Origin of the sequence: Dyadobacter sp. 3J3 (genome assembly GCF_009801115.1) — a bacterium.
Lineage (GTDB): Bacteria > Bacteroidota > Bacteroidia > Cytophagales > Spirosomataceae > Dyadobacter.
Genome location: NZ_VTOL01000006.1, coordinates 57,672 through 459,016, shown reverse-complemented (window position 1 = coordinate 459,016; position 401,345 = coordinate 57,672). Strand labels below are relative to the sequence as shown.

At 40.2% G+C, this 401,345-nt stretch carries 324 protein-coding genes, 1 tRNA gene and 7 pseudogenes (1 of these 332 only partly in view); 148 read left to right on the top strand and 184 right to left on the bottom strand.

The features are described 5' to 3' along the window. Window positions 1-91: 91 nt before the first annotated feature. From FZF08_RS15880 to FZF08_RS15870, 3 genes are all read right to left on the bottom strand, one after another. The gene (locus FZF08_RS15880; RefSeq protein ID WP_159470414.1) at window positions 92-385 is read right to left on the bottom strand and encodes a YtxH domain-containing protein; all 294 of its coding nucleotides are present in this window, start codon (window positions 383-385) and stop codon (window positions 92-94) included. A gap of 245 nt (window positions 386-630) precedes the next feature. After that, window positions 631-1,086: a cupin domain-containing protein gene (locus tag FZF08_RS15875; protein ID WP_159470413.1), complete on the bottom strand. Its 456-nt coding sequence runs from the start codon at window positions 1,084-1,086 to the stop codon at window positions 631-633. Between the two features lie 44 nt (window positions 1,087-1,130). Further along, entirely contained in the window at window positions 1,131-1,922 is a 792-nt protein-coding gene (locus FZF08_RS15870; protein ID WP_200837104.1) for an MBL fold metallo-hydrolase, read from the bottom strand. Window positions 1,923-2,171: 249 nt separating this feature from the next. Between FZF08_RS15870 and FZF08_RS15865 the strand changes: the two genes are divergently transcribed. Continuing rightward, entirely contained in the window at window positions 2,172-2,348 is a 177-nt protein-coding gene (locus FZF08_RS15865) for a hypothetical protein (RefSeq protein WP_159470412.1), read from the top strand. Between the two features lie 29 nt (window positions 2,349-2,377). On the opposite strand, the gene FZF08_RS15860 is transcribed toward FZF08_RS15865, so the two are convergent. Further along, entirely contained in the window at window positions 2,378-3,334 is a 957-nt protein-coding gene (locus FZF08_RS15860) for an MBL fold metallo-hydrolase (protein ID WP_159470411.1), read from the bottom strand. A gap of 430 nt (window positions 3,335-3,764) precedes the next feature. On the opposite strand from FZF08_RS15860, the gene FZF08_RS15855 reads away from it, so the two are divergent. Further along, window positions 3,765-4,757: a class I fructose-bisphosphate aldolase gene (locus tag FZF08_RS15855; protein ID WP_229216557.1), complete on the top strand. Its 993-nt coding sequence runs from the start codon at window positions 3,765-3,767 to the stop codon at window positions 4,755-4,757. 187 nt (window positions 4,758-4,944) lie between these two features. Here FZF08_RS15855 and FZF08_RS15850 read toward each other — a convergent pair whose 3' ends face one another. The 5 genes from FZF08_RS15850 to FZF08_RS15830 all read right to left on the bottom strand — a co-directional run bounded on the left by FZF08_RS15850 (window position 4,945) and on the right by FZF08_RS15830 (window position 9,223). After that, complete coding sequence (locus tag FZF08_RS15850) at window positions 4,945-5,739, bottom strand: alpha/beta hydrolase (RefSeq protein WP_159470409.1); 795 nt, start codon at window positions 5,737-5,739, stop codon at window positions 4,945-4,947. A 253-nt stretch (window positions 5,740-5,992) separates the two neighbouring features. After that, a complete protein-coding gene (locus tag FZF08_RS15845; RefSeq protein ID WP_159470408.1) occupies window positions 5,993-6,451 on the bottom strand; it encodes a hypothetical protein in 459 nt (152 codons plus the stop codon). Between the two features lie 8 nt (window positions 6,452-6,459). After that, on the bottom strand, window positions 6,460-7,440 hold the full coding sequence (locus FZF08_RS15840; protein ID WP_159470406.1) for a heme-binding domain-containing protein: 981 nt from the start codon (window positions 7,438-7,440) through the stop codon (window positions 6,460-6,462). 323 nt (window positions 7,441-7,763) lie between these two features. Continuing rightward, a complete protein-coding gene (locus FZF08_RS15835) occupies window positions 7,764-8,744 on the bottom strand; it encodes an SLAC1 anion channel family protein (protein WP_159470404.1) in 981 nt (326 codons plus the stop codon). Between the two features lie 65 nt (window positions 8,745-8,809). Further along, window positions 8,810-9,223, bottom strand: coding sequence for a nuclear transport factor 2 family protein (locus FZF08_RS15830; protein WP_159470402.1), 414 nt, complete (start codon window positions 9,221-9,223; stop codon window positions 8,810-8,812). Window positions 9,224-9,636: 413 nt separating this feature from the next. Here FZF08_RS15830 and FZF08_RS15825 point away from each other — a divergent pair, with 413 nt between their 5' ends. Next, window positions 9,637-11,169 (top strand): SulP family inorganic anion transporter, encoded by a 1,533-nt coding sequence (locus FZF08_RS15825; protein WP_159470400.1) that lies wholly within the window; start codon window positions 9,637-9,639, stop codon window positions 11,167-11,169. Here the strand turns inward: FZF08_RS15825 and FZF08_RS31810 are convergent. The 4 genes from FZF08_RS31810 to FZF08_RS15805 all read right to left on the bottom strand — a co-directional run bounded on the left by FZF08_RS31810 (window position 11,166) and on the right by FZF08_RS15805 (window position 18,308). Further along, entirely contained in the window at window positions 11,166-13,898 is a 2,733-nt protein-coding gene (locus FZF08_RS31810) for a sigma 54-interacting transcriptional regulator (protein ID WP_229216556.1), read from the bottom strand. The two genes, FZF08_RS15825 and FZF08_RS31810, sit on opposite strands and share 4 nt — an antisense overlap. Before the next feature lie 261 nt (window positions 13,899-14,159). Continuing rightward, on the bottom strand, window positions 14,160-15,530 hold the full coding sequence (locus FZF08_RS15815; RefSeq protein WP_159470398.1) for a sigma-54 dependent transcriptional regulator: 1,371 nt from the start codon (window positions 15,528-15,530) through the stop codon (window positions 14,160-14,162). 118 nt (window positions 15,531-15,648) lie between these two features. After that, on the bottom strand, window positions 15,649-17,229 hold the full coding sequence (locus FZF08_RS15810) for a GMC family oxidoreductase (RefSeq protein ID WP_200837103.1): 1,581 nt from the start codon (window positions 17,227-17,229) through the stop codon (window positions 15,649-15,651). 203 nt (window positions 17,230-17,432) lie between these two features. Beyond that, window positions 17,433-18,308: an alpha/beta fold hydrolase gene (locus FZF08_RS15805; protein ID WP_159470396.1), complete on the bottom strand. Its 876-nt coding sequence runs from the start codon at window positions 18,306-18,308 to the stop codon at window positions 17,433-17,435. Window positions 18,309-18,993: 685 nt separating this feature from the next. On the opposite strand from FZF08_RS15805, the gene FZF08_RS15800 reads away from it, so the two are divergent. Beyond that, the gene (locus FZF08_RS15800; RefSeq protein ID WP_159470394.1) at window positions 18,994-19,770 is read left to right on the top strand and encodes a helix-turn-helix domain-containing protein; all 777 of its coding nucleotides are present in this window, start codon (window positions 18,994-18,996) and stop codon (window positions 19,768-19,770) included. 155 nt (window positions 19,771-19,925) lie between these two features. On the opposite strand, the gene FZF08_RS15795 is transcribed toward FZF08_RS15800, so the two are convergent. The 3 genes from FZF08_RS15795 to FZF08_RS15785 all read right to left on the bottom strand — a co-directional run bounded on the left by FZF08_RS15795 (window position 19,926) and on the right by FZF08_RS15785 (window position 22,165). Continuing rightward, entirely contained in the window at window positions 19,926-20,312 is a 387-nt protein-coding gene (locus tag FZF08_RS15795) for a DUF302 domain-containing protein (RefSeq protein ID WP_229216555.1), read from the bottom strand. Window positions 20,313-20,437: 125 nt separating this feature from the next. Further along, window positions 20,438-21,394, bottom strand: a complete 957-nt coding sequence (locus FZF08_RS15790; RefSeq protein WP_159470391.1) for an MBL fold metallo-hydrolase — start codon at window positions 21,392-21,394, stop codon at window positions 20,438-20,440. Between the two features lie 231 nt (window positions 21,395-21,625). Beyond that, on the bottom strand, window positions 21,626-22,165 hold the full coding sequence (locus FZF08_RS15785) for a carboxymuconolactone decarboxylase family protein (RefSeq protein ID WP_159470389.1): 540 nt from the start codon (window positions 22,163-22,165) through the stop codon (window positions 21,626-21,628). A 458-nt stretch (window positions 22,166-22,623) separates the two neighbouring features. Here FZF08_RS15785 and FZF08_RS15780 point away from each other — a divergent pair, with 458 nt between their 5' ends. After that, window positions 22,624-23,247, top strand: coding sequence for a pyridoxamine 5'-phosphate oxidase family protein (locus FZF08_RS15780; protein WP_159470387.1), 624 nt, complete (start codon window positions 22,624-22,626; stop codon window positions 23,245-23,247). Between the two features lie 111 nt (window positions 23,248-23,358). Here the strand turns inward: FZF08_RS15780 and FZF08_RS15775 are convergent, their stop codons facing one another. The 4 genes from FZF08_RS15775 to FZF08_RS15760 form a co-directional block, all read right to left on the bottom strand. Further along, window positions 23,359-23,676 carry a putative quinol monooxygenase gene (locus FZF08_RS15775; RefSeq protein ID WP_159470385.1) on the bottom strand — a complete coding sequence of 106 codons (318 nt, stop codon included), beginning with the start codon at window positions 23,674-23,676 and terminating at the stop codon, window positions 23,359-23,361. Window positions 23,677-23,776: 100 nt separating this feature from the next. Beyond that, window positions 23,777-24,106 carry a putative quinol monooxygenase gene (locus tag FZF08_RS15770; RefSeq protein WP_159470383.1) on the bottom strand — a complete coding sequence of 110 codons (330 nt, stop codon included), beginning with the start codon at window positions 24,104-24,106 and terminating at the stop codon, window positions 23,777-23,779. 74 nt (window positions 24,107-24,180) lie between these two features. Beyond that, on the bottom strand, window positions 24,181-25,035 hold the full coding sequence (locus FZF08_RS15765) for an SDR family NAD(P)-dependent oxidoreductase (RefSeq protein ID WP_159470381.1): 855 nt from the start codon (window positions 25,033-25,035) through the stop codon (window positions 24,181-24,183). A 481-nt stretch (window positions 25,036-25,516) separates the two neighbouring features. Continuing rightward, a complete protein-coding gene (locus FZF08_RS15760; RefSeq protein WP_159470379.1) occupies window positions 25,517-25,885 on the bottom strand; it encodes a nuclear transport factor 2 family protein in 369 nt (122 codons plus the stop codon). A 415-nt stretch (window positions 25,886-26,300) separates the two neighbouring features. Between FZF08_RS15760 and FZF08_RS15755 the strand changes: the two genes are divergently transcribed. Then, the gene (locus tag FZF08_RS15755) at window positions 26,301-28,556 is read left to right on the top strand and encodes a sensor histidine kinase (RefSeq protein ID WP_159470377.1); all 2,256 of its coding nucleotides are present in this window, start codon (window positions 26,301-26,303) and stop codon (window positions 28,554-28,556) included. A gap of 152 nt (window positions 28,557-28,708) precedes the next feature. On the opposite strand, the gene FZF08_RS15750 is transcribed toward FZF08_RS15755, so the two are convergent. Continuing rightward, entirely contained in the window at window positions 28,709-29,275 is a 567-nt protein-coding gene (locus FZF08_RS15750) for a DUF417 family protein (protein WP_159470375.1), read from the bottom strand. Window positions 29,276-29,355: 80 nt separating this feature from the next. Continuing rightward, the gene (locus FZF08_RS15745) at window positions 29,356-30,354 is read right to left on the bottom strand and encodes an alpha/beta hydrolase (RefSeq protein WP_159470477.1); all 999 of its coding nucleotides are present in this window, start codon (window positions 30,352-30,354) and stop codon (window positions 29,356-29,358) included. A 682-nt stretch (window positions 30,355-31,036) separates the two neighbouring features. Here FZF08_RS15745 and FZF08_RS15740 point away from each other — a divergent pair. Genes FZF08_RS15740 through FZF08_RS15730 form a run of 3 tightly spaced genes read left to right on the top strand, consistent with a single transcriptional unit; the run spans window position 31,037 to window position 35,525 of the window. Then, on the top strand, window positions 31,037-32,776 hold the full coding sequence (locus tag FZF08_RS15740; RefSeq protein WP_159470373.1) for a thiamine pyrophosphate-dependent enzyme: 1,740 nt from the start codon (window positions 31,037-31,039) through the stop codon (window positions 32,774-32,776). 22 nt (window positions 32,777-32,798) lie between these two features. Beyond that, a complete protein-coding gene (locus tag FZF08_RS15735) occupies window positions 32,799-34,040 on the top strand; it encodes an MFS transporter (protein WP_200837102.1) in 1,242 nt (413 codons plus the stop codon). Window positions 34,041-34,088: 48 nt separating this feature from the next. Then, entirely contained in the window at window positions 34,089-35,525 is a 1,437-nt protein-coding gene (locus FZF08_RS15730; RefSeq protein ID WP_159470370.1) for a porin, read from the top strand. 701 nt (window positions 35,526-36,226) lie between these two features. Here FZF08_RS15730 and FZF08_RS15725 read toward each other — a convergent pair. Together FZF08_RS15725 and FZF08_RS15720 are read right to left on the bottom strand one after the other, a co-directional pair. After that, entirely contained in the window at window positions 36,227-37,258 is a 1,032-nt protein-coding gene (locus tag FZF08_RS15725) for a lipid A deacylase LpxR family protein (protein ID WP_159470367.1), read from the bottom strand. A gap of 127 nt (window positions 37,259-37,385) precedes the next feature. After that, a complete protein-coding gene (locus FZF08_RS15720; RefSeq protein WP_200837101.1) occupies window positions 37,386-37,991 on the bottom strand; it encodes an NADPH-dependent F420 reductase in 606 nt (201 codons plus the stop codon). A 917-nt stretch (window positions 37,992-38,908) separates the two neighbouring features. Here FZF08_RS15720 and FZF08_RS15715 point away from each other — a divergent pair. From FZF08_RS15715 to FZF08_RS15705, 3 genes are read left to right on the top strand one after another with little or no spacing between them, the layout of a single operon-like run. Then, on the top strand, window positions 38,909-39,784 hold the full coding sequence (locus FZF08_RS15715) for a PAS domain S-box protein (protein ID WP_159470364.1): 876 nt from the start codon (window positions 38,909-38,911) through the stop codon (window positions 39,782-39,784). After that, window positions 39,781-40,041 (top strand): ATP-binding protein, encoded by a 261-nt coding sequence (locus FZF08_RS15710; RefSeq protein WP_310590598.1) that lies wholly within the window; start codon window positions 39,781-39,783, stop codon window positions 40,039-40,041. Before FZF08_RS15715 ends, FZF08_RS15710 begins: the two co-directional genes overlap by 4 nt. 37 nt (window positions 40,042-40,078) lie before the next feature. Further along, window positions 40,079-40,516, top strand: a complete 438-nt coding sequence (locus FZF08_RS15705) for a response regulator (RefSeq protein WP_159470358.1) — start codon at window positions 40,079-40,081, stop codon at window positions 40,514-40,516. 102 nt (window positions 40,517-40,618) lie between these two features. Here the strand turns inward: FZF08_RS15705 and FZF08_RS15700 are convergent, their stop codons facing one another. Beyond that, entirely contained in the window at window positions 40,619-42,256 is a 1,638-nt protein-coding gene (locus FZF08_RS15700) for an ABC-F family ATP-binding cassette domain-containing protein (protein WP_159470356.1), read from the bottom strand. A 550-nt stretch (window positions 42,257-42,806) separates the two neighbouring features. On the opposite strand from FZF08_RS15700, the gene FZF08_RS15695 reads away from it, so the two are divergent. Genes FZF08_RS15695 through FZF08_RS15685 form a run of 3 tightly spaced genes read left to right on the top strand, consistent with a single transcriptional unit; the run spans window position 42,807 to window position 46,705 of the window. Continuing rightward, complete coding sequence (locus tag FZF08_RS15695; RefSeq protein WP_159470353.1) at window positions 42,807-43,445, top strand: (2Fe-2S)-binding protein; 639 nt, start codon at window positions 42,807-42,809, stop codon at window positions 43,443-43,445. Continuing rightward, window positions 43,442-44,425, top strand: a complete 984-nt coding sequence (locus FZF08_RS15690; protein WP_159470350.1) for a xanthine dehydrogenase family protein subunit M — start codon at window positions 43,442-43,444, stop codon at window positions 44,423-44,425. Before FZF08_RS15695 ends, FZF08_RS15690 begins: the two co-directional genes overlap by 4 nt. Window positions 44,426-44,455: 30 nt before the next feature. Continuing rightward, a complete protein-coding gene (locus FZF08_RS15685; RefSeq protein WP_159470346.1) occupies window positions 44,456-46,705 on the top strand; it encodes a xanthine dehydrogenase family protein molybdopterin-binding subunit in 2,250 nt (749 codons plus the stop codon). A 745-nt stretch (window positions 46,706-47,450) separates the two neighbouring features. Here FZF08_RS15685 and FZF08_RS15680 read toward each other — a convergent pair. The 11 genes and pseudogenes from FZF08_RS15680 to FZF08_RS15630 form a co-directional block, all read right to left on the bottom strand. Continuing rightward, on the bottom strand, window positions 47,451-47,987 hold the full coding sequence (locus tag FZF08_RS15680) for a hypothetical protein (protein ID WP_159470344.1): 537 nt from the start codon (window positions 47,985-47,987) through the stop codon (window positions 47,451-47,453). Window positions 47,988-47,989: 2 nt separating this feature from the next. Then, window positions 47,990-48,610, bottom strand: a complete 621-nt coding sequence (locus FZF08_RS15675; RefSeq protein ID WP_159470342.1) for an NAD(P)-dependent oxidoreductase — start codon at window positions 48,608-48,610, stop codon at window positions 47,990-47,992. A 2-nt stretch (window positions 48,611-48,612) separates the two neighbouring features. Next, window positions 48,613-49,035, bottom strand: coding sequence for a luciferase family protein (locus FZF08_RS15670; protein WP_159470340.1), 423 nt, complete (start codon window positions 49,033-49,035; stop codon window positions 48,613-48,615). A gap of 79 nt (window positions 49,036-49,114) precedes the next feature. Then, window positions 49,115-49,972, bottom strand: coding sequence for an AraC family transcriptional regulator (locus FZF08_RS15665; RefSeq protein WP_159470338.1), 858 nt, complete (start codon window positions 49,970-49,972; stop codon window positions 49,115-49,117). Between the two features lie 209 nt (window positions 49,973-50,181). Next, window positions 50,182-51,990: a hypothetical protein gene (locus FZF08_RS15660; protein ID WP_159470336.1), complete on the bottom strand. Its 1,809-nt coding sequence runs from the start codon at window positions 51,988-51,990 to the stop codon at window positions 50,182-50,184. A 503-nt stretch (window positions 51,991-52,493) separates the two neighbouring features. Then, on the bottom strand, window positions 52,494-52,802 hold the full coding sequence (locus tag FZF08_RS15655) for a helix-turn-helix domain-containing protein (RefSeq protein WP_159470334.1): 309 nt from the start codon (window positions 52,800-52,802) through the stop codon (window positions 52,494-52,496). Then, window positions 52,789-52,977 (bottom strand): annotated as a pseudogene (locus FZF08_RS31800) (type II toxin-antitoxin system RelE/ParE family toxin); the annotation flags it as partial. The pseudogene FZF08_RS31800 and the gene FZF08_RS15655, both read right to left, overlap by 14 nt. Window positions 52,978-53,457: 480 nt before the next feature. Next, complete coding sequence (locus tag FZF08_RS15645) at window positions 53,458-53,904, bottom strand: hypothetical protein (protein WP_159470332.1); 447 nt, start codon at window positions 53,902-53,904, stop codon at window positions 53,458-53,460. A 158-nt stretch (window positions 53,905-54,062) separates the two neighbouring features. Continuing rightward, a complete protein-coding gene (locus tag FZF08_RS15640) occupies window positions 54,063-56,087 on the bottom strand; it encodes a glycoside hydrolase family 3 N-terminal domain-containing protein (protein ID WP_159470330.1) in 2,025 nt (674 codons plus the stop codon). Between the two features lie 443 nt (window positions 56,088-56,530). Continuing rightward, a complete protein-coding gene (locus FZF08_RS15635; protein ID WP_159470328.1) occupies window positions 56,531-57,325 on the bottom strand; it encodes an AraC family transcriptional regulator in 795 nt (264 codons plus the stop codon). A gap of 4 nt (window positions 57,326-57,329) precedes the next feature. Beyond that, complete coding sequence (locus tag FZF08_RS15630; RefSeq protein ID WP_159470326.1) at window positions 57,330-58,316, bottom strand: aldehyde reductase; 987 nt, start codon at window positions 58,314-58,316, stop codon at window positions 57,330-57,332. A gap of 411 nt (window positions 58,317-58,727) precedes the next feature. Here FZF08_RS15630 and FZF08_RS15625 point away from each other — a divergent pair, with 411 nt between their 5' ends. After that, a complete protein-coding gene (locus FZF08_RS15625; protein WP_159470324.1) occupies window positions 58,728-59,942 on the top strand; it encodes an exo-beta-N-acetylmuramidase NamZ domain-containing protein in 1,215 nt (404 codons plus the stop codon). Window positions 59,943-59,997: 55 nt separating this feature from the next. On the opposite strand, the gene FZF08_RS15620 is transcribed toward FZF08_RS15625, so the two are convergent. Further along, window positions 59,998-61,545, bottom strand: a complete 1,548-nt coding sequence (locus FZF08_RS15620) for a carbon-nitrogen hydrolase family protein (protein ID WP_159470322.1) — start codon at window positions 61,543-61,545, stop codon at window positions 59,998-60,000. A gap of 503 nt (window positions 61,546-62,048) precedes the next feature. Here FZF08_RS15620 and FZF08_RS32055 point away from each other — a divergent pair. From FZF08_RS32055 to FZF08_RS15610, 3 genes are all read left to right on the top strand, one after another. Continuing rightward, window positions 62,049-62,180 carry a hypothetical protein gene (locus tag FZF08_RS32055; protein ID WP_255463642.1) on the top strand — a complete coding sequence of 44 codons (132 nt, stop codon included), beginning with the start codon at window positions 62,049-62,051 and terminating at the stop codon, window positions 62,178-62,180. 145 nt (window positions 62,181-62,325) lie between these two features. Further along, entirely contained in the window at window positions 62,326-63,243 is a 918-nt protein-coding gene (locus FZF08_RS15615; protein ID WP_159470320.1) for a GlxA family transcriptional regulator, read from the top strand. Between the two features lie 87 nt (window positions 63,244-63,330). Beyond that, window positions 63,331-64,104 carry a DJ-1/PfpI family protein gene (locus FZF08_RS15610; protein WP_200837100.1) on the top strand — a complete coding sequence of 258 codons (774 nt, stop codon included), beginning with the start codon at window positions 63,331-63,333 and terminating at the stop codon, window positions 64,102-64,104. A gap of 74 nt (window positions 64,105-64,178) precedes the next feature. Here the strand turns inward: FZF08_RS15610 and FZF08_RS15605 are convergent, their stop codons facing one another. The 8 genes from FZF08_RS15605 to FZF08_RS15570 form a co-directional block, all read right to left on the bottom strand. Beyond that, window positions 64,179-67,742 carry a carboxypeptidase-like regulatory domain-containing protein gene (locus FZF08_RS15605; RefSeq protein WP_159470468.1) on the bottom strand — a complete coding sequence of 1,188 codons (3,564 nt, stop codon included), beginning with the start codon at window positions 67,740-67,742 and terminating at the stop codon, window positions 64,179-64,181. Window positions 67,743-68,189: 447 nt separating this feature from the next. After that, window positions 68,190-69,698, bottom strand: coding sequence for a PQQ-dependent sugar dehydrogenase (locus tag FZF08_RS15600; RefSeq protein ID WP_159470318.1), 1,509 nt, complete (start codon window positions 69,696-69,698; stop codon window positions 68,190-68,192). A 107-nt stretch (window positions 69,699-69,805) separates the two neighbouring features. Next, window positions 69,806-70,867 carry an AraC family transcriptional regulator gene (locus FZF08_RS15595; protein WP_159470316.1) on the bottom strand — a complete coding sequence of 354 codons (1,062 nt, stop codon included), beginning with the start codon at window positions 70,865-70,867 and terminating at the stop codon, window positions 69,806-69,808. Window positions 70,868-71,701: 834 nt separating this feature from the next. Next, entirely contained in the window at window positions 71,702-72,604 is a 903-nt protein-coding gene (locus tag FZF08_RS15590; protein WP_159470314.1) for a metallophosphoesterase, read from the bottom strand. A 60-nt stretch (window positions 72,605-72,664) separates the two neighbouring features. Further along, complete coding sequence (locus FZF08_RS15585; protein ID WP_159470311.1) at window positions 72,665-74,425, bottom strand: RagB/SusD family nutrient uptake outer membrane protein; 1,761 nt, start codon at window positions 74,423-74,425, stop codon at window positions 72,665-72,667. Window positions 74,426-74,436: 11 nt separating this feature from the next. Next, the gene (locus FZF08_RS15580; protein WP_159470309.1) at window positions 74,437-77,976 is read right to left on the bottom strand and encodes a TonB-dependent receptor; all 3,540 of its coding nucleotides are present in this window, start codon (window positions 77,974-77,976) and stop codon (window positions 74,437-74,439) included. Window positions 77,977-78,069: 93 nt separating this feature from the next. Continuing rightward, entirely contained in the window at window positions 78,070-79,044 is a 975-nt protein-coding gene (locus tag FZF08_RS15575) for a FecR family protein (protein ID WP_159470307.1), read from the bottom strand. A 74-nt stretch (window positions 79,045-79,118) separates the two neighbouring features. Continuing rightward, window positions 79,119-79,712, bottom strand: coding sequence for a sigma-70 family RNA polymerase sigma factor (locus FZF08_RS15570; RefSeq protein ID WP_159470305.1), 594 nt, complete (start codon window positions 79,710-79,712; stop codon window positions 79,119-79,121). A 949-nt stretch (window positions 79,713-80,661) separates the two neighbouring features. Here FZF08_RS15570 and FZF08_RS15565 point away from each other — a divergent pair. The 6 genes and pseudogenes from FZF08_RS15565 to FZF08_RS32315 all read left to right on the top strand — a co-directional run. After that, window positions 80,662-81,252 (top strand): RNA polymerase sigma factor, encoded by a 591-nt coding sequence (locus tag FZF08_RS15565; RefSeq protein WP_229216554.1) that lies wholly within the window; start codon window positions 80,662-80,664, stop codon window positions 81,250-81,252. A 94-nt stretch (window positions 81,253-81,346) separates the two neighbouring features. After that, window positions 81,347-82,435, top strand: coding sequence for a FecR family protein (locus FZF08_RS15560; RefSeq protein ID WP_159470301.1), 1,089 nt, complete (start codon window positions 81,347-81,349; stop codon window positions 82,433-82,435). Between the two features lie 214 nt (window positions 82,436-82,649). Next, entirely contained in the window at window positions 82,650-86,219 is a 3,570-nt protein-coding gene (locus tag FZF08_RS15555) for a TonB-dependent receptor (RefSeq protein ID WP_159470299.1), read from the top strand. A 26-nt stretch (window positions 86,220-86,245) separates the two neighbouring features. After that, complete coding sequence (locus FZF08_RS15550; RefSeq protein ID WP_159470297.1) at window positions 86,246-88,024, top strand: RagB/SusD family nutrient uptake outer membrane protein; 1,779 nt, start codon at window positions 86,246-86,248, stop codon at window positions 88,022-88,024. Window positions 88,025-88,094: 70 nt separating this feature from the next. Further along, window positions 88,095-89,648 (top strand): VCBS repeat-containing protein, encoded by a 1,554-nt coding sequence (locus FZF08_RS15545; RefSeq protein ID WP_159470295.1) that lies wholly within the window; start codon window positions 88,095-88,097, stop codon window positions 89,646-89,648. Between the two features lie 42 nt (window positions 89,649-89,690). Next, window positions 89,691-89,837: pseudogene (locus FZF08_RS32315) on the top strand (hypothetical protein); the annotation flags it as partial. Window positions 89,838-90,050: 213 nt separating this feature from the next. On the opposite strand, the gene FZF08_RS15535 reads toward FZF08_RS32315, so the two are convergent. The 5 genes from FZF08_RS15535 to FZF08_RS31790 form a co-directional block, all read right to left on the bottom strand. Continuing rightward, window positions 90,051-91,451, bottom strand: coding sequence for a S41 family peptidase (locus FZF08_RS15535; protein ID WP_159470293.1), 1,401 nt, complete (start codon window positions 91,449-91,451; stop codon window positions 90,051-90,053). A 46-nt stretch (window positions 91,452-91,497) separates the two neighbouring features. Continuing rightward, entirely contained in the window at window positions 91,498-92,121 is a 624-nt protein-coding gene (locus tag FZF08_RS15530; protein ID WP_159470291.1) for a hypothetical protein, read from the bottom strand. 461 nt (window positions 92,122-92,582) lie between these two features. After that, window positions 92,583-93,278, bottom strand: a complete 696-nt coding sequence (locus tag FZF08_RS15525; protein WP_159470289.1) for a hypothetical protein — start codon at window positions 93,276-93,278, stop codon at window positions 92,583-92,585. A 165-nt stretch (window positions 93,279-93,443) separates the two neighbouring features. Continuing rightward, entirely contained in the window at window positions 93,444-94,298 is an 855-nt protein-coding gene (locus tag FZF08_RS15520; RefSeq protein WP_159470287.1) for a hypothetical protein, read from the bottom strand. A gap of 191 nt (window positions 94,299-94,489) precedes the next feature. After that, window positions 94,490-94,663 (bottom strand): hypothetical protein, encoded by a 174-nt coding sequence (locus tag FZF08_RS31790; RefSeq protein ID WP_229216553.1) that lies wholly within the window; start codon window positions 94,661-94,663, stop codon window positions 94,490-94,492. 1,104 nt (window positions 94,664-95,767) lie between these two features. On the opposite strand from FZF08_RS31790, the gene FZF08_RS15515 reads away from it, so the two are divergent. Continuing rightward, window positions 95,768-96,424, top strand: coding sequence for an aspartate/glutamate racemase family protein (locus FZF08_RS15515; protein WP_159470285.1), 657 nt, complete (start codon window positions 95,768-95,770; stop codon window positions 96,422-96,424). Between the two features lie 126 nt (window positions 96,425-96,550). Here FZF08_RS15515 and FZF08_RS15510 read toward each other — a convergent pair whose 3' ends face one another. The 18 genes and pseudogenes from FZF08_RS15510 to glgP all read right to left on the bottom strand — a co-directional run bounded on the left by FZF08_RS15510 (window position 96,551) and on the right by glgP (window position 113,655). Then, window positions 96,551-97,489 carry an AraC family transcriptional regulator gene (locus FZF08_RS15510; RefSeq protein WP_159470283.1) on the bottom strand — a complete coding sequence of 313 codons (939 nt, stop codon included), beginning with the start codon at window positions 97,487-97,489 and terminating at the stop codon, window positions 96,551-96,553. A 14-nt stretch (window positions 97,490-97,503) separates the two neighbouring features. Beyond that, complete coding sequence (locus FZF08_RS15505) at window positions 97,504-98,367, bottom strand: SDR family oxidoreductase (RefSeq protein WP_159470281.1); 864 nt, start codon at window positions 98,365-98,367, stop codon at window positions 97,504-97,506. A gap of 989 nt (window positions 98,368-99,356) precedes the next feature. Next, the gene (locus FZF08_RS31785; protein ID WP_229216552.1) at window positions 99,357-99,521 is read right to left on the bottom strand and encodes a tyrosine-type recombinase/integrase; all 165 of its coding nucleotides are present in this window, start codon (window positions 99,519-99,521) and stop codon (window positions 99,357-99,359) included. 76 nt (window positions 99,522-99,597) lie between these two features. Further along, window positions 99,598-100,503, bottom strand: a complete 906-nt coding sequence (locus FZF08_RS15500; protein WP_229216551.1) for a site-specific integrase — start codon at window positions 100,501-100,503, stop codon at window positions 99,598-99,600. Window positions 100,504-100,731: 228 nt separating this feature from the next. Beyond that, window positions 100,732-100,989, bottom strand: a pseudogene (locus FZF08_RS31780) (IS1595 family transposase); the annotation flags it as partial. Beyond that, a complete protein-coding gene (locus FZF08_RS15495; RefSeq protein WP_159470279.1) occupies window positions 100,971-101,864 on the bottom strand; it encodes a F0F1 ATP synthase subunit gamma in 894 nt (297 codons plus the stop codon). The gene FZF08_RS15495 and the pseudogene FZF08_RS31780, both read right to left, overlap by 19 nt. After that, window positions 101,864-103,411 carry an alternate F1F0 ATPase, F1 subunit alpha gene (locus FZF08_RS15490; protein ID WP_159470277.1) on the bottom strand — a complete coding sequence of 516 codons (1,548 nt, stop codon included), beginning with the start codon at window positions 103,409-103,411 and terminating at the stop codon, window positions 101,864-101,866. The genes FZF08_RS15495 and FZF08_RS15490 overlap by 1 nt, the downstream gene beginning before the upstream one ends. Window positions 103,412-103,415: 4 nt before the next feature. Then, entirely contained in the window at window positions 103,416-104,192 is a 777-nt protein-coding gene (locus FZF08_RS15485) for a F0F1 ATP synthase subunit delta (RefSeq protein WP_159470275.1), read from the bottom strand. A 6-nt stretch (window positions 104,193-104,198) separates the two neighbouring features. Then, window positions 104,199-104,468, bottom strand: a complete 270-nt coding sequence (locus FZF08_RS15480) for a F0F1 ATP synthase subunit C (RefSeq protein WP_159470273.1) — start codon at window positions 104,466-104,468, stop codon at window positions 104,199-104,201. A 2-nt stretch (window positions 104,469-104,470) separates the two neighbouring features. Then, complete coding sequence (locus FZF08_RS15475) at window positions 104,471-105,175, bottom strand: F0F1 ATP synthase subunit A (protein WP_159470271.1); 705 nt, start codon at window positions 105,173-105,175, stop codon at window positions 104,471-104,473. Then, complete coding sequence (locus FZF08_RS15470; protein WP_159470269.1) at window positions 105,172-105,468, bottom strand: ATP synthase subunit I; 297 nt, start codon at window positions 105,466-105,468, stop codon at window positions 105,172-105,174. The genes FZF08_RS15475 and FZF08_RS15470 overlap by 4 nt, the downstream gene beginning before the upstream one ends. A gap of 13 nt (window positions 105,469-105,481) precedes the next feature. Next, window positions 105,482-105,772: an AtpZ/AtpI family protein gene (locus FZF08_RS15465; RefSeq protein ID WP_159470267.1), complete on the bottom strand. Its 291-nt coding sequence runs from the start codon at window positions 105,770-105,772 to the stop codon at window positions 105,482-105,484. 2 nt (window positions 105,773-105,774) lie between these two features. After that, the gene (locus tag FZF08_RS15460) at window positions 105,775-106,158 is read right to left on the bottom strand and encodes a F0F1 ATP synthase subunit epsilon (RefSeq protein WP_159470265.1); all 384 of its coding nucleotides are present in this window, start codon (window positions 106,156-106,158) and stop codon (window positions 105,775-105,777) included. 12 nt (window positions 106,159-106,170) lie between these two features. Next, on the bottom strand, window positions 106,171-107,613 hold the full coding sequence (gene atpD / locus FZF08_RS15455) for a F0F1 ATP synthase subunit beta (RefSeq protein WP_159470263.1): 1,443 nt from the start codon (window positions 107,611-107,613) through the stop codon (window positions 106,171-106,173). Between the two features lie 35 nt (window positions 107,614-107,648). Next, window positions 107,649-108,686: a zinc-dependent alcohol dehydrogenase family protein gene (locus FZF08_RS15450; RefSeq protein ID WP_159470261.1), complete on the bottom strand. Its 1,038-nt coding sequence runs from the start codon at window positions 108,684-108,686 to the stop codon at window positions 107,649-107,651. A 144-nt stretch (window positions 108,687-108,830) separates the two neighbouring features. Then, a complete protein-coding gene (locus FZF08_RS15445; RefSeq protein WP_159470259.1) occupies window positions 108,831-110,828 on the bottom strand; it encodes a copper-translocating P-type ATPase in 1,998 nt (665 codons plus the stop codon). 13 nt (window positions 110,829-110,841) lie between these two features. After that, complete coding sequence (locus FZF08_RS15440; protein WP_229216550.1) at window positions 110,842-111,024, bottom strand: hypothetical protein; 183 nt, start codon at window positions 111,022-111,024, stop codon at window positions 110,842-110,844. 87 nt (window positions 111,025-111,111) lie between these two features. Beyond that, a complete protein-coding gene (gene glgP / locus FZF08_RS15435) occupies window positions 111,112-113,655 on the bottom strand; it encodes an alpha-glucan family phosphorylase (protein WP_159470257.1) in 2,544 nt (847 codons plus the stop codon). A 490-nt stretch (window positions 113,656-114,145) separates the two neighbouring features. On the opposite strand from glgP, the gene FZF08_RS15430 reads away from it, so the two are divergent. The 5 genes from FZF08_RS15430 to FZF08_RS15410 all read left to right on the top strand — a co-directional run bounded on the left by FZF08_RS15430 (window position 114,146) and on the right by FZF08_RS15410 (window position 120,458). Continuing rightward, on the top strand, window positions 114,146-115,180 hold the full coding sequence (locus FZF08_RS15430) for a class I fructose-bisphosphate aldolase (protein ID WP_229216549.1): 1,035 nt from the start codon (window positions 114,146-114,148) through the stop codon (window positions 115,178-115,180). 380 nt (window positions 115,181-115,560) lie between these two features. Then, entirely contained in the window at window positions 115,561-116,202 is a 642-nt protein-coding gene (locus FZF08_RS15425) for an HAD family hydrolase (RefSeq protein ID WP_159470255.1), read from the top strand. Between the two features lie 102 nt (window positions 116,203-116,304). Beyond that, on the top strand, window positions 116,305-116,877 hold the full coding sequence (locus FZF08_RS15420) for a DUF6134 family protein (RefSeq protein ID WP_159470253.1): 573 nt from the start codon (window positions 116,305-116,307) through the stop codon (window positions 116,875-116,877). Window positions 116,878-117,674: 797 nt separating this feature from the next. After that, window positions 117,675-119,189, top strand: coding sequence for a reverse transcriptase domain-containing protein (locus FZF08_RS15415; RefSeq protein ID WP_159470251.1), 1,515 nt, complete (start codon window positions 117,675-117,677; stop codon window positions 119,187-119,189). Between the two features lie 561 nt (window positions 119,190-119,750). Next, window positions 119,751-120,458 (top strand): Abi family protein, encoded by a 708-nt coding sequence (locus tag FZF08_RS15410; RefSeq protein WP_159470249.1) that lies wholly within the window; start codon window positions 119,751-119,753, stop codon window positions 120,456-120,458. Window positions 120,459-120,504: 46 nt separating this feature from the next. Here FZF08_RS15410 and pgm read toward each other — a convergent pair whose 3' ends face one another. From pgm to FZF08_RS15350, 12 genes and pseudogenes are all read right to left on the bottom strand, one after another. After that, window positions 120,505-122,151 (bottom strand): phosphoglucomutase (alpha-D-glucose-1,6-bisphosphate-dependent), encoded by a 1,647-nt coding sequence (gene pgm, locus FZF08_RS15405; protein ID WP_159470247.1) that lies wholly within the window; start codon window positions 122,149-122,151, stop codon window positions 120,505-120,507. A gap of 34 nt (window positions 122,152-122,185) precedes the next feature. Then, a complete protein-coding gene (locus tag FZF08_RS15400) occupies window positions 122,186-122,410 on the bottom strand; it encodes an SHOCT domain-containing protein (protein WP_159470245.1) in 225 nt (74 codons plus the stop codon). 68 nt (window positions 122,411-122,478) lie between these two features. Continuing rightward, a complete protein-coding gene (locus FZF08_RS15395) occupies window positions 122,479-123,153 on the bottom strand; it encodes a BON domain-containing protein (protein ID WP_159470243.1) in 675 nt (224 codons plus the stop codon). 106 nt (window positions 123,154-123,259) lie between these two features. Continuing rightward, window positions 123,260-123,667 carry a hypothetical protein gene (locus FZF08_RS15390; RefSeq protein ID WP_159470242.1) on the bottom strand — a complete coding sequence of 136 codons (408 nt, stop codon included), beginning with the start codon at window positions 123,665-123,667 and terminating at the stop codon, window positions 123,260-123,262. 56 nt (window positions 123,668-123,723) lie between these two features. Next, entirely contained in the window at window positions 123,724-124,797 is a 1,074-nt protein-coding gene (locus FZF08_RS15385; RefSeq protein WP_200837098.1) for a zinc-dependent alcohol dehydrogenase family protein, read from the bottom strand. Window positions 124,798-124,807: 10 nt separating this feature from the next. Then, window positions 124,808-125,350, bottom strand: coding sequence for an HdeD family acid-resistance protein (locus FZF08_RS15380; protein ID WP_159470240.1), 543 nt, complete (start codon window positions 125,348-125,350; stop codon window positions 124,808-124,810). 29 nt (window positions 125,351-125,379) lie between these two features. Continuing rightward, window positions 125,380-125,880, bottom strand: a complete 501-nt coding sequence (locus tag FZF08_RS15375) for a hypothetical protein (RefSeq protein WP_159470238.1) — start codon at window positions 125,878-125,880, stop codon at window positions 125,380-125,382. A gap of 56 nt (window positions 125,881-125,936) precedes the next feature. Continuing rightward, on the bottom strand, window positions 125,937-126,749 hold the full coding sequence (locus tag FZF08_RS15370; protein WP_159470236.1) for a DUF1269 domain-containing protein: 813 nt from the start codon (window positions 126,747-126,749) through the stop codon (window positions 125,937-125,939). 40 nt (window positions 126,750-126,789) lie between these two features. Continuing rightward, window positions 126,790-127,536: an SDR family NAD(P)-dependent oxidoreductase gene (locus FZF08_RS15365; RefSeq protein ID WP_159470234.1), complete on the bottom strand. Its 747-nt coding sequence runs from the start codon at window positions 127,534-127,536 to the stop codon at window positions 126,790-126,792. Between the two features lie 31 nt (window positions 127,537-127,567). After that, window positions 127,568-128,041: a Dps family protein gene (locus tag FZF08_RS15360; protein ID WP_159470232.1), complete on the bottom strand. Its 474-nt coding sequence runs from the start codon at window positions 128,039-128,041 to the stop codon at window positions 127,568-127,570. A gap of 251 nt (window positions 128,042-128,292) precedes the next feature. Further along, window positions 128,293-128,691 (bottom strand): heme-binding protein, encoded by a 399-nt coding sequence (locus FZF08_RS15355; RefSeq protein WP_159470231.1) that lies wholly within the window; start codon window positions 128,689-128,691, stop codon window positions 128,293-128,295. A 69-nt stretch (window positions 128,692-128,760) separates the two neighbouring features. Then, a pseudogene (locus FZF08_RS15350) lies at window positions 128,761-128,949 on the bottom strand (BON domain-containing protein); the annotation flags it as partial. A gap of 50 nt (window positions 128,950-128,999) precedes the next feature. Between FZF08_RS15350 and FZF08_RS15345 the strand changes: the two are divergent. The 24 genes and pseudogenes from FZF08_RS15345 to FZF08_RS15230 all read left to right on the top strand — a co-directional run bounded on the left by FZF08_RS15345 (window position 129,000) and on the right by FZF08_RS15230 (window position 152,330). Then, window positions 129,000-130,232 (top strand): annotated as a pseudogene (locus tag FZF08_RS15345) (IS3 family transposase). 265 nt (window positions 130,233-130,497) lie between these two features. Beyond that, window positions 130,498-131,166, top strand: a complete 669-nt coding sequence (locus tag FZF08_RS15340; protein WP_159470229.1) for an AraC family ligand binding domain-containing protein — start codon at window positions 130,498-130,500, stop codon at window positions 131,164-131,166. A 9-nt stretch (window positions 131,167-131,175) separates the two neighbouring features. Next, window positions 131,176-131,403, top strand: a complete 228-nt coding sequence (locus FZF08_RS32310) for a helix-turn-helix domain-containing protein (RefSeq protein ID WP_409012660.1) — start codon at window positions 131,176-131,178, stop codon at window positions 131,401-131,403. Between the two features lie 764 nt (window positions 131,404-132,167). After that, on the top strand, window positions 132,168-132,818 hold the full coding sequence (locus tag FZF08_RS15330; RefSeq protein ID WP_159470225.1) for a response regulator transcription factor: 651 nt from the start codon (window positions 132,168-132,170) through the stop codon (window positions 132,816-132,818). Between the two features lie 103 nt (window positions 132,819-132,921). After that, window positions 132,922-133,143, top strand: a complete 222-nt coding sequence (locus FZF08_RS15325; protein WP_159470223.1) for a response regulator transcription factor — start codon at window positions 132,922-132,924, stop codon at window positions 133,141-133,143. Between the two features lie 66 nt (window positions 133,144-133,209). After that, the gene (locus FZF08_RS15320) at window positions 133,210-134,331 is read left to right on the top strand and encodes a hypothetical protein (RefSeq protein ID WP_229216547.1); all 1,122 of its coding nucleotides are present in this window, start codon (window positions 133,210-133,212) and stop codon (window positions 134,329-134,331) included. 88 nt (window positions 134,332-134,419) lie between these two features. Next, complete coding sequence (locus FZF08_RS15315) at window positions 134,420-135,355, top strand: hypothetical protein (RefSeq protein WP_159470219.1); 936 nt, start codon at window positions 134,420-134,422, stop codon at window positions 135,353-135,355. 94 nt (window positions 135,356-135,449) lie between these two features. Further along, the gene (locus FZF08_RS15310) at window positions 135,450-137,936 is read left to right on the top strand and encodes an ATP-dependent Clp protease ATP-binding subunit (protein WP_159470217.1); all 2,487 of its coding nucleotides are present in this window, start codon (window positions 135,450-135,452) and stop codon (window positions 137,934-137,936) included. A gap of 10 nt (window positions 137,937-137,946) precedes the next feature. After that, on the top strand, window positions 137,947-138,927 hold the full coding sequence (locus FZF08_RS15305) for a hypothetical protein (protein WP_159470215.1): 981 nt from the start codon (window positions 137,947-137,949) through the stop codon (window positions 138,925-138,927). Between the two features lie 41 nt (window positions 138,928-138,968). After that, complete coding sequence (locus tag FZF08_RS15300; RefSeq protein WP_159470213.1) at window positions 138,969-139,814, top strand: hypothetical protein; 846 nt, start codon at window positions 138,969-138,971, stop codon at window positions 139,812-139,814. A gap of 45 nt (window positions 139,815-139,859) precedes the next feature. After that, a complete protein-coding gene (locus FZF08_RS15295) occupies window positions 139,860-140,774 on the top strand; it encodes a hypothetical protein (RefSeq protein WP_159470211.1) in 915 nt (304 codons plus the stop codon). Continuing rightward, window positions 140,771-141,379, top strand: coding sequence for a hypothetical protein (locus FZF08_RS15290; protein ID WP_159470209.1), 609 nt, complete (start codon window positions 140,771-140,773; stop codon window positions 141,377-141,379). Before FZF08_RS15295 ends, FZF08_RS15290 begins: the two co-directional genes overlap by 4 nt. 69 nt (window positions 141,380-141,448) lie before the next feature. Continuing rightward, entirely contained in the window at window positions 141,449-142,591 is a 1,143-nt protein-coding gene (locus FZF08_RS15285) for a hypothetical protein (RefSeq protein ID WP_159470207.1), read from the top strand. An 81-nt stretch (window positions 142,592-142,672) separates the two neighbouring features. Then, window positions 142,673-143,791, top strand: coding sequence for a hypothetical protein (locus FZF08_RS15280; RefSeq protein ID WP_159470205.1), 1,119 nt, complete (start codon window positions 142,673-142,675; stop codon window positions 143,789-143,791). 18 nt (window positions 143,792-143,809) lie between these two features. Then, the gene (locus tag FZF08_RS31775) at window positions 143,810-145,096 is read left to right on the top strand and encodes an OmpA family protein (protein ID WP_229216546.1); all 1,287 of its coding nucleotides are present in this window, start codon (window positions 143,810-143,812) and stop codon (window positions 145,094-145,096) included. Between the two features lie 4 nt (window positions 145,097-145,100). Continuing rightward, the gene (locus tag FZF08_RS15270) at window positions 145,101-146,135 is read left to right on the top strand and encodes a hypothetical protein (protein ID WP_159470203.1); all 1,035 of its coding nucleotides are present in this window, start codon (window positions 145,101-145,103) and stop codon (window positions 146,133-146,135) included. A gap of 57 nt (window positions 146,136-146,192) precedes the next feature. Continuing rightward, window positions 146,193-146,495, top strand: a complete 303-nt coding sequence (locus FZF08_RS15265; protein ID WP_159470201.1) for a PAAR domain-containing protein — start codon at window positions 146,193-146,195, stop codon at window positions 146,493-146,495. A 36-nt stretch (window positions 146,496-146,531) separates the two neighbouring features. Beyond that, window positions 146,532-146,981 (top strand): hypothetical protein, encoded by a 450-nt coding sequence (locus FZF08_RS15260; protein WP_159470199.1) that lies wholly within the window; start codon window positions 146,532-146,534, stop codon window positions 146,979-146,981. A gap of 64 nt (window positions 146,982-147,045) precedes the next feature. Further along, window positions 147,046-148,416 (top strand): DUF5458 family protein, encoded by a 1,371-nt coding sequence (locus FZF08_RS15255; protein WP_200837097.1) that lies wholly within the window; start codon window positions 147,046-147,048, stop codon window positions 148,414-148,416. A gap of 32 nt (window positions 148,417-148,448) precedes the next feature. Continuing rightward, window positions 148,449-148,856 carry a type VI secretion system tube protein TssD gene (tssD, locus tag FZF08_RS15250; RefSeq protein ID WP_159470197.1) on the top strand — a complete coding sequence of 136 codons (408 nt, stop codon included), beginning with the start codon at window positions 148,449-148,451 and terminating at the stop codon, window positions 148,854-148,856. Between the two features lie 3 nt (window positions 148,857-148,859). Beyond that, the gene (gene tssD / locus FZF08_RS15245) at window positions 148,860-149,360 is read left to right on the top strand and encodes a type VI secretion system tube protein TssD (RefSeq protein WP_159470194.1); all 501 of its coding nucleotides are present in this window, start codon (window positions 148,860-148,862) and stop codon (window positions 149,358-149,360) included. Next, window positions 149,361-151,202: a type VI secretion system Vgr family protein gene (locus FZF08_RS15240; RefSeq protein WP_159470192.1), complete on the top strand. Its 1,842-nt coding sequence runs from the start codon at window positions 149,361-149,363 to the stop codon at window positions 151,200-151,202. It begins immediately after the preceding gene. A 48-nt stretch (window positions 151,203-151,250) separates the two neighbouring features. Further along, entirely contained in the window at window positions 151,251-151,667 is a 417-nt protein-coding gene (gene tssD, locus FZF08_RS15235) for a type VI secretion system tube protein TssD (RefSeq protein ID WP_159470190.1), read from the top strand. A gap of 138 nt (window positions 151,668-151,805) precedes the next feature. Beyond that, entirely contained in the window at window positions 151,806-152,330 is a 525-nt protein-coding gene (locus FZF08_RS15230) for a T6SS effector amidase Tae4 family protein (protein WP_159470188.1), read from the top strand. Between the two features lie 5 nt (window positions 152,331-152,335). Here the strand turns inward: FZF08_RS15230 and FZF08_RS15225 are convergent, their stop codons facing one another. After that, window positions 152,336-153,103: a TssN family type VI secretion system protein gene (locus FZF08_RS15225; RefSeq protein WP_159470186.1), complete on the bottom strand. Its 768-nt coding sequence runs from the start codon at window positions 153,101-153,103 to the stop codon at window positions 152,336-152,338. 79 nt (window positions 153,104-153,182) lie between these two features. Here FZF08_RS15225 and FZF08_RS15220 point away from each other — a divergent pair, with 79 nt between their 5' ends. The 8 genes from FZF08_RS15220 (at window position 153,183) to FZF08_RS15190 (ending at window position 163,637) form a co-directional block, all read left to right on the top strand. After that, window positions 153,183-153,611: a GPW/gp25 family protein gene (locus FZF08_RS15220; RefSeq protein ID WP_159470183.1), complete on the top strand. Its 429-nt coding sequence runs from the start codon at window positions 153,183-153,185 to the stop codon at window positions 153,609-153,611. Window positions 153,612-153,613: 2 nt separating this feature from the next. Continuing rightward, a complete protein-coding gene (locus tag FZF08_RS15215; RefSeq protein WP_159470181.1) occupies window positions 153,614-155,401 on the top strand; it encodes a type VI secretion system baseplate subunit TssF in 1,788 nt (595 codons plus the stop codon). 2 nt (window positions 155,402-155,403) lie between these two features. Then, window positions 155,404-156,330, top strand: coding sequence for a hypothetical protein (locus tag FZF08_RS15210; protein ID WP_159470179.1), 927 nt, complete (start codon window positions 155,404-155,406; stop codon window positions 156,328-156,330). A gap of 2,779 nt (window positions 156,331-159,109) precedes the next feature. Beyond that, a complete protein-coding gene (locus tag FZF08_RS15205; RefSeq protein WP_159470177.1) occupies window positions 159,110-159,475 on the top strand; it encodes a BlaI/MecI/CopY family transcriptional regulator in 366 nt (121 codons plus the stop codon). 11 nt (window positions 159,476-159,486) lie between these two features. Beyond that, window positions 159,487-161,742 (top strand): M56 family metallopeptidase, encoded by a 2,256-nt coding sequence (locus FZF08_RS15200; RefSeq protein WP_159470175.1) that lies wholly within the window; start codon window positions 159,487-159,489, stop codon window positions 161,740-161,742. Window positions 161,743-162,050: 308 nt separating this feature from the next. Further along, window positions 162,051-162,329 (top strand): DUF4372 domain-containing protein, encoded by a 279-nt coding sequence (locus FZF08_RS32305; protein ID WP_200837096.1) that lies wholly within the window; start codon window positions 162,051-162,053, stop codon window positions 162,327-162,329. Between the two features lie 72 nt (window positions 162,330-162,401). Then, complete coding sequence (locus tag FZF08_RS31575) at window positions 162,402-162,893, top strand: IS4 family transposase (RefSeq protein WP_200837095.1); 492 nt, start codon at window positions 162,402-162,404, stop codon at window positions 162,891-162,893. 408 nt (window positions 162,894-163,301) lie between these two features. Next, window positions 163,302-163,637 (top strand): hypothetical protein, encoded by a 336-nt coding sequence (locus tag FZF08_RS15190; protein ID WP_159470173.1) that lies wholly within the window; start codon window positions 163,302-163,304, stop codon window positions 163,635-163,637. Window positions 163,638-164,330: 693 nt separating this feature from the next. Here the strand turns inward: FZF08_RS15190 and FZF08_RS15185 are convergent. From FZF08_RS15185 to FZF08_RS15160, 6 genes are all read right to left on the bottom strand, one after another. Then, window positions 164,331-168,659: a GEVED domain-containing protein gene (locus FZF08_RS15185; protein ID WP_159470171.1), complete on the bottom strand. Its 4,329-nt coding sequence runs from the start codon at window positions 168,657-168,659 to the stop codon at window positions 164,331-164,333. A 98-nt stretch (window positions 168,660-168,757) separates the two neighbouring features. Beyond that, window positions 168,758-170,953 (bottom strand): T9SS type A sorting domain-containing protein, encoded by a 2,196-nt coding sequence (locus FZF08_RS15180; protein ID WP_159470169.1) that lies wholly within the window; start codon window positions 170,951-170,953, stop codon window positions 168,758-168,760. 111 nt (window positions 170,954-171,064) lie between these two features. Continuing rightward, the gene (locus FZF08_RS15175; RefSeq protein WP_159470167.1) at window positions 171,065-172,975 is read right to left on the bottom strand and encodes a T9SS type A sorting domain-containing protein; all 1,911 of its coding nucleotides are present in this window, start codon (window positions 172,973-172,975) and stop codon (window positions 171,065-171,067) included. Window positions 172,976-173,086: 111 nt separating this feature from the next. Next, on the bottom strand, window positions 173,087-175,339 hold the full coding sequence (locus FZF08_RS15170) for a GEVED domain-containing protein (RefSeq protein ID WP_159470165.1): 2,253 nt from the start codon (window positions 175,337-175,339) through the stop codon (window positions 173,087-173,089). 86 nt (window positions 175,340-175,425) lie between these two features. Continuing rightward, window positions 175,426-176,394 carry a c-type cytochrome gene (locus tag FZF08_RS15165; RefSeq protein ID WP_159470163.1) on the bottom strand — a complete coding sequence of 323 codons (969 nt, stop codon included), beginning with the start codon at window positions 176,392-176,394 and terminating at the stop codon, window positions 175,426-175,428. A 41-nt stretch (window positions 176,395-176,435) separates the two neighbouring features. After that, entirely contained in the window at window positions 176,436-177,431 is a 996-nt protein-coding gene (locus FZF08_RS15160) for a ScyD/ScyE family protein (protein ID WP_159470161.1), read from the bottom strand. Window positions 177,432-177,767: 336 nt separating this feature from the next. Between FZF08_RS15160 and FZF08_RS15155 the strand changes: the two genes are divergently transcribed. The 7 genes and pseudogenes from FZF08_RS15155 to FZF08_RS31770 all read left to right on the top strand — a co-directional run bounded on the left by FZF08_RS15155 (window position 177,768) and on the right by FZF08_RS31770 (window position 184,184). Beyond that, a complete protein-coding gene (locus FZF08_RS15155) occupies window positions 177,768-180,860 on the top strand; it encodes a two-component regulator propeller domain-containing protein (RefSeq protein WP_159470160.1) in 3,093 nt (1,030 codons plus the stop codon). Between the two features lie 63 nt (window positions 180,861-180,923). Beyond that, on the top strand, window positions 180,924-181,556 hold the full coding sequence (locus tag FZF08_RS15150) for a response regulator transcription factor (protein WP_159470158.1): 633 nt from the start codon (window positions 180,924-180,926) through the stop codon (window positions 181,554-181,556). Between the two features lie 452 nt (window positions 181,557-182,008). After that, complete coding sequence (locus FZF08_RS15145; RefSeq protein WP_159470156.1) at window positions 182,009-182,413, top strand: antitoxin Xre-like helix-turn-helix domain-containing protein; 405 nt, start codon at window positions 182,009-182,011, stop codon at window positions 182,411-182,413. Next, complete coding sequence (locus FZF08_RS15140) at window positions 182,406-182,915, top strand: RES family NAD+ phosphorylase (protein ID WP_159470154.1); 510 nt, start codon at window positions 182,406-182,408, stop codon at window positions 182,913-182,915. The genes FZF08_RS15145 and FZF08_RS15140 overlap by 8 nt, the downstream gene beginning before the upstream one ends. Before the next feature lie 142 nt (window positions 182,916-183,057). Next, complete coding sequence (locus FZF08_RS15135; RefSeq protein WP_159470152.1) at window positions 183,058-183,219, top strand: hypothetical protein; 162 nt, start codon at window positions 183,058-183,060, stop codon at window positions 183,217-183,219. Window positions 183,220-183,368: 149 nt separating this feature from the next. Then, window positions 183,369-183,521: pseudogene (locus tag FZF08_RS32300) on the top strand (terminase gpP N-terminus-related DNA-binding protein); the annotation flags it as partial. Between the two features lie 57 nt (window positions 183,522-183,578). After that, window positions 183,579-184,184 (top strand): transposase, encoded by a 606-nt coding sequence (locus tag FZF08_RS31770; protein ID WP_159470150.1) that lies wholly within the window; start codon window positions 183,579-183,581, stop codon window positions 184,182-184,184. 95 nt (window positions 184,185-184,279) lie between these two features. Here the strand turns inward: FZF08_RS31770 and FZF08_RS15125 are convergent, their stop codons facing one another. The 6 genes from FZF08_RS15125 to FZF08_RS15100 all read right to left on the bottom strand — a co-directional run bounded on the left by FZF08_RS15125 (window position 184,280) and on the right by FZF08_RS15100 (window position 192,892). After that, window positions 184,280-184,774, bottom strand: coding sequence for an Arm DNA-binding domain-containing protein (locus tag FZF08_RS15125; protein ID WP_159470148.1), 495 nt, complete (start codon window positions 184,772-184,774; stop codon window positions 184,280-184,282). Between the two features lie 812 nt (window positions 184,775-185,586). Continuing rightward, window positions 185,587-186,732, bottom strand: a complete 1,146-nt coding sequence (locus FZF08_RS15120; protein WP_159470146.1) for a Wadjet anti-phage system protein JetD domain-containing protein — start codon at window positions 186,730-186,732, stop codon at window positions 185,587-185,589. Next, window positions 186,729-190,124: an ATP-binding protein gene (locus tag FZF08_RS15115; RefSeq protein WP_159470145.1), complete on the bottom strand. Its 3,396-nt coding sequence runs from the start codon at window positions 190,122-190,124 to the stop codon at window positions 186,729-186,731. The genes FZF08_RS15120 and FZF08_RS15115 overlap by 4 nt, the downstream gene beginning before the upstream one ends. Continuing rightward, a complete protein-coding gene (locus tag FZF08_RS15110) occupies window positions 190,108-190,689 on the bottom strand; it encodes a DUF4194 domain-containing protein (RefSeq protein ID WP_159470144.1) in 582 nt (193 codons plus the stop codon). Before FZF08_RS15110 ends, FZF08_RS15115 begins: the two co-directional genes overlap by 17 nt. Next, window positions 190,686-192,146 (bottom strand): DUF3375 domain-containing protein, encoded by a 1,461-nt coding sequence (locus FZF08_RS15105; RefSeq protein ID WP_200837094.1) that lies wholly within the window; start codon window positions 192,144-192,146, stop codon window positions 190,686-190,688. Before FZF08_RS15105 ends, FZF08_RS15110 begins: the two co-directional genes overlap by 4 nt. 98 nt (window positions 192,147-192,244) lie before the next feature. Then, window positions 192,245-192,892, bottom strand: a complete 648-nt coding sequence (locus tag FZF08_RS15100) for an HNH endonuclease (RefSeq protein WP_200837093.1) — start codon at window positions 192,890-192,892, stop codon at window positions 192,245-192,247. Window positions 192,893-192,965: 73 nt separating this feature from the next. On the opposite strand from FZF08_RS15100, the pseudogene FZF08_RS32295 reads away from it, so the two are divergent. Further along, window positions 192,966-193,757: pseudogene (locus tag FZF08_RS32295) on the top strand (recombinase family protein); the annotation flags it as partial. Window positions 193,758-194,482: 725 nt separating this feature from the next. Here the strand turns inward: FZF08_RS32295 and FZF08_RS15090 are convergent. From FZF08_RS15090 to FZF08_RS15060, 7 genes are all read right to left on the bottom strand, one after another. Further along, a tRNA-Arg gene (locus tag FZF08_RS15090) sits at window positions 194,483-194,554 on the bottom strand. A gap of 107 nt (window positions 194,555-194,661) precedes the next feature. Continuing rightward, a complete protein-coding gene (locus tag FZF08_RS15085; protein ID WP_159470143.1) occupies window positions 194,662-195,333 on the bottom strand; it encodes an NUDIX hydrolase in 672 nt (223 codons plus the stop codon). A gap of 29 nt (window positions 195,334-195,362) precedes the next feature. After that, complete coding sequence (locus FZF08_RS15080; RefSeq protein ID WP_159470142.1) at window positions 195,363-196,046, bottom strand: hypothetical protein; 684 nt, start codon at window positions 196,044-196,046, stop codon at window positions 195,363-195,365. An 84-nt stretch (window positions 196,047-196,130) separates the two neighbouring features. Beyond that, window positions 196,131-196,364 (bottom strand): hypothetical protein, encoded by a 234-nt coding sequence (locus tag FZF08_RS15075; RefSeq protein WP_159470141.1) that lies wholly within the window; start codon window positions 196,362-196,364, stop codon window positions 196,131-196,133. A 213-nt stretch (window positions 196,365-196,577) separates the two neighbouring features. Continuing rightward, a complete protein-coding gene (gene glgB, locus FZF08_RS15070) occupies window positions 196,578-198,584 on the bottom strand; it encodes a 1,4-alpha-glucan branching protein GlgB (RefSeq protein WP_159470140.1) in 2,007 nt (668 codons plus the stop codon). A gap of 162 nt (window positions 198,585-198,746) precedes the next feature. Beyond that, window positions 198,747-199,952 (bottom strand): dipeptidase, encoded by a 1,206-nt coding sequence (locus FZF08_RS15065; RefSeq protein ID WP_159470139.1) that lies wholly within the window; start codon window positions 199,950-199,952, stop codon window positions 198,747-198,749. Window positions 199,953-200,071: 119 nt separating this feature from the next. Further along, complete coding sequence (locus FZF08_RS15060; RefSeq protein ID WP_159470138.1) at window positions 200,072-202,042, bottom strand: maltotransferase domain-containing protein; 1,971 nt, start codon at window positions 202,040-202,042, stop codon at window positions 200,072-200,074. A gap of 263 nt (window positions 202,043-202,305) precedes the next feature. On the opposite strand from FZF08_RS15060, the gene FZF08_RS15055 reads away from it, so the two are divergent. The 7 genes from FZF08_RS15055 (at window position 202,306) to FZF08_RS15025 (ending at window position 214,052) form a co-directional block, all read left to right on the top strand. Beyond that, window positions 202,306-202,887 (top strand): RNA polymerase sigma factor, encoded by a 582-nt coding sequence (locus FZF08_RS15055; RefSeq protein ID WP_159470137.1) that lies wholly within the window; start codon window positions 202,306-202,308, stop codon window positions 202,885-202,887. Between the two features lie 108 nt (window positions 202,888-202,995). Next, window positions 202,996-204,012, top strand: coding sequence for a FecR family protein (locus FZF08_RS15050; protein WP_159470135.1), 1,017 nt, complete (start codon window positions 202,996-202,998; stop codon window positions 204,010-204,012). 224 nt (window positions 204,013-204,236) lie between these two features. Next, window positions 204,237-207,716: a TonB-dependent receptor gene (locus tag FZF08_RS15045; RefSeq protein WP_229216545.1), complete on the top strand. Its 3,480-nt coding sequence runs from the start codon at window positions 204,237-204,239 to the stop codon at window positions 207,714-207,716. A 27-nt stretch (window positions 207,717-207,743) separates the two neighbouring features. Continuing rightward, complete coding sequence (locus FZF08_RS15040) at window positions 207,744-209,558, top strand: RagB/SusD family nutrient uptake outer membrane protein (RefSeq protein WP_159470133.1); 1,815 nt, start codon at window positions 207,744-207,746, stop codon at window positions 209,556-209,558. Between the two features lie 315 nt (window positions 209,559-209,873). After that, window positions 209,874-212,471, top strand: coding sequence for a TonB-dependent receptor (locus FZF08_RS15035; protein ID WP_159470131.1), 2,598 nt, complete (start codon window positions 209,874-209,876; stop codon window positions 212,469-212,471). 211 nt (window positions 212,472-212,682) lie between these two features. Then, window positions 212,683-213,231: a DoxX family protein gene (locus FZF08_RS15030; protein ID WP_159470129.1), complete on the top strand. Its 549-nt coding sequence runs from the start codon at window positions 212,683-212,685 to the stop codon at window positions 213,229-213,231. Window positions 213,232-213,638: 407 nt separating this feature from the next. Next, window positions 213,639-214,052: a VOC family protein gene (locus FZF08_RS15025; protein ID WP_159470127.1), complete on the top strand. Its 414-nt coding sequence runs from the start codon at window positions 213,639-213,641 to the stop codon at window positions 214,050-214,052. Between the two features lie 24 nt (window positions 214,053-214,076). Here FZF08_RS15025 and FZF08_RS15020 read toward each other — a convergent pair whose 3' ends face one another. The 4 genes from FZF08_RS15020 to FZF08_RS15005 all read right to left on the bottom strand — a co-directional run bounded on the left by FZF08_RS15020 (window position 214,077) and on the right by FZF08_RS15005 (window position 221,132). Then, complete coding sequence (locus FZF08_RS15020; protein ID WP_159470125.1) at window positions 214,077-215,273, bottom strand: efflux RND transporter periplasmic adaptor subunit; 1,197 nt, start codon at window positions 215,271-215,273, stop codon at window positions 214,077-214,079. A gap of 60 nt (window positions 215,274-215,333) precedes the next feature. Continuing rightward, window positions 215,334-219,668 (bottom strand): CusA/CzcA family heavy metal efflux RND transporter, encoded by a 4,335-nt coding sequence (locus tag FZF08_RS15015; protein WP_159470123.1) that lies wholly within the window; start codon window positions 219,666-219,668, stop codon window positions 215,334-215,336. 229 nt (window positions 219,669-219,897) lie between these two features. Further along, window positions 219,898-220,308, bottom strand: coding sequence for a hypothetical protein (locus FZF08_RS15010; RefSeq protein ID WP_159470121.1), 411 nt, complete (start codon window positions 220,306-220,308; stop codon window positions 219,898-219,900). Between the two features lie 158 nt (window positions 220,309-220,466). After that, window positions 220,467-221,132 carry an NAD(P)-dependent oxidoreductase gene (locus FZF08_RS15005; RefSeq protein ID WP_159470119.1) on the bottom strand — a complete coding sequence of 222 codons (666 nt, stop codon included), beginning with the start codon at window positions 221,130-221,132 and terminating at the stop codon, window positions 220,467-220,469. A gap of 695 nt (window positions 221,133-221,827) precedes the next feature. Here FZF08_RS15005 and FZF08_RS15000 point away from each other — a divergent pair. The 7 genes from FZF08_RS15000 (at window position 221,828) to FZF08_RS14970 (ending at window position 226,973) form a co-directional block, all read left to right on the top strand. Next, window positions 221,828-222,343 (top strand): hypothetical protein, encoded by a 516-nt coding sequence (locus FZF08_RS15000; protein ID WP_159470117.1) that lies wholly within the window; start codon window positions 221,828-221,830, stop codon window positions 222,341-222,343. A gap of 107 nt (window positions 222,344-222,450) precedes the next feature. Further along, a complete protein-coding gene (locus tag FZF08_RS14995; protein WP_159470115.1) occupies window positions 222,451-223,029 on the top strand; it encodes a Crp/Fnr family transcriptional regulator in 579 nt (192 codons plus the stop codon). Between the two features lie 229 nt (window positions 223,030-223,258). After that, complete coding sequence (locus FZF08_RS14990) at window positions 223,259-224,134, top strand: pirin family protein (RefSeq protein WP_159470114.1); 876 nt, start codon at window positions 223,259-223,261, stop codon at window positions 224,132-224,134. A gap of 185 nt (window positions 224,135-224,319) precedes the next feature. Further along, window positions 224,320-224,898, top strand: a complete 579-nt coding sequence (locus FZF08_RS14985; RefSeq protein ID WP_159470112.1) for a nitroreductase family protein — start codon at window positions 224,320-224,322, stop codon at window positions 224,896-224,898. A gap of 7 nt (window positions 224,899-224,905) precedes the next feature. Next, complete coding sequence (locus FZF08_RS14980) at window positions 224,906-225,241, top strand: response regulator receiver protein (protein WP_200837092.1); 336 nt, start codon at window positions 224,906-224,908, stop codon at window positions 225,239-225,241. Window positions 225,242-225,314: 73 nt separating this feature from the next. Continuing rightward, on the top strand, window positions 225,315-226,250 hold the full coding sequence (locus tag FZF08_RS14975) for a ring-cleaving dioxygenase (RefSeq protein ID WP_159470109.1): 936 nt from the start codon (window positions 225,315-225,317) through the stop codon (window positions 226,248-226,250). A 102-nt stretch (window positions 226,251-226,352) separates the two neighbouring features. Next, window positions 226,353-226,973 (top strand): alpha/beta hydrolase, encoded by a 621-nt coding sequence (locus FZF08_RS14970; RefSeq protein WP_159470107.1) that lies wholly within the window; start codon window positions 226,353-226,355, stop codon window positions 226,971-226,973. Window positions 226,974-227,044: 71 nt separating this feature from the next. Here FZF08_RS14970 and FZF08_RS14965 read toward each other — a convergent pair whose 3' ends face one another. The 8 genes from FZF08_RS14965 to FZF08_RS14930 form a co-directional block, all read right to left on the bottom strand. Beyond that, window positions 227,045-227,938, bottom strand: a complete 894-nt coding sequence (locus tag FZF08_RS14965) for a hypothetical protein (protein ID WP_159470105.1) — start codon at window positions 227,936-227,938, stop codon at window positions 227,045-227,047. Window positions 227,939-228,018: 80 nt separating this feature from the next. Further along, window positions 228,019-230,094 carry a beta-L-arabinofuranosidase domain-containing protein gene (locus tag FZF08_RS14960; RefSeq protein WP_229216544.1) on the bottom strand — a complete coding sequence of 692 codons (2,076 nt, stop codon included), beginning with the start codon at window positions 230,092-230,094 and terminating at the stop codon, window positions 228,019-228,021. 98 nt (window positions 230,095-230,192) lie between these two features. Then, a complete protein-coding gene (locus FZF08_RS14955; RefSeq protein ID WP_159470103.1) occupies window positions 230,193-231,110 on the bottom strand; it encodes a cation diffusion facilitator family transporter in 918 nt (305 codons plus the stop codon). Window positions 231,111-231,159: 49 nt separating this feature from the next. Continuing rightward, the gene (locus tag FZF08_RS14950) at window positions 231,160-231,981 is read right to left on the bottom strand and encodes an SDR family oxidoreductase (protein ID WP_159470101.1); all 822 of its coding nucleotides are present in this window, start codon (window positions 231,979-231,981) and stop codon (window positions 231,160-231,162) included. A 146-nt stretch (window positions 231,982-232,127) separates the two neighbouring features. After that, window positions 232,128-232,811 carry a hypothetical protein gene (locus FZF08_RS14945; RefSeq protein WP_159470099.1) on the bottom strand — a complete coding sequence of 228 codons (684 nt, stop codon included), beginning with the start codon at window positions 232,809-232,811 and terminating at the stop codon, window positions 232,128-232,130. A gap of 194 nt (window positions 232,812-233,005) precedes the next feature. Beyond that, window positions 233,006-233,866 (bottom strand): AraC family transcriptional regulator, encoded by an 861-nt coding sequence (locus tag FZF08_RS14940; RefSeq protein WP_159470097.1) that lies wholly within the window; start codon window positions 233,864-233,866, stop codon window positions 233,006-233,008. Between the two features lie 29 nt (window positions 233,867-233,895). Continuing rightward, the gene (locus FZF08_RS14935) at window positions 233,896-236,463 is read right to left on the bottom strand and encodes a M1 family aminopeptidase (RefSeq protein ID WP_159470095.1); all 2,568 of its coding nucleotides are present in this window, start codon (window positions 236,461-236,463) and stop codon (window positions 233,896-233,898) included. 41 nt (window positions 236,464-236,504) lie between these two features. Beyond that, entirely contained in the window at window positions 236,505-237,458 is a 954-nt protein-coding gene (locus FZF08_RS14930) for an esterase-like activity of phytase family protein (protein ID WP_159470093.1), read from the bottom strand. Between the two features lie 241 nt (window positions 237,459-237,699). Between FZF08_RS14930 and FZF08_RS14925 the strand changes: the two genes are divergently transcribed. The 6 genes from FZF08_RS14925 to FZF08_RS14900 all read left to right on the top strand — a co-directional run bounded on the left by FZF08_RS14925 (window position 237,700) and on the right by FZF08_RS14900 (window position 244,284). Then, on the top strand, window positions 237,700-238,461 hold the full coding sequence (locus tag FZF08_RS14925; protein ID WP_159470090.1) for an NYN domain-containing protein: 762 nt from the start codon (window positions 237,700-237,702) through the stop codon (window positions 238,459-238,461). Between the two features lie 298 nt (window positions 238,462-238,759). Then, window positions 238,760-239,536 (top strand): DUF1080 domain-containing protein, encoded by a 777-nt coding sequence (locus FZF08_RS14920; RefSeq protein WP_229216543.1) that lies wholly within the window; start codon window positions 238,760-238,762, stop codon window positions 239,534-239,536. A gap of 349 nt (window positions 239,537-239,885) precedes the next feature. Then, window positions 239,886-241,148: an amidohydrolase family protein gene (locus FZF08_RS14915; protein WP_159470085.1), complete on the top strand. Its 1,263-nt coding sequence runs from the start codon at window positions 239,886-239,888 to the stop codon at window positions 241,146-241,148. Window positions 241,149-241,210: 62 nt separating this feature from the next. Further along, window positions 241,211-242,089, top strand: coding sequence for a cyclase family protein (locus FZF08_RS14910; RefSeq protein WP_159470083.1), 879 nt, complete (start codon window positions 241,211-241,213; stop codon window positions 242,087-242,089). A 339-nt stretch (window positions 242,090-242,428) separates the two neighbouring features. After that, window positions 242,429-242,947, top strand: coding sequence for an AraC family transcriptional regulator (locus FZF08_RS14905; RefSeq protein ID WP_229216542.1), 519 nt, complete (start codon window positions 242,429-242,431; stop codon window positions 242,945-242,947). Window positions 242,948-243,045: 98 nt separating this feature from the next. Next, the gene (locus tag FZF08_RS14900; protein WP_159470080.1) at window positions 243,046-244,284 is read left to right on the top strand and encodes an ice-binding family protein; all 1,239 of its coding nucleotides are present in this window, start codon (window positions 243,046-243,048) and stop codon (window positions 244,282-244,284) included. 123 nt (window positions 244,285-244,407) lie between these two features. On the opposite strand, the gene FZF08_RS14895 is transcribed toward FZF08_RS14900, so the two are convergent. Continuing rightward, window positions 244,408-245,691 carry a sorbosone dehydrogenase family protein gene (locus tag FZF08_RS14895; RefSeq protein ID WP_159470078.1) on the bottom strand — a complete coding sequence of 428 codons (1,284 nt, stop codon included), beginning with the start codon at window positions 245,689-245,691 and terminating at the stop codon, window positions 244,408-244,410. Between the two features lie 245 nt (window positions 245,692-245,936). On the opposite strand from FZF08_RS14895, the gene FZF08_RS14890 reads away from it, so the two are divergent. From FZF08_RS14890 to FZF08_RS14875, 4 genes are all read left to right on the top strand, one after another. Continuing rightward, window positions 245,937-246,272 carry a hypothetical protein gene (locus tag FZF08_RS14890; protein WP_159470076.1) on the top strand — a complete coding sequence of 112 codons (336 nt, stop codon included), beginning with the start codon at window positions 245,937-245,939 and terminating at the stop codon, window positions 246,270-246,272. A gap of 250 nt (window positions 246,273-246,522) precedes the next feature. After that, window positions 246,523-249,156: a glycosyl hydrolase 2 galactose-binding domain-containing protein gene (locus FZF08_RS14885; RefSeq protein ID WP_159470074.1), complete on the top strand. Its 2,634-nt coding sequence runs from the start codon at window positions 246,523-246,525 to the stop codon at window positions 249,154-249,156. Between the two features lie 108 nt (window positions 249,157-249,264). Then, window positions 249,265-250,449, top strand: coding sequence for an AGE family epimerase/isomerase (locus tag FZF08_RS14880; protein ID WP_159470072.1), 1,185 nt, complete (start codon window positions 249,265-249,267; stop codon window positions 250,447-250,449). A 263-nt stretch (window positions 250,450-250,712) separates the two neighbouring features. Beyond that, window positions 250,713-250,919, top strand: a complete 207-nt coding sequence (locus FZF08_RS14875) for a hypothetical protein (RefSeq protein ID WP_159470070.1) — start codon at window positions 250,713-250,715, stop codon at window positions 250,917-250,919. 233 nt (window positions 250,920-251,152) lie between these two features. On the opposite strand, the gene FZF08_RS14870 is transcribed toward FZF08_RS14875, so the two are convergent. From FZF08_RS14870 to FZF08_RS14850, 5 genes are all read right to left on the bottom strand, one after another. Then, the gene (locus FZF08_RS14870; protein WP_159470068.1) at window positions 251,153-252,931 is read right to left on the bottom strand and encodes a DUF885 family protein; all 1,779 of its coding nucleotides are present in this window, start codon (window positions 252,929-252,931) and stop codon (window positions 251,153-251,155) included. 243 nt (window positions 252,932-253,174) lie between these two features. Continuing rightward, entirely contained in the window at window positions 253,175-253,945 is a 771-nt protein-coding gene (locus FZF08_RS14865) for a dienelactone hydrolase family protein (RefSeq protein WP_159470066.1), read from the bottom strand. A 32-nt stretch (window positions 253,946-253,977) separates the two neighbouring features. Next, window positions 253,978-255,210 (bottom strand): multidrug effflux MFS transporter, encoded by a 1,233-nt coding sequence (locus tag FZF08_RS14860; RefSeq protein ID WP_159470064.1) that lies wholly within the window; start codon window positions 255,208-255,210, stop codon window positions 253,978-253,980. 137 nt (window positions 255,211-255,347) lie between these two features. Continuing rightward, window positions 255,348-256,505, bottom strand: a complete 1,158-nt coding sequence (locus tag FZF08_RS14855) for a lycopene cyclase family protein (protein ID WP_159470062.1) — start codon at window positions 256,503-256,505, stop codon at window positions 255,348-255,350. A gap of 246 nt (window positions 256,506-256,751) precedes the next feature. Continuing rightward, window positions 256,752-258,119 carry a Gfo/Idh/MocA family protein gene (locus FZF08_RS14850; RefSeq protein ID WP_159470060.1) on the bottom strand — a complete coding sequence of 456 codons (1,368 nt, stop codon included), beginning with the start codon at window positions 258,117-258,119 and terminating at the stop codon, window positions 256,752-256,754. A gap of 204 nt (window positions 258,120-258,323) precedes the next feature. Between FZF08_RS14850 and FZF08_RS14845 the strand changes: the two genes are divergently transcribed. From FZF08_RS14845 to FZF08_RS14835, 3 genes are all read left to right on the top strand, one after another. Beyond that, on the top strand, window positions 258,324-258,968 hold the full coding sequence (locus FZF08_RS14845) for a hypothetical protein (RefSeq protein WP_159470058.1): 645 nt from the start codon (window positions 258,324-258,326) through the stop codon (window positions 258,966-258,968). Window positions 258,969-259,096: 128 nt separating this feature from the next. Next, on the top strand, window positions 259,097-259,723 hold the full coding sequence (locus FZF08_RS14840) for a class I SAM-dependent methyltransferase (RefSeq protein ID WP_159470056.1): 627 nt from the start codon (window positions 259,097-259,099) through the stop codon (window positions 259,721-259,723). 284 nt (window positions 259,724-260,007) lie between these two features. Then, window positions 260,008-260,286 (top strand): hypothetical protein, encoded by a 279-nt coding sequence (locus FZF08_RS14835; RefSeq protein WP_159470054.1) that lies wholly within the window; start codon window positions 260,008-260,010, stop codon window positions 260,284-260,286. A 297-nt stretch (window positions 260,287-260,583) separates the two neighbouring features. Here the strand turns inward: FZF08_RS14835 and FZF08_RS14830 are convergent, their stop codons facing one another. From FZF08_RS14830 to FZF08_RS14820, 3 genes are all read right to left on the bottom strand, one after another. Beyond that, window positions 260,584-261,270, bottom strand: a complete 687-nt coding sequence (locus FZF08_RS14830; protein WP_159470052.1) for a hypothetical protein — start codon at window positions 261,268-261,270, stop codon at window positions 260,584-260,586. 72 nt (window positions 261,271-261,342) lie between these two features. Beyond that, complete coding sequence (locus FZF08_RS14825) at window positions 261,343-262,089, bottom strand: oxygenase MpaB family protein (RefSeq protein ID WP_310590597.1); 747 nt, start codon at window positions 262,087-262,089, stop codon at window positions 261,343-261,345. Window positions 262,090-262,318: 229 nt separating this feature from the next. Then, a complete protein-coding gene (locus FZF08_RS14820) occupies window positions 262,319-263,074 on the bottom strand; it encodes an MBL fold metallo-hydrolase (protein WP_159470048.1) in 756 nt (251 codons plus the stop codon). 183 nt (window positions 263,075-263,257) lie between these two features. On the opposite strand from FZF08_RS14820, the gene FZF08_RS14815 reads away from it, so the two are divergent. Together FZF08_RS14815 and FZF08_RS14810 are read left to right on the top strand one after the other, a co-directional pair. Next, window positions 263,258-264,166, top strand: coding sequence for a ThuA domain-containing protein (locus FZF08_RS14815; RefSeq protein WP_159470046.1), 909 nt, complete (start codon window positions 263,258-263,260; stop codon window positions 264,164-264,166). 126 nt (window positions 264,167-264,292) lie between these two features. Next, a complete protein-coding gene (locus FZF08_RS14810; RefSeq protein ID WP_159470044.1) occupies window positions 264,293-265,021 on the top strand; it encodes an ankyrin repeat domain-containing protein in 729 nt (242 codons plus the stop codon). Between the two features lie 41 nt (window positions 265,022-265,062). Here the strand turns inward: FZF08_RS14810 and FZF08_RS14805 are convergent, their stop codons facing one another. From FZF08_RS14805 to FZF08_RS14790, 4 genes are all read right to left on the bottom strand, one after another. Next, on the bottom strand, window positions 265,063-266,913 hold the full coding sequence (locus FZF08_RS14805) for a sensor histidine kinase (protein WP_159470042.1): 1,851 nt from the start codon (window positions 266,911-266,913) through the stop codon (window positions 265,063-265,065). 86 nt (window positions 266,914-266,999) lie between these two features. Then, a complete protein-coding gene (locus FZF08_RS14800) occupies window positions 267,000-267,776 on the bottom strand; it encodes a response regulator (RefSeq protein WP_159470040.1) in 777 nt (258 codons plus the stop codon). 201 nt (window positions 267,777-267,977) lie between these two features. After that, window positions 267,978-268,184, bottom strand: coding sequence for a hypothetical protein (locus tag FZF08_RS14795; protein ID WP_159470038.1), 207 nt, complete (start codon window positions 268,182-268,184; stop codon window positions 267,978-267,980). A gap of 162 nt (window positions 268,185-268,346) precedes the next feature. Further along, window positions 268,347-270,071 carry an FAD/NAD(P)-binding protein gene (locus FZF08_RS14790; RefSeq protein WP_229216541.1) on the bottom strand — a complete coding sequence of 575 codons (1,725 nt, stop codon included), beginning with the start codon at window positions 270,069-270,071 and terminating at the stop codon, window positions 268,347-268,349. A 116-nt stretch (window positions 270,072-270,187) separates the two neighbouring features. Between FZF08_RS14790 and FZF08_RS14785 the strand changes: the two genes are divergently transcribed. Next, entirely contained in the window at window positions 270,188-271,006 is an 819-nt protein-coding gene (locus FZF08_RS14785) for an MOSC domain-containing protein (RefSeq protein WP_159470036.1), read from the top strand. Window positions 271,007-271,149: 143 nt separating this feature from the next. Next, window positions 271,150-271,593, top strand: a complete 444-nt coding sequence (locus tag FZF08_RS14780; protein WP_159470034.1) for a response regulator — start codon at window positions 271,150-271,152, stop codon at window positions 271,591-271,593. Between the two features lie 365 nt (window positions 271,594-271,958). Here the strand turns inward: FZF08_RS14780 and FZF08_RS14775 are convergent, their stop codons facing one another. The 6 genes from FZF08_RS14775 to FZF08_RS14750 form a co-directional block, all read right to left on the bottom strand. Then, window positions 271,959-273,170: an inositol-3-phosphate synthase gene (locus FZF08_RS14775; protein WP_159470032.1), complete on the bottom strand. Its 1,212-nt coding sequence runs from the start codon at window positions 273,168-273,170 to the stop codon at window positions 271,959-271,961. 475 nt (window positions 273,171-273,645) lie between these two features. Further along, window positions 273,646-274,119: an Hsp20/alpha crystallin family protein gene (locus FZF08_RS14770; RefSeq protein ID WP_159470030.1), complete on the bottom strand. Its 474-nt coding sequence runs from the start codon at window positions 274,117-274,119 to the stop codon at window positions 273,646-273,648. 122 nt (window positions 274,120-274,241) lie between these two features. Then, complete coding sequence (locus FZF08_RS14765) at window positions 274,242-274,532, bottom strand: hypothetical protein (RefSeq protein WP_159470028.1); 291 nt, start codon at window positions 274,530-274,532, stop codon at window positions 274,242-274,244. A 608-nt stretch (window positions 274,533-275,140) separates the two neighbouring features. Beyond that, window positions 275,141-275,410 (bottom strand): hypothetical protein, encoded by a 270-nt coding sequence (locus FZF08_RS14760; protein ID WP_159470026.1) that lies wholly within the window; start codon window positions 275,408-275,410, stop codon window positions 275,141-275,143. Window positions 275,411-275,460: 50 nt separating this feature from the next. Continuing rightward, a complete protein-coding gene (xth, locus tag FZF08_RS14755) occupies window positions 275,461-276,231 on the bottom strand; it encodes an exodeoxyribonuclease III (RefSeq protein WP_159470024.1) in 771 nt (256 codons plus the stop codon). A gap of 62 nt (window positions 276,232-276,293) precedes the next feature. After that, a complete protein-coding gene (locus FZF08_RS14750) occupies window positions 276,294-277,442 on the bottom strand; it encodes an MFS transporter (RefSeq protein WP_200837091.1) in 1,149 nt (382 codons plus the stop codon). 69 nt (window positions 277,443-277,511) lie between these two features. On the opposite strand from FZF08_RS14750, the gene FZF08_RS14745 reads away from it, so the two are divergent. Beyond that, entirely contained in the window at window positions 277,512-278,261 is a 750-nt protein-coding gene (locus FZF08_RS14745; protein ID WP_159470020.1) for a DeoR/GlpR family DNA-binding transcription regulator, read from the top strand. 9 nt (window positions 278,262-278,270) lie between these two features. Here the strand turns inward: FZF08_RS14745 and FZF08_RS14740 are convergent, their stop codons facing one another. Further along, window positions 278,271-282,554, bottom strand: a complete 4,284-nt coding sequence (locus FZF08_RS14740) for a two-component regulator propeller domain-containing protein (RefSeq protein ID WP_159470018.1) — start codon at window positions 282,552-282,554, stop codon at window positions 278,271-278,273. Between the two features lie 599 nt (window positions 282,555-283,153). Between FZF08_RS14740 and FZF08_RS14735 the strand changes: the two genes are divergently transcribed. The 3 genes from FZF08_RS14735 (at window position 283,154) to FZF08_RS14725 (ending at window position 285,865) form a co-directional block, all read left to right on the top strand. Beyond that, window positions 283,154-283,720 carry a Crp/Fnr family transcriptional regulator gene (locus FZF08_RS14735; protein ID WP_159470015.1) on the top strand — a complete coding sequence of 189 codons (567 nt, stop codon included), beginning with the start codon at window positions 283,154-283,156 and terminating at the stop codon, window positions 283,718-283,720. A 79-nt stretch (window positions 283,721-283,799) separates the two neighbouring features. Further along, a complete protein-coding gene (locus FZF08_RS14730) occupies window positions 283,800-284,765 on the top strand; it encodes an SDR family NAD(P)-dependent oxidoreductase (protein WP_159470013.1) in 966 nt (321 codons plus the stop codon). A gap of 74 nt (window positions 284,766-284,839) precedes the next feature. After that, complete coding sequence (locus FZF08_RS14725) at window positions 284,840-285,865, top strand: MBL fold metallo-hydrolase (RefSeq protein WP_159470011.1); 1,026 nt, start codon at window positions 284,840-284,842, stop codon at window positions 285,863-285,865. Between the two features lie 39 nt (window positions 285,866-285,904). Here the strand turns inward: FZF08_RS14725 and FZF08_RS14720 are convergent, their stop codons facing one another. The 5 genes from FZF08_RS14720 to FZF08_RS14700 all read right to left on the bottom strand — a co-directional run bounded on the left by FZF08_RS14720 (window position 285,905) and on the right by FZF08_RS14700 (window position 291,329). After that, window positions 285,905-286,717 (bottom strand): sugar phosphate isomerase/epimerase, encoded by an 813-nt coding sequence (locus FZF08_RS14720; RefSeq protein WP_159470009.1) that lies wholly within the window; start codon window positions 286,715-286,717, stop codon window positions 285,905-285,907. Between the two features lie 140 nt (window positions 286,718-286,857). Further along, window positions 286,858-287,718: a sugar phosphate isomerase/epimerase gene (locus tag FZF08_RS14715; protein WP_159470007.1), complete on the bottom strand. Its 861-nt coding sequence runs from the start codon at window positions 287,716-287,718 to the stop codon at window positions 286,858-286,860. A 202-nt stretch (window positions 287,719-287,920) separates the two neighbouring features. Beyond that, the gene (locus tag FZF08_RS14710) at window positions 287,921-288,319 is read right to left on the bottom strand and encodes a LytTR family DNA-binding domain-containing protein (RefSeq protein ID WP_229216540.1); all 399 of its coding nucleotides are present in this window, start codon (window positions 288,317-288,319) and stop codon (window positions 287,921-287,923) included. 328 nt (window positions 288,320-288,647) lie between these two features. After that, window positions 288,648-289,178 (bottom strand): hypothetical protein, encoded by a 531-nt coding sequence (locus tag FZF08_RS14705; RefSeq protein WP_159470005.1) that lies wholly within the window; start codon window positions 289,176-289,178, stop codon window positions 288,648-288,650. A 177-nt stretch (window positions 289,179-289,355) separates the two neighbouring features. Further along, complete coding sequence (locus FZF08_RS14700; protein ID WP_159470003.1) at window positions 289,356-291,329, bottom strand: DNA/RNA non-specific endonuclease; 1,974 nt, start codon at window positions 291,327-291,329, stop codon at window positions 289,356-289,358. A 117-nt stretch (window positions 291,330-291,446) separates the two neighbouring features. Between FZF08_RS14700 and FZF08_RS14695 the strand changes: the two genes are divergently transcribed. Beyond that, complete coding sequence (locus FZF08_RS14695) at window positions 291,447-292,397, top strand: DUF2306 domain-containing protein (protein WP_229216539.1); 951 nt, start codon at window positions 291,447-291,449, stop codon at window positions 292,395-292,397. An 18-nt stretch (window positions 292,398-292,415) separates the two neighbouring features. Here FZF08_RS14695 and FZF08_RS14690 read toward each other — a convergent pair whose 3' ends face one another. After that, complete coding sequence (locus FZF08_RS14690) at window positions 292,416-292,994, bottom strand: phosphatase PAP2 family protein (RefSeq protein ID WP_159470001.1); 579 nt, start codon at window positions 292,992-292,994, stop codon at window positions 292,416-292,418. 121 nt (window positions 292,995-293,115) lie between these two features. On the opposite strand from FZF08_RS14690, the gene FZF08_RS14685 reads away from it, so the two are divergent. The 4 genes from FZF08_RS14685 to FZF08_RS14670 all read left to right on the top strand — a co-directional run bounded on the left by FZF08_RS14685 (window position 293,116) and on the right by FZF08_RS14670 (window position 296,985). Continuing rightward, window positions 293,116-293,922 (top strand): transglutaminase family protein, encoded by an 807-nt coding sequence (locus tag FZF08_RS14685; RefSeq protein WP_159469999.1) that lies wholly within the window; start codon window positions 293,116-293,118, stop codon window positions 293,920-293,922. A 34-nt stretch (window positions 293,923-293,956) separates the two neighbouring features. Beyond that, window positions 293,957-295,075 (top strand): AI-2E family transporter, encoded by a 1,119-nt coding sequence (locus tag FZF08_RS14680; RefSeq protein WP_159469997.1) that lies wholly within the window; start codon window positions 293,957-293,959, stop codon window positions 295,073-295,075. A 133-nt stretch (window positions 295,076-295,208) separates the two neighbouring features. Continuing rightward, entirely contained in the window at window positions 295,209-295,763 is a 555-nt protein-coding gene (locus FZF08_RS14675) for a hypothetical protein (protein ID WP_159469995.1), read from the top strand. A 103-nt stretch (window positions 295,764-295,866) separates the two neighbouring features. Continuing rightward, entirely contained in the window at window positions 295,867-296,985 is a 1,119-nt protein-coding gene (locus FZF08_RS14670) for a hypothetical protein (protein WP_229216538.1), read from the top strand. Between the two features lie 149 nt (window positions 296,986-297,134). Here the strand turns inward: FZF08_RS14670 and FZF08_RS14665 are convergent, their stop codons facing one another. After that, window positions 297,135-297,353, bottom strand: coding sequence for a hypothetical protein (locus FZF08_RS14665; RefSeq protein ID WP_159469993.1), 219 nt, complete (start codon window positions 297,351-297,353; stop codon window positions 297,135-297,137). 257 nt (window positions 297,354-297,610) lie between these two features. Between FZF08_RS14665 and porV the strand changes: the two genes are divergently transcribed. Beyond that, window positions 297,611-298,699 (top strand): type IX secretion system outer membrane channel protein PorV, encoded by a 1,089-nt coding sequence (porV, locus tag FZF08_RS14660; protein ID WP_159469990.1) that lies wholly within the window; start codon window positions 297,611-297,613, stop codon window positions 298,697-298,699. 58 nt (window positions 298,700-298,757) lie between these two features. Here porV and FZF08_RS14655 read toward each other — a convergent pair whose 3' ends face one another. The 3 genes from FZF08_RS14655 to FZF08_RS14645 form a co-directional block, all read right to left on the bottom strand. Then, window positions 298,758-299,378 (bottom strand): hypothetical protein, encoded by a 621-nt coding sequence (locus tag FZF08_RS14655; protein WP_200837089.1) that lies wholly within the window; start codon window positions 299,376-299,378, stop codon window positions 298,758-298,760. 598 nt (window positions 299,379-299,976) lie between these two features. After that, window positions 299,977-301,095 carry an ATP-binding protein gene (locus FZF08_RS14650; protein ID WP_159469988.1) on the bottom strand — a complete coding sequence of 373 codons (1,119 nt, stop codon included), beginning with the start codon at window positions 301,093-301,095 and terminating at the stop codon, window positions 299,977-299,979. A 160-nt stretch (window positions 301,096-301,255) separates the two neighbouring features. Continuing rightward, window positions 301,256-302,728: an OmpA family protein gene (locus tag FZF08_RS14645; RefSeq protein ID WP_159469986.1), complete on the bottom strand. Its 1,473-nt coding sequence runs from the start codon at window positions 302,726-302,728 to the stop codon at window positions 301,256-301,258. A gap of 258 nt (window positions 302,729-302,986) precedes the next feature. Here FZF08_RS14645 and FZF08_RS14640 point away from each other — a divergent pair, with 258 nt between their 5' ends. Continuing rightward, entirely contained in the window at window positions 302,987-304,042 is a 1,056-nt protein-coding gene (locus tag FZF08_RS14640; RefSeq protein WP_159469984.1) for a hypothetical protein, read from the top strand. A 69-nt stretch (window positions 304,043-304,111) separates the two neighbouring features. On the opposite strand, the gene FZF08_RS14635 is transcribed toward FZF08_RS14640, so the two are convergent. The 8 genes from FZF08_RS14635 to FZF08_RS14600 all read right to left on the bottom strand — a co-directional run bounded on the left by FZF08_RS14635 (window position 304,112) and on the right by FZF08_RS14600 (window position 318,390). Next, on the bottom strand, window positions 304,112-305,206 hold the full coding sequence (locus FZF08_RS14635; RefSeq protein WP_159469982.1) for a hypothetical protein: 1,095 nt from the start codon (window positions 305,204-305,206) through the stop codon (window positions 304,112-304,114). Between the two features lie 123 nt (window positions 305,207-305,329). Beyond that, the gene (locus FZF08_RS14630; protein WP_159469980.1) at window positions 305,330-306,517 is read right to left on the bottom strand and encodes a histidinol-phosphate transaminase; all 1,188 of its coding nucleotides are present in this window, start codon (window positions 306,515-306,517) and stop codon (window positions 305,330-305,332) included. A gap of 55 nt (window positions 306,518-306,572) precedes the next feature. Further along, window positions 306,573-308,126: a M20/M25/M40 family metallo-hydrolase gene (locus tag FZF08_RS14625; RefSeq protein WP_159469978.1), complete on the bottom strand. Its 1,554-nt coding sequence runs from the start codon at window positions 308,124-308,126 to the stop codon at window positions 306,573-306,575. A 17-nt stretch (window positions 308,127-308,143) separates the two neighbouring features. Further along, entirely contained in the window at window positions 308,144-311,179 is a 3,036-nt protein-coding gene (locus tag FZF08_RS14620) for a DPP IV N-terminal domain-containing protein (RefSeq protein ID WP_229216537.1), read from the bottom strand. A gap of 270 nt (window positions 311,180-311,449) precedes the next feature. Next, complete coding sequence (locus tag FZF08_RS14615; protein ID WP_159469976.1) at window positions 311,450-312,907, bottom strand: SusD/RagB family nutrient-binding outer membrane lipoprotein; 1,458 nt, start codon at window positions 312,905-312,907, stop codon at window positions 311,450-311,452. 51 nt (window positions 312,908-312,958) lie between these two features. Then, window positions 312,959-316,570, bottom strand: a complete 3,612-nt coding sequence (locus tag FZF08_RS14610) for a SusC/RagA family TonB-linked outer membrane protein (RefSeq protein WP_229216536.1) — start codon at window positions 316,568-316,570, stop codon at window positions 312,959-312,961. Window positions 316,571-316,606: 36 nt separating this feature from the next. After that, complete coding sequence (locus tag FZF08_RS14605; RefSeq protein WP_159469974.1) at window positions 316,607-317,626, bottom strand: FecR family protein; 1,020 nt, start codon at window positions 317,624-317,626, stop codon at window positions 316,607-316,609. 158 nt (window positions 317,627-317,784) lie between these two features. Continuing rightward, entirely contained in the window at window positions 317,785-318,390 is a 606-nt protein-coding gene (locus FZF08_RS14600; RefSeq protein WP_159469972.1) for an RNA polymerase sigma factor, read from the bottom strand. Between the two features lie 301 nt (window positions 318,391-318,691). On the opposite strand from FZF08_RS14600, the gene FZF08_RS14595 reads away from it, so the two are divergent. Further along, a complete protein-coding gene (locus FZF08_RS14595; protein ID WP_200837088.1) occupies window positions 318,692-319,750 on the top strand; it encodes a tyrosine-protein phosphatase in 1,059 nt (352 codons plus the stop codon). An 18-nt stretch (window positions 319,751-319,768) separates the two neighbouring features. Here the strand turns inward: FZF08_RS14595 and FZF08_RS14590 are convergent, their stop codons facing one another. Together FZF08_RS14590 and FZF08_RS14585 are read right to left on the bottom strand one after the other, a co-directional pair. Next, complete coding sequence (locus FZF08_RS14590; RefSeq protein ID WP_229216535.1) at window positions 319,769-320,905, bottom strand: BamA/TamA family outer membrane protein; 1,137 nt, start codon at window positions 320,903-320,905, stop codon at window positions 319,769-319,771. 153 nt (window positions 320,906-321,058) lie between these two features. Further along, window positions 321,059-321,715: an RNA polymerase sigma factor gene (locus FZF08_RS14585; RefSeq protein WP_159469970.1), complete on the bottom strand. Its 657-nt coding sequence runs from the start codon at window positions 321,713-321,715 to the stop codon at window positions 321,059-321,061. A gap of 341 nt (window positions 321,716-322,056) precedes the next feature. Here FZF08_RS14585 and FZF08_RS14580 point away from each other — a divergent pair, with 341 nt between their 5' ends. Beyond that, window positions 322,057-322,830 (top strand): tryptophan-rich sensory protein, encoded by a 774-nt coding sequence (locus FZF08_RS14580; protein ID WP_159469968.1) that lies wholly within the window; start codon window positions 322,057-322,059, stop codon window positions 322,828-322,830. A gap of 83 nt (window positions 322,831-322,913) precedes the next feature. Here the strand turns inward: FZF08_RS14580 and FZF08_RS14575 are convergent, their stop codons facing one another. Further along, window positions 322,914-324,416: a porin family protein gene (locus tag FZF08_RS14575; protein WP_159469966.1), complete on the bottom strand. Its 1,503-nt coding sequence runs from the start codon at window positions 324,414-324,416 to the stop codon at window positions 322,914-322,916. Between the two features lie 560 nt (window positions 324,417-324,976). On the opposite strand from FZF08_RS14575, the gene FZF08_RS14570 reads away from it, so the two are divergent. From FZF08_RS14570 to FZF08_RS14545, 6 genes are all read left to right on the top strand, one after another. Then, entirely contained in the window at window positions 324,977-326,689 is a 1,713-nt protein-coding gene (locus FZF08_RS14570; protein WP_159469964.1) for a sodium:solute symporter, read from the top strand. Window positions 326,690-326,858: 169 nt separating this feature from the next. Continuing rightward, on the top strand, window positions 326,859-327,512 hold the full coding sequence (locus FZF08_RS14565) for a TetR/AcrR family transcriptional regulator (RefSeq protein WP_159469962.1): 654 nt from the start codon (window positions 326,859-326,861) through the stop codon (window positions 327,510-327,512). Between the two features lie 72 nt (window positions 327,513-327,584). Next, window positions 327,585-328,952, top strand: coding sequence for a TolC family protein (locus FZF08_RS14560; RefSeq protein ID WP_159469960.1), 1,368 nt, complete (start codon window positions 327,585-327,587; stop codon window positions 328,950-328,952). Window positions 328,953-328,974: 22 nt separating this feature from the next. After that, the gene (locus FZF08_RS14555; protein ID WP_159469958.1) at window positions 328,975-330,117 is read left to right on the top strand and encodes an efflux RND transporter periplasmic adaptor subunit; all 1,143 of its coding nucleotides are present in this window, start codon (window positions 328,975-328,977) and stop codon (window positions 330,115-330,117) included. A 66-nt stretch (window positions 330,118-330,183) separates the two neighbouring features. Further along, a complete protein-coding gene (locus FZF08_RS14550; RefSeq protein WP_159469956.1) occupies window positions 330,184-333,339 on the top strand; it encodes an efflux RND transporter permease subunit in 3,156 nt (1,051 codons plus the stop codon). A 247-nt stretch (window positions 333,340-333,586) separates the two neighbouring features. Continuing rightward, window positions 333,587-335,758 carry a PAS domain-containing protein gene (locus tag FZF08_RS14545; protein WP_159469954.1) on the top strand — a complete coding sequence of 724 codons (2,172 nt, stop codon included), beginning with the start codon at window positions 333,587-333,589 and terminating at the stop codon, window positions 335,756-335,758. Between the two features lie 334 nt (window positions 335,759-336,092). On the opposite strand, the gene FZF08_RS14540 is transcribed toward FZF08_RS14545, so the two are convergent. The 7 genes from FZF08_RS14540 to FZF08_RS14510 form a co-directional block, all read right to left on the bottom strand. After that, on the bottom strand, window positions 336,093-336,794 hold the full coding sequence (locus tag FZF08_RS14540; RefSeq protein WP_159469952.1) for a TlpA disulfide reductase family protein: 702 nt from the start codon (window positions 336,792-336,794) through the stop codon (window positions 336,093-336,095). A gap of 297 nt (window positions 336,795-337,091) precedes the next feature. Then, window positions 337,092-337,898, bottom strand: coding sequence for a LytTR family DNA-binding domain-containing protein (locus tag FZF08_RS14535; protein WP_159469951.1), 807 nt, complete (start codon window positions 337,896-337,898; stop codon window positions 337,092-337,094). A 3-nt stretch (window positions 337,899-337,901) separates the two neighbouring features. After that, complete coding sequence (locus FZF08_RS14530; RefSeq protein ID WP_159469949.1) at window positions 337,902-340,868, bottom strand: sensor histidine kinase; 2,967 nt, start codon at window positions 340,866-340,868, stop codon at window positions 337,902-337,904. Window positions 340,869-340,995: 127 nt separating this feature from the next. Continuing rightward, entirely contained in the window at window positions 340,996-341,391 is a 396-nt protein-coding gene (locus FZF08_RS14525; RefSeq protein WP_159469946.1) for a hypothetical protein, read from the bottom strand. A 26-nt stretch (window positions 341,392-341,417) separates the two neighbouring features. Further along, complete coding sequence (locus FZF08_RS14520) at window positions 341,418-341,555, bottom strand: hypothetical protein (RefSeq protein WP_159469944.1); 138 nt, start codon at window positions 341,553-341,555, stop codon at window positions 341,418-341,420. 170 nt (window positions 341,556-341,725) lie between these two features. Beyond that, window positions 341,726-342,499: a LytTR family DNA-binding domain-containing protein gene (locus FZF08_RS14515; RefSeq protein WP_159469943.1), complete on the bottom strand. Its 774-nt coding sequence runs from the start codon at window positions 342,497-342,499 to the stop codon at window positions 341,726-341,728. Next, complete coding sequence (locus FZF08_RS14510) at window positions 342,453-343,280, bottom strand: sensor histidine kinase (protein WP_159469940.1); 828 nt, start codon at window positions 343,278-343,280, stop codon at window positions 342,453-342,455. Before FZF08_RS14510 ends, FZF08_RS14515 begins: the two co-directional genes overlap by 47 nt. A gap of 1 nt (window position 343,281) precedes the next feature. On the opposite strand from FZF08_RS14510, the gene FZF08_RS32050 reads away from it, so the two are divergent. Further along, window positions 343,282-343,410: a hypothetical protein gene (locus FZF08_RS32050; protein WP_255463612.1), complete on the top strand. Its 129-nt coding sequence runs from the start codon at window positions 343,282-343,284 to the stop codon at window positions 343,408-343,410. Between the two features lie 63 nt (window positions 343,411-343,473). Here the strand turns inward: FZF08_RS32050 and FZF08_RS14505 are convergent, their stop codons facing one another. Then, window positions 343,474-344,160 carry a hypothetical protein gene (locus tag FZF08_RS14505; protein WP_159469938.1) on the bottom strand — a complete coding sequence of 229 codons (687 nt, stop codon included), beginning with the start codon at window positions 344,158-344,160 and terminating at the stop codon, window positions 343,474-343,476. A gap of 205 nt (window positions 344,161-344,365) precedes the next feature. Here FZF08_RS14505 and FZF08_RS14500 point away from each other — a divergent pair, with 205 nt between their 5' ends. Further along, complete coding sequence (locus FZF08_RS14500; RefSeq protein WP_159469936.1) at window positions 344,366-344,776, top strand: response regulator; 411 nt, start codon at window positions 344,366-344,368, stop codon at window positions 344,774-344,776. A gap of 148 nt (window positions 344,777-344,924) precedes the next feature. Here the strand turns inward: FZF08_RS14500 and FZF08_RS14495 are convergent, their stop codons facing one another. The 8 genes from FZF08_RS14495 to FZF08_RS14460 all read right to left on the bottom strand — a co-directional run bounded on the left by FZF08_RS14495 (window position 344,925) and on the right by FZF08_RS14460 (window position 352,166). Further along, window positions 344,925-345,842 (bottom strand): substrate-binding domain-containing protein, encoded by a 918-nt coding sequence (locus FZF08_RS14495; RefSeq protein WP_159469934.1) that lies wholly within the window; start codon window positions 345,840-345,842, stop codon window positions 344,925-344,927. Window positions 345,843-345,867: 25 nt separating this feature from the next. After that, window positions 345,868-346,329, bottom strand: coding sequence for a DsrE family protein (locus tag FZF08_RS14490; protein ID WP_159469932.1), 462 nt, complete (start codon window positions 346,327-346,329; stop codon window positions 345,868-345,870). Between the two features lie 23 nt (window positions 346,330-346,352). Beyond that, complete coding sequence (locus FZF08_RS14485) at window positions 346,353-347,408, bottom strand: c-type cytochrome (protein ID WP_310590596.1); 1,056 nt, start codon at window positions 347,406-347,408, stop codon at window positions 346,353-346,355. A gap of 98 nt (window positions 347,409-347,506) precedes the next feature. Beyond that, window positions 347,507-348,400 (bottom strand): LysR substrate-binding domain-containing protein, encoded by an 894-nt coding sequence (locus FZF08_RS14480; RefSeq protein ID WP_159469930.1) that lies wholly within the window; start codon window positions 348,398-348,400, stop codon window positions 347,507-347,509. 38 nt (window positions 348,401-348,438) lie between these two features. Continuing rightward, window positions 348,439-349,416, bottom strand: a complete 978-nt coding sequence (locus FZF08_RS14475) for a YeiH family protein (RefSeq protein WP_159469928.1) — start codon at window positions 349,414-349,416, stop codon at window positions 348,439-348,441. A 110-nt stretch (window positions 349,417-349,526) separates the two neighbouring features. Beyond that, window positions 349,527-350,219: a DUF2461 domain-containing protein gene (locus FZF08_RS14470; protein WP_159469926.1), complete on the bottom strand. Its 693-nt coding sequence runs from the start codon at window positions 350,217-350,219 to the stop codon at window positions 349,527-349,529. Between the two features lie 74 nt (window positions 350,220-350,293). Then, window positions 350,294-351,100: a hypothetical protein gene (locus tag FZF08_RS14465; RefSeq protein ID WP_159469924.1), complete on the bottom strand. Its 807-nt coding sequence runs from the start codon at window positions 351,098-351,100 to the stop codon at window positions 350,294-350,296. Between the two features lie 22 nt (window positions 351,101-351,122). Then, window positions 351,123-352,166 carry a YhcG family protein gene (locus FZF08_RS14460; protein ID WP_159469922.1) on the bottom strand — a complete coding sequence of 348 codons (1,044 nt, stop codon included), beginning with the start codon at window positions 352,164-352,166 and terminating at the stop codon, window positions 351,123-351,125. Between the two features lie 555 nt (window positions 352,167-352,721). On the opposite strand from FZF08_RS14460, the gene FZF08_RS14455 reads away from it, so the two are divergent. Then, complete coding sequence (locus tag FZF08_RS14455) at window positions 352,722-353,465, top strand: SDR family NAD(P)-dependent oxidoreductase (RefSeq protein WP_159469920.1); 744 nt, start codon at window positions 352,722-352,724, stop codon at window positions 353,463-353,465. Between the two features lie 402 nt (window positions 353,466-353,867). Beyond that, complete coding sequence (locus FZF08_RS14450) at window positions 353,868-354,356, top strand: hypothetical protein (RefSeq protein ID WP_229216534.1); 489 nt, start codon at window positions 353,868-353,870, stop codon at window positions 354,354-354,356. 17 nt (window positions 354,357-354,373) lie between these two features. On the opposite strand, the gene FZF08_RS14445 is transcribed toward FZF08_RS14450, so the two are convergent. From FZF08_RS14445 to FZF08_RS14425, 5 genes are all read right to left on the bottom strand, one after another. Next, window positions 354,374-355,486, bottom strand: a complete 1,113-nt coding sequence (locus FZF08_RS14445) for an efflux RND transporter periplasmic adaptor subunit (RefSeq protein ID WP_159469918.1) — start codon at window positions 355,484-355,486, stop codon at window positions 354,374-354,376. A 12-nt stretch (window positions 355,487-355,498) separates the two neighbouring features. Next, window positions 355,499-358,747 (bottom strand): efflux RND transporter permease subunit, encoded by a 3,249-nt coding sequence (locus FZF08_RS14440; protein ID WP_159469916.1) that lies wholly within the window; start codon window positions 358,745-358,747, stop codon window positions 355,499-355,501. A 16-nt stretch (window positions 358,748-358,763) separates the two neighbouring features. Next, on the bottom strand, window positions 358,764-360,173 hold the full coding sequence (locus FZF08_RS14435; RefSeq protein ID WP_159469914.1) for a TolC family protein: 1,410 nt from the start codon (window positions 360,171-360,173) through the stop codon (window positions 358,764-358,766). Window positions 360,174-360,248: 75 nt separating this feature from the next. Then, the gene (locus FZF08_RS14430) at window positions 360,249-361,622 is read right to left on the bottom strand and encodes a sensor histidine kinase KdpD (protein ID WP_159469912.1); all 1,374 of its coding nucleotides are present in this window, start codon (window positions 361,620-361,622) and stop codon (window positions 360,249-360,251) included. Continuing rightward, window positions 361,619-362,296 (bottom strand): response regulator transcription factor, encoded by a 678-nt coding sequence (locus FZF08_RS14425; RefSeq protein ID WP_159469910.1) that lies wholly within the window; start codon window positions 362,294-362,296, stop codon window positions 361,619-361,621. The genes FZF08_RS14430 and FZF08_RS14425 overlap by 4 nt, the downstream gene beginning before the upstream one ends. Before the next feature lie 447 nt (window positions 362,297-362,743). On the opposite strand from FZF08_RS14425, the gene FZF08_RS14420 reads away from it, so the two are divergent. Together FZF08_RS14420 and FZF08_RS14415 are read left to right on the top strand one after the other, a co-directional pair. Next, window positions 362,744-363,457: an MBL fold metallo-hydrolase gene (locus FZF08_RS14420; protein ID WP_159469908.1), complete on the top strand. Its 714-nt coding sequence runs from the start codon at window positions 362,744-362,746 to the stop codon at window positions 363,455-363,457. Window positions 363,458-363,735: 278 nt separating this feature from the next. Continuing rightward, complete coding sequence (locus FZF08_RS14415) at window positions 363,736-364,641, top strand: prohibitin family protein (RefSeq protein WP_159469906.1); 906 nt, start codon at window positions 363,736-363,738, stop codon at window positions 364,639-364,641. A gap of 88 nt (window positions 364,642-364,729) precedes the next feature. Here FZF08_RS14415 and FZF08_RS14410 read toward each other — a convergent pair whose 3' ends face one another. The 3 genes from FZF08_RS14410 to FZF08_RS14400 are packed head-to-tail and all read right to left on the bottom strand — an operon-like array spanning window position 364,730 to window position 368,153. Next, entirely contained in the window at window positions 364,730-366,064 is a 1,335-nt protein-coding gene (locus FZF08_RS14410; RefSeq protein WP_159469904.1) for an APC family permease, read from the bottom strand. Further along, a complete protein-coding gene (locus tag FZF08_RS14405) occupies window positions 366,064-367,116 on the bottom strand; it encodes a mandelate racemase/muconate lactonizing enzyme family protein (protein ID WP_159469902.1) in 1,053 nt (350 codons plus the stop codon). The genes FZF08_RS14410 and FZF08_RS14405 overlap by 1 nt, the downstream gene beginning before the upstream one ends. Continuing rightward, a complete protein-coding gene (locus tag FZF08_RS14400) occupies window positions 367,113-368,153 on the bottom strand; it encodes a DUF1611 domain-containing protein (protein ID WP_159469900.1) in 1,041 nt (346 codons plus the stop codon). The genes FZF08_RS14405 and FZF08_RS14400 overlap by 4 nt, the downstream gene beginning before the upstream one ends. A 123-nt stretch (window positions 368,154-368,276) precedes the next feature. Between FZF08_RS14400 and FZF08_RS14395 the strand changes: the two genes are divergently transcribed. Both FZF08_RS14395 and FZF08_RS14390 read left to right on the top strand, forming a co-directional pair. Continuing rightward, window positions 368,277-368,729, top strand: coding sequence for an Lrp/AsnC family transcriptional regulator (locus FZF08_RS14395; protein ID WP_159469898.1), 453 nt, complete (start codon window positions 368,277-368,279; stop codon window positions 368,727-368,729). 2 nt (window positions 368,730-368,731) lie between these two features. Continuing rightward, window positions 368,732-369,856, top strand: coding sequence for a serine hydrolase (locus tag FZF08_RS14390; protein WP_229216533.1), 1,125 nt, complete (start codon window positions 368,732-368,734; stop codon window positions 369,854-369,856). Between the two features lie 50 nt (window positions 369,857-369,906). Here FZF08_RS14390 and FZF08_RS14385 read toward each other — a convergent pair whose 3' ends face one another. Continuing rightward, window positions 369,907-370,290: a DUF3244 domain-containing protein gene (locus FZF08_RS14385; protein WP_159469896.1), complete on the bottom strand. Its 384-nt coding sequence runs from the start codon at window positions 370,288-370,290 to the stop codon at window positions 369,907-369,909. A gap of 393 nt (window positions 370,291-370,683) precedes the next feature. On the opposite strand from FZF08_RS14385, the gene FZF08_RS14380 reads away from it, so the two are divergent. The 4 genes from FZF08_RS14380 (at window position 370,684) to FZF08_RS14365 (ending at window position 373,141) form a co-directional block, all read left to right on the top strand. Further along, window positions 370,684-371,211 (top strand): GNAT family N-acetyltransferase, encoded by a 528-nt coding sequence (locus FZF08_RS14380; protein WP_200837087.1) that lies wholly within the window; start codon window positions 370,684-370,686, stop codon window positions 371,209-371,211. Window positions 371,212-371,247: 36 nt separating this feature from the next. Then, window positions 371,248-372,150: a bestrophin family protein gene (locus tag FZF08_RS14375; protein WP_159469893.1), complete on the top strand. Its 903-nt coding sequence runs from the start codon at window positions 371,248-371,250 to the stop codon at window positions 372,148-372,150. A gap of 73 nt (window positions 372,151-372,223) precedes the next feature. Beyond that, the gene (locus FZF08_RS14370; protein ID WP_159469891.1) at window positions 372,224-372,658 is read left to right on the top strand and encodes an antitoxin Xre-like helix-turn-helix domain-containing protein; all 435 of its coding nucleotides are present in this window, start codon (window positions 372,224-372,226) and stop codon (window positions 372,656-372,658) included. 9 nt (window positions 372,659-372,667) lie between these two features. Continuing rightward, window positions 372,668-373,141 (top strand): RES family NAD+ phosphorylase, encoded by a 474-nt coding sequence (locus FZF08_RS14365; RefSeq protein WP_159469889.1) that lies wholly within the window; start codon window positions 372,668-372,670, stop codon window positions 373,139-373,141. A 15-nt stretch (window positions 373,142-373,156) separates the two neighbouring features. Here the strand turns inward: FZF08_RS14365 and FZF08_RS14360 are convergent, their stop codons facing one another. Then, complete coding sequence (locus FZF08_RS14360; RefSeq protein ID WP_159469887.1) at window positions 373,157-375,652, bottom strand: ABC transporter permease; 2,496 nt, start codon at window positions 375,650-375,652, stop codon at window positions 373,157-373,159. Between the two features lie 461 nt (window positions 375,653-376,113). Here FZF08_RS14360 and FZF08_RS14355 point away from each other — a divergent pair, with 461 nt between their 5' ends. The 4 genes from FZF08_RS14355 to FZF08_RS14340 all read left to right on the top strand — a co-directional run bounded on the left by FZF08_RS14355 (window position 376,114) and on the right by FZF08_RS14340 (window position 382,149). Further along, window positions 376,114-377,262, top strand: coding sequence for a DKNYY domain-containing protein (locus FZF08_RS14355; protein WP_159469885.1), 1,149 nt, complete (start codon window positions 376,114-376,116; stop codon window positions 377,260-377,262). A gap of 407 nt (window positions 377,263-377,669) precedes the next feature. Continuing rightward, a complete protein-coding gene (locus FZF08_RS14350) occupies window positions 377,670-379,823 on the top strand; it encodes a sialate O-acetylesterase (protein ID WP_159469883.1) in 2,154 nt (717 codons plus the stop codon). Window positions 379,824-379,928: 105 nt separating this feature from the next. After that, the gene (locus tag FZF08_RS14345; protein WP_159469881.1) at window positions 379,929-380,309 is read left to right on the top strand and encodes a YchJ family protein; all 381 of its coding nucleotides are present in this window, start codon (window positions 379,929-379,931) and stop codon (window positions 380,307-380,309) included. Between the two features lie 40 nt (window positions 380,310-380,349). Continuing rightward, on the top strand, window positions 380,350-382,149 hold the full coding sequence (locus FZF08_RS14340) for a T9SS type A sorting domain-containing protein (RefSeq protein WP_159469879.1): 1,800 nt from the start codon (window positions 380,350-380,352) through the stop codon (window positions 382,147-382,149). Window positions 382,150-382,269: 120 nt separating this feature from the next. Here FZF08_RS14340 and FZF08_RS14335 read toward each other — a convergent pair whose 3' ends face one another. Beyond that, window positions 382,270-383,661: a DUF4270 family protein gene (locus FZF08_RS14335; protein ID WP_159469877.1), complete on the bottom strand. Its 1,392-nt coding sequence runs from the start codon at window positions 383,659-383,661 to the stop codon at window positions 382,270-382,272. Window positions 383,662-383,825: 164 nt separating this feature from the next. Between FZF08_RS14335 and FZF08_RS14330 the strand changes: the two genes are divergently transcribed. From FZF08_RS14330 to FZF08_RS14320, 3 genes are all read left to right on the top strand, one after another. Then, window positions 383,826-384,551 carry a LytTR family DNA-binding domain-containing protein gene (locus FZF08_RS14330; RefSeq protein ID WP_159469875.1) on the top strand — a complete coding sequence of 242 codons (726 nt, stop codon included), beginning with the start codon at window positions 383,826-383,828 and terminating at the stop codon, window positions 384,549-384,551. A 161-nt stretch (window positions 384,552-384,712) separates the two neighbouring features. Next, window positions 384,713-385,753: a kelch repeat-containing protein gene (locus tag FZF08_RS14325; RefSeq protein ID WP_159469873.1), complete on the top strand. Its 1,041-nt coding sequence runs from the start codon at window positions 384,713-384,715 to the stop codon at window positions 385,751-385,753. A 3-nt stretch (window positions 385,754-385,756) separates the two neighbouring features. Then, window positions 385,757-386,122 (top strand): DUF4907 domain-containing protein, encoded by a 366-nt coding sequence (locus FZF08_RS14320; protein WP_159469871.1) that lies wholly within the window; start codon window positions 385,757-385,759, stop codon window positions 386,120-386,122. Between the two features lie 90 nt (window positions 386,123-386,212). Here FZF08_RS14320 and FZF08_RS14315 read toward each other — a convergent pair whose 3' ends face one another. Further along, window positions 386,213-387,187 carry an endonuclease/exonuclease/phosphatase family protein gene (locus FZF08_RS14315; RefSeq protein ID WP_229216532.1) on the bottom strand — a complete coding sequence of 325 codons (975 nt, stop codon included), beginning with the start codon at window positions 387,185-387,187 and terminating at the stop codon, window positions 386,213-386,215. Window positions 387,188-387,478: 291 nt separating this feature from the next. On the opposite strand from FZF08_RS14315, the gene rimP reads away from it, so the two are divergent. From rimP to FZF08_RS14285, 6 genes are all read left to right on the top strand, one after another. After that, on the top strand, window positions 387,479-387,967 hold the full coding sequence (gene rimP, locus FZF08_RS14310; protein ID WP_159469868.1) for a ribosome maturation factor RimP: 489 nt from the start codon (window positions 387,479-387,481) through the stop codon (window positions 387,965-387,967). An 82-nt stretch (window positions 387,968-388,049) separates the two neighbouring features. Further along, window positions 388,050-389,291, top strand: a complete 1,242-nt coding sequence (gene nusA, locus FZF08_RS14305) for a transcription termination factor NusA (protein WP_159469866.1) — start codon at window positions 388,050-388,052, stop codon at window positions 389,289-389,291. A 78-nt stretch (window positions 389,292-389,369) separates the two neighbouring features. Further along, window positions 389,370-392,588, top strand: coding sequence for a translation initiation factor IF-2 (infB, locus tag FZF08_RS14300; RefSeq protein ID WP_159469864.1), 3,219 nt, complete (start codon window positions 389,370-389,372; stop codon window positions 392,586-392,588). Between the two features lie 247 nt (window positions 392,589-392,835). Further along, entirely contained in the window at window positions 392,836-394,134 is a 1,299-nt protein-coding gene (locus FZF08_RS14295; protein WP_159469862.1) for an NCS2 family permease, read from the top strand. Window positions 394,135-394,142: 8 nt separating this feature from the next. After that, window positions 394,143-394,949: a 5'-methylthioadenosine/adenosylhomocysteine nucleosidase gene (locus FZF08_RS14290; RefSeq protein ID WP_159469860.1), complete on the top strand. Its 807-nt coding sequence runs from the start codon at window positions 394,143-394,145 to the stop codon at window positions 394,947-394,949. Window positions 394,950-395,097: 148 nt separating this feature from the next. Continuing rightward, a complete protein-coding gene (locus FZF08_RS14285; protein WP_159469858.1) occupies window positions 395,098-395,694 on the top strand; it encodes an OmpH family outer membrane protein in 597 nt (198 codons plus the stop codon). Between the two features lie 78 nt (window positions 395,695-395,772). On the opposite strand, the gene FZF08_RS14280 is transcribed toward FZF08_RS14285, so the two are convergent. Continuing rightward, entirely contained in the window at window positions 395,773-396,393 is a 621-nt protein-coding gene (locus FZF08_RS14280) for a response regulator transcription factor (RefSeq protein WP_229216558.1), read from the bottom strand. Window positions 396,394-396,764: 371 nt separating this feature from the next. Between FZF08_RS14280 and FZF08_RS14275 the strand changes: the two genes are divergently transcribed. Then, window positions 396,765-397,196 carry a response regulator gene (locus tag FZF08_RS14275; protein ID WP_159469853.1) on the top strand — a complete coding sequence of 144 codons (432 nt, stop codon included), beginning with the start codon at window positions 396,765-396,767 and terminating at the stop codon, window positions 397,194-397,196. Between the two features lie 202 nt (window positions 397,197-397,398). On the opposite strand, the gene FZF08_RS14270 is transcribed toward FZF08_RS14275, so the two are convergent. Continuing rightward, complete coding sequence (locus FZF08_RS14270) at window positions 397,399-400,389, bottom strand: two-component regulator propeller domain-containing protein (protein ID WP_159469851.1); 2,991 nt, start codon at window positions 400,387-400,389, stop codon at window positions 397,399-397,401. Window positions 400,390-400,737: 348 nt separating this feature from the next. Between FZF08_RS14270 and FZF08_RS14265 the strand changes: the two genes are divergently transcribed. After that, a complete protein-coding gene (locus FZF08_RS14265; protein WP_159469849.1) occupies window positions 400,738-401,097 on the top strand; it encodes a hypothetical protein in 360 nt (119 codons plus the stop codon). 58 nt (window positions 401,098-401,155) lie between these two features. On the opposite strand, the gene FZF08_RS14260 is transcribed toward FZF08_RS14265, so the two are convergent. After that, window positions 401,156-401,345, bottom strand: the 3' portion of a protein-coding gene (locus FZF08_RS14260) for a hypothetical protein (RefSeq protein WP_229216531.1). Its footprint extends 668 nt past the window's final position; only the last 190 of its 858 coding nucleotides appear in the window; its start codon lies off the right edge, out of view; it ends in the stop codon at window positions 401,156-401,158.

Here is a 401,345-nt window from a genome sequence, read left to right as displayed (position 1 = left end):
CCTTGGTAAGATTCATGATTATTTCTGTTATATATTTGAATGTGAGATACTTAAATATACAAAGAATGTAGAATCTTACCAATTTTAAACTCTATTTTTCCTGCCAATTATTAATCGAACTCAGGTTAATAACCTCCGCTTTATGATCATTTTGGGTGCTGTCTGAGCTATGTGATGACATACTTTCAAGAATATGTTCTATTTTTCTTTTTAAATCTTTGGTGTAATGATAGAGCTCATCCTTCTTGTCATCCATATAATCTGTTCCATCCTCACGAATCTTTCTGCGTGTGCGGGACCCTTTTTCTGGGGCAAATAATATACCAACGGCAAGGCCAAGAGAGGCAGCCGCAATTATACCGAACAAAGCTTTTTCAATTTTCATAATAAGTAAATAGTATTTAAACCGTCTTTTTCTAATTGAAGACCTGACTTATAAAGGTAGGTTTTGCCATAGTGGCCATTCTTACATATGAGATATTAAAACTTACATAAATCACAGGTTTTTGTAAAAAATTTATTTCAGATCAATCTGAAAATTCAACATTTAGCGCGTTTACAAGCTTAGCCTTTTTTCAATCCAACCTTTCGTTATGCCTTTCGGCCTTCAAAATTTTCCAGGATCTGCCCTTATAAAACCATTGGCCTGCTACCAGGCGACCCAATAATTACATCACCTATTTTTTCCGACACTTTTAAAAAAAGTAGCATATCGTTTATTTTTGGATCGTCAATGTCAGGTTCGTTAAGTGTTCCCACCTGGCGTATCAGCTCTGCAAATCCACTTGGAGATGCGACTGTTAAAGCTCTGGCGTTTGTCGCGCCCGAAGCAGCCACCACATGTTGAGCACCTCTTGGTATGAAAACGCTGTCACCAGGTTTTAGAACTAATGTCCGATTTTCAAGGTAAACCGTTAATTCTCCTTCCAAAACATAAATGGCTTCGGAATACTTAGTATGTAAGTGCAGCGGCGTTTCTACGCAGGCTGGTACTATTCCATCGATCAGGTCATATTTACCATCTGTTTCAATTTCGTCGACAACGATGGTTAAATTTGTTCCGAACAACCAAAATTTCTTCTTCATCTTTTTTATCTGTTTAATTCAATTCGAATTTTACCGACACAACTTTATATTGGCATTATGGTTTTCTCGCCTTTTTTCAGAAGGATCAACCGTTCACTAATTCCCAAAACAGAAAAAGCCTCAGAAAGGACATCACCGTTTTCTGTGTAATGGGACCAGCCTTCATGATGCAATGGAATTATTCGCGCCAAAGGAAATGCAAAGGCGGTGTCGATTGCATCATTACTGCTCATTGTAACATTAAATGGCCCTCTTGGCCTGGCTGCACCGGCAAAAATGAATACATATCCAGGCTTGAATCGCTCAGCAACCAGTTTTATACCCTCATAAAACACGGTATCTCCTGTGATATAAATTTCATAAGAAATTTCTCCGATAACCTGGATTAAAAAACCGATAACCTCACCCGTTATATGTTCGCTACCGGCTGGCCCGTGCCGCGCCGGCGTAGCAATAATGGTAATTAGACTTCCGTCAGGAGCGGGAATATCAATATGTTCCCAGGGAGCTAAACCAAGGGTGTTGTTCATTAACCTTTGTGCTCCACTTTTAGTAGTTATTGTATTACCAACCTTCAAAAGTAATTCCCTTCCTAACTTATCCAGGTTATCCGGATGTTGATCATGACTTAATAGAACCAGATCAATTTTGCCTATGTCATCTATCGCAGGCCCATCCAGTTTCGTTTCGGTAGTGTCATCACTAATTTTAAATGCTGCCCCTTTCGGATCCAGTGTGGGGTCAGTAATTATCCTAAGCCCTCCCAGTTCCAGGATTACCGTTGGGCCACCCAGGTAAGTAGCGGTTGGATTTTGTCCTGTTGTATTCATATTCATTTCCAAAATTTAAATGGTTGTTATCTTTTTATTCAAAATCAATCCCTTCCTATCCCTCACAGGCAATATTAGTGCACTTAAATCATTACAATCATTTGATATTAAAAAAGAATAATTTCATAAAGGAACATTTTTGTATAGCGGTTTTAGTTTTGGACAAATAGAACTGAATACATTCCTACTTTGTTTATTAGACAGTCATCTGAACAAAAAATCAATGTTAATTAAACAACTGAAAACATTACTGTCATGGAAAAGCCAAGCGATAAACCGGACTTAATTTTAAACGAAAACTTTCCTTTTAGAGGCGATGAGTGTGGTGATTGGCTATGGGACCGTGTTTTGGAAGAAGCCGAGGAAAGGGAAAAACAAAAGGCCGCTGCACTACAAGCTAAAAACCTTGCTACAAAAACAGAAAGTAAATAACAGGCATAGTAAACCCAAAATCTTCCTTATTAAAGTCCTTTATAAACAAGGTACGTAAAGGTATTGCCATCAACGAGACTCGCACCCCATTTTTGATCGTGAGAAGCGGTAGGTTTGGCATCCATGACTTCTTTTAATGTTTTACCTTGCTTTTTTAACTTTCCAATTCTTTCGCATAATACAACAAGCATCTCATGAAATTGAACGAGTTCCACTTTCGATCCGATTGAACCATGGCCGGGGATTACTATTGTTTCGCTGGTCGTTCTATCAATATTACGTTTTGCGGCGTCAATCATTCCATAAATACTACCACCGGTTGTATAATCAACAAAGGGATAATAATTATTACAGAAGGTATCCGCAACATGAAGAATATCAGATTCCGGAAAATATATTGAAACGTCGCTATCCGTATGTGCTGGCACATATTTTTCAATTTCTATCTGCTCGCCATAAAAATCATGTTTATGTTTTTCTTTAAAAACAATGGAAGGCAATGCTTCTGCCGGGGCAGGAGAAAACGTGTAATCCAGATCGTCAACCCTGATTGTTTCCATTAAATGCTTTTTCGTATTTTCATGCGCGATAATTATTGCGCCTTCTTTCTGAACCCACTCATTTCCCCCTGAGTGATCGAAATGCCAGTGGCTATTGATGAGGTATTCGATTGGCGCTGTGCTGATAGAATCCAGTGCAACGAGCATATTTTTTCTTGATACACCAATGCCCGCATCAACCATCAACTTCCCTCCTTCCTTGTTCAATACTGCGACATTGCCCCCAGATCCCTCGAGTACGCTTATGTTACCACGAAGATTTGTTACATTAATTTTTGCTGTCGAGGCGGCGCGGGTTAGTGTTACAACCAAACTTTCATTTTGTGAAATTGCTAATTCCGGTTTCATCAAAAAACCAGATGCTGCCAAAGCCCCTAAGTATAAAAATTCTCGTCGGTTAATACTAACATTTCTATAATTGCTCATAACACAGTATTATTATAAGGTATAAAAGATTAATGATTCCTTTGCCAGAATGACAACCCTAATCAGTATTAATACTTAAAGTATTGAGCCACTATTTAACATACTGAAAGTGAGATTATTATATATTGAGCGTTCTTTTCTCCATAGTGTTATTTCACGATTTTACTCTTGGAAGTCGAAATAACAATAATAACAGAGTACGCCTCATAAATCTGCAGTACGATAGCCACTGTCACTTGTCATGGGCATACGGGTGACCTAAGTTGTGGTGCCATTTCGTACCCGGAATATTAAATAGTCAAATATCGATAATAAAGGCCTTCAATTTATTTTATATTAAACTAATATTCAGCAACTTACCATATGGTTAGATTTTTGAATTACAAGAGAAAGAAACATTCAAACATATCAAAGTATAAATATGAAAGATATGACATTAAAAGAAACGGTTAGTCTTTTGCTAACACCTGGCAAAGGCCTGCTAGCCATGGACGAAAGTATAGCAACCTGCAATAGACGGTTTGCGGTGCTAAACATACCGCAGACGGTAGAGTACCGCCGAAAATACAGGGAGCTGATCGTCACAACACCCTGCCTGGAAAACAGTATCAGCGGCGCCATACTTGCGGATGAAACCATTACCCAAAGCACACCGGATGGTGAATTTTTTACTGAAATTTTATACCAAAAAGGTATTATTCCTGGAATTAAAGTTGATCAGGGTGCTATTGATATGATCGGGTTTCCAGATGAAAAAATAACCGAAGGCCTCGATGGGATAAATGAAAGACTGGAAGACTATTACGAAAAGGGTGCCCGCTTTGCCAAATGGCGTGCTGTTATTACAATTGGACAAAACCTTCCGACAAAAACCTGCATAGCCTCAAACGCTTTTATATTATCAAGATATGCAGCAGCATGTCAAAAGGCCGGCATAGTTCCCATTGTTGAACCAGAGGTTCTTATGGACGGAAATCATTCCATGCAAAAATGTGAGCAGATTACTATCGAAACTTTGCACACCCTTTTCGATAAATTGTATGAGCATAATGTTGATTTTTCAAATTTGATCCTTAAACCTAATATGGTTCTTCCAGGCCTGAATGCCCCCATACAGGATTCTTTGGAAGCAGTGGCAGAAGCAACAATAAACTGTTTATTGCAAACCGTCCCGGCAACTGTACCGGGAATATCTTTTTTATCGGGCGGACAATCGCCTGACCTCGCTTCACAAAGATTAAATCTTATGCATATCAAATCCGGGAATAAAATACCCTGGAAGCTCACGTTCTCATTTTCCAGAGCAATACAACAACCTGCGCTTGAAGCTTGGAATGGGATGGATGAAAACCTTAAAACTGCGCAGGATCTTTTGGTATATTATGCAGCACAAAATAGTAGAGCTGTTTGCGGTAAGTATTGACGGTATAAATATTCCAATAACTATCTATTGGGTTCACCACCTTTAATCATCAACAAGCTGACAGCAAAACACATCCGGAATATATTCACTCCGGATGTGTTTAAATAATAACAAAGGCTTTTATAATCCCGAGCTATGTGTATATTAAATTAACGTATCTAAACATACGTAATAATTTAATCTGTCATTATTTTACTACAGGCTTCATGGATGCCGTCATAATCACTCCGGCTACAACGTCAGGATGTGACATAAATGAAACGTGACTGCTGCCTTTCACTTCTGTAACGACGCTACCTGCACGTTTGGCCATGTTTCTCAGAATGTCCGGATTTATACTTTTATCCTCCGTTGGGATAACGGCATAACTCGGCTTGTCCCGCCATGCTGCTTCCGTGACAGGAGTGCCAAATGATGCGCCAATAAATGATCCCTGCGATGCGTACATAAAATCAGCTTCTGCTTTGCTCAAATCAGCGGCAAAGCCAGCATGAAATTTATCTTTGTCATAGTAGCTATAACCTTTTGCATCAGGTGCCATTAGCCCACTCTCTGGCGAGGCCGGCAAACTTGTTGCCAGGGTTATCGTATTTTCTCCCTTATCAGGCATAAAACCAGAAACGTAAACTAACCCAACAACCTTCGGATGGACCCCTGCCTGGGTAATAACTGTACCCGCCCATGAATGACCAACCAAAATTGTCGATCCATCTTGTTTGTCCAAAGCAAGATTGGTTGCGTCCACATCGGCTTGGAGTGTACTGCATGGATTTTGAACAACCGTGACGTTATACCCTTTTTTATAAAGAATATCAAAAACTTTCCTCCACCCCGACCCATCTGCGAATGCCCCATGTACGATCACAACATTTTTTACAGGCTGATTCTGAGCCTGAATTTTGCCAAAAAATAATGTGCAAAAAAGAATTGCATTAGCAATTAACCTATAATTTACTTTACATTTTAAAAATTCAGTTTTCATATGATGTTCAATTTAAAAGTATATATTCAAAATATTAAGAAAACAATTCAATACAATACACATCTGTAATTCAGATAAACATGTCATTACATTTAAAAAATGGCATAAAAAACCGGTGGTCCTTACTTGAAGTTGGATCTTTATTTTTTGCTGCTTCCAAACTTATCCAGGTTCAAAATGGCCGTTGAATTTCTCATGTATTTCAAAAATAGTTTAGCATAAACCCTTACACACCCCCAACTTAAATCAAGAATCAGGGAAACGCAGACGGCTTGCGATCGGAGATCAGTTTAATCGTTGCCAAACGCTCGGCGTTATTTTTATGGATAATGTCACCTTTATTGTTTTTTGCAAGGTATTCAGTGAAAACATAGCCATTTTCTTCACCTGATATTTTTACTGTCTCAATGGTCAGAATGCCATCATTTATATTTCCTCCGAACCAATACGGATTAGGCTTTTGACCCCAGGTCACAAGTTTGAAAATCTGGCCAGGCACGAGCGATTTTATCTTATTTGCTCCGAAATTTCCCCCGATTGAATTACCATAAAGTATCGTACTCGTATTTTTTCTTTTGTTAAAACCAGACATAATCACCTGCAAATTCTCTTTTTCAAAAATAGTTTGAGGCGCTAGTTTTAACTTGGAAGATTCTGTACATCCCCAAATTGTAAAACACGACAAAAAAGACATATAAATTCTCGTTCTCATAATAGCGATCATTTGATTACTAAATCGGTTTTTTGCGTGGGTACATCAAAAACAAAACCATTGTTGGTGACCAGCCTGTGGCAATCTATACAAGCAGTCGCAAACGAAACATGATCACCATAGGGTTTGAGATCCAAGCCACTAAACCTTGCAAAACCCCAGCCTTCTGTCTGGCTAAACTTTTTATGGTCTTTTACCATGACCTGAATATTATTAAAATTTCCAGGACTGACATTTCCATCTTTGTCCTCAGGTTGCACATTCCATACAACTTTAACAATAATAGCTCCGTCCGGCCAGGGATTAATTCTATTTGCCCGTATTGCATCCACTGTTATATCATTCCCGTAAACCAGCCTCATGGTGCCATTGTCAATGCGATTAGTACTGGCAATAACCTTCCAGTTTTTGTAATCTTCAAAATAGCTGATACCATTTATTGATGTCGGAACCATGTTGTGATTTATTTTTTTTCTTTCCTGAAACGACACCTTCGCAACTTTGATTTTCATGGTGTCTCCCGGCGAATGGTTACGGGTGGAAAGCCCGGTCACATAACTTTTCAGTATCAGCAGTTCCTTCTCGGTAACTTTGGCTTTTGGATGAAGCAATGCATATTTTGGCAGCGGCATCTTTCCTGCCTCAATCATATTGACCATATACCACAACTTCACTTCCTGATCCGCAGGAGCAATAGTATCCCAGGTGGAAAAATTATACCGTTTTCTTGCTTCATGAATGTCTGCTGAAACCATATAAGAAAACGGCGCAATCTTATCGAACCATTGAAGCTTGGTTTCATTCGAATGACAATCGTAACAGGCTCGTTCAAAAATACGCTTTACTTCCATTGGACCTTTGAACTCACCGGTAGCAATCGGGTCAGATATCGTGGGAGCACTAAACTGCATCAGACTGTAAACAACAAACCAGCTGCTAATTAAAATCACTGCAATTTTTTTTATCTGATTTTGGCTAAAAAATTTCATATCACTCAGTATTTTCGTGAATACAATGACTTGGAAAAAAACTCTTATCAAAGTGTAATTACTAAACGAATGTAAGATCATTAAAATAGAATGCCAACTAGCAACTAACTCATTATTAGATCACTACACAAATTTCAAAGAATTAAAAATAGCGGGATTTCATTTTTTATTATATCAAAGTTTATATTCCGCTAGCTGCCGGCAAATTATAAACTGATCTCTTCCATAATAAAACCGAAGATACCCTTGCGCTCTGTTACACTAAAAATTGTTTTACTTTTCGAAAATCAGACTTTGGATTCAGGATTTGCAGCGGTAACAATCTATTCTACTGGTACAAACTTACCAATGACAATAAGGTATAAGGTTTGAGCAAAAAGGTAAGTAATGATTAACGTAGATAATACCAATAATATACCTGCAATTCCCTGATGAATTAAATCCGGCTGATGCTCAGCGTAATGAAATGCTGCAATAGTGATTGCAACAAGTGGAAAGCTGACAGACCACCAGGAAACCTGAAAGGGACATGTTTTAGGGATCAAAAATATTTTACTTCCCAATAATAAAAGTAAAAAAATATTAAAATAAAAGAATACACTTGCAGCAATATCCTGTGTACCAGTAAGTCTTTCGTAACATGAAAATGCCAGAGACAGCGGCCCGGTCAAAATAAGCAATGTTGGTTGAATGGATATCGGTATAGGTTTTTGAAACAAGATTCTGGAAAAAACAACTGGAAGTAAGATAAATGTGAAAACCAATCCAATTCCAAAAAACAACAAACATATTTCACGTATTCCATCGTTCTGTAAGTTCAAACCGACAATAGGAACATCAAGTGTCCCGACAACAGGAAGTACCCATATAGGTAAAGCATCTTCGGGTTTCTGCTGGTTGTCAATCCATTTCCGAAGGACATACCACGCAAATAAAAACATCAGAATTGTTCCCAAAGTCCATACTCCCGTAGCTAACTGACGGAAATAAGGGAGTAAAATTCCCGGCATCAGAAGCAGTGACACAATAAAAGTTGCAAAAAAACATACGGATACGCTATTTGAAAACTCCTTTTTTACTGCCGACGGATAAGTTACAATTTTAGCAACATAGGCGCATGTGAGCGCAATGAAACATCCTATGGCCAGAAAGCCAATTAATTCAGCAGTCAAATAACCAAGACCCCACATTTTTTGCGCAAGTCTCCATGAAAAGCACAAGCCACATAATCCCATTACAGCGCCAAAAATACTGATTGGCAAAAACTCAATAAAAGTTTGTGGTTTGTCAACATTCAGATTCATGAAACATGCGTTTTAGGATTATTAAATTTACTCTAACGATTCAAATAAAGTATAACCTTTGAGGCCTAGTGCAACCTCCTATCTTCTTCCTTGATTTCCAAATCGTTAATACTGGCAAATCTTCTTTGCATTAATCCATTTTCATTAAACTCCCAATTTTCATTGCCATATGCCCGAAACCATCGCATATCCGAATCGTGGTATTCATATTCGAACCGAACGGCAATTCTATTCCCGGTAAAGGCCCAAAGTTCCTTTTTTAATTTGTAACGAAGTTCTCTCTGCCATTTATCAGCTAAGAACTTAATCACATTTTCCCGCCCATTAATAAATACAGAACGATTTCTCCATTCTGTATCAAGGGTATAAGCAGAAGCGACTCTTTCCGGATCCCGGCTATTCCATGCATCTTCTGCCAGCTGAACTTTTTCAATTGCAGAATCGAGATCAAATGGAGGTAATGGCTTTAAAATTTCCATATCTGTCTAATTTTTAATGGAATCATGATACAAATGCAGTGCCAACCATTATCTATTTGACTATCAATTTATTACAAATACAACTTTGCACAAATTTTAGCGATATATCGATTTTTAGCGATACAGCATTTAGATATCAATAGCTGCGAGCTACCACACGGAATTTACTTTTCAGTTAAATCTTCAAAATCCTGCTAAGGCGTAAAATGTGCCACATCAAGTTTAATGAAACTATGGTGTTATTTCGTTCGAATTTAGATAATCAGCGACATTTCGCTGTCGTTCCCGATACAATAAACACACAACTGCTTGACTAAAAACAACTTAGATACAGGCACAAATATTTACTTTTTTTACTCCCGGGATCAATTATCCAAATCAGAATCCTGAGTAATAGCGACTAAAAAGAATGTATGAAACCTTTCTCCCATCTAATCAACTCTGATGAGCCATTGAAATTAAAAACAGAGATTCTCTCCGGTTTGACCGTTGCATTTGCGCTGGTACCTGAAGCGATGGCGTTTGCAATGATTGCAGGCCTTTCCCCACTCAACGGTTTATACGCTTCAATTTCGATCGGTTTTGTAACATCATTACTTGGTGGCAGGCCTGGCATGATCTCCGGATCCACGGGGGCAGTCGCGGTAGTTATTATCTCACTTTCTAAATCTTATGGTATAGAATACGTATTTGCTGCGGGTATTTTAGCAGGAATAATTCAGTTGGTAGCGGCAATTTTTCATTTTGAAAAACTTCTGAGACTTATTCCATTACCAGTGGTATCTGGCTTTGTGAATGGTTTGGCAATCATTATTTTCTTTTCTCAGCTCGATCAATTTAAAATTGAAAAGGCCAATGGGCTTTCAGAGTGGCTTTCCGGCCCGCCACTGTTGATCATGATCTCTTTGGTTTTACTTACTATATTCATTATTTGGATGCTTCCGAAGCTAACAAATATTATTCCGTCATCACTAATTGCAATATTATTTATATTTAGCGTCGTGACAGTATTAAAAATTCCAACAAAAACCATAGGTGACATTTCTCTGATAAACGGTAAATTTCCACCTTTTCATATCCCACAATTACCTATTTCAAAGGAAGTTATCTATGTAGTTTTCCCATACGCTATGATCATCGCCAGCGTAGGTTTAATAGAAACTTTACTAACATTTAATATTTTAAACGAAACTATAAAAGGGCCGTCCAATAGTAATAAAGAAATTAGAGCTCAGGGTATTGCCAATATTGTATCCGGCTTATTCTCAGGCATGAGCGGCTGTGCTATGCTCGGGCAAAGCATGGTCAACGTTTCGTCGGGAGCCAGGACGCGATTGTCAGGAATTTTCGCTTCGCTATCCTTATTATTATTGGTTATGTTTGGGTCAGGTATCATCATAAAGATTCCAATGGCTGCACTGACCGGCATCATGATTGTTGTTGCTGTTAAAACTTTCTCCTGGTCCAGCCTAAAAACGGCGGCATCCATACCATTCACCGATTTGTTCACCATGGTTTCGGTAACGGCAATTACAGTATTTTTTAATAATCTCGCACTTGCTGTATTGATTGGGGTAATCATATCTTCCCTGATATTCGCCTGGCAAGGCGCAACAATGCTTCGAATAACAAATACTAAAAAGGATCTGCTATCAATACAATACAAAGTATCCGGACCATTATTTTTCGGATCTGTTTCCCATTTTACAAAACATTTTCAAATAACTGACGATCAGGAATTTGTTACAATTGATTTATCAGATTGCAAAATTTTTGATATAACCGGATTGATCTCCCTTCACAATCTTACTGACCAATACAGATTAAAGAAGAAAAAACTTTACCTCCTAAACCTGAATGATCATAACATAAAACTTCTAAAAAGGTCAAATTCATTTATTAAGGTAAATCTTATCGAACATAAAAATCTGACCTGCCCGGATTAGGCAAAATGCTCCTTTCTAATTCCCAAACGCTTAATTTTAGAATTTAAGGTACTAACCGGTACGCCAAGTAAAATGGCCGCCCCGCCGTCACCTGACACTCTGCCGCTACACGTTTTAAGAATTTTAAGAATATGCTCACGCTCATTCTCATCGATCGTTTTTATCTGCACATCTTCATACTGTGCCTGCATCTTGTTTTGCTTTTTGAGCGTAGGTAATACAATGTTGTTTAAGGCATTTCCGGTTGATAGCAACACACTTCTTTCTATGAGGTGTTCCAGCTCACGGATATTCCCTGGCCAACAATATTGTACTAAATCCTGAAGTACCTTATTACTAATCGTAGAAATTCGTCGGCCCGTTTTTTTAGAATAACGTGAAATAAAATGCGTAGCAAGAAGTGGAATATCCTCTCTACGATCTCTCAAAGCAGGAAGATTTATTGGAAAAATATTTAAACGGTAATAAAGATCACTTCTAAACCTCCCTTCCTCCATTTCCTTTTCCAGGTCTCTGTTCGTTGCAGCAATAATTCTAACATCCACCTTAATCGTATTTTTCCCACCCACCCTTTCAATTTCCTTCTCTTGCAAGGCCCGTAATAGTTTGACCTGAAGATCAAGAGGCATCTCACCAATTTCATCCAAAAATAAAGTGCCGTTATTGGCGAGTTCAAATTTGCCTAACCGGCGTTCCGTAGCACCTGTAAAACTTCCGCGTTCATGACCAAAAAGCTCGCTCTCAATTAAATTTGGCGGTAAAGCAGCGCAATTGACTTTTACCATCAATTTATTTTTCCGAGGCGAATTGTTATGGATCGCGCGTGCAATCAGTTCCTTTCCCGTCCCGGTTTCCCCAAGTAACAAGACGGTGCTGTCGGAAGATGCAACCTGAGCTACAAGTCGAAATGTTCTTTGAATGGCCGGACTTTCACCAATAATTTCTCCATAATTCTGCGTAATCTCAATTTCCTCCTTAAGGTAAATTTTTTCCTCTTCAAGCTGTTGCTTATAGTTGTTGATCTCACATATTTGTTTGCTTATTTTTTCACTGGATATAATGTTAGCGACAGCAATAGCGATCTGTGAACAGATGCCAGTAAAAAGATTCTCCTGAAACCTCTCATTTTTACCACTATGTCTAAAATCCATAACGGCAATACTTTCTTCTCCAATTCTTAGCCAGGTGCTCAGTAGCCTTTCGTCTTTGGCTGCTAATATTGTGTCATCGTAAGATGAAAGGTTGTGATTTTTTATCTTTTCAAAATCAGAATGAGCCAAAAATTCATTTTCAGGATCAAATAACATCGGCCAGTACGTTTCCCTATCTTCACACCACGTATGAATTACATAGTAATCGATTTTAAAAAGCTTTTTTAGTTGCTGCTTAAGAATCTGTGCCAAAGTGCATTTATCTCTTACAGAAGCTATCGCATTACTAAATGCCAATAAACTGGATTTTTCTTCCTCCCGCCTCCAAATTTCTTCATTGGCAGTGATATTCGAAACAGCAATAGAAATCTGATTTGCGAGGCTATTGATAAGGCTTAATTTATTAGCATTTTGTTTTTCATCGAAATGAATCATCCAAAATCCGAAAGTTTCACCAAGTTTTGAAAATTTGGCAATAACAATCTGACTAATCCCACTTTCGTAATTGACAGCAAAATAAGGTAGGAGTTCCTGTTTTTCAACTAGTTCCTGCATATCAAAAATTACAGGAAGAGGTTCAGATATAACCCTGCCAAAGACATCATCGTTTATAAAAGTTTTTTCACCAACTGCTTTTTGATATAAGGGATGGTTTTTTGCTCTGGAGTCAGGGTCTAATAAAAATGTACTGGCCGTTACTTTGTCATCATTAATCATAATAATGGTCGTATGAGTACATCCAAGCAATCCCTTAATTTTTCGTTTAATTGTACTTAGAAGATCCTCACTATTTCTTATCGTAGCTATATCTGAATTCAGCGAAAACAATAATTCTCGCTCGCTCTCCCTCCGGACAATTTCTTCATTGGCCAATACATTGGAAATCGCAACAGAAATCTGCGCACATACCCCCCGAAGAAGCATATCACTGACTTTATTCAACGAATCAATGTCCATGTAAAAAAAGAGACATCCCAGATTCTTTTCACCAACCCGAAGCGGCACCCCGGCGAAATGAGTTAATCCATTCTGAATCCAAAAACTTACATCACACAATTCCCCCAGTTCAGCTATGTTGAAAATTACCGTTCCGTTAGAATGAATTGTCCTGTCAAAAACAATATCCTCTACACTATTTTTTCGGTATAACACCTGTTTAAAGTCCTCGTGACTTATTACAGCATCATTCAAATATAAAATGTGTGGTGTATGGGTTTTCCCGTCCTGACCGTATAACATGATCACAAATCCGCTGATTGAAAATAATTCTTTCAATTTAGTGGTCACAATATCGAGAAGCTCAGTTTTATTAGTGGTTGCAGCAATTTCATTACTTAACGAAATTAGTTTTGTTTGTTCTGCTTCTGCGGGAAAATGATTTTCAGTTATCTGCTGAAGCTGATCATGCAAATGAATCAGGGATTTTAAATGATTACCGATCGCATTTTGCAACGAGGATCCTGACTGTTCTTTACCTGATATTCCAATAATGGACCGTATATTGTCTCCATCAATCAGTTTTACAAGTTTTGTTTTCTTTTCGATTTGAATATTGTGTGGTAGCGTTGCAGTTTCCATACTATTTGCTGGTTATGTCCGAAAAAATTAAAAACATGCATGGATATATCAATTTGATGATATCCAGTACATTATTATTCAATTATCATACCAACAATTAAATTACTCACTATCAGGATCTTAAAAATAGAAACGGCAAAATTTTAGTTATATTTAACCAATTTAAAAACGCCTGTATTGATATTTCACCAATGTTGAAAATTGCATTCCTATCTTTTGAGACCGCTCATCCTAAAACCAAGCGATGGTTTATTTTAAGGTCTATTTTTTAATTCCAAGCTTTTTTATTTTCGAATTTAGCGTGGATATATTAATATCCAGCAGTTTGGCTGCCCCATCATCGCCATAAACTTTCCAGTTACATTTTTCCAATACAGAAATAATATAATCTCTTTCGTTTTCATTGACCGTTTTTATCTTCACCTGCCCCGGTGAGTCCACCTGTTTTGCTTTCACTGCTGGTAAAGCGAACGAATTAATAACCGGCCCCAGGGCTAATAAGACGCTTCTGGCTACCAAATTTTCTAACTCACGCACATTACCCGGCCAATGATATTCCAAAATGGATTTTTGAACGTGATCAGCAAATCGTGTAATTGTTTTATTCTCCTTGGCGGAATATTTCTTTAAAAAGAAATCTGCAAGAATTAAGATATCATCCTGCCGCTCTCGAAGCGGGGGAAGCAGAAGAGGAAATACATTTAAGCGATAAAATAAATCAAGCCTGAACCGACCCGCAGCAAGTTCCTCATCCAAGTTCCTGTTAGTCGCAGCAATAACCCGTACGTTAATTTTAACAATAGTCCCACCGACTCGCTCGATTTCCATTTCCTGCAATACTCTGAGAAATTTAACCTGTAAATCGAGTGGTAACTCGCCTATTTCATCCAAAAACAAAGTTCCTCCATCCGCCATCTCGAATTTACCAATCCTACGATTTAACGCTCCCGTAAATGAACCTTTTTCATGACCAAAAAGCTCCGATTCTATCAAATTTGGAGGAAGCGCAGCACAGTTTACAACAACAAGTGGCTTATTACTTCGCCTGGAAACGCGATGTATTGCTTTGGCTACTAACTCTTTACCAGTTCCACTCTCTCCAAGAATCAAAACAGAAGTATCAGAAGGAGCAACAATTTTGATATTGTTCAACATATTCTGCATTTCAAGGCTTTGACCAATTATATCTTTCAACGCATTACCATATGAGGACTCGTTTAAATGTCCTTCAAAACCTGCTTTATTTTCTCTAACTTCTTTTTTATTTTGATGTAAATACCACGCAATATCCAAAGTAACCAAAACATCCCGCTCACGAAATGGTTTTACCAAAAATCCATATGGTTTTGTCAGTTTGGCTACATCAAGAACTTTTTTTTCAGAATTAGCAGACAAATAAACAAATGCAATTTCTTTTTCATTTAGAGATTTGGCAAGATCAATGCCGGTAAGCTTCCCTTGCAAAAATATATCCAGAAGTACCAGATCCGGGCTTTCATCTTCAATAATTTTCAAGGCGATCGGGACAGATCTTGCGATTGAACATACCTGATAACCAGCACGTTCAAGGATCATTTGCAAATTATTTGCTTCAAGAAAATGGTCTTCAACTATGAGTATTTTTGCTTTCACGATCGAGTGTGTCTATTTACCACAAGCTACTAAATTTAACCTAAATATTTCAAAAAATATGCTGCATAGGTTTAAAAAGAGAACCCCATTAGAAATGACTGTTATTTAAAGTAACAATCTATCTCTGTCCTAAAATTATCTCGGAAGCAAATTCTGCAATCATTAAGGTTGGTGCATTGGTATTGGCTGTTGTAATTTGAGGCATTATTGATGCGTCAGCGATCCGCAAGCCTTGAATGCCATGTACCATTAACCGGCTATCAACAACGGCATACCTTCCTTTCCCCATGGCGCAGGTTCCAACGGGATGAAAATATGTTGAACAGGAATCCTTGACAAACTCACGGATTTTTTGTCTGTCCAGCTTTTCAGGAGGCGATATCCAGGTATTGATTATTTTTGCAAGTTCTGGTTCCGCAACTAAATTCATGCAAAGCTCAACTGCGTTTACCATTGCTTCAAAATCAATTTCTTCTAAAAGAAAGTTAGGTTGAATTTCAAGCAAATCATCCTCAGAGCTGGATTTCATTTTAATATATCCTTTACTTTTCACATCAATCAGGGTAACAAAAATGCTAAAACAATTCTCCTTAACCGGATATAACTTTGCTATTTCTTCGGTCTGAATAGGATATTGAATCGGAATCAGCATTAAATCTGATTTTGTCAATTCCGCAGCACTTTTCCAGTACATATTAATTCCACCTAAATTGTAGGTCATTTGCCCTATGGGTTCCTTAACCTGAAATGTCATGGATATAAGCGGGTGGTCTTGAAGATTTTTCCCAACACCCGGAAGGTCAACTTTGACTTCAATACCCATAGAAACTAATTCTTTTTCGTCACCAATTCCTGAAAGCATTAAAATTCTTGGTGTCTCAATTGCACCAGCACAAAGAATGACTTCAATATCGGCGAAGACAGTTTTAATTTCAGTATCATGCAGAAACATCAGTCCAGTACATCGATTACCTTCAAAAATTAATTTCAATACTTTTGCCGCAGTTATTACAGTAAGGTTTTCATTTCCCAAAATTGGTTTTAAATACCCTTCGAAAGGACTCGATCTTACTCCGTTTTCTATATTCATGCTCATAGGCCCAACGCCTTCCGGATTGATGCCGTTGGTATCTTCAAGATATGGCATTCCATATGATACCGCCGCCTCTATCGCTGCTTTGTCAATAAAATGCAAATGGGTTCCTTTGAGCACATGAATCGGCCCACCCGATCCGTGAAAATCAGAGGCCCCGTCTTCCCAATCTTCAATTTTTTTAAATAAAGGTAACACAGACTCAAAATCCCAACCCTCATTTCCTGCATTTGCCCAACCATCATAATCACTCTTATTGCCTCTTGCCCAAACCATTGCATTGATACTTCCGGATCCGCCAAGAACCTTACCTCTTGGCGCAAAAATTTTACGATTATTGAGGATCGGCGATGGTTCATAACGGTATAAATAATCCTGTGGGCTTCCAATATTTTCTAACCATCGCAGTGGATTTGTGATGGTTTCAAGCCCTTCCCCGCTTTCTCCTGCTTCTAAAATGAGCACTTTAAAGTTTTTGTTTTCAATTAATCTCCTCGCTACTACGCAACCTGCCGAACCAGCTCCAACAATGATAAAATCGTAGTTTGCTTGCTTTACTTTCTGCCCCCTGCTCGCACTTGGAGACTCAATAATCTCATTCATCATGATTTATAATCTTTTAAGGTATGACTCCGGACATCTTAAACCATTATTTTAAAGCATTTGAGCAGTTGAAATTAGAAAGGCAATTTTGCTGCATTTTAAATCTAACAATTGGAATCATGTTAGCACCAGACCTCATGATTCCAATTATCATTAATTTTTACAGTAAATCAATCGCTCACTATTAATCATTCAGTTACCTTCATTTAATTTTTGAGAACCTTTTGATCCAGAAAGGTTCTGATCGTGTCAGCAATCTCATCACCTGAACTTTCCAGGGCAAAATGGCCAGCATCAAACAAATGGTATTCCAGGTTTTTAATATCTTTTTTGTATGCTTCTGCACCGGCAACAGGAAATATAAAATCATTTTTACCGTAAACAATGAGCATTTCAGGATTGTAATCCCGAAAATATTGCTGCCATTCGGGATATAGTTTGACGTTGCTTTGATAATCATAAAACATATCAAGTTGAATTCTTCCATTTTCCGGGCGCTCTAAATGTCTTAGATCGATTTCCCAATTATCCGGACTTATAACACTAGCATCGGGCACTCCATGGGTATATTGCCATTTCAATCCATCCGGACTATGAAATCCTTTTAGAGTCTCTTCCGCTTTTTTATCATTTATATTTTTCCAATAAGCTTTAATTGGATCCCAAAATGCTTCCAGGCCTTCATCGTAAGCACAACCATTTTGCACGATCAAGGTATCTATTCGCTCCGGATGTTTAGAAGCGATCCGCCAGCCAACCGGTGCGCCATAGTCCATCAGATAAAGACTATACTTGCTGATATTCAGTTGATTTAGCAACTCCTCGATGATAAGCGAATAATTTTCAAAGGTGTAAGAAAAATCAGCAATCGGAGGCTGCTCACTACGTCCATACCCAGGATAATCCGCTGCAATCAGATGGTATTTATCAGACAAAGCGGTAATCAAATTTCTAAACATGTGTGAAGAACTGGGATAACCATGCAGAAGTACTAATGTCGGCGCATCTTTAGGACCCGCTTCCCGGTAAAAAATGTCAACTCCATTAATTTTAATGAAGCGGTGCTGTGTTTTGTTTTTCATTTCGAATCCATTTTTTAATTGTTAAAAATTTAACCTGGCGCAGTTTGACATGAGCTTATCAGTTTGCGAATTATTTAATTGACTCTGCATAAATCAATATCATACCAACATATATATTGCTTAATATCAAATAGTTATATTTATTTTAAATTTTTAACATTATTGATATTTCGTTTTAAGTCCATTTAAAATTGAAATAACAATAGTCTTTTCTGAGGCCTTTGAAGTGATCCCCGATCTCAGCAGATTTTGAAATTTAATAAAGCCTGTCCGGATTTGATTTTACAAATTATTCTGAAAGTGATTTGCTTAACGAATGCTGTTCCAGACGTTACGAATTCCTTTATTACATATCAAATCATTGTCGCTAAAAATTGATATGTCGTAATGGATTATATAACACAACCCAACATATAAGTTTGATTATCAATACATTAACAAATGGCACGATTAATGCCATATTAAAATTGAATTATCGGATTATTTTCGAACCAACTTAAAATAAGCTCAGTAACTCAAATTAATCTTCCAATCCTATAAAAAATAGAATATGAATCGTGCCAACATATACCCAGAACTCATGCCATACGTAAACTTGCATGGCAAATCTTTCACGATCAATAAAAACTCAAATTTCTGTTTTGACATTCAGCATTTGGATCCCAGCTTTTCTAACAAAATTCGAATGCACGAAAAGCATATCCGGAAGGATATTTATCAAATAATATGGGTAAAAAAAGGAAGAGGTCATTTCAATTGCAGAAAATTAACCCAGGAGATCAATGAAAACTTTGTTTACCTGATTTCTCCCGGACAATGTTATACGTTGGAACCGAATACTCGGTTTGAGGGCTATTTGATTTCCTTTTCCGAAGATTTCTTATCGCTTTCCGGTATTGAAATTTTAAATATTTTTCATTTAGAAACTAAAAAGTTCCATACTATTTTTCCGCAAATTCAAGCCGATAGTGAAATGGAATCCGAATTAGAAGCCATTATGTTTAATATGATCAAAGAATATGCCAACTATTATCATTTAAGATCAGAAGCGTTAAAAGGTTTCCTAAAAATACTAATGATTTATTTGTCCCGAAAGATTGACCATATAGCTGACTTCGAAGAAAAAAATCAAAATAATTATTTACTGAAAAAATTCATGTCACTCGTTGAAAATAATTTCGCAGTAAAAAAAATGGTTTCCTCCTACGCATCTGAACTGTCAATAACGCCAAACCATCTGAATGCAAAAATTAAGCGTAATACCGGGTTCACCGCAAGCTATCACATTCACCAGAGAATTATGCTGGAAGCTAAAAGGTACGCCGTCCACTCTTCCCTGACCATGAAAGAGGTTTCGTTCCTATTAGGATTTGACGATACTTCCCATTTCAGTAAGTTTTTTAAAAATCAAAGCGGTATATGTTTTTCGAATTTTAAAAAACATTCGGAATCAGTTTTTTAAAAACAAGATCTTTTGCATTATAAAAACTAAGCTTTGCCAGGGCGATTTCTCCCAGGCAAAGCTTAGTTTTTAACATAGAAACCTAACTAATTCAACTGGTTAGGATTACATTGTTTTCTTTAATGACCCCAATTGTTTTGCAAGTAGTTGATCGTTTATTTTTTTAGCGCGTTCGTGATAAGTAAACTTAGGCTGAGTGGTGAGTCAATTTCATGTGAAAGGCCATATCGATCTTCGATATAAAATGCATCATTATGAGCTATCCAGACACCATCTTGGTCTTGCCAAACGATAATCTTCAATGGTAAATCCAGTGCAGCAATTGGATTTTCATTCATTATTTTCGCTCCGGATTTTGGATTTCCAAACAGGACAAATTCAAGTGGTAATATTTCAAAACCGACACTGTGAGCTTCTGTTTGCTGATTAATCCTGGCATAAATTGTTGCCCCATGGTTTTGTAAAAATATCACCAGCCGATTCATAGTATCTACAACAGAATATTCACTGGAACGAACAATCACGCCTTTAAAATTCATCATAATTAAATTTTTTAATGATAAAAAAGGGTACAGTTTTATGTGATTCCCTTTAAAAGAAATCACATAAAACATTTAATATCAGCACATATGACTCTAAATATCCTTCGTAATAAAACCACACCTTGTCAAAGCCCTTTGAAAACTAAACTTGTAAAGGTCTTTCCATCGATGACAAAACCACCCCATTTTGCATCAAATGCAGCAGTTGGTTTAGCTGCAATGATTTCAGTTAATGATTTGCCTTGTTTTTTGAGTTTGCTAACTTTTTCACGGACAGTCACCAGCATTTCATGGAATGCGATCAGTTGCGCTTTGTTTCCAATGGCCCCATGGCCAGGAACAACAATGGTTTTGTTTGTCGTTCTCTCAACGTTAAACTTGGCGGCCTTAATCATTCCGTCAATACTGCCACCTGTTGAGTAATCAATAAATGGATAATAGCTGTTCCAAAAAGTATCTGCGACATGCAAAATATCTGCGTTCGGGAAATAAATTGAAACATCGCAATCGGTATGCGCCGGGCTATATTTCTTTACCTGTATTGACTCTCCATTAAATTTCATGGCATATTCATCCTTAAATAAAACAGTCGGCAAAGCACTTTTGGGCGCCGGTGGAAAGGTATAATCCCAGTCCACCACCCGAACAGTTGTTGCAAGGTGTTGTTTTGTTTTTTCCTGAGCAATAATCTTAGCGCCTGCTGCATGTACCCATTCATTCCCATCGGCGTGATCAAAATGCCAGTGGCTATTAATTAAAAATTTCAATGGGTCAGAGCTGATTGCATTTAGAGCCGCAGAAACATTGGGCTTAGAAACCCCAATACCCGCATCAACCATTAATTTCCCATCCTTACCATGAAGAACGGATATGTTGCCGCCCGACCCTTCCAGAACCGTGATATTTCCTCTTAGTTTGGTTGCTGTAATCTTCGCGGTCGCGGCTGCCTTTTTGATAGTAATAACCGGACTTTCCTTCTGGACTAAATTCATATTGGGTCCAAAAAACGTTCCGGCCAATACCAAACCTGACATGCCGATAAATTCTCTGCGGCCAAGATTATCGGAATTTTTTGCTTCCATAATATTAACATTTTTATTGTGAACGGAATTGACAATTTGTATAAAATAAAAACAATAAAGAGACTGATAATAAGCAAAATACAGATTAACTATTATTTTTATCCGGTAAGCCTGTTTTCACTTTCAAGTATCAGATAATTAAATAACGCAATGAAAACCGGACTTGGCATTTCCTACGCCGTACCCTCAAAATCAATAAGTTTTATGATATCCGGTCCTGAAATTATAAACCTATTGCATTACCTCGGCAACTGGAAAATCAACAGGTACTGAGGTAACTGCGAATAAATAGTTCGTAAAAATTTTGGCGGTAATCAAACCAACTAAATCAACTAACGCACCTTCATTATATCCTGCTTCAAAAAAATTATCAACCAGCATTGGGTCAGCTCCACCTTTATTCTCTGTAATGGATTTTGCTAATTGCAGCACTGCGTTTAATTTATTCTCCGGACTATGCCCCACACGAAAAGATAATGTATCTGCCTTAGAGTAACCCTTCATGGTGGCTACCATGGTGTGTGCGGCCAGGCAATAATTACACTCGTTTACCTCAGAAACAACAAGAAAAATCGCTTCTCTTTCCTTTCCTGAAAATACAGTTTTATTTAGTGCGCCCTCAAAATCAAGAAATGCCCTGAGTGTTACGGGCGAATATCCCATTGTCGCATATAAATTTGGGACCTTACCAAGACTTTTTTTCACTTCGTCAAATAAAATCTGTGCCTCCGGTGTTACCTCAGAATAGCTTGGAACATGGATTGTTTTCATGTTAAAATTGAATTTAGTTTTAAATTGCTTATACGATTTACGTATAAGACTTCTTGTAAAACCAATATCATACCATGATTTAAGTGACTGAAAATCAAATAATTAATTTAAAAGTATTGATAAGTACCTAGCGATATCTCAATTTTTACCGATCTATCAGTGAAATAGCATTATTTGGATACTAATAAGTACATAACAGCTTAATTGAGCAAAAGCTTCATTTTAAATTAGTAACTTGATGGTATCAGATTTAATTAGCGTATTAATGTTATTTCATGACATCATCATAAATTATTGAAATAAAGCTAATTTATATCAACAAAATTTATACTAATACACTTACAATTAACTATTTAAGAAATGGAATACTTTTATTAATACATTATTCTTATAATTATATAACTATCTGAATCCGGTATTTAAATTTAACAATCCTGTCAAATTAACTTGCTAACAAAATGAATTATGCACAACTAGCTTTTTCAGACGCTACAAAAGCGCTGCAAGAGGAATTTGGAAGTCGGAAAACGTATGAAAAAGTTGAAAAATTTAATGTTGTTTATGGCCTCACAGGAAATGAAACCAGCTTTATTGAAGATCAGGATCATTTCTATATGGCGAGTATCGGTGAAAACGGATACCCATACATTCAGCATCGCGGCGGTCCAAAAAACTTTATTAAAATTCTTGATAATAAAACCCTGGCGTTTGTTGATTTTATTGGCAACAAGCAATACATATCGGTTGGCAATATAGAGACAAATCCCAATGTTGCGCTTATCATGATATCGTACCCTCACAAAGCCCGGTTGAAAATTTTTGCAAAAGCACAAATTGTGTCAATATCAGAAAATCCGGAATTGTTTGAAAAAATAGATCCGGCAGATTACAAACACCGTCCTGAGCGCATGTTGGTTCTGAATATACAGGCGTATGACTGGAATTGCCCCCAGCACATTATTCCACGTTATACAACCGAAGAAATAGATTTGGCATATGAGCCTAACCGACAATATGTGCATGAGCTGGAAGAAGAAAATAAGAAATTGAAAAAAGAAATTGAGGCGCTTAAAAAGTTATAGACAGGCTAAATCAGTATCCCCATCCAGTCAAATTAAATAACTTGCCTGGATCGGGATACTGATTTGATTTGTGCCCGAAGTGATATATCAATCGTAAAAGCAGGACCTTTGTTACAGGTTATGTGTGCCAAAACTAGCAAGTGGTTTATATGCCGATGGCTCACGTTTAACATCAAGTTCCTGAAGCAATGACTCAAATTCGACCATATAAGTTTTTCCCATCTGCCGCTTTAAAAAACTATCCATCGTGTCATTCCAAGTCTCATAAACTAAAAACTCTTCAGGTTTTCCTATGCCTTCGTGTATTGTAGCGTTTATAAAATTGGGTTCCGATTTTAAGATATTAAAAAGTGTTATAAGCCCTTCTCTAAATCTGTCTTTGCTCTCGGGTCCCGCTGTAAATTTTATTGATAAGGTAAGTTGCTCCATTTGACTTTCGCGATTAGATCCGGTGTTTAACCCTGAATATCAATAGTTAAAAATTATATAGTCAGGAATATTTTCTTTTTTTAATCCAAACTTTTTTAATCTATTCCTGCACTTCCGGTATAATAGAAGTTTCAGCAGAAACGGTATAAAGTGTTCCATGCCTTTCGAGAATTCGAACATGATCTATCACGTTTTTCAACGCAGTTTGAAAGTTTTCACTTTGCAAATGCGTATCAAGCGTTTCCCGATCTGCCCATCCTTCTGCAAGGATACAAATAGTGGGGTCAATCAAATCGAATGAAAAGTGATAATACACGCAGCCCGGAAGCTTTCTGGTTTCTATAATATGCGATTTAACAGCATCTATAAATACTTGTTTGTCGTCCGGATGTATTCGATAAGACGTATGGACGACTAAGGTTGCTTTCATATTCATGATTTAATTATTTATAATTTGCTGATATTTTCTATTGCCTCTTGATCCATTTTTTGCTGAAGGCAAAGTCATATATCAAAGCCATATTTAGCTGCCCACTTTACTTTTATTGAAGCCTTGGCATCTATAAATTCCTGATCAGTTCCCTGGGCTATGGCGTCAAGGGGGTAACGTAAAGGCCTCGTCCCCTTTTCCATATCTACCAGATGTTTTATCCCGTCTGCAATTGTTTGCGGATCCATATTAAAGTCCTTCATTTTTCCATATAAAGACGCGCCCAATCCTTCCATACGCGGGCCATAATCGGTGTATGCTCCAACAATTGCGTCATTATCGGCATTAAAACCACCTTTTTCTGCCATTCCTGTCGGATACACACCACAAGGTATCGACACATTTTCGATGCCAAATGTCCGTAGCTCTGAGTTTATACCTTCTACCAGGGTCTCCATCGCAAACTTTGAAGCGAAATAAGGAACCATATAGGGTAAAGCAAATCCTCCTGCTCCTGTTGATAAATTGATGATCAGGCCGTCTTTCGCCGCTCTCATTTTTGGTAGTACTGCATCATAAGTTCTCAACACACCGAAAAAATTAGTTTCAAACATTTTCTTTATTAAATGTATGCTATATCCTTCTGCTGGTCCAAAACCAGTTACCGCTGCGTTGTTAATCAGCACATCCAGTTTCGGGTGTTTTGAAAAGACCGATTCAAATGCTGCTTCAACGGAAGCATCTGTATTAATATCCATTTCAACAATCTCAACTCCGTTGATAGCACCGAGTTCTTCGGCGGACGCCTGATTCTTTCCTTTTGTTTCGCGCATGGTCGCAATAATCGTATGACCATCTTTTGCCAGAGTAGCGGCAGTAAGTTTACCGAAACCGGAACTTGTTCCTGTGATTAAAATAACTTTGGACATTTGAGAAGTATTAAAGATTAAATTATTCAAGGCATTCTCTTGCGCTTGATTGACTATTGAGCCATCTAAAACGCTGTAACATCTTGTTAGCTCTGTGAAAAAAAATTGGAGGGATTGTCATTATTGAGTAATACGGCTGATAAAACGTGTTTGTTTACACCAGGTGTTCTGGCCAAAATCATTTACTATTTTTTTATCAATAATGGATGACTTCAATCCGGGTTACTGGGTATAGTTTTTATTCCAGCATTCAAAATACTTACTTACAAATAATTACAAAAAAATATCATCTTTTCAAATTTTGACATGTCGACATTTAACCAATTCAAATTCAAGTATCATTAATTTGAAAAACCAACAAATCATCAGCCTTTTTTACTTCGGAAATGATGGATTTTCATCTTATCACTGATTATGAAAATCACGACTTAATAAGTCCCATGAATGCTAATACAGCTTCCAGATCGCGTTGAAACTGCCATTAACCTTGCGAATTCATTTTATCAATGAAAGTATAAACCTTTGAGATAAGGCCTTTAGATATCACAAAAACATCTTCTCCTTTTATCAAATCTTTATTATCATCGGGACCAAAGTTCCAGACAAGCCTGGCGACCTCGTGATGCTGATCCGGATTATTGGAGGTTGTAAACTGAAAACCCGGGTTTTCTTTGTGAAGATGGTCTATAAAATCATTAATCTTGTCCTTACCCGTTATCGCGACAAAGGGGTCAATAAACTCTACATCATCTGCATACAGCGCCTCGATAAGCAAAGTACGTTTACTACGATCCTGTTCATTCCACAGTATAAAATGTTCGTTGACAAGTTTTTTAATAGCGATTTCCATGTTCCCAAGTCAATTTTTTTTTAATAGATTAGGTTACTTATCAAAATACCTTTCTAATTCACTGTGTTCATTACACAAAACCTATTCATGTAAATCTCTTAACTATTATGATTCAATCAACATTTATGCCAAAGCATAATTAATTGACTGAAAGATTATTAACCAAAATAAAAATAATTCCAGTATCTTTATTTCGCTATTTCGGATACGATTTTCGACATTTCGATATTAAAAATTTCGTTCTCACAAAATAATTTCCATCCTTTAAAGAAATAAAGTGTGATATCAGAAATCACAAAGGCATTCTGGCTTACCGATTACTAGAAAATTATTCACCAACTAGGTGGTAATTAAAAGATTAACTATATTAGAAAAGGTGAAAAATACAGAATAGAACGATTTAATGTACCATCCAATGTACAAATACATAACTATCTGTTTTCTTTTTTTAGCATTTCTTAAAAGTAATGCACAGGATCAGACTGCGGCTACTTACGAAGAATTGTTGCGAAAAGTTAAAACAACCAAACCAGACACGGCAAGGATCATATCGCTACTGGATCTGGGAAACTATTTTTTGTTAAAACCGAACGAATATCAGAACGATCTGGATAGCGCGTTTAAATACTTTGAAATGGCAAATCTGCTCGGTCAAAGGCTCGGTTTGCCTGATTGGGAAAACAGATCAAAGGCTTCGATGATGGGTTATTATTTAGAGAAAAAGGAATACCAGAAAAGCACGGAAATCTTTAAAGCTGTAACTGAATATTTTCGAAAAAACGGTGAAAAGTATCGTGAAGCTGTTACGTTAGAAACTTATGCAAGACAGATGGGTTTTGACAGAACTCGCCCCGACATTTTAATTGAAATTATTGGGTACCATGAGCGCGCCAGAAAATTATTTTTTGAAACGAACCAACTCGAAAGTGCAATCGATATCCTTCGGGGAATTGCTGACATTCATATGCAGCAAGGTAAGCTGGATCAAGCAGAACAAGAATTATTTAAAGTAGTCGCAGAATTTAAAAAATTCAAAATTGATAAGTTACAGTATCCATATGATATGCTGGCAGAAGTCAATTACAGAAGAGGCGACCAACCTAAGGAGCTCATGTACAGACTTCTGTCTCTTAAATATACAGCAGTTACCAATTCACAGGCAACAGACAAATATTGGCGATATGTTTCATTGGCTCATCTATATCTTCAATTAAATCAAAGTGAGCGCGCTTTATATTTTGCAAACAAGACCCTGACCGAAGGAAAGGTAAAAACGGGAGATATGGTTTACTATTGTAGTTTACTGTATGCGGTAGATGCCTTATTGGCACAAAGAAAGTTTAAATACGCCTATACCTTTTTGAAAGATCATCAGCTGAAAGCAAAAAACAGTCTGGAGGCCGGAATATATTTAAATCAGGCCATGGGCAATTATTATACTGCAGTTAAAAAGTATGGAACAGCGGAGGATTATTTTTTAAAGTCGCTTTATTATTATGAACTTGACGACAAAGCTCACGTAAATAGACACCTTTATGCACAGGAAGCGTATACAATTGGTCACTTTTATATTTTGGCAAAACGATTTAAAAACGCTGGTTACTACTTAAAACAGATCGAGTTTTATCCGTCGCAAATTCTTCCGCCGATCCAGCAGGCAAAAATTAATTTTGAACTTTTCCAGGTAGATTCTGCATTAGGAAATTACGTTTCAGCAATAAAACATTTCCAGTTACATAAAAAAATAAATGACTCTCTTTTTACGGCTACCAAGGTTCGTCAGCTTGATGAATTGCAGGTAAAATATGAATCCAGCCGCAAGGCACATGAAATTAAATCACTTTACAGCCAAAGTCAGGTCCAACAATTAAAACTCCAAAAAGTCAATAAGGAAAGAGATTTAATCCTACTCGGATTGTTAATGTTTGCCATAACATCAGCACTTGCGTATAAAGGGTATCGTGACAAGCAAAACAGCAACCAGATCATATTAAAAAGCAACGAGCTAATTTTGAATAAAAATGCGCAGCTGCAACATTTACTTACTGAAAAAGAATGGCTTCTGAAAGAGGTACATCATCGGGTGAAAAATAATCTGCACATGGTGATTTGTTTATTAGAGTCGCAGGCAGCTTATTTGGAAAACGATGCTTTAAAGGCATTGGAATTAAGTCAGCATCGTATTTATACTATATCACTGATTCACCAAAAGCTATATCAATCGGAGGATATAAAATCTGTCGATATGTCCTCCTATCTGGCCGAATTCATTCCATATCTTATTGATTGTTTCCAAACCAAGGGAAAGATCCATTTTGATTTAGATATTGAACCAATACAGCTAAGCCCAACGCAGGCTTTACCTGTTGCCCTGATCATAAACGAAGCTGTAACAAATTCAATTAAATATGCATTTCAAGGTAAATCCAAAGGCAATATAAGTATTGCGCTTAGTCAATTCGATAATGATATTATTCTCGAACTTGCCGACAATGGCGTTGGAATTAACCTGGAAAGTGCTCATCCCTCCGCAAATTCACTTGGTTTAAAATTAATCAAAGGACTTAGTGAGGACATCAATGCGCAGATATCCTTTAACAACAGCAATGGAACTTTAATTACCGTTGTTTTCCAAAGAGATACTTTGCTGGAAAACGCTATGGCAATTTAGATTGTCACCAAAAAATTCCCGGCAATTGTTTATCTCACAATTGCCGGGAAGTCAAATCAGAGGACGTCAGATTTCTTTAAAGCTCTTTTGATCTATGCGCCTCTGAAAATACTGTAAACCGCACTTTCAAAGCATTTAAATCAGGCAGGACCTCATGTCCTGTTGAGATGTATGTAATGCCTGGCTGATTCCGACATTGTCACAACAGAGCCTGCAAGGATTACAATGTCCTTCAAAACCAGCCTTCCCCTACCTGATAAGTAAGGAAAACCCCATTGATGGTCGCCCAGATCAGGAACCCATGATTCAGGTGTTGTAATCAAAAAAGATAGTGTTCCAATAGTCATTATAAAAACAAGAATACTGCCAATCATACTTGCAAAAGGGAATATTTTATGCAAAGATACCAAAACTGCTACCATGATGAGAAATACACCCAGCCCCCGTGAAAAACCATAGGTGTTGTTTTTAATATGCCATTGATGATTCTTAATTGATAATTCTCCTTCTTTATTTTGATAGTTTTTGTATTCGTCCGGATGGCTATAGAAAAATGACATGAAGGGACTGTTGGCTACAAATGGAACTATTCCATCCGCCTCGTAACTAAAAAATTTCAGGAAACCAATCCATAGAAAAACCAATACGATACTAAACCTTAACAAACTCCTGCCCAATTGGTCAAGGTCCTTGATGAAATTTACTAATGCATGTTTCATGATATTACTTTGGCACGTTTAAATTTTATTCAAGATGTCAGCGAAATATTCCCTTTAAGACATACGTGAGCAATAAGAAGTCATTTTAAATACTTACGAAGCTCTGCGGCGGCCTGAACAAATAACGACCTGGTTTGTGGAATTTCAGCCAGACCATTTAACAGTCCAAAATCATGAATAACACCATTGTACCTGACAGTCGTTGTGGTAACACCGGCCTGTTCCAGTTTTCTGCCATACGCCTCTCCTCCGTCGCGTAGAACATCATTTTCTGCTACCTGAATTAATGCAGGTGGTAATCCCTGTAATTGCTCAATTGTTGCCTGTAACGGTGATGCATATATGTCTTTTCTTTTTTCGGGATCAGCAATGTACATATCATACATCCATTTCATTAATGGTGTGGTTAAAAACCGTTGGTCTCCGAATAACTTGTACGATTCTGTGTCAAAACTTGAATCTACAATGGGCCACATCATAATTTGCAATTTAATTTCCGGGCCGTTATGAGCCTTTGCCATTAATGCGGTTACGGTGGTCATATTACCTCCAACGCTATTTCCTACTACTGCGAGCCTTTTGCCATCTACGTTGATTTCCTTTCCATTTTCAGCCACCCATTTTGTAGCAGCGTAAATTTGGTTAATCTGAGTAGGGAAAATAGCCTCTGGTGTCCTGGTATAATTGACAAACACGGCTGCACAACCCGAAAGCACAACAAGATCCCTTACCATGCGCTCATGAGTTGGAAAATCTCCAAGAACCCATCCCCCGCCGTGAATAAATATAAACACCGGAAGAACAGTTTTAACTCCTGCTGGCCTTACGATATTGAGCTTGATAGAAAATCCATCAGCAGAAATTGTCTTTTCAGAAACATCAATACCTGACACATCAACTTTTACAGATTTCTGCGCATCAACTAAAACCATCTGTGCATCCGTGGGTGACAAGGTCTCAACGCCCGGACCTCCGGTATTCAGGCCTTTCAAAAATATTTTTACTTTGGGGCTTAAATGTGGGTCGGTAGCATAATCCTGAACCTGACTGTAAGATGTGATACCAACGCCAAAAAGCATTAGGGCGCAAAAAAATAAGCCCTGTGTTCCAACTGAAATAAAATTTTGAAAATTCTCCATAGTAAATACTTGTTTAGTTTTATATGTCAACAAGATTACAAATCCAATACCAGTAAATAAAGTACTGATTTATAGGAACTTAATATTTTTATTAATCCTTTTGAATAACGAAATCCCGTTTTTTCATGTCGATCTGTCTTTATATGGATATGGTCTTAATACACATTTATAACTACTTGCATACCTGCGTATAGCAATATACGTAAGCAGTTGATTTCTCCTGTTAATTTTTTAATTTGAATAATATCAGTAATCAAAAATACCTTTTGCTTACAATTGTCCACGCTACTGACGGGTCTATTGAAATATAAAGATAGCCTCGCTTAAAATTGAAATATCGCCATTAATTATTTCAAAATATAAAAATAAAATACTGATAATCAGGACATTAAATGTATGGCATTATTCTTATTTACACCATTATACAGGCTTAAATTCTAAAATTAAGGCTTATAAAGAAACTCATCAGGCAATGAAAATTCGGGTAGAGCGCTTTAATATATTGAGAGTTTTAAGAAACATGCATCATTGAAATTGATCAGAATTCAGATCAGTCACATTTCAGAAAGTCATTTTGCAGTCGAAATGAATATCATTAAACCATAACTAAAACAGTAAGAAAATGGGAAATAGAGTTGCTGATCAACTGGTTGATTTGATCATAAAAGCAAATATCAAGAGGATCTATGCTGTAACCGGCGATAGCCTGAATGAACTTAATGATGCAGTGCGTCAACGTCCTGAATTACAGTGGGTACACGTTAGAAATGAGGAAGCAGGAGCGTTTGCAGCCTCCGCAGATGCTCAATTAAGCGGTATTGCCTGCTGTGCAGGAAGCAGTGGCCCAGGTCATGTCCATCTGGTAAACGGACTGTATGATGCACACAGGTCAGCTGCACCTGTTTTTGCGATTGCCTCTACCTGTGCTACAAAGGAATTTGGCAGCGGCTATTTTCAGGAAACGAATGTTACTAAACTTTTTGATGATTGTAGTTTCTATACCCAGGTCGCAAACACTGCGGCTCAAGTGCCAAGAATGGCACAAGCGGCGATCCAGACGGCAATAATGAAGAAAGGTGTGGCCGTATTAGGACTTCCCGGAGACGTAACAGGACAACCTTCGGTGTCAATCGACTCGGCGGAACAGTGCTATTTTGCCAAAGCAAATATTTGCCCCGCTGAAAACGAAATTAATGAGTTGGCAGGTCTCATCAATCGCCACAATAAAATTTGTGTATTTTGTGGTATTGGTGCGGCTGATGCCCATGATGAAGTTTTAGCACTGGCAAAATTATTAAAGTCTCCCGTTGGCTATTCCTTTCGGGGAAAAATGGGAATTCAGTACGACAATCCTTACGAGGTGGGTATGACGGGATTATTGGGACTGCCTTCGGCCTATCATAGCATGCATGAAAGCGATTTACTGATCCTTTTAGGTACCGATTTTCCATACACATCTTTTTATCCAAAAGGCAAAACGATCGTGCAAATAGATATAAAGCCTGAGAATCTTGGCAGACGGGCTAAGCTGAAAATGGGTTTATTTGGCGATATTAAAACTTCTCTAAAGGCACTTATACCTCTTTTAAACAATAAAACGGACACAAGCTTTTTGGATGCTCAGCTGCATATATATAATAAAGTTAAAGAGCACCATTCTATATATGTGAATGACCGGGGCAAATTCAATGCAATACATCCGGAAGCATTAACATTTTTAATTGACACGATTGCTTCCGACGATGCTATTTTCACATGTGACACGGGTATGTGTAATGTTTGGAGCGCCCGTTACATCACTGCAAATGGGAAACGGAGTATGATTGCTTCATTTGTGCATGGCTCCATGGCAAATGCAATGCCCCACGCAATAGGAGCCTCTTTTGCATATCCAAACAGGCAGGTTGTAGCCCTATGCGGTGATGGTGGAATTTCCATGTTACTGGGCGATCTGGCAACGATTAAGCAATACATGCTGCCGATCAAGATTATAGTATACAATAATCGTTCATTAGGGATGGTAAAACTGGAAATGGAATTGGACGGACTACCTGACTTTCAGGTTGATATGGTTAATCCTGAATTTTCCAAAGTGGCAGAAGCGATGGGTATTATGGGAATTACGATTAGTGATCCCAAAGATCTTGATTCCGGCTTAAAGCAGGCATTCTCTCATTCCGGACCGGTTTTGGTCAATGTTATGACCGATCCAACGGCACTGGCCATGCCTCCGAAAGTCACGATGAAGATGGCCGGAGGAATGGCAACTTCAATGGCTAAAATGATACTGGGAGGAAATTTCGAGGAAGTTTTGGATACTGTTAAGGATAATTACAAGCACTTACCTGAAATTTTGGATTAGGATTAGTTAAAAAAATGAAGCGATGATTTCAGATAACATATCTAGAAAAGACAATGATAAAAATACATTCATCATTGCATGGGTAATTGGTTGCATATTCTATTTTATGGAATATGCAATACGCTCATCCCCGGCTGTTATGATACATGAGCTTTCCAACTTCTACCATATTACCGAATTAAAAGTAAGCTCAATTTTAGGTACATACTATTATACCTATGCCATTACCAGCCTTATTTCAGGAATAGCACTAGATAGAATTGGGGGGAAATATGCTATATCGTTTGGCATAGCCATGCTGGCAACCGGATGTTTTTTATTTTCTTTTCCATACGTTTTTATTGGGGATTTGGGAAGACTTTTGCAAGGTGCTGGTTCGGCCTTCGCGTTCACAGGGTGTGTTTATCTGGCCTCACATGGATTTCAGGCAAAAAAAATCGCCACGGCAATAGGTTTTACACAAAGCATGGGCATGTTAGGAGGGTTTGCCGGCCAATTTGTATCCGGGCCTTTAATCCAGAATGGTCTGTCATTAAAATCTTTTTGGACAACAATTGCTGTTATTTGTTTTTTTATTGGGTTACTGCTATTCTCAATCACACCTTCTGAGAACAAACGAGATAGTGAGCATTCCAAAGGCGGTTTATTAGCTCCATACAAAATCGTTTTCAGCAATGCTCAATCCTATTTAAGCGGCATTATATCCGGACTATTATTCGCCCCTACTACTATCTTTGCGATGACCTGGGGGGTAGCTTTCTTTCAGCAGGACCGGAATGTAAGTTACCATGACGCCGTACTAATCTGTTCTATGGTTCCGTTGGGATGGTGCTTCGGCAGTCCATTACTGGGTTGGTTGACAGATAAAATTGGTAAACGCAAACCGGTTTTGATAGGTGGTATCATCATTATGATTGTTAGTTTTGGACAGTTATTTTTGTTGCCTCAAATCCTCCCCTCAGTAGTTTCAATGTTTATTTTTGGCACTGCTTCCGGAGCAGCTATGATACCCTACACAATTATAAAAGAAGCTAACCCTGAGAATGTTAAGGGAAGTGCCACAGGGGGTATTAATTTTATAACGTTTGGGGTAACTTCATTATTAGGCCCATTATTTTCTTCGTGGATTGGAAAAACATTGACTACTACTACCAATCATAGCGCACATTTCAAAAGTGCAGGTTTCTTTTTTCTTACTATCCTTTTGATTGCGGCCGGTACCAGCTTTTTAATAAAAGAAACCGGGCATGAAAAAAAAGCATGATGGATTTTGAAGTTACCGCACAAGATCACATCCAAAAACTAAAATTTTATGGAAAAGGCCTTTTTTACAGTTACAATTATGATCTGCTTATCATCCAGCGCGACGTATAGCCAGAATGGTTCAAACGAATTCAAGGATGGAATGAAGATAAAATTAGACAGTTCAGGTAAAAAGTATATCAACTTCATTACTTACGCTACATTTTGGGCGAGAATATCGAATGCTAATCCCGGAACAGCAATAAATGGTGTAAAAAAGACGAGATGGACCGATTTCAGCATCCGGCAATTCCGGCTTATTACATATAGTCAGTTAAATAAACACTATTTAATTTTGGCCGACATTGGAATTGATAATCAGTCCTTTTCAACAGGCGGATCAGCGGGTGGTGGCAACACAGGCAATGGAAGTAGTACTTTTGCAGGCACGCTTGGAAAAAAACCGGCCCTTTATATTCACGATCTTTGGAACGAATACATGGTGTTACCAGATGTTGATGAAACAACGGGCAAACCCCGGAAACTTTCTTTATACGTAGGTACTGGTTTACATTACTGGATAGGTATCAGCCGTATGACTACCTCCAGCTCATCTACTTATCTTGCCCTGGATGTTCCGCTTTTCAACTGGCCGCTCACGGACTATTCGGATCAGTTCGCCAGGCAGCTTGGCATATATTTTAAAGGAAATGCAGGGCCTGTTGCCTACCGGTGGGCCATTAATAAACCCTTTACAGTGCTGTCACCTAATACTGTTTTTAACAAAAGCACGGCTGATAGTTCTTATGCAGTAGATAACAATACTAAAGGAAATCTTTCTACCACCGGATACGTGGCATGGCAGCTTTTTGAAAAAGAATCACATTTGTTACCATATACGACAGGAACTTATGTGGGTACAAAAAAAGTATTCAACATTGGAATGGGATACTATTTTACTAAAAATGGAACGGCCACATCATCTTCTACTGCCCCTAATGCATCATTAATCCGACACAATATTTTGCTATGGTCCACTGATTGTTTTGTTGACATTCCTTTTGGTGGTGTTAAAAACTGGGCATTTACAGGATATAGTGTCTTTTACAAATACGATTTTGGTCCGAAGTATCTTCGATATGAATCAAATATAAATGCCAACGTAGGGCCGGCACCTGGTTATACGGGACCAATATCACAAGCAGGATTTGGGAACCTGGCGCCGGTAACAGGAAGTGGAAATACTTTATTTACCCAAATCGGAATGCTTTTACCAAAGCAGCATTTTACTCAAATCCGATTTCAACCTTTTGGAGAACTTGCCTTGCAAAAGTTTGAACGTTACGAAAATTCCAGATTTCATTACTGGAGTATAGGGGGCAATATATATTTAGACGGTCATCACTCAAGATTAACTTTTAAATATCAAACCCGGCCAATCGTTGAAAATAACAGCCAGCAGTCATCCAAAGGGACTTTTATACTTGCTACGCAAGTTAATTTGTAAATATTAGCTGTTGTAATTTAACTGGATAAGTTTGATTATACAGGGTTGTTCAGGCGTATGTTTTTTTAAATTTTTGCAGGAATTATTGCCAAATAATATATCCTTATTTATTTGGATACATCAAGGTGTTAAAACAACTATTATTCCTGCTAAGAGTTTTGGAATACTGTTATTTTTAATACTATATTTTTGTCCATCTTTTAAGATGGATTTAGGAAAAATTCGTCCATCTTCGAGCATAAATTCATCCTGAACTTTGATTGCCTCCGGTTCTATTGATGGGGCAAATTCCCAAAAAGATTGGCTGCATTATTATGACTTTCGATTGGGAGTAAAATATCAAAAGTGTATTCCGGAAATTTTGTTACAACTCCTCAACGAGGGATTTTAATTTTTCTCTCCTGAAAAAGAAAAAACATTTCCACAATATTCAACCTGGCAGGGTAAGTTTTACTATTTCAGCATTCCATTTCTTAACATTGTCATCACTCCATATTTTAGACTGCAACTTTAAAGTTTTTCAATCTCGATTTCATCCTTGACTTTCGGTCTTTTGAAGTGATTAAATTTCCCTGGGTATCTGTTACTTGACTTAACCTCTGATTAACAATAGGGCTATTTCACTTAATACTTCCTATGCCTTTCAAAGCCACTTTATAGAAACTGAACTGCATGTTTATAAACTGAACCGTAATTTTCCTCTACCACTTAAAGTAAAGAGAAATATTTCCAACGTTGTGGCTGTATAGTCCTTTATTGTATGCCGTTGTTGGCTTTTGTGTGTATGAAATGCCGAAATTATTGGTTGCAATCACAGTTCCAAAATCCACCTCAGCCAAAAAATGGTTAATGCCAGCACTGGAGGCGGGCTCAGGTACCCCTCCCGTTTGCCTGGATCTCTGAATGCCTCCATGCATGATGGCATTCGTGGCCAGGAAAGTAAACTTGGGTTTAGCAATAAAATAAAACTGTAATTTTTTATGTTTTTGATCCCTTGAAGAAGTGCTGAACTGGCTCAGGAAACCATTAAAATAAGGACTCATCTTTCCGATCCGGATTAAGGGATATATAGTCATTGAATTGGTCATGGTACCAGCAGTAATTTGTGCACCGCCAATTACTTCTATAACCTGTTTAAAAGCTACCAGGCTCTTTTCAGTTACAAAGTTGGCATTTAACAAGAATTTTGTGGTACACTGGTTTTGCCAGCCCATCGGTCGTTCATCGTGTATGAGATGGTGGATCCAAACCTGGGTTTGTCGGGCAAAAGATGCAGGACCACGAATGCCCGCTACAAGTTCTGTCTGGAAATTATATTTTTTCGTTTTGTTATAGGATGACAAAGAATGGGTAACAAAAAGTGCGCCTGAATAAGGATAATCATTTGATTGATAATCCGGAATCGTCAGATTGCTCGGTGTCACCATCATTTGCATAACAGACCAGCCATACGTATCAATGCTGTTGTTTCCGGCTTTGGGCATCATATGATCAATAAAGAGCCGGGAAGGTCGTTTTCTTTGGTAAAACAGATCAAGCCTTACCCCATTAGTATAAGCCTTGTCTGTACCGTGTCCACGAATGTTTAAGAAGTCATTGTCTTCATAAAACCTGAAAAGTTTAGCAGGCTCTGCTTGCTGCGCACGAGCTGTAAGAAGCAGTTGAAGAATAAAGAATAGAAAGAATAAAACTTTTTCCATAACCGTAAAGTCAAAGTTTTCGATAATTGCCATTCAGATAAATGGTAATAGAAGAGAAAGCCAACGTATAAGCTGGTCTGACAACACACTTCGGCGTGTGTTATTCCAGGGGGATTATTTAATATGCAACTGGCTAAGCCATAAAAACTTAAAGACATGTTTATTTGTGTAAATGCAACAGATTTAAGTTGGCAAGCGGCCCTCCCAGTTGCTGCATCCTTCCGCCATTGACCAGGTTCCCCAGATCAACTGGCATGAAACCAATTCTTTTAACCACTTCCGAACATTCCCTTTTTGCATAACGATCATCACCCGAGATGAATATGACACGTCTGCCGTGATTTTCCTGCTGGTAGCTTTCCAGGAATTTATAGTAAACTGTATTAAAAGCTTTTACCAGCCGCGCACCAGGAACGAGTTCAGCCACAAATTCGCTTGAAGTCCTTCCATCCAGATCTACCGCGTTAACATACGGTTCACAGGTCAGGGAAGGGTTAGTGGCATCGATTACAATCCGACCCTCCCATGGAGGCAAATTGGACAAAGCCAGCGGCAGATGATTCCACTGGACAGCAAGCAATACCATTTTAGCCTGCGCAGCCTCCTGTGTTGTTACTGCTTTTACCCCTGAGCCAAGATCCTTAACCAGTGAGTGCATTGACTGCGGCCCTCTGCTATTACTGATCATAACTTTGTAGCCTGTGTTGAGCAGCTGCCTTGCGAAAGCTTTCGCCACCCTGCCGGCCCCTATGATTCCAATTTCCATAATCTTTTAATTTTGGGGTAATTAATGAAAGGAAATGTTAATTGACCATTGCTGCCAGTTCAAATTTGAAAGGTAACACCTGCTCCATCCCTGAAAATTTTACTAACGAAAGTGGTGTATTGGTTTACGCACTTCGGTAATCCGCCGCATGACTTTACCTTTTGTCAGACTTACAAACTGTTATTTCCTTCCATTTTTTCTATGGGAAAGTTCCTGTTATTCGCCTTACTTGAATATAGTGCCCTGGAACCCAAATGCCCTGATATGCTGAAAATTTATAAATCAAAATTACTTTTACCACTGCTTTTCATCAATTGCCAAATAAAGGTTTCTGATTGATATTTCATGGAAACGTTTCCTAATGACTTCGGGTCCTTGATGCAAACCAGTATGAAAATTTTAACAGGCAATTAAGAAACTTGTAAAAGGCTATTGCGCAAGGTGCAAGAATTTATATTGGACATGTATGCTTCAATTCCGGCCTTATGCAACTTTCAATTTATCAGGTCGGATAAAAACAGGCTGAAATGAGCATAACACTGAAAATAAAGATCAGGTCAATAGCGTGTTTCGTTTTATAGGTAGAGGCGAGTGATAAATATTTGCAACAAATCGCGAAATTCTGTCTATCTAATCTTAACTTGTTATTGAATATATTTTATAGAAAACAATTAATCCTAAAAAACACCGCATGTTTAAGCAGCAAATATTTTTTTCCTGGTTATTGTTTGTGGAAGAGTAAGATAAGTCTGATAATTTTTGACTGAGAATCTGTAACCTCAAAATCTTGGAAACAAGTGGTCTGATTTTGGAATAAGCCCTTATTACCGCACTATACTACACAGTTTTTTATTTGATATTTCAGATTTTGCTCGTATTTCAGTAAAGTTCAGCGTTAAATTATTTATAAAAGAAAGATGATTGAAAAGGACATTTTGGATTTAGAGAATTCTGGCAATAACAAACACTCTCAAAATGACGATGCTTATTTCAGGTCGATAATTGAAAATAACTCGTTTTACATTATCAAAACAGATTTGGAAGGTAATTATTCCTATTTAAATCCTTTTTTCTGCAAAATGCTTAGTGTTACTCCCGAGGAATATCTTGGGAAAAATTCTCTGTCCCTGATAATGCCGGAAGATCACACCATTTGTATTGAAACAGTGGCACTTTGTTTTGCTGAACCTGATCAATCACACTGGGTAATACTTAGAAAACCAGTTCCCAATGGGGTTCTTTTTACGCAGTGGGAGTTTAAGATTCTGAAAGACGAGTCTGGCAACCCGGTAGAATTTCTTTGTTTAGGTCATGACATCACGCCGCTGATCCTGAAACAGGAGGAATTGCGTAACATGGTTGATGTGGCCGCTGAACAGAACAAACGCCTGGTGAACTTTACTTATATTATCTCGCATAATATCCGCTCCCATGTAGCGAATATCCTTGGGATTTTAAACATCAGTCAGGAGCTGGCAAATCATGAGATGGCCTTGGGTTTGATTCAGGAAAGTACAACAAGTCTGAATGAAATTTTAAGTAACCTTAACGAAATCATATCCATACAGGCGCATACAAGCCTTCCGATTGTTGAGATTAATGTTTTTGAACAGATTAACCGGATCGTACAAAGTATACAAATACTACTTAACAAAGCAGGTACCGAGATTGAATACAGATTCGAAAAGGACGAGGTGATGCAAACCAACCCTGCGTATTTTGAAAGTATTATGCTGAACCTGATCACAAACGCAGTTAAATACAAATCAGCTGATCGGGCCCTGCAAATATAATCAGTCTTGAAAAACACGAGCAATATATTATTTTGACTTTTCAGGACAACGGATTGGGTATTGATACTGAAAAATACAAAGACCAGCTCTTTGGTATGTCTAAAACATTCCATAAAAATAATGATTCCCGCGGACTTGGTTTGTATATAACCAAAACACAGATCGAGGCCATGAACGGTATAATAGAATTAGAAAGTACGGTAGGTACCGGAACGACTTTCAAACTTTATTTTGATCAGAAAGTTATTAAAAATTAAACGCTTAAAATAATTCTTGTTTTATATTCTCGACGTTATGATGTTAGAAGCCAGCACCGCTGTGTGCGCATATCAAAGATTCATCGTTATCGATGATGACAAAATAAATAACCTTGTTTCAAAGTTTGTCATTAACAGGTTTACCAAAGATGCACAGCTGAATGTTTATACGGATCCCGAAGTGGCATTGGACTTCATTGCCCGGTTGAATCAAGATTCAGAAGACCGGCTGAACACATTGGTATTACTGGACATCAACATGCCCAGAATGAATGGATGGGAGTTTTTAGAAGCGCTCAAAGCAACAAATTTTACTTATCCTGCACATTTCAAAATTTTCATTATCTCTTCCTCCATTGATCCAGCAGATATCAAAAGAGCCGAAGAACATGATATGGTGAGCGGTTTTTTTTCCAAACCACTCACAACTGACTATCTAAGCAAAACCTGCCAGGTAGTTTCCGGTAAAATGTGAATTACAGCACAGTTGGCCCAGGTTCGTATACCTATCCTGCGAACAACAAACTGATATTGCCTGACTATCTGTAAAATTCAGATTGTCAGGCAATATCAGGATCTACTTGGCAAGCTGAAGATCTGCTATACTTTTTATCCGGTTACGTTCCAGAAAAGCATCAATCGTTTCGAAATGTTCGATTACACGTTTGTCTTTGAATTCAAATACTTTTTGGGACAGACCTTGTAAAAAATCACGATCATGAGAGACTAACACCAACGTACCATCAAAGTTTCTAAGGGCTTCTTTCAAAACATCCTTTGACTTTAAATCCAGATGGTTTGTCGGCTCATCAAGGATCAACAAGTTTACAGGTTCCAGGAGCAACTTCACCATAGCAAGCCGCGTTTTTTCTCCACCCGACAAAACACTTACTTTTTTGTCGATATCTTCTCCTTGAAACATAAAGGCTCCCAAAATATTTTTGATCTGGGTTCTTACCTCTCCTTCTGCTACCTCGTCCACCGTCTGAAAAATTGTCAGATTCGGATCTAGTAAAGATGCCTGGTTTTGTGCAAAATAGCCAACCTTAATATTATGCCCTAGCTGGCAAGTTCCTTCCACCGCTATCTGGCCCATGATAGCCTTAATCATCGTTGATTTACCTTCACCATTCCGGCCCACAAAAGATACCTTCTCCCCTCTTGAAATAGTCATGCTTGCATTTTTAAACACAACCTGATCTCCATAGGATTTCGAAACATCCTTTACAGTAACGGGATAATCCCCCGACCGTGGCGAGGGTGGAAAACGAAGTTTAAGGGAAGAATTATCAATTTCATCAATTTCAATAATTTCAAGTTTTTCCAGCATGCGTTCGCGGGAGGAAACCTGATTGGTTTTGGAATAAGTACCCCGGAAGCGCTCAATAAACTGCATATTATCAGCAATCATTTTCTGCTGTTCCTGGTATGCCTTCACCTGATGTGACCTGCGCTCCTCACGCAATTGCAAATAATGCGAATAGTTGGCTTTATAATCAAAAATCCGCCCCATGGTTACTTCAACGGTACGGTTGGTAATGTTGTCAATGAAGGCACGGTCGTGGGAAATAACCATTACTGCATTGGCCTTATTGACTAAAAAATCTTCCAACCACATCACGGACTCAATGTCAATATGGTTTGTAGGCTCATCGAGCAAAATAAGGTCTGGCTTTTGCAATAATATTTTGGCTAGCTCAATACGCATACGCCACCCTCCACTGAATTCCTTGGTTTGTCTGTGAAAATCTTCCGGCCTGAATCCTAATCCTTTCAGGGCTTTCTCAACCTCCGCGTCATAATTAACTTCTTCCAGTTGGTAATATTTTTCGCCCAGTTCGGTAACCTGTTCGATGATGGCCATATATTCATCGCTGTCGTAATCTGTACGCGTTTCGAGCGCAAGATTAAGTTTTTCCATTTCGGTACGCATTTCCAAAACCTGCCTGAATGCTTTAGCTGCTTCTTCGAAAACGGTACAGTTATCTTCGGTAAGTAAATGTTGTGGCAAATAAGCGATAACGGCGTCCTTCGGTGCACGTACATGGCCACGATTGGCCTTTTGTTCACCAGCAATAATTTTCATCATTGTGGATTTCCCCGCTCCATTTTTACCCATCAGGGCAATTTTATCAGTAGGATTAATAACGAAGGAAACTTCGCTAAAAAGGACAGAACCGCTAAATTCAACGGCCAAATTTTCAATTGTGATCATCTTCGGATTTTTTGAAGCCGCAAAGCTACGATTATATGATTGAAAGAAACAAAAAATTTAGCTTTTGATCTTTCTATGCTTTTCAACCTTTTAAATACAAATTTACAGGATGTTTTGAGCTCATCTACAATGAAAGATCGCACTATCGCACCCATTTCCTAGCTTATTCATGGGAGATCGTCTCGGAGGAATATACCGGATACACCTGTTTGTTTTCAGAGGACTTTTTAAAAGCCAGTGACCGTTCGGAAAGTCTGCAGGAATCTCCGTTAAAAATTGGCGGCACACCTATTTTTACCTGACAGGTTTCTGGGGAATGTACACAGCTACTGCCATTTTGGAATTGATTATAAATAATAACATGAGTAATATAACTTGATTTTTATTATTTTTATATCAATTTTCAAACAGGCAGCCGAATCAAACCCGTTTATTATTGGCGCGGTATTTTTATTATTTTAAAATAATAGGTTGGTGTATCAGGACAGTATAAACACCGGGCTTTTCCTCAGCTGCATTATTTATTCCGGAAATTATTAAAGCTTTCACCATGGCGAATAAGGTATCAAAAGATCAGTCTAAAAAGGAAGACAATCATGAATCCCGCCGGGATTTCCTGAAAACGTCTTCCATCATCACGGCCATAGCCGTCGCGCCACTGGGCGTTGCAAAAGCAGCCGAGTATAATCTCGGGGAGAAAATCAGCGCTGCCTTTGAAACCACACCTGTGAACCTGACCATCAACGGTGTTAAAAAACAGATGGCCATAGAGCCCCGGTCTACACTTTTGGATGTACTGCGTGAACAGCTCGATTTGACCGGCACCAAAAAAGGGTGTGATTATGGTCAGTGTGGGGCGTGTACTGTGCATGTGAACGGACAGCGGGTTTTATCTTGTCTGAGCCTGGCAATTATGCATGAGGGAAAGCAGGTTACCACCATCGAAGGCCTCGCAAAAGGAGATGAATTACATCCGATGCAGAAGGCTTTTATCAAACACGATGGTTTTCAATGCGGCTACTGCACACCCGGTCAGATTATGTCGGCCATTGCTTGTATCAACGAGGGACATGCCGACAATGACGAGGATATCCGCGAATTTATGAGCGGAAACATCTGCCGGTGCGGCGCCTATCCCAATATTGTAAATGCCATTAAGGAAGTTAAAACCGGGGGCTTGAAATCATGATACAATTCTCATACGAACGTGCGACAACGACCAAGGCAGCCGTAAGCGCATTGGCAAATAATACAAGTGCAAAGTTCATCGCAGGCGGCACCAATCTGGTCGATCTGATGAAACGCAACGTGATGGCACCTACAAAGCTGGTCGACATCAACGCCGTCCCGCTCAAAGATATTCAGCAGAAAAACGGAAAAACGATCATTGGTGCGCTGGCCCTGAACAGTCAGGTAGCTGATGATAAAATGATCCTGGAAAAACATCCGCTGCTTTCAAAAGCATTAAATGCAGGAGCCTCAGCGCAGATCCGGAACATGGCAACCGTTGGCGGCAATATCATGCAGCGAACGCGTTGCGCTTATTTTTATGATACGGCTCTGCCTTGCAACAAACGTCAGCCCGGCAGCGGATGCGGCGCTTTGGAAGGTGCTAACCGGATGCATGCGATTTTCGGTTCAAGTGCGCAGTGTATTGCTGTGCATCCAAGTGATATGTGTGTGGCGCTCGTAGCCCTGGACGCAACCGTCGTGGTGGCCGGGCCAAAGGGCGAAAGGCGTATTCCGTTTGGAGAATTTCATCGCCTGCCGGGAGATCACCCTGAAAAAGACAACACACTCCAAAGCAACGAGCTGATCACGGCCGTTGAAATTCCCGACAATGCTTTTAGTAAAAACACGCATTATTTCAAGGTAAGAGACCGCGCTTCTTATGCCTTCGCGCTGATTTCTGTTGCGGCTGCTTTGCAGATGGACGGCAAAGTTATCAAGGAGGCCAGACTGGCAATGGGTGGCGTGGCGCATAAGCCATGGCGACTTTTGGAAGCTGAAAAATCACTGGTCGGCAAAGAGGCCAATGAGGCGACATTTAAGCAGGCTGCCGAAATAGCGATGCAGGGTGCCAAGGCATATAAAAACAATGCGTTTAAATTAAAGCTTGGGCCGAATGTTATTGTGGAAGCCCTGAAAAACGCCGCAGGCCTGGTGTAAGCATATCATAAATCCTTGAAAGAAACGATCATGAACGAAGCATTTTTTGATAAAAAAGATTATAAACCCCTGGACCGCGTTGATGGCCACCTGAAAGTAACGGGTGCAGCCAAATACTCCGCCGAATATGTTTTGCCCAATATGACCTATGGCGTATTGGTAGGCAGCCAGATTGCCAAGGGTACGATAAAAAGTATAGATTCCAAAGCGGCCGAGCGTGCGCCGGGCGTGCTTGCGGTTATTTCGCATTTGAATGCGATCAAGGTTCCGGGTTATCAGGCTGATCCTTCGAAGCCGGCCAAACCGGCGGGCGGACCTCAGCCACTTCGTGTGTTTTTTGACAATAAAATTTATTCCAATGATCAGCCGATTGTGATCGTGGTAGCGACCAGTCTGGAAAAGGCTAAACACGCGGCTTCGCTGGTAAAGGTGCAGTATGACAAGGAAGTCCATACCACGGATTTTGACGCGAATATGCAAAATGGAGTTTTACCCGAAGCAGCAAAAAAGAATCCGAAATCCGGTTCCGCTGACTATGACCGTGGACAGACAACTGCGTTTGAAACAGCCCCGGTTAAAATAGAGGCTGAATATATTATCCCCAATGAAATGCATAACCCGATGGAATTGCAGGCGGTTACCGCACATTGGGAAGCAGACGACCGGTTGACTATATACGACAAAGTGCAGGGTACCAAAACGACCCAGCGTTTCTTTGCCAGTGAATGGAAAATCCCTGAGCAGAATATTAAAGTAATCTCAACCTTTGTGGGCGGTGCTTTTGGAAATGGTCTGCGCAGCTGGCCTCATGAAACGGCTGCCATCCTTGCCGCGAAACAGGTGAAACGTCCGGTAAAACTGATGCTGACCCGTGAGCAAATGTTTACGATGGTGGGTTACCGTCCGCGTACCTGGCAAAAAGTGCAGATGGGCGCAACCAAAGACGGGAAACTGGTTGCGATCAATCACAATTCTGTCGGGCAGACTTCCAGTTATGAGGAATTCACCGAGGCTACTTTATCACAAACCCGGATGATGTATGCGGCACCCAATGTCAGCACACGTTACCGGATATTGCCACTGAACGTAGCGACGCCGATCTGGATGCGCGGACCGGGAGAAGCCACCGGCGCTTTTGGACTGGAATCTGCGATGGATGAAATGGCACATGCGATTGAAATGGACCCGATCGAATTCCGACTTTTGAACTATACCGAATCCGATCCTGACCGGAATTTACCCTGGTCAACCAAGTATCTGAGGGAATGTTATGAAGAGGGTAAAAAAAGAATTGGATGGAATAACCGAAAATTGAAACCTGGTTCCCTGCGCGATGGAGAATGGCTTGTGGGATATGGCATGGGAACCGGGACTTTCGGTGCGAACAGAGGCCCGGCAACGGTGAAAGCTGAACTGGACATGGAAGGAAATCTGGTCATGCACTGCGCGATCACCGATATCGGGCCGGGGACAGGAACCGCTATGGTACAGATTGCCTCCAATACTACGGGTATCCCGACTGAAAAAATCACCTTCCATCTGGGAAGTTCCGAGTTTCCGAATGCCGGACTTCAGGGCGGATCCTCCACCGTGAACAGTGTTGGACCGGCCGTGCTGGCTGCTTGTAATGCGTTGAAAGAACAGCTTATCGCGATGGCAGCAAAAAAAGACGCTTCGGCTTTTGGTTCTGCCAAACCGGATGATCTTGTTTTTGAAAAAGACCATATTGTTTTGTCAGAAAAATCCTCAGCAAAAGTTGCCCTGAGCGATTTGTTCAAGCAAAATAATAACCGAAAAATAGAGACGACACAGGAATCCAAACCCAGTGAAAACCGGAGTAAATATTCGATGAATGCATTTTCCATGCATTTTGCCATGGTGCACGTACATCCGTTTACAGGACAGGTACGCGTCAAAAAAATTGTTTGCTGCGCAGATGCAGGAACCATCGTGAGTCCGAAAACCGCTGAAAGCCAGATGATCGGTGGCGCAACGGGCGGGATCGGTATGGCGCTTATGGAAGATGCCGTCATGGATCACCGCTTTGGACGCTACATCACCAAAGACTTCGGCGATTACCACGTTCCGTCTCATGCCGATGTGCCGCAGATTGAAATTTATTTTGTCAACAAACCCGATTTACTCGCCGATCCGGTGGGCAGTAAAGGTCTTGGCGAAATCGCGATAATCGGTGTAGCCCCTGCGATTGCCAATGCTGTTTTTAATGCAACTGGGAAACGGGTGAGAGAATTGCCGATTACGCCGGATAAATTGATTTGAGAGGGGGAATGATTCGTGATCGGGTGGTTGTCGCGATCACGAATTGTTTTTATGATGGCGTTTTGCAGTTAGCTAGTCGCAAACAATAGTTCTGATACTTTGCCTTTGTCATAGCTTAGGTCAGTGGGGACACAGACCATGGAGCAGAAATGGTTCGTGATCGGGTGGTTGGCGTGGTCACGAATTTGTTTTTATGATGGGGTTTTGCAGCTTGACGCAAGTAGTAGTTTTGGTATTTCGGCTTCATTAGATGTAAGGTCTGTGCGGACACAGACCTAGGAGCAGAAGCGCCAAAAACTAAAAAAATTACAGCAAAACCACAAAGTAAAACCAGCAGAAAGAGCCAGCAAAAGCAGGCACCGCAAATGCCCATGTTGCAAAGTTGGTAATTTAGTGACGATTGAAACTTTCGATAATCGTGGCCCACCGACTTGGTGGAAATCGAGCGTTAGCCAAATCCCTGTTCCTCATAAAAGTTAGATTTTTGTGGGTAGTGGAAGGTATGTCCAAATAATAGTTAAATAGCTAAAAAAGAACCATTTAAAATGTAAAAAAGGCAGTGAATCGAAAATTACTGCCTTGTTCCACCTCAACCGAGGCCACGAAAACTCCATAAAAAAAGGAGGGTTTGGTTGGCACTCACCGCCACCGCAGGTTAAGTTCAACAGCGCCTTCATGGCTTGGCTTTCAGCCGCCACGAATGCTTAGTTGTTAGCTGTAGTGCTTTTTCGTTACACCGTTTTTGTCATTGAATTAGCTCTTTTACCTGTCTAACGAACTGTACAAAAAGTAGTGCTACAATTGAGTAATATAAAATGAACCAAAAATAAAATTTATTTAATTCAAGTATTTCTGTTGTCAGTAAAAGTAATATCAGGTTAGCAAACACAAAACAAAGAGATAGCCCAAAACTTCTGATGGTCATTTTTTTAATTGTGTTATACTGAATTTGATTGTGTTCAATGTTTTGCAAATCAAAAGTAAACTCATTAAGTTGATAGTGTGATTGATGTTTGTCGATTACTTCTTTTAAAATTTTTACACCTTGTAAATTTCTGTCATAAATTTTTTCAAGCAAATGATAATCATCGCCTTTTATGCAGTCGTTAAGCGTTTTATTTTCTGCTACCTTTTTATCCAAAACAAATCCTTTCAAAAATCCAATTTCTGAACTAATATTTTGCAAACGAAAAGTTGCGAAAGCCCCGATTAAACCTGTAACGGTTGCCACAATAGCAGCAACCGTTGCAAAAAGAAATTCTAAAATGTCTGCGTTTGGCATCTCTATGCGTTTACTAATCCTATTCTGGTTTTATTAACCTTGTTTTCAGCAATTTCCTGTGCAATAAAATGCCCCACATTTCCTGCAAATATTTGTTTGGCTTCACTTTTCGGAAAGTAATTTTCTTGTGAAAGATACTTACCATCTGCATCGCCTTCTACCACCATTGTTGGGCAAATAAATAGGTAATTAATATCTAGTGGTGCAATGTTGCTGTATGCTTCCCAATGGTCGGCTCGTTGGTTTTTTAAAAATTCTGGTTGTCCTGCCAAATCCCTGCGTAAAGTTTTGTTGTCGTGTAAAGTAAGTCCTGATCCAGCAACTAAAATTATGCGTTGATTGTCTGAAACCAATTTTGATAATAGTTTTCCAACTGGCGCAACTACCATAGTTGGATCTTCATAATTTCGATTTCCTACGGCTGAAACTACAATATCAAAACCTTTTATAGCTTCTGCAATTTTTGTTTCATCATTCAATTCTCCTGTGATGACGTTTACATTTTCAGGATATTCTTTTTGGCGAATGTAAACGCTTACTTCGTTTCCTGCTTTAATGTTTTCCTTTACAATTTGTTTTCCCATTAAGCCTGTTGCTCCGAAAACGATTACTTTTTTTGACATAATTATTTGATTTTGTGATTTTCTATTTTTGAAATTAAAGTTTCAATAGAAACTCCCATTAATCTTTCATAATTTAATTGAAAGAGCCAAATGGCTTGTTTTACATCACTTTCAGAAGTGATTTTGAAAAGTACCCAACCTTCATATTCGCCAGCATAAGGGAATTTTTTGGCAAGATTATTTTTGAGAAGTGGTATTCGTAATTCGTTAGTGGTAGCCAAATGCACAGAACCATCTAAATGAATGTGTCCCAATTCATTTTTACCTACATAAAAATCTGCTCCATCTACTTTTGTACTGTCGTATAAATCCCAATGCGTTGCTGAAATAACATTTTTCCATTGTTGAATGGCAGTACTTACCATTTGTGGATACATTGACATTGTTGGTGCTGGTGCAAATATTCCTTTTTCTTCGAGTGTCATATTTATAAAATTTGATACTGCAAAGATGAAGGCTTTGTTAAGGAAGATGTTAGGACTAATCGTTAGTTTGTCGGTACTTTTACGATATATTTCTAAAATCTATGGGTGAAAGTCCGATTTGTTTTTTGAAATATCTTGCAAAATAACTGCTGTCTTCAAAACCTAATTGGTCTGCAATTTGGCTTACTGTTAATTCCGAAAATTGAAGTAATTGTTGTGCTTCTAAAATAATTCTTTCTTGAATAATTTCAGTAGTTGTCTTTCCGATTGTTGCTTTTACAAATGTGTTTAACTGGTTTGTAGAAATATTTAATTGAGAAGCATAGTCTGAAACAGATAGTTTTTTAGCAAAATTCAAGTCAACCAATTTTTTGAATTGCTTAAAAATTACAATTTGTTGTTTGCTTTTATTTTGATTGGTTTTGGGTGAAAATATTTTTTGAATTCGTCTTAATAAAACCAATAATAATGCTTGAATTATGTCGATTGATTTTTCATTGCGGTTACTTTCATCGTAAATTAAATCAACAATTGGTTGAAGAATATTTGTATCTTCTTTGGTAAGTTGTAAAAATGGATTTTCGTAAAGGTTGTCTAAAAATGAAAGTTCAAAAAGAATATTTTTATCTTGAAATATTTGCAGTAAAAAGTTTTCTGTAAACAAGATTATAAAACCTTCAATATCCTCCCATTCTTCAAATAAATGAAGCTGTCCTGGCGAAATAAAAAACAAGGTGTTTTCGGATATTGAATAATTTTTAAAGTCAATATGCTGTTTGCTGTTACCTTTTGTAATCCACATCACACTATAAAAATTGTGCTTATGTGGAAACTCAATATTTTCAGGCTCTACCATTTCTTCAAATCTGTCCACCAAAAAGTCAACCTGTTTGTTAGGTTGGTTTATGAGGTCAGCAATTGATATGGTTTTGAACATTTAGTAAAGATAATTAAGTCTGGATTTTTGTCTATTGGTATGAGTTCGTGGGGTGTCACGCAGCTTTACAACTAACGGTTTAGGGCTTTGCAATGGTGGGGCAATAGAAGCGAAAAACTTCAATTTTACACAATAGCTGATCTGAAGAACAACTGTTGAATTTAGCAGTTTCGACCCACTATTACAAAACCCTTGTTAGCTGATGTAATTTATGGTTTGCAATAAATTGTTACTTCTGTATTCAACTCTAGACAACTAGAAATTAATGAAGAAATAAACCATAAGATTTGTATTGTCTCATTCCTTTCATTAAAATGAACTCCATTAACCAAATTCTCTAAGTAGATTTCAAGATTTGATTTTGAAATAAAATCTATAACAAGAATTACTTCTTTTCTTAAATAGGGATTTTTTATTGTCTCTTTAAATTGGTCAATGATTTGGTTGGAATTTTGACCTCTTCGGCTTCTGGCTATTAATGTATTTACTCCGTCTGAACTATTATAAGTCGAATTCCAAATATTTCTTTTGCTTTCCAATTGAAAATCTTGTGGTGTCAAATTTCCAAGATTTTTTTGAGCTTGTCCAACTATATCCTGAAATGCAGAAGCAGAGGCATTGGCTATTTTATGTTTTGAATGAAAAAACGAAATTTTGTTTTCAGAAATTCCAATATGATCTGCCCATTCTTTTGATAAATCATCACAGATAAAAAAATCAAAGTCATTTTGAAAATTATTTTCTACAAATCCAAATAGTGAATTATTTTCAAATAAAGTTGAAGTCGTTAAGAATGCTCCTTTTTCAGATGTAATATTGTTAAGGTCATTGTGTATTTTAAAGATTTTTAGAAAATTGGGAATACTTCCAATAAGTCGGCTATCTTTAAAGAGTTTCCTATTTGAATATGCTAAATCTATATTGTCAAAGTTGATGATAAATGAATTTTTTCCATTTATATAATCAGTTACTGAAATTTCATTTCCATTATCTTGTATAAGTTTCACGTTCTTTAATTTCTGAGAACGTATTGTTATTGATTTGTCATTAAGTTTTATTTCTAAGTCTTTACTAGTTGTATTGTTAATTGAATGAACACCCGCAATAGTATCAACTTTACATAGTCTTTCAAATTTTGCAAGAAAATCAATTAGATTGATTTCTTTATCAAGAATTTCTTCATCTTGAATTGTATATCTAACTATAACTCGATTGATTAATCCTTGCTCAAAATCTGTATAAATATTACTAAAGTTGAAAAGTATAGAAATTGGAACTAATCCATCTTTGAGAGCTTCATAATCTTGTGGTTCTGCAAAAATTGATAAAAATGTACTTGAGTTTGTATGATTTTTGATTTGTTGAACGAGATTTTTAGACCAGAAGCAAAAATTTTCTATCGAATTTTTCTTGCCAAATTTATTAATACGGGATGAGTTTAACATCAGGGATGTTTTCTCATCATTATTTTTCAATCTTAAAGAATTTAATAAATAATTACTGGCTCCAAGAGCAGAGAAATTTTCTTTTAAATCAATAGCTTCAATTGTTTTTTCTCTAACTGCCTTGTCGGAAACATTCAAATTTTTAAGCGAAAATTTCTCAAAACTTGTATCATCAGTTACAAACAAAGTAGATAAAACAGAATAGTCTAACGGTTTAAATTGTTTTAAAAAATCTTGGATTTTACTTATGTTTTTTTTATTTACTATGATGTAATCTTCAATTTCAACAATAAGTAAATAAGCAATCTTTTCCTCATCCCAATTTGTCAATCCTTCTTCTATGAATGTCGGTTTTGTCGTGTATTTAAAAACACAAATTGAATAATATATGTCTTCATTTTGATTTAATTTTAACCGAATAGAATTTAACAGATAATTTCCTGTTTTTACAGATGATACAGTTCTGAAAATTTCTGTAATCTTATTATTGAAAACCGGAACATTTTCGCTATTCTCATAAAAATAAGCATTTTCATTTATCAGAATGTTTTCAATCTTCTCTTTAATTGTCATTGGTGTCGGGTTTTATTATATCAGCTAACTCTCTAATATGCGGAAGTTTTGTAATACATATTGTATTTATTAGCATCATGTAAATTATAATAAATTAGCCAATAAGCCAACGAAAGCAGTTAAACAAGACTACTCAGCTCCCTACGGTTTTTAGTATAAACCAAGCCTTAGAACACGAAAAACACTCAGACGGGGAAACCTTAACGGATTTCTGAACTTCGAGAAAGACCAAATGAAGATTCATTTAAAGTTGAGGACGGGTTTTACTGCCAAAGACCGCCGGTTGGCTTATATACTGTCTTTATAAATATTTAAAAATCCCGTACGGTAGAATCCAAGTCTCATCTTTTTTATTCGTCCATACATGTAAACATGGTCAGTATACGCCAGCAATACAGTATTTCCAGATTCGTCCGCCAATAAAGTTAAACTTTGCATAAACGTCCAATCGAAGACGTACAGCCCAGCTTTTACCAATACCTTGTCGTGCTTACGGCTTATTGTCAGTAAACCAGTTTTTGTTTATTCAGTTCAACATTGAAGTTTACTTTTGCTCCTAATGCTTCAAATACTTTTAAGATTGTCGTGAACCTTGCGTCTGTCGTACTGTTTTCAATTTTAGAAATTTGAGCTTTCTTCACACCAACAAGTTCACCCAATTCTTCCTGTGTTAAATTTCGTTCTTTTCTGGCTTGTTTAATAGCAAGTCCCAACAAGTCAAGGCGTAATTCGCTTTCAAATGCGTCTCGCTTTTTTGTACCTTTTTCCCCTATGTACTTGTCGGTGAGGTCTTCCAAATCATATGTTTTCATTTCTTTTTATTTTTGCCGTTAAGTGTTGTTCTCTCAATTTTTCTGCTCTTTCAATTTCGCTTTTCGGAATTTTGTCAGTTTTCTTAATTAAACCGTGTGTTGAAATTACAACTGTGTCAGCTTTATCGCTTTTGTCCCAAAATGCAAAAAGCCTGTAATAGGTTTTGTTATATTTCGTTCTAAATTCTCAAATTTCGTCTTGCAATTTCTTGAAAAGTTCTTTGTCGTTAGTACTTCGTGCTTTCCAAATATTGTAAACAATTTTGTCTCTGGCTTTTTTGTCTAGGCCGTCCAAAAAACATTTTGCGTCTTCTAAAAGCAGTACCCGAAATTTGTAGTGATCCATCCAAACGCTAATTTCCTCAAAGATTAAAGTTTCTTACTTAGGAAACAAGCGTTTTTCAATAAAAGGCGAAGGAGCCTTTGTTTTAGCCTGCGAAGTCTTGTCGCGGCCCAGAAATGCTGACGCATACGGCAAAATCCAAGTCGCGTACATTTTTATACACACATGTAAACATTGTCAGTATACACCACCAACAACACATACCAAAGTATAAGATTTAAAAAGCTACACGCTTACGGCTTAACCACCAAAACAAAAAAAGGACCAGCCAACCAACCAGTCCCTCCAAAAAAAATTCAAAAACTTTCAAAATCAGTTCATAACCCAATCCAGAAAATCATTAAAATACCCAAAAATCAAAGTATCATCGTTGAAAGCCTGCGGTTCGTGGCTTGCTTTGAAATCTGCAACGTATTCCCCATTTTCATGCTGGCAAAAGTAGATGCCGATATCTCCGCTTTGTAAGGGTTTAAAGGCAAGTTGTCTCCCGATTTTCAGGTTTTCCTTGTCGCTCGAATCCAGGATTTTTGCAGCTGGTCTTTCAATGTGCAGCAGGTTGAGATATATAATGTTCCCGTCTGTGCCTTCCGTCTGGATGACATGTGCAAAGTTTTGAAAGTCAGCAGTTTCTATAATTTGGTTCAGTGTGGCGATCACCGACGGTGCAACGTTGGCAGTCCATTCCTGTTTTTTTCTGGCCGTCGTCGATAGCTTAAATTTGTATTGCGCGGCTTTTGTCTGTATGTCAATAAGGTTCATTTCTGAAAAAGGATTAGTTATTTTAAAGATCTAAATGCAACAAAAAACCCGGACGGAAATTATCCGGAATCCCGTGGCTTATGTTGTATTTGATCAACAGAAAAGAACCCTGCCAGACATATTTGTACTTTGGCTTGAAGTTTGGGGAAATAGTTTAATTAGTAACCCAAACCATAACCAAAATCAAACAGCCCATACCCCTTCGGCTCCATAAAACCTGGAATATCCGATTTATTATCAGCGACGACCTGGTTCGAAATGGGAATAGTAAACGGCATTTTACCGGATGGACTGAATTTTCCGCTTACGATATCCAGTAATGCTTCGGAGGTCGTTCCAAAGGTGGCGAGTATGGTTTTGGCATTTCCTTCGATTTCATCAAGCACCCAGGGACTGGAAAAGTTAATGGCCACGACGGTTGGTTTGCTTTTTATCAGCTCATTGACGTGTGCCACATCAATTTTATTTTTGGATAAATTCAGCTCGATCGGCTTGTTGCCGGAAGCGAACAAACCGCCTGCACTTGGAATGAGCCATAGCACGATCACATCCGCCTCCTCTTTGGCCGAAACAAATTCCAGGCCGCTTGTCGAATTTGTCGGTTTCTGTACGGTGATCGGACTGCCTGCACGACCATTGTCATAATACGTTTCAAAATATACTTTTGTTTTTGGTTTAAGCGGGAGCGTTTTGGCGGCATTTCTCAGCAACACAATCGATTTCCGCTGCGCCAGATCAGCCTTTTTCTGAAATTCGGCATTGCCAACCAGTTGTTGGGCTTTTTGGGCATCCACATAAGGATTTTCAAAAAGACCGAGCACAAATTTCTCCTGCAGTAAACGCGCAACCGACTCGTCGATTCGGGCTTCGGTAACCAGTCCTTTTTTGACCGTTTCCAGCAAAATAGTTGGATCGGCCGTTCCTGAAAACAGGTCGACGCCCGCATTCAGTGCTTTTTGATAACGCTGTTGAAGCGACAGATTTTCTACACCCCAAGGCATCATTTCAATCGGGCCGGTATCGGAATTGATAATTCCTTTGAAACCTAACTTTTTCCGAAGCAGATCCTGGATAATCGCCTTGTTGTATGAAAACCCGACTTCTTCAAATTCCTTCCCTTTCGGACTGGAATAGTAAGGCATAATGGCTGAGGTACCGGCTGCGATTGCCGCTTTGAATGGTTTCAGGTGATATTCGAAATTATTGCCGGGATAATGCGAAAACTTCCCCCAGTCAAAATGAGAATCCATGCCATTCACCTGAGGGCCACCTCCGGGAAAATGTTTGGTGGTCATGGCTACAGAGTTTTTGCCCAGCTGTGTCCCTTGAAAACCCAGGATAATCTCCCGGATCATGCTGGAAGCCAGGTCTGCATCTTCACCAAAAGTGCCTTCAATTCGTTGCCAGCGTGGTTCAGTCGCCAGATCGGCCATGTACATATATCCCTTACGCAAACCCGTAGCGGTCCATTCCTCGCGGGCAATGTCGGCAAACTCGCGGGTCAGTTTCAAATCACGCATCGCTGCCAGTCCGAGTTCCCCCGGCCATTTTGAGAACGTCGTCGCGCCTACACTCAACCCAATGGCGGCATCGATGGTAATATGGTTACGGGGATTCGAAGCAACAATGGCAGGAATTCCCAGCCGTGATGTTTCGCAAAGCTGCTGAAGATTATTGGCCCATGCAGCGATGATACCCGCAGACGGATTGGCTCTCAGAATAAAATGGCGCAGCTGGTATTGATTCACCCCTTTCGTTGTCCCGGCCGATGACATAATGGGGATTTCCAGAGGCTTTCTGGTAAATATATTGTTGGGCTGGATTAAATCTTCTTCATTAAAATTACTGGTGATCTCACTTTTCGGTGCATTGGGCTGAAAGGCATTATCGCCGCCCATCCGGGTTGTACTAATCAGCATGAACCCTATTTTCTCCTCCAGACTCATTTGAGAAACCAGGTCTTTCACACGTGTTTCTACGGAAAGCCGCCAATCCTCATACTTATCAAGTTTTCCATTTTTGTTCAAATCTTTAAAAGTAAGCCCGTTTTGATCCAGCACTTTTACAGATTTATAACCGAGCTCAGGCTGACTAATACGCTGTGCCTGCGTAGCATGAACGAAAAGTAAAAACACGCTCAGCCTCAAACCTGCCCCAACTATTTTTTTGTATTGTAGATGCATAAAACTGAATAAGTAAGTTGCTGAAAAATAGTAGATTGGCAAGCAGTTAGTCATTTAGTACAACCCTGACGGATTGTATTGAATAAGCTAAAAAATGCTGCATTAATATAGACGGAAGTGCGGGAGATTTACCCTGTATGGTTGCGGTTAATTTGCCTGGATGCTCAAAATTTAACCCATGGCTTACCGGCTTCATTTGTATAGTCACAACCCGAGCAAGATGTTTTTGAGGACACAAACATCGGCAGTGGAGACAAAAATCGGCAGCAAATTTCTTGAATGGCACCAAATTGTTTCTTATTATTGTTATCAAGAAAAATATGATGTTTTAAAATGGTAGCCGTCGAACAAAACATTAAATCATATCTCACGCAAATCAAAAAATATAAGCAAAAAAACCGCTAAGAAAGTTTGCGTTAACAGCGCTTTTTCATAGATAGCATTTATGCACTCCTCAGAATAATCTTCGACGGAGCTTCCCCAAATTCCTTTTTGAATGCAAAGGAAAAATGTGAGAAATCCTCAAAACCAACTTCCAGATATACGTCGCCGGGTTTCTGTTTTTGTTGTGTGATCCGAAAATAGGCGTCTTCCAATCTTTTCTTTTTAAGCCAGTTTCCGGGATTTGTTCCAAAGGTCTTCTGAAAATCGCGTTTGAATGAGGATAAGCTTCGGCCAGTGAGAAAAGCGAATCTTTCCAGACTGATATTAAAACGGAAATTGAGATTCATGTAGGCTTCCAATTCTATTTTAGAAGGCATACCAAAGTAGAAAAAAACGTTCGCCAGTTCAGGTTCCGACTTCAATAATATGATCAGCAGTTCCTCTCTTTTTATATCGGCAAAAGATTCTTCCAATTGTAAATCTCCGGTATAATACGGTTCCAGCGACTGAATATAGTTTTTTATCAACCTGCTTTCTTCTATAAAAAGAAACGTGTCCCTTTGGGTGGCAGGTCGGGTCTCAACCGGATGCCGTTCCAAAAAACGCTTTAAAAAAGGCTCGTCCAGCGTGATGATAATCTTCTCGAACTCACCCTCTTCCTTGTACTTTGTGTAGCGTATCAAATGGTTTTTCCTGGCGATACAATAATCGCCAGGAACCATGTCGTAATGCTTTTGTCCATCAAAAGCCTTCATCGAACCTTTCAGTAAATACAGAAAAAAATGTTCCGGAATAAATTGCTCAGGGGAAATTTCCGGACCAAGATGACAGGACTGTATGTTATTAAATTTCAATTTCTTACGGTTGAATTTTGTTCTGCAAATTTACACTTTTCGCCAGACTATCAACACTTGCCAAAATTGCGTCCTCCGTGCTTATCGGATTCCAGTCCAGTGTTTCCACCGCTTTTTTATTAGACATGGTTACATAAAACATTTCATCCGTCGGCTCCATATCCGCTATGTTTGCTGCCAGCTCGGGCCGTGCATTTTTTATCAGCTGTGCAACATCATAAAAGCTCACCGCGCCGTCGGATGTTGCAAGAAAACGTTGCCCTTTTGCCTCCGGATGCAGCATGGCTTTGATATGAATATCGGCAACATCCCGCACATCCACAACCCCAAATGTAAAAGCCGGACTTTCTTTGATTGTACCGGTCAGGATTCCTGTCACGACACTATCCAGAGATGCCGACGAAATATCTCCCATAACCGGCCCGAAAATCCCGACCGGATTGATAACCGTCAGCTCCATATCCCCGCCTTCTGTATCTATAAAATTCCAGGCCGCTTTTTCTGCTATTGTCTTGGATTTGATATAGGGCACAATTGGTGCGTTTTCATCCGTCCAGTCCAGTTCAGTGAATGTGTGGTCTTTCGGATCTTTGCTGTATCCGATTGCTGCAAACGATGAAGTTAGCACCACTCTTTTTACACCTGCATTCCGTGAAGCACGCAAGACACGTAACGCCCCGTCTCTCGCCGGTATGATGAGCTCGTCTTCATCTTTTGGTTGCTCAGCAGGAAATGGCGATGCAATATGCAGCACATATTCACAATTCTCCACTGCCTCAGTCCAGCCTTCATCTGATGTCAACTCAGCTTCGAAAAAAGATAAGCTGCTGAAATCAGTAATTCCTGCGCTACTAAGGGCATGGATGATATTTTCTTTTTTAGACAAAGAGCGAAGGGTGGTGCGCACCTGGTATCCCTGCTGCATTAATTGAAAAATGGTATGTACGCCTACAAATCCGGTTCCACCTGTTACCAATACGATATTCTTCATTTTTATAAATTGTTAAATTGGAAATTTGATTTATCTCTTTTCCGCAAAATCACGGAACTGTTTAAGAGATTGCATCATGAAATGATGTATTTTATCCACATAAGTGGTTTCATTTCATTGATGTTACAAAGTTCTGCATTATCGCTTCAAATGATTTTGTTGTGAGGTTCAATTTTATTTTGTTGTACGGGTCATCCCTTGCTGTCCAAACCGGTAATTTGCGCAGTCTGCTCCTCTTTGGTTTTATGGCGTCTTTCCAGGCAACTGCCAAAAAATCCGCAGACTGGTTTGACCGTTATGGCTTTCGTGGTAACGTAAGATTTATAGATTCCGTTACATTTAAAAACATAAAGTTTACAATACCGGATTTGACCTGTATATATTTGCATTCCATTGAATTAAATGTTTGTCATGAAATTTACCCTGCTTTTTCTAGGCATCGCCACAGCATTTTGCTTGACATTGAAACAACATGTCGTCACTGACCGTATTTTAGTAGCAGCACCCATCAAAACCGGTGCAGACCAAACGGAATTATATGTGCCGTATCTGAAAGGTAAACGTGTCGCCATTATGGCCAACCCTACCTCGGTCATTGGAAAAACGCATCTTGTAGATTCTTTACAAAAAATGGGCGTTAAAATCGTCAAGGCTTTTGGCCCGGAACATGGATTCCGGGGTAACAAAAGTGCTGGAGACCATTTGGATGATGAAATTGATCATGCAACCGGAATTCCGTTAATATCCTTGTACGGAAAGAAAAACAAACCCACCAAAGAAGACCTGGCTGATGTGGATGTGCTGATCTATGACTTACAGGATGTCGGTGTTCGTTTTTATACAAATATCAATGCGCTTTCCCGGTTAATGGAAGCGTGCTTTGAAAGCGGCAAGGAATTATTGATCCTCGATCGCCCGAATCCAAATGCGTATCTGATCGATGGGCCGGTACTGGACATGAAGTATAAATCTGGTATCGGGATGTTTCCAATTCCGATGTCCCACGGTTTGACAGTGGCTGAATTTGCGCAAATGGCCAATGGTGAAGGATGGCTGACCAACAAGGTAAAATGCAAATTAAGGATTGTGAAAGTTGCCAACTACAATCATGAAATGCCGTATACCCTGCCCGTAAAACCCTCCCCTAATTTGAATTCACAACAAGCGATCATGCTGTATCCTTCTACCTGTATGTTTGAAGGAGTCTATATTAACCATGGTCGTGGCACCAATTCACCTTTCACAATTTTAGGCAGTCCTGATTATAAAGGCATTTATTCCTTTTCATTTACGCCAACCAGCATCAAGGGCATGGCTGAGAAACCCATCTTTATGGACACGGTTTGTTACGGTCTGGATTTACGAAATTATGATGTAACGCTGCTCCGAAAAAGCAAACAGATCAACCTGCAATGGATCATGGAATTGTACAAGGCACATCCACACAAAGAAAAATTTTTCGAAAAGCTGAGCGACCAGATGAACTCCATCGAAGTTCAGATTGGTACCGGTGAGTTCCGCCAGCAGATTATCAATGGTGTGTCAGAAAAAGACATTCGTGCGAGCTGGGAACCTAGCCTGAGCCAGTATAAAAATATGCGAAAAAAATATTTGCTGTATAAGTAACAGGGGATGATAACATCATCACAAATTAATTACACAGCAAATATTCGCTTTTATATCATTTCTCTAAATTACGCATGATTGAATAAATATCAGTTCTACGGTCCTTCAAATTTCGAACACTCCCAAATTGATTTAATTCCCGCAGCATATCAATGTCGACGTCTGCAATTAAAATCATTTCTGTGTTTGGGGTTGCTTCGGCTTTTATTCCGTTGGTGGGAAACGAAAAATCGCAGGGGGTAAAAACCATGGACTGCGCATATTGAATATCCATATTATGAACTTTCGGCAAGTTACCGACACTGCCCGCGATGGCAACGTAACATTCATTTTCAATAGCTCTTGCCTGCGCACAGTTTCTTACCCTCGAATAGCCATTTTGCGTGTCGGTCAGAAAAGGCACAAATAAAATATTCATTCCTTCATCGGCCAGAATCCGGCCTAATTCAGGGAATTCAACATCATAACAAATGAGGATACCAATTTTTCCGCAGTCGGTATTGAACGTTTTTAAGGTGTTGCCGCCCTGCATACCCCATACCTTTGCTTCATCGGGCGTGACATGTAACTTCTCAAATCGTTCAATCCCACCGTCCCTTTTGCACAAATAACCGACATTGTACAGACTGTTATCGACAACCTCGGGCATACTTCCGGTAATGATGTTTATGTTATAGGAAATGGCCAGCTCAGAAAAGCGGGCTACAATTTTCTCCGTATATTCTGCCAGCTTCCTAATTGCATCCGCTTCTGCAAGATGGTTATAATCAGACATTAATGGAGCATTGAAGAACTCGGGGAACAGCGCAAAATCACATCTGTAACCTGATACCGCATCCACAAAGTATTCTACCTGCTGCATCAGTTCATCAAAATCACTGTACAGCCTCATTTGCCATTGTATCAAACCCAATCTGACGATTGACTTTGTGAAGGCTGCCTGGTCTGAGCTTTTCTCATAATAAACATTATCCCATTCCAGCAGTACTGCATATTCATTTGAGTCTTTATCGCCTTCCAGATACCCTTGCAATATTCTGGCTGGGTGAAAATCGTTCGACAATTGAAAATTAAGAACAGGATCATGTATGTCCTTATTTCTCACTTTTTCAATGTATTCCTTTGGAGAGATGGTGTCGGAATATTGATGGTAATTAGGGATCCTGCCACCAAAAATGATGCCCTTTAGATTTAATTTCTCACAAAGTTCTTTTCTGTAATCATATAAACGCCTTCCCAGCCTCAGGCCACGGTATTTGGGCCGGATAAAAACATCAATCCCGTATAAAACATCTCCTTTTTTGGTGTGGGTATTAAAACTGTAATTTCCGGTTATTTGTCTGTACGTATGTTTCGTATCAACTTTTTCGTAGTCGACAATTATTGATAATGCACAACCGGCCAGCTCATTATCAACCCTTATGCCCACCTGCCCCTCATGAAAAATAGTGGTCAGCGTTTTGATGTGATGTTCTTTCCAATAAGCATCCGGCATACTGGAATAGGTCTCAATCATCATTTCTTTAATCTCTTCGTAATCTCCCGGTTTCAGAAAAACCAGCTCAATATTCTCAATTGACTTTGTGTCTTTGTTAGCTTCCATTGTTTGTTTCTCTCCGTTTCACCTGTATTCTCAGGTCGAATGCCAGAGTTTATTATTGTTATAACCTATTGAATTAAATTGTTTACTTACTAATTCCGCTTTATCAAACAAAGACGAATAATGAACCTTCGATACGTGCAAAATGATCGATACGGTTAAAATTGCGAACAATAAACAGAAGTAACAAAGAAACAGGCAGAAGTTTTAGTAAAAATGAGGAATCCAATAAGGACAGGCTGCGCAAATAGATTTACGCTTCATTCCCTCCATGTACGACTTTAACGGCCTGTTTGGAAATCATCCAAAATTTCCAAACAAATATGCCCCTGCGGTCAATGATCTCGTCTTCCAAAAATTCCCTTCGCTTATTCGTAAAGTGCAATTTTGTTTCCGTTTATCAAAGCAGGTAACAGTAGAACATATCAGATTACGACCTGAACTATCTCAAGGGCCATTGAGATTCAAAAGTTTACTTGTGGTATATCACTAAACCGTTAACCCAAATGAAGGCTGCGAAACACGTGCCTGCATGGCCTGCTTACAATCTCAAAGACAGGCCTACGATGCGTATCGCTGAAAAATGTGATGTCATCGACAACAGGTTTTCCGGAGAAATCGCATGTGGCTTTCGATAGGTAAATTATAACCAGCGTTTTGCTTTTTCTGGTAAATTACTTTCAAGCCATGATCATGAGATCGAAAATAGTTGTTGTTGTCTTTGCCGTTTTTGTAACAGTTACCTTTATGGTATCTTAAATGGCAATCTTTTAAATTTGAAGAATGATATCCAATCGCGTTATATTTTTTGTATTCGACAGTGTTCATCTCTTAGATTTGGCAGGTGCAGTGACCGTTTTTTATGAATCAGGGTGCTGTGGAAAAAGGTATGATATTCATTATGTATCGCCATATCCCAATCCGCGAAGCTCAGCGGGTTTGGGATTTAAGGATGTTGATCCAATAGGTTCGATAACGGTTAACAAGGATGACATCGTTATTGTGGCCGGAATGGAAATTGAAAAATGGAACAGAGCAGATGACCATCTCTGGATACCATGGCTGCGCTCTGCCGCTGCTAGTGGTGCTACGGTTTGTTCAATCTGTACTGCCGCATTTGCACTTGCTGCTGCCGGACTTCTGGACGGTCAAAACTGTACTACACATTGGGCATGGACAATGGCTTTACAACGAAATTATCCTCGTTTAAAAGTATCAGAAAATAAATTGTTTGTACAAAGTGGCCGGATCTTTACCAGCGCTGGCATTGCAACAGGTATAGATCTTGCTCTTTATCTGGTTGAAGAGCAGCATGGGATCGCTTTTGCATGTTTGGTCGCCAAAGACATGGTGGTTTATATTCGCATAGATGGAATGGAAGCACAAAATAGCGTCTACCTCCAAAACAGGCAGCACATCAACCAACATGTACATCAAATACAGGATTATATTACCAAAAACTTACATCATAAATTGACAATAGACGAGTTGGGTGAAATAGTGTTTATAAGTCCACGGAACCTAACCAGATTATTCAAATCTGCCACTGGAATCACCATTGGCCAATATATTCAGCTCCTACGACAAGAAAAAGCGAAGCATTTGCTTAAAGAAAATTATAAAGCAGCATGGGTAGCCAAAGAATGTGGTTATAAAAGTGCAGCCTCTCTGCGGAAATTAGTCAAAATGATTCAAGATTGATAGTAAATCCCAGAATGGCCGGATTAGAACTACGATTGTCCTGATTATTCTGTCCTGTTCCCCTAGTTTTGCCGATAAATTATATATATGAAACAGATACTACTTTTACTTTTAGTATTCCCCTGCTTTGCTTTTGCAAAAGCGAATGGCGCCCAATACGTCTGCCCTCCTTGTGACCATCTTTGCGATGCCATAGTTTTTGAACAGCCAGGCATTTGTACACAGTGCGGAATGACGCTCATTGAAAAAAAAACACAGACGCCAAAGGATGAAAAGATTTCAATATGCTTTTATTTATATGAAGGTGTTGAAGTTCTTGACTTTGCAGGCCCAATGGAAGTTTTTTCTTATGCTGGCTTTAAAGTAATCACTGTTGCAAAGACTAAAACCCCTCTTTTGTCACAAGGTATTTTAAAGATCACTCCGGATTACAGTATTGAAGATGCCCCGCAAACCGATATTTTTGCAGTATTTGGTGGCTCAGACGAGGTTGCAGCAGATGACCCTGAGGTCATATCATGGATAAAATCAAGAGATAAATCCACTAAAACTTACTTTTCCGTATGTACGGGTGCATTTATACTTGGAAAAGCAGGACTACTTGACCGGCTTACCGTAACTACTTTTCATAAAAGTATAGCTAATCTTCAAAAGCAGGTGCCAACAGCCAATGTACTTAACAACGTGCGCTATGTTGACAACGGCAGGATAATTACTACGGCAGGAATTTCGGCTGGTATAGATGGCGCTTTACATTTGGTTGCAAAACTGAGAGGGAAAGAAGTCGCTATTGCGGTGGCCAAACAAATGGAATATGATAAGTATATACCTGAACAAGGACTGGATTTGAGTAATAAGTAACCGGCTTGAAATCACTGATCCTGATTAATTCACTTTGGATTCATAAAAGTAAATTGCTCAAATCTACAAGGGCATTATTGAACCTGGATTACCTGAACACTATGCACCGGTCGGCCACCTGCCGTCACGCCTTGAATCAACACACGCAGCGCATGCACCTTGTCTGATAGCGGAAACCGCAGTTGGTGTTGCCCTTTGCTGTTGGTAAGCATGAGTGGCTTCCAATAGAGTACATCCCGGTCGTCCACAGGTACGGAAATGCTGCTGCCGGAAGTCTCCAAATCATAACGAGGCACATAAAAATCGTGCTGCACCGATGGATAACCAATCACTTGAATCGGCTTCACCCTACTTACCGGACTAGAATTTATCTCCATAGATCTCGCTCTTTTAGTATAAAAAGCGATCACGCCGTTTCCACCACGGACACCATAAATACCCACTGTACTGGCATTCTTAAGAACTTCTATGCGTTCAATGTCTCTTGCATTGAAGTTCATCAATGCGGTACCTTCCGGATCCTGAACGGGAACACCATCCATGAGAAACAAGGGTTGGGTACCACTATTGAAACTGTTTATCCCACGGATAGATACTTTGTATCCAGGCGGCACCGGCGGACCTCCGGGCCTTCCAACAGTTCGCGAAACGGTTACGCCAGCAAATCGTCCCTGAACCATTTCATACAGGTTTGCATATACCGGAGACTTTTCATTAAATACCACAACCGCATCGGCCTCATTGTGCAAACTACGTGCCTGGATATCCTCCGGCCTTTCCTCTGGTTTTTTCGCTTTCACTGTGACTTCGCTGAGCACTTTCGCTGTTTTATCACGGTAAAAGTCTGCGTTTGCTTCTTGTCTGTATTTGGCAGCTTCCAGTTGAGGCCGCAACGCCGACCAGCTTGGTGTTGCCGGTATTTTACCAGTCTCCCATAGTTTGCCAAGGTCTTCACGGATCAAAAAGGAATTAGCAGCAGAAATATGTTTTGATTTGGCATCTGTTATTTGCGCCATCAACTGAACCGTGTCGATGACGGCAAGCCCTGGCATCCGGAAAAGCCCCTGCTGGTCAGCGTCCGCTGATTTTACAAACGACTGTCCCGGACTTGTCGATACCACGGTAATCTGCGCTCCGGGTATTGGCTCCTTCTTCGCATTCAGAATGCGGCCGCTGAAAGATATGCCACCGGGTAATCCGGCGCCCGAAATACCACTGACCCGCCGCCAACCTTGTGTCATTAGCACGTCGTCCAGGCCCCGACGGTTTTCAGCAGTCGGGTTGGCGAGGTAATCGTTTGGGTTGTCGATGCGCCCCCGAAGCTCTCCGGTCAGCAGCAGATGCACAGGCATGGTAGCTTCGCTGGTATCGCCCGGCACTTTTGCGGCATCGGTGATTGAAGCCGACAAGGCCGCTGACGCTGGCGACCCGTTATCATCCAGATACACGCTCATGATCACCTGTTCATGAGGTTGATACCGGGTTTTGTTTAATCCTACTGTAACGCGCACCGGTGCGATGAGACCCGGAATAAACACCAACCGCTCTGCTTGTGGCCTGGAGTCGGCATCGTATAAGGTGACTTGCGCAATACCTGGCAGCCAAACCGTCATGGGCAAACTTATTTTTGCCAAACCATTCTGTAATAAAACCTTCCGCTGGTCGACAACACGGCCTCGCTGCTGGATCAGGATATATACTGAGTCAGTCACAGTACGGTTGGTACTCATGATTGTTAACGCCAGCCGGGTTGTATCACTGACGGCATCGGCTGAAAGGGTAATCCCTGCTGATTCCGGTTTGGTCAATGGAATATGTTGCAACTGATTGTTGTACATCACATCGGCATAGTAAGTCCGCTGAGCATTTGGCTTCATGCTCAGGCTTGTCATTCCCTGCTGATTAGTCTTAAAACGGACTACTTCTGTTCCCTGGTCATCGACAATACGACCATCAATCGCCAGCCCGTGACCATTAGGCTGTACAATTTTGACACCCAGGCGCGCCGGCAGTCCGTAAATCCAGCGCCCACCCTCAGGTAAAATCTGAATGTCAGGCGCCTTAGTAGCAGAATCTCCATCTTCTGATAAATCTCCGCGCTGTAAGTTGTAGATAGCCACAAACCGCTCGAATGCAGGCCGTCTGTTTCCGTCATCTTCATCGGTATAGGCGCGTAGGCGGTACATTCCGGTTCGTAGACTATCGGACAAACGGAAATTGCCCTGGCCACGTCCGTCGACAACCTTAATCCATTGATGCTGTACCAGGATCCCTACGGGCGTTAGCAGGTCTACATGCATGGCCGTTTCACCGCTAATTCGCTCGTGACTGGCCGCGTCGAGCATATATGTGCTCATCCAAAGTTGGTCACCAGTGGCATATATAGTTTTATCAATATGAACAAACACGGTGGGCGACTGAAATTTGAACCGCTCGTTGAAAGCTGTAACAATACGTTCTCCGCAGCTATCAGCTGGTACAAGTTTACCCTGCGTGGCAAATGGACCCGTTAAAAGGATTTTTTTTTCGTCGCCGTCTGGTTTCCAGTCGGCGGGCAGCATCGTAGATAGGCGGTCGTCAGCCATGGAACCTTCAGATACCATCCCTTCGGGTATCGTAACAACCCCGTCGGCAGTCATTTGCATCTGGCCACTGGGCAATCTTATTTCCGTATAAGCATAACGTGCATCCGGGTAGGGGGAGAAACCCGAGGTCGCATTCGTGTAAAACACAACCAGTTTCATAGGCGAAACTAGCCTGCGCTCGGCCGGTAACCGGCCTGGTTGAATTAATGCAGATACTTTAATGGGTATTAAACGTTTATATTCACTGATTGCAGCGGCAAGGGTAATCGTGCGGTGCTCCGCAAGCAATGACTTAGTAGCATCTTCCTGATAAACGAGGAAACCAGCTTGCTCTACTGTGTTACTGACCAGGCTAGCCAATAAATGCCTGGTAGAACCTTTATAGGCAGTAAACCGGTTACGTCGAAACCGTTGGAGTTCACGCTCATTTTCCGGTTTTAGTTCTTCAAAGCGGGCAGTACCGCCTGAAAAAACCTTTCCAGTACCAGCATCGAAATGTTGCAAAGCATAAATCAACCTGTAGCCCAGCGCTTGGTTATCGATGATTAGCGGCGCATCCGCCGTTGCATACAAATGCCCTTTATCTTCCTTAAAATTTAGAACCTCGCTGTTTACAAGCACACATTGCCCTCCGAAAGGCTGCCCGAAAAGTTGCTTTTTAAACTGACGTAAATGCCGCTCCCAGCCCTTCGCGTTTCCCCGCACGGTAACAGCATCCAGCATTTGTACATTCGGTTGCATCTGAAAATTCGCTTTCTGTCCAGATGCATTCTCAAACCGGATTTTTTGAGACACAGACAGGTAACCGACAAATGAAACGGCTATTTCAACCGTACCCAATGGAATGTCGACAAGCGAATATGCTCCCTTTTCGTTGGTAACAGCGCCTTGTGTGCTGCCATTCACATACACATTTGCAAATGGCATCGGCTGTCCGGTTGCGGCATCCGTCACTTGGCCGGAAAGTGTTGCCGTCTTTTGGCTATATGCTGCCTGGGACGTGCTTATTAATAGAATGACAGTTATCCAGACAATAAAAGAGAAGCAACGCATAGCTAGTAAGTTACCCAATATAAAGAACAGGGTTAGCTAATTATACCTATTATACCATGGAGCGAAATCCTAAGCACGCTTCCTCATATTCCCAAAATCCGTTATTTTGCCCATCTTCCAAGTATGATCTCAGTGGTTCATAATCAACCTCGGCGGGAACATAAAGCGCAACCAAATTCCTTGACTTTTGTAATGTATTCGGAATAGAGCCTGGTGTTTTGCAAACATTTAAAGTACTGTCTATTATACTTTATTTAAAAAATATTATTCTAATAATGCCAGGTCCAGACTTTTGCAATATGTCAATAATGAACACCCAATTCATCGTCAGTACCAACCAAATCTCCAATATCAAGATATTTCGCTAAGATACTTTAAAGCTAGGTCTTTGATTGAGCACCTGCATTTTCGGATGCTCAATCAAAGACTCCGGTAAATATCCCGGTATTAATTCAAACTATTCTTAATTCTAATCACCTTCCCATTCATTTCATCAGAAAGCAGATACAATTTCCCAGCTGGACTTTGCACCACTTTACGTATCCTCAATCTGCTGTCTGTAAACAGTTCTTCCGCGCTTATAATTTTTTCACCTTCGATGACCATACGCCACAAACTTCCACGGGACAATCCTCCAACGATCAGATTACCATTCCAGATCGCAAATTCATTACCAGAATAAAATTGCAGGCCGGTAGGTGCCACGGTCTGCGGCCAGTACCATAATGGATCGGTATAATTAACTGTCGAATCAGATTGAGGTTTAAAATCTGCATAGCGATATTTACCGGTTGTCTTGACAGGCCAGCCATAGTTCGCCCCTGCTTTCAAAATATTGATTTCGTCACCCTGGTGCGTCCCGTGTTCTGTAAACCATAAAGTACCGGAAGATTTATTGACAGTTATGCCTTGTGCAGCTCTGATGCCAACAGCATATAAACCCGGGACAGCCTGCGACCCGAAATCAGGATTGTCGACAGGGATCGTCCCATCCGAATTGATGCGGTAAATTTTCCCTCTTTTGTCTTGAATATTCTGTGCGATTGGGATAAGCGGCTGATCCTTCTCTGTGAATAATCTTTCTCCGATCGTAAAATATAATTTACCGTCTTCTCCAAAAACCATCCCGCCTCCATAATGATAACGCTCTGTGGTGTATGGTTCTGCTACAAATAAAGTTTTGATACCTTTCAATGAACTTCCTGAAAGTGTTGCCCTGATAATTTTTGTAGTTCGAAGATTACCCCTTTGCGCTGCGTATGAAAGGTATATAAATTGATTTTTAATGAAATCCGGATCCAATACAACCTCAAATCTGCCGGTATTATCGCCAAAACCGATCAGACTGTCAGACATATCAGCGGGAAATCCGTTTATCTTCGTTCTTTCTTTATTAAGTAAGTTGATTTTTACCAGGTCGCCATCCTTTTCAGATACCAGCGCATCCTCTTCTGTCATAAAGGCTATGCTCCAGGGACGCTTCAATCCCTCAAAAACGATTTCTTTTTCAGGCCGTATAGCGTTGATGTCGAAAGTTTTGTGAGGTTTGTTCGTTGAAATCTTGTCAGCAATCACCCAGCCTTCGCTCGTCTTCATCAAATTAAAATAATCAGTAAACAAATCCTTTCCCGTACTGATCTCCACTTTCGCACTGCCCATGTTATTAGTAATATCAACCGATACCAGCCGGGTCTGCAAGTTTTTGGGACTGACACGGTGTTTGAGCAAACTGAGATATTGTTTTTTTGAATATTCGATAAATTTTCCATCCCGGTAATTTTTCAGATGACAGGAGGCATGCATCGCTTTACCTATTTTCGTGGAATCACCGGTTGCCCATCCGTCAAAATACAATTGGATTGTGTTTTCAATGAGTTGCCGCTCTGTGGGAATATTCTGAGCTTGAACAGTTAAATAAAACGACAATAATGCCATTAATAAGATTACTTGTTTCATTAAATAATAGTTTTTGGTCTCCCGTGGCAGATTTTGCCATCGGTTGTCCAAAACTAGCTAAGGCTTTGAAATCGAAAGTAGTGTAAATAGTATATGGTAGTACGGATTTATAAATCCGGAGTAATTGACTGTTGATAGACACTTGGTGTGGTGCCCCTGATTTTTTTGAATGTGGCAAAAAAAGTTGACTTGGAATTAAATCCTACTTCATCACCAATTGCTTCAATGGTAATGTTTGTTGTTTGTGATAGCAGCGTACAGGCTTCGTTGATTCGGTATTCATTTACGAATAGTGTGAAATTCTTTTCAATATTTTCATTCAATATACGTGAAAGATAATGGCCGGAAATATTGATTTCCCGGGCAACATCATTAACCTTCAGGTTTGGGTTTTTGAAAAGACTTTTTTCAGTCATGGCTTTTTGCAGCCGCTCAATGATTTGCTCAACTTCTTTCAGGTCTGTCTTCCTGTCAGCAGATTTATTATTAGAGCCGGAAAAAAGATCATTTGTTTTTTTGCGATTAATCAGAATAAAAACTACCAGATAAATAATCAGAGAAAACCACAGGGCACCGATAATATAACTTCCTTTCGTAATGTTCAAAATCGCCCAAACGTAAAATAAAAACAAGATCGTAATCGCTCCGCAGATAGCCAGCACCAATTTCTCGGAAGATTTTATTGTTTCACCTTTGATAATTTTCCTTGTAATAGAAGAGATTAAAATTAAAGAAATTCCCATAAACACGCCCCATTGAAGATATATCAACGGAATAATGTATTTGCCCCAAAACTGAGGATGGTATTGATAGGGATAAGTCAAACCGATCGATAATATGACCAACAACCAGAAAAATAGCTGAATCAGCCATGCACGGGGTATTTTCCGGATCTGCTTAATTTCGGCCTTCGTAAACATATACACCAGCGGCCCAATAAAAAAGCAAGCAGTAAGCCCTATCTGTAAATAGATTTTTGGCAAATTATAATCAAAAAAGTAAGCAGCCGATTTACCAACTCTGATGCTAATCATCAGCAAAATTGCAGCCAGCAAATAACCCGAAAAATGTTTTTTAGGTCTGAGAAAGAAAAGGTATAAGCTAAGAATCAATCCGTTGAATGCTCCCAGGCAGCTAAAAAAGAATAAGGCTTTGTCACTAGAATTCATACTTACTTAAATTGCTTGAACTGGAATTTATCATTCCTAACTAAACTTTTTGAAAACTGAGTTTTGTGCAGGCACCGATGTAACCTGTCATCTCACCGCCAAGAGAAAAAATAGGTTCGTTTTTTGAGATTTCAACAGCCAATGCTTATGTGTAAATTATAATCAAACTCATTATTGAATCTTTCCCTTGGAACACGGCAAGAGTACTCTTTTACGGTGGATAAAATCTATTAACCCAGAAAGCTCAAAAGCTGTAATATCTTCTTTGGGATCAAATTTTACGAAATAAGTATTATTACCTCCAATGCGTGTGATTGTATTTTGTAAATAGTTCTTTCATTTTTTTAGACAGGTTTGTGGTTTTCAAACAACCTTGTAGTGAAATATGACTCCCGATTACAACGATTAGCTACCTCATTCAATATAATGCAAGAATATCTCTTATCTTTATTATTAAATATCATGGCATTTTTATGGTAGTCAATTTGCACAGTTTGGTTGTCGCCCCATCGCATATTTAAATCCATTAACCAATCATATTGATGTTGCGTTTTTGCGCGTCCATGCTCACAATCTGCAATATGGGTGGGATAATCCGCCGTGGCTCCGCAGATCCTATCAAACAGTACAGCTATTTAAACATTATCCGACGAAGGTACCGATTGAAAAGAAAATAAAAATGCAAGCAATAATAAAAACAATTGCTCCTAAAACAACAACCAGTCAACGAATAAAAAAATCAAAAGTAGTTTGAAGTACATACCATTGACTAAAATTAATTTGAAGTCATCTTTCTTTTTTTGTGACAATAAGAAGTCAGGGATACTTAAGCCATTAATAAGTGACATACCTTTCATCGAAGCTGCCGTCAGCAAATAAATCCAGTATACCATAACCAGGGGCCGTTTGTCTTCGGCTTCCATCCCACCAGGCTCCGCTTACTGCGCCGTTACAGATGTAGGTGACGCTGTTGTAAACAACTTTGTCGCGTAAGTGTATATGTCCGCTCAGGCAAAGTTTTACATTGGGATGTTGGTAAAACAAATTAATAATTTTTGAAGTATCCGTGTGCATGTCGCCTCCCAGCATCTGCCACTTGTTGACCACATTATCCTCAATCATCAGTGTGGCAGTCAGGATCGGGATGTGCGATAAAATAAGTACCGGCATGTTGCCGTTAGTTATTTTCAATTCGTTTTCAAGCCACGAAAATTGCTTCTCCCCAAGCTTACCGATATACCACGTATCGTCGATGTCCAGATGGACACTGTCCAGAATAATAAATTTCCAACCGCCTTTTTCAAAACTGTAATAAGGATTCTCAAGGTGCAGCTGATTGAGAGAATACTGCTTTCCATAAACGGCCTGTCCTCTATTGTTTTCATTCCACCAGATATCATGGTTGCCCAGACAATACTGAACAGGAATGCTATTTTCCGATTTCATAATGCCATTGAAGAGGTTCCATTGATCGTCGATTGTGTGAATATTTTCCTTATTCATATCAAAAACTATATCACCTCCATTGAGTATCATATCTACTTTGGGAGTTTGATTTTGAACATGATGCAGACATTTCACAAATTTTGCCGGGGCTTCAAATTCATTTTTCAAATGCACATCGGTTATGTGGGCAATTCTAATAGCCGGTTTCTTCCCCTTTTCCGGCAAACTGGAAATTAAAGGTTGGGTTAAAAGTAAACCACCAAGATTTTTAAGGACTGATCTTCTTTCCATTGTATTCATTAGTTGAAATATTCAGCAGCTACACGGAAATCTGTGTAGCTGCCATAAATTTTACCAGTTTGGATTTTGTTTCAAATTTTGATTTAAAAGCAGGTCTTGTGTTGGCAAAGGATAAAGGTAATCCCTGTCTTCATTGAACTTTTTGGGTGTTCCTGGATTGACAACGATATTGCCGCCTGCCGTTCCATTTTCCAGTGTAACATCTGTACCCAGTTTTAAAAATTGCGTATCCTGGATGCCGGGCTGCGTTCCGGTATACAATACCAGATCCGTTTTACCATCGCCATCCAAATCATAATTTCCTGCACCCGGAAAATAGGCTCCTTTAAATTGCTGAGCGAGTAAATGTCCCTCTTTCCAGCGCATCAGATCATTCCAGCGGAAACCTTCCATGACAAGCTCTATCCTGCGCTCTCTTCTGATCTCTAAAATAATCCCTGCATTACTTCCTTTCACCTGCGTGTACTGGGAGGTCAGGTATGGATCCGGATTTGCATTAGCAGTCGTTAAATTCAAAGCAGGCATGCCTACCCTATCCCGAATCCGCTTTATAGACTTTTCAAGGTCAGCCTGGGTAAGTGTGGAAAGTTCGGCTTTGGCTTCTGCAAAATTCAACAAAACTTCCGCATATCTGAAAATCGGCAGCGGGTTTGGAGATTTTCCGTTGGCATCGTTAGCAGCCGCAGTCACAAATTTTGTAAGCTGGTAACCTGTCACTGTTCCACTGTACGATGGAGGTAACACCGTAGCACCATCCACCCTTTTATACCCGGCGGTGCGTATCGTTTGCGAAAGACGTGGATCCCGGTCCTTTGTTTCATCAGAAAATCCTAACTTTTCGTATCCCGCCTTATCGGTAAACCGCGAGCCATCTTTCATCAGATAGCTGTTGACCAGTTTCTTCTCCAGCCCAGGCTTTCCAAAAGATGGAGAAACCGTGTAGTAATTTACGTTATGAAAAATCTGCATACTGGCACTGTAAGGTCTGGCCAGAATAATTTCTGTTGTATTGACGGTTAATGCATGAAAAAGATCTGTATAAGCTATGTCGGGCGAAGTACTGTAAATACTGTATGGCCCCTTGTCAATCACCTGTTCGGCAGCCTCGGCTGCCTGCTTTAAAAAACGATCCGAATCTGGCAGTTTAAATTCAGTATGGTATTTTCTGAATGTACCTTCAAATAAACACAAACGAGATTTCAGCGCAAGTGCTGTCCATTTGTTCACCTCCGTGGAAGATTGGTTAGTCGTTAAATGCGCGATGGCAAAATCAATATCGACCAGCACAGAATCCATTACGACCGTCCTTGAGTCTCTGCCTTTGGAAAGCAATTCCGTATCTGTGGCCTCGATGGGTTTTGAATACCAGGGCACATCACCATAGCGGGCAACCATGTTGGCATAAAAATAGGCCCGGAAAAATTTGGCCGTTGCCACATATTTGTCTGAAATAGCAGGAGAAATACCTCCGCGCTGATAATTCTGTAAAAAGTAATTTACGTTACGTAAAGTTTCCCAGCTCCATCCTCCACCTGAAACGGGCACGGTACGGTTCCCGGTAAGTTTCGGATCAAGTGAGTTCAGGATAATGTTGTCGCTGTTTTCAGTATATAAACTGGTAAAAGCCTTTTCCTCACCATCTGCATAGGGAAGCATGCTGTCGTAAAATGACAGAACAAATAATCTCAGTTCATTTTCTGTTGCAAAACTGTTGTCTGGAGATATCTGCGAGAGCGGCTGCAAATCCAGTGAATTCGAGCAAGCTGATAAAAAGACAAGGCTCACAAGAGCGATATATAGGATCTTTTTCATTGGAGTTTTTATTAAAATGTTATGTCAAGGCCAAGAGTATACGTTTTCATAAACGGATAAGCCCTTCCACCAACGTCTGAACCATCAGGCGTAATCTGTTCAGGATCGATATACCTGGATTTGAGTTTTGTCAAAGTGAAAAGATTTTGTCCGGTGAAGAAAAACCGCATACGCTCAATTTTCCATTTTTTAATGACAGAAGCCGGAAGATTATAACCTACCGTCGCGTTTTTGAGCTTTACGTAAGCCAGGTTTTGCAGATATTTATCATTGTTGTTATAAAGTTCTCCGCCTGAATAGGCTGCATATCCGCGGTTGATCGGAAAGTAAGAATTCGGATTTTCAGGTGTCCATAACTTGCTTTCAAAATCTTTTGGGATAAAGGAGGAATATGGCCGTCCAAATGTTCCCCAGAACATCCCTGCTTCGGTATTTGGATACCAGTTTTGCTTGCCAATTCCCTGAAAGAAAACAGAAACATCAAAATTAAACCAGTTAAAACCCGCGTTTACACCAAAAGAATAACGTGGAAGCGAGTTGCCGATCTTACGCAAATCGCCATGATCGCCTAATGTATTTTTTCCGTTATTAATAATACCATCGCCATTTGTATCCTTGTATTTCAAGTCACCTGCATGCAGTGTGCTCCATTCGCCCGGTGAGCCTGTGCGCTGATCATCTACAAAATCCTGGTTTATTTTCCAGCCCTGAGCTTCGTCAGCAGATTTAAAGAATCCATCCATACTGTATCCCCAAATTTCGCCGAGCTGCTGACCTTTGTAAAAGTTGTTCAGTAAATTGTTGGGGTTATCAAATTTGGTAATTTTTGCTTTGTAGTCTGACAACACAAGTCCAAGGTTATATCCAAAAGGTTTTCCCGCCAGCGTACTATTATCCCGCCAGTTTATGGAAAGATCCCAGCCTTTGGTTACCATATCTCCGGCATTTTGCTTGGGTGACGCAGCTCCATAAACGGATGGAAGCGTTTTGCCACTTATAAGCATATCCGTTGTTTTACGGCTATACCAGTCAAAAGATGCCTGAAGTCGGTTGCGAAGGAACGCCATATCTGCGCCGATGTTCAGCGATGTGGACTTTTCCCAGGTAAAATCCGGTACGACAGGAACCGGCGAGTTCAGGGTCTGCGTCTGCGTACCGTCAACAATCCATTTGGATAAAGTAGAATTAATAACCGGAATATAAGGATATAGATTGCTGCTTCCCGTACCAACATCCTGATTACCCAGCGTTCCATAAGAAGCTCTGAACTTGAATTCAGAAACAGCTGGTTTTAAAGCTTTGAAAAAACCCTCTTCACTGATTCTCCACCCGGCAGAAACCGATGGGAAAAACCCAAAGCGGCTGCTGCTCGGAAACCTGGAGGTACCATCATACCGGCCGTTGACCTCCAGAAGATATTTGTCTGCGTAATCATAGTTCAGTCTCCCGAAATAACCCATCAGAGCCCATTCACTTGCATTACCACCTGCCTGCTGGGTTCCTGTGCCCAGGTCAATCTGGTTCAGATCTTCGGAAAGAAGATTCTGGCGCATCGTTGTGTTGGTCTTGTAGCGCTGCACCTCGTAATTATAACCTCCTGTAAACTTGAAATTATGCGACTGAACCTTCTTCTCATAAGACCCGTAAAGATTTACTGAATGATGCTGGTCCAGCTTAGTGGTTTCATTCAACTGGTCGTAACCTTCATAATTTACAATGCCGGGATTAATCGACCAGGGTATCCGGGTTTTTCTTTGAAAATCGGAATACGGACTTAACTGAAATGCATAATTACCATTTAACACAAGTCCGGGAATAATATTGGCACTGAAACCAATGGTATTGGTCATGTCATAGTTTTTAGTCCCGCCAAAACTTTTCCCGTTTTGAAGGTCTGCATATTCATTCGCACCGTAATTGTTCAGATTGGTCCTGTACGTAAAAGTCCCGTCGGGATTTTGTGGCACATAAGCAGCCATGGCGTGATTGTAAAGGCCGGGATTGTTGGAGTTATATCCGTTGGCAGGCCATGTATAGTTATTTGTGGCAAACTGGGTGTTGGAAAATACCGTCAGCCATTTGGTAAGGTGGGCATTTATTTTGGCTCTGAAATTATAGGCATTATAAATATCCTCACGCAAACTCGACTGATAAATCCCCTTTTGTTTGTAATATCTGCCTGATATCAAAAAGTCGATTTTGTCGTTCCCGCCAGTAATGTTGATATGATGTTCCATCGAGGGCGTATTTTTTTTGTAAAGAAAATGCCACCAGTCGGTACTTCCATAATAAACATATTGATTCTGGCCATTTCTGTTCTGAACAACCACCTGCGGCAATGACTTGTCGGTCTGGCGTAATTTCAGCTGGGCATAATCGTCGGCCGTATAACCACTGTAACTGTTTCCGACATTGCGTGAAAAAGCTTCATCAACCAGCCGGAGATGGGTATAACCATCTGTAATAAAATCCGTTTTGGTAGAAACCTGCTGTGTACTGAAATTACTTCCGTAGCTGATCGAAACTTTTCCTTCCTTTGCTTTTTTTGTGGTAACCAGAATAACACCAAAAGCGGCTCTGGCTCCGTACACTGCGGCCGAAGCAGCATCTTTTAAAACAGAAACCGTTTCAACGTCATGTGGATTCAACATGTTAATATCTCCTGGAACCCCGTCAATAAGCACCAGCGGTGAGCCGCTCACATTATTTACAGAAGCATAGCCACGGACATTGTATTTACCTTTACTGCCCGGATGCCCGTCCCCAAAAGTGATATTCAGGTTAGGAACCGCTCCCTGCAACGCCTGCGCAATACCGGCAACAGGCCTGTCCTCAAAAACTTTGGAATCAACCTGGCTGACAGCACCGGTAAGATTCACTTTCTTTTGCGTTCCATAACCAATCACAACCACTTCATTCAGTCCGGTAAGCCCTGGCAATAGTTTAAAGTTCAATCCGGCCGATTCACCTTCTTTTATTGAAATCCCGGTCAGCGTCTGACTCAGGTAAGAAATATAACTGATGGCAACTGTATACGTACCGGCCGGTAACGTAAGCTGATAATTTCCATTTTCATCACTTTGGATTCCCAGGTTAAGCTCAGCCACTTTGATGGTTGCGCCCGGTAGCGGAAGCCCTTTTTCATCTACCACTTTTCCGGTAAGTTTTCCTGGCTGCTGTTTAATTTCTGTTTTTGCGAGTGGATTAATAACGATGATACCGTTAATTTCCTGAAAACCTATAGGCACAGACTGGAACAATCTATTCAATACAACTTCTAGGGTTTCGTTCTGAATACTGAAACCGGGCGTGTTATACTTGCTTAAAAATGCTTTATCATAAGCAAAACTGATTTTGTTTTCCTCTTTAATTTTCAGGATTGCTTCCTCGATAGTCTTATTTTTAATACCAAATGAAATGCGTTTTTCCAGCATTTTTCCGTTATCAGAAGCATATCCCGGATTGGCAAATACCAGTGCTAAGAGTATCCCAATTAAAACAAAAGTAAATTTCCTTGTTTTAATGATGGCCTTGTTAAAATTTAATTTCATACATTGTAAAGCTTTTGAATTGTGAAATGATTTGAAGCTTTGCCGTTACAGCGGCAATTACGGGAGACGGTTGTTACAGCAACTGTCTCTTTTTTATTTGTAAATCTGTATGGTTCCCCTCCTTTCTTTAATTTTTAAGTGATGAATGGCGGCAATTACCTCCAACGCCTTCAGGTAAGGCATTGAAGTATTTATAGTGACAGTAAAATGTTTGGATTTTATAGACTGCAAGGGTGTCTCAAGATGTACCCCGTAATTTTTGTTCATTAATACAGCCATGTCGTCGAAGGATGCGTCATTTAACACCAGATCTCCCTGTTGCCAGGAGCGCTCCTGCTCATTAAATGGATAAAGGCTAACTTTGTTTTGCCGCTTATCTAACGATAGCTCCCTACCCTTTAAAAGGAACTCAACCGGCTTCCCAACGGCCATAACACCGACTTTTCCTCTTATCACAGCTACCGTTATTTTATTTAATTTAGCGTAAGCTTTAATATTGAAAGCAGTCCCCAAAACCTGGGTTGTCAAAACACCACTTTTGATTATAAAAGGCCGGGCCGCGTCATGTTTCACATCGAAGAAAACTTCACCATCGATAATTTCTATATTTCTTTTATGAGAGAAGTCGTTTTGAAAACGGATCGTAGATCCTCCATTAAGAAGCAAAGAGGATCCGTCAGGAAGCTGTAGTGCCCTCCGTTCACCAGCGTTTGTGCGAACCAGGGTATAAGCGCTATTATCTGCCTGAGAACTGTTGCGGCTTTTGAATACAGCTGCGTTATTTTTTTGCCATACAAAAAGCCCAATCGTTCCAAGTACCAGAACAGACGCCGCGATTTGCAGCCAAAGGTAATTGAGCTTTCTGATTCCGGGTTCGGTTGCGGTGAGCCGCGGTGCAATGGCCAGCCATATCTCCATTTTCACTTTTTCCTCCTTCGCCTCGTCCATCTGAACAGGTTCCTGGTCATCCAGTTTTTGATACCAGTTTTCTACGCGTTCATTTTCACAAACAGAATTTTCTGCTTTGAGGTAACGGGTTAACAGATCTTTTAGCTTGGCGCTTTTCATGGATTATTGCTTTTGACCTATTATCCGGTCAAATCGCTTTTGGTACCATGAAGCTATGTTAACATACTGTTAAGTTATAAAAACATCAACAAAAGTGGCAGAAAGGAAAGCTTATGTGTAACAGAGGGATCAAGTAAAATATCTCTTAGGCGTTTTAGCGCATGTGTGATCTGATTTTTTACGGTTTGCTCTGATAAATTGAGTTTGAGGGAAATTTCCGGAATCGATTGATCCTGCTCCCGGCTCATTCTGAAAATAATCTTCATTTTTTCGGGCAGCGTGTCAATGGCATCGTTGATGCCTTGCCTAAGTTCTTCGTTCTCCAATAAACTTTCAGGATTTTCAAAGTCCGGAGAATCCAACAGGTCTGCTCTTTTTATCGGGGATGAGCTATTGGTATAGAAGCTGATGATCCGGTATTTTATGGCCGTAAACAAATACCTTCCTATGTCTGCTGCCTCTGCGATTTGTATAGAATTTCTTCGGTTCCAAAACGATACCATTACCTCCTGTATCATGTCTTTGGCTTCATCCTCATCAACATCTTTGCAAGCTCTGACGTAAAGGGCTTTCCAGTAACGTTCATACAGTATACGAAACGCTTCCTTGTCATCTGTACGGATTGCATCAAACAAGTTAATATCATTTTCAGTTGAACGATCAGCCATAAAGGCAAAATTAGATCGTTAATTTGTTCTTTATAGATAAACTAATGTTATGATTTTATTAAACTGATGCCATTTACGGTTCCTTTTGAAAAAAACCGATAAGTAGATGACAAAAATTTATAACCATCAAATCTGATTGATTTAGAGAGCTTAATAATAAGTTACATATGAATAAAAGGCGATAAATAAACATACTTGTGGCTTTATACCATGCCTTTTGGTTATGATGGGAATATTTGATTTAGGTATACTCCAAATTTGTAACAACATACAAATGCTATAATTGATCAGCAAATGAGTTTTGTATTATTTCAATATCCTGCAAATGAGTGTTTTCTATGTCAAAGCCACTAGATTTAATTGCTTTTAAGAACATTTTCTTTGCCATCGATGCTTATAGTCGTTTTTTTTGGAATGATACAATAATTAAAAAATCCTACTAATTCTGCACCCTGACAAATAGCATCGCTCGCCTTTTATTTATACTAAAATCTCTTAATTTTTATGCAATAAATTTAAAGTTGTTTCTACGAAATCTTGTTTTCATTAAGCTGTCTAATCCATTCCGACAAATTCCTTTTTTACTATCAATGAATCAATAAACTCTTTTCCAAAACATTCTATAAACCGAAGAATCAAATTTATTGGTTCCTGCAATTTGAGTTTCCTCGCTAAAGGTTATAAATAACTACGGAAACGCAACATATTAATAACCAATGCCTAACATAAATGTGGTACACAAACCAGTCTACACGTTACCCATGATGCATGGCATAAAGAACCCGACGCGGAGCATTGGCGGCATAACCTGAACGCATTGTTATCAAAGCGCTGAAATAAAAATATATCAATATATGATATAAAAATGATAATATCCGCAAAGTTTAGAGATTTAAATTGTTATATTCTTATAAAATTTAATATTTTTGAGGAAAATAAAACTTTATTCTTGACGTCAACTTCCAAACATACTGAGGATAAAATGTTGTGGCTAGCCTTTAAAGAAGGCGATGAAAGAGCCTTTACAACGCTGTATCACAAATATGTACATGTTCTGTATGGATATGGAAAAAAACTTATATCCGATCAGGAAGCCGTTCAGGATATTGTTCAAGAGCTTTTTATAGACATATGGCAAAGCCGCAGCCGACTGTCCGACGTGGAATCTCCCAAATTTTATCTGTTTAGAGCGCTCCGCAGACGGATCCATAAGTCACTCAATGGCAAGCACATCAATCAGAATTGGGATAATATAGATGAGGGTATTCATCCCGTTGACTTGCCAAAAGAATATCAGATCATTGAACAGGAAGATTTCCAAAGACAAAAAGAAGAATTGGACAGCTGGCTTAAAAGCCTCCCAGAGCGTCAATACGAAGTTTTAATGCTTCGTTATTATCAGGACTTCACTTATACCGAAATCTCAGAAATACTTTCCATTAATGAACAATCCGTTCGTAACTTAATCCAGAGGGCAGTTTTGAAGCTGCGCCATCTTACCATTTCCACATTATTTGCAGGGATATTTTTATTTTTTTAGAAATATTTTCATTGAAGTGAGTTAAACTTAATTCCTTTTTCCTCTTTCTAAACAAAGGGTAAGTTTAATAATATATTTAAATAATGCTATCATCATGAATTACTACCAGTTTGAAGTAACGGACTTTTTGGAAGACGACTACTTCAAGGCCTGGGTTTACGGCGCAACGCCTGAAATGAATATTTTCTGGAATGAATTTCTAATTCAGTATCCTGAAAAATCAGACATGATAACCAATGCAAAATCCATTTTACTCCAAATCAAATGGGAGTTGGAAAATGAATTTCCAGGCGAAATAACCGTTGAAAATATGCTGGCCAGTATCCAGGGGCAAATGCATAAAAGTCCAACCAGAATACTTTACCGCTGGCTGAGCATCTCTGCTGCGGCGGCTGTGCTGATTTTTTCAATCAGCTGGTTTTTAAAACCGGAAATACAAAGAAATACAAGCACCTATAAAAAACTTATTGCCCACTCGCAAACAAAGCTTATTGAAAAGACTAATACCACTGATAAACCTGAGTTTATAGTTCTTCCCGATAGCAGCTTGATTGTACTGCACCCCAAAAGCAGTATCAGTTATGCTATGGATTTTGAAAAAGATAATAAACGTGAGGTGTACCTGTCAGGAGAAGCATTTTTTAATGTGAAAAAAAATCCGGACAAGCCATTTTTTGTATACGCAAATGAGCTAATAACCAAAGTTCTCGGTACGAGTTTTCTAATTAAAGCTTTTGACCACGATAAAGATGTTGAAGTGGCCGTGAAAACCGGAAAGGTCTCTGTTTTTACAAGAGCGGATCAGGATGCTGAGAAAAACCTGTCCAGTGCAAGTCTTACCGGTGTGATTATTACACCAAATCAAAAGGTAATGTTTTCAAGACAGGAGCTGAAAATAAAAAAGCTATTAGTTGACACGCCAGAAATCATTGCCTCAACGATACTGCCCGCCCCAATGCTCAAATTTCAGGATGAAAAAGTTTCTCAAATTTTCAGTAACCTTGAACAGACTTATGGAATTGATATTGTTTACGACGAAGAATTATTAGGCAAATGTCTGCTGACAGCCTCCTTCACTAATGAAAACCTTTACGAAAAAATTGATATGATATGCAAAGGCATTGAAGCAAAATATGAAGTGGAAGGTGCTCAGGTTGTCATTACTGGCAGAGGATGCCATTGAAAATATTAAAAAAATCAACCACATAACATATTACTCATCAATTAATCTTTCCTAACCATTCATTATGACCTAATTAACAGAATAAAAAAAGGTTGATGATGTTTGCACCATCACCAACCCAATCGTTTCTCCTCAGTACGAATTGCATCCGTTCTCAGCGGATGGAGGATTTGTTTTGTCCATTTTTCAAGTTCAACAAAACTTAAGTAAAGTTATGAAAAAATTGTATCCTAACTATGCTCATTGGCAGATCATTATGAGATTCAGTTGTACGCAACTCATCATTGCAGCACTACTGTCGACTATTTCCATGGCACGGGTAAGCGAAGCACAGGAAATTCTGAACAATCGTGTCACGATTCAAATGCAGAATCAGGACATACGTAAAGTGCTGACAACGCTTGAAGAACAAGCAAAAGTTAAATTTCTGTACAGTTCAAGTTTAATCAAATCAGAAAGAAAAATATCTGTAAACCTTCAGCAGCAGCAGCTTGGTGAAGCCTTAAAAACAATTTTAAGTCCCCTTCAACTGGACTTTGAGGTTTCAGGGAAACAGATTATCCTCAAACGCGTCAAGTTAAAAACTGAGATGCTTACGCCGCAGCAAGCCAAAAGCATTACAGTAGAACGCACTATTTCCGGCGTGGTTTCGGATGGCAGCGGCTCGGGCCTGCCCGGTGTTTCGGTTGTTGTTAAAGGTTCTTCACGCGGAGCCAATACCGATGCGGACGGATCATACAAAATAGGCGCTCCGGATGGAAATCTGACGCTGACGTTCAGCTTTGTAGGCTTCACCTCCAAAGACGTTGATGTACCCGCCAGCCAAAGCACCGTAAATGTAACGCTGACCCAGGATGAAAAACTGCTGAGTGAAGTGGTGGTTGTGGGGTATGGAACAGCCAGAAAAAAGGATTTGACCGGCGCAGTTTCCGTTGTCAAAGTAGCGGAACTTACCGAGCAGCCTAATTCCAACCTTGCCAACCAGCTTCAGGGACGCGCCTCAGGTGTAACTGTCCTTACTTCCGGACAACCTGGACAAGCTCCTCAGGTCCGAATCCGCGGGATTAACTCCTTTGGAAACAATACCCCCCTTTATGTGGTTGACGGTGTACCAACACAGGATATAAACAACCTGAACCCGAATGACGTCGCAACCATGCAGGTATTAAAAGATGCAGGATCTGCGTCAATTTACGGCTCACGTGCATCCAATGGTGTTGTAGTAATAACGACAAAACGCGGTACAGGAAAAGTAAAAATCACCTACGATGCCTATTATGGTACGCAGACTGTTAAAAAAGGAAATGTTTATGATATCCTTTCGTCACAAGGAATGGCGGACCTGAAATTTCTTGCGCTGAAAAATTCAGGTGCTACCATTAACGATCCTCAATACGGAAGTGGTGCAACGCCTGTTTTGCCGGATTATATTGTTCCAACAGGAGTAAAAGAAGGCGACGTAGATTTTTCCAAGTATTATGTCAATCCGAATTATACGGACAAAGCCGATATGGATTCTTTTAACCGTATCGTAAAAGCAAATAAACAAGGCACTGATTGGTTTCATGAAGTATTTCACAATGCGCCTATCCAAAGCCACAACTTATCGGTTAGCGGCGGCGGTACTGATGGAGGGTACTTCTTTTCCTTCAGCCATTTTAACCAAAAGGGTAATTTGATGAACACGTATCTGAAACGATACACTCTTCGCTCAAACAGTCAATACAATGTAAGCAAACATATCCGTGTAGGTGAAAATATTATCTTGCAGCTGGTCGACAATCCAAGAACAGACATATTACAAGAAGGCGGCGGTATTGGTATGGCCTACCGTATGCAGCCAATTATTCCTGTCTATGATGTTCAGGGAAACTATGCGGGTTCTTTCGGCAGCGGTCTTGGTAATGCAAAAAATCCTGTCGCAATCCGCGATCGTGCACGAAATAACAAAGGCCTCACCAATGGTGTTTTTGGTAATATGTTCGCTGAAATCGATTTTCTGAAAGACTTTACCGTTCGCTCCAATTTCGGTGGCAGCTATTACTCACAAAGAGGAAATTCGTTCAGCTATCCGGAGTGGGAAAACTCTGAAAATACAACAACCAATTCCTATACAGAATATGCCAATACCGGCTTTAACTGGACCTGGACGAACACGGTTTCTTACGAGCATTCATTTAACGATAAACACTCTGTCAAAGTCCTTGCAGGAACTGAGGCATATAATAATTCAGGCAGAGAAGTGGGTGGTACCTCACAGAGCTACTTTTCCTTTGATCCTAACTATACTATTCTTTCCACCGGATCAGGCACACCAACAAATTACAGTGCGAAATTTGCAGATGCCTTATTCTCATACTTTGGAAGAATTGATTACAATTTCAAAGATCGCTACTTATTAAGCGGTACAATCCGCCGTGATGGTTCATCGCGTTTCACAAATCAATTTGGATGGTTCCCCGCTGTTAGTGCAGGATGGCGTATCAAGGAGGAAAACTTTATGAAGGAAGTAACCTGGATAACAGACTTGAAAATACGCGGAGGTTACGGCATCATGGGAAATCAGTTCAATGTGAACCCATCCAATGCTTTCACTACTTTTGGCTTAAACAGAAGTAACTCCTTTTATGACATAAAAGGAACAGGAAACAGCACTGTACAAGGCTTTCAGAGAACACGGGTAGGAAACCCGAACGCCAAATGGGAAAGTAACATCAACTCGAATATTGGTATTGACGCGACTTTGTTTAATGGCGCAATTGATCTTACGATTGATTATTACCAAAAAAATATCAACGATCTGTTGTTTTCTCCTGAGCTTGCCGGTACGGTTGGACAAGGAACAGCACCAGCGGTCAACATTGGAAAAATGGCGAACAAAGGGATCGATCTATCGATTTTTGGAGAAAAAATTATATCCAAGGATTTCAAAATCAATGCTACTGCGACGCTGACAACGTATAATAACAAGATTAAGAGAATCACCGATGGTGCTACCTATTTTGATCAGGAAGGAAGAAGATTTAACGGTAGTAACATCGTTCGTAACGCAGTAGATCATTCGATCGGTCAGTTCTTCGGTTATCAAATAGACGGGTTCTGGAATACTCAGGCAGAAATTGATCAGGCAGATGCAAGTGCAAAAGAAAAATCAGGAAATACTGACGCGGTGTACCAAAATGAAGTGAAGGTAGGACGCTTCCGTTATAAGGATACCAACGGTGACGGGATGATCACTTCTGACGACCGTACATTCCTCGGCAATCCAAGCCCGAAATTCAGTTACGGTCTAAATATCGGAGCCAATTACAAAGGTTTTGATTTTGGAATTTTCTTCTACGGTGTACAAGGCAACCAGATCTGGAATAACCTTAAATGGTGGAATGACTTCTATACAAACTTCCAGGGGGCAAAAAGCAGCACGGCTTTGTATGATTCCTGGAGACCTGATCATACCAATGCAACGGCGCCGATCCAGGAAAATACGGGTTCTTTCAGTACAACCAATGTTCCAAACTCTTACTACGTGGAAAAAGGATCTTACCTGCGTGCAAAAAATGCTCAGCTAGGTTATACCCTGCCGAAAAGCCTGACGAGGAACTGGAAAATCGAAAAGTTGCGTGTATATGTGCAGACAGCGAATTTGTTTACAATTACCAAATATACAGGTCCGGATCCGGAAGTTGGCCAAAGCCAGGTGGATGGTTCTACTGCTTTTGGTCTGGATGAAGGCGTTTATCCTAATACACGTCAATTCCTGATTGGTTTAAATCTGACATTCTAATACCTGTATACTTTAACAGAAAAAAGATGAAAACATTACGATTTTCCAAAATAGCGTTAATTGCTGCTTTCGGGTTACTATCCTACGCATGCCAGGATTCTTTTTTAGACAAACCTGCATTGGGTGCTTTAAGTGATGCCCAGTTAAGTACAAAAGCAGGTGTTGACAATTTACTGATCGGTGCCTATGCGGCCCTTGACGGAAACGGCGTTGGTGCTGCCAGTGCCTGGGATGCTGCTGCAGATAACTGGATTTACGGCAGTATTGCCGGTGGCGATGCAAAAAAAGGAAGTGACGGAGCCGATCAGCCCGGTATCAATTCCATTATGATTTACAGCGCCGGTCCTAGTAACGGTTTTTTCAATAGTAAGTGGAAAGCAGCGTACGAAGGAATAAACCGGGCCAATAGCGTTTTGAAATTTATTCCCCTGGTTACTACCGGTATGACCGACGCGGAAAAAACAAGCTACACCGCACAGGCCAGATTCTTACGCGGACATTATTATTCAGAACTTAAAAAGATGTTCAACATGGTTCCATGGGTTGACGAAACCACTGAAAACCCTGCCGCAGTAAAAAATGACGTGGATATCTGGCCTAATATTGAATCAGATTTCAAATATGCGATGGATAATCTTCCTGCCAGCCAAAGCGATGTGGGAAGAGTCAATAAATGGGCAGCTGCTGCTTATTTGGGCAAAACCTATTTGTACGAGAAAAAATTTGCCGAAGCCAAAACAACTTTTGATCAGGTAATTTCTTCCGGTACCACAAGCAACGGTATCAAATATGACCTGATGCCACAGTACCAGGATAATTTTGATGCCGCAAAGAAAAACATGGCAGAGTCTGTTTTTGCCGTACAAATGGCTGCCAACGATGGAACTAACACCATTGACAATGCAAATACTGGTGGTATGTTAAATTTCCCATACAATTCACCCTTCCGCTGCTGCGGATTTTATCAGCCAAGTCTTGACCTTGCCAACTCTTTTCAGACTGACGCGAACGGACTTCCTCTTGTTGATAATTACAATGCAACAACTGTGAAAAATGATATGGGTGTAAAATCGGAAGCTGCTTATACGCCAGACGGAACTGCCCCGCTGGATCCGCGCATCGACTGGACCATCGGCCGTCGTGGTATTCCTTTTCTTGACTGGGGAAATCATCCGGGACAATCCTGGATCCGTGACCAGAGTTATGCCGGGCCTTATTCACCTAAGAAAAATATGTACTATCAGGCCACCCAGGATAAATATTCGGATCAGCATTCGTGGGCACCGGGAACAGCGATCAACGTGCTGGTGATTCGTTTTGCTGACGTGCTGCTAATGGCTGCGGAAGCCGAAGCACAGGCAGGAAGTCTGGAAAAAGCACAGGAATATGTCAACCGAGTACGTGCCCGCGCTGCAAAACCTGAAAGCTGGGTCTACACCTATGCAGATCCAACCAAACCAATGGGTGGATACACTAAAACACCGGCTGCCAACTATAAAGTTGCCGTTTACCCAGCGGGTGCTTTTGCTGCAAAAGGAAAGGATGGAGCACTTAAAGCCATTTATTTCGAGCGGAAAATTGAACTTGCAATGGAAGGTCACCGTTTCTTCGATCTTTCGCGTTGGGGAATTGCCGAGTCGACGCTAAATGCTTATGTTTCTTTCGAAAGTAAAATTACGCCGGACGTGAGCGGTGGAAAATTCATAAAAAGCAGAAATGAATATTTCCCGATCCCTCAGACACAAATCGATTTAAGTACAAGAAATGGTGTTTCTTCTTTGAAACAAAATCCAGGATATCAATAAAAAACGTTAACCACAAAACGGAGGCAGTTTCACGACTGCCTCTTTTTGTTTATCATTGAAAAAACTTTTCATGCGGTACGCAAAACTTGTCTCTTATGTTATTTGGTTGTCGGTGATTTCGACAGGATGTTTTCTATCTACTGGTTGTGATCCTAAACAAAAATCTGAAACCAATACATTAACCGGTGAAATGGCGGATGGACAAAAACTTACTTTAAAATATTGCAGCACTTGCCACCTACCCGCAGAGCCGCTATTACTTGATAAAGAAACCTGGAAAAACCAGGTTTTACCTGCTATGGCAAAACAACTGGGCCTGGAGGTGTGGCAAAACAATCATTATTTTCAAAACGAAAGATCTGCTATTTCACAAAGTGACTGGTCGAAAATTCTAGCCTACTATGATTCTCTGGCACCAGTAAAACTTCCGCTAGTAAAAGCCTCTATAATTCCTAAAACAGACTGGGCTGTCTTTTCTCCGAAAACACCCAAATCTGATTCCTCTGTTACCGCTACAACTACGTTGGTTTCGATCAATAAAAAGGATCATCATATTTACACCAGCAGCGCTGAAAATCCCGATATAATAAAGTGGGATTTAAGTTTCAAAAAAACGCTTTCGGCAAAATTACCATCTCCGGCGGTTAATCTCATGTTTTCCGAAAACCGGAATGTTGTAACAATGATAGGAGAAATGAAAGCGGCTGATATTGCTAATGGACAAATTACGCAGCTGGATGCCCATCAGAAATCAACACCCCTTGCAACAAATCTGATCAGACCCATACAAACGGTAAGTTCAGATTTCAATAAAGACGGACTGACCGATTACGTTGTGTGCAGCTTTGGGCACAACAAAGGCGGATTGTATGTTTTAAAACAAATACCCGGAAATAAATTTGACAAAATTCCGATCCGGGAAATAGCCGGTGCCACGCAGGCAAAAACCGGTGATTTCAATCAGGATGGCTGGCCGGATGTAATGGCACTATTCGCGCATGCCGATGAAGGAATATGGTTATTTTTAAATGACCAGAAAGGCGGATTTAAAACGGAAAATATCATACGCTTCCCTTCTGTTTACGGGTCAAGCAGCTTTGAGCTGGCCGATATAAATAAGGATGGGAATGTGGACATCATTTACACGGCCGGCGACAATAGTGATTATTCCCGAATATTGAAACCTTACCACGGTGTATATATCTATATTAACAAAGGAAATTTTAAAGAAGGAAACAGCCATTTTGAGAAAACTTACTTCTATCCTATTGACGGTGCGACCAAAGTCATCGCCAAAGATTTTGATCTGGACGGGGATATAGATCTGGCAACCATATCTTTTTTCGCAGATTTTAAAGCTAATCCATCAGGAAGCTTTCTATATTTTGAACAAAATAAGCCTAAAGCTTCCCTGAATTTCACTACCCACGCCATTCCCATCCATAAGCTGGGCAGGTGGATCTGTATGGATGCAGAAGATATAGATGGTGACGGCGATACAGACATTGTCCTTGGAAATTACTCCAAGGGGTTTTTAAATCAGGAGAATTTCAAGCCGGACTGGGACGTACATTTACCTTTTTTGGTTTTAGAAAATAAAGTAAAGGTAACGGTGAAAGATTGATGGTGAATTGGCATTAATTAGGAACTAAACTACAGCCTTCGAGAAATCTGGAACGCTATTCTATATCATCTTAAAACAGGTTTTCAATGGCGGACGTTACCATCAGATTTTCCAAATTGGTTGTACCGTCTCATGCAAACTCATTTTTCACTGCTCAACATAATGATGTCTGATTTCCGAAGCCGTTAGATTCACACAAAGCGTTAAGTAGCAATTCAACATTAGTTAGAATTCTCCGTTTTTATACAAATTTTATAAAGGATTCCGGACAACATAATATCGCTTTTTTAGATAATTATCCTACCTTCGGCACCTTCATAGAGAGGTATTGTTTAAGACTTTATCGTGATATAGAAATCCATTGAGCTCGTCGTTGCAAACCATTATTCCTTTAATATAAAACTATTTTGAACTGTTGTGTAGTTTGAACGCAGTTTCGATCGCCAAATCTCCGGTTTCGGCACTTTGCAACAAACTTTTATAAAACTTCAGGCCATCTTTGGCATAAACAATCCTGAAATCCGCAGGAATACCTTGTTTTTCGTAATTAACTCCCTTATTACTTGTGTATATTTCATTTGACAAGCCGTAATCCCAGCCGTTTGGCAATTTTTTCGAAAGTATGTCTGAAAATATGCCTTCGGTAGTTGAACCAATCCTTACTGCATTGGGTAAGTTCATAGAAGCCAACACGAAGGTCTCTGCCGCGCTGGCAGTTTGTGGACTCGTCAAAATAAACACTTTTCCCGCAAAATAGTTTTCAGAAGGATTCACAACAATGCGCTGCTCTCTGCTGAATCCTTTATCTAATTTTACTTTTTTTAGCAACACGTTTGTTTTCCTTTTTACAAAATGACTAACAACTTCCAACGCAGCTTCGTCGGAGCCGCCACCGTTGAATCTCATATCAATGATACATGACTTAGCGGGTTTTACTTCTTTAAAAATAAAGTCCATTTGTTTTTTTATTCCCTGCTTGATATCGCTGACATAATTAGGGCTCAGCGCTGCTCTTTTCTCATATTCCAAAAAGAATTGTTCTGTGCTCAGTTTTGGATCTAAATCGAAATTCGCCAGTTTTTCAAAATCATTTATCTGAATATATGCAATATCCTTATTTATAAAACCCCAGTTGATTATACCTCTATTGTATTGGACTTTCTTTCTTAAATACTTTTTATTCAGACTATTAATGACAGAATCTTTCATCATGTCAACTTGATCAAGCGTTTCCTCTTTTTCGTGTTCAAGCGATTCAGGCATATCAATTGAAACATGTCCGTCATTAAGCTGGAGGAGCATTTGACTCAAAACGACATACAGCTCCTGCTCAGTTGATTTGGCAGTAAGTTTATTCCGGTACTGCTCTCTCAATTTTTTCCAGTCGACGCCTCGAATGTCAAAAGAGCAATAATTAGCATCAAACGTGTACCACAAGGCATCAAAATTGACTAATGGGTCTTTGGAATTGGTTAAGTCAATCTGCGAAAGGTTTGATCCTGGGGCAACCCTAAAAAAATCATATTCATTGATTCCAAACTTTATTGTCAGGCTGTCGCTGGCAAGCTTACGTTGGTCGAAAAGATTGTCGAATTCTATCCGGTTAATTTTAAAGTTCAAATTTCGCCCAGTTTTGTAGATATCATAAAACGAAGCGAGACTGTCGTTGATGTCAATCTGTTGGCCATAACCGACACACTCCCAAATGCCGTTTATCGGGTCCGGATGTTCGCTAATTTTGTTGCATGAAGAAATAAAAATAATTATAACAAAACATAATACTGCCGAGAACTTTTGTTTCATTGAATTCATAAAGCTTAAATATGTGCCTGCGGTTTACAATCCCAATTTAAAAGAAATCAGGGCCGGTTTCAATAATGAAGCATGTATGTATTTCATAATTTATTAAGCAACCTCCTTTGCGAGGGGCACGTTTATAAATTATTTTACTATCTCGTTCTACATAGTCACCCGATACTACTGGGTATGAATACTTGGGGGCGTGCGATACACTATGGCTTCTTACAATTATTTTGTCGTTAACTTTCAGGCTGTGCAATTGCCGAAATTCATTGTTAAAGTTCAAAAAATTCTTGCCAGACTTTTCCGGCCCAAAACTTAGAATATAATCGTCACCATTAATCCTGACCATCATTCCGAAACCTAATCGTGAGCCTGGCGGAAGAGAAAGAGAGGTTACAATAGCCTCCATGTTGGTAAGAGCACTTATGTACTTTCTTATTTTAGCTTCACCGGCATACACCTTTTTTCCTTCGGGAGACACTTCCCATTTTTTGTACTTTATACCATCAGGGGTTGCCTCCCATTTTTTCAATGCCGCTTTCCTTTCAGCAGCCGAGATTGGCTTTGAGGTCGACTTTTTAGAAGCTTCATTTTTAATTTCACGATTAGCAAATACTAGTCCGCTTACCACAACAAGCGGTAAGATTAGCGCATAAATGATTTTCTTCATAACTTTGCAGGTTTAATTAAAATAAATCTATATCCTGATAAATCAGAGCCGTTTAAGGCAATCTTTCTATTTTCAAGAATTAAACAAAGCTAAAATTTTCTTTCCCGCCATCTGTTAACGACCTGTAAAAGAATGTTAACGAAACGTAAAATCAATTTTTACAGACTGCTATGGATTTGGGCCTCCAAGTAGTTGGATATGCTGTACAATAATATTGCCTATATACTGTCCTACGAAAACGTTGGTTTTTGGAGACAAACTCATTGACGACTATTGGAAACTAAGAAATGTTTACGTAAAACCAGCGATCGAATTTTGAGATAATTTCCTTCGACAATTCTGACTTACGAAATCAACTTGATCCCCCTCAATCTAATTCGAGGGTTGTAGAATAAGATACTTTTTGATCAATATCGTTTTTTAAAAAAAATGACAACAGCCCACTTTGAGCGAAGGAATGTTTAACCTTTACTATTAAAAATAAGGAATGTCGCTTTCATAGAATATCCCTGTCTAAAAATACTTTGTCGCTTTATGTTATCCCCATTGATCTGCTGTTTTCGGTAAAAAGCTTTCCCAATATTGCCATGATACTCACCCATAATACCTATTCTCTTCCATTGCAAACCCAGGCCGGCTGAATAACCAGGAATCAGGCGTTTGAATTTGTTTGCATTCCAGTAGAAATACTTTTTATCATCCCGCTTTTCCATATACCCTAAAAAATAATTCCCTTCTATTCCTGCTTGTACAAATAACTTTACAGCACTTTTTGATATGATATAAGCTCGGAGATCAAAACCTGCAGAAGCCTGGTGATGGCGTTCCTGCTGCAACCATACACTTGCCGTGTAGCTGCAATTACAAAGTGTATTGACAGGCACCTGCTGAGTTGAATATCCTATTTTAGCAATAAGGGAAAATCTATCAGATAAATGCTTTTCGCCAAATCCACCCATACCCCAGGATTTAAGTGATTTAAAATCAAAAATTCCCCCTGCGCCGACAGGAGGGCCATAATAAGTGTTGTGATAAGATTCTTTTGACGCAGATGCAGAAACGCCAAACTCCAAGGTTTGGTTTTGACCAAAACTAATTTGAGCAGTACTTAAAATCAAAAAGCAAAAGTTTATAAGATGGTATAAAATTTTCTCCATAACTGATTTCTGTTGTGTTCTCATTGCTAATTACCGGGTTGCTTACATAAATAGGTATTCAGTTCTCCGAAAGGTGGAATAACTTAAAAGAACGGAGAAAAACCGTCACGACTTCGGTGTATGGTTTTTCTCCGTTCTTAAGTTTAACTGTGTGAATGATTATGATTAATAAACAAAATCCAAAGCATACGGTTCGTCAGGGAACCTCAAGCCATCTCCGTCTATTAATAGTTTGGACGGATACCCATTCGTGTTATAATCGTAAGTAAATATGGTAACTCCTTTTGTTCCATCACTTTTGGTAATGTTCATTTTGGTAATATTATTTGGACTAAAGACATGAATAGAAAGGTAACCTGTCCAGTCAGTTCCCATTTTATAAAATGGATTCGGATGATTATCATATTCATAAGTTGTTTGTACTGTTGCCTTAGCGTCTGATACCGCAGATTCCGACGACTGGATGATATTATCAGAGTCATTTCTGAGATATGTAGTCAAAATTTCGTTGGAAGGCACATTCTTTTTGGTAACTTTCAATTTAACGACTTGCCCTTTTTTATCAAAAAAATACTTCTTTAAATAAATATCATTAATGCTGACGTAATTTTCACTTACTTCACGTGTCGAGTCCGTTTTGGGTGTGTCAAAACTAATCGTCCTTACCGGCAGCATTTCCTCGGACAGATACTGGTATTCAGGTACAAATTCCGCCACAAGTCTCTCATTGCTCAAAGGTAGGCTACTTGCCCTTTTAAAATATTCGATAGCCCAATTCGCTTTTTTAACATAGAACTTCAGAAATTGTTTATGTTCACTTACAAAACCATCTTTATAATTGAATTCACCGATAAGCTGGCCATCGGAAACCACTTGCCGTAGTTTCACTTGCACTGTATCGGAACCAAAAGGCGCTTGCATTTGCGACAAAATCGATGGGCTTGGATTTTGATCATCATCTTTTTCTTTGTTACAAGATCCAAGTACAACGGCTAACATCAATATGGCTAATTTTTTCATGTGACTAATTTAATTATTGATAGTATAAAATTTAGGGAGTAATTTTTGTAGGTGTCAAATCAATGTAAAATTATTTTGTAACCGCTAAACCAAATATACTTAAAATAATAAATCACACTACACTGGAAGCCAGTTTACTAAATTTAATTCGTCAAATAAGTAGAACTAATTATTCTAAAAACCATTTAAAATTATCCGACCAGGACTTGTCGAAGTGATACATACGTTGCAAAATTTGTTCCGCTTGTAAGACACATAATCGTTTCGTTTTTTGAGATTTCATTCTGAAATGTAGCATTCCGGACAACCAAACCTGCGTTCGTTTTTTGAGAAAGGTAAAACGATATTTTCTCTACTTTCCTCATGCTTATTTCCATCCCAAACACGCTTCCTCGTATTCCCAAATTCCATTATTCTGACCATCTTCTAAATATAATCTGAGTGGTTCATAGTCTACATCCGCGGGAACATCAAGTGCAACCAAAATTCTTGACTTTTGTATTTTATTAGGAATTGCGCCTAAGACTTTGCAATAATTTAAAGCTGCAAAACGAGAAAAAAGCAGTATGATATGATAAATCGAAAAAGTAAATCAATTAAATAGAGGTTTCAAGGGGTCCGGTGAATGGAAGATTCCCCATAAGATGCAAGAAAATATTGCCTATTAAATTCCTCCAACAAAAGGTTGCAATTCCAAACCACTTACTGAAATAACCAATCGCTGGAATGCCGGCAATTAAACCCATCATCAGGCCCATAGCCGGAATTGCAAAAATGTTTGCTGCAAATTTGTACTGATTGCCTGTTGAAGGATAGTGGTCCAGATCTCCAGGAATTCCTTTTTCCAGAAGGCAATAAATCAGGCTAAAAATAAACCAAAATACTCAAAAGGGAATGACACGGGCAAAATCTCCTTTGGTTTTCGGTGACAGCATAAATTGATTTATTATGGACTATTCTTCAAAATAACTTTAAAGTTTCAAAACAACCCTATACTCTGCATGTGAAAATGCAACTTATTGCTGTGTCTTGATTTTTATCAAGTGAAGTGTCAGCATTTTTATGGATTATTGTATTTCAATGCGACAATTAATTTTCACTCTATGTATATCGGACACTTCGGACTATCCTTTGCTAATATGGCGGCACCGAAAGTTTCTTTGGGATATCTTTTTATTGCAATGCAATGCCTTCAAATACTCCGGCCATTTTTGTTGGTATCTGACATTGAAAAGGTGGACATCAAACATTTCCACAGCCTACTTCAGTTACAACACTTGCTTTATTGTCAGTACCGATAGGAATAGTTGCACTTGCTTATTGGATTGATAGAAAGCGGGTATTAATTTGTGAAAACCAGGACATCTAAGCTAGGGATCGGTCATAAGATTTATTGAATTTAAAAAGTTAACTAAAATAATCTGAATAATTTATGAAGACATTAGGACTAATCGGTGGGCTTAGCTGGTATGCCTACATCCATCTATTACAAAACGCTTAATCAGCTCACAAATCAACAATTGGGCAGCGCTCACTCTTCCAAATTACTACTCTATTCGGTGGATTTTGAAGAATTCAGCTCACTACAAAATGCCGGCGACTTGGATGCAGCCGGAAAGATGTTGTCAGGCATTGCGATACAACTTGAGAATGCGGGGGCAGACTGTATTGTGATGTGTGCCAACACCGTTCACCTTTTTGCGGACTCTATCCGGCAAAGAATAAAAATCCCGTTGCTGCATAGTGCAGAGGAAACAGCCAAGGAAATCGTTAAACAAAAAATTAACAAGGTTGCACTTCTTGGAACAAAATTTACAATGGAACATCCTTTCTTTAAAGATCGTCTTTCACAGTTGGGCATTGACACGATTATTCCCGATGAAACTGATAAAGATTATATTCATGCTTCTATTTTTAATGAGTTGACAAAAGGAATTTTTAAAGACGAGACAAAAAATAAATACATCGAAATTATTGACAAATTAAAAAGCTGCGGAGCAGAGGGCGTTGTATTTGGCAGCGCTGAATTTTCAATATTGCTTGGTCCAACTGACTGCAGTATTCCAATTTTTGACACCATCGCAATTCATTCCAAAGCAGCGGTTGACTTTGCATTATCCAAATAACGAAAGGGCAACAGCCAATAAGGCTTTTTGACAGGCCAGCTAATGTGGAATATTCAAGGGTAGTTTTTTATTTGAACCGCGCGGCCCCGTTGATCAAGAATACAGGCTTTTGTATCCAGACACTCCCTAATTGAATGACTGTCTGAATGTGGCCGGTGAATAACGAGTCTTAATTTTGAACAATTTACTAAACGACTGGGGATGTTCAAACCCCAGCTGGAAGGCAATTTCGCTGACTGACAGATCCGTGGTGGAAAGTTTTTCTTTTGCCAGTTCAATGAGCTTGTCTTGTATAAAATGCCTAGTGCTTTGTCCGGTCAGTGTTGTCAGTAGACGACTTAGGTAGTCTGAGGAAAGATTCAGGGCCTCGGCCACCGACTCGACGGTCGGGACGCCCTGAGCCGCCAAGACTTGGTCTTTGAAATGATGGGCCAGCAAGGACTCCATCCGTTCTAGGATGGTATGGTGGGGAATCCGGCGGGTCAGGAATTGGCGCTGGTAAAATCTCCCGGCATACGTGAGCAGTAATTCCAATTGCGCAACCATTACGTGGTGGCTTGATGTATCCATGTTGGCGTGGTATTCCTGCTCGACCTGCCGCATGAGCCCCACAACCAGCATTTCCTCATTATTAGAAAGGTGTAGCGCTTCGCAGAGATGATAGCCGAAGTACTCATATTTCTTTATTTTGTCCGACAATGGGGTGTTCCAGAGAAAATCCGGATGGATGAGCAAAAGCCACCCGGTGTGTTTAAATTCCTCTTCGGTGGCCGCCTCAACCGAAAGGACTTGTCTGGGTGCCATAAACACCATGACGCCCTCGTCAAAATCAAATTCCTGTTGGCCATATTTGAGCTTGGAGTTGACGTTTTTTTTCAGGGCGATCGTATAAAAATGATGGCTTATGCTTTTGGGGGCCATACCCGGCCTGGCGAGGCCAGGCCGGGCTTTGATATCCTCGAATCGTACCACGCTGATGAGCGGGTGCTCAGGTTTGGGCAACTCCATCAACCGGTGATATTCGGTGATGGTGCGAATATGCCTGGGTGGTTCATTTGACTTCATAACAAAGGGGTTGTTTATAATCCAAACATTAATTTCAGCCCTTCCATCAGTGAAACTGGCGGGCGCCCAAGCTTCTGGGCCAGCTCGGCGGTCACTTCGGATTCCTGCCCGTTTCGAATATCGGCATTAAAATCGATAATTTTTCTTACCATTGCTGCGGGAATGCCCTTCTGAATCAGAATCGCCTCGAAAGCCGGACTTTCAACCGCGGTGTAGTTCACCTCTTTTCCGGACAGCTCGGTCAATGCCCGTGCAACTTCGTGAAACGAATACGCCTCTCCACCCGTGAACCGGTAAACCTTGTTTTCGCAGGCTTCATCTAACATTACATGGGCAATCGCCTCACCCATTTCCTTTCGAAGCGCAAATGCTACCTTGCCGATTCCGGCGGATTGAACAATGCCGGTCTCAAATACCTGTTTGCCGACAAACAATGGAATGACATCCATGTACAAGGCGTTGCGAAAGATGGTGTGGCGCAAGCCACTCTCCCGGATATAGTCTTCGGTGGCAAAGTGGTCAACCATCAATGAGTTAGATAGGCTAGCCCTATCCCGTAACGAGCGGCTGGTGTAGCCAATGCCGGAAACCCCCGCCCTTTTGGCTGCATTCACAACATTACGGTGTTGCTCCATTCTGTCGCCGTCGTCCCCAGCTGAAATCAGTAACACCCTGTCTATCCCTTTCATGGCCCTGTCAAGCGAAGGGATATCCTCGAAACCGCCCAGGTATGCCCGGAATCCCTTCTCCTGAAACGACAATTGCTTTTCCTCTTTCCGGGTAAGAATAGCAATGCGACTGGCCGGGATTTTTTTCAACATCGTTTCGATCACAGCACTTCCCAACGCACCAGTTGCGCCCGTTACTAATATTCGCATTTTGTTTTAGTTTTAGTATAAAACAAAGCTCAGCAAAAAACGGACTGCATGAGTAGCCAAATCCGGCTTTGTTGTAATCTTATCTGACTTATTGCAAAAGGAGTCAGTGAAATACTTTTTATACTCCAATAAATTGTCACTTCTGGTAATGTGAATGGACAATATAACTATGAAACAAGGCTCTGATAAATCAATCAGTAGAAACTGACTATTCGCATCTAAATAAAATAGTTAAATTCCTCTTAACTTTTCCCTCATCGCCATCATATCCCCAGTAATCTTCACATCGAGAATTTTGGCATAAATCAGCATCGGTGTGCAAGCATTTTCGACACCGTTTCAATAGCAACCTTATTACTGAGTGCCACCGTTGTCTCAAAGGTATGACGGGCAATATGAAAAGTAAGCGCTTTGAAAGTCCGCATCAGTTTTCTGTCTGGTTAATATCGCTCCAAAGATTTCCATCCATTCCGGCAACAATATCTGTCCGTTTCAACTGCTTAACATCGACGTAGGCAAGTCAGGTATTAAAGCAGAACAGAAAAATTTCACTGACTTTACTTAAAAGGTCATGTCAAATATCTTTTCTGTAAGACGTTTTAGCTCTGCACGAGATAACTGATTTTTTACAACTTCTTTCTACGTCAGTTTAAATTCCTGAAAAGGTCATTCATCAGCCATTTGTTATTAACGCATAATACCTATTTCTGATAATCAAAACTTTAAATAAAATTCGAATACCTTAATTTTGCATTACAAGTACCCGAATTTCCCCAAAAGGATTGATAAAAATTGAATATTTTGGATGTTGGAAAAAAAATACAGCAAATCGTTTATTTACTGTATTTTTAGTAATTTTTATCTATCAATCAGTGGAGGTGGAGGAATCCTAATTCTCAATCCACAAACTTTTTCTGTTTTGATTCAAGTTTTCTCCGTAAATCATCCATATCATTTCCAACCTTCTTATCAACAATCTTAGCATAATGTTAGGTTGTTCTCAGATCCTTATGACCTAACATTTTAGATACGCTTTCGATTGGGACATTGTTGGACAGGGTTATCGTTGTTGCGAACGTGTGACGTGCCAAATAAAATGTGATGTTTCTGTCAATTCCACAGACATCCGCAATCTCTTTAAGGTATGAATTCATTCGCTGGTTTGTCATAACCAAAAGTAAATAATCCTGCACCTGGCAATTTATGTGATCTGCATAATGGTCCAAAATTTTAAAAGGCAATTGCAATAGTGGAATTCGTGAAGGAGGTATCAGTCTTCTGACGATTTATGGATAACCACTTTTTGCCATCTAACCAGTCTATCATCTCTGACCTTCTTAGCTTTTGAACATCTACATAAGATAGCCCTGTGTAACAACAGAACAAAAATATGTCCCTTACCTTCCTAATCCTTTCATTGGGAAATTCTTTTGTCTCGATTGCCGTTAATTCATTTTCATCCAGTGGACGACGATCCACTTCCTGCTTGGCCATACTAAACGCAAAGAACGGATCACGAACAATCCATCCATTCTTTACACATATCAAGACTATCTTTTTGAAATATACCAGATATTTCATGGTCGTGTTGTGAGAGATATTCCGTTTATGCTTGAGGTAAAAGGCATAAGACGAAATCAGGCCGTAATCAAGTTTATCTAAACTAATGTCCTTTACCTTGTATTTATATAGCAAGAATTCTTGTACATTTCGCATTGCGGCTTCGTACCTATTGTAAGTCCCTCGTGCAAAATCCTTTCCAACCAAGGCAAGCATTTCATCGTTATGCTCCTTAAAAATTTCCATGATCATTCTCGGTTTATCGGCAACCCCAGTGAGGATGTCTTTGATGCTATTGGCCGTAACTGGCTTACCTGCGTCGACAAGATTACGTTGCGCTTCATAAACCTTTGTTTGCAACGAGTCTAAAAAAGCATTAAGCGCACGAACATCTTCTTTCTGACCCACTTTCCTTCCTGACGATGTATTCCATTTATCTGGCTCGCATTCGCGTTTAGTTGTAATCTCAATACGTTGTCTGTCAATGGTAAAACGCATATAAATCGGCATATTACCTTCAACATAATTTTTCGGCTTTTTTAAATAGAACAGTAATGTGAATGTTTTACTTAGCATAACATACTTTTTTTAAGTGAATAAAAGTAGGTTTGCAGCACAAAAAAACAAGATGTAAAAGAGGTGGAGAATTCGGAGCCATTGACCACCGTAATTCGGAAACTCAAGACATATCGTTTCGGTCGAAATTGACAAGTTTAAATAAATGGTTGTTAGTTATTTGACTCATAATGAGCAACAATCTGTTGATGTTCAATCTGCCACGGAATCGGATGGTCACACTGTCCGAATTCTCCAGTGTATGCAAGGTAATATTTTTGAAAGCTGTTGGGTAGGGATGACGGATGCGGTATGGGAACGGATATGCTCTTTTAATTTTGTGTAGGATGTCGAATCGCCGGTGGTTAAATCCGCAGAACTACCTACGTATTCTTTGACATGATTTGTTATTGTCTCCGATTTTAAATCATCGATGACAATCATCTTCAAATATCCAACCTTTTTAGATTTTTTGCCCGGTTTCGGGTTTAGTGATGTTCTTTTTTCAGGGCTTCAAACCCAGAAACGACGTCAAAAAGCTCTTCGTCGATCATGCTTTGACGCAAGCTCTGAAATTTCCTGCCCAGACTTTCCAGCATATCACTTATACTTTTTTCTGCGCGCTGCATGGACATCAGGCGGCTGGCATTTTCTGCGGCCAGTGATTCCGCACATGCTTTAAAGCCGGAAACGAACAGGTAGGCATTAATAAGACCGCTTAGTACAGTCACCGAATCCCCCAAAATTACGGGGGTCTTGTTGGTAGGCCACTGAATCGCCATTAGATCAAGCATCCATTTTTCGTCCAGTGGCAATAAACGCTGCATGACAGGTTCGTATCCTGAACCAGCTTTGGGCTGGTTGTGAAATACATAAAACTGTTTGATGTGCCTTGCCTCACGTGCTATTCCTATTTCGATCAGTAGATCGTGAATAAGTGGCGTGACCGAATCTATTGATCCGGGAACGGGGTAAGATTTTGTGATCTTCAGCCCGGCGTCCGACAAAAGCGCCTGAACACGTTCACCAATTACCCAAATTTCCTTTTTACCTGTAATATGGCTCAAAGATTTCTCTACAAAACCGGCGATCAGATCGTTAAACTGGCCAACCAAACCCAGGTCTGATCCAAAAACGATCACGCAAATTGTTTGATCTTCAACTTTTCGGTGCCCTGGTTTTTCAATAACCGTCCGAACTTTTTGTGCCGTCAGATAAGCTTTGATACCCAGTGTAACGGTTTGATAGTAATCGCCGAGTGAGGCTACTGCCGTTTCATATTGTGAAATATTGGCTGCCGCCATAGCCTTCATGGCCTTCACGACCGATTTAATGTCTTTTGCACCAGCCAGCTTTCTGTTCAGATCTTCTAAAGTATCCATTATTTTGAAGTTTGATCAGGTTTCGGTTTGTCCTGGAACGGGTCAAGAATTTCACCTGCGATTTTTAAAATCGAACCCCGATCAGCATCACTTAAGGGCTTGTCTGAATATAGGCGTTTTAAAAGTGCATCGGAAAAGTTACCCATACTGCTAAGAATGGCGCCTTCGCCCTGTTCTATCTTGTCAATTGAAATTGTATCAAAAAGTCCGTTCGTTAATGCAAGCAGCACTACAATTTGTTCTGAGACCGTCAATGGATGAAGTTCATTTTGTTTCAGACAACTTCGGATACGTTGTCCATGGTCGATCACTTTTTTAGTACTTTCATCCAGACGGGTACCAAAACGGGAAAAGCTTTCAAGTTCTTCAAACTGCGCGTATTGTAATTTTAAATTCACAATAGATCCATAAACAGGCAATTGCGCATTGGAACCCACACGCGAAACAGATTTACCCACATCAACGGCCGGCAGATTACCCGCTTCAAATAATTTGGGGGAAAGGTATATCTGTCCATCAGTGATCGAGATCAGGTTGGTAGGGATGTAGGCAGAAATATTCTGGGCTTCCGTCTCAATGATCGGCAAGGCAGTCAGCGACCCGCCTTTCAATCTATCGCTGAGGTGCGTTGACCTTTCAAGAAGCCTGGAATGAATATAAAAAATATCACCCGGGAAAGCTTCCCGTCCCGGCGGCCTGCGTAGCAACAGCGAGAGCTCACGGTAGGCACGCGCATGATGGGTAAGATCGTCATATACAATCAGTACGTTACGGCCTTGTTCCATAAAATATTCGGCAACACTGGTTGCTGCGTAGGGTGCGATATATTTCAGTCCCGCGGTATTGTTACCTTCGGCTACCATCACAACCGTATAAGCCATCGCTCCTTTTGCTTCCAGGTTTGCAATAACTTTCGCCACAGCTGCGGCGCGTTGGCCGATTGCGCAGTAGATGCATAGCACATCTTTTCCCTGCTGATTCAGTATGGTGTCAATCGCTATCTGGGTTTTCCCCGTTTGCCGGTCGCCCACAATCAATTCACGCTGCCCGCGGCCAATCGGGATTAAGGCGTCAATTACTTTTATGCCAGTTTGCAGAGGCGAATCGACTGCTTGTCGGTCCATAATAGAGGGTGAAGGGCGTTCAATTGGCAGTCTTTTGCTTGTGGCAATCGCACCTTTACCATCAATAGGCAAACCCATCGGATCGATAACCCGGCCAATTAACTGATCACCCACAGGAATATCCATAACACGGCCGGTACGTTCTACTTCGTCACCCGCATTCAGTAAAGTATCTTCACCAAGCAAGATCACACCTATTTCTTCTTCATCGAGATTGTAGGCAATACCATATAAATCTTCCGAAAATTTCAGTAATTCCTCAAATCCGGCACCTTCAAGTCCGGAGACTTTTACAATACCTGTGGCCACGCTTGTTACATAACCAACTTCCTGGGGTGCGAATACAAATTCATGCTCCGCTATTCCCTTATCGAGCTGATCCAATGTATTTGTTATACTATCTTTTAAATTGGCTGATGGCATATCTTTATTTCTTAACCGCTATATCCGTATTGCGCATTCTGGAATCGATACTTTGTTCGAGTGAATTAATATATGCTGAAAAACTCCAGGCGAGTTTGTATCCTTTTGTGGATAATTCAACGCCGCCGATTATTTTGGGATCAGTCTTAAATTCATATTTACCGTCTTCTCCCAGTACATCGGCAATGGCTTTGGTTATGCTTTTTTGTTCCTTTTCCGATAAATCAAAAGCGCTTTTAACAGATACAGGATTTAAATCTGAATGAAAAGCGGCAATAAATTGCTTTTTGTCATTTTCATTGATTGCCATGATTTTACCGATGAAAACCTGAACAGATTGTTCTTCAAGATTGGCAGAGGCTAGCTCGGCCAGGGCTTTGCGGGTAATAGAGAAAACCTGCTGCTGCGTTTTTTGTAATACCAGATCATTCAAATCTGCCTGCTGCTGTTTTGATGCATCTTCCAGCTTCTGTTTTACAACTTCGGCTTCTACCTTCGCTGAATCCAGCATTTTTTGTTTTTCAACTCCGGCATCCGATGCAGCCTGAGCCATCAATTGCTGTTTTTGTTTATCAAATTCCTCATTTTTCTGCTGAAATTCGTCCTGCTTTTTTTTCGCCTCCACCATGTTACTTATTGCCTCCGCAAGTTCAGCAGCTATTTTCTTTTCGCGCTCGTCAACGGCGTCCAGGACTGGTTTGTACAAATATTTTTTCATCAGCCAAACCAAAACCAGAAAGTTGATGATCTGCGCTATTACCGTGAACCAGTTTATTTCCATGATTTCTTATTTAGCGATGATGTGAGTCCAGAACGGATTTGCGAAAATCAATATCATCGAAACCACAAAACAATAAATGGCTGTCGATTCGATCATGGCCAGTCCAACGAATAAAGTCCGGGTGATGGTCGGTGCTGCATCCGGCTGTTGTGCTATTGAGCCTAGGGCAGTTGCTACGGCTTTCCCTTCGCTTAAAGCGGGAAACATGCATCCGACAGCCGTAGTTAGCCCGGCAGTAATTATTGAAGCGATTGCTATTGCTGATACACTATCCATTTTTAGTTGGTACTTTTTTGAGTTGATAGATTTTTCTTTTTGTTGCTTTCCTGTACCGCCGAAGCAATGTAGACCGTAGCCAGAATGCTGAAAATATAGGCCTGAACCATACCGGTAAGCAAGCCAAGTGCCTTCATGACGATTGGAAGAAATAAGGGCGAAATGCTTAACAGGATGGCGACGATCATTCCTCCGCTCATAATATTGCCAAATAACCTGATGGCCAGGGCGAGTGTTCTTGATATTTCGCTGATAATATTAAAGGGCAGCATGATAAAAGTCGGCTTGACATAAGTTTTCAGATAGGCAAGAAAGCCGCTTTTTTGAATTCCGAAAAAAGGTACAGCCAGAAACACGGCGATGGCAAGCGCAGCGGTGGTAGAAAGCGAACCAGTCGGCGGTTCATACCAGGGTAAAACGATCCAAAAATTACACATGGCGATGAACAAAAATAGTGTCCCGATAAACCCAATATATTCTTCCGGATCATCAAGCCCTATTTCTCTGATCTGTTCATTGATGCCCGTTACTGTCATTTCGAGGATACACTGCCAGTGCGAAATCTGATGGGTGACTTTCAGATTTCGCGTAATCAGTCTGGCACCAATTACCATAAATAACATAATACCCCAGGTCGTAACCAAAGTAAGGTTGATGGTAATAAAACCATAGCTCCAAAAGATAGTCTGGTCGGGTGATAAATTCATAAATGGCGGGATTCAGTTGATAGGAACTGCTTTTCTTCAAACTTTTTTGTAACCCGCAAAACCAAAAAGCGTGCTGCAATAAATCCTGTAACGCTAACCAGTAATCGTGGCAAGCTCCCTTGCGAAATGAAATAAAACCCGGTCAGGACAACCGCAGTACGGATGAGCGCACTGCCCAGCATCCATATCGCTGCATAATTTGTTCCCAGAGTCTTTCGAACAGTGATCCACAGACCGCCAAAAAAGATGATGCCCAATATCAATCCGCCTATTAATGCTGCTATTATTATCATAAGAATTATTGTTTTATTGATCTTCCTTTATTATCCAGTTCCATGCGATTATACAGCCGACGATCAAACCGAACGTGAGGCAGGTTATCGTCCATGAAAAGGACTGCGGGTAATGTTTATCCAGCCAGATTCCTCCCAAAATGCCTAAAATCGTGGGTGCAGTAACGGACCAGCCAACCATGCCAAACATGCCGAAACCGAAAAATTCCGATTTCTTCTCCTCGTTGAGCACTCGTAGTTTGCGCTTTTCCTTTTCCGAAATTATCCGTCCAAAAATATCTTTTTCGTTTTCCGGCGCTGCCATTTTTATGTTTGTTCAAATTTTCTTAGTCTGGAAAGGAAACCACTTTCCAGCTTTGATGCCAGATGCCGGACCTTTTCTTCGTTCTCATCCGTATTCTTAAACTCGTTTTTTACCTTGTCCGCCAATTGTCCAAGCTCATCTCCGCCCACAGCATTTCTGACTGAAACCAATACCTGTGTTCCTGTTTTAACAAGAAGCCCCTGGTCAACAGCTATATAATGCAACTTATCCGTTTTGTAAGTAAAAATACCCGGTACCAATATGGCTACACAATCCAGCCTTTGAGGAAGAAAACCGAAGGATCCTTCGCTAGTCTCCGCGACGATGCTTTTGACATCTTTTATTTCAGCAAAAATTTTATAAGGAAGCAAAATCTTAAGGTCCATATCTATTGCTTTTTAAACCGCTGGCTTTGCGGCATCTGCGCCTTCTTGTTTTACTTCTTTCTTCTTTAGCGCTTCTTCAATCTTTCCGATCATGTAAAAAGCATTCTCAGGTAAGTCTTTAAATTCATCAGACAAAATGCGTTCACATCCATCCAGGGCATCTTTCAGGCTCACTACCTCACCCTTGACACCGCTGAACTTTTCGGTAGCGAAAAACGGCTGAGTAAAGAATCGTTCAAGACGCCTCGCCCGGTTCACTACAAGCCGGTCTCCGACAGATAATTGTTCCATACCGAGCATGGAAATGATATCTTTCAGGTCTTCATATTGTGCCAGAGTCTGCCTGATTTGCTGCGCAAGTTTGTAATGCCTGTCACCCAGAATACCCGGCGTAGTCATTTTTGAGTTGGATTGCAGAAAATCAATAGACGGATAAAGTCCTTCACCTGCCTTTTCGCGGGAAAGTACGATGGTGGCAGAAAGGTGCGAAAATGCATGTACCGCCGCCGGATCAGTTAAATCATCTGCCGGAACATATACCGCCTGGATTGAAGTAATTGCCCCTGTATCCGTGTTGGCTATCCTTTCTTCCAATGCAGATAACTCCGTTTCGAGTGTGGGCTGATACCCGAGCCGGGAGGGCATTTGTCCCATCAACCCTGAAACTTCCATCCCTGCCTGAATAAACCTGAAAATATTGTCGATCAGTAATAAAACGTCCTTATGTTCGTCATCCCGAAAATATTCGGCCATCGTTAATGCTGCATGACCAACCCTGAAACGGGCACCCGGCGGTTCATTCATCTGGCCGAACATCATGATCATATTTTCCAGCAAACCGGCATCTTTCATAGCCTCGTAAAGTTCGTTGCCTTCGCGGCAACGTTCACCGATACCACAAAACATACTTACGCCTTTATTCTGACCTACCATGTTGTGAATCATCTCGGTTAATAAAACCGTTTTCCCAACACCCGCTCCACCGAATAACCCTGCTTTCCCGCCCCGTTCAAGGGGTATCAATACATCAATGGCCTTGATGCCCGTTTCAAATATCTCTGAATGCGTTGATCGCTTATCCAGGGGTGGAGGTGCCTGATGAATATTCCTTTTTTCGCCTTGGGCAAGTGGTTTCAAATGGTCAATCGTATTTCCAAATACATCGAACATCCTGCCAAGTGTCCGTTTTCCAACGGGGACCATTAACTGTTTTCCGTTAGTTTCTATCTGCATACCGCGCGCAAGTCCCTGGGTTGGTGTTAACGCAATTCCTCTTATGGTATGGTCATCCAGTTGGGATAGGACTTCGATGGCTATTTCCAGATTCTCACCGGCTTGCAGCAAAGTGTAAACAGCGGGCAAAGAATTTTCGAACCGGGCGTCTATTACGCTGCCCCGTACGGATACGATCTTACCGTAATTTATTACCTCGTCGTGTTGTTTTGAAATCGCCATTATTCCGGATTATGCTCTTATTGAGCTCTTATTTTTTAGTTCTCCAATATCACTTTAAGTGCTTTCTCTTCGGCGGCATTTCCGAAGGTATCATAAGCCTCCATGATATCGCTAAGCTTAAAATGATGGGTAATCAATTTTTTAGGGTCAATTTTTTTTGCCTGAACAGTCTTGAAAAGCATGGGGGTTGTTACCGTATCCACAAGCCTTGTGGTAATAGTGATGTTTTTAGACCAAAGTGTTTCCAGGTGAAGACTTACGCTTTTGCCATGCACACCTATGTTGGCAATATGGCCACCGGGTGCTATAATTTCCTGACATAATTCGAACGTGGCAGGTATACCTACCGCTTCAATTGCCACGTCAACACCTTTGCCATTGGTAAGAGACATTACCTTTTCTATTGCATTTTCAGTAGTGCTGTTGATGATTTGTGTTGCACCGAATGTTTGAGAAACGGCCAATCGGTTGTCGTCCTGATCAATCATAATAATTTCGGCAGGAGAATAAAACTGGGCTGTTAATAACGTCGCCAAGCCTATCGGGCCTGCACCAATAATGGCTATTACGTCACCGGGTTTTACTTGTCCGTTCAATACGCCGCATTCAAAACCGGTGGGTAAGATATCGCTCAACATCACCAGTGCTTCTTCGTCTGCACCTTCCGGAATAGGAACAAGACTATTGTCAGCATGAGGTATTCTTACGTACTCCGCTTGTGTGCCGTCAATAAAATTGCCAAGTATCCAACCGCCATCAACGCAGTGCGAATACATACCTTTCTTGCAATATTCGCATTTGCCACATGAAGTAATACAAGAAATGATCACATGGTCGCCGGTTTTGAAATTTGTTACTGCATTGCCGGTTTCCTGTACCACGCCAACACCCTCATGGCCAATAATTCTTCCATCGGTAACCGTTGGAACATCCCCTTTCATGATGTGCAGATCCGTTCCACAGATGGTTGTCTTCGATATTTTAACAATAACATCTGTTGGTTTAATAATGGCAGGCATGGGTTTTTCCTCCCAGGATTTCTTCCCCGGTCCGTGATATACTAATGCTTTCATGATTGATTATTTGGTTAATTACCGATTAGTAAAGGTGCAATTGTAGCCGCGCTAATAAATTGAGGGCGGACACAAGCAAAACTGATTTAAGTCACATTTGCACAAAAAAGTGGCTTAAAAGACATCATGGCTATACTTATTTTTTTACACTTTTAACAAGCTGGCATTTATTGCGACAACAACCGTACTGACAGTCATTAAAATAGCACCTACCGCCGGGCTTAATACAACACCCTGATTATACAAAACACCTGCTGCAAGGGGCAGCGCGACCACGTTGTATCCGGTTGCCCAAACCAGGTTTTGGATCATTTTACGATGCGTAGCCTTGCCGAACAAAATCAGGTTTACAATATCATTTGGATTACTGTTTACCAACACGATTCCTGCTGTATTTGCTGCAATATCACTACCGGAACCAACTGCAATCCCAATGTCTGCCTGCGCCAGCGCAGGGGCGTCGTTGATTCCGTCTCCCGTCATGGCTACGAATTCGCCCTTTGACTGTAATTCTTTAATTTTTTCCAATTTCTGGTCGGGTAAAACACCCGCCAGAAAACTGTCCATGCCCAAAGTTTTGCTAACACTCTCCGCAACTTTTGGATTATCGCCAGTCAGTAAAATAGACTTGATGTTATTCTCCTTCAATTTTTTGATAGCACCAGCGGACTCAGGACGAATTTCATCTGACAGCGCAAGGTAGCCGGCCAGTTTATCATCAACAATTAAAAAGACAACCGTCTCGGTATCATTGGATTGAAATCCGTCTGGAAGATTGATATTTTTCTCTTTTAAATATCCGGGGCTTACAACCATTATTTTTTTCCCTTCAACCGCCGCTTCAACACCCTTTCCGGTAATGGCTTTGAAATTTTCAGCCGAAGGAGCCGTGATTTTAAGATCAATGGCTTTTTGCAAAATACCTGTCGCGATCGGGTGTTCGGATTTTTGCTCCAATGCCGCGGAAAGCCGGACGATATCATTTTCCGTCAGGTCATTATTTAAGGAAACTACTTTTGACACTTCAAATTTCCCGATGGTGAGCGTGCCTGTTTTGTCAAATACGACGGTCGTAATTTTTCTGGAATTTTCAAAAGCAGTCCTATCTTTGATCAGCAAACCATTTTTGGCTGATAAGGCGGTTGATCTTGCCACCAGCAACGGCACGGCAAGTCCTAACGCGTGAGGACAGCAAATGACGATGACCGTTACCATTCTTTCCATGGCAAATGCCAAGGAGTGTCCGGTCAAATACCAGAATAGGAAGGTGGTAATTCCCGTTCCCAAAGCGATAAAAGTCAGCCATTTGGCAGCAGTATCTGCTAAAAGTTGTGTTTTGGATTTAGATTTTTGAGCATCACCGACCAGTTTAACGACCTGTGACAAATAGGAATCCTTTGCCGCGTGCGTTACTTTCACCTTGAAAGAACTATTGCCCGCTATCGAACCGGCAATAACCTTATCGTCCCGGACTTTTTTTACCGGCTTGGATTCCCCTGTCAGCATTGATTCGTTGATATAACTTTCACCTTCGGATATAACGCCGTCGGCTGCAACTTTCTCTCCCGGTTTGACAACGATAATATCGCCTTCTTTCAGCGTATCGGTCTTCACATCCTGTACCTTACCATCTTTTTCCAGGTGGGCATCATCAGGCATGAGCTGGATTAACAGTTCCAAATCTTTTGAAGCGCCAGCAATTGAGCGCATTTCAATCCAATGCCCTAAAAGCATAATAAGAATCAAAGTGTCCAACTCCCAGAAAAAATCCATGCCTTTTAACCCAAAAACAATCGCGACGCTGTAAGCATAAGCAACCGTAATAGCGAATCCGACCAGGAACATCATACCCGGATTTTTGGTCTTTATTTCTTCAACAAGTCCTTTAAAGAATGGCCATCCGCCGTAAATAAAAACCACCGTAGCCAGCGCAAACAAAATATACGAGGATCCGCCAAACGACCAGCGCACACCCAGGAATTGTTGTATCATGGGAGACAATAACATGATCGGCAGGGTCAAAACCAGCACAACGTAAAAACGTTTTTTAAAGTCGGCAATCATCATAGCGTGGTGGTTATGTCCATGCATCTGCATATCCGATTTGCCGGATTTCATATGTTCTGAGTGATTGTGTTCCATATTATTGTCAGAATTAATTGTTAGACAGCAATTTCCATTGCGTCGTTAGTTTCAAAGGCTCTTTCAAGAGCGGATTGTCGTAAAGGTATATCTGCCCTACGGACAGATAGTTGGCTGCCCGCCAGTATGCATTCATCTTGTGCACCATTTCGGGCGACAAGATTTCGAGATCATTATCAATCATTTCTGCTTCCATAATCATTCATTTTGGTTAATGGTTCTATCATTTTAGCATTGGTATTCTGGTATTTTTATCAAATCGAAAAGTGATTAGTCGGCCTAATCAATGCTGCCAGAAAATCAGTTCGTCCTCGAGCGGCACCTGAATATTTTCATAAGACGGAATGATCCTTATCGTATAATCTGATTTTGGCCTGCTGCCGGCAAAATTTACCGTGAATGCAGTGCCATCATTCGCCTGTTCCTTTGGTTCGGGAAGCATTTTTACAATTTCTGATTCCAGCCCATTGTTTTCTTCTGCATACATTTCAACAGACACTTCACTGGCATTTATTCCATTCAGCTGAACCACCACCCGGCACTGATAACCGTTGGCAACATTTTCAATCTGCAATATTCCTGCACTGATCCCCAGCCATTTTCTATCAAGATCTTGTTTTACGGTCACCATCCTGACTCCCGCCGCACCATTTTCGGCGGCACGGTTTAAAAAATTGACTGCTGCCGGCAAATAATACTGCTCCGTATATTCCCTTACGGTACGGTTTGCAGAAAACCTCGGCGTAAGTTGCGACATACTTTTCCGTACCCTTTCGATCCAGCGCACAGGCAGGCCGGACTCATTACGTGCATAAAATTCAGGAACGATCTGGTTCTCCAGCAGCCCATACAAAGTATTCGCTTCGGTAGCGTCCCAACCGGCATCCTCGCCGTGTTCAGCCCGGTCGCCTATGGCCCAGCCAACTTCATCGGTATATGCCTCGTCCCACCATCCGTCAAGCTCCGACAAGTTCAGCCCTCCATTCACCAGCACTTTCATACCGCTGGTGCCGGATGCTTCCCAGGGCCTCCTGGGTGTGTTTACCCACACATCCGCCCCTTGCACAAGCTGCTCTGCCAGCAGGACGTCGTAGTCGATCAGGAAAACGACGTGCTTATATAATTTATGCTTACTGACAAACTGCACCCACTGCTGTATCAATGCCTTACCGGTTTCATCGTACGGAGGTGCCTTACCGGCAATGACCAGCTGCACGGGATGGTCAGGATTGGTAAGTATGCGAATAAACCGTTCCTCGTCGTGCAGTAAGAGGTTGGGACGTTTGTAAGCCACAAAGCGACGTGCAAAACCAAGCGTAAGTGTGTCGGGATCAAAAGCATCTTTGGCAATTTCCAGATTTTCAGCAGGTTCACCGGCTACACTCATTTGTTTTTCAAGCCTTTTTCGGGTATTGTTCACAAGATCAGTGCGACAGGTGGTACGCATCTGCCAAAGCATTTCATCGGAAATAGCATCCAGGCCGTCGTGCATTTCCTGTAAATCCCCTCTCCATCTGTCTTTTCCACATGCCTTGGTCCAGATCATATCAGAAGATTCGGAATCCCAGGTAGGCATGTGTACGCCGTTGGTAACATGCCCCACCGGTACCTCATGCTGCGGCCAGCGCGGAAAAAGATTTTGAAAAAGATTCCTGCTTACCTGGCCATGCAAACGACTTACTCCGTTGACAGCCCCGCTTCCATGAATAGCCAGATAGGCCATATTAAAACTTTCTGAGCTATTGTTAGGATCCTGCCGGCCCAATGCCATTAAATGGTTAAATTCGATCTGTAATTCTTCCGAAGCATAAGGTCCCAAAAACTTCTCCATTAAAGCCGGGCTGAAATGATCAAAACCTGCCGCTACGGCCGTGTGGGTCGTAAACAAATTTCCGGCTCGCGTTACAGCCAGCGCCACATCAAAGGACACTTCTGCTGTTTTCATAAAATCCCTTGCGCGTTGCAGTATCATAAAAGCGGCGTGGCCTTCATTCATGTGACAAACCTGAGGATTCAGGTTCAGTGCCATTAACAACTTCCAGCCGCCAATCCCCAGAATGATTTCCTGTTGAATCCGCAACTCATTACCTCCTCCATACACCTGACTTGTTATATTACGGTGAACCGGCAGGTTGACCATATCATTGGTATCGAGCAGGTAAAGCTTTACCCCTCCTACCTGCACCTGCCAGGTCCTGAGCCATACGGTAAATCCCGCCAGTGTCACTTCCAACCTCAGCCATTCGCCGTTGGGAAGGCGCAGCGGAATCACGGGCAGTTGCCCTGGATCATTAAAAGGGAACAACGCCTGCTGCATACCGTTTTCATCAATCTGCTGGCGAAAATAGCCCTGCTGATAAAGAAGGCCTATGGCTGTCACCGGCAGACCCAGATCACTTGCAGATTTTAACTGATCACCAGCTACATTGCCCAGCCCTCCTACATAAATAGGTAAGGCTTCGCTGAGCATAAACTCCATACTGAAATATGCAATGCAGCTGAGCGGAGCATCCGTATGGGCCTGCTGAAACCAGGATGGCGTTTTCTCCGAAAGCTGCTTCTGACTGACAAGCTCATCCATTTTCGTCTGAAAAGCTTTGTCTCTCAATTTTTGTTCGAGATGCTCCCGGGAAACGGTTTTCAGCATGATCCAGGGATTCTGCGTGAGTTCCCAAAGTTCAGCATCCAGCTGCCGCCATAAGTCATCAGCCGCATGGTCCCAGTTCCATCGCAGATCCAGGGCCAGCCTGGCAAGCGTTCGTATCCCTTCTATATCGGATGGCAAAAAGCCATATAATCCTCTGTTGTTATTTTCCTGTTCTTCCATGAAAGTAGTATCTGGAATTTCTGTTTTTGTTGTTTATTAAGCTGGGCTAGAATCAAATCGTGATTCTGTATTCATGAGCCGGAAAACGGGTATCGATAGGTGCTGACGTTTTTTGTGGTCTTTCATGCTATGAAGTCATTTCTGTAATGATATCGTTACTGCGCTACCTTTCTTAATCAATTATATTAATGTAAAAGTCGTCAGCTTCCCGTCCCGATTTGTTACACACACAGCAAGAAAAGTTGCAAAAATCACTGATTTTCAAGGACGTAATCTTTTCCTGCCATGATCAATGTGAAGTCAAAAAAACCTCTACTATGACGGACATACAAAACACCAGGATTGAATTAAACCTGTGATAAATACAACTTTCAGAAAAACTTTCGTAACAACCAGCAGCAAAAATCGCGTGACCTTTATGCCAGGTGTAATAACACTTTAATATCTAATTGAAGAATTCAAATACGCTCATCAAAAAATATAAGCCGATATGAATAACACAATGGAAAGTATCCTGACCAATACGGCTCATGCGCTCATGGCAGACGGAAAGGGATTGCTCGCAATGGATGAAAGTTCACCAACCTGTAATAAACGATTTGCTATATACGATATCCAGCAAACGCCGGAGAAGCGACGTGATTACAGGGAACTGCTCGTAACTGCGCCGGGACTTGGTAAATACATCAGCGGAGCAATTTTATATGAGGAAACAGTTCAGCAATTAACGTCAAAAGGCGAAAAATTTGTTGATGTCCTCAATCGTGCCGGCATCATTCCCGGTATAAAAGTAGATACCGGAGCCGTTGATCTGGTCAATTTTCCTGGTGAAAAAATCACCGAAGGCCTCGATGGTTTACCTGCCAGACTGGTTGATTTTGCGAGCTCAGGACTACGTTTTGCAAAATGGCGCGGCGTCTTTTCTATTGGAGAGGGGATCCCGACAGATGAATGTATTGAAGCAAATACGCAATCACTGGCCAGGTATGCCGCCTTGTGCCAGCAAGCCGGGCTGGTTCCGATTGTTGAACCGGAAGTGCTGATGGAAGGAAACCACAGTCTTGATGAATGCTCCAAGGTGACCGAAAGGGTATTGAAAAGCCTTTTTTATCAATTGTACAAACAGCGGGTTTTACTGGAAGCGTTGATACTCAAACCGAATATGGTTTTGCCTGGTCTTGACTGCAAGGACCAGAAAAGTGTTGAGAAAACGGCGGATGCAACGATAGAATGTCTGAAACGCTGCGTCCCTGCCGCAGTACCCGGCGTCGCCTTTTTGTCGGGTGGCCAAAATGGTGCGTTAGCCTCTGAAAGATTGAATCAGATGAATTTCAAATATGGCTCCAGACTTCCGTGGCCTGTAACATTCTCCTTTTCCAGAGCCATACAACTTCCTGCCCTGGAATGCTGGAAAGGCGAAGCCGAAAATACCGTAGCCGCCCAGAACCTATTGCTCTACAAGGCCAAATGTAACAGTCTTGCCAGAAAAGGACAGTATGCCGCAGACACAAAAACTGTTGTATAACTCTTTTTGGGCTGTGCTTGGATCATAGTGGGTGGACTACTTTGGCTAAACGAAAATACCTGCCTTGCGACTGGGATCGGCCTTATGCAAATTAGGGAATCGGCTTGCTCAGCACCGTTAAAACAAAAAACTGTTTGACGACGGTAGGAGGAGCGGTCCGCCGTGCGGTTTTTTTTGTTTAGGTGATGAGCGAGTCGATTCCCGTTAAGATTTGCATACAGCCTTGACTTTTTTTACGGTCCGCCGCGCGGTTACTTTTTTGTGTCAAGACAAAAAAGTAAAATCCTAGTTGGAGCCATAAAGTTACTCAATTTACCAATTTTAAGTCACACACTATAAGCCACTTAGAACTTCTTTCCTTTCACCTCACAAATCAGAAAATGCATCATCAAACACCAAAATCTAAAATTAAGGCATTGTTTCTGGACATTGGAGGCGTGCTGATTTCCAATGGCTGGCAACACCAGTCGAGATACAAAGCGATTGAAAAATTCGGGCTGAATAAACAGAAGGTTGAAGCACGCCATAAACTGGTTTTTGAAACATACGAATCGGGCAACATCACGCATGACGAGTATCTGGACTGGGTTATTTTTTATGAACCCCGTACATTTTCAAAGCAGGAATTCACGGAATTTATGTTCACGCAGTCGGTTGCCATTGCGGGAAGTATTGATTTTTTTAAAGAGATCAAACAAGAATATCGGCTTAAAGTATTTGCCGTGAGCAACGAAGGAAGAGAGCTGAATGCATACAGGATCAAACATTTCAAACTGGACGAGCTTTTTGACGGATATATCTCTTCCTGTTATGTACATCTGCACAAGCCGGATAAGTCCATGCTCAAACTGGCCTGTGATGTCTCCCAGACTTTACCAGAAAATGCGCTCTATATTGACGACGGCAAGCTTTTGACTGAAATTGCAGACAGTTTGGGTTTTCAGACTTTGCATTTTCAATCACTTCAAAATACGAAAACGCTGATTAAAACTTTCCTATTTCAACGGGGCGCTGATACCTAAACGACAATAAGCCCCGAACGATCCTGTGCGCAATTTTCGCCGTTGGATTTTCAAATTAACTTACAAATAATGAAAGTTAGCTTTATTTTTTTACTCCTCTGCATGACCCTTTCCGCTGCAAAGAGCCAGGTCAGGCCGGACACCCTTCATTATGATGTGGTGCTATCGGGCGCGAACGTAGGAAAAATGCTGGCCATACGCGAGGAAGCGCAGGACGGTAAAACTCAATATACCCTCATCAGCGACGTGAATGTTAATCTCCTGGTTTTCAAAGTAAAGGTATATTATGTGGTAAAAAGCATGTACGAAAATGATGTGCTGCAATCCGCAACGGTAGATACGAAGACAAACAAAGGCGTTTTTCAAACCCGGATCAGCAAAGAAAAGGATTTGTACGTGATCAAAGCGCATCAATACCGGCATGACCTGGAAACCACATTACCTGCTCCGATAGACTATTCAGTAGCCAAAGCATTTTTCAATGAGCCCACCCGGCAAGATCAGGTTTTTGGTGAATATCTGGGCGACTATCTTCACATTATCCCTCAATCCCAGGGCGTTTACGTATTTGAAATGCAAAAGCAGCATGATCAATATACCTACAAAAATGGCCGTGTAAATCAGGTTGAAAAGAAGTTTAAGTTTATGAATTATGTGATTAGGCGTGTTGATTAGTGTGTATGGCGGCTCGTTGATTCTGGTGTTGCTGGAATGGGATGCGGATTTTGTATTCTTAAATAATCCTTCCAATATAAAAATAAGGTTACGAGAATTTCAATTACAATACTTAACAATAAACCTTATCATGAATTATATTATAGGGCTGCATTTGTTATTGGCGGGTGGCTTTCGGCAATCGACAAGGTAGCCTCTTTATAACTTCTTTTCTTTGACAAGTCTAACAGCTGATAGCCGACTACAGACAGAACAACATAAAAAATCGCAATAATATCCAATAATATCGTCAAAAATATTGCAATCCTGGGGTCGATTGATTATACTTGTCGAAATAGCTAAAATTTGGATCGATTTACAAGTCAGCCATCGCCCACAGAGCAAAATCTGACAGAGCAGTTGGTCAAACAACACAATAAGAATACACTGAAATTGATAACGAATATTTACAAATAAAGATTTTGGGGGCAGAAGGTCGGAATGATACGTTTAACTTTAATAAACCACGTCTAAGATTTACGTTAGCTGGGAAGGTAAATACCAATTTCCAAATAATCTTGAAAGAGAATTATTGAGGAAAGAGTTAACAACAGTTTCATACCTGTTGATACCATGAGGTTGCTTCTGCGTAATAATTTATTGAACATATTTAACGTGTTTATGAATTTAACTATAAAGATAACAATTTCTATACCTGAAAAGAGTAGTGTTGCAATAGCCTTGTATTAGGTAAAAGCTTCGAATGAGCCTGTACATTTTAAACCTGCTACTATTAATCTGCCCCCATTTTATTACCTATGGATACGGAAAACTGGTTTAAACTTAAAAAATATCCACACATTGGCTTACCCATCACAGCATCTGATTATGACTGGGTTAAAGAATACGTATATAATAAAGATAAAATCAGAACTCATAGTTTCCTACCTCTTATTCACAAATGTATTTCACAACGTAAATTCCGCCCTGACAAATTAATAAATGACAAAACTAAAACTAATAGAAGGTACAGAATAAAAGACAAAAAAGATAGGAATATATATTTTGCATCACATATTGATTCTTTAATATTTTCATACTACAACAGTATTTTAGTTGAAGCATATGAACAGTATATAGAAAATAAAAATTTTAATGAATCTGTGGTCGCGTATAGAAAAATTGCGCTTTTTAAGGATTCGAAAAATAACAAATGCAATATTGACTTCGCAAAGACAGTATTTGAGTTTATTAAACAAAATGATTCAAATAAATTATCAGTTGTCGTTGCTGACGTTACTTCTTTCTTTGACAATTTAGACCACAAAATAATTAAAAGAAAATGGTCCGAAATTCTAAATGAATATACGTTACCATTAGACCATTACAATATATTCAAAACGCTAACACGGATAAAATACATTGAAGGTGAACAGTTGTTTAATAGTTATAGCAGAACTATGATTGTGGAACGTGGAATTCCTAATAATTCAAAAAAAACGGAATTTAAAAGAATTGAAATCGAAAAGGCACAATACTTTAAAGAAAAAAACGCTGTTGCATACTGTGAAAAGAATGATTTCATAAAAAAAAATTTGAATTTAATTGTTTCAAAAAACAATACTGTGGGCATACCACAGGGAAGTCCAATTAGTGCGACCTTAGCCAATGTTTATATGTTGGACTTTGACCAAATCGTATTTAATAAAATAAATGCAATAGGAGGATTTTATCAGAGATATAGTGATGATTTAGTTGTTGTTTGTGAACAGCAATATGAAGACGAAATAATTAATACAATTCGAGAGACTATTGCAGATAAAAAAATAGCAGGTCTAGAAATCCAATCAAAAAAAACAAAAGTTTATAGGTTTGAAATTATTAGCGAAAAATTTATAGGGTTCGAGATTGACGAAAAAACAAAATTACCCAATTTCAATCGCACACTTGAATACTTGGGTTTTTCCTTTGATGGACAAAAAGTTTTGGTAAAATCAGCTGGTTTTTCTAAATTCTATCGTTCAATGATAAAATCTTTTAAAAAATCGGCTTCACTTGCAAAAAATAGTAAGAACCCAGATAAAAAAATATTCAAATCGAGACTTTTTAAACGATTTACACACATTGGTGCAAAAAGAAAATTAATTTATAGACCGTCAAAAATAGATAAAACAAAGTACGTTAAAAGCAAAGAGTATAATTGGGGAAATTATTTAAGCTATATCTACAAAGCAGATAATACTATGAAAGACTTAAATAAATTGGAATCAATAAAGAAGCAAAGTCGCAAGCTTTGGAAAAACTTCAACCGATTATTGAAAATATACCAATAAGCTAATTAAAATATAATCGATCAAAAAAAACACGACTCAAATTGGTTCTGCGTTATAGGGTGCGGACGTCTTTGGAATCAAATTCACTAGTTCGATTTTTCTTTACATAAGGCTGGACACCCCGTTGTGCGTAATATTCCTTCAAAACTGCACACTCATGATATTGGACCGTTTGTAACGGTCTTAAGCTAAATAAAGAATCATGGTATAGATTGCAAGTAATGAACTCCTTAAATACTGACGCCATTATGACAAAAAAAACGGGAGACCTTATTGTGATTATGCGGATTTCAAACTATTAAAAACAGTAAAGCATCCAGATTCGCAGCCTACGCGGCCCGGTTTTAAACTACGTATAACGCGGGAAACGCTATTCTGACCCTGGATTATCCATGCACGTTAGCCGCAAGACCACGACGACAGAGATCAACAATAAAAAAAGACCCATCATTTCTGACAGGTCTTAGTCTTTAACTTGGTTACGTTATCCGGGGACAAGAGGCTTGACCAAGCATCACACCGCAAAAATAACTATATTTACTGAATCGACAAACTAAAAAAATGAAATTCAGCGACTTTGAACAATATTTTTCGGCAGCAAGAGTAAATCGCTATTTACTTGCAACGGCCAACTCGACAAGCAAGGCCGTTAAGCTATACAAAGCTAATCTTAAAATTTCACAAGCATTTCACCCCATACTTGGAGTCTTTGAAGTTATTTTGCGAAATAGACTCAATGACATCTTGACTTCTCACTTTACAGACCCCGACTGGATAATTAATCAGAAAGCAGGTTTTATGTCTGATCCTTCCTTAACATTTACATACAAACGTACAGGGAAACAAAAAACGAATGATTTTCTTAGGAGAGAAATCAATAAGGCAGAGAAGCGCCTTCAAAAGACAAGAACACCAGTTACAAGCGGTAAAATCATTGCAGAGCAAACTCTAGGCTTTTGGACTGATCTATTTGAAGTTCACAATTATCGTTTATTAAGAGGTAAACCCATACAAATATTTCACTCCTTACCAGCTGGATACGGACGAAAAGAAGTAAATGAAGAATTGGATAAAGTCAGACGTTTCCGAAACAGGGTTTACCACAATGAACCAGTTTGCTTTAACGGTAACAATGTAGACTTTACAGAGACATTAGAAGTCCACAAATCAATAACCAACCTGCTGACTTGGATTGACCCAGAAATCATAAAGCTAATTTCTGACTTAGACAAAGTTAAAGAGACCATCGACAAAGCGAAGCAAATATAGGAGCCCATCCACTAACACGGGTTGCGTCAGCCGGATTGAAGTGTAATCACCCATCCCCAATCATCCCATCAACCATCCCCTGCGCCTCCACCAAAATCTGTCTCAAATGCGTTTCACTTTCAAAGCTTTCTGCGTAGATTTTATAGATTTCTTCGGTACCGGAAGGGCGTGCGGCGAACCAGCCGTTTGGGGTACTCACTTTCAGTCCGCCAATGGAGGCGCCGTTGCCTGGCGCGTTGGTGATCATGGAAGTAATATTCTCTCCTGCCAACTGTTTTTGATCAAACTGGTCTGCCGTGATCTTAGCCAGTAACTGTTTTTGCGCAGTCGTTGCCACGGCTTCGATCCGGTCATAATAGGAAGTCCCGAGGGCACTACTTAGTCCATCGTATAGCTCACCCGGATCCTGTTTTGTAACGGACATAATCTCTGCGGATAACAACGCGGCAATTATCCCATCTTTGTCTGTGGTCCATACTTCCCCATTCTTCCGGGCAAAGGACGCCCCTGCACTTTCTTCACCGCAAAAGCCGAGTGAGCCATCCAGCAGCCCATCCGCATACCATTTAAAACCAACCGGCACTTCGTAAACGTTTCTGCCGAGCCTTGCCGAAACGCGGTCTATCATCTGGCTGCTTACCACCGTTTTACCCACCATAAATTTCGCTGGCCATTGCGGTCTGTGCTTAAAAAGATAGTCGACCATCACCGACAGATAATGGTTTGGGGGAATTAAACCTGCTTTCCTGGTCACGATACCATGCCGGTCGTAATCCGTGTCACAGGCAACGGAAATATCGAATTTATCTTTTAACCCGATCAGGTTTTGCATGGCGTATTCAGAGGACGGATCCATGCGTATCTGTCCGTCCCAGTCCACAGGCATAAAAGCAAATGTCGGATCAGGCGTTTTGTTAAAAACAGTCACGTTTAATCCATATCGTTCGGCAATCGGTTCCCAGTAATGCATACCTGCCCCACCCAGCGCATCGACGCCTATTTTTAATCCTGAATGGGCAATAGCCTCCATGTCGATGATGTTGCCCAGATCGCCAACGTAGGTGTTCAGATAGTCGTACCGGTGTGTGGAAGATGTATGCAGTGCTTCGGCAAGCGGAATTCTTTTTACCCCTTTCAGTTTGGCACGCAGTATTTCGTTTGCCTTGTTTTCTATCCAGGTCGTGACTGTGCCGGATGCAGGCCCACCGGACGGTGGATTGTATTTGAATCCGCCATCACCAGGTGGATTGTGTGACGGCGTTATGATAATTCCGTCAGCAAAACCTGAACTTCGTCCTTTATTATAAGTCAGAATGGCGTGGGAAACGGCAGGCGTTGGCGTAAATTCGTCGTCCTGAGAAATCATGACCTGCACGCCGTTTGCCGCCAAAACTTCCATCGCCGTAGAAAACGCCGGGACAGACAAGGCATGTGTATCCATACCCATAAACAAAGGACCATCCGTTTTTTGCTCCGCCCGAAACAGGCAAATGGCCTGACAAATAGCCAGAATATGCCATTCGTTGAATGTGTTTTTCAATGAAGTGCCCCGGTGTCCGGAAGTGCCGAAAACCACTTTTTCTTCCGGATTTTCAGCGTCCGGAATTCCTGTATAATAGGCAGCAACGAGCCCTGGAATGCTGGCCAGCATCCAGGGCTCAGCTGGTTTTCCTGCAAACGAACTGATTTTCATTTTGATAAAGTTTCCCGTTGAGTAAAATCAGACTTTATTTGGCCAGGTCATTCGTCAGGGTAGCTTTTGCTTCCTGATATTCCACGTTCGTTATTTTACCCGCTGCAAACCTCTTTTGCAGAATATCCAGCGGAGACGAAATCGTTCTTCTTTGGCCCGGAATATCATAGGGCGTAGCAAATATCCAGAAAAGCAGGATCATCCAGGCAATCCACCAAAACATGTGCATGCCCCAGAAACTATATTCGTTGTAAAACATAATGTTTGATTTTAGTTGGTATAAATCTTAAAAAAAACGAGAAGGTTTCCCCTCCCGTTCTTTGGCTTTCAATCAACAAGCGAATAATCATATTCCACAAGCAGTTCATTGTCAACGCTCACTACTCCGGGCGCATTCCAGGCGATACGGCCCGCTTCGTCTTTCTGATACCAGGAATCCACAGTGCCGGTTAAAGTTACCTTCGTACCAACAACTTTTACATGAATATCCTGTTTGCTGATGGACCAGTTACGTCCCAATGCGCTCTCGATACCCATTTTCTCAATCTCGTCGTGTACTTCCGTATTGATGGTGATCAGGTTGGATATTCCTTTTATGCCAGCAAGCTTTTTGATCAGCCTTTCAGCAGCCTCACGCTGATAATTCCACTCCACTGCCCCTTCGAGCGTAATCCAGCCATTTTCGACTTTTACCTTCACTTTGTCGTTGGGAATTTCCCAGTTCCATTTGTAAGCGTTCAGTACCTCATTGGCCAGATCGTTGTCGTCGCGGTTGTACAGGTTGCTGTATGTTTTGATCTCAATTTCTTCAACAACCACTTTTACACCTGTCACTCTTTTCGCGGCAGCTTCTGCTTCTGATTTTTTGGCATAACTGTCCACTGTTCCCGAAAGTGTGATAACACCATCTTTGGCGGTAACGCCTATTTCCGCCGCTTTCAATAATGGTTCCCATTTGATAGCATCCTGAACGTCTTTCTGCAATTCTTCATTGGTTTTCATAATCATTGTATTTACAGGTAATTGTGTTATTACCAGGGTAAAGGTCAGTAATCTCAGGGCTGATAACTTACATTCTTAAGGCCAAGAGTTGTATCAATCACTGTTTTCAGTGCGTCTTTTGTGGATGTTCCCTTTGCTGCTCCAAGGATTTAATTTCTGTTTTCTCCCATTTAATATCCTGACGGACAAGGCCAAACAAACTCATGTAAATATTGGCTATCCATACAAGGGAAAATCCAGCGATCAGATATCCCCGCCAGTCGGTCATCAATAAATGATAATCCGTTAAAAAAATAAAGAATATGGTTACGTAATGGCTGAAACAGTATTCGCAGGTAAACAGATAAAAGAATTTGCGTTCAAGGAGTGATTTCCCTGAAATGCTCCTTTTCAAACAATATTCTCTGGGCTCACGAAAAACCTCTTCGTGGGTCACCGTCCATGCGACACAGGCAATGGGTATCGCCAGAAAAAACAGCCAGAGAATTTGTAAATGGATTGTCAAATTATTCATGGGATAAGTCGTGGGTGCTACATTAAAAGTGGTTACGAAAAGTATATGCAAACGATTTACATCACCAGAACGGCGGCTCCCTGTAATCTGCCGGCACGGAGATCATCCAGAGCCTCGTTGGCTTCTTCAAGCGCATACTGCGTTGTTTTCGTTTTGACCTTCACCTTAGAGGCAACTGCCAGAAATTCAGTAGCATCTTTGCGAGTCAGGTTAGCTACTGAACGCAGGGTCCTTTCTTCCCAAAGGATATCGTAAGGAAATGACGGAATATCACTCATATGAATGCGGCCGCAAACCACGCTCCCACCCTTATCAATATCCTTTAGTGCTTTGGGAACAAGTTCACCAGCAGAGGCAAAAATAATGGCGGCGTCAAGGATTTCGGGAGCGGAATCACCGGAGCCACCTGCCCACACAGCACCCAGCTCCTTAGCGAAAGCCTGAGCCTTCACATCACCATCCCTGGTGAAAGCGTAAATCTCCTTTTCATCATAACCGGCAACCTGGGCCAGAATGTGAGCAGCTGCACCAAAACCGTAAATTCCTATTCGCTGTGCGTGTTGTCCCGTCATTTTGTAAGAACGGTACCCGATCAGTCCGGCACACATCAGCGGCGCTCCTGACGGATTAGCATATACGGGATCGATTTTAAAACAAAAATTCTCAAATGCTACGGTATATTCCGCAAATCCGCCGTCCATGGTGTAACCCGTAAAAAGTGCATTTTCGCAAAGGTTTTCCTGGTCTTTCAAACAATAGCGGCAATATCCACAGGTGTAACCCAGCCAGGGAATACCCACGATGTCGCCTGGCTGATGCATCGATGCCTCTGCTCCTACCTTCACGACGGTGCCTATGATTTCATGACCGGGTATCAAGGGAAGCTTCGGATGCTGCAATTCACTGTCCATGATGTGCAAGTCTGTCCGGCAAACTCCGCAGGCGATGATTTTCACCAGCACCTGATGTTCGGACGGAACCGGAAGCGGAAGTCCTTTGCATACAAGCGGCTCTCCTTGTTTTTCCATCACCATGGCGCGCATGGTTTTTGGTAATAACAATTCTTTGTAGTCGACGGGATCAATTCTTTCAGGATCGGCGCGGACGAATGGATTTGGCAGATTGATCATAAGACGGTTATCATTTGAATTTGAATGCCAGTACCAGCCTGAATAAACCAATGACAAGGAATGCCAAACCCGTAAAAGTTACAATGGTCATACCTGCAAAAACGGGGTTTCGAAGCAGCATAAAGGAAAAAATCAAACCACCGATCCCTAAAAATAACAGCCAGCCCCAACCTTTGATTCCACTGAATTGGAAGGAAACGCCAATGGCCATCATCGAACGGAACATCAACCCGAACCCAACATAAAATGGCAATACCTGAGCCGTGATCAAGGGATTGGCGATCAGCATGATACCCAAAAGCAGATCGAAAATACCTCCGGCCAGTACCCAGCCACGGTTGCCGGATTTTGGGCTCGAAGCAGCCGAGAAAATCTCGAAAATGCCGTTAGCCAGGAAGGTTATACTAAAAATGACTGACAAGGCCAGGTAACTCTCTGCCGGTGTGATCAGTACCCAGATTCCGATCAGGATAAATAATGATCCCAGTAAAAAGGATATCCAGCTCGGCTTGATGGCATACGGTGCCTGCGGTAAAACTTGGGTTGTTTCCATAATTATTTTTTGATTTTAATGGTTGCTTATTACTTCACATTATCCTTGAAAAGATCTTTTACAGCACCTCCAAGCTCATCCATATCATGCTTGAACTCACGTTTAAAAGACTCTTTTTTTGTTTCCACCGAAGCATCAAACTTATCGATACTTGCTTCAAATTCGGTATTTTTCGCTTCCAGTTTCATTTTTTGTCCGTCCAACTTTTTCTCCACGTTTTGTAGATCAGCCTCGAGCTTTATCTTTTCTTTCTTGTTTGCCTTTTCAATCTTCTTTTTAAATCTAGTCGTCTGGTTTTTCATTGCCACAATTTCACTGTCAGACTTCATCGTGAAACTCTGCCAATCTGATTTGGCTTTCAATTTTGCTGCTTCATTTGCATCCACAGCAGCTTCTTTAAGATCAGTATTTGCCTCTTTCAAGTTTTCATTGGTATCTTTCACGTCCTTTTTGGCTGCATCTCCACAGCTCATGATGAATAAAACGGAAAAAAGATAAGCTGCGAACGTAATATTTTTTATATTTTTCATTTTTTGTAGTGATTTTAAAGGGTGTAAACTATACTGGCTTTTCCAGCATGATTATATTAAATCAGGGCTTCAACCAGCTCTCTGTTTAACTTGGTAAGCTTGTCTTCCTGCCTTGAAATCCTACGTTTAATCAGATTTACCTCAGCATCTCTGGCAGCTTCACTGATATGCGTTTCAAACCGTTGTATATTAGATTTCACTTCATTGACTGTTTCACTTGCTTTATCTTTAATGCCAGTCAGCACTTTTTTCCCTTTCTTCTCACAATCCGCAATTTTGAGTTTTCTCTTTTCTTTCAGCGCAGCAATTTTCTCCTCGGTCTTCTGCTTTAAATCACCTGCTGATTTTTTTAGCTCTGCCCGGCCTTCTGCGATTTCATCATCAAGCTCATCTATTTTTTCGCTTACAAAATGGCCGTACGCGAAATCAACATCGCTTCTGCTCACTGCAGCACCTAATTTTTTCATAGCGTTATCAACGATCAAATTGCTATTGTCGTCGACTTCTGCAATAATGGAAACAGTTCCGGCACTTACCCCGCCTTCAAGTTTTGATATAAAATCCGCTTCAAAATTATCCTCACGGATTTCAGAAACCAGGCCAATTGCGCCTCCTGTATACAGTCCGATCACAAAACCCAAGGGGCCGGCAAGTATTCCAAAGATGCTTCCTACCGCCATCCCCGTCAGCGTTTGCCATCCCTGAAAACCATCCTGGTTTAGTATTTCGTACTGGCCATTTTCTTTTTTACGGACCATGGTTTTTTCGTAGATGGTGATATCCCCGTAGGATTCCAGTTCACTAAGACGGTTCAGAGCCTCAATAGCTTTTGTTTCCTGCATAAAGGAAACGACAATTATTTGTGACATTTTTTATGATTTAAATGTGTTTCGAAAGTTTTTAAAGACCTTAGGCCATCACCCCGCCATCCAGGATGATCTGCGTTCCATTACAATAGCTGGAATCGTCACAGGCCAGATAAATAAAAGCCTTTGCCACCTCCGAGGCCTTCCCTAGTCTTTTAGACGGTGTTCCCTCGATCCAGGCCTGATGGACCTGATCAGGAGCGGCGCTAAGCAAAGGTGTTTCGATGTAATATGGACAGATCGCATTTGCGCGTATATTTTGTGTTGCATACTGAACGGCAATATTTTTTGTAAGGCCAAGCACGCCATGTTTGGCCGCTGTGTATGGTACCAAACCATGCTCTGCTTTCAATCCACCCAGCGATGACATGTTTACAATAACGCCGCCGCCCTGTTTTAAAAATTGCTGTAATTCATATTTTACACAGTAAAATTGTCCTGTCAAATTAATAGCAATCACCCTGTCCCATACCGCTTCCGGCATATCATGAATGCCTGAATAAGGAGCGCCAATACCCGCATTATTAAAAGCAACGTCCAATCTTCCAAATCTTTCCACAGTAGCATTGATTGCCGCTTTAACACTCTCGACATCAGAGACATCAATGGGTACAAAAAGGCAAGGCGCGTCCAGGTCTGAGATCTCCTGCATGGTCTGTTTATGATCGCTGTCCGCAAGGTCGGCTACGACGATGGTTGCTCCTTCCTTTGCGGCTTCAATTGCGGCCGCTTTACCGATACCGGAATTTCCTCCGGTGATAAACACCACTTTACTTTGTAACTTTTTCATTTCAAAAATCTGAGAACGCCTCGTGAAAGATTTATTTTAAATGTGACCTTAACACCCAGGCCATATTTTCATGTTTTTCCAGAATATCTTTGATAAAATCACCTGCTGCTGCGTCCTTAAATTCGCTTGTAAAACGATGCGCGTTTTCCTTGCAATGGATAACGATACTGTCATGGTCTGAGAGCAATTCTTTGATGTAAGCTGAGCTGTCGTTCTGATCTGGCGCAACTTCCGTTAAATGCGTGATTTCCAGAAAATATTTTAGCGAAGCCGGTGCATAATGTTCCATTGTGCGTATCCTTTTGGCAATGCTGTCAATGATCGCGGTCAGCTGATTAGCCTGTTCATCAAATAGTTTTTCCCGCTCATAAAAATGAGTATCCTCCATGTTCCAGTAAGCATTCCTGGTTTTGGTATATAAAACCTGTTCATCTGCGAACAGTTTTAGCAATTCAGTTGCAATAGCCTGGCTGTTTGCTTCTGCAATTTTAATATTCGATTCCATATTTGTTGGTTAATTTAAATTTCCGGTAGTCGGAACTATTGGTTATAGATATGTTGATGGGCGAACGTTTTGACATGGAAACATCACAGATAATACATGACTATCTTCCATATACGCAAAACCATACAACGCTTTTTCTTCACAGATTTCGTTGAAATTTTATTTTTCATGACTAGCTTTTCACAACCATGTAAAGATTGGTTTATCCTCAATGTGAAATGTTACACAAGCGTGTGAAAAAGTTACATCAATCACAGAATTGGCGCATCGAATCCAGTTGCTTGTGTGTGAATTGCGTCAACATCAACGAGGATTTCATTTCTTCGTCCAACGATCTGATATCGAGAATTATGTTGCAGACAACGAAAATAACCGGATTGTAAAATTGCGTTTTGAAACAGAATGTTTTCCAATTTATCCTTGTAAAATTCGACGACACGCGGAGAAGCGTATCCACCAAATTCCAGTAAGGCAACCAGTTTATTTTCTGAACCTGTCGGTTGGCTGTAAGACCTGATTTCCAATTCATTATCTATCCGAACAACTTTATAGTTTGAAGATATCGTGTTACAGCGAAAAACGCCCAGGTACAATTGAAACACCGTAAAGAAACCGCTGAAGATTAAAATAATAATCATGCGTGTTTTCATCACATTGGTTGGTTAATGTATCAAAAAAAAGAAGCGAGCTTTAAATACAGCTGGCTTCTTTCCATATAGTTAATAAGCATAATCGATTTCAAGCTCGCTTTTCACAGCTTCAACACCGGGCGCATTCCAGGCGATGCGTCCGCATTCGTCTTTTTGATACAACGAATGAACCGTGCCACTTAAAGTGACCATGTTGCCGGAAACTTTAATCTTTACTTCATCGTCATCAATGGAAGCATTTCGCTCAATTGGACTTGCTACCTTTAAGCGGACATCGAGTTAAGGGAAACTTTTATAACTTAACACTTATGTCTGGAAAAAGAAGAGTATTTGATAAGGAGTTCAAACTGATGAGCGTTGAACTGAGCGGTCCGCCGCGCGGCAATAACCGTACGGACCTTAATGCACTGGCAAAAGAATTGGATGTTCCACCGGCAATGCTGTACCGCTGGCGCAGAGAGTTTTCTACGAAACAAAATGGTAGTTTTCCTGGAAATGGAAAGGTAATTTTGAGCGAGCAGGAGTTGGCGCGGTTGAAAAAGGAGCTGCGTGAAACTCAAATGGAGCGCGACATTTTTAAAAAGGCTATAAGCATTTTCTCCAGGAGCGATGGCAAATATTCGGGTTCATAAAGGATCACCGGAAATTATTTCCCATTGAGAAAATGTGTTCAGTTTTTAAGGTAAGCAGGAGTAGGTTTTATACCTGGCTAAGCGAAGGATTGTCGAATACGTCCGTTGAAAACCAGATTCTTACAGAGAAAATAAGGGCTATTTATGGTAAAAGTAAACAAACATATGGAAGCCCTAGGGTCACTCGTGAGTTGATTAAGCAGAATGTAAAAGTGTCTCGCCCAAGGGTTGCCAGACTGATGAAAAAAGCAAAAATAAGGAGTATAGTTAAAAGAAAATTCCGTGTCACAACAGATTCTGAGCATAAATATCCGGTTGTGGAAAACAAGCTTAACAGGCAATTCAAAGTGGACACAATAGCAACTGCATGGGTGTCTGACATCACTTATATTAAGACGATACAAGGCTGGTTATATCTCACTATCATACTGGATTTAGCTGATAGGAGAGTAATTGGATGGGCGCTTAGTTCAACTATGAAAGCCATTGATACTGTGATCCCTGCATGGAAAATGGCTCAGAAAAACCGAAATATAACGTCTGAGTTAATTTTCCATCGCACCGGCGACCCGGTCCGATAGAGGAATTCAATATGCTTGCAATGAATTTAAAAGCTTGTTGGATAAAAATCCATTGGTGATAAGAAGTATGACGGGGCGGCCCGGCGGCAGAAAAGGGAATTGTTGGGATAATGCGGTTGCAGAGAGCTTTTTCAAAACTTTAAAAACGGAATGTTTTTATCAAAATAAGTTTATAAATAAGCAGCAGGCGGCAGTAATTGTATTCGAATATATTGAGACTTGGCGGCCGCCGCTGCGGTATAATAGAAAAAGACTGCATTCAGCACTGGGATATATGTCTCCAACAGAATTTGAAGAAAATTTAAATAAACAGAAAATCGCAGCTTAACCATTTGTCCGCTTAACTATTGCAATTCCAGTCGTATTTTTAAATGAAGATTACACGCTTCCTGATTATTTCGAACACGAAAATTCGGAATTTACATTTGTAATGAAGCCGGGTGCAGACATTCTTGATAGTTTAAATCAATACTCAGAAAATAAAACAATGGCAGATTACAGTGCAGTTTATATCGCGGGTTACATACCAATGGTAACCGGACTGCGAAAAATCTTTAAAAAGAATCCATATCTTAACGCGAAAATTTTTGCTCATGGCTTCTGGACTTAACATTAAAGGAATGTCTGAAAAAATACCCATTTATCAGTTCGATGAATTAATGGAGAAGGGATCTGACATTTTCATCTGTAATTTTCTGGCAGAAGAAATTTTTCAATATGCCATCGAAGCTTCTGTGCCTCATCGGCACGGCCATTATTGCTGCTTTTTTGTTGAAAAAGGGAATCTTGATTTCATGATCGACTTCCAACTTGTGCTCATCAAAAAACAATCGATACTGATTTCCTATCCGGGGCAAGTGCATGAAGTTGTGAAACATCAGACAGGCAACGGCTGGGTTTTGGCATTTTACGCCAAACTGGTGAATGAAAACGCAAGGCTGATCATAGAAGAATCGCTTACAAAAGTGGCGCTTATAGATTTAAATGATGAAGAAAATGACTGGTTCAAAAAGCTTTTTGAGCTAATAAATTCTGTCATCAATACAGAAAAACAAGCCATGTTTCAACCGCAGCTAATAAGGTCCTTGCTGGATTCTTTTATTTACCAGGCTTCCATTTTATATCAATTACAGGAGAATACACGCATTCAGGAACACTCATCCAGAAATATTGACATTACCAAAAAGTTGCGCCAGCTCTTGCAGAAAAACTTTAAAACCATAAAGAAGCCTTCCGAGTGCGCTGAGAAAATGAATTTTTAGGTAAGTTACCTGAACGATACGGCAAAAGCGGTGACAGGATTTCCACTAACTTATTTTATACAACAAGAAGTAATTAATAAAGCGCAACGATTATTGTACTATTCAGAAATGAGTATTAAAGAAATTGCTTATACCCTGGGTTATGAAGATGATAAATATTTCATCCGCTTGTTTGGAAAAAGCACGGGCTCTTCGCCAGCCGTTTTCCGGAAAAACAAAGCAACTCGGTCTTGGTAAGAAATTCACCCTTATTTAACTTTTGAAAAACCAAAACAGCTTACCGTTTAATAATATTACCAAACAAAATGGTCTTTTCCCCTACGGGTATTATTTCAAAAAGGTAAAGAAATTTTAATCTGTCAGACATAAATCGTGTCCGAATAAAAATGTATCGAAAAAATTTCGCGTTGAAAATACTTTAATCGCTTATAAAATAAATTTTATCCAATAAGTGATTTTTCAAACTCCCTCTACAAATCTTTTAAGGAAATACGAATGTATCCTTTCTATCAAATAAAGGATTTGAGATCGTTACCTTTATCAAAGAAATATGCATTATTTCAAGTAAAAATTTATATATACATTTTCTGACTTCTTCTTCTTCAAAATATGCCGGATTAAATCTAGGTTTACTTCTTGAAAAACAGAATCTTTGAATTCTTATATACTGAAATTTCCCAGCAACTTCCTGATTCCTTTTTTATCTTACTTCAATTACCAAACTTCCACTCAACGTATATACTATTAAGTAAGTTTATACCATTAAGGGTATTACTTGACTGAAAAATTCGCAAAATAATTTTTCATAAATCTGATAGTGAGATATATAGCTTTTACAGCTTCTATTGTATCTGGTTCTTTACTTCTTAATGACTTTTTAATGTGAAAATGTCGGCTCAACATGCGAAATTGGCATACCGGATAATAACAGGTACTATTCTCAGCATTGACAGTAAGACTCATAATGCTACCTTTGAACAGTAAATAATTACTCGACAAGTATGGAACACTTCATCGCACATACGTTTCTTGTACATCCACATCCATTGGAATGTGAGGCCGTAGCAGATTGGCTGCGTAAAATAACCTATGTTGAATTGGTAGGCAAAGGAAGCTCACTCGAACATCTTATCCAGCTTCCATATATCAAAGACATTGACGTTATAGTTGTATTTGCACATCAGACTGTAAACCTGGCTGAAAAGATCCTGAAAATCCGAAAACTGCATCCTAGGCTAAAATTTCTGCTTTTGGCACCAAGTCCGTCAACTGAATCAGTAAGAGAAATCGTCCGTTCCGGTGTGAGTGGCTACATTGTTTTTGAATCGGAATTACACGAATGGGAGCTTGCTTTCCGAGCTGTTTCGCAGGGAAGAGTTTATTACGGACAAGAGGTGATGTTAAGGCTCGCGGAAAGTTCGGTTGAACCATTTATAGTGGAACCTGAACCTACAACGAAAGATTTTTTAAGTAAAAGAGAGGTTGAGATTTTAAGACTTGTTGCTAATGAGTATACAACAACACGCATTGCCAGTGAGCTGTGTATCAGCGACAAAACAGTAGAAAGCCACCGCAGAAACCTGTTTCAAAAACTTGGTGTAAAAAATTCGGTAGGTCTGACCAAAATAGCTGTCAGAATGGGCGTTGTCTAATTTTCAGAAAAAAAACGTCGTGGAAAACCCTTAAAACCGCGCAAAAATCAAAAGTAAATATCAGGGTATTTGCAGATGAATTTCAGGGTATCTGCCGATTGAAATGGCGTTTGTAAGGTTGCAACTTTGTCTAAGTGTTTTACTTATGGAACTGACAAAGCGCGAACAGGAAATTTTAGACCTCATTATGGAGGAGCTCAGCTCGAAGCAGATTGCTGAAAAGCTGGAAGTAAGTATTTCTACCGTTGAAACATACAGGCGCAGCCTGTTCAGAAAATTTGGAGTACGTACTGTTATCGGGCTGGTGAAAGCGGCCATGAAATAAATAACTAACCGGCGAATTAAGAGTATGGCGAAATTTCAGCACTTGGCAGTAAATTGGGTCGATGGAATGAAAATATCCCGACAACACTTTGTCGAAACGGATCATTACCATACCGAACAAGTCCGCCAGATGCAGGCAGCGACGTTAACGACATATAATTACGGGCTTTTAGCAGACAAAGACGGTAGCGAATCTTTACAAATACAAATCCTGGGAGATGCCAGTCAGCAGATAAGAATTAAAATAAGTCATTGTTTTGCGATAACGCCCGATGGCAGCCTGATTGAAATTAACCAAAAAAATGAACTGATAGCTGATACTTCACTTGGTGTGATATTCGCAAAAAATCATTTACAATCAAATCAGAATCATACGTTTTACATCGTCGTCAGTGTTGATTTATTTGAAAGAACATTTTTTGGCAGTCCGGTGGAAAATGAAATTCCAATGCGCCATCCCTACACTTTGCCTGGATACAGTGTAAATGTGGTTCCTGCTGAAACGATCAACAATCATCAATGGTCCGGTCCTAATCTGATCGTTGGAAAAATAGAATATAACAATGCCGAATTGAAGGTTATAAACGAATATATTCCGGCATCAGGAACGATCAAAAGTCATCAGGGATTAAAGGATTGGTATAATCGTTTTGGTACATATTTAAATGATATTGAAACATATTCATTTCGTATTGTTCAGAAAATCAAGACAAAAAGCCAAAAAAGCCCTTTGTCTGACAGCATACAGATAATGGTTGAAAGGCTGATCAATGTACTCGTTACAAACAACGCAGTATTTCACAGACTTACACCTTATCAGACACCGCTGGAAATGATTGTCCTGATGATACAACTGGTACAAAGTATCCGTGCATCGCTGGAATCCCTTACCGATCGTGAAAAGGAAGAAGTTCTGGGTTATTTGGGAGAATGGGCGGAAGAGTCGCCTGGCGGACTTGAAAAGCGGATTTTGAACATGATTCAGGTACCTTATGATCATAATGAAATAACTTCCAGCTTTAAAATAACGGACAACTTTTTTAGTATCTGGACAGCCTTGTTTTTAAAATTAAGCCAACTGGAATTTATAGGGAAACGGAAAGGACAACAGGTTTTTATTATTGAAAGCCCGGTCCACGAAACACCCGTTCAACCCGAAAAGCACAAATCCAGATGGAGCCCTCTTTGATACAGTGATTTTGAAAAAGAATTGTTTTTGAAGATCCGGCGGACAGTAAATCCGTCGACAGGATAACTATGTACTAAATATTATTAAAATGGAGCCGGTTAATAAAAACCAGAGAAAATCCGCGATCGGAAAGTTCATTGGCCATTACGCACTTTCACTCAGTTTCCCTGTGCTTGCTGTGTACCTGCTCCTGCGTGTGCCTGGGTCTGTAACGGAATCCGAGGCTAATCTTTACAAGAAAATCGTGCAGGAACAATCTCCATTGCTGGTTGATACGGATACATTAAGCCAGATTTCACGCAAACTTATTCAGCAGGACGGAATTTACAGCAGCGCAACTGATGAGATGGCGAAAGCAACGGCGCGCACCCAGCTCGTAGCTATTGAAAGCCGGATTAATTCGATCCTGAGCCACTTTAATATACTTGCCGCTTCTGCCAAAAGTGAACAAAACAGGAGACTTTCGAGCGGAGTCGCAAAACTAACGGAAGCACTTGTTACTTACCGGCAAACCATAAGCGAACTCAGACGCACACTCGATAGCAAAGGAATTGACATGCAGGTAGTTAATGACCTAAGAAGCCAGATTAATATGAAAGATCTGGAAATAAAAGGAATGGAACGTCAACTCATGGCCGGAGCAGGCGGCGGAGGAGGTGGCGGAGCTGATCCCGCAAAAGAATTGCAGGCGAAACTGGCGGCTGCACAAAAAGATCTTGACAACTGCCGCTCGTCGAAATCAGGAGTCGGCGGATCGGATGCAACAGCAATACAAAAACAACTGGACGAATGTCTTTCTGCCAAAGCAGGAACCGGTGTGACCTATCGTGAATGGCTGCGGTATTCAGAAGCCGAAGGTTATTATCAATTGCTAACGCAGGGAAATCTTCGTAAAAACGACAGAAAAGTATATTACGATCAGGCCAAACAGATTTTTGATGGTCTTCAGCTTTCAACCAATAATAAAGAAATGAAATCCAAAGCACTCGAAAGACTGATCGGATTACAGAAAAACCAGCCCTAGTAACAAATTCACAAACTCCTCATCTGAAAAAGGTAATGCATTGTGGCCTTGCCACGGAATGAACAAAAACGTTTACGATTTTAATGATCAATTCATGCAAACCGAAGCACTTAAATACGCCATTACCGTTGCGCAATCGCTTGCCCGCGAATACCGGCAAGAGCGTTTTGGACCTGCTCATCTTTTAATGGGAGTCCTGCATAATGACGCTGGCTTTGCCTCTGAGCTCGTCATGGCACAAAAAGATGTGGCATACCTACGGGATTGGGCAGAAGTAAGATTAGAAGAAAGTCCGAAATCTGTAAAAGTACCTGAATCGCCACAACCGGATTCCCTGGCAATTTCTTGTCTGGAACTTGCAGAGTTAATTTCTTTGCAATTGAACCGGGATACGGATCCGCTTTGTGCGCTTGCGGCACTTTTAAAACCAGGCGTAGGTTTTTCCGCTGATCAGCTCAAATCGCTTCCGCTTACACAAAAAGAAGTTTTGGCCATGAGCCAGCAAACCACTGGCAATCAAACCAATAATGATACAGAAGAACAAAAACCATCAGCAAACAATCAAACTAATACACCAAAACCCGCATCCGGTTTTCTTGAAAAATATACTTCCGACAAAACCAAAAGAGCAGCCGAAGGCAAAATAGATTCTGTAATTGGCCGCGACCGGGAAATCAGACAAATGGCTGAGATCTTGGGAAGAAGAAGTAAACCAAACGTGATTTTGATTGGCGAGCCAGGTGTGGGAAAATCTGCCTTGGTAGAAGGTTTCGCACAACTCATTAGCCAGAAAAAAGTACCGCTGTTACTGCAAAATGCCCGTTTAATTGAACTTGATACAGGTGCACTTGTTGCGGGAGCATCTTATAAAGGTGAAATCGAAGAGCGGCTGAAAGGAATTTTGAACGAGTTAAAAAGTCTGGATAAAGCGATTTTATTTATTGATGAAATACACATTCTTCTTGATGCAAAAGGTTCGGTAGGCGCCGGCGTTGCACAGCTTCTAAAACCTGAACTTGCTCGTGGCGAATTGACATTAATAGGCGCTACAACACCTGAGGAATATCGAAAATATATTGAAAAAGACGAAGCATTCAGCAGACGGTTTGAAGTATTGCAAGTCGAGGAACCGGATGAAGCTACGGCCATTCGTATGATAGAACATATCATTCCTGTTTACGAGGCGCATCATGGTTTGAAGCTGGAAAAAGGAACAATTAATGAAGCTGTAAAACTTTCCAAAAGGTATATCAAAGAAAGACGGTTGCCTGACGTTGCGCTGGATCTGCTTGACAGAACGATGGCGGCGATGAGGCTGATGGATGAAGTTTCTGAAAACGAACTGACCGTTCTTCAGACAGAACTTGATGCTTTAATGGCCATTGATGAAGCCGAAAGAGTTCATGAATTGCGTTGGTTTTTAAGGCAGCTACCCAATCGCCTCAGTCCACTTTTGGTTGGTCAGCTTGACCAGCAGGATGAAGAACTTGATACTGCTGAAAGTATTTACACGCATCTCACAACCAAACTTTCAGCTTTACAGCAACTGGCATCCAGACATTCCCAAAGTGTTGGCAAACAGGAAATTGCTGCGGTGATAGCACATAAAACCGGAATCCCGCTTGGCAAACTTCAAAGCTCTGAAAGAGATAAGTTGCTGGGAATAAATGAGGTATTGAAGAAAAGAGTCGTGGGTCAGGATAAGGCCGTCAAGGCTTTGAGCGAAGCTATATTGGAATCACGATCAGGATTAATTAAGGCCGGACAGCCGATTGGATCTTTCTTTCTTTTAGGTCCGACGGGAACAGGAAAAACAGAAATTGCAAAAGCACTTGCTGATTTTCTTTTCAACGACGAATCATTTCTGATACGTTTTGATATGTCTGAATTTAAGGAAGAGCATTCAGCAGCTTTGCTTTATGGCGCACCTCCGGGTTATGTTGGATACGAAGAAGGCGGACTTCTCGTGAATAAAATTCGACAAAAACCTTACTCTGTGGTACTGTTTGATGAAATTGAAAAGGCTCATCCGTCGGTTTTCGATTTGTTTTTACAGATTCTGGATGAAGGGAAATTGCACGACCGGCTTGGAAAAGAAGGTGATTTTTCGAATGCAGTAATTCTGTTCACATCCAACATTGGGCAGGAGAAAATAGTAGAGCAGTTTAATCAGGGAAGTTTGCCTAAATCATCCGATCTGATGGATATCATGGCAAAACATTTCCGACCTGAATTTCTGGCTCGACTTACTGAAATTGTTCCGTTCGTGCCAATTTCGCAAGAAAACGTTGTGAAAATATTTGACATCCATCTAAAAAGTCTGACCGATCTGATGGAAAAACAGGGAATTACCCTGCGAATGACCGACGAAGCAAGAAAACATATTGCCATGCAAGGATTTACGCCGCGTTATGGAGTTCGTCCATTGAAAGGTGTGATCCGGAATATTTTAAGAAGACCTATCAGCCGAATGATAATTTCCGGTGATGTTGGCAAAGGATCCGTGATTATCCTGGATCTGGACAGCAGCGGTGAGGTAATATGGAAAACAGAAGAAAACGCAGTTACGCAGGAAGCTTAAATTTAAGATCATGGCAAAATGGGATTACAAGTTTGACTACGAAAATATTTTTGAAAATCCGGACACAGAGGATGAAATATATTTTGCCACAAACGGAAGACCCATTTGTGCATTGCGGCTCTACAATTTTGTGACTGACAGTGATAAGTTAATTGAAAATCACAAGGTTGGAATTTATAAATACATTTTCACGCCTTTGAGATCACAGACGGATTACTGGATTAATCTTGTCGGTTATGCGAGTAAAATTGGTGATCGAGGATACAATTCAGATTTGTCTCTGAGAAGATGTGCTCAGGTGCAAAACGAAATTTTGACGGGTAAGAACAAGCTCTATGTAGCTGAATTCCGCAGGAAAGTTGCACGGGGATCAGATGCAAGCACAGATGCGGCAAACGATGATTACGGATACTGGCGTTCGGTGAAGATCTATGCCCACAAAGGCGCTCCGCCGCCTCCAAATCCACAACCAAAACCTGTTCAACCGGCATTTGTTGATCAAAAATTTCAAATACAATTGATGGGTGGACAGTCGATATCATTATTTAAAATGCTGGGAAGGGATAATTATACTTTTAAAATAAAGAATGTCGAAACAAACGAAACAGCATGTTTTTTGTACACCGGCACTTCTATTTCAGTGGGTGGCCCCGGCTCACCCGTATCGTGGAGCGGCTCTGGTCCATGGGCAGGCTTTACAATATCGACCAGGTTTAAAATGTCCCTGGATGATTTTAACGATCTGACCGTTTCACTGGCACAACAACCCGGCGTAACCATGGGACAGGATTCTGTAATGGGTAAATTTATCCTGGATTTTAATAGAAATGACAACAAACGGCTGGTTATTCGGGAGGTGATAATAAATCCATCTTCGGTAACAATTTCATCTGACTCAGGATATGGTATCTCCACTGCTATAAGCGCCAGCAGTGGCCGTTTGAGAAAAATCGAATGTCCAAGAGATCCGTCTGCACCGGATTGGGCTTAGTTCAAAATGGAAAATAGTATGTTCACTTTTAAAGAAAACGTATGAACATTCATCTTTTTATAAAAGGCAGAAAATGGGATTCATGCCTATTGCCTATTGACGAGAATGCACACGAATTAATTCTTCAGTTCAGGATCCATTTAGTGCGTATCGAACCCGGAAGTCGTTTTTACACATCCGAAACACAAGCTTACGGAGATGGTATTGTTCATGATTTATATGGCAACTATCGCCTCAATTCCTGGACGGATCTGGAATGGGAAACTTATAAAAGAGACTTTGTAAATGTCGTGAGAAGGCATTGGAGCGACAGATTTATCCTGGACCCAAATAAGCCATGGTACAGACCCAGAGCTGCAATTGCGATTACTCCGGCAAATATCGTTTGCAGCCTGTCAATCCAGCTGGTTGAAACAGCCGCACAGGCACATCAGACGTACCGTATAATACACCCGCGTAAAACAGATTTCAGATCTTATGTGGACGAAAATAACCGTTCAGGCATATTCACACATCTGGATCTCGAATCACACTGGAATGACAGAGATACAAAAATAGGACGCTTAAAACACAGTTTGAGTTTTCTACAAACCACTGTTAACCACGAATTTGGACACACATTAGGTCTTGGTCATGTCAATGGTGCAGGAAACAATGATTCGAATTACGGACTTACGTTAGAACAGCGCGAAAATCAAATGGGCATGGGTGGATTTTTAACAGCCAGTCACGCAAAACCCTGGATAAGCCGCTTGAAATCACATCTGGTCAATCAAAATCACTATGACACAACGGTTCATTTCAAAGGCCGGGTTGCGACAATGCAGCTTATTGAATATTGGGACAACGACTGGCAGCCACCTACAACAGCAAACAAGACCACGTAAGAAGCACCGATTTTAAATAACAGAACAAGCATAACATATTAAGCCATGCACTATCACATCGTCATAAAGGCAGATAATTGGGATTCAGTTTTGTTACCACTGGATGATAATACGCTGGCACTATCAATTCAGGTGCGTGTCTTTTTACAAAAAATAGAACCTTCTGAAAGACGTGAGTTTGGAAAGCTTAGTTGTGATGGAAATGGAAATGTTAAGGATCTAGAAACCGGAAATAAATATCTTCTAGATCCCTGGAGTCAGACCGAGTGGCAGAAATTCCCGAATGAATTTAAAACGATAGTAACGCGGTATTGGGACAACCAGTTTGATTTGATCCCAAATAAACCTTGGTACAAGTCGCCCAAGGGACTTACGGCGGCCAAGATTAATTGTGGATTAGCAGTCGACATAGTAAATCCGGCGCCCCAAAATGCGCATGCAAAGTTTATGGTTTTTAATACAAAAAAGATACCGAAACTGATCAGGAGCCATACCCAAATTGGCGTAAAACCGCAGGTTGGATTTATCAATAAAGATGACACGAAGCTGGAATGGCTAAACTGGCTTCCTCACATTTACAGGAAAGAGCACATTCTTACAAAGATCAATGGTCAGTCACATGCAGTAGATTACTTGCATAACACACTTGCCCACGAATTTGGCCACGTCTTGGGATTGGAACATGTGAGCGGAAATACAAACAAGACAACGTCTTACGGCGAAGAAAATATATACGATGCAGACTCAATGATGGGAATGGGAATAGCCATGAGAGAAAAGTTTTCCGATCCCTGGATTAAGCGTCTTGATCGCCATTTAGTCAGACAAAATTCGGACGACGCAAAAGTAAAATTTTCAGGAAAAGTCAAAACTCCACAGTTGCTTGGCTTTTGGGATAACGGGGAAGTGAAACATGTCGGGAATGACAACTGGATATTTAAAAGGATGTTTGGCCAATGAAAGCTGACAGATTACTTATTTGTGACATGGGTTTTGCCGGAAACAATCAGTTCGACGCAGCGGAAAGCATCTATTTTGCTGCCAGTTCGGATAGTACAGAAGGAATTCTGCAAACGGCTTCAAGTATTATTTCGCGAAAAAAAATAGCCAATGTGTTTTTGATCGTACACGGAGTATCTGTGGTCAGTATCGAAAGCTACGAAGGACGTTCAAGGGAAGGCGGATATTCACTTCCTGACAAAGTTGGTGGTTTTGGCTTACATCTTGGTGCCGATATTATTACAGTCACCAATGATTTCCTGTTTAGAAAATGGGCTAATCTGGGAGTCAAAAATATTGTCTTTCTATCCTGTTCGGCAGCAAACAGCGATCCTAAAAAAGTAGGAGGATGGGGTGATGGAAAATTGATGCTGCAAAACATTGCCAACGCAGTAGGTGCAACTGTATATTCATCTGATGCCACCCAGTACCTTGACGGAGATTGGGAGGGAGAAATGTTCAGGTTTCGCCCACACTCCACAAGCAGGGGAAGCCGGGTATTGAGGCCTTATCCGGCGATATTAAATAGGACTTTTGCCAGTTACACGGAGAGTATTGCAGAATAAATAATGAGTTGGTCAGGATTTGACATTCAAATCAGGGAAATGAATATTGCACTTTAAAAATAAAATCAAATGCAAAGGCTATACAGTTTTCTTGCAATTTTAACACTGTTTCTGGTAAGTGCCTGCAACCTATTCTCGCCGGTGGATCCGCTGCCACCAGTCGTATCCGCGGTTAGTGTCATCCAGGTTGTGACTTCCGGCGCTACCGTAAGCGGGACTGTTCAGGATCCGGACGGAAAAAACAGTCGCCAGGATAAAAAGAGCGGACAAATTACCGAGTATGGATTTGTGTACGCAACACAGGACAAACCTGTTCTCGAAGGCGGAACTTCGTTGAAAGTGGGAAATGCTGTTACTTCGACGCCTTTCCAGTTTCAGGGACAGATCACCGGCTTGAACGTTGCGACTACTTATTTTGTAAGAACTTATGCCAAAAATGAAGGAGGCGGAGTCTCGTATGGAGAAGTAGTAAGTTTCAAAACGGGAACCTACACCACTCCCATAATTCAGATTGGAGAAATTACTGATATCACAAAATCATCAGCCAATGTTGGTGTATCATTTTTTGATAGACTGGGCACGGAAACTATCAGTTCATTTGGCGTATGTTATTCTTCTTCAAATAACTTACCTACAACATTAGACAGTAAAATAGAAATTGGCAGCAAAACTTCCGGAGGAAGTTATACTGCTACAATGACGGGTTTGTCCGTTGGCCTGACGTATTACGCACGGGCTTATGCAATTTACACCGGTGGAATTACTTATAGTGGGGTTCTTACTTTCACTTTGGGCGAACCAACCGCTTTTTTACCAAAAAAATCATTTACTATGAATTACTCGAATCCCTACGATCTGGATTTGGGTGAGCTGGTTTCACAAGTTGGTGCGGAAGATCTTACCTGGTATCCATATAACGATAAGGCTGGAATTTATCCAAAAAATGGGGCCAAGTTCGCGGTTTTGGGACAGCTCAATTTTGATAACGTAAAATACAGTGACATTACAAAAGCTGTTTTAACCACTGACTTCATTAACGGAAGTTACACAGACGCTAATGCCAATAAGTTGCCCAACAGAACCGTAATCGCCTACATTACCAATCAGGGCAGATATGGAAAAATGTACATTGACGCGCATGGTCAGGATCGGGTAAATGCAACCTCGACGGGCGGCGATATGCAGGTGACAATCCTTACTTACACTAAATGATTTCGACCATTGACATTTCCTCAGAAGATTTATCCAGGGAAAAACGATGACAATCTGGTTGTCTTTTCAACTTTACACTAAATGAAAAAGCTCGGTTTACATACTATCCTTTTGGTGCTGCTTGCGGGTTCGGTTTATGCTCAGGACCGGATCTGGCTTGACAATGGAAATCCAGTTCAGGCAAAATTGAGCCGTGCGCTGGATGGCAAATTGGAATGGGTGGCATCAGACGGAGTATTACGAATATATAACCGTAAACGCTTTCTGGTTGTATTTGCAGAGAATGGGCAATTCATCGTCGTTACTGAATTAAATGAAAATACTTCGAAAGCACAGGCGCAGATCGAGGCTTTTTACAAAACCCCGCCGAGAAATGTGAGCCAGGATATTATCATCAAAAGTATACCGCTGACTGTCCTGAGCGGAACGATTTCCTATGAAAGCGGCGAAGTGATCAATTACATTTCTGCGGAGGGAAAAGCAGCCAGTATTAACAAGGAAGAAGTGGCGGCGGTAATTTATAAAGATGGCCGCCATGAGATAGTTAGAGACGTTGTTGACGTCGCCCCATTATTAGGACTTGTGCATAAAGAAATTGAAAAGAAAGAATCAGAGCTTAAAAAAGTAAAACCCGATAAACCTGTTGCCGCAGTAAAAGAAAAAGCGTCGGCTGCGATCAAGGAAAAAGAAAAACCCGTTTTGACAGATTTGGAATATAAAGAATATAGTCAGAAGGGAATCCGGAGAGTGGACGAATTCAATTCATATCTGCGGATTATCGGAGATAAAAGTCGTAAGTCTGACGAGAAAAATAAGGCCGTTTTGCAGGCTTTAAGCCTTTTTGAACCGCAGGCAACGGTGGCAGTAAGTTCTTCCAGCGGAGTCAGGAAATATCCCGTAAAGGATTATTTGAACAGGTTGAAACTTCTTCCTTACAGCAAAATCAATATCACCTGGAACGAAGTAAAATACGTCAGTGAGCTCAAACAGGAAGCAGATGGCAATTATTACGGAATCATTTCCGGACAGCAGGTTTTCGAGGGTTATTCAGCCAATGGAAAAGTAGCTTACGGAGATATTACAAAGAAGAATGTCCGGGTAAAACTGGAATCATACCAGAAAACAGTTGATGGCAGAGATACGCTGCGATGGGAAGTTTTACTGGGAAATATCGGCGTGGAAACATCATCAAATCAATAAGCTAAGAACTTGCCAGCAGTGAAACTATTCATCTATTTTCTCAGCATTACTTCGCTTTATGCCCAATGCGGGTTTCTGGAAGGCACGGTGACGGATGTAAGCGGTTCAAAGCCGCTTGTGGCTACCGTATTTTCCAAAAGCGAACAGGGTAAAACAAGAATGGGCAAAACCAGCGAAAAAGGTATGTTCCGGTTCGAAATTCCTTGTGAGCTCTCAGCTCTGGTCATTGAATCGAAAGGTTATCAGTCGGTTACAGTGCCAGTTTATATTGACTCAAAAAATGATGTTACCTTTTTTGTACCACTTAAACTTTTACCCATTGGTAAGCAAACGAAGGACGAGCCATATGCGCAGTCAGAACAAACACATTTGGTATTAAAAGGCAGCACGACGAGCGTACCAAAAATCATTAGGCGCATCTTAGTGGAAGATGCAATTTCCAAAGAAATATTACCTGCAAACATTTGTCTTTACTACACGCACAAACAAGCCAGGGAATGCTTCGATCTGACAAAATCCGATCCTGGAATTGAAATAGCATTTCCGGAAAATGATATTGTGGCGATGGAAGTCAAATCTCCGGGGTATCAATCCTACAATGGAAACTTAATCCTGGATCAAGCACAGGATAGTACGCGGACATACACGTTAAAACTCAACCGGCAGCACACGATTTTGTCTGTAAATATTGCCAATCCACATGGCGGATTACATGCCAGGTTAAGAGAAGGAAACGGCGAAAATATCGAAATGGAAAGGGTAAACAACGGACATTTTTATACAGAGGCCACGGCTGGCAGGATTTATAAACTGGAACTGACTGGTCAAAACCGCAACATAGAACTTGCAACGGCTATGGCTTCTCTGAAAGAAGGAATTACGTTAAAATCTTTACGTTTGCCAGCCAAAGACAGCCTAAAATCAGAAAGTCGAACAGCGGAAGCTTTTTATACAGTTGAAAACAGGACGCTTTATTTTCCTCAAAGCGACTATAAACTGCCCTCAGATTCCAAAAATTATCTCGATTCACTGGCCGAATGGATTTCCGCAAACAAAGATAAATCATTATCTATCAATGGATACACTGACAATGTAGGTAATGCATCGCTCAATCTTACACTTTCAGAATACAGGGTACGGGTTATTACCCGATATCTGGTGAATAAGGGCGTAGATGAAAACCGGATAAAAGCGCAGGGACTGGGAAGCAAATTCCCGGTAGCGCCAAACGATACAGAGAAAAACAGACGAAAAAACAGACGGGTTGAAGTTCAAATCATTGATTTACAAGAAAGAACCTATTGAAATTATGACACGATTTATATCCGTTTCGGCAAACCGAAAATTACTCGCCCTTTTGATGCTTGTGTTAGGATTTTTTTATACAAAAACATCCGTGGCGCAAACGTTGAGCCGCAAAGATGCGGATGAAATCCGAGTGTTGGCAAGGGAAAAGATAAAAGCTTTCAACGATCTTCTTAACGCAATTTCCAACGATGATCTGAGCAACTACGAGCGCAAATACATGATCATGAACAGCTATATGCCAAGTAATGACCAGATATTTTTCAACGACGGTGTTGTCGTGGAAGATGATGTGGATCCGAAACATACCAGCAGTTCTCCTGAGCTGGATACACCGATAGAAAAATATCTGAGCAACTTCGATCTGTTTTATACCAAATCAGAAACCAACTCGATTGAGTTTTCCAACATTGTGGTGTCCGATGCTAAAATAAATAAATACGCTTATGTAAAAGTATTTTATACCCAGCAGTTTAAAGGAAAAAACAGCAACACCAAAGATCCTTACCAACCGGTTTCACGGGTTGCCGAACTTCGGGCGGACAAAGGGACTTCCGGCAGCTGGATTATATACCTGACCAGCATTTCCTTTAATTCAGCAGCGAACGCAATCGCTACACCTACAACGCCAGTTGCATCTGCCACTTATGAATCTGCAAAGAAAAACGGAACGCAACCCGAAGTAACTGAAAGCAAACCAACCGATATGAAACCACCGGTTTCGGCAGCTCAGCAGGAGAAAAAACCATTGGAAAAATTTGCAGACCAGCTCAGTAAAACCAATCAGGCGCAGCTGAGTCACGACCGAAAAATTGCCTCTATAAAACTCGGTGTTGGTATCGCAGCTTTTGCTTTTGGAGCGGTCACCTTTGCGATGCTCAACAAGGATTTCAAGGACTACAAAAGCAAGATAGCCAATCCGGAAGGACTGACAAGTTATGCAAAACCGGGAATCTATATTTCAATCGGTTCGGCGGCGGTTGGTCTTGGCGTGACGGCAACTTCTCTACTTGATTTCAAGAAATTGAAGAAGAAATAGAAGCAAAGTTTAACATTAAATAACATCACTTTTTCCAACAACTTAACTGAATAAAAAATGGGACAACCAGCAGCAAGAGTCGGAGACATGCATGTATGTCCGATGGTCACACCAGGCCTTCCTCCTATCCCGCATGTAGGCGGCCCTATCCTCCCGCCGGGTGCCCCCATGGTGCTGATCGGAGGAATGCCGGCAGCAGCTATGGGTGATATGTGCGTTTGCGTAGGACCTCCGGACACGATCGTGATAGGTTCTACGAGTGTACTTATTTCGGGTAAACCGGCGGCAAGAATGGGCGATATGACTGCTCACGGCGGAAGTATTTTGGCTGGCTGCCCCACAGTTTTAATTGGCGGCTGAAAACAGAAGAGATTTTTCATTTAAACAAATAAAACCATGTTCAACTACGGAATTGGCGGCAACGAACGCAAAATTGACCAGGCAAGCGAGGGGATCGCGGATATTCCCCAAAACCGGACACTTTTCGCTACAAAGTTAACCGGAGATCCGGCGGTAAGACCGGAAATGGTTTATGATTTAAAAACAACAGACGAAGTTTTTGCGCACTACCAGCCAGAGGCCGAAGCAGAGTTTATCACAGCAGAGGGAAGTTTCATCATCGAGCCACTTCGCTTTCGCAATCTGGGTGATTTCGGAAAGAAAGGCATCGTGGCACAAAGTGCGTTTTTACAAGATCTTGATGCACGCGCCGAAGCATACCAACAGGTTGTCCGCCACTTGAAAGTAAACAAAATCCTGAAAGCTGCATTGGAAAAACCGGAAGCCAAGGCTGCACTGTTAGGCGTTTTCCAAACACTGATCAATGAGTTGGAAGCTGCTGATTAAAAGGACATTCATCTTATTATTTAACTGGTAAAAAAGTATTCAAAGGTTCAAATGATCTAGTCATATGCCAACTGAAAAAACATTAAATGAAGAGCAAGGTTCAGCGGGTTTCCGCGAACATGCTGCGATACCTTTGGAAAAAGGACTGCCTCTTTTAGCAAAATATGGAAGCTACGATCTGGTGGAAACCATCATCGAAGGCGCCGGAAATATTAATCCAGAGAAAAAGGCCAGAAAAAAGATTTTTCTTACCGAGGCGGACAAGAAAAAAGAACGTCAGCAACTTAAAAAGCGCCTTGAACTCTGGAGCGAACTTCTTGGAAGCTCGGAAAGTATTTCCGAAATGATTGAAAAAGGACAAAATCAAGCAGATGCAGCTTCCGAGCTTTTAAAGGAAAATCTTGGAAAAGCTGTCGAATTGATCCGGCCACTGGAACAATCCTATCGTTCAGTCTCGACTTTTTTCAAAAATACCGAACAGGAAAAAGTTAAAAATGTAACTTTTTTAAATGCTGATCCTGAACAAATTAAAGATCTGGATGTGACCACATTTGCCGATGCCGTCGGAGAAGAACTTGCTGCAAAATTTGACCGGCTTGATCTGCGTGAAAACTATTCGATCCTGAATGTTCCAGGTTATCTGGGTTCAGGTAAGGTAGTTGATAAATGGGCAAAAATGGCGCATAAAAACAAGGTAATGCTCGTGACAGATTTTGAACATCTCGACGCACCGGAAGATGTTATGGAGCTTTTTGAAGCAGCAAACCTGACAGGCGGTTCAACGCATTTATCCAATGTAATGATGACCTGCAACTGGCTGGTTGGCAGAGCAAAACATGCCGATCTGGATGAGCAGGATGATCTTTATATTCCGCCTTCCACTGCCTTGGCCGGTAATGTATACAAGACTTTAATGTCGCAGGTGGCTGCCGGAAAAAAACATGGAACGCTAAATGAGGTGGATGGTGTACGTTTTCCGCTTAAAAAATCGGAGATCGCTGATCTTGAAAAAATGGGTTTGATACCGATGGTAAATGAATACAACAAAGTAATGGCGTTTTCTGCCAAGACACTTTTCAACGGAGATAATGTCGGGCTTCAAACCTATTCTGTCGTTCGCGTTTTTGATTATATCACAAAAGTACTGATCGACTTTTTGAATCGCCGGGCGTTTGAGAATTTCGATTATAATACTAAAAACGATCTCAAAAAACAGATTATTAAATTTCTGGACAGCGTAACCGGACCTGGAAAACTGATCGAAAAGTTTAGCGTGATGCGTTTTGAGCAGGACAAAAATCAAAAAGACAAGGTATATCTGGACATTCATATGATTCCTTATTTCCCGGCCAAAAACTTTATGATCGCACTGACCGGACAAAAAGGAGATGATCTGGACGCAACCGCATGGGCTGCTGAATATGCACAGCAGTAAGATGATACTCATTTAAAAGAATTCGATTTAAGATGGCTTTCAGTTCCACTTTGACCGTCGACGGCGACCACGAATATACTGTGATGTACATGCGATTTGAACTTCATCAAACCGTGGATGACGCGATGTCGGTCACCTCGCCTATTCAATGGGCTCATTTGTATGTTGAAGTGGAAATGGTTCTGGATGACTTTCTGGTGGAATGGGCAAGCAAGCCGTCTCAAAAATACGATTTGAGTATCGAACAGTTTGGCGAACACGGCTCTTTTAAAACGCTGAGTTTCAAAGATGCTGTTTGCATCGAATTTGTTGAAATGTTTGATGACGGGTCCGACGATCTGGACATTGCACTCACAAAACGTCTGGAAAATTTCATTACCTGCCTGACAATCACCGCATCCAATGTGGAAGTTGACGAAGCCAAACTGGAAAATTTTTAAAGGATGGCAAAACAAGATGCAACCATAGGCGTAGAAGCGCATGTGACAATTGACGGAAAGGAATTTTCGGCTCAAAAGATTTCATACGGCTGTAACCGGAACGCTGACGAACGCGGAAGCCCGACTGATGCGCCCAAGGCACGTCTGATCCGTATGACAGTCGGCCCCAAACAGAACGACGATCTCGCATTGCTTTATGATTGGGCATTCAAAAATGACCGGAAACTTAGCGGTCGTATTGAATTTAAATACCAGGATGATTCACAGCTGTTACGAAAAATAGAATTTGAAGATGCCTATTGTGTCGGATTCCGGGAATCATTTCTGTCTAAAAGATCGACGATCCGGGATTATAGAATTGCCCATGTGCCAGACACGAAAGGTTATCTGCCCCAACATAGGGGAAAGGATTATTTTCTGAATGACAGCAGTACATCGCTGGCTTATGAATTGGTTCTGTTGCCGGCAACAGTAAAAATTGGAAACATAGAAATCAAAAGCTAAATGGCACGACAGGTTAATACTTCCATAGAAATTGAAGGAGGAATCCAGATCAAACGTCATTTGGGACTCTCAATTGAACAGGATCTGTTCGAACATCATCACTTTGAGCTTTTGGTACCATTTGATCAGCTCGAAAAACAGGGAGAGCATTTTTTCAACCAGTCGCACCGAAACGTGATGGGTAAAAAAATTACTTTTTCTTTTAGTCCGAGGCTCGATCAGGAATCTTTTGATTTCACCTTCCAGGGGATAGTCACAGAAATTCGTTTGCGAAGTCTTAGTGATATGAGCAGCGCATTTGTGCTCAAAGGATTCAGTCCGACTATTGTTTTGGAAGATACCGTGCAACGCAGATCTTTTTTGAGAGGAACAGTTCAGGACATTTTTAACAATGTTTTGCAGCCGTACCCGCAGAATTTGCTCAAAAAACAATTAAATCCGGAAAATGGCGGACGTCAGGTACCTTTTATTCAATACAATGAAAGCAATTTCAGGTTTCTAAGCCGGGTCGCCGACCGGTGTTGTGAGTGGTTTTATTATAATGGAAAGGAACTGGTTTTGGGTCATGGAAATGATTCCATCGAGGTTGATTTTCTTGTTGATGGCCTGCAAAATTTTGATGTCGCGCTGCTTTTGCATCCGTCAAAATTTAATTACCAAAGTTATAATTATACCAAAGCCGAAACTTTTACGGGACAATCTTCCCGGCAAAATGTAAGCGGACTGACATCGCTCAGTAAGTTTGCACTGGAACAATCCGATAATCTTTTTGCCCAAAATGCATTGTTGGAAGTACCTGAAATTGTATCCGGACAAAGTGAGATTGACGAATTGACGAAAATGGAACGGTCGGCCAGGGTTACTTCAATGGTCGATTTTCGAGGTACAGGAGAACTTCCAACCATGAGCGTTGGTACTGTTTTAGCCGTGAAAGGCCAGCGATTGAATGAACGCGGAGAAAAATATGAGGAGAATTTTGGTAAGTACCGCGTGGTACATATCCGCCATGAGGTAAATACAGCGGGAAGTTATCAGAATTCTTTCAAAGCCGTTCCCGAATCTGCCCAGCATCCTCCAAATAATCCTAATGTGCATAATCCATTGGGAGAAAACGAGCAGGCGGAAGTTATTGCCAATGATGACAAAGAAAAGCTTGGCCGCGTCCGGGTAAAATTCATGTGGGGACAGGCCAAACAGCAGGATCAGGAATCGATCTGGATTCGCGTTGGGAGTATGCATAACGCACAGGCAAAAGGGATCAATTTTGTACCGGAAGTCGGAGCGATGGTGATGATTGGCTATGAGGGAAATCTGGCTGAAAAACCTTTTGTAGTCACCACACTTTACCCTAAGTCAGAGGACGATACGCATTATACAAACGACAATAATGATATGAAAGTAATTGGTACACGGTCAGGTAACGCGATAATTTTCTCTGATAAGGACGGTGACGCCCAATTGCAGATTTCCAACATAAACAATAAGGGAACAAATATGATTTTCAGCTTTAAGAACGATGGAAAAATTCATCTTGAAGTAGAAAACGGGCTCATTGAAATCAAATCAAAAGACCTGACAATAGAGGCCACTAATAATATCTCAATTAAAGCCGATCAAAAACTTGAATTGCAGGGAAATGAAATTTCTATCAAAGCAACCCAGGAACTAAAAGCAGAAAGTACGGCAGGTGCCGAAATCAAGGCGGGCTCAGAACTCAAACTGGAAGGAACTGCCTCGGCAAAACTCAAAGGTGCTCAGGTTAGCATTGAGGCTGATGCCATGGCCGAAGTCAAAAGTAACGGTCCGGCCGTTTTCAAAGGAATGCCGGTTATGCTAAATTAAACATACTTATATCCAAATAAATTTTCCACTTTTAAACACTTTTCAATTATGCCAGCTTCAAGTTTTGACGCGTATTTTACCTGGGATGGCGGTCCATCCGGTGACGGAATCGCAGTTATTTCATGTAATTATTCACTTTCACAATCCATAGACGACAAAGGCCGCGTATCTTCAAAAGTATATGGCGGAACTGTATTTATCCAGGTCGATTCATCCAGTGCTGATGATAGTAAGGGACTTTGGGAATGGATGGTGGATCCGGACGGAAAAAAGGCTTCTGCCAAAATCACTTTCAAAAATGTAGATGAAGAACAAACCCAAAAGGAGCTCGAACTTAAGGATGTTTACTGTGTCCAGTATAGTGAAAGTTTTGCAGAAACGGGTTCTATGCCTATGACAACCAGTTTGACTTTGTCTTCAAAAGAGATCAAATTATTTGGCACACCACACACCAACCGGTGGTAAAAAGTTAAGATATCCAGGAAAAAAGGGCGCCTCTTTAAGCAATTGTTTAGATTGGAAGTTTTACCTACGGTCTAAAAGAGGCGCCCTCTATCTTGCCAGATCCAAGGTTTTTATTGAATAACTCAAATCTGAAAAATTATGATTTTTTGTGATTTCCAGACACTTCTTAACAACCATCCTTATCACACGATTCAGTATGAAGGAATGGGGGGACAAATTGAAAAGTATATTGACACGAAGGTGGAGACCTGCACCATTGAGCTTAGCTATGCCATGAACCGTTCTGGTTTGAATATTCCGGATGATCTGCCTTACTCTCCCATCGTTGCCGGCGGAAGAGTGCGCAGTATGAAGGATGACAAAGGAGATAATTATATTTATAGTGTAGTGGATATGAAAGCGTATCTGGATAAAACCTATCCCGTAAGTGAAAATTACCGCGCAGGAAGCCGGGCAGGATTTGTGAAACAACTTGGATCAAGAAAAGGAATTCTCGCTTTAGGTTATCGGCACATTTCTATTTGGAATGGTAAGAACTACGTGCATGAATCAGATTTTTTTGACTTATGGAGCGGCTTGCACGCCCACAGCACAGCAGTAAGAGGAATTTTCTTTTGGGAAATTGCTTCTTTGTCCGGCATATTCGATGATGCACTTGCATAGCAGCATTATTCCCGGATAGCCACGATGGTTTCATTATCAACAACGCCGTTTGCCTGAAAAGTAAGATCCGAATCCATATAAACACGTTTTTTATACCAGGGTGATTTTTTGTAAAAAAGCCATCCATAAGAAGTTCCTTCGGGTGTCAGGAATTCGACGGGACTAGCCGAATTCCGGTCGTTGTAATCATTAAGAAAAATAAAAAACAATTCTCCGAAAAGCATAGCATTAGGAGCTTTGGCCCGGAAATTTGTGAAGGCCGTTTCGTCTGCCTTTTTGGTGAATTCAAACTGAATCACCAAAACTCTGGAAAGATCCAGAAGATCCATATCTGGCAACGGCTGCCCGATGGGATAATACCATTTTTTATATTCTCTCAAAGGTATTGTCAGATAGGTTTGATAAACCTTTGCGACAAAAACCGGAAACAAAAAACCAATCAGAGCGGTGGCCATGCCAATTCCCCTGATAAGTGCGTCACTGATCTTATGATAAAGAAAAGTAATCGCCAAAGCAGCCAAAATACTCAACAGCAGCGTAAAACCCAGTGCTTTAATAGAGCAGTTCAGGAAAAGTGTGCTGAACCATTGGGATAATAAATAAATATGAAGCACACCCAATATCAGAAACGCCAGCATAGCAGATGGATAAGCAACCCGGTAATCAGTAATAAAAAAAGCAAATGAACCGACACTTACCAACAGCAGAATTACAATAAAAGCATATAAAAGCTGAAGACGTTGTGAGGAAGTTTTAGGCAAAGGCAATTTCATAAGTAACGCTGGTTGATCTGTTTAACAAAAATAAGAGAGACTTTCATTAAAGCAACCACATTGTTATTAAACGAGGCCCATGGAAGAACAAAATTATGCATTACCACTGGCACTTGACCGGATTGTAATGAAGCAAATGCTGGCAAAATGCCCGGATCGGGAAGCTATTCACCAGCATCTTTATCTTTTGATGGTTACACATTTTGACGAAACACGTTTTGATGAAAATTATGGCTGTGCTTTGTGGGAACATGATTTTTCAATCCTTTCCCAAATTAAATGGAAGGATTTGATAAGAGAGTCGCTTGAAGCAGCCATTGCCAGGTTTGAGCGGCGTCTGACACAGATAAAAGTGCGCGTGGAAATTGAAGAGCTGGAAATGATGTCAAAGTATAATAGCTACATCCGGAAAAGAATCGGCGTTGAAGTAAAGGCGGTTATCAGGCGAACCAATGAACCTTTCATTTTTTTTGAACGCATCTTCATTTCACCCATGTCCATTGATTAGCCATGTATTCAGATTCTTATTATACCAAGGAAAATATATCCCGGAGAATTTTAAAACGATCCGCCGAATTTTGGGGATACGACGAAACCAGTCTCGACCAATTTGATCCGCTGGTCAAACTCCTTATCGAAGGCTGTGCCGTTGAATTTGAAAAAATCGGTCAGGAAATAAAAGGAACCGAGCTTAGACTAATGCGCCGGCTCGCAGCAATTCTTTGCCCGCAGATACAACGCGGTCCCAAACCTGCCATTGCCATTGCGCAAGCCAGGTCAATTGAAGCCAAAGCTTGGGTAGACAAGGAAAATCAGCTGGTTTGCAGGCGAAGCAATGTTAGAAAGGGGGAAGCATCTGAGGTATTTTTCTCTCCGGTCGGCAGACACTCCATTGTCAATGCGGCAATCGTTTATTACGCCACACCGGTTGGACTTTATGCCATGGAAAGGGGATCACGCAATTTGCTTTCGTCATCTTTGATACAAAAAGGTGGCGATCAGAATGTTTGGGTCGGTATTGATATGGATCAATCGATCGATTCCTTTGAAGGTTTTAGATTTTATATTGACTGGCCAACAGATATATCGCAGGGCCTTTACCGTGAATTTTTGCCGTTTACAAGCTGGGAATCAGGGCGAAAAAAATTAAATTATGAAGTAGGATTAAAAACCGAAACTACTTCTGAAGAAATGACTTTGCTTGGTATTAAAAATCATTTCGTCAATATAACGAGTCAGGAAAGCTGGGAGAAAGGTGAGATGGCTTTGCTATCCTATCCGCCGGAATTTGAAGAAATTTATGACAGATCTTTGCAGACACTAAAAAAGCCTTTGGTCTGGTTAAAAATTAAATGGCCGGCTGCATTTCCCATCGCAGGGTTTGAAAATATAAAAATAGCCCTGAACGCTTTTCCGGTAAGTAACAGGCAACTTCATAAATTAACTTATCGCTTGCAATCCGGAATTAACGGTATTGCGCTGCCATCCAATGAAGCATTTTTGGGAGTTAATACCATTGTAAATCAAAAAAACCAGTTTTACACCGCATCTGATAAAGACGTCGGCTTCAATGATGGTATCGCCAACAATACTTATACGCTCAGAGAGCAGGGTATCGGCCGGTTTGATCAAAGAAATGCAAAGGAGTTTCTTTATCAGCTTATGGAACTGTTGAGAGATGAGGTTACTGCGTTTAACGCGCTTGGTGAGGACTTCCTGGCTTCTATACTTACGGAAATTGCCCAAAATATGGCTAGAATCGAGCAAAAACTTGGTGTAAAAAGAGCAAACGAAACCTATTCTCAACCCTATCTCGTCGTTAAAGGCAACAAGGATCCGGACAATTTATATATTTCTTACTGGACAACTTCCGCAGAACTTGCCAACGGATTATCTGTTGGATCCCGGCTCCAGTCCTATTCTGCTTCGGCTTTGAATAATGCAGAAATCATGCTTTTGACCTCGTCGTTTAGCGGGAAACCGGCACCGGAAGAAACCCAGTATGTCCGGGAACTTCGAAAAAATATTATCACTTGCGACCGTTTGATCACGGCAGAAGACATAAGGGCATACTGTGCCGCAGAGCTTGGTGACAAAGTCAGGAAAGTAAATATGCGCCCGCATTTTATTAAAGGGAATCTTCCAGGGCAAGGTTTTGTAAGATGTATTCAGATCCAGCTAACGCCTGCCGGGAATATTTCCAATCATGTTGAATGGATTCAAAACTGTGATTTATTAAAATCAAAAGTTGAAAAATTGTCAACCGGGATGTATCCAATTGATATAATAACAGCATAAAAATGGAAGCCGAACATAATATACTTTTTGAAGCGGAGAATGATGTAAAGGCAGAGTTTTTTGCAGCATCACTTCTTGAAGCCGGTTTAAGACCAGAACAGATAACTTTTCGCGCATTAGGACCGTTCAAAAGACGCAGTCATAAGGACATCGAATTTGCAGAAGAAAAGGATATTGGCAATTTTAAAGGGCTTGTTATCGAATCAAACCGGAGTGGTATATATGATTATTTGCCCGAGCAGCTTTTTCATTTATCATCTTCAAAATCAGGGAAAGAATTAAAGAAGAAAATTGAGGACATACGGGTTGAACGGGAAAAGGAACAAAAAACACGCCTGTTTTTTCTTCCGCTGGAACAGGAATTTTTCTTCTATAAAGTTCGGACAGAACAAATTGAGCAGCATGCCAGTGCATTGGACCCGGATTCTTCCTTATTTGAAGAGCTGCGTTACTTCTGGCAAATTCCTTCTTTTGTATCTGATATCACTTTTCGGCAACTTCTTCCCCTCCTACCGCAGGTATCAGAATACCGGGCCGATTTCAATAAATGTGAAACAATCCTAACCGGAATTCTTAATGTTTCAGTTCAAATCAGAGAGGAATACGGCAAAAATTTTTTTCCTACGCATGGTTCCGAAATTGGCATTACTGCGCTCGGGATGAATTTATTTTTAGGCGGAGCTCTGGATTCAGGTTTACCTGAATTGCAGATCGATCTTTCATTTAAAAATACAGATGAGCTTGAAAAGTATTTTTCTGATCCGGATTTCGGCAAACTGATAAACTGGCTTTTAGGCTGGTTTTTACCCGTAGAATACGATTTTAAAGTAAACCTTTCAACACCACTAAGTGCATGGTGGTTGCCCCTGGAAACTGACGCTTCCATTTTGCCACGATTAGGATATACGACAATGCTGGAATTTTTGTAATGATTATTTACCAAGTTTAGTTGTCGTGTTTGGCCCCTTAAATCGTCCTGCCAGCCACCATCTTTACGACGACTTCCTTTGTAAGTTTGGTAGAAAATAACAACCGAATTTTTAGACAGCTCAAAGCGGTTACAAAACTTAACTGTATATTAAGATCCGGGATCGAGCCGCCACCCACTTGGCGACCTATGTATGATATTTGGTTGGTACCTAAACCATGTAAATTCAGCAGCAAACATTTAGAGGATTAAGCCCTGAAAATTTTCGAGAATCTTCCGGACTTCTTCTGGCTTTTGAGTTCCTATCATTAAGAATCGTCTTTTACCATTTTTTCTAATATCAATTCCAAAATTGCCAGATATTGTTTGAGCAGTTCCTTCCCATGATATCCGCATCCCCCAGCCACCGAATTGCGGTGTCAGTTACACCGAATTTTCCAGAATATGATCTAACTGAAATCGAATCAATCGTTATCCATTTAATCAGGCGATGGCGAACGTCCATATCTAGCAATGCGCCCTCACTGTGGCCAAGCAAAACAACCCTTTTAAATCTTTTGTCGTCCATAAGATCCCGTGTAATCGAAGCCAGGTCTTTTACGTAGTTATATCATTGATAGTACCAGACTGACCGGGTTTCTTCTTATCCATAAAGGAAAGATTGTTTTCGAATATGTTGATATAACTGAAAATAGCTATATCGCTTCATGTAGAAAAAATATCCTTGCGATGCTTTATGGAAAGTATATTACCTCTGGATACATCAACTTGAATAAAACTCTGCGAGAGTTACAGATTGACGATTTACAAGGCTTGTCAGAAGGCGAGAAGGAAGCAACAGTAAGGGATGTTATCTCTGCAAGATCTGCGGTGTTTCACCCTGCCAGTAATTTAGGAGATTATCTGGAATACGCTCCAAAAAGAGGCTTGCATAAACTTGGGTCATATTGGCTGTATAGTAACTGAGATTTCAATATAGCCGGGTATATTTTTGAAAAGGAAACAGGAAAAAGCATTTATAATGAGGTAGACAGAGTACTTGCAACTCCTCTGGAAATGCAGGATTGGAACTGGTCTCTTCAAAAAAAAGGACGGAGATACCCGGAGGTCAAAGTATCAGGCTTATCCTATGTATTTTTCCACAAGAGATATGGCCAGAATCGGGCTGCTCATGTTAAACAGCGGGAGATGGAACAACCAACAAATTATCGATTCGAGCTGGGTAAATGAGATGTTGAAAGCCAGAACCGACTACCCAGAGATAAATAAAAATATTCCAGTTTATCGTGAAACTGGATATTCCTTTGGATATGGGTATATGTGGTGACTGTGGCAAAACACTAACGAGGTACGGTTAAAGGGAGGGGATTCTGCAATGGGAGCATGGGGACAAAGCATTTCAGTATTTCCAAACTCGGATGTAGTTGTAGCGTATAAAACCAAACCGGACTATGGCCGGGAAACCGATTTTTTAGCGAGGCATAAGGTGCTTACTCTGGCAGTAGGGCACTTAATTGACTAAGATTTTGAACAAATCAGAACTTGATGAAACTGAAAACAATTAACTATATATTGACTATTCTACTTGCCAACTTACCTGTGTCTTTATTGACACTAGCCTGCCTAGGATCAAGGGCGATGAGTGTTTGGTACAATTGAAAAAGCTGTAAGAGTTCGACCATCCCAACATTTTTTGCTCCACCTCGACACCCGATCCCCATGGAAGCCAAGGCATGCGCAAATCGGCGTGGATAAATTCATCTCCAAGAAGAGTTCAATACCTGCACTGGCCGATGAGATCCAGCACCTGCCCCAGGCTTGATTGCTCCTGTGCTTGCGTTAATTTGCATATTTATTTAATGAAGGCCCCTGCTCCATTTCATTATAGAAATGAGTCGTTATTTGATTTACCATTTCTATAAACCATCAAAAGACTAGGCTTGGTAACGAACGAAGAAGTTCCGACCTCATAAGCTTGCTTGATTAGTACCGGGTCCTCAGAAGTAGAATACATAACAACAGGAACCATTGAAAGCGAAGGCGGTAAACATAATATGCTTGAGGGTTTCAAATCCATTCATTCGTGGTGTGTTAACATCCAGTATAATCAACGAAGGAAGGTTTAATTCGCTACTTCGAGTATCTCAAAGAAATGCTGCCCATTCATCGCTTCAACAACATTGAATTATTGGACTGCCTGCATCAGGGCTTCGTAATCAGCAATCGATCGTCCGGGTCATCATCGACTAAGTAGACACGCTTTGGCCTTTCCAGATGAGAGCGCAGATTACCTATACCGCGCAAGTTACATCATATTGGCGAAGATCTATCGGTTGGTTAAGTAGGCTCAATTAATAGTACCGGACTGACTGACCGTGGGGCGGTCAGTCAGTCCGGTTTTCAAGAAACATCTCGTGTTGAACTGCTACAAAATGCTTCTGGTCAGCAGTGCTTTCCCTGTCTTTCCCTCTTTAAGTTTTAGCTAGCTGTGTCAACACTTTTCAGGACGGGCCAGAAAAAAAAACTACATTTTAACGTGCTCTATCCCATATTTATTGAACCAAAAGACATATCCATCTATTGCAAGCATGCCTCTCGCCCCGCTTTAGAAATTTCACTTTAACCACCATTTTTTCAAAATATATTTTAATATATGGTAAGGTATCCAACTGGCTCTAAAACTTAGCCAACCATCCTTTTTCCATCCGAAAAATAAAATAACTACTAATTCATTAGGAATACTCCTAATCCATTAGTAGTATTGAACAAAAAAAGCTGCTATGCTAAAATTAGGAAAAAGAGAGGAGCAAATCATGCAGGTAGTCTGGCAGCTCCAGCATGCCTTTATCAAGGATATCATTGAGCTGCTTCCTGCCCCCCAGCCACACTACAATTCGGTTGCAACCATGGTCAAAATCCTAGCCGACAAAGGTTTTTTAATTGCAGAGAAACTAGGAAATACGTATCGGTATTCGCCGGTTGTAACCTTGGCCGAATACCGGCAGCAGGACGTGGCCACCATAAAACAAAAATACTTTGGCAATTCCCTGACTAAAATGATAACACATTTTGCAAAGGAAGAAAACTTGTCCGATCAGGAATTAGACGAGCTGATACAAGTCATAAAATCACAAAAATCATCTTAAACTCATTTATCATGAACGAGTTTGTATTCAAAGCTTCTATCATTACGGCTGTCGCCTTTTTATTTTATAGGGTCTTTCTCCAGCGGGAAAGCTTCTTTATAGCCAACAGAATTTACCTGATTGGCTGCCTTGTCCTGGTTTTTACCTTGCCCTTTGTGAGCTTGCCCCCGCTTATCAACTATCAAGGCTATTTGGCCACAGTGTTGCCGCATATTAGCTCAACAGAAGAAAACAGTTCAAGCGTATATGCAAAGCAGTTGGCTGCCGAGAGTTCGGCTCAGAGTATTGCTAGCAAACCTCCGGTTGCGTCAAAGTTAATTTATCAAGATCCGGCCGTGCTGCAAAAAACCAGCCAGAAGCCCGTTACAACAACAGGATACAGCTTTGCTTTTTGGCTTTTTACCTGTTATCTCTTTGGGGTGGTTGTTTTCAGCGGTAGCCTGCTGTTGCAGCTTGGCATTATTCTGTACAGGATTAGACAATCTGCTGATAAAATTCAGGATGGGAACATCGTGATTGTAAATACGACGCAACGGCAAGCGCCTTGTTCTTTCTTCCATTATGTTTTTATCTACCCCGACGATTACGATTTTGAGACCTATCAGCACATCATTGCCCACGAGAAAATACATGCCCGGCTTTACCACAGTCTTGATCTGCTATTGGCTAAAGTTGCCACTATAGTGCTATGGATCAATCCATTTATCTGGTTACTGAGAAAAGAAATAGAGAAGAATAACGAGTATCAAACAGATGCCTTTATGGTGGAGAAAGTGCAGGTAGACAAACAACGATACCAACTGAATCTGCTTCAAATCGCCGTGCCGAACAGACCACTTTCTATTACAACTAATTATAATCAATCTGTACTTAAACAAAGAATTATGATGATGAACGCAAAAAAATCTACTCCGCATGCGTATTGGAAATACAGCTTTCTGGTACCTGTATTTTTTGGAACGCTGTTGCTGCTTAATAAACCCGCTTCCAGCCGGGAAATGTCCGGCAATAATACTCAAAAGAACCCTTTGCCGTTAGAATCCGCCGACCAGATACAAAAAGCAAAGCCGCAAAGTGAAAAACATCCTAACGGAGGCGATGAATCCAGCATTGGGAATTACGCGGATTCCAAAACCGATATGTCATCCGGTTACTGGTACAGCCATCAAGACAAAGAGAATTATTGTCTGGAATTTAAAGGCAGCCAGGGCAACTCTCAATGGAATATGAGTCGTTGTTTTCGGAAAGATAGTTTTAAAAAAACCGGAGATAACAGTTTTGTATTGACAAAAGATGCCGGTACGCTGCAATTAAACGGAAACCTGCAGGCCGAAGTAAGCCAGGGAAAATATACTTTCACGGAAAACAAAGACTTTGCAAACTACTTAGCTGCCAATAGTACGGCATCCCAGGAAAAAAACCTTGTTCTCTTTTTGTTCTTTGCAGATGTTAACCGTCAGTATGTAGAATTCCTAAAAAGCCAATATCAGACGCTGAATGGGCAGCGGTTGCTGGAAATTGCCATTCACAACATCAGCCTTACCGAATACCAGGGGTATATTGCGTTATTTGAACAATACAACCACAAAAAGCCTTCGATGTCCGAAATAATTGAAGCAAAAATACATGGCGTCGATCAGCAGTATGTACAACAAATGGAAAAGATGGGCTTTCCCGGACTTAGCATGAAAAAAATAATTGAGGCTAAAATTCATGGCATTGAACCTGGTTACGTACAAACTTTAAAAGACGCGGGCCTGGCTAACCTTTCCCTGGATAAAGTAATCGAGGCAAAAATACAAGATGTCAACCCAAACTCAGTGAAAGAATTGAAGGAGTTGGGCTTTCGAGATCTGACCCTTACTAAAATGATAGAGCTGAACATTCATGGAGTTACTGCAGCTTACATTCAGGAACTTCAATCGGCCGGGCTTAAAAACCTAACACTAGATCAGGCCCTGGAAGCAAAAATACATAGGGTGGATGCAGGTTCAATCAAAGAAATCCGGGCTTTGGGATTTACAAATGTAAGCTTTGAGGAAATCAGAAATGCGCGGATTCATGGCGTGGATGCATCTTTCCTTAAAGGTCTTAAAGAAGCGGGCTTGCCTGCTCTGACCATCGAAAAAGCAATAGAAGCTAAAATTCACGCGATTGACGGAACATCTATTCAAGCTGCTAAGAAAAAGGGGTACGATTTTACCAGTATTGATAAATACATTTCGCTCAAAATCCACAATCAGGCCATTGAATCATTAAAAGAATAAAGCAATATTTGGATGCATTGTAGCCAAATTAATTAACAGAAAAGGCTTTCTGCCGCACTGTAGGCACCAGCCTTTTCTGTAAAATTCTTCATTATTAAAAACAAAATTGTGGCCGTGAGCATTTTGGAAGATAGCTTTTCTTTAGCCCAAATAGCCCTTTCACCCCTCGATTTTTATGTTCTGCTATTACTGGTGATGCGTTAACTTTTTAAAAATACCTATAACACGTTGTAAATAAATTAATTACGGACGTTATTTGATTTTTTGATTTGATTTGACCTTTAGCTTTGTGACTTTTACACAAGGCTATGAATTCAGGAAAGTACGTTTTTGCTCAGCTTTTGCATTTTATTGACCGTTATGAGTTTGAAAAATGTATATCAAAGTACGATGGTGATTTCCGGACACGAGAATTCAATTGTTGGAACCAGTTTCTTCAACTGTTCTTCGGTCAACTAACCTCTCGTAATTCCTTGCGTGACATCTGCACTTGCCTGAAAGCGCATAAAAACAAACTTTATCACCTTGGAATCAGAAGTCACGTAAATCAGTCCACGCTGTCACGTGCAAATGATAGCAGGGACTGAGGATCTATGCCGACTTCGGACAGTACCTTATAGACTTGGTCAGACCGTTGTATGCAACAAATCCAGTTCCTAATGTCAAATGTTCGCAATGAGGTCTTTGCACTGGATTCAACAACGATTTCCCTGAGCCTGAAACTATTCACCTGGGCGCCAGGAAAGTATTCACGTGGGGCAATAAAAATACATACCCTTTTGGATCTGAGAGGGAATATCCCATCCTTTATCCATGTTACAGACGGCAAATACCATGATAGTAATATACTTGACGAGTTGTTAGTATCACCAGGAGCGATCTATATCATGGATAAAGCTTACATCGATTTCGCCGCCTTGCATAATATGAATGAGTCCGGAGCCTTTTTTATCTCAAGAGCAAAAACCACAATGAATTATAAGGTCATCGAAAGCAATTTTAACATTGATCCCACATCAGGACTCAGAAGTGATAAAACCATCATACTCAACGGATATAAGTCTAGCAAGCTTTATCCCGAACAATTGAGGCTTGTGGAATACTATGATGAAGACAAAGATATTCTTCTTTCTTGTCAAACAACGACATGATTTCTGCGCTTGAAATAGCAAAACTATACCAAAAAAGGTGGGGCACGCCTAGTGGCAAATAGATAATTTTTCCAAATGGGTAAATCGGACCGCCGACGCGGCAGAACCTGACCATCAAAACGCTTTGGGGTCATTCGGAAAATGCAGTCAATGTACAAGTATGGATTGCCATAAGCACTTATTTAATAGTAGCCTATCTCAAACACACTTTAAAAAGCAATCTCTCCATATATGAGATCATTCAAATACTGGGCATATCTGCTTTTGACAAAACCCCTTTAAAAGAGTTACTTACAGAATGTCAAATCAATCAAAATGTCAATGAACAATGGAACCTATTTGATGAGTAAAACTTAACGCATCAGTACTAAACTCGAAACTATAAACAGGCGGATGCAAAATGCAAGAATGATGAAGGTAGAAGGTAGTCTGGCAGATGAGGATTTTCAAAGCATCAAATCAGTTTCTAATACCAAAATTGAGGAAATAGAGAAAAAATTAAGCAATCTGTCTGAAAAACATTCTGACATCAATAATTTGCTCAAAAATGCCATTAAAAGGGTTTCTAACCTGGATTTGATGTATGAAAAAGGAACAATGGAAGAAAAAAGGCAAATAATAAGTTCGACCTTTCCCGAAAAATTCGTTTTTGACGGCAAGGGATATCGAACACCTCGGGTCAACGCCGGACCACTTCTTATCTATCAGACAAAGAAGGAGTTAGAACTAAAAAAAACGAGATAAATCGCAAAAAAAACGACTTGTCTCGTATGGTGCACTCAACGAGAACTGAACCTCTCATGTAACTAATTGACTATCATTAAGTTTAAATGGAAATTTAATCCAACTCTCGATCTGCTCACCAAGTTTTTTGTACTGCAAGTACTTCTGATAAAATTAATAAAAACGGAAGATTTGTCAAAGCGAAATTCTTATGATTTACGTCGACCGATCAAAGATAATTTCACGTCCAGCACTTCGCGGGTGCCTAAACATAAAATGAAATCAAAAAAGGCAATTTTTCAGTATACTATTATATGTGCAGCATCATTTCAAAAACATGATCGATATCCGAAGGTCGCCTAAGTGCAACAAGTGGCTGTCAATGTTTTCCTTCCTTGAAACAGCCTTCTCAATCAGCAGTAATATCAAGAGGACCTGAGGCCAGCTGGTTTAATTGTTGTTAGATTAAATAGTCGCTCCTTACGAAGCCACTTTAATTGCGTTATTTTTCAGATAGTACTGGACTTGCTACAAGCAGAATAGATATAAAAGTCGTTTTAGTGAGACTTGCCGGAGCGTTTGCAGTTTCGAGAGAATTAAGATTTTATGTGCTTTAGATTGTCGGAGTTTTAGAGGTACTTAGAATTAAAAAAAATAGAAACTACGTTTTGTATAGTTTCTATTTTTAACGAACACGAAATAATATTCAAAACGCTATTCTTTTATTACTTTCCTGGTTTCAGAAATAATTCCATTCTCAAACTTTATAAGATTTAAACCGTGATTCAGCTTGTCTATCAAAATTTTATTCAATCCAATTTGTAAAAGTTTACTTTTAAATGAGATTACTCTTCCACTTAAATCATAAGTAGTGATGTTCCAGATCCCTTTTTCTGTTGCCGTAATTTCAATGTATACTTTGCCGGTACTCGGGTTGGGATAGAAATTGCCGACCATAGCTTTTTCTGCATTGTTTTCTATTGCAATGATTCTTGAGAAGCTGTAAGTACCATCCCGACCGACCGCGGCCCGATCTATCATTTTGAGGCGATAATAGGCGGTGCTACCTGGTGAATTCGTGTCAAGGAACGTATAATTGCCTGACGCATCCGGTGCCCGATCGCCTATTTTTTCAAATATTTTAGCATTCAAACTTCTTTGAATTTCGAAATGGCTAAAATTGACTTCTGAGCTGGTTTTCCAATTAAGTTCATTGACTTTCTCTATGGCTTTACCGGTGAAAGAAATTAAAGTAACCGGTAAAGCTTGTGCAATTGATTTAGCCAAAAAGCCACTAAAACCCGAAACGGGGAATGTAACCTCCCAAATGGAATTTACTTCATTCCAAATAAAAGTATAATCGCCTGTATTCCAGGAATTTCCAGTGCCTGGAATATAAGTTGGCGAGCCAGAATAGCCCAGGCCTGTCGGACTGGTTCCTGCATATTTCAGGATCTGGAAATTGGTAATCTTTGCGGCATCAGCTGGGCCGGTTGGAAGTAAGCCGCTTGTTATAGTTGCATTATAAACATTGAAATCCGCTTGTGAGAAGTACAAGGTTACAGTACCAGTTGCAGTATTTGGACTGGTGCTAGGGGTAATTTCAAAATGTCTTGGCACATAATTAAATGGCGGAATGGTTTCAATCCAGCTTTTGACAGTAGCCTCAGTAAAACCACTTGTTGGTACTACTTTGGCAATATATTGACAATCATTGGCCACCAAAGGCGTAGTAGCTACATTTTGTGTGTTAGTTGTAGCTGCTTTTGGAAGGGAAACCGGGGTAACATTTACCGTTACAGGTGTTGATGAAGCTTGTTGTGCACTGCTGGTACAGGTCACTTCGCAGTAAAAACTACTTGTAGTTGTAATACTCGTAGTATATGTGGCACCTATGAAACCTGTAGCATCCCCATCTTTAAACCAATGATAGGTGATTCCGTTAGTGTTTGTTGGTGGAGATGACAGTGACAAAGTAATGCTTGCATTGGCGCACACATTGTTTTGGCTGACGACTGTATTGCCAGCAGTAGGCGTACCGCTGCAAGCCGCTGCAACAATATTCACATAATAATCTTCGGTTTCACCAATGCCATAATCTCCGCAGGCAGAATTAGCTACGTCCCCGTCTCCTGTTATGACTCTCATGCGTGTCAAACCTAAAAAGGCTGTTTCCGGAATTGTGAATGAACCTGTTAGCGTAAAGGTTTCGCGGAAGTTATCTCCGTCGTAATACACTCTTTCCCCAGGCGCATCAAAGCTTCCATTGTGGTTATAATCAATCCAAACGGATGTTGCAGTAAAACCAAAACCTCCGCAGAAGTCCATCGAAACAGAGATCGGAATCTTACTTGATACCGTAAAGTTAGGAGCTGCTACCTGGGTGGTGTAATTCGAATACCTGCTCGGTAATGAGCCCTCACCACCGGTTGCACTGCAACTGGAGGTATTATTTAATTCCCCAATCGTTACATTTACTATATCCTGGTCAATACGTGTATCTGAAGCAGACCTACAAGGGCAGTAAAGGTAGGGCTCATATATAGCAACTGGTGTGGAAGTTGCTGTTTGATTACCACTGGAACAGGTAACCTGACAATAAAAATTATCTGCCTTGGTAATTGTTGCGGTATAAGTTTCATTAGTGGCGCCAGCAATCAGGCCCGCATCATTATACCATTGATAAGTATTGCCTGAGGTAATGAAAGAAATACTGAGAGAAAAGGTAAAACTTACCTGTGGACAAACCTCGTTTTGCGTAGCGATTGTGTTAAGTTGAATCGGGAATCCGCTGCATACAGGCGGTGGAAGCGCTGCAACAATATTCACTATATAATCCTCCGTTTCACCTTCGGAATACTCACCGCAAGCGGAATTCATTGGCAGACCTCCCTGTCTGGCAGAAATGACTCTCATGCGTGTAAGGCCTTGCAAAGAACCCGCTGGAACTACGAATGAACCTGATTCTGTATAAGATGGAAGAACACGGTAATAGCCAGAACTAAACACCCTTTCACCTGGTGCATCAAAAAGACCATTATGGTTAAAATCGATCCAAATTGAAGTTGCGTTTGGTCCGTAATTACCGCAAGTTGTTGTTGTAATAGAATATGGAATAGCACTTAATACCGGTAGATCCGGGGCCTCAACTAAGGTTGTATAATCAGAATACCTGTTTAATGAAGACCCCGGGCCACCCGTTTGGTTACAATCAGAGGAATTATTTAATTCGCCAATCGTTACATTAAATATGTCTTCGGAAGTAGAAGCAGTCGCAGTAGAAACACAAGGACAGTATATATAAGGCTCTAATATAGCAACGGGTGTTGATGTTGTTGTTTTATTACCGTTGGGACAGGTAACTTTACAATAAAAATTATCTGCATTTGTAATGATAGTAGTATAAGTTTCATTTGTAGCACCTGTAATCGGGCCGGCATTGTTATACCATTGATAAGTATTACCGGCAGTAAGTATTGAAGGACTTAAAGAGAAAGTAAAACTTACCTGAGGGCAAACCGGGTTTTGCGTAGCTATTGTCTTAGTTGGTATTGGGCTGCCACTACAAGCAGGAGGTGCCGTAATGTTCACTAAATAATCTTCTGTTTCTCCCTCATAGTAACTTTGACAGGCGGAATTTAGCTGAACTTCACCATAGCTGGTAACCACTCTCATACGCGTAATACCTGTTAGAGCGCTTGCAGGTATCGTGAAAGAACCATTTTTTGTGTAATTTCCAAAATTTTGTCCTCCTGATTGGTAAACCCGTTCACCCGGACTTTCAAAAGTACTATTATGGTTATAATCAATCCAAACAGAAGTTTGGGAGTAATAGGTACCTGCAACTTGCACTGAAAATGGAATCGTAGCCAACTGATTAAATACCGGCGCAGCCACCAGGGTTGTAAAGTCGGAGTAACTATTTAATATGGATCCAGGCCCTCCGGTTTGAGATACATTCGTTGTATTGTTCAGTGTTCCGGCTGTAACGTTAAATATCTCAATACTTTCGTTTTGGGTATCAGCAGGAGTACAATAGCAATTTTGAAAAGGTGTCAAACTAATAGCAACCGGAGTTGATTGGCCGGTCTGACGACTATGCGTACAGGTAACTTTACAATAAAAACTGTCAGCATTTGTAATCGTTGCTGTATAGGTAGGGTTAGTGGCACCAACAATTGCACCTGCATTATTAAACCATTGATATGTGTAACCGCTAGAATTAACGGTAAGAATAGCTGTTGATGAAAGCGACAAAATTACGTTTTTGTTAAGGCAAGCAGTGTTTTCACTGGCTATTGTATTCCCTGCTTCAGGCATGCCACTACAAAGCACTGGTACTACGATATTCACCGTATAATCTTCTGTTTCACCGTCACTATAATTTCCGCAAGCATTTTCGTTTGCATTCCCGGAAGTAATTACTCTCATGCGAGTACTGCCTTTTAAGGCACTTTCAGGAATTATTATTGATCCCGTTACTGTATAAATTGGGAAATCTGAACGTGCCGAGCTAAACGCCCTTTCGTCAGGGAATTCAAATACACCATTATGGTTATAATCGATCCAAATTGAAGTTGAGTTTCTACTACTTAAACCGCTGCAATAACGGATTTCAATAGAAAAAGGAACAGTGTTTAGTTGCACAAGAGCTGGGGAGGCAACACTGGTATAATTTGAATACTTATTTAATTTAGATCCTACACCGCCTGTTTGATTACAGTTTGAGGAATTATTTAATGTGCCTATTTGCACATTTGTTATGTCTCCAGTATCACTACCATCACCAGCGGCAGACTCACAATAACTTTGCGCATAAATGCTGCCACCAGTAGCGGACAGGAGCAAAGTCAAACATAATAAAGATCGCCAGAATCTTTGTAGAAAGATGGGGAAAAGCGTAATTTGAGGCAATGAAATAAGGCCAGCTACACCATTATTAGCCAGACCTCTGGTTAATGTTTTTCCTTGAAAGCGGTGGCTAACCGGAAAAAATAATGTTTTTATATATGTTTTCCGGAAATTTTCAGTTGAGTTTAGCATGTAAATTTTGAGGCTCGCCCCGATTTGTAATCAGGGAGCAAATGACCATGCGTTTGCAACGCGATTCCATCACCCCGCAAATTGATATCAGATCTTCATCAGTCCTTCACAACACTCCGCGTATGCAAGCGCCCATCAGTGGTTTGCACTTTCAGCAGGTACTTTCCAGGTATAAGATTTTTTAGATCCACTTCATTTTTATCAGTCAGATTTCTTTTGAACCTGAGTGTGCCACTTGCGTCAAACACGGATATTTGAGCTACACCTGAGCCACTAAAATGAAGTTTATTCGTAAAGGGATTAGGATAGGCAAACAGATCTGTAAGTTCTTTGTTTCGGAGACTGATAATGCGGCTGTAAGCATAAGTCTGGTCGGCGTCGACCATTTTCAGCCGGTACAGATTTTCACCGCTTGCTGGCCGGGTGTCGAGGAAATCGTAAGTGGCGAGTGAACTACTTTCCCTTTTGGCAGTCACTTTTCCTACTTCGGTCCATTGTGCGCCTGCAATGCTCCTGTGTTCAATCACAAAATAGTCGCTATTTGTCTCGGAAGAGGTGCTCCATGCCAAAGTTGCAAAGCCCTCGGTGTTCATTTTCCCGGAGAAACTGACAAGTGTTACAGGAAGAGCGGCCTCACATGCCTCCTGGACTTCCCCAATGTTATTACACCCGGTTGCGTTGTTAGCAATCCATGCCAGACCTGGGTCCACATTCAGTAAGGAACAAACAGCGTCTATTGCACACGTGCCAAGAGAGGCATTGTCCAAGATCCGTAGGTTCCCTGTCAAAGTTTTCAGCGCGGAGAGTCCTGCTAAACTGACTAATTCAGGACATTGCTGTATTGTAATATATCCACTGAAGCTAACCAGCTTGGGAAAGCTAGGCAGGCTTTTCATTTTGGCATTATTGTAAAAATAAATATGATCACCATCGCCTGTAAATTCAGGAAGCGTACCCATTGTTACCAGTTTAGGGTTATCTGAGATGTCGAAATAATCGACAACAGAGATTAGTGCAGTAAGCCCGCTGATATCCGTAAGTGAGGCATTATCATCAATACCTAGATCCCCGCCAACAAGCACAAGTTTTCCAAGGCCACTGAGGTTGGGAAGTAAAGAATTCGCCTCTACGACCAGGTCTCCTCCCACAGTTTCCAGATTGGAAAGCCCTTCTAAACTGATCAGTTGAGGACATGCTTCAATTGTCACATCTCCGCTGAAGTTCACCCGTTTTGGAAAAACAGGCAGGTATTTCAGTTTGCTATTGTTAATAATACGTAGCTCTCCTCCGCCTGTAAATTCGGCAAGCGTACCGGGAGTTTCCAACGCATGATTCCCACTGATCTTCATCTCTCCGCCAACAGAAATTAAAGCACTCAATCCGCTAATGTCAATAAGTGACTGATTATTAGTAATTTCAATATCCTCAATAATCTCTCCGAGCTTTCCAAGCTCGGAGAGATTAGTAAGTGAGGCATTTTCATTAATTACAAGGATATATAAACTTTTCCCAGCCGGTAGCCCCGCAAGGCTCTTCAGTTCGGGGCACTGCTCAATTACGATATATCCATAGACCTCCCCCAGTTTGGGGAAAACCGGCAGGCTTTTCATTTTGGCATTATCTGTAATACGAAGACCGAGAACAGTACCGGTTAATTCAGACAAGGTACCAGGATTTACCAGCTCATTATTGCCATTGATCGCTATTTCTCCATTTACCGTAGTCAGGGCAACCAAGCCACTTATATCAGTCAACTTACCGTTTCTTAGAATTGCCAGATAGCCACCAACCGTTTTAAGTTTAGCAAGGCCGTCGAGATTAATAAGCTTACTATTTTCCACAAATTCTAATTCCCCTCCCACAGAAGTGATATTATGTAATCCCTGAAGGCTGGTTAATAACAGATTGCTTCTTATCGACAAATATCCTGTTACACTAGTCAGCTTGGCCAGAGCCGCAAGGCTGACTAGTTTATCATTTCCCGCAATGAACAGTCCATCACCCACTACCTCCAAACTTTCAAGCCCGGTAAGCGCGGTGAGTTCCTCGGCATCTTCAATGCTCATGTAACCGGTTACTTCTTTCAGTCCGGCGAGGGGCAGCAAACTGGAAATGTCAGATCCTGTAATTGTCAGATCTCCATTCACAACCAGGTTTGTACATGAACCGTACAAGGTTTGGAAATTATTAACTTCTGCCTGAGAGGAAAGTGTAATATTACCGGCCGGCGGGCATTGCGCACTTACGCGAAAGCACACAGAGATCAGTAAAATAATGATGGAAAATTTTTTCATTGTAAAGTTATTCAGGTTTAGGAAATGCTTCTTTCGGGTTATTCCCGGGTTACATATATGGGACGCCTGCGCAAAAGTTGCAACGCGATTTTATACAGCAATTTGTCTCCATCAGTCCTTAAAAACGCTCTGTGAATGCAAGCGCCCATCAGTTGTTTGGACTTTTAGGAGATACTTTCCGGGCATAAGAATTTTCATATCCACTTCATTTTTATTGGTTAAATTCCCTTTAAGCCTGAGTGTGCCACTTGCGTCAAACACAGATATTTGAGTTACACCTGAGCCACTGAAATGAAGTTTGTTGGTCACCGGATTAGGGTACGCAAACAGGTCTGTAAGTTCTTTGTTGTGGATACTGATGATACGACTGTAAGCAAAAGTCTGGTCGGCATCGACCATTTTCAGCCGGTACAGATTTTCACCGCTTGCTGGCCGGGTGTGAATGAAATCGTAGGTGACGGGTACATTGCTTTCTCTTTTGGCAGGCACTTTTCCTACTGACGACCATTGTTCGTTTCCAGTATTCCTGTGTTCAATGACGAAATGATCGCTGTTGGTCTCGGAAGATGTGATCCATACTAAAGCCGCGGAGCCCTCGGCAGTTAGCTTCCCGGAAAAACTGACCAGTGTGACAGGAAGAACAGCCTCACAGGTTTCCTGGATTTCCTCAATGTTATTGCACCCGGTTGCGTTGGCTGCTATGGATAATTGGTCCGGAGATATGCTGAGTAAGGAACAAACAGAAGCGATTGCGCATGTGCCCAGAAGCGGGTTGCTTGAAATTTCCAGGTTTTCCGATATGGTAGCGCCCTGGATAGCGCTAATATTGGTAAGCGAGTTGTTTCCGCTGATCTGAAAGTATTGATTGACCCGTTTGAGTTTTCCAAGTCCGTTCAGACTGGTAAGTAAAGGGTTGTTACTAATTCTGATACCAAGTCCAATAGTTTCAAGCGCCGAGAGTCCAGCCAAACTAGTCAGTACAGGGTTATTGACAATTTGCATAACACCACTAAAATTTACCATTTTGGGAAAATCAGGCAGGCTTTTCATATTGGGGTTGTTTTGTATGTATATCGTTTCCCCTACGTCGGTTAATTCGGCGAACGTACCCGGAGTCACCAGTGCAGGATTGTTCTGTATATACAAAGACTTGACAACGGAGGTGAGTGCGTTAAACCCGCTGATGTCGGCAAGTGAAGCATTATTGGTGATGTAGAGGCTACCATCCAAGCTTTCCAGCTTCGAAAGTCCAGTCAAACTAGTCAGTACAGGATTATCGGCAATTTGTATAGTACCACTAAAATTTACCATTTTGGGAAAATTAGGCAGGCTCGTCATTTTGGCATTACCTTCAATATACATCGTATTGCCTACGTCGGTTAATTCGGCGAACGTACCCGGAGTCACCAGTTTAGGATTGTTCCGTAAATACATAAACTGACTAACGGAGGTAAGTGCGCTCAAACCGCTAATGTCGACCAGTGAAGCATTATTGGCAATATAGAGCATTTCTCCAATCAGTTTGAGTTTCGGGAAATTGGGCAGGCTCGTCATTTTGTCGTTACCTTCAATATACAGCCTCGTCTCTACGTCGGTTAATTCGGCTAACGTACCCGGAGTCACCAGTTCAGGATTATTCAGTATATACATATACTTACCAACGGAGGTAAACGCGCTCAAACCACTGAGGTCGACCAGTGAATTATTACTGCTAATAACGAGATATCCTCCAATATGTTCCAGTTCTGAGAGGCCATTGAGGTTGACCAGATTGTCGTTGGCTGAAATAACAAAATTACCGGTAACACCTTTCAGACTGGCAAGGGGCAGCAGACTGGTAACGTCACTTCCAGTAATACTCAGATTTCCATTTACAACCAGGTTGGTGCATGACCTATACAAGGCTTGGAAATTGTTGATATCAGCCTGAGACGAAAGTGTAATATCACCGACCGGCGGGCATACCGCGCTCACCTGGAACCACACAAGCATGAGAAAAATAGAAGTATATAGTTTTTTCATTGTTGAGTTATTTATATTTATGAAACGCTCTTTTCAGGTTATTCCCAGGTTATGCATATGGGGCGCCTGTGCAAAATTTTGCAACGCGATTTTACCCAACAATTTGCCCCATCAGTCCTTCATAACACTTTGTGTATGCAACTGCCCGTCAGCGGTCTGGATTTTCAGCAGGTACTTGCCAGGTACCAGGTTTTTCAGATCCACTTCATTTTTATCATTCAAATCCTTTTTGAGCCTGAGTGTGCCACCTGCGTCAAAAACAGCTATTTGAGTTACATCTGAGCCACTGAAATGAAGTTCATTAGTAAAAGGATTAGGATAGGCATACAGATCTGAAAAATCTTTGCTTCGAATACTGATGATGCGACTGTAAGCATAAGTCTGGTCAGTATCGACCATTTTCAGCCGGTACAGATTTTCAACATTGACCGGAGTCTTGTGCTCAAATGAGTAGTTCACCTGGACATTGCTTTCACCTCTAGCTGCAACGGTTCCTGCTAAATTCCAGATTTTACCATTCAAGCTATGCTCGATCTCAAAGTGATCCGCATTAGTTTCCGCGGTGGTGACCCAGGAGAGTGTCACATTCTGCTCTTGGATAACACCCTCAAATGTCATCAGCTTCACCGGAAGCGGATTTACAAATGCAATAAAGTAATCTTCCACTTCTCCGTCAGCGACAGCACCTTTGGCACTTGCAGTCGTTAAAGTACCAGTTGTTAATCTGAATCTGGCATAAACCCCGGTCACACCCGCAGAGCCGCCGAGCGTTGCCGCCGGCCATACCAAAGTTGCGGCTATGCTTCCTGGGCCCGAAGTTGTACAAACTCCTTCTCCTGCCTCAAAGGTTCCGTTACTATTCCAGTCAATCCAACCGCACAGTTTAGCCGTTGCAGTTGTTGCATTTTTCACAGAAACATTGACGGTGTAATTGGTTATTGCCTTGTTAGCGCCACCGGAAATCGCTGGGAATGTGGATATACCGTTTTCATCATCGCTAGTAGCCCCATTATCACCTGTTGCTGCTTCTCCCGGGGCGCCGTCTAACTCAGGATCAACACTGCTTCCAAGCGTCAGCAAGTTGGTCACCTTGTGGGATGCTCCGCCGCTGGCTTTCTGAGTGCCATAAGAATCAGGGGCATCTCCGTAATCACGTCCTTCATTAACAAATTCGACATGCACTGTTTCTCCTGCCTTAATTGTCACGGTCACCTGGTTATCCTCGACGATCGGCGCTACGGAACCACCGGCTGTATTGATTGCAATGAGTTCCCAGGCAGTAAGGTTCTCTGTAAACTTGTAGGTTCCGGCGGGAGGACTGAAGATAATACTGTTACCTACACCCACGGAACGGACAGCATGATCGTTCATCCAGGTTCCATCTTCCCTGCGCTGAAAAATCTTGCCGCGCAACGCATTACTTACGTTATTTTTAGCATTGTAAGTAACAATTGGTGTGTCGCCGTCACTTCCGGCCGATATACCAGCTGCATTGTTTCCAGTCCCAACGCCTATGCTTTTTGGATCAAGCACCCAATTCCCACCTACCAGACGATAACAATTTGTTGCATTGACAGCCCAAACACTGCCATCTGAAGCGACAGTAATATCCCTGAATAATAAAGAAGAAGTGTTATATGTTTGTTCAATTATAAAATCAGAACTTGTTCCAGAACCAGGAAATGACACATGGTATACCTTCCCGGCTGTTTCATCAAGGACATAGGCAGAGCCATCCTGAGCCACATCAAGGCGGGTGCCGCAGATGGCTGGGTAGTATACAAAGTTTCCGCCTCCGAGACGGCGCACAAGTATGTTGCAACCTGCTGCATTATTATTTGACAGATAACAAACGCCCTGATTAGTACCTGCGAAAGTACCGACATCCACAGCATTGACCGGGGTATTGTTAATTTCCTGATCGAAACCTTGTCCAAAGGTCCAGAAAAATTGAGATCCTTGTTGGTCTATAAGGAATGCTCTACCGGTAGGGGTAACATCGATCCTGGTTCCCGAGCCATTCGTTTCTATCCAGTCGGATGTATCTGTTGGCCGGTAATAAACAGTTCCATTTCCGGTACCAGATGCAGGAGCTGCTACCACCCACATGGTATTATTGTTTCCCATACCCAAATCCTGCACGGAAACAAATTCCGGATCGTCATTCAACGTGAAGCGGGACAAACCGACGGAGGAAAACGGGATGTTAGCGCCGGGAGAAAAGTCCTGTTCTACTTTTTTCGAAATAACGATCGTTCCCGTTCCTTGTGCATAAGAGACGGAAATAGTAGCGGCAAATGTCAGGATGTACACCAGTATTTTGATTGAAACTAATCGTGCAGGGGTTAGGTATAATGCTTTCATAAATGTTTAGGTTAACGGTTAATGAATCAGAATAGTAAGCAGGCAAAAAAAGCTTCGATAGCACTGATGTAACTTTAATCCTTTTATTATTTCTTCTTTTCCATTCTTACTACCTGATGATCGATAGGTTTAACCGTGCTCAGATAAGTATATATTGCGGCAATATCCTGCTCTTTCATACCTGAATACATAACCCAGGGCATAGGTGTATTTATTTCGTCAGCGGTTACCTGGTGTGGCACATAACTACTATCGGTATACGCTTTGAACCGAGATACAAAAGCTTCTTTCGTCCAGTTTCCAATGCCGGTTTTGTGCATCGTTATGTTGGGCGAACGGATAATTCCGTTTGGCCCGGCGAATTCCATTCCTCCGCCAAATTCTGTTCCCGGAATTACGCTGCCTTTCTCCGTTTTGCTGTGGCAATCCACGCATCCTGTTGCAGTGATCAGATATTTACCATAAGCCAACTGATCCGTTTCCGAAGGCCGGTTTTCAAAGGAAGCTTTCTGAGGCATTGTATTGATCAGAATGTTGACAGGAAAATCCGGCTCGGATTTTGGAATTTCTTTTTTTAATGGCGGAAGTTCACGGATATAGGCGATCACCGAATAAATATCTTCCTTATCGAGCTGACCAAAACGGTGATAAGCCATCACTGGAAACAGCGCTTTCCCGCTTTTGTTGACACCGGTTGTAACGGCACGGAAAATTTCTCCGTCCGTCCAACTGGCTAGTGTATAGGGTGTAATATTAGGTGCATAAAACTTTCCTGGAAAGCCCATTGTCTGATTAAATTCCTCACCGCCTCCACCCAATGCCCCGGTGAGTGGCCCTGCATATTGCGACCAATCGCGGGTACTGTGGCAATCCATACAAACGGTTACATGATTGGCCAGATACTTTCCACGTTCGATACGTGCAGCAGTCCGCTCTATTTTAATAACCGGCGCAGGGCCAGTATTGGGCAGAGCGGCTTTAACATAAATGATCCCGGCTGCAATGATAAAAACTAGGCCGGCAAGTATTTTGCCAGTGATTTTGAGCACTTTCATTTTAATGTCAGGAAGGAATAAATTGGATGATAAGCCTTATGTCAATAGGTGAGCTTGCTAATTGTTCCGTCCGTATAGCTTAGCAAATAGAAAAGTCTGTCACCTGCACGAACAATACCAGTCGGACGTGATACGTTGTCAAGAAGTATATTGCCATTTTCATCCAGCACCTTGCCCGATTTAGCGCCAAACCCCATTGCACCGAATACACCGTGTTGAATGACAATCGGCTTGCCGTTGGCAGAAAGCGTAATACCTGTCAAAGTCGTAAACTTGTCTTTATAAACATTTACGGTACCATCTTTGTCAACCTCGAAAATCTTTGCACTGCTTGGTGTAAAAGGAAAACCCGTGAGAGAACTTACAAGTAATTTACTGCCGTCGTAAACAATTCCTGTGGGTACCGCATCGACTTTCGTCGCAGCATCAGGAAAATGAGCAAAGAGGCTTAATTTGCCTGTATCCTTATCCTTTTTGATGATTGCATTGCTACCAGCATCGACAATATACAGATGACCTTCCGGGCCTAGTGTCAGATCGAACGCATTGGAATTTAACGGACTTGTTAATGCAAGGCTCCTGATGTAGGTTCCAACATCTTCCGACGGAATATCAGCAAGATTCACGGCAGGATCTCCTGATTTAAACGAAGAAACATCGGCCTTGTAAAGCGTCCCGTTTACGCCATGTAGAAAATACAATTTCCCGTCATGGTAGAACAAATGGCTAATTCCTTCGATCGAGCCCTCACCGGCATTAGTAACTGATAATAGCCCCGTCACGAATGTTGTTTTGTTGCCCGAAGGAGTAATCATGGAAACACTTCCATCGGTATTGTTATTTCCTGTACCCGCCTCGGTCACCCAGATATTCCCTTTGTCATCGACGGCAATTCCAATGGGCGATTTTAATTCGCTAAAAATTGTTTCCGAAGATAGTGATTGGGGTTCCGGAGTTGGATCAATGTCATGGTCGGTGCAACTTTGTACAGAAAAAAGAAACACTAGAACCGGGAATAAAAAGTAAGATTTTTTCATTTTTAAGAAAATTGAGTTTTGGTTTGAAAATTTAAATACATACCTATCATAAAATTGAGTTAATCCAAATCTTTGAAAAGTAACCTGGCGCCGAGTAACCGGATAAACGACCAGACTTATCTCAGTTACAGAATTTTTGATAGACAAAGGAAACCAACCACACTTCCAACCACAATAGCAAATTCTTGCTATACGCATGGTTTTATTGGATCAAAAATCCTTTTTGCTGACCGTTTAATAACAAGTGGTTACATTTTAGTCTAATTTCATTTTACCTGCGTATCTTAGAGCTCCCTCACAAATGCTGTCTGCCAGTGCATGCAACGCAAACTTCCAATGTTTAGACTTTTCGGACTATCAGAAAAAATTAGCTGCCTGGGATTTGTCCTTTTTTTGTTCCAAAACTGTATCAATCCCTGCTTTGCGCAGGCACTGCAAACACGTGTCAACATTCAGCTGTTAGGACCCGAACAAGGATTACCCAGCAGAAACATACGGAGCCTTTCGCAGGATGGCCGCGGCTTCATGTGGGTCGGCACCGGCCAGGACCTTTGGCGGCATGATGGATATACATTTCAGAATTTTACCAGAATAATCACAGGTTCGATCGGCAACCGCACATTAATTAACCAACTGCGAACTGATGCCAAAGGCAATATCTGGGTAGCGCATAACAATGGCGTCAGCATTATCGATCCTGTCAATTTTTCCTGCAAAACAGTCGACCTATCGCGGCACATCAAAAAGGTGGCTACCAAACAAAACCTGGATATCTTCTTTGACAAAAAACAAAATGCCTGGGTGGTGATATCATCGGGCAGGCTGGTGAAAATGGATCAGAATGCGGTTCCCGTTGCCTTATATACGCCACCGGCAGATTCAGGGAATACGATGAAAAGAGTAATTACCAAGCTTTTTTATGATGTTCAAAACAAGGTGTATCTATATAACGGAAGTAATTTTCTTGATGTGATCAATGAAAAGGCAACTTTCGTCCGAAGGATCAATTTGATAGGGACTGAGCAGGCAGCCATACATTGGGAGGTTGCCAGTGTTGTGCAATCCGGGACGAACGGAATATCGGTTTATTACAAAAAGAAGGGAAGTGAAAAAAGCCGGATGCGTAAATATTTCTTTGCAAAGCAGACTTTCGGTCCATTGCTGGACGTTGACACACCGATCGTTCCTGATTTTATTCACCAGGATTCAAAAGGATATACGTGGTACAAGGAGAAAGGAAAAGTTGGCTTTACAAATCAAAAAACAGGTGAATTCACTGCATTAACGACCCAGCTGCAGCAAAAATCAGGAGCCAATATTTTTTTCTTCACAGCCTATCTGAGCACTGATGACAGCTTTTGGTTATCATGCGTCGATGGCCTTTTTAAAATTACCCTGACGGGGGAAGTATTCCGGAAATACCTGAGTGTGCCATTGGAAAAAACGGGCGACATTGGCAGCAGCATCAGGGGAATCACAGAAGACAGCTCAGGAAGAATCTGGGCATGCTCGTATGGCTTTCAAGCCGATAGTACGGCCTATATGTTCCACCAGATTGACCCGATAAAACACAGAACCCGGCACATGGTGCTGCATCGACCAGGGAACGTGCCGGGCGACGAGGTGATTCCTTACAAGGTACTGTTTGTGAAAGATAAGGTATATGCTGTCACGGATGGTACCCAGTTCCTCCAAATTGATACTGATAAAGAGGAATACCGCGCAGTGGAGTTTCCGTTTGTCAGTGGCCGGGGATTTACTTCTTTTTACAAATTGAATGATTTCACCTTCTGGATGGGAACCTGGGGCGGAATGGCCATCATTAATACCCGAAACATGAAACCGGTTTTGCTGAACGACAAAGCAGGCAGTTTCATTAAAAATGAACGCGTTAACCACTTCATGTCCTTGCCGTATGGCCTTACTTTGGTAAGCACCACCAACGGGTTGTACATCCTGAATAAGGATGCAACTATTAGGGAACATTATGGACAAGATGCCAAAGACAAGATCAAGCTGCCTGCATTGCAGATATTTCATAGTGTCTGGTATAACAATGCTTTGTGGGCCGGGTCAACCCAAGGCTTGATCCGGATTGATACAACCCTGAAAAAAGCACGGCTTTTTACCACCGGGGATGGCCTGCCGGATAACAATATTTATGCATCCCTGCCTGATGCACGTGGAAACCTTTGGCTAAGTACCAACAGGGGTATATCCCGCTTTAACACCTATACTGAAAAATTTTATAACTATAGTATTTCAGACGGGCTGCCGCACATGGAGTTCAATCACGGATCCTATCTCAAATCAAGGGACGGGACTCTTTATTTTGGCGGACTGAATGGAATTGTTGCTTTTGATCCGGCGCGGCTGGATACCAACGCACAAAAAGAACGCGGATTACAGCTGATATCTTATTCCAAATACGATGTGGCGCAAAATAGAATAGATACCGTCACAAATTATCAGTCTGGCAGTCAGATCATTTTTTACCCCGGCGACCGCCTTTTTGCATTTTCTTTCATGAGCCCTGATTACCATGATACGGCCCTCAACCGGTTTCGGTATCAACTGGAAGGATGGGACGATGATGGCTGGCACCTGTTTGAAAATGGGAACAAGCTGCTTTTGAGCAGTCTGCCACCCGGCAATTACAAGCTGCGGGTGCAGGTTTCTGTGGCAGGCGCTGACTGGGGTTTACAAGAATGGCAGGCTAATGTCAGAGTAGTTGCACCCTGGTATAAATCTCCCTGGTTTTTTATCCTCAGCACGCTTACCATAGGTTTTTTGATCTACCTTTTTTACAGGTACCGGCTGGGACAAATTTTGCATATTCAGAATATACGAAATGGCATCAGCGCCGACATGCACGACGAAATAGGGAGCACGCTGAGCAGTATTACTTTTTACAGTCAGGCGCTTCTTATGCAAATGGATAAAGCAGAGCATCAGCAGGTTGTACAAAAAATAAAGGAAAATGCCCAGCAGGTGCAGGAAGGACTCAGCGATATTGTCTGGAGTGTAAAAGCAGGCAACGACGAGATTGTGGATGTGTTTGCCCGCATGTTCCGTTTCGGAAGCGTACTTGCGGAATCCAGAGGTATTACCTTCAACTTTGACACCGACCCAAGGCTCGAAAACAGGAAGCTTGACATGCAGACCCGCAAGAATCTTTACCTGATATTTAAAGAGGCCATCAATAATGCCGCCAAGTATGCAGAATGTAGTACTTTGCTTGTCAACATCAATTACGAAAACAGCGGTGCCAATATGATTATTAAAGACAATGGTATAGGATTTGACATCGTAAATGCCAAGCAGGGAAACGGCCTTACAAACATGCAGCAGCGCGCAGCCCAGATGAAAGGCAAACTTGTGATCCAGTCCTCAAAAGAAAGCGGTACCATGATTTCGCTGGTTTTTTAAACTGTATTTGTATGACAAATATTTGCTATATCATTCCGGTTTGAGAGTGTTTAAATTTGCTGCATGAGTTCAAGGATCATTATATTCGACGATAACCAGGAAAGGCTCAACAGCGTCGCAATGTTGTTGAATCTTTCCGATGACTTTACCTGCAGTGGCACTTTTCACAACGCCAATAATCTGGTCGCCGATATTACCAATTCAAAGCCGGAACTTGTCCTTATGGACATTGACATGCCCGGTGTAGACGGCATTGAAGCTACCAAACTTGTGCGAAAACATTTTGACGCTTTGCCCGTTATTATCCAAACCAACTTTGAAGAAGATGAGCGCATCTTTGGTAGTCTGAGAGCTGGTGCCAACGGTTACCTGCTAAAAAAAACAAGTCCTGAAAGATTTTTGGAAAGTTTAAGAGAGGCACTTGATGGTGGCGCCCCCATGACGGGAAGTATTGCCGTCAAGGTTTTGCAGCACTTCTCTACTCAGACACAGACCAAAAACAATTACAATCTCACAGAACGCGAAAAGCATATTCTTAGCTTTCTGGTGAAGGGTTACAGCTATAAACTGATTGCAGCAGAATGTGGAATCACTTATAATACAGTAAACAATCATATTCGCAATATTTATGACAAACTCTACGTAAATAGCGCCACCGAGGCAGTGAGTTTGGCAATCAAACAAAGGTTGGTGTAATGATCATACTGTATTGATCGTAAAAGACTTTTCAGCCGCGTTAGCCTTTTAATAAGTTAAGGTAGCCGATTGGTGGTTTTTCATCTTTTTGGGCGTTGGCTGAATTCGATCGCATCGGTGAACCGAAGAAATTTATTTGAGAATGAACGATGACAGGTTTGTCTGCTACCCGCGCCAGAGGCAGACTGGGTGTGCGACCTAAGTAACTTAATGCAGATAAGCAGCAGCTGGCGGTTCAACTTTATGAGGCTAAAAAAACTTCAATCAAAAAAACTAGCTTATATACTTGGCACTCATCATAATGCATGTTATACAACAAAATATTATTTGGTTTGAAGTTAAGTGGTTAGGCCAATCATGTTTTTAAATACATGTGTCTAAAAATATTATATACTAACATTATTTGCACGAGTGCCAAATGACAGCTATATTTATGACAAAATGTAACAGACATGGATTTAATCTTAGAAACAGGCTTTTCGCGTGACAGCTTTGAAGTCATACAGCAAGTGAGATCCGGGGTTCAACGCGGAAAAGCCGATGAAGTTGCCGGTAAAATAGGATTGACCGACAAAGAAATGGCCCCTATCCTTAATTTATCAGAAAGGACTCTGCACCGGCTTCGTCCTGATGCGTTGCTGGACAACAATTCTTCTGAACGGCTGCTGCTGCTGGAACAACTTTTTATTCATGGACTGGATGTATTCGACGGACGCGCGGATGTACTTGGACGCTGGCTGAGGATTCCTTTATCAGAACTTCATCAACAAGCACCGCTTGCCCTACTGGATACCACAACCGGCTTTGGAATTGTGCATAATGTCTTGGGGCGTATAGAACACGGCATTTATGCCTGAGCGTAGTGTTTACAATCCGGTTGCTGATAACCGAACAGTAGCTTATCGGTTGGTAAAAGAACGGTTTTTGGATACACCCTTATCACCCGAAGGAGCACGCCGATATGGTGGCCGGTGGAACCCTGCCGGCATTGGTATTCTTTATACTTCTGCAAGTCCTGAACTGGCATTGTTGGAACAATTGGTACACTTACCTGCCCTGCCCTACCAGGATCTTCCTAGGCTATTTTTAATCACTTTGGCTTTTCCGTCCATACCGAAGACTGTTGAGAAATTATCACCCAAATGGCGGGAGCCTGCCAATTACCATGAAAATCATCAGCTACTGGAAAACTGGCTAAATGATCCGGATGTAATGGCACTCAAGGTACCCTCCGCCGTAGTTGCCGAGTCATATAATTTCCTGCTCCATCCCCTACACAAGAACTATGAAGAAATCGAAATTTTAAGCACTAAAGCTTTTAATATAGATCCCAGGTTATGGAACGTCAGAAATGCATAAGAACAATTAAAGTACTCTAACCAATCGTCCAAGTATATTGGAATAGATACCATTAGGCTATGATGGTCAACCATACCACTTCATTGGTATCAACAAGTTAGTCTTAAAAATACATTAGAATAATATTACTTCAATCTACTTTTTGAACCCACAAAATGACAGAGAAGCAGAGACTTTGGCTATCTGGCTTGAAAAACATCCAGAAGTACATACTGTTTCCCGTGACCGTGCCAGTGCCTATGCACTCGGAATTCGAAAAGGAGCACCACAAGCGATCCAACCGGGCGGCCGGGGCCGTGGCTGACCGGATCCATTTGCTTGTTAATCTTCGGGATGCACTTCAAAGAGTGTTTCAAAGGCATAGCGACATTTTAAAAGAAACTTTCAGGCTCTTCAACGAGCAAAAAAAATGATGAAAATCAGCAAGATGAGGAGAAAGTTAAAGAATCACCAATCATTCCAGCCTCAGAAAATAATTCTTTATTTACAGGAAATGTAAGTTCACAAAGACAGTTTAAATTTGAAAAAGCCAAGGACCTTTATGCCAAAGGTTACAGCATCGGAGCTATTGCTAAGCATCTAAGTGCAAATAGAAAATCGATAAGAAAATACGTTCGTATTGATGTATTGACAGCAAGGACGGCACCTGTTTTCTCTCCGTTTATGAGCAACTTCGATAAGTTTCGGGAGTATGTAATTAAAAACTACAAACCTGGCATCACTACATACAGACAGCTGCATCAAGCTATCATAGCAGACGGATTTAACGGGAAATATACAAGCTTTTGTGATAGGATGAATCAACTCCTAAAAGGTGACGAAATGCTTTTTGAGACGGAGCATACAATTCGAGGTTTGAAGCCACCACCAAATGTTAAAACATGGTTGGTCACAAAACTATCCTTTATGGCACTTAGCGATCCGGTGAAGTTAAACCCTTTGGATAAAAAATTTCTAGATTTCTTATTTAGTTATTGCGGTATCATAAAGGAAGCGGCAGAATTAGCCAACCAGTTCAAAAAATTATTTCAAATAAAGGAAGTCGGCAGTCTTCAAAAATGGATTGATCGAGCAATAAAATCAGAGTCAGGCCTCAAGACATTTGCCAAGGGGATTCTTTCAGACTTTCAAGCTGTGGACCAGGCTTTTGTTTCAACCATCAGTAACGGACAAGTTGAAGGACAGGTAAATAAACTTAAAACTATTAAAAGACCAATGTATGGCAGAGCTGGATTTGAACTCCTGAGAACTATGATCCTAGCAAACTAATTATCACCAAAAGTGACGAAGAACCCAATTTACTCCGAATTCGGGTGGTCAATTTCGCCCGGAACAGGTGGTCAGCTTAAACCGAATTGAGGTGGTCAGTTACACCGAATTTTCCAAACTAATGTCCTTACCTTGTATTTATATAGCAAGAATTCTTGTACATTTCGCATTGCGGCTTCGTACCGATTGTAAGTCCCTCTAGAAAAATCCTTTCCGACCAATGCAAGCATTTCATCGTTATGCTCCTTAAAAATTTCCATGATCATTCTCGGTTTGTCGGCTACCCCCGTGAGGATGTCCTTAATACTACCGGCGGTCACAGGCTTTCCGTTGTCAACAAGGTTCCGCTGAGCCTCATAAACCTTTGTCTGAAGAGAATCTAAGAAAGCATTAAGAGCACGAACATCTTCTTTTTGACCTACCTTCCTTCCCGCAGATACATTCCATTTATCTGGCTCGCATTCGCGTTTAGTAGCTATCTCAATCCTTTGCCCATCAATAGTAAACCGCAAATAAATAGGCAATTTTCCGCCTATGTAGTTGCTCCTTTTCTTCAGATAGAATAATAATGTGAACGTTTTACTAAGCATAACTTACTTTTTTAAGTGAATAAAAGTAGGTTTGCAATACAAAAAAAACAAGATGTCAATGCCATGAACAAGCTGATATGCAAATACTTACAGCGATTCTGGTGAGCACTTTTTTTCCAGCCTCTTGAGTCTCGATTTGCTCACCAACTTATTGCGAATTATTGCATATTTTGATACATTTTAAAAAAAATAAAACCCTGTAAATCATTGATTTGCAGGGTTTTGATTGTTTTTGATACCTTATTCAGTGCACCTAGTGAGAGCCAAATCGAACAATTGACGCCACTTCTAAAGCTTTTTCGAGAGATAAAATAACTTCCGGTTAATACTAATTTGGATAAAACAATAATCAGCTTGCGTGGAGATGGCGGGAGTGAAATCGAACACCTGACCAAGCTTTTGAAGCTAATTTAGGCAATAAATCTAAGGATTAATTAGGTGTTCAACTCCGGTTCTCGGTACAGGTGCCCTTAGCGATCAGCTGAGGGCACTTTTGGTTTGGAGATAACTTGTAACCTACGTTTCCAGCACAGGAAGGCATCTTTTTGTTCGATTCCTATTCAGCACATTGCGGAAAAATCCAAATTGACACTGGTTTCAATACAAAATACTCTCTTATTATAACTTCCCTAAGCAATTGTGAACCTTACATTTAAACCTCATCACCAGACTAACATGTTACTTAGGTATTCTACTAATTGCTCTTGATTTTTCAATGAGAAGTAAGTCATTCCAACAATAAAAAATCCTTTTTCCACTCTCCCGGCTTTTTTGATAATTCTGGTACGGCCTACTTTTCCACCATACATAAATCACAACTGTTGGAAATATTCATTAACATAGCTGAACGGAATCTTTTCCTGTTCAAGACGTAAATTATTAATTTTCAAAAAGTTGTAAAGCTCTTGCTCACTGTCAGTCAAATTCAACTTTATTGTGAGGTAGCTAGGTGTGCCCGTATGATGCTCAGAATATCTGTCATAGGTTGCTGAGTCCATTAAAACACTGCTTACATGGGGGAAATATCCTCGAAATTGAGATAAAATTTCAAAACCCTGCGCGTCAATGTCTCCCCAATAAAATAAATCCACTTTAGTTAACCAATCAATGCGTTCCAAGGTTTTCAAGCCGTATCCACTACCAAATATCGCAATTGCTCCATCCATTTTAGGTAATGTCAAAAAAGTATACAGTGTTGTCTTGTTTTCCACAACAATCACTTTTTTCACAGGGAGATTCAGAGATTTAAAATGACTGACAGAAACTGCCATATCTTCAATATTTGAAAAATATCTTTTACTTATCTCATTGTCCAATATCTTGAACCTGATAAACGGCTCAGAATATTTTAGATTAAACCGTTTTTCAAAGTCTCGTTCTGTTCCGTTGACATGCTGTTGTATTATAATATCAAGTATTTCCCGAATAATCCCCTGATTTGACTCAACAAATTTGGTATGCACATCGATTGGTAACTCCCTGACATAGCAGTCAGGCTTTGGAACGATCTTGAAATAGCGGCATACTTTTAAGATATTCTCCCATTTGCCTTGGTGGTTAATGACTCTTGTCGGGAATTGGCAAATCCAATTCTTCAATTCTGGAAATTCAGTTAATATTTTTTCAATGTCTGCAAGAAGAGATTCAACTTCTTTCTCCTTACCTAAATACTTCAAAAAATCTCTTTGTGAATCGAAATATATATTAATCGGAAGAGCCTGAGTCCCGATAGACTTAGTCTTGACCGTTTGAAAATCAATCGTATAACCAAATCCCTTGCGCTCCTTTGATTGCGAGACGAGGGCAGATATTTCACGTTGCAAGTCAAGAAGCGTCCTGCTTGGCGTTTTATCTCCAGGAATTTGTACTCTTAAAAACGGCAGTCCTTGTACTATCTGTTGTAAAAAAAACAAGTACTTTTTTTCAGCTTTATTTCTTATTTCAGACGGACTGATCATTGATTCTCAAAATTTGATTTTTCCTGTAAAAACTGCTCAATAGGCATATCATAAAGCCATGAGTATTTTTCATTTTTTCTTTCCACGTAATGTACGAATGAAATATCACGCTCTACAATATGAATATTGTCGCTTGGTGTCACGACCAATAACTGTAAATGAAGCTGCTTGCAGAGTGTAATCAGATACCGTGCTTTCTCTTCATCCTGGGCTTTAAAGGCCTCATCGATGGCTATAAATCTAAAAGAATTGCTTTGCAGCCCCTCTTTGGTAAGTCCAAATTGGTAGGCAATCGCTGATCCCAAAATGGTGTAGGTTAACTGCGCTTTCTCTCCCCCTGAAAGTTGTCCCATATTCTCATAGGTCTTAAATTTCCGGGCATTAAGTCTGTAGAATTCTTCCGCCTTGTAACTGTACCAGGACCTTACATCCATCACTTTTTTTCGCCAGTCCTCTTTAGCAAGCTTGTTAATCAGCGGCTCAATATGGTTGTAAAAGTGATGTTTCCGGCCATCGACCACCAAATCAATTTCTCTGAAGTTAGGGATAGCATTGTGTAACAGGCGCCTAAAATCATCAATCTCAGGATTGATCCTCTTTGGATTAACAAGCTGTATAAATGTCAGCGGAGCACTGCCAAAATCTATCTCTTTCAGCGACTCATTTAATTGAGCAATATTATCGCTAATCGACAACGCCCAATTGTCAAAGAACAGTTTAAAATCCCCTACTTTATGAATAATTGTTTCATGTAAAAAATCATTGAATTTTTTCTCGAATTTTGGAAGATTATCCTCCTTTAACTGTTTTAAATGGGACTGGTAGTCCGAGATAAATTCCAGATGGGTCGAATCCGGTAATCTGCTCACATCAGACCGCCAGTCTCGGAACCGTAAAAGCAAAGCTTCATCAGGCTGTTTAAAGGCGTTTATCTTGAGTCTAACCTCATTTTCCCTATTTCCTTTGTCCTGATTCAGCTTGTTAGAAGCCCGGGAATTATTCTCCTTAAATTCTTTTTCTTTCGCCTTAAAGTCAGCATAAGTCCAGTTGATAAGTTCCGGATTGAATTGTTCAAAATCTGAAAAATCAATCATCTCCATGTTTTCAAGGACAGCTTTACTTTCTGCAATCCCGTTCCTTATAGTTAGCATTGCCTGTTGCAGCACAAATATATTTTTCCTGGCATTCGCAAGCGTCGTTTGGGTAAGGCTATGCAACTTCTGTTTTACAATTTGAACCTGCTTTTGGAGTTCCCTCACGGTATCACTGGTCTTTTCCAAGTTGCCCTTCTGGTCTATTTTCTGCTGAAGCTCCTTCGCGTAAGATTTCCAATCAATGTCATCGAATTTGGTAAATAATTTAATGAGGTCAGAAAAGTATTCCTTTTGCTTTTCAAAGGATTTAATGCGCTTTTCCGAATTTTTATAGGCAGCGTTTTCCACTCTTCCCTCTTCCTGTAAATCCTTAATTTCTAACTGTAAAAGTTTAATTTTATCTTTATTATCCCACCCTAAAACATAGTTTTCTCTTCGCGAAATATGGGGCCGGTCATCCTTCTCATGCCTTTCTTTCTTAAATTTTATTAAGCCCGTTTTGGTAACAGCCATTTCGCTGCATTGATTAAATTCAATCAGATTCTCGACACAGCTAAAATTAAATTGTTCAACAATAAGATTTTCCAGCCAGTCCTTAAATTCACAGTTCGTTTTTATTTGTATTTTGTTAACCAGTGAATTATTTTCAATGTGATTGTGAAAATGCCGCAAAGAAACCGTTTTCCGGTACCTATCATAGCGGACTCTATTTCGTAAATCGTTGCTATGCACAAACTCGTTAACCTGGTAGAAATGCGTTTCGGGAACAATCAGTCGGAGGGCGAAATTGTGCAATATCTTCTCAATCGTTGGTTCCCACTCCATTTGATCTTCCTTTACCTTTATTAGCTCTCCGATAAAGGGCATACGTTCTTTCAAAATTCCGGCATGATCAGCGATCAGCTCACGAATCTGCGCCTCCTTTCCTGAAATGTTATTTTTATTTTTCTGAAGTGACTGAATCGTTTCGACTATCTCGTCAATTTTTCCTTTTATAAGGTCTTCTCTGTTTTTTATCTGCCGCAGATTCTCTTCCTCCTTCCTGCGGAGGGTATCCAATTCTAATGTCTTTTCATTTGCAAGGATCCGCCTTTGCTTAAACGATTCTTCGTCGGGGTTGATATCCAGTGCTACCAGCTGAGCAATCCTATTATATTCTTCCAGCTTTTCTTGTCTGTAATCCCTGTTTTTTTCCAGCTGCCGGATTTCTTTTTCCAGCTCTTTAAGTTTACTGCCGATCTGATCACGTTCAATAGCCATTGAAAGCGATCTTTCCTCGTCCCTGAGGCCTTCCTCCTGATTATTTAAATTTGCGAGTTCATCTTCTGCTTCCTTTAAAAGACTCCCGGCTTTTTCCAGCTCTTTTTCAGAGAGCTCTACCCACCTTTTTTCAAACCAGAAAACCGCAGCCCGCTTACTTTCATTTAAAATTTCAAGTTCCTGATTTATTTTATACAGCTCTGTAGCGAGCCTGTCGATTGGAATCAACTGCTCAATTTGGGCGCCCGCTTTTTCTATATTGACCTTTGCTTCCATTAAGGTTATAAAGCTGTCCTTAAGGCTAAGAAACTCAGATTCCACATCCTGTTCTTCAAGCATGTTGATCCTGATAAACTCATCCAGATCTTCCAGAACCTTTACCCCGACTACCTGATTAAATAGGCTTAGTCCCTTCATCGAGCGCATGCCCAGAAGGTCAGCAATTCTTTCACCATAGGACGAGGGACCGTCTAAAAACTCTATTCTTCTTTTTGAAATGTTAGAATTATAGGTCTTATCCAACCTTTTTTTCCAGTTTCCCTTTCCGTCAAACTGGCTAAAATCCTTTTCAATTTCAAGTGGAATATGTGCAATGCCAAAAACCCGCTTCAATTCACCATTAGAAAACCACCTGACCTGAAAAAGTGTAATTACGCGCTGATCGGTATTGGAAAATGAAGCTAAGAGCACCGAATAAGTTTCCTTACCTCTGAGCATTTGGGTACTGGTTCCTGCTTTCCCTTCCTCCTGAATATTGCCGTAATGCCCAAGAACATACGTATCTTCAGTCCGATCACCTTTCTTTTCAACCCCCGACGATTGGTTATAAAACCGGTCTTTTTTAGAGGGCACCAATAGCGTTAACAGTGCATCAATGAAGGTACTTTTCCCCGAAGCATTTGCACCGGTCAAAAGAGAATTATTACCCTTTGGCTCTATTTTAAAGATCCTTTCGTGAAAGGTGCCCCAATTATATAGTTCCATATATTGAAGTCTGAATCCGGCTTTATCAGAACTTGTACTAAATATACTTAACATACGTATCTAATTTGACTTTGAATTCCATTAAAGTATCCAGGGTTATCTTTTCCTTTATGATTCTATGGATCTGATACAGTGTTTCACTTTCTTTCTTACTTACCTCGATCAAATATCCCAGCTCCATCACTTTTTTGATGCAGTTGTCCATTTCCTTTATCAATTTGACACGGTTAAATTTTTGAGGAAAGAACAGCTCTACCTCCTCCCTGATTTCAATATCCGTTATAAATTTTTCGGAAACCTGAAATTGTGTGGGATTGTTATCAAATTCCTCAAGTACCTGGCGCAAGACGATTAAAACGATTGTCGTTTCAAAACCGATTTGTCGTCTTACAACAAGACCCAGTGTATTTCCCTCTCCGTCTTCAAACTGCCTGACATAGGCAAAACCTTCTTCTTTTTTTATAATAAGCTCTAATCCAAACGGATTTATTTGGTCCTGAATCTGGTCTTGGTAATGAATAATATTTCCCCAGGCGGTGGAATTTCTGTTTACCGGACCTTTCAACACTTTTACCATGGCTTTGGAGTAAGGTTTAATGCGATCTTCTAAATGGCTCATCTGGTTACTATGATTTCGGGTATCAGGATTGATTTTTGATTGTGATGATCAAATGTTACACGCTGAGTTTTCTCTGCATTTATCATATGCTTGAACTCCTTTGCAATTCCAATGTAGGCGAACAGTTCAGGAAGTCCTTTTTTTATACCACCGAAATGGTCAACCACATCCAGAATTGTCACTTGGGATTGATCGGTAAGCACTTCTCGTATTCTTGCACGAAGCAGCTCTTTATCAATTGCGGCCAGATGGAAGAGCTTACCAAGGTTCGAAGCCTGTGTAAGATCACTATCGGCAGGCAGCGGTTTTTGCGTGTAATTCTGCTCCTGCTCCTGCTCAAAAGTTAACTTTCGCTCAAATGGAATATTAATTTCGACACCTGTGTCAAGCTCAAGAGATACACCTGGCCTTATTTTCAATTTACTGCTCGCAATAAGCAGCCTTTTAATCTCCAGCAGAATTGATTTTGTGGCCTCTGCCTGGGAAGTTTCATTAGCCCTTATAATCCTGCCAAGCTTCTCTGCCATCTTATCATTGGCCTTATACACTCTCTGTCCTGAAAAGTGCAGATTTCTTTTCATACCTTTCAAAAAAAAGTCGGTCACTGCGATTTCTTTTTCCTGTAAAGTCTGGTACAGTTCCTTGGTGAGTGTATCCCATTCCTGCTGCAGGGACGGAGTTAGCAAGAAAGACCAAAAAGCATAGAAACTTTTACCCTGAGAGCTTTCCTTCAATTCATCGAGTGCGTCAAACGTAAATTGAAGGATATGATTCTTCGTTAATGTGCCTTCGGAGTGCCTTTGATAGATTTCTTTTGTAATGATTTTGAAGTTATCTTCCACTTCCTTAAAATCAGTAAGCAGTTCTTTTGCTGATTGATTCAATTGATTAAACCGCGGAATAATTTCGAAATTTTCAAAGATTTTAATATCCTGCCCGGTTTTGATTTGCAGGATTTGCCTTTCGATTTCCTGCTTTTTTTCTTCTAGCAGCTCTATTCGCCTCTCCTTGTCTTCGTTTGTAAATTCAACAAGCTCTTTGAGTTGACTGAAGATATTTTTAAACTTTGATTCTGTTCCCACATACTCTTCCTTTTTAAGACTCGACAGCCAATCAAGCGTTTTACTGGAATGGGAAGACAGTTCATAAAAAATGTTTCCGGTTTGATCCTGGTAATTGGTAAGAAACCCTTTATTAGTCCAGTTTTGAATGTATTTCTTCGCTTTTATCTCATAGCTGTCTACAAAGCTTATCTCATCCTCATCGTCGATTTCCATGTGGGCAGCTTCAAGATAGTCGCAAAGTTTGGCGTGGATCTGTTCAGACGAAATGGCTGTCTGCAGATCTGAGAACGTATTTACTAAAAACACAATGACAACACCGTTGTTCTTTAACCTTAAAAGCTCGACACTTGGTGAGCTATTTAATATTTCCGCGATTTTTAAACTATCAATCATTATTCGAACTATCCATAGTATACCGGCCAATTTCGTTTGATACAACCTTAGCTCACACTTAAAATTAAGAAGACCTTAGAATTCAGCTGCATCCGGCTCTAACCGTGCCCTTTTTCATACTCCTCAAATGTTGAATAATTCTTGTGTGCCTTTCCCTTGATTCGGGCAAGCTTGGTCCCATCGATCCTGAACTGTATATAACTTACTAAATCGGCGAATTTCCCTTCGGGCAAATGGTATAGCGACCTGGTAGGACCGATTTTAAATTGCTTTTTCAAAAGCGACGAAAATACCGCGTAATGAACCTTTCCTTTGCCCAGTTCATACTCCTTGTATTCATTGAACCTTTGAATCAAATGACTTACATAATTTGTCATTACAATTTCAGATCCGATGCAACCTGGTGGATATTTCTGCTTAACGGATTTATTTTGTTTAATCGAAATTGTATTATTGTCTCCAACAATAGCGTTGGCAATTGCTGCATTGAAATGAATGTCACCACGAGCCGGCAACCTGGATTTTGCAGAATTTAAAAGCAGGGAAATTTTTTTTGCCATAGTCTCCAATCGACTTATTTCCCCCTTGGTAATTTTTGAATGGCAGATCGGGCAAAGTAAAATCAAATTAGCCTGGTCGTTGTTGCCCGGGTCTTCATCAATGTGGTGTATTTCAAAGTGGCCTACTTCCGTATTTCCACAAAATGGGCACATCGAATCAACTTCCTGCTGAAGCACAGCTCTCACTAGATGCTAGTGGAGGAGGAAAAATTTGTAACTTTACTAGCATCCATTATTGTAGGAAATTTCTTTAAAACCTATGAACATGAAGAAGGGAATAGTTTATCTGAGAATATCGAATGACAAACAAAGTAATCACAGCATTGATGGTCAACAGATGATGATTCAAAGTTGGTGTGAGCGCAATAATGTCGAGATTGCTGACACATTTATTGATGAAGGTTTCAGTGCAAGAAATTTCGACAGACCTGACTTTAAAAGGCTCAATAATTTTATTGAGAAACATCACAGAACTGTAGATCATTTAGTCGTATTTGCTTTTGACCGTTTTAGCCGAGACGCTGGGGAAGCTATTGTTGCAATCAAAAAACTCCAGCGACAATACGCCATAAAGGTAGTTAGTGTCTCAGAAGGAGTCACCTTTGACGCTGATGACCCAGGTAGTTTCTTTTATGCAGGTCTTATGCTCCTTAAGGGAGAAGACGAAATTATCCGGAACAAGGTGCGTATGAATATGGGAATATACACCGCCAAAAAACGTAATGGCAGGTTTTTAGGTAAAGCTCCTTATGGCTACAAAAATGCACCGGATCAAAGCCGGAAGCCTATATTGGTTGTTGATAATGAGGAAACAAATATTGTACGGGTTATTTATAAACCTTTTCTTGGTGACACACCTATTTCAGCTATTGACGGCGAGGCAAAAAAACTCGGCTTCAGATTGAAAGGAAATGGAGCAATCCAAAGGATTCTCAAGAATCCGGGTTACTGTGGACTAATCTTAGTTAGAGCTTACCGGGAACATCCTGAGGAGCTTGTTAAAGGCATTCATACACCAATAATTGATGAGACTACATGGTATCGTGTACAGGACCGATTCAGGCCGCAAAGGCAAAATGTACAAATTACCGATAGTTTGCCGTTGCGCGGAGCACTTAAATGTCACTGCGGGGAATTTTTAACGGGTGCTGCCTCAAGAGGTGCGGGAGGTTCGTATTATTTCTATTACAAATGTAAAAAAAGTGGGCATAATAATATTTCAGCGGATAAAGCACATCAGCAGTTCAAATCGATAATGCAACAATTATCAATCCCCGTGAAAATTATGCAAAAGGTAAAAAAAGCATCTCTTCAAATGTTCGATGCAAAAGTTAAAGATCAAAAACAGATATGTATTCAACAAAAATTAGAGCTTGCTGAAGTTGATAAAAGGCTAAGAAGTCTTGAAGAAAAATGGATTAACAATCAAATTGAGTTTGAAACATATTCACATTGGCAAAAAAGCTTAACTAGTCAACGAAGAGCTTTAAAAGCTCAACTTGATGTTTTTGGTAGCAAAAGTGATGAGATATCAGAATTATTTAAAGACCAATTGAGCAAATTATCCGAATTGAAAACCATCTATCTCCAAGCTACAACTATTCAGAAACATCAACTAATAAAATTACTGTTCGACAACAGATTGCACTATAAAGACGGCACCTATCGAACACCTTTTTTAATCAATTTACTAGTCGATAACAATCTCAATATCAGCAGTTTAAGCGGAATTATTTTAGAAAAAAAAGGAGAAAACAATGATGTTTTCTCCTTGCGTGCACCCAACGAGATTCGAACTCATATCGTCGGTACCGGAAACCGAAATTCTATCCATTGAACTATGGGTGCTGTTCGGCTTAAAGCCTGTAACGGGGTGCAAATATAGCCTCTAATTTGATTTCTTGTCAATACCTGACAGAATTTATTGCAAATAAAAACTGAGGCTTCTTATGATGTTATAATCTTTTCAACAAATCCCAGTCTCCTACATCTTTCAAGTACATGAAATCCAGCAAGATACCGTTCACATTTGTAATTAATTTATGTCCTTCCGCGAATGGAACAACATGGGTGGTAATATGCTCATGATCGGAAATTAGTCCTTGTGTTTTGTTGTGATGTTTGGCAATCTCTTCGGCCGACAGTTCTATTTCACTATAAAATAAATACATTGCCTCGTCGCTCGTGCCGGTTGATGGGAAGAAAGGCTCTTTATTCAGTTCAACCAAGTCTTCTTTTCTAATTGAAATTCCGGTCTCTTCAAAAACTTCTCTGGCGGCAACAGAAGCGGCATCACTTTCACTATCAAGCATTCCCGCAGGGTGCTCATAGGTTAACGATCCGTCGCAAATCCTACGCTGACGAACCAGTAAAAGGTATTTATCCTTGGTTTCAATTTCTACAAAACAGATCAGGACACACACAACTTCACCTTTCAAAAAACAAATCGGTGGGATTTTATCTCCTTCAGGGGTAGTCGCGTCCGTGTATAAAAGGGAAAAAAGCACTTCTCCTTTCCCATTTCTGCGGGAATATAATTCATCCACTCTGTGCACGTCAAGGCCGTTTGTTTCAAGCCTTCCTTTCCACAGATTGTATTTGTGGGAATCTACAAGTTTCTCGTCCATATTACTTTTCCGCTGCCAATTACGGGTTACTAATTATACAAAGGGAAGCAGATCGCGACATAAGGCATGTCGTACGAAGTTGAAAAACGGTTTTGGTTGTTATCCAGCTTGACATCTGTTTTATAAGTTGTCCGACCGTGAACGTAACCCGCTTTTACACCTATTCTGTTAGTGATCCAGTAACGCACAAATATCTCAGACTGTCCGCTGTTTTTGTCCATACCCAATGGTAAAACATTAAAGAAATTAGGTGAACTTGGAATAAGAGAATTGTAATATTCCGATCCCGCGCCTTGTGGAAACGATTTTTTGGTATAATAACCTTTCCGTTTCACACCGATAGCGATACCGATAATATCTGTATTAGCACCAATATCAAATTGGCCAAATTTAAGCGTTACACCCGCCAAAATACTTAAACTGTTTACTGTCAGCCTTCCAAATTTCAGAGAATCTCCGCTTGTAAAGCTTGTTTTTGGTGTAAGAGCCTTATCTCCTACATAATAACCTGCTGTACGCGCTCCCCAGGTAAGATTGAACCATGGAAAACTACTTATACTTAATTCCTGATGATATCCGATTGATGGAGCCCAGGCTTTATCATTGTATCCTGTTCCCAAATCTACCCCGGATGTAACGCGGGAAGGATATTGTGCGTGACTTGCAACTGTACTGAGTAAAAATAATGCTACCGCTAATCGAATGATTTTCATTTGTAAATATTATTATTCCGGCGTAAAGGTAAAAAAATGTATAAAAAAACAAGTTTACATTTGCATCACCTTATTTTCCTGTCATTAAACTCCTCTTTTTTCACGTAAAATATGAACTTGTTCCAAACCCTCGTCTGTAAGGCTGGCTGTAATGTTATATCCCTGGTCTTCAAGTTTTGTAACCGTTACAAGTCCTTGCTTTCTAAGCAATTCTGTGGCTTCCTGAAACAAATCCTGGGTTTCAGTCGGGAATTCTATAAAATTCCTATCGGTTGCTGTAAGAAATAGCAAAAGCGCATCTTCAATTTCCTTAGTCATCTGTAATTCGTTAATAAGTAATTTTCAGTGATCAGCTCTGTGTCGGACCACTCTGCCCAAAATGGCAATTTTTATGCCCAAATCGCTTTTTCCAAATATAGCTCAAAAAAAATAAGGCAGAGATGTCTCTGCCTTATACTTATTGGATTTTTTCATAAAACTCTTTCGAAATACCCGACTTTTGCTGACACTTTAAAAATCCGGGGATTGAAATCATTTCGATTTTGACGTTTTCTTAAGAATAACCGCAGCCATGGGAGGCAGGTTAAGATGAATTGAATTTTCTTTCCCGTGCCACAGACTACTTTCCGATTTCACAGGCGTAGCATTCAATTGACCACTTCCGTAATACAACGTATCATCCGAATTGAAAATCTCTTCCCAGGTACCCGCTGAAAGTACACCAACCTTATAGTTCGGTCTTGGCACGGCAGTAAGGTTCAAAACGATCACTACATTTTCGTTAGGATCAGAAGCTTTACGGGCATAAACCAGAACCGAGTTTTCACGATCCTGTGTATCAATCCATTCAAAACCTTCGCTCGAAAACGAATATTCTGACAGCGCGATTTCTGTTTTATAAATTCTGTTAAGCGCTTTCATGCACTCTTTCATACCTTTATGCGGAGCGAATTCCAAGAGATGCCAGTCCAGGCTTTGCTCAAAATTCCATTCAGAAGTCTGCCCAAATTCACCTCCCATGAAAATAAGTTTCGTTCCCGGATGCGTAAACATATAGGCAAACATCAGTCTCAGATTGGCAAATTTCTGCCATTCATCCCCAGGCATTTTATTGATCAGCGATTTCTTACCATATACAACCTCATCATGAGACAGCGGAAGCATAAAGTTTTCTGAAAATGCATAAACGAGGCTGAAAGAAAGCTGATCCTGATGCCATTTTCGGAACGCAGAATCTTTCTCGAAATATTTCAGGGTATCGTTCATCCAACCCATCATCCATTTCATTCCAAAACCCAGTCCGCCTACAAAAACCGGACGGGAAACGCCTGGAAAAGCTGTCGACTCCTCGGCAATACTCTGGATATCCGGAAACTCGGTATAAGCAGCAATGTTCATTTCTCTTAACAGCGCAATCGCTTCAAGATTCTCTCTTCCTCCAAATTCGTTTGGAATCCATTCATTATGTTTTCTTGAATAATCAAGATACAACATGGAAGCCACCGCGTCAACACGAAGTCCATCCGTATGATAACGATCCATCCAGAAAATGGAGTTACTGATCAAGAACGATTTTACTTCATTCCGTCCATAATTGAAGATGTAACTTTTCCAGTCAGGATGATACCCTTTTCTAGGATCTTCATGTTCGTAAAGTGACGTACCATCAAAACGGAACAGTCCGTGAGCATCACCAGGAAAGTGCGAAGGAACCCAATCAATATAAACACCAATTCCTTCCTGATGCAGACTATCGATCAGGTACATCAATTCCTGCGGTGTTCCCATTCGGGAAGCACATGAAAAATATCCGGTGATCTGATATCCCCAGGATGGTGGATAAGGATGCTCCATTATAGGCATTAATTCCACATGGGTAAAGCCCATTTCCTTCACATATGGCACCAGCGTTTCCGCAATTTCCTTATATGTAAGGTAGCGTTCCGGATCTGACGGATCTCGTTGCCATGAACCCAGATGCACTTCATATACCGAAATCGGGGCATTCAGTTTATTTTTTTCCTTCCGGATTTTCATCCAGTCGGCATCATTCCATTCATACCAGGTATCCCAGACAATAGAAGCGGTTCTTGGCGCCACTTCACACCACAAAGCAAACGGATCTGATTTTTCAAGATGCTGCCCGTCGCTGGTTACGATCAGGTATTTATAAACCTCACCTACTCCTATATTTGGAATCCAGCCTTCCCAGATCCCAGAACTATCCCAACGGGCCGCAAGTTTGTGTTCCTCTCTATTCCAGCCGTTAAAATTACCGATTACAGAAATCTGAGATGCATTTGGTGCCCAAACCGCAAAGTAAGTGCCCGTTACACCTTCCACTTCCATTACATGAGAGCCCAGCTTTTCATATAATTTGAAATGTTTTCCCTGCTTAAATAGATGGATATCAAAGTCAGTAAAACGCGTTATCGTTTCCACCGGTTTTAAGTCACGCTTTGGCACCGCAACCAAGTCCTGTTCCTGCGAAGACGCTTGGGACGAATTCTTTTTGTTTTTAATGGTTGACTTAGTCATTGGTTAATATACAATTTACAATAATCGGATGAGAGTGTCGGTTTCACGGGTTACCATTTAGGAACCTGTAATCGCTTCAATTTACAATTTTATTAAACTATTTCTTAAAATGTATCTATTATTTCATATCTCATCTAAAAAACCAATGCCAAAGTACTTTCATTATATAGATTTACCTTTCTCAACAGCAGCCAGAACGCGCATAATATTCCCGCCCCAGATTTTTTCAATGTCTTTGGCAGAATATCCGCGACGCACCAGTTCTTCGGTAATCACACCGATATCACTTACATCATCCAGGCCAATCACTTTTCCTCCGCCGTCCAAATCCATACCAATACCAACATGGTCCACACTGGTCAGTTTGATCACGTGTTCAATATGATTAACTGCGTCCTGGATTGTTGGCATATCGGATTCGTATTTTTTAGCATTCGCCTTCATTTCTTCAAAAAGCGCTTTTTTATCTTCTGGTGATAAATCTGTCTGGCGAAGTTTCAGGCGGATCGCTTTCATCGATAATTCCTGCTGCATCGAAGGTTTTTTTACAAAACCAGGTACAAAATTAATCTGGATCACTCCTCCGTTTTTCGCCAGTGTTTTGATCATATCATCCGTCATATTTCTTGGCACATCACACAAAGCGCGGCATGAAGAATGTGAAGCAATCACCGGAACTTTGGTCAATTTAATGACATCATAAAATGTAGAATCCGAAACGTGGGAAATATCCACCATCATACCCAGGCGATTCATTTCCTTCACAACTTGTTCACCAAAAGGACTTAAACCATTCCATTCCGGTCCGTCCGGATCTGTTGAAGAATCAGCGATATCGTTGTTTGCAGAGTGAGAAAGGGTGATATAACGAAGCCCCAAATCGTAATAAAGTTTCAGATTGGCAAGATCATTATTGACAGGCCAGCCATTTTCCATTCCAATAAATACGGCTCTTTTTCCTTCTTTTTGCAATCTGTACGCATCTTTTGGGGTCGTGGCAATACCAGCCATTTCCGGGTGCAATTTTACTGCTTCATGTATTTTGTCAAATATTGCCAATGCTTTTTTCTTCGCTTCTGCATTTGCTTCCGGACTGCGTTTTCCTTGCCCGAGATAAACGGCGAAAAACATTCCGTCCATTCCACCTTTTTTCATCCTTGGAAAATCGATCTGAGAGCCGTCCTTGGCATAATCATGCTCCACGGAAACATCAAAACCTTCCTTCATCATATTGATTGGCACATCAGCATGTGTATCAATTGTTAAAGCTTTTTCATGGATTTTGGCAGCCTTTTCTTTAATCGCATCGGGAGTTGTCTGCGCCTGTGAAAGCAAAGGGAGAGCAAGTAAGAGTAGTAACTTTTTCATAAATTAAATAAACTGGTAAGAGTGAAAATTTTGCAGTTCCTTTCTGCGGTTTTCAAATTCATCCTTTTTTCGATAAAAACCCAATTCTTATTTGCCTTTTTCACAATTATACCAAAGCATTAGTAGATTTCTCCATGATAATCCTCAATTCTTAATAAATGGAAAGGCAAAATGTGCGGATCCAGCTCCACATAATTCCACTCCCCTCTCCACGTGTAGCACGCATCCGTGATCAGATCATGGGCAATAAATGTTTCGTCATGATTTTTATTGATCATATGAACCGGAACCTGCACCATCCCCGACTGACGATGATACGAATCAAGATTGACCACACAAAGCAGTTTGTTACCCGCAAAATCATTTTTCAGAAACGCAAGTATCTGGTCATTTTCAAGAAAACAGGTATGTACATTATTGGTTTTCTGCAAAGCCGGATTTTCCTTTCTTATTGCATTGATAAGCCTGATAAGGTAATTCACTTTTGTGTCCTTTTCCCAATCCCAATGTTTTATTTCAAACTTTTCTGAATTCCAATATTCTTCTTTTCCAGGAAATGATTCATAAACCAATTGTTCAAAAACAGGCCCGTAAATACCATAACTCCCGGATAAAGTAGCGGCAAGAAAAAACCGTATCAATTGTTGTGGCTCATGTCCGGATTGTAAATTGAATGGATTGATGTCCGGCGTATTGGTCCAGAAAATGGGTTTATAAAAATCTTTTTGAGATGAATACGCCAGTTCATTAATATATTGTTCGAGCTCATATTTGCCATTTCGCCACATAAAATACGAATCAGAAAGTGCGAAACCTGATTTGGAAAGTGCATTCATAACCTTTGGCCGTGTGAAAGTTCCAGCGTAGAAAATAAGATCAGGAAACTCAACGGTGATGTTTTCGATCAGTTTTTGCCAAAAATAAAATGGATGTTTTTCAGGCTGTACAACACGGATAATCTGAATTCCCCAGGAAATCCAGAGCCGTATGATTTCTTCCAAAGCACCATGAAATGCTTCTTCATTATCCTCATTAATTTTTATTTGATAAAAATCCGGCTGAACAGAAGTTAACTGGCCGGACGCGAAAATTTGTTCTGATCCTGTTTTTTCAAACCAGTCCGGATATTCAGAAACCCAGGGATGATCCGGAGAAAACTGTAAAGCAAGATCCAGCGCTATTTCAATATCCAGCTTCTTAGCTTCCAAAACCAGGTTTTTGAAATCCCCGATAGTACCAAGTACAGGATGAATTGCTTCATGTCCACCGTTAAAATTCCCAATCGCAAAGGGTGAACCAGGATCTGATTCATCTGCTTTTTGACCGCCATTTCTACTCTTTTTATTTTGAAAACCAATCGGATGGATCGGTGGAAAATGAAGCACATCAAACCCCAAATCAGCAATTCTTGGCAAACGTTTTACCACATCTTCAAAGGTCCCGTGTTTTCCAAAATCATCAGAAGCTGATCTTGGAAACATCGTATACCAGGAACTGAATTCAAGTTTTTTCCGATAAACCAATATTGAAAATTCTGATGTTTCACTGGATAAACGGTTATCCGGATACCGGTTCAGCCATTCGGTAAAACGAAAACTTCCAGCCAATTGCCCGGCCTCATCCACACGATTTTTATCTTTAAATAATCTCATGGCTTCCTTAATTAACGCCGTATCTTCTTTGGAAGCAAGTCTTGACATTTGTTCCAAAAGCTTTAAACCTTGGGGAATCAGATCAGCAATGGGAAGATATTTTTGCAGACGACGATTGATTTCCGTTTGCCAGGTTGCGATAGGATCAACCCAGGAAAAAATTTTATAAACATAACTTCCTGTTTCCTGAACCTGAAATTTCCCTTCCCACCGATCATTTCCAACAGGTTTCATGAACGCTATTTGCCAGTTTTTTTCTTTGTTTTTGTAAAAGATCCTGGCGGCCAATGCTGAATTTCCGTTGGTCAAAATATCAGCCTGAACAAATATAAAATCACCCGAAACAGCTTTGATAGCATATTCCCCATGACCATTTTCCGGACTGATATTCTCAATGATCACAAGATTCTGATTCAGGTTTGAACTGATATTTTCCATTTGGTTATTCATCACAAAAATTGATTTTCCTTTCACTGGAAATATTTATAAATATTAGTAAATAAATATCAAATCATAAGACATTTCGAATAAGTTTTGTCAAACATTATAATTGATTTCATCCCCGTTTTCAGAGATTAATTTTAAACTGTAAACATTTTCTACTCTATCATCAGGTAAATATTGTGCCCGGGCGACTTTGCGTATTAAGTGTATATATTAGAATTGTTATAAAAGAAATTTTACACCTACTCTTAACAAATTTGACACCGCAGAATAATTATATTTCCGACAACGAGTTGGTAAAACTCATCTGCCAACATAATGACGAGCTCGCATTCAGCAAGTTATATGAAAGACATGCGCGCCTTTTGGTACATACTGCTATCCGGAAAACCGGCACAAAAACGGTGGCAGAAGATCTGGTTCAGGAAGTATTTTTTAAATTTTGGCTGGGAAGGCATAAATTCGATATACAAAAAAATGCCCAGGCCTATTTACAAGGCATGTTGAAAAATAATATTATCAGCCACTATTACAAACAGCAGCGTCAGCGTGTTTTTTCAATTGATGACGTGGAATCTCCGGCAGATGACTTTACACAGGAAAATCTGGATTACAACCTTCTAAGTGAATTTTACGAGCAATCACTATTAAAACTTCCAGAAAAATGCCGTCAGGTTTTTGTACTTAGCCGTAAGGGTTACAGCCTGAAAGAAATTGCCTCCACGCTCGAAATTTCGGAAAAAACTGTTGAAGCGCACATCACCAAAGCACTTAGAATTCTGCGTGTCGAAATGAAAGATTATATTGCTTTCATACTAATTAGCACAGTTTTTATTTAATCAATTCAATTTTTTAAAAATAAATTCATATTTTACTAAGGGATAAGTATTCATTTAGCAGACTGTATAAGTAAACCAGTTTTAATAAGTGTAAAACTTACACATAAAATGAATTCCAATATTCCTTCTTCCGAGATCTTAAAAAAATATCTGACTAACGTTTGCAGCGTCGAGGAGCGGACTCTCGTAGATGCCTGGTATCAAAAGCTGAATCTTGATTCCGGCGAAACATTTTTAAAATCCGAACAATCTGAGCTATATCAACGCATTCAAAATCAGATTTATCAAGAAGAAAGTCTTTCCAGCGCTCCAAAAATAATCCCATTGCGTATCTGGACTTTCGTTCGTGCGGTGGCAGCTGTCATTATTCTTGGTCTCGGTTTTCTTTATTTTTCCTACAACAATTTAAAAGATAAAGATCTGGCTAAAATCAACACTGATTCATCCATCGTCACATTTAAAAATAACCAGAAAAAAATAATCCGTTATCCACTCCCCGATCATAGTATTGTTTGGCTTCAACCCGGCGCAAGTCTGTCACATCCTTCAAGTTTTAATCCAAACAAAAACAGGGAAATCCGGTTTAGCGGCGAAGGTTTTTTTGATATAAGCCATGACAAAGAGCATCCCTTTATTGTGAATTGCGGCAGAGTCAAAACGCAGGTATTGGGCACAACCTTCAATGTCCAGGCAAATGATAATGAATCGACTTTCAAGGTTTCAGTTGTAACAGGAAGCGTTGCCGTGAGTACACCAAACAGAAAAAATAAAATAGAAACGGTTATTCTCAAACCAAAAGACCAAGCCATTTATGAAAAAGAATCGCAAAATATTACCGTTAATGTGCTGGAACATGCTGCTTTGATCCATGAAAACTGGCAATCCGTTTCGCTTACTTTTGATGAAACTCCAATGAGCGAAGTCGCAAGTCGTTTACAGCAAACTTTTAAGATAAAAATTGAATTCGCCAATCTCCATATCAAAAAATGCCGGTTAAAAGTTGATTTCAACAATCAGCGGTTATCAGAGATATTGGATATGATCGACATTTTGTTAGGAACGACCTATGAAATTGACGGAAGCAAAATCACGATTAAAGGTGAAGGATGTAAGAGTAAGGGTTAATGGTTAATTATCAATTTAATAAATCATTTTTTTAAATGCGTATGATGACATAGAAAAATTATCAGAATCAGATGAAAATTCCAGGTCAAAAAAAATCAGGAGCGCTTGCAACACTCCTGATGGTAAAATGACCAGGAATCCCAAGAACGTGCAGTTCAGATTTATCGCCTTTCGGCGAGTTACAGGATCGTTGTTTCCAACACTAATCAATTCTCAGTAAAATTATGAAAAAACATCTTCATCCACGGCATGGATTGCTATTCAAAATCATGCGTTTAACTTTTTATCAACTCGTTTGCATCGGTCTGCTGTCGGCTATGGCTTATGCGCACAATTCACCTGCTCAGGATTTGCTGAACAGAGGTGTCACTATTCAACTAAAAAATGTCACGCTTCAGGAGGCATTGACTAAACTTGAACAGGGAGCAAAAATACGCTTTGCGTACAGCAGTGACCTTGTTAATATGGAAAAGCCGGTAAATCTCACTGCTGAAAATCAGAAACTGGCAGTTATTCTGGACCGGTTATTGATTCCAATGGGCATAGCGTACCGGGTCCATAATGACCAGATTTTATTGTCAAAAGCACAGAAAAAAACTTCTGAAATAATTTCGACAGAAACGCTTTTAGCGGCTATTCCGGTTGAAATTAATGTTTCAGGAACTGTGAAAGCTGCTGAAAACAGCGAGCCACTTCCGGGTGTAAGCATTATCCTGAAAGGAACGCAACGCGGAACCACAACGGATGTCAATGGAAAATTTCAGCTTGATGTCCCGGACGGAAATGCTGTTTTGATACTATCCTTTGTAGGATATATTTCGCAGGAAATTGTTGTAGGAAACCGGACAACGCTTGATTTATCCCTGAAAGCAGACACCAAAGCACTCGACGAAGTAGTGGTTGTGGGATACGGAACGCAGAAAAAATCTACGCTGACAGGTGCCGTAGCTTCGATAAAAGGAGGCGAAATTGCAGAAACTCCGGTTCCGAATATTTCAAATTCCATGGCAGGGAAAGTAGCCGGTGTAAGTATGCGGCCCAATGGCGGGCAGCCAGGATCGGATTCACCAGACATTCACATCCGGGGTATAGGCACTACCGGCAACAACAAACCGCTGATTGTGGTTGACGGAATTATCCGTGACAACATCAATCAGATTGACCCGACGGCCATTGAAACAATATCGATTTTGAAGGACGCGGCAGCGGTTGCACCTTACGGTTTGGGAGGTGCCAATGGTGTAGTTTTGATCACAACGAAAAAAGGAAAAACAGGCGCACCAAGTCTATCGTTCAGCAGCTATTATGGCACGCAAACGCCGACTTATTATCCCAAATTATTGACTGCACAGGATTACATGCGGTTGAAAAACGAGGCGTATCTGAATGAAAATCCAACGGGAACGCAGCAGCCTTTTGCAAACGACCTGATTGAAAATTACGCCAGTCTGAATGCAAAAGATCCGGATCTTTATCCAATCAGTAATACCAAAAAGCTTGTCAACATGCATGCGCCGATGCAGAATTATAATCTGCAACTAAGCGGTGGCACCGATAAAATAAAGTACTATGCCGGTCTTGGATTTTTGCAGCAGAAAGGAATGTTTGATCCGGTTAAATATACTCGCTACAACTATAACCTGAACCTGGAAGCGCAGGCGACAAAAACAACAACGATTTCCCTGGCGTTGATCGGGTCGATTGAAAATACAAAATCAGTTGATGACGCTGTTTCTGCGACAAACCTTTTCCGTAACGGATTCAAATATATTCCGATCCGCAGCCTTTATTACAGCAATGGATTGTGGGGAGAATTTGCAGGTAATTCTCCGGTTGGAGTATTGAATGCTGGTTATTTAAAAAATACCAACAACACATTACTGACCACTATCGCGATTGAGCAAAAACTTCCTTTTATTAAAGGTTTGAGCATGAAAGGTACTTTCAGCTATGACCCAAATCAGCGTACAACAAAAGGATGGCACACACCTTTTTATTATTACACCCAAAATACAAACGTAACGCCTTACACCTACAACAAAGAAATTTCTACTTCAGAAGGTGGTGCCCCGTCTTTTACTTACCTGAGACAGGAATATAGAAAAACACAAACTTTCAGCTATCAGGCTTATCTGAACTACCATAATTCTTTTGGCAAACATGATTTTACCGGTTTGCTGGTGGCAGAAGCCCGGAATAATACCTATGAAATTTTCGCCGCCAGACGGAATAATTTCGCCATCAATGTAGATGAACTCGACATGGGAAGTTCCAACAAAAACGATTTTGATAATTCAGGAACTTCATCCACCGGAAGCCAGATCGGTTACGTTTACAGACTTGGTTACGCCTATGCCGGAAAATATTTATTTGAAGCATCCGGGCGTTATGACGGACACTATTATTTCGCTCCGGGAAAACGCTACGGTTATTTCCCCGCATTTTCTGTCGGCTGGGTATTGTCAGAAGAAGACTTTATCAAGAAAAATCTACCAATGGTCGATAATCTGAAATTGAGAGGATCATGGGGAAAATCGGGAAATCTGGCAGGAACAGCATTTCAATATCTGACCGGATACAATTTGTACGGAAACGCGTATGCGCTCGGTACCGGTTCGATGGTTCAGGGTTCTTACATTCCTAACGAAGCCAATAAAAACATTACCTGGGAAATTTCCACTAAAACAGACGTCGGTTTTGAAGCTTCATTATGGAGAGGTTTATTGAATGTTGAAGTTGATTATTTCCATGAAAAAAGAACAGGAATGCTTTTGCCGCCGGCAGTGAGTGTGCCTGTGGAATACGGTCTGGGACTTGCGGATGACAATGCCGGTATTATGACTAATGGAGGATTCGAGTTCAGTCTGGGTACGACGCACAAATTCGCCAACGGGTTAAAACTTGGTTTCAACGGAAACATGAGTTATTCCAAAAACAAAATGGTCCAGGTTTTTGAAACCGCTGCTACGCGCAACAATCCAAACCGCAGCAGAACAGGCAGACCTTTCGGTACACCATTTGGCTATCATGCCCTCGGAATATTCGGAACGGCGGATGACAAAAATGACGACGGCGTAATCGACAGCAAAGATGGCTACAACGTCGCGCAATTTGGTACGCTGCATCCTGGCGACATTCGTTATGCAGATTTGAGCGGTCCGGACGGAAAACCGGACGGTAAAATTGATGCCAACGACCAGACCGTGATCGGAAAACCTGTTTATCCTTTTTTAAGCTACGGGATAACACCAACCGCAAATTGGAAAGGTGTGGATCTAAGCCTGTTTTTTCAGGGATCTTCCATGGCCAGTCTTGATATCCGTCAATTCCAGACTATTCCTTTCAACAATAACAACAGTAATTCCAGCTACGAATATTTCGATAATCACTGGACACCGACTACGCAAGACGCGCGATATCCGAGAGCGACGCAGGCACCTTACGCAAACAATACGCAGGATTCAGATTTTTGGTGGGCAAGCACGGCCCATATCCGTTTAAAAACTGCGATTATCGGTTATACCCTGCCAAAAAGTGTGATTCATTCTTTGAAAATCCAGTCGGTAAGAATTTATGCTTCGGGACAAAACCTGTTCACTTTAAGCAAGTTGAAATTCATGGATCCGGAAGTAGGTTACACCGATCGCGAGACGGCTTATCCTAACCAGAAGGTATATGTACTTGGTTTAAATGTCACTTTCTGATCTTATTTTCCTGTAAATAAACAAAATATGAAAAATACTAAAAAGATCATTTTTACGATTCTGCTCGGGCTTGGCCTTTGCACAACATCCTGTAATGAAGATTTTCTTGAAAACGATATCAAGAGCCAGTTGACAGATGCAACGCAATGGGAATCAGAAGGAAATGCGGATATTTTCCTGAATGATATATACCATGATCTTTCCAATAAATGGAATTCACCGGAAAATCTTGACAATTTTACGGATGATAATGACGCCGGATTTTATTGGCGATCATATAGCTGGAAACAGGGAATTGTGGATCCGTCCGTGAACCAGGGATCGCCGATGGACAATGAATATAATACGGCGGTGATTACCAATTCGACAAACCATTCCACAGATTATGCAACCTGGGGAGCTGGATTTTACAAAATCAGAAAATGTAATTTGTTTCTGGAAAAAGTAGCAGAGAATTCGGCTAATTTTTCAGAAACTTACCTAAAACAACGCACGGATGAGGTCAAATTTTTAAGAGCTTATCTTTACAGCGAGTTATGGATGCATATCGGCGGCTTGCCTATTATTACCAAAACGCTGGACAGAGCGACCATGACTCCCGCAGAATTGTATACCAAACGCAGCACATTTGAGGAGACTTTCAAATTTATTACGTCCGAACTTGAAACCGTCGTCAACAATAAAGCTTTGCCCGTTAAATTCAATAATGGTGATGCAAATGCCGGAAGAGCCACTTTGGGTGCTGCTCTGGCGCTGAAAGGTTGGCTGGAATTGTATGCAGCAAGTCCGGCTTTTAATGCGGCAACGCCTGCTGTGGGATCTGATCCAAATAAAATGGCAAGCTTTGGGAATTACGATCCTGAACGCTGGAGAAAGGCTGCTGCTACCAACAAACAATTTATGGATACTTACGGCGGCACCTATGGTTTGTTTCCGGATGTTTCCGCTTTGTGGTGGGAGAAAAACGAATATAATGCGGAAGTTATCTGGGACAGACAAATCGTTGCGGTCATTATGGGTTCAAATTATGAACAATATGGCGGTCCGGTCTGGATTGATGGCGTGTATTATACCTGGGGAAATTATGATCCGACGCAGGAACTTGTGGATCAGTTTTGTATGGCAAATGGAAAAGCGATTTCAGATCCAACTTCCGGTTATGATCCGCAAAATCCTTACGTGAATCGTGAAAAACGTTTTTATGATTTTATCGTCTACGACGGCGCTCCCTACAAACAGGACTGGATGGCCAAAACGGATACGATTTACACCAGAATTGACAAAGTAAAACCATCCAAAAACCAGATTGATTTTGGTACCGATGATGTTGGAAATACGGGGTATTATTTCAAAAAGAAAATAAATCCATTGAAACCACGAGGTGGCGCATCAAGTGGGCAAAACTATGTTTATTACCGTTATGCTGAGGTTTTATTAAATTATGCAGAAGCACAAAACGAAGCAATCGGCCCGGACGCATCGGTTTATTCAGCCATTAATGCCATCAGAAAACGTTCGAATTTACCTGAACTTCCGGCAGGATTAACCCAGGAAACGATGCGTGCCGCCATTCGCAGAGAACGCCGTGTTGAGTTATGTTTTGAAGCAAAAAGATTCTATGATATCATCCGCTGGGCTATCGCAGAAGATGTTATGAATAAAGATTTGCATGGAATGAAAATTACAAATTCATCCCCCGCGGATAACAAAGGAAAATGGATTTATGAAGTTGTAGGACTTAATCATCCCCATGTTTTTCATAAAAAAATGTACATCAATCCCGTCCCGCAGGCTGTTCGAGATCAGAATAAAGAAATCGTCCAGAATCCTGGTTATCAATAAGATTTAATTTTACTTTTAAAATGCTTTACAGGCCAGGTAAAACTGATTTGTAAAGCATTTTTGTTTAATAATCATTGGTTTATTCCTTAATCTCCGTCTTCCTAAAATTGAAATCACCAGATTAAACTTTTTAACAAAATACAAACCACAGAAAATACAAGAACTTAAATACACTTAACATCCAATTTCGGAATCGAAATTTTTCTAATAAATTCTGTCAGAATAAAAATAGAAGAAATATAATTTCAGGAATTTTTGAAATGTATAAAATTTTATTGCTTTATTTTGCGCCTTTTATTACTAAAATTTCATCATATGACTAAAATTTATTACGCTCTGTTTTTCCTTTTATTGTCACTTTCAGCCTTTGCACAAAAACTGAAAGTAACAGGAAAAGTAACGGACGAAAAGGGGGAACCGCTTATTGGCGCATCGGTTGTTGAAAAAGGGACAAGCAATGGTACCAGTACGGATGGAAACGGGATTTATACATTGGCGGTCGGGTATTCCAAAGCCACATTGATCGTGACTTATGTGGGTTATAATAAAATTGAAAAAGAAATTAACGGCCAGGAAACGCAGAATTTCACATTAGAAGATGCAACGCTTTTAAGTCAGGTTACCGTAGTAGGTTCCAGAAATCTGAATCGTTCTTCCACTGATACGCCTGCTCCTATTGATGTGATTAACATTCAGGAAGTCACGACAAAACAGGGACAGCTGGATGTAAACCAGCTTTTGCAATTTGCGGCACCTTCTTTCAATTCAAACAGACAGACTGGTTCGGATGGTGCGGATCACGTGGATCCGGCTTCATTACGCGGCTTAGGTCCGGATCAGACTTTGGTTCTGATTAACGGAAAACGCCGTCATCAGTCGTCGTTGGTGAATTTGTTTGGCTCACGCGGACGTGGTAATACGGGTACAGACTTGAACGCTATTCCTGCTGCCGCTATTGAAAGAATCGAGATTTTAAGAGATGGCGCGGCCGCACAATATGGCTCGGACGCGATTGCAGGTGTGATCAATATTGTTTTGAAAGAAACTGTTAATCAGCTGACTGCCAATGTAAACGCCGGAATGTACAAAGCCAAATATCGCTATGACAACAAAAACTTCGACGGACAGAATTACAATGTCAATCTAAATTATGGTGTCAAAATCGCAAAAACCGGTTTCTTAAACGTAACGGCGGACTATAATTTCCGAGACCACACCAACCGTGCCAATACAAGCCCGATTGACGAAATCAGCCGCAGACAATATGGAGATCCGCAGATGAAAAATGCTGCGATCTATTACAACGCTAAAATTCCATTAGGCAAAAATATCCAGGTTTACAGTTTTGGTGGACATAATTCCAGAAACGGTGATGCCTATGCCTGGACCCGTTTTGCGGATGATGTGAAAAATATTCCTGCTATTTATCCAAATGGATTTGACCCGATCATCGCCAGTAAAATTACTGATAACGCGGCAACGGTTGGGATCCGTGGCGTTTGGAAACAGTGGGACATTGATTTGAGTAATACGTATGGATTTAACAGATTTCATTTTTCTGTAAAAAATTCATTAAACACATCATTAGGACTTCAATCCCCTACTTCTTTTGACGCTGGTGGTTTTCAGTTGGGCCAAAATGTGACTAACCTGAACTTCACCCGAAACTATAAAAGCATTTTAAGCGGCTTGAATGTCGCTTTCGGAGGAGAATACCGGATGGAGCGTTATAAGATTTTTGAAGGAGAAGAGGCTTCATATAAAACTTACGACCAGAATTTTGCAGGCGGTTCACAGGGTTTTCCAGGATTTAGCCCGGTTGATGTTACAAATCATGGACGCTCTAATGCCGCCGCCTATCTGGATGTTGAGGCTGATATCACCAAAAAACTTTTGGTAGATGTAGCTACACGTTTCGAAAATTACAGTGATTTTGGAAGTACTTTAAACGGGAAACTGGGCGCGCGGTATAAGTTAACGGACGACATCGCCATTCGCGGATCGGTAAGTACCGGTTTCCGGGCACCTTCTCTTGCCCAAAAATATTTCAATTCCACTTTTACCAATTTTGTAAACGGACAGGCCGTTCAGGTTCTTCTGGCGAATAATAACAGCGCTGTTACCAAGGCGCTGGGAATTCCACAACTTAAACAGGAAACATCTGAAAATGCTAGCTTGGGTATTACCTTGACACCAAAAGCTTCTGCTTTGTCGGTTACGGTGGATGGATATTATGTGAAAGTTAAAAATCGTGTGGTTTTAACGGGACAGTTTAGTGATGAAGATGAGGCGATCGGGCCACTTTTAAAATCCTTAAATGTTGGTCAGGCGCAGTTTTTCACTAATGCGCTTTCTTACACAACGACCAAAGGAATTGATGTTATTATTGCGCATTCAACACAATTGGGCAGAGGTCGTTTTAGTACAACACTTGCGTCTAACTTTAACTGGATGAAACTTGGACCAATCAACACAAGCCCAAAATTGGCAGGAAAGGAAGATACTTATTTCAATCAGAGAGAACGCAGTTTCGTGCTCGCATCGGCCCCTCCTTCCAAAATCAACCTGACCCTGGATTACACGATCAGCAAGTTAAGTTTGATGGTACGATTTGTCCGTTTTGGAGAAATAAAACTGACGAACTGGAATTATGGGTCGATCAATTCTGAAACAAATCAGGAATATACAGAGGCGGAATATACGGATGTTTACAAGCCAAAAATCCAGACTGACGTTACGGTTAATTACAAGTTCAGCAAACAGATTTCTTTATCGATTGGTGGAAGTAATATCCTGAATGTTTACCCGAATATGTCCAAACCTTACCTGACAGAATCAGGCGGAGCATGGGATCCGGTTCAAATGGGAAGCAACGGAGCTTTTCTATTTACAAGATTAGGGTTCAGGTTTTAGGACTAAAAACCTGAAAGATTTTTTGTTAAACTCAAATAAATAATGCTGCATCTATCCGAATCACGGCCCGATGCAGCATTATTTATTTTAAGTATTTTGATATCGGAAAACTGATATTCCCAAACCGGGAAATCTAAATCCTTTTATTGCAGAAATCTATTACACCGCTTCGAACGTAGATGGGATATCATCAACGAACGATTGGATACCTATGAAAAACCTGCTAAACTTATTTGACCGCTTCGACAAACTTGACACCAGTATCAACCGATGGCTGGTAAATAATAGCATTTTATTACTCCGAATTTCTATGGGCCTGGTCTTCATAGGTTTCGGTGTTCTTAAATTTTTTACTGGCGTAAGTCCGATTGAATCGCTCGCCACACGCACAACATCAGTATTAACTCTGGGGATTTTCGCCGGGCATCATGCGATGATCTTCGTAGCCTCTTTGGAATGCGTGATCGGATTATGTTTTCTTACAGGAATGTTCCTGCGCGTCGGCGTTTGGTTGCTGGCAGTACAAATGCTTGGAGCGATGTCACCACTACTTATTTATCCTGCCGAATTATTTCCGGGACCTATGCACGCACCGACGTTGGCCGCCCAATACATCATTAAGGATATCATTTTGATCGCTGCGGGTATGGTCATTGCATCGACCTGGACGGGCGCTAAAATTGTTGCCAAGCCGCAAACTATGCGAAGCACACTTGGTAGAAGAGTACCGAATGTTTATAAAAGTTTAAAAATGGTGTAGGCTGATATCATCATTTTCTGGCTTTAACCTTTCCATTTTGTGGGGAGGTTTTTTTGTTTTAACAAAAATTATAAAAAAGCTCTACAACGAACCAAGTATCTTGATTATATCAGAGGTGTGCAAATTTTCGAAAAAACTTTTAATTATGAATAACTAAAAACTCTCCCGGGAGCTTTTTTCGGCCTGGATACTGATTATCATAAACTAAAAATATCCCGCTTACGGCGGAGATTACCTTTTGATGAAAATTTAGTTACTTGCCAGAAAAAGGAGGCTCACTGGAAGCCTTGCCCTTATCATGGCTTTTAATTTATTTATTTGGTCACCCCAATTTATTTGATCACCATACCTAAACAAACATTCGCTTGCTCTGACAACTAAAAAGGCGAATTCAAAACCCAAATTTTATGAATCAGTACATAGCACATATCGCACTTGTGGTGCAGGATTATGACGAAGCCATTCAATTTTATACACAAAAATTAAATTTTGATCTTATTGAAGATACTATCCTAAGTGATACAAAACGCTGGGTTCTGGTTGGCCCCAGAGGCTCCAAAGAATGTCGTCTTTTGCTTGCCAAAGCAAATGATGAGTGCCAGTCTTCAAGAGTTGGTAATCAGACAGGAGGCCGCGTGTTTCTATTTTTATACACCGATAATTTAGAACGTGACTATAAGTTAATGCTCGATAATGGAATAAATTTTGTGCGCGAACCAATCCAGGAACCCTATGGCAAAGTAGCCGTATTTGAAGATCTTTACGGTAATTTATGGGATCTTCTGGAGCCAGCAGCAAACCTATTACCGGAAAATTTATAAAAATAAATTCTTCATTTATGTTTACTATTCCGCCACAGGCTCACTCCTTTTAGCAAATTCCGCATCGATCAGATATGCTCCTTTTACGACCAGTTGTTGTCCGTCAAGATTTTTATCAATAATAATTTCTACCAGATCCTCTTTCGCCCCGGTGCCAATTTGAACCGGAATACGACGGAAATCTTTTGATTTTTCTTTAATATAAATAAAACCGGTCGCACCTTTTCTCACAATCGAAGCGGCCGGAACCATGATGGCAGGACGATTGCCTGTCTGTATTTTGGCATTTATATAAGCGCCGGGAACAAGCTTTGCTTCCTGTACCCTGTCATTGATATGCGCATGAACATTCAATGTTCTAGTCTCTCCTTCCAAAACTTTCCCAACCATGATCACGTGGGCCTGCACAGGCTTAGAGCCGTCATTAAATTGCACCATAACGACCTGATCCTTCTTCATTTTCGACGCATCCTGCTCAAAAACGGTCAGTGAAATATGCATATCCGTTTTGTCCACAACTTCAAAAATCGGTTGTCCTGCTGCCACTTCTTTTCCCAGATTTACATCTGCGGCAGTGATATACCCATTCACAGAAGAAACCACCCTTACAGACGGTGTTATTCCTTTTGTATTCAGCGTTGTAATCGACAGACCCAGAATTTTCAATTTTGCTTCCAGCGATTGCAACAAGGCTTTGGTGGAGCGCTGATTGGCTTGTGCCAGTTCAAAATTCTTTCTTGCACCAACATTTTCCGTACTTAACGTGCGCTGACGTTCCAGTTCTTTTTCCTGATAAATAAGCTGACTTGCATTTTGAAGATAATCCTGTTGTAACTGAATGAATTCAAAACTTTCAAGTGTTGCCAAAAGCTCACCTTTATGAACGGCCTGACCGGGAATTCCTTTCATATAACTAATTTTTCCGCTTACCGGTAAACTTAGCGTAGCCTGGTTTTCAGGAGGAAGTTCAACAATTCCGTTTGCCTTCACTTCATCACTAACCGTTTCATTTTTCACCTGCCCAAGCTGGATTCCGATCGACGAATATTGCTGTTGGGTTAAGGTAATCTGGTCAATTTGAGAAGTATCAACCACTGTTTTCTTTTTATCAACTTCTGCTTCTTCTGTTTTTGTTTCACAGGAAATTCCTGCAAAACAGATAGAAGAAATTAATCCAGTATAAAGAAGTCCTTTACGGGTAATATTTTTTAATGTACTCATTTCAACAAGTGAATAACTGTGGTTTATTTATGGACCAGCAATATTTTATATGATTTCTAATTACTTTTCTTCTCCGGTTATCTCCTCAATTCTTATCAGGTTAAAATCGTAATCCAGCACATTGATCAGATATTCTTCCTGTAATTGATATGCTTGCTGAATAGCCGCAAAAAATTCGAGATATCCGATTTCCCCACCTCTAAAAGTAGACAAGGCTGTCTGCCTGATAAGATCAGCCTGCGGAAGTGCATGCTCTTCATAATATTTCAAGGTTGCTGCAAGATTTCGCTGACGCGTTTCCATTACATCCAGTTCTGTATTGAGCTGTTCTTTCGCAGCGGCGAGCTGTGTTTCGTTTACCTGTTCCTGAATTTTTGCCGATTGAATTTTTGCTTTTTGTGCTTTTGTGAAAATGTGAAAAGACAATCCGGCATGCACAACATTGTAATTGTTAACCTTTGTAATAGACTGATTGATAACACCAACACGCCAGTCGGGCAAAGTATTTCGTTGTTCCAAACGCGTTTGCAACTGGCTGTTTGTGATATTTTGCTGCAATATGTTAAGGAAAGGATTCAGATCCGGATTGAGGTCTGGCGCAGTCAAACGACTTGAAATTTTCTTAAACACAGTCCCGGAATCAATTCGGATACTATCTTTTGTGTGAAGTAAAAGACGAAGTGAGGCATAATGAATTTGCTGCTCCCGCTGAGAACTTCTCATCCGTTGTAAAAGATTCTGATATCTACTTTCGGCGGTAACCTGTTCAAGACGGTTTGTTTCACCTGTTTTGAAACGAACATCGGCTGCCCGTGCCGACTGTCGGTAAAGCTCGCTTTGTTCTGTGAGGAAGTTTAATAATTTCTGATCGTAAACAAGCTGATAATAGGCTCGCCTGACTTCATTACCCAAACGCCATTTGTCCGAGTCTAATTGATACCGTGCACTTTGCACATTCGCTTCTGCAAGTTTTTTCTGCGTTTTGTAAACACTGATTGGTGCAAATGATTGAATGGCCGTGGCCGTATAATCATTATTTCTGGCCTGCGTTTGTCCATATTGAACGTCCACATCCGTTTTTGCAGGATTAAAAGAAGCACCCACCAAAGCCTGCTGCCGATTTATTACCAACTCTCCGGATTTCACTAACAAGTTTTGACTCGTCGCTTCCCGAACCGCCTGATCCATAGAAATAATTCGCTGAGCCTCTGTTGTTTTTGGAATAAAAAACAGACAAACTGCCAGCATTCCTGTTATAATAGCGGGACTGAGTTTTTTCTTTTTTTCAACCCTTTCTTTTACCAAACTGTACAAAACAGGCAGTACTATTAATGTCAGCAAAGTTGCCGTAATCAAACCGCCAATAACCACCGTTGCCAATGGACGCTGCACCTCCGCTCCTGCCGAAGTTGATAATGCCATCGGTAAAAATCCTAACGAAGCCACACCGGCTGTCATAATAACCGGACGAAAACGAGCTTTAACTCCGGCAATAATCCGTTCACGCAGAGAGCCAGTTCCTTCTTTTTCAAGCTGATCAAAATAACTGATCAGTACAATTCCATTTAAAACCGCTACCCCGAAAAGTGCTATAAACCCCACACCTGCCGAAATACTAAAAGGCATATCCCGAACCCACAAAGCCCAGATTCCGCCGATGGCAGAAAGCGGAACAGCTGTGAAAATAATCAGCGCCTCGGTCAATCTTTTGAAGGTAAAATAGAGCAGTACAAAAATCAGAAGAAGTGAAATAGGGACCGCAATTGAAAGTCTCTGACGCGCCTGTTGCAAATTTTCAAATTGTCCACCGTAAGAATAATAGTATCCAGGAGTCAGTACTACTCCTTTTTCAATTTTTGCCCTGATATCATTTACAACACTTTCAACATCACGGTTTAAAACATTTATTCCGATCGTTATTCTACGTTTTGTATTATCACGGGAAATCTGCGCCGGCGCTTCTTCATACGTGATATCAGCAAGTTCGCCTAATGGAACCGAGCCGCCGTTTGGAACCGTAACGTACAAATTCCTGATATCTTTCAGATCTGTGCGATGCAATGTATCCAGACGAATAACGAGATCAAACCGACGCTCACCTTCAAAAACAACACCGGCAGTTTCACCAGCAAAAGAAGTTTTGATAAGTTGATTTATGGACGAAACATCGAGACCATATTGAGCCAGACGATCCCGGTGATAGGATGCTTTAATTTGAGGCAAACCAACAATGGGTTCAACCCGACAACTGGCAACACCCGCGATTGGCTGAATTAATGCAGCACAATCATTGGCATGTTCGAACAGTTTGTTCAGATCATCACCATAAATTTTTACTACCACATCCGAACGGGCTCCGGTAATCATTTCGTTGGAACGCATCTGAATCGGCTGGGTAAATTCTGCCATCACACCCGGTACTTCCCGCTGCAAAACCTTATTCATTTTCTCAGAAAGTTCCTCGCGGCTATGTGCCGAAGTCCATTCCGAACGATCTTTCAGATTGATCATCTGATCCGTCATTTCAACCGGCATTGGATCCGTTGGCACTTCGGATGCACCGATACGGCCTACAATCTGACGGATTTCAGGGAAGTTTTTTAATAGTGCCCGTTCTGCTTTTAGAGATGCCTGAATGGTTTCCGTTAGCGAAGTTCCCGTTGGCATGCGCAAATCAATGGCAATATCACCTTCATCGAGCTGCGGAATAAATTCACCTCCCAAAGCTCCAAAAAGCACGACACTTCCTACCAATAAAGCCAGCGAAGCCCCCACGATTGCTTTGCGGTAAGACAATGCGCCCTGAATTAACGGCTGGTAAAAACGATATAATTTGTTGACCAGACGATCCGAGAAATTCTTTTCATTGTTGATTTTTGAAGAAAGAAATAAGGACGAAGCCATAGGAACATAGGTGAATGAAAGAATCAGAGCACCCAAAATCGCGAAACTTACCGCCAGCGCCATCGGCTGGAACATTTTCCCTTCAATACCCGAAAGTGAGAGAATTGGAAGATAAACAATGAGGATAATGACTTGTCCAAAAACGGCGGACGTAAGAATTTTGGAAGCATTAACCTGAACAGTATCATCCATTTGCCGCTGCGAAAGTTTGTCGCCCGTTTTGAAATGCGTTTGTAAATAATGCATTACACCTTCCACAACAATTACAGAACCATCCACCAAAAGCCCAAAATCAATTGCTCCCAGACTCATTAAATTAGCCGAAACACCAAAAGTATGCATCATCCCAAACGTAAAAAGCATAGAAAGCGGAATCACCGAAGCGACAATCAAACCAGCCCTGAGACTGCCCAGCAATAAAACCAGGACGAAAACAACAATCAATCCACCTTCCAAAAGGTTGTTCCGAACGGTTTTGATCGCTTTGTCAATTAGTTTTGCCCTGTCAATAAAAGATTCGATTCTGACCCCTTCCGGCAAAGATTTCTGTATCCGCGCCATCCGTTCCTTGATTGCTTTTACGGTCCGGTCAGCATCGGCACCTTTTAGCATAAGTACCACAGCACCAACCGCCTCACTTTTTCCGTCACGCGTCATAGCACCATAACGCACCGCGTGGCCAAATTGGACAGTCGCTACATTACTGACTTTTAGGGGAACACCATTGATGCTTTTAATGACAATATTGCCAATATCATCCAAACTTTTTACCGTACCTTCCCCCCGAATAAAGTAAGACTGGCTATCTTTTTCAAGATAACTTCCGCCTGTATTACTATTATTTTTTTCAACCGCTGTAAATACATCGCCAATGGTAACGCCCGCTGCACGAAGCTTTTCCGGATTGATACTAACCTCATACTCTTTAACATAACCTCCAAAACTGCTGACCTCAACGACACCCGGAATTCCGGTCAGTTGTCGTTTTACAATCCAGTCCTGCATGGTACGGAGCTCGGAAAGATCGTAGCGGTTTTCGTAACCAGGTTGCGGGACAAGTGTATATTGATAAATTTCACCAAGTCCGGTCGTGATCGGAGCCAGATAAGGCGAACCAAATTCCTTGGGAATATCCTGAGCGGCGAGAGAAATTTGCTCTCCCACAAGTTGCCTGGCTTTCAGAATATCCATTTTATCATCAAAAACAACGGTTATCACAGACAAGCCCAGTCTTGAAACAGAACGAATTTCCTCCACACCCTGGACGTTGGTAAGGCTGAGTTCGATGGGTGCTGTGATATATTGTTCCACTTCCTGTGCAGCAAGTGCAGGCGTTTGTGTCAAAACGACAACCTGATTGGTGGTAATATCGGGGACGGCATCGATCGGAAGTTTTGAAAGTGCGTAAATCCCCCAACTGATCAGGCCCAAAACCAGGAGGCCCACGATCAATTTGTTCCGTATACTAAAACGGATTATTGAGTCAAACATAAAAAATTGGCATTAATCACTGATTGTGACAATACGGAAATAGCAACGAAAACTGGCTTTAAACGAAGTGATTTTGACAATTTAAGATCTTGAATATTAGTCATATAACTGAATCATATTCTGAGATATCAATTATTTTAACAACTTAATAAAGCTGGTTTCAGTGGCAGTCGTTGACCGTCATTACTCAGTAAAATAAAAAATCAGAAATACAGGAAAGGAAGTTTGATCAGCCGAAGTTTGGCGGATTTAATAGAGAAGAATGGTGCTGAAATGAATAAAGATTATTCCACCAAAACGCATCTTTCTCCTGGAATTCAGTAACCAAAGGTTCCGAAAAGGCAATAAAATGGAAGTGGGTAATCACATAAGAATGAAGCGAATGTCCGCTTAACGAAGGAAGCGTCTCATGCTGGTTTTTTTCCGAATCAGGGGCATTTTGTGCATGTTGAGAGGCCGTTGCATAATGCATTTGCATAAAACCCCAAAACGAAATCTGACCCTGGCTTTCCTGTTTGTGTTTTTCAAAATGTTTCATAAGCTGCGGAAGGCGGCTCAATTCCTCCCAGCACTCCATCGAAGGTAGAAAGCTGCCGAGCAAAATGTGAAAACTTAATAAACAGGCGAAAATACGTATCAAGGTAATGATAAGATTATACTTGTCTTACGAATCTTCAAAGATATATTTTTTTGAACCAAGTCAAGTTCCAGCTCCAATAAATACAACAAGTACTTCTTATATTAAAAAAACGGGATTGTTTTAGTGCCTCAAAACAATCCCGTTTTAACTATTAATGGTTATATGTTATACAAAAATGGAGCTGTCCTTAAATAAGTTTTATCAGAAATCTGAGCTTCCAGAAAAAGAGCGATATCTTTTGTACTAATTTTAGTACCCAAACAATCCTCAGTACTTGTTTCCACAGGAAAACTTTGATCGGTATATTCAATTATTGGTAGTCGTACCAAAGTCCAGTCGACATCACTTTTTGTCAAACAATCATACGCCTTTACCCTATCTTCATGAATGGCCGGAAAAGTGTTTTTCATCCAATTGGTTGCCGCTTTTGTTTGCTCACTTTTTTTGTCAAAAGGGGTATCAATATTGATACCAGCAACCAGAATGTAACGTTTGATTTTGTAATCTTTCATTGCTTTCAGAATATTCTCAGTGGCCATGCTGGCCACCATTGGCTCACCGGGCCTCTGCCCAATAGTACTTATTATAACCTGACAATCAGCAAGTAGTACACGAATATCTTCAAAATTCACGGCATCACCTATGACTATTTCAACAAGAGGATTGGCAAAATATAATAGAAACTGCTCAGAAGTATCTTCGGAATTGGGAAGATTCCTTAAAAGGATTTTTAAGCTATATCCTTTTTCAATTAGGTGATCTACAAGATATTTCCCTGTTTTCCCACCGCCGCCAAGAACGGCTATTTTTATGTTTTGATTCATTTCTCTTTTAGTAAAATATTTAACACAAAACTTTTTCCGTGATTTTCGGATTGAAAAACACTGGATTTGAAGAAGTCTATTGACTAACTTCTATTGGTTTCGATATTTTACAAAGACATTAGAATGAGACAAAAGTAATGATTTTATCACGTAAAAAGGTTATGATGATAGGTAATTTGTTGCCACGTTATTGACGTCCATTATTACGGTGCTCTGCACCTTCGTTCCTGGTTATTTTACATTAATTTCTACAAATATTTCGGTGCTCTGCACCGCTGTAAATGCCGTAGGCATGACCGACATTGTAGCCATGGGTTTCAACCCATGGACGTTTAGCCAACAAATTTTCACATAAAAATGCCGCAGGCATGACCGACATGGTAGCCGTGGGTTTTAACCCACGGAAAACCGATCCCACAGATCACCAAACACACGAAACCCACCCAATCGATCCCCAAAATATTAATCGATCCAAAAATTAAATTATGATTAGCTTTTCACATTTAGTCACACATTACGAAGAAAACCGGAACCCAAAGCCCACGATTCGAGGTTAGCCATTCAACTTGTTTATTTGTATTAATAATTCCAAAAAAATATCAGAGTTGCACAGTACTAAATAGCCAGTTACTTTTGAATCGTAAACCGAAAAAAAACAAGTAGGAAGAAATTATTTAGGAAAAAATATATTGATTATGAGTCGCTATTTAAAAGGTTTTGAAAGTAATGCCACAAATGTCGAACTTATTGAAGTGTTGGACCAGGCAGTTGGAATTTTATATAATAAAAGTGCGGGAGCTGAATCGAACGGTAAAATTTCGGATGGTCCTGTTGGTTACGAATTATATGAAATGCCGGATGGCGTTGTTACCAAAACATTTGAAATTTTAACCTGTAAAGCAGCAGTTGGTAATCCGGCGGAAGATCTTGCTGAAAAATTGTATGATTCATTTTACGCGTGGTTGGTTGAAAAGCAGGATGGAGAAGCGTTAATAGAGGATTTTGAAGGACCCAAAGACAAAATTCCTGTCTCCTATATCGTCACCAACGAACCTTACTTCGTAGAACCGTTTAAAAATTTAGGTGTCAATTTTGATTTAAAAGCAGATGTACATCAAAGAACTTCGGAATTGTTTGGAGAAAAATTTGCGAAGGAAATTGTCTGGACCTATACTTTTGAGGTAAGAATTTGTTCACCAGGGAAGAATTGATCAAGGCTTTGATATAATTTATTTTTTGATGAAAATCTAATTGGCTAAGCCAGTTTTATAACATGGTTTAGCCAATTAGAAAACCACATAAAGCCATCTAATCTCCAATGTTCGACCGTATTAATACGTACATCATTAATCATGCAAACCTGACGGCGGAAGAATTATCATATTTCAATTCAATCCTCCAATTTAAAACCTTCCCAAAAAAGACGATTTTGTTGCATGAGGGAGAAATTTGCAATTTCGAAGCATTCATCAACAAAGGTTGCATCCGGATGTATTATATTGATGAAAACGGATTTGAGGTGACTTTACAATTTGCCATTGAAGATTGGTGGGTAAGTGATATCGCAAGTTTTCACGATCAGAAACCCAGCAATATGTTCATAGAAACCCTGGAAACATGTGAACTTCTGATACTTTCACCACAAACAAAAGAATCATTGCTTTCTCATGTTCCTCAGCTGGAAAGAATGTTCCGGATTCTGGTCCAGAGAAATCTTTCCAGTTTACAAGGGCGACTATTTAAAACCATTGCTACCAGCGCGAAAGACAAATACCTGGATTTCATCAAACGTTATCCAACAATCCCACAGCGCGTTCCACAACATTATATCGCCTCCTATCTGGGCATTTCTGCCGAATTTCTGAGCAAAGTCAGAACCAAAATTGCCAAAAAATAAATTTCATTTTCCCCAATTTTCTTGTCCCAGTTCAATGTTTCCTGATTCCGGGAGCCGTTCCTTTGTATTGTTAATTTATTAAAACAAGCACGATGAACGGACTGGCATAAAACAACAATTTAATCAAATCAGAAATATTTCAGATTTTGATTTTCTTGTCCTAGTTCAATGCAGGTTGCTCAGAGAATAGCGAAATTTGTATCATTAAATCGGTAAACGACTATCAATCATGGAAAGAAAAGATTTTATCCGCAAAGGCCTGATGGGAACAGGAATGTTTGTCGCTTCGGCCTCTGTTGGAAATATTATCAAAAACGATATTGACGAATTGAAAGAACTGGAAGTGATTGGTTTTAATCATTTGCCAAATACAGAATCGAAAGTGAAAGCCAATACAGTATTACACAAAGCAGACACCCGTGGACATGCAAACCATGGCTGGCTTGACAGTCACCACAGTTTCAGTTTTGCGAATTATTACAATCCTGACCGTATGCATTTTGGCGTGTTACGCGTTTTGAATGACGACCGTGTCGATGGCGGAAAAGGTTTTGGAAGACATCCGCATGATAACATGGAAATTATTTCAATTCCGCTGGAAGGCGATTTGGAACATAAAGACAGTATGGATAATGTGGCCGTCATCAAACATGGCGACATCCAGGCTATGAGTGCAGGAACCGGAATTTTTCATAGCGAATACAACAAAAATGAAGATCAGGACGCCCGATTTTTACAAATTTGGTTGTTCCCGAAATCAAAAAACATCACGCCAAGATATGATCAGTTAACGCTGAATGTTGAGGACAGACATAACAATTTGCAGCAGGTTTTATCACCAAACGCAGATGATGCAGGTGTCTCGATCAATCAGGATGCTTGGTTTCACATGGGGAAATTTGATAAAGATTTTACCACGGAATATAAATTAAAAAATCCTGCAAATGGCGTTTATGCATTTGTATTAAAAGGTGATATCACCATCGAAGACAACGACCTGAACCAACGCGACGGACTTGGAATTTGGGATGCCAGCAGCATTTCAATCAAAGCAAATTCCCAGGATGCCGAAGTGCTCTTGATGGAAGTACCAATGTCGGTTTAGTGATTGGCTATTAGCGTTTGGCTATTAGCTTGATGGCCTGATCAAGGATCTGGATATTTCTTAAAGATCCAAGTTTGCCAAACGCTAACTTCTGACAACCAACACTATAAAAATAATTAAATCCAGCCCAAAAGCCGGAAGTACCAAACTAACCGCTAACGCCTAACAGCTAATAGCCAAAAACAATGAGTCATATTAAAATTGCAAACACGGAGCACAATGTGCTTGATTTGATAAAAAACAGATGGAGCCCGCGCTCTTTTTCGGACAAAGTAATTCCAGAGAACGATTTACATACAATTCTGGAAGCTGCGGGATGGGCTGCAAGTGCGAATAACGAACAGCCGTGGCAGTACTATTACGCATCTAAAGGTAATGATGGATTTGTACAAATCGCAGAAAGTTTATTTGGGGGAAACAAACCTTGGGCTCAAAACTCTGATGTTCTGATTGTGGCAGTCGCAAGGAAAACATTTGAAGCAAACCAAACTGAAAACGGAGCTGCGATGCATGATTTAGGAATGGCCAATGCACATTTGCTTTTACAGGCTTCGGCGTTGAACATTTACGGTCACATGATGGGCGGTTTTGATCGGACAAAAATTTCAGAAACGCTGGGTTTAACTGAAAATCAGTTGCCTGTTGCTATCATCGCCCTTGGATACCTGGACGATGCCGAAAAACTGGAAGAACCATTTAAAAGCAGAGAGCTTGCGGCGCGTGTTCGTAAACCTTTAAACGAATTTGTTTTCTCAAAAAACTGATAAGATCATGGAAACTGTGAAAGTAAACATTCTGGCTATTGGCAGACATGAGGAAATTCTTGAAACTGTTTTGCGAATCATTAATAAAAGTGAAAACTGGATAGCCCAGGGCGCATTAACGGATGAAAAAGCAATTGCATTATTTGAAGAACAAAAATTTGATATTGTCCTTTTATCCGGTGGTATCAAAGAGGAATGCGAAGCTGAGCTACGTGCTACTTTCACGCAAAAGGATCCTGAAATTATTATCATTCAGCATTACGGTGGTGGAAGTGGATTATTGAGTAATGAAATTATTTATGCACTTTCAAAACGTACTATTTCACCAAATTTAAATTCCTGATTTTTCTTGTCCTGGTTCAATGTCCAGGGCTTCCAATCTTCCGAAATTTGTATAACCAAAAACAAAAACAATCATGGAAAATCAAATCTTAGGTCTGCATCATATCACTGCCATAGCAGGAAACGCAAAACGTAATCACGACTTTTATACCAAAGTTCTTGGCCTGAGGTTAGTGAAAAAAACCGTCAACTTTGATGATCCCGGTACTTACCACTTTTATTATGGTGACGAAGTTGGATCAGCTGGAACAATTCTGACATTTTTCCCTTGGGAAGGAACAGCGCAGGGCCGTACCGGAACTGGCATGGCGACCGATATCGGATATTCTGTACCAAAAGGAAGTCTGGACTTTTGGGCTGATCGTTTTACAGAATTTAAAGTAAAACAAGGAAGTAAAGACGAGAAATTCGGCGAATTGTACCTTCCGTTCCAGGATCCTGACGGATTAAAAATTAACCTGATTGAATCAAAAACTGAAGATACAAGGAAACCATGGGAAACTGCTGATGTAAAAGCTGACGTTGCTACCAAAGGATTTCATAGTATCGTTTTGACACTAAAAAATATAAAACCGACCGCTGAAATTTTGACCGATATTTTCGGATATAAATTACTTGAACAGGAAGGAAACCGTTACCGGTTTATAACCGATGCTGTTGAGAATGCAGCGATTGTGGACCTGATAGAATCACCAAATGAAGAGCGCGGATATAATGCCGGTGGAACCAATCACCACGTTGCCTTCCGTGTAAAAAATGATCAGGTTTTGATGGAATTCCGCGATAAAATCGCTAGCAAGGGCTTGAATATTACGCCTAAAATAGACCGTGACTATTTCTTCTCTCTTTATTTCAGAGAACCAGGCGGGGTTCTATTTGAACTTGCATCTGAAAACCCTGGCTTTGCCATTGATGAAACCGTTGAGAATTTAGGAAGCGGTTTAAAATTACCAAAACAGTACGAAAGTTCACGTGCTGAAATTGAAAAAATATTGCCAAAACTGGTTTAAATAGTCAGGGAAATGGATAAGAGATGGATTCGTTTAAATCTTATCCTTTTCCCATCCTGAATAAGCGATATTTTCTAAAATCAATTTAGATCCAAAATTATCATGCATACCAAAAAAGTAATAACAGCCGGAAAAGCCATTGATGAAACGGACAAAGTTTTGATCATGATTCATGGCCGGGGCGGAAGCGCACAGGATATTCTATCGCTGGCTGCACATCTGAATACTAATGATTATGCGCTTCTTGCTCCCCAGGCCACCAATAATACCTGGTATCCAACTTCGTTTCTGGCGGCACCATCACTTAACGAGCCCTGGCTTTCCTCTGCTGTTGACGTGATCGGTGAAATTGTAGCAGATATTGTTGCCAAGGGAATTTTGAAAGAGAATATTTTCTTTTTAGGATTTTCACAGGGAGCTTGCCTGACGCTTGAATACGTGACCCGAAATGCCACAAAATATGGCGGCGTTGCAGCTTTTACAGGCGGGTTAATCGGTGACAGAATTTATGCTGAAAACTATTCGGGAGATTTTGCCGGAACGCCCATTTTCATAGGAACCAGCAATCCGGATCCTCATGTTCCGGTTTCAAGAGTTCAGGAAAGCACAGCAGTTCTTGAATCGATGCATGCTGAGGTTTTTGAAAAAATATATCCAAATATGGGCCATACCATCAGTCACGATGAAATTGAAAAGGCTAATACATTGATTTTCAAAAATTAACATTTTAAATAATATTTCCAACGATCACTACTTAGAGATAGTGATCGTTTTTTTTTGAACTAATAAAACCATTATTCGAGTTCGTGTTTGCTGCCTTCATCGTGGCCTACAAAAAGCATATAACGAAGTGAAATTCCAAATGCCAATCCGCTTCCATCGGCTTTTATGGTGGCAGTTTGAGTTTGGACCTTATTTACGTAATAGTCAAGATCTGTCGATAACGAATTTCCCAATCCCCAGCGCTTTCTAGCATAAAAACTGAGATCAAAAGCCTTGGCAACTTTGATCACGTATTCCGCCGTGGCGTCTGCAAAACCGGTTATTTTTGTGTTTGTCCGGGTATCACTGCTCAAATATAAAGTATCGTTAGTTAATCTGGTTCGTCTAATGTAACCTTCAAACTCCAAAAAATCTTTTTGTTTTCCGGAATTAGGAACAATACCGAAGCCTGCACCAATCCAGAATGCCGACCGACGTACAGATGAATTTGACTTACCAAACAAAATCCTTCGTTTTGCCCGGAAAGCAATATTGTTTTTGTCATTATTCATTTTGTATTCTAATGGATTATACCCGTTTATAATAAGCGTATTATGAATCGGTGACCGGGCATATTCCAGTTCCAGACCCCATTTCTCCTGGTTCACCCAGCCTATGGACGCACTATACCCGGAGCGGCTGGCAGATTTTGTATCAACCAATCCCTGAAATGTGTTGCTTAATGTACTTTTATCAGTTCCAATAAATCCATCAAAGCCGATATACCAGCGGTTTCGGATTTTTACTGTTGCATATTTGGCAAAAATAGCTTTCTCTCTGTTTGTCTTAAAGGTATTGACATTAGGAGTTACCGGATCGTAAAATGGTTTTACTGGCGTTGTTACCGGATTATAATAATCTTCATTTTGTGCTAAAACAGGGTTTGCACAAAATATAAAAATAAGAAGGGTATAGATTGACTTCATAAAAAAACGGGTTCTGACTTCATTTAGCTTTACGCTAAGTAAGTCAGAACCGTTGCAGGGTGCAAAATTATCATATTAAGTTATTTAACAACAGGAAATGCTACAATTCTAACTTTGGTAAATCCATAAGGAACCAGTGTAATCTTCGCGGTTTTTTCATCAACCTCCCCACGGTAAATCCCGGTTCTGTCCGTTACCGGCTGTCTGGCCAAACCATCTACGACTTTCCAATTTGGAATTTTCTTTCCGGAAGCGGTGATTTCAATCGGCGCGTGTGCCAGGTTCCAGACAAATTTTTCAGATATTGGTTTTACCACCACCGTCAGATTACTCTTTGGATCTTTTACAATGCTTTCCAAAAGTCCATAATTCCAATCCGATTTTGGATAAACACTGAAATAATCGCCTTCATTTTTCTCATTTCCTTTTTCCCATTTTTCTTCCAGTTTAAGCGCATAAACCAAAGGGCCGCGTTCAATTGTCCTTGAATTTTTACCCCAGTTTGAAGTTGTCATTTCCATTGGAAATTCCAATGTCAGCTTATCATTATTTTTCCAGATACGATTTAAAGTGATTACCTGCCCTCCTTTTTCTTTCTTTAATTCTTTACCGTTTAATGTCAAAACAGCTTCTTTACACCAGGTTGGAATTCTCAATTGTAACGGAAAAGCGACATCCTTTTTCGTCGTAAATTCAAAATTTATATTGTCGTCAAAAGGGAAATTTGTAATTTCTTTAATACTGATCTCCGTATTTGTTTTACCAACTTTCGCTGTAATTTCATTTGGACTATATTCCAAAGCGGCCAATCCGTTTTCAGGAGTGCCATACCAAAGATGGCTTGCAAACTTAGTCCACCCCTGATGCATATTGGCGAGGCAGCAAGTATAGCCACTTTTCATTCCAAGTACATTATTCATTTCTCGCTCAAAAGGCAGAGAAAAGTCAAAAACACCGCGGCTGATCTGAACCTGATTCGCTACCTGAAAATATTGTTTGGCGTTAAAATCGTCCGTCGTTTGCGCCGGTAATGCGTTAAAAGTCATCCTTTCCAAGGCATCCATATAGTGGATATCACCAGTTATTCCGATTATTTCTTCCAACGAAAACATTGCTTCCGTTATCGCACAAAGCTCAACACCTTGCGTTGGCGCATTTCCATGAATATCTTCATCACCGGAAAAAACACCCATTGGCAAACCATGAAGTGTCATTAAATCGGTAAAACCGGTTTTGAGCTGCGTTAGATATTTTGGATTTTTTGTTCGCTGATAATTTATAGAAGGTGATTTCAAACCCATCGCTACGTTCACTGCATGACGTCGCATCCAGTATTCATCATTTTGCTGGGTTGCAGCATTGATCGCCCAGGTTCTTCCACCAAACCATTCGCTCCATTGATAAGATTGGGATTCGATCAGACTGGCAAGTTCGAGTAAAGATTTGTCGTGATTGAGACTGTACAGCCATTGGGCTATCATAATATTCTCCGCACCTCTGGATTCCGCCCACTCCGACCATTTATTAATTGGACAGGTTTTTAGCGATTGAAGCTGATATCTAAAAAACCGTGTCATAAAAGGAATCACACGCGGATCGTTTGATGCCATGTAATATTGACGAATCACTTTCAGCATCACCATTTTTGGCCACCAATCTTCTCCTGCCGAGCAATTTGCAGGTGTTATCACAATTTTATTTTCTCGTTCATCTTTTGTGATCGGGCCAAAATAACCGGATGGACGCTGATGGTCAATCGTCCAGTTGATGTATTGTAAAACCTTTTCCTTTAAAATCTTATCATCCAAAAGATAGGACAACGGTACGGCACCGTCGAGCCAGTAAGGCGTTTCTTCCCAGCCATCTCCTTTCCCCCCAAGCCAGCCATTGTCATTTTTCACTTTGCCATACACCTCATCCAGATGCCCGGTTGTACCATCACGCATGATTTCCAGTTGATCAAGGAGCCAACCTTTTGGTTTTATGGTATTTAAAGGAAGCTGATGGTAAGGCTGTGATTCTAAAAAAGAAGAGGGAGACTGAACTTTCTGAGCATTAACTTCCAAAAAAGTGACACACAGAGAAGTAATTAAAAAAGAAAATTTACCAACTTTTTGAGCTGTAAGAGCTGAAAACATTTTTTTTGACTTTTCCATATTTGTCCAAATCCGGATATTTCAATTTGACTAAACCGGGTTTAAAACAAAGTATGAAAGTGCCGTTTTTTACTAAGCAGATTTCGAAAGTAAACAGATTAAAGAATCCATCTTCTTTCGGTTGTAAATGAAATCGTTAGCCACATCGTATAATTGCCCTTAATCCGGTCATAAACAACCTGACGGATCATATCAAGCTCAACCACTTTCATATCCGACATCGATTTTGGCAATAGAAAATCGATTTCAACGGTGTAACTGCTGCCCGTTTTTGCAACCCGGACCACCGATTCCAGGAAACCATATTGCAAAGTTATTTCATCAACATTAGTGTGCATGAGATCTTCAACCTCGTCATCCGGAGCAAATTGAAGTAATTCCCTGATATTTTTTTTAAACGTTTTGGCCGGAATTCTTAGAAATACCAGTGAAATAATAACGACCATCGCCGGATCAATGTAAGGAACAAGATATTCAAATTCGGTTTTGGTAATAAAAAAAGCAAGCGATAAACCTGCCAGCACCCCAAAACTCAAAAATGCATCCAACTGCCATTCCGTAGACTCGATCCTGACGTATTCTGAACCTAGTTTTGTTGCATTGGTTTTAAAATAAAACCAAAGGAGAAAACAACCAATAATTGAAAAAACTAAATACGGTAATGCAAGATCCATTTCAACAATTTTGCCTCCATTGATCAAATCGATAACCGACGTTGTCAGTGAATAAAGACAGAGAAAAATAATAACCGCAGTTTGAACGGTTATCGCAAAGGGCTCAAACTGTGAACGGCCAAATGGCAGATTATCATCGTCCGGTTTTCTGATAAAATTATTAACAAACAAAGAAACGCCTGAAAGACTGATGCCAATCATGGAAAAAAGCGCATCAAAAATGATTGCTTTTGAATCAACAACAATCCCGATAATAATGGCCCAAACCGTAAAAACGGAACCAAGCCAAATTGATTGTTTGATCAACTTTCTTTCCTCCAAACGCTTCTTTCGGGGATTCATAAATATCAGATATTAACTACCTGGGTATCGTCAGCTTATTGTTATGAAGTTATTTACGCTCCCCAAAAAATCTCTTTTCAGCGGATGCCATATATTCCTCATCACTTAATTGTTTCCTCAATGCATAGAAACTTTTTGCATCATTCCCGGCAATGTACCGAAGTTGATAAGTCCCATCCGTTGCCGCTTCATACACCACATCCGCAATTTGCTCAGCAGTAGAATAGTTTTTCCTTCTTTCGGGAGAAGATAAAAGGCTGATAAATGAGGACAGCTCTTCCTGATAGGCAGGATGGTTTCCAGTATCAAGAGACCGGCCGGCGAAATCCGTTAAAATCCCGCCAGGCGCTACTGTTTTAATACCAATGCCTAATGGTTTTAATTCGTACCACATACTTTCACTCCAACCCTCCAGAGCGAATTTCGTAGCGTGATAAACCGAATTAAAAGGCAAGGCGATGTGCCCGCCGATCGAAGTTGTTGTAATAAATAATCCTTTTTTATTTGCTCTGAAATGTTCGATAAATGCTTTTGTCACACGAATCACACCAAGTAAATTCGTATCCAGCTGACGAACAAGCTGCTCATCTTCAATACCTTCCAACGGACCAGCCAGGCCATATCCTGCGTTATTGAAAACAACGTCAATCGGGCCAAATTTTTCAATGGCCTCCTTACTTACTTTGGTGATTTGCTCCGGATTTGAAACGTCAAGCGGCAATATAGCAATATTGTCTACACTGCTCCATTCAGCCGAATCCTGGACATTACGCATGGTGGCAATGACCTGCCAGCCTTTTTTAGCAAATAATAAAGCTGTGGCTTTCCCGAGGCCGGTTGATGCGCCCGTGATAAATATGGTTTGTTTCATTTGATGATGACAGGTTTAGACTACAAAGGTACTAAAAACCCGGGTTCATGTATACAATAAAAACGCCCTTCAAGCTAAACTCAAAGGGCATTCTATTATAATAAATTTAGCAGCAAGAAGTCTTATTTTAAGTTAGAGAAAAACACTCACGACCAAAAACCCTGCACCCGAACTGTATCACAATCGCTTTTCTTCAATTCCTTTCTTAAATGTCCACAACTGGGTATATGGCCAGCAACGTAAACCGTCGCGTGATTAAAATCCTTTTTACTGGCCCAGTTTGTTAAAGCATGAAAACCTCCCTGATCCGTCTGCGCGACAGGTTGAATATTCCAGTTGAAGTATTCCAAAAATTCAGCACGGTGATTTTCTTCTTCAATGGCAATTGCTCCTGTTATATTTTTTGTTCCTGCCAATTGCTGCAAAGCTAGATAATGCCCTATTGTCGTCATATCACCCAGCGCAATCATATCGCCTTCTCCAACAGGCTTGTGCATGGTCGATCCAACACCTACGTACGTAATTTTGTCGCCCGTTTTGAGAGATCTAACCCAGTCACTTCCCGGGCCTTCCTGCATGGCGTTGATATAAAGGGTACAGGTCCGGGTTTCCACATCCCAGCCGGCTGGTGTATAATCGCGGTATAGTCCGGGTGCAACTTTTACTTTCATGTGCTGAACGCGGTCCCAACCGGACATATCCAGTGCAGGAAAATGTACATCCAATTCAAAAAAGGTGGCAGGATTCCAGGCTCTCATCGCTAGTATTGTTCCTTCTTTTGCCAAGGCATTTTCAAATAAATTAAGAGCAGTTTGTTTCAGAATATTCATGATTATGGCTATTTGGTGTTAATAAAGCAAATTCCAGGCGGTCAAGTATAAATGGGTAGACGAATCAACTTTTATTTTACTTTAATCCGAATAAAAAAATATTCAGAAAGGATCAACCGCCGTAGTCAATCGACAGTACAAAACAACACATGAATTGGAGAAACGGAAAGAGAGAAAGAGCGGGAAAGATTGGACTATTTGCGGTATTCTTTTCGGAAAGCTACGGGATAGCTTCCCGTTACTTTTTGAAACAGACGTGAAAAATAGGTAGGATCAGTATATCCAATTTCAAAAGATATTTCCTTAATGTTCAGGTCTGTGTAATACAACAGCCTTTTTGCTTCCATCATCACTTCCCGTTGAATCCAGTAGCTCACGGAAAAACCGGTAATATTTTTGACAACTTCATTCAAATAGGAAGGTGTGATATTTAAAATCTCTGCGTATTCAGAAGGGCTTTTCAGGGTTTTGAAACTTTCTAAAACCATTTTCCTGAAAGCATTACTGATAATTACCGGCCGTGAGTTTCCCTGTGAATGCTGTTGTTTATGCTGCTGAAAAACAGTAGCAAATCCACCAGCGCAAACCTGAATCATAGAACGAAGGGCTGATTGTTGAAAGGGCAAATCCTCCTGATTTTGGAGCATATCGAATAATAACCCAATGGATTTGTCAAGAATTTCGGCCATTTTCAAGCTCAAAGGAACAGGTTCCGGGTGCGCCATATAATCTTCAAAAATGGCTCTGTATGTATCGTCAAGAGTAGCCAGATCGGTTGCAATAAACCATCCTTCTGAATCAAAAGCGTCATTGGAATGATGAACCTGGCCTGGAAGAATACAATAAATAACATAGCCTTCAAAGATAACCTCCTGAAAGTCGATCATCATTTTACCGCTTCCCCTTTGCTGAAAAATGAAAATATAATGATCATCCCTGTGCACGCCATATGACGCTACCTCAATGGTTTTCATTGCCTCAATCCTATGAATTTCCAGACCAAGACTTGTCCTGTCACTTAAAGAATGAAGTGGAATGGCCGGATTTTGAAGCATTTTTTAATTTATAAAACGATATAAAACAATTATTTTTTCAATTTCACAGCTCTGTTCATCAGATCCGTTGACTGCAAAATCTTATTTTTTAAATAATAAGGATAATCAGGATTTCCTTTCAGAAAGGCATTTGCAATATCCGCAGATTCCTGATCCGAATGACCGGAGAAAGTGGCGCCCAACCATCTTTGCGGAAAGAAAATATCACCCGTTAATTGAACTTCCTGCAAAAGATCAAGCGATTCCTTTAGATACTTATTTGCACTTTTAGCTCTTAAAGGATGATTCAAATAACCTAATGCTTCCAAAACCCAGGCTTCATGTTCTCTGTTTTCCGGCTTTTTCAGCGACTCAAAAAACGCATCCCGAATATTTTGTTGTAAACTTAAAGCAGGTATCACGAATTGCATTCGGGACTTGCGGTCCGGGTTTTTGGTGTTGTCCAGTTGTTTATCGAAAATCATTTTTCCGTCTCCTTTACCTTTCAAAACCAGTTCGTAAGCCAACGTAATTTTATCTTCCTCCGACAAAATTAAATCTTTCACTTTTAACTTATCATTCCATAAAGATTCCAGTTTTTTCAATCCATCTTCCGTCATCGTAATATTTCTGAAAACCCGGAAATAAGAATTTTTCATGCCTTTGTCAGGCGTTGTTTCCAAAAGTTTCCATAGCTCTTTTTCAATCCGTCCCTGGTTCTGATTTCGCTGCTGATCTGTGAGAAATGTCCACCAAATTGTTTGCACATTTCCTAAAAGATAATCTAATATCAAAGCATTTTGTTCTTTTGGAATAACATTGAGCAGCGCATTCACATACCGCTCAGGTAATTCTCCATCACCACGCAAAAATCCTTCCCAGATGGAAACCAAAATAGCTCCGCGAAAAACCGGGTTAACAAACATGGTGTCTTTACCGGCGTTATAATTTTTTAGAAAATAATCTTCTGAAACCGAATCCATTTTGAAGTAGCCGTAGCCTGCACCGTCTGCATTTGGAAAAATCATTGCCGGCAAATCCGGTTTCCTTACACTTTGAGGAGCGTTTGTGATGTTCAGCCTGACATTTCCCTCTGCAAATAATTCTTTCCAGTTGATAGACAAAGGCTGTTGCCAGATCCGGTCAGACAGCGAATCTTTCTTCTGCTGAATCAGTATTTCATCCTTATCTCCCACAAGTTCGTACTCCGGCATACCAGGCGTTTTTACCCATACATTACTCCAAGTCGTAATATCTTCCGGACTCTTTTTATCAATGCTGCCAATCAGATCATCCCATTTCGCATTACTAAATGAAAAGGCTTTTAAATATTCACGCAGGCTTTCCCGCATCAGGTTTTCCCCGATTTTCTTTTCCAACTGACGCATCACAATGGGTGCTTTCTGATAAATAATACCGCCGTAAAGTGTCCCGGCATTTTTGAGATTTCCCAGTTTTTGAAGGATTGGATTTGTTCCGCTGCTACGATCTACTTCATACGCGCCGGGGTAATGTGCTAGCAGAAAACGAAGATCAAAATTAATTTCAGGAAAGCTCGGATGCACAATTTTGGCAGCCATGAAATTGGCAAAAACCTCTTTAAGCCAAACATCATTAAACCAGTCCATCGTCACCAGATCGCCAAACCACATATGGGCAGATTCATGGGCAATAACGCTCGCACGGGCTAGTTTCCGATTTACAGGGGCGTTTTCATCCAGAAAAAGGGAAGATTCATTGTAAAAAATGGACCCCGGATGCTCCATTCCGCCATATTGAAACGAAGGAATGAGTACAAAATCAAACTTCCCAAAAGGGTATTTTATATCGGTATAATCTTCCAGCCAGGTCAAAGATTTCTCATGCAGATCAAAAACTTCATCACGATTACGTTTCACTTTCACACTGTCCGTTTCGCGATAATACATCGTCATCGGTCGGTTTCTCACCATTTTCTCAGTCTTGAAAAATTTACCGGCAGCAAAAGCAAAGAGGTAAGAACTTATTGGTTTTGTTTTTTCAAACTGATAAACAGTCTGATCTCCGGCAGACATTTTTTCTTTTAAAATACCATTTGAAACAGCCTCCCAATCTTTTGGCGTTTTTAAAGTCAGGCTGTAAGAAGCTTTTAAATTGGGCTGATCAAAAAGTGGAAAACAGGTCGAGGCGCGGTCAGGCACAAAAAGTGTATACAAGTATTCTTCGTTTCTGTTCAGGGAAAGATCTCCGGCTATGAATGTGATTTCGAGCTCATTTTCTCCTTTTACAAGCTGATCCGTTTTTATTACTATATGTTCGTTAACAAAATTATAAGCAATTTCTTTTCCCGCTGATTTTATAGAATGCAGATGAGCACTATCCGTATTAAAATCCATTACAAGTGCAGAATCCAGCGATTTGAGATTAAAAGTTACAATTTCTTTTCCTTCAATAGCCTGCGTTTTTTGAGATGGAATTTCCAGTTCAATCGTATAGTGAATATTGTCAATTGTCTTTTTTCGATATTCATTCAAAGCAAAAGAAACACCTTTTTCAGGTACTTCATTTTTTGCATTTTTACAACTCAGGTTAGTCAGTATGACACTGATAAAAAACAAAATTAGATAGCGTGTTTGCATTAGATCAATATCTTTAAAACGAGAATGTTATAAAAGCGTTATTATTTTTCTTTTAACAAAATCAATTGGGTTCTTTGGTTATTATTTAATCCCGGATTATCATCAGTTATCAAAAGTATCTGCCGTTTTTCTTTGTCACCAGGCCACCAAGACATACCTTCAAGATTATCTGCCACAAAAGGAAAATTATCATTGAAGTCAAAAGCGGGTGTCAAATCTTTTTTTAAAGATGATCCTTCAACCGTTACCTGCCAAAGTTTTGCTTTGATTTTTTTAGAGGCTTTTTCATCAAAACATCTTTCCAAAACCAATAATTGATTTTCATTAACAGCAAGAATTTCAGAAACCCCTCCCCTTTTTTCGGTCGAGCTTAAAGGACAACCACTTCTGTCGATAATATAACTATAAGGAGTGGCCTCACCATAAGCAGAATTTTTTCTATCAAATTTCCAAAAATGAATAGTATCATTTCCAACTTCTGTCTCACCTTGCCAGCCTGCTTCCGGTGCCACCCAGACTGATCCGCTATCCGTAACCGCAATCCCTTCAATTCCCTTGTTATCGGCAGGAAGATGCATAGGAGGAATTAGAAAGGCAGGAGGAAAAGAGTCATAATATCCGACATAGGTTGTGGTATCGTTAGTATCTTTATTCGGTTTGTACTCGTTTTCAACAGCGTATAAAAAGGTAGAAAACCGAGGATCAAACCGGATCGCTTCAAACCAGTAACCTGTTTTCTTTATAGTTGCCATATCCTGCCTTTTTTCAAAATCACGGATATTAGCAATACTGTCGAAAATAAAATAATTGCCCCGATCACTAGCCAGATGCCACTGATTTTTAGAAGCAATATATTCAATTCCGGAAATCCCATGCAAAGGGCCAACCGGTTTTTTAGCCAGAATAGTATAATCGGATAGCTCGAATTTAATCGACTGCGCTTCTACAAAATGAATAAAAAAACAAGAAAAAAGGAATAAAACTAACTTCTTCATTTGGAAAACGTTTTTATTGAGGAGCAGACAAAAATAGTATAGATACGGCAGATAATATGGAATTTACAGCAAGAGTTAAAAAATCGTCTAAACTGGACAATCAACAGACCTGGGTGATCAAGCCTGGACTGGTCAGCTATGAATATGCAATGATTTTGGGAGAGAATGGCTGATATTCACTCCATGTTCCTGACTCACAAAGCTCTTTGCCACTTCCTCATTTTCCGTTACTTTTACGCTCATGGAAACTACCAGAGAATTAAGACTCGCCGTATTGATTGATGCGGACAACGTACCTTACTCAAATGTAAAAGGTATGTTGGAAGAAATTGCAATTTATGGCACACCAACTTTCAAGCGAATTTATGGGGACTGGACAAAACCTACACTCTCTGGCTGGAAAACGGTGTTACTTGAAAATGCTATTACGCCTATTCAGCAATATAGCTATACATCCGGTAAAAACTCTTCCGATTCTGCTTTGATCATTGATGCGATGGATATTCTTTACACGGGAAATGTAGATGGATTTTGTATCGTTTCCAGCGATAGCGATTTTACAAGATTGGCTACCAGGCTTCGGGAAGCGGGTATGAAAGTTTTTGGAATTGGTGAGAAGAAAACGCCGTCTGCCTTTATCGCTGCCTGTAACAAATTCATTTATATCGAAATACTAAAAAAGGAGGTTAAAGTAGAAACGCCTACGCCGGAAACTTCCAAATCGGGAGTCTCTATCAAAGAAGAAGTAGCACCTGTTTCAAAAATTGATAAAGGACTTATAAAATTAATTTCCGAAAGCATCAATGATATTGCAGACGAAGATGGCTGGATTTTTCTTGGCGTTTTAGGAAATATGATTCTTAAAAAGAGACCGGAATTTGACCCCAGAAATTATGGACATAAAAAATTACTTGATTTGATAAGATCAATAAAAACAATCCAGGTTGACGAACGCCATACAGGCAAGAATAATATTTCACATTTTTATGTGAAGGTGAAATGATCGTATAAATGGATTGGAACCAACAACGTTTCAAAACTTAACATGCTAAAATCGACAACGGGTTAAAACCCATTGCTACAATGTCGGTCAGGCCTACGGCCCTTTTTAACCTAAAATATAGTGATTGACCATAAACAATTACAATTGCAACAGAATTACGATCTACACTATAAATGGCCGAAGGTTCGAATTACATTGTAGCGCAGGGTTTGAACGCGGGGAGTATTATGAAGAGATATTTGCTTTATATTAAATGTTGATTGTTTTCATCTCATCCATATTAAAAATGTCAAAACATATGCTCAATACAAACATAAACCGCATACTTTCCATCGCAGTAGTCAGTGTAGTCTTTTTTAGTTCAGCAAACGCGCAAGTTGGCGTTGGAACCAAACCAGAAAAAGGCGCGGAAGTTTTCATGGATGGCTCCCGTAAAATGCTGGACGATAAATGGACTTATTGGAAAGGTCCGCGTTTAAAAGCTGAATTGCCTATAAAATGGACTGTTGTGGACGATCCAACAGACAAAGGAACAGTAGTCAATTGTTTTGACCCCGCAGCAGCCGGAGGATTATACGGTTCAGCGGATATTGTAACGAAAAAAGAATTCCGCGATTTCCGGGCGCATGTTGAGTTTTTCATTACAAAAGAAGGTGGAAATAGTGGTGTTTACCTACAAAACCGTTATGAAATCCAGGTGCTTGACGGAGACACTACTTCTCACGGAATGGCGGCAATTATTAATGAAACAAAGTCTCCGTACTATGCCTACAACGGTGTTGGAAAGTGGAATGCATATGACATCCAGTTTCGGGCGGCACGTTTCAAAGATGGAAAACTGGTGGAAAAACCTTTGGTAACTTTATATTTCAATGGGAAAAAAGTACATACCAACCATTCAATTACGCAGGTTTGGGGTGGACCAAATTCTGGAATTGATGGTGGCAACGATGGTGGCAAGGGAATTACGGATGTACCTGGCGGATTGAAATTACAATCGGAAGGACATAATGTTTATTTCAGAAATATCTGGATTAAGCCGGAAGTGATAAAAGAAGCAAATACTGATTTCTGATAAAACAAATATTACTCATCTCTATATTCTTGTGTTATTGTACAGAGGCATTATGAGCGGCCGTCGCGCGGTTAAGAAAGAGAGCCACAGCGTTTTTTTTTAAACAAAAAATGCTGTGGCTCTCTTTCTTTCTCAGTGGTTCTCTGTGTAACCTTTACCTGAGATAATTGCAACTTCTTAGTTTTGTTACACAGAGAAATAAGTAAAAAAGATAATCAGAGAGATTTTCTGAAATTGAATTATGAAAAATAAAACTCCGTGTACCTCTTACTTTCTCCGTGGTTCTCCGTGTAACCAAAACTTCACAGAGAAACAGTCTATTTAAAGTTGGTTTCGCTATTTTTGTTTTATGAGATCCAACTTCCTTCTTTCTATATTTTTCTTATCATTTCTGGCGAACAATCTTTTCGCTCAAAAAACTTATTTACTTCGTCCCGATAGGATTTTTGACGGACAAGAAATACATGAAAACTGGGCAGTTCTGATTAAAAACGAAAAAATCTCTTCCGTTGGACCGGCAGCTGAGCTAACCTTTGATTCTCAAAATACTGAGGTTATAGACTTAAAAGGATGCACATTGCTTCCCGGATTTATCGAAGGACATTCTCATCTTTTTTTACATCCCTATAATGAAACACCTTGGGATGATCAGGTTCTAAAAGAATCCCGATCTTACAGAACCGCACGCGCAACATCACATGCAAAAAAAACCTTAATGGCCGGATTCACAACCGTTCGTGATCTGGGAACAGAAGGCGCAGAATATGATGATTTTGGACTAAAACAGGCCATTAATCAGGGAATAATTCCAGGCCCGCGCATGATCATTGCCACCAAAGCGTTGATCGCCTCGGGAAGTTACGGGCCAAAAGGTTTTAGCGCAGATATTAACATTCCCCAGGGAGCAGAGGAAGCAGATGGACAGGATCTTATCAAAGCGGTCAGAAGCCAGATAGGAAAAGGTGCGGACGTCATCAAAATCTATGCGGATTACCGCTGGGGAGTAAATGGAGAGACAAGACCTACATTTTCCGTCGACGAAATCAAACTGATTGTTGAAACTGCAAAAAGCAGCGGCAGACCTGTTGTAGCCCACGCAAGCAGCGAAGAAGGAATGAAAAGGGCAATTTTGGGTGGTGTTGAAACGATTGAACATGGCGACGGCGGGACAACCGAAATCTTCAAAATGATGCGTGAGCATGGTGTTGCCTTATGTCCTACAATTGCTGCCGGAGATGCCACCAGCCAATACCGGGGCTGGAAAAAAGGTACTGATCCGGAACCCGAAAAAATCAAAAATAAAAGGATAACCTTTAAAAGTGCAATGGACGCCAGAGTCACAATTTGTACTGGCGGTGATGTTGGCGTTTTCTCACATGGCGACAATGCACGTGAGTTGGAAATGATGGCAGAATATGGAATGAAGCCGATTGATGTGCTGCGTTCCGCAACATCTGTGAATGCAAAGGTTTTTCATCAGGATAATCTTGGACAAATTAAACCGGGATTCTTAGCTGATTTAGTCGTTGTTGAAGGAAAACCGGAAGTCAATATCAGCGTAATCCGCAGCGTGAAACTGGTGATGAAAAACGGCGTTATTTTCAAAGATTGAAAATATATTACCACATTGAAATAATTTAACCACACAGGTCACAGAACCGGAATTTTCAACTTATGGACAAAAGAGTGGTATTTGATTTTGAAATAGAATTTACAAATGGCGGTGGCATCCAGGGGCAGGATTTCAGGCTTGATATTCAGTCAGATAGCATTTCCGATGAAGAACTGGCTGATTTTATTGTCAATGATTTAAACTTGCTTATGGTTGGGAAAGTTAGTATTCTAAACAAAAAATATATTGAAGAAAACCATAAACGTATAGCGTCACCCCCATTTTCAGATCCAAGGTTTATTGATCTTAGCCACGTCATTTTTGACGGACTGATTACTTACAAAGGCCTGCCCGCTCCTATTATTTGTGATTATCTGAGCCGTGAAAAATCAAAAGCCAATTATGAAGAAGGAACTGAATTCCAGATCGGGAAAATTGAAATGGTAACCAACACCGGTACCTATATAGATTGTCCTTTCCACCGTTTTGAACACGGAAAAGATCTTTCGGAAGTTGAGCTTGATGCGTTCGCAAATCTGGATGCTGTAACGGTTTTCGTGCCTGATGTCCTATCTATTGGTGCGGAATATTTCAAAAACCTGGATTTGAGAAATAAGGCGGTTATGGTTAGAACCGACTGGTCAAAAAACTGGAATACGGATCAATATTTCGAAAACCATCCATTCCTGAGTCTGGATGCCGCGGAATATTTACGTGATTGTAAAGTAAAACTTGTAGGCATCGACAGCCATAATATTGATGATACAAGAGGAAAAAGCCGTCCGGTACATACGACATTACTGGGATCAGAAATTCTGATCGTTGAACATTTGTGTAATCTGGACAAACTTCCAAAAGAAAATTACCAGTTTAGCGCCGTTCCACCCAAGTTTAAAGGTGCAGGAACATTCCCAGTGCGGGCATTTGCTACACTTCAATAAAATAAAATATAACTAAAATTAAACACAATCTCTTTTTAATACCATATCCCTGTTAGTCTTCAAATGACTAGCGGGGATTTTTCTATTTAAACGGTAATTAGAAATAAATTGTACTTTAAAAATATTTATTATATAAAAAAGGAAAATTTACGCCAGGAAATGATTATTTTCTAGTTAAATACTATTAAATTTTTATATTTAAAAAATTCCGGTTTTCCTTGGCATGATACCTGCCCTAGATTTCCTAAAATTGTGCAATAGGCTAAAAAAATCTTTCCACCATTAGCAACGGATGAATTGAAACTTTACATTAAATATATGGTCAGCTTTCGCTGTAAAATGATTGTCCAGCAAAAATTAAATAAACTGGGACTTCATTACGGAACCGTTGATTTGGGAGAGGTAGAAATTAAAGAAAATTTAACTTTTCCTCAACTTAACCGGCTAAGGATTGAGCTGCTAAAAGCAGGTCTTGAGCTGATGGAAGATAAAAAAGCAGTACTTATTGAAAGAATAAAAAATGTGATCGTGGAAATGGTGCACTACTCTGGTGAACTTGCCAAAGTTAAAAACTCTGATTATATCAGTGAAAAGCTCAATCATGATTACACCTACCTGGCCAATCTATTCTCAGAATCCACCGGAACCACAATCGAACAATTTATCATCGCACATAAAATCGAACGCGTAAAGGAGTATCTTCTTTACGATGAATTGAACCTGACTGAAATTTCCTATAAACTTAATTATAGTAGCGTTGCGCATCTTTCATTTCAATTTAAAAAAGTGACTGGCTTAACGCCAACCTTCTACAAACACCTAAAAAACAAGAAAAGGACCACTCTTGAAAATGTGTGAATTATATAACGATTAGTTAATATTATATAATCGATTGCCTTTATAAAGGTTCGAAATTTGTTAAGTAAAATTAATTCACTCAACAAATTAGAACTAATATGACAAAGCATTACAAATTAGTATTGGCGGTAGCTACATCGCTTTTTCTATACGGAGAAACTTCCGCACAGGCACCTGCAATTCCTGTTGCATCTGAATTTGGGGTATTTACCGGAAGTGGTACTATAACCAATGGTGGAACAACCACAGTAAAGGGAGCTGTGGGTACACATACAGGAACTACTACAGGGTCTTCTATATCTTATTCAGGGCAGTCCCACTTTGGCGATCAAACTTCTATAAATGCAGAAACAGAGATTACTAATGTACTTGCGTCATTTAGTGCAAGTGGAGGTACTTGTCAAACACTGAGTACTACCTTCGGAAACGGAGCAACTTTAAGTCCTGGTAATTATTGCTTGGGAACTTCTGGGGTATTAACCGGCGATCTTACACTTAATGGCGGGGGTGATGCTAGTTCAATCTTTGTTTTTAATATTGGCGGTGAACTTACAGCGACTGATGCCAATATTATACTTACTGGCTCGGCATCCTGGAATAATGTTTATTTTATTATTAATGGTGCTTTTAATCTTAACCAAAACACATCTCCGACCACTTCATTTTTCAGAGGTACTGCAATTACCAGTGGAGTAATTAGTTTGTCATTAGGATCAATCGTTCAGGGTCGGCTTTTGTCAGGTGCCGGAGCAATTAATCTGCAAGGAAATACTATTTATGCAGCAGAAACTCCGCTACCCGTAACGTTAACAAGTTTCACAGCTAAAAAAGCAGAAACTCAAACTAGCGTGCTTAACTGGACCACAACCGCAGAAACCAACAGCGACCGATTCGAAATTCAGCGCAGCAACAATGGAAAACTTTGGAACCAACTTGCTACGGTAGTCGCAAAAGGAGAAAGTGCAGCACTTGTATCTTATCAATATACAGATACAAAGCCGGAAAATGGCACAAATTTGTATCGATTGAAAATGATTGACAAAGACGAGACTTTTGCATATAGCCGCATCCAGAGCACAGAATTTAAAATACCGTTGAAAACTGTTTTATATCCAAATCCGGCAGTTGATTATCTAACACTGAGCGTTGATGACATCAGTTTGGTCCAGCGCATTCAGATCAGTAACATTCTTGGTGTAAATGTGTATGACATAAGCAAGGTGGCTTCGGACCTATCTTCCAATCTGAATGTTAAAAACCTGCCAGCGGGAATGTATATTGTGAGAGTTACAAATAATATGGGAAATGTAGCATCGACTAAAATCGTAAAACAATAAAAAATTGAAGGGAATCAATCTTATCACGCTGGTAAAATCAAATTGATTTTTTTAATAATTGAAAAAATAGAGGTATATCACAAGCAGAAAAACTGCTCATGATATACCTTTATTAATGAAAAGTCATTTTTTCTTATAGTCAATCTTAAAGATTGTGCCATTTAAATCATCCGTGACATATAGGGCTCCGTCCGGCCCTTGCGCAAGTCCGCAAGGTCTGTGCTGAATTGGTCCTGTTGGCGCTGCAAGATCTACACCCGCAAAATTGTCAGCAAAAATTTCCCATTTACCCGCTTTTCCGTTAACAAAAGGCACGAAAGCTACCATATATCCTTTATGTAAAGGCACCGATTGATTGTGAAAAGCAATGAATGCACCGTTTTTATATCTTGCCGGAAACATATTTCCTGTGTAGAACATCAGTGCATTAGGACCCAAATGAGCAGGAAAAGCCGCTACGGGTGTCAATGCTTTTTCTCCTCCTGTTTTCTTTCCATCACCACCATATTCAGGTGAAAGGATTTTCTTATTCTGGATATGATCAAAGTATACGTAAGGCCAGCCTGCATCTGCACCTTCACTTAATTGAAACAAAGTCTCAGCCGGCAATTCCGCACTTTGCTGCGGAGTATAATATTGAGGATAAAAATCATCAAACTTTCCTCTTCCATGCTGTGTAGCAAAAAGACTATTCGTTTTGAAGTCCCAATCAATACCCACTGCATTTTTCAAACCGGTTGTATACCTTTTACCATCTGAAAAAGTCTGGTTCAACTGATCAGCTTTAAATTTCCAGATTCCACCCGCCGAATCAAGCACGGTACAAGGTGACATCCCCTTTCCAGTTCCTTTCACACGGCAGTCGTCGCTGTATGAACCAACGGTAACATAGATATTGCCATTTTTATCCAGTGCAATAGGTTTTGCATTATCACGACCTTTATCAACCAGGCCATCCAGCAATTTCTCAGGATTATCTGTATCTATGATTTCCTCTTTTTCATTGAGTTTATATCGATAAACACCTGAATTGGACGAAGAATACAAATATCCTCCTTGTATCCGAATTCCTGTTCCGGGGTAATTTCCAAACATTTTCTTTTCATCGATAACGCCATCCTTATTGGTATCACGTAAAATATAAATACCCTTTCCGTCTTTCAGCTTTGACAGTTTTACATAGATATCCCCATTTTTACCAACTGCTATATGCCGTGTCGCCCCTAGGTCCGAGGCCAGAATTGTTGCCGAAAAACCAGCAGGAAGTTTAATATCTTTGGCTACTTCATTACTCTTTTTTTCTTGATTTATATTAAAAGGTTCAGGAATGCCTTTGTAAGCCTGTAGTGCTCCAATTCCTGCAAAACCAGCAAACAGTACGGCAGTTTTTAAAAATCTTCTTTGCATGCGATTAACCAAAAGGTAGATAATAGTTTAACTTTATAAAAATGTTTGAGCCAATCAGGCTGTATCAAAATAATAAAGCAGTAAAATGGTGTTTTAATACTCAGACATTCAGTACCAAATTTAAAATTTTTAGTAATTTTAGTTTTTTTTGGAATGATTTTTTTTAAAATCAGTTTACACTATGTCAGTATTAGTTTTGACCGAAACATTTATTAAAACTTCAGCTAACCTTAAAAACAATTGATATGATAATTGACGACGATTTCCCACTTGATGATGAGGATGATGATTTGCCAGGATATCCTCTTTATCCTGCGTCTGATGATGTATATAGTCGTGGACTGATTGAAGATGACATTGATCCTGAAGATATAACCAAGATTAAGGAAGAACTGGGACTGGAAACGGACGAGTGGAATGAGAAAAGCTTTGAAGAAGATCTGGTTGGCGACGATTTGGATGTACCAGGCTCAGAACTGGACGATGATGAAGAAATAGATGGTAACGAAGACGAAGAGAATAACTATTATAGTCTGGGTGGCGATAACCACAACGACCTTGAAGAAAATCAGGGAGACTAAAAAATCGTTACTCTCGCTCGTACAGAAATTATTATCCCGGCCAAAAGCCGGGATATTTTTTTGAATATTCATTGACAAAACCGGAATTTCTGAAAAAATAGGCTGCTAGCTTTTCCATTATTTTGTAAATTAATTTAATAAAACAATGATTCTTATTCAATATTTTAATTAAACTAATAATATTTCTTTTTTATGTATTTTTGTTAGAATATATTTGTTGTAATAGTAATTTTTATAATATAATATTCTAATGAAATTCATTTTTACCTCTTTCTTTCTATCGATTCAATTTCTATGCATAAATGGCTATGCGCAAAATAAATATGAATTAAATTCTGGTTGGAAATGTAGTCCAATTGCCAAGGTTAAAGAAACCGGCGTTGCAATATCCAATCCTGACTATTCTTTAAACAACTGGCTTCCCGCCGTTGTTCCAGGCACTGTGCTTACCACAATGCTTGAAAACAAACAGATACCGGATCCATTTTTTGGGATGAATAATGAAAAAATACCTGATATTTTTAAAACCGGCCCGGAATATTATACCTATTGGTTTGTAAAAGATTTTAATGAAACTGCGAAAGCAGGTGAACAGGTTTGGCTTCACTTCCGCGGTGTTAATTATAGTTTTGATCTATATCTGAATGGCAAAAAATTAAACATCAAAAGACACAGCGGAATGTTTTTGCGCCAGTCTTACAACATCACCTCTTCACTTTTAAAAAACGGATCGAACAGACTGGCTGTTGTTGTTTTTCCACCTGATGCCATTGGAAATGCAAATGGAGGACAGGGCGGCGATGGTACCATTGCGAAGAATGTAGCGCATCAGTACGTTGCGGGCTGGGACTGGATTCAGCCTGTTCGTGACCGTAATACAGGAATATGGGATAAGGTTTTGATTGAAAAAACAGGAAAGATTAACATAAAAAACCCGCGTATCATTACACTCGTTCCCGGACTGAGAAAACCGGAAGGAGCTCAAAAACCGGCAACAATAAAAGCTACCGCCGAACTTGAAAATCCGACAGCAGCTCCATTGAAAGGCACTTTGCAATATGTAATGGATGGAAAGAAAATTTCCAAAGAAGTTACAATAAAGCCTCATAGTATCACAGAAGTAGCTTTACCAGACCTTCAACTTGAAAATCCAAAGCTTTGGTGGCCGTTTGGTTATGGAGCGCAGCATTTGTATAATCTAAAAATGCAGTTTCTGGTTAATGGAGCAGTTTCAGACGAGGAAAATATAAACGTTGGTGTGAGGGAAATCCAGGCTGACTGGAATTCGAACACACGGAGCAAACAAATCTCAGTTAACGGACAGCGCGTATTTATTAAAGGTGGCAACTGGATTATTTCTGATGCTATGCTGCGTTTTACAGACGCGCGTTATGACGCAGAAGTCCGTTTTCACAGAGATATGAATTTGAATTTGTTACGGATATGGGGAGGAGCATTGACCGAACGTCCGGAATTTTATCAGGCTTGCGACAAATACGGTATTCTGGTCATGCAGGATTTCTGGGGATCCGGGGATTGTAATGGCCGTTGGCTTGACCCGATAAAAAAGGATGATCAATGGGTACGCCGGAATTATCCGGACGACCACGGTTTGTTCCTCGAATCAGCGGCCGATCAGATCAAAATGATCCGTAATTACCCGTCACTGGCAATCTGGTGCGGTGGCAACGAAATTACCTTGCCAGAAGATATTATGCTGCCGCTTCGTGACACCATTCTTCCAAAACTGGATGGCACGCGTTGGTTTATCGACTATTCCAACTCAGATGATATGTCGTTTAATTCCCTGGGTGGAAATGGAGACGGGCCTTATGGCATTCAGCCTTTGAAACGCTTCTTTGAATATAAAACATGGCCTTTCAATTCAGAAATCGGTTCGGTTGGTGTTGGCGATTATGAATCTTTGGAAAGATTTTTGCCAAAAGAAAATATGATCGCCCCTGTTTACTCTGAAAAAACGGGCAAAGAAACGGTAGATTCCGTTTGGAATTATCACAAATATATTGGCTATGAAAGCTATGTTACTCCATACGGAAAAGTAAAAGATCTGCGCGATTTCGGAAAAAAAGCGCAGTTAATCAATTATGATCAGTACCGCTCGTTAATGGAAGGTTTCAGCGCGCATATGTGGGATTGGTATACGGGTGTGATTATCTGGAAAACACAAAATCCATGGACAGCACTTCGCGGACAGATGTATGATTACTACCTGGACCCCAATGCATGTCTGTACGGATTACACAACGGAAGTGCACCTTTACATGTTATGTACAATCAGGCTGATAGCACGGTTATGATCACCAATAATACGTTCAAACATCAATATGACATGATGCTCAATATCACTGCGGTTGATATGAACGGAAAAGAAAAAAGCCTTGGACAGGTTTTTGTAGAAATCGGGCCGTCGACTACACGCATGATTATGTCGATCAAAAACGAAATACGTGAGCTGGCAAAAAAAGAAGGCATGTTCCTCTCCTTACGTCTTTCAAATACTAAAAAAGAAATATTGAGCGACAACCTGTACTGGCTGCCGGATGCAGAAGGAATGTATAGCGGGCTGAATAAAATGCCAAAAGCGGATATTGATATTCAGGTAAAACAGTATGAAAAGGGAAAGGTTGAAGTAACTTTATCCAATCCCGCCAAAAATCCGGTTGCCTTTTTCAATCGGTTGGCTCTTGTGGATCCGAAAACAAAAAAACGTGTTCTTCCCGTATTTTACGATGACAATTACGTATCTGTTTTACCCGGTGAAAAGAAAATAGTGGTTATGGACTATTCGCAGACATCGGGGGAATTACCTTTGGTATCAATTGATGGCTGGAATGTGAAAGAGCAGTTTATCCCAATAAAATAAGAATATATAATTTAACAGAATAGCGCTTCCCTGGTGGAGGCGCTAGGAAGTAGGAAAAATAAGTAAGTTTATAAATCTTAATTCTTTTATCCGGAAACAGGATTTATTATGGCTGACTTCGCACCTGAAACTTTCAAAAAGGAATTAATCAATATCCTGGATTACTGGGAAAAATATGCAGTGGACCGCAAAAATGGAGGTTTTTATGGCAGAGTAAATTATGACAACGAAGGAATTGCCGATGCACCGAAAGCGGTTGTGATCACAAGCAGGATCTTGTGGACTTATTCAATGGCTAAGCGACTTTTGAATAATCCGAAATATCTGACCCTCGCTGATCGTGCTTTTCAGGATCTTTCGATTCATTTTATAGATGCCAAAGAAGGAGGCGTATTTTGGTCGACGGAGGCTAACGGAAAGCCGTTAGAAATGAAAAAGCAGGTTTACGGCAATGCGTTTGCTATGTACGGACTGAGCGAATACTACCGTGCCACCAATTTCCCACCGGCACTGGAACGTGCAAAGGAGATTTTTTATGTTTTGGAAAAACATGCTTTTGATCCGGTCAATGGTGGCTACCGGGAAGCATTTGCAAGAGACTGGTCGGAAACGGATGACTATATTTTGAGTAAAAGTCCGTATAACAAAAGCATGAATACGCATTTGCACCTGGTTGAAGCTTATACAAATCTTTACCGGGTTTGGCCGGACAAGAATTTGAAAAAACAAACAGCAGCAATGCTGGAAGCAATTCTGGATCATATTGTCAACAATGAAACGAGCCGGATGGAGTTGTTTTTTACTGAAAAATGGGAATCAAAAGACAAAGTGATTTCCTATGGCCACGATATTGAGGCATCCTGGTTGCTTTATGAAACAGCAGAAGTGTTAAAAGATGAAAAATTATTAAAAAAAACCAGGGAACGCTGCATCAAAATGGCTCAGGCAGCTAGTACTGGTCTAAGTCCGGATGGCGCACTCAATTATGAATACAACCCTGAAACCAAAGAAACTAAAACAGAAAGAAGCTGGTGGGTTGCAGCTGAACAACTGGTAGGATTTTACAATGCTTACCAACTGACAAAAGACAACGATTTTAAAATTAAGGCCGAAAGAAGCTGGACCTATATTGACAGTAAATTTATTGATAAAGAAAGAGGCGAATGGTTCGGTGCAGTGAAGGAAGACGGAACTCCGGTACGTGGTGATAAGGTGAATTTTTGGAAATGTCCATATCACAATGCCAGGGCTTGTGCAGAAATGTGGAAACGCTTACAGAAAACTCATAAATAACTGTAACTTATCTAAACACTTATGTAATATTTAAAAGAATTTCTCAATCATTTCATTAACATGTTTAATAATTTCTGTTAATAAAGTAAATTTAGATTAGAGTAGAATTTTGGATACTAAATTCTGGTTACCGAAGCCGGAAAACGAGGCCAGCTCTCGATTTTAGTCCCAAAAATATATTTAATATTTTCTAGTCAGATTGCACATTTCTTGCGTATTCCAGTAATAAAACCTAACTAAATAATATAAATATCTCCGCTACGATGGCAAAAGTTAATCTTGACGTACCCGACAAAGTTCATCTGAAAGCAAAACAGCTTCAACTTGAACTCGAAGAAAATGACCAAAGAATTACCCTTCAGGAGCTTTACAAAGAACTGGTTATAATCGGTTTGGAAGCAATGAAGAAAAAAATGAGTAACGGGCATGTACTGTCTGATTCAAAAGGTTATACCGCTATTGCCAGTTAACTCGTCACTTATTCTTTTTTCAGAAATTTCTTTCTGATTTGCCAGGCCATGTTATAAATTTAGTGTCATTTTTTCAGGAAGTACCGATTTGCTTCCGTGTATATCTATGACCGATTTTTTGTATTGCGCCATTAAATTTACTCCCTCTGTAATATCCTTAAAACAAATAAAGCGCCAAAGCCTACAGCAAACTGTAATACTTTGGCGCTTTTAATTGTATACCGCCAATCGATTTATTTACTTTCCTTCATTCCTTCTGTTATCCAGACATTGATTTTATCTTCCAGGATATTTAGAGGGACACAACCAGATTCCAGCACTTTGTTGTGGAATTTCTTAATATCAAAATCAGTTCCTGACTTTTCTGCTTTTGTACGCAGTTCCCGGATTTTCAATTGCCCTATTTTATAAGACAACGCCTGCCCTGCCGCGGTCATGTATCTTTCCACTTCTGCCACAATACTTTCTTCCGTTTCAGCCTCATGATCCATGGAATATTGAATGGCTTGTTCACGCGTCCACCCTTTGGAATGAATACCCGTGTCTACAACCAAACGAATGGCACGGTGCATTTCAGCACTTAGCATACCAAAATACTGATACGGATCCGTATATAGCCCAAGTTCCTTGCCAAGCGATTCACTGTACAATGCCCAGCCTTCCCCATAAGCACTATACCAAAGGTTTTTCCGAAACGATGGAAGCGCTTTATTTTCCTGCTGCAGAGAGCCCTGGTAGTGATGACCCGGAATAGCTTCATGCAAAAATAAACTTTCGTCTGAAAGAGTATTGTATGTTTTTGCATCTGGAATTGGGACATAGAATATCCCCGGCCTCGAACCATCCGGTGAGCCTGGATTATATTCCGCTGATGCCGATGCTTCTCTGAACGCTTCGGTACGACGAACTTCAAAAGCTGCTTTTGGGGTCAGGTCAAATAGCTTTTTAAGATTCGGTTTCATCGTCTCATGAATAGCATTAAAATGAGCGATAACCTCTTCCGGTGTCGTATAGGGCATCAGTTTTTTATTTGATCTGACATCATTGAAAAATGCCTTTAGATTCCCTTTAAATCCGACCTGATCTTTGACTTTCAACATTTCTTTGGAAATCCGTTCCACTTCACTCAAACCAAGTTTATGAATTTCGTCCGATGTCATCGATGTTGTTGTATAATATTTGATATACGTATCATACAATGCTTTTCCATTTGGAAGATCCGCATATCCGCTTGTTTTGCGACCGGCCGGCAAATATTCGTTAACAAAAAAAACATGTAAACGGCTAAAAGCCGGAATCACTTTTTCCTCTACCATTTTCTTGTACCTTTTGGTCAGTCTGGCTTTGTCGTCGGCAGAAAAAGATTCAGGGAATTTGGTAACCGGGGTATAAAACAAATGCTGCACGGTAGGACCATGATCAAGCCCAGCCAGCTGCGGAATTACTTTTTGGATCAATGGAACAGGCAAAACATAACCCTTTTTGATCCCTTCTTTCATATTGACAATCGCGGTATCGCTCCATGCAACAAAACCGTCAACTCTTTTCAACCAGTCATCATAATCGTCTGTGGTTTTAAAAGGTTGAATACTACTTCCACCTGCCATTGTAGCAATGGCCAAATGTGTTGATGAAAACTGATTAATTGGCATAAGGTTGGTGGGAAAAGCCAATAATTCCAGATTGATATTACATTCCCAGTTCAGCAAATCCCAGCTTGTTTTTTCTTCTTCGGTAAGTTCAGGACGATTGTATTTAGCAAGTTCCTTTTTATATTTTTGGTAAAAATCAACCTGTTGCTGCCTGACTTCTTTTGTTAAGTCGTTAGGAAAAAGATCATTGTATCGCTTATCTCCTATTTGTGTTGCCTCAAATGGATAAAGTGGTAATCTTTCTTCGTAATAATTGTCAAACAATTCGCCAATCGGTGGCAATAAATCTTCGGAAGCTTTTTGCTGGCAGGCAGACAAAATCAGGCTTAACACAAATGTCAGAAACAGGCTTTTATTCATGTGCAAAAATTTAAGATTATGGGTTAAAAAGAAATTCCGGTACCAGCCGAAAATTTCCTGCCCAAGATTAGGAAAAGAGTCGGAAAAATCTAATTTTATTTCTCCTAAAAGACCGTTTAAACAAGAATTAATAACATTCTAATTTCAGATCGAAATAAAAGAAGGGCTCCAAAGAAGCCCTTCTTTTAATAAAGTGAGAAACCAACACGCAATCATTCTCTCAATCTATCATTCAATCATTGATCAAAATATCTCGTCAAAAAATACCTGCATCGCTTTCCATGAGCGTTTTGCTGCTTTTTCGTTGTAGGCAGCTCCTTTTGAATTATCTGTTCCTGCATCAGGATCTGTGAAGCTGTGTACCGAATTTGCATAATAATTCATTTCCCAGTCCGCATTCGCTTTTCTCATTTCATTCTGAAAAGCTGCAACTTCTTTGGCTGGAACAAAATTATCATCCGCACCATGCAGAATCAGTAATTTAGGTTTAATAGCTGAAATGGCACGGGTTGAATCTTTTGACAAACCGCCATGAAAAGAAACGATTCCTTTTACAGGGAAATTTTCTCTGGCAGCTTCAACTGCACCCGTTCCCCCAAAACAATAACCGATCACAGCAATATTGGCAGGATCTGCTCCGGCTTTGATCAATTGATCCAAGGCAAGTTTAATACGCTTTTGATATTCAGCAATGTTGTTTTTATAGTACCCGGCAAGTTGACCCGCACTTTTCATATCCGTCGGCCTTTTGTCAACACCGTAAATATCAGCTACAAAAGCATAATAACCCATGGCAGATAGTTCCTCAGCACTCGTTTTTGCATGCGCATCAATTCCCATCCAGGCCGGTAAAACCAATATACCCGCCTTCTTTTTTGACGTTGTTTTAGGTTTTACAATAAATCCGCTTAGTTTCTGCGCTCCGTCTGAATAATTGACAGGTTGAAGTTGTGCTAAAGACATGGTTGCAATCAGTAAAAAAGACGCTGCAAAGTAAAATTTTAAAACTTTCATAGGTTATGTTTAGTCGTTAGGTTGATAAAGAATTAAAGAAGAATGGAAACATCATTTTCCACATCTTTACTACGTACAGAATTATTTACAGTTGCGTTCCCCACAAATAAAATAACAAGGCTGACCAAAGAACAGGCGGCCATCATTCCCACCATTGGAATTGCAGTATTATTATGCATAACACTGACAATAATAGAAATTATAGCACCTGCACCCATCCGCCAGCTACCCATCAAAGCCGAAGCGCTGCCTGTGTGTTTTCTAAACGGAGCCAAAGAAAGCGCAGCAGTATTGGGGCCTGTCAGTCCTTGTCCGGTGAGGAAAATAAACATCATACCAATCAGCGTATACAAATTATACCAATTATTATAAACACCCAAAACAAGCAGCGTGCCTACAACACTTTGATATAACAAAGTAGTTTTGATGATTTGCTCGCTATTGTATTTTTTCAAAAGGAAATGATTCAGCTGCGTGGAACCGATCATTGCAACGGCAAGGAAAGCGAAAATCCATCCGTATTGCTGTTCCGAAACTTTGTAGATATTCATAAAAACATCCGAGGAACCAGCGATATAGGCAAAAGGCGCAGCAGTAGCAAGTCCGCCCGCCATGGTATAAATCAAAAACTGAGGCTGTCTGATGACGGTAAAAAAGCTGTTCATAACCGCCTGTGGTTTTAACGAAACGGTGCTGTCAGGCATTTTCCCGGTTGGCAGAAAGAAATAAATTGCACCGATAATCAACAGTGCAATAAAGGCTAATATAATAAAAACCCAGTTCCACCCAAAAACAGCTGTAACATAACCGCCAATCGTTGGAGCAATCATTGGAGATATGGCTATTACCAGCGTAATCATCGAAAAAACTTCGGCTCTTTTATCTTTTGTAAACAGATCGCTAACCAGTGCCTGTGAAGAAACCAGCCCAACGCAACCGCCGATAGCCTGAAAAAAACGCATAACAACCAACGCCTCGACGGAAGATGTAAGCGCACAGCCAATAGAAGCCATTATGTAAATTATCAAACCTACGTACAACGGAGTTTTTCTGCCAAACCTGTCAAGCAAAGGCCCATAAAGTACTTGCCCGATACAAATTCCGATCAGGTAACCGGTAAGAGATAGTTGCACTTTATCAATCGTTGTGTTCAAATCACTGGCAATTCTAGGAAAGCCAGGCAGATACATATCAATTGAAAAAGGACTGATGGTTGCTAATGACCCCAGAATAAGGATCATGAAAGAATATTGTTTACGACTCATGCACTTTTAACAGAACTTACATCCAATAAACCATCTGAAAGTGGTGTAAGTTCCGAAAATCTTAGAATAATCTTATTTTACAACATTACCACGAAATGATATAAAACAGTTTTAAAAATGATTGTTGTCAAAACAACTCATTTGGTAATCACTTTCAAAAAAGGACCAATAAAATACTTTGCTTTAAGGCTCGACATTATTTTCAAATCATCCGGAAGTGTACTTTCTCCATCCAGAAAGGCGAAAATAGTTTTCGCTTTGACGTGGTTGAACAGGTCTGTAAAAATTTCGTCCCCTTTATAAATCCCATTGTTTAAAACATTCAGGATAGTAGCATCCAGGACTTTATGTTTGTTGTTTATATTTTCTTTTTCAAAAAACGGATGATTGTTTTTTTTATATGAATTCAGAATTTTCGAGATTGTTTTTTGTGTATTTAAAAAAGTATAACCCGTGGATGCCCGTGTATCTCCGCCGGCACTTCCAATATTCATTACATTTCCGGATCTTCTTTCAAACGAAAAATCTGTCATCGGAATCGCGCCGAATTCTTCTTCGATAATTTCAAAATCATCTATTTGCAATATTTCAGAAAGATAAATTTTGATTTTGGCATTATACTCCTCAGGTTTCAGTAATGATTTTGAAAACAAGGTGTATTCAACAAATATTTCATTTTGGCTTAAAGGAAGCGTATAAAAAAACGTAGTACCATTTTCCTGTGTAGTCCTGAAATCCATAAAGAACATTTCGGAAGGATCTGTTTTGAACTGAGTTGTACGGATCGTTATCCCTTTGAAATGCTGAATAAAATACTGGTTCTCCGGATTTAACTGCGGTTTTTTATAAATGGAGTTGAAAATATATCTTGATTCAAATACTGATTCAGTGGTTTTAACAACCGCATTATTTCCAAGATTTCCGATTGAAATAATATCCTGGCAAATAAAATCAACCTGATCAGATTGACGGATATAATTGAGAACGTGCTTATAGAAATCAATACTTCTGATCATTTTATAAACATAAGAACCCGTATCAAGTTTTAATTTTTCTTCTTTATTGGAGAAAAATAAAAGGTCTTTCCACCGTTTATAAACGACATCTTCAAACTCGTTTTGGATTCCCTCTTGTTGCCAGAAACACCAGGTCCGGTCATTTTTGTCTTTACCGTCTTTATCAATAATCAGGATTCTTTCCGAAACCCAGACTTTCTCTTTCAAAGCGCGATAAACAAGGCTGAGCCCGGCCATGCCTCCTCCACAAATAATGATGTCGTAGTTTTTTGTCTGCATCAACGAGTTTTAAAATCTTCCAAAGATAAAAATACTTCATTACTCCCGGATGGGAGTTATTCCCGGCAACAAATTTTGGGAATCACATAAAAATGCAGTATGGTTTAAATTTTAAAAAAAAGAATTTTAAATATTGGTTATTGAAGCGATTTTTTTAGGATAGATGAAATAGATAAATCCATTAAAAAAGTTGCGCTTCGCAAAGATCTTCTGCGTAGCGCAACTGCAATCGATTTAATTTTTCTCCTAAACCCTGTCGTGATGCGGATGTTTATAAGGATCGCGGTAAGGACGCGTCAATAATGCATTCGCTTCCCTATCTCCGACAATTTCCCGTTTCTTTGGATCGTAAACAATTGGCCGCCCGGTTTTCATCGACAGATTAGCCATGATACAGCTCGCCGTAGAAATATGACCTTCCTGGATATCGGCAACCGGCCGGCTGCTATTATCTATTGAGCTTATAAAATCGAGCATATGCAAACGGGTTGCCGGAGCTGCATTTAATTCGATTTTATCTTCTTTAAGATCCTCCGGATACTTTTCCTTTTCAAACACACAATCTCCATGGATTTTTTCACCCTTTCCTTCAGGGGTAAAATCATAAGACATTGTACTGGCTCTCAATGTCCCCTTTTCTCCAAAAAGTGTGAAAGACCACGGATACTCAGGATCTGCCGGCGTTCCCCAGGACCTGTGCTGCCAGACGCAATTCAGTTCATCATACTCAAAAATAGCAGATTGCGTATCCGCAATATTGGATTTCCCCTCCTTCTGAACATAAATTCCGCCGGTTGAACTGATTTTATTTGGCCAGCCGAGTTTCAACATCCAACGGACGGTATCAAACATGTGGATACACATATCTCCCATAATTCCATTTCCATATTCCATAAAAGTCCGCCACCAACGCACGTGCGGGGAACCATCATAAGGACGCAGCGGAGCCGGGCCGGTCCACATTTCATAATCCAGAAAATCCGGAACGGCCTGGACCGGAGGATTTCCATTGGCTTTCATATGATAATAACAGCACATTTCCACATGGGAAATTTTCCCGAGCAAACCTGCGTCAACAATTTTCTTCTTCGCTTCAATTAAATGTGGGGTGCTTTTCCGCTGCGTGCCTACCTGCACAACCTTATTATACTTTCGCGCAGCCGCCACCATGGCCTCTCCTTCCATCACATCAACACTAATCGGTTTTTGCACATAAACATTTGCACCGGCTTTCACGGCATCAATCATTTGAAGGGAATGCCAGTGATCCGGTGTGCCTATAAGCACAATATCAAGCTGATTCTCAGCTAACATTTTTTGATAATTACCGTACAGCCTCGGAGTTTTACCAGATTTCTGTCGTTGTGTAACCAGCTTGGCTGCCTCTGAAAGCTGATTTTTATCAACATCACAAAGTGCAATCACTTCCACAGGAGCTACCTGCATAAGCCGGAATAAATCACTTTTGCCATACCATCCTGTCCCGATCAGTCCCACGCGAAAAGGTTTTGCCGGATTAATTAAATCCATTCCACGCGCACCAAAAGTACTAAGTGCAAGCGAGGCCGTAGCTCCGTAGAGAAATTGCCGGCGATTGATATTAAAATGATTCATCTAAGATAGGTTTTCAGGCAGCTTACGCCGGTTTAATAAATTACATTCTATCAATAAAGCAGGATGACTTTGTAAAATACTTCGATAGCCTAATCGATTTTTTTGAAGTATCGCAGATTTAACATTCAGATGGTATCACTAATTATCTAAAAAAATGTACATTTAACCGATAATAAATCAACTTCTGATACTTTCTTCGAAAACATGAATTCCAAAAAAATCTTCGTTTCAGTCATTGCAATAGCTTTGCTGTCTGGTTTTGTCTTGATTAAAAAAATTGGTGAATTTAAAATGACTACCGATATTGGAAATCCCAAACTTACGGGCTCTTCCACATACGACAAGAACTCTAAAACTTATACGCTGAAAGGTTCTGGATATAATATCTGGTTTGAAAGAGACGAATTCCAGTTTCTTTACAAAGAACTTGAAGGAGATTTTACGATGACAGCCGATTTTGAATTTGTCGGGACTGGTAAAGATCCGCATAGAAAAGTTGGCTGGATGATCAGAGAGTCACTTTACGACAATGCATCGCATGTAAGTGCGGTATTACACGGTGATGGCCTGACGGTATTGCAGTGGCGTGTTGCAAAAGGTGATAAAATGCGTGATCCGGAAGACGAAATTTTCAGCAAAGAAAAGGATGTACAAACAGTACAACTTCAAAGAAAAGGTAAGGAATATACCATGTGGGCTGCAAAAAAAGGGGAGACATTGAAAGTTGTAGGCTCGCATCAAATGGATAATCTTCCTGACAAAATTATTGCCGGTGTATTTATTTGTTCGCATAATCCGGATGTCCTAGAAGAAGCCAAAGTTAAAAACCTGCGCATTGTGAAAAATTAGTGATCAGATTTTTAATCAATTTTGACAAAAGCGTACCGTTAAATAAATTTTGGGCTATTTGCGTTAAGTAACCAAAAAAGTATTAGTCTTTTGTCAGCTAAAATTGATTCTCACTTTATTTTAAATTCATGGATGCCGAACAAACTATAAAAAAGACGTTCAAAAAAAATTATATCCCGATATACAAACCTGCCAAGCTCATAAAACCTAAAAACCTTCCCGATGTAATTTCAGCATGGAAAGGTCTGGAATTAATTATAGAAGATATTCTCGACGGATTTGACCTGGAACGCATATCTTGTATAGAATTTGGAGTGGGATTTGGCTTTTCAATTGCTTCTTTTTCCAATTATTTTGAAAGAGTGACCGGCATTGATACATTTGATTCCAAATCGCTTTCCGGTGAAAAAGTAGATCACTTTGAGGAAACAAAAGCAATTCTCGCGGAACATAGGAACATAAGATTATTCAAATCCGATTACAGGGACTGGATAAAAAAGGATAAGTCCCGCTACAATCTTGCCCATATTGATATAGTTCACCAATATGAAGAAACATACGAATGTGGATTATGGGCAGCCCGGCATTCCGACTGTACGGTTTTTCATGACACCGAGAGTTTCCCTGAAGTAAGGCAGGCCGCCATTGATATTGCTATTGAAACCGGACAAAGTTTATACAATTATCCGCTTCTAAATGGCTTGGGAATTCTGGTTGATAAAGATGCAATTCAGAAAAGACATTCTCAGGAATAACAAAAAGCCGCTACCCGGACATATCCGGTTAACGGCTTTTTTATTTTATTACCAATTCAACTCTGCGGTTACTTGCCCTGCCTTCTGGATGGTTTTTGAAATAGCTTGACTGGTATATATTTGAATATCATTAGGTTGCAGTATTTATTCTGACACCAAAGATTCACGTTATTTGCTTGCAAAATTCGATCTTTGATAAATCACACCTCCCCCACTTCTCCTCCCTTGGTACACTTTTTTATTATTAAGAATCACAACTAAATAACCAGCTTAATAATAAAAAAATGAATCTTGAATCTTTCGGAACAAATCCTGAAAACTTATTGATGGCAAAGACAGATCTTGCTGTACTAAGAGGTCTGTTCCATACGCTTAATGATGCAGGCATCAGCCTTTCGTCTTTGAACAGCTCTATTGCCTTACTTGAAGAATATATTGAAAAGACAGATAATGAATCAATAGTTACCGAAACATTTGTGAAAACCAAGCCGAGAAATACCGCGGCTAGAAGATACCCAATGTGGAATAATAGTAACGTTATATTCGCGCATTGCGCAGTTTGAGGAAACGGAATTGAAAAAGCCAGGTCAAATTTTGCTTGACCTGGCTTTTTCATGATTAAATAATTTCTTTGTTCCCCAATTTATATTAAGTCATATCACAACATAAAATATATTAGTATTTTACCTCGGCTTGCGGATGTTGCTATGGATGGGGAATTCGGGCTAAAATTTGGTTTTTGCATTCATCTGGTAGCCGGTAGCCTGATGAAGCATTCGCTGTAAAGACATTAGCTCTCGCAAAAAAAGATCATAAAAAAGTAAATATCCCGGAAACTTTTCCGCTCACAAAAACTTATATCATTTGTACCGTTCCACTATAATGCTGCTAACATTTCCGGCGTGGAAATTTATTTTCACCATTTCATGTACATCCGATCCAATGGAATAAGCAAAATACCATTGTGGCGATTTTGCCATCAAAGGATCATAAGACAAAGATAAATCCTTTGTTGCTAACAAAATACGCTCAAACTTGGAAGCATACTGACTTTTATTTCGGATGACTATAAATTTTCCGTAAAGTTTTTCTGCCGGATCTCCAACCCTGATCGCCGATTCAGAATTTAGTTTTTCAGGCCATTGTGTAAGCTGCTTTCCGCTGTTTAAATAAATACTTTTGACTTTACCAGATTCAAGATTAAGCTGTATCCCAGAATCTGTTCCCTTACTTTCGTCAAACAAAATATATTGGTACAATGCGAGACGGTTTTGTAAATCGATAAGTTCCATTGAAAAATTACTGACGATATTCAAATAGGAGACGCCCTTTGATTTTTGGAGGGATTGAACTGCCGAATAAATATTTTCCGCTTTTCCGTTAATCGCCATGCCAAGGTAATCGCCCGAAGAAATACTATCCCGGGAAATAACCACGATAGGCCTTGGATCAACGATGGGCTCAACATTATCCGGCGATACATCCATCTGACATCCGGAAACAATTAAAATGAAGGCAAAAAGGATTCCAAATACAGTTTTTTTCATGATGTCAATACGGTTTAGTTAATACCATAGACCCTCATACTTATTATTGGTTGTAACCGCAAGATAGTTTTTTCAGATTTTGTCCAAAGCTATAACCTGAGCTTTGTAATCAGCAGGAAGTAAGGCGTTGCGGATCAATTTTTCAAAACCTAAAAGCCTTGTCAATTTATAACCCTTTAAAACCGGAAGGAGCCATGGAATTTTACCAAGGGATAGCAAGTGATTTACATGATCAGGAACCACCAGTACCTGTACCTGCATCAGCATGTAATACCTAAAAATGCCAAGATGTTTTTTATATTGTTTGTATAAATCCATAGTAAAATCGCCCTTCAAAAGATCATCCAGAAGATGTTGCTCCCGCATACTTTTCCATTCATCAAAACTTTGGGGGAGTCCGGAAATTTTCATTCTTAATCCTACCTGTAAGAACGTCTGAAAAACTTCCTCCTTTTCCGGGTCTGTCAGCTTTCGCTCCAAAAGTTCAAACGAACGAATCGAATAATCGATCAGCATAAATAAAACATCCCGGTAGGCCCAGTCCGGTATCTGCGCACCACGCTGCTGCTCAACGCCCTGATGAATGGCTGAGATTTTATCAATCGCAATAAGAGCAGCATCATATTCGGAGAAAACAATTTGACGTGCATAGGCAACCGTTGAAAAAAGTCGGCCCAGCGGATCAGCCGGAAGGCGGCCTGTAAAATAAAGCCAGTCAACTGATTTGTTTAAGGCAAATTCAGCGGAAGCTCCTGCAAAAATAAAAAGTATATAATCCGCCTTGCCCCAAATTTCTCGTACAACGGATGACTTTTTCACAAAGTACTTCATACATAAACCGAACTCAATCGTCAACAATCTTAAATATTCAAAAAATATGAATTTAACCAATCAAAAATATGAAAAGTACTTTGAAGTGCAAAGTAAAATTTTAAATATATTGTCTTTTATTCCCTCAAAAAATATGTGCAAGCAAATGCATGATAAAGCCAAATCCCCGGCGTTCACTTTGAACACCGGGGATTGAGTAATTAATATTCTTCAAAAATTATTTCTTTGCGTACCAGTTACGTAACCGTACATCAATTGCTTTGTTGGAATCATTAACCAGTTTTTTGAAAGCTTCCGTATCGCTAAATCCGTTTGCTCCACGGTAGTGGTACGGGTAAATGATTTTTGGTTTGAAATCAAGAACCGCCGAAGCAGCTTCGGGAACATCCATGGTATAAGGCAAATTCATGCAAACAAAAGCCACATCGATATTTTTCAAACTTCTCATTTCAGGAATCCCGGCCGTATCACCGCTGATATAAATAGTTTTACCACCCATTTTTAGTACGTAACCATTGCCTCTTCCCTTGGTATGTTTGGAATCTGCGGCTTCCGGAAGATTGTACATCGGGATCGCTGTGATAGAAATATCCAGCTTGCTGATCGTCTGTCCATTACCGATCACCACAGCTTTTGCCTTGATTTTATCCGACATTTTGTCGGCAACCGCTTGTGGTACAACCAATATCGCATGACTCAAATCAAGTGCTTCAAGGGTAGCCGGATCAAAATGATCTCCGTGGATGTCTGTAATCAAAATCAGATCCGGCGCTGCAATTCCTTCAAATGTTTTTGCTCCTTCGTATGGATCAGCATAAATCGTTTTTCCGTTCCAGGTCATTGCCAGCGTGGCATGATTAAGCGGCTGGATTTTTAAAAGACCTTTAGAAGTTTTAATATCATCCGCTGCGGGAAGTTGCGCCCATGAAGCCGCACAAAGGGTCAGTAAGAATAAAGTAAGTCTGATTTTCATATTCTGGTTGATTTGTTTTATCCAAAGATATGGCACACGCTTCTTTCCTCCATTGCATTAGCCGATTTATTTAAGGCCAAATTTCTGATTTAATAAAATTTTAGCAGACGCCGTGCCTGGTCTGGTTTTTTATCCTTTGTTCCAAGAATTACTTGCTATCAATTTGGCTCTAAACAAAGCATCATGATATTAACAAAATACCTGTTTTTCATTCTGATATGTCTTTTTTCTTTTATTGATATTTTTGCCCATGCACAGCAAAATTCTCAATCTGAAAATCGAAAAAAAGTAATTTTCATTGCCAGTGCTGATAGTCATCCCAAGGGACAACATGAGTACAATGGCGGCATCAGTTTTCTTGCACAAAAATTAAAACAGGCCATGCCCGATATGGACACGGCTGTTTTTCACAACGGCTGGCCGCAAGATCCAGGCGCTTTAAAGAATGCAGCTACCATCGTTATTTTCAGCGAGGGAGCACAAGGTCACATCCTCCTTCCACATCTTTCGGAAATAGAAAACCTGATGAATAATGGAACCGGGTTGGTTATGCTTCATTTTACACTTGAAATACCCAATGGAAAGGACGCGGATAGAGTCCGTGATCTTGTTGGAGGATATTTTGAAACGGGCTGGTCTGTAAACCCTTTCTGGACACCAGCCATAAAAAAGCTACCTCACCATCCTGTCACAAATGGGGTGAAACCTTTTGGTGTTATGGATGAATGGTATTATCATCTGCGTTTTGTGAAGGATATGAAAAACATTACACCTATCCTGAAAGCGCTCCCGCCCGACTCCACGCTAAACCGGACGGAAGGAACCCATACCAACAATCCCTTTGTAAAGGAGGCTGTTTTGAAAAACAGGGAACCGCAGATCATCGCCTGGGCATATGAGCGGCCAGCCGGGGGAAGAGGTTTCGGATTCACAGGCGGACACATGCATGCAAATTGGAAAAATGACGATTTCCGCATGCTGGTACTGAATGCTATTGTATGGACCTCCCGTACAGATGTGCCCAAAAACGGTATCAGCACACAAACTCCCGGACAGGAGGAGCTTGATCAGTTCACAAAACCGGCTCAATAAAACGATCTGACCAACTAAAAACCGGGTAAATTTGAAATAATACCGAAAGAATATTTCAATTATATCATTGATCGCAACCCTAAAATTTAATAACTTGTTTGACCTTACTTTTAACAGTTGCGGGTCATGGAAGTTGAAAAAATGCTGGAATTAATCAGCAAGGGAAGAACAGATCTGATTGTTGAACTGATAAAAAAACCAGATTGGCAGGAAATTCTTCAGATTGGTCAAATTAAACCTTTGCAATGGCTGGTCTATTACAATGACACTACCGGACTTAGAGCCGTCTTATCGGCCGGAGGAAAACTTGACACGCTAAATCTTAATCAGGAACTAGGGCACGCCGCCTATTTCGGACATTGGAAAGTCTGTGATTTCCTGATTAATAACGGGGCAGATCCAAATGCAAGGATAGATAAAACCGGTGAAACTCCTTTGCATGGTGCACTTTCCAAAGCTGGACGTCCTTATTACTATTTTGTGGTAAAACTTCTTATCGAAAAAGGCGCACAAGTGAATGCCAAAACAGTTCCGGGTATTGAAACCGGTGCTTTTATGCGTGATGTAAGAACCAAAGGAGAAACGCCTCTGCACAGAGCAGCAGCTTATGCGGATGAACAAACTATTCAATATTTGTTAAAAAATGGGGCTGACAAAACAGCAAAAGATGTGAATGGAGATTCTCCCTTAACCTGGGCAAGTGAGCATTTGCGACCGGGATCAATTCTTTCATTATTAACATACGGCGAATACCAAATCAGCGAAACCCATAAGATTAAAAGTACGAGCGATCACGGACAAGGCTGGGGAAACGGCATGGACTGGAATTTACTGGGAGAATTCATACCGGAGTGAAAAAGTTAATGTGACAAAAGCAATGTTCCTTCTTATTAGCGTTATTCCTTTACCTCGGCCAGAAAATCTGGTAAATTTTCTGAAACTGCGGGAAGTGTTAGTAAAAAACGTGCCCCTTGATCCGAGCTGACCTGCAATGCTCCGCCTGCCTGTTTGACAAGCGAAATCACCAGTCTTTTCCCAAAAGTCTGTCCTGCTTTTTTCCAGGTTTCAGGATCCACACCAGGACCATTATCTTTCACTTCCAGGAAAAGATGATCTGTATGCCATAAACGAATTATTAATCCCGGCTGCTGAACTTGATTAAAAGCATGTTTAAAAACATTGGTTACCAGCTCATTAATAATTAATCCCAAAGGAACGGCCAGTTCTACATCCAGAGAAATATCCTCAACTTGCAATGTCAGATCCAGTTTTTCCTGATAGTGAAAAGATTGCATCAAACCTTTAACCAAATCACTGATATATTCCTGCATCCCCACGCGTGTTACATTATCGGTTTGATAAAGTTGCTGATGAATGAGTGACATTGCCTCCACACGCTGTTGTCCGTCCAAAACGGCCTGAACAGCTTTTTTGTCATCAAGCCGGTTTGCCTGCAAGTAGAGCAGACTTGAAATAATGGCCAGATTATTTTTCACCCTATGGTGGAGCTCCTGCATGAGCTGTTTAAGCTGCCCGGACTGCATACTAATCTGCTGGTTGGCCTTGCCGAGTGTTAGATTTGTGTGGTTCAGTTGTCTGTTCACACTTTGAATTTTTCGATATTGCAGCAGCTCTACAACCAATAAAATCAGCAATATAGAAACCCCGGCAGCGAGCCACCAAAGTTGTTTTTTCTTGCTGCGATTATCTTCATCAAGCTGCTGAATCTGCTGCTGTTTTTCCCTGGTCTGAAACTGAGTTTCGGTCTCAATCAGCTGTCTGCTTTTTTCCTCATTCAAAATACTGTCGCGGTATGCATACCATCGTTTTTGAGAAAACAGCGCCTGTTTATAATCTCCCTTCTTTTCATTTATCATGGTAATGGTTTCATATATACTGACCATGACGTTCAATCCCGCTTGTATACTTTTGGCCCAGTCAAGTGCCTTATTTATGTAAGTTTCGGCCTCAGCAACACGGTTGAGCGCCAGAAGCGTATTAGGAAGATTCACGTAAACAATTCCTTCCACAAAACTTTCCTTTTGCGCTCTGGCTTGCTTAAGACATTCCAGATAAGAATCTGCTGATTTCTGATATTCCCCAGCGTTTTTAAGTATGATACATCGGTTTAGTAATGTTTCCAGATAGATCAAATTGTTTTCCTTTGCTATCCGGATTGCATCTGAATTATATTGAAGCGCTTTGTTATAATTCTTTCTAATGTCTTCAATCGTGGCAAGATCCGTATAAATACTTGTTTTTAAAGACTGCAAATTATTTTTGTCGATAATCACCAAAGCTCTTTGACAATAATACTCTGACAATTTTAAGTCGTTTAAATCCAGATAAATACCAGCGATCATCTGTAAAACACGAACCTGTTTCCGGAAATTACCAGCCGCTATAAATTCTTCATATGCCTTTTGATACTGCGTAATCGCCTCACTGGATTTATTCTGACTTTTCTCCAAGTAGGCTGTGGCCAGGTAAGCACGGCCTATGAAAGATCTGTCGGAAAACCGCCGGGCAATTTGCATCAAATATACTGTTCCTGTGAGCGCTTCTGTATATTTATGCTGATCCACAAGCGAGTCGCAGTAGGCTGTTACCTTTTCAAAACGCGCCGAATCAGACATACCTTCAAACTGATTTTCTACCGAAGCCAGGTTATTTCCAGCACCAGATTGGCTGAATGATTTGAATCCACCAAATGCAAGCAAGCTTATTAGTAGTAAACGAAATTTCATAACGTGAGGGTTTTAGCAAAGAAAGTCAAATCTTCCGGGTTAGTATGAGATTTATTTTTATCCGGGAAAACTGTCTGTTCTTATTTTCAGCGGATATGGAATTGCTTCATAAAATCTTCTTTATACTGCGCTCCAAGCGGGACGGTGAACGAATCAATAAAAATCTCCCGGTCATTAAAACCGGTTATTTTCCTCACATTGACTACAAAAGACCGGTGTACACGAACCAGAGACTCATAGCCTAGCCTCTGTTGGGTATTTCCGAGCGTCAGACGTAATGCATATTTTTGACCTTTGACCATAATATTGGTATACGTATTATCAGCTTCCAGAAGGAGAATTTCATCAAGACTGATACGAACAAACTGATAATTATGCTTTATAAACACCTGATCATCAATAAGTAATATTGACTCCTTGCCAGCCGTTTCCTTATCTGCCGGTTCAGCATTTTTTAATTCTGTTTTTTTTGCGGCAAGCTTTCCCTGTGCAAAGTTGTGAAGGGCGAGATCAATTGCTATTCCAAGATTTTCAGGCCTTACTGGTTTGGTAAGATATGCGGCAGGAAATGTTTCCTTCGCCCTTTCAATGGTTTGTTTGTCGGCAAAAGCAGTAAGATAAATTACAGGAACGGGCTTGAATGCAATGATTTGCCTGGCTGTTTCAATTCCATCCCAATCACCCTTCAAATGAATATCACAAAGCAGTATATCAACCCGGTTATCCTTATAAACCGATAATGCTTCCCTGCCATTATCAGCCACTTCTACAATAGCGTAACCCTGAGCTTCAAGCAAATCACTGACATACATGGCAAGTACTGCCTCATCTTCCACAATCAAAACTTGTATCCGGTTTTCCAATTTGAGTTTTATTTACAGAAAATTACGGATTCGAGGCATTCTTTCAAACTTTCGAGGCGGCCTTTTTAGTAAGTCGACTTTGATAATTAATGCTATTGAAAAGGCGCAGACATTTTTCTACATACAAAAAAATGATTTTCACTGCTATTATAGTAGCATTCACATACATTTCAAAGCAGTACAACTAAGAGGACTATATATTTAAACCGTGTTATTTATTATGCTCAACGTAGAAACAAGGATTTCACTATTCATGGAAAATAATAAGGACGCCAAAAGCTCGCTGTCATTTCCCAAAATGTGAAATCCTCTTGTATTTACCAATGTTCCAGCATCAAAATCACCAACCTCAATGATATCAGATTCCTTTTCGATCATGCCATTTTTGATACAGACTTCTGTGGTCATTATCTTATTTAAAAAGATTTATGCTCCTCCAACCCAGCCTGCAAAAAAGTGGTGGAAAATGAATTATCTCATCATACTGATACTGATCATCATCAGCACGGGAAAACACTGGTTTCCGCTCCACATAAAACTTCTGGGTTGGTATTAAAAACAAATCATTTGCTAAATATCAAGAATTGTTTCAACAATATTGGACGAAGCCTGCTCGCAGAAATCCAGTCCTGAATAATCAGGATTGTACCCGCCGATATAAGGAACGGCCATGATATAAATCCTTTTATTAGCCTTGCCGTTGTTGTCGACAATCTGAAAGTTGTCATTGATCGTTATTCCGGGCACTTTCAAATAATAATCATCTCCTGATTTTTCGATATTTTTATTTCCTCCATTCATTGCTAACCTGGCTTTTTCCGAAGATTCAAACTTAATCCGTGCTGGACTTATGGCTTCATTCTCAAACAAACCTTTGAACGGAAAGTCTTCATAATCCAGATGCGGCTGGCCAACACAATCAACGAAAGTCTGATAATAATCGGATTGATCTGCTCCGTTTTCGCCCTTATAATGATAGGTAATACCGCCCTTAATTTTTTCCGCCTCTGTTTCACCCGTCTCTCCTACTGCAACAATTTCCAGCTTTCCTGCGGCATGCAGGGCAAGTAACTCTTCACAGGAACTTTGAGGAACAAAAGCGATAACGACTGATATTAAAGGCATTAATACTTTTTGAAGTCGTTGCATATCCTCAGCTGACAAATATTTTGCAGGATAGTTCATAGCAAAACTGAGGATAGCCAGCACTTCCTTCCAGTAGATGGATTCCTTTCTTTTGATTGATTTCTCAGCCTCTTCATATTCTTTTTTGAAAAGTGAAAATGGTTCTGCACTCTCCCGTTGACTCATCATGGAATCTACAAAGTCTTCCATACTAAGCTCCTTTATACTTTCGTAGAACTTTGGATCCTTGTCTTTAAATAAATCCTTAAATTCCTTTTCAAACACAAAGTCCAGCGAAAGGAACCCGTTATTTTCTGTTTTGTTTTTCTGAATTTCCTCCTGGCTCAGTAAAGAATCATTTGATACAAGCGGATCTTCAAGATGGAAACGGACAGCCGGAAGCAGGCCATTTCTTGAATGCATTACGAGTTTAAAATCAGGACTATCTTTCGATGCCAGAAAGCGAACTTTCCCATTTTTATCCTTATCGAAAGTACCATTATTACGTGCCAGCGTCCGCAGTGCGTCAACAGCTGTAAGCGATGAACCTTTAATTGCAATAGCATGATTCAGCTTTAATTCCAATTTGGCAGGTGGGTAAGGAGAATCAAAGTAACCGGCCACAACACCTTCATATTTTACAGGCCATTTGTGTCCGGTGCAAATAATTACCTTATCAAATTCCAAACTTTCTTTTTCCGCAGTTTCAATCAAAACCTTTCCGGTATCAGGATTATCCACGATGTCAATCACCCTGCTTCCCAGATGGACAATCGTCGTAAGCCCATTTGATTTTGCTTTTTCAAGCAGCAAGGTAAACTGAGCGGACAAATATTGTCCAAACAATAAACGCGGTAAAACCTTATATTCATTGAAATTTTCTTTCTCGATATTAAACTTCGCCAGACTTTCTGTGGAAAGTGTTTCTATCCAGGTTTCAATGGATGTCACAATTTCGGGAATTTCATTATCTGACACATTTGTAACGTGCTCTTTGTTAGCACCTTCATAACTATAAGGCATACCGGCTCCCAATAATTTTTTCGCTTCAAAAATGTGCATTTCAAGATCTGTGTCGGCCGCTTCAACAAATCTTTTAAAAACAAATAATGCACTGGGACCGCCACCCAATATGGCTATTCGACTTTTTACGGGTTTGTTTGGCATCATAAATTAATAGTGTACAACAAGTTAAGGGTAAGATTTTTCAACTTATAAATAATTGTACCAGCGTCACGGGGGAATGGTTTTTTAAGCAGGGTGTAGAAATCAACCCGAAACCGCTCATGCTTTTGTCCGAAATATGGATTTATCCGGTGAAATCACTTGGCGGAATACGTCAGAAAAAGGCACATGTTAAAGAAGAAGGTTTGCAATACGACCGCCGTTGGATGATCGTGGATGAAAAAGGTAAGTTTTTAACCCAGCGTGTGAATGCAAATATGGCATTGCTCGATGTCGAAATTTTTGACAAGGGTCTTATGATTTCACATAGGCTTCAGGTTGGCAACCAGATCCTTGTTCCATTCGAATCCATTTCCAGGCAAACAATTCAGGTCAAGGTTTGGGACGACATTGTGCTGGCCCGTACAGTGTGCGACCAGGCTGATAAGTGGCTAAGCAGCCAATTGGGAAAAAATGTACGTATTGTTGAAATGTCGGAACACTCGCTGAGAAAGATGGATCCCGCTTACACAGGCAAAGAAGCAAAGGTTAGTTTCGCCGATGATTTCCCTTATCTTTTAATTTCAGAAGGTTCTTTGCAAGACCTTAACAGCAGACTTGAACAGCCTGTAACGATGAATCGCTTCAGACCAAATTTTATCATTTCCGGCACGGAGCCTTTCGCAGAAGATTCATGGAAAAAGATCAGGATCGGTCAGGTAGAATTTATCGTAGCCAAACCTTGTGAACGGTGTGTTATGGTAAGTATTGATCCTGAAACTGGCCAGAAAAGTTCTGAACCTTTAAAAACATTGGCTACCTACAGGAAAGTTGATAAAAATATTTTTTTCGGGCAAAATCTCGTCAGCCTGCAAAATGGTATTTTACTTGAGGGTGATGAGATAGTTATCACTGATCAAGACTACCAAAAGCCGAAGTGAAAAATTTTATCTTTTAATCCTGACAATCTGTACGGTCGAAATAATTTGATACGATCAAATTAATTTGAAACCTATTGATTAAAAATTATCTTTACCTATCAAAGCTGCAAAAAGTAGCAGCTGTCGAGTTTGTCAAATCAATAGTGAACAAATTTTTAATGGGACAGGTTGAAATTTATTTGGCAGATGACGACGAAGATGACCGCTTGTTCTTAAGAGAAGCAATTATTTCAATACTTCCTGAAACAATTATTATTGAAGCTACTGACGGCCAGGATCTGGTTGATCTGATCAGTTGTAAAAATAAAACCAGAAATTTGACCTTAATTCTTGTTGATATGAACATGCCGCGACTTAACGGCCTGGAAGCGATCAGTATTATTAAGTCCCAACCTGAATTCAAAAATATTCCTGCGCTTATGGTTTCCACTTCCCAGGATGCTGCATTAAGAAAACAGGCCTATCAGTTAGGAATCAATACATTTATTACAAAACCTATCACGATGGATGGCTACGAGAGCATAGCGCGTGGAATTAAAATATGTTTTGTAGATCAGTTTTTTTCGGGCCTCAATTCCAAGATCTGAAAATTTACTCCCTTGCGCCGGGAAGTTTGGGAGCTCCTACCTGTCCGGTTACATCTCGGCTCTGTGCAAAGAAAAAAGTCGTGAACGCTTATTCAATATACCCATAACGATCCGGGATTATCTGCTGATCCCCAATGTAAGTTCCTTCTCCGGCCAGTCATCGATCAAATGCATCTGATACCACATGCAAATCAGATTCCCAGCCAATCTCAAAATTCTGCCTATTGATTCCGGATATTTCGTGCCGGAAATGGGACGTTAACTATCGTTAAAATAACCGGCTCCATATGCCCGAAAGACAGTGAAGCCGGCAATTTTACAAAGCAATAGATAAAATTGAAAATTTCATATACTAAAAATATAATTTAACTCACTAAAAAAGACGCGGGCTTCAACTGTTTTTTTGTCGATTCGGTCAACTCCCTTTTGGCAAGTGCATGACATTCATAAATTGCGTCGCTGAACATCATTTGCTGCGGCGGTGTTTTTTGTGTTGACGCGGATGGACCTCTGAGTGCGCCGACCAGGCCAAGTTCCCTGGCAACGTATACGTAGCGGATCGCATCAATGACCACGCCTGCTGAATTGGGAGAATCCTGCACCGACAGCTGCGCATCTAAAATGACAGGAGCTCCCATAAATCCTTCCAGCTCCAACCTGAAATTAGCAACCTTGTTATCACCATAATAAGCAATATATTCAGACGGCCCTGCATGTAAAAAACTATCATTTGTAGCAATACCCCTGATATCATTTTGGGCACGAATTACATTTTCCTTTGATATTTTTTTTGATTTAAGACGGTTTTTATCCTCCATATTAAGAAAATCTGTATTACCGCCAACATTACGTTGAATGTGCGCTTTTACGTGATGCCCGCGCTCAAAGGCAAGTTCCTGCAACATCTGAGAAACAATGCTGGCACCAAACTGACTCCTCATATCATCCCCGATAATAGGAATTCCCGCGTCTATAAATTTTTGCTCCCAAACAGGGTCGGATGCGATAAAAACCGGAATGCAGTTTACCAGTGAAATGCCCAGTTCAAGGCAAATTTCGGCATAGAACTCCGTAGCAAGCTGTGAGCCTACCGGAAGATAATTGATCAGAATCTCGGCCTGATGATCTTTTAAGTGCTCAATAACCTCTTTACGAAGTGAAGCAACAAGATTCGTATCATAACCTGCCGGATTAATTAAAACATCCGTTGTTTTTAATTCATCTTTTATTACAAAACGGTTTTCGGCCGGGTAGGCAGCCATTTGAGGAGAAACACCGTCAATAACAGGTGAACGATAAACCGGAGCCGGTGACTTAACATCGGGATTCAAAACGATCGTACAATTTGGTTTGGCAAAAATAGCTTTACCCAGCGGAAGCCCGATCTTTCGTTCATCTATGTCAAATCCACAAACAAATTCGATATGTTCTGCCTTGTAGCCACCAATGTTATCTGCCATCAGACCCGAGGTTTTATCCGAAAATGTGGTATAATATTCAACGCCCTGCACCAATGAGCTTGCGCAGTTCCCCACGCCCAAAATTGCAACTTTTATTTTTTCAGCTTGATTTTGCATCAGTTTATCTTATGTTCTATTTAAAGGTTTTACAAAAATTAAATGGTACTGAAATTAGATTTCCAAGATGACCCACTCCAATATTAAGCACATTTAGAAATCGCTTCCAAAGCAACGTAAAAATTATTGCAAACGTTTGCATTGATTTTAATTTGTTTTTGTCAAAAACATAAAAATAAAAATATATACTTGATTACAAGAAAACTAGCCTGATAATAAATTTACAAATTTATTATCAGGCTAGTTTCCGGCCCTTTTATAGTTGTTTAAATTCAGCTTCCAATACTACGCCTATGCAGTGGGATAGTTGTAATAAAAAGCAGTTTAGAGGATTTTACCTGATCAAATGAAACTGACCTATTTTGCACAATTTTGTAAATAATAACGATAACAGCTATACGTTTATCATTATTGATTTTATTAACCAATCGAAGCCGTAACCAAATCAGTCACACCCTCAATTTACAAATGAGCCTTAGTTCACATTAATTTCCTGACCCGGTTTGTTTGTTTCAGGATTTTTAGGCAGCGTGATAATCAGCACACCATCCGTGTATGAAGCACTTATATTTTCCGTCAGCACTTTTCCATTTAATTGAAACGAACGCTCAAAAGAGACGGGTTCATATTCCTGGTAGGTATATGTGCTCTGACTCGTAGCATCTTCCTTATGCGCGGCGTAGGCAATATTGAGCACATCACCTGTAAATGATATTTTAAAATTGCTTTTAACAAGTCCGGCGGCGTAAAGTGAGATGATAAAGGAAGATTCTTTTTCTTCAATATTTACCGCTTTTCGGTTTCCGAAGGAACTGTTTAAAACACTATCCCAGGGTGATTTACCCCCAAATTTGTTTGCAAATTTTCTGAAAGGACCGCCGCATCTGTGATGTCCCGGGCCAAATCCTTGTTGATTTTGTGAATCTGTTGTTGTTTGTTGATTAAACATGGCTTTTATTTTTAAGTTTTTTGTTCTGATTAAATTATTTGTTTTCCCAAGGGCAATACTTTCCCATTCAATTCCAAAAGCAGGAACCGGCAAAAAGAAGTATTAAGGTTTGGTTTGTTATTTTAATTAATTGGTACGATTGTCGAAGTATTATGTACTGCATTTGCCCTTGCTGCCCATGGATTTCCGCCTTCAATATTAATCACTTCGTTGTGTCTAAACTGGCCATTACGAATGTGTGACGGCATCATTTGATTTCTGCCAGCTGCGCGCCGTATCAGGGCTACAACGCCTCCGATAAGTACAAGGCCCAACATTAATTTGAAAAGTGTTGTAATGACAAAAGCAGCCAAACCAACGACTAAAGTAGCGCCGATCAGACGCGGGAGTACGAAACGAAAGTTATTTTTCATGTTCTGAACTTTAAAGATGATAATTGTTTTAAAATGTATTTTTCAAAATTTATTACTATTGCTGAAGGGCGGTTACTGGTCTTGTTATTAATTTTCTATTCTGTTTTCGCCTTTCTAAAATGGTAGACGATCATGAGATTTGTTTTACTTTAAAGTTTTGAAAATATTTCCTGATCTTGATGCTTCAGGATTGGAGATTTATTGTTTGGATGACTTTTTAAAATTATAAATTACTTATTTTCAGTTATATATAAAAAAATTGCTCCCTGAAAATATTTCAGGAACAGGATTTTTTAGTACTATATATTTTTCGAAAATTACAACAGCTTGTTCCTGACGTCTTAAGGAATTTGTAGAAGATCAAAAAATCTTTCCACTTCAGTTTATGTTTGTGATAAAAAGTAATTGTCAACACTCCATTTGTACCCAGATACTGAGGCAAGCAGCGAAGACGCCGCACTATCCGTGAAAACAGAGTAACTGAAAGGTGCCCTGTAACCTGCAAAAGCAAACATGCTTAGAGCAAAAAATAAGGTCAGTAAAAAACTGCCGATCTCCGCCAGTTTTGTCTGGAAACCGATCATTAAGGTTATGCCAAAAACGATCTCTCAGACAGTGGTCAGAACATGGGCAATTGATTTATCAAAAAATGGCATGAGAGTATTGGTATAACCAACAAAATTCTCCCAGTTCCCCCAAGCATTTCCACTAAAACCCGCCTCTCCAAGCCATCCAAAACGATCCATAACCGGTAGTAAAAAGCCGATGCCGGGTGCGAGACGAAGAAATAATTGCGGTATATCAGATTTAATCTTCAACGTATTGCAAATAAGATTTAAGTGTGAAATCAAGGTTTTAGCAGACCACGAGATTCTCATATTTTAAAAGAACTTACTACCAAAAAAAACCGGTATCCCGAAATTAGTCATTAGCTCAGCTCGATCCATACCGGCGCATGATCACTGCTTTTTTCCCAGCCTCGAACTTCCTTATCAACACCAGCCGCAACCAGACGATTCAAAACCTGCTGATTTAAAAGAAAATGATCAATCCGAAGTCCTGCGTTTCGATCATAAGCCTTTCTGAAATAATCCCAGAAAGTATAAATGACATCATCAGGATAAAGGTGCCTGAGTGCATCGGTCCAGCCCTGGTCCACAAGCGACTTGTAGGCGGCTCTTGTTTCAGGCCTGAAAAGGGCGTCATCAACCCAGCGTTCCGGTTTGTAAGCATCCAATCCGGTGGGAATTGCATTATAATCCCCGGCTAAGACAACCGGAACATTTTCTTTTAAAAGGTAATCCGCGTGCGCTTGCAAGCGATCAAACCAACGTAATTTGTAATCATACTTAGGCCCGGGAGAGGGATTTCCGTTTGGAAGGTAAAGACAACAGATCAATACTCCGCTGACAATCGCTTCAATATAACGGCTTTGATCATCCTCGTCGTCACCTGGCAAAGACCTTCTAACTTCTTGTGGCTCGGAATCACGGGACAAAATAGCAACACCATTCCAGCTTTTTTGCCCATGCCAAACTGCATGATATCCTGCATCATTTATTTCCTTCTCAGGAAACTTTTCCTGCGGCGCTTTCAATTCCTGCAAACAAACAACATCCGGTTGTTTTTCCTTAAGCCATCGCAGCAGCACCGGCAAACGGCCGTTTACGCCATTAACATTATAGGTAGCTATGATCATGAAGCAATTAGGTTAAAATTTTTCAGAAAACAGAAGTTCCCAAACAGCTCCTGCTGAATTTATTATTTCTCTTTATAGGTGAAAGCGACGATCAGAAGCAAAACACCGACAAATCCGAGGGCAATCGGAAGCGAAAAAGCATCCGCAATAAATCCGATCATGGCTGGCCCTGCCAGTTGGCCCATATAACCCAGCGTAGTAACCGCAGGCAAAGACACAGATGGAGCTATACCGGGAATATTGCCGGCAGCCGTAAAAAAAACAGGAACAACGTTAGCCGCCCCCAGGCCTACCAATGCAAAACCAATTAGCGCAGCACCGGGCCAGGGAATTGAAACGGCTATAAAATAACCTGCTGATGCGACCAATGCGCCGTACAAAACAACTTTTGACGAACCAATTTTATGAATAATTTTATCACCTGTAAGACGCATAACCGCCATTGCAACAGAAAAAACAGCATATCCCAACCCTGCCATGGACGGCTCAAAATTTCTGTTGAATTGCAGAAAAACAGCACTCCAGTCCAGCAGTGCGCCTTCGGCCAGGAAGAAAACAAAACACATTAATCCCAGCGCTACGACAGGCCCGGTTGGCAAACTGAATGAAAAAGAATCCACACTTTTTTCCTCAGCTTTGGCAAAAAGATATTGGTACTGACTGCCTGCAATAACTACAAGCATGACCGATATACTCACCGCTGCCACGGAAGGAGAAAGTCCTAATTTTATCAAAAACCCAAGTCCGATAGAACCGGCAAGACCACCCAGACTAAACATGCCATGAAAAGAGGACATGATATGTCTGCCATATTTTTCCTGTACCAAAACCGCATGAGAATTCATAGCTACGTCAATAGAGCCAATTGACGCCCCGAAAACAAAAAGAACTGCCGCCAGCTCCCAGGCAGATTTTGTTAAAAGAAGCAGTGGAAGCGCTATTGCAATCATGATAGCAGCCACAAGCATCACTTTTCTGCTTCCGAATTTATTTATAAAAAAACCGGTAAAAGGCATCGTCAAAATAGCTCCAGCACCCAGTGAAAGCAACACAAGTCCCAGCGCAGCATCATCAAGCCCAAGATTAATTTTGGCAAAAGGTACCATCGGTGCCCAACTTGAAAGACCAATGCCGCAAACAAGAAAAATGAGCAAACTGGCTCTTCTGGCCGTTTTTGTTTTTTTATCGTCGGTAATTTCTAAGTTTTTCATTTTTATTGACGGTGATACATTTTGCAATATTATGCAAATTTGCATAATATTGCAAAAACAATTTTGATCATGGTCAGAGAAAAACGTTTTAATTACATTCTGGAAAAACTGCAAAATAACAGTGAAGTTGGATTCAGTGAGCTAAGCAGTGCTTTAAATGTTTCTGCGGATACGATCCGAAGGGACATTGACATGCTCGCTGATAACGGATTGTTACTTAAAATCCGTGGCGGCGCTATTCCCCGCTCTCACAATCCGCTTTCTTTCAAAGAACGCGCTGGTCATTTACAGGATGACAAGGAAATAATTGCCCTCAAAGCACAGACCTTGATCAAATCCGGACAAACCATATTCATGGATGGAGGGACATCCATTTACACGCTTGCTACACTTCTTTCTACTGATATCAAACTGACAGTAATTACCAATAATACGGCAATCATACCGGCTCTTTCTGCTTATAGTGGTATAGAACTGATTATTTTAGGCGGGCATTTTTTAAAAGAATCCGAAACAATTGTCGGATACCAGGCTATTAAAATGGTTGAAAATTTCCAGGCAGACCTTTATTTTATGGGTGTTTGTGCACTGGATATGCAAAAAGGGGTCACCGCCGTTTATATGGAGGAATCGGAGCTCAAACAAACTATGCTTCAGCATTCTTCCATGGCTGTCGCGCTCAGTACATTTGACAAGCTTGAAACATTTGAGCCCTACCGCGTGTGTCCTATACAGTCGCTGGATTACGTAATCACCGAAATGGATGCTCAAAATGAAAGATTTGATGTCTTTAAAAAAGAAGGTATCAAAGTACTGTAAAATTTAATTTCAGTATTTATTACTGACAGCTTTATATGCCTTGTGCAGTACTTCATTTATGACTTCCAGTTTTATAGGTTTTGCTACATAGTCATTCATACCTGCCAGCAAACAATTATTTCTGTCCTCCTGCATCGCATTAGCCGTTAATGCAATGATATAAGGTTTTGAACCAAAATCCTTTCTGATAATCCGTGTTGCTTCAAAGCCATCCATTTCCGGCATTTGAATATCCATCAAAATAACATCATAAGCGCTTTCAGAAAGCCTTTTTAAAACTTCTATACCATTGTTCGCTATAACAATTTGATAACCCAGTTTTTGCAGCACATATTGTATAAACTTCTGATTGACAAGATTATCCTCCGCGACTAATATTTTAAGTGGGAATAGTTCTGAAAAATGGCTGTCAAGGATTTTGACTTCTGACGCAGGATTTAAGCTGAGGTTTTTTTGATCTGTCAAAGCCCTGTGAACGGCATTTAACAAAGCAGACCGTTTCACAGGCATAGTCAAGTTACCAAAAAACAAGTCCGGGGATTTGAAAGCGGTATCATTTCCGGCAGCATGAAGTAAAATAACCGGTTTAGAATTAATATTGTTTTTCAACGACTGAGCCAAACTTAAACCATCCGATCCTGTCAATTTCAGTTGCGTAATCACAAGCTTGATAAATTTGTTGTCATTAACCATTGCTAAGGCTTCTCTTTCAGAAAATGCCACATGGGTGATCAGCTTAAATCCATCAAGATAATTTTTTAGAATCATCTGATTTGTGTGCCCGCTACAAACAAGCAGTACATTCTTTCCAGAAATTTCTGCTATTTTCATAGCCTCATTAACTTTCTCATCAGACTTTCGTCCAGCCTTTGTCTGAATGTTAAAAGAAAAAACTGAGCCTTTCCCAAAAGTGGTATCAACCACAATCTCGCCGCCCATAATTTTGACCAGACGTTCACAAATCACAAGCCCGAGCCCGGTTCCTCCATATTTTCGATTGATGGAAGAATCGACCTGACTAAATGCTCTGAAAAGATTTGGGAGCTGTTCCGAACGTATTCCAATGCCGTTATCTTTAACCGAAAATCCAACATTTACTCCATATTCAGGATCTTCTCCAAGCTTGCTGACATGGACAAAAACCTCTCCCTCCGCTGTAAATTTTATAGCATTATTGATCAGATTGGTCAGAATTTGTTTCAGTCTTGAACTATCGCCGATGATATAATCGGGAAGATCTTCTTCAATAAAATACAAAATATCAATATTCTTTCTGGAAGCCTGCAACGCAAAAAGATCCATAATCTCCTCCATTACCACGCGCAAGTCAAACTCTTTTTTTTCAAGGTCCATATTACCGGATTCAATCTTGGAATAATCCAAAATATCATCGATCACATTTAATAAAGCTTCCCCACTGGTAGCGATTGTGCGTGTAAAATCCCGTTGTTCGTGGGTTAGTTCTGTTTCCGCTAATAACGCAGTCATTCCAATGACACCGTTCATTGGCGTTCTTATTTCATGACTCATCGTCGCCAGAAATATACTTTTTGCCTGATTAGCCCGCTCTGCCTCTTTCCGGGCCGATTGTTCGTGCTCTCGTTGAACAAACAGCTCATCAGTTTGAGACCTCAACTCCTCCGACTGGGCCTGCAATTCTTCATTTAAAGATTGAAGATATTCCGACTGCTCATACAATTCCTCAGCTTGCTTTTTCACAACCAAAGTGCGTTGCTCTACGATCTTTTCCAAATCTGCTTTTTGGGTAATAATGGCATTAACGCGATATTTGTAAATGGCATAAATAAGCCACACAATCAATAAAAGACCCAAAAACCGAAACCACCAGGTTGTCCAAAACGGAGGTGTAATAGTTATGGACAAACTACTATTGCCTTCTGTCCAGCTTCCTGAAAAGTTTTGAGCTTTAACTTTAAACGTATAATTTCCCGGTGGCAGGTTGGTATAAACAGCCGTATTATTCGACCCTACGTAATTCCATTCTTTGTCAAATCCTTCAAGAATATAGGCATATTTTTCACCCGCAAATGTATAATCCAGCGCGACAAATTCCAGGGAAATAAACGACTGATCATGGGAAAGTGTAATGGACGAAGTCTCGGATATATCCTGTTTAAGCGGAGTGCTGCCATCCGCACTAACTTTTACGTCTTTGTTAAAGATCTTCAAATTGGTTAATACAATCGGAAATGTGTCTTTCCCCGGAACCAGCAAACGTGAATCAAATTTGTTAAAACCATTTATACCACCGAAATACAAAATGCCATTGGAATCCTTATAACCCGATTTCTGTTTGAATTCGTTGGCTTGTAGACCATATCCAGCCGAGTAATTCTGGAATTTTTCCCGCATAGGATCAAACATAGAAAGTCCGGCGGCAGTACTGATCCAAAGCATTCCCTGATTATCCTCAACCAAAGCCTGTGTCGAATTATTTATAAGACCGTCTTCCGTTGTATATCTTTTGTGCTGTTCCGTTTCCGGATCATAGCGGATCAGACCTTTGACGCTCGAAAGCCATAAAATGCCTTGATGATCCTGCGAAATGGAAATAATCGGATTGTCGGTAATTTCGTTATCTGAAACATTTTTGGTAATAAATTTACCAGTTTTCGGATCGTACCGACTAATGTTTCCATCCTCCGTACCTATCCAAAGCCTCCCAGAACGATCTGTAAATAAAGCATTTACAACATTATTACAAAGACTTCCCGGAACCTTTGGGTCATAAAAATGGTGCTCAAACTGCTTTGTTTCAGGATCGAAGGAATCTAACCCATCTCCGTAAGTGCTAAACCATATTTTTTTATCGGAAGTAATCGCAATAGCATATATATCATTATTACGCAAACTATTCGTCTGGGTTTTATCATGTTTCAGGGTAGTAAACTTTCCTGTTTTCTTATCAAAAACACTAACACCATCTCCCCAGGTACCAATCCATAGCTTTTTCTGACTGTCCTCTACAATCGCCAAAACATAATTTCCAGTAATACTTTGCGGTGCCAGTGTATGTTGATAGGATGTAAATTTTTCAGCTTTCCGATCGTACAAATTCAATCCGCCGCCATCTGTTCCAACCCAGAATTTCTTGTCTGAATCTTCAAAAAAACAAAGAACAAAATTGTGAGAAAGGCTGAAAGGTGAAGTACTATGCTGGTAATGCTCAAAATTAGTATTATTGACAAAAACATTGGCTCCTCCGCTATATATCCCGAGCCAGATGTTATTTTGGCGGTCTTTGAAAATATAGTCAACCGAATTTGAGGAGACGCTACTTTGATCAATATCATCATGAATATAGGAAGTGAAAGTCCATTTATTCAAATTAAGAATATTGAGCCCACCATTTTCAGTACCTACATATAAATTTCCACCCGCCTGTCTGATGTTGGTAATGTTATTGTTCGAAATCGAAGCAGGATTGGCAGGATCATTTTTGAAACGTATAAAAGTATTTTCGCCAGGCTTGTAAAGATTCAATCCTTCGCCAAAAGTACCGACCCAAATTCTGCCCAAACTATCCTGAAAAATGCACCGTACATCGTTTCCTGAAATAGATACCGGGCTTTTGTCTGAAACAAATCTTTTAAAAACATTGGTTTTTCGATCCAGAAAATTCAGCCCGCGAGCGGTACCTGCCCAAATATTATTATCACGGTCGCAAAAAACAGCATAAATATTATTATCGTTAAGGCTTTTTTCATCGGCAGGATCATTTACAAAATGCCTGATAACAGACTTTGTGACGGGATCAAATAAATCCAGTCCGGCCGAGGTTCCCAGCCACAGCTTCCCGTTTTTATCGATTTCTAATCGGCTGATATAATTTGTGCCAATACTTTTAGGATTTTTTTCACTATGCTTGTAAGCATAAAATTTGCCTTTATTTCTGTCGAACCTATCCAATCCGCCTCCTGCTGTTGAAAGCCAGATAGTGCCAGATTTATCTTCTACAACTCCAGTCACATAATTATTACTCAGACTTGACGAATCACTTTCGCTGTTTTTATAAGAGATCACATTTGTGCCGTCATATCTATTGAGCCCGTTTCTCGTTCCAAGCCAAATAAAACCTTTTTTGTCTTGAAAAATACAATTTATATTGTTACTGGAAAGGCCGTTGTCTCTGGAAAGTTTCTTGAAATGAATGGGTTTGTTTTGAGCAAAAACAATGAGGGTTATCAGTTGCAGCAGTGCCGCAAAACATATTGAATAAAAAGCTCCCTTTTTATTTCCTTTACAAAGCGACATATTTTCTACGGCGGGCATATTTGCAGTAATATACAAGATTTTATTAATTGTATACTGTTTAGGTCACTGTCCAAATTAAAAATGTTTTAAATCCTGATTTGTTAGATCATTAGCTTTGATTTGGCTACTACCAAAAGAGATGATTAAACCTTATCAGAAATTAAATTGTATGAGCACTTTTGCAGTTGATAGTCAGCAATTAGCTTTCGGTTGCAAAACCTGTATGATTGATCAAATTAATGAAAGATGATCGCTGATAACTTAAAGTAGTCATTTGTGATAATGTCTAAGTCGTTATTACTTACGCTACAGCGGGCGAAATGGATTATACTATTTAGGTTTTTGCCTTTCATATATCACTCCCATCAACGATCCGATAGGTTTTAGTGGGAAAGGCGGTTTACAAAACGTATCAGACATGGGATGATTGGCTTTTCAAAAGCAGAAGTTCATGAAGTTGCCGCATATGAAAAACCGTAAATGCTGTGGAAAAAGTCCGGGGAACAACGGACCAGGCTATCGTTATTGATGGTGGAGACACGGTTCAATATTTATTTGCGACGTACGAATTTGTCATTTGATAAATTTAAAATCAAACTGTTTTTGCAATTTGCGCTATGGAAAATTTAATTGATTATCTGCTCACGTTCGGACAACTTAATCAGCAACAGATCGATATTGTCAGACAAAAAGCGAGGACAATTACGCTAAAAAAGGAAGAATATTTCTCTGAAGCCGGAAACATCGCCAGACAGGTCGCCTTTATCAGCGACGGAATTTTAAGGGTTTGTTATTACAATAATAAAGGTGATGAAATTACGCGTTATTTTATTGAGGAAAACAATTTCGTGGTTGACCTTAATAGTTACAACTACAACATTCCTTCCACGGAATATATCCAGGCCGTATCCGATTGCGAACTGATCATTTTCAGCAGAGAGGCCATGGCAGATTTATCGGCAACGATTATTAACTGGGATGCGATTATAAACAAAATAACTTCGAAGGCATTACTCGAAAAAGTAAACCGGATAAGCCCAATGCTTGCCGAAGACGCCACGACAAGGTACCTGCATTTTCTGGAAAAACTCCCTCACCTGGCCAACCGCATTCCCCTTTCATTGCTGGCTTCGTACCTTGGCATTACCCAATCTTCACTAAGCCGGATAAGAAAAAATATCTGAGTTTCATTTTTTGCCAAATGGCAAATTAAGCCACAAACTAATTCCTGACCTTTGGTCCATTACAATTAAAAAGGACAGCATGAAAACAATCGTAATTACCGGCGGAAATTCAGGACTAGGCCTGGAAACTGCTAAAATACTGGCAACAGATAAAAATAACCAACTTATACTTGGCTGCCGTAACCAGTCAAAAGCACTAGCTGCGGTGGAAGAACTCAAAAAAATTTCCGGCAATGATCATATTCAAACATTGGAACTTGATCTGTCTTCATTTACATCCATTAGAAACTTTGCAGAAAAGGTTTTAGCGGTTACAAAAAATATTGATGTATTGGCGTGTAATGCAGGAATTCAAATTACAAAAGGCACCCAGATTACAGCCGAAGGTTTTGAAAAAACATTTGGCGTAAATCATTTGGGCCATTTTCTGCTGACCAAATTACTATTGCCCTCAATCAATAAAGTTTCGGGCAGGATTGTTCTGGTAAGCAGCGGCACTCATTTTAATCCTGCAATATGGCAAAGTTCAATGTTTGGTATCCCGCCCGCTGACTATACCGGATGGGAAAATGTTTCAGCAGCCAATAGTTTTAAGAATTACCCCGAAAAAAACAGAGGTTATGTGCGTTATTCAACTTCCAAGCTATGTGTCCTTTTCTTTGGTTATGAATTGGAGGCGAGATTAAAACAAAATAATATGGGCATAACCGTCAACATTTTCGACCCCGGCCTGATGCCCGGAACCGAATTGGCCAGAGACGGAAGTGCATTGGAAATATGGGCCTGGAAAAACATTATGCCCGTTATGCGGATTTTTGACGGCGTGTTTTCAGTCAAAACTTCGGCGAAAAATTTCAGCAACATGCTGACAGGTAATTCATTTGAAAAAATTTCCGGGAAATATTATGAAGGCCCAAAAGAGAAAAAATCATCGGATGACAGCTACAATAAAACATTCTGGAACGATCTTTGGAAAGGCAGTGAATCGCTGATTAAAGAAACATTCGAAATTCAAAGCGTTATAAAATCGGTTAGTAATTCGTAATCAATTGGCTGAAAATCATAAATTGCCAGAGCAGTTTAAACGATTTTTCCCTTGTTTTCACTAATTTAAAATAAATGACCAATCCCGCCAGCAAATACCTGAACAATCCCGATTTAAAAACACCAAACGCGCCGGAAGGCTGGCAGGGAACGCCGGTGGATGAAAATGGCAGATTCAGGAATCTGAATCACCTGTTTACCGCAGACTTGACCGCTGTTTTACGCTGGAAATTACAGCGAAATCCATTTAAGGAGCAGAAAGATGCAGAAATCTGGAATCCGGATATTTTCAGGGACAATTCCTGGCTCGAAAAAACCAATGATATCATTGTTTGGCTTGGCCACAGCACGTTTTACATCCGTATCGGCGGTATTTCGATTTTAACCGATCCTGTATTTGGTGATATACTTTCTTTGAAACGACGGTCTGAATTCCCGGTTGATCCCAACCTGCCGGTTAATCTGGATTACATTCTTCTTTCGCATGACCACAGGGATCATCTTGATAAAAAAAGTCTGTCTATTTTATCAAAACAAAATCCTGACGTCCGATATCTGACAGGGCTTCACATGAAGGAAATCGTTCAAGAATTTACAAAATCCGGGAACATTGAAGAAGCCGGCTGGTATCAGCAATATAACACAGATAATCAAGCCATTAAAATAACTTTTGTTCCGTCCAGGCATTGGTCTAAACGTGGAGTTTTTGATACCAATTTTCGTCTTTGGGGTGGTTTTGTTATTGAAGCAAAAGGGAAACGTATTTTATTTGGAGGAGATAGTGGTTATGATACGCATTACAAGCAAATGGCAGCCGTTTTTGGCGGTTTTGACTATGCTATTTTGGGAATAGGTGCCTACGCTCCGGAATGGTTTATGAGCCCAAATCATCAGTCGCCCAAAGATGCGCTTAAAGCTTTTACCGAATTGAACGCGCAATATTTCATACCGATGCATTATGGCACTTTTGACTTATCCGATGAACCGCTTGGTGAACCTTTGAAACAACTGCTTTCGATAGCAGAAAATGAAAATCTGAAAGAAAAACTCATCCTTGCCGAAATCGGAAAACCCATTGAGCTAACGGATTGCAACGTTTAATTTCATTCAAACATTACTATTTCAATCAATACGCATGATTTAAGATACGTGATACCGCTTCTTTAAAAGGTTCATCATGTGTACGTTAATTTCCCACTGATCGCCAACAGGCAATTGGGTATAAGGCAGCACGGGCATATACGTGGCGGGGCCAAATTCTGTGGTTATGGTAAGCTCTGTGTTATTTTTATTATGAATGGCAGCAATTTTGTCCCACCATTTCAAATGCGTTTCCAATACTTCTGTCCATTCCGGAGCGCGCGGATCGTTCACTTGCGGCCCTTCCGGATGCCCTACCCGACTGTGAATATGAGCCGTATGAGTAATAGCCAGATCAACCGCTTCCTGCTGATCTTCCAGTAAAGACTCGTGGACATTACACCAGTGCGAGATATCAAGTGTTATGCGAAGATCCGGAATCCTGGTCAGATAATCCTCTGTAATATTTGCTGCGTACAAAGATTTCCCACGGTGCGTTTCATGAATAATCGCAATTCCTGATTCCTGAGAAAGGTGGTCAGCCAGGTCAAAAAGCGTTTTATTCTGACTGAAACTAAAATAATCCTTTCCTGTCTGGCAGTTGATAAAAACAGGTTTAGCTGCGATCAGGTTACGCAGGTATTTTTCATAATTCACTACATGTTCGTTCAGATTCCGCTCAAAAGATTGCCAGTACTGGCCAATTAATTTGAGATCATGATCGGCTAGATCAGCCAGGATTTGCTGCTTTTCCTTTTCATCAAAAGGTAAATCCATTTCTACGCCATCGTAGCCAGCGGCTTTTACATTTTCACAAAAAGTATCAAAAGGAAGTGTATTCCCCCAATGCGGCGCATAAAAGCTGATATCCATGGTAGTTTAGATTTCTTTAAAACTTGTTTCGATAGTGACATATAAAAGTAAACCATAAAAGTTACCGTTAAAGCTGATTTTTTGCTCTACCGGTAACTTTATGGTTTTGATCTGTCCTAAAACGTAGTTAAAACCTGATATTAATATGTAAGGCTTTTCAAATAGGCTATCGTTTGTGGAACCTGTGTAGCATAACTCGGACTTTCATCTTCAATATAAAAATGCTCGATTGAAGATTTTTTGGCAGCTCTTAAAATTGTTGGAATATCCAGCTGACCAGTTCCCAAAGCAACATCGTTTTCCACCGGCGTTCCACCTGACATATTCCCCTGCACACCTTTCCGAAGATCTTTCATGTGTACCAGCTTGAAACGGCCAGGATATTTTTTGATCAGCGCCGCAGGATCCTGTCCCGGAAAAAATGCCCAGAGCATATCAAGTTCAAAACTTACATATTTCGGATCGGTTTTCTGAATAATGTAATCCATCAAAGTCCCGTCTTCATATTTTTCAAATTCATAACCATGGTTATGATAACAGAAAGTAAGACCGAATTCATCTTTCAAACGCTTGCCGATCTGGTTGAAATCTGCTACTGTTTTTTCTGCCATTTCCAATGTAAACGCACCCTTGTGAGGAACCCAGGCTACACGAACAAACTTCGCCCCCAACGTTTTTGCATTTTGGCCTACTTCCTGTGTTTTGTCAAGCGCATCAGCATAACCGACCCCGAATGAGGAAGCTTTGATACCTCTTTCATCTAATAACGTGCGAAGTTCAGCTGCCGTTTTACCAAACAGACTGGAAAACTCCATGTCTTTAATGCCAAGACTTTTCAAAGTATCCAGCGTTGCGGCGGCATCTTTTGATAAACTTTTACGAAAAGTATAAGATACCATACCCGGCTGTTCGGGAAAAAGTGGCTTCCCTTTTTGGGCAAAAGCGGAATTATGACCCGCAGCAAGTGCCAGTGCAAGAAAAGTCAGGTGTTTAATTTTCATATCAAAACAAGTTAATTTTGTACTTTTTTAGCTTCTAGAACGTCCGAAATTTTATCGTATTATGACTGACGACAGAAACCGGAAGTTGCCCTGTCCGGATCAGCTGAAACAGCTAGTTTCAAATATAAAATAAACAGGAGGCATAAAAAAATGCAGCCCTCCGGATTCGGAAGACTGCATTGAAAAACTGTAATTAAAAAATTCAGGCACTGATCTGCAAACCGAAATGGTTCAGGATTTTTGTTATCTGTTTATTTTTCCTGCGGCTTACGGTTACTTCCCTGCCGCAGGCCATTTTCAGTAAACGGTCGTCCTCTATACGTTCAATCACAAGATCAGAATTGATAAGAAACGATTTATGGATGCGGATAAAATTTTGTTTTAGATTTTCAGAAAGCAGCTTCATCGTTTTACAAACAAGATATCTCTTGCCTGAATCGGTATAAATAAAAGTATAATTACCAGATCCTTCTAAAAATGTAATGGTATTGGTCGTAACAGCGATGGAACTACCCATATGGTGTACCAGAATATCAGCTCCGGATGCTTCACGGGCTATTTTTGCTACTTTTCTATTTTTTGATTTAGTAAAATTTTTCATACGTGAGCTTAAATTTTAGAGTGAGAAAATGAAGATTATACGGTGTGCTTTTGTGAGCGCTGGTTTCCTTTTGATATCAAATTTAAGACAACGGATTAGCCTGAGAATTAGAAATACGTGTAAGGTTGCTTTGACTTTAAAGGCGGCGGAATAAAAGTCAAAAGCGGTAACCGTATATTGAAATCGGGTAATCTAATTATTTAAAATACAAGGCATTAAATACAAAAACAAGAGCCCCGATCCCGGAGCTCTTGTTCGAATTATCTCTACCTTTAAAAATCTATAATTGACCACTTTGTGTCAATCACCTTTTGCTATTTGTGACGTGTCAGCTATTGGTTTTACGGCAAAGCTGCACCGATTCTTCCAACTTTTGTTTTATCTCTTTTACCAACGCTTCGTCTTTTGTATCCAGACTAAATGAGCTGTTCGTCCCCGATTCCTTAATGTCTTCATCATCCATATTAAAGGAACCCGAAAACCCGCCGATGCCCATATTCATTTTAATTTTATCAGCAGGAACGTCAAGGATCAATGTATACTGTCCGTCTTTATTTTGCTTGTAACTTACCTTCCTGACGTCTTTCAGCTGCCAGGCCATGTTCATGCCAAACGACACATTTTCATCTTTGCTGTCCAGCACCATATTCATCTGACAACCTTTGAAATCAAATTTCGGGACAGCCTTTTTGTCTTTACTTTGCATCTTGTGATTGTCATCGTCGGTAACCAGTTTATTAAGCTGCTTTTCGAGCCAGGCGGTATTTTTGGCTAACGTCTGGGCCTGGGTAGTTAATCCGGTCAGGAGCATAAAGGCTGAAAAAGCCGTTGCGGTGAAATAACTTTTTTCTATTTTCATGGCTATTGGGTGTTAATTTGTACAGAATAAAATAACAAAAATGCCCTAAGCTTTTAGCATAAAAAATGGCTGAAAGGTCTGTTGGATTTATAAATGGATTAAAAAGCTCTTTGGAATAAATTATTCTGGCATAACTCCTGACGCTCAGATAATACCAGAACAATTATATACCACAAATTACCGTCTTGGATGATCAATATCTGACAAACTGCGCAGATTCTTATCAGCCTTATCCTTTCTCACATCCGAGTTTCTGATGATGTCCGAAAATACAAGTCTGGTCTGTTTTTCCAGTTTTTTAATCGTAGTTTGAAAATGATTAAAATCGCCTGTTGGTATAATTTCAAAAGGGATATTTGTCGCCCATTTACTTTGGTCAACCACGTAAGCACTAGAAAAAATACGATCATTTTTATCCTTGACAACAACCACTTTCCAAAAATATTTCGGGATCATGATACCCCGATGTTTTTGGTCATCATCAGCAAAAATCGGCCCGTTGTATACATTGGCCAGTACATCTTCCTCATCTGTATTATACAAAATGTAATTTTCGAGTCCCTGCCAAAGGTCCTGCCCCTGGTTAAACTGCCAGTATTGCGGACTGCAATTGGTCCAGTGAAAAGTATCATCATTGGCAAGAATGGATGTTGCTTCATCACCCCAGACCGGATCCAGTCTTCGCACCAGATGTCCGCGGTCAAAATATCCTTTGGAGCCCAAACTGCCGGGCTCCGAACCATAAAATTCGTCCCCTACCTGAATATTCAAATCTATTCTGGGATCTTTAAACCATTTATCGGTTCCCCGGTTCAGACTGTTTGTCTTGCTTCCGTCAATGTTCACGGCCGCATAAAAAGCCATTTTGCGTACCTTATTATAAACAATGGAATAGTGGGTATACCTCAGCACATGATCCGCAGCGCCATCAACCGGGGCAATATCTTTCAAATTTTTAATTATTGGCAGCCCAATGTGCAATCCAAGAAAATTATCGTCAAAACCACTTCTGCCGTCATAGTATTTTTTGTCACGGATATTACCTTTTGCTTTGGTATTAAATGCATTTTCAAGTAAACCTTCATGTCTTTCCAGATCTTTTCCCAGGACAATACTTTCCTTGGGTTTTGTACCGCTGATGGTAATAATTCCGTTGACATCATCCAGAAGCTGTTGAATCAAAGGAAAACGGTGCTCCCTGGCAGCCATATGCTGCAAACTGATTTCCTCAATGATTTTGCTTGTCCGGATTCCTTCGTTGGCAATGTATTTAATGGCGCCATCAGAAAACCTGGCCAGATCATTTTCATCGACCCATGATCCGTCATTCAACTGAATTTGCTTTTGTCCGTCTACAATTCTGGACTCCGTTACACTGCTGTGATGCAGCGCCACAACCTGCCATTGATCGTTAAACACCGGAGCACCCGAAGATCCCGTGGCCGTATCGCTTGAATACCACAGTCTTTTATCTTTCAGAGGATCAGTAGAATCACCAATTTTGATAACTTCATTTTCACGGATCGCAATATATTTCTCACCGCCGCCGGGATGCTGAATGATGGTTACAAACTCCTTTTCATCAATTTTATTTAATGTCGGAATCATTCTTAAAAACCCAAAATCGGCCAAAGCTACACTTCCATCTTCCGATTGATCTGCCACGGCAATAATTGTAAAATCCAGCAATTCCTCCCCACTTGTCATAAAACATGCATCGGGAAGAAATGAGAATGTTTTACTCGTTTTCATTCTCCCGTTAACATCCACCTCAAACTCAAATTCCGCAAAACCACGCGTGGCCGCAGCTTTATCTTTTATCACATGATTATTGGTTATGATCAAATTTGGGGTAATTAAAAAGCCGGTTCCCCATTCGCCTTGTGCTCCAAAAAGATCCGGAACATAAATCCGGCAAACTGCTTTGGCGGCATTCACTCCTCTTTGCAGATAATTAATCCGTAAAAGATCATTTCTGCCCATATATCTTTCCAGGTCAATTCTGGTAACACCCGCACCGCTATCCGACATTTGCGCAACTCTGTTGGCAAGATCTGTCACTGCATCTTCTCTGGGAACACGGGCGGCAGCTTTATTTGACATCAATTCACTGGCAAAATCTTCAGAATAATCCGAGGTGAAAGTTTTCATGGCTATTTTTACATTTGGATTTAACACCTTTGTAATACGCTGCAAATTAACAGCTTAAACATTACCGACTTGTTAATTTTACTGAACGGTGAAAGACTTTGTATTTATCTTTTTTATATGTCTGATCGAGATAAGTTTTCCTCAAAAACAGATTTTTCTCAAACATTCTTAAATATTACATTTGTCATCAGCAAAATCCTTCCTTTCTTATATCTGTTTGTCAATAATATGATTAAAGTACCTCTACCAAAAACGAGAATAAACAAAAGCGATGCCGTGGCGGTACGTATTACAGGTTTTCTGCTTGTCTCAACCGTTTGGGTTAGTGCCGGATTATTTGGATTATACATACTCGCTTTTTATGCGGCGGCTTTGTATAAGGGCAATATGGGACAATGGAATAATGTGCTTCCCGGATTATATCAGCAAGGACAAATAGTTCAAACAAGCGGTATTGGTCTTCATTTTGCCAGCGGAGGTATCATTTTACTTTTAGGAAGTATCCAACTTATTGAAGCTGTAAGAATAAAGTATTCCGTTTTGCACAGGTGGATTGGCAGAATTTATGTCATTTCCTGTCTTTTCGCAGCCATTGGAGGATTGATTTTCATCCTGATCAAAGGAACGATCGGCGGAACGGTTATGGATATAGGATTTGCCCTTTATGGAATTTTAATGTTACTATGCGGTATTGAAACTTACCGACATGCCGCCGCCGGAAGGTTTGAAAAACACAGTGCCTGGGCATTGCGGTTATATGCGCTGGCAATTGGTTCCTGGCTATACAGGATGGATTATGGTTTCTGGATTTTGTTAACAGATGGGTTGGGACATTTGAAAAAATTCAACGGACCGTTTGATAACATCATGTCCTTTTTCTTTTACATTCCCAATCTGTTGGTTGCTGAACTTTTCATCCGCTCAGGTGGAAACAGAGCGACCGAAGGATTTAACTGGCTGGCTGCTTTTGTTATGCTTTTTGTAACTGGATTTCTTCTAACTGGAACCTATTTTTTTGCCAAATATTATTGGCTTCCGGCCATTTTTGGTTTTTTTATTAATCCATAATTAACCTAAAAACACTTTTCAGTGCCTCATAAAACTTAATCCTAGTGCAGTACCGACACCAAGTGCCGCACCCGCCGCCACGTCCGACGGATTATGAACACCAAGGTACATTCTGGAATAACCCACCGTCCCGGCCCATAACATGGACGGAGCGATCACATACCATTTGGGATAAGCCATCGATAAAGATGTGGCTGTACTGAAAGAGGCCGAAGTGTGGCCGGAAGGCAAAGAATATTCGCCAGGCTTGTAAACCGGTGTGAGTGAAATATGAAGAATAAAGGGCCGTGGCCGTTTGAAGATTTTTTTCAGTGAATGATTAAGAATAGCCGTGCAGGCAGTGCTGCTGAATACATAAAAAGCATTTTGGCGCATGCTTTTATTATGATCAATAATACCGGCGACAAACAATCCGGCAGGTATCCCGGCATTGACATAATTGTTTGCATTAGAAATTCCTCTCATAAATTTCGTCTGACTATCAGAGCGTCCGGTTTCCAGCTTTTGAAGGATTTTTAGATCAAAATTATCAACAGCCGTCTGAGCATTTGCGGCCGAAAAGCAGAAAATCCAGTATAATAGAAATACTTTTTTCATAGACTAAAAGTAATAATAAAGCATTAAAATATATTTGCTGACATGGATTTTCATTTTTTAGAATCCTCATGGCATGAAATTTTAAAGCAAATTTTAACCACAAAGATTTAATTCAGATTTTATGAAAATGAAAGGAAGGAGCGTGATCACATACAGTGTATATTCGCCCACAAATGTCACCACAATGCTGCGCCCGAGAAGACAGGACGGCCAATCTATTTTACAAGAAGGTTTTAGTATTGATCCTTCTGTTGAATTTTCTGAGTATACGGATTTATACGGGAATCCTTGTCAGCGTGCTATATTGCCAGTCGGACAGGTAACCATCACAACCGAAGTTCAGGCTCAGGTGAATGTGACCAAGCCAATTCCGAATCCGGTACCTGCGTATGTGCTTGTAGGGAACTTACCAGATGCGGTGATGCATTTTATACTTCCAAGCCGTTATTGTCAATCAGATCTGCCTGAAATAAACAAACTTGCTATGGAAATTGCAGGCAATTTTGTACCCGGTTATGATCAGGTTGAAGAGATCAGAAAATGGATTCATCAAAATATTAAATACCAGTATGGCGTAACAGATGCCACCACAACGGCCTTGGATATTGTAAGAAATCGTATAGGTGTTTGCCGTGATTTTACACATTTGGCGATCGCACTTTGCAGAAATCTTTGCATTCCTGCGCGAATGACGGTTGGCTATCTGGACAAACTTCAGGAAATGGATCTTCATGCCTGGTTTGAGGTTTATATCGGTGGAGAATGGTATGCTTTTGACGCAGTGCAGGAACATACGGAGGGTTACAGAATCGAAATTGCTCACGGACGTGACGCTGCTGATGTCGCCATGGTTACACAATATGGCAATGCTACGCTGGATTCTTTACACGTTGAAGTAGAATTACTGGAACCGATACCTGCCAGCTAATCCACAATAATTATCCGAACTGATTTACTATTACATGAATAATATGCCATTAACTGTCAGAAGATCAATAGAGTTGCTCGGACTCGTGCTTCTGACTGCAATTTTATATATAGGAAGAAGTATTCTGATGCCCATCATTATGGCATTTTTTATAAGCCTGGTACTTCTTCCGATTTTCAGATTCTTAAGAAAACACAAAGTACCCGAAGCCCTTTCCATTGTAATACCAATTCTGCTGGTTTTTATTTTGCTGGCCGGTATAATCTGGTTTTTCTCGGCGCAGGTAGGCTCACTGGTGGCTGATTTTCCAAAGATCAAAAGTAATGTAAGCATTCACTTAAATACTCTCAGCAACTGGGTTTCCGGTATCACACATTATTCTACCAAAGAGCAGCTCGATTTCCTCAACAAAAACACAAACGAACTCCTGAGTTTTGCCGGTAAAAGGGCGAGTACTTTTGCATTAACACTCAGCTCCGTTTTTGTTTTTGTCGGTCTTTTGCCAATTTATATTTACCTGATTCTTTTTTACAAAAATCTGTTATTGCGCTTCATTTTCAGATGGTTTAGCGAGGATCATCATCCAAAAGTTAAAGATGCAATTTATGAAAGTGAGCTGATCATCAAAAGTTACCTGATCGGTCTGATGATTCAGGTTACTTACATGACTGTTCTGGTGGGCGGAATCCTGATGCTGATTGGTATCAAACATGCGCTTTTAATAGGGGTTATTTTCGCATTTTTAAATCTGATTCCTTACGTGGGAGCCCTGATTGGAAATGTGATCGGCGTGGTGCTGACCATGACTTCTTCAACAGAACTTTGGCCGATTTTTACCGTACTGGGCGTAATTGCCGGTGTTCAGTTTCTTGACAACAATATTCTGATGCCGAGAATTGTAGGTTCAAAAGTGAAGATTAATGCGCTTTTTGCAATCCTGGGCGTTATTATTGGAGGAAATATTGCGGGCGTTCCGGGTATGTTTCTTTCGATGCCGATTATTGCTGTGCTCAAAGTTATTTTTGACCGGACGGAAATGTTCAATCAATGGGGTATTCTGCTTGGTGATGAACGGCCGGTGCAAAGCCCAATGATTAATGCAGATTCAAGAAAAAAAGAGTCCATTGAACCTACACATGGAACTAAAAAATAGCGGCAAGTTATTTTGACCCTATTATCCTGTTAGCGTATAGTTTACAAAAAAATTAAATAATCCCGGCAACAAAGAACTTGCACCTTATAAACATTCTTATAAATTTGTGCACGAATGTTTTAATTACAATTCTTTGATCCGAATTCTATCAATTTTGCTTTTTGGGCTTCTACTATACAACACAGTGGGTTACTCCGTAGTCTATCTGTGTGAAAGTAGATATACGGTAAGCTCCGAAAAGCATAATTACATAGAAACAAATGCTTACTCCCAGGACATTGTCATCAAAATTGCCGTTTCATTACCGTACCAAACCGATTGGAAGGTACCTGAAACAACAGAAGGCATGTTACAGCATAATGGTAATTACTACCAGATGAAAACCAGGCAACTGATCCATGACACACTTTATGTGCATTGCGAATTTGATCAGAATGCACGTGAGCGGTTCAGTTCACTGGTTTCCAATATTATGAATGAGGTCGGAGGAGTTCCATCAGATTCCCATAAAACTTCTCATGCAACCGTCTTAAAAAACTTTGTTAAGGAATATATGGCTTCTGAAAGAAAACATATATTTTATATACTTGAATGGTCTGAAACTGCTGTATCTGTGAAAGATCAGTATACTTATCACGCTTCGAAAACGTACCATCGTATCCTGTCTCCCCCGCCTGAATTGGCCTGATTCATTTCTTTCTAAAAACGAAAACTTTGGTTTGACGAAATGATTACTCATTTCGCGGATCACATGTAGGCTATTCATTATTAATTCATTATCATATAATCCCGTGAAAAAACTTATATTAATATCAGGCGTACTATTTTTTATATTTTCAATTTCAACTTACCAGGCAAATGCGCAGGGGTGTGTTGCTATCCGAAGTACAGGAAATGTGTGTATGCTCGCTCATGCTGATAGCACGGATCATCAGCAATGGGTGCTAACAACCAGTGTACGTTATTTCAAATCCTTCCGTCATTATTCTGGTACGGAGGAAAACAAAGACCGGCTAAAACAACATACCGAAGTGATCAACCACACGGCTTCACTTGATATCAACCTTACACGAATTTTGAATGATCGCTGGTCGATTATGATTGATTTGCCGGTTATTTCAAATGCTCGTTCCTCACTTTACGAACACGGTCTTATCAATGGGGTCAATAAATTCAATCAGCGCCATAGTACACATTCATTTGGAATTGGGGATATGCGTATTGCTGCTTACCACTGGCTTTTTGATCCAAAGAAAAGTACTCGTGGAAATATTCAGCTTGGATTAGGAATTAAATTACCAACCGGCGATTATGATTATCTGGATTATTGGCAGAATGTTGGCCCGAACGGCACCAAAGAACTTCGTACTGTGGATCAATCCATACAACTTGGAGATGGTGGCACCGGTTTTACAATTGAGGCAAATACGTATTACAATGTATCGCACAATTTCGGCGTGTACGCGAATTTTTACTATCTGGTAAATCCAAGAGAACAAAATGGCGTGCGGACCTATCGTGAAACTTTATCACCTCGTTTGGCCAATGAAGCTATCATGAGTGTACCGGATCAGTACATGGCCAGAGGTGGTTTTAGCTATTCTTTAAGTAATGTAGTTCGTGGGCTAACGGTTGCGGCGGGTGCTCGTCTGGAAGGAATTCCTGTTCACGACATCGTTGGAGGAAGCGGAGATTTCCGTCGTCCGGGTTATGTGTGGAGCGCGGAACCAAGTATCAATTATACTACCAAAAAGTACAGCATCTACGTAAGCGTGCCGATTGCATTGGCAAGAAACAGAACGCAAAGTGTAACAGATAAGGAAAATTCTGCTACTTACAATACCTACATCCGCGGGGATGCTGCATTTGCTGATTACTCGGTGAATGCCGGAATTTCTTTTAAATTCTAAGAAGATAAGCAAAAAAGGATTTCGGAGAAAGACCGGAATCCTTTTTTGTAATACATTAATTTTCAAAAAATTAAGTACTTCAAAATCTAGTTCATCTGAATAACTCTCCTTCTCTGGGAAGGAAAGATTCAGTAATTTGATGTGTTGCTTTACTGAAAGATGACTTCACCGGTTTTCCATTTATTTTGGAAATTTCTTTCATTTTTGTGACAGAGCGGCCTGATCGTTCCAATCCGCAAGCTAGCGCCGATATTGTAAACTTCCTTCGTAACCAGCTTTATCATCGTTTTGCCCAATTGCTTCATTTCGCCATTCATTAGCTTAATTGGCTCGTACATTTCCGTTTTAACATCGGCAGGATCAATCACGCAAAAGTGATTATAATCCTAATATTGCCCTGCATCCGGTATGGATAACACACCGGATTTTTATTTCCATAAGCGAGATTTCAAAATGAGCTTACTTTAAGCTTCTGTTTTTTGATGTCATGCCTATAATAAATCACTTTCGGTTACGTTCCAAAATAAAAGAATATCATAATAAAATCAAGCAATTCTATTATGAAAATCTATTTCTTTTATTGACAAAACAATTCCGTAAATCACCTCTTAAAAAACACATTAGCATGAAAAATTCCTTATTAAGTACCTGCCTGGTATTTTCTTTATCAGGTGCAAATTTACTGGCCCAAACTTCCGGTCCGGCGGTTCCTTTTACACCGATCCCATTTCTCACTTTTTCCCCTGATGCACGCAGTTCGGCTATGGGAGAAACAGGAGTGGCTTCAAGTCCGGATGCAAATGCTACGTTTTGGAACGCTTCCAAATTGGCTTTTGCCGAAAGAGATTTTGGCGCTTCCATATCTTACACACCCTGGATTCCAAAACTTACTGACGATCTTTGGCTGGGTTATGCAAGTGTTTATAAAAAGATCGGTAAGGGCCAGGCAGTCGCCGGATCTGTAAATTATTTTAAAGATGGCGGACGCTATTTAAATGATCCCAAACACCGATACGATATTTCTATAAACGCCACTTATTCAAGGCAACTTGGTAGAAATTTTTCGATGGGTCTGACAATGAAATATATTTCGTCCAATTTGGCTGGCCTTGGTTTGGTATCAGCGGTGAAAACCAGTAATGTCGTTGCGGCTGATATCAGCGCTTTTTACCGAAAACAAATTGTAAATGATCCGAATGGAAAAAATCTTACCTACACATTCGGTGCTGTACTTTCCAACCTGGGAGGTAAGGTAAGTTACGGGCCTGCCTATGGAAGCGGATATATTCCTACAACCTTCAAACTTGGTGGCGGAGTTTCCATTTCTCCCAGTACCCTACATCGTTTCAACTTTGTCGTCGATGCCAGCAAGTTATTGATTCCCACGAATTCCTTGAATGTTAATAATCAGTCCGCTTTTCAAGGCTTGATCAAATCATTTTCGGATGCGCCAGGCGGCTTGAAGGAAGAACTGGAAGAAGTAGCACTTTCTTTTGGAGGTGAATATTGGTATAAATCCGCTTTTGCTTTACGAGCCGGATACCATAACGAAAGTAAAAATAAAACGAATCTTAAATATGCAACGGTCGGTGCCGGACTTTTGATATTGAAGAATTACGGTGCTGATTTCTCTTACCTGATACCCGTTGTTAAAAACAGTCCTTATTCCGAAACGATGCGTTTTACAGTATCGGCATATCTTGGCAAGATTTAAGTCAGTCTTTAACTCCCAAAAAACAACCGGTAAGAAATCAGTCTTCCCGGTTGTTTTTTTATCGCCCATGTCCTCTATGACCCGGACGACCGGGACGTGCTCTTCCCAAACCTAAAATTCCTCCTGAATCACTCCGCTGCAATCCATACCGGACGAAAACCCCGAAAAAGGTTTTCGAACTTCCATACACCTGATTACTGAAATCATAATAGCCGGTGGTCAGTCCTATTCCAAAATTCTTCGAAAGCTGTGCAAATAAATTATACGAAAGTTCAAGCATCAGGCTTCCTTTGTTATCAAAAACCCGTCCACCGCCAATCGTCATTTCATTGGCAAAAATACCGATGTTACAAACATCCATGGTAACCTTTCCTTCCAAAAACAATGAGGTATCCGGCCGGAGCGAGTTGCGGCCAAAAGCAATTCCGACGTCAATAACATTGAAAGTTTTTCCAACTTCGATCATTTGCGCGATCCTGTCGGTTGTAATGCCCGGACCAGTATAAATGGCAAATGGCATAAACCTGGCATATATTGGTGCCGTTTTAAATTTCAATCCCATTTTCAGCGAATCTGTCAGCGGAGCCGTTGGCGCCGTTTGGCAAAAAGCCTGAAAGGAAAAAAGAGTCAATATCAATACCAGTAATTTGTTTTTAAGATGTGTGTATAATTTTATCATTGACCACCATTCGTTTATTGAAAATTTATTTTTCCCTTTTCAAATTAACTTGATACTTATCGCACATAGATATCCTAAGGAGCTAAAATACAGGATTTTTCCTTTCCAATTGCGTTTAAATTGGACCGTGTATCAACATCTCCACTGGTATATTTGGGAAACTTCGAAAAACGGAAACTGTAAATCAATTCCGTTTTTGCATCGTCAACTTTTTAACCAATGAAGCCGATGAAGGTTTTAATATAGCAGAAATCCGGAAAGATACAGGCCACCTAAATTGGCCGGACTGATCCTTTGGGTATAAAACTTCCTTCCGAAATACATTCCGCTGCTGTGATTATTGAGCCGGAAAAAGTTTGTTTGGCAAGATCCTGACAATGGCAAGCAGAGAGATTGGGAAACCGCGAAAGATCTTTTCTGTACATGTATTTTTCGGGAATAACTGATCAAAAATGAGCAAATAGCTAATAATAGTAAACAGTAAAATCGGTGAATTTAAATATATGGCAGCGTTTTTCTGGTATCAAAAACAAAAGCGATTTTCAAGTTTGGACTACTATTGTTTGAAAAGTAATGGGATAAATTATGATCTCTTTCGTTATAATAAAAGCTCTTCAATATTATCGGGTGAAATAACGGATGTTTTTGAATCAATATAATTGTCAGTAAAGGTTTGTGAAAAGCGAACTTTTTCTCTCTTGTTCCACTTGAACTCATAAGCTTCCATCGCATCCCCGTGATCCTCAATAAGGTCAATTTCCTGCTGCTGCGTGGTACGCCAGAAATAAGAGGTTACATCAATATTATTATAATGCAGGAATTTCATTCGTTCTGAAATGATGAAATTTTCCCACAAAGCGCCCACGTCAGTTCTGGATTGAATAGGTTTGAAATTGTTGATAATGGCATTTCTTATGCCATTATCATAAAAATAAACCTTTTTCCCTTTTTTGATTTCATTGCGCACGTTACGATTAAGTGCAGGAAGCCTGAAAACAACATACGTTTTTTCTAACAGATCAATGTATTTATCAACAGTTTTACCATCACTGCCAATTATTTGACCAATTTCCTGATACCTGATTTCACTTCCAACCTGCAAAGCCAATGCTTTTAATAGCTTTTCAAGAATTACCGGCTTCTTAATTTGCTCCAGCATAAGCAAGTCTTTGTATAAATAACTATTTGCCAAAAGCTTTAAAAGCTCGGCTTCTTCACCCGGCTTGGTCACGATTTCCGGATAGCAACCGTAAATCATTCGATGCTCTAAAAGTCTCTTTTCCCCAATCAAACCGTTTTGGCCCACCATTTCGGCAAAGCTTAGCGGGTAAAGCATAAATTCATATTTGCGTCCGGTCAACGGCTCATTTACCTGACTTGATAATTCGAATGCCGATGATCCGGTAGCAATTATCTGAACATCTTTTATCTGATCGGTAAACAGTTTCAACGTAAGACCAATATTAGGTACGCGTTGCGCTTCATCAATAAACAGGATTTTTTTATTACCCACCACCAGCCGTAATTTTGCTGCGGTTGTATTAGTCAAAATTTCACGAACGTCCGCATCGTCACCATTAAGATACATGTGATCCTTCCCGGCTAGTAGCAACTCAACCAAAGTTGATTTTCCAGATTGGCGGGGACCGAAGATCAAAATGGCTTTTCCTTTAAAAAGTCGTTGTTCAATTTTATTTTGGAGCAATCTTATTATCATAATATCGGATTTCAATTCCAAATTTACATAATATTATCGGATTAGATTCCCGAAAAATAATAATATTATCGGAATTGACAATAGTAATCATGAAAAAAATAAAGTAATACAATTGTACAAATTGAAAATTAAGCCGGATTAACTTACTATCATTCAGACTTCACCGCACAAAAACAATTTCCACCCTCCGGTTTTTCACTCTAAGTTTTGGGTCCTGACCTGTATAAAGACGCTGCGTATCGCCCATTCCTCTGGTTAGTATTCGGGCAGGATCAATCCCTTTACTGACCAGATATTGTTTGACTGCCTTTACCCTGTCTACTGATAGTATTACATTTTTATCCGCCGGACCAATCTTGTCTGTATGGCCTCGCAGCTCGATTTTCAGATTCGGTGCCGACTTTAAGTAATCCGCCAGCGAATCCAGTTCACCAAAAGATGCGGGTAAAATGCCGGACTTTGACTGCTCGAAAAACAGATGATTTAAAACAGCCGGTTTTTCAATCTTTGCTATTCTGTCTGTCTTTTCTATTGCTTCTGTTTTTTCAACCTTTACCACTTCCTCCACTTTTTTTACTTTTGGCGTAAGGGAAAAATCAAAGGTACCAGTGGTATCGCTAACATATTTCTCCGTGAAATAATCCTGATAGCCAGCCACCCGGATTTGAAACCGGTAAACCTGATTTTTTGTCAACAAAACAGAAGTCATTCCGGAACTATCCGAAACTATTTCGGTACTCGATATGGCTTTATCTGTGATCACAACCGGCGCAACTATCTTGTTAAAAGTGATCTTGTCAAACACGCGAAACGATACTTTAACCTTGCCCGCCGGCAACGGTTTTTTTGTTAAATCCATGGCATAAGCCCAGATATTGGCGAAAAGAATATCATTTTCATTATTGATAGAAATACCCGGAGAAATTCCGCCGAGCGACGTGAGAATATCCACATCACCCAAGATGATATCGCCCGTTACTTTATCATAAGCCACCGACGTATTGCCTTGTTCGTTTTTTGAAAGTATAACCGGCGCACCGCCTTTCAGCCAGCCAATGGCATGTCCGCCTTGTACAAATCTTGAAACTTTTCCGAAAGGACCATCAAAAATTTTAGTTTTTTCCCCTTCAGCAGTTGCCGTACTTACTTTGGATTCACTGTCCATTCTTTCGTATCCCCAAACAGCCGCATGTGACTCACAAATCACCGCCAGATTTTCCTTTTTCTGCAAAGACCAATCCCGGATCGCGTTTAACTCGGAGACTTTTATGACATCCGGACTTTGCGGATTGTAAAACATACCTACAAAAACGGCACCGCAATTAGCCATTGAAATCGTAGCCGACGAAATCGGGATATCTTTCAAGGCAACCAGTTCCACCTGCTGTTTTACAATTCCTTTGGTGCCAAAATTATCGGTATTTAAAAGTTTTGACGCGCCGCTACCCGCCATATACTGCCCGTCAAATGTGTATCCGTGATCCTGATACGCTGAGCGGGAATCAGGAATGTAACAGACACGAAGGGTTTGTGCACTGGCGAGATTATTCAGACAAAATAAACAGATTACAATCTGCAAAAAGCAATATCTCCCCAAAGTGATGCGTGCTTCACCTTTAAGATATATTTTCATTTGTTTTATCACAGACAAATATTTCAACTTAGTATAGCATTTTTAAAAGACTCACCTTGTATAAAAATAGTTAGAATAAATGTGAAGTTCTTACTTTTCTTGTAATGTCAGGTGTAATTAAAACACTAGACTAAGAGTGAAAATAGCTTCATTTGAAGTAAAAAAAGCTTATTACAATAGTTTGATCATAATCTGTCCACAGAAAAAAAAATGTACATTTGATTAATTGAGAGTTACAAAAACCTAAATCCTAAACAAATGCCATCAAACGAATTTAATGAACTTCTTAATGAATTTTCACAAAGATGGACACCTGATAAAGTTTACAACATTACCTTAAAAGAATATGTTGGACTCGAAAACCAGGATACGTTTTGTCAATGGATTGAAACAAAAACTAGGATATTAGGAAGCATCAAGGGAATGACATCAATAAAATTTGGAATTTATGAAAGAAAAGATCAAAAAGATAAACCGAAAAATTACACAAATGATGACAAATATTCTTGGTTAAAAGGCTATGGAGATAGCAGAGAATCAGCTTTTGAAAATATAAAACAGGACATTCTAACAATCATAAATTTTGCCAATGATGGAAAATTCAGTGAAATAGATCATATCCTTTTGCCTGATATATTTAAATGGAAAATATCATTTTTATATTCTAACGAAAGACTTATACCAATTTTTAAACGAGATGTGTTATTTAGAATTGCCAACTATTTCGGTTTAAAAACCGATAAAACCACAACAATTTCAGAAATTCAAAATTTGATGATCTCTAATAAGCCTGCACACTTAAACGTATATAACTTCATGAGGCAGCTTTTTGATCAGTTTGGAGATGATGGAGACAAAAAGGAAATTGTTGACACGTTAAATCAAAATAGAAAAAAGAGAATATCAAGAATAGCGGCAAAAGATAGAAATACTGACACGCAGACAAGGCTAGTTGCCGGTTCCTACGTAGCAGAACAAAAACACAATAAAATACAGAAAGAGCTGGAAAGATTGTTAATAAGCCAATTTGGAAGGGAAAACGTAATACTTGAAGAAAATCATGTTGATGTTAAGGTAATTCAACCAAATTACATAGCTTTTTACGAAGTAAAATCTTCCTCCTATCCGGCAGAATGTATAAAGGAGGCATTAGGACAAATATTACTTTATTCCTTGAACGACAATGACAAAAGGCAAAAAAAACATATTGTTGTTGGTCAATATCCCGCAAATGAGAGCGAAGAAAAATACATTAATTTTTTAAAGGAAAATTTGAAACTTGAATTTGAATATCAAAGTATAAAAATAGAATAGACCAAAAAGAAATTGGGATCATAAACAAAATTTACCATCCCCATTTCTTTGTTAAAAAGTTTATTCAATTCATGCGTTAGACTTTTTTAACGCAAACCGCACAAAAAGATTTGGTAATGAACCCAAACCAATAAGTATTATACCAGTGATAATTAACGTACTAAGATGCGTAAACATAGCACCGGTTGACAAAATACCAAGAATCAAAATGGTAGAAAAAGGTAATGAAAAAGCGAGAAGCAAGACAGCCAGTTCCATATCAAAAGTCCTTTTTTCTCTTGCTAAACCCATGGCATCTTCTCGAAGATTAAAAGCTGAAATGTGCGCCAAAGGCCAGAAACTCGCTGCACTTAACGGAATAACAATAGCCAGTAAAATCATGGACTGGTCCGTAATATTCATAACAAAAATCATGGCTGCACTGATCAGCATGGTACTGCCTGCACGGAAAAGCAAAATACTGGTTACAATCGCTTTTTTTCCTTCTTTTAGCTGTACGGCGAGGCCGATAAATAGCAGCACAAGCGGAGTCATCATCGCACTTGTTTTATCAAAAATCTCAGTAATAAAAAAAGGCAATGTTTTGTAATTAATACCAAAACCAAGAAGAACCAACGCCAGAATAATCAGCACATTGATTGGCTCCTGCAACATATTACCAAAAAGACTTTTTAGCTTCCCTCCCATTTTGGTTTCTGTATCGTGGCTGTTTTTCAAAAACATATTCATCGCCAGAATGTATAGCGAAATAAGTACGAAAAACTTGTTTCCAACATCAGCAAGTGCCGCAATCGCCAGACTTTTTTCACCTAGAAATTCAGCGATAAACGGAAAACAGGAAAGTCCGGGTGCTAATGAAGGAATAAGCATTAACAGCGTACGACCTGTTGGACTGTTCTTTTCAATCCCAAAAAGTGCAAAAGCTAATGGCGCAGAAAAAAACATCAGGAAATTAAAAACCAATGTTACCAACGGAATAATGATCATGGACGAATCCACATCAATTTTCATCAGTGAAATAAAAATCGTGGAAGGCAAAGCAACGGAAAGAATGATTTCCTTGATGCCGTTCGTCTGATCCTTACTTTTGAATTTCCCCCGAAGAAGAAGTCCCAACGCGATAAGTAATAGAAGTGTAATGGTTTTTTGTAAGGCGTCACTCATAATAAAACGGGACTAAACCGGAACATTAACCGGTGAATAAAAAGTTAAAAATAAAATGGCTGGCTTTGAAATTGCAGTTTGAAAAACAATTAAAAAACCAGCCATTGATTTGCCATTTTAAGCTTAGCTAATTGTTCCAAGCGCACTTACGAAGCTCTTCATTTCGTCCATTGTACCGATACTAACGCGGCACCAGGGTTTATTTTGAATATCAAATGAGCGCACAACAATTCCCTTAGCAGTCATTTTAGAAAGCATCTCCTTGCCTGCGATTTTGATCGGAAAGATCACGAAATTGGTATAAGACGGAATATATTTGTAGCCCATTTTATCAAGATTAGCATACAAATAAGTCTTCGCTTCGTGGTTCAGTTTGCGGGTCATAACCTGGAATTCACTATCATCCATAGCAGCAGAAGCCGCTGCAATTGACGTGTAAGAAATCCCCATTCCACCCCGTGTGATTTTTTCAATTTCAGCAATAAATGCTGGCTGAGCTGCCATGTATCCAACGCGGATTCCAGCCATTCCCATGATTTTGGAGAAAGTACGCGCCACGATCACGTTTTTGTTTTTTTGAAGAAGCGAAACCATACTTTGTGTATTCGCACCAACGGCTAATTCGATGTAAGCCTCATCAACGAAAATCGGCACTTTTTCAGAAACCCGCGAACAGAAATCCAATAGATCTTTACCTGATGTAATGGCTCCGGTCGGGTTGTTGGGATTGCAGATATAGACAAGTTTTGTATCCTTATCAACAGCAGCTTCCATCGCTTTCAAGTCGTGCGAATGATCTGCGGTTACAGGAACTGCTTTCCATGTTGCACCAACAGATTTCGCAACCTGAATCAGCGACATGTAACAAGGATCAGCAGAAACGATATTTCCACCATGCATGAAAAGTACCAACGCCACTTTTTCCAAAAGATCAGAAGAACCAGGTCCCATCATGATCGATTCTTTGGAAACGCCTTCTTTTTTAGCGATTTTGTCAACAAGATCAAACATTTCCTGCCAGGCATAACGGTTTCCGCCAACCACAGAATCACAAGCTGCTTTCTGGGCAGACTTTGGCGGACCATATGGATTTTCGTTGGAGCCCAGACGGATCATTTTCGAAAGATCCGGTTTCTTGTCAAGAAAATGCTCGCGAACCATTGGGCTGCGGTAAATACGGTTTTCAGGATCAAGGGTTAAAGGCATGTCTGCGAATGCACCACCAAAGCTCATGTGAGGAGCGAGTGTCATTCCACCGATGGCCATTAAGCCTGATTTCAACAAATTGCGACGGTCGATTTTCTGATTCATTTTGTTTGTTTTAAACGTTAGAAACTTTTGTAAAGATTTTGAAATCAACTAAAAATCAGATCGGGGTAGTCAGAATTGAAAGGCAGGTTTTGATACCCATTCTCAAATTGCCAATCCGAAGATTTTCATTTGGACTATGCTGATTGTTATCCATATTCACCATCGGTACAATGACAGCGGGAACGCCGAGCGTCTGAATAAAAGGAACGACAGGTACTGAACCACCCATAATCCGTATAATAACAGGCTGTTCCGTAAAATTTTCAGTCACCGATTTTCTCAGCCAATTGCCAATCGGTGAATTAACTTCTGTACGAAAAGCCGGACTTCCCGCTCCGCCTCCACTCATGAAAACCAGTTTTTTGTGCGCCATCCGTTCGTGTTTTGTAGGTAGATGATCGACGACAGTATAACCTTGTTTTTCAATGTGTTTTTTAACAAGTAAAGTCATGCGCGCGCCTTCGGTTTCCGGTACGAGACGGATTCCAAATTCAGCCAGAGCTTCCTCCGGGATAATTGACCCGCCACCTTTTCCGGTAACAGCCGCTTTTAATCCACGTATGTTAAGCGAAGGATACTGCATGGATTCCTGATAATTCTTACCCACTTTTTCCGCTTCTGCAATTTGTAAACGGTCGTTAATTTCAGGAAGATTATCAGGAACCGCGGCCATTAATTTTACAGCTTCGGCATCGAATTTAATCCCATCATAAAACCCATCAACCAAAACTCTTCCGTCATCATCTTTCATGGTTGAAATGATTTTAGCAAGACTGAATGTTGGATCGGGAGAATAATTCCCAAAATGTCCGCTATGCTGCTGGGTAATTGCGCCGTACGTCGTAAGTGAAAAACCAGTACCGCCACGACAGCCGAAAGTCAGTGTTGGCCGGTTCGTTGCGTGCATCGGACCATCCATCACAATCAGGAAATCTGCCATTAGCTGGGTTTTATATTCAGCCAAAGCAGCTTTCAATCCCGGAGAACCTTTTTCTTCTTCACAATCCAAAACTACTTTTACATTAAATGGAGGTTGCTGATTTTGTGACGCCAGAATATCCAGTGCCTGCAAAAGCATCACGATCGGGCCTTTGTCATCCGAGGTGGAACGGGCGAAAATCCGCCATTCATCATTGATTTTACCGTCTTTCAGCAAATTCCAGTCAATTTCTTTAAAACTCCTATCCGCGCTTTTTTCTTTCAAAACCGTCACGTACGGATCTTTCTGAAACCACTCAGTCGGGCGGACAGCCTGTCCATCCAAATGGAAATAAAACAAAACCGTTTTGGTGTTTTTTGGATATGTTTTTTCGGCTGAAAAAAGAGGTAGTTTTCCCGTTTTCAAAATCGCCGTTTTAAAGCCGCGTTTAGCAAATGCCTTCTCTGACCAGGCAAGATTTTTATCAATATCCTCGGCGACAAGCGCATCATTTGGAATTGAAACATAATCTTTAAGTTCTTCCAAAGCCGGATACATCAGTTTTGCAATAATCGCATCACTTTTTTCTGCCGGGATTTTCTGAGCACTTAATCGTCCGCTGATTACCGATAAAGCAAAAAGCAGAGCTGCCGTAGCCGTTGTTGATTTTTTTATTGATTTGAAAAACATCGTATTTCGGGTAAGGATTAAGGCTGTTTTAAAAGATCTTCCAGTGAGAAAAGAATACCGTTTTTCATCACATGTTTCACATTCCAGGCATCTTCAATCTTTACGAGCGGGTCGCCATCAACAATCACCAAATCAGCCAATTTTCCCTTTTCAATTGTTCCAAGATCTTTACTAACACCAACTGCTTCCGCCGACCATAACGTAGCCGAGCGAAGCGTTTCGAAAGGCGAAATTCCGCCGTCAACCCAGCATTGAAGCTCGGAATGCAAACTCATCGCATAAGGAATAAAAGGACTGTCAGTCCCGGCTGTAACTCTTGCGCCGCTTGCAATCAGGTTTTTAACTGTTTTTTGAATCGTACCAAAATTGGCAAGGTAACCAGGAAGCATTTTCTCAATTTGAGAAGCACCATCTTTCAACCCTTTTCTGAATTCCTCGGAATAAAAAACCTTAAACTGCTTGTTTTCATAATAGTTAGGATCCTTTGCGGCCATGGCATAAAATCCGCCTTGCAACGATGCCGTCGGTGTGATATTCATTTGAGATTTTACCAAAAGTTCTGTTACATCCTGATAAGTGAAATTCATTTGGGAAATCTTTGGAGAATATCCACGGCGACTGGTTCCACCGATATGTTCAACCGCATCAACGCCATACCGCATGGCAGGAAAAATCTCGTGAGAGGAAACGGGAATGCCAATTTTATGTGCATAATTGGTAACACGCTGTTGTAAAATATCGGGCATCCGAACGTAGGTTTTCATCATATCATACCCAAGTCTGGAAGCACGTTCAAGTTCCAGATCAAGCTGGGCTGTTGAATGTATGCTATTGGCCAAACCGTAATAAATCCGACTTCCGTCTGTCAAACCACCTGTAAAAAACTCACGAGGACCAGTTAACGTTCCGGCATCCCAGGATTCTTTTCTTTCCAAAGCATCATACGGATCTGCACCGGTTTCTCTCAATGAAGTGATGCCGTAAGAAAGCCATAAACGGCCCAATTTCGCACCCGCCATCGCGTGTTGGTGCGTGTGCATTTCAAAAAGTCCTGGGATAATCGTTTTGTCAGAAGCATCAACCAGTTTTCCTACACGACCGGCTTTATGCGGAAGGATTTCCTTGATACGGTTTCCTTCAATGATGATATCTACATTTTTGACATACTCCTTATTTCTGCCATCAAAAACTTTCCCGGCATGGATCACGATCGTTTCTTTTGGCTGCTTGTAATCCCACTTGAAATTCATTGGAATTGATTCAACCGCGCCATCAGAAACCCGGATTTGTTTGATCGTATCGGTAGCCATATAAACCAGCGTTTTTGAATCGGCTGTCCAGCTTGGGACTTCCGATAATTCATGCGTTAAGCCTCTTGGTGGACCTACAATCGTTCCGGAAGGATCGACTGCAATGATCCAAAGCAAACCATCCTGCACATAAGCCATCGATTTTCCATCCGGCGACCAGGCTGGTCCGTTTTTAGCGCGCATTCCCAAAGAACGTTCAGCAACCGGAGACACAAAACGATCCGGTTTTTTGTCAAGCGATACCAATAAAATTTTATTAATTCCTTCACGATACCGTGTAGAATAAACTTCCAAACCTGAAAGAGCAATTGTTTTTGAATCAGCCGACCAGCTTGGCTGACTTGGTACAAAAAGGGATTCGTGAATTTTTTCAATCTTGCCTGATTTCACTTCGATGGTTTGAAGTGTCCCTCTGCCCCAGGAATTTTTAGAATCTGCCTGGTAAAAAGCTATTTTAGTACCGTCGGGTGAGAAAACCGGATAATTAATATCATATTCTGTTTTCGCCAGCTGCGTTTGTTTTCCTGTTTTTACATCATGCAACCAAAGATTCATTGCGCCAGAACGATCTGTAAGGAATGCTATCGTATTTCCATCAGGTGACCATGTTGGATCTGCTTCCAAAAAAGCATCTTTGGTTAACTGTTTTGGCGTGGTAGTTCCTTTTTGTAAAATCCAAAGATCACCCAGTGCAGAAAAGACGAAACTTTTCCCATCTGGCGAAACATTCAATCCTTTTATTCCTTTAACCGTTTTGGGTTTTCCACTGTTGAAATCATATGTTTTTCTGGTATAAGAAGCTTTTGTTACGGTAACAATAGCTTTAAAAGGAACAGCCTGACTGGTTTTTTCACCTACTTTCACGCGCTTGATTTTACCGTCTGCACTATACAAATATTCTTGTGCTGATATCCAGCTGGTGCGGAATGGAAATACGTCTTCCAATTTTGGTGTCAACGTATTGGCAATACCTGTTGAAACTTCAACATCTTCCAGACTACTGAAACCGCCGGTAAATACATTAAAATAGATATGCGTTCCATCAGGATTGAACGAAGGCCCGGCAAGTTTCGCCGCATTTTTTACAACCAGTTTTTGGGATCCGTCTGCATTTAAAAGATAAATTCCGGGTGCTGTTTTGCGCTCGGATACAAAAGTAATTTTACTTCCATCGTTCGCATAAGCAGGAAAATAATCATTAGCAGGATCGTTAGTCAGTTGCGTCATGTCTCTGGTTGAAAGATCCATTTTCCAGATATCGTAATTTCCTCCGCGGTCTGATGAGTAAACCAGAAACTTTCCATCCGGCGACCATTCAGGCTCACGTTCATCAAAAACCCCAAACGTTAATTGTGTCAATCCCGAACCATCTTTGTTAACAGCCCAGATATGGTAATATCCATCACGAAAAGACTGAAAAGCGACACGGCTTCCATCCGGCGACCAGCGTGGCTGGCGATCGTCTCCCATACCATCGGTCAACGCTTTTGCATCACCGCCAGCAATTGGAATGCTCCATATAGTTCCCTGAATATCAACGGCAATGAGCTTTTTATCAGGAGACAAATCGGTGGACATATTGGTACCTTCCGTTAAAGTTACCTTGATGGAATCAGCAGCAACAGCTGCGCTAACCTGATTTGAATTGAATATCAAAGCTCCCGAAAGCACAGTAAATGCAAGGAAACGACTGATGTATTTTTTGTTTGAAAAAGACCTGGGTAACCGTGCGGCTTTTACCATTTTGTACTGATTTAATTAGTAATTTTTAATGTTGAACAGGTTGAAATGGATATTTGAAAATCGATTTCATTTTTGGCGAGTAGTGGTTTTGTTATTGCGGTGCACTGCACCTTTAACCGATTAACTTCTATAGCTCATTCTATAAATATTATGGTGCTCTGCACCTTTAAATCAGGTGCAGAGCACCATAATAATCATATCTAAACGCTCCATTAATTTATCTTTTTAATATTTCTCAGGTTCGTCATATTCATTGTTTCCATTCAAATTTCACTTCGCATTTACGGCTGTTTTGACAAAAACACCTGGTACCGGATTTGGCGCACTGGTATTGGAGTTTACTTCCGCTTCACTATAAATCATTCTTTCTGGAAGTACCGATCCTGCACTTGGCGTAAGTTTCACACCGACTGACTCTGTTCTGGTACGTCGAAGATCGTTGAAACCGATAATCTGTCCGTTGAAAGTAACGTAACGTTCCAGCAAAATTTCTCTCAGCAAAGCCTGATCCGCCGTGATTCCGTCTTTGTTCAACATACCGCCTGATGCAAAATCTTCTGTTGCGTAGGCTTCATACTTGTATTTGAAAGTTCCCGTTTTATAAGTCGCATCCAGATCTCCGCCTGCATTCAGGTAAGCGCGGTAAACATTCAGTTTTGCCAAACCGGCAGCAAAACCAGCTGTACGTGCTTGTGATTCAGCGGCGGTTAAAAGATTTTCAGAATAAGTAACCATTGGATATGGAGCCGACTGACCAAATAATCCGCGGGAAGTTGTCGAGCTGTTCGTATTTGGCGAAACAGGAATCGCTACCCCGGTAGTGCTCACTGTAATAAAATGATGGTTATAACGGGCAGTTTCATCCGTTTTTGCATTTCCTTTGTAAGTAGTACTGGCAGGGTTCAAAAACTTTGGAGCCAAAGCAAGTGAAGAATTAATATCACCCACGCGGTTTCTCGCGATGAACGCATACATCAGGTTTTCATTTACATTCAGCGTTGTTCCGTGCACCATCATCCAGGATCTTGCAGCCGTAGTAATGCCTTTCTCGGCAGCAGTAGCGGCCGAAGCATATTCTTTGGTCTCCATATAGTAACGGGCTTTCAAAGTATATGCAGCTTCTTTCCATTTGGATGCATCACCCGCAAAGTGAATGTCTGCAACTCCCGGAGAGGTTCCTATGCCTGATTCCAGATCGGCAATTGCCTCATCGAGCAAGGCCTGCAATTCTCCATAAACCTGAATTTGCGGCTCAAAAGCCGGGTTTGGAAACTTGTTAATATCAGCAGCTTCTTTCAAAGGAATATCGCCCCAGCAGGCGACAGCAGTTCCAAGTGCATTCGCCTCTGTGATTTTAGCAATTCCCTGAACGAGTCTGTTATTGGTTGCCGCCGATTTATCAATAACCAGTTTCATCTGTCCAACTACACCCTGATAAACAAATTGCCAGACATCATTGAAAGATGCTCCGGTGACATTATAGCTGTAAATATCTTTGTACTGACGGTCGGTTCCGGTGAAATAACCTGACCACATCGAAGCAACGCGGGCAAGGTGACCTTCCTGCACTGATACATTTCCGAGCTGGGCACCCGTCAGCAATAAAGTTGCCGATGCATCAGTAGGGTTGTTAAGATCCGTGTTAAGATTATCGACCATGGATTCGCAGGATATCATTCCTGCCATCAGGAAAAGCCCTGCCATCCTGATTATTTTAGCTCTTTTCATTGTATGCTTTGTTTAATATTTTGGGTCAAATGAATCAGTTAGTAACGCTGATCAATAATTCACTTTCAGAGAAAAGATGTAGGATCTTGTTCCCGGAGAATTGAAATAATCCATATTACGACCAGCCGGTGTGCCAGACAAATTGGTGTCAGGATCGATCCCTACCACTTTTGTCCACAAGAAAAGATTACGTCCTGTTGCCGAGAATTCGATCGACTGAAGTTTGGTCAGCTTTCTGAATTTCTCCGAATCCAGACGGTAAGAAAGCGATAACTGACGAAGACGTGTCCAGCTGCCATCCTCAACAAATTGTTCTTTTAAAGAACCAAATCCACTTCCCAGCGTTGTATACCAGCTTTCGTCCATCAACACCGGGCCTGCACCAAAATCTTTCAAATTACCGCGAACCGTACTTCCCGCTGCCAAAGTTTTGCCTGCATAATTTTTAGTATCCTGAGTCAAAGTCACTTCATTACCCGTATCTCCATGTGTTCCAAAGTTGTACATAACACCCTTTGTTCCGCTGAAATAATCGCCGCCCTGAGAAGTTTCAAACAATACATCCAATGAGAATTTCTTGTAGGAAAGACTTGTTCCAAAACCACCAATCCAATCCGGATTAGGATTGCCCACAACACCCGTTACAGGATCAGCAGTCGGGAAACCGTTTGCATCCAATTTTTTTGTTCCATTATCATTCAAAGCATATTTGCTACTCCAGAAAACTCCTGTTGGCTGTCCAACTACGGCACGTGCATCCAGGAAGTTTTCGATTCCACCTACAAGATAAAGCGATTGCGTTCCTGCAAGATCGAGCACTTTACTTCTGTTGCGGGTAAAATTCCCACGAAGCGACCAGGTAAAAGATCCTTTTTTGATTACATCATAAGTAAGATCCGCTTCCAAACCTTTGTTCTGCAATTCTGCTGCGTTGGTATATTTCGTTGCAAATCCAGTGGTTGGCGCAAGCGTTACCGGCACGAGTACATCTCTGATTTTATTATTGTAATAAGTAAGTCCCAAACGTAATCTGCTCTCGAAGAAGCGAAGATCTGCTCCGATTTCATATTCTGTTTTACGTTCCGGTTTCAGATACTGATCACCCATGGAACTGCCCTGGCTGTAAGCACCATTGCCAAACTGTGAGCCAACCAGATTGTCTCCCCATGGATTGGCTGTGTAAACTGTCGAAGAAAATACGGTATTGGAACGGTAAGGCAGCGGCTGCACGCCCACAACTCCATAAGATGCACGAAGTTTACCAAAATTGATAATCCGGTTATCTTCAATAAATTTAAGTTTAGTGAAAAGCCAGGCCACATCCGCAGACGGATAATAAAATGTTTTTTCCGATAAAGCTCCGAAAGAAGATGCAGATTCCGCTGCACCTGAAAGATTTAAAAACAAGGCGTCATATGCCGCAAAACTCGCTGTTGCGTAGCTACGGATCGTTCTTACTTCTGTTTTACGATTTACAGGTGTTCTGTTCAAAGCCGTGGCATTAGCAAAGTTTGCAGGTGCATCGGCGACCAGAAAGTTAGTAATGGTTGCTCCCAGATTACTATACTTGCGGTTGTTAATATTGAATCCAACAACAAAAGTCGAGGTAAAATTACTGCCGAAATCTTTTGTAGCACGTGCCAGCAAATCTCCGTTAACCTGTGATTCTCCCGTGATCTGATCCTGATAGGAGCCCGTTCCCGCACCGGTGATATCATTGATAGGAAAGTAATTAATCTGTTCGTCGGTATAGGTATCAAGACCGGCTCTTGCGATGATGTCCAACCATTTTGCAGGTTTGATACCCAGTTCCGCACTGTTCATAAACCGGCTAACCTCCGTGGAATTTTGCTGCTCATACAAAGACCAGAGTGCATTATTATTGGCAGGGTTAATAACCGCGCCCAGATAACTTCTGTATCCGCGTTGTCTGTTCAAAATCGGTGAAGCCGTTGGCGAAGAATAGTAACTTCCTTTATAATCCGAAATATCAAAATCCGCAGGATTACGTGCCAGACCAACCATCGCACCTGCAAGGTTGTTACCACGCTGGATTCTGTCGGAATAACTTTTTGTGTAAGCCGCACTTACTGCAAGGCGAACTACTTCATTGAATTTTCTTTCGGCATTGAAACGTAGCGTTGTACGATTATAAGTACTATTTCCACGCTGTACCCCTTTTTGACGGATATCGCCGATGCTGAAAAAGAAGGTAGTTTTTTGATCGCCACCGCTCAGACTTAGCGCATTATCATAATAACTTCCGGTACGGAAAACTTTGTCATAGTTGGACTGATTGTAAACGTCTTTTGAGTTTTTCTTGATGATCGGGTAATATTTTGTTCCATCCTCAGCCTGAAAATACTGGCCTGTCGTATTCACATCATCAGCACCACCGGCTCTGGATTCGATTTTATCTCCCCAGGCGTTGGCTCCATTAGGATTGTAGATACCGGCAGAACCCTGGCCAAATTTTCCTTGAAACGGATGGTAGGCATTAATCTGATCGGCAGAATAGGTGGAAGTAAATGAAATGTTCATCTTTCCCTCTGCTCCTCTTTTGGTTGTAATCAAAATAACACCGTTTGCAGCCCTTGATCCCCACAAGGCAGCAGCCGAAGCACCTTTCAGGATTTGCATGGAAGCAATATCATTCGGGTTGATATCATTCAAACGTGACTGTGGCGAAACCCCGCCTGAAGTTCCACCCTCTGTTGTAGAACTGATTGGAATACCATCAACAACAACTAATGGCTGCGTATTTCCGGTCAGTGTATTTTGTCCACGAATCTGGATAAACGAAGCAGCACCCGGATCACTCGATGCACGGGAAATCTGCACACCGGCAGCTTTTCCGGCAAGACCGTTGATCAAACTGGTTTCACCTGATTTGGCAATTGCTTCACCACTTACCTTACTACTTGTAGAACCCAGACGGTCAGCAGCTTCCTTGAATCCAAGCGCAGTCACCACCACTTCGCTCAGCATTTTTGTGTCGGTAGCCAGTTTCACTTCAAGCATTGCCTGATTGCCTACCGTAATATGCTGAGAGACAAAACCCAGAAAAGAGAAGATAAGCACACTTTCTTTGGAAGGTACGTTAATAGTATAAGCTCCGTCGGTATCGGTTGTAGTTCCAGCCAGCGAACCTTTGATCAAAATATTGACCCCCGGAATTGCCTCGCCTTTATCATCCGTTACCTTACCGGTGATTTTAATATCATCGGCAGCCTGACGAACGGATTCAACCGATTGCTTTAACGTTTCTGAATTTGTTTCACCAGCAGGAATAACACCTGTTGATTTGGCGCCCGACTTACCTGATTTAAAATTGCTGTCTTTTGGAAAAATCGCATATATCTTTCCGTGCTTTTTGTAGTCCAGACCGTTCGATTTGAGTACTCTGTCGAGCATCGCTTCAATGCTTTCGCCCGACATCATTTTTGAGTCTACCGGCATTTCTTTTATTTTATCACTTTCGTACATAAAATAAATAGAATGCTTCGATTCCAGGTTCCTTAGTACTTGCTGAAGCGTTTGCATTTGCCGTACTGTTGAAGGAGCCTCCTTACTTTTTGAAAAAGCCATCATCTGGGCAGAAGCCGGAGCACAAGGCCGAAAAAGACATAGCAATCCCATCAGGAATAAGTATTTTTTTTCCATTTGTTAATATTTTAATACTAAGATTTACTATAAACTTTATTGCTCTCTTTTAATCGTGATTTCTTTGTTTTGCTGATCAATTTTGACGTGCAGGATACTTTCCAGCGAAGCTAGAATATCTTCCAGATTATCTGAAGGAATAATTCCAGTCACTTTTTGCTGCGAAACCCACTCTCCTTTAATACGAACTTTTATGCCATAGGTATCCGTAATCAGCGATGCGACATCCGAAAGCGGCGTTTTATCAAATGTCCATCGATTGTCTTTCCAGGAATAAACCGAAACCGGATCGTCTATTCTGCGTATTACCAATGTTTGTTTTTTAGTTGAAAAATCAACCTGATCTCCCGGCTTCATGTGCACTACTTCATCACCCTGGCTGTATTTATTAAGAAACAGCTCAACTTTTCCTTCTGAAAGTAAAACTCCCGTTTGCTGTTTTCTTGTGTTTACATTAAACTCCGTTCCTTTTACTTCAACATTAACATCGTTAGTATGCACCGTAAATTTTGTCAGGCTGCCGTCTTCCTTTTGTTTCCGTACTTTAAAAAATGCTTCTCCTTCGAGCCACACTTCACGGTGATCAGGCCTTTGCCAGCCGCCGGGAACATCCAGCTTTGAATTTGCATTTAAGGTTACCATCGATCCGTCCGGAAGTTGTATTCTGCGGGTTTCTCCATTGGCAGTTGTGTAAGTATGAGAAATATCAAAATGGTAACGATATACTGTAAACGCAATAACTGTAAATGCAATACAGGCAGCCACCGGCATCAGCCAGCTATTAAAATAAAATGGACGTTTAAGCGGAACCTCATGTGTACGTGCCACGATATTATCCCACATTCTATCTATGACAATCTCCGAAATATTTTCGTCCGACTCCAAAGCAATTTCAAGCACCATCCGCCTGGCGATTTCAACATTTGCCATCAGTTCCATATGGCTTCCCAGCCATCTCATCCAAAAAGCATCGGTATCAATATCAGGAGAAAGAACCCATTTACAGAAAAAATCATCCGCAGCCAGGTCACTTGCTTTAAATTGGGAATAATTCATGCATAACCAATGTTTATTTTATCTTATAATTAAACAGAGCAATAAAATATTGCACATTACCCCAAAGACAGGAGATAATTTTATAAATTTATCAATATAGTTCTTAAATTATTATTAAAACCCAGATTAGTACCAAAAACACGATTTTCGGCTTTGATTTACACATTATAATCTGAACAGAAGATCATACTGAGAATCACAACCAGATCGATATTTGGATTGATCTGTTGTTGTAAAGATTTCATGGCTTTTTGCAGCGTGTTGTGAACGGACTGAAGAGAAATTCCCATCATCTCCGAAATTTCGGGATGGGAAAAATTATGGAAATATCGGAGATTAATAACTTCCTGCTGACGCGTTGGCAAATTTGAAACGGCATGTTGAATGCTGCGAACCAAAGTTCCGGATTCTTCTTCATTTACAATGAGATGTTCAACAGACTCGACATGAACAATATGCTTTTGATTCTCGTCGTCAAGCTGCTCGATATTCCCGGAAGCATTAATGCAGCGGACAATCTTTCGCCTTAAAATCGTAAAAAGGTAATATTTAACAGAATCCGGATCGGTCAGATTTTCCTTTGATTTCCATAAATCGACAAAAAGATCCTGGATCACATCTTCAACAAGTTCATTGTCGGGTGTGATTTTTAAACCATATTTATACAAAACGGTGACATATCGGCGGTACAGAAGTGAAAAAGCAGTCTGCTGACCATCTTTAAACGATTTCCATAACTCAATATCTTCAATGCCGTTTTTCAATTTCAATTCTATTATTTAGCGACCCATGGAAACAATTCCAGCTATTCCAATATAGAATATCCTCTTTTATATAAAGAACCGAATTTAATTTTAAATAAAGACTAAAATTCCAAATTAAATATATAATTTATTCATATAATCCAATTAATAAAACTATAAATCTGTATATGACAATCGATCAGTTGGTTGCGGATAAAATCCTAGTTAAGCCATCTTATGTATCCCACTGACTACCTAATTAGCATAATGGAATTATTTCAGACGAAAAAGACTTCATTTTATAATCAACTGCTGTTTCCGAATGAAGAATCTGTTTCTCTTATTTTATTTTGTACTGCTGTTTTCATCTTGCAGTGTCAAACTCCCAAAGTCCTATTGTGAAAAAACGCTTAAAGAGGAGAATTATCTGGAAAATTACAAAAACAACTATACCCTGCATTTTGATAAAAATAAAGTTTCGGATATCAGTCTTCAAAATACAAATGAAATATTCAAATGGAACAAGTTCGATGATCCAGTTTCGCTAAATAATTTCAACACAAGACCTTACTTCAATTTAATTTCTAAAAAGGATACAGTAACAATTTCCAACCGACACATTTATTTTAAAAATGTGATCAATTTCAGAGATATCGGTGGAATAAAAACGCTGGAAGGAAAGACGATTCGATGGGGTAAAATATTCCGTTCTGATAATCTGGCAGGGTTGAAAAAAAGCGAGTTTCCTAAATTCAACGATTTGCATATTCAGACCGTTTATGATCTGAGAACGACAAATGAAATTAAAGGAAAAGAAGACCACCTTCCTGAAAATGTCAACTATGTTCACTTTTCTACTGTGAAAGATAATGGTGATTTATTGGCTCAACTAAAAAGCAAAGTAATCAATGGTGAAATTTCCGAGGAAAAATCAATCGAATTGACGCTTGAATTGTATAGAGGATGCGTATCGGAAAATCTGCTTACGGTACGTAATCTTCTTCAAAAAGTCCTGGCTTCGGATGAGCCGGTTTTATACCACTGCTCCGCCGGAAAAGATCGCACGGGCATGACAACCGCATTAATTCTTTCCATTCTAAAAGTGGACAGACAAACCATTATGGATGAATATCTTCTTTCAAATTATTACCGGAAAGATAAGATCCAAAACATGCTGGGAAAGGTTAAACTGGCAAAAGTGGTTAAGCGTCATATCAATACAAAAGTGATCGAAAACTTTATGAAAGTAGACGAACGTTATCTAAACGCAACTTTTGAGGTGATCGATAAGAAGTATGGCGGCATGGAAAGGTTCATCAAAAATGAATTACAAATTGATGATAAGAAAAGAAATGAACTGATAAGAAAATTGACGTACTAACCGATTTCTTGTTCTACATTAAAACGCTTCTCCTGTAAAAAGATAAAATCCGGGTCCTTCTTTTGTAAAACCCACATCCAATCTCAGGAAAATATCCTTCTTTGGAAATAATAAATATCTCAGCCCCACTCCTCCCGAAGGCCGGATATGTTTCCAGCTGAATTCGCTTACCTGCGGCGCAACCACCGCCGCGGCAGCGAAAACCGTTCCTCCTATCCGCTTGCTGAATTTGAAAGGAAGCCAGCGATGTTCGGTTTGGAATGCCAACATATTTTTGTCACGGTAACGTCCTGTATAAAAACCGCGCATGATCATCTCACCGCCCATCAAAGCCAGTTGATTGAATGGAATATTGCCCGTCATAAAATTGCCATACAACTGCCAGGCCAGCACATTCCTGTCATTTGTTTTGTGCGATGAACGCACGTCCAGATTAAATCCGTAGAAATTATAATCACTGGCGAGTCGCTGGTTATATTTCAAAAAGGAAATTTCACCAAAAAATCCTTTTCTTACATTAAGCACATTATGTCGGTTGTCAAAAACAAGTGCCGCACCCAAACCAAGATTTGTAGTTCCATGACTTCCCAAAGGCGGTTCGTAGACGTCGTGACCATCAGGCTGGTTAAATTTAGTATTGTACAATTGCTGGTAATCTACCTCAGGTCCAAGAAAAAGATTAGGGATTAATTTTCTTAAAACACGCTGTTTTAGCAGAATATAATTTGCATCAATCAATGCCGGTTCTTTACCGTTTGTCTCTGGCCCTATGCCATAATACAAAAGAGGAAACCGTTGAAAACGTGTTCTTCCTAAAATAAACCATTTGTCCTTATCTCCATAAATGGCGTTATCAAGCCAGATTCCATACTGCGCTTCAAGTGTTACAAAAGTGAAAGCTTGCACTTCACTCAATCTATTCAGAGAATCCTGCTTGGCCTGAAATAAAAAAAGCGATGAAAACCCGAATTCAAAACTCGTTTCAGGCGCATAAGCAAGTGTGGGATAAATCCGAAAACTTGACTTTCCGGGCGAGGTTGTATCTGAAACGGATTTTTGTATAAAGCGTTTTATAAATCCAGGTTTCTTCTGCGCACAGATTTCTTCAACCGGAATACATGTAAATAAAAACAGGCAAATGTATCTGAGCTTCAAGAGATAATTTTTTAGTTTGAGTAGTTTTTACTCTTACTAAAAAAATTAAGCCATACAGTTGTCTGAACAAATCCATACTGGAAAAGCGAAATAAAAACAATACATGTATTACAATAAGCCAGAATGCTTTTGAGCAAAAACCACTTTACGACATCAGCCAGCCGCCTGAATCACTTCTGAATACCTGTCCTGAGAAATCCTGGAAGACCAGTCAACCGGGAAAAGATGCGGATAATTTTGTTTGATCAGTTGCTGTAATTGTACACGGGCCCGCACATAATGTGATCTTACCGTCGCTTCGTTCATTTCCATAAGATCTGCAATTTCCCTATGATTGTAGCCGTCAACCACATACAAAAGAAATACGTTTTTATATTTCGGTTTGATCTTTTGAATCAACAGTAGGATTTCTTCCGCTGTTATCTGGCTGACAATATCTTCCTCAAATCCCAGATAAGGCGCATCTTCATAGGAAGCGCGTTTTTCATTATGCTTTTTGTGCTTTCGGTAATAACTGATCGCAGTATTGATCATGATCGTCCTGATCCAGACCTTAAAAGGATAGGTTGAATCGTACTCCTTCAAATGCGTAAAAACCTTTAAAAAGCCTTCGTTTAAAACTTCATCCACTTCCTCGGAACACGAAGTGTAACGCAAACAAATACTTTTGGCATAACCAAAATACTGCTTGTACAAAAGCCGTTGCGCCTGATTGTTTTGCGCAATGCAGCCAGCAAGTATGGATTCAAAATTTTGATCGTCGCTTGTTGTGCTGCTTTTATAATTATTTTTTAAATTGATAATATTCATTGTTCACAAATTTATGACCACGACTGCATTGTCTTTGCGTAAAAAATCTAATCATAAAGAGGTTTATAGTTTTTCCTGAGCATTAAGTATTGAATTGCTATCATACAAAGGGAATCATAAGCCATTGCAAAAGAAAGCCTCTCTGACCAATAGAAAGAAAAACCGGATAAAGAGCCAGATTTTGCCTTTGAATTACTGATCATTACAGATGATCTTTGTGTTCGGTGCAGTTTTAGTGCTGAAAAAGAAGCTTATTTTGGCTTGATGCCGATTTATACGTACAATTACTAAATCGATATTTCCATACATCTTGCTCCACCTTTAATCCTATGAATTAACTTATGAAAAAGACCTTACAACTATCGAATATTATTGCGCTGATCATTACCATCATAATGAATTACCTTTCAAATACAGGTATTTTTAATCAAAGTACAATGGCCAGCGTTTCTGCCAAATACCAGAATTTATTTACACCGGCGGGATACGCATTTTCAATCTGGGGCCTTATTTATATTGGTTTGATCGCCTTTGCTATTTACCAGAGCCAGGGACTTTTTAACTCCAAAGAAACGCCGGACGTTGTTGGGAAAATCGGTTGGATGTTTGTGCTTTCCTGTGTAGCGAATTGCTTGTGGATTCTTGCCTGGCTTTATGATTACACCGGCGCTTCGGTTATCATCATGACGGCACTTCTGCTTTCACTTTGCAGCATTGTAGTGCGTACCCGCATGGAATTTGATCTGATCACTTTTAAACGTGTAGCATTGGAATGGTGGCCGTTTGCCATGTATTTCGGCTGGATCACCGTTGCCATTATTGCCAATGTTGCTGCTTATCTTACTAAAATCCAATGGGACGGTTTTGGCATTTCTGCTGTTAACTGGACAATCATTATGATCCTGGCAGCGATGTTTATCAATTTATTTGTAACCTGGAACAGGAATCTGAGAGAATCTGCTTCGGTTGGAATCTGGGCTCTGATTGCTGTGGCTGTTGCCAATTGGGAATTAAATAAAACGGTTGCTTACAGCGCTATCATCGCTTCAGTTATTATTTTTATTAGCTGTGGAGCACATAGTTTCAAGAATAAGGGAAAGGCTTTTATTATTTAAAATTGATTTTTTAAATAATAAAACACCCTGAAAATAATTTATACAAATATTTTCAGGGTGTTTTTTAGCAATTTAACTTAATGTTAAAGCTTCAATCCAATGGTAGCGCGGAAGACATTATTTTTATTATTAGTGTCTTTAAACACAGTGCTCATTCCCCATTCATGCGAAAGATCTAACGTGATGAGACCAAATTCCAATCCCAACCCTGCGTTTAAACCGTAGGAGAAATCTTCAATATTATCTCTGTCAAATTGTTTTATGTCACTTTTATCCACAGCAAGTACATAAGTTCCGGTCGCTCCTGCTTTAACATTCATTTTGAAAAATCCTTTATTTGCTTTGGTAAGATAAAGTCCAACCAGCAAAGGAACTTTAAGTGAGTGCAATCTTGGCCCTGAAAGTAAAGGGGCATTGGATAAACTATCCTCAGTACTAATGCGCATCGAAGAGCTGAAATAATGTACTCCCGGCTGGATGAAAAATCTTTTTTCATGAATTCTGAAATCCAGACCTGCATTCCAGCCAATACGGCCATCCGCTTTGCCATCGTTGAAATCAGCTTTAAAACTTGACGCATGGACACCAACAACAGGTATAACCCATAATCCGGAATTTCTAGGTGTTCTTTCTCCGAAACGTTCCTTAAAAGTTAATTTGCTATCCTTAGATTGGACAGGCTGTGACTCGTTAGTGAAATTCTGCTCACGATTTTCAGAAAAGCGACGCTGATCTCCCCGGCTACTATTATCTGCATGTCGTTGTCTTTTCCATGCTTTGTAGTCTTCGTAATCTTCTCTCTCTCTTGCACTCATTTGCGTCATTTCAGGATTTTGACCAGGCGTTGCCGCTTTTGGTCGTTCATAATCTGACGGGATAATTATATTGTTGATAATAATAGAAGGCTGCCCCGACTGCTGCGGATAATTTTTATAAGTCGCCTCTACAACTTTCTGAGCAATTCCCTGCGCATTTTGTACTGAGCGAAGCGAATCCACATTGATATTTTGTGTGATTACCTGCGGCTGCGCCATTCGTGTGTTTTCCATTTTAGCCGCAGGTGCAGTATTTTGCACAGTACTATTTACAGCAGGTTGCATAGGGGCACTTTGCATCGCAGTTAACGGTTGGGAAGTTGTATTTGCAACAGAAGATTGCATACCCAGTTTTGCCTCGTCTTCTGCGATTTTGCTTTGCAGGGAAGCAATATCCTTCGTCAATTTTTGCTGATCGTCAGCTGCATTTCTTGCTTTTTTTGCGCTTCTCTCTGCCTGGCGCGCAGATTTACTTGCGTCACTTGCCAATTTTTTATTTTGAGGATCTTTCCCTAATCTTGCTGCCAAAGCTTTATTACTGTCTGCTGCTTTTTGCGCATCCCCAGCCGTTTTTTCCACTTCCTTATTTTTCTCAGCCAGATCATTTTGGCTTTTAGCCAACTCCGTCTTATTCTCGTTTATGCTTTTATTAATTTCAATGTTTTTCTTCTCATCCTTCAAAGATTGAAGAGAATCTTTATTCACTTCCTGTGCCTGAGCGCCGATGGACAGGCAAAATATCGCTATAGGTATAATAAATAGATTTTTCATTTTAAGTTATTTGATTTACTATTGAGACCAAACAACCATACCTAAGTAACTAATTGAAACAAGATTGGTTAAACTGTGAATATATCAAGAACTATCACACCTTTTTTTTAAAAAACGGGCATAAAAAGACTTGATGAACTCGTTAAACCCTGTTTTTGCAAGAATTGAGGCATAATAAGTACAGATGACGAGGAAAAACAACGGTTCTCTTTTTAATGACCAACCTTTTCTACAACAAAAGATTATCTACAATTTAAAGGGATAATGGACGAAACTTGTGATTTCAGCCTTATTACTTCAAATTGTTAACAAATCATAATAGACCTGCTGATTAGGAGTTATATGCTAAAACAAACCAAAAACCGTTCTATTTTTGCAAAACGGTAAAAACTGCTGTTAAACAAACCCTGAACCTTTATAATGGATAAAAAAGAAAGCACCGATACGGACCGCGATGGTTTGCCTCCATTTGTGAATTCGTGGCCGCAGCTATATAAACTACTGATTGCCACACTGGTAGTGCTTATTGCTCTTTTTTATCTTTTTATGACCCACTTCGAATGAGCTACCTTGACTGGATTGTACTTTCTTTAACACTTACGTTTATTGTTGCCTACGGTATTTACAAAAGCCGTGAAAATAATAGTATCGACTCTTACCTTCTTGCCAATAAATCACTTCCCTGGTATCACGTAACTTTGTCACTGATGGCTACTCAGGCGAGTGCCATCACATTTCTTTCGGCTCCCGGGCAGGCGTATACAGATGGTATGCGGTTTGTGCAATTCTATTTCGGGTTGCCGCTGGCGATGGTTGTGCTCTGTATTACGTTTGTTCCCAAGTTTGGCAAACTCAAAATATTTACTGCCTACGAATTTCTGGAAGGTCGTTTTGATCTCAGAACCCGTACCCTTACTTCTTTTCTTTTCCTTTTACAAAGAGGACTTTCAACTGGACTTTCCATATATGCTCCGTCTTTAATTTTGTCTTCCATTCTTGGCTGGGATATTACGCTGACCAATATTATTTCAGGTGGCATTGTGATGCTTTATACCGTTTCGGGTGGTGCACAGGCAGTTTCACATACGCATTTGCAACAAATGGGCATCGTCACGGTCGGCATGGTCATCGCTGGTTTTATGGTTGTAAAACTTTTGCCTGATACTGTTTCTTTTTCCGATGCACTGCATGTTGCCGGGAAAATGGGAAAAACCAATCTGATCGATTTCAGTTTTGATTTGAACAACCGTTACAATGTCTGGTCGGGGCTTATCGGTGGTTTCTTTTTACAGCTCTCCTATTTTGGAACAGATCAATCACAAGTGGGGCGTTATCTTACAGGAAGCTCAGAAGGCCAAAGTAAACTCGGCCTTGCCATGAACGGACTTTTAAAAATACCAATGCAGTTTTTAATCCTTTTGGTAGGCGTACTGGTTTTTGCATTTTATCAATTTACTAATCCGCCGTTATTTTTCAATCAGGTGGAAGTTGATAAGATCAAAAAGACGGAATTTGCACAGGATTATAAAGTTCTCGAAGATCAGCATGCGCTTATTCAAAAAGAAAAAAGACCGCACGTGCTGGCTCTGACAAGTGCACTGAATAAGGAAGACGAAGCAGCTGTTGATAAAGCCCGCACGATTCTGGCCGCTGATGAAAACAAAGTAAAAGAAGTTCGTGGAAAAGCACAGACGCTTTTATCCAAAGCCAACGGTGGAGAAGTGAATGATGTCAATTACATCTTTCTTCGTTTTGTGATTGATTATCTGCCTGTCGGAATGCTCGGACTTTTAATTGCGGTGATCCTTCTGGCATCGATGGGTTCCGTTGCCGCGGCCTACAATTCATTGGCCTCATGTACAGTTATGGACATTTACAAACGAATTTATCATAAGGACGATGAAAATATTGATTATGTGAAAGCTTCCCGCTGGGCAACTTTCTTTTGGGGGATCTTCTGTATTTTTGTGGCTCAATATGCAAGTCGTCTGGGAAGCATGATCGAAGCAGTCAATGTTTTAGGATCTTTGTTTTACGGTGTGATTTTAGGAATTTTCCTTGTTGCCTTTTACTTTAAAAGTATCGGTGGCCGCGCTGTTTTTTACGCCTCCATCCTGGGGGAAGTTTTTGTTGTACTCAGTTATTGGAAAGATCTTACCGCATTTTTATGGCTTAATCTAATCGGTTGTGTGCTTGTTATTAGTTTCGCCTTCATTATAGAGAAAATATGGCCTCAATCAGACATTAATCCAGGTCAGGAAACTGCTTTATAAAAGTAATTCATGATTATTTCTTCCTGAATTTGTCTTATCCAAATATAAATTTCTATTTATCAAATAAGTGTTTGATTTTTTCAAACAAACGTTTGATTTAGTTTTTTATTCCTATACCTTTGAGCTGTTACCTGGCATTTATCTACTTTAAAGTGCAGGTAGACCCAAGATGAAATACAATCCAAAACAGTTAAAAATTATTGAGGTAGCTGAAAAGCTATTTTCTGAAAAGGGGTTCTCAGGTACTTCTATCCGGGACATTTCTCAGGAAGCCGAAGTAAATGTGTCGATGATCTCCTATTATTTCGGCTCTAAGGAAAAACTCATTGAGGCGCTCTTTTCCCTCCGGTCTCAGGAGTTTAGATCAAAACTCGACAACCTTTTAAAAGACCTGGATCTGTCGCCGGTACAGAAAGTAAACCTGATGATTGATTGGGTCCTTAACCGTTTGATAGAAAAACATTGCTTTCACAACATTGTTTTAAGAGAGCAGCTGGCGGGTGATTCCCTGACTCCGATAATCTCTGACCTGTTGGATGAAATGAAGGGCAACAACCTTGCTGCAATGAAAAAAATCATTCAGGAAGGACAGCTAACCGGTGAATTTAGAAGCGATGTGGATGTATGGGTGTTATCAACTACACTGTTTGGCACCATTAACCAGGCAGTCAGTACACAGCGTTTTTACCGGAAAATCCATGGCCTTCAGAACGCTACGCAGGAGGAATTGGAAAATCATCTTAGGCAAAATTTAAGTGTTCACCTCAAAAAAATATTTCGCTTCACACTTGTTCAGGAATTAAAGCACACAATTGACGGTTAGAGCTAAATTAGACTAACCCCTGCATTTATTTAACACCATTTTTATCATTATCCAATTAACGTTCTCCTTTTCATGAATTGTTATTATAACGCTAAAACAATAAGGCTTTTAGCACTTAGTATTACACTTTTGCTACTTTCGCCCCTTTTTGCAGCTGCCCAGTTTAAGGTCACCACTGCAACCGAGGGTACTGAGCAAGGTACGGTTACTAGCGGAACACTGGAAGAAATAATCCAGTATGCTATGAAAAACCAGCCATTGATCCGCCAATCTGTTATTGATGAGCGCATTACCGAAAACACAGTTAAAACAAAACTTGCAGACTGGTATCCGCAGATCAATTTCAATTACAGTTTGCAGCACAATTTTTTAATTCAGACGAGTATTATTGGTGGAAACCCTGTAAAACTTGGTGTGAATAATACGTCCGCTGCACAATTCACGCTCTCGCAGGCGATTTTCAACCGTGATGTGCTGCTTGCCAAAAGAACACGCGGGGATGTGCAGCTACAGGCGAGCCAGACTACGACGGCAAATAAAGTTGATCTTGCCGTAAATGTTTCCAAAGCGTTTTATGATGTGCTGGCAACTTCGCAGCAGATCTATGTTTCCCAGGAAGATATTGTCCGCCTGGAAAGGAGCTTGCAAGATGCCCAAAATCAGTACAAGTCGGGTGTGACAGATAAGATTGACTACAAAAGAGCGATGATTTCTCTTAACAATACCAAAGCTTCCAAGAAAAGCAACGAGGATGTTTTGAAGGGAAAATTGGAATATCTTAAAGCATTGATGGGTTATCCGGTTGAGAAAGAATTGAAAATCAGTTATGACTCTTTACAAATGGAAAGAGAAATGCTGATTGATACCATTCAGGGGCCGGATGTGAATTCCAGAATTGAATTCCAGCTCTTAACTACGCAGAAAAGACTTCAGGAGTCTAATCTTAGTTACAACAAAATGAGTTTCCTTCCAACCATTGCGGCGAACGGTGCTTATAACTTAAACTATCAGAACAATAAGTTTGGCGATCTTTATATCAATAACTATCCTCAATCTTTTGCTGCGGTGACTTTGGCGTTACCTCTTTTTCAAGGTGGAAAAAGAAAGTACAATATCAATTCCGCAGAGTGGCAGTTAAAGAGAACCAATCTTGATATAACAAACCTGAAAAACAATGTAAATTCTGAATATGCCAGTGCGCTTGGTTATTACAAGGGAAGCCTTGCAACGCTGCTGGCCCAGAAAGACAATGTTGATCTGGCCAAAGAAGTTTATGATGTGATTCAGCTTCAATATAAGTCAGGTATTAAAACATACCTGGAAGTGATTACTTCGGAAACAGATCTTCGCCTGGCCAGAATAAATTATTACAATGCACTCTATCAGGTGTTAGCCAATAAGATCGACGTACAAAAAGCCCTTGGCCAGTTAAACTATTAATTATTGAAATCCCTTTGATACCATGTTTTTAAATTCATCAAAATATTATACAGCGGCGTTATCAGTTTTGGTAATGGCTTCCTGCGCAAAAAAGAACGACCAGCCAGCTATGCAAGGTCCGCCTGCGGTTAATGTAACACTGGAAGAAGTTAAAGCTACGGATGCAGTTTATCACGATCAATATCCTGCTAGCGTAACCGCTCTGAATGTAGTGGAGCTTCGTCCGCAGGTGACTGGCTTTATTAACGGAATTCATTTTAAGGACGGTGCGAGAGTAAGAAAAGGACAATTGCTTTACACAGTAGATGCGCAGCTTTATTCTGCCAACTACGATCAGGCAGTTGCCAGTTTGAACGTGCAAAAAGCAAATACGGTAAAGGCCCAAAAAGATGCGGACCGTTACCATGAGCTTGACAAAAATGATGCAGTTGCAAAACAACTGGTCGACAATGCAGATGCTGCACTTGAAGTAGCAAAAAAGCAGGAAGATGCAGCCAGAGCAAGCATTGCAGCAGCAAATACAAGCGTACGTTATACCAAAGTTTTCGCTCCGTTTGATGGCGTGATCGGTATTTCGCTTGTAAAAGTGGGTGCTGCCGTTAGCGCAGGACAAACCGTTTTAAATACAGTTTCAACCGACGGTCAGCTGGCAGTGGATTTCAATGTTGACCAGAAAGAAATCTACCGTTTCTCAAATCTTTTGAAAAATGGCGGATCTTCCGACTCGACTTTTACCATTGCTTTTGGAACACAGATCTATCCTTATCCAGGAAAACTTCTTTTGATTGACCGCGCAGTTGATCCTCAGACGGGTTCGATCAAAACTCGTTTATCTTTCCCAAATAAAGATAATATGCTTCGGGCCGGGATGACCGGAACGGTGAGAGTTTTGAATACCGCTTCCAAAGGAGCCGTACTTATTCCTTACAAAGCAGTTACTGAGCAGTTGGGTGAATTCTTTGTATATGTAGAAGCCGATTCAAGTAAAGTGAGTCAGCGTAAACTTACATTAGGCGAGCCAATCGGCACCAACATCATTGTAAAAGAAGGTCTTAAAGCAGGCGAAAAAATTGTTGTTGAAGGCGTTCAGAATCTACGTGAGGGAGCAAAAATTTCTACGGGAACACCGCCGGCAGCCGCATCAGCAGCTCCTGCAAAAAAATAAGATAGATAAACAGGACTTGATATTATTTATGTCAGCCTCCTTCTGACTTCCTTAAATACTAAAAAAATGATTGCAGATATTTTCATAAAAAGGCCTGTTACAGCGATTGTTGCTTCAATCGTACTTGTACTCGTGGGCCTTATTTCCTTAACCACACTGCCGGTTGCACAGTATCCGGATGTAACTCCGCCCACGGTTACGATTTCAGGTGTATTCACCGGGGCCGACGCCCAGACCGTAGAGCAGACAACTACGACGGCGATCGAAACACAGGTGAATGGTACGCCGGGTATGAGCTATATGTCGTCCAACAGTACAAGTAGTGGACAGAGTAGTATTAACGTTGTTTTTGATATTGGTACCGATGTCAATATTGCTGCACTTGACGTGCAAAACCGTGTAAGTGTGGCTGAGCCGGCACTTCCGGATGTAGTAAAAAGACTGGGTCTTACAGTACGTAAAAGACAACCGGCCATCATGGTTGCCGTTGCTTTGTATTCACCAAAAGGAACACACAGTGCACAGTTTATTGGTAACTATGCCAACATTTATCTGAAAGACAGAATTCAGCGTGTGAAAGGTGTGGGTGATATTGTTTCCCGTGCGGATGACTTCGGTATGCGTATCTGGCTTAATCCGGATAAGCTGGCAAATTTAAACATGACGCCTTCTGATATTATCGCCTCGCTGGCAGAAAACAACCTTCAGATTGCAGCAGGTACCGTAGGTTCAACACCTCAGCCAACTGCTCAAGCTTTTGAATATAGCGTACTGACAAATAGCCGTCTGAATACGGAACAGCAGTTTAATGATATTATCGTTCGCTCCTCCCCTTCGGAAGGAAGTGTTGTATATTTGAAAGATGTAGCACGCGTAGAACTTGGTAAATTTGATTATAATTCTAATGCTTTTGTAAATGGAAAACCAGCTGCTTTTGTTTTGATCTACCAGGCGCCGGGTGCCAACGCACTTGATACCTATGATGGCATTATGGCAGCACTGGCGGAAATGAAAAAAACGTTTCCAAAAGATATTGATTTTGTAATTCCTGTTGAAACAGCTTCCGTGGTTAGGGTTTCGATTGAAGAAGTTTTACATACATTTGCCGAAGCAATGATTCTGGTAGTACTTGTGGTATTCCTTTTCCTTCAGAACTGGCGGGCAACACTGATTCCTATCCTTGCAATTCCGGTATCTTTGATCGGAACATTTATATTCTTTATTCCTTTTGGGTTTACGATCAACACGCTGACACTTTTCGCCTTCGTACTTGCAATTGGTATTGTGGTGGATGATGCGATTGTGGTAGTGGAGGCCGTCCAGCATAACATTGACCATGGCAGGATGTCTCCCAAAGCAGCAACCAAGAAAGCGATGGATGAAATCTCCGGTCCAGTTATTGCCATTGCGCTTATTCTTGCGGCGGTATTCGTTCCGGTAAGTTTTGTACCCGGAATTGTAGGTCGTCTTTATCAGCAATTCGCGATTACCATTGCGGTTTCTGTACTTCTTTCTGCCTTTGTAGCCCTTTCATTAACACCAGCGCTTTGTGCGATGATGCTTAAACCAACAAAAGGTGCAAATGAGAAAAAGAACTGGCTTGAAAAATTCTTTGACAAATTCAACAAATGGTTTGACGGCGTTTCCCGCTCATATACCCGCGGTGTTTCCAAATGGATAAAAGGCACACCTTATGTGATTATCATGATGGTTTGTCTGATCGTTGGCCTTGTGTTTTTGTTCAAAAACAAACCATCCGGCTTTATCCCGGTTGAAGATGAAGGACGTCTTTTTGTAACTTATGAAATGCAGGAAGGTGCTTCTACGACCCGTAACATTGCGATGATCAAAGAAGTTATGAAACGTGTGCAGTCTATTCCGGAAATTAAAACGGTAGGTGGACTTGCAGGTCTTAACGTAATCAGCTTTTCAAATAAATCCAACGTTGGTACTATGTTCGTTACACTTCAGCCATGGGCTGATCGTAAAGGAGCCGAGCACCATGTCCAGGCTGTGATCAAACAAATACAACAAAAGACTGCCGATATTAAAGAAGCTCGTGTACTTGCAATTGCTCCTCCAGCGATTCCTGGTCTTGGCCAAACTTCCGGTTTTACGTTTGAACTTCAACAAACAACAAGTACGGATGATATCAAAAAGTTTGAAGCCGTTACCCAAAAATTCCTTGGCGCTGTAAATCAGCGTCCTGAAATCGGAATGGCCTATACATTCTTTAATGCCAAAACGCCGTCATATCAAATTGATGTAGACCGGGATAAGACTAAAAAGCTTGGTATTCAGGTGAATGATGTTTTCAATACACTATCTACACTTTTGGGTAGTACGTATGTAAATGACTTCAACCTTTACGGACGTAACTTCCGTGTAATGGTGCAGGCCGACAGTAGTTTCCGCTCAAATCTTGATCAGCTTAATAAGTTTTATGTGAGAAATTCACAGGGAAATATGATTCCGCTATCAGCACTTATCACCAGCAAAGTGGTAGAAAACCCTGCGCTTATTTCCCATTATAATATTTACCGGTCTGTTGAAATTAACGGAGTACCAAAACCAGGTTTCAGTTCCGGCCAGGCTATTCAGGCACTGAAAGAAGTAGCGGCGACACTCCCTGACGGTTACGGTTATGAATTCTCAGGTATGAGTTCGGAAGAAATAAAGGCGGGTGATGCCACGACAACGATTTTTGCAATCTCGATTGTCTTTGTATTCCTTTTCCTTGCCGCGCTTTATGAAAGCTGGTCAATTCCTTTCTCAGTACTTTTTGCAGTACCGATCGGAGCTTTGGGATCGATTATTACACTGACGTTGCTTCCAAACCTAACCAATAATATTTACGCACAGATCGGTTTAATTACGCTGATCGGACTTGCGGCCAAAAATGCGATTCTTATCGTGGAATTTGCCAAAGAGCGGGTTGATGGCGGAATGGAATTGGTGAAAGCAACATTGGAAGCGGTTCAGCTTCGTTTGCGACCGATTATTATGACATCACTCGCCTTTATTCTTGGGGTACTTCCTCTTGCATTTGCAAGTGGCGCAGCGGCTGAATCACGTAAAACCATTGGCTGGACCGTATTTGGAGGGATGCTTGCAGCAACTTCGCTGGCGATCTTTGTAGTTCCTGTTCTTTTTGTTGCGATTGAAAAAATTGCTTACAAACAAAAGAAAAAGAGAGAAGACCGTGAGTCAAGGTTGATATAAAAGTAAAATTTAACGAAACAAAACAGGCGCTGGTGCATTTGCATCCGCGCCTGTTTTGTTTCGAATGTAAATTACATCAGGTGAAATAAAATACATCTAATAATACTTTTTATCGTAAGTATTAGCAAAAAAAGCAGAGCTAGCAGAAAACTATTGGCATCATTTTTTACTATGCATGATGTCTTCAAAAATTATTGTCAGAAATAGCTTAATTTGAAGTTTTAGTTTAAAAATAATCTCACAACTGATGAATGAATATCTCCCTTTTGAGGAAATCAAACGACTAAATGCCCTTAAAAGCTATGATATTCTGGATACTTTACCAGAACAAGACTATGATAATATTACACAGTTAGCGGCTGAAATATGTCAGACACCCATTTCCCTGGTAAGTTTAGTGGATGAAAACAGGCAATGGTTTAAATCAAATCATGGTCTTACGGCGCGTGAAACTCCACGTGATTATTCATTTTGTGCCCACGCCATTATCAATCCAACAGAAACATTTATAATTTCGGATTCAAGAAAGGACGAGCGTTTTGCACAAAATCCACTGGTGACGGGAGATCCTAATGTTATTTTTTATGCCGGAACGCCAATTGTTGATGAAAACGGTTACGCCCTGGGTTCTTTGTGTGTAATTGATAACGTTCCCAAACAGCTCAGCGAATCCCAAAGGTCGGCACTTAAAATTTTAGCCAGACAAGTCGTTAATCTTCTTACGATCAGAAAGCAAAATAAAGAATTAAAGCAGAACGATGAGCGCCTGCGTGCGGAAATTGCTGAACAGCTTAAAATCCGGGCAGCTCTTGCACAAAGCGAGGCACGCTTCCGCTCTCTTATTGATCAGGCTCCTGTGGCGACTTGTTTGTTTACAGGAAAACAGCTTCGTATCGAACTTGCCAATGATCTGATGCTGAATTATTGGGGGAAAGATTCATCAGTACTTGGTAAACCCCTTGCGGAAGTACTTCCCGAACTTAAAGAACAGTCTTTTTTGAATATTCTGAATACGGTTTTAGAAACCGGTGAGCCCTACAAAGCGTTGAATATGCGCGCCGAATTGTTCATTGATGGTGTGCTGAAAAGTCATTATTTTGACTTTACCTATCAGCCTGTTCGCAACAAAGATGGTGAGGTATATGGTGTTATGGATATGGCCGTTGATGTTACTGACCGGGTTATAGCCCAACAAAAAATTGATGAGGCACAGCGGCAGATACTCTCATCTTTTGAACAATCTCCCGTTGCTATCGCGCTTATTGATGAGTGCGAACTGACTTTTACAATGGCTAATCCGTTTTATGCGGAATTAGTTGGCAGGACTCCTGAGCAACTGATTGGCTATCCCTTGTCAATAGCACTGCCAGAATTAAAAGGTCAGGGGCTGGACGATTTATTGAGAAAAGTCATGGCAACCGGCAAGCCTTATATTACTGAGGAAAAGGCAGTTGTGATTACACGGGAAAATAAAGAGGAAACGATTTTTGTAGATTTGACTTATCAGCCCCGTCGACATAGCAATGGTACAATATTCGGAATTTTGGTCATTGCTACCGATGTCACCGGTCAGGTAAGAAACCGGCAAAATATCGAAGCGAGCGAGGCAAGGTATCGCCAGTTTTCACAAGAACTGGAACAGCGGGTGGACCAAAGAACCCAGGAACTAACACTGGCCAACGAAGACCTTGTACGATTAAATGGCAACCTTCGGCAGTTCGCATATATTGCCAGCCACGATATGCAGGAGCCATTGCGTAAAATTCAGACATTCAGCTCGATGCTGACCCAAAAAGAAGGTAATCAACTGGATGAAACTTCATCACATCTTCTCCAGAGAATAGGTGCAGCCGCTGCCAGAATGTCTTCTCTGATCAGAGATGTGCTTACCTATTCACTTGTCGATAACAGTCAGCAAAAGTTTGCCAGGATTTCTTTGAATTCTGTTATCACGGACGTGTTGGAAACCCTTTCACTGGAAATAGAGCAGAGAAATGCTTTCATTGAAGTAAACGATCTAACAGAGCTGCAAGGTGATAAATCGCAGTTGATACATTTATTTCAGAACCTGATATCCAACGCAATTAAGTTTACACCGCATCTTCAGGAGCCTAATATCAGAATTCAGCATTTCAAAAAGAAAAGGAATGAATTACCAGCTGAAGTCCAGCCAGTCAGCAACGCACATGAATTTCATCAGATCAATGTTAGCGATAATGGTATAGGTTTTGAGCCTCAGTATCTAGACCGTATTTTCAAGGTTTTCCAAAGATTGCATAGTCAAAGTAAATTTCCGGGCACCGGCGTTGGCCTTGCCATTTGCGAACGGGTAGTTGCAAACCACGGCGGAGGAATTACCGCCCACAGCAAACCGGGAGAAGGTGCTACATTTTGTATTTATTTACCGGGCGAAATTTGATATTTGTTCTGAATAAGTCTACTATATTCATGAAAAACCAAATACCTAATAGTTTGTTTGTTACTCCTTGTTTCTAAAACTTTTGTTAAACCAGAAGTATGGATCGGCACAAAAAAGACTTGTTCTATTATTTTACATTATTTTCATATAATAGAAGTACGAGATTACAAAAAATTACCGTGAGTAATATACAAGTGCACTTGCGGTATTTCTTATCCCTCCACAACAGGTTAAAATGAAGTAATTCCATGAGTAGTGGTTTTACCTAATTGCGCACGAAATTGCTTAAAATTGCAAGTTGAAACTGTCATAAATCACCAGGCAAAAGGCACTTTTAGTCCAAATTCTTGACCGACAGCTCCTTTTCAATTTTCAAGTCTGCTCTCTGGCTGGGTCGGTTTGCGAAGTTTTCGATCACGTTTCCGTCTTTTCCAATCAAAACATAGTGCGGATAGACTTCAATTCCGAATTTCTTTTCCAGCGTACCGCTCCAGGACGGATTGGCGTAAAGATTTAGCGTTTCAAGGCCAAAACTATTAATTTTTTCAAGCCATTTTTCTTTTGAAGTACGTGTGCAAATACTGATAATTTTTAGCGGTTTCCCAGTAAATTTCTTTACCATTTCATTTTCGAAAGGAAATTCCTGAATGCACCCTTTGCATCCGGCAAACCAAAAACTCAGATATACCACTTGTCTTTTAAACTGACTTAAAGAAACAAGTGAATCCCGGCTATCCTCCAAAAAGAAGTTTGGACTACTTTTCCCTACGCCCAGGATGCTTATTCTTTTCGAAGCCTCTGCCTTCAAAAAGGTGATCAGATAATTGCTGGATTTGGAAAAAATTAGTTTTGACAAATCAACTTTCATCTGTTCAGGATTCTTGCCCAATTCAGCACTGATTGAAAAAATAGTATAAAATTCTGCGATTTGTTTGCCTAAAAGTAATTTAGCTGTTTCATAATCAGAGGATAAAGTACTTGTTTTCTTTGCTTTTTGATAGGTACTTGTGGATTTATGATAAATATATTGCCACAAAAAGTTAAGATATTCCGCGTCATATTGAGCCGCAATATTTCGGATTGGTAATGATTCCCAAAAATCAAAATAAGCCTCAGGTACTTTTCCTCCTTGCGCCCTACCTGCCTTCTGTAACTCAGTATGTACAATCGCATACGAGCATCTTGGTATCGGATCGCATCTGATTCATAGTTAGGCAGGTTTTACTTTAAACGCGGTGAGAAATGTTATACAAATGGTTAAAAAAATAAACCAGGTCTTAGAATTAATATGATGTTTTCTGCTTTTTGATCACACGCAGTTCAAACCAGGATTTCATTTTAATTTCCCTGAATTGACATAAAAATCCGACAGGATCGAAAGAAATTCATCTTTACGGCGACGTGAAACTTCGATTTCTGTATTATCGCTCATCCATACCTGCCCACCGTCTCCTTTAACATATCGTTTGATATGTTCCAGATTAATGATATTGGATTGATGTACGCGAAAAAAATAATAGTTATCCAGAATCTCTTCGTATTCTTTGAGAAGTCTGGAAACAACAATGGCCGGTCCTTTAAGAAGGTGAAACTTGGTATAAGAGCCCAGTGACTCACATTGAATGATTTCAGTCATTTGCACAAAGTGAATTCCTTCTGCTGTTGGCAATGCGATTCGTTGATTATCATTCCTTTGACGATGAATAAGGCGGATAGTTCCCGGAGAATCCAGCTGTTGCTGCAAAATCTGAATCTGCTGTGGGCTTAAGCTGACTGTCTGTAATTTATATTTCTCAACAGCAACCTGTAATTCATCCGGATCAATCGGTTTGAGAAGATAATCTATCGCGCTGAACCGGAATGCACGTATGGCAAATTCCTGATAGGCCGTTGTGAAAATAATTCCGAAAACAACTTTTTCAAAGGAAGCAAGTAAATCAAATCCTGACTTTCCGGGCATCTGAATATCGAGAAAAACTAAGTCTGGCTTCTTTTCCTTTATCAATTCAATACCCAGATCGGCATTTTTTGCTTCACCACAAATTTCGACACCGGGGCAAACCAGTCTAAGCAGGTTAGTCAGTGCTTCCCGGGCGTTGGTTTCATCGTCAATGATTACAGCGCGTAAATCTTGTTTCATATGTTATACATTTTCAAGTGGAATTTTCATGCTTACCCGTGTTCCGGCAGGATTATTATCTGCATCAAACAAATCAATAAATTCTATTTTTGCATCACTATCCTTATGACGAAGTGATTCAAAAATTCCTTTTGTCATTTCCTGTCCACGCGAAACGTGACCTTCTGTCCTGGGTGCAAAAGTCCTTCCGACTCCGTTGTCTTCAATCGTACAAACAATATGTTTATCTAAAATCCTGGCCGTTATCTTTAATTTCTTCTCCCCTTCTTTTGGCATCAAACCGTGCCATATTGCATTTTCGACATAAGGTTGCAAAAGCATAGGCGGAAGATGTGCATCAAGCAATACCTCATTATCCTCAATATCAAATGTATAGCTGAATTCATGATTAAATCGAAAAGATTCTATCTCAACATACATACGCAGCGTATCAATAATCTGTTCGAAGGAAAGATACTGGTGATTGGAATTCTCCATGATCCGCCGCACCAGTTTTGAGAATTTCGAAAGATATTTCGCTCCCTCAACGCCCCGGTTAGTCAGCAGGTAATTTTGAACCGAGTTTAGTGAATTGAATAAAAAATGGGGATTCATTTGCGATTGCAGCGCCTTTAGCCGCCATTCTGCTATTTGCAAATCAAGCCGGTTCCGCTCTGCCAGCGTATTGACCCGCCACCGCATCATTGCCACGATCATTGCCGCTATAGCCAGTCCGATCAATGTTCTGAAAAACAAAGTATTGATAAAATAAGGCTCAACCCGAAATTGAACAATAAGCGGCCTATCACTTATTTTACCAGAACTATTTCTGCTCCGGACGAGCAACCGGTACGATTTGGCCGGAAGATTAGTGAAGGAAACGGTATGCTGATTGCCCAGATCAATCCAGTTCGTTTCAAAACCTTCGAGTTTAACACTGAATAAATTTTTGGAGGCCGGTTCAAAATTCAATGTTGAAAAATTAAAGGTAATCGAATTTTCATCCGGTCCAAGAAAAATTTCTTTGGTTAGATCCTGATGTAAAGTTTTACCTTTTACTTCCACCGTACTGATCACCACCCTGGGCGAAATTATGTTATTATTCAGCTGATTTATGTCCAGAATATTAATAGCATTGGTATGTCCCAAAAAGAGCTCATTGCCCGAGCGGGGATAAAATCCTACCGGAGCATTACTTTTCAACCCCTCAATTGTTGTCAGGTAACGAATTGCACGCGTTTTCAGATTAGCAATGTGAATACCTTCATTGGTACTAAACCAAAGATTTTCATCTGACATTTCAGCGATATTTGCGCAATAAGTATCATTTAGCGCGTCGGTTTTAAATTCGAATGTGCTTAAAATCGAACCTGTTGATGAAAGTTTTGAAACCCCTCCCCAGCTTGAAATCAAAATGCTGCCGTTTGGCCCCTTTTGCATTCCATTGATACAGTCTCCCCCGATCATTTTTCCTTTATTCTTAGGAAGTGTTTCAATATTGATAAATTTCCCGGCTTTTTCATCGAAAAAAAATAATCCCCGTGAGCATGTTGCCACCCAGATTCGCCCATCCGTGCCTTCCAGAATTGCTTTCAGGTAAGTCAGGTTTACTAATTTCCGGCCTTCCCTGGCAGACCATAACTTAATTTCCTGTTTGGAAGCCGGATCTATTACTTTAAGGCCTTCATTAAGATTCGCAATCCACAAACGTCCTTTTTTATCCACTAATCCATCCCTGAAATCTGTATTTTTGAACAAAACCGATGTGGATTGGAATACCGAAAACTTTCCTTTTTTGATATCTCCAGCAAAAACCCCTTTGTCTGTGAATGCATACGGTCGGCCCTGAATCCAGCGCATTTGCTGTGTAAGTGCATGAGCTGGATAGGGCAATAATTTAAAAAAGTTTTCGGAAGGTTTCCATAGCAGAGCGCCGGAATGAGAAAGGCCCAGGAGAAAGGTTTCATCGGGGGCTGGTAAAATCGTAGTGATCTGAACAGGAAGCCGCACCACACCTGCCGGAATTGCAATGGTATGAATTCCGGCATTTCCATAACGGTACTTATAAACGCCATCGCTTGTTCCTATCCAAAGAATACGGTTGACTTTGTCTTCGTACATTGCCTTAACGCGGATACCATTTTTATAAAATTCGGGCAGATTGTAAAGCTCATTACGATCCGGATAAAAAATGCTGATCCCGTCATTTGTTCCAACAAAAAGAAGTTTACGGCCATTTTCATCCTGTGATTCCTGAACACAGCTAACCTGATTATGTTCAAAACCTACTTTTCTAATAGTAAATGATTGATCAGAAGGTGAAAAACGGACCAGACCATACTCGTATCCTCCTATCCAAAGATTTCCCTTACTATCCTCACAGGCTTTTGACAAACGTATTGGAATCCTGTTTTTGATCAGAGCTGCTTCTTTTCCCAGCATACAGACAAGTTTGTCTGTATTCCTATCGTATTGATAAAGACCAATTTCCGAAATAATCCAAAGCCTCCGTTTGCTATCTTCAAAGAAGCTTGCATATTGGTAAACATCTCCACCTGAGGCCGTTTGAGAAAAGGTATATCGGTGAAGCTTTCCGGTCTCCGGATCATAGCGTTTAACCGAAGTGTAGTCGCAAACCCAAACCTGGTCGTGGCTGTCTACCATACCCTGTTCATGGAGGTCGTTGGTTGGATCGGAATCATCATAATTATTTATCACCAGCGTTTTTACTGTCAATGTTTTTGCATCGATTTTGCATAAACCTCTGGTATCATTGGAAGTATAAATATCACCATTCGAGTCGGTTGACACACCGGAGCAATATCCTAATTTCAGACTATCCAGCCTTAGAAAATTATAGCCATCGTAGCGGCAAATATTTCTGCCAGTACCAATCCACAAAAAGCCTTGTTTATCATTGGTGAGCGACCAAACTTCATTGGACGGAAGCCCTTCTCTTGTTGTAAGATGTTCAAGCGTTAGGGATGGCATTTGGGCGCAGAGTTGCGCGGAGGTAAAAAACAACAACAGGAATACCTGAAAGTACCTCATAAACCAATCCCGGATTAGCTAATATTCATTTATAACTGATACCCTAAAAAAATGTTAAAGTCATCATTTACTGCTTTTTACTGATTAAATAAAATGCCTGTGTTTGATTCTTATCCGGCATGATCTCAGGATCAGTAAAACTCGCAAACACAGTATTATTTATACTTTTCCAAATACCGGAAAGAAGCATCACCCCCTTGCTTTTTTTTTGAAATTTGCCTTGAAATGTCCGTGTTATTTTCCCATTTTCTGATTCAATCAATATCATTTCATTCCGGATTACAGCGCCAATAACATTTACAGGGCCAGAGAAACGCGTATTGAAATAATAACCTTTGACAAAACCATCAGTTATCACAATGTGCATGCGACTATCCCATTGCATGGAACCAGCACATTTTTTCTCGTAACAACAAATCAAAAGGACAACATTAAAGGATAAGAACAGTAGAAGTGATTTCATAATGAGTAAAGAAAATGTGTGAAATTTCAGAAAAAGACGAGAATAAAAAGGATGATCAGCGTAATAATCAACAAAGCAATCCAGTCAAAGCCTCTTTCCAGAAATCTCCTCAGATTTCCCCTGACTGCTTTTATACTATTTGTAAAGTGTTCGCCCCGTGCCATACTCCGTTTTTAATTAGTAGATGAAATTCACTTTAAAAATGGGCACGAAAGTTGTATTATATTTTACAGGTTGATATGCGGAGGCAAGCGGATTGAAACCGGTGGAGATCAGTTGATAACTGGGAGTTGATAAAGTAGTGTTGAGGGCCAATCTGTAATAAAACCAAGATTCAAACCAGCAATAACTTCGCCCGGATCTCTTCGGAATAAGTGTATGCACTTTTAATCTTCGATTCTTTTATATCGTTCATAACTAAAATATAGGTTCCTTTGAAGTATTTATGGATTTCACGGATTTTTAATTTATTGACAATAAAACCTCTGTGAACCCGAAGAAATTCTTCGGGGAGACGTTCCTGCAAATATCCAAGTGGGTAATCAATTAGTTTTTCACTTTCATGCGTATGGATATAAACGTATTTGTCTTTTGCTTCAAAAAAGCAAATATCTGAAACATGAATCAGAATTATCTTATTGCCAGACTTTACCGGAATAGTAGTGATGGCATCCTTTGGCCGATTTTCATTGATCAGCATTTTTATTTTTTGTATTACGTCTGCTTCGCCGGTTTTACTTTCAAATACTCTTTTAATGGTTATGCCGAGCCGGTCATCTGCGACGGGTTTCAGTAAATAATCCAGCGAATTTTTCTCAAAAGCTTTGATCGCATATTCTTCATAAGCTGTGACAAAAACAATTAACGGTAAATAATCCAGGCAATTTAATACCTCGAAACCATTCATTTCCGGCATCTGAATATCTAGAAAAACGAGATCCGGACGCAGGTCATTGATTAGTCGTACCGCTGTTTTTCCATCTTTTGCTTCACCGATTATTTTAATCTGTGGATAGGATTCAAGCGCTTTCTTAATACGATAAAGGGCAATATCTTCATCGTCAACCAGCAACGTTCTGATTTCTTTTTGGGATGATAATCCGGGCATATTTTTTTGGTTCGTTATTTAATTCCAATGTAAAATTTCCGGGATACAGCAGCCCCAGCTTACTTCTCACCATTTGCAAGCCTATTCCAGATCCGGGAATCGCTGAAAACCCAGGCCCGGAATCCAATATAGTAATTAGCATATTCTCCTCATCAAGCCCGATTTCAACTTTAATAAAACCATTTTCTACTCTTTTTTCAATGCCGTGTTTTACCGCATTTTCAACGATCGGCTGCAAAATAAAGGATGGTATTTGTAAAGATAATGCCTCAGGATCCACTTCAATTTCATATTTCATCCGTTCTCCAAAACGTATCCTCTGCATATCCAGATAGGTCCTGATGATGGCAAGTTCATCTGTTACGGAATGAAAAGTGGCACTGTTTTTATTGAGTGTGAATCTAAAAAATTTCGATAAAAGAAGTACCAATTCTTCTGCCTTGGCCGGATCTTTTGAGATAAGACCTGCTATGGTGTTGTGTACATTGTAAAGAAAATGAGGGTTTACTTTGGCGCGCAAAAGTTCGAGTTCAAAAGTAGTTTTCTGCTGTTCCAACACTAAAACACGGTATTGCTGACTTAAAATCTGCGAGTTTAAAAGACTCTTCCATTCTTCACTAACGTAAATCGGTATCCCTGTCACCAGTACGATCAGAATATTCAACACGTAAATATTTCCTCCGTTAAACCATATGTACTGCCCGTTTTTCCATAAAAGAGACTGTGCAAAAAACATAATTTCAGAACCTGTTAACGCTGCCAAAATCAATAAAGCGATCATAATGATCATTTTAAAACTTTGGTTTGAAGTTACTATCGTAAAGAAGTTTCTGTACGAAATAACCAGCATCGTCAGAGAGCCGATACAACAGGTTGATAAGACAGAAATCACGACACGTTCCGGACGTTGATCGTAATTAAAATATAAATACATACCAAAGGCCAACCCTATTAAAAGGCAGATCAGCAAAGTTTTAAGCGCGGAATGTATCCTGATTTGTTTGTTGTACAATGGTTTTCGTATTGAAAATAAATGATTTTTTTGACAAAAGAATGAAGGTAATGATTATGTAAATCATACCTGCAACCGAAGGAAGAAATTGGCTGTAAGGTTTATAATCAGAAAAAACGGTGCCGCTAAATGCAGACGTGATAGCACTCAAAGCACTGATCATTTTATAGGCATGTTCGTATAGCATTGCTTTTTTCAGGAAATTGATGTGCATAAACCATTTACAAATATCATAGCCGGTAACCAGAAATAAAGCACTGAGCGTTGAATAAATAATCCCCGGAGACCAGTATAATCCCCTGTAATTGAGATAATAAATATAATAAACAGCAGAAATAACAACTAGTATTGAAATGGTATAGTCAAGAAATACCGGTTTTTGTCCGCGCAGTTTGAGCGACCGGATACCACTGTAACAGTTGTAGCCGCTAAGAAATGTGATAATAAGAAGAAAACTATTACGGTTGAAAATGATCAAGCCAAAAAGTCCTGTTGCAATCACCACCACAATCATCACCGTAAAATATTTGCCAAATAAAACATGTTTTCCCAAACCTTTTCTGACAAAAATGGCAGCAAAACCTGTCAGTAATGCGATGCTACCTGCAAGGACATGGAGAATAAGATTGACAAGATGCAATTTTTCCATCGGTTGATTAATTTGGTTTATCAAATCAACCGCTTTTGTCAGTAAAGAAAAACCACATTCCGATGAGCCAGGACATTTGGCGCTGAACAGGATACTAATTCGATAAGGCTGGCCATAATTTACCTGGTTAATGATGCACTTTTATTTCAGGCACGATTTTTGCTTAAATAATATTACTCAACCGGTTACGCTACCTTAAATTTTTATGATGAAATTATGCATTATTGATGATGAGTGGATTTCAAGTTTTATTGCTCAGAAGCTAATTTTGAAAGTAGTGCCTGATTCTGAAATATCACATTTCAAAAACGGAATGGAAGCCATTGAGTTTATTAAGGAAAATCAATTGAAGTTATGGTCATTACCGGAATTGTTTTTACTTGACATCAACATGCCAGTAGCAAACGGGTGGGATTTTTTGGATATGCTACACGATTTAGATATTAGAGATTACCGTCCGCTAATATACATATCAAGCTCTTCACAGGATCAGGAAGACATTGCTACCGCAAAAAAATACCCCTCTGTTGCCGGATTTATTACCAAACCATTAACTCCAAATAAACTGGCGGGCATATTTGACAATATTGATCCTCAGCAAATTCATAAATCTTAAGACCCAATTCTCTAAAAGACGTTTTTCTGTCAATTCAATAAATTGAAGAAAAAATTCTCTTTAACAATTCGTGAAACCTTATTCTAATTTTGCAGCATCAGCTATATTCTCAGAAAATGTAAGATTTTAAAGGAATATAGTTTTGATATTAATCTGTTGTAAATCCGTAGTTTTTGTAAATAACTTTTGCCTTCTCACTAATCAGAAAATCCATAAAATCTTTGGCGGCTTTTGGGCGGGGAGCATTTTTCATTAGTCCGGCCGTATAAATCACCTCAATATTCTCTTTCTCAGGAATCTCCACAGTTTCAACCGGGTGTTTGAGCATTTGCTGATAATAAACTTCTGAAAACCAGACTGGACCGGCTTCGGATTGTCCATACAAAATACGCATAGGCGTTTGACGGTGATGAATCTGGGTTAAATAAGTTGTTTTATCTTTCACTTTTTCTTCCATGATCTGCTTCCGAAGCTGCTCTCCGCCCAATTTCACATACGCCTCCTCAATCTTTTTTCCAACACTCTCCCACTCCGGATTTGGCATACTTACCAATACATCTTTTCTTCCCAAATCAGCTAGTCCTTTTACCTTTTTTGGATTTCCTTTTTGTACCATAATCGCCAAACGGTTTTTAGCGTAAGGCTCAATACGGCTGAACATGTCTGTGAGTTCTACAATTTTTTGCTTTCCGTCGGTATACACATCAGGTCGATGTGTGATACGCATATTGCCAATCGTTAGTGACCCGGTCTTGATCTGTTTTGCAAGAATGCCGGGTGGAAGGGTTTCAACAAAAATTCGTGTATACTCGGGATATTGCTTTTTAAAAGCTGCCAAAAGATCGTCCACCACCATAAACTGATTGCCCGCAAAGAATACAACAAGCTGCGGATCAACGATATCCCCATACAAATCGGGAATGTTATCAATTCCTGGAATCGTAAAGTTGAGCCCATCGGACCACGGCTTGTTCCATGGCGGATCATAGTGATAATCCTGTGCAAAAACCTGATTCAAACTCGTCAAAACAATAAATATTGTACTATTAAAAAGAAAACTTTTCATGGATTTACATGATTATGAACACTGATTACGGATGGACAATGGCCCAGCCTTGCTGCTGACGGATGATAATTTCACCATTTCCGCTTGGAACGTATGAGATAAAATCAAATAATTCATCCCGACTGATCTTGCGCTCCCGCATGGTATTTTCACATTCCGCCAGAATCACACCTTTGCCCTGAAGTTCTTTCAACTGTGCTTCATAAGGCTGATCTTTTTTGAAAACAGCTACGCCGCCGCCATGCACCACCAGTTCCACTTCCAGCTTTCCTTTCAAACGCGGATCATCCAAAGCATTATTGATATTTCTCATGGTTGCCTTGATAACCTTTTCATCATCCGTATTAAGTTGATAAACAACCTTATAGGATTTTTTATCCGCAGTTGCGCCATGAAAATCGGCTGGATTCATTTTTGAAGTCTGCGCAAAAGCACTTCCTGACAAAAACATAACGGCCAGGAAAAACAGGATTTTACTCGTTTTCATACAATTTATTTTAAGGTTAAATGTTATTTTGAATTTTGTTTTTGAGCCAAAACAATATTTTGAAACGGCCCTAATTTATGCTGTTTTTCCGAAAATTTATCGGCATATGGAGCAAAAGGAAAATCGACAGGTTTTTTCGCAATATCTCTCCAATCATTTTTCTGGTCTTTGTGAGGCCGTGGCTGTGAATTTACAAACGCTGCAAGGTCCCAGGCCTCTTCATCGGTTAGGATTTTATTTTCATAATTTGCTCCAAAAGGCATATTATTTTTTACATAACCTGCAAAGGAAGAAATCCTGAAAAGCCCGGCGCCATCATTATAGCTACTTTTGCCCCAAAGCGGAGGATAAATGAATGTGATTTTATCGGGGTTTGGAATGCCCTGTCCATTAACTCCGTGACAACTTTCGCATTTGGCCTTGTAAATCATCTTTCCGGTTTCAGGATTTGCAGCGCGGTTAAGATACGGCAATTTTTCAAGTCCTGTTCCTTCAGGTATTTCGCCTTTTTCGGTACCTGTTCCCAACCATTTCATATAGGCGACCATAGCCTGCATTTCTTTACTGCTACTGTCCGGTTTGGTTCCATTCAAACTTCGCTCAAAACAATCTGAAATCCGTTTAATGATCGTTTCTTTACTGGCCGATCTTGCCCGGAATTTGGGATAGGTTGAGTAAACTGCCGCATAATTATTTCCCATGATTTTGGTACCCGCATCCAGATGACAATTCTGGCAATTCATGCCATTACTAATGTGGCGAACACTTCCATTTGGGCCAAGATATTTTGCAGTATTGGCGATCAGGTCGCGACCATAAAGAATCATTTTTCCATCGGGTGAATTGGGAATACTTTCAACAGCAGGTGCTTGCCACATTTCTTTTTGTGGTAAAATTTCAAAAGAAGGTTTTTTCAAACCACTTCCCGGACTGTTAATAGCAGCCAGAGTTTTACCGGAAAATCCGGAAAAATTAAACAGCATCGGGAAAAGAAAAAATAGGGCGGAACCGGAAACAATCGTTAAAGCAGTGATCTGTATCCTTTTTATTTTCTGAAATTCTTTCAATAGCTTTTTCATAACGATTTAGTTTAAAAGCTATTAAAACTGAGTTTAAAGCTCTTTTTTATTATCATCCTCAAATTAAAATCAAAACGGAACGTATTCTACTGACTCATTTATCTAACAAAATGGCTCGCGAACCGTATAAATAATTCTGGCAAAGTTTCCGGCTGACCGTGCAATATTGCAAAGTAAAAATACCGATTAATAGTAAGTCCCTCCACGTCAACAATATAACATTCCTTATTTTGCAATTCTTTCAAAACGGCGTGAACTGAAAGAAAAGCCATGCAATTGGAATGCAGCATATATAATTTCATGCTCTCACTTCCGCCTAGCTGCATCTCATTACTGAGCTCCGAAATATTAATTCCTGCCAGTTTCAAAGCGTGACTGATCACTTCAAGTGTCCCTGATCCCGGCTCCCTCAAAAGAAGAGGAATTTGTTTTAATTGTTCAGGACGAACTGAACCTGATTTGATAACCGGATTTTTTGTACTGGATACCAACACGATTTCATCCTTTAAAAACTGAGTATATTTTATCCCTGCGTTTTTGGAATACCCTTCAATAACTCCAAGATCAATTTCTTTATTTTGTAAAGCCTGCTCAATTTGTTCAGTATTATTGATGGTCAACGTAATGCGTATCTCGGGAAACTTTTTGTGAAAAGCGGCTAATATCGGCGGTAAAATATACTGAGCGTTGGTAGTACTTGCGCCAAGCCGCAATATTCCACTTTGCCGGTTAGCAAGACTGTTGATATCAAACTCAATATTCCGGTAAATTTCAAAAATCTGTTCGGCGTGTGTAAGTAAAATTTCTCCGGCCTGGGTCAATTTTATTTTCGAGCCCGTTCTTTCAAAAAGTTTTATTTTAAGCTGATTTTCGAGCTCGTGAATATGTTTGGTAACGGCCGGCTGGGAAATAAACAATTCAGAAGCCGCCTTTGTAAAATTGAGCCGCCGGGCAATTGTGTGAAATACCTGTAATCGGAAATCAAAAATCATAATCAGGGTTCGGTTTTAAAACGGGCAATAACCTGTAATTATACCAAATGAATCACAGCATACAAAGCCGAAGCCGATATCAGCACCCATAATAAAAGTCCGGCAAGCAATGGTTTAAAACCAATCGAAGTCAAAACTTGTCGGGACAAACCTGCTCCTATCAAAAATAAAGTAAGCGTTAAACCTGCTTTTGAAATGTTAATCAGAAATGGCCTAACCACTGAAATTTCCGGGATAAAGGTATTGGCAATCATAGCCAGCAAAAAGAAACCGATGAAATAAGGAAAGCTGATTTTGCCAGTATTATTTTTAAAAATAAAGCTTGAAACAAAAGCCACCGGAACAATCCAAAGTGCCCGTGTCAGCTTTACTGTCGTTGCTATTTCCAGCGCATGATTCCCATATTTACTGGCCGCACCGACAACAGAACTCGTATCATGAATAGCCAAAGCGCACCACATTCCAAACTGTGTTTCCGACAAATTGCAATAATGCCCGATAATCGGGAAAATAATCAAAGCAACAGAATTCAGAATAAAAATACAACCCAAAGCCACCGAAATCTGCTTTTCTTCTGCTTTGATCACCGGAGAAATAGCAGCAATTGCACTTCCGCCGCAAATGGCTGTACCGCAGGAAATAAGAAATGACGTTTTCTTTTCAACCTTAAAAACTTTGCCAAGGATATACCCAAAACCCAAAGTTATAGCGATCGAAACCACGGTAAACAGAACACCTTCTTTTCCAGTATGCAAAGCGCTATGCACGTTCATACCAAAACCCAGACCAACCACGGAAAACTGTAACAGTACATGTGTCGCCTTATGATTGAGATGTAAATACGGATGGCCGTTGAACTGCGCAACAACAAGTCCTGCCAGAAGTGCTATCGCCGGACTCACAAAAGGAGCCAGACAAAGTAAGGTGCAGCTGATGAAAATTATCTTTCTGCGACTTTCTGCCAGATTTAAAATCAATCCCGAATAATTGCCATCTGTATATTTGCGATTGTCCATAATTCCTTTTTTTGATACTCAAAGGTCATGGAAATTTCAATCACGTTTTTATCATAAAAAGGCATGGGCAATAACTAAAAGTTATTACCCTTGCCTTAAAAACATTCTGATTAAATAACACTTCCATCCAGATCAGTCGTTAAAACTTCACTCATATAATCAAAAAAAGGACGCATATTTTTGAATGCCGAACTGGCTTCTATCAAAAAAGAAGTACCAAGAACCTCTTCATCCGAAAATCTTTTGATCAGCAAAAACTGTTTGAAACGAAGAAGATCAATAGCCGGATCATTTTTATCAAAACCTTTTGGTGCAGTTCTCACTTGCTCGCCCTGCAAAGTGCCGAAATTATCTTTAAAGGATTTACTATTCAAAATTTTCCGTAAAGGCGCCGCATCAAAACTTATGTCATCACGAATTCTTTTCAGATCCTCTGCACTCGGCCCGAAAAATCCACCAGCCACAAAGCTGTTTCCGGGCTCGATATGAAAATAATAGCCACCTCTTTTTTGTTTGGTTGCCCGTGTGTAACTACCGCTCCAATTGGTTTTGTACGGAATTTTTTCTTTTGAAAACCGGGTATCGCGGTAAATCCGGTGCAGGATTTTCTTACCGGAAGGTGTTTCTATCAAATCTTCTTTATTGAGCTCATTTAACAACAAACCCGCAAAATCCTCCACAAACGCCTGCTGCGCAATAAATTCATCCTTGTGTTCATTAAACCAGTCGCGGTTATTATTTTCTCTCAATACTTTCAAAAAATCCAGACTGGAAGCCGGAATATAGGACTGCACTTTTGACATGTCGGGTTGTTAATCTTGGTGATTTTATATGGTATAAAAGATTAATAAAATCGATCCAAAAGATTAAAATTGGTTTACTTGATTTCGGATAAAGTTATCGTGTTCGTCGCACGGTTAAGACCGTAAATCATTTGCTTGTTTTTAACCGAATGGTCAATCGCAATTCCTTGTCCGTAAATTTCCGCTGGAAGGGTCCTGACATGTTCAAGGGTATATCCTGATTTTGGTAATTTCATCACATAAAGTTCAGGCCGGTCATGACCAGTGCAATACAACAATCCATCATTTCCCCAAGCTCCTCCTGAATTACTTTTTGGCGTAAAAAGCGTTACAATATTTTCAGGGAATATCCAGGATTCCGTTTGTCTCCATTCCATATCAAATTTCACAAGCGAAGTCCAGCGAACATCTCTTCCTTCACTTGCTTCTTTTCCGCTATAATGAGCAAAACCGATCCACCAAAAACCATCTTTCTGGTCAATCCAGGTTAATGAACCATGTTCAGCAATACCAAAGCTGTGATTCCCAACATGCTTCATGGTATTAACATCAAAGATCTCAACAGAACTCGCCATTGGAATTTCCGGGTAATTTGAATTGGCGCAATACAACTTCCCTTTTATAACAACGCCGCTGTTCAAATGTTTAATTCCTTCACTACTTCCATCCCAGGTTGCAACGAGCTTTCCCTCGTCTTTTGTGAATTTGCCAATGATGCTGTTATTGATCACATAAAAGAAACGATCATCAACGGCCACCGCTTGTTTTGCTTCGGTAACTTTGAAAGTTTTAACTTCTGTAACCGACTGGGAATAACTCTGCGTTTGAAGGAAAATACCTAGCGCAAGAAAGTACAATTTGAAGTTTTCAGATAACATCATTAATGGGTTTATCACTTTTTTTTCAATCCTGATGAATAAGTTTTTGCTGGGCGATTTCGACGGCTTTGTGTAATTTTTCACGCAAAAGTTTTGGCGACGGTAAAACTGTTAAATAATCCGCCACTCTGATATTACTTTTATCCAGTTGCAGCAATTCTACATGCTCTTCACTTTTTCCAGTACAAAGTATCAATCCAATTGGTGTATTTTCTCCTTCCAGTTGTTCATGTTTTTCGAGGTATCTTAAATACAATTCCATTTGTCCCTTAAATCCGGCTTCAAACTCCCCGATTTTAAGATCTATCGCCACCAGACATTTAAGTCTGCGGTGAAAGAAAACCAGATCAATATAATAATCGCGTTCGTCGATATTAATCCTTTTTTGCCTTGCCATAAATGCAAAATCGCTACCCATTTCACTAATAAAATGCTGCAATTCTACGATGATAGAAGTTTCAAGATCTTTTTCGGAATAAGTATCCGAGAGGCCCAGAAAATTAAGAAAATACGGATCGCGAAAAACCATATCAGGACTTACTTTCTGCTGTTTTTTGAGAAGCTCCAGATCATTTTGTATAGTCTGTTCCGGTTTTTTACTAATCGCAGTACGTTCAAATAACATGGATTGAATGCGTTCCTGCAATTGGCGTGACGACCATCGTTCCAGCTTGCATATTTCAATATAAAAATCACGTTTCACCGGATTTTCCATATAAATTAGTGATCTGATGTGCGTCCAACTCAATTGTATACGCAGTGCGTATACAATTTTCTCATCAGGGAAAACCATTGCGAATTGCATACATTGTCGTAATTGCTTTTCTCCCCAACCCTTGCCATATTGACTAATTAAATCATTTGATAAGTTGCTAATAATTTGCTTCCCATACTCCGCCCTGTTGTTTTTTAATATTTCCTGATTGATGCTTCCGCCAATATTCCAGTACAACAAAGTAATTTCTGCATTAACCGTTGTAGCGACGTTTTGCCTGCTTTGTTCAATAAGTAAGGCGATATCTGAAAAAATCCCGGCAATGCCGCCTTGTTTCTTGTCTATTTTCCTCATGATGATAGTGGTGTAATTTGTGCATTTATCCGGACAATTTACGAGGAAGCAACCAATTGTCCCAATCTGATTTATGAAGAAAAAAACTTTTAGTCAGATAACATTTTAAAGTATATCTATAAAAAAAGAATGAACCCCGGATTCCAGGGCTCATCTATTAAATACGTAAACAAAAGTCTTTGTCAAATCCGTCTATAATTTAACGCTAAACTACTTTTTAAATTTTATTAAAATATCGATTTAATTGAACAAAAACAGTCCTGTGGACTATTTGAGGCATTTTTTGAAGTATATACAGATTGAAAAATTGCCTCCTTTTAATCACACAAAATGATCTTGAAATCTTTAATATTGATGAGGAATTTAATTTATTCTTACAAACAGGTAGCTTTATTTCCTCCATGACGAGAAAAAAGGAATCATGATACTTGAAGCGAATTTGAGCAAGTAAAAAATCAGTTCAGTTTCGCTTTTTAGTGATACAGATTTTGCTTTTTACCCGATATGAAAAAGCTGATGTTTATTCAAAATACTATAAAATTCCTGAACAATTATATGGATAATTTTAAAGGGCAAGTTGCCATGGTCACCGGAGCTGCTTCTGGACTTGGTTTGTCTATTGCCCGTAAACTTTTGAACAGCGGATCGCAACTCGCATTATTAGATTTGAATAAAAATTCACTTTTAAACGCATTTGATAATTTTCCTGAACAGGTTTTGTGCGTTGGCATTGACATTACAAATCAGCAGCTGGTAGAAAATTCAGTTGCAGAAATTCTGGCGCGTTTTGGCAAAATTGATATTCTTGTCAACTGCGCGGGTATCACCGGAGAAACCAATCTTAAAAGCCATCAGGTTAGTACAGAAAATTTGCAAAAGGTTTTTGAGCTGAATTTCATGGGCAGTTTTTACACCTCCAAAGCAGTAATTCCCAATATGATATCCAATAATTACGGACGAATCCTGCACATCGCATCCATAGCCGGAAAGGAAGGAAATGCAGGAATGCTTGCCTATTCGGCGAGTAAGGCAGCGGTGATAGGGATGACAAAAGTGCAGGGAAAAGAATACGCTGAAAATGGAATAACGGTTAATGCGCTGGCTCCAGCTGTGATTCAGACGCCGTTGGTGGATGCCATGCCAGAAACTCAGGTTAAATACATGACGGATAAAATACCGATGAAACGCTGCGGAACGTTGGAAGAAGCCGCAAATCTTGCCGCCTATATAGTATCACCATTGAACAGTTTTACAACAGGATTTACATTTGATCTTTCAGGTGGAAGAGCAACTTACTAAAACATATGCCTGAGGAATTCTATTTAATATTTATATGTAAATCAAAAGCTGTTAAAGTCTCTTACTCTTCAAACACATTTTCAGCACTTTTAAGAATACTGCCGATCGCGGTAATACATTTTTTTTCTATTTGTATCTCTTCCCGCGGGAGAGGGAACGGCTTCTATTTTTTTGATGGATTTGATACCAACTGAACGCACAGCTATATACCTCATTGACAAAAAGATACACGTTAAGTGCACAGACTAAGCGAGTTCTGCCACTGCTTCCAAAGGTATCTGTAATAGGAATAATTCCAAATTTCTCGTCTGGCGCTAAAAATCTTCTTTTTGCCATTGAATACTTTTTTAAGGTGTGTAAGTTTGATGTGTGCTGAACGATAAAGGAATAGTTATGCAAAAAATGTCTCGCAAAAATGTACGGCTGACTGACTTTCAGATCAAGCGTTTACAGCAGTTGAGCGAACTTGACGGATCCGATCCGGTTGATCATGTAAACAGGGCTATCGACGAATATCTCAAAAATCAGAACCTGGATTTGACTTCTCCAAGCGAATCTGAAATAATTGCAGAATTTAAGGAACGTCTGGACGAACCGACCATAGCCGGAGCACTTTGGGTATCCGGAATAGTTGACCAATACGAATTTTCAGCACTGATTCTAAATAATGTCACCAAACTGGGCATTGATAAAGGGCGAATTTCAAAACTTGCGATCTGGGATCCTGTATTAAGAGAAAGCAGCAATAGCTTCATAAAATCCTGTATTGTAAATTACGATCGTGGCTGGGATATTCGCCCGAGTAAAATCGCGCTTCCTTACTATAACAAAGTAAAACTTTTGCTGGACAGCTCCATGCATAAATTTGTTCAAAAACGGATTTACCGGTAATCCGTTTCAAACAAACTTCAAAACGTTGCTTCCGAAGTCTTGACCTCCTGCCCTTGACGTAGCTCATCATTGGCTGTTTTTAGTACAATATCTCCTTTTTTGACATTTCCGAAAATTTCCGTTTTCCCGTCATTTTCCATTCCTTTCCGGACGTCTATCCATTTGGCTTTTCCATTTTCAACCTTTACCACAAAACATTTTTCCATTGTTGTGGCCACCGAAGAATTGGGAACGATCAGCGAAGCGTGACCCCGGCCGACGGGCAGGATTACTTGGGCATACATGCCTGACGCCAGACGGTTACCCGGATTTCCAATTTGTATTTCGATCAGTTCAGAGCGTGTCTGACGGTCTACATTGTGAGAAATACGATTTATTTTGCCTTTGAAAATCTCACCCGGCAAGCTAGCCACAGAAAAACTTATTGGCTGATTTTGACGGATCGCATCCATAAAACGCTCCGGAACAGCGATCTGCAAACGAAGAATATTTTGCTGCTTGATTTTAAATATTGGCACCGTAGTTTTATCTGCCGGTCCAACAAAGGCACCCGGCGACAATCTTCTGTCAGTAATGACTCCGTCAAAAGGCGCCCGAATTTTAAGGTAACTATTCATTTGCTGCACCGATTCATACACAGCATTGGAACCAAGCTGTGAAAGACTGTCTGCTGTGATTTTTGAGCGTGCAACATCCATATCATTAGGAGAAACCGCACCACGCGTTCCGGAAGCCTGTACTAAACGACGGTAAACCGACCGGCTCGCTGTCAGCTGCGCTTCGGATGATTTTACTTTTGAATACGCTTCTGCAAGCTGCGCATTTAATTCCGGTGCTTCCAGCTCAGCAAGGATCTGCCCTGATTTGACATAGTCGCCAATGTTATTATTTATCTTCTTAATATAGCTGTTCACTTTTGGAAAAATATCCGTTTCATAATAACTCATCAGCTCTCCCGGAATATTTAATTCTTCTTTTGGATCTGATTCGGTTACGGCCACAACGGGATAAACAACCGCGTCGTCTTCTTTTTCATTCTCCGTTGTATTTTCCGCAGCCGGTTTTCCACAGCCATTCAGGATACACCCCATAGCCAGTGAAGCGAAAATTAACAAAATCCTGGTTTTCATATGGTTATTGATTTAAATATTTTCAATTAATACAGGTTGATCATAAAATTCGCTGTCCTGATCTTCAGGGTTCAGCGAAACCGATTTTACCGAAGTTTTCTTTTGAATGGCAGCAAAAACCAGGGGCAAAATAAGGAGCGCGGCAAAAGTGGAAGCAATAAGTCCACCGATCACAGCCCTTCCCAAAGGAGCAGTCTGTTCTCCGGACTCACTCAAACCGCTCGCCATCGGAATCATGCCCACGACCATAGCAATGGAAGTCATCAAAACCGGACGCAGCCTGACAGCACCGGCCACTCGTGCAGCTTTTGTTGAATCATTATATTGAATTCTTAAAGTTTCAGCATTGGTCACAATCAAAAGTGCATTGGCTACGGACACGCCAACGGACATGATGATACCCATGTACGATTGCAGATTCAGTGTACTTCCTGTCAAAAGAAGAATCGTAATTGATCCTGCGAGAACGGCAGGAATTGTTACCAGTACAACAAAAGAAACTTTAAACGACTGGTAATTTGCAGCCAGGAGCAGAAAAATTACGACAACGGCAAGCCCAAGTCCAGAGCTTAAACTACTTAAAGTATCCTGTAAAAGTCTGGCCATTCCTTTCAGCTCCACCACAGTTCCCAACGGTGGAATACCCGCCTTTTTCATGGCGATATTTACATCCGAGGTTGCGGTGCCCAGGTCTTTTTTATAAATATTGGCAGAAACAGTCACAATTCTACGCGGCCCGATCCTGTCGAATTCTCCCGGAATGGTTACTTTTTTAATGGTTGCGACATCGCCTAGCGTTGGTCTTACCTGGCCAGCTACAAGAGGAATATTTTCGATATCCTGGACGGACGACATTTTGTATTCAGGAAGCTGAATCTGAACCTGATAGGCAAATCCTTTCTTTTGATCAAGCCAGAAATTTTTCGCAGTAAAACGGCTTGACGACGTTGCGGCAACCAGTGATTTGGAAACCTGATCTACAGACAGGCCAAATTGAGAGGCTTTTATTCTGTCTACCTGAATATCAAGTGTCGGATAATTCAGCGGCTGGTTGATACGTACATCCCGTAGGTATTTGATCTTATTAAGTTCGGAAATGATCTTATCCGCAAACTTTTTCCCCTCTGTCAAATCTTTACTTCCCACCATGATTTCGATCGGTGTCAAAGCGCCCTGGCTCATGATTTTATCCGTCAATTCTATGGGTTCGAAAGACACATTGGTTTCCGGCATATTCCGGTGGATTTTCTTTCTGATTCTTTCTTTGAGATCGTCCAGCGATTTCACCTTGTACCCCTCGCCCAGATTAACCTGTAAAACCGCCTCATGAGGCCCGGCGTTAAATACATAAAGCGCGCTGGTACCGTAACTGGAAGGCGTCATACCAACAAATGCCGAAGTAATGTCCACATTTTTAGCTCCTACAAGTTCTTTGATGATATCAATTGTTTTGATAACCTCCTGCTCAGTCCTTTCAATTCTTAATCCTTGCGGAGCTATCAACCGAAGTTGAAATTGTCGGGAATGATCCAGTTTGGGCATCATATCTTTTCCAATTGACATATAACCAAAAATGGCAATACCAAAACTGACCAGCAGGTAAACAGGAATTAGTACGACACGACGCACCATCATCGCATCCAGAAGATTCAGATATCTGAGTTTGAAACGCTCAAAACCGGTTATTTTTTTAGGATGATCCTCCTCATAGATTTCCATCCTTGATTCCTCACCGCTGTCAAGATCATTAAGTATCTTTTTTTCATGCGGTTTTTCTGAATGATGATTTTTCAACCACCAGTTTGAAAGTACCGGCACCAGCGATTGAGAAAAGATATAAGAAGCGATCATTGAAAAACCAACAGCCAGAGAAAGTGGCATAAACATACCTTTTGGAACTCCGTTCATCAGCAGTGCAGGAGCAAAAACAGCAAGTATACAAAGCGTAATCAGCAGCAGTGGAAAAGATACTTCGCGCGTTGCATCCAAAATTGCCCTTGCCTTGGTTTTACCCATTTCAAGATGCTGGTGTATGTTCTCAATAACCACTGTCGACTGATCAACCAGAATTCCGATGGCCAATGCAAGCCCGGAAAGCGTCATAATATTGATCGTTTGTCCTGCCAGATTAAGCATCAGAATGGCTGCCAGAAGACAAACCGGAATCGTAACAATAACGACCAGCGAACTTCTAAGATCTCCCAAAAACAGAAATACAACAAGCCCGGTTAAAAGTGCGCCGATCAACCCTTCGGAAGCCAGACTTTCCACGGCATTGATCACATAAACCGATTGGTCAAATTCGTATTTCAACCGGATATAATCAGGAAGCAAGGATTGCATTTCAGGAAGTTTGGCTTTAAGTGCATTCACCACATTCATCGTGGAAGCATCCGATGTTTTAGTCAATGGAATGTAAACCGAACGTTTTCCGTTAACCAGCGCATAACCTACCGTAACATCCGAAGCATCTTCGACAGTCGCAATATCACGAAGAAAAACCGGCGGTCCAGAACCTTTATGCAGTGGAATATTTAGAAATTCCTCTACATTATTCATAATCGAATTCATCGGTGTCATAAAAGTATAATCCCCTACCCGTACATTTCCGGCTGGCGCGATCTGATTATTTTTTACAACAGTCTGCACAATTTCGTCCGGCGTAAACTGGTAACTCCGCATCGCTTCGGGATTGACCCTTACCACAACAGTCCGCTCATTTCCACCAAATGGCGGCGGCGACGATGCGCCCGGAATTTGAGAAAAAAGCGGACGGATTTTTGTCGAAGCATAATCTTGCATTTCGTTCAGTGTTGCTTTTTTGCTTGTAAAAACAAGCTGTCCGACCGGCAGATTCGTTGCATCAAACCGCACTACCGTAGGCGGAACGGTTCCCGGAGGCATGTAACTCATCACACGGCTTACCTGGTTGGCCACTTCGCCAGCGGCCTGGGCCATATCAACCGTTTCATAAAAAGTAAGTTTGACAAGACACAAGCCCTGCACGTTTTTCACTTCAATATCTTTGATACCAGATACATAGAGCATCTGATTTTGATATCTTGTGGCAATAAAACCTTCCATCTGCGCGGGCGTCATCCCGCCATAGGGCTGGGCAATGTATATGGTTGGCAGGTTCAGTTTTGGGAAAATATCCACTGGAATCTGAAAAAGGGCCATGACAGAAAAGATAGCCAGACCCAAAACAGCAACCAGTACCATAACAGGTTTTGAAAGCGATCCTGTGAGTAATTTATCCATGATTTATATATTGATTCTAGTTGACCTGACTTAAAAAACCACTGATATTTCCATTCACCGCAGACCTTTGCAGCATCGCGCGCCAAACATTGTTATGCGCCACGATCTGATCAATTTCAGCCCGGTTCAAAAGTGTGACGGCCTGCGTTAATTCTATAATCGTGGTAAGGCCAGCTTTGTAACGTGCATCCGCCTGATCATAAGCATCCTGCGCAGCACTCAACTGAACAGGTGCCTGTTTGACCGCCTCGAGTGCACTTAAATATTGAAGATCAGCACTTTCAAGTTCACCTTGAAGCTGAATCTGTATTTGGTTGTATCCTTGCTGGTAACTTTGGGTTAAAAACTCCTGTGCCCTGGTTTGTTGTCTGGTTTTGAAAATATCCGAAATATTCCAAAGGGTAGAAACGCCCGCCATGTAGTTGTAAGCCCGGAATTTAAGTCCGGACAAAGAAGCATTGTAATTGAAATTCCCATTTGCATCGATTTTGTCAGAAATCCCCGACCCCCGGCTCCACAAGGCACCGACGGCCATGATCGAAGGCAGATAGGATTTCCTGATCGAAGCCGCTTTTGCTTCACTATATCCAATGCGTTTTTGATAAAACTGTAAAACAGGATGTTCTGAAATATTTAATCCGGTGGATGAAGCGGTCAGCTGTGGAAGTGTAGTATTAAATTTATCCGCGACAAGCTCAAAATCCGAACTGCCGCCACCTAAAAGCTGGGTAAGTTTTATTTTCTGATCTTTCGCCATCCGGCGGCTTTCCAGAAGCAGTAATGTCGCTTTGGAAAGTTCCGCCGTTGCCATAGAACTATCTACACCAGGCCGCAATCCGGCTTTGGCTGTTGCCTGAATGATGGTGAAATATTCCTGCGTTCGTTCCAGGTTTTTCTGCTGAACTTTTACGGCATCGGCATAAACAAGTGCCATCAAATATGCATCAGCTGCCCTTGCTTTCTGGTCAAAAATTTCTTTTTCATAATCGGCTTTGGCTTGCTCTGTACCTGCCCTATACATCGTTTCATCCGCCTTCTTTTTCCCGAAATTGGCAATTTTGTAACTTCCAAGAATGGTACTGAAACTACTCCAGACCGCGTCGGCCGAATAACCATTTGCTTTGATACTTCCTGTACTTGAAATTGACGTTCCCCCATTTGGAAAAGAAGTTCCTCGAACCTGATTGGAAGTAGCAAAAAGCGCCTGAGCCTGAAAACTGACCGTAGGAAGTTTATAGGTCATCAGCTGCGCGCTGGCCTCAGCTTCTCCCGCCTGAATTTCAGCCATTTTTATTTTTACAGAAGGATAATTCTCTACCGCCAAATTAACCGCATCCGTCAGCGAAAGTATCCGTGGCTGAGCATGGGTTGTATACCAACCCGAAATGCCAAAAAGCAGAGACAGCAGAAAAGGAAATTTTATCATGACACCGTTTTTGATTACAGTGTCAAATGTAGAACTGCGGTCTAAGAGCAGTCTTAGACAGACATTAAAATGCGATTAGAAAGATTTGAGCGGCAAACCGATCGAAACTGTGGTTCCCTGACCGGTAACAGAATCAATAACAAGTGTTCCCAGATGGAAATCCACGATTTTTTTTACAAGGGACAGACCAATACCAAAGCCGTTGACCGTTCCCGTATTTTGCCCCCGCATCATGGGCAGGAAAATATTTTGAAGATCGCCGGGAAGGATACCGATACCCTGGTCAGAAATTTCTAAAATCAGCATTTCCTTGTCCTCGATGATTTTAATTGTAACAGGCTGTAAATCTGAATATTTGCACGCATTATCCAGTACATTATTAACAGCAGAACGGAGAAGATGAGGCACACCTTCGGTAACCGCCTGAAAATTACCAACATTTAATTCATATTCAACAATTTCCAGATTAACCGGTTGGGAAGGATATTTCTGGTTGATGTAAGCGACGGAATCGATTACAAGATCTATAATATTAATTTTCTGCTTGTCGGCCGTAAACCGCAGCCCTTCTATCTCGGCAAGAAATAGTAAATTGTTTGAAAGCTCAATGGCATGATTCACCTGCTGCACAGCCTCACCGGCGGATTGTTTCCATTCCGCCTTACTGTTGTCGTAGCTCATGGAAGTTTGCAGGACTCCTTTTATAACCGTAAGCGGTGTTCTGAGCTCATGAGACGCATAGGAAATAAAATTTCGCTGATTATCTGCAAGCTCCTTTATTTTTTCAAGCAATCCGTTAAACGAACTTGCCAAAAAAGCCGCCTCATTTTGGTGTGACCCGATAGCAATCCGGAAACCAAAATCATCCACGGGTGCTTTATCAATCTGATTTAATAAATGATCAAAAGGCAACATCGCTCTTCGTGAAAAAAAATAACCGGTAATGCCAATGATAATCAACGCCAGCAGATTGCCAAAAAACAAAGAAAACCGCAGCGTCCTGCTCATGTTATAACCGTGCACATCATAAGCGGTAACCAGCGCGAGATAGGTTTTACCATTTTTGAGATAGGTCATCCCCACGCCTTCCTTTTTAAAATCAAACAAGGGAGATTCATAGGTGAAACCATATTTCTTTTTTGATCTTACCAAAGCCAGAAAAGTTGGATCCGGAATATAATCACTGGTTTGCGCCGTGGCGACAACCAGGTCATTGTGCTGATCATAAACGGCTTCATACTGCTCTGCAAGCGGAAAAAAAACGTCCGTTTTGAACGTTTCAGGATTACTGAGCATCCTTTTGGTTGCTTCTGCTCTTGCAGAAAGCCTTTCCTGCATCAGTCCAGCCCGGTAATTTTCGTAGGAATAATAAACAAACAAAGAAAAAAGTGCCAGAATTGTAGCAACAACCAAGGTAAATGCAACGGTAATATTTTGCTTGATGCTCATGGCTCACGCAAAGTATATCCCCTGCCAATGATGGTATGAAGCAATTTTTCCGGAAAATTCTTATCGATTTTCCTTCTTAAATAATTGATATAAACATCAATAATATTTGTGTTTGTATCAAAGTGAAGGTTCCACACCCTTTCCAGAATATCAGTACGGCTCACAATCTTACCTTTGTTATACATCAGGTATTCAAGCAGTTCGTACTCTCTTTTGGTAAGTTCAATGGCTATATCGCCCCTTCTAACCTGCTGGCTATCGGTATCCAGCATCAAATCACTTACTTTCAGGACCTTTGCTGTACTTGAAAAATTATTACCTCTCCGCGCAAGCGCTTTGATCCGCAATAGCAATTCTTCAAATTCAAAAGGCTTGGTCAAATAATCATCAGCACCGGCCTTAAAGCCTAATACCTTGTCCTGAAGCATGCCCAGCGCGGTTAACATCATGACCGGAGTCTGGGGCCAATTGTCTTTGATAAACCTGCACAAATCAAATCCGTTGATACCGGGAAGGTTCACATCTAAAATGATGGCATCAAATTTACGCTGCTCGCACATGCGTTTTCCCATCAGGCCATCGTAGGCTATTTCCAGATTGATCTGCTCTCCAAGAAAACCTTTTCTTATAAATCCGGCTAGTTTGGGGTCATCTTCCACCAGTAATATCTGCATCTTAACAACTTTTGTATGGATGCGAAATTAAAGTGCCCGTATTAAAAAACGGTCTATAAAAAATTAAAAGGTGATTAAGATGCAAGGAAAGAAATCACTGCCGCGTATTAGTGATCTGTCTCGGATTCGTTCTCTTCTTCCTCTTCCGGCTCAGTTATTTTTGTCATGATTTTATTAATTCTCCTATTTGTAAACGGCAACCGGTAAGATTAGTAAAATACTGATCCAACGCATAGATTATCAACATAAAAAACTGATATTCATCTACTTAACCAAATACTAAAACTCAAAATACCATTTCAAAATGACAGGCTTTATCATTTTGAAAATCATCTCTTTAAGTCTGCTCTTCATACAAATCAATTACAAACCCAGTAGCCTTTCATTCAAAGTTGATCGTATAGTAAAGGATAATCCACAGAATTTTGAGAAACAGACTACAAAGAGATGCAGCTTCTAAAAAATATTTATCAGGTTGGAGGTGATCTTAATGGAATCACTTTCGATGTGCAGGGCGCCTTATGGAACGATGGTAATTCATATATCATCAAAACAGAAAGCGGTTTGATCATGATCGATTGCGGCTGTGGAGATACGTTGCCGCAGATTTTTTTCAATATGAAATACTGGGATTTAAATCCCGAAGATATTGCCTGCTGTATCCTGACCCACGCCCATTTTGACCACGCAGGCGGCGGTTATCTGCTCAAAAACCAAGGTGTAAAATTCATCGCTTCACCTGAAACGGCAGATGCAGTTTTGTCGGGAGATGAACGCTGCTGTGGTTATTTATACCATAAAACTTTTACCCCTTTTGAAGTAAACCAAACGGTTTCGGACGGAGAGAAGTTTACAGTTTTAGGTATTGAGTTTACGACCATGCATTTGCCGGGTCATAGTATGGGCTGCACGGCTTTTGGAATACAATGGGAAAATAAACACGTCGTTTTCAGTGGCGATGTGATAGGAACACTGCTCGGGGGCGATTTTGGCTGGGGTGGTTCTATTGATTTTGATAAGAAAATATACACTGAATCTTTACGAAGATTTGCCAAAGTTGATATGGATGTCATGATTCCGGGACACGGACTGAGTTATTTTCATAAACCCCGGCACAGAGTAGAGGTTGCATTAAATTCGGCACTGATGCAGTGGCGATAATCTGGAATTAGAAAATAAAAAGTCGTTGAATCAAACGGCTAAATTTATTGTACCGCCATTGGTATTTTCTTACTATAAATGCTGCATTATAAAATGCTATCAAATTGATAGAACCTTATTGTTTTGATAGCTATTTTTCTGATTATATTTTACCAGAATAATAATATAAATATTTGTAAATCAATTTATTATATTTATAAACAATCAACCAAAAATGATTGGCACAATTTTATCGCGTATATACACATAAGTTAACAATTTAAACAAATTCAAATGCCATGTTTTTTTTAATCCTGGGAATCTTAATTGCCTTCAGTGGTTTTGTGATTAGTAAATCTTCTTTAAGTATTTTTCGTTACGCTCCTGTCCTGAAAATTTCAGGAATCGCCATAGCAATTTTGGGAATCTTGTCGGCCAGTATTCGTCAAATTGATGCGGGTACAATTGGTGTTCAGTCATTGTTTGGAAAAGTAGATCCGAAAGTGCTGGAAAACGGTTTGAATTTTGTCAATCCTTTTGTTCAGGTAACAATTTTCGACACAAAAACCCAAAATTATACCATGTCTTTAAAAGCGACGGAAGGTGATTTGCAAGGTGATGATGCGATCCGTGTGTTGTCTGCTGACGGACTTGAAGTGGTAATAGATTTAACGGTTTTGTACAAGATTATGCCTGATAAAGCACCTGCGATCTACAAAGGAATCGGGCCCGATTATAAAGACAAGATTGTCAGACCTATAACGCGCACCCGGATTCGGGATAATGCGGTTTATTATGACGCGGTTGCACTTTATTCCAAACGTCGTGATGAGTTCCAAAGCAGGATTTACCAGACAATTGATAAAGATTTTAAAAGCCGTGGATTGATATTGGAACAGCTTTTAATACGTAATATTAATTTGCCCGAATCGGTTAAGAAAACAATTGAATCAAAAATCAATGCCGAACAGGATGCTCAGAAAATGGAGTTTGTACTGCAAAAAGAAAAACAGGAAGCAGAAAGAAAACGTGTTGAAGCAAGAGGTATTTCAGATTATCAAACCATTATCGCACTTAGTTTGACAGATCGTCAGCTTCAATATGAAAGTATAAAAGCACAAAAAGAACTTGCTGCTTCTCCAAACGCGAAAATTATCGTGATGGGCGGAAAAGGAAATGTGCCTTTGATTTTAAATGATCATTAAACGTTTGCAATTTAGCAATAGAATCACTTTCAGATTATTCTGAGAGTGATTTTTTGTATTTTGATTTGTTCAAATCCTTATGAAGTTATTAATCAGGTTTTACCACTTTCGTATAATACCAGTAAACGGGAACTCCGGATAAAATTAGCAACAAACCCGTTAATGCCTGAACAGGCTGATTAAACGCGCTAACGACAACCAACAAAAAGCAGAAGGCCGAAAATATCGCGGGGATCCACAAAGGTACTTTGTATGGTCTCGGCATTTTATTTTTTCTGAATAAAATCACACCGAAAGCTGCGGCTCCGTAAAAGAAAAAAGAAGCAAAAACCAGAAGATCGGTAAGCGCATCAAAACTGCCCGACCATACTAAAACAATGGACCAGATGGCCTGGATTAAAATTGAAAATGATGGTGTATTATAAACCGGATGAATGATGGCCGTTTTTTTGAGAAATAATCCATCACGACCCATGGCAAAGAAAATCCTGGCCGACATCAAAATTGTTCCGTTTGTACAGTTAAAAGTTGTCAGAACGATAAGAACGGATAATAATAAGGCTCCAATGTTTCCGCCTAAAACTCTGGATGTTTCAACGGCCGCTATCTGATTAATTCCAAGCGATTCTATTTGGGCCGGAGCCAGAATAAAAAGATAAACCGTGTTGATTAAAAGATAAAGTACGATCACGATCAGCGTACCAATACCAAGCGCCAGCGGCAGATTTTTCTGTGGGTTGTTGACTTCTTCTCCGATAAATCCAATATTATTCCAGCCTTCATATCCCCAGAAAGCACTTAAAGAGGCGGCAAACATGGCGGCAAAAAGCGGCCAGCCGGTCGGAGCACTTGCGGCAGTTTGGGTAAAATGTTCCGTATTTCCTTTTCCCGAAAAAACGGCTAAAATCACAAAGACCAGTATAGAGAGTACAATTCCGGCAATGAAATATCTGCTGAGTTTTTCGCCAAAAGAAACGCCGCGAAAGTTCACATAACTTAAAACGACAATCAACAAAGAAGCAATAATTTTGATACTGGCTCCTCCAAGGCTATGAATCTGAGGAATAATTTCGTGAAGCGATTCAGAAAAAACATAGGCTAATGCCGCTATCGTGGCCGTTTTCATTACAGCCAAACTCGCCCAGCCGTAAATAAAAGAGAAAAATCTGCCGTAGATTTTATTGAAATAAATGTATTCTCCGCCCGAACCAGGCATCATCGAAGCCAGTTCCGCACTACTTAAAGCGCCCATCAAACTTAACACACCGGCCAGCGTCCAACACAAAAGTACCAGCGTTGGTGAATGCAGCTGGTCCATCATGGGTGCCACTTTTTTGTAAATTCCCGAGCCGACAATGGCGCTGACTACAAGAAAAACGGCGGAAAGTGGTTTGATCGATCGCTTTAAAGTATTTTCATTCATCAGAAGCCTGGTTTTGATCGTATTGAAAGATATCCGTCCTGTAATATAAAACCACTTTCCTTATAATCTTCCAAAAGATCAAAACTGCCGTCCAAATCCAGATATTTTGTATTCGGGCATGCGAATGCGGCGTGTAATGCAGCTGATATGCTAAGATCACTTTCGTCATTACAGCCCCAAAAAAGATCAATTTCTGCCTGTTTGGCAATATTGGCAATTTCAAAAGCAGAAACCAAACCACCGCATTTCATCAGTTTTATATTAAAAATGCCAAATAATCCGTCACGCGCAATCTCGAATGCTGCCCTCGCATCGGTAAGCGATTCATCGGCTGCCAATTTTCTTCGCACATCCGCGGGAAATTTCAAAAGTTCGGTATTGAATTTCGGATGAAAAGGCTGCTCGGTTAATTCAAGATTTGTGGATGATGTTTGTTTCAAAAATACGCGAAGATCATCCGTTGAATAACCTTCATTCGCATCCACACGGATTGTGAAATGATCTCCAAAAGTTTCATTAAGCCGGATTACACGTTCAGCATCCAATTGCGGATTCAAACCGGTTTTTACTTTTAAAACCTTAAATCCCTGTTCATTATATTCTTTTGCTTCCTGAATTGTTTCGGCAACATCTTTAATTCCAATCGTCACCGAAGTTAGCATTTTGGAATGATGCCGACCGTAAAAATCAACAATTGGCAGTTCAATCCATTTTCCAAAAGCATCATGAAGTGCTATATCTAGGGCTGCCAATGTTGCCGGAAATCGTACGTAAATTTTTCTAAAATGAGCGATATGCGCTAAAAATTCACGGATATGTTTTCCTTTTAAATAATCTGAAACTTCACCTGAACCCAGGTTTTCCAACGTTTGGGAAGCAGTCTCCCCTATTACCTCAGGATCCGGATTTGCGGCTCCTCTGCCACAGATTCCATTGGAAAGTGTGATCTCAAAAAAGATAATTTCAGCATCGCTGATGGTTTCACGTGCTATGGTATATGGCTTTTTCAGCGGAATTAATTCAGCGTAGGCTTTGACGGATTTTATGTTCATTTCACCAGCGATTTAAGGACATTAATAACAGGATCGCAACCTTGCTGGATGGGCAGAAGTACGGGAATTCCCAACTTTTTTTGATAAGATTCCTGAAAAGACAAATATTCCTCTTCCGTGCAATTTTCAGTATTAAGCGCCAAAGCAATCACATCGGACCCGTATAACCGGATCAACTCAATTTCGGATTCCAGCGTAGGAATTTTGCCAAAATGTTCTTCCATATCAAAGAATTCCCGTTTTGGAGAATGCACCAGAATTACACTTTTAGCACCACCCGAAAGCAGAAATTCCGCTCCGCATGGCCCACTCGGATTTCGCAGCGCAGATTGTCCTTCAATAAAAATAAGGTCCGGATTTGTTTCTTTATCACAACTTAAAATCGCATTTTCAAGCTCACCAGAAACGAAATCGTTCAATGTGGAATCAAAGATAAATCCATATTTTCCGCCTTGCAGCCACCCCGTTTGTCCGGTGTAGATCATTTGGGCTTTAAGGCCCGCCTTTTCACAGGATTTGATCAGCAACCGGGTTGTCGTTCTTTTTCCAAGTGCACAATCGGTCCCCATGACCGCAATCACCGGTGTTTTAAAATTCAATATCTCGCCTGTCCAAAAATGCAGATCTTTGAACGCTTTCGGTTTGCGGATATCAAGTAATTTTACACCATTGGCTTCCGCGAGAGCAATCATATCCTCCCGTGCCGACAAATAATCATGCAGTCCGTTGACAATAGAAAGTTTATTTTCAATAGCCGTTTCGACGATTTTCAGCATAAAATCAGGAAACCGACCGCCGGTTGTCGCTACGCCGATAATGCAGTAATTCGGGCCAGCTTCCTTCGCTTTTTCAATACTTTCAAAAACAGGAATATTCCGGAATTTTCCATCGAGCACTTCTCCCGCATCTTTACCGGCATGTTTGCTGTCAACAATACCCACAATTTGAAATCGTTGGCTCTCACGGATCAATCCGTGGGCAGTTTTGGCATCCACCGTATCCAAAAGACCGGCCGTTAATACTATCGCTTTTTCCATTCGAATTTTAAAATGAATCAAGTAAAAATAGATTAAAATTCTATAAAATGGCACCAATTTGTAATAATATTCCTAAATTGTATTTAATAAAAGAATATAGCTCCAAATTATTTTTTTCATTGCATGACAGACGAACTCGATAAAAAAATCCTGAATTACTTGCAAAAGAATGCCAAACTCACCATCAAAGAACTCGCAGAATCTTTGGAAATGAGTACAACTCCAATTTTCGAACGAATCAAACGAATGGAAAGAGACGGTGTGATCAAAGGGTATGTCGCGCTGGTTGATCAGGAAAAAGTTGGTCGCGGACAAACCGTTTTTATCAACATAAGAATGCCGGTTTACACCGCTGAAAATGTTGCAGAATTTGAAGAAACAATCCGTGAAATGCCGCAGGTTCTGGAATGTTACCACCTTGCAGGCACGATTGATTACCAGATGAAAGTTGTGGTTGAAAATATAAAAGAATACGATCGGCTACTACTGGAAATCTCGAAAATTAAAAATGTTAATGTCGAAAGCAGCGTGATTGTACTGCATGATGTAAAACAGCAAACCGCTATACCTTTATAATAATGAAAATATCTCCGGCAAATGTGTTGATAAAACCAGTCCTGATTATCTTTTTGGCGACTTTCATTTTCAGTTCTTGCAGAAATAGCAAACATCCTGTGTCACCGGATATGGAGGTAAAACTCGATAAGATCTTTGCATCTGTCCCGGATTTTAGCGGCGTTTTATTGGTTGCAGAAAAAGGCAAACCAGTATATCACAAAGCATTCGGTTATAAAAGTTTTTTAACCAAAGAGCCGATGGAAACTTCAGCCATTTTTGAATTGGCGTCGGTTTCCAAACAATTTACGGCGATGACTATCATGCAAATGAAGGAGGCTGGAAAATTATCTTTTGATGATCCCATCGATCGTTATATTCCCGGCCTTCCTTACACAGGCATTACGATCAGACATTTACTGACCCACACCTCAGGATTACCTGATTACCAGGAAGTAATGGACAAACATTGGGATAAAAATAAAGTTGCCGGCAACGCAGATAACATCGCTTATCTCATTCAGTATCATCCCGAAAAACATTTTGAACCGGGAACAAAATATGAATATAGCAACACCGGATTTATGCTTCTGGCCAGTATTACCGAGAAAGTTTCGGGCGATGATTTTATCGAATTTTGTGAGAAAAGGTTTTTCATTCCTTCAAAAATGACAAGTACTGATATCCGTACTATTGATCAGAAAAAGCAATTGAAAAACCTGGCAATTGGCCATATTTATGTAAAAGAAAAGCAGCGTTACGTTCCGGCTGATTCATTTCCGCAATTTAATTATGCTATCTGGCTTGGTAATCGCAAAGGTCCAGGGCGGGTCAGTTCTACTTCGGCTGACCTTTTGAAATGGGACAGGCTTTTATACGCCAATACTTTGGTAAAAGCCGAAACTTTACAAGAAGCATTTACGCCCGCTCGCCTGGCCAATGGCAAATTGTCAAATTATGGTTTTGGATGGAAAATCAAGGAAACAAAGAAGGGAAAAGTGGTATGGCACGATGGCGACAATCCGGGTTATGCAACGGAATTTATCAGGTATATTGATGCCGATAAAACGATCATTTTACTCTGTAATAATGCCCACGAAAAAATGCCTGAGATTTTAAAAAGTGTAGAGGCTTTGATGGAAAAATAAGAAAGTGGCTTACGGTAATCCGTAAGCCACTTTCTGTCTTATATTTCTAATTATTGAATCTCGATAACGCGTTCCGTTTTAGGTTCGGATACCTGAAAGGTTTTGGTTTGGCTTTCGTTTTTGCTTTTTACTTCGATTTCGTACTGGCCGTCTTCAAGTTTATCAACATTCAAAACACGTCCGAATTTTTGATTTCCTCTTTCAACAACTTCGCTGTAAACAACTTCACCGATTTCATTTATAATCGAAATTGTAGTAGCCGCATCTACATTTGCCTGATCGACAGTAACGTTGATCTTTCCTTCTTTATTAACGAATACACCCGTATTCAAATCAGAAGTTTTTGTGTTATCTCTTCCTTCTGCATTGGCTGTAAAAGCTAATGAAGTAACTGCTACGAAAGCGACTAATATATTTTTGATTGACTTTCTCATTATATTTTTTGGATTGGATGTAAGCGCCTAAGCTCTCTAATAAATGTTATGTTAAAAAAAATATTTAAATTATTATATACTCAAAACGCTTACACTTCTAAAAACATTTCAAATTAAACGTTAAATAATTATTAAGAATACGCCTCCCAGCCTTTTAAAACGCATGTTTAAGTTTTTGATATTCTGTATATTAGCCTCTATTCTTAACATTATTTGTCAGATTTACTACCTGACAAAATATTACCTTAACAAATGCTTTATTATCCAAATACTTTTTTGATATAAAAAAGTAAAAATATCCTTCATTAAATATTTCTGTTATGCTTAATTTTTACAAATTTGCATCTGTTTTAAAACATGGATCCGTCATAATTTTGTAACAAAACAATAATTATGACCATGATACAGAATGCAGACCAGGCAGATCTCGAAGAAATTATTTCTTTATATCACTTGGCAACGGAATACCAGAAAAGTGTCGCCAAAAAGTACTGGAAAGGCTTTGACAGAGAAATGATCATTAATGACATTGAAGAAAAAAACCAGTGGAAAATTATGGTTGACGACGTTATCGCCTGTATTTTCTGCACCACCTTCTCCGATCCGCTTATCTGGGCAGAAAAAAATGGTGATCCGGCTGTGTACCTGCACAGAATTGCGACCAGACCGGATTTCAGAGGAAAAGGTTTTATGAAACAAATCGTGAACTGGACAACGGATTTTGCTTTTCAAAACAACAAAAAATTCATTCGCATGGATACCGGCAGCGGTAACGACAAATTGAACAATTATTATATCCGCAATGGATTTGACTTTTTGGGGACAACAACGTTAGGTCAAACAAAAGGCCTTCCTGAACATTATAAAGACGGAACTTCAAGCCTTTTCCAATTGGATTTATCTATATTAGTGAAATATTGACATTGAATTTACACAGGATCAATCAAATTTCGTATAATGTACGTTAAGGAAGTTTTCTCAATCTGGCGCCTTCTGAAAGGAATATGGGTTGGCGTACTTGCAGTGACCAGCTACGCAGCTTTTGTCTTTTACCTTTATCAGTATGAAAACTGGCATTTTCTGGTTTTCCCTATTTCAATTATTTCTATCGTTGGTACCGCGCTTTCTTTATTACTCGGTTTTCGTACCAATTCCGCGTATGACCGTTGGTGGGAAGCAAGAAGATTATGGGGTGCGATCGTGAATGACAGCCGGTCGCTCGTCAGACAATCCATCGCTTTTATCAAAACAGATCCGGTCGAGAAAAAGAAAATCATTGATAACATCGCACATTTACAGATTGCCTGGTGTTACGCCTTATGCAACACTTTGCGCCAGGAAACTGTTCTGATTGATGCCAATTTACATTTAGAGCCGGAAGAACTTGAATTTGTTTCCAAACACCAAAACATTCCGAACGCTATTATTCTGCTGCTGGAAAGAAGGATAACCTCAGCATATGACAAGGGCTACATTACGCCAATTTTATTCCAAAGTCTTGATACAACCCTGGCGCGCCTGACCGATTCTATGGGCGGATGCGAACGGATAAAAAACACCATTTTCCCTACCCAATACAGCTTTTACGTCCATTTAACCATTTTCATTTTTACATTGATTTTGCCCATGGGACTTATTGATAGCATCGGTAGAATTGCCATTCCGATCACCTTTGTCATTTCCTTCCTTTTCTTTTATGTTGAAGGAATTTCCTACATTATGCAAAGCCCGTTTGAAGGAAACCATAATGATATTCCTATGCGCTCACTTTCCAGGACTATTGAAATAAATCTTCTGCAAACCATTGAGGCTGATTTGATTCCTGATAAGATTTTGCCGAAGGATGGGTATGTGATGTGAAAATATTAGCGAAATTTTTCTCTTTTATAACTGAAAATTTTCAACTATATTTGAGTGTTAAAATAAACGTATTATGAAAGTCGCTTCAAACAATAAGAAAAACAGCCTGCAAAGCAGATTCAGTAATATTAATATGGCAACTAATTTTGCGATTGTTGTTTCTGCCCGAAAAGGTTTACAAACAAAAGTGTTTTATGATTTTGCGGAAGCTATAAAAATGCCGGAGAAAAGTCTGGCTTCTATTATGAACCTATCGTCGAGAACAATCAGCAATTATAAAGAATCTGAAAGAATGCTGGAACCTGTTCAGGGGGAACACCTTCTTAAATTGATTACTTTATTTGAAAAGGGAGAACAGATATTTGGCAGTATTGATGAATTCAATTACTGGTTAAAAAAACCATTCTGGAATTCAGAAGAAAAACCAATGGATTGGCTCAATACAAGTGGTGGCGTGGATTTCCTTAGTGAAGAAATTGAAAAACTTGCACAAGGTTATCCTGTCTAAAAAGTCAATATGCTTGTTTATAGAATCGTTCACCAATTATATAGTAACAGCCTTTTTGCATCGGGTATGAAAGGACGATGGAATAGTCAGGGAAACAAAGTTTTATATGCAGCGGAATCTATACCACTGGCTTTTTTAGAAAACATGGTTCGCCGTCAGGGTATTGGTTTTAATGATGATTTTAATATCATGTTTATTGAAATCCCGAATAACCTGAAAATTGAAATCGTATCTGCAAATAGTTTAGGTAAGTCATGGAGAGATCCAAACGATTATTCCTCCTGCCAACAAATTGCTGACGATTGGTACAATCATGGAAAATCGCCCGTACTAAAAGTACCATCTGCTGTTATGCCAGAAGCATTTAATTTTGTAATCAATACCAGGCATAAAGATTACCAGAAAATTAGGCTGGTTGGGGTGACACACTTAGTTCCCGATGAAAGAATTGAGGATATTTTGAAAAAATATCCTCAAAACTAAAAAACATATACCCTTTTACTCATTCCGCAAACTCTTCACCGGATTTGTAAGTGCAGCTTTCAAACTTTGTAAACATATTGTTATCAAGGTAACAATCAATAATAACAAAGGCGGAACTATAAATATTGAAATTCCCAGTGCGATATGAAATGCATAATTATCCAGCCAGGTACTTGCAGCCAGATAAATGACGGGAATCGCGATCACTGATGCGATGCAAACCAGCTTCACAAAATCCTTTGAAATTAAAACCAGCAATCCGCTTACCGAAGCACCCAAAACTTTCCGGATACCGATTTCTTTTGTTCTTAATTTGATAACAAAACTGGAAAGTCCTAATAGTCCCATGCAGGCGACCATAATAGCAAGTATTGCAAATAAGCCAAATACATTTCCCAGACGAGCATCTGCCTCGTATTGACGGTTAAAATATTCATCAAGGAAAAAGTATTCAAAGACATTTCCCGGAAATGCTTTTTTGTAAAGCGATTCCAGATCGGAAATACCGCGACTTGCGTCAGCAGCTTTAAGCTTTACAGAAATATATTTCCCACCCTGATAGTTCGGGTAATAAAACAAAATCGGATCGAATTTCTCTTTCAATGAACGCTGATGGAAATTTTTGACAACACCGGAAATTTTACATAGTACGTCATCCTCCCCAAGCACGAACTTGATATCCTGGTTTATCGCCTCCTCGGCAGATTTGAAACCCAGCGCCTTCACGATTTCTTCATTGATCAGCACTTTTGTGTATACATTCGTTGCCAGAGAAGAGCTGTCTGTTGCTTCCAGATTTTTTCCGGCAACCAGTTGGATGTTATAAGTCGGCACAAACTTTTCGTCAATTTCCATCAGATACGTAGTGAAATTATGCTGCTTATCCTGACTTGCTTTTCTGACACTATTACGGTAACGAATCATATTACCAGGAATATCCGATGTGGCCGAAGCATCAATAACTGAACTCGTATTTTGTATTTCAGCCTTGAAATAGCCGAATTGGTTTCCTATCGTAGAATCCCGGATAGCCGGTGCTTTAACAATTAAAATCTGATCTTTTTCATAGCCCAGATTCCCATTTCGCATAAAATTAAATTGCTTGAAAACTACAAAAGTAGAGGCGATAAGAATGATAGAAAGCACAAATTGAAAAGATACCAAAACCTTTCTCAGGGAAATCCCTTTTCCCGTTTGCACCGGCGCACCTTTCAATACTCTTACCGGCAAAAACGATGACAAAACAAAAGCAGGATAAGCCCCGACCAACAAAGCTCCGGATACAAAAACAGCTACCACACTTACCCAGAAAAAAGGCTTCCCACCAAGACCCGTTGAAAAGAAATTGGTACTGATATCTCTTCCAATGAAATGATTGAAGGATGAAGTCAGTGAAAAAATAATTATAGCCGCGACAATCAGCGCAAGAAAATTGACGATGAAAGATTCAAGCAAAAACTGGATGACCAATTGTTGTTTTTCTGCGCCAACAACTTTTCGCAAACCCACTTCTTTTGCCCGCTCCATGGATTTTGCAGTGGACAAATTGATGTAATTGATCCAGGCGATGAAGAGAATAAAAACACCAATAACGGCCAGAAAATAAATTTCCTTTTCACTTCCATTCGCTTCGGCTTCTTTCAAATAGTTTGACGTAAGATGAATATCAGTGACTTTCTGTAATTGAAAAGCACATTTGAAATTCAGCTCTTTCATTTTTGGCCCCAGATAACGTTCGATAAATGCAGGAAATTTGGCTTCCAGCTTTTTTATATCGGTTCCAGGAGCCAGCACTACATAATTGTAAAATTCCGGCCAGGCCCAGTTGTCTTCTCCAAATTTTGGCCCAAAAACAGCGATTGGAACCAGCATATCAAATTTCAAATGTGAGTTTTCCGGAACATCGGCGAAAACAGCGGTCACTTTCATGGGTACTCGCCCATTAAGTTTCAATGTTTGCCCGATCGGGTTTTGCTGACCAAAATATTTTTTCGCTTCTGATTCCGAAATCGCTATTGAGCTTTCATTTGAAAGACATGTTTTCTTGTCACCTGAGATTAACGGATAGGAGAAGACGTTAAAAAAAGATGCGTCTGTGATATAAATATTGCTTTCGTTGAAACTTTTTGGTTCACCCACTGGCGGAGTGTATGACATAGTAAAAGCATTCATGAAAAGTGACGCATGTACAACACGAACAAAATCAACAACTTCCGGAAAGTCAGCCTTCATTGCCGGCCCCACTGCCGGATGGTTGGCAGCCGTTGTCGGCACATTAGCCATACTGCCCGAATAGGATATCGGGACGCGGTACAGATTTTCGGCATTGGTATTAAACTTGTCGTAATCCGACTCAAAATTGACATATTGAAAAATAAAAAAACAGGCCGATATCCCGATGGCCAGTCCAAAAATATTGATGGCAGAAAAGCCTTTGCTTCTCCAAAGATTTCGTCTGGCAATTTTGAAATAGTTTTGGACGGTTAGCTGTTTGCAAAGGGCTTTTAACACGAAGAATCGAAATGCAACTTTCTTATATATTATCAATATAAAAATTATTTCCAGTGATTACCAGGCACTTTTCGTAATACAATTGTGATATGTTTTCAACTCATTACCAAATGATTTAAACAGACCGGATTTCATGATTTTCAACAAATTTATGCCAAGGTATCCAATGCTCATTTAGAAGCTACAATGGCACTTTTTGTATTTCAACATGTCCGAATCTGAACATTATTCTGTCCGGATTTATGATCCAAAAAATTGTTATACTATCCGAATTAATTTATCAAAAAAATAGGCCCTACTTATATTTACAGCATTGTTCACCTTTTGTATACGTACTTTCTTCACGTGTGTACGTCTTGTATACCTCCTAAAATAAAAGCTATGAAAACCACCGCCTACTTTTGCATCATTCAGTTCTGAATCCTTTCTTCTACAATCTATCTATCAGACTTTTAAAATTAATGAAAACACGAATATCTTTATACTGGAAAACTGCTGTTGACCTGTACAAATTTGCAAGATGGATTTTCAAAACGTTGTTCAAAACGATTTTCCTCATTATTGGCTCCATTTTCTCTAAATCCAATCCGGATGAAAAAGAAAAAATAAGGTTTAACGGAAAGGTCGTTACCGACGAAAACTTTATTGTGCTTAACAATTCATTTGCAAAGGACTTAACTACGGCCTATTACAAAAGCCGGTCTTTCAGTTATGCTGATGTCCCGACATTTGAAGCATTGGATGATCATTATGCAAAAGATGAAAATAAAGCATATTACTGCGATGAATACCGCGACGGCAAGAACTATTATCTCACAAAACACCAAAGAATTCTGGAAGTTAAAAATGCAGATTCGTCTTCATTTCTCAGCCTGACAAACGGATATGCAAAAGATAATAATAATGCCTGGTTTGAAGGCAGGCCATTTGCTGTGAAAGACGTTTCTTCACTGGTCAGTATCAATTATCATTTTGTAAAAGACAACGTGTTTGCCTATTTGAATCTTCAACCCGTCAGCCGGAGTGATGGAAAAACCTTTGAGATCATCAATGACAATTTCGCGAAAGACCGTTCGAATATTTACTACTATGGATATACCGGCGAGGGGCAGCATAATATCTGCATTTTGCCCTGCGACAGGCAATCCTTCCAAATTCTTGACTACCGGTATTCACGGGATAATATCAATGTATTTTTCCTCGGATTTAGACTAAAAGATGCTCATCCTGAAACTTTTCAGATACTGGATGATGATTATTCAAAAGACAAAAATAATGTGTATTTCCGGGAGAGAAAAATCACCGGTGCTGACATTGAAACCTTTGAAGTTTTCAAAGAAAATGAAATGTACGGTCATGACGTAAATTATGCCCGAGATAAGCATTCTGTATTCATGGATGATAAAAAAATGACGGATGCTGATACATCTTCTTTCCGGGTGTTGGGTGAAAATTACTCCAGCGACAATCAACATGTTTTTTATAAAACATTTTTAGTAAAAAATGCCGATCCTTCAACTTATAAAATTTACCCGCATGATATGGGTGATGCAGATTCGGAAGATGAAAGCTATCAATATCACGAAGGGACCAGACTGGCCAGAAAATAACACTACTTCTATCTGTTAAAAATAACTATTGCTACAAAATCACAATTAACTCTTTATCAATTAATTATCATTAAACCAATCAATATTAATTTTCAACTTAAAACATAAATATTCCATGAACCAAAAATGTTCAATTAAACGGTGCATCAGTCTTAAGAAAATTAACAGATATTTGTAAAAGTTTATGACCAAAAGATATTTATGTAAGCATCAGTTACAATTTATATCTTTGTCATCTTTAAGAAAGTAGCTTTCAGATCGAAGCTGGTCTATCAAAGTAATTTTCAGTTCAATTCGGGTTCACGGTAAAAGTAAAAATTTAAATATAAGGATACATTTTACCCGTGATATTTTTGTCAACAATCATTTACCTTTTACTAAGGTAAACATCAATAAATCAAGAAAAAGTGAGTAAAAGTTTTAATTCCCTTAGCATCTCATTGAAATGGATGTTTTTTTTGTTAACACCTGCATACGCAAATGCTCAGATTAGTTTAACTGCACCCCTTGAACGCTCTGTTTATCAAAGAGAACTTAATGGTTCTGCGACCGTTACCATCAGCGGAAGTTATGCATTAGCGATGGATAAAATTGAAGTGCATGCCACCCCGGTATCTGCCAATCAGGGAACTGAGATAAACTGGACTACTTTACAGGATAAACCTACCGGAGGAGTATTTAGCGGTACGCTCCGTCTAAATGGTGGATGGTACAAACTGGAAGTAAGAGGCTCTAAAAACGGAGTTTTGGTAGGAAACCCTTCCACAATTTCCAAGACCGGTGTTGGTGAGGTTTTCATTATAGCCGGACAATCCAACGCGCAGGGCATGGTCGACCATAACTATTCTAACGCGCTGCCTCCCGGAGCATCCGATGACAGGATTAATTATGTTGCCGATAACAATGAAGACAATAATAACACGCAGGATCTGGCTTATCCGACATTTAAACAGCTAAACAGCACAGAAGAAGTGATGGGGCCACGTGGGCACGGAAGTTGGTGCTGGGGACTTTTAGGCGACTTACTGGTTAAGAAACTAAATGTTCCGATCATGTTTGTCAATACGGCCTGGAGTGGTACTTCAATAATTAATTGGGTGGAAAGCAGCCAGAATATCCCAACATATTCAGTTTATACAGACCATACATTCATTCTGCCTTCTCAGATGCCCTATGGAAATCTTCGACTTGCTTTACAGTATTATGTCAAGCAATATGGTGCCCGTACGATCCTTTGGATGCAGGGAGAATCAGATAATGTGCCAGTGAAAATGAGTTCAGAAGAGTATAGATCTAAATTAAAATTTGTGATCTCCAAACTCTCATCAGATGTAAACAAAAAAATTCCATGGGTTATTGCACGTACCTCTTATGCGAGCAACAGTGTTTACCAACCTATTATAGATGCCCAAAATGCAGTAATTAATGATTTGCCAGGAATTGCTTATCCCGGTCCTTCAACTGACAATTTGCAGGCCGAGCGTGCTGACGGTACCCATTTTTACGGAGGTAACGCCTTGACGGTACTTGCAAATGCATGGAATGACGCTTTGACTGTTAACTTTTTTTCAACTGTTGCTCCTGTTTCAGTTACGGATGAACCAAAGATTACCAGCGTTTGTGCTCCTAATAATGCTTCTGTGAATCTGACTTTACCGGATGGCTATCTCAACTATACCTGGACCAAGGAAGTAAACGGAAATACAAGTACAGAAGGCGGCAGATCCATTAGCGTTTCCAACCCCGGTGTATATTATGCCAAACTACGGGACGCCAACGGAAACACGCTGCGCTCTCAAAAAATTACAATTTCAGGTACTGTAAAACCTGCCACACCAACAATTCTGCAATCTGGCTCGCAGCAGGAATGCGCAGATTCAGCCTTTACATTTTCTATTAATCCAGGAAATGACCAATATAGCTGGTACAAACAAGGTAACAATACTTCCATTTCCACAGGATCGGCCATTAATGTAACCGAAGGTGGTAATTACTTTGTCAATGGACAAAATGTACTTGGTTGCACATCAGATAATTCAAGTGCTTCTTCTTTGCTGATCCGTCCGGAGGTTCCTACACCGGTTATAGCTAAATCCGGGCCTTTTTCAGCTATGGCAACGATTACCGAAACTGGCCTGAATGAATCGTACAACTGGAAGCGTGATGAGCAGATACTGGAAACTTCTTCAGGCAATACGATTAAAACAAATGTAAAAGGTACCTACGCTGCAAGAGCATTCCAAACATTTACTTTGGACAATAACCAACTAACCTGCTACTCCGCCTATTCTAATGACCTGGAAGTTGTTACGGACGGAAATGCAGACTTTGTTGTTTATCCAAATCCGGGTGCTCGTGATGATATTTATGTAGAATCACGTGATGACGTTGAAAATGCAGAAATAACAGTCTACGACCTTTACGGAAGAATCATGATTACCCAAACACAGGACATGAAAAGCCGCGTTAAGATACAGGTAAAAAACCTTACATCAGGCAAGTACATCCTGCGTATAAAAGCGAATGGCGTCAACGTTTCCAAACAAATAATTGTATTGTAAAAGGTTCAGATTATAAATGATGAGCTGTGCTTAACCGGATTAAAACGGTCAACACAGCTCATTTTCGTTTTTGCACAAAAGTAAAATCAAAATTTACATTAACTGATGAAAAAATGTTTTTGCGGAGCCAACAAACCATTTTCTGGTTGCTGTGGCCCTATAATCAAAGGTCTCACAGCGGATTCTGCTGAAAAGCTCATGCGTTCTCGTTATTCGGCTTATGTTACTCATGCCATCGATTATCTCATTGAAACAACACATGCATCTAAAAGAGCCGGGCTGGTCAGGAAAGAAATCGAGGAATGGGCCAAAACCAATGTCTGGCAGCAGCTCGAAATTGTCAGTGCCAGCGAATTTAGAGTTGAATTCAAGGCGTATTTTAAGGACAGAAAAGGGAAAAACCAGGTGCATCATGAGCAATCTATGTTTGTGTATGACAATGCGGTATGGTATTATTTGGAAGGGGAATTTCCGGGAGAGCCATAAATAGTTATACCTTTAATAAATCATAATTTAAACTCAACAAATGATAAAACATTATACCCTCCTTGCCTTACTTTTTTTCTCTCTTTCCGCTGTTGGTCAATGTGTCCTGACAGGCGATGTAACATTATCTTCACAGCAGGATATCATCAATTTCAGAGAGGCAAACTGCACCTGTGTTACAGCGTCGATTACCGGAAAACTATCAATTCAGGGCGCTGATATCACTGACCTTTCACTACTGAATTTTGTCACGGCAATTTCGGACAGTCTGTCGGTAATCAATAATCCTGTACTTAATAATCTGGAAGGACTGAATGAAATTGTAACGATCGGGATGGATGTGAATATAATATCAAATCCCCTGTTAACAAATCTGTCCGGGCTGGAAAAAATCACAGACACCGGTGGAATGCTGAACATCATCGACAATGCCTCCTTAGTGAGTTTGAGCGGCTTGCAGGCTTTAAAATCAGTTGGTTTAGACGTTTATATTTCTGCAAACCCAAACTTGTTACACCTTACCGGTCTTGACAATCTCGAATCAATAGGGAATGGTCTGGTTATTGAATCAAATGACGGATTAGCCGATTTAAATGGTCTTGAAAAACTTACTGATATTGGAACGGATATCTCAATAGTCTTAAATAGCTCCCTTGCATCACTTTCTGGTTTAAGCGGCATTACTTCTACTGGTGGAACTGTTACATTTTTATCAAATGACGTACTTACGGATGTTAGCGGTTTTACAAATTTAGCGTCTGTTGGAGGATCGCTCTATATTTTACTTAACCCCGCCATGACTTCCTTAAATGGTTTTCAGAGTTTGGTTTCTGTTGCTCAGGATATCATTGTTGTCAGCAATGACGCTTTGGTAAATGTCAGCGGCCTTAACAATCTGACTGCCATAAATGGGTTTCTGCTATTCCAGCAAAACGCATCTTTGGCCAATCTGGCAGGACTTGAAAAACTGACTACCGGAATTACAAATCTTAGCATCATAGGCAATCCTGCACTAACTAACCTGGCAGGCCTTGAAAATCTGACGACAATTTCAGAAGACTTAACTATTTCGGGCAATGAAGTGCTTACCAGTATCACTGCGCTTTCAAAACTTTCCGGTATACCCGGAACGCTCCTGATCACAGATAACACCCTTCTGCAAATGTGTGCGATGCAACCAGTTTGTACCTTTTTAAATACTACACCGGAAAATGCAACCATTGAAAATAATGCCACCGGCTGCGCCACAATATCAGAAGTTGTTTCAGCCTGCTCTACACTCCCTGTAACGCTGATAAGTTTTGAAGTGAAGAAGAAAATTGCAGAAAATGTAGCCGTCTCACATCTTTTATGGAGCACGGCCTCTGAGTCCAAAAGTGATCATTTTGAAATTCAATACAGCAGCAATGCTTCAAAGACCTGGAAATCGCTAGGCGTCGTTTCCGCCAAAGGAGAAAGCACCTCGGTTGTAAATTATGCTTATCTACATTTAAATCCTGTTGACGGAGAAAATCTTTACAGGTTAAAAATGATTGATAAAGACGGCTCGTACGCATACAGTCGGATTGTGGGCATAGACTTTGAAGATCTGCAAAACTCATTGACCATTTATCCAAATCCTGTGATAGACCAATTATTTATCCGGACCAATGTGTCTGAAATAAATAAAATGGAAATTTTCAATACAACTGGCCAGAAAGTTTTTGATACAGGTAAAATAGGTTTATCACTGGGACTTGTTAATCAAATAAACTTTAATACGTATTTGAAAGGTATGTATCTGATCAAAATGACAGCAGAAAACGGTGCAATAACGACTAGAAAAGTGATGAAAGAATAGAATCTGCTAACTACTAACCGGATTCCAAGTCAGGCATAAAGAAAAAATCCAGAATAAAGAATCAGTTGACTGATATCTTTGCCCTGGATTTTTTTTATGGAATTCTAGCCGAAATTAATTTTACGGTGCTTTGTACGTTGTATAATATAATTGAAGCTTAACTCCCGGCTGACTTGGATGAAGCTGGTTTCCTATTACAAGGCGCTTCAAGCCATCTGCAAATTCTGTACGGGCTTCTGGAAAACTACTACTTGACAGAGCAGAAGTTACAATCATCAATCCATTTGTTTCTTCAGAAGCACTGGCAAGAATAGTAGTAAACTGCCCACTCACATCAAAGGAATAATATTGCTCGTTGTTGATCATATCATTAATGAGAGTGGCAGTAACAGCTTTTCCCGCCAAATCCGATAACGGAATTGGAGTCACGCCTGATCTATAAAACTGATTATATTTATCAACCAGATACATGTGTAAAGTTAGAGGCGGCGTGAATGGGTAATCCAAAGTACTTCTTGCCGGTGTAACCTTTAAAAACGCCCTGTTTGGTACGGAATATTGTACATATTTAAGATTTCTGACCGTAGGAAGGTCAACACGCGTCATTATTCCTGTGCCTTCTTGAATATATGACTCATTTCCGGATTGTTCAGAAGGTAACGACAATCTGCTATTGAAGACCGGCAGTTTGGCAAGATTTGTTCCGGTCCTGTCACCTAATATCTGGTTAAATCCTGCGGGTACTTTAAAGGACCCAACCCCCCTGGTGATTCCGTCTTTTTCAGCAGTATGGTAATGTACTTCCAATACTGTACTGTCGCTTCCATATTTGAAACCGATAACTGAACCATTATCCTTATCATCCGAAACGATAGTCAGACCTTTCAGAATTTCCAGCCACTGCTCATTGGATGTAATAAGATTGGCCATACTCTGGTCAAAAATTTTCTTACCCAAAACATCCGACAATTTAAATCTGACGGCCTGCGTGATACTTTGAGGAGTAGGAGCAAAACTCTTTTTCCCTAATGCCGCCGCATCAAAGTCCAATGTATAAAAATTGAAATAGGAACTTTTAAGCATAATGTCTGTCTTCACGGCGTGTACCGACAGATTCATTACTTTGGTTGTATCACCATAATAATACTTATCATATGGTGCCTTAAAGACTAGCGAATCATAAATAGCAAGCTCAGGAATACCCAGGTTACTCTCAAATTGTGGTTGAAAAAACGTGGTTGCATGCATTTTACCCAGATATGGATCCGTAAAACGCCCCACCAGAAGTCTGCTCGCACCACCCGTCTGCACAGAGTCAAACGCAACAGTTGTCAGCTTTACAAGACTGGTATCCGAAAATAAAACCATGAAATCATCAGGATTTTGCTGTTTGATAGCAACGATTTCATCGCCCCATTGACAGCCTGACAACGATATGCAAAAATATAAGCCGGCAATAACGGTGGAGACCGGCCTCAAAAACCTTTTAGAAAAATAACGAATCAATTTCATTTAGCGCAAGAACAGTAAAAATGCAAAAATATCAGATATAAACCTGAATAACAAAAGGAATTAGACAAACAGGCAAAATGTGTAGACCAAAAATAAATGCAACAAAATTGCCAGTTCGCTCGTATAGCTATATATTACATCCGAAATTGCGTTTTAAAGTACATATGAGGAAGATTAATTGTATTGTAATAGATAGTAATGCGCATGATTTAGAAATTTTAAGTCAACATATAAACAGCATTCCATTTTTTGAACTATTGGGTGTGTTTAAAAGCTCAGAAGCTGCCGTTGATATTCTTAGAACGCAAAAAGTAGACCTTCTATTTTTAGATATTGAAAATTCCGGTATTTCGGGACTCAAATTTTTAGAAAGTATTTCTTACAGTACCCGGGTTGTTATCACAACAAAAGAAGGACATTTCGCGTTAGAAGCTTTTAACCTTAGTGTGCTTGACTATTTGTTGAAACCCTTAAATAGGGAGCGTTTCAGGAAAGCAGCTGACAAGGCTTACGAGCTTTTCAGTCTTTTAAGTCTGCGCGACAGGAGGTACCCCGGAGAAGAGCCTATGGCAAGTCAGGAATATTTATTTGTAACCTCGGATTATTCTTTGGTAAAAATAAAACTTTCTGATGTAACCTACATTGAGGGGCTCAAAGACTACCTGAAAATCTATCTTGTAAATCAACTTAACCCCGTGATTACAAGGATGACAATGAAAGCTTTGGAAGAGAAATTACCTGGAAATCAGTTCTTTCGGGTCCACAAATCGTATATCGTTTCCATTGACAAAATAGATATTATCAGGAGCCAGCGCATCAAAATCGGAGCGAATACCGTACCGATCAGTGATGGTTATTATGAAACTTTTCGTCAAAAAGTAAATATATAATTTCTCTAAGCAATAACAAGATGTTATGTTTGCAGTAAATTTGGTCGAAACGTGTCTTCATCTACACAATCGGTCAATTCATCGCAATTATTTTTTTTATCGTTAGTCTACTTCGATTTTTGTATTCATTTGTATTAATTAGTCAAACCAGAATTTTTTCCATGTTTAATACCTTAAAAAAGTCATCGTTAACCCTTCTAATCGCTTCAACCGCATTATTTCAGTTCGGATGTGACAACAGCAGCGATCCTGATAAAGTAGGAAATTGGTACAAAAAAGGTGTTCCTTCTTTCGGTGGTACACCACGTACAGGAGCAGTGAGCTTCCTGATTAACAACATCGGATACATTGGCGGTGGTTATACAAGTGAAAGTGTTCCAAGAGCAAAAGATTTCTGGTCTTACGATGCAGCAACAAAAATCTGGTCTCAGGTTGCGCCTTATAGCGGTAGTGCAAGAACTGATGCTGTTGCATTTGTTTCAGGCGGAAAAGCTTACGTTGGAACAGGTTATGACGGTGTTATAGCAACTGACAACGGATACAAAAAAGATTTTTATCAATATACACCATTAAGCAATAGCTGGAAAGCAGTGGCTGACTTTCCTGGTCTTCCACGTCAATATGCTTCTGCATTCACTGTTGGTGACGTTGGATATGTAGGACTAGGTTATAATCTTAATCTTGGTTATTATCAGGATGTATACAAATATGATGCTGCTGCTGATAAGTGGACAGAGATGGCTACTTTCCTTGGTGGAAAAAGAAGAGGTGCATCAACCTTTACCATTGGAAACATCGCTTACGTAGGTTTTGGAACAAACAACTCAGGAACTAACGTAAGAGATTTGTACCAGTTTGAACCGGCAGGAAATAGTGGAAAAGGATTGTGGACTCAGAAAACAGTATTCAATGACGATGATGGTACATTCCCAACACCTCGTGCAAATGCTTTGGGACTTGTAGCCAATGGTCTTGGATATATCATCGGTGGTGCAGGTAATTCAGATGTTTGGGAATACGATGCGACAGCAGATATATGGCTTGAAAAAACACCCTTCCCAGGCGTACGTGGATTTGCAGCTGGTTTCGTAGTGAACAATATTATTTATTTTGGAACAGGCGGTACAACTTCGGCTCGTTATGACGACTTCTGGGGCTTTGACCCAACTGCTACGAATGACGAAGACGACGACGTTAACTAAGACGTGACGAAACAACAGTCAATCATAAAAATTGCTCTGATTTGCATTTTGACCTTCGCTGGTTCAGCCGGACTTTATTCCTGTAACGGGAATAAGGATAAAAGCTCCAACAGCGAAGGTCTTCGCAATTTTAAGGTAACAGCTATGCCGCTGGATTCAGCAGGCTGGGGTTACCGCATCTACCAGGATACAATTCCTGTAATCGAGCAAAAATTTATTCCCGGCGTGCCAGGCAATGCAGGGTTTAAAACAGAACAGGAAGCGATTAAAACAGGCGGATTAGTGATAAGTAAGTTGGAAAAAGGCATATGGCCTCCATCGGTTTCAGAACAGGAACTGGATAGCTTAGGGATTACTTTCCAACACTGAGTCCGAAAAGATTGAATATAAAAGGGGTTGGAAGCTACTAGTGCTTCCAACCCCTTTCTTTATACGTTGCAAAAGTTTCCGCTTATCTCACTACATTTTAAACCTGTAAGTTCCCAGGCAAGGATAGTGATCGGAGTATTTTATTTTATTGAATGTTTTAAAATCAAGCGCTTCAAGCTTTTTATCATTGTAAAACTGATTGTCGATCCGGATAAAATAAGGAAGGTGATTGAAGCTGAAACCAAAACCTTCTCCCCTGGTTTCAAAAGCATTATTCAACAGTTTTCTACATTTTCCGTACACATAACTGTATGGCGTTTCATTAAAATCCCCACAGACAATCACTGCGTAGGGGGATTCCTTTATCCATTTCTCCACTATTTTCGTCTCGGAAACCCTGGCAATAAATCCCTTTTTCATTTGGGATAATGTCCCCCTTGTTTCTTTCTTAATCCCGGACATTTCCTTCTGGCTAACCAGTTTTGAAAGTCTCAGCGACATGGAATACAAATGCACGCCCATTACCCTGAGCGTGTCTTTTCCAACAGCAATGTCAATGTACATTAGTCCGTTTTGCTGCTCGGTAGGATTTTCCTTATGGTTTATAATGGGATATTTCGAAAACATGGCCAAGGTTTTAAAGGTTGTTCCATCTTTCATACGCTTGTTATCCAACATGTTAGAATATTTGTATCCCGATTTATTCAGAAATTCAACAGTCCTGAAATCCGATATGTAATCCTCATTATTAAATTCCGGCATACAAAGCACATCTGCATCCTGATCAATGATCCACTTTTTCATTTTATTGGTTTCCTTGTCATCCTCCCTGGAATGATCCGGCTTGATCCAAAATCCAAAAACGTTGTAGTTAAGCACTTTAAAAACTTTCTTTTTACTGGTACTCAGATCAACCGGCTCTTTTTTGAACTGGTAAGTTCTATCAAGAAAAATACCGGACAGAAAAATTAAAAATAAAGGGGCCAATGCTTTTTTTGAATCGACAAGCAACCAGAAAAATAAAAAGCCAATGTCAACCAGTACGGTAACGGGAAAAGACATCATTAAAAATCCCGGCAACCAGTGGGACGTAGGTACCCAGAATGTTAACGCATATACCAGTACACTATAAACAGCGAAACACTTAAACAAAAACCAAAAAAAACCCTTCAATGCTTTCACAATACAATATGATTTCAATGCTTTTACAAAAATAGAGGAACACTTCGAATAAAGAACACTTCACTCAGAGTTTGTACAAATCATAAAAAAGTTTTACATTTGCATTATAATTCGAGTTTGATCGGTTGATTGAGGGGGTATTTAATCCCCTTTTTTATTTGTAGTACATCTTACATGACAATAAAAGAACATTTGGAAGTTTTGCTGGCTCCGTTTATGGAGGAAGGCAATTATTTTCTGGTGGATATTCAGGTTAAGGCTTCTAAAACAAGTCAGAAAGTAATCATACTCGTCGATAAAGACGAAGGCATTACTATTCAGGAATGTACATCCATTAGCCGCAGGCTCGCAAAACAACTTGAAGAACTGGAAGTTTTCGCTGAGGCATATACCCTTGAAGTTTCTTCTCCCGGCCTGGACCAGCCTCTGGTTCTGCTTCGCCAATATTTGAAAAACCTGGGTAGAAATTTAAAGGTGACTTTAAAAACAGGAGAGATAATTTCGGGTCAGTTAATAGAAGCGAAAGAAGACGAAATAAAACTTCAATTGCCTGAGCCCAAGAAAAAATCAAAAATACCTTTGGATGAAGCTTTGCTAAAACGGGATATCCCTACGGATCAAATCTCTAAGGCGCTGGTAGAAATCTCGTTTAAAAACTTATAAATCAGATTAATCATTAATCTGATTTGCAGGAAATTATATATTATGTATAACTTAGTATCAGCAAATATTCTTAAGCATAACAATGGATAGCGGAATATTAATTGAGTCATTCGCGGAGTTTGCAAGCTCCAAAAACATTGATCGTCCAACGATGATCAGCGTTTTGGAAGAAGTGTTTCGTACGATGATTCGTAAAAAATACGGCACTGATGATAATTTTGATGTAATCATTAACCCGGAAAGTGGTGACCTTGAAATGTGGCGCACCCGTGAAATTGTCGACGACAACTCAGAAGATATTTGGGATTACAACAAAATACCTCTTGCAGAAGCCAGAAAGATTCAGACTGACTTTGAAGTAGGTGAAGAAGTTGCTGAGGAAGTGAAGCTGGTTGAATTTGGCCGCAGGCTTGTTCAGACAGCACGCCAGACCCTTATCCAGAAAATTAAAGATATGGAAAAGGAGATCATGTATGAAAAATACAAGGATCAGGTTGGTGAAATGATTACCGGTGAAGTATACCAAACGTTACGTCACGAAGTAATTATTATGGATGGTGAAGGAAATGAACTTTCTCTTCCCCGTACAGAGCAAATTTCCAAAGACCGTTTCCGTAAAGGAGAATCCGTTAAATCGGTGATCCATAAAGTGGAAATGAATAATGGCACACCAAGAATTACTTTATCCAGAACTTCACCTGTGTTCCTGGAACGCTTGTTTGAAGTAGAAATTCCTGAAATTTATGATGGAATTATCGCGGTGAGAAGAGTAGTTCGTGAGCCAGGTGAGCGTGCGAAAGTAGCTGTTGAGTCTTATGATGACCGCATTGATCCGGTTGGAGCATGTGTGGGTATGAAAGGTTCGAGAATTCACTCGATCGTTCGTGAGCTTGGTAACGAGAATATCGATGTTATCAATTACACTGAAAACCTTGAATTGCTTATCAGCCGCGCCTTGAGCCCGGCAAAAGTGAGCTCAATGCAAATTGACCGTGAGGCAAAACGAGTATCAGTATTTTTGAAACCCGATCAGGTTTCGCTTGCAATCGGTAAAGGTGGCCAGAATATTAAGCTGGCAGGCAAACTGGTTGGTATGGAAATTGATGTATTCCGTGATATTGAAGAGCATAATGACGAAGATGTAGATCTTTCAGAATTCTCTGATGAAATAGATGCATGGATGATCAGTGAATTACATAAAATAGGATTGGATACCGCTAAGAGTGTTTTAGCGCTTAATAAAGAAGAGCTTGTTCGACGGACAGATTTAGAAGAAAATACCGTCGAAGATATTCTGGATATCCTTCGTAAAGAGTTTGAATAATTACAAGAATATGTGGAGGTATTGACATAGTGTTTATATTTCCACGGATGCAAAAACTTTTTTCTACAAATTGCTAATATGGCAGAAGATAAAATGATGCGCCTAAGCCAAGTGGCAAGGATCCTGAACGTAGGAATTACTACGATCGTGGATCATCTGTCTGCCAAAGGGTACAAGGTGGAAAGTAACCCCAATACCAAAATTAATTCGGATCAAATTGATTTTCTTGCGAAAGACTTCAAGTCTGATGACCTCAAATCTTCATGGACTCCAAGAAGCACTGCTTCGGAACCTGTTGCTGAAATTAAGGAAGAAAAGCTGAAAAGTGATGTAGACGGAATTTTGTACTTCCGCAATTCACCTGCTAAACCTATTGAAGAAAAACCTCAGGTGGAAGAAAAGGCTGAGCCTGCTCCTTCTGCTTTGGAAAACAGATTACCTGGTATCAAGGTGGTTGGAAAGATAGACCTGGAAGCTAATAAAAGACCAGCACCTGCTCCTGTTCAACCTGAACCTGTAAAGGAACCTGTTCAAGAGGTTAAGATTGAAACCCCACCTGCGCCACAGCCGGTAGCAGAAACTCCGAAACCGGAAGTGAAAGCGGCCGAACCTGTGAAAGAAGTACCGCAGGAAATCAAGCAAGAAACACAACCTGTGGTAACCCCGCCGGTTGAAAATATAATAATCGAACAACCAAAGAAAGAGATAGTTGCTGAAAAAGAGGTAGTAGTTGAAAAACCGGAACCAAAGCCGGTTGTACAGCCTGTTGCCGAAGTGAAGCCGCCAACTCTAAAAGAAGAGTCAAAACCGGTGGAAACTGCTGTAAAAGAAACTACCCCTCCTATTACTCCTATTGCTGAAAGCAAAACGGGTCCAGAAAGCAACGCTGTTGCTCCTGAATCCAATGAATCCGAATTGATTGAAGCGCGCGGTGAGCAGCTTCGTGGTCTTCGCGTCATTGGGAAAATCGAACTACCTTCGGACAGGGCTAAGAAAAAAGATCCTGTTGCATCAAGTGATTCGGCAACCGACAAAAAACGTCGCCGGAAAAGAAAACGTATTCGTGATGGTGCTGCACCAGAAGTGAAACCAGCAGTTGCCGGTGCAACTACTACGCCAGCAACAGGAACACCATCGACTCCAAATACCGGAGGAACAAGGGATAACAACAATCGTGGTGACAGGGCAAGAACTCCTTATCAGGGAAATAACCCCAATAATCCACGTCCAGCCAATACAAATTCGGGTTCAGGTCCAAGCAGACCAGCCACTGGAGCACCAGGCACAACGCCACCCGCAACAGGAACTACTGCCGGAGCAACCAATAGCTCTGCGGGATCAGCAGCAAATAAAGGCCGCACGAACAACAGAAGAGGCGGAAAAAGAGAAGAAGTTTCTGACAAAGAAGTTGCAGATAACATCAAAGCCACTATGGCAAGAATGGGCGGAGGAAATACCCGTTCTAATACCCGTGGAAAAGGATTACGCCGCCGCGACCGTGCCGATCAGAATGATCCAAACGCAGACGGAGTTGAAGAAACAAAAGTACTTCGCGTAACAGAATTTGTATCTGCAAACGACCTGGCTTCTTTGATGGAAGTGACGGTTCAGGAAGTAATTTCGGTTTGTATGAGCATGGGTATGTTCGTTTCGATCAACCAGCGTCTGGATGCAGAAGCGATCACATTTATTGCAGATGAGTTCGGATTTGAAGTTGCCTTTATCTCAGCTGAGGAAGAAGTTCAAAACGATGTTGTTGAAGAAGTTGATACAGAAGAAAGCCTAATCGAAAGAGCGCCGATTGTAACGATCATGGGTCACGTCGATCACGGTAAAACATCGCTTCTTGATTATATCCGTTCAGAAAACGTTGCCAGTGGTGAAGCGGGTGGAATTACCCAGCACATCGGTGCATATAGCGTAAAAACAAAAACAGGCAAACAGGTTACATTCCTTGATACACCAGGTCACGAAGCCTTTACAGCGATGCGTGCCCGTGGAGCGAAAGTTACCGACGTTGTAATTATTGTAATTGCGGCGGACGATAGTATCATGCCACAGACACGTGAGGCGATTAATCACTCACAGGTTGCAGGTGTTCCTATTGTGTTTGCATTCAGTAAGGTAGATAAAGCAGGTGCCAACACGGAAAAAATTCGTGAAGAACTTGCCAACATGAATATATTGGTAGAAGAGTGGGGTGGTAAATACCAGACTCAGGAAATCTCATCAAAATCAGGTTTGGGTATTGATCTTCTTTTGGAAAAAGTACTTTTGGAAGCAGAATTACTTGAACTTAAAGCGAATCCAAACCGCCGTGCAATCGGTAGTGTTGTTGAAGCTTCTTTGGATAAAGGACGTGGATACGTTACAACCATCCTGGTTGAAACAGGAACGCTGAAAGTTGGAGACGTTGTTTTGGCCGGAGCACATTTTGGTAAGGTAAAAGCGATGACCGATTATCTTGGTCGTAAGCTGAAAACGGCCGGACCTTCTATGCCAGTTCAGTTACTTGGTTTGAATGGTGCGCCACAGGCAGGTGATCGTTTCAATGTTTTTGAAAACGAACGTGATGCACGTGACATCGCTGTGAAACGTGAGCAGATTCAACGTGAACAGACAATCCGTACCCGTAAGCACATTACACTGGAAGAAATTGGCCGTCGTAAGGCGATTGGTAGTTTCCGTGAGCTTAACCTGATCATTAAAGGTGACGTGGATGGATCTGTGGAAGCACTTTCTGATTCATTATTGCAACTTTCAACAAGCGAAGTCCAGGTTAATATCATCCATAAAGCAGTTGGTCAGATCTCCGAATCGGATGTTAATCTTGCCATTGCTGCGGATGCGATTATCGTAGGATTCCAGGTTCGTCCTTCTTCAAATGCGAAGAAAATGGCTGAACAGGATCAAATTGAGATCCGTCACTACTCTGTAATTTACAGCGCAATTGATGAGATTAAGGATGCGATGACAGGTATGCTTGCACCAACGATCGAAGAGATTATTACAGGTAATATCGAGATTCGTGAAGTATTCAAAATCAGCCGTATTGGTACAATCGCCGGATGTTATGTTACGGATGGTTTCGTGAAACGAAGCAACAAAATTCGTATTGTTCGTGATGGTATTGTACTTTTAACAGGAGAAATCGACTCGCTGAAACGTTACAAAGACGATGTTCAGGAAGTTAGAACTGGTTATGAGTGCGGTTTGAGTATCAAAAACTTCAACGATATTGAAGTGGGAGATATCATCGAAAGTTTCGAACTACGTGAAGTGAAAAGAACACTTTAAGAAATAAAGAATATAGTTAAGAGAGCCTGTTTTGAGAAATCAAGACAGGCTCTCTTTTTTTATTTATCCAAAGAAAATATTTTAAGATAACGTATCTAACCTCAGTCATATTAATTATTTGTTGATTGATATCTATCCAAAAAACAAGGTTTATTGTTTCAATAATCAGTTAATTGACTTTAATAAACGTTTCAGCAATTTTTAAAACCGGGCTGTATTCAATATATTTGAAATAAACCCCTACCCTATGTTTTCCGCTGCCGGATTAAAAAAACAGAATACTACCTTATCCACAGAAATCCTCGCCGGTTTATCTTCGTTTCTCGCAACGGCTTATATCATTGTCGTCAATCCATCCATTTTAAGTCAAACAGGAATGCCATTTTCTGCTGTACTCACAGCTACGATTCTGGTTTCCTTTTTTAGTAGTTTGATGATGGGTTTATATGCAAACAACCCGATTCTGGTAGCGCCGGGAATGGGACTTAATGCATTTTTCACCTTTACCGCCGTGATGACGGACAAACTTAGCTGGCAGGTCGCACTCGGTACCGTTTTCTGGTCAGGTATTTTCTTTCTTCTATTATCAGTTTTCAATCTGCGTTCCTATATTGTTAAAGCAATTCCAAAACCTTTGCGGTATGCCATAGCTTCCGGTATTGGCCTTTTTATTACCTTAATCGGTTTTTCCAATGCAAAATTTATCGTAGCAAATCCTGCAACAATGGTAGGCCTGGGGCAGCTAAATGCTTCCACATTAACCTTTATCGCCGGACTTCTGATCACGGTTATTTTACTGATTAAAAAAGTAAAAGGAAGTATTTTGATTGGTATTCTTTTAACAAGTCTTTTATCCTGGCCAATCGGAAGATGGTGGGGAGGGACAGATGCTATTATTACAATCACTGATATAATTGCCAAACCGGATTTCAGTTTGCTGTTTCAGCTTGATATAGTAAACTCTCTGAAATGGAGCCTGGCCCCTATTATTCTGGCATTTGTCTTTACTGATATGTTTGATAGTCTTTCTACTTTTGTTGGACTGGCTGAAGCAGCCAACCTTTTGGATGAAAACGGTGAGCCAAGAAATATTCGTAAATCCTTAATTGTGGATGCCTTTTCAACAACCATAGCGGGACTTACCGGAAGCAGCCCCGGAACGGCTTATATTGAATCCGCCGTTGGAATTGAACAAGGTGGAAAAACCGGCCTTACCGCTGTTGTTGGGGCTATATTATTTTTACCTTTTCTTTTTTTATCACCGCTTATCAGTGCAATACCCGCGATTGCCACTGCCCCTGCACTGGTTTTGGTTGGCGTTTTTATGATGAAACCGGTAGTTAAAATAAACTGGGATCAATTGCATGAAGCATTCCCGGCCTTTCTGGCGATGGTTCTTATTCCGTTTACGTTTTCCATTACCCAGGGGATTATATGGGGATTTCTAAGCTGGACCGCACTTCATATCGCCACCGGAAGATCAAAAGAAATAAGTCTTGCACTCTGGATCATTAACATCTTTGCCATACTTGCCTTAATTTTTTAATTACATCCATGAAAAAAACTGTATTACTATCTCTGCTTTTTACTTTTCAAATTGTCGTTTCCAAGTCTCAGGATGTTACCGGAATTCTCGGTGCCTTTCCCCCTGAACTTGAATTACTGAAAAGTAAAATGCTAAATAAAAAGGATACAATCATTGCAAAAATCAGTTTTTCCAAAGGAATGTTAAACGGCCGGGCCATCGTATTGGCACAAACGGGTATTGGAAAAGTAAATGCTGCCATTGCAACCACTATTATGATTGAGCATTTCAAACCGCGAGAAATAGTATTTTCAGGTATAGCAGGTGGAATCAATCCTGCGTTATTTCCGGGCGATATTGTTATCGGCACAAAAGTAACGTATCACGATTATGGCGCAATTGAAGACGCTGGTATGTTGTATCGCCCGACGAGAAATCCTTATACGATGCAGGAGAATCCGGTTACTTTTAATTGCGATTCTGCTCTGATTCAAAAAGCTATTTCAGTTGCGCCCAAACTGAAATTCTCAAAAGTGACAAGAGAAAACGGAAGTTTTTTCCCGACCATTACAAAAGGAATTATCGTAACCGGCGACGTATTCGTTTCCTCAGAAACGGCCACGCAAAGATTAAGAAAAGACCTGGATGCGGCTGCAACAGAAATGGAAGGTGCGGCCGTTGCACAAACTTGCTATCAACAGGATGTACCGTTTTTAATTATTCGCAGCCTGAGCGATAATGCCAACAGCAAAGCTGGAAAAGATATGATGAGTTTTTACAATATCGCTGCCGAAAATGCAGCTATTCTTGTTATGGCAGTTGTGGGAAAGAAATAGACTGAAATATTGATTTCTTAATTTCGATCATGGTTCTTATCCAAACGCCCATAAATCTATATTGTTTTTTTAACATTTTTTAATACAATAGAACCATTCTATCGCACGTTCCCAGAATAAGTTTCACCTTTCTTTTCAATCCGATCATATGAAAAAATTGACTGTACTATTTTTATTTTTGGGATTAACAGCAACACTAGGTTTTGGACAAGGAGCCACCGAGAAAATCGGGTATGTCGACCAACAGTTTGTCATTGAAAATCTGCCGGAATTCAAAAAACTTAATCAGGAAATCAGTGTAAAAAGTCAGCAATATGAAAAAATCCTGAAAGGCAAATTTGATGAGTACCAATCAAAATCAGCCGCATTTGAAAAACTTGTTGCAGACAAATCTGAGCAAACTATTCTGCGCGATAAAGCCGTGGAACTTGAAAACCTGAAGAAATCCTACGAAGATTTTGAAAGCAATTCCATGACAGAACTTCAAAATTATTACAGCAAAAAGTTTACACCAATCAGGCAAAAGGTAAGCGAAGCCGTTATTTTCGCAGGTCGTCAGAAAGGATATGCTTTCGTTTTACGTATGGATCTAAATCCGGATGGCGGGGATATATGGCCAATCGTTCTATACGCCAGAGATTCCACTTCCAATTTATCAAGAGATATCCTAAAAAACCTGGGCGTTGACAGTACGGCTGCATCCACCAGAAAGACAGGAATGTCACAATTGCTTAAACAGAAATAAGAATTTAAAAATCCACTAAAAGCCGGACTTGCCAGACGCAAGGTCCGGCTTTCAGGCAGGGATTATCAAATGTTACAATCAGCTGTTCAACTCCAGATAAGTTGTCAGTTCGATAATATTATTTACGCCCAACTTCTCAAATATTTTTGATTTGTAAGTACTGATCGAAGAAGCAGATAAATTGATATGTTTCCCTATTTCCTTGGTTGAGAACCCTTTGGTTAATAGTTTAGCAATTTCCACTTCCTTCACAGATAGTTCATCAAGAGCGGAACTGTCACTTCCCTTCGTATTAAAAAGGATTCCAAACATTTTGTTCAGTATGGCAGGACTTGCATAAATTTTGGAGTTCAATACATATTCTACCGCTGTTTTAAACTCTTCACTCGATGCGGTTTTTGAGATGTACCCGTTCGCACCTGCTTTCAAAAACGGAAGTGCATACAAATGTTCTTCATAACTCGAACATACCAATATCAAAATATTGGGCTGCTTCAGTCTTACCGCCTCTATCATTCCAACCTTATCTCCGTGCGGAAGATTGATGTCCATTACCAGCAAATCAAATGTGTATTTTTCCAGTAAATTCAACGCCTTGTTAAAATCTGCTGCCTTGAAAACTGTCGCATCCGGAATTGATTCCATCAACATAGATTCAATTCCAATGATCAACAAAGGATGATCTTCTGCTATTAACACATTTTTCAAAACGAATATATTAAAGTTTGGTAAAAATTGGAAATTATGTAGAATTTACGCTACAAGCCACTAAATTTATTAAATACAATATTGAAATAATTTATAAGAATACAAAATTTACTCTGTGGTTCTTAACGCTCAGACGGATTACTTTTGTAACGGTAAAATAAAGTATTGAAAGACAGATTTTTAGTTTACCTGGTGCTGACCTTATGCTGTGAATAACTCATCAAAATAAAATATTTGGATTAATATTTTATTACTGACCATTACAAATACTCTCCTAGAAATTCGACCTGTAACCTTTATAAAACATTTCAACTTCCGAAAAAAAAACGGAAACCACATTTCCAGAAAATAAATAAAATATAATGATAATCGCTTCCATTGACAGACATCCCATTATTAGAAGGGGACTTGGTCTATTTCTTCAGGAACAATTTGAAAATGCTGTTTTATTGGAATCTGAAAATTATGAAGGTTTTATGAATTCATTCGGCAATCAAAACCCCGATCTTTTCATTCTTGGTTTTGCAGAGGAATCGCATATTCATGAATCAGAAATTGTGAGGTTTGTCAAGGAAAAAATGCCCAATACGCCGGTGATCGTATACGATGGACAGCTACGTTATGAGATGGCAGTTCAATCACTGGTTGCCGGTGCAAGTTCATATCTGGTAAAAAACAGCTGTCCGAGTGAGTTGGTAAAATGTATTGAATCCGTAATGAAAGGGAAACGATACCTGAGCCAGGATGTTACAGATATTTTGCTGAAGCAATGCGAGAATCCGGATTTGGTATAAAATTGGATTCTAGGTAAAAAGGAATCTTGTTGTATAAAATGATGTGTTATCCAGTATAGAACTGAAACCAAGCAATCTTTTTTTTATTACCAGTTTTCGATAATTAAAATTGTGGAGTAAGTAGTCAACCTCCTGGCTTTTCCGGAAGTATTGATTTTTTAAGGCAACCCGTTTTCATTAAATGTGAAATATATGATTCCCGCTAATACCTCTTTTCATTGCTAAATGTAAGTCTGATCAAAGATCCGGACTCCGTTTTTTCGGCACTTAGTTTTATTCCAAGCAGGATTGTCAGATCTTTTACTATCACAAGTCCTAATCCTTTATGATTTGGATAGTCATAATCCCGGAGCCAGTTGTCATATGATTTATATGTGTGATTCAGCCATTTTAAAATTTCATCCGGAATTCCGCCAGCGGTATCGACAATCACAATTTCCTGAAATTCGCTTCCTGAAATTGAGGATATTGTAATCGTTGACATACTAAGTTTTACAGCATTGTCCAGTATATTTTGAATGATGACTGATAAAAGCTGCACATCAGTTTTAACTTTAAAATCCTCCGGTACCCGATTTATAATCTGTATCTCCCTATAATTTGCAGTTCCTGATAAAATCTGCGATGAATGTTCCACAATTTCATACACAGAAACCTCGTCAATTTTAAGGCTATCCCTGCTGCCGCTATTTTGGCTTTTTATATAGTTTAAGAGATTGCTTGTGTGTGAACGGGCGTAATTGATTGTATTAATTGTTTCCTCACTCATTTTTGTTATGAAAAAATCACTTGAATTATTCTTCTTCAAACGATTTTGAATTTCAGTAAATGAATTACTGATGTAATGAAGAGGCGTCTGAATATCGTGATTAATAGCGGCTACAATCTGACGACTAATATGATATTGTTTGTAAAGATTCTTTTTCCTTTCTTTATTTAGTAAGTAAGTTGTTCTCAATCTGAGAATTACCCAAAATAAAACTATTAAAATCAAGGTTGCCAGAAAAAGGAAGGTCTGGGTTTCGTACCACGCCGGGCGGATATAAATTTTTATGGTTTTAAAAGAAAAATTATTTTTTTCAAATCCGTTATATTTCCTTATCAACAGATCATGATGAGCCGACGAGGTGTTCGGTATCTGGATATCAAAATCATTGGAAATTGGCAGCCAAACGGATTTTTCTCCTGCTTTTTGAAATGAATAGTCAATTCTAAGATTATTCCTGTTGTTATAATACGGTGTAACAACAGCAATTTTCAATTGTCTGAAATCGTCTGGGATTTCAATTTCTGCCTTTTCAAGGATAATATTTCCTTCAAGTTCTATCCGGTCTATATAAATTTTTTCATCCGGAAGTTCTGGTTTTATCTTCTTGGGATTAAACCAGACAAAGCCATCCATTGATGGGAAAGAAACTGTACCGTCTCCCAAAGTCAAACCACAAGGCTGGCAACCTCCGTTAAATTCGTTGGTTGCAAAACCATGCCTTTTGTCATAATATAAATAGTAAACAAACTGCTGTTTTTTATTCAGAAAATTCAGCAGATCCATTTTCGAAACCTGAAAAAGACCTTTGTTAGTTGTAATCCAGAAAAATCCATTTTTATCTTCGACGATACAATGGGAAGTTGCCAAAAACAAATTTTTATCCAGAGGAAGTTTTGTGATTTTGGTATTTTTTAAATAAAATAAACCGTCTCCATAGGTAGTGATCCAGGTTTCCCCCTTAGAATAATATAAACTTCTTATATTCGCCTGTTCTATCCCTTTTATAGATTCCAAATGTTTTGACCGAATATTAAATTTAAAAAGTCCCTTCGTTGTTCCAAGAAGCAGATAGGTTCCTGGAAGCCTCAACATACAAGTTATTTCCCCAAAAGGTCCGCGAAACAATACTTTTGGTACTGATTTTTGATTCAGAGTATTTAATGAAAATAAAACATCCCTTAGTCCGCCAATCCACAAAGTATCGCGACCATCGACATAAAGCGCTTTAAATTTCTCTGGCAGTTTATGGATCAGTAATCTTTTTTTACCAACATTATCCATTTTAGCCACTAAATCTGAATTTCCGATCCAGAACGAGCTATCCCGGTTCATAGCCATGTAATATCTGGAATTATCTTTCGCAAAAGCCGGTAAATTAAAAATGTCACGACCTTTGGGTATTTTCTCAAACAAAAATCCTTGTGAAGAAAGTATACCATCAAAAGAAACCGGTTTCTGCGCATAAAAAACATTGTCGCCTCCCTGGAATTCAATTTCTTTTGTCTCAAAATTTTTATGTCTCAATACAAATAGACCATTCGTATGACTTCCCAAAAACAAATATCCGGGTTCTTTGTCACAATAGACCGTTGTAATATTGAACTCATCAAAATCAAAATCTTTTAATAGGAGACGGGTTTGAAGAACTGTACTATTCTTTAATCTTGTCAAAGAATAAAACTTTTTGTTAAAGTAAACATAAGTGCGCTGGGAGATATTATTCCAGAACAATTTATAGTTCGAACGTTTTTTTGAAAACGAAACATCATGAGCAATATCACCCTCCAAATTAATATTTTCCGGAGAGATCCCGGCTTCCAGATTCACGAATCGTCCATTTTGCAACGTGGCATAAGGATGCGAATCGATCAAAAACACCTCCTTGAAATTTCCGGCAACTGATGACTGTTTTTTACTTTTTATAAAAAACTCGACCCTGTCCAATGACCATACATAATATGTGTTATTTCCAGCAGGAATCAAAAATGGATTACGATCTGCGGGAAGCGGGAATCTATATGGAAAGCTTTGGATAATATCTGTTTTTCCCTTAAAATTCTTTACAAAGGGCATATTGGGTGTATTGAATTTGAAAGTACTGGAATCTATAACGACATGGCCTCCTGCAACTATTTTGATCATTTCACCACGCTCTCCAATTGCTGCAAATTCCTTGTTTTGAGTATTGTAAGTTTTGATAAAGGGAATAAATCCACTTATTCTGTTACTTAAAATAGGTATTACCGATTTATTATAAGTGTAAAACTTCTGGCCGTCAAATCGAACCAGTCCATCTTCTGTACCAATCCATAAAAAATTCCACCTATCTTTTACGATGGCTTTGATACTATTTTGCGGCAAGCCATTTTCATCCGTATAATGCACAATAAAAAAATCAGGATTTTTGATCTCCTGTGCATACATTTTAGTAAACTGTAATAGACAGAAAAGGAGCAGGAGAAATCTTTTTATTGACATGGTAACGCGCCGTGTATGCATTATTTTAAAATATAACCGCGAATGCTGGTCTTATTAGCAACACGCAATGCTAATTTAGATTTATATAACCACAATAGGATAGATCGCTCACTTTTTCTGTAATTTTTAAAATACAAATACTATTGAATACCAAAATCTATTGTGAATTGTCCACCAACCTTTTATCTTAAATGGAAAATAAATCGAATATTGGTGTGCGCAATTTGCGGTTAACGATACTGAACTTTTAAAATGACGAAATTGATTCTTAAAGAAACCCCATCTTAAAATTACATGAAAGCTTACAAGTTATTTACTACTACGGATGGAGCATCCGCTTTCCAAAAAGGCGAGATAAAGGATCTGAATCAACTCCGGGCGGAATATTTTTTATTTCAACAGGATCCACCCGCAAGACGTGGTTACGACTGGCATCCGGCACCAAGAGCGCAATATGTTATTACACTACGAGGAACAATAGAATTCACGGTTACCGATGGGACTTCATTTGTTTTGAAACCGGGTGACGTACTACTGGCACAGGATGTTGCCAGCACAGGACATAAATGGCGAATGCTCGGAGAAGACAGCTGGGCCAGAACCTATATTGTACTTAAAGATGGTGAAGAGGACGGATTTGAACCAGAGGTATAAACACAAAATAGCACCCAGAAGATGGGTGCTATTTTGTATCCGTTTCCATCAAAAAAGATCATTCCGGGGCAGCTGCCGTGGTTTTTTGTATAATTGGCCAAACGCCTGGTGTTGGAACACTAACCCCTTTTGTTAAGCCTCTGGTTGCATTATCAGGACCGAAATAATACATCGGCCAGCCTTTGTAGGTCATCTGTTTTTTACCAAATACATCAATGGTTGAAAAAAGTGTTTTATCCAGCGCTGAC

Coding starts and splice junctions, on each gene's coding strand:
- FZF08_RS15800 (WP_159470394.1), top strand. CDS start 18,994: ATGCACGAAAAGCATATCCGGAAGGATATTTATCAAATAATATGGGTA.
- FZF08_RS15595 (WP_159470316.1), bottom strand. CDS start 70,867: ATGAATTCTAGTGACAAAGCCTTATTCTTTTTTAGCTGCCTGGGAGCA.
- FZF08_RS14610 (WP_229216536.1), bottom strand. CDS start 316,570: ATGGAAAAAAAATACTTATTCCTGATGGGATTGCTATGTCTTTTTCGG.
- FZF08_RS14490 (WP_159469932.1), bottom strand. CDS start 346,329: ATGAAAACGAGTAAAATCCTGTTTTTCCTGGCCGTTATGTTTTTGTCA.
- FZF08_RS15155 (WP_159470160.1), top strand. CDS start 177,768: ATGTTTAGACTTTTCGGACTATCAGAAAAAATTAGCTGCCTGGGATTT.
- FZF08_RS14840 (WP_159470056.1), top strand. CDS start 259,097: ATGGATGCCGAACAAACTATAAAAAAGACGTTCAAAAAAAATTATATC.
- FZF08_RS15305 (WP_159470215.1), top strand. CDS start 137,947: ATGGCAAAATGGGATTACAAGTTTGACTACGAAAATATTTTTGAAAAT.
- FZF08_RS15490 (WP_159470277.1), bottom strand. CDS start 103,411: ATGCCATCAGCCAATTTAAAAGATAGTATAACAAATACATTGGATCAG.
- FZF08_RS15605 (WP_159470468.1), bottom strand. CDS start 67,742: ATGCGTTGCTTCTCTTTTATTGTCTGGATAACTGTCATTCTATTAATA.
- FZF08_RS14775 (WP_159470032.1), bottom strand. CDS start 273,170: ATGCAAAATCAAGCTGAAAAAATAAAAGTTGCAATTTTGGGCGTGGGG.
- FZF08_RS14990 (WP_159470114.1), top strand. CDS start 223,259: ATGGAAAGAAAAGATTTTATCCGCAAAGGCCTGATGGGAACAGGAATG.
- FZF08_RS14935 (WP_159470095.1), bottom strand. CDS start 236,463: ATGCAAACACGCTATCTAATTTTGTTTTTTATCAGTGTCATACTGACT.
- FZF08_RS15325 (WP_159470223.1), top strand. CDS start 132,922: ATGGCGTTTGTAAGGTTGCAACTTTGTCTAAGTGTTTTACTTATGGAA.
- FZF08_RS15840 (WP_159470406.1), bottom strand. CDS start 7,440: ATGAAATTTTTTAGCCAAAATCAGATAAAAAAAATTGCAGTGATTTTA.
- FZF08_RS14265 (WP_159469849.1), top strand. CDS start 400,738: ATGAAAGCTTACAAGTTATTTACTACTACGGATGGAGCATCCGCTTTC.
- FZF08_RS15415 (WP_159470251.1), top strand. CDS start 117,675: ATGGATACGGAAAACTGGTTTAAACTTAAAAAATATCCACACATTGGC.
- FZF08_RS14880 (WP_159470072.1), top strand. CDS start 249,265: ATGGCTGACTTCGCACCTGAAACTTTCAAAAAGGAATTAATCAATATC.
- FZF08_RS15005 (WP_159470119.1), bottom strand. CDS start 221,132: ATGAATCAAAACATAAAAATAGCCGTTCTTGGCGGCGGTGGGAAAACA.
- FZF08_RS15725 (WP_159470367.1), bottom strand. CDS start 37,258: ATGGCAATTATCGAAAACTTTGACTTTACGGTTATGGAAAAAGTTTTA.
- FZF08_RS14275 (WP_159469853.1), top strand. CDS start 396,765: ATGATAATCGCTTCCATTGACAGACATCCCATTATTAGAAGGGGACTT.
- FZF08_RS15685 (WP_159470346.1), top strand. CDS start 44,456: ATGAACGAAGCATTTTTTGATAAAAAAGATTATAAACCCCTGGACCGC.
- FZF08_RS15265 (WP_159470201.1), top strand. CDS start 146,193: ATGGGACAACCAGCAGCAAGAGTCGGAGACATGCATGTATGTCCGATG.
- FZF08_RS15440 (WP_229216550.1), bottom strand. CDS start 111,024: ATGGAAGCAGAAATGATTGATAATGATCTCGAAATCTTGTCGCCCGAA.
- FZF08_RS15060 (WP_159470138.1), bottom strand. CDS start 202,042: ATGGAAAATATCAGTTCAAACCTGAATCAGAATCTTGTGATCATTGAG.
- FZF08_RS31790 (WP_229216553.1), bottom strand. CDS start 94,663: ATGAGGAAAGTAGAGAAAATATCGTTTTACCTTTCTCAAAAAACGAAC.
- FZF08_RS14950 (WP_159470101.1), bottom strand. CDS start 231,981: ATGAAACAAACCATATTTATCACGGGCGCATCAACCGGCCTCGGGAAA.
- FZF08_RS14385 (WP_159469896.1), bottom strand. CDS start 370,290: ATGAGAAAGTCAATCAAAAATATATTAGTCGCTTTCGTAGCAGTTACT.
- FZF08_RS14730 (WP_159470013.1), top strand. CDS start 283,800: ATGAAAACAATCGTAATTACCGGCGGAAATTCAGGACTAGGCCTGGAA.
- FZF08_RS14440 (WP_159469916.1), bottom strand. CDS start 358,747: ATGGATAAATTACTCACAGGATCGCTTTCAAAACCTGTTATGGTACTG.
- FZF08_RS15085 (WP_159470143.1), bottom strand. CDS start 195,333: ATGGACGAGAAACTTGTAGATTCCCACAAATACAATCTGTGGAAAGGA.
- FZF08_RS14485 (WP_310590596.1), bottom strand. CDS start 347,408: ATGAAAAAGCTATTGAAAGAATTTCAGAAAATAAAAAGGATACAGATC.
- FZF08_RS14900 (WP_159470080.1), top strand. CDS start 243,046: ATGACAAAGCATTACAAATTAGTATTGGCGGTAGCTACATCGCTTTTT.
- FZF08_RS14575 (WP_159469966.1), bottom strand. CDS start 324,416: ATGAAAAATCTATTTATTATACCTATAGCGATATTTTGCCTGTCCATC.
- FZF08_RS15680 (WP_159470344.1), bottom strand. CDS start 47,987: ATGCCAAACGCAGACATTTTAGAATTTCTTTTTGCAACGGTTGCTGCT.
- FZF08_RS14930 (WP_159470093.1), bottom strand. CDS start 237,458: ATGAAGAAGTTAGTTTTATTCCTTTTTTCTTGTTTTTTTATTCATTTT.
- FZF08_RS15280 (WP_159470205.1), top strand. CDS start 142,673: ATGAAAAAGCTCGGTTTACATACTATCCTTTTGGTGCTGCTTGCGGGT.
- FZF08_RS14790 (WP_229216541.1), bottom strand. CDS start 270,071: ATGATGCCAAACAAACCCGTAAAAAGTCGAATAGCCATATTGGGTGGC.
- FZF08_RS15480 (WP_159470273.1), bottom strand. CDS start 104,468: ATGGATAGTGTATCAGCAATAGCAATCGCTTCAATAATTACTGCCGGG.
- glgB (WP_159470140.1), bottom strand. CDS start 198,584: ATGACTAAGTCAACCATTAAAAACAAAAAGAATTCGTCCCAAGCGTCT.
- FZF08_RS15220 (WP_159470183.1), top strand. CDS start 153,183: ATGGAAGAACAAAATTATGCATTACCACTGGCACTTGACCGGATTGTA.
- FZF08_RS14395 (WP_159469898.1), top strand. CDS start 368,277: ATGACAGACGAACTCGATAAAAAAATCCTGAATTACTTGCAAAAGAAT.
- FZF08_RS15870 (WP_200837104.1), bottom strand. CDS start 1,922: ATGAATATGAATACAACAGGACAAAATCCAACCGCTACTTACCTGGGT.
- FZF08_RS15215 (WP_159470181.1), top strand. CDS start 153,614: ATGTATTCAGATTCTTATTATACCAAGGAAAATATATCCCGGAGAATT.
- FZF08_RS14735 (WP_159470015.1), top strand. CDS start 283,154: ATGGAAAATTTAATTGATTATCTGCTCACGTTCGGACAACTTAATCAG.
- FZF08_RS14705 (WP_159470005.1), bottom strand. CDS start 289,178: ATGAAAATAGAAAAAAGTTATTTCACCGCAACGGCTTTTTCAGCCTTT.
- FZF08_RS15390 (WP_159470242.1), bottom strand. CDS start 123,667: ATGAATAATTTGACAATCCATTTACAAATTCTCTGGCTGTTTTTTCTG.
- FZF08_RS15465 (WP_159470267.1), bottom strand. CDS start 105,772: ATGGCAGCGCCGGAAAACGAAAAAGATATTTTTGGACGGATAATTTCG.
- FZF08_RS14920 (WP_229216543.1), top strand. CDS start 238,760: ATGCTCAATACAAACATAAACCGCATACTTTCCATCGCAGTAGTCAGT.
- FZF08_RS15675 (WP_159470342.1), bottom strand. CDS start 48,610: ATGTCAAAAAAAGTAATCGTTTTCGGAGCAACAGGCTTAATGGGAAAA.
- FZF08_RS15200 (WP_159470175.1), top strand. CDS start 159,487: ATGAACGAGTTTGTATTCAAAGCTTCTATCATTACGGCTGTCGCCTTT.
- FZF08_RS14345 (WP_159469881.1), top strand. CDS start 379,929: ATGAAAAAATGTTTTTGCGGAGCCAACAAACCATTTTCTGGTTGCTGT.
- FZF08_RS15560 (WP_159470301.1), top strand. CDS start 81,347: ATGAATTACTACCAGTTTGAAGTAACGGACTTTTTGGAAGACGACTAC.
- FZF08_RS15000 (WP_159470117.1), top strand. CDS start 221,828: ATGAGTCGCTATTTAAAAGGTTTTGAAAGTAATGCCACAAATGTCGAA.
- FZF08_RS15755 (WP_159470377.1), top strand. CDS start 26,301: ATGTACAAATACATAACTATCTGTTTTCTTTTTTTAGCATTTCTTAAA.
- FZF08_RS15375 (WP_159470238.1), bottom strand. CDS start 125,880: ATGAAAAATATAAAAAATATTACGTTCGCAGCTTATCTTTTTTCCGTT.
- FZF08_RS15185 (WP_159470171.1), bottom strand. CDS start 168,659: ATGCTAAACTCAACTGAAAATTTCCGGAAAACATATATAAAAACATTA.
- FZF08_RS15550 (WP_159470297.1), top strand. CDS start 86,246: ATGAAAACATTACGATTTTCCAAAATAGCGTTAATTGCTGCTTTCGGG.
- FZF08_RS15580 (WP_159470309.1), bottom strand. CDS start 77,976: ATGAAATTAAATTTTAACAAGGCCATCATTAAAACAAGGAAATTTACT.
- FZF08_RS14330 (WP_159469875.1), top strand. CDS start 383,826: ATGAGGAAGATTAATTGTATTGTAATAGATAGTAATGCGCATGATTTA.
- tssD (WP_159470197.1), top strand. CDS start 148,449: ATGGCTTTCAGTTCCACTTTGACCGTCGACGGCGACCACGAATATACT.
- FZF08_RS15410 (WP_159470249.1), top strand. CDS start 119,751: ATGAAATTCAGCGACTTTGAACAATATTTTTCGGCAGCAAGAGTAAAT.
- FZF08_RS14380 (WP_200837087.1), top strand. CDS start 370,684: ATGACCATGATACAGAATGCAGACCAGGCAGATCTCGAAGAAATTATT.
- FZF08_RS14690 (WP_159470001.1), bottom strand. CDS start 292,994: ATGAAAAAAGTATTTCTATTATACTGGATTTTCTGCTTTTCGGCCGCA.
- FZF08_RS15040 (WP_159470133.1), top strand. CDS start 207,744: ATGAAAAATACTAAAAAGATCATTTTTACGATTCTGCTCGGGCTTGGC.
- FZF08_RS14975 (WP_159470109.1), top strand. CDS start 225,315: ATGGAAAATCAAATCTTAGGTCTGCATCATATCACTGCCATAGCAGGA.
- FZF08_RS15355 (WP_159470231.1), bottom strand. CDS start 128,691: ATGAAAACACGCATGATTATTATTTTAATCTTCAGCGGTTTCTTTACG.
- FZF08_RS14885 (WP_159470074.1), top strand. CDS start 246,523: ATGAAATTCATTTTTACCTCTTTCTTTCTATCGATTCAATTTCTATGC.
- FZF08_RS14450 (WP_229216534.1), top strand. CDS start 353,868: ATGTCTCGCAAAAATGTACGGCTGACTGACTTTCAGATCAAGCGTTTA.
- FZF08_RS14295 (WP_159469862.1), top strand. CDS start 392,836: ATGTTTTCCGCTGCCGGATTAAAAAAACAGAATACTACCTTATCCACA.
- FZF08_RS15850 (WP_159470409.1), bottom strand. CDS start 5,739: ATGAAAACTGAATTTTTAAAATGTAAAGTAAATTATAGGTTAATTGCT.
- FZF08_RS15760 (WP_159470379.1), bottom strand. CDS start 25,885: ATGGAAATCGCTATTAAAAAACTTGTCAACGAACATTTTATACTGTGG.
- FZF08_RS14445 (WP_159469918.1), bottom strand. CDS start 355,486: ATGAAAACCAGGATTTTGTTAATTTTCGCTTCACTGGCTATGGGGTGT.
- FZF08_RS15020 (WP_159470125.1), bottom strand. CDS start 215,273: ATGAGTACATTAAAAAATATTACCCGTAAAGGACTTCTTTATACTGGA.
- FZF08_RS14785 (WP_159470036.1), top strand. CDS start 270,188: ATGCTTTTGTCCGAAATATGGATTTATCCGGTGAAATCACTTGGCGGA.
- FZF08_RS15705 (WP_159470358.1), top strand. CDS start 40,079: ATGATGTTAGAAGCCAGCACCGCTGTGTGCGCATATCAAAGATTCATC.
- FZF08_RS14580 (WP_159469968.1), top strand. CDS start 322,057: ATGAAAAAGACCTTACAACTATCGAATATTATTGCGCTGATCATTACC.
- FZF08_RS14875 (WP_159470070.1), top strand. CDS start 250,713: ATGGCAAAAGTTAATCTTGACGTACCCGACAAAGTTCATCTGAAAGCA.
- FZF08_RS14585 (WP_159469970.1), bottom strand. CDS start 321,715: ATGAATATTATCAATTTAAAAAATAATTATAAAAGCAGCACAACAAGC.
- FZF08_RS14855 (WP_159470062.1), bottom strand. CDS start 256,505: ATGCAGACAAAAAACTACGACATCATTATTTGTGGAGGAGGCATGGCC.
- FZF08_RS14970 (WP_159470107.1), top strand. CDS start 226,353: ATGCATACCAAAAAAGTAATAACAGCCGGAAAAGCCATTGATGAAACG.
- FZF08_RS15450 (WP_159470261.1), bottom strand. CDS start 108,686: ATGAAAGCATTAGTATATCACGGACCGGGGAAGAAATCCTGGGAGGAA.
- FZF08_RS14905 (WP_229216542.1), top strand. CDS start 242,429: ATGATTGTCCAGCAAAAATTAAATAAACTGGGACTTCATTACGGAACC.
- FZF08_RS14390 (WP_229216533.1), top strand. CDS start 368,732: ATGAAAATATCTCCGGCAAATGTGTTGATAAAACCAGTCCTGATTATC.
- FZF08_RS15290 (WP_159470209.1), top strand. CDS start 140,771: ATGAAAGCTGACAGATTACTTATTTGTGACATGGGTTTTGCCGGAAAC.
- FZF08_RS14290 (WP_159469860.1), top strand. CDS start 394,143: ATGAAAAAAACTGTATTACTATCTCTGCTTTTTACTTTTCAAATTGTC.
- FZF08_RS14695 (WP_229216539.1), top strand. CDS start 291,447: ATGTCTGATCGAGATAAGTTTTCCTCAAAAACAGATTTTTCTCAAACA.
- porV (WP_159469990.1), top strand. CDS start 297,611: ATGAAAAATTCCTTATTAAGTACCTGCCTGGTATTTTCTTTATCAGGT.
- FZF08_RS15730 (WP_159470370.1), top strand. CDS start 34,089: ATGGAAAAGGCCTTTTTTACAGTTACAATTATGATCTGCTTATCATCC.
- glgP (WP_159470257.1), bottom strand. CDS start 113,655: ATGGAAGAACAGGAAAATAACAACAGAGGATTATATGGCTTTTTGCCA.
- FZF08_RS14400 (WP_159469900.1), bottom strand. CDS start 368,153: ATGGAAAAAGCGATAGTATTAACGGCCGGTCTTTTGGATACGGTGGAT.
- infB (WP_159469864.1), top strand. CDS start 389,370: ATGGCAGAAGATAAAATGATGCGCCTAAGCCAAGTGGCAAGGATCCTG.
- FZF08_RS14635 (WP_159469982.1), bottom strand. CDS start 305,206: ATGAGTGACGCCTTACAAAAAACCATTACACTTCTATTACTTATCGCG.
- FZF08_RS32055 (WP_255463642.1), top strand. CDS start 62,049: ATGAAGGCTGCGAAACACGTGCCTGCATGGCCTGCTTACAATCTCAAA.
- FZF08_RS15315 (WP_159470219.1), top strand. CDS start 134,420: ATGGAGCCGGTTAATAAAAACCAGAGAAAATCCGCGATCGGAAAGTTC.
- FZF08_RS15780 (WP_159470387.1), top strand. CDS start 22,624: ATGAATTATGCACAACTAGCTTTTTCAGACGCTACAAAAGCGCTGCAA.
- FZF08_RS14315 (WP_229216532.1), bottom strand. CDS start 387,187: ATGATGTCTTTTCCCGTTACCGTACTGGTTGACATTGGCTTTTTATTT.
- FZF08_RS14340 (WP_159469879.1), top strand. CDS start 380,350: ATGATAAAACATTATACCCTCCTTGCCTTACTTTTTTTCTCTCTTTCC.
- pgm (WP_159470247.1), bottom strand. CDS start 122,151: ATGAAAATCAGTTCGTTTGCAGGAAAACCAGCTGAGCCCTGGATGCTG.
- FZF08_RS14895 (WP_159470078.1), bottom strand. CDS start 245,691: ATGCAAAGAAGATTTTTAAAAACTGCCGTACTGTTTGCTGGTTTTGCA.
- FZF08_RS31785 (WP_229216552.1), bottom strand. CDS start 99,521: ATGAATTCATACCTTAAAGAGATTGCGGATGTCTGTGGAATTGACAGA.
- FZF08_RS15625 (WP_159470324.1), top strand. CDS start 58,728: ATGAAATTTACCCTGCTTTTTCTAGGCATCGCCACAGCATTTTGCTTG.
- FZF08_RS14765 (WP_159470028.1), bottom strand. CDS start 274,532: ATGAAAAATAACTTTCGTTTCGTACTCCCGCGTCTGATCGGCGCTACT.
- FZF08_RS15525 (WP_159470289.1), bottom strand. CDS start 93,278: ATGGAGAAAATTTTATACCATCTTATAAACTTTTGCTTTTTGATTTTA.
- FZF08_RS14655 (WP_200837089.1), bottom strand. CDS start 299,378: ATGATAAAATTATACACACATCTTAAAAACAAATTACTGGTATTGATA.
- FZF08_RS14750 (WP_200837091.1), bottom strand. CDS start 277,442: ATGAAAAACTTAGAAATTACCGACGATAAAAAAACAAAAACGGCCAGA.
- FZF08_RS15255 (WP_200837097.1), top strand. CDS start 147,046: ATGCCAACTGAAAAAACATTAAATGAAGAGCAAGGTTCAGCGGGTTTC.
- FZF08_RS15190 (WP_159470173.1), top strand. CDS start 163,302: ATGATGAAGGTAGAAGGTAGTCTGGCAGATGAGGATTTTCAAAGCATC.
- FZF08_RS14985 (WP_159470112.1), top strand. CDS start 224,320: ATGAGTCATATTAAAATTGCAAACACGGAGCACAATGTGCTTGATTTG.
- FZF08_RS14525 (WP_159469946.1), bottom strand. CDS start 341,391: ATGAAATCACTTCTACTGTTCTTATCCTTTAATGTTGTCCTTTTGATT.
- FZF08_RS14740 (WP_159470018.1), bottom strand. CDS start 282,554: ATGCCCGCCGTAGAAAATATGTCGCTTTGTAAAGGAAATAAAAAGGGA.
- FZF08_RS14500 (WP_159469936.1), top strand. CDS start 344,366: ATGATGAAATTATGCATTATTGATGATGAGTGGATTTCAAGTTTTATT.
- FZF08_RS15105 (WP_200837094.1), bottom strand. CDS start 192,146: ATGATTGATAGTTTAAAAATCGCGGAAATATTAAATAGCTCACCAAGT.
- FZF08_RS15555 (WP_159470299.1), top strand. CDS start 82,650: ATGAAAAAATTGTATCCTAACTATGCTCATTGGCAGATCATTATGAGA.
- FZF08_RS15785 (WP_159470389.1), bottom strand. CDS start 22,165: ATGAAAACAATCCATGTTCCAAGCTATTCTGAGGTAACACCGGAGGCA.
- FZF08_RS15270 (WP_159470203.1), top strand. CDS start 145,101: ATGACACGATTTATATCCGTTTCGGCAAACCGAAAATTACTCGCCCTT.
- FZF08_RS14720 (WP_159470009.1), bottom strand. CDS start 286,717: ATGGATATCAGCTTTTATGCGCCGCATTGGGGGAATACACTTCCTTTT.
- FZF08_RS15300 (WP_159470213.1), top strand. CDS start 138,969: ATGAACATTCATCTTTTTATAAAAGGCAGAAAATGGGATTCATGCCTA.
- FZF08_RS15150 (WP_159470158.1), top strand. CDS start 180,924: ATGAGTTCAAGGATCATTATATTCGACGATAACCAGGAAAGGCTCAAC.
- FZF08_RS15225 (WP_159470186.1), bottom strand. CDS start 153,103: ATGAAATTGCCTTTGCCTAAAACTTCCTCACAACGTCTTCAGCTTTTA.
- FZF08_RS15295 (WP_159470211.1), top strand. CDS start 139,860: ATGCACTATCACATCGTCATAAAGGCAGATAATTGGGATTCAGTTTTG.
- FZF08_RS15535 (WP_159470293.1), bottom strand. CDS start 91,451: ATGAAACAAAAGTTCTCGGCAGTATTATGTTTTGTTATAATTATTTTT.
- FZF08_RS14820 (WP_159470048.1), bottom strand. CDS start 263,074: ATGAAAATCAGACTTACTTTATTCTTACTGACCCTTTGTGCGGCTTCA.
- FZF08_RS15495 (WP_159470279.1), bottom strand. CDS start 101,864: ATGGATACTTTAGAAGATCTGAACAGAAAGCTGGCTGGTGCAAAAGAC.
- FZF08_RS14470 (WP_159469926.1), bottom strand. CDS start 350,219: ATGTCAAAAGTGCAGTCCTATATTCCGGCTTCCAGTCTGGATTTTTTG.
- FZF08_RS14505 (WP_159469938.1), bottom strand. CDS start 344,160: ATGGAAAAATTGCATCTTGTCAATCTTATTCTCCATGTCCTTGCAGGT.
- FZF08_RS14805 (WP_159470042.1), bottom strand. CDS start 266,913: ATGAAATTTCGTTTACTACTAATAAGCTTGCTTGCATTTGGTGGATTC.
- FZF08_RS15860 (WP_159470411.1), bottom strand. CDS start 3,334: ATGAGCAATTATAGAAATGTTAGTATTAACCGACGAGAATTTTTATAC.
- FZF08_RS14745 (WP_159470020.1), top strand. CDS start 277,512: ATGGTCAGAGAAAAACGTTTTAATTACATTCTGGAAAAACTGCAAAAT.
- FZF08_RS14915 (WP_159470085.1), top strand. CDS start 239,886: ATGAGATCCAACTTCCTTCTTTCTATATTTTTCTTATCATTTCTGGCG.
- FZF08_RS15175 (WP_159470167.1), bottom strand. CDS start 172,975: ATGAAAAAACTATATACTTCTATTTTTCTCATGCTTGTGTGGTTCCAG.
- FZF08_RS14890 (WP_159470076.1), top strand. CDS start 245,937: ATGATAATTGACGACGATTTCCCACTTGATGATGAGGATGATGATTTG.
- FZF08_RS15110 (WP_159470144.1), bottom strand. CDS start 190,689: ATGAGCCATTTAGAAGATCGCATTAAACCTTACTCCAAAGCCATGGTA.
- FZF08_RS15420 (WP_159470253.1), top strand. CDS start 116,305: ATGACCCTTTCCGCTGCAAAGAGCCAGGTCAGGCCGGACACCCTTCAT.
- FZF08_RS15365 (WP_159470234.1), bottom strand. CDS start 127,536: ATGAAAAAGTTACAAAGTAAAGTGGTGTTTATCACCGGAGGAAATTCC.
- FZF08_RS15180 (WP_159470169.1), bottom strand. CDS start 170,953: ATGAAAAAATTTTCCATCATTATTTTACTGATCTCTGTGTGCTTTCGC.
- FZF08_RS14515 (WP_159469943.1), bottom strand. CDS start 342,499: ATGCCCGGATTATCATCCCAAAAAGAAATCAGAACGTTGCTGGTTGAC.
- FZF08_RS15340 (WP_159470229.1), top strand. CDS start 130,498: ATGGCTTCTGGACTTAACATTAAAGGAATGTCTGAAAAAATACCCATT.
- FZF08_RS14570 (WP_159469964.1), top strand. CDS start 324,977: ATGAGCTACCTTGACTGGATTGTACTTTCTTTAACACTTACGTTTATT.
- FZF08_RS15590 (WP_159470314.1), bottom strand. CDS start 72,604: ATGGAAAGAAGATCAGTCCTTAAAAATCTTGGTGGTTTACTTTTAACC.
- FZF08_RS15475 (WP_159470271.1), bottom strand. CDS start 105,175: ATGAATTTATCACCCGACCAGACTATCTTTTGGAGCTATGGTTTTATT.
- FZF08_RS15330 (WP_159470225.1), top strand. CDS start 132,168: ATGGAACACTTCATCGCACATACGTTTCTTGTACATCCACATCCATTG.
- FZF08_RS15690 (WP_159470350.1), top strand. CDS start 43,442: ATGATACAATTCTCATACGAACGTGCGACAACGACCAAGGCAGCCGTA.
- FZF08_RS14960 (WP_229216544.1), bottom strand. CDS start 230,094: ATGGAAAAGTCAAAAAAAATGTTTTCAGCTCTTACAGCTCAAAAAGTT.
- FZF08_RS15025 (WP_159470127.1), top strand. CDS start 213,639: ATGAATCAGTACATAGCACATATCGCACTTGTGGTGCAGGATTATGAC.
- FZF08_RS14530 (WP_159469949.1), bottom strand. CDS start 340,868: ATGCCATCCCTAACGCTTGAACATCTTACAACAAGAGAAGGGCTTCCG.
- FZF08_RS15880 (WP_159470414.1), bottom strand. CDS start 385: ATGAAAATTGAAAAAGCTTTGTTCGGTATAATTGCGGCTGCCTCTCTT.
- FZF08_RS15810 (WP_200837103.1), bottom strand. CDS start 17,229: ATGATGAATGAGATTATTGAGTCTCCAAGTGCGAGCAGGGGGCAGAAA.
- FZF08_RS14425 (WP_159469910.1), bottom strand. CDS start 362,296: ATGCAGATATTACTGGTGGAAGATGACCCCAAACTAGCCGGATTTATA.
- FZF08_RS14520 (WP_159469944.1), bottom strand. CDS start 341,555: ATGGCACGGGGCGAACACTTTACAAATAGTATAAAAGCAGTCAGGGGA.
- FZF08_RS15500 (WP_229216551.1), bottom strand. CDS start 100,503: ATGCTAAGTAAAACATTCACATTACTGTTCTATTTAAAAAAGCCGAAA.
- FZF08_RS31575 (WP_200837095.1), top strand. CDS start 162,402: ATGTCAAATGTTCGCAATGAGGTCTTTGCACTGGATTCAACAACGATT.
- FZF08_RS15170 (WP_159470165.1), bottom strand. CDS start 175,339: ATGAAAGCATTATACCTAACCCCTGCACGATTAGTTTCAATCAAAATA.
- FZF08_RS15205 (WP_159470177.1), top strand. CDS start 159,110: ATGCTAAAATTAGGAAAAAGAGAGGAGCAAATCATGCAGGTAGTCTGG.
- atpD (WP_159470263.1), bottom strand. CDS start 107,613: ATGGCGATTTCAAAACAACACGACGAGGTAATAAATTACGGTAAGATC.
- FZF08_RS14795 (WP_159470038.1), bottom strand. CDS start 268,184: ATGACCACAGAAGTCTGTATCAAAAATGGCATGATCGAAAAGGAATCT.
- FZF08_RS14475 (WP_159469928.1), bottom strand. CDS start 349,416: ATGGACAATCGCAAATATACAGATGGCAATTATTCGGGATTGATTTTA.
- FZF08_RS15665 (WP_159470338.1), bottom strand. CDS start 49,972: ATGTTCAAAACCATATCAATTGCTGACCTCATAAACCAACCTAACAAA.
- FZF08_RS31770 (WP_159470150.1), top strand. CDS start 183,579: ATGAGCAACTTCGATAAGTTTCGGGAGTATGTAATTAAAAACTACAAA.
- FZF08_RS15045 (WP_229216545.1), top strand. CDS start 204,237: ATGAAAAAACATCTTCATCCACGGCATGGATTGCTATTCAAAATCATG.
- FZF08_RS15615 (WP_159470320.1), top strand. CDS start 62,326: ATGATATCCAATCGCGTTATATTTTTTGTATTCGACAGTGTTCATCTC.
- FZF08_RS15640 (WP_159470330.1), bottom strand. CDS start 56,087: ATGCATCTACAATACAAAAAAATAGTTGGGGCAGGTTTGAGGCTGAGC.
- FZF08_RS15660 (WP_159470336.1), bottom strand. CDS start 51,990: ATGACAATTAAAGAGAAGATTGAAAACATTCTGATAAATGAAAATGCT.
- FZF08_RS15845 (WP_159470408.1), bottom strand. CDS start 6,451: ATGAGAACGAGAATTTATATGTCTTTTTTGTCGTGTTTTACAATTTGG.
- FZF08_RS15720 (WP_200837101.1), bottom strand. CDS start 37,991: ATGGAAATTGGAATCATAGGGGCCGGCAGGGTGGCGAAAGCTTTCGCA.
- FZF08_RS14940 (WP_159470097.1), bottom strand. CDS start 233,866: ATGCTTCAAAATCCGGCCATTCCACTTCATTCTTTAAGTGACAGGACA.
- FZF08_RS14495 (WP_159469934.1), bottom strand. CDS start 345,842: ATGAAAAGTTTTCTTTTTAATAGTACAATATTTATTGTTTTGACGAGT.
- FZF08_RS14630 (WP_159469980.1), bottom strand. CDS start 306,517: ATGAATCAGAAAATCGACCGTCGCAATTTGTTGAAATCAGGCTTAATG.
- FZF08_RS15445 (WP_159470259.1), bottom strand. CDS start 110,828: ATGGAACACAATCACTCAGAACATATGAAATCCGGCAAATCGGATATG.
- FZF08_RS15460 (WP_159470265.1), bottom strand. CDS start 106,158: ATGGACCTTAAGATTTTGCTTCCTTATAAAATTTTTGCTGAAATAAAA.
- FZF08_RS14955 (WP_159470103.1), bottom strand. CDS start 231,110: ATGAATCCCCGAAAGAAGCGTTTGGAGGAAAGAAAGTTGATCAAACAA.
- FZF08_RS15320 (WP_229216547.1), top strand. CDS start 133,210: ATGAAAATATCCCGACAACACTTTGTCGAAACGGATCATTACCATACC.
- FZF08_RS15505 (WP_159470281.1), bottom strand. CDS start 98,367: ATGCGAATATTAGTAACGGGCGCAACTGGTGCGTTGGGAAGTGCTGTG.
- FZF08_RS14375 (WP_159469893.1), top strand. CDS start 371,248: ATGTACGTTAAGGAAGTTTTCTCAATCTGGCGCCTTCTGAAAGGAATA.
- FZF08_RS15600 (WP_159470318.1), bottom strand. CDS start 69,698: ATGAAACAAGTAATCTTATTAATGGCATTATTGTCGTTTTATTTAACT.
- FZF08_RS14685 (WP_159469999.1), top strand. CDS start 293,116: ATGAAAATGAAAGGAAGGAGCGTGATCACATACAGTGTATATTCGCCC.
- FZF08_RS14645 (WP_159469986.1), bottom strand. CDS start 302,728: ATGAAAATATATCTTAAAGGTGAAGCACGCATCACTTTGGGGAGATAT.
- FZF08_RS15765 (WP_159470381.1), bottom strand. CDS start 25,035: ATGTCCAAAGTTATTTTAATCACAGGAACAAGTTCCGGTTTCGGTAAA.
- FZF08_RS15695 (WP_159470353.1), top strand. CDS start 42,807: ATGGCGAATAAGGTATCAAAAGATCAGTCTAAAAAGGAAGACAATCAT.
- FZF08_RS14605 (WP_159469974.1), bottom strand. CDS start 317,626: ATGAATTATTCCCAATTTAAAGCAAGTGACCTGGCTGCGGATGATTTT.
- FZF08_RS15745 (WP_159470477.1), bottom strand. CDS start 30,354: ATGCTTTTTGGCGTTGGTATCACATCTTACAGTCAGGTTCAGGATTAT.
- FZF08_RS14640 (WP_159469984.1), top strand. CDS start 302,987: ATGCCATCAAACGAATTTAATGAACTTCTTAATGAATTTTCACAAAGA.
- FZF08_RS14910 (WP_159470083.1), top strand. CDS start 241,211: ATGGACAAAAGAGTGGTATTTGATTTTGAAATAGAATTTACAAATGGC.
- FZF08_RS15530 (WP_159470291.1), bottom strand. CDS start 92,121: ATGAAGAAAATCATTTATGCGCTAATCTTACCGCTTGTTGTGGTAAGC.
- FZF08_RS15400 (WP_159470245.1), bottom strand. CDS start 122,410: ATGTTTTACAACGAATATAGTTTCTGGGGCATGCACATGTTTTGGTGG.
- FZF08_RS15015 (WP_159470123.1), bottom strand. CDS start 219,668: ATGTTTGACTCAATAATCCGTTTTAGTATACGGAACAAATTGATCGTG.
- FZF08_RS15485 (WP_159470275.1), bottom strand. CDS start 104,192: ATGGAAATAAACTGGTTCACGGTAATAGCGCAGATCATCAACTTTCTG.
- FZF08_RS15830 (WP_159470402.1), bottom strand. CDS start 9,223: ATGGAAATTTTAAAGCCATTACCTCCATTTGATCTCGATTCTGCAATT.
- FZF08_RS14335 (WP_159469877.1), bottom strand. CDS start 383,661: ATGAAATTGATTCGTTATTTTTCTAAAAGGTTTTTGAGGCCGGTCTCC.
- FZF08_RS15790 (WP_159470391.1), bottom strand. CDS start 21,394: ATGGAAGCAAAAAATTCCGATAATCTTGGCCGCAGAGAATTTATCGGC.
- FZF08_RS15575 (WP_159470307.1), bottom strand. CDS start 79,044: ATGAAAAGCGCCAAGCTAAAAGATCTGTTAACCCGTTACCTCAAAGCA.
- FZF08_RS31810 (WP_229216556.1), bottom strand. CDS start 13,898: ATGGAAACTGCAACGCTACCACACAATATTCAAATCGAAAAGAAAACA.
- FZF08_RS14850 (WP_159470060.1), bottom strand. CDS start 258,119: ATGAATCATTTTAATATCAATCGCCGGCAATTTCTCTACGGAGCTACG.
- FZF08_RS15370 (WP_159470236.1), bottom strand. CDS start 126,749: ATGTCACAAATAATTGTCGTTTCCTTTATGCAGGAAACAAAAGCTATT.
- FZF08_RS14430 (WP_159469912.1), bottom strand. CDS start 361,622: ATGAGCATCAAGCAAAATATTACCGTTGCATTTACCTTGGTTGTTGCT.
- FZF08_RS15120 (WP_159470146.1), bottom strand. CDS start 186,732: ATGATCAGTCCGTCTGAAATAAGAAATAAAGCTGAAAAAAAGTACTTG.
- FZF08_RS15520 (WP_159470287.1), bottom strand. CDS start 94,298: ATGAAAAAATTAGCCATATTGATGTTAGCCGTTGTACTTGGATCTTGT.
- FZF08_RS14870 (WP_159470068.1), bottom strand. CDS start 252,931: ATGAATAAAAGCCTGTTTCTGACATTTGTGTTAAGCCTGATTTTGTCT.
- FZF08_RS14945 (WP_159470099.1), bottom strand. CDS start 232,811: ATGAATATTCTGAAACAAACTGCTCTTAATTTATTTGAAAATGCCTTG.
- FZF08_RS14810 (WP_159470044.1), top strand. CDS start 264,293: ATGGAAGTTGAAAAAATGCTGGAATTAATCAGCAAGGGAAGAACAGAT.
- FZF08_RS15140 (WP_159470154.1), top strand. CDS start 182,406: ATGCCTGAGCGTAGTGTTTACAATCCGGTTGCTGATAACCGAACAGTA.
- FZF08_RS14560 (WP_159469960.1), top strand. CDS start 327,585: ATGAATTGTTATTATAACGCTAAAACAATAAGGCTTTTAGCACTTAGT.
- FZF08_RS32305 (WP_200837096.1), top strand. CDS start 162,051: ATGAATTCAGGAAAGTACGTTTTTGCTCAGCTTTTGCATTTTATTGAC.
- FZF08_RS14480 (WP_159469930.1), bottom strand. CDS start 348,400: ATGATTTTTGATTTCCGATTACAGGTATTTCACACAATTGCCCGGCGG.
- FZF08_RS15285 (WP_159470207.1), top strand. CDS start 141,449: ATGCAAAGGCTATACAGTTTTCTTGCAATTTTAACACTGTTTCTGGTA.
- FZF08_RS14365 (WP_159469889.1), top strand. CDS start 372,668: ATGCTTGTTTATAGAATCGTTCACCAATTATATAGTAACAGCCTTTTT.
- FZF08_RS15715 (WP_159470364.1), top strand. CDS start 38,909: ATGATTGAAAAGGACATTTTGGATTTAGAGAATTCTGGCAATAACAAA.
- FZF08_RS14845 (WP_159470058.1), top strand. CDS start 258,324: ATGAATTCCAAAAAAATCTTCGTTTCAGTCATTGCAATAGCTTTGCTG.
- FZF08_RS14435 (WP_159469914.1), bottom strand. CDS start 360,173: ATGATAAAATTTCCTTTTCTGCTGTCTCTGCTTTTTGGCATTTCGGGT.
- FZF08_RS15795 (WP_229216555.1), bottom strand. CDS start 20,312: ATGATGAATTTTAAAGGCGTGATTGTTCGTTCCAGTGAATATTCTGTT.
- FZF08_RS14565 (WP_159469962.1), top strand. CDS start 326,859: ATGAAATACAATCCAAAACAGTTAAAAATTATTGAGGTAGCTGAAAAG.
- FZF08_RS14285 (WP_159469858.1), top strand. CDS start 395,098: ATGAAAAAATTGACTGTACTATTTTTATTTTTGGGATTAACAGCAACA.
- FZF08_RS15585 (WP_159470311.1), bottom strand. CDS start 74,425: ATGAAAAAGATCCTATATATCGCTCTTGTGAGCCTTGTCTTTTTATCA.
- FZF08_RS14355 (WP_159469885.1), top strand. CDS start 376,114: ATGAAAACACGAATATCTTTATACTGGAAAACTGCTGTTGACCTGTAC.
- FZF08_RS15855 (WP_229216557.1), top strand. CDS start 3,765: ATGACATTAAAAGAAACGGTTAGTCTTTTGCTAACACCTGGCAAAGGC.
- FZF08_RS15515 (WP_159470285.1), top strand. CDS start 95,768: ATGCCTACATCCATCTATTACAAAACGCTTAATCAGCTCACAAATCAA.
- FZF08_RS15570 (WP_159470305.1), bottom strand. CDS start 79,712: ATGGCTGATCGTTCAACTGAAAATGATATTAACTTGTTTGATGCAATC.
- FZF08_RS15030 (WP_159470129.1), top strand. CDS start 212,683: ATGAAAAACCTGCTAAACTTATTTGACCGCTTCGACAAACTTGACACC.
- FZF08_RS15645 (WP_159470332.1), bottom strand. CDS start 53,904: ATGAACCTTATTGACATACAGACAAAAGCCGCGCAATACAAATTTAAG.
- FZF08_RS15385 (WP_200837098.1), bottom strand. CDS start 124,797: ATGATCAATCTGCCAAATCCATTCGTCCGCGCCGATCCTGAAAGAATT.
- FZF08_RS15050 (WP_159470135.1), top strand. CDS start 202,996: ATGAATTCCAATATTCCTTCTTCCGAGATCTTAAAAAAATATCTGACT.
- FZF08_RS15835 (WP_159470404.1), bottom strand. CDS start 8,744: ATGAATCTGAATGTTGACAAACCACAAACTTTTATTGAGTTTTTGCCA.
- FZF08_RS14550 (WP_159469956.1), top strand. CDS start 330,184: ATGATTGCAGATATTTTCATAAAAAGGCCTGTTACAGCGATTGTTGCT.
- rimP (WP_159469868.1), top strand. CDS start 387,479: ATGACAATAAAAGAACATTTGGAAGTTTTGCTGGCTCCGTTTATGGAG.
- tssD (WP_159470190.1), top strand. CDS start 151,251: ATGCCAGCTTCAAGTTTTGACGCGTATTTTACCTGGGATGGCGGTCCA.
- FZF08_RS14925 (WP_159470090.1), top strand. CDS start 237,700: ATGGAAACTACCAGAGAATTAAGACTCGCCGTATTGATTGATGCGGAC.
- FZF08_RS14460 (WP_159469922.1), bottom strand. CDS start 352,166: ATGAGGAAAATAGACAAGAAACAAGGCGGCATTGCCGGGATTTTTTCA.
- FZF08_RS15865 (WP_159470412.1), top strand. CDS start 2,172: ATGGAAAAGCCAAGCGATAAACCGGACTTAATTTTAAACGAAAACTTT.
- FZF08_RS14270 (WP_159469851.1), bottom strand. CDS start 400,389: ATGTATGCACAGGAGATCAAAAATCCTGATTTTTTTATTGTGCATTAT.
- FZF08_RS14815 (WP_159470046.1), top strand. CDS start 263,258: ATGATATTAACAAAATACCTGTTTTTCATTCTGATATGTCTTTTTTCT.
- FZF08_RS14995 (WP_159470115.1), top strand. CDS start 222,451: ATGTTCGACCGTATTAATACGTACATCATTAATCATGCAAACCTGACG.
- FZF08_RS14865 (WP_159470066.1), bottom strand. CDS start 253,945: ATGAAAGTTTTAAAATTTTACTTTGCAGCGTCTTTTTTACTGATTGCA.
- FZF08_RS15080 (WP_159470142.1), bottom strand. CDS start 196,046: ATGAAAATCATTCGATTAGCGGTAGCATTATTTTTACTCAGTACAGTT.
- FZF08_RS15145 (WP_159470156.1), top strand. CDS start 182,009: ATGGATTTAATCTTAGAAACAGGCTTTTCGCGTGACAGCTTTGAAGTC.
- FZF08_RS15700 (WP_159470356.1), bottom strand. CDS start 42,256: ATGATCACAATTGAAAATTTGGCCGTTGAATTTAGCGGTTCTGTCCTT.
- FZF08_RS15310 (WP_159470217.1), top strand. CDS start 135,450: ATGCAAACCGAAGCACTTAAATACGCCATTACCGTTGCGCAATCGCTT.
- FZF08_RS14830 (WP_159470052.1), bottom strand. CDS start 261,270: ATGAAAAAAACTGTATTTGGAATCCTTTTTGCCTTCATTTTAATTGTT.
- FZF08_RS14325 (WP_159469873.1), top strand. CDS start 384,713: ATGTTTAATACCTTAAAAAAGTCATCGTTAACCCTTCTAATCGCTTCA.
- FZF08_RS15425 (WP_159470255.1), top strand. CDS start 115,561: ATGCATCATCAAACACCAAAATCTAAAATTAAGGCATTGTTTCTGGAC.
- FZF08_RS15125 (WP_159470148.1), bottom strand. CDS start 184,774: ATGCTTAGTAAAACGTTCACATTATTATTCTATCTGAAGAAAAGGAGC.
- FZF08_RS14680 (WP_159469997.1), top strand. CDS start 293,957: ATGAATAATATGCCATTAACTGTCAGAAGATCAATAGAGTTGCTCGGA.
- FZF08_RS32050 (WP_255463612.1), top strand. CDS start 343,282: ATGATCATTTTAAAACTTTGGTTTGAAGTTACTATCGTAAAGAAGTTT.
- FZF08_RS15510 (WP_159470283.1), bottom strand. CDS start 97,489: ATGAAGTCAAATGAACCACCCAGGCATATTCGCACCATCACCGAATAT.
- FZF08_RS15740 (WP_159470373.1), top strand. CDS start 31,037: ATGGGAAATAGAGTTGCTGATCAACTGGTTGATTTGATCATAAAAGCA.
- FZF08_RS15775 (WP_159470385.1), bottom strand. CDS start 23,676: ATGGAGCAACTTACCTTATCAATAAAATTTACAGCGGGACCCGAGAGC.
- FZF08_RS14535 (WP_159469951.1), bottom strand. CDS start 337,898: ATGAAACAAGATTTACGCGCTGTAATCATTGACGATGAAACCAACGCC.
- FZF08_RS14415 (WP_159469906.1), top strand. CDS start 363,736: ATGTTTTTTTTAATCCTGGGAATCTTAATTGCCTTCAGTGGTTTTGTG.
- FZF08_RS15545 (WP_159470295.1), top strand. CDS start 88,095: ATGCGGTACGCAAAACTTGTCTCTTATGTTATTTGGTTGTCGGTGATT.
- FZF08_RS15610 (WP_200837100.1), top strand. CDS start 63,331: ATGAAACAGATACTACTTTTACTTTTAGTATTCCCCTGCTTTGCTTTT.
- FZF08_RS15750 (WP_159470375.1), bottom strand. CDS start 29,275: ATGAAACATGCATTAGTAAATTTCATCAAGGACCTTGACCAATTGGGC.
- FZF08_RS15770 (WP_159470383.1), bottom strand. CDS start 24,106: ATGAAAGCAACCTTAGTCGTCCATACGTCTTATCGAATACATCCGGAC.
- FZF08_RS14980 (WP_200837092.1), top strand. CDS start 224,906: ATGGAAACTGTGAAAGTAAACATTCTGGCTATTGGCAGACATGAGGAA.
- FZF08_RS15160 (WP_159470161.1), bottom strand. CDS start 177,431: ATGAAAAAATCTTACTTTTTATTCCCGGTTCTAGTGTTTCTTTTTTCT.
- FZF08_RS14510 (WP_159469940.1), bottom strand. CDS start 343,280: ATGATCGCTTTATTGATTTTGGCAGCGTTAACAGGTTCTGAAATTATG.
- tssD (WP_159470194.1), top strand. CDS start 148,860: ATGGCAAAACAAGATGCAACCATAGGCGTAGAAGCGCATGTGACAATT.
- FZF08_RS14725 (WP_159470011.1), top strand. CDS start 284,840: ATGACCAATCCCGCCAGCAAATACCTGAACAATCCCGATTTAAAAACA.
- FZF08_RS14835 (WP_159470054.1), top strand. CDS start 260,008: ATGAATCTTGAATCTTTCGGAACAAATCCTGAAAACTTATTGATGGCA.
- FZF08_RS15735 (WP_200837102.1), top strand. CDS start 32,799: ATGATTTCAGATAACATATCTAGAAAAGACAATGATAAAAATACATTC.
- FZF08_RS14965 (WP_159470105.1), bottom strand. CDS start 227,938: ATGAAGTCAATCTATACCCTTCTTATTTTTATATTTTGTGCAAACCCT.
- FZF08_RS15240 (WP_159470192.1), top strand. CDS start 149,361: ATGGCACGACAGGTTAATACTTCCATAGAAATTGAAGGAGGAATCCAG.
- FZF08_RS15380 (WP_159470240.1), bottom strand. CDS start 125,350: ATGGAAACAACCCAAGTTTTACCGCAGGCACCGTATGCCATCAAGCCG.
- FZF08_RS14860 (WP_159470064.1), bottom strand. CDS start 255,210: ATGAGTCGTAAACAATATTCTTTCATGATCCTTATTCTGGGGTCATTA.
- FZF08_RS14710 (WP_229216540.1), bottom strand. CDS start 288,319: ATGAAAAATTTTACTAAATCAAAAAATAGAAAAGTAGCAAAAATAGCC.
- FZF08_RS14650 (WP_159469988.1), bottom strand. CDS start 301,095: ATGATAATAAGATTGCTCCAAAATAAAATTGAACAACGACTTTTTAAA.
- FZF08_RS15115 (WP_159470145.1), bottom strand. CDS start 190,124: ATGTTAAGTATATTTAGTACAAGTTCTGATAAAGCCGGATTCAGACTT.
- FZF08_RS14545 (WP_159469954.1), top strand. CDS start 333,587: ATGAATGAATATCTCCCTTTTGAGGAAATCAAACGACTAAATGCCCTT.
- FZF08_RS14625 (WP_159469978.1), bottom strand. CDS start 308,126: ATGTTTTTCAAATCAATAAAAAAATCAACAACGGCTACGGCAGCTCTG.
- FZF08_RS15065 (WP_159470139.1), bottom strand. CDS start 199,952: ATGAAAAAGTTACTACTCTTACTTGCTCTCCCTTTGCTTTCACAGGCG.
- FZF08_RS15360 (WP_159470232.1), bottom strand. CDS start 128,041: ATGGAATCGAATATTAAAATTGCAGAAGCAAACAGCCAGGCTATTGCA.
- FZF08_RS15670 (WP_159470340.1), bottom strand. CDS start 49,035: ATGACACTCGAAGAAAAAGGAATATTTGCACCAGCACCAACAATGTCA.
- FZF08_RS14455 (WP_159469920.1), top strand. CDS start 352,722: ATGGATAATTTTAAAGGGCAAGTTGCCATGGTCACCGGAGCTGCTTCT.
- FZF08_RS14465 (WP_159469924.1), bottom strand. CDS start 351,100: ATGATGTTATCTGAAAACTTCAAATTGTACTTTCTTGCGCTAGGTATT.
- FZF08_RS14405 (WP_159469902.1), bottom strand. CDS start 367,116: ATGAACATAAAATCCGTCAAAGCCTACGCTGAATTAATTCCGCTGAAA.
- FZF08_RS14370 (WP_159469891.1), top strand. CDS start 372,224: ATGAAAGTCGCTTCAAACAATAAGAAAAACAGCCTGCAAAGCAGATTC.
- FZF08_RS14715 (WP_159470007.1), bottom strand. CDS start 287,718: ATGAAAATTAAACACCTGACTTTTCTTGCACTGGCACTTGCTGCGGGT.
- FZF08_RS14410 (WP_159469904.1), bottom strand. CDS start 366,064: ATGAATGAAAATACTTTAAAGCGATCGATCAAACCACTTTCCGCCGTT.
- FZF08_RS15395 (WP_159470243.1), bottom strand. CDS start 123,153: ATGAAAACCAATGAAGAATTGCAGAAAGACGTTCAGGATGCTATCAAA.
- FZF08_RS14420 (WP_159469908.1), top strand. CDS start 362,744: ATGCAGCTTCTAAAAAATATTTATCAGGTTGGAGGTGATCTTAATGGA.
- FZF08_RS14770 (WP_159470030.1), bottom strand. CDS start 274,119: ATGTTTAATCAACAAACAACAACAGATTCACAAAATCAACAAGGATTT.
- FZF08_RS15825 (WP_159470400.1), top strand. CDS start 9,637: ATGAAACCTTTCTCCCATCTAATCAACTCTGATGAGCCATTGAAATTA.
- FZF08_RS15165 (WP_159470163.1), bottom strand. CDS start 176,394: ATGAAAGTGCTCAAAATCACTGGCAAAATACTTGCCGGCCTAGTTTTT.
- FZF08_RS15075 (WP_159470141.1), bottom strand. CDS start 196,364: ATGACTAAGGAAATTGAAGATGCGCTTTTGCTATTTCTTACAGCAACC.
- FZF08_RS15035 (WP_159470131.1), top strand. CDS start 209,874: ATGACTAAAATTTATTACGCTCTGTTTTTCCTTTTATTGTCACTTTCA.
- FZF08_RS15875 (WP_159470413.1), bottom strand. CDS start 1,086: ATGAAGAAGAAATTTTGGTTGTTCGGAACAAATTTAACCATCGTTGTC.
- FZF08_RS14700 (WP_159470003.1), bottom strand. CDS start 291,329: ATGAAAACTTTCACCTCGGATTATTCTGAAGATTTTGCCAGTGAATTG.
- FZF08_RS15805 (WP_159470396.1), bottom strand. CDS start 18,308: ATGAAAAACAAAACACAGCACCGCTTCATTAAAATTAATGGAGTTGAC.
- FZF08_RS14555 (WP_159469958.1), top strand. CDS start 328,975: ATGTTTTTAAATTCATCAAAATATTATACAGCGGCGTTATCAGTTTTG.
- FZF08_RS15230 (WP_159470188.1), top strand. CDS start 151,806: ATGATTTTTTGTGATTTCCAGACACTTCTTAACAACCATCCTTATCAC.
- FZF08_RS15655 (WP_159470334.1), bottom strand. CDS start 52,802: ATGAAAACATATGATTTGGAAGACCTCACCGACAAGTACATAGGGGAA.
- FZF08_RS15620 (WP_159470322.1), bottom strand. CDS start 61,545: ATGGAAGCTAACAAAGACACAAAGTCAATTGAGAATATTGAGCTGGTT.
- FZF08_RS15260 (WP_159470199.1), top strand. CDS start 146,532: ATGTTCAACTACGGAATTGGCGGCAACGAACGCAAAATTGACCAGGCA.
- FZF08_RS15430 (WP_229216549.1), top strand. CDS start 114,146: ATGAATAACACAATGGAAAGTATCCTGACCAATACGGCTCATGCGCTC.
- FZF08_RS14595 (WP_200837088.1), top strand. CDS start 318,692: ATGAAGAATCTGTTTCTCTTATTTTATTTTGTACTGCTGTTTTCATCT.
- FZF08_RS15210 (WP_159470179.1), top strand. CDS start 155,404: ATGGAAGCCGAACATAATATACTTTTTGAAGCGGAGAATGATGTAAAG.
- xth (WP_159470024.1), bottom strand. CDS start 276,231: ATGATCATAGCTACCTATAATGTTAATGGCGTAAACGGCCGTTTGCCG.
- FZF08_RS15470 (WP_159470269.1), bottom strand. CDS start 105,468: ATGATAATAATAGCAGCATTAATAGGCGGATTGATATTGGGCATCATC.
- nusA (WP_159469866.1), top strand. CDS start 388,050: ATGGATAGCGGAATATTAATTGAGTCATTCGCGGAGTTTGCAAGCTCC.
- FZF08_RS15630 (WP_159470326.1), bottom strand. CDS start 58,316: ATGAAGAATATCGTATTGGTAACAGGTGGAACCGGATTTGTAGGCGTA.
- FZF08_RS14615 (WP_159469976.1), bottom strand. CDS start 312,907: ATGAAAAGAGCTAAAATAATCAGGATGGCAGGGCTTTTCCTGATGGCA.
- FZF08_RS14620 (WP_229216537.1), bottom strand. CDS start 311,179: ATGGTAAAAGCCGCACGGTTACCCAGGTCTTTTTCAAACAAAAAATAC.
- FZF08_RS14760 (WP_159470026.1), bottom strand. CDS start 275,410: ATGAGAATCTCGTGGTCTGCTAAAACCTTGATTTCACACTTAAATCTT.